At 67.7% G+C, this 458,039-nt stretch carries 431 protein-coding genes, 1 tRNA gene, 1 other RNA gene and 5 pseudogenes (2 of these 438 running past the window's edge); 251 read left to right on the forward strand and 187 right to left on the reverse strand.

Annotated elements, in window-relative coordinates; translation table 11 throughout:
- The 5 genes from CLV29_RS01105 to CLV29_RS16340 form a co-directional block, all read left to right on the forward strand.
- Positions 1-146 carry the 3' end of a (Fe-S)-binding protein gene (locus CLV29_RS01105; protein ID WP_133753255.1) on the forward strand. The gene continues 598 nt to the left of window position 1, outside the view, so only the last 146 of its 744 coding nucleotides appear in the window; its start codon lies off the left edge, out of view; its stop codon occupies positions 144-146.
- Positions 143-1,687, forward strand: a complete 1,545-nt coding sequence (locus tag CLV29_RS01110) for a lactate utilization protein B (RefSeq protein WP_133753256.1) — start codon at positions 143-145, stop codon at positions 1,685-1,687. Before CLV29_RS01105 ends, CLV29_RS01110 begins: the two co-directional genes overlap by 4 nt.
- Positions 1,684-2,271, forward strand: a complete 588-nt coding sequence (locus CLV29_RS01115; RefSeq protein ID WP_133753257.1) for a LutC/YkgG family protein — start codon at positions 1,684-1,686, stop codon at positions 2,269-2,271. The genes CLV29_RS01110 and CLV29_RS01115 overlap by 4 nt, the downstream gene beginning before the upstream one ends.
- Before the next feature lie 121 nt (positions 2,272-2,392).
- Positions 2,393-2,842 carry an alcohol dehydrogenase catalytic domain-containing protein gene (locus CLV29_RS16335; protein ID WP_208292703.1) on the forward strand — a complete coding sequence of 150 codons (450 nt, stop codon included), beginning with the start codon at positions 2,393-2,395 and terminating at the stop codon, positions 2,840-2,842.
- Positions 2,805-3,455, forward strand: a complete 651-nt coding sequence (locus tag CLV29_RS16340) for a zinc-binding dehydrogenase (protein ID WP_208292704.1) — start codon at positions 2,805-2,807, stop codon at positions 3,453-3,455. Before CLV29_RS16335 ends, CLV29_RS16340 begins: the two co-directional genes overlap by 38 nt.
- Positions 3,456-3,771: 316 nt before the next feature.
- On the opposite strand, the gene CLV29_RS16100 is transcribed toward CLV29_RS16340, so the two are convergent.
- The 5 genes from CLV29_RS16100 to CLV29_RS01150 all read right to left on the reverse strand — a co-directional run bounded on the left by CLV29_RS16100 (position 3,772) and on the right by CLV29_RS01150 (position 7,195).
- Positions 3,772-4,344 carry a hypothetical protein gene (locus tag CLV29_RS16100; RefSeq protein WP_166649090.1) on the reverse strand — a complete coding sequence of 191 codons (573 nt, stop codon included), beginning with the start codon at positions 4,342-4,344 and terminating at the stop codon, positions 3,772-3,774.
- A 636-nt stretch (positions 4,345-4,980) separates the two neighbouring features.
- The gene (locus CLV29_RS01135; RefSeq protein WP_133753258.1) at positions 4,981-5,349 is read right to left on the reverse strand and encodes a hypothetical protein; all 369 of its coding nucleotides are present in this window, start codon (positions 5,347-5,349) and stop codon (positions 4,981-4,983) included.
- Between the two features lie 198 nt (positions 5,350-5,547).
- Complete coding sequence (locus CLV29_RS01140) at positions 5,548-6,243, reverse strand: nucleotidyl transferase AbiEii/AbiGii toxin family protein (protein WP_208292705.1); 696 nt, start codon at positions 6,241-6,243, stop codon at positions 5,548-5,550.
- Positions 6,244-6,262: 19 nt separating this feature from the next.
- The gene (locus CLV29_RS01145) at positions 6,263-6,724 is read right to left on the reverse strand and encodes a helix-turn-helix domain-containing protein (protein ID WP_208292706.1); all 462 of its coding nucleotides are present in this window, start codon (positions 6,722-6,724) and stop codon (positions 6,263-6,265) included.
- Between the two features lie 138 nt (positions 6,725-6,862).
- Positions 6,863-7,195, reverse strand: a complete 333-nt coding sequence (locus tag CLV29_RS01150) for a DUF3024 domain-containing protein (protein ID WP_133753261.1) — start codon at positions 7,193-7,195, stop codon at positions 6,863-6,865.
- A 130-nt stretch (positions 7,196-7,325) separates the two neighbouring features.
- Here CLV29_RS01150 and CLV29_RS16625 point away from each other — a divergent pair, with 130 nt between their 5' ends.
- Both CLV29_RS16625 and CLV29_RS16345 read left to right on the forward strand, forming a co-directional pair.
- The gene (locus tag CLV29_RS16625) at positions 7,326-7,964 is read left to right on the forward strand and encodes a hypothetical protein (RefSeq protein WP_243831653.1); all 639 of its coding nucleotides are present in this window, start codon (positions 7,326-7,328) and stop codon (positions 7,962-7,964) included.
- Positions 7,892-8,158, forward strand: coding sequence for a DEAD/DEAH box helicase family protein (locus CLV29_RS16345; protein WP_243831654.1), 267 nt, complete (start codon positions 7,892-7,894; stop codon positions 8,156-8,158). The genes CLV29_RS16625 and CLV29_RS16345 overlap by 73 nt, the downstream gene beginning before the upstream one ends.
- Here CLV29_RS16345 and CLV29_RS01160 read toward each other — a convergent pair.
- Both CLV29_RS01160 and CLV29_RS16105 read right to left on the reverse strand, forming a co-directional pair.
- On the reverse strand, positions 8,121-8,408 hold the full coding sequence (locus tag CLV29_RS01160) for a DUF4365 domain-containing protein (protein WP_133753262.1): 288 nt from the start codon (positions 8,406-8,408) through the stop codon (positions 8,121-8,123). The two genes, CLV29_RS16345 and CLV29_RS01160, sit on opposite strands and share 38 nt — an antisense overlap.
- 34 nt (positions 8,409-8,442) lie before the next feature.
- Entirely contained in the window at positions 8,443-8,586 is a 144-nt protein-coding gene (locus tag CLV29_RS16105) for a hypothetical protein (protein WP_166649091.1), read from the reverse strand.
- A gap of 263 nt (positions 8,587-8,849) precedes the next feature.
- On the opposite strand from CLV29_RS16105, the gene CLV29_RS01165 reads away from it, so the two are divergent.
- Positions 8,850-10,022, forward strand: coding sequence for an ApeA N-terminal domain 1-containing protein (locus tag CLV29_RS01165; RefSeq protein WP_133753263.1), 1,173 nt, complete (start codon positions 8,850-8,852; stop codon positions 10,020-10,022).
- Between the two features lie 299 nt (positions 10,023-10,321).
- On the opposite strand, the gene ychF is transcribed toward CLV29_RS01165, so the two are convergent.
- Positions 10,322-11,395: a redox-regulated ATPase YchF gene (gene ychF / locus CLV29_RS01170; RefSeq protein WP_133753264.1), complete on the reverse strand. Its 1,074-nt coding sequence runs from the start codon at positions 11,393-11,395 to the stop codon at positions 10,322-10,324.
- A gap of 258 nt (positions 11,396-11,653) precedes the next feature.
- Here ychF and CLV29_RS01175 point away from each other — a divergent pair, with 258 nt between their 5' ends.
- From CLV29_RS01175 to CLV29_RS01235, 13 genes are all read left to right on the forward strand, one after another.
- Positions 11,654-13,009 carry an ABC transporter permease subunit gene (locus CLV29_RS01175; RefSeq protein ID WP_133753265.1) on the forward strand — a complete coding sequence of 452 codons (1,356 nt, stop codon included), beginning with the start codon at positions 11,654-11,656 and terminating at the stop codon, positions 13,007-13,009.
- 7 nt (positions 13,010-13,016) lie between these two features.
- On the forward strand, positions 13,017-14,000 hold the full coding sequence (locus CLV29_RS01180) for a branched-chain amino acid ABC transporter permease (RefSeq protein WP_133753266.1): 984 nt from the start codon (positions 13,017-13,019) through the stop codon (positions 13,998-14,000).
- Entirely contained in the window at positions 13,993-14,943 is a 951-nt protein-coding gene (locus tag CLV29_RS01185; protein WP_133753267.1) for an ABC transporter ATP-binding protein, read from the forward strand. Before CLV29_RS01180 ends, CLV29_RS01185 begins: the two co-directional genes overlap by 8 nt.
- Positions 14,940-15,902, forward strand: a complete 963-nt coding sequence (locus CLV29_RS01190) for an ABC transporter ATP-binding protein (RefSeq protein WP_208292707.1) — start codon at positions 14,940-14,942, stop codon at positions 15,900-15,902. The genes CLV29_RS01185 and CLV29_RS01190 overlap by 4 nt, the downstream gene beginning before the upstream one ends.
- 127 nt (positions 15,903-16,029) lie before the next feature.
- Positions 16,030-17,448 carry an MFS transporter gene (locus CLV29_RS01195; protein WP_243831655.1) on the forward strand — a complete coding sequence of 473 codons (1,419 nt, stop codon included), beginning with the start codon at positions 16,030-16,032 and terminating at the stop codon, positions 17,446-17,448.
- Between the two features lie 36 nt (positions 17,449-17,484).
- Positions 17,485-19,932 carry an aminopeptidase N gene (gene pepN / locus CLV29_RS01200; protein ID WP_133753268.1) on the forward strand — a complete coding sequence of 816 codons (2,448 nt, stop codon included), beginning with the start codon at positions 17,485-17,487 and terminating at the stop codon, positions 19,930-19,932.
- 211 nt (positions 19,933-20,143) lie between these two features.
- Positions 20,144-21,793 (forward strand): peptide ABC transporter substrate-binding protein, encoded by a 1,650-nt coding sequence (locus CLV29_RS01205; protein ID WP_243831656.1) that lies wholly within the window; start codon positions 20,144-20,146, stop codon positions 21,791-21,793.
- A 105-nt stretch (positions 21,794-21,898) separates the two neighbouring features.
- On the forward strand, positions 21,899-22,840 hold the full coding sequence (locus tag CLV29_RS01210) for an ABC transporter permease (RefSeq protein WP_133753270.1): 942 nt from the start codon (positions 21,899-21,901) through the stop codon (positions 22,838-22,840).
- Positions 22,833-23,819, forward strand: coding sequence for an ABC transporter permease (locus tag CLV29_RS01215; RefSeq protein WP_133753271.1), 987 nt, complete (start codon positions 22,833-22,835; stop codon positions 23,817-23,819). Before CLV29_RS01210 ends, CLV29_RS01215 begins: the two co-directional genes overlap by 8 nt.
- A gap of 11 nt (positions 23,820-23,830) precedes the next feature.
- Positions 23,831-24,892, forward strand: coding sequence for an ABC transporter ATP-binding protein (locus CLV29_RS01220; protein ID WP_133753272.1), 1,062 nt, complete (start codon positions 23,831-23,833; stop codon positions 24,890-24,892).
- Positions 24,876-25,919 (forward strand): ABC transporter ATP-binding protein, encoded by a 1,044-nt coding sequence (locus CLV29_RS01225; RefSeq protein WP_133753273.1) that lies wholly within the window; start codon positions 24,876-24,878, stop codon positions 25,917-25,919. The genes CLV29_RS01220 and CLV29_RS01225 overlap by 17 nt, the downstream gene beginning before the upstream one ends.
- Positions 25,920-25,981: 62 nt before the next feature.
- Positions 25,982-26,902 (forward strand): N-acetyl-1-D-myo-inositol-2-amino-2-deoxy-alpha-D-glucopyranoside deacetylase, encoded by a 921-nt coding sequence (gene mshB, locus CLV29_RS01230; protein ID WP_243831657.1) that lies wholly within the window; start codon positions 25,982-25,984, stop codon positions 26,900-26,902.
- Between the two features lie 91 nt (positions 26,903-26,993).
- Positions 26,994-28,751, forward strand: coding sequence for a VanW family protein (locus CLV29_RS01235; protein ID WP_133753274.1), 1,758 nt, complete (start codon positions 26,994-26,996; stop codon positions 28,749-28,751).
- A gap of 104 nt (positions 28,752-28,855) precedes the next feature.
- Here CLV29_RS01235 and CLV29_RS01240 read toward each other — a convergent pair whose 3' ends face one another.
- Positions 28,856-29,041 carry a putative acetyltransferase gene (locus CLV29_RS01240; RefSeq protein WP_133753275.1) on the reverse strand — a complete coding sequence of 62 codons (186 nt, stop codon included), beginning with the start codon at positions 29,039-29,041 and terminating at the stop codon, positions 28,856-28,858.
- Between the two features lie 167 nt (positions 29,042-29,208).
- Here CLV29_RS01240 and fdxA point away from each other — a divergent pair, with 167 nt between their 5' ends.
- Entirely contained in the window at positions 29,209-29,535 is a 327-nt protein-coding gene (gene fdxA, locus CLV29_RS16350) for a ferredoxin (RefSeq protein WP_133753276.1), read from the forward strand.
- Complete coding sequence (gene dapC, locus CLV29_RS01250) at positions 29,532-30,626, forward strand: succinyldiaminopimelate transaminase (protein ID WP_133754951.1); 1,095 nt, start codon at positions 29,532-29,534, stop codon at positions 30,624-30,626. The genes fdxA and dapC overlap by 4 nt, the downstream gene beginning before the upstream one ends.
- Before the next feature lie 101 nt (positions 30,627-30,727).
- Here the strand turns inward: dapC and dapD are convergent, their stop codons facing one another.
- A complete protein-coding gene (dapD, locus tag CLV29_RS01255) occupies positions 30,728-31,663 on the reverse strand; it encodes a 2,3,4,5-tetrahydropyridine-2,6-dicarboxylate N-succinyltransferase (RefSeq protein WP_133753277.1) in 936 nt (311 codons plus the stop codon).
- A 122-nt stretch (positions 31,664-31,785) separates the two neighbouring features.
- Here dapD and CLV29_RS01260 point away from each other — a divergent pair, with 122 nt between their 5' ends.
- Positions 31,786-33,039 carry an Nramp family divalent metal transporter gene (locus CLV29_RS01260; RefSeq protein WP_243831658.1) on the forward strand — a complete coding sequence of 418 codons (1,254 nt, stop codon included), beginning with the start codon at positions 31,786-31,788 and terminating at the stop codon, positions 33,037-33,039.
- A 171-nt stretch (positions 33,040-33,210) separates the two neighbouring features.
- Here CLV29_RS01260 and CLV29_RS01265 read toward each other — a convergent pair whose 3' ends face one another.
- On the reverse strand, positions 33,211-33,786 hold the full coding sequence (locus CLV29_RS01265) for a DinB family protein (protein ID WP_133753279.1): 576 nt from the start codon (positions 33,784-33,786) through the stop codon (positions 33,211-33,213).
- 141 nt (positions 33,787-33,927) lie between these two features.
- Complete coding sequence (locus CLV29_RS01270) at positions 33,928-34,995, reverse strand: 2,3-butanediol dehydrogenase (RefSeq protein ID WP_133753280.1); 1,068 nt, start codon at positions 34,993-34,995, stop codon at positions 33,928-33,930.
- A 168-nt stretch (positions 34,996-35,163) separates the two neighbouring features.
- On the opposite strand from CLV29_RS01270, the gene dapE reads away from it, so the two are divergent.
- Genes dapE through CLV29_RS01290 form a run of 4 tightly spaced genes read left to right on the forward strand, consistent with a single transcriptional unit; the run spans position 35,164 to position 37,614 of the window.
- The gene (dapE, locus tag CLV29_RS01275) at positions 35,164-36,258 is read left to right on the forward strand and encodes a succinyl-diaminopimelate desuccinylase (RefSeq protein ID WP_133753281.1); all 1,095 of its coding nucleotides are present in this window, start codon (positions 35,164-35,166) and stop codon (positions 36,256-36,258) included.
- 5 nt (positions 36,259-36,263) lie between these two features.
- Positions 36,264-37,073, forward strand: coding sequence for an LOG family protein (locus CLV29_RS01280; protein ID WP_392508270.1), 810 nt, complete (start codon positions 36,264-36,266; stop codon positions 37,071-37,073).
- Positions 37,074-37,075: 2 nt separating this feature from the next.
- Positions 37,076-37,405 carry a DivIVA domain-containing protein gene (locus tag CLV29_RS01285; RefSeq protein WP_133753283.1) on the forward strand — a complete coding sequence of 110 codons (330 nt, stop codon included), beginning with the start codon at positions 37,076-37,078 and terminating at the stop codon, positions 37,403-37,405.
- 41 nt (positions 37,406-37,446) lie between these two features.
- Positions 37,447-37,614, forward strand: a complete 168-nt coding sequence (locus CLV29_RS01290; RefSeq protein ID WP_133753284.1) for a DUF3117 domain-containing protein — start codon at positions 37,447-37,449, stop codon at positions 37,612-37,614.
- 101 nt (positions 37,615-37,715) lie between these two features.
- Here the strand turns inward: CLV29_RS01290 and glgA are convergent, their stop codons facing one another.
- Entirely contained in the window at positions 37,716-38,894 is a 1,179-nt protein-coding gene (gene glgA, locus CLV29_RS01295) for a glycogen synthase (protein WP_133754952.1), read from the reverse strand.
- Positions 38,895-39,007: 113 nt separating this feature from the next.
- Here glgA and glgC point away from each other — a divergent pair, with 113 nt between their 5' ends.
- Positions 39,008-40,231 carry a glucose-1-phosphate adenylyltransferase gene (gene glgC / locus CLV29_RS01300; RefSeq protein ID WP_133753285.1) on the forward strand — a complete coding sequence of 408 codons (1,224 nt, stop codon included), beginning with the start codon at positions 39,008-39,010 and terminating at the stop codon, positions 40,229-40,231.
- Positions 40,232-40,342: 111 nt separating this feature from the next.
- Here the strand turns inward: glgC and CLV29_RS01305 are convergent, their stop codons facing one another.
- Positions 40,343-41,026 carry an O-methyltransferase gene (locus tag CLV29_RS01305; RefSeq protein WP_133753286.1) on the reverse strand — a complete coding sequence of 228 codons (684 nt, stop codon included), beginning with the start codon at positions 41,024-41,026 and terminating at the stop codon, positions 40,343-40,345.
- Positions 41,027-41,154: 128 nt separating this feature from the next.
- Between CLV29_RS01305 and dapA the strand changes: the two genes are divergently transcribed.
- The 5 genes from dapA to CLV29_RS01330 all read left to right on the forward strand — a co-directional run bounded on the left by dapA (position 41,155) and on the right by CLV29_RS01330 (position 46,519).
- Positions 41,155-42,036, forward strand: a complete 882-nt coding sequence (gene dapA / locus CLV29_RS01310) for a 4-hydroxy-tetrahydrodipicolinate synthase (protein ID WP_133753287.1) — start codon at positions 41,155-41,157, stop codon at positions 42,034-42,036.
- A gap of 254 nt (positions 42,037-42,290) precedes the next feature.
- The gene (gene sigE, locus CLV29_RS01315; protein ID WP_133753288.1) at positions 42,291-42,935 is read left to right on the forward strand and encodes an RNA polymerase sigma factor SigE; all 645 of its coding nucleotides are present in this window, start codon (positions 42,291-42,293) and stop codon (positions 42,933-42,935) included.
- Positions 42,935-44,362, forward strand: coding sequence for a hypothetical protein (locus CLV29_RS01320; RefSeq protein WP_133753289.1), 1,428 nt, complete (start codon positions 42,935-42,937; stop codon positions 44,360-44,362). The genes sigE and CLV29_RS01320 overlap by 1 nt, the downstream gene beginning before the upstream one ends.
- Entirely contained in the window at positions 44,359-45,909 is a 1,551-nt protein-coding gene (locus tag CLV29_RS01325) for a S1C family serine protease (protein WP_133753290.1), read from the forward strand. The genes CLV29_RS01320 and CLV29_RS01325 overlap by 4 nt, the downstream gene beginning before the upstream one ends.
- A 67-nt stretch (positions 45,910-45,976) precedes the next feature.
- Positions 45,977-46,519 carry a sec-independent translocase gene (locus CLV29_RS01330; RefSeq protein WP_133753291.1) on the forward strand — a complete coding sequence of 181 codons (543 nt, stop codon included), beginning with the start codon at positions 45,977-45,979 and terminating at the stop codon, positions 46,517-46,519.
- 23 nt (positions 46,520-46,542) lie between these two features.
- On the opposite strand, the gene CLV29_RS01335 is transcribed toward CLV29_RS01330, so the two are convergent.
- From CLV29_RS01335 to CLV29_RS01345, 3 genes are all read right to left on the reverse strand, one after another.
- On the reverse strand, positions 46,543-47,715 hold the full coding sequence (locus CLV29_RS01335; RefSeq protein ID WP_133753292.1) for an Mrp/NBP35 family ATP-binding protein: 1,173 nt from the start codon (positions 47,713-47,715) through the stop codon (positions 46,543-46,545).
- A 169-nt stretch (positions 47,716-47,884) separates the two neighbouring features.
- Positions 47,885-48,442 (reverse strand): DUF1003 domain-containing protein, encoded by a 558-nt coding sequence (locus CLV29_RS01340; RefSeq protein WP_133753293.1) that lies wholly within the window; start codon positions 48,440-48,442, stop codon positions 47,885-47,887.
- Positions 48,439-49,770 carry a magnesium transporter MgtE N-terminal domain-containing protein gene (locus tag CLV29_RS01345; protein WP_424991521.1) on the reverse strand — a complete coding sequence of 444 codons (1,332 nt, stop codon included), beginning with the start codon at positions 49,768-49,770 and terminating at the stop codon, positions 48,439-48,441. Before CLV29_RS01345 ends, CLV29_RS01340 begins: the two co-directional genes overlap by 4 nt.
- A gap of 98 nt (positions 49,771-49,868) precedes the next feature.
- On the opposite strand from CLV29_RS01345, the gene CLV29_RS01350 reads away from it, so the two are divergent.
- Positions 49,869-50,375, forward strand: a complete 507-nt coding sequence (locus CLV29_RS01350; protein WP_133753294.1) for a YflT domain-containing protein — start codon at positions 49,869-49,871, stop codon at positions 50,373-50,375.
- Between the two features lie 31 nt (positions 50,376-50,406).
- Here the strand turns inward: CLV29_RS01350 and CLV29_RS01355 are convergent, their stop codons facing one another.
- On the reverse strand, positions 50,407-51,900 hold the full coding sequence (locus tag CLV29_RS01355; RefSeq protein WP_133753295.1) for an aminopeptidase P family protein: 1,494 nt from the start codon (positions 51,898-51,900) through the stop codon (positions 50,407-50,409).
- 140 nt (positions 51,901-52,040) lie between these two features.
- Between CLV29_RS01355 and CLV29_RS01360 the strand changes: the two genes are divergently transcribed.
- The 3 genes from CLV29_RS01360 to CLV29_RS01370 all read left to right on the forward strand — a co-directional run bounded on the left by CLV29_RS01360 (position 52,041) and on the right by CLV29_RS01370 (position 54,866).
- Complete coding sequence (locus tag CLV29_RS01360; RefSeq protein WP_133753296.1) at positions 52,041-52,598, forward strand: histidine phosphatase family protein; 558 nt, start codon at positions 52,041-52,043, stop codon at positions 52,596-52,598.
- 71 nt (positions 52,599-52,669) lie between these two features.
- Positions 52,670-53,431, forward strand: coding sequence for a zinc ribbon domain-containing protein (locus CLV29_RS01365; RefSeq protein ID WP_133753297.1), 762 nt, complete (start codon positions 52,670-52,672; stop codon positions 53,429-53,431).
- Positions 53,432-53,438: 7 nt separating this feature from the next.
- Positions 53,439-54,866, forward strand: a complete 1,428-nt coding sequence (locus CLV29_RS01370; protein WP_133753298.1) for an RNB domain-containing ribonuclease — start codon at positions 53,439-53,441, stop codon at positions 54,864-54,866.
- Positions 54,867-54,894: 28 nt separating this feature from the next.
- Here CLV29_RS01370 and CLV29_RS01375 read toward each other — a convergent pair whose 3' ends face one another.
- Positions 54,895-57,501, reverse strand: a complete 2,607-nt coding sequence (locus CLV29_RS01375) for a hypothetical protein (protein ID WP_133753299.1) — start codon at positions 57,499-57,501, stop codon at positions 54,895-54,897.
- Positions 57,502-58,059: 558 nt separating this feature from the next.
- Positions 58,060-58,400: RNase P RNA component class A (gene rnpB / locus CLV29_RS01380), an RNA gene on the reverse strand.
- 163 nt (positions 58,401-58,563) lie between these two features.
- On the opposite strand from rnpB, the gene CLV29_RS01385 reads away from it, so the two are divergent.
- The 3 genes from CLV29_RS01385 (at position 58,564) to CLV29_RS01395 (ending at position 62,323) form a co-directional block, all read left to right on the forward strand.
- The gene (locus CLV29_RS01385) at positions 58,564-58,767 is read left to right on the forward strand and encodes a hypothetical protein (RefSeq protein ID WP_133753300.1); all 204 of its coding nucleotides are present in this window, start codon (positions 58,564-58,566) and stop codon (positions 58,765-58,767) included.
- Positions 58,768-58,829: 62 nt separating this feature from the next.
- Positions 58,830-60,869: an NAD(+) synthase gene (locus tag CLV29_RS01390; protein WP_133753301.1), complete on the forward strand. Its 2,040-nt coding sequence runs from the start codon at positions 58,830-58,832 to the stop codon at positions 60,867-60,869.
- A gap of 116 nt (positions 60,870-60,985) precedes the next feature.
- Positions 60,986-62,323: a glutamine synthetase family protein gene (locus tag CLV29_RS01395; protein WP_133753302.1), complete on the forward strand. Its 1,338-nt coding sequence runs from the start codon at positions 60,986-60,988 to the stop codon at positions 62,321-62,323.
- 51 nt (positions 62,324-62,374) lie between these two features.
- Here CLV29_RS01395 and CLV29_RS01400 read toward each other — a convergent pair whose 3' ends face one another.
- Together CLV29_RS01400 and CLV29_RS01405 are read right to left on the reverse strand one after the other, a co-directional pair.
- Complete coding sequence (locus CLV29_RS01400; RefSeq protein ID WP_243831659.1) at positions 62,375-63,142, reverse strand: DUF3159 domain-containing protein; 768 nt, start codon at positions 63,140-63,142, stop codon at positions 62,375-62,377.
- A 75-nt stretch (positions 63,143-63,217) separates the two neighbouring features.
- Positions 63,218-63,964 carry a sterol carrier family protein gene (locus CLV29_RS01405; protein WP_133753304.1) on the reverse strand — a complete coding sequence of 249 codons (747 nt, stop codon included), beginning with the start codon at positions 63,962-63,964 and terminating at the stop codon, positions 63,218-63,220.
- Between the two features lie 178 nt (positions 63,965-64,142).
- Here CLV29_RS01405 and CLV29_RS01410 point away from each other — a divergent pair, with 178 nt between their 5' ends.
- Entirely contained in the window at positions 64,143-67,073 is a 2,931-nt protein-coding gene (locus tag CLV29_RS01410; RefSeq protein ID WP_133753305.1) for a bifunctional [glutamine synthetase] adenylyltransferase/[glutamine synthetase]-adenylyl-L-tyrosine phosphorylase, read from the forward strand.
- 120 nt (positions 67,074-67,193) lie between these two features.
- Here CLV29_RS01410 and CLV29_RS01415 read toward each other — a convergent pair whose 3' ends face one another.
- Together CLV29_RS01415 and CLV29_RS01420 are read right to left on the reverse strand one after the other, a co-directional pair.
- Positions 67,194-68,057, reverse strand: a complete 864-nt coding sequence (locus tag CLV29_RS01415; protein ID WP_133753306.1) for a bifunctional 5,10-methylenetetrahydrofolate dehydrogenase/5,10-methenyltetrahydrofolate cyclohydrolase — start codon at positions 68,055-68,057, stop codon at positions 67,194-67,196.
- A gap of 179 nt (positions 68,058-68,236) precedes the next feature.
- On the reverse strand, positions 68,237-69,001 hold the full coding sequence (locus CLV29_RS01420) for an SDR family NAD(P)-dependent oxidoreductase (RefSeq protein ID WP_133753307.1): 765 nt from the start codon (positions 68,999-69,001) through the stop codon (positions 68,237-68,239).
- 48 nt (positions 69,002-69,049) lie between these two features.
- Between CLV29_RS01420 and CLV29_RS01425 the strand changes: the two genes are divergently transcribed.
- Positions 69,050-69,679, forward strand: a complete 630-nt coding sequence (locus CLV29_RS01425) for an HAD family hydrolase (protein WP_166649092.1) — start codon at positions 69,050-69,052, stop codon at positions 69,677-69,679.
- Between the two features lie 99 nt (positions 69,680-69,778).
- On the opposite strand, the gene CLV29_RS01430 is transcribed toward CLV29_RS01425, so the two are convergent.
- Positions 69,779-71,005, reverse strand: coding sequence for a GAF domain-containing protein (locus CLV29_RS01430; protein WP_133753309.1), 1,227 nt, complete (start codon positions 71,003-71,005; stop codon positions 69,779-69,781).
- A gap of 202 nt (positions 71,006-71,207) precedes the next feature.
- Between CLV29_RS01430 and CLV29_RS01435 the strand changes: the two genes are divergently transcribed.
- From CLV29_RS01435 to CLV29_RS01445, 3 genes are all read left to right on the forward strand, one after another.
- Complete coding sequence (locus CLV29_RS01435) at positions 71,208-73,046, forward strand: NAD(P)/FAD-dependent oxidoreductase (protein ID WP_133753310.1); 1,839 nt, start codon at positions 71,208-71,210, stop codon at positions 73,044-73,046.
- Between the two features lie 202 nt (positions 73,047-73,248).
- Complete coding sequence (locus tag CLV29_RS01440) at positions 73,249-75,396, forward strand: RecQ family ATP-dependent DNA helicase (RefSeq protein ID WP_133753311.1); 2,148 nt, start codon at positions 73,249-73,251, stop codon at positions 75,394-75,396.
- 42 nt (positions 75,397-75,438) lie between these two features.
- Entirely contained in the window at positions 75,439-76,854 is a 1,416-nt protein-coding gene (locus CLV29_RS01445) for a glucose-6-phosphate dehydrogenase (RefSeq protein ID WP_208292709.1), read from the forward strand.
- A gap of 73 nt (positions 76,855-76,927) precedes the next feature.
- Here CLV29_RS01445 and CLV29_RS01450 read toward each other — a convergent pair whose 3' ends face one another.
- Complete coding sequence (locus CLV29_RS01450; protein WP_133753312.1) at positions 76,928-78,142, reverse strand: acetyl-CoA C-acetyltransferase; 1,215 nt, start codon at positions 78,140-78,142, stop codon at positions 76,928-76,930.
- Positions 78,143-78,393: 251 nt separating this feature from the next.
- Here CLV29_RS01450 and CLV29_RS01455 point away from each other — a divergent pair, with 251 nt between their 5' ends.
- From CLV29_RS01455 to CLV29_RS01470, 4 genes are all read left to right on the forward strand, one after another.
- Positions 78,394-80,022 carry a BCCT family transporter gene (locus tag CLV29_RS01455; RefSeq protein WP_133753313.1) on the forward strand — a complete coding sequence of 543 codons (1,629 nt, stop codon included), beginning with the start codon at positions 78,394-78,396 and terminating at the stop codon, positions 80,020-80,022.
- 30 nt (positions 80,023-80,052) lie between these two features.
- Positions 80,053-80,532 (forward strand): Hsp20/alpha crystallin family protein, encoded by a 480-nt coding sequence (locus CLV29_RS01460; RefSeq protein ID WP_133753314.1) that lies wholly within the window; start codon positions 80,053-80,055, stop codon positions 80,530-80,532.
- A gap of 216 nt (positions 80,533-80,748) precedes the next feature.
- The gene (locus tag CLV29_RS01465; RefSeq protein ID WP_133753315.1) at positions 80,749-81,918 is read left to right on the forward strand and encodes an RtcB family protein; all 1,170 of its coding nucleotides are present in this window, start codon (positions 80,749-80,751) and stop codon (positions 81,916-81,918) included.
- Between the two features lie 61 nt (positions 81,919-81,979).
- Positions 81,980-82,924: a nucleoside hydrolase gene (locus CLV29_RS01470; RefSeq protein ID WP_133753316.1), complete on the forward strand. Its 945-nt coding sequence runs from the start codon at positions 81,980-81,982 to the stop codon at positions 82,922-82,924.
- Positions 82,925-83,000: 76 nt separating this feature from the next.
- Here CLV29_RS01470 and CLV29_RS01475 read toward each other — a convergent pair whose 3' ends face one another.
- Positions 83,001-83,783, reverse strand: coding sequence for a DUF4352 domain-containing protein (locus CLV29_RS01475; RefSeq protein ID WP_133753317.1), 783 nt, complete (start codon positions 83,781-83,783; stop codon positions 83,001-83,003).
- Positions 83,784-84,016: 233 nt separating this feature from the next.
- On the opposite strand from CLV29_RS01475, the gene CLV29_RS01480 reads away from it, so the two are divergent.
- On the forward strand, positions 84,017-84,283 hold the full coding sequence (locus CLV29_RS01480) for a YdeI/OmpD-associated family protein (protein WP_133753318.1): 267 nt from the start codon (positions 84,017-84,019) through the stop codon (positions 84,281-84,283).
- A 109-nt stretch (positions 84,284-84,392) separates the two neighbouring features.
- Here the strand turns inward: CLV29_RS01480 and CLV29_RS01485 are convergent, their stop codons facing one another.
- Entirely contained in the window at positions 84,393-84,929 is a 537-nt protein-coding gene (locus CLV29_RS01485) for a pyridoxamine 5'-phosphate oxidase family protein (RefSeq protein WP_166649093.1), read from the reverse strand.
- Between the two features lie 742 nt (positions 84,930-85,671).
- Here CLV29_RS01485 and CLV29_RS01495 point away from each other — a divergent pair.
- On the forward strand, positions 85,672-86,619 hold the full coding sequence (locus CLV29_RS01495; RefSeq protein WP_133753320.1) for a T3SS (YopN, CesT) and YbjN peptide-binding chaperone 1: 948 nt from the start codon (positions 85,672-85,674) through the stop codon (positions 86,617-86,619).
- Between the two features lie 66 nt (positions 86,620-86,685).
- On the opposite strand, the gene CLV29_RS01500 is transcribed toward CLV29_RS01495, so the two are convergent.
- The 3 genes from CLV29_RS01500 to glnA all read right to left on the reverse strand — a co-directional run bounded on the left by CLV29_RS01500 (position 86,686) and on the right by glnA (position 88,922).
- Entirely contained in the window at positions 86,686-86,991 is a 306-nt protein-coding gene (locus tag CLV29_RS01500; protein ID WP_133753321.1) for a HigA family addiction module antitoxin, read from the reverse strand.
- Between the two features lie 24 nt (positions 86,992-87,015).
- A complete protein-coding gene (locus CLV29_RS01505; protein WP_133753322.1) occupies positions 87,016-87,297 on the reverse strand; it encodes a type II toxin-antitoxin system RelE/ParE family toxin in 282 nt (93 codons plus the stop codon).
- A 203-nt stretch (positions 87,298-87,500) separates the two neighbouring features.
- Positions 87,501-88,922, reverse strand: a complete 1,422-nt coding sequence (gene glnA / locus CLV29_RS01510) for a type I glutamate--ammonia ligase (protein WP_133753323.1) — start codon at positions 88,920-88,922, stop codon at positions 87,501-87,503.
- A gap of 234 nt (positions 88,923-89,156) precedes the next feature.
- Here glnA and CLV29_RS01515 point away from each other — a divergent pair, with 234 nt between their 5' ends.
- Positions 89,157-89,588, forward strand: coding sequence for an RDD family protein (locus tag CLV29_RS01515; protein WP_133753324.1), 432 nt, complete (start codon positions 89,157-89,159; stop codon positions 89,586-89,588).
- Complete coding sequence (locus CLV29_RS01520; RefSeq protein ID WP_166649094.1) at positions 89,585-90,496, forward strand: DUF2797 domain-containing protein; 912 nt, start codon at positions 89,585-89,587, stop codon at positions 90,494-90,496. The genes CLV29_RS01515 and CLV29_RS01520 overlap by 4 nt, the downstream gene beginning before the upstream one ends.
- Positions 90,497-90,575: 79 nt before the next feature.
- Here CLV29_RS01520 and CLV29_RS01525 read toward each other — a convergent pair whose 3' ends face one another.
- Positions 90,576-91,562 carry an iron-siderophore ABC transporter substrate-binding protein gene (locus tag CLV29_RS01525; protein ID WP_243831660.1) on the reverse strand — a complete coding sequence of 329 codons (987 nt, stop codon included), beginning with the start codon at positions 91,560-91,562 and terminating at the stop codon, positions 90,576-90,578.
- A gap of 84 nt (positions 91,563-91,646) precedes the next feature.
- Here CLV29_RS01525 and CLV29_RS01530 point away from each other — a divergent pair, with 84 nt between their 5' ends.
- Positions 91,647-92,630 carry a FecCD family ABC transporter permease gene (locus tag CLV29_RS01530; protein ID WP_243831661.1) on the forward strand — a complete coding sequence of 328 codons (984 nt, stop codon included), beginning with the start codon at positions 91,647-91,649 and terminating at the stop codon, positions 92,628-92,630.
- Between the two features lie 204 nt (positions 92,631-92,834).
- Positions 92,835-93,011, forward strand: a complete 177-nt coding sequence (locus CLV29_RS01535; protein WP_208292710.1) for a hypothetical protein — start codon at positions 92,835-92,837, stop codon at positions 93,009-93,011.
- 81 nt (positions 93,012-93,092) lie between these two features.
- On the opposite strand, the gene CLV29_RS01540 is transcribed toward CLV29_RS01535, so the two are convergent.
- The 3 genes from CLV29_RS01540 to CLV29_RS01550 form a co-directional block, all read right to left on the reverse strand.
- On the reverse strand, positions 93,093-94,037 hold the full coding sequence (locus CLV29_RS01540) for a cation diffusion facilitator family transporter (RefSeq protein WP_133753327.1): 945 nt from the start codon (positions 94,035-94,037) through the stop codon (positions 93,093-93,095).
- Entirely contained in the window at positions 94,037-94,543 is a 507-nt protein-coding gene (locus tag CLV29_RS01545; protein ID WP_133754956.1) for an ArsR/SmtB family transcription factor, read from the reverse strand. The genes CLV29_RS01540 and CLV29_RS01545 overlap by 1 nt, the downstream gene beginning before the upstream one ends.
- Positions 94,544-94,643: 100 nt before the next feature.
- Positions 94,644-96,014, reverse strand: a complete 1,371-nt coding sequence (locus tag CLV29_RS01550) for an NAD-dependent succinate-semialdehyde dehydrogenase (RefSeq protein ID WP_133753328.1) — start codon at positions 96,012-96,014, stop codon at positions 94,644-94,646.
- 156 nt (positions 96,015-96,170) lie between these two features.
- Here CLV29_RS01550 and CLV29_RS01555 point away from each other — a divergent pair, with 156 nt between their 5' ends.
- On the forward strand, positions 96,171-96,959 hold the full coding sequence (locus CLV29_RS01555) for an SGNH/GDSL hydrolase family protein (RefSeq protein ID WP_208292711.1): 789 nt from the start codon (positions 96,171-96,173) through the stop codon (positions 96,957-96,959).
- 164 nt (positions 96,960-97,123) lie between these two features.
- On the opposite strand, the gene CLV29_RS01560 is transcribed toward CLV29_RS01555, so the two are convergent.
- From CLV29_RS01560 to CLV29_RS01575, 4 genes are all read right to left on the reverse strand, one after another.
- Positions 97,124-97,894: a DUF4191 domain-containing protein gene (locus tag CLV29_RS01560; protein WP_243831845.1), complete on the reverse strand. Its 771-nt coding sequence runs from the start codon at positions 97,892-97,894 to the stop codon at positions 97,124-97,126.
- 85 nt (positions 97,895-97,979) lie between these two features.
- Positions 97,980-98,951 (reverse strand): lipoyl synthase, encoded by a 972-nt coding sequence (gene lipA, locus CLV29_RS01565; RefSeq protein WP_133753329.1) that lies wholly within the window; start codon positions 98,949-98,951, stop codon positions 97,980-97,982.
- A gap of 88 nt (positions 98,952-99,039) precedes the next feature.
- Positions 99,040-99,735, reverse strand: coding sequence for a lipoyl(octanoyl) transferase LipB (lipB, locus tag CLV29_RS01570; protein WP_133753330.1), 696 nt, complete (start codon positions 99,733-99,735; stop codon positions 99,040-99,042).
- A 72-nt stretch (positions 99,736-99,807) separates the two neighbouring features.
- Positions 99,808-100,422 carry a TetR/AcrR family transcriptional regulator gene (locus tag CLV29_RS01575; RefSeq protein WP_133753331.1) on the reverse strand — a complete coding sequence of 205 codons (615 nt, stop codon included), beginning with the start codon at positions 100,420-100,422 and terminating at the stop codon, positions 99,808-99,810.
- A 115-nt stretch (positions 100,423-100,537) separates the two neighbouring features.
- Between CLV29_RS01575 and CLV29_RS01580 the strand changes: the two genes are divergently transcribed.
- The 3 genes from CLV29_RS01580 (at position 100,538) to CLV29_RS01590 (ending at position 102,451) form a co-directional block, all read left to right on the forward strand.
- Entirely contained in the window at positions 100,538-100,948 is a 411-nt protein-coding gene (locus CLV29_RS01580; protein WP_133753332.1) for a hypothetical protein, read from the forward strand.
- Entirely contained in the window at positions 100,945-101,418 is a 474-nt protein-coding gene (locus tag CLV29_RS01585) for an anthrone oxygenase family protein (protein WP_133753333.1), read from the forward strand. The genes CLV29_RS01580 and CLV29_RS01585 overlap by 4 nt, the downstream gene beginning before the upstream one ends.
- Before the next feature lie 106 nt (positions 101,419-101,524).
- Complete coding sequence (locus CLV29_RS01590) at positions 101,525-102,451, forward strand: endonuclease/exonuclease/phosphatase family protein (protein ID WP_133753334.1); 927 nt, start codon at positions 101,525-101,527, stop codon at positions 102,449-102,451.
- 65 nt (positions 102,452-102,516) lie between these two features.
- Here the strand turns inward: CLV29_RS01590 and CLV29_RS01595 are convergent, their stop codons facing one another.
- The 3 genes from CLV29_RS01595 to lpdA all read right to left on the reverse strand — a co-directional run bounded on the left by CLV29_RS01595 (position 102,517) and on the right by lpdA (position 106,524).
- The gene (locus tag CLV29_RS01595; RefSeq protein WP_133753335.1) at positions 102,517-102,969 is read right to left on the reverse strand and encodes an SRPBCC family protein; all 453 of its coding nucleotides are present in this window, start codon (positions 102,967-102,969) and stop codon (positions 102,517-102,519) included.
- A 107-nt stretch (positions 102,970-103,076) separates the two neighbouring features.
- A complete protein-coding gene (gene sucB / locus CLV29_RS01600; protein WP_133753336.1) occupies positions 103,077-104,966 on the reverse strand; it encodes a 2-oxoglutarate dehydrogenase, E2 component, dihydrolipoamide succinyltransferase in 1,890 nt (629 codons plus the stop codon).
- Between the two features lie 133 nt (positions 104,967-105,099).
- Positions 105,100-106,524 carry a dihydrolipoyl dehydrogenase gene (gene lpdA / locus CLV29_RS01605; protein WP_133753337.1) on the reverse strand — a complete coding sequence of 475 codons (1,425 nt, stop codon included), beginning with the start codon at positions 106,522-106,524 and terminating at the stop codon, positions 105,100-105,102.
- Positions 106,525-106,603: 79 nt separating this feature from the next.
- On the opposite strand from lpdA, the gene CLV29_RS01610 reads away from it, so the two are divergent.
- Positions 106,604-106,936 carry a hypothetical protein gene (locus tag CLV29_RS01610; protein ID WP_133753338.1) on the forward strand — a complete coding sequence of 111 codons (333 nt, stop codon included), beginning with the start codon at positions 106,604-106,606 and terminating at the stop codon, positions 106,934-106,936.
- Between the two features lie 321 nt (positions 106,937-107,257).
- On the opposite strand, the gene CLV29_RS01615 is transcribed toward CLV29_RS01610, so the two are convergent.
- On the reverse strand, positions 107,258-108,748 hold the full coding sequence (locus tag CLV29_RS01615) for a leucyl aminopeptidase (protein WP_133753339.1): 1,491 nt from the start codon (positions 108,746-108,748) through the stop codon (positions 107,258-107,260).
- 81 nt (positions 108,749-108,829) lie between these two features.
- On the opposite strand from CLV29_RS01615, the gene gcvT reads away from it, so the two are divergent.
- On the forward strand, positions 108,830-109,948 hold the full coding sequence (gcvT, locus tag CLV29_RS01620; protein ID WP_133753340.1) for a glycine cleavage system aminomethyltransferase GcvT: 1,119 nt from the start codon (positions 108,830-108,832) through the stop codon (positions 109,946-109,948).
- Between the two features lie 105 nt (positions 109,949-110,053).
- Here the strand turns inward: gcvT and CLV29_RS01625 are convergent, their stop codons facing one another.
- Positions 110,054-110,770, reverse strand: a complete 717-nt coding sequence (locus CLV29_RS01625) for a DUF3043 domain-containing protein (RefSeq protein WP_166649095.1) — start codon at positions 110,768-110,770, stop codon at positions 110,054-110,056.
- A 186-nt stretch (positions 110,771-110,956) separates the two neighbouring features.
- On the opposite strand from CLV29_RS01625, the gene CLV29_RS01630 reads away from it, so the two are divergent.
- The 7 genes from CLV29_RS01630 (at position 110,957) to CLV29_RS01660 (ending at position 116,878) form a co-directional block, all read left to right on the forward strand.
- Entirely contained in the window at positions 110,957-111,784 is an 828-nt protein-coding gene (locus tag CLV29_RS01630) for a PspA/IM30 family protein (protein ID WP_133753342.1), read from the forward strand.
- Positions 111,781-112,068 (forward strand): PspA-associated protein PspAA, encoded by a 288-nt coding sequence (gene pspAA / locus CLV29_RS01635; RefSeq protein ID WP_133753343.1) that lies wholly within the window; start codon positions 111,781-111,783, stop codon positions 112,066-112,068. The genes CLV29_RS01630 and pspAA overlap by 4 nt, the downstream gene beginning before the upstream one ends.
- A gap of 31 nt (positions 112,069-112,099) precedes the next feature.
- Positions 112,100-113,206 (forward strand): glycerate kinase, encoded by a 1,107-nt coding sequence (locus CLV29_RS01640; protein WP_133753344.1) that lies wholly within the window; start codon positions 112,100-112,102, stop codon positions 113,204-113,206.
- A 165-nt stretch (positions 113,207-113,371) separates the two neighbouring features.
- Positions 113,372-113,734: a HesB/IscA family protein gene (locus CLV29_RS01645; protein ID WP_133753345.1), complete on the forward strand. Its 363-nt coding sequence runs from the start codon at positions 113,372-113,374 to the stop codon at positions 113,732-113,734.
- A 152-nt stretch (positions 113,735-113,886) separates the two neighbouring features.
- Positions 113,887-114,762, forward strand: a complete 876-nt coding sequence (ctaC, locus tag CLV29_RS01650) for an aa3-type cytochrome oxidase subunit II (RefSeq protein WP_243831663.1) — start codon at positions 113,887-113,889, stop codon at positions 114,760-114,762.
- Positions 114,763-114,842: 80 nt separating this feature from the next.
- Positions 114,843-116,486, forward strand: a complete 1,644-nt coding sequence (ctaD, locus tag CLV29_RS01655; protein ID WP_243831846.1) for an aa3-type cytochrome oxidase subunit I — start codon at positions 114,843-114,845, stop codon at positions 116,484-116,486.
- A complete protein-coding gene (locus CLV29_RS01660) occupies positions 116,483-116,878 on the forward strand; it encodes a cytochrome c oxidase subunit 4 (RefSeq protein WP_133753346.1) in 396 nt (131 codons plus the stop codon). Before ctaD ends, CLV29_RS01660 begins: the two co-directional genes overlap by 4 nt.
- A gap of 87 nt (positions 116,879-116,965) precedes the next feature.
- Here CLV29_RS01660 and CLV29_RS17150 read toward each other — a convergent pair whose 3' ends face one another.
- From CLV29_RS17150 to CLV29_RS01670, 3 genes are read right to left on the reverse strand one after another with little or no spacing between them, the layout of a single operon-like run.
- A complete protein-coding gene (locus tag CLV29_RS17150; RefSeq protein WP_392508304.1) occupies positions 116,966-117,151 on the reverse strand; it encodes a substrate-binding domain-containing protein in 186 nt (61 codons plus the stop codon).
- The gene (locus tag CLV29_RS17155; protein WP_208292713.1) at positions 117,121-117,240 is read right to left on the reverse strand and encodes a substrate-binding domain-containing protein; all 120 of its coding nucleotides are present in this window, start codon (positions 117,238-117,240) and stop codon (positions 117,121-117,123) included. Before CLV29_RS17155 ends, CLV29_RS17150 begins: the two co-directional genes overlap by 31 nt.
- A 58-nt stretch (positions 117,241-117,298) precedes the next feature.
- Complete coding sequence (locus CLV29_RS01670; RefSeq protein WP_133753347.1) at positions 117,299-118,741, reverse strand: GuaB1 family IMP dehydrogenase-related protein; 1,443 nt, start codon at positions 118,739-118,741, stop codon at positions 117,299-117,301.
- Between the two features lie 120 nt (positions 118,742-118,861).
- Here CLV29_RS01670 and CLV29_RS01675 point away from each other — a divergent pair, with 120 nt between their 5' ends.
- Both CLV29_RS01675 and CLV29_RS01680 read left to right on the forward strand, forming a co-directional pair.
- Positions 118,862-120,130 (forward strand): glycosyltransferase family protein, encoded by a 1,269-nt coding sequence (locus CLV29_RS01675; protein WP_133753348.1) that lies wholly within the window; start codon positions 118,862-118,864, stop codon positions 120,128-120,130.
- Positions 120,131-120,188: 58 nt separating this feature from the next.
- Entirely contained in the window at positions 120,189-120,602 is a 414-nt protein-coding gene (locus CLV29_RS01680; protein ID WP_133753349.1) for a VOC family protein, read from the forward strand.
- Positions 120,603-120,637: 35 nt separating this feature from the next.
- On the opposite strand, the gene CLV29_RS01685 is transcribed toward CLV29_RS01680, so the two are convergent.
- The 4 genes from CLV29_RS01685 to CLV29_RS01700 all read right to left on the reverse strand — a co-directional run bounded on the left by CLV29_RS01685 (position 120,638) and on the right by CLV29_RS01700 (position 123,986).
- Positions 120,638-121,252 carry an MBL fold metallo-hydrolase gene (locus CLV29_RS01685; RefSeq protein ID WP_133753350.1) on the reverse strand — a complete coding sequence of 205 codons (615 nt, stop codon included), beginning with the start codon at positions 121,250-121,252 and terminating at the stop codon, positions 120,638-120,640.
- Positions 121,249-122,334: an S-(hydroxymethyl)mycothiol dehydrogenase gene (locus tag CLV29_RS01690; protein WP_133753351.1), complete on the reverse strand. Its 1,086-nt coding sequence runs from the start codon at positions 122,332-122,334 to the stop codon at positions 121,249-121,251. The genes CLV29_RS01685 and CLV29_RS01690 overlap by 4 nt, the downstream gene beginning before the upstream one ends.
- Positions 122,335-122,515: 181 nt before the next feature.
- On the reverse strand, positions 122,516-123,565 hold the full coding sequence (gene trpD, locus CLV29_RS01695; protein WP_133753352.1) for an anthranilate phosphoribosyltransferase: 1,050 nt from the start codon (positions 123,563-123,565) through the stop codon (positions 122,516-122,518).
- A gap of 1 nt (position 123,566) precedes the next feature.
- Positions 123,567-123,986, reverse strand: coding sequence for a response regulator transcription factor (locus CLV29_RS01700; protein ID WP_133753353.1), 420 nt, complete (start codon positions 123,984-123,986; stop codon positions 123,567-123,569).
- A gap of 415 nt (positions 123,987-124,401) precedes the next feature.
- On the opposite strand from CLV29_RS01700, the gene ctaE reads away from it, so the two are divergent.
- The 4 genes from ctaE to qcrB are packed head-to-tail and all read left to right on the forward strand — an operon-like array spanning position 124,402 to position 128,837.
- Positions 124,402-125,121 carry an aa3-type cytochrome oxidase subunit III gene (gene ctaE / locus CLV29_RS01705; protein ID WP_481819212.1) on the forward strand — a complete coding sequence of 240 codons (720 nt, stop codon included), beginning with the start codon at positions 124,402-124,404 and terminating at the stop codon, positions 125,119-125,121.
- Between the two features lie 22 nt (positions 125,122-125,143).
- Positions 125,144-125,944: a cytochrome bc1 complex diheme cytochrome c subunit gene (qcrC, locus tag CLV29_RS01710; RefSeq protein WP_133753354.1), complete on the forward strand. Its 801-nt coding sequence runs from the start codon at positions 125,144-125,146 to the stop codon at positions 125,942-125,944.
- Positions 125,941-127,092, forward strand: a complete 1,152-nt coding sequence (gene qcrA, locus CLV29_RS01715; protein WP_424991522.1) for a cytochrome bc1 complex Rieske iron-sulfur subunit — start codon at positions 125,941-125,943, stop codon at positions 127,090-127,092. Before qcrC ends, qcrA begins: the two co-directional genes overlap by 4 nt.
- Positions 127,092-128,837: a cytochrome bc1 complex cytochrome b subunit gene (gene qcrB / locus CLV29_RS01720; protein WP_133753356.1), complete on the forward strand. Its 1,746-nt coding sequence runs from the start codon at positions 127,092-127,094 to the stop codon at positions 128,835-128,837. The genes qcrA and qcrB overlap by 1 nt, the downstream gene beginning before the upstream one ends.
- Positions 128,838-128,971: 134 nt before the next feature.
- Here the strand turns inward: qcrB and CLV29_RS01725 are convergent, their stop codons facing one another.
- The 7 genes and pseudogenes from CLV29_RS01725 to CLV29_RS17165 form a co-directional block, all read right to left on the reverse strand.
- Positions 128,972-129,637: a prepilin peptidase gene (locus CLV29_RS01725; protein WP_133753357.1), complete on the reverse strand. Its 666-nt coding sequence runs from the start codon at positions 129,635-129,637 to the stop codon at positions 128,972-128,974.
- Between the two features lie 22 nt (positions 129,638-129,659).
- Entirely contained in the window at positions 129,660-130,199 is a 540-nt protein-coding gene (locus tag CLV29_RS01730) for a hypothetical protein (RefSeq protein ID WP_133753358.1), read from the reverse strand.
- 225 nt (positions 130,200-130,424) lie between these two features.
- A complete protein-coding gene (locus CLV29_RS01735; RefSeq protein ID WP_133753359.1) occupies positions 130,425-131,432 on the reverse strand; it encodes a glycine betaine ABC transporter substrate-binding protein in 1,008 nt (335 codons plus the stop codon).
- A gap of 59 nt (positions 131,433-131,491) precedes the next feature.
- Entirely contained in the window at positions 131,492-132,355 is an 864-nt protein-coding gene (locus tag CLV29_RS01740) for an ABC transporter permease (RefSeq protein ID WP_133753360.1), read from the reverse strand.
- A gap of 3 nt (positions 132,356-132,358) precedes the next feature.
- Complete coding sequence (locus tag CLV29_RS01745) at positions 132,359-133,678, reverse strand: quaternary amine ABC transporter ATP-binding protein (RefSeq protein WP_243831664.1); 1,320 nt, start codon at positions 133,676-133,678, stop codon at positions 132,359-132,361.
- 341 nt (positions 133,679-134,019) lie between these two features.
- Positions 134,020-134,193 (reverse strand): annotated as a pseudogene (locus CLV29_RS17160) (sunset domain-containing protein); the annotation flags it as partial.
- Positions 134,194-134,484: 291 nt separating this feature from the next.
- A pseudogene (locus CLV29_RS17165) lies at positions 134,485-134,802 on the reverse strand (DUF5324 family protein); the annotation flags it as partial.
- A 211-nt stretch (positions 134,803-135,013) separates the two neighbouring features.
- Between CLV29_RS17165 and CLV29_RS01755 the strand changes: the two are divergent.
- Both CLV29_RS01755 and CLV29_RS01760 read left to right on the forward strand, forming a co-directional pair.
- Positions 135,014-135,526, forward strand: a complete 513-nt coding sequence (locus CLV29_RS01755; RefSeq protein ID WP_133753363.1) for a peptidylprolyl isomerase — start codon at positions 135,014-135,016, stop codon at positions 135,524-135,526.
- 167 nt (positions 135,527-135,693) lie between these two features.
- Entirely contained in the window at positions 135,694-136,458 is a 765-nt protein-coding gene (locus CLV29_RS01760; RefSeq protein WP_166649096.1) for a rhomboid family intramembrane serine protease, read from the forward strand.
- Between the two features lie 123 nt (positions 136,459-136,581).
- Here CLV29_RS01760 and CLV29_RS16930 read toward each other — a convergent pair whose 3' ends face one another.
- From CLV29_RS16930 to CLV29_RS01770, 3 genes are read right to left on the reverse strand one after another with little or no spacing between them, the layout of a single operon-like run.
- A complete protein-coding gene (locus CLV29_RS16930; protein WP_279586442.1) occupies positions 136,582-136,716 on the reverse strand; it encodes a hypothetical protein in 135 nt (44 codons plus the stop codon).
- On the reverse strand, positions 136,716-136,991 hold the full coding sequence (locus CLV29_RS01765; protein WP_133753365.1) for an Lrp/AsnC family transcriptional regulator: 276 nt from the start codon (positions 136,989-136,991) through the stop codon (positions 136,716-136,718). The genes CLV29_RS16930 and CLV29_RS01765 overlap by 1 nt, the downstream gene beginning before the upstream one ends.
- A 52-nt stretch (positions 136,992-137,043) precedes the next feature.
- Positions 137,044-138,786 carry a DEDD exonuclease domain-containing protein gene (locus CLV29_RS01770; RefSeq protein WP_243831665.1) on the reverse strand — a complete coding sequence of 581 codons (1,743 nt, stop codon included), beginning with the start codon at positions 138,784-138,786 and terminating at the stop codon, positions 137,044-137,046.
- Positions 138,787-139,021: 235 nt separating this feature from the next.
- On the opposite strand from CLV29_RS01770, the gene CLV29_RS16365 reads away from it, so the two are divergent.
- The 3 genes from CLV29_RS16365 to CLV29_RS01785 are packed head-to-tail and all read left to right on the forward strand — an operon-like array spanning position 139,022 to position 142,417.
- A complete protein-coding gene (locus tag CLV29_RS16365) occupies positions 139,022-140,167 on the forward strand; it encodes a C40 family peptidase (protein WP_208292714.1) in 1,146 nt (381 codons plus the stop codon).
- Positions 140,168-140,217: 50 nt separating this feature from the next.
- A complete protein-coding gene (locus tag CLV29_RS01780) occupies positions 140,218-141,288 on the forward strand; it encodes a hypothetical protein (protein ID WP_133753367.1) in 1,071 nt (356 codons plus the stop codon).
- The gene (locus CLV29_RS01785; protein WP_133753368.1) at positions 141,281-142,417 is read left to right on the forward strand and encodes a glycosyltransferase family 4 protein; all 1,137 of its coding nucleotides are present in this window, start codon (positions 141,281-141,283) and stop codon (positions 142,415-142,417) included. The genes CLV29_RS01780 and CLV29_RS01785 overlap by 8 nt, the downstream gene beginning before the upstream one ends.
- Before the next feature lie 25 nt (positions 142,418-142,442).
- On the opposite strand, the gene CLV29_RS01790 is transcribed toward CLV29_RS01785, so the two are convergent.
- Positions 142,443-143,216, reverse strand: coding sequence for an alpha/beta hydrolase (locus CLV29_RS01790; protein ID WP_243831666.1), 774 nt, complete (start codon positions 143,214-143,216; stop codon positions 142,443-142,445).
- A gap of 51 nt (positions 143,217-143,267) precedes the next feature.
- Here CLV29_RS01790 and CLV29_RS01795 point away from each other — a divergent pair, with 51 nt between their 5' ends.
- From CLV29_RS01795 to CLV29_RS01825, 7 genes are all read left to right on the forward strand, one after another.
- Positions 143,268-144,095, forward strand: a complete 828-nt coding sequence (locus CLV29_RS01795; protein ID WP_208292715.1) for a lysophospholipid acyltransferase family protein — start codon at positions 143,268-143,270, stop codon at positions 144,093-144,095.
- A complete protein-coding gene (locus CLV29_RS01800; protein ID WP_243831667.1) occupies positions 144,092-144,880 on the forward strand; it encodes a lysophospholipid acyltransferase family protein in 789 nt (262 codons plus the stop codon). The genes CLV29_RS01795 and CLV29_RS01800 overlap by 4 nt, the downstream gene beginning before the upstream one ends.
- Positions 144,881-144,927: 47 nt before the next feature.
- Positions 144,928-146,343: an argininosuccinate synthase gene (argG, locus tag CLV29_RS01805; protein WP_133753371.1), complete on the forward strand. Its 1,416-nt coding sequence runs from the start codon at positions 144,928-144,930 to the stop codon at positions 146,341-146,343.
- A 62-nt stretch (positions 146,344-146,405) separates the two neighbouring features.
- Positions 146,406-147,803, forward strand: a complete 1,398-nt coding sequence (locus CLV29_RS01810; protein WP_133753372.1) for a class II 3-deoxy-7-phosphoheptulonate synthase — start codon at positions 146,406-146,408, stop codon at positions 147,801-147,803.
- Positions 147,800-148,867 carry a threonine aldolase family protein gene (locus CLV29_RS01815; protein ID WP_133753373.1) on the forward strand — a complete coding sequence of 356 codons (1,068 nt, stop codon included), beginning with the start codon at positions 147,800-147,802 and terminating at the stop codon, positions 148,865-148,867. Before CLV29_RS01810 ends, CLV29_RS01815 begins: the two co-directional genes overlap by 4 nt.
- 79 nt (positions 148,868-148,946) lie before the next feature.
- Positions 148,947-149,588, forward strand: coding sequence for an MBL fold metallo-hydrolase (locus CLV29_RS01820; RefSeq protein WP_133753374.1), 642 nt, complete (start codon positions 148,947-148,949; stop codon positions 149,586-149,588).
- Complete coding sequence (locus tag CLV29_RS01825; RefSeq protein ID WP_133753375.1) at positions 149,588-150,841, forward strand: hypothetical protein; 1,254 nt, start codon at positions 149,588-149,590, stop codon at positions 150,839-150,841. The genes CLV29_RS01820 and CLV29_RS01825 overlap by 1 nt, the downstream gene beginning before the upstream one ends.
- A gap of 37 nt (positions 150,842-150,878) precedes the next feature.
- Here CLV29_RS01825 and pknB read toward each other — a convergent pair whose 3' ends face one another.
- Positions 150,879-153,029, reverse strand: coding sequence for a Stk1 family PASTA domain-containing Ser/Thr kinase (gene pknB, locus CLV29_RS01830; protein ID WP_243831668.1), 2,151 nt, complete (start codon positions 153,027-153,029; stop codon positions 150,879-150,881).
- Between the two features lie 205 nt (positions 153,030-153,234).
- On the opposite strand from pknB, the gene CLV29_RS01835 reads away from it, so the two are divergent.
- From CLV29_RS01835 to CLV29_RS01850, 4 genes are read left to right on the forward strand one after another with little or no spacing between them, the layout of a single operon-like run.
- The gene (locus tag CLV29_RS01835; RefSeq protein ID WP_133753377.1) at positions 153,235-154,533 is read left to right on the forward strand and encodes a glycerophosphoryl diester phosphodiesterase membrane domain-containing protein; all 1,299 of its coding nucleotides are present in this window, start codon (positions 153,235-153,237) and stop codon (positions 154,531-154,533) included.
- A gap of 31 nt (positions 154,534-154,564) precedes the next feature.
- Positions 154,565-155,287 (forward strand): thiamine phosphate synthase, encoded by a 723-nt coding sequence (locus CLV29_RS01840; RefSeq protein ID WP_133753378.1) that lies wholly within the window; start codon positions 154,565-154,567, stop codon positions 155,285-155,287.
- The gene (locus CLV29_RS01845; protein WP_133753379.1) at positions 155,287-155,733 is read left to right on the forward strand and encodes a guanyl-specific ribonuclease; all 447 of its coding nucleotides are present in this window, start codon (positions 155,287-155,289) and stop codon (positions 155,731-155,733) included. The genes CLV29_RS01840 and CLV29_RS01845 overlap by 1 nt, the downstream gene beginning before the upstream one ends.
- Before the next feature lie 6 nt (positions 155,734-155,739).
- Positions 155,740-156,129, forward strand: a complete 390-nt coding sequence (locus tag CLV29_RS01850; RefSeq protein WP_133753380.1) for a barstar family protein — start codon at positions 155,740-155,742, stop codon at positions 156,127-156,129.
- Positions 156,130-156,212: 83 nt separating this feature from the next.
- On the opposite strand, the gene CLV29_RS01855 is transcribed toward CLV29_RS01850, so the two are convergent.
- Complete coding sequence (locus tag CLV29_RS01855; RefSeq protein ID WP_208292716.1) at positions 156,213-157,319, reverse strand: polyprenyl synthetase family protein; 1,107 nt, start codon at positions 157,317-157,319, stop codon at positions 156,213-156,215.
- A gap of 51 nt (positions 157,320-157,370) precedes the next feature.
- Here CLV29_RS01855 and metF point away from each other — a divergent pair, with 51 nt between their 5' ends.
- Positions 157,371-158,258, forward strand: coding sequence for a methylenetetrahydrofolate reductase [NAD(P)H] (gene metF / locus CLV29_RS01860; RefSeq protein WP_133753381.1), 888 nt, complete (start codon positions 157,371-157,373; stop codon positions 158,256-158,258).
- Positions 158,259-158,357: 99 nt separating this feature from the next.
- Here metF and CLV29_RS01865 read toward each other — a convergent pair whose 3' ends face one another.
- Together CLV29_RS01865 and CLV29_RS17170 are read right to left on the reverse strand one after the other, a co-directional pair.
- The gene (locus CLV29_RS01865; protein ID WP_424991530.1) at positions 158,358-160,544 is read right to left on the reverse strand and encodes a HelD family protein; all 2,187 of its coding nucleotides are present in this window, start codon (positions 160,542-160,544) and stop codon (positions 158,358-158,360) included.
- Between the two features lie 193 nt (positions 160,545-160,737).
- Entirely contained in the window at positions 160,738-161,748 is a 1,011-nt protein-coding gene (locus CLV29_RS17170) for an NAD(P)-binding protein (protein WP_133753383.1), read from the reverse strand.
- Between the two features lie 91 nt (positions 161,749-161,839).
- Between CLV29_RS17170 and CLV29_RS01875 the strand changes: the two genes are divergently transcribed.
- The 5 genes from CLV29_RS01875 to CLV29_RS01895 all read left to right on the forward strand — a co-directional run bounded on the left by CLV29_RS01875 (position 161,840) and on the right by CLV29_RS01895 (position 169,132).
- Entirely contained in the window at positions 161,840-164,428 is a 2,589-nt protein-coding gene (locus tag CLV29_RS01875; RefSeq protein ID WP_133753384.1) for a phosphoenolpyruvate carboxylase, read from the forward strand.
- 561 nt (positions 164,429-164,989) lie between these two features.
- A complete protein-coding gene (locus CLV29_RS01880; protein WP_208292717.1) occupies positions 164,990-166,525 on the forward strand; it encodes an AMP-binding protein in 1,536 nt (511 codons plus the stop codon).
- 143 nt (positions 166,526-166,668) lie between these two features.
- Positions 166,669-166,983: a hypothetical protein gene (locus tag CLV29_RS01885; RefSeq protein ID WP_133753386.1), complete on the forward strand. Its 315-nt coding sequence runs from the start codon at positions 166,669-166,671 to the stop codon at positions 166,981-166,983.
- Positions 166,980-168,179 carry a cupin domain-containing protein gene (locus CLV29_RS01890; RefSeq protein WP_208292718.1) on the forward strand — a complete coding sequence of 400 codons (1,200 nt, stop codon included), beginning with the start codon at positions 166,980-166,982 and terminating at the stop codon, positions 168,177-168,179. Before CLV29_RS01885 ends, CLV29_RS01890 begins: the two co-directional genes overlap by 4 nt.
- A complete protein-coding gene (locus CLV29_RS01895; RefSeq protein ID WP_208292719.1) occupies positions 168,176-169,132 on the forward strand; it encodes a sucrase ferredoxin in 957 nt (318 codons plus the stop codon). The genes CLV29_RS01890 and CLV29_RS01895 overlap by 4 nt, the downstream gene beginning before the upstream one ends.
- Before the next feature lie 80 nt (positions 169,133-169,212).
- Here CLV29_RS01895 and CLV29_RS01900 read toward each other — a convergent pair whose 3' ends face one another.
- A complete protein-coding gene (locus CLV29_RS01900) occupies positions 169,213-170,694 on the reverse strand; it encodes a helix-turn-helix transcriptional regulator (protein ID WP_133753387.1) in 1,482 nt (493 codons plus the stop codon).
- A gap of 165 nt (positions 170,695-170,859) precedes the next feature.
- Here CLV29_RS01900 and aceA point away from each other — a divergent pair, with 165 nt between their 5' ends.
- The 3 genes from aceA to CLV29_RS01915 all read left to right on the forward strand — a co-directional run bounded on the left by aceA (position 170,860) and on the right by CLV29_RS01915 (position 175,050).
- Positions 170,860-172,173 (forward strand): isocitrate lyase, encoded by a 1,314-nt coding sequence (gene aceA, locus CLV29_RS01905; protein ID WP_133753388.1) that lies wholly within the window; start codon positions 170,860-170,862, stop codon positions 172,171-172,173.
- A 121-nt stretch (positions 172,174-172,294) separates the two neighbouring features.
- A complete protein-coding gene (gene aceB, locus CLV29_RS01910; protein WP_208292720.1) occupies positions 172,295-173,926 on the forward strand; it encodes a malate synthase A in 1,632 nt (543 codons plus the stop codon).
- A gap of 125 nt (positions 173,927-174,051) precedes the next feature.
- Positions 174,052-175,050 carry an NAD(P)H-dependent flavin oxidoreductase gene (locus CLV29_RS01915; RefSeq protein WP_133753390.1) on the forward strand — a complete coding sequence of 333 codons (999 nt, stop codon included), beginning with the start codon at positions 174,052-174,054 and terminating at the stop codon, positions 175,048-175,050.
- A 27-nt stretch (positions 175,051-175,077) separates the two neighbouring features.
- Here the strand turns inward: CLV29_RS01915 and CLV29_RS01920 are convergent, their stop codons facing one another.
- Positions 175,078-175,662, reverse strand: a complete 585-nt coding sequence (locus CLV29_RS01920; RefSeq protein WP_133753391.1) for a PadR family transcriptional regulator — start codon at positions 175,660-175,662, stop codon at positions 175,078-175,080.
- A 341-nt stretch (positions 175,663-176,003) separates the two neighbouring features.
- On the opposite strand from CLV29_RS01920, the gene CLV29_RS01925 reads away from it, so the two are divergent.
- Together CLV29_RS01925 and CLV29_RS16110 are read left to right on the forward strand one after the other, a co-directional pair.
- Complete coding sequence (locus CLV29_RS01925) at positions 176,004-176,675, forward strand: class I SAM-dependent methyltransferase (protein WP_133753392.1); 672 nt, start codon at positions 176,004-176,006, stop codon at positions 176,673-176,675.
- Between the two features lie 160 nt (positions 176,676-176,835).
- Positions 176,836-177,261 carry a DUF3040 domain-containing protein gene (locus CLV29_RS16110; RefSeq protein ID WP_166649097.1) on the forward strand — a complete coding sequence of 142 codons (426 nt, stop codon included), beginning with the start codon at positions 176,836-176,838 and terminating at the stop codon, positions 177,259-177,261.
- A 375-nt stretch (positions 177,262-177,636) separates the two neighbouring features.
- Here CLV29_RS16110 and CLV29_RS01935 read toward each other — a convergent pair whose 3' ends face one another.
- From CLV29_RS01935 to CLV29_RS01945, 3 genes are read right to left on the reverse strand one after another with little or no spacing between them, the layout of a single operon-like run.
- Positions 177,637-179,964 carry a transglutaminase TgpA family protein gene (locus tag CLV29_RS01935; protein WP_133753394.1) on the reverse strand — a complete coding sequence of 776 codons (2,328 nt, stop codon included), beginning with the start codon at positions 179,962-179,964 and terminating at the stop codon, positions 177,637-177,639.
- On the reverse strand, positions 179,964-181,241 hold the full coding sequence (locus tag CLV29_RS01940; RefSeq protein ID WP_133753395.1) for a DUF58 domain-containing protein: 1,278 nt from the start codon (positions 181,239-181,241) through the stop codon (positions 179,964-179,966). Before CLV29_RS01940 ends, CLV29_RS01935 begins: the two co-directional genes overlap by 1 nt.
- A 3-nt stretch (positions 181,242-181,244) precedes the next feature.
- Positions 181,245-182,162: an AAA family ATPase gene (locus tag CLV29_RS01945; protein ID WP_133754967.1), complete on the reverse strand. Its 918-nt coding sequence runs from the start codon at positions 182,160-182,162 to the stop codon at positions 181,245-181,247.
- A 348-nt stretch (positions 182,163-182,510) separates the two neighbouring features.
- On the opposite strand from CLV29_RS01945, the gene mraZ reads away from it, so the two are divergent.
- The 12 genes and pseudogenes from mraZ (at position 182,511) to CLV29_RS02005 (ending at position 197,021) form a co-directional block, all read left to right on the forward strand.
- Complete coding sequence (gene mraZ / locus CLV29_RS01950; protein WP_133754968.1) at positions 182,511-182,954, forward strand: division/cell wall cluster transcriptional repressor MraZ; 444 nt, start codon at positions 182,511-182,513, stop codon at positions 182,952-182,954.
- A gap of 186 nt (positions 182,955-183,140) precedes the next feature.
- On the forward strand, positions 183,141-184,145 hold the full coding sequence (rsmH, locus tag CLV29_RS01955; protein WP_133753396.1) for a 16S rRNA (cytosine(1402)-N(4))-methyltransferase RsmH: 1,005 nt from the start codon (positions 183,141-183,143) through the stop codon (positions 184,143-184,145).
- Positions 184,142-184,753 (forward strand): cell division protein FtsL, encoded by a 612-nt coding sequence (gene ftsL, locus CLV29_RS01960; protein WP_133753397.1) that lies wholly within the window; start codon positions 184,142-184,144, stop codon positions 184,751-184,753. The genes rsmH and ftsL overlap by 4 nt, the downstream gene beginning before the upstream one ends.
- Positions 184,754-185,019: 266 nt before the next feature.
- A complete protein-coding gene (locus tag CLV29_RS01965; protein ID WP_166649098.1) occupies positions 185,020-186,750 on the forward strand; it encodes a peptidoglycan D,D-transpeptidase FtsI family protein in 1,731 nt (576 codons plus the stop codon).
- A 111-nt stretch (positions 186,751-186,861) separates the two neighbouring features.
- Positions 186,862-188,394 carry a UDP-N-acetylmuramoyl-L-alanyl-D-glutamate--2,6-diaminopimelate ligase gene (locus tag CLV29_RS01970; protein WP_243831670.1) on the forward strand — a complete coding sequence of 511 codons (1,533 nt, stop codon included), beginning with the start codon at positions 186,862-186,864 and terminating at the stop codon, positions 188,392-188,394.
- Positions 188,391-189,875, forward strand: coding sequence for a UDP-N-acetylmuramoyl-tripeptide--D-alanyl-D-alanine ligase (locus CLV29_RS01975; RefSeq protein WP_133753400.1), 1,485 nt, complete (start codon positions 188,391-188,393; stop codon positions 189,873-189,875). Before CLV29_RS01970 ends, CLV29_RS01975 begins: the two co-directional genes overlap by 4 nt.
- Complete coding sequence (mraY, locus tag CLV29_RS01980; RefSeq protein ID WP_133753401.1) at positions 189,872-190,939, forward strand: phospho-N-acetylmuramoyl-pentapeptide-transferase; 1,068 nt, start codon at positions 189,872-189,874, stop codon at positions 190,937-190,939. Before CLV29_RS01975 ends, mraY begins: the two co-directional genes overlap by 4 nt.
- A pseudogene (gene murD / locus CLV29_RS01985) lies at positions 190,921-192,408 on the forward strand (UDP-N-acetylmuramoyl-L-alanine--D-glutamate ligase); the annotation flags it as partial. The gene mraY and the pseudogene murD, both read left to right, overlap by 19 nt.
- Positions 192,409-192,494: 86 nt before the next feature.
- Complete coding sequence (gene ftsW, locus CLV29_RS01990; protein ID WP_208292721.1) at positions 192,495-193,775, forward strand: putative lipid II flippase FtsW; 1,281 nt, start codon at positions 192,495-192,497, stop codon at positions 193,773-193,775.
- A gap of 80 nt (positions 193,776-193,855) precedes the next feature.
- Positions 193,856-194,995 (forward strand): undecaprenyldiphospho-muramoylpentapeptide beta-N-acetylglucosaminyltransferase, encoded by a 1,140-nt coding sequence (gene murG / locus CLV29_RS01995; RefSeq protein WP_133753403.1) that lies wholly within the window; start codon positions 193,856-193,858, stop codon positions 194,993-194,995.
- Positions 194,995-196,305, forward strand: a complete 1,311-nt coding sequence (murC, locus tag CLV29_RS02000; RefSeq protein WP_133753404.1) for a UDP-N-acetylmuramate--L-alanine ligase — start codon at positions 194,995-194,997, stop codon at positions 196,303-196,305. The genes murG and murC overlap by 1 nt, the downstream gene beginning before the upstream one ends.
- Positions 196,302-197,021, forward strand: coding sequence for a cell division protein FtsQ/DivIB (locus tag CLV29_RS02005; protein ID WP_133753405.1), 720 nt, complete (start codon positions 196,302-196,304; stop codon positions 197,019-197,021). Before murC ends, CLV29_RS02005 begins: the two co-directional genes overlap by 4 nt.
- 114 nt (positions 197,022-197,135) lie before the next feature.
- Here CLV29_RS02005 and CLV29_RS16630 read toward each other — a convergent pair whose 3' ends face one another.
- On the reverse strand, positions 197,136-197,324 hold the full coding sequence (locus CLV29_RS16630) for a DUF2268 domain-containing putative Zn-dependent protease (RefSeq protein WP_243831671.1): 189 nt from the start codon (positions 197,322-197,324) through the stop codon (positions 197,136-197,138).
- A 113-nt stretch (positions 197,325-197,437) separates the two neighbouring features.
- Here CLV29_RS16630 and CLV29_RS02015 point away from each other — a divergent pair, with 113 nt between their 5' ends.
- From CLV29_RS02015 to pyk, 10 genes are all read left to right on the forward strand, one after another.
- On the forward strand, positions 197,438-198,397 hold the full coding sequence (locus tag CLV29_RS02015; protein ID WP_133753407.1) for a DMT family transporter: 960 nt from the start codon (positions 197,438-197,440) through the stop codon (positions 198,395-198,397).
- Between the two features lie 98 nt (positions 198,398-198,495).
- Positions 198,496-199,758: a cell division protein FtsZ gene (gene ftsZ, locus CLV29_RS02020; RefSeq protein ID WP_133753408.1), complete on the forward strand. Its 1,263-nt coding sequence runs from the start codon at positions 198,496-198,498 to the stop codon at positions 199,756-199,758.
- 43 nt (positions 199,759-199,801) lie between these two features.
- The gene (locus tag CLV29_RS02025; protein WP_133753409.1) at positions 199,802-200,590 is read left to right on the forward strand and encodes a purine nucleoside phosphorylase YfiH/LACC1 family protein; all 789 of its coding nucleotides are present in this window, start codon (positions 199,802-199,804) and stop codon (positions 200,588-200,590) included.
- Positions 200,591-200,675: 85 nt separating this feature from the next.
- Complete coding sequence (locus CLV29_RS02030) at positions 200,676-201,185, forward strand: cell division protein SepF (protein ID WP_133753410.1); 510 nt, start codon at positions 200,676-200,678, stop codon at positions 201,183-201,185.
- Between the two features lie 85 nt (positions 201,186-201,270).
- A complete protein-coding gene (locus CLV29_RS02035; RefSeq protein ID WP_243831672.1) occupies positions 201,271-201,582 on the forward strand; it encodes a YggT family protein in 312 nt (103 codons plus the stop codon).
- 64 nt (positions 201,583-201,646) lie between these two features.
- Positions 201,647-202,543: a DivIVA domain-containing protein gene (locus CLV29_RS02040; RefSeq protein ID WP_133753411.1), complete on the forward strand. Its 897-nt coding sequence runs from the start codon at positions 201,647-201,649 to the stop codon at positions 202,541-202,543.
- Between the two features lie 301 nt (positions 202,544-202,844).
- Positions 202,845-203,324: a TraR/DksA family transcriptional regulator gene (locus tag CLV29_RS02045; RefSeq protein ID WP_133753412.1), complete on the forward strand. Its 480-nt coding sequence runs from the start codon at positions 202,845-202,847 to the stop codon at positions 203,322-203,324.
- Positions 203,308-203,859 (forward strand): signal peptidase II, encoded by a 552-nt coding sequence (gene lspA / locus CLV29_RS02050; RefSeq protein ID WP_166649099.1) that lies wholly within the window; start codon positions 203,308-203,310, stop codon positions 203,857-203,859. The genes CLV29_RS02045 and lspA overlap by 17 nt, the downstream gene beginning before the upstream one ends.
- An 8-nt stretch (positions 203,860-203,867) precedes the next feature.
- Positions 203,868-204,782 carry an RluA family pseudouridine synthase gene (locus CLV29_RS02055; protein WP_279586473.1) on the forward strand — a complete coding sequence of 305 codons (915 nt, stop codon included), beginning with the start codon at positions 203,868-203,870 and terminating at the stop codon, positions 204,780-204,782.
- 42 nt (positions 204,783-204,824) lie between these two features.
- Positions 204,825-206,255 carry a pyruvate kinase gene (gene pyk, locus CLV29_RS02060; RefSeq protein WP_133753414.1) on the forward strand — a complete coding sequence of 477 codons (1,431 nt, stop codon included), beginning with the start codon at positions 204,825-204,827 and terminating at the stop codon, positions 206,253-206,255.
- A 53-nt stretch (positions 206,256-206,308) separates the two neighbouring features.
- Here the strand turns inward: pyk and CLV29_RS02065 are convergent.
- Positions 206,309-206,394: transfer RNA gene (locus tag CLV29_RS02065), tRNA-Leu, on the reverse strand.
- 237 nt (positions 206,395-206,631) lie between these two features.
- On the opposite strand from CLV29_RS02065, the gene CLV29_RS02070 reads away from it, so the two are divergent.
- From CLV29_RS02070 to CLV29_RS02080, 3 genes are all read left to right on the forward strand, one after another.
- Complete coding sequence (locus tag CLV29_RS02070; RefSeq protein WP_243831847.1) at positions 206,632-207,228, forward strand: ANTAR domain-containing response regulator; 597 nt, start codon at positions 206,632-206,634, stop codon at positions 207,226-207,228.
- A 255-nt stretch (positions 207,229-207,483) separates the two neighbouring features.
- Entirely contained in the window at positions 207,484-210,204 is a 2,721-nt protein-coding gene (gene polA / locus CLV29_RS02075; protein WP_133753416.1) for a DNA polymerase I, read from the forward strand.
- Positions 210,205-210,213: 9 nt separating this feature from the next.
- Complete coding sequence (locus CLV29_RS02080) at positions 210,214-211,437, forward strand: DUF998 domain-containing protein (protein ID WP_133753417.1); 1,224 nt, start codon at positions 210,214-210,216, stop codon at positions 211,435-211,437.
- Positions 211,438-211,482: 45 nt separating this feature from the next.
- Here the strand turns inward: CLV29_RS02080 and CLV29_RS02085 are convergent, their stop codons facing one another.
- Positions 211,483-212,988, reverse strand: coding sequence for an MDR family MFS transporter (locus CLV29_RS02085; protein WP_133753418.1), 1,506 nt, complete (start codon positions 212,986-212,988; stop codon positions 211,483-211,485).
- A gap of 514 nt (positions 212,989-213,502) precedes the next feature.
- Here CLV29_RS02085 and rpsA point away from each other — a divergent pair.
- The 6 genes from rpsA (at position 213,503) to CLV29_RS02115 (ending at position 221,764) form a co-directional block, all read left to right on the forward strand.
- Positions 213,503-214,969, forward strand: a complete 1,467-nt coding sequence (rpsA, locus tag CLV29_RS02090) for a 30S ribosomal protein S1 (RefSeq protein ID WP_133753419.1) — start codon at positions 213,503-213,505, stop codon at positions 214,967-214,969.
- Between the two features lie 146 nt (positions 214,970-215,115).
- Positions 215,116-215,727: a dephospho-CoA kinase gene (gene coaE / locus CLV29_RS02095; protein ID WP_133753420.1), complete on the forward strand. Its 612-nt coding sequence runs from the start codon at positions 215,116-215,118 to the stop codon at positions 215,725-215,727.
- Between the two features lie 146 nt (positions 215,728-215,873).
- A complete protein-coding gene (locus tag CLV29_RS02100) occupies positions 215,874-217,082 on the forward strand; it encodes a PrsW family intramembrane metalloprotease (RefSeq protein ID WP_133753421.1) in 1,209 nt (402 codons plus the stop codon).
- Positions 217,079-218,116, forward strand: a complete 1,038-nt coding sequence (locus CLV29_RS16370) for a hypothetical protein (RefSeq protein ID WP_208292722.1) — start codon at positions 217,079-217,081, stop codon at positions 218,114-218,116. Before CLV29_RS02100 ends, CLV29_RS16370 begins: the two co-directional genes overlap by 4 nt.
- 75 nt (positions 218,117-218,191) lie before the next feature.
- Positions 218,192-220,294 (forward strand): excinuclease ABC subunit UvrB, encoded by a 2,103-nt coding sequence (uvrB, locus tag CLV29_RS02110; RefSeq protein WP_133753422.1) that lies wholly within the window; start codon positions 218,192-218,194, stop codon positions 220,292-220,294.
- A gap of 336 nt (positions 220,295-220,630) precedes the next feature.
- Positions 220,631-221,764, forward strand: a complete 1,134-nt coding sequence (locus CLV29_RS02115) for a TerC family protein (RefSeq protein WP_133753423.1) — start codon at positions 220,631-220,633, stop codon at positions 221,762-221,764.
- A 150-nt stretch (positions 221,765-221,914) separates the two neighbouring features.
- Here the strand turns inward: CLV29_RS02115 and CLV29_RS02120 are convergent, their stop codons facing one another.
- From CLV29_RS02120 to CLV29_RS02135, 4 genes are all read right to left on the reverse strand, one after another.
- Complete coding sequence (locus CLV29_RS02120; protein ID WP_133753424.1) at positions 221,915-222,151, reverse strand: hypothetical protein; 237 nt, start codon at positions 222,149-222,151, stop codon at positions 221,915-221,917.
- Positions 222,152-222,254: 103 nt separating this feature from the next.
- Entirely contained in the window at positions 222,255-223,091 is an 837-nt protein-coding gene (locus CLV29_RS02125) for a sigma-70 family RNA polymerase sigma factor (protein ID WP_133753425.1), read from the reverse strand.
- Between the two features lie 72 nt (positions 223,092-223,163).
- Positions 223,164-223,832 carry an MBL fold metallo-hydrolase gene (locus CLV29_RS02130; protein WP_133753426.1) on the reverse strand — a complete coding sequence of 223 codons (669 nt, stop codon included), beginning with the start codon at positions 223,830-223,832 and terminating at the stop codon, positions 223,164-223,166.
- Positions 223,833-223,946: 114 nt separating this feature from the next.
- Positions 223,947-224,648: a maleylpyruvate isomerase family mycothiol-dependent enzyme gene (locus tag CLV29_RS02135; protein ID WP_133753427.1), complete on the reverse strand. Its 702-nt coding sequence runs from the start codon at positions 224,646-224,648 to the stop codon at positions 223,947-223,949.
- Between the two features lie 171 nt (positions 224,649-224,819).
- Here CLV29_RS02135 and uvrA point away from each other — a divergent pair, with 171 nt between their 5' ends.
- Together uvrA and CLV29_RS02145 are read left to right on the forward strand one after the other, a co-directional pair.
- Positions 224,820-227,855 (forward strand): excinuclease ABC subunit UvrA, encoded by a 3,036-nt coding sequence (gene uvrA / locus CLV29_RS02140; protein ID WP_133753428.1) that lies wholly within the window; start codon positions 224,820-224,822, stop codon positions 227,853-227,855.
- Between the two features lie 245 nt (positions 227,856-228,100).
- Positions 228,101-228,628: a MarR family winged helix-turn-helix transcriptional regulator gene (locus tag CLV29_RS02145; RefSeq protein WP_133753429.1), complete on the forward strand. Its 528-nt coding sequence runs from the start codon at positions 228,101-228,103 to the stop codon at positions 228,626-228,628.
- Positions 228,629-228,769: 141 nt separating this feature from the next.
- On the opposite strand, the gene CLV29_RS02150 is transcribed toward CLV29_RS02145, so the two are convergent.
- Together CLV29_RS02150 and CLV29_RS02155 are read right to left on the reverse strand one after the other, a co-directional pair.
- Positions 228,770-229,561 (reverse strand): enoyl-CoA hydratase, encoded by a 792-nt coding sequence (locus tag CLV29_RS02150; RefSeq protein ID WP_133753430.1) that lies wholly within the window; start codon positions 229,559-229,561, stop codon positions 228,770-228,772.
- Positions 229,562-229,666: 105 nt separating this feature from the next.
- Positions 229,667-230,800 carry an acyl-CoA dehydrogenase family protein gene (locus CLV29_RS02155; protein WP_133753431.1) on the reverse strand — a complete coding sequence of 378 codons (1,134 nt, stop codon included), beginning with the start codon at positions 230,798-230,800 and terminating at the stop codon, positions 229,667-229,669.
- A 234-nt stretch (positions 230,801-231,034) separates the two neighbouring features.
- Here CLV29_RS02155 and CLV29_RS02160 point away from each other — a divergent pair, with 234 nt between their 5' ends.
- The 10 genes from CLV29_RS02160 to CLV29_RS02205 all read left to right on the forward strand — a co-directional run bounded on the left by CLV29_RS02160 (position 231,035) and on the right by CLV29_RS02205 (position 240,759).
- The gene (locus tag CLV29_RS02160) at positions 231,035-231,739 is read left to right on the forward strand and encodes a flavin reductase family protein (RefSeq protein WP_208292723.1); all 705 of its coding nucleotides are present in this window, start codon (positions 231,035-231,037) and stop codon (positions 231,737-231,739) included.
- A gap of 169 nt (positions 231,740-231,908) precedes the next feature.
- Positions 231,909-233,885: an excinuclease ABC subunit UvrC gene (gene uvrC / locus CLV29_RS02165; RefSeq protein ID WP_133753432.1), complete on the forward strand. Its 1,977-nt coding sequence runs from the start codon at positions 231,909-231,911 to the stop codon at positions 233,883-233,885.
- Between the two features lie 7 nt (positions 233,886-233,892).
- The gene (gene rapZ / locus CLV29_RS02170; RefSeq protein ID WP_133753433.1) at positions 233,893-234,765 is read left to right on the forward strand and encodes an RNase adapter RapZ; all 873 of its coding nucleotides are present in this window, start codon (positions 233,893-233,895) and stop codon (positions 234,763-234,765) included.
- An 8-nt stretch (positions 234,766-234,773) separates the two neighbouring features.
- A complete protein-coding gene (locus CLV29_RS02175) occupies positions 234,774-235,712 on the forward strand; it encodes a gluconeogenesis factor YvcK family protein (RefSeq protein ID WP_133754973.1) in 939 nt (312 codons plus the stop codon).
- Between the two features lie 54 nt (positions 235,713-235,766).
- The gene (gene whiA / locus CLV29_RS02180; protein ID WP_133753434.1) at positions 235,767-236,750 is read left to right on the forward strand and encodes a DNA-binding protein WhiA; all 984 of its coding nucleotides are present in this window, start codon (positions 235,767-235,769) and stop codon (positions 236,748-236,750) included.
- Positions 236,751-236,880: 130 nt separating this feature from the next.
- Entirely contained in the window at positions 236,881-237,888 is a 1,008-nt protein-coding gene (gene gap, locus CLV29_RS02185) for a type I glyceraldehyde-3-phosphate dehydrogenase (protein WP_133753435.1), read from the forward strand.
- Positions 237,889-237,960: 72 nt separating this feature from the next.
- Entirely contained in the window at positions 237,961-239,151 is a 1,191-nt protein-coding gene (locus CLV29_RS02190; protein WP_133753436.1) for a phosphoglycerate kinase, read from the forward strand.
- Between the two features lie 3 nt (positions 239,152-239,154).
- Positions 239,155-239,943, forward strand: coding sequence for a triose-phosphate isomerase (gene tpiA / locus CLV29_RS02195; protein WP_133753437.1), 789 nt, complete (start codon positions 239,155-239,157; stop codon positions 239,941-239,943).
- Positions 239,944-240,048: 105 nt separating this feature from the next.
- The gene (gene secG / locus CLV29_RS02200; RefSeq protein ID WP_133753438.1) at positions 240,049-240,294 is read left to right on the forward strand and encodes a preprotein translocase subunit SecG; all 246 of its coding nucleotides are present in this window, start codon (positions 240,049-240,051) and stop codon (positions 240,292-240,294) included.
- 108 nt (positions 240,295-240,402) lie between these two features.
- Entirely contained in the window at positions 240,403-240,759 is a 357-nt protein-coding gene (locus tag CLV29_RS02205; protein ID WP_133753439.1) for an RNA polymerase-binding protein RbpA, read from the forward strand.
- Between the two features lie 204 nt (positions 240,760-240,963).
- On the opposite strand, the gene pgl is transcribed toward CLV29_RS02205, so the two are convergent.
- From pgl to tkt, 5 genes are read right to left on the reverse strand one after another with little or no spacing between them, the layout of a single operon-like run.
- Positions 240,964-241,677 carry a 6-phosphogluconolactonase gene (gene pgl, locus CLV29_RS02210; protein ID WP_133753440.1) on the reverse strand — a complete coding sequence of 238 codons (714 nt, stop codon included), beginning with the start codon at positions 241,675-241,677 and terminating at the stop codon, positions 240,964-240,966.
- Between the two features lie 57 nt (positions 241,678-241,734).
- A complete protein-coding gene (locus CLV29_RS02215) occupies positions 241,735-242,913 on the reverse strand; it encodes a glucose-6-phosphate dehydrogenase assembly protein OpcA (RefSeq protein WP_133753441.1) in 1,179 nt (392 codons plus the stop codon).
- 52 nt (positions 242,914-242,965) lie between these two features.
- On the reverse strand, positions 242,966-244,546 hold the full coding sequence (gene zwf / locus CLV29_RS02220) for a glucose-6-phosphate dehydrogenase (protein WP_424991531.1): 1,581 nt from the start codon (positions 244,544-244,546) through the stop codon (positions 242,966-242,968).
- Positions 244,498-245,592 carry a transaldolase gene (gene tal / locus CLV29_RS02225; protein ID WP_133753443.1) on the reverse strand — a complete coding sequence of 365 codons (1,095 nt, stop codon included), beginning with the start codon at positions 245,590-245,592 and terminating at the stop codon, positions 244,498-244,500. Before tal ends, zwf begins: the two co-directional genes overlap by 49 nt.
- Before the next feature lie 25 nt (positions 245,593-245,617).
- Positions 245,618-247,783, reverse strand: a complete 2,166-nt coding sequence (tkt, locus tag CLV29_RS02230; protein WP_133753444.1) for a transketolase — start codon at positions 247,781-247,783, stop codon at positions 245,618-245,620.
- A gap of 302 nt (positions 247,784-248,085) precedes the next feature.
- Here tkt and CLV29_RS02235 point away from each other — a divergent pair, with 302 nt between their 5' ends.
- Complete coding sequence (locus CLV29_RS02235) at positions 248,086-249,033, forward strand: heme o synthase (protein WP_133753445.1); 948 nt, start codon at positions 248,086-248,088, stop codon at positions 249,031-249,033.
- A 143-nt stretch (positions 249,034-249,176) separates the two neighbouring features.
- Here the strand turns inward: CLV29_RS02235 and CLV29_RS02240 are convergent, their stop codons facing one another.
- From CLV29_RS02240 to CLV29_RS02255, 4 genes are all read right to left on the reverse strand, one after another.
- Positions 249,177-250,484, reverse strand: coding sequence for a threonine/serine exporter family protein (locus CLV29_RS02240; RefSeq protein ID WP_166649100.1), 1,308 nt, complete (start codon positions 250,482-250,484; stop codon positions 249,177-249,179).
- 125 nt (positions 250,485-250,609) lie between these two features.
- Positions 250,610-251,527, reverse strand: coding sequence for a COX15/CtaA family protein (locus CLV29_RS02245; protein ID WP_133753447.1), 918 nt, complete (start codon positions 251,525-251,527; stop codon positions 250,610-250,612).
- Positions 251,515-252,264 (reverse strand): ABC transporter permease, encoded by a 750-nt coding sequence (locus tag CLV29_RS02250; protein WP_133753448.1) that lies wholly within the window; start codon positions 252,262-252,264, stop codon positions 251,515-251,517. Before CLV29_RS02250 ends, CLV29_RS02245 begins: the two co-directional genes overlap by 13 nt.
- Complete coding sequence (locus CLV29_RS02255) at positions 252,261-252,983, reverse strand: ABC transporter ATP-binding protein (protein WP_279586443.1); 723 nt, start codon at positions 252,981-252,983, stop codon at positions 252,261-252,263. The genes CLV29_RS02250 and CLV29_RS02255 overlap by 4 nt, the downstream gene beginning before the upstream one ends.
- Positions 252,984-253,160: 177 nt before the next feature.
- Between CLV29_RS02255 and CLV29_RS02260 the strand changes: the two genes are divergently transcribed.
- The 7 genes from CLV29_RS02260 to CLV29_RS02290 all read left to right on the forward strand — a co-directional run bounded on the left by CLV29_RS02260 (position 253,161) and on the right by CLV29_RS02290 (position 259,618).
- Positions 253,161-253,880, forward strand: coding sequence for a helix-turn-helix transcriptional regulator (locus CLV29_RS02260; protein ID WP_133753449.1), 720 nt, complete (start codon positions 253,161-253,163; stop codon positions 253,878-253,880).
- On the forward strand, positions 253,877-255,316 hold the full coding sequence (sufB, locus tag CLV29_RS02265; protein ID WP_133753450.1) for a Fe-S cluster assembly protein SufB: 1,440 nt from the start codon (positions 253,877-253,879) through the stop codon (positions 255,314-255,316). Before CLV29_RS02260 ends, sufB begins: the two co-directional genes overlap by 4 nt.
- Positions 255,313-256,518: a Fe-S cluster assembly protein SufD gene (sufD, locus tag CLV29_RS02270; protein ID WP_243831673.1), complete on the forward strand. Its 1,206-nt coding sequence runs from the start codon at positions 255,313-255,315 to the stop codon at positions 256,516-256,518. Before sufB ends, sufD begins: the two co-directional genes overlap by 4 nt.
- A 27-nt stretch (positions 256,519-256,545) precedes the next feature.
- The gene (sufC, locus tag CLV29_RS02275) at positions 256,546-257,307 is read left to right on the forward strand and encodes a Fe-S cluster assembly ATPase SufC (RefSeq protein ID WP_133753451.1); all 762 of its coding nucleotides are present in this window, start codon (positions 256,546-256,548) and stop codon (positions 257,305-257,307) included.
- Between the two features lie 91 nt (positions 257,308-257,398).
- The gene (locus tag CLV29_RS02280; protein WP_133753452.1) at positions 257,399-258,634 is read left to right on the forward strand and encodes a cysteine desulfurase; all 1,236 of its coding nucleotides are present in this window, start codon (positions 257,399-257,401) and stop codon (positions 258,632-258,634) included.
- A 2-nt stretch (positions 258,635-258,636) separates the two neighbouring features.
- Positions 258,637-259,095: a Fe-S cluster assembly sulfur transfer protein SufU gene (gene sufU, locus CLV29_RS02285; protein ID WP_133753453.1), complete on the forward strand. Its 459-nt coding sequence runs from the start codon at positions 258,637-258,639 to the stop codon at positions 259,093-259,095.
- A gap of 175 nt (positions 259,096-259,270) precedes the next feature.
- Complete coding sequence (locus CLV29_RS02290; RefSeq protein ID WP_243831850.1) at positions 259,271-259,618, forward strand: metal-sulfur cluster assembly factor; 348 nt, start codon at positions 259,271-259,273, stop codon at positions 259,616-259,618.
- Between the two features lie 55 nt (positions 259,619-259,673).
- Here CLV29_RS02290 and CLV29_RS02295 read toward each other — a convergent pair whose 3' ends face one another.
- A complete protein-coding gene (locus CLV29_RS02295) occupies positions 259,674-260,678 on the reverse strand; it encodes a proline racemase family protein (RefSeq protein WP_133753455.1) in 1,005 nt (334 codons plus the stop codon).
- 235 nt (positions 260,679-260,913) lie between these two features.
- Here CLV29_RS02295 and CLV29_RS02300 point away from each other — a divergent pair, with 235 nt between their 5' ends.
- The 4 genes from CLV29_RS02300 to CLV29_RS02315 all read left to right on the forward strand — a co-directional run bounded on the left by CLV29_RS02300 (position 260,914) and on the right by CLV29_RS02315 (position 265,443).
- Positions 260,914-261,372: a rhodanese-like domain-containing protein gene (locus CLV29_RS02300; RefSeq protein ID WP_133753456.1), complete on the forward strand. Its 459-nt coding sequence runs from the start codon at positions 260,914-260,916 to the stop codon at positions 261,370-261,372.
- 146 nt (positions 261,373-261,518) lie between these two features.
- Positions 261,519-263,117 carry an ABC-F family ATP-binding cassette domain-containing protein gene (locus CLV29_RS02305; protein ID WP_133753457.1) on the forward strand — a complete coding sequence of 533 codons (1,599 nt, stop codon included), beginning with the start codon at positions 261,519-261,521 and terminating at the stop codon, positions 263,115-263,117.
- Positions 263,118-263,293: 176 nt separating this feature from the next.
- Entirely contained in the window at positions 263,294-264,571 is a 1,278-nt protein-coding gene (locus CLV29_RS02310) for a GNAT family N-acetyltransferase (RefSeq protein WP_133753458.1), read from the forward strand.
- 140 nt (positions 264,572-264,711) lie between these two features.
- On the forward strand, positions 264,712-265,443 hold the full coding sequence (locus CLV29_RS02315) for a helix-turn-helix domain-containing protein (protein WP_133753459.1): 732 nt from the start codon (positions 264,712-264,714) through the stop codon (positions 265,441-265,443).
- 69 nt (positions 265,444-265,512) lie between these two features.
- Here the strand turns inward: CLV29_RS02315 and CLV29_RS02320 are convergent, their stop codons facing one another.
- The 4 genes from CLV29_RS02320 to CLV29_RS02335 form a co-directional block, all read right to left on the reverse strand.
- On the reverse strand, positions 265,513-266,337 hold the full coding sequence (locus CLV29_RS02320; RefSeq protein WP_133753460.1) for a putative RNA methyltransferase: 825 nt from the start codon (positions 266,335-266,337) through the stop codon (positions 265,513-265,515).
- A 29-nt stretch (positions 266,338-266,366) separates the two neighbouring features.
- The gene (locus CLV29_RS02325) at positions 266,367-267,128 is read right to left on the reverse strand and encodes an SDR family oxidoreductase (protein ID WP_133753461.1); all 762 of its coding nucleotides are present in this window, start codon (positions 267,126-267,128) and stop codon (positions 266,367-266,369) included.
- Positions 267,129-267,223: 95 nt separating this feature from the next.
- Positions 267,224-268,075, reverse strand: coding sequence for an SURF1 family cytochrome oxidase biogenesis protein (locus tag CLV29_RS02330; RefSeq protein WP_133753462.1), 852 nt, complete (start codon positions 268,073-268,075; stop codon positions 267,224-267,226).
- A gap of 43 nt (positions 268,076-268,118) precedes the next feature.
- A complete protein-coding gene (locus tag CLV29_RS02335; protein WP_133753463.1) occupies positions 268,119-268,400 on the reverse strand; it encodes a DUF6457 domain-containing protein in 282 nt (93 codons plus the stop codon).
- Between the two features lie 141 nt (positions 268,401-268,541).
- On the opposite strand from CLV29_RS02335, the gene moaA reads away from it, so the two are divergent.
- Positions 268,542-269,552, forward strand: coding sequence for a GTP 3',8-cyclase MoaA (gene moaA / locus CLV29_RS02340; protein ID WP_133753464.1), 1,011 nt, complete (start codon positions 268,542-268,544; stop codon positions 269,550-269,552).
- A 93-nt stretch (positions 269,553-269,645) separates the two neighbouring features.
- On the opposite strand, the gene CLV29_RS02345 is transcribed toward moaA, so the two are convergent.
- A complete protein-coding gene (locus CLV29_RS02345) occupies positions 269,646-269,846 on the reverse strand; it encodes an acetone carboxylase (RefSeq protein WP_133753465.1) in 201 nt (66 codons plus the stop codon).
- A complete protein-coding gene (locus CLV29_RS02350) occupies positions 269,843-270,208 on the reverse strand; it encodes a DUF3099 domain-containing protein (RefSeq protein ID WP_133753466.1) in 366 nt (121 codons plus the stop codon). Before CLV29_RS02350 ends, CLV29_RS02345 begins: the two co-directional genes overlap by 4 nt.
- Positions 270,209-270,240: 32 nt before the next feature.
- On the opposite strand from CLV29_RS02350, the gene fabG reads away from it, so the two are divergent.
- Complete coding sequence (fabG, locus tag CLV29_RS02355; RefSeq protein WP_133753467.1) at positions 270,241-270,996, forward strand: 3-oxoacyl-ACP reductase FabG; 756 nt, start codon at positions 270,241-270,243, stop codon at positions 270,994-270,996.
- Positions 270,997-271,028: 32 nt separating this feature from the next.
- Positions 271,029-271,799 (forward strand): enoyl-ACP reductase FabI, encoded by a 771-nt coding sequence (fabI, locus tag CLV29_RS02360; RefSeq protein WP_133753468.1) that lies wholly within the window; start codon positions 271,029-271,031, stop codon positions 271,797-271,799.
- Between the two features lie 54 nt (positions 271,800-271,853).
- On the opposite strand, the gene CLV29_RS02365 is transcribed toward fabI, so the two are convergent.
- Positions 271,854-272,567 carry a hypothetical protein gene (locus CLV29_RS02365; protein ID WP_133753469.1) on the reverse strand — a complete coding sequence of 238 codons (714 nt, stop codon included), beginning with the start codon at positions 272,565-272,567 and terminating at the stop codon, positions 271,854-271,856.
- A gap of 107 nt (positions 272,568-272,674) precedes the next feature.
- Here CLV29_RS02365 and CLV29_RS02370 point away from each other — a divergent pair, with 107 nt between their 5' ends.
- Positions 272,675-273,481 (forward strand): ABC transporter ATP-binding protein, encoded by an 807-nt coding sequence (locus CLV29_RS02370; RefSeq protein ID WP_133753470.1) that lies wholly within the window; start codon positions 272,675-272,677, stop codon positions 273,479-273,481.
- Between the two features lie 15 nt (positions 273,482-273,496).
- Here CLV29_RS02370 and CLV29_RS02375 read toward each other — a convergent pair whose 3' ends face one another.
- Positions 273,497-274,033 (reverse strand): YbaK/EbsC family protein, encoded by a 537-nt coding sequence (locus tag CLV29_RS02375; RefSeq protein ID WP_133753471.1) that lies wholly within the window; start codon positions 274,031-274,033, stop codon positions 273,497-273,499.
- A gap of 91 nt (positions 274,034-274,124) precedes the next feature.
- Positions 274,125-275,300: an LOG family protein gene (locus CLV29_RS02380; protein ID WP_243831674.1), complete on the reverse strand. Its 1,176-nt coding sequence runs from the start codon at positions 275,298-275,300 to the stop codon at positions 274,125-274,127.
- A gap of 59 nt (positions 275,301-275,359) precedes the next feature.
- Between CLV29_RS02380 and CLV29_RS02385 the strand changes: the two genes are divergently transcribed.
- Complete coding sequence (locus CLV29_RS02385; RefSeq protein WP_133753472.1) at positions 275,360-276,184, forward strand: TrmH family RNA methyltransferase; 825 nt, start codon at positions 275,360-275,362, stop codon at positions 276,182-276,184.
- 124 nt (positions 276,185-276,308) lie between these two features.
- Here CLV29_RS02385 and def read toward each other — a convergent pair whose 3' ends face one another.
- Both def and CLV29_RS02395 read right to left on the reverse strand, forming a co-directional pair.
- A complete protein-coding gene (gene def / locus CLV29_RS02390) occupies positions 276,309-276,902 on the reverse strand; it encodes a peptide deformylase (RefSeq protein WP_133753473.1) in 594 nt (197 codons plus the stop codon).
- Positions 276,903-277,023: 121 nt separating this feature from the next.
- A complete protein-coding gene (locus CLV29_RS02395; protein WP_133753474.1) occupies positions 277,024-278,079 on the reverse strand; it encodes a lactonase family protein in 1,056 nt (351 codons plus the stop codon).
- Between the two features lie 64 nt (positions 278,080-278,143).
- Between CLV29_RS02395 and CLV29_RS02400 the strand changes: the two genes are divergently transcribed.
- Positions 278,144-279,109: a tyrosine recombinase XerC gene (locus tag CLV29_RS02400; protein ID WP_133753475.1), complete on the forward strand. Its 966-nt coding sequence runs from the start codon at positions 278,144-278,146 to the stop codon at positions 279,107-279,109.
- A gap of 120 nt (positions 279,110-279,229) precedes the next feature.
- Here the strand turns inward: CLV29_RS02400 and CLV29_RS02405 are convergent, their stop codons facing one another.
- Entirely contained in the window at positions 279,230-280,240 is a 1,011-nt protein-coding gene (locus tag CLV29_RS02405; protein WP_133753476.1) for a M23 family metallopeptidase, read from the reverse strand.
- Positions 280,241-280,600: 360 nt separating this feature from the next.
- Here CLV29_RS02405 and rpsB point away from each other — a divergent pair, with 360 nt between their 5' ends.
- The 8 genes from rpsB (at position 280,601) to CLV29_RS02445 (ending at position 288,593) form a co-directional block, all read left to right on the forward strand.
- The gene (rpsB, locus tag CLV29_RS02410) at positions 280,601-281,536 is read left to right on the forward strand and encodes a 30S ribosomal protein S2 (RefSeq protein WP_133753477.1); all 936 of its coding nucleotides are present in this window, start codon (positions 280,601-280,603) and stop codon (positions 281,534-281,536) included.
- 114 nt (positions 281,537-281,650) lie between these two features.
- Positions 281,651-282,463 carry a translation elongation factor Ts gene (tsf, locus tag CLV29_RS02415; RefSeq protein WP_133753478.1) on the forward strand — a complete coding sequence of 271 codons (813 nt, stop codon included), beginning with the start codon at positions 281,651-281,653 and terminating at the stop codon, positions 282,461-282,463.
- A gap of 190 nt (positions 282,464-282,653) precedes the next feature.
- The gene (pyrH, locus tag CLV29_RS02420; protein WP_133753479.1) at positions 282,654-283,361 is read left to right on the forward strand and encodes a UMP kinase; all 708 of its coding nucleotides are present in this window, start codon (positions 282,654-282,656) and stop codon (positions 283,359-283,361) included.
- Positions 283,362-283,430: 69 nt separating this feature from the next.
- On the forward strand, positions 283,431-283,985 hold the full coding sequence (gene frr, locus CLV29_RS02425) for a ribosome recycling factor (protein ID WP_208292865.1): 555 nt from the start codon (positions 283,431-283,433) through the stop codon (positions 283,983-283,985).
- Positions 283,985-284,887, forward strand: a complete 903-nt coding sequence (locus tag CLV29_RS02430) for a phosphatidate cytidylyltransferase (protein WP_133753481.1) — start codon at positions 283,985-283,987, stop codon at positions 284,885-284,887. Before frr ends, CLV29_RS02430 begins: the two co-directional genes overlap by 1 nt.
- Before the next feature lie 2 nt (positions 284,888-284,889).
- The gene (gene rlmN / locus CLV29_RS02435; protein WP_133753482.1) at positions 284,890-286,041 is read left to right on the forward strand and encodes a dual-specificity RNA methyltransferase RlmN; all 1,152 of its coding nucleotides are present in this window, start codon (positions 284,890-284,892) and stop codon (positions 286,039-286,041) included.
- A gap of 214 nt (positions 286,042-286,255) precedes the next feature.
- Complete coding sequence (locus CLV29_RS02440) at positions 286,256-287,197, forward strand: AEC family transporter (RefSeq protein WP_133753483.1); 942 nt, start codon at positions 286,256-286,258, stop codon at positions 287,195-287,197.
- A gap of 121 nt (positions 287,198-287,318) precedes the next feature.
- Positions 287,319-288,593, forward strand: a complete 1,275-nt coding sequence (locus CLV29_RS02445) for a PrsW family glutamic-type intramembrane protease (protein ID WP_133753484.1) — start codon at positions 287,319-287,321, stop codon at positions 288,591-288,593.
- Positions 288,594-288,726: 133 nt separating this feature from the next.
- On the opposite strand, the gene CLV29_RS02450 is transcribed toward CLV29_RS02445, so the two are convergent.
- Complete coding sequence (locus tag CLV29_RS02450; protein WP_133753485.1) at positions 288,727-289,995, reverse strand: ammonium transporter; 1,269 nt, start codon at positions 289,993-289,995, stop codon at positions 288,727-288,729.
- A 149-nt stretch (positions 289,996-290,144) separates the two neighbouring features.
- On the opposite strand from CLV29_RS02450, the gene dxr reads away from it, so the two are divergent.
- Genes dxr through CLV29_RS02470 form a run of 4 tightly spaced genes read left to right on the forward strand, consistent with a single transcriptional unit; the run spans position 290,145 to position 294,777 of the window.
- On the forward strand, positions 290,145-291,437 hold the full coding sequence (gene dxr, locus CLV29_RS02455; RefSeq protein WP_133753486.1) for a 1-deoxy-D-xylulose-5-phosphate reductoisomerase: 1,293 nt from the start codon (positions 290,145-290,147) through the stop codon (positions 291,435-291,437).
- Complete coding sequence (locus CLV29_RS02460; protein WP_133753487.1) at positions 291,437-292,732, forward strand: M50 family metallopeptidase; 1,296 nt, start codon at positions 291,437-291,439, stop codon at positions 292,730-292,732. The genes dxr and CLV29_RS02460 overlap by 1 nt, the downstream gene beginning before the upstream one ends.
- Before the next feature lie 45 nt (positions 292,733-292,777).
- Positions 292,778-293,926: a flavodoxin-dependent (E)-4-hydroxy-3-methylbut-2-enyl-diphosphate synthase gene (gene ispG / locus CLV29_RS02465; protein ID WP_133753488.1), complete on the forward strand. Its 1,149-nt coding sequence runs from the start codon at positions 292,778-292,780 to the stop codon at positions 293,924-293,926.
- The gene (locus tag CLV29_RS02470) at positions 293,923-294,777 is read left to right on the forward strand and encodes a GNAT family N-acetyltransferase (protein WP_133753489.1); all 855 of its coding nucleotides are present in this window, start codon (positions 293,923-293,925) and stop codon (positions 294,775-294,777) included. Before ispG ends, CLV29_RS02470 begins: the two co-directional genes overlap by 4 nt.
- Before the next feature lie 616 nt (positions 294,778-295,393).
- Here the strand turns inward: CLV29_RS02470 and CLV29_RS02475 are convergent.
- The gene (locus CLV29_RS02475; RefSeq protein ID WP_166649102.1) at positions 295,394-296,575 is read right to left on the reverse strand and encodes an AI-2E family transporter; all 1,182 of its coding nucleotides are present in this window, start codon (positions 296,573-296,575) and stop codon (positions 295,394-295,396) included.
- Between the two features lie 203 nt (positions 296,576-296,778).
- On the opposite strand from CLV29_RS02475, the gene CLV29_RS02480 reads away from it, so the two are divergent.
- The 3 genes from CLV29_RS02480 (at position 296,779) to CLV29_RS02490 (ending at position 300,160) form a co-directional block, all read left to right on the forward strand.
- The gene (locus CLV29_RS02480; protein ID WP_133753491.1) at positions 296,779-297,465 is read left to right on the forward strand and encodes a DUF1345 domain-containing protein; all 687 of its coding nucleotides are present in this window, start codon (positions 296,779-296,781) and stop codon (positions 297,463-297,465) included.
- Between the two features lie 160 nt (positions 297,466-297,625).
- Positions 297,626-299,392, forward strand: a complete 1,767-nt coding sequence (locus CLV29_RS02485; RefSeq protein WP_133753492.1) for a proline--tRNA ligase — start codon at positions 297,626-297,628, stop codon at positions 299,390-299,392.
- Positions 299,393-299,449: 57 nt separating this feature from the next.
- A complete protein-coding gene (locus CLV29_RS02490; protein ID WP_133753493.1) occupies positions 299,450-300,160 on the forward strand; it encodes a M50 family metallopeptidase in 711 nt (236 codons plus the stop codon).
- A gap of 40 nt (positions 300,161-300,200) precedes the next feature.
- Here CLV29_RS02490 and CLV29_RS02495 read toward each other — a convergent pair whose 3' ends face one another.
- The 5 genes from CLV29_RS02495 to CLV29_RS02505 form a co-directional block, all read right to left on the reverse strand.
- A complete protein-coding gene (locus tag CLV29_RS02495; RefSeq protein WP_243831675.1) occupies positions 300,201-301,376 on the reverse strand; it encodes an MFS transporter in 1,176 nt (391 codons plus the stop codon).
- Positions 301,373-301,633, reverse strand: a complete 261-nt coding sequence (locus CLV29_RS16375) for an MFS transporter (protein WP_243831676.1) — start codon at positions 301,631-301,633, stop codon at positions 301,373-301,375. The genes CLV29_RS02495 and CLV29_RS16375 overlap by 4 nt, the downstream gene beginning before the upstream one ends.
- A 48-nt stretch (positions 301,634-301,681) precedes the next feature.
- Positions 301,682-301,906: a hypothetical protein gene (locus tag CLV29_RS16380; RefSeq protein WP_208292724.1), complete on the reverse strand. Its 225-nt coding sequence runs from the start codon at positions 301,904-301,906 to the stop codon at positions 301,682-301,684.
- Positions 301,903-302,550 (reverse strand): TetR/AcrR family transcriptional regulator, encoded by a 648-nt coding sequence (locus tag CLV29_RS02500; protein ID WP_133753494.1) that lies wholly within the window; start codon positions 302,548-302,550, stop codon positions 301,903-301,905. The genes CLV29_RS16380 and CLV29_RS02500 overlap by 4 nt, the downstream gene beginning before the upstream one ends.
- 926 nt (positions 302,551-303,476) lie before the next feature.
- Positions 303,477-303,998: a CGNR zinc finger domain-containing protein gene (locus tag CLV29_RS02505; RefSeq protein ID WP_133753495.1), complete on the reverse strand. Its 522-nt coding sequence runs from the start codon at positions 303,996-303,998 to the stop codon at positions 303,477-303,479.
- A 14-nt stretch (positions 303,999-304,012) separates the two neighbouring features.
- On the opposite strand from CLV29_RS02505, the gene CLV29_RS02510 reads away from it, so the two are divergent.
- On the forward strand, positions 304,013-304,828 hold the full coding sequence (locus CLV29_RS02510; RefSeq protein ID WP_133753496.1) for a sulfite exporter TauE/SafE family protein: 816 nt from the start codon (positions 304,013-304,015) through the stop codon (positions 304,826-304,828).
- A 138-nt stretch (positions 304,829-304,966) separates the two neighbouring features.
- On the opposite strand, the gene CLV29_RS02515 is transcribed toward CLV29_RS02510, so the two are convergent.
- On the reverse strand, positions 304,967-305,908 hold the full coding sequence (locus CLV29_RS02515) for a DUF4439 domain-containing protein (RefSeq protein ID WP_133753497.1): 942 nt from the start codon (positions 305,906-305,908) through the stop codon (positions 304,967-304,969).
- A 111-nt stretch (positions 305,909-306,019) separates the two neighbouring features.
- Here CLV29_RS02515 and CLV29_RS02520 point away from each other — a divergent pair, with 111 nt between their 5' ends.
- The 7 genes from CLV29_RS02520 to CLV29_RS02550 all read left to right on the forward strand — a co-directional run bounded on the left by CLV29_RS02520 (position 306,020) and on the right by CLV29_RS02550 (position 313,436).
- A complete protein-coding gene (locus tag CLV29_RS02520) occupies positions 306,020-306,535 on the forward strand; it encodes a ribosome maturation factor RimP (protein ID WP_133753498.1) in 516 nt (171 codons plus the stop codon).
- Positions 306,536-306,537: 2 nt separating this feature from the next.
- Complete coding sequence (gene nusA, locus CLV29_RS02525) at positions 306,538-307,518, forward strand: transcription termination factor NusA (RefSeq protein WP_133753499.1); 981 nt, start codon at positions 306,538-306,540, stop codon at positions 307,516-307,518.
- Positions 307,508-307,873, forward strand: coding sequence for a YlxR family protein (locus CLV29_RS02530; protein WP_133753500.1), 366 nt, complete (start codon positions 307,508-307,510; stop codon positions 307,871-307,873). The genes nusA and CLV29_RS02530 overlap by 11 nt, the downstream gene beginning before the upstream one ends.
- Before the next feature lie 173 nt (positions 307,874-308,046).
- Positions 308,047-310,941: a translation initiation factor IF-2 gene (gene infB, locus CLV29_RS02535; protein ID WP_133753501.1), complete on the forward strand. Its 2,895-nt coding sequence runs from the start codon at positions 308,047-308,049 to the stop codon at positions 310,939-310,941.
- A 243-nt stretch (positions 310,942-311,184) separates the two neighbouring features.
- Complete coding sequence (gene rbfA, locus CLV29_RS02540; protein WP_133753502.1) at positions 311,185-311,622, forward strand: 30S ribosome-binding factor RbfA; 438 nt, start codon at positions 311,185-311,187, stop codon at positions 311,620-311,622.
- Positions 311,619-312,506: a tRNA pseudouridine(55) synthase TruB gene (truB, locus tag CLV29_RS02545; RefSeq protein WP_133753503.1), complete on the forward strand. Its 888-nt coding sequence runs from the start codon at positions 311,619-311,621 to the stop codon at positions 312,504-312,506. The genes rbfA and truB overlap by 4 nt, the downstream gene beginning before the upstream one ends.
- Positions 312,507-312,527: 21 nt before the next feature.
- Positions 312,528-313,436: a bifunctional riboflavin kinase/FAD synthetase gene (locus CLV29_RS02550; RefSeq protein WP_243831678.1), complete on the forward strand. Its 909-nt coding sequence runs from the start codon at positions 312,528-312,530 to the stop codon at positions 313,434-313,436.
- Positions 313,437-313,445: 9 nt separating this feature from the next.
- Here the strand turns inward: CLV29_RS02550 and CLV29_RS02555 are convergent, their stop codons facing one another.
- From CLV29_RS02555 to CLV29_RS02575, 5 genes are all read right to left on the reverse strand, one after another.
- Positions 313,446-313,937, reverse strand: coding sequence for an SRPBCC family protein (locus CLV29_RS02555; RefSeq protein ID WP_208292725.1), 492 nt, complete (start codon positions 313,935-313,937; stop codon positions 313,446-313,448).
- A gap of 134 nt (positions 313,938-314,071) precedes the next feature.
- Complete coding sequence (locus CLV29_RS02560) at positions 314,072-314,542, reverse strand: SRPBCC domain-containing protein (RefSeq protein WP_133753504.1); 471 nt, start codon at positions 314,540-314,542, stop codon at positions 314,072-314,074.
- A gap of 27 nt (positions 314,543-314,569) precedes the next feature.
- Positions 314,570-315,166, reverse strand: a complete 597-nt coding sequence (locus CLV29_RS02565; RefSeq protein WP_166649103.1) for a DUF4328 domain-containing protein — start codon at positions 315,164-315,166, stop codon at positions 314,570-314,572.
- 444 nt (positions 315,167-315,610) lie between these two features.
- Positions 315,611-315,922 (reverse strand): AzlD domain-containing protein, encoded by a 312-nt coding sequence (locus tag CLV29_RS02570; RefSeq protein WP_133753506.1) that lies wholly within the window; start codon positions 315,920-315,922, stop codon positions 315,611-315,613.
- 2 nt (positions 315,923-315,924) lie between these two features.
- Positions 315,925-316,632: an AzlC family ABC transporter permease gene (locus CLV29_RS02575; RefSeq protein WP_133753507.1), complete on the reverse strand. Its 708-nt coding sequence runs from the start codon at positions 316,630-316,632 to the stop codon at positions 315,925-315,927.
- A 74-nt stretch (positions 316,633-316,706) separates the two neighbouring features.
- On the opposite strand from CLV29_RS02575, the gene CLV29_RS02580 reads away from it, so the two are divergent.
- Entirely contained in the window at positions 316,707-317,243 is a 537-nt protein-coding gene (locus CLV29_RS02580) for a helix-turn-helix domain-containing protein (RefSeq protein WP_243831679.1), read from the forward strand.
- A gap of 25 nt (positions 317,244-317,268) precedes the next feature.
- On the opposite strand, the gene CLV29_RS02585 is transcribed toward CLV29_RS02580, so the two are convergent.
- From CLV29_RS02585 to CLV29_RS02600, 4 genes are read right to left on the reverse strand one after another with little or no spacing between them, the layout of a single operon-like run.
- Entirely contained in the window at positions 317,269-318,756 is a 1,488-nt protein-coding gene (locus tag CLV29_RS02585) for a rhamnulokinase (protein WP_133753509.1), read from the reverse strand.
- Complete coding sequence (locus CLV29_RS02590; protein WP_243831680.1) at positions 318,753-320,915, reverse strand: bifunctional aldolase/short-chain dehydrogenase; 2,163 nt, start codon at positions 320,913-320,915, stop codon at positions 318,753-318,755. Before CLV29_RS02590 ends, CLV29_RS02585 begins: the two co-directional genes overlap by 4 nt.
- The gene (locus CLV29_RS02595; protein ID WP_133753510.1) at positions 320,912-322,093 is read right to left on the reverse strand and encodes an ABC transporter permease; all 1,182 of its coding nucleotides are present in this window, start codon (positions 322,091-322,093) and stop codon (positions 320,912-320,914) included. Before CLV29_RS02595 ends, CLV29_RS02590 begins: the two co-directional genes overlap by 4 nt.
- A 2-nt stretch (positions 322,094-322,095) precedes the next feature.
- Positions 322,096-323,649 carry a sugar ABC transporter ATP-binding protein gene (locus tag CLV29_RS02600; protein ID WP_133753511.1) on the reverse strand — a complete coding sequence of 518 codons (1,554 nt, stop codon included), beginning with the start codon at positions 323,647-323,649 and terminating at the stop codon, positions 322,096-322,098.
- A 232-nt stretch (positions 323,650-323,881) separates the two neighbouring features.
- Between CLV29_RS02600 and CLV29_RS02605 the strand changes: the two genes are divergently transcribed.
- Entirely contained in the window at positions 323,882-324,883 is a 1,002-nt protein-coding gene (locus CLV29_RS02605; protein ID WP_208292726.1) for a LacI family DNA-binding transcriptional regulator, read from the forward strand.
- Here the strand turns inward: CLV29_RS02605 and CLV29_RS02610 are convergent, their stop codons facing one another.
- Both CLV29_RS02610 and CLV29_RS02615 read right to left on the reverse strand, forming a co-directional pair.
- A complete protein-coding gene (locus CLV29_RS02610; RefSeq protein ID WP_133753513.1) occupies positions 324,884-325,771 on the reverse strand; it encodes a universal stress protein in 888 nt (295 codons plus the stop codon).
- A complete protein-coding gene (locus CLV29_RS02615; RefSeq protein WP_133753514.1) occupies positions 325,768-327,225 on the reverse strand; it encodes an amino acid permease in 1,458 nt (485 codons plus the stop codon). The genes CLV29_RS02610 and CLV29_RS02615 overlap by 4 nt, the downstream gene beginning before the upstream one ends.
- Positions 327,226-327,509: 284 nt before the next feature.
- Between CLV29_RS02615 and rpsO the strand changes: the two genes are divergently transcribed.
- The 5 genes from rpsO to CLV29_RS02640 all read left to right on the forward strand — a co-directional run bounded on the left by rpsO (position 327,510) and on the right by CLV29_RS02640 (position 333,387).
- Positions 327,510-327,773: a 30S ribosomal protein S15 gene (rpsO, locus tag CLV29_RS02620; protein WP_133753515.1), complete on the forward strand. Its 264-nt coding sequence runs from the start codon at positions 327,510-327,512 to the stop codon at positions 327,771-327,773.
- Positions 327,774-328,123: 350 nt separating this feature from the next.
- Positions 328,124-330,349 (forward strand): polyribonucleotide nucleotidyltransferase, encoded by a 2,226-nt coding sequence (locus CLV29_RS02625; protein ID WP_133753516.1) that lies wholly within the window; start codon positions 328,124-328,126, stop codon positions 330,347-330,349.
- A 115-nt stretch (positions 330,350-330,464) separates the two neighbouring features.
- A complete protein-coding gene (locus tag CLV29_RS02630; protein ID WP_133753517.1) occupies positions 330,465-331,706 on the forward strand; it encodes a M16 family metallopeptidase in 1,242 nt (413 codons plus the stop codon).
- Between the two features lie 196 nt (positions 331,707-331,902).
- A complete protein-coding gene (gene dapB / locus CLV29_RS02635; protein WP_133753518.1) occupies positions 331,903-332,637 on the forward strand; it encodes a 4-hydroxy-tetrahydrodipicolinate reductase in 735 nt (244 codons plus the stop codon).
- Between the two features lie 3 nt (positions 332,638-332,640).
- The gene (locus CLV29_RS02640) at positions 332,641-333,387 is read left to right on the forward strand and encodes an LmeA family phospholipid-binding protein (RefSeq protein ID WP_133753519.1); all 747 of its coding nucleotides are present in this window, start codon (positions 332,641-332,643) and stop codon (positions 333,385-333,387) included.
- Between the two features lie 237 nt (positions 333,388-333,624).
- Here the strand turns inward: CLV29_RS02640 and CLV29_RS02645 are convergent, their stop codons facing one another.
- Both CLV29_RS02645 and CLV29_RS02650 read right to left on the reverse strand, forming a co-directional pair.
- On the reverse strand, positions 333,625-334,314 hold the full coding sequence (locus CLV29_RS02645; RefSeq protein ID WP_133753520.1) for a type 1 glutamine amidotransferase domain-containing protein: 690 nt from the start codon (positions 334,312-334,314) through the stop codon (positions 333,625-333,627).
- Positions 334,315-335,399: 1,085 nt separating this feature from the next.
- On the reverse strand, positions 335,400-335,972 hold the full coding sequence (locus tag CLV29_RS02650; RefSeq protein WP_133753521.1) for a GNAT family N-acetyltransferase: 573 nt from the start codon (positions 335,970-335,972) through the stop codon (positions 335,400-335,402).
- 435 nt (positions 335,973-336,407) lie between these two features.
- On the opposite strand from CLV29_RS02650, the gene CLV29_RS02655 reads away from it, so the two are divergent.
- Positions 336,408-338,078 carry a ribonuclease J gene (locus CLV29_RS02655; RefSeq protein WP_133754980.1) on the forward strand — a complete coding sequence of 557 codons (1,671 nt, stop codon included), beginning with the start codon at positions 336,408-336,410 and terminating at the stop codon, positions 338,076-338,078.
- Between the two features lie 174 nt (positions 338,079-338,252).
- Here CLV29_RS02655 and CLV29_RS02660 read toward each other — a convergent pair whose 3' ends face one another.
- Positions 338,253-338,897, reverse strand: coding sequence for a TetR/AcrR family transcriptional regulator (locus CLV29_RS02660; RefSeq protein ID WP_133753522.1), 645 nt, complete (start codon positions 338,895-338,897; stop codon positions 338,253-338,255).
- A 40-nt stretch (positions 338,898-338,937) separates the two neighbouring features.
- Between CLV29_RS02660 and CLV29_RS02665 the strand changes: the two genes are divergently transcribed.
- The gene (locus tag CLV29_RS02665) at positions 338,938-339,507 is read left to right on the forward strand and encodes a hypothetical protein (RefSeq protein WP_133753523.1); all 570 of its coding nucleotides are present in this window, start codon (positions 338,938-338,940) and stop codon (positions 339,505-339,507) included.
- A gap of 42 nt (positions 339,508-339,549) precedes the next feature.
- A complete protein-coding gene (locus CLV29_RS02670) occupies positions 339,550-340,068 on the forward strand; it encodes a hypothetical protein (RefSeq protein ID WP_133753524.1) in 519 nt (172 codons plus the stop codon).
- Positions 340,069-340,259: 191 nt separating this feature from the next.
- Here the strand turns inward: CLV29_RS02670 and rpmB are convergent, their stop codons facing one another.
- Positions 340,260-340,445, reverse strand: a complete 186-nt coding sequence (gene rpmB, locus CLV29_RS02675; protein ID WP_133753525.1) for a 50S ribosomal protein L28 — start codon at positions 340,443-340,445, stop codon at positions 340,260-340,262.
- 308 nt (positions 340,446-340,753) lie between these two features.
- Entirely contained in the window at positions 340,754-343,048 is a 2,295-nt protein-coding gene (locus tag CLV29_RS02680; protein WP_243831681.1) for a heavy metal translocating P-type ATPase, read from the reverse strand.
- Positions 343,049-343,114: 66 nt separating this feature from the next.
- On the opposite strand from CLV29_RS02680, the gene CLV29_RS02685 reads away from it, so the two are divergent.
- On the forward strand, positions 343,115-343,936 hold the full coding sequence (locus CLV29_RS02685) for an HAD family hydrolase (protein WP_166649104.1): 822 nt from the start codon (positions 343,115-343,117) through the stop codon (positions 343,934-343,936).
- A 12-nt stretch (positions 343,937-343,948) separates the two neighbouring features.
- Here the strand turns inward: CLV29_RS02685 and CLV29_RS02690 are convergent, their stop codons facing one another.
- Positions 343,949-344,644 (reverse strand): ion channel, encoded by a 696-nt coding sequence (locus tag CLV29_RS02690; protein WP_133753527.1) that lies wholly within the window; start codon positions 344,642-344,644, stop codon positions 343,949-343,951.
- An 84-nt stretch (positions 344,645-344,728) separates the two neighbouring features.
- On the opposite strand from CLV29_RS02690, the gene CLV29_RS02695 reads away from it, so the two are divergent.
- The 7 genes from CLV29_RS02695 to mutM (CLV29_RS02725) all read left to right on the forward strand — a co-directional run bounded on the left by CLV29_RS02695 (position 344,729) and on the right by mutM (CLV29_RS02725) (position 350,684).
- The gene (locus CLV29_RS02695) at positions 344,729-346,975 is read left to right on the forward strand and encodes an ATP-dependent DNA helicase RecG (protein ID WP_133753528.1); all 2,247 of its coding nucleotides are present in this window, start codon (positions 344,729-344,731) and stop codon (positions 346,973-346,975) included.
- Entirely contained in the window at positions 346,972-347,583 is a 612-nt protein-coding gene (gene rsmD / locus CLV29_RS02700) for a 16S rRNA (guanine(966)-N(2))-methyltransferase RsmD (RefSeq protein WP_133754982.1), read from the forward strand. The genes CLV29_RS02695 and rsmD overlap by 4 nt, the downstream gene beginning before the upstream one ends.
- Positions 347,584-347,614: 31 nt before the next feature.
- Positions 347,615-348,091, forward strand: coding sequence for a pantetheine-phosphate adenylyltransferase (gene coaD / locus CLV29_RS02705; RefSeq protein ID WP_133753529.1), 477 nt, complete (start codon positions 347,615-347,617; stop codon positions 348,089-348,091).
- Between the two features lie 133 nt (positions 348,092-348,224).
- Positions 348,225-348,782, forward strand: coding sequence for a YceD family protein (locus CLV29_RS02710; RefSeq protein WP_133753530.1), 558 nt, complete (start codon positions 348,225-348,227; stop codon positions 348,780-348,782).
- Between the two features lie 78 nt (positions 348,783-348,860).
- Entirely contained in the window at positions 348,861-349,052 is a 192-nt protein-coding gene (gene rpmF / locus CLV29_RS02715; RefSeq protein ID WP_133753531.1) for a 50S ribosomal protein L32, read from the forward strand.
- A gap of 68 nt (positions 349,053-349,120) precedes the next feature.
- Complete coding sequence (gene rnc, locus CLV29_RS02720) at positions 349,121-349,858, forward strand: ribonuclease III (protein ID WP_133754983.1); 738 nt, start codon at positions 349,121-349,123, stop codon at positions 349,856-349,858.
- Positions 349,851-350,684, forward strand: coding sequence for a bifunctional DNA-formamidopyrimidine glycosylase/DNA-(apurinic or apyrimidinic site) lyase (gene mutM, locus CLV29_RS02725; RefSeq protein ID WP_133753532.1), 834 nt, complete (start codon positions 349,851-349,853; stop codon positions 350,682-350,684). The genes rnc and mutM (CLV29_RS02725) overlap by 8 nt, the downstream gene beginning before the upstream one ends.
- Positions 350,685-350,846: 162 nt before the next feature.
- Here the strand turns inward: mutM (CLV29_RS02725) and CLV29_RS02730 are convergent, their stop codons facing one another.
- The 5 genes from CLV29_RS02730 to CLV29_RS02750 all read right to left on the reverse strand — a co-directional run bounded on the left by CLV29_RS02730 (position 350,847) and on the right by CLV29_RS02750 (position 353,206).
- The gene (locus CLV29_RS02730; RefSeq protein ID WP_133753533.1) at positions 350,847-351,152 is read right to left on the reverse strand and encodes a helix-turn-helix domain-containing protein; all 306 of its coding nucleotides are present in this window, start codon (positions 351,150-351,152) and stop codon (positions 350,847-350,849) included.
- A gap of 5 nt (positions 351,153-351,157) precedes the next feature.
- Entirely contained in the window at positions 351,158-351,508 is a 351-nt protein-coding gene (locus CLV29_RS02735; RefSeq protein ID WP_133753534.1) for a type II toxin-antitoxin system RelE/ParE family toxin, read from the reverse strand.
- A gap of 94 nt (positions 351,509-351,602) precedes the next feature.
- On the reverse strand, positions 351,603-352,448 hold the full coding sequence (locus tag CLV29_RS02740; RefSeq protein ID WP_133753535.1) for an abortive infection family protein: 846 nt from the start codon (positions 352,446-352,448) through the stop codon (positions 351,603-351,605).
- A gap of 6 nt (positions 352,449-352,454) precedes the next feature.
- Complete coding sequence (locus tag CLV29_RS02745; RefSeq protein WP_133753536.1) at positions 352,455-352,862, reverse strand: GNAT family N-acetyltransferase; 408 nt, start codon at positions 352,860-352,862, stop codon at positions 352,455-352,457.
- Entirely contained in the window at positions 352,862-353,206 is a 345-nt protein-coding gene (locus tag CLV29_RS02750) for an ArsR/SmtB family transcription factor (RefSeq protein WP_133753537.1), read from the reverse strand. The genes CLV29_RS02745 and CLV29_RS02750 overlap by 1 nt, the downstream gene beginning before the upstream one ends.
- An 86-nt stretch (positions 353,207-353,292) precedes the next feature.
- Between CLV29_RS02750 and CLV29_RS02755 the strand changes: the two genes are divergently transcribed.
- Genes CLV29_RS02755 through CLV29_RS02765 form a run of 3 tightly spaced genes read left to right on the forward strand, consistent with a single transcriptional unit; the run spans position 353,293 to position 356,892 of the window.
- The gene (locus CLV29_RS02755) at positions 353,293-354,609 is read left to right on the forward strand and encodes an FAD-dependent oxidoreductase (RefSeq protein WP_208292728.1); all 1,317 of its coding nucleotides are present in this window, start codon (positions 353,293-353,295) and stop codon (positions 354,607-354,609) included.
- A complete protein-coding gene (locus CLV29_RS02760) occupies positions 354,606-355,670 on the forward strand; it encodes a flavin-containing monooxygenase (RefSeq protein WP_133753539.1) in 1,065 nt (354 codons plus the stop codon). Before CLV29_RS02755 ends, CLV29_RS02760 begins: the two co-directional genes overlap by 4 nt.
- Entirely contained in the window at positions 355,663-356,892 is a 1,230-nt protein-coding gene (locus tag CLV29_RS02765) for an MFS transporter (RefSeq protein ID WP_243831682.1), read from the forward strand. Before CLV29_RS02760 ends, CLV29_RS02765 begins: the two co-directional genes overlap by 8 nt.
- Before the next feature lie 7 nt (positions 356,893-356,899).
- On the opposite strand, the gene CLV29_RS16635 is transcribed toward CLV29_RS02765, so the two are convergent.
- The 9 genes and pseudogenes from CLV29_RS16635 to merA all read right to left on the reverse strand — a co-directional run bounded on the left by CLV29_RS16635 (position 356,900) and on the right by merA (position 364,326).
- Positions 356,900-357,319, reverse strand: coding sequence for an arsenate-mycothiol transferase ArsC (locus CLV29_RS16635; RefSeq protein WP_279586474.1), 420 nt, complete (start codon positions 357,317-357,319; stop codon positions 356,900-356,902).
- 33 nt (positions 357,320-357,352) lie between these two features.
- Positions 357,353-357,763, reverse strand: a pseudogene (locus CLV29_RS16640) (arsenate reductase ArsC); the annotation flags it as partial.
- A 16-nt stretch (positions 357,764-357,779) separates the two neighbouring features.
- Entirely contained in the window at positions 357,780-358,778 is a 999-nt protein-coding gene (locus CLV29_RS16645) for a metalloregulator ArsR/SmtB family transcription factor (RefSeq protein ID WP_133753541.1), read from the reverse strand.
- Complete coding sequence (arsB, locus tag CLV29_RS02780; protein WP_133753542.1) at positions 358,775-359,869, reverse strand: ACR3 family arsenite efflux transporter; 1,095 nt, start codon at positions 359,867-359,869, stop codon at positions 358,775-358,777. Before arsB ends, CLV29_RS16645 begins: the two co-directional genes overlap by 4 nt.
- Before the next feature lie 544 nt (positions 359,870-360,413).
- Positions 360,414-361,331, reverse strand: a complete 918-nt coding sequence (locus tag CLV29_RS02785; RefSeq protein WP_133753543.1) for a cytochrome c biogenesis CcdA family protein — start codon at positions 361,329-361,331, stop codon at positions 360,414-360,416.
- Between the two features lie 3 nt (positions 361,332-361,334).
- Positions 361,335-361,847 (reverse strand): TlpA family protein disulfide reductase, encoded by a 513-nt coding sequence (locus tag CLV29_RS02790; protein WP_133753544.1) that lies wholly within the window; start codon positions 361,845-361,847, stop codon positions 361,335-361,337.
- Positions 361,844-362,149, reverse strand: a complete 306-nt coding sequence (locus tag CLV29_RS02795) for a hypothetical protein (RefSeq protein WP_208292729.1) — start codon at positions 362,147-362,149, stop codon at positions 361,844-361,846. The genes CLV29_RS02790 and CLV29_RS02795 overlap by 4 nt, the downstream gene beginning before the upstream one ends.
- Before the next feature lie 33 nt (positions 362,150-362,182).
- Positions 362,183-362,854, reverse strand: a complete 672-nt coding sequence (gene merB / locus CLV29_RS02800; protein WP_133753545.1) for an organomercurial lyase MerB — start codon at positions 362,852-362,854, stop codon at positions 362,183-362,185.
- Between the two features lie 47 nt (positions 362,855-362,901).
- A complete protein-coding gene (gene merA, locus CLV29_RS02805) occupies positions 362,902-364,326 on the reverse strand; it encodes a mercury(II) reductase (protein ID WP_133753546.1) in 1,425 nt (474 codons plus the stop codon).
- Between the two features lie 107 nt (positions 364,327-364,433).
- On the opposite strand from merA, the gene CLV29_RS02810 reads away from it, so the two are divergent.
- A complete protein-coding gene (locus CLV29_RS02810) occupies positions 364,434-364,823 on the forward strand; it encodes a heavy metal-responsive transcriptional regulator (protein WP_133753547.1) in 390 nt (129 codons plus the stop codon).
- A gap of 160 nt (positions 364,824-364,983) precedes the next feature.
- Here CLV29_RS02810 and CLV29_RS02815 read toward each other — a convergent pair whose 3' ends face one another.
- The 5 genes from CLV29_RS02815 to cmtR all read right to left on the reverse strand — a co-directional run bounded on the left by CLV29_RS02815 (position 364,984) and on the right by cmtR (position 369,853).
- Positions 364,984-366,111 (reverse strand): permease, encoded by a 1,128-nt coding sequence (locus tag CLV29_RS02815; RefSeq protein WP_208292730.1) that lies wholly within the window; start codon positions 366,109-366,111, stop codon positions 364,984-364,986.
- A gap of 207 nt (positions 366,112-366,318) precedes the next feature.
- Complete coding sequence (locus CLV29_RS16650; protein WP_243831683.1) at positions 366,319-366,948, reverse strand: hypothetical protein; 630 nt, start codon at positions 366,946-366,948, stop codon at positions 366,319-366,321.
- A gap of 42 nt (positions 366,949-366,990) precedes the next feature.
- Positions 366,991-367,476: a signal peptidase II gene (locus CLV29_RS02825; protein WP_208292731.1), complete on the reverse strand. Its 486-nt coding sequence runs from the start codon at positions 367,474-367,476 to the stop codon at positions 366,991-366,993.
- A gap of 95 nt (positions 367,477-367,571) precedes the next feature.
- On the reverse strand, positions 367,572-369,488 hold the full coding sequence (locus CLV29_RS02830; protein WP_133753550.1) for a heavy metal translocating P-type ATPase: 1,917 nt from the start codon (positions 369,486-369,488) through the stop codon (positions 367,572-367,574).
- Entirely contained in the window at positions 369,485-369,853 is a 369-nt protein-coding gene (gene cmtR / locus CLV29_RS02835; protein WP_133753551.1) for a Cd(II)/Pb(II)-sensing metalloregulatory transcriptional regulator CmtR, read from the reverse strand. Before cmtR ends, CLV29_RS02830 begins: the two co-directional genes overlap by 4 nt.
- Before the next feature lie 171 nt (positions 369,854-370,024).
- Here cmtR and CLV29_RS02840 point away from each other — a divergent pair, with 171 nt between their 5' ends.
- Positions 370,025-371,191, forward strand: a complete 1,167-nt coding sequence (locus tag CLV29_RS02840) for a M23 family metallopeptidase (RefSeq protein ID WP_133753552.1) — start codon at positions 370,025-370,027, stop codon at positions 371,189-371,191.
- Positions 371,192-371,309: 118 nt separating this feature from the next.
- On the opposite strand, the gene ccsB is transcribed toward CLV29_RS02840, so the two are convergent.
- From ccsB to CLV29_RS02925, 17 genes and pseudogenes are all read right to left on the reverse strand, one after another.
- On the reverse strand, positions 371,310-372,380 hold the full coding sequence (gene ccsB, locus CLV29_RS02845) for a c-type cytochrome biogenesis protein CcsB (protein ID WP_133753553.1): 1,071 nt from the start codon (positions 372,378-372,380) through the stop codon (positions 371,310-371,312).
- Positions 372,377-373,963 carry a cytochrome c biogenesis protein ResB gene (gene resB, locus CLV29_RS02850; protein WP_243831853.1) on the reverse strand — a complete coding sequence of 529 codons (1,587 nt, stop codon included), beginning with the start codon at positions 373,961-373,963 and terminating at the stop codon, positions 372,377-372,379. The genes ccsB and resB overlap by 4 nt, the downstream gene beginning before the upstream one ends.
- Positions 373,964-374,126: 163 nt before the next feature.
- Positions 374,127-374,861, reverse strand: coding sequence for a twin-arginine translocation signal domain-containing protein (locus CLV29_RS02855; RefSeq protein ID WP_166649105.1), 735 nt, complete (start codon positions 374,859-374,861; stop codon positions 374,127-374,129).
- Positions 374,862-375,471: 610 nt separating this feature from the next.
- On the reverse strand, positions 375,472-375,786 hold the full coding sequence (locus CLV29_RS02860) for a hypothetical protein (RefSeq protein WP_166649106.1): 315 nt from the start codon (positions 375,784-375,786) through the stop codon (positions 375,472-375,474).
- Positions 375,770-377,509, reverse strand: a complete 1,740-nt coding sequence (gene lnt / locus CLV29_RS02865) for an apolipoprotein N-acyltransferase (RefSeq protein ID WP_133753557.1) — start codon at positions 377,507-377,509, stop codon at positions 375,770-375,772. The genes CLV29_RS02860 and lnt overlap by 17 nt, the downstream gene beginning before the upstream one ends.
- A pseudogene (gene lgt / locus CLV29_RS17175) lies at positions 377,506-378,455 on the reverse strand (prolipoprotein diacylglyceryl transferase). The gene lnt and the pseudogene lgt overlap by 4 nt, the downstream one beginning before the upstream one ends.
- A 313-nt stretch (positions 378,456-378,768) precedes the next feature.
- Positions 378,769-379,071 carry a hypothetical protein gene (locus tag CLV29_RS02875; RefSeq protein ID WP_133753558.1) on the reverse strand — a complete coding sequence of 101 codons (303 nt, stop codon included), beginning with the start codon at positions 379,069-379,071 and terminating at the stop codon, positions 378,769-378,771.
- Entirely contained in the window at positions 379,071-379,838 is a 768-nt protein-coding gene (locus CLV29_RS02880; protein WP_133753559.1) for a cytochrome c biogenesis CcdA family protein, read from the reverse strand. Before CLV29_RS02880 ends, CLV29_RS02875 begins: the two co-directional genes overlap by 1 nt.
- Positions 379,839-379,844: 6 nt before the next feature.
- Positions 379,845-380,453: a TlpA family protein disulfide reductase gene (locus tag CLV29_RS17105; RefSeq protein WP_133753560.1), complete on the reverse strand. Its 609-nt coding sequence runs from the start codon at positions 380,451-380,453 to the stop codon at positions 379,845-379,847.
- Between the two features lie 205 nt (positions 380,454-380,658).
- Entirely contained in the window at positions 380,659-381,165 is a 507-nt protein-coding gene (locus CLV29_RS02890) for a hypothetical protein (RefSeq protein ID WP_133753561.1), read from the reverse strand.
- A gap of 285 nt (positions 381,166-381,450) precedes the next feature.
- A complete protein-coding gene (locus CLV29_RS02895; protein ID WP_133753562.1) occupies positions 381,451-382,632 on the reverse strand; it encodes a permease in 1,182 nt (393 codons plus the stop codon).
- Between the two features lie 254 nt (positions 382,633-382,886).
- Positions 382,887-383,411 carry a carboxymuconolactone decarboxylase family protein gene (locus CLV29_RS02900; protein ID WP_133753563.1) on the reverse strand — a complete coding sequence of 175 codons (525 nt, stop codon included), beginning with the start codon at positions 383,409-383,411 and terminating at the stop codon, positions 382,887-382,889.
- Between the two features lie 44 nt (positions 383,412-383,455).
- The gene (locus CLV29_RS02905) at positions 383,456-383,812 is read right to left on the reverse strand and encodes a metal-sensitive transcriptional regulator (protein WP_208292732.1); all 357 of its coding nucleotides are present in this window, start codon (positions 383,810-383,812) and stop codon (positions 383,456-383,458) included.
- A gap of 11 nt (positions 383,813-383,823) precedes the next feature.
- Complete coding sequence (locus tag CLV29_RS02910) at positions 383,824-386,019, reverse strand: heavy metal translocating P-type ATPase (RefSeq protein WP_133753565.1); 2,196 nt, start codon at positions 386,017-386,019, stop codon at positions 383,824-383,826.
- 44 nt (positions 386,020-386,063) lie between these two features.
- Positions 386,064-386,654: a YdhK family protein gene (locus tag CLV29_RS02915; protein ID WP_133753566.1), complete on the reverse strand. Its 591-nt coding sequence runs from the start codon at positions 386,652-386,654 to the stop codon at positions 386,064-386,066.
- Positions 386,655-387,289: 635 nt separating this feature from the next.
- Positions 387,290-389,569 carry a heavy metal translocating P-type ATPase gene (locus CLV29_RS02920; RefSeq protein WP_133753567.1) on the reverse strand — a complete coding sequence of 760 codons (2,280 nt, stop codon included), beginning with the start codon at positions 389,567-389,569 and terminating at the stop codon, positions 387,290-387,292.
- Positions 389,570-389,627: 58 nt separating this feature from the next.
- Positions 389,628-389,924, reverse strand: coding sequence for a heavy-metal-associated domain-containing protein (locus CLV29_RS02925; protein ID WP_133753568.1), 297 nt, complete (start codon positions 389,922-389,924; stop codon positions 389,628-389,630).
- Positions 389,925-390,075: 151 nt separating this feature from the next.
- Here CLV29_RS02925 and CLV29_RS02930 point away from each other — a divergent pair, with 151 nt between their 5' ends.
- The 4 genes from CLV29_RS02930 (at position 390,076) to mutM (CLV29_RS02945) (ending at position 393,851) form a co-directional block, all read left to right on the forward strand.
- A complete protein-coding gene (locus CLV29_RS02930) occupies positions 390,076-390,522 on the forward strand; it encodes a DUF6153 family protein (RefSeq protein ID WP_133753569.1) in 447 nt (148 codons plus the stop codon).
- A 207-nt stretch (positions 390,523-390,729) separates the two neighbouring features.
- Complete coding sequence (locus CLV29_RS02935; RefSeq protein ID WP_133753570.1) at positions 390,730-392,235, forward strand: multicopper oxidase family protein; 1,506 nt, start codon at positions 390,730-390,732, stop codon at positions 392,233-392,235.
- A 323-nt stretch (positions 392,236-392,558) separates the two neighbouring features.
- The gene (locus CLV29_RS17180; RefSeq protein WP_133754985.1) at positions 392,559-392,837 is read left to right on the forward strand and encodes a zinc finger domain-containing protein; all 279 of its coding nucleotides are present in this window, start codon (positions 392,559-392,561) and stop codon (positions 392,835-392,837) included.
- A 174-nt stretch (positions 392,838-393,011) separates the two neighbouring features.
- Positions 393,012-393,851, forward strand: a complete 840-nt coding sequence (mutM, locus tag CLV29_RS02945; RefSeq protein WP_133753571.1) for a bifunctional DNA-formamidopyrimidine glycosylase/DNA-(apurinic or apyrimidinic site) lyase — start codon at positions 393,012-393,014, stop codon at positions 393,849-393,851.
- Between the two features lie 171 nt (positions 393,852-394,022).
- Here the strand turns inward: mutM (CLV29_RS02945) and CLV29_RS02950 are convergent, their stop codons facing one another.
- The 6 genes from CLV29_RS02950 to CLV29_RS02975 all read right to left on the reverse strand — a co-directional run bounded on the left by CLV29_RS02950 (position 394,023) and on the right by CLV29_RS02975 (position 399,006).
- A complete protein-coding gene (locus CLV29_RS02950) occupies positions 394,023-394,280 on the reverse strand; it encodes a hypothetical protein (RefSeq protein ID WP_133753572.1) in 258 nt (85 codons plus the stop codon).
- 10 nt (positions 394,281-394,290) lie between these two features.
- Complete coding sequence (locus CLV29_RS02955) at positions 394,291-394,944, reverse strand: hypothetical protein (protein WP_133753573.1); 654 nt, start codon at positions 394,942-394,944, stop codon at positions 394,291-394,293.
- Positions 394,941-395,687 carry an HNH endonuclease gene (locus CLV29_RS02960; protein WP_133753574.1) on the reverse strand — a complete coding sequence of 249 codons (747 nt, stop codon included), beginning with the start codon at positions 395,685-395,687 and terminating at the stop codon, positions 394,941-394,943. Before CLV29_RS02960 ends, CLV29_RS02955 begins: the two co-directional genes overlap by 4 nt.
- Before the next feature lie 106 nt (positions 395,688-395,793).
- Entirely contained in the window at positions 395,794-396,894 is a 1,101-nt protein-coding gene (locus tag CLV29_RS02965; RefSeq protein ID WP_133753575.1) for an XRE family transcriptional regulator, read from the reverse strand.
- Positions 396,891-397,631, reverse strand: coding sequence for a hypothetical protein (locus CLV29_RS02970; protein ID WP_133753576.1), 741 nt, complete (start codon positions 397,629-397,631; stop codon positions 396,891-396,893). Before CLV29_RS02970 ends, CLV29_RS02965 begins: the two co-directional genes overlap by 4 nt.
- 367 nt (positions 397,632-397,998) lie before the next feature.
- Positions 397,999-399,006, reverse strand: a complete 1,008-nt coding sequence (locus tag CLV29_RS02975; protein ID WP_166649109.1) for a hypothetical protein — start codon at positions 399,004-399,006, stop codon at positions 397,999-398,001.
- A gap of 227 nt (positions 399,007-399,233) precedes the next feature.
- Here CLV29_RS02975 and CLV29_RS02980 point away from each other — a divergent pair, with 227 nt between their 5' ends.
- Together CLV29_RS02980 and CLV29_RS02985 are read left to right on the forward strand one after the other, a co-directional pair.
- Positions 399,234-399,422 (forward strand): hypothetical protein, encoded by a 189-nt coding sequence (locus CLV29_RS02980; protein WP_133753578.1) that lies wholly within the window; start codon positions 399,234-399,236, stop codon positions 399,420-399,422.
- A 266-nt stretch (positions 399,423-399,688) separates the two neighbouring features.
- Positions 399,689-402,019 carry an AAA family ATPase gene (locus CLV29_RS02985; protein ID WP_243831685.1) on the forward strand — a complete coding sequence of 777 codons (2,331 nt, stop codon included), beginning with the start codon at positions 399,689-399,691 and terminating at the stop codon, positions 402,017-402,019.
- Positions 402,020-402,056: 37 nt separating this feature from the next.
- Here CLV29_RS02985 and CLV29_RS02990 read toward each other — a convergent pair whose 3' ends face one another.
- Positions 402,057-402,281 (reverse strand): helix-turn-helix domain-containing protein, encoded by a 225-nt coding sequence (locus CLV29_RS02990; protein ID WP_133753579.1) that lies wholly within the window; start codon positions 402,279-402,281, stop codon positions 402,057-402,059.
- 118 nt (positions 402,282-402,399) lie between these two features.
- On the opposite strand from CLV29_RS02990, the gene CLV29_RS02995 reads away from it, so the two are divergent.
- Positions 402,400-402,750 (forward strand): hypothetical protein, encoded by a 351-nt coding sequence (locus CLV29_RS02995; RefSeq protein WP_133753580.1) that lies wholly within the window; start codon positions 402,400-402,402, stop codon positions 402,748-402,750.
- Positions 402,751-402,781: 31 nt separating this feature from the next.
- Positions 402,782-402,958 (forward strand): zinc finger domain-containing protein, encoded by a 177-nt coding sequence (locus CLV29_RS03000; protein ID WP_133753581.1) that lies wholly within the window; start codon positions 402,782-402,784, stop codon positions 402,956-402,958.
- A gap of 36 nt (positions 402,959-402,994) precedes the next feature.
- On the opposite strand, the gene CLV29_RS03005 is transcribed toward CLV29_RS03000, so the two are convergent.
- Entirely contained in the window at positions 402,995-403,924 is a 930-nt protein-coding gene (locus CLV29_RS03005; RefSeq protein ID WP_133753582.1) for a hypothetical protein, read from the reverse strand.
- A gap of 306 nt (positions 403,925-404,230) precedes the next feature.
- Between CLV29_RS03005 and CLV29_RS03010 the strand changes: the two genes are divergently transcribed.
- From CLV29_RS03010 to CLV29_RS03030, 5 genes are all read left to right on the forward strand, one after another.
- Complete coding sequence (locus CLV29_RS03010; RefSeq protein ID WP_279586475.1) at positions 404,231-404,989, forward strand: GtrA family protein; 759 nt, start codon at positions 404,231-404,233, stop codon at positions 404,987-404,989.
- 3 nt (positions 404,990-404,992) lie between these two features.
- Positions 404,993-408,565 carry a chromosome segregation protein SMC gene (smc, locus tag CLV29_RS03015; RefSeq protein WP_133753584.1) on the forward strand — a complete coding sequence of 1,191 codons (3,573 nt, stop codon included), beginning with the start codon at positions 404,993-404,995 and terminating at the stop codon, positions 408,563-408,565.
- Between the two features lie 193 nt (positions 408,566-408,758).
- A complete protein-coding gene (locus CLV29_RS03020; RefSeq protein WP_133753585.1) occupies positions 408,759-408,995 on the forward strand; it encodes a BAR domain-containing protein in 237 nt (78 codons plus the stop codon).
- A 124-nt stretch (positions 408,996-409,119) separates the two neighbouring features.
- Positions 409,120-410,313, forward strand: coding sequence for a signal recognition particle-docking protein FtsY (ftsY, locus tag CLV29_RS03025; RefSeq protein WP_133753586.1), 1,194 nt, complete (start codon positions 409,120-409,122; stop codon positions 410,311-410,313).
- A gap of 1 nt (position 410,314) precedes the next feature.
- Positions 410,315-410,992: a DUF1345 domain-containing protein gene (locus CLV29_RS03030; RefSeq protein ID WP_133753587.1), complete on the forward strand. Its 678-nt coding sequence runs from the start codon at positions 410,315-410,317 to the stop codon at positions 410,990-410,992.
- A gap of 176 nt (positions 410,993-411,168) precedes the next feature.
- Here CLV29_RS03030 and CLV29_RS03035 read toward each other — a convergent pair whose 3' ends face one another.
- Both CLV29_RS03035 and CLV29_RS03040 read right to left on the reverse strand, forming a co-directional pair.
- A complete protein-coding gene (locus CLV29_RS03035; RefSeq protein ID WP_133753588.1) occupies positions 411,169-411,642 on the reverse strand; it encodes an OsmC family protein in 474 nt (157 codons plus the stop codon).
- A gap of 136 nt (positions 411,643-411,778) precedes the next feature.
- Positions 411,779-413,116, reverse strand: a complete 1,338-nt coding sequence (locus CLV29_RS03040; protein WP_208292733.1) for an MFS transporter — start codon at positions 413,114-413,116, stop codon at positions 411,779-411,781.
- A 169-nt stretch (positions 413,117-413,285) separates the two neighbouring features.
- On the opposite strand from CLV29_RS03040, the gene ffh reads away from it, so the two are divergent.
- From ffh to CLV29_RS03110, 14 genes are all read left to right on the forward strand, one after another.
- Positions 413,286-414,881: a signal recognition particle protein gene (gene ffh / locus CLV29_RS03045; protein ID WP_133753589.1), complete on the forward strand. Its 1,596-nt coding sequence runs from the start codon at positions 413,286-413,288 to the stop codon at positions 414,879-414,881.
- 216 nt (positions 414,882-415,097) lie between these two features.
- Positions 415,098-416,642 (forward strand): ABC transporter substrate-binding protein, encoded by a 1,545-nt coding sequence (locus CLV29_RS03050; RefSeq protein ID WP_133753590.1) that lies wholly within the window; start codon positions 415,098-415,100, stop codon positions 416,640-416,642.
- 3 nt (positions 416,643-416,645) lie between these two features.
- Positions 416,646-417,611 (forward strand): ABC transporter permease, encoded by a 966-nt coding sequence (locus tag CLV29_RS03055; protein WP_133753591.1) that lies wholly within the window; start codon positions 416,646-416,648, stop codon positions 417,609-417,611.
- A complete protein-coding gene (locus CLV29_RS03060) occupies positions 417,608-418,549 on the forward strand; it encodes an ABC transporter permease (protein ID WP_243831687.1) in 942 nt (313 codons plus the stop codon). Before CLV29_RS03055 ends, CLV29_RS03060 begins: the two co-directional genes overlap by 4 nt.
- Complete coding sequence (locus tag CLV29_RS03065; protein WP_133753592.1) at positions 418,546-420,165, forward strand: dipeptide ABC transporter ATP-binding protein; 1,620 nt, start codon at positions 418,546-418,548, stop codon at positions 420,163-420,165. The genes CLV29_RS03060 and CLV29_RS03065 overlap by 4 nt, the downstream gene beginning before the upstream one ends.
- Before the next feature lie 97 nt (positions 420,166-420,262).
- Positions 420,263-421,564 carry a type III PLP-dependent enzyme domain-containing protein gene (locus tag CLV29_RS03070; RefSeq protein WP_133753593.1) on the forward strand — a complete coding sequence of 434 codons (1,302 nt, stop codon included), beginning with the start codon at positions 420,263-420,265 and terminating at the stop codon, positions 421,562-421,564.
- Between the two features lie 73 nt (positions 421,565-421,637).
- On the forward strand, positions 421,638-422,708 hold the full coding sequence (locus CLV29_RS03075) for an amidohydrolase family protein (RefSeq protein ID WP_133753594.1): 1,071 nt from the start codon (positions 421,638-421,640) through the stop codon (positions 422,706-422,708).
- 251 nt (positions 422,709-422,959) lie between these two features.
- Positions 422,960-423,433 (forward strand): 30S ribosomal protein S16, encoded by a 474-nt coding sequence (gene rpsP, locus CLV29_RS03080; protein ID WP_133753595.1) that lies wholly within the window; start codon positions 422,960-422,962, stop codon positions 423,431-423,433.
- 2 nt (positions 423,434-423,435) lie between these two features.
- Positions 423,436-423,687 carry an RNA-binding protein gene (locus CLV29_RS03085; RefSeq protein ID WP_133753596.1) on the forward strand — a complete coding sequence of 84 codons (252 nt, stop codon included), beginning with the start codon at positions 423,436-423,438 and terminating at the stop codon, positions 423,685-423,687.
- Positions 423,677-424,222, forward strand: a complete 546-nt coding sequence (gene rimM, locus CLV29_RS03090; RefSeq protein WP_243831688.1) for a ribosome maturation factor RimM — start codon at positions 423,677-423,679, stop codon at positions 424,220-424,222. The genes CLV29_RS03085 and rimM overlap by 11 nt, the downstream gene beginning before the upstream one ends.
- Before the next feature lie 228 nt (positions 424,223-424,450).
- The gene (locus CLV29_RS03095; protein WP_133753597.1) at positions 424,451-425,902 is read left to right on the forward strand and encodes a polysaccharide deacetylase family protein; all 1,452 of its coding nucleotides are present in this window, start codon (positions 424,451-424,453) and stop codon (positions 425,900-425,902) included.
- Positions 425,903-426,104: 202 nt separating this feature from the next.
- Positions 426,105-426,782: a succinate dehydrogenase cytochrome b subunit gene (locus tag CLV29_RS03100; RefSeq protein ID WP_243831689.1), complete on the forward strand. Its 678-nt coding sequence runs from the start codon at positions 426,105-426,107 to the stop codon at positions 426,780-426,782.
- The gene (locus tag CLV29_RS03105) at positions 426,779-428,761 is read left to right on the forward strand and encodes a fumarate reductase/succinate dehydrogenase flavoprotein subunit (RefSeq protein WP_392508425.1); all 1,983 of its coding nucleotides are present in this window, start codon (positions 426,779-426,781) and stop codon (positions 428,759-428,761) included. The genes CLV29_RS03100 and CLV29_RS03105 overlap by 4 nt, the downstream gene beginning before the upstream one ends.
- Before the next feature lie 46 nt (positions 428,762-428,807).
- On the forward strand, positions 428,808-429,566 hold the full coding sequence (locus tag CLV29_RS03110; RefSeq protein WP_133753599.1) for a succinate dehydrogenase/fumarate reductase iron-sulfur subunit: 759 nt from the start codon (positions 428,808-428,810) through the stop codon (positions 429,564-429,566).
- A gap of 26 nt (positions 429,567-429,592) precedes the next feature.
- On the opposite strand, the gene CLV29_RS03115 is transcribed toward CLV29_RS03110, so the two are convergent.
- From CLV29_RS03115 to CLV29_RS03130, 4 genes are all read right to left on the reverse strand, one after another.
- On the reverse strand, positions 429,593-430,633 hold the full coding sequence (locus CLV29_RS03115) for a glycosyltransferase family 2 protein (protein WP_243831690.1): 1,041 nt from the start codon (positions 430,631-430,633) through the stop codon (positions 429,593-429,595).
- Entirely contained in the window at positions 430,540-431,310 is a 771-nt protein-coding gene (locus CLV29_RS03120; RefSeq protein ID WP_243831691.1) for a glycosyltransferase family 2 protein, read from the reverse strand. The genes CLV29_RS03115 and CLV29_RS03120 overlap by 94 nt, the downstream gene beginning before the upstream one ends.
- Positions 431,311-431,614: 304 nt before the next feature.
- On the reverse strand, positions 431,615-432,385 hold the full coding sequence (locus CLV29_RS03125) for a sugar phosphate nucleotidyltransferase (RefSeq protein ID WP_133753601.1): 771 nt from the start codon (positions 432,383-432,385) through the stop codon (positions 431,615-431,617).
- A 54-nt stretch (positions 432,386-432,439) separates the two neighbouring features.
- Positions 432,440-433,702, reverse strand: coding sequence for a class I SAM-dependent methyltransferase (locus CLV29_RS03130; RefSeq protein WP_243831692.1), 1,263 nt, complete (start codon positions 433,700-433,702; stop codon positions 432,440-432,442).
- A 212-nt stretch (positions 433,703-433,914) separates the two neighbouring features.
- On the opposite strand from CLV29_RS03130, the gene CLV29_RS03135 reads away from it, so the two are divergent.
- Genes CLV29_RS03135 through CLV29_RS03150 form a run of 4 tightly spaced genes read left to right on the forward strand, consistent with a single transcriptional unit; the run spans position 433,915 to position 439,117 of the window.
- A complete protein-coding gene (locus CLV29_RS03135) occupies positions 433,915-435,954 on the forward strand; it encodes a hypothetical protein (protein ID WP_133753602.1) in 2,040 nt (679 codons plus the stop codon).
- Positions 435,954-436,835 carry a beta-1,6-N-acetylglucosaminyltransferase gene (locus CLV29_RS03140; protein ID WP_166649110.1) on the forward strand — a complete coding sequence of 294 codons (882 nt, stop codon included), beginning with the start codon at positions 435,954-435,956 and terminating at the stop codon, positions 436,833-436,835. Before CLV29_RS03135 ends, CLV29_RS03140 begins: the two co-directional genes overlap by 1 nt.
- The gene (locus CLV29_RS03145; protein ID WP_166649111.1) at positions 436,835-438,280 is read left to right on the forward strand and encodes a lipopolysaccharide biosynthesis protein; all 1,446 of its coding nucleotides are present in this window, start codon (positions 436,835-436,837) and stop codon (positions 438,278-438,280) included. Before CLV29_RS03140 ends, CLV29_RS03145 begins: the two co-directional genes overlap by 1 nt.
- A gap of 12 nt (positions 438,281-438,292) precedes the next feature.
- Entirely contained in the window at positions 438,293-439,117 is an 825-nt protein-coding gene (locus CLV29_RS03150; protein WP_133753605.1) for a glycoside hydrolase family 16 protein, read from the forward strand.
- On the opposite strand, the gene CLV29_RS03155 is transcribed toward CLV29_RS03150, so the two are convergent.
- On the reverse strand, positions 439,107-440,003 hold the full coding sequence (locus CLV29_RS03155) for a glycosyltransferase family 2 protein (protein ID WP_133753606.1): 897 nt from the start codon (positions 440,001-440,003) through the stop codon (positions 439,107-439,109). The two genes, CLV29_RS03150 and CLV29_RS03155, sit on opposite strands and share 11 nt — an antisense overlap.
- Before the next feature lie 77 nt (positions 440,004-440,080).
- Here CLV29_RS03155 and CLV29_RS03160 point away from each other — a divergent pair, with 77 nt between their 5' ends.
- Both CLV29_RS03160 and CLV29_RS03165 read left to right on the forward strand, forming a co-directional pair.
- A complete protein-coding gene (locus CLV29_RS03160; protein ID WP_243831693.1) occupies positions 440,081-440,866 on the forward strand; it encodes a PIG-L deacetylase family protein in 786 nt (261 codons plus the stop codon).
- Positions 440,866-441,891 carry an NAD-dependent epimerase/dehydratase family protein gene (locus CLV29_RS03165; RefSeq protein WP_133753607.1) on the forward strand — a complete coding sequence of 342 codons (1,026 nt, stop codon included), beginning with the start codon at positions 440,866-440,868 and terminating at the stop codon, positions 441,889-441,891. The genes CLV29_RS03160 and CLV29_RS03165 overlap by 1 nt, the downstream gene beginning before the upstream one ends.
- Positions 441,892-441,902: 11 nt before the next feature.
- Here the strand turns inward: CLV29_RS03165 and CLV29_RS03170 are convergent, their stop codons facing one another.
- Both CLV29_RS03170 and map read right to left on the reverse strand, forming a co-directional pair.
- Positions 441,903-442,445: a dTDP-4-dehydrorhamnose 3,5-epimerase family protein gene (locus tag CLV29_RS03170; protein WP_133753608.1), complete on the reverse strand. Its 543-nt coding sequence runs from the start codon at positions 442,443-442,445 to the stop codon at positions 441,903-441,905.
- A gap of 614 nt (positions 442,446-443,059) precedes the next feature.
- Complete coding sequence (map, locus tag CLV29_RS03175) at positions 443,060-443,887, reverse strand: type I methionyl aminopeptidase (protein ID WP_133753609.1); 828 nt, start codon at positions 443,885-443,887, stop codon at positions 443,060-443,062.
- Positions 443,888-444,023: 136 nt separating this feature from the next.
- On the opposite strand from map, the gene CLV29_RS03180 reads away from it, so the two are divergent.
- On the forward strand, positions 444,024-444,842 hold the full coding sequence (locus CLV29_RS03180) for a carbon-nitrogen hydrolase family protein (protein WP_133753610.1): 819 nt from the start codon (positions 444,024-444,026) through the stop codon (positions 444,840-444,842).
- 283 nt (positions 444,843-445,125) lie between these two features.
- Positions 445,126-445,473: a 50S ribosomal protein L19 gene (gene rplS / locus CLV29_RS03185; RefSeq protein WP_133753611.1), complete on the forward strand. Its 348-nt coding sequence runs from the start codon at positions 445,126-445,128 to the stop codon at positions 445,471-445,473.
- 8 nt (positions 445,474-445,481) lie between these two features.
- On the opposite strand, the gene CLV29_RS03190 is transcribed toward rplS, so the two are convergent.
- Entirely contained in the window at positions 445,482-446,108 is a 627-nt protein-coding gene (locus tag CLV29_RS03190; protein ID WP_133753612.1) for an alpha-ketoglutarate-dependent dioxygenase AlkB, read from the reverse strand.
- Between the two features lie 223 nt (positions 446,109-446,331).
- On the opposite strand from CLV29_RS03190, the gene lepB reads away from it, so the two are divergent.
- From lepB to dprA, 6 genes are all read left to right on the forward strand, one after another.
- The gene (gene lepB / locus CLV29_RS03195) at positions 446,332-447,114 is read left to right on the forward strand and encodes a signal peptidase I (RefSeq protein ID WP_243831694.1); all 783 of its coding nucleotides are present in this window, start codon (positions 446,332-446,334) and stop codon (positions 447,112-447,114) included.
- Positions 447,115-447,852: a ribonuclease HII gene (locus CLV29_RS03200; RefSeq protein ID WP_133753614.1), complete on the forward strand. Its 738-nt coding sequence runs from the start codon at positions 447,115-447,117 to the stop codon at positions 447,850-447,852. It begins immediately after the preceding gene.
- On the forward strand, positions 447,849-448,157 hold the full coding sequence (locus CLV29_RS03205) for a DUF2469 domain-containing protein (protein WP_133753615.1): 309 nt from the start codon (positions 447,849-447,851) through the stop codon (positions 448,155-448,157). The genes CLV29_RS03200 and CLV29_RS03205 overlap by 4 nt, the downstream gene beginning before the upstream one ends.
- A 131-nt stretch (positions 448,158-448,288) precedes the next feature.
- Positions 448,289-448,636 carry a YraN family protein gene (locus tag CLV29_RS03210; RefSeq protein WP_133753616.1) on the forward strand — a complete coding sequence of 116 codons (348 nt, stop codon included), beginning with the start codon at positions 448,289-448,291 and terminating at the stop codon, positions 448,634-448,636.
- 53 nt (positions 448,637-448,689) lie between these two features.
- Positions 448,690-450,237 (forward strand): YifB family Mg chelatase-like AAA ATPase, encoded by a 1,548-nt coding sequence (locus CLV29_RS03215; protein WP_481819213.1) that lies wholly within the window; start codon positions 448,690-448,692, stop codon positions 450,235-450,237.
- A 20-nt stretch (positions 450,238-450,257) separates the two neighbouring features.
- Entirely contained in the window at positions 450,258-451,379 is a 1,122-nt protein-coding gene (gene dprA, locus CLV29_RS03220; RefSeq protein ID WP_166649112.1) for a DNA-processing protein DprA, read from the forward strand.
- 29 nt (positions 451,380-451,408) lie between these two features.
- Here dprA and CLV29_RS03225 read toward each other — a convergent pair whose 3' ends face one another.
- The 4 genes from CLV29_RS03225 to CLV29_RS03240 form a co-directional block, all read right to left on the reverse strand.
- On the reverse strand, positions 451,409-451,732 hold the full coding sequence (locus CLV29_RS03225; RefSeq protein ID WP_133753619.1) for a VOC family protein: 324 nt from the start codon (positions 451,730-451,732) through the stop codon (positions 451,409-451,411).
- Complete coding sequence (locus tag CLV29_RS03230) at positions 451,729-452,247, reverse strand: VOC family protein (RefSeq protein ID WP_166649113.1); 519 nt, start codon at positions 452,245-452,247, stop codon at positions 451,729-451,731. Before CLV29_RS03230 ends, CLV29_RS03225 begins: the two co-directional genes overlap by 4 nt.
- 153 nt (positions 452,248-452,400) lie before the next feature.
- On the reverse strand, positions 452,401-452,700 hold the full coding sequence (locus CLV29_RS03235; RefSeq protein WP_133753621.1) for a GNAT family N-acetyltransferase: 300 nt from the start codon (positions 452,698-452,700) through the stop codon (positions 452,401-452,403).
- Between the two features lie 370 nt (positions 452,701-453,070).
- Positions 453,071-454,363, reverse strand: coding sequence for an aldehyde dehydrogenase family protein (locus CLV29_RS03240; protein ID WP_208292736.1), 1,293 nt, complete (start codon positions 454,361-454,363; stop codon positions 453,071-453,073).
- 407 nt (positions 454,364-454,770) lie between these two features.
- Here CLV29_RS03240 and CLV29_RS03245 point away from each other — a divergent pair, with 407 nt between their 5' ends.
- Positions 454,771-456,726: a thioredoxin domain-containing protein gene (locus CLV29_RS03245; protein WP_133753622.1), complete on the forward strand. Its 1,956-nt coding sequence runs from the start codon at positions 454,771-454,773 to the stop codon at positions 456,724-456,726.
- A 109-nt stretch (positions 456,727-456,835) separates the two neighbouring features.
- Here the strand turns inward: CLV29_RS03245 and CLV29_RS03250 are convergent, their stop codons facing one another.
- Positions 456,836-457,441, reverse strand: a complete 606-nt coding sequence (locus tag CLV29_RS03250; RefSeq protein WP_133753623.1) for a response regulator transcription factor — start codon at positions 457,439-457,441, stop codon at positions 456,836-456,838.
- A gap of 45 nt (positions 457,442-457,486) precedes the next feature.
- On the reverse strand, positions 457,487-458,039 hold the 3' end of the coding sequence (locus CLV29_RS03255) for a sensor histidine kinase (RefSeq protein WP_133753624.1). Its footprint extends 671 nt past the window's final position; only the last 553 of its 1,224 coding nucleotides appear in the window; the start codon falls outside the window, past its right edge; its stop codon occupies positions 457,487-457,489.

Raw genomic sequence — 458,039 nt, forward strand, 5'->3', positions numbered from 1 at the left:
TCGCCGACCATTCCTCCACCGGTGCCACCCATGTGGTCTCCGGTGACGGTTCCTGCACGATGCACCTGAACAGTTGCGCCAGGCGGCTCGGACTGCCGATGAAATTCCTGCACATCGCCCAGGTGCTGAACGGAGACCGAGGATGAGCCTGAACCACCATCTGCGTCACGCCGAGGCGGCTTCCCCCGAGGCCATCCCTGACCAGCAACCGAGGGAGCCGCAACCGCGGGGGGCGAAGGTTCACGGCAACCACCCGGTCGACCACGACGAGGCCGCCGCGCGATTCATCGCCGCACCGCATCACGAACACATGCATGACTCCCGGTTGTGGGATCTGCGCCAGCAGCGCGATGCGCAGATGCACGGGATCGAGGAGTGGGAGGAGCTGCGCGAACACGCCTCCCGGGTCAAGTCGCACACCTTGGCCAATCTCGGTGACTACCTCGAGCAGTTCACCGCCGCCGCCCAGGCCAACGGAGTGCATGTGCACTGGGCCCGCGATGCCGCCGAGCACAATCAGATCGTGCATTCGATCATGAGTGATCACGGCGCCCGGAGTTTGATCAAGTCGAAGTCCATGCTGACCGAGGAATGCGGATTCCGGGAATACATGGCAGGAGTCGGGATCGAGGTGATCGAGACCGACCTGGGCGAGCGCATCCAGCAGTTGGACGACGAGCCGCCGAGTCACATCGTGGTCCCGGCCACCCACAAGCTGCGTACCGATGTGGCACAGGTCTTCGCCCGTACCCTCGGTACGGATCCGAACAATTCCGAGGTGCACTATCTGGCCGAGCAGCAGCGGGAGAAGACCCGGCCGCTGATCCTGCAGGCCGATGTCGGGATGACCGGTGCCAACTTCGCGATCGCCGAGAACGGTGCGATCGCGGTCTGCACCAATGAGGGCAATGCCGATCTCTCGGCCAATGTTCCGCCCCTGCACATCGCCTCGATCGGGATCGAGAAGATCATTCCGCGGGTCGCCGACCTCGGGGTCTTCATCCGGTTGCTCTCCCGATCGGCACTGGGTTCGCCGATCACCCAGTACACCTCGCATTTCCGGGGCCCACGGCCCGGTGCCGAGATGCACTTCGTGATGGTCGACAACGGACGGTCCGAGCGGCTCGGCGATGAGACCTTCTGGAGCAGTCTCAAGTGCATCCGCTGCAGTGCCTGTATGAACACCTGCCCGGTGTTCCGCCGCTCCGGCGGGCTGTCCTACGGCGCCACCTACTCCGGTCCGATCGGGCTGATCCTCGATCCGACGATGAACCGGCGCAAGTACTCCAAACTGCCCTACGCCTCGACGCTGAACGGCTCCTGCACCAATGTCTGCCCGGTGAAGATCAACATCCACGAGCAGATCTTCGAGTGGCGCAAGGTGATGGCCAGTGAACATCAACCGGCAGTGGCCGAGCGGGCGATGATGAAGGCTGCCGGCGTGGTGCTGTCCAACCCACGTGCCTATCGGGCGGCCGTCGCCGGAGCCGATCGGGCGCTCCGCGTGCTGCCGCAGTTCGCCGTCGACATCCCGCTGAATCCCTGGGCCACCCCGGGTCGGGAGACGCCGCAGGCCCCGCGGGAGACCTTCCACGAGTGGTACCGGCGTACCGATGGCGGCCGCATCGACACCGAGCTGCCGGCCAGCGGTGAGGACGGTTCCGGCACCGAGGAGGATCAGGGATGAGCGCCCGGGAGGAGATCATGGCGGCGGTGCGGGCCAATCAGCCCGCCGGTGACTTCCCGCTGCCGGAGACCGTGGTCTTCCCGATGGATGAGCGGGGGAACCGGACCGAGTTCTTCCTGCACAACCTGGGGGTGATGGGCGGCAGTGAGCTGTACGTCGTCGACGGTCTGGAGTCCGCAGTGCAGTCGGCCTTCCCCGATGCCGCGGTGATCGCATCGGCGGTCCCGGAACTGCAGGGCAATCGGGATCTGTCCACGGTCGCCGAGCAGGCCGATCTGCACGATGTGGACGTGGCGGTGGTACGGGCGGTGCTGGCGGTGGGGGAGACCGGTTCGGTGCTGCTCGCCGACAGCGACATCGTGGTGAACTCGCTGGTCTACCTGGCCCAGCACCTGGTGGTGCTGGTCGATCCGGACGACATCGTGCCCGGGCTGCAGGATGCGTACCTGAGTCCGGAGTTCCAGCAGCACGCCTACCTGGCCTTCCATTCCGGACCCTCGGCGACCGCCGACATCGAGGGCGTCCTGATCCACGGTGCACAAGGTGTGCGTACCCTGCAGGTCGCCCTGATCCCCCGCAGCTGAGCGAACCCGACCGGATCACGATCACGGCGCCGGGTGCTGCCGTGGTGGTGCCGGGTGAGCGGTACCGTGGAGATGCAATGGCAAGCCCGCCCGATCGGGCGCCGTGGAAGGGGAGTGCAGGATGCGTGCCGTCACCTATGTGCGTAACGAAACCGTCGAGGTCCAGGAGAAGCCGAAGCCGGAGATCCAACCCGACGAGATCCTGCTGAAGGTCACCGGTGCCGGGGTGTGTCACTCCGACCTCGCGATCATCAATCTCGGTGACGACAGCCCGCTGATCGGTAGCACCCTCGGCCATGAGGTGGCGGGTACGGTCGCCGAGCTCGGTGATCAGGTCTCCGGTTGGCAGGTCGGTGAGGCCGGGCCGGTCTCGCTGATCCTGTCCTGTGGCCAGTGTCGCGAATGTCTGGCCGGGCGGGACAACAACTGCGAGGTGGCCTACCCGCGGGGCGCCTTGGCGCCGCGCTCGCCGGGCATCGGCAGCCCGGGCGGATGGCCGACTGGCTGCGCGCCTGGTCGAGTGCGGCTTGTACGTGGCCGTGACGGCGCGCCACCTGCATCCGCTGGGTGATCTCGATCCGGTGGATGCCGCACCGCTTGCCGATGCCGCGCTGACCCCGATGCATGCGATCAACACTGTCCGTGACCGCCTCACCGGTGATGCCACCGTGGTCGTGCTCGGGCTCGGTGGTCTGGGGCACCTGGGTCTGCAGATCCTGCTCGCCACCACCGGCTCGCGGGTGATCGCCCTGGACACCGATGCCGAGAAGCTGGCCTATGCCGAGAAGCATGGTGCGACCGCCATCCCGAGCGATACCGAGGCCGCTCAGAAGGTGCTCGACCTGACCAACGGTGTCGGGGCCGATGTGGTGATCGACTTCGTCGGTGTGCAGCCGACGGTGTCCACCGCGGTCGGTGCCATCCGTGGCGGCGGTGCGATCCGTTTCGTCGGCCTCGGTGGTGGCGCATTCGACTATGTGGCGGGCAATTCTAGGCTGCCGTGGGGAGTGAACGTCGAGCGTGCCTACGGTGGCACGAGCTCGGAGATCCGACAGGTGATCGATCTCGCCCGTCGGGGCAGGATCAAGGTCGAGGTGAAGCGATACCCGCTGGATGATGCGGTCACGGCCTTCGACGATCTGCACCACGGAAGGATCCAGGGACGCGCTGTGCTGGTTCCGTGATCGGCACCGGGTCGGATCGACGACCATGCCGGCGTTGTCGTGTGGGGCGTTGATGCCTCGCTGACGCATTCGTCCGGCCACCCATAGGCACATCGACATCCGTCCGGTCGGCCGGAGCGATGGCCTCGCCATCGTCGTCGCCCACTCAGTCGTCGCCCACTCATCGGTCTTCCAGTTGAGGCGGGTGTGTCGAAGACGATCGCCATGCCGCTGCGCTGGGGAGTGCCTCACTTCTGGTCACTTGGCGTCCGCAGACTGTCAGCAAGTGACCAGAACCCGACGCATGGACGGGCATGGCCGCAGGTCAATAACCTGGTCAGTGCTTTCGCACGTACTGCATGGCGAGGCTCCAGAGCTCCGGGCGACCTCCATCGGCCGGCAGGTGATCGGGGACGGGTGGCCTGGAGTCCGGGTTGGTGATCAGTTCGCTGTAGTCCTGGTCGTATGCCGGCGCAGGTTGCACGCGAGGCTTCCTGACCCGGGACCGGGCAGCGGCAACACTTACCCGTTGGAGTTCTTCGTGTGCCTCAGAGCGCAACCATTCGGGCCCATGGGTTGCTCGTTCCAGATCTTCAACGGCGCGACGCGGGTCACCGACATGGTCGGCGACGACGAGACCGCGGACGAAGTGAAGGAGGCTTCGGTCACCCGGCCGCTGAACCCACAGCGGCAGTGCCATGTCGCAGCAGTGGGCGGCTGTCTTCGGCTGCCGATGCAAGAGGGCCGAACAGACATCCATGAGCCACGCCTCCGGTGTGTAGGCGCCACCATCGATCCGCCAACCCATAGCCGTCGTGTAGAGCCCGTACCAGTCGTTCGCCTGCAGCAGCGCAACGCTCTCGTCACGCCACCACGAAGCGGGGCGCCGGCTGGCCTGGGGGTTGAGCACTGCTCAAGCCTAATGTCGCGACGACGTTCGCCGCGGAACGATCCCCTCCGCGGCGCGTGACTCCGTGCGATGCGGCTCGGGCATTGGCAAGCTCGACGGACGGGCGCGACTTCAGGACGCCGCAGATCGTTGATGGCGGGTCCGTTGTGATCCCTCGCTTGCCGTGCACGATCTCGTTGATGCGCCGCGGCGGCACCGATCGCGACGGCGAGCTGTCCTGCGTGATTTGAAGCCCTCGATGAAGTCCTCCATCAGAATCTCCCCGGGTAGATCGGTTCGATTAGATCGGCCCCCAGTGGTCGTCGACGAGTTCGACATCTTCTGCACCGCGATCTGTGCACATGAAGCAGAGCCGCCATCGCACAGTCACACGGATACTGTGCTGTCCGCGGCACCGACGAGCCGCTCCAAGCGGTTTCCCGGTAGGATCCGTAGGTCCTCGACGGACTTCGCGGCATGAATCAGGCCGAGCTTCCGCAAAGTCGCTCGTTGCACGGCGCGATCGGTGCGCTTGACGTACTGCTCGTGCCAGATCCGGTCCGTGCCCTTGCTCCCGAACGATCTGATCACGAACCCAGCGCATGGAGGAGCCGTCAATACCGCTAGGCGTTGAACCGGAACTCCACCGAGTTGCGTCTACCTTCTCGCATCAAACCCACGCTCCAGCAAGTCCCGGTCCTTCGTAGGCAAACCAACTGATTCAGCGACGTGCGCAAGCAGATCGGCCACGGCGCTCATGTTCACTGCTGGCGTTGAACTATTTGGCAAGGCGTCGCGGTAGAGATCCAAAGCGATGTCATCCTGCGCGAACAGCACCGGAACTTCGTTCAGCGCCGCGGCCAAATCCGGGCCAGCTTTGCACCGCACAATCTGCCGCACGAGGTCAAACTGAGCATCACGCACACGCCGTTTCGTTTCCCATCCGAGCTGATACACCGTTACCGCCCATGAGGCCAGGGCACCAGCTACAGCACCGACCACTGCACCGATCAAGGCTTCAATCACGTTGTCCTCTCCAGACGACTAGACGTTAAACCGGAACGAAAACCGGAGTAGTCGGTGGTTGTCGGTCATCGTCGGTTGATGCCGAAAAATGCCGTCTGACCTGCGGAAACGCGTTCGCTGCACCGTTGGACGTCGTCGGCGAGAATCGGTCTCCGTTGGACTTCTTGCGGACTGTTTGCGGACCGCTGGACGGGAAGGCTAGTCCGAGCCCCGACCGCGACCTTCGATCTTCGCGCACCTTGCGGAGAGATCGCGGATGCTCTGCCAGACAACTGCTCGGGGGGCGTCGATCTTGAGTGCTCGGATGTATTCGTCGAGACGTTGTGGGCGATCTTGGAGGTAGGTGACTGCGTTGTTGAGGCTCTCGCCGACCGTCTTGCCGTATGCATCGACTGCCTTGCGCGCGCCGGCCTTCAGGGCGACCGTGTCGGGTTTCATCATGGCCAAGTCGATGAGGTCGCGGCTGAACGTCGATGTGTCTGCCCAGCGGTCGTCATTGGCGAGCAGCTTGGTTGCGACCTGGTCTGTTCGCGTCAGGATCCGTAACCCACAGATCTCATCGCCCGAGGCGGGGGTGTCGAGGTCGATGCGGCCTTCATGGATGATCTCGAACTTGATCGCACTCCCCGCAACGAGCACCGACGTCCTAATCCCGTAACCGTCAACAGAGGGTGTTCGACCCACGTCCAGTTCGCGTGTAGCCAGAGCGGCGAGCCCGTGGTCCCTGACCATCTGGCGCAGCGCGCGGTAGGACTGCGGGTCGGAGACGAGGAAGTCGATGTCGACCGATTCGCGGAACTCGCCGTTGGCAAGGACGATCGCGGTGCCGCCTCCGAACCAGCAGTTGTGCTCGGCCAGGAGCGGTGCGTCGAGCATCGACAGCACCTCAGCCACCTGTTGGTGGTGCAGCCGCCTAAACAAGGAGCCTCCCGTTGCTGTAGGTGTCCGCGAGGTGCTGGATGAATGCCTTCTCGTGATCGGTGAGGGCTTCCTGGTTGAGGTGTCGCCAGCCGCGTTCGTAGAGGTTGAGTGCCTCCGTCTCGGTGATGGTGGTGCCGGCGTCGGTCTGCCATGCCAGCGTGCGCAGGCCGGGATAGTCCCCGACGGTGATCGTCGCCGGTTCTGCTGCTGGCGCGTCGAGGATCGGGATGACGAGGTGAAGTCCGAGTGCGGCGGCCACGTTGACGTAGGCGCCGATCGTGACCGAGGGGTTGCCCGCCTCGATCCTGTACAGGGTGACACGCGAAACGCCAGCAGCTTCGGCACAGGCGACTACCGTGACACCGAGGGCCTTTCGGCGTTCGCGCAGCCGGGCGCCCAGGCGTTCGAGGTCCGCCTGTTGCTCGGGGCTCGTGTACGGGCTAGGGGCTGGCATGTTTCTCATTTTAGTCATTCAGTCCCTTATGTCAATAATGGGAAACATTTCGAAGGATCTCTCGGTCAAACGACTTGCCCGCGCGAAGCCAGCCGTGCGTCCAGTTCGTCCAAGAGACACTCTCTGGGCTCGAGCTCGCTAGCCCCAGAAGATCGGGTCACCGCTGCTGTCGATGTGGTCCAGGAGCGCCTGGACGCTCTTGGTCGGGCGCTTGCGCTTGTACTCGTGGAACTTCAGGTTTCGGTCGCGCCAGTAGATCGCCCACTGGCCTGTCGACTTCGTGTACCTAAGCCGCGCGATCGGGAATCGGGTGTGCTCACCGACACCGTCCCACGGCGGCCGCACCTCGACGATGTCGACGTGTCGGTCGGAGACGTCGGCCTCGACCTTGACCTGGTCCCACAGGTGCTCGGGCACGCGCTCCCGCGCCCAGAGGCGGATGCGGTGCAGATCAGTCTCGGGAAGCGCCATCGCACCCTTCCAGTCAGTTCGGGACAAGCACCGGCAACCACGGAGCGGATCGGAGAGAGTCGGTGCACTCCGACCAGCGTCGTCGATCCGCCTGCCGACGCCGAGAGACGACGATAACCTCAGAGGTACCATGAACCTCGGGGACGACGCCAACCGCCTTGCCGCGGAGGCGCGTGCCCGCGTTTTGATCGATCGCCAGCTCACCGACGCAGGCTGGTCGGTGCAGGACAGCAGGTCGCTCAACCTGTTCGCGGCCCAAGGCGTCGCGCGCCGCGAGGCGACGATGGCGACCGGGCACTGCCGTGCCGACTATCTCCTGTACGTCGACCAAAGGGTCGTCGGGGTGATCGAGGCCAAGTCCGAGGGCACTCCCCTATCAGGTGTCGAGTGGCAGTCCGCGATGTACGCCGAAGGGCTCCCGGCCGACGTCAGGCTCGCAGCGCTGACCAAGGACGGCCGGCTCCCGTTCGTCTTCGAGGCCAGCGGCACCGAGACCCACTTCACCAACGGCTTCGACCCCGAACCACGGGCCCGGCGGATCTTCAACTTCCCCAAGGCGGCGACCCTCGCCAAGACCCTGCGTAGCAAGGACGAGGAACACCCGACCTGGCGGGGCAAGGTCACCGCGATGCCCCGCTGGACACCACTCCGCTACGGCCGGCGCAGATCGAGGCGATCAACGGCGTCGAGCAGAGCTTGCGCGAGCAGCGCTACGACCGGAGCCTGGTGCAGATGGCGACGGGCGCTGGCAAGACATTCGCGGCCGTGACGCTGTCATATCGGCTGCTGAAGTTCGGTGGATTCGACCGGATCCTGTTCCTCGTCGACCGCAACAACCTGGCCAAGCAGACGATGGCCGAGTTCGAGAACTACCGCACCCCCGACGACGGCCGCCGCTTCACCGAGCTCTACAACGTCAACCGCCTCAACCGCGGCCCGATGCCGGAGTCGACGGCCGGGTGAACGGGACGAAGATCTTGCGTCCCTTGCCGGTGGAGACGATCGCGTCGCCGGTCACCTCGGCCCAGTACGCGATCTGGTTCGTGGTGTCGACCAGAACGAGCAGGTACGGCAGGCCGAAGGAGAGCCAGTGGTCGAAGTGGTAGGTGCCGGACTCGTCGAACCACCAGCCTGGCTCGCCCTTGCGCTTGTTGGCCGGCTTCAGGTACTCGGTGGGGCTGCCCTTGACCTGCATGAAGACGGGCGCGCCCAAGTCCCAGGCGTTCTCCTTGTCCTCAGGTGCCGCATCATCGCGCGAACGTAACGAGATCGGTCCCGATGTCCTCGCTGAGCTTGACCGGGGGAGCCCACCCGATGTCAGCGAAGATCACCTGGGCCTTGAGCTCGCCGCGCGAGCCCGTCGTCTTGGTGGAGTGCACCGGCGTCGTCATGGCCCCAGTCCATCAGGTCCATGAGTCTGCGTCGCCCCAAGACCACTGATGGGCTCGCAGGCTCGAGTACGAAACTGCGGCGATCCTGCTTCAGGAGCGTGACCCCGCGTTTGACGAGGTCATGTGTTCGTGGGGAAGTCTGCTAGAGCGTGTCGGTTTGCTGTGGAACTGTACAAGGTATGCCGGAACGACCTGCGCTGACCCCAGGGAGACCCCGCCTCGGAACCGTCTTCTTCGACGCACGAGAGCCCGGGCGACCCGCGATGGCCTTCGATACCGGAGAAGAGATCGAGTTGACAGTCAACTTCGATCATGGAGATCCGATCGGCCGCCGCTTCAGCGGACGATCAATGTCGTATGGCGACGATCCCGACTACCGCCTCCACGACTACTCGATGCCAACGCAAGCGTGGTTCTACGATCCGCACGGCGTCATCTGCTTAGTCGAACCGCACGGGAGATCGCACAGCTTCGGCACTCTGCAAGAGGGGCGATTGCGCTTCGCATACGCGATCGAGGTCGGCGACGTCGGCCTTCGATATGAGCGGATCAACGCGATGCAGTCGCGAATCGAAGGTTTGGAAGAATGGATTCCCATAAGCTCGATCGAGCACGAGTACGTCCACGAGGATGATTCGATCTTGTCGAGCATCTTCACGGTCAAGCGCCAGGCGCCGGTGAAGATATCCCGAGTGCTCAACGCGCAGATCCGCCCGGCCTACTCGTTCATGGCCTCGTCTGTCCCGGGGCAAACCACACTTGCCGATGAGATGCGCGTAAAGACCAGCGCCACGCGAGCGCGTTCATGGCAAGAGCACCTCGACGTTCACCGAGGCGTGCGGGATCTCCTGGTCGTCGCGGGATGGCGAGACTACGGGACCTGGGACTTGAGCGTGTCTCGCCAAGACGACCCCGAGCGAGCTCTTGCCGGAAATGCCCTGGGCGATCGATGGGCTCGCGTATCGACCTACGCGATGCCAAAGCCGACTGGAAACGACCAAGGAAACCGATTCCTGTTCAAGTTCGATGACGTTGGTGCGCCCGGTATTGGCCGCTGGCTTCGACTCAGGCGCAGGCATCGTCGAGCCATCTCTGGGATGATCCACTCTGTTGGTATGCCGGGAGTTGCTCTCGAAACCGCATCTCGGAAGCGGGCGCAGCGCTTGAACACCTTGGCTACGGCATTGCGATCGAACGAGGCGAAACTCCCGGCAGGCACCTCGCAACCCATCTGCGACGCGTCGCAGAGCAATGCCGTTGCGACATGGGAGTCGATGCGGACGCTTGGCCGGCGCGCTTCGCCGACGCGTACAACACTGTCAAGCACCCCGACCGGCCAGACGAGTGGGACACTCTTGACCTTCACAACATTCTTCGAGAATCTCGGCTGCTGTTTCGCACTTGGGTCGCCCTCCGCTTGGGAGCCGGGGTTATAGCCCTCGAGCGAAACCGCGGCCTCGTGCCCATGTCGCGCCCGTACGAGCGGTGGTGACCGACGCGCAAGTAGTCACGGTGATGGGTGACTCCGGGACCATCAAACTCCCTCGTACTTGCTGACCACAGTTGCATCACTGCGCCGCCAAAGGTCACGTCACGGGCGGGGCAATTGGCAGCGCCGGGGTCCAGAGATTGGCCCTCCGAACGGCCAGATCGAGGGCATCGCGCTGAATTTCTTGCGGACTCTGTGCGGACTGGGAGGGATCACACCCACTCTGACCTGCGGTTTTGCGCCGATTCACACGTTAAACCGGAACTCCACCACGTCACCATCGGCCATCACGTAGTCCTTGCCCTCCAGGCGTACCTTGCCCTTGGCCTTGGCTGCGTTCATCGAGCCGGCTTCCACGAGGTCGTCGAAGCTGACCACCTCGGCCTTGATGAAGCCCTTCTCGAAGTCGGTGTGGATCACACCGGCCGCCTGCGGCGCGGTGGCACCCTTCGGGATGGTCCAGCCGCGGGCCTCCTTCGGGCCGGCGGTCAGGTACGACTGCAGTCCGAGGGTGTCGTAGCCGACCCGGGCCAGCACGTCCAGGCCCGGTTCTGCGATGTCCAGATCGGTCAGGAACTCCGCGGCATCCTCGGGGTCCATCTCCGACAGTTCGGCCTCGATCTTCGCGTCCAGGAAGATCGCCTCGGCCGGTGCGACGATCTGCCGCATCCGATTCTTCAAATCCTCATCGGCCAACTCGTCGGAGTCGCAGTTGAAGACGTAGATGAACGGTTTGGCGGTCAACAAGAACAGCTCCCGCAACGGCTCGCGGTCCAGCCCCGCCTCGAAGATGCCCTTGCCCGACTCCAGCACCTGCTGCGCCTGGCGTACCGCCTCGACCTGGGCGGCCCGGTCCTTGTTCATCCGGGCCTCCTTCTCCATCCGCGGCAGCGCCTTCTCGATCGACTGCAGATCGGCCAGGATCAGCTCGGTCTTGATCGTCTCGATGTCGGAGGACGGATTGACCTTCCCGTCGACATGGGTCACCTCGGGATCGGAGAACACCCGGGTGACCTGACAGATCGCGTCGGCTTCGCGGATGTGGGAGAGGAAGGCATTGCCCATGCCCTCACCCTGGCTGGCACCCTTCACGATGCCGGCGATGTCGACGAAGGTGACCGTCGCCGGCACGATCCGTTCCGAACCGAAGATCTCGGCCAGCTTGGGCAGCCGCGAATCCGGTACGCCGACGACTCCGGTGTTCGGTTCGATGGTCGCGAACGGATAGTTCTCGGCGAGAACGTCGTTGCGGGTCAATGCGTTGAACAAGGTCGACTTGCCCGCATTCGGCAGGCCGACGATTCCGATGGTGAGTGCCACGGGGGACAAGAGTAGTGGCGACGGGCCGGACAACGCCGAATCGTCGCCCGCGACAGGCGTCCGGACCAAAAGTTGCGCCACGATAACAATGGTCCGGATGCGGTCCCAGCGGCCGAACCGCGCCCTATGCTCACCACCTGGGCAGCCACTGGGATGCCCTGAAATCTTGCGACCATTCGGAGGAGCTCTGTGCACTCAGTAGCCGCGCAACGGGGGCAGACGTGGTTGATCCGCGGCCTGGCACTCCTTGCGCTCCTCATGACCAGTTGGGTGATCACCGCCGGCAGTGCCGCGGCGGCTGACGATTGTGTTCCCGATTCCTCCACCGGATGTATCGCCGGAACGATTCGGACCGCCGCCGGCGATCCGGCCGAGGGTGTCGAGCTGACCGCCACCGGCCCGGCCGGTGAGCTGTCGGCCAGCACCGACGACACCGGCGCCTGGGCGATGGCGGTCGAGGAGGCCGGTACCTACGAGGTGAGCCTCGACGAGGCCACCCTGCCCGAGGGGGAGACCCTGCGGCAGCCGGAGAACAACCCGCGCACGGTCGAGGTCGAACTCGGCAGCCAGACCGCCGCCCTCTTCCCGCTGGGTGAACCGGAGGCCGGTGGCGGCACCGAGCCGAGTGCCGGGGCCGAACCGACCGAACCTGCCGCCGGGGAGCCGGAGGGCGAGGAGACCGCAGCCGGGACCGACGAGGCGGGCGAGGCGTCCGAGAGCGCCGGGGCCGCGGGCAACAACCGCGTGGTGCAGCTGATCGTCTCCGGGCTCACCTTCGGGCTGCTGCTGGCCATGGCCGCGGTCGGGGCCAACCTGATCTACGGCACCACCGGCCTGTCCAACTTCGCCCACGGTGACCTGGTCACCCTCGGCGGGCTGGTGGCCTTCACCTGTGTCCGTACCTTCGGCCTGCCGCTCTGGTTGGGATTGGTGGTGGCCGTGCTGGTGGGTGGCGTGGCCGGATTCCTGCTCGATGCCGGGATCTTCGGCCGGTTGCGGCGCATCGGCGTCGGAACCACCCAGCAGCTGATCGTCACCATCGGTATCTCCCTGGCCGCGATGAACCTCTTCCTCACCATCTACGGTGGCAACCCGTTGCCGATCGTCGGCACCATCTCCGAGCGGATCAACTTCGGCCTGTTCTCGATGTCGATGCAGACCATCTGGTTGCTGATCGTTGCGGTGATCGTGCTCGGTCTGGTCACCGTGGTACTGCAGAAGACCCGGCTCGGACGAGCGACCCGAGCGGTCTCCGACAACAGCGCCCTGGCCGCGGCCTCAGGAATCAACGTGAACCGGATCATCCGCGGTGTCTGGGTGTCGGCGGCCATGCTGGCCGCACTCGGTGGAGCCCTGCTGGCGCTCTACCTGGGCTCGACCCGCTTCAACTTCGGTCAGGTCATGCTGCTGCTGATGTTCGCCGCAATCACCCTCGGTGGCCTCGGGTCCCCGCTGGGCGGCATCCTCGGTGCGATCGTCATCGGGCTGGTGGTCGAACTGTCGACCCTGATCCTGCCGAACGACGTCCGGTACGCCACCGCACTGGTGATCTTGATCGTCGTGCTGCTCTTCCGGCCGCAAGGCATACTCGGCCGCGCTCAACGGATTGGATGACAGGTTCATGGACATCGTAGATCTCTTGGTCGGCGCCCTGCGGGAGGCCACCGGTCCGACGGCGATCGCCTACGCGTTGGCCGCGATAGGACTCAACATCCACTTCGGTCTGACCGGTCTGATCAACATGGGCCAGGCAGGCTTCATGCTGCTCGGCGCCTACGGCTTCGCCATCTCCACCATCTACGGCGCGCCGCTGCTGCTGGCGTTCCTGGTGGCGATCCTGGCCGCCGTGGTGTTCGCCTTCATCCTCGGTCTACCGACACTGAAACTACGAGGCGACTATCTCGCCATCGTCACCATCGCCGCGGCCGAGATCATACGGTTCGTGGGGCGTTCGGTCTCCATGAGCTGGCTGACCGGCGGGTCCCACGGACTGACCGGCAACTCCTACAAGAACACCTTCCAGGACGCCTCGCCGTTCGCCGACGGGCTGGTGGCGATCGGTCCGATCGCCCTGCCGATGAACCAGTCGAACTCCTGGTGGTTGCGGATCGTCGGCTGGTCGCTGGTGATCCTGGCCTGTGTGCTGGTCTTCCTCTGGCTCCGCAGCCCCTGGGGACGTGTGCTGAAGGGAATCCGGGAGGACGAGATGGCGGTCCGTGCCCTGGGCAAGAACGTCTACCTCTACAAGATGCAGGCGCTGATCCTGGGCGGTGTCTTCGGCGCCCTCGGTGGCGTGATCTTCGTCCTCGCCAGTTCGGTCCAACCCGACTCCATCGGCAGGCCGGTGACCTTCAACACCTGGACGATCCTGCTGCTCGGCGGTGCCGCGACGGTCTTCGGCCCGGTGCTGGGATCACTGTTGTTCTGGTTCGCGTTCACCGTCGTCCGCGGCATCCTGCGTGGGGTGATCCCGCCCGAGGTGATGGATGCCACGCAGGTCGAACCGCTCGGTCTGGTGCTGGTCGGTATCACCTTGGCGTTGTTGATCATCTTCAGACCACAAGGCATCCTCGGCGACAAGAAGGAGTTGGCGATCAATGGCTGACGTGATCACCCGAATCCCCGAGGTCGAACAGGCACGGGCCAGCCTCGCCGGGGTCGAACAGGTACCCGGGTCGGCCAAACCCGATCCGATGCTGATCGCCGACGGGGTACGCCGGACCTTCGGCGGTGTGAACGCCGTCGACGTGCAGCACCTGGAGGTGCAGCGGCACGTGATCACTGCGCTGATCGGGCCGAACGGCGCAGGCAAGACGACCTTCTTCAACCTGATGACCGGCTTCGACAAGCCCGACGGCGGGGACTGGACCTTCGACGGGCGCAACCTCGGTGGCGTCGCCGCCTCCAAGGTGAGCAATCTGGGTATGGTCCGTACCTTCCAGCTGACGAAGGTGCTGTCACGGATGACGGTGTTGGAGAACATGCGGCTCGGCGCGAGGAAGCAGCGCGGGGAGAGTATGTTCGGCGCCCTGCTGCCGCCGCTGTGGAAGCAGCAGGAGAAGGAGATCACCGAGAAGGCGATGGACCTGCTGGTCAGGTTCAAGCTCGACGCCAAGGCCAGCGACTTCGCCGGCTCGCTCTCCGGAGGTCAGCGCAAGCTGCTGGAGATGGCGCGCGCACTGATGAGTGACCCGGCGCTGGTGATGTTGGACGAGCCGATGGCCGGTGTGAACCCGGCGCTCACCCAGTCCTTGCTCGGGCACATCATCGACCTCCGGGACCAGGGGACCACGGTGCTGTTCGTCGAACACGACATGCACATGGTCCGCCACATCTCCGACTGGGTGGTGGTGATGGCCGAGGGCAAGGTGGTGGCCGAGGGGCCGCCGAAGGACGTGATGGCCAACCAGGCCGTGATCGACGCCTACCTCGGTGCCCACCACGACACCGACCTGGGCGACGACGCGCTGCTCGAGGAAGGCGTCGAGGACGAACTGCGCGCCCAGGCCGAGGCCGAGGAGGCCGAACAGGCCAAGGAGGACAAGTGAGTACCGAGACTGCCCAGGATCTGCACCGCGGTGCGCCCAGCGGTACGCCGCTGCTGCACGCCGACGACCTGTACGCCGGCTACCTGCCCGGGATCAACATCCTGCAAGGATGTTCGCTGGTGCTGCACCCCGGTGAACTGGTCGGCATCATCGGACCGAACGGCGCCGGCAAGTCCACCTTGTTGAAGGCCCTGTTCGGGCTGGTGAACATCCGCGAGGGATCGCTCACGCTGAAAGGTGAGGACATCACCAACAAGCGGGCCGATGTGCTGGTCCGCAAAGGCGTCGGTTTCGTCCCCCAGACCAACAACGTGTTCCCGAGCCTGACCATCGAGGAGAACCTGCAGATGGGGGTCTTCCAGACCCCGAAGCAGTTCGCCAAACGGGTCGACGCGGTCTTCGACATGTTCCCCGAGCTGGGCAAGCGTCGTCGCCAGCGAGCCGGTGCGCTGTCCGGTGGTGAGCGGCAGATGGTCGCGATGGGCCGGGCGTTGATGGCCGAGCCGAGTGTGCTGCTGCTCGACGAGCCGTCGGCAGGTCTGTCACCGGTACGCCAGGACGAGGCGTTCCTGCGTACCCGGCGGATCAACAAGGCCGGCGTCTCGGTCGTGATCGTGGAACAGAACGCCCGCCGCTGTCTGCAGATCTGTGATCGCGCCTACGTCCTGGACCAGGGACGCAATGCCTACTCCGGTCCCGGCCGGGAACTGATGAACGATCCGAAGGTGATCGAGCTCTACCTGGGAACCCTGGCCGCCGATGTCGAGGCCGAGGAGGCCCAGGCCACCGAGGTGGTCGGTGCGGTGGAGGCCGAGGAGACCGGGACGCTCGGCGATCTCGACGCCCAGCGAGCCGTCGTCGACTCCTCCGACGAACCGGTGATCATCGACGACGCCGACCCGATCGAACCCGAGCACGCGGTGGATGGCGGCGAGACGCAGCCCCGCGACAAGGAGTGATCCCGGCGGCGACGGATCCATGGTGACCAACCCCTGATGACCACGGTCATCGGGGGTTGGTGATCGTCAGGCGAAAACATGGTCCGGATCACTGACGTCACGCTGAATCGCGTGTGACAATCACCCGGTGAACAACCAGCACCCGGTGAACAACCAGATCGCGGGCGGTCAGGGACCTACCCTGACCCGTACCGAACGGCTCGACCGACTGCGGTTCAACCGGGCCCATGCCAACCTGCTCGGACGTTCCGGCGTCGGCTGGGCGCTGGATGCCATGGACGTCGGGTTGATCAGTTACGTGATGGTCGCAGTCGGTCAGCAGTGGGCCCTCAGCTCGACCGAACTGTCGTTGGTCGGCGCGATCGGCTTCGCCGGGATGGCCGTCGGGGCCAGCCTGGGTGGCCTGCTGGCCGACCGGTTCGGCCGCCGCCAAGTCTTCGCCCTCACCTTGCTGGTCTACGGCCTGGCCACCGGCGCCTCGGCACTGGCCGGTGGACTGGCGGTGCTGATCGCGCTCCGCTTCCTGGTCGGCATCGGGCTCGGGGCAGAACTTCCGGTCGCCTCCACCCTGGTCAGTGAGTACGCCCCGAAACACATCCGGGGGCGGGTGGTGGTGGCCCTGGAGGCATTCTGGGCGCTCGGCTGGGTGATGGCCGCCCTGCTCGGCTTCTTCCTCGTACCCTCGGGGGACAACGGTTGGCGATGGGCACTGGCCTTCGGCCTGGTGCCGGCGATCTATGCCATCGTGATCCGGCTCGGGCTGCCCGAGTCGGTCCGATTCCTGGAGTCCAGGGGCAGACATGCCGAGGCCGAGGAAGCCGTACGCAGGTTCGAGGCTGCCGGCGGTGCCCGACCGCATGCCGAACCGGACAGTGCGGTCGCCGTCGATGATCAACAGCCGACCCCGGGCCGACGGGCGACCCCGGCGCTCGGCACCGAGTCGATCTGGTCGAAGCGCTTGCGTTCCCGGACGATCGCCTTGTGGATCATCTGGTTCTGCATCAACTTCTCCTACTACGGCGCCTTCATCTGGCTGCCACAACTGCTCGTCGACCGGGGATTCCCGATGGTCCGCTCCTTCGAGTACACCTTGATCATCACCATCGCACAGCTGCCCGGCTACCTGGTCGCGGCGATCCTGATCGAGAAGATCGGTCGACGATCCACCCTGGCCATCTTCCTCACCGGGTCGGCCATCTCCGCCGCCGGATTCGGCCTGGCCGAGACCCCGACCATGATCATCGTCGCCGGCTGTGCCCTGTCGTTCTTCAACCTCGGCGCCTGGGGTGCGCTGTACGCCATCGGCCCGGAGATCTATCCCACCACCGCCCGCGGCAAGGGGACCGGAGCAGCAGCCGCGTTCGGCCGGATCGCCTCGATCCTCGCCCCGCTGTCGGTACCGGTGATCATCGGATTCGGTGGTCCGGTGCTGCTCTTCGGGGTGTTCGGGGTGGCCTTCGCCATCGCTGCGATCGCCGTCCTCGGCGTACCGGAGATGCGCAATGTCGAGCTGGAGGAGGGGGCACCGACGACGGTGGGCGGGTGAGCCCGGCCCACACCCGCCGCCCACTACGGTGATGCCATGGTGAGTTTGCAGAAGGCCGAGGCCGTGCAGCGGGCATCCCTGCTCGAGATCAACTCGATGCACATCGCAGTCGACCTGACCGGTGACGACCGCACCTTCACCTCCACCTCCACGATCTCGTTCGGCTCCCGCCGTACCGGTACCTCGACCTTCTGCGACTTCGCCGGCGAGGAACTGCTGAGCGTCGAGCTGAACGGCACACCGGTGCCGCACCATGCCTGGCAGGACAACCGGATCCGGCTGGCGCGGCTGGCCAACAGCAATGTGCTGACCGTCACCGGGAGGATGGCCTACAGCTCCGACGGGGAAGGCCTGCACCGCCACGTCGACCCGGCCGACGGCCGTACCTACCTGTACGCCATGAGCTTCCTCGACGCCGCACCACGCTGGTTCGCCTGCTTCGACCAGCCGGACCTGAAGACCACCGTCGCCATGACGGTACGCGCACCGCACGGCTGGACCGTCCTGGGGAACGGACGATTCACCCAGACCGAACCCGGCATGTGGGAGTTGTTCCCCACGCCACCGCTGGCGACCTACTTCATCACCCTCGTGGCCGGTCCTTACGCCTCGGTCCTGGACGAGGTGCCGAAGACCGCGACCTCGGATCCGGTGGTGCTCGGCCTGCATGCCAAACAATCACTGGCCACCGAACTGCAGAACGAGGCAGCCGACCTGTTCGCCGTCACCCGGGCGGGCTTCGGGGCCTATCACGACCTGTTCGGCGTCCCCTACGCCTTCGGTGACTACCACCAGGTGTTCGTCCCCGACTTCAACGCCGGAGCGATGGAGAACCCGGGCTGCGTCACCCTCCGCGACTCCTACCTCTTCCGCGGCGCGGCCACCGAGTTCGAACGGGGCTCCCGGGCCTGCACCGTTGCGCACGAACTGGCCCATCAATGGTTCGGTGACCTGGTCACCATGCGCTGGTGGGACGACCTGTGGCTGAACGAGTCCTTCGCCGAGTACCTGGCCCATCGGGTCTGTTCGAACTCGACGCGCTACCCGCTGTGGGTCGACTTCGGCATCAACCGCAAGGACTGGGGGATGGTCGCCGACCAGTCACCCTCGACCCATCCGGTGGCCGGCAACGGCGCGGTCGACGCCGCAGCCGCCCTGGCCGACTTCGACGGCATCTCCTATGCCAAGGGCGCGGCGCTGCTGAAACAGCTCGTCGCCCACCTCGGCGACGAGGTCTTCCTGGCCGGGCTGCGGGACTACATCGGCCGCTACCAGTACCGCAACGCCGAGTTGGCGGAGTTGCTGCGCTGCTGGACCCGGGCCGGTGCGGACAACCTGTCCGAATGGTCCCAGGCCTGGCTCACCACCACCGGTGCCGACACCCTGCGCGCGGTCGGCGGCAGGATCGTGCGTACCGGTGACGAACGCCGCGAACACCGGATGGCCGTGGCGGCGCTGGACACCTCGGGCAGCGAACTCGACCGCCTGCAGGTACGGGTACGTGGTGATGGCGTCGACCCCGGACTGTCGGCCGCCGTGGTCGTACCGGATGCAGCCGACCAGACCTGGGCCAGCATCCGCTTCGACGGCGAACTGTCGGCCCTGGCCTCGATCTCCGCGGTGGCCGACCCGCTGACCCGGGTCGTGCTCTGGAACTCCCTGCGCGACAGTGTCCGCAATGCCGAACTGGACCCGGCAGTGGTGCGGCACCGGGTCGTCGCCGACCTGCCCGACGACCCGTCGGACCAGATCGTCCGCTCCCTGCTCGGTTTCGCCGCCGACGAACTGGTCGGTCACTTCACGCCGATGGCCGATCGCCCAGAGCGCCTGCAGGAACTGGCAGCGGGCGCCGAACAGGTGATGCAGACGGCCACACCCGGTACCGACCGGCAGTTGGTCGGCTGGCAGCAGCTGATCCGTACCGGCTCCGATGTCGAGCGCCTGACTGCCTGGCTGAGCGGGGAGAACCTGCCGCGCCAGCAGCAGCTCGACGACGAACTGCGCTGGGCGATCGTCACCCGGCTGGCCGAGTTGGGGCATCCCGAACAGATCGAAGTGCTGGCCCGACAGGACAGTTCCGCCTCGGCGCGCAATCATGCCGCCCACGCCCGGGCAGCGACTCCCGATGCCGAGGCGAAGGCACGTGCGCTGCGCATCGTCACCGAACCCAACGATCTGTCCGCCTATGAGGTCTATGCCACCGCCTCCGGGCTGTTCGCCTCCGGCAGCCCGCAACTGCTGGTCGAGCTGGCCGAGCAGTGGTTCGACCGGATCGCAGGGACCGCGCGGTTCCGGACGGGCTGGGCCCTCGGCACCGTGATCCGGTTGTCGTTCCCGGTACGGGCAACCAGTCCGCAGGTGCTGGCCCACGCCGAACGGCAGCTCGGCGCACCGGACCTGGTTCCCCTGGTGCGTCGGGCCTTGATCGACGGGACCGACAAACTGCGTCGCGCCGTGGCCGTGACCACCCGGTTCCCGGTCTGATCCGGACCGGCTTCGCCTGCTTGGTCACGATCCGGTTGCGGGCGTGTGCGGTCGCTGGACACCCGCGATGCGTCTCGCATAGAAAGACGGAATACGAATCAGCCGTTCCACGGTATCCGGACACGCTCCGGTGCAGGGGAGACGGCGCCCCCATCCCGCGTCACCCGCGGAATACCAGGAGGACACACAAATGCGAGGACGATCTCGCTTGATGACTGCCGGCGCGGTCAGTGCCATTGCTGCACTGACCCTCGCTGCCTGTGGTTCGGGAGGAGCCGGTACCGACACCGGCACCGATACCGGCACCGAGGGCGCCGCCGGTGGTGAGTACACCACCAACGGCTGTACCCCCGAGAACCCGCTGATCGCCAGCAACACCTCAGAGGCCTGTGGTGGTGACCAGCTGGACATGTTCCTCGCGAAGCTGGTGCACTACAACACCGACACCGCCGAGCCGGAGATGGACATCGCCGAGTCGATCGAGACCGACGACAACCAGACCTTCACCGTCACCTTGAAGCAGGGCTACAACTTCCACGACGGCACCGAGGTGCAGGCGCACAACTTCGTCGACGCCTGGAACTGGGCCGCTGCCGGACCGAACGGTCAGGCCGCCTCCTACTTCTTCAGCCCGATCGAGGGTTACGCCGATGTCCAGTGCGGCGGTGACGGCTCCGACTGTGAGGCCAACCCGCCGGAGACCGAGGAGATGTCCGGTCTGCAGGTCGTCGACGACTACACCTTCACCATCAAGACCATCGAAGCGGTCTCCAACCTGCCGGTCCGCCTGGGCTACTCCGCCTTCGCCCCGCAGCCGGATGCGTTCTTCGCCGACGAGTCCGAGGGCAAGGAGGACTTCGCGGCGAAGCCGATCGGCGCCGGTCCGTACCAGGTCGAGTCGACCAGTTCGACCGAGACCGTCTTCACCAAGTTCGCCGACTACGGCGGCGACTTCCCCGGCAGCGCCGACAAGATCACCTTCGTGATCTACCAGGACACCGCCGCCGCCTACGCCGACACTGTCGCAGGCAACCTCGACGTGCTCGACCAGATCCCGACCGACCAGCTCGCCGGCAGGCAGTTCGAGTCCGATCTGCCGGACCGCTCCGAGCAGCGCGAGAGCATGACCATCAGCTACCTGACCTACTCGCCTGCCGATGAGCAGCTGAAGGAGAACAAGGAACTGCGTCAGGCACTGTCGATGGCCGTCGACCGGGAGACCATCAACCAGCAGCTGTGGGACGGTGCCCGTCCGCCGCTGGACTCCTGGGCTCCGCCGAGCCTGCCGGATTCGCCGACCGGCGTCTGCGGTGAGTTCTGCACCTACGACGCTGCCGCAGCGAAGGCGCTCTACGACCAGTCCGGTGGTTACGACGGCACCCTGTACCTGAACACCAATGCCGACGGTGCGGGCAACGTGGCGACCTTCGAGGCCGTCTGCAACGGCTGGAAGAACGATCTCGGCCTGGACTGCCAGGTGAACCAGGTCGTCGACTTCTCCACCTACAACAAGGGGATCGACGCCGACGAGTACACCGGTGTCCTGCGCTCGGCATGGCTGGCCGACTACCCGTCGATCGAGAACTACCTGGCGCCGATCTACGGCAAGGGTGCGGACTCGAACTGGTCGGACTACGACAACCCGGCATTCGACGACAAGCTGGCCGAGGCTGCTGCCGCGCCGGATCTGGATCAGGCCAACGCGCTGTACCTGGAGGCCATGCAGATCCTCGCCGAGGACTTCCCGACCGCTCCGATGCAGTCTCGACTGGAGACCATCGGTTGGTCGGAGAACGTCTCCAACGTGAAGCTGACCCCGTTCGGCAAGCCGGACCGGATCGGTGTCACGGTCAACCAGTGATCGATCAGTGTTGAGCCACTGATCAGCCAGAACCGAACAATGATGTGGGCCGGACCCTGGTGGTCCGGCCCACACCGGTTCTGATCAATCCCTACGGAGCGACTTGTGTTGACCTTCATCATCCGGCGGCTGCTGCAGCTGATACCGGTCTTCCTCGGCACCACCTTCTTGATCTTCGCCATGGTCTACGGCCTCGGCGACCCCACCGCCGGGCGCTGTGGTGAGCGACCCTGTCCGGCCTCCTACGTCGCGCGGCTGACCGAGGAGTATCACCTCGACGATCCCCTGATCGTGCAGTACGGCTACTACATGCTGGGACTGCTGCAGGGCGACCTCGGCACCACCTTCAACGGGCAGAACGTCGGTGAGGAACTGCTGCTCCGCTACCCGACGACGATCAAGCTGGCGCTGATCGCCCTGGTCTTCGAAGCGGTGATCGGCATCGTCGCCGGCGTCCTGGCCGGCATCTACCGCGGCAGCTTCCTCGACTACCTGGTCACCGTCTCCAGCCTGGTCGTGATCTCCATCCCGATCTTCGTCCTCGGTGGTATGGCGCAGTTGGTCTTCGGCATCATGATCCCCGATGCCACCGGCGACCGGCTCGGTCTGCCGGCGACCGCCACCGACGGCACCTGGTATCAGTTGCTGATGCCCGGTCTGGTGCTCGGGTCGGTCTCCGTGGCCTACATCGCCCGGCTGCTGCGCGCCAGCCTGGTGGAGAATCTGCGTGCCGACTACGTCCGTACCGCCAAGGCCAAGGGCCTGGGGCGCGGTCGGGTGATCGGTGTGCACACGATGCGGAACTCGCTGATCCCGGTGATCACCTTCATCGGTACCGACATCGGCGCCCTGATGGGTGGCGCGGTGGTCACCGAACGCATCTTCAACGTCAACGGGATCGGCGGCTACCTGTTCCGCTCGATCACCACCAAACAAGGAGCCGCGGTGGTCGGTACGATCACCGTGCTCGTGGTCGTCTACCTGCTGGCGAACCTGCTGGTCGACGTCCTCTACGGCTACCTGGATCCGAGGATCAGTCATGACTGACCAGCAAAGTGCCTTCATCACCCCCGGTGAGGCCACGACGGCAGCCGCCGCCGGTGGACGTGTCACCGAGCGTGCGCCGCAGGAGCAGCCGGAGAAGAAACCGGCCAAGGGACGTTCGCTGTGGTCCGACGCCTGGCGCGAGATGCGGTCCAATCCGATGTTCTGGATCTCCAGTTCGCTGATCCTGGTCGTGATCGTGATGGCGGCCTTCCCGCAGTTGTTCGCCAGCGGTGACCCCAACTACGCCAACCTGACCATTGCCCGGCAACCACCCTCGGCCGAGCACTGGTTCGGCACCGACCGGCAGGGATACGACGTCTACACCCGCACGATCTACGGTGCTCGCGCTTCGATCATGGTCGGCCTCGGTGCCACCTTGGGTGTGGTCCTGATCGGCGGTCTGGTCGGCCTGATCTCCGGCTACGTCGGCGGCTGGCTGGATTCGCTGCTGTCGCGTCTGGGTGAGATCTTCCTGGCCATCCCGCTGCTGCTGGCCGGCATCCTGTTCCTCTACATCTTCCCGGCCGAACCCGGCGAGAGCTTCTACGTCATCATCGGCAAGGTGATCCTGGTGATCGTCCTCTTCGGCTGGCCGACCACGGCCAGGCTGATGCGTTCGGCGGTGCTGCAGGTGAAGCCGAACGATTACGTCACCGCAGCCCGGGCGCTGGGCGGATCGCCCGCGCGGATCGTCTTCTCCCACGTGCTGCCGAACTCCCTGGCCCCGATCATGGTGGTGGCGACGATCAACCTCGGTGTCTACATCGCCGCCGAGGCAACCCTGTCCTTCCTCGGCATCGGGTTGAAGCCCCCGGCGGTCTCCTGGGGGTTGTCGATCTCCGACGCCGCCACCTTGGGCATGATCCGGGAAGCCCCGCACATGTTGATCTATCCGTCGCTGTTCCTGTCCGTCACGGTGCTGGCGTTCATCATGCTCGGTGACGCCGTCCGCGATGCACTCGACCCGAAACTCCGCTGAGAGGAGTGGTGATGAGCACGAAACTCACAGATGAACTGGTCGAGGGTGGTCCGCGCAGTGACTACGTACCGGTCGACGGCGAGACCCTGTTGGAGGTCGAGGACCTGCAGGTGGAGTTCCGTACCCGCGACGGTGTGGCCAAGGCCATCAACGGGGTGAACTTCGACCTGCGGACCGGGGAGACCCTGGCCATCCTGGGCGAATCCGGATCAGGCAAATCGGTCACTGCGCAGGCGATCATGGGCATCCTCGACTCACCGCCCGGGTTCGTCACCGGCGGGGAGATCCGCTACTGCGGGCAGGACCTGTTGAAGATGCCGGACAAGCAGCGGCGCAAGATCCGCGGCCCGGAGATCTCGATGATCTTCCAGGATGCGCTGTCCTCGCTGAACCCGGTCTTCCCCGTCGGCTGGCAGATCGGGGAGATGCTGCGGATTCACCGGGGAATGAACCGGACCGATGCCCGCGAGGGTGCGATCAAGTTGATGGAGCGGGTGAACATCCCCGGCGCCCGGCAACGGGTGAGCTCCTTCCCGCACCAGTTCTCCGGCGGGATGCGGCAGCGAATCATGATCGCCATGGCGATCGCGCTGAATCCGGCGGTGCTGATCGCCGACGAGCCGACCACGGCCCTGGACGTGACGGTGCAGGCGCAGATCATGGCACTGTTGAAGGAGATCCAGGAAGAACGTCAGATGGGTCTGATCCTGATCACCCACGACCTCGGCGTGGTTGCCGATGTGGCGGATCGGATCGCGGTGATGTACGCCGGGCGGATCGTCGAATCGGCCGATGTGTTCACCACCTACGCCCATCCGGCCCATCCGTACACCCTGGGCCTGCTGGAGTCGATCCCGCGCCTGGACCAGAAGGGTCAGGAACTGACCGCGATCGGTGGTCTGCCACCCAACTTGATGAACGTACCGCCGGGTTGCGCCTTCCACCCCCGCTGCCGCTTCGCCCGCGACATCTGCCGCGAGGGTGCCCCCCCGCCGTTGCTGACCGTCGGCACCGGCCACGTCAGTGCGTGTCATTTCAGTGAGGAGGTGCTCGCCGATGGCGACGCCAGTTGAGGAAGTCCGCGCTCGGCCGAGCAGCGACCTGATCATCGATGCCAAGGACCTGGTCAAGCACTACCCGATCCGTGGCGGCGTCCTGCGCGGCATCAAGGGCTGGGTGAAGGCGCTCGACGGTGTCTCGTTCAACCTGTACAAGGGTGAGACCCTCGGCATCGTCGGTGAGTCGGGCTGTGGCAAGTCGACCCTGGGCCGGATGCTGATGCGACTGGAGGAACCGACCTCGGGCAGCCTGCTGTTCGACGGCGTCGACATGTATGCCCAGTCGAACTCGGGGATGCGGCACATGCGCCGGGACATCCAGATGGTCTTCCAGGATCCCTACACCTCGCTGAACCCGCGGAAGACGGTGGGCGACATCGTCGCCGAACCGTTCGAGATCCATCCCGATGCGGTGCCGAAGGGGACGAACATCCGTACCCGGGTGAAGGAGTTGATGGAGCTCGTCGGTCTCAGCCCGGACATGACCAATCGCTACCCGCACCAGTTCTCCGGTGGCCAGCGGCAGCGGATCGGCATCGCCCGGGGAATCGCCCTGAACCCGAAGGTGCTCGTCTGCGACGAGCCGGTCTCGGCACTCGACGTGTCGGTGCAGGCCCAGGTGGTGAACCTGATGGAGAAGCTGCAGGACGAGCTGGGGCTGGCCTATGTGTTCATCGCCCACGACCTGTCGGTGGTCCGCCACATCTCCGACCGGGTCGGCGTGATGTATCTGGGCAAGATGGTCGAGCTCGGGGACGAGGAGCAGATCTACGAGCGTCCGACCCATCCCTACACGCAGGCCCTGCTGTCGGCCGTTCCGGTGCCGGATCCGACCAAACGGTTCGAACGTGAGCAGATCGTGCTCACCGGTGATGTACCGAGCCCGGCGAACCCTCCCTCGGGATGCCGCTTCCACACCCGCTGCTGGAGGGCGCAGGAGCGCTGCGAGACCGAGGAGCCGTTGCTGATCGAGCATGCCGACGGTGCCGGTGAACACCCCTCGGCCTGCCACTTCGCCGAGCCGAAGACCGACGTGGTCTGACCCGTCCCGGTCGTCGCCCGGTCCGTCAGCGACGGGACGGGCGACGACCTAGAGTGGGCGCCGTGTCCGATTCAGATCTGATTCCCTCCCGCCGGTTGATGTTGGTCCACGCCCACCCCGACGACGAGTCCAGCCAGACCGCGCTGACGATGGCGAAGTACGCCGCCGAAGGGGCGCGGGTCACCTTGGTGACCTGCACCCTGGGTGAGCTGGGGGAGATCGTCTCCGAGCCGTTGAAACAGCTCACCCCCGACGAGCTCGGCCCGTACCGGCTGGGGGAGCTGACCCGGGCCATGGCGGCACTCGGGGTGACCGACTTCGTCCGTCTGGGCGGCGACGGGCGCTATCACGACTCCGGAATGGCCTACGCCGAGGACGGGTCGGTGATCGCACTGGCCGAGCTGCGCGACGACTGCTTCTGGAATGCCGACCTGGCCGAGGCGGCGAACCATCTGGTGGCGCTGATCCGCGACCGTCGACCGCAGGTGCTGATCACCTATGACGACTTCGGCGGGTACGGACATCCCGACCACGTGAAGGCGCATCGGGTGGCCATGTACGCCTATCTGCTGGCGGCCGTGCCCGGATACCGGACCGATCTCGGCGACCCCTGGCAGATCTCCCGGGTCTTCTGGTCCGGGTTCTCCCAGTCCTCGGTACGACAGATGGTCCGTGCCCTGCGCGCGGCGGGGGACACCGAGGCGTTCGCCCATATCGACCCAGACGCCGAGACCTTGCCGATGGGTGTCGACGATGCCTACATCGCCGCCCGGATCCATGCTCCGGAGTTCACCGCCGCGCAGTACGCGGCGCTGGCTGCCCATGCCTCCCAGGTCGACCTCTCCACCGGGTTCTTCGGTGCCCTGGAGAAGGCCTCGGCAGCCGGTGCCGAGGTGTGGACCGACGAGAACTACCGACTGGCGGCAGGGGTGCCGCTGCCCGGGCCGCTGCCTGCCGACGACCTCTTCGCGGGTCTCGACTGAGTCACGCTCCGGCAGCACACATGGGCCCGTGGCCCTCGGTGACGTACACTCGGGGCGAATCTGCAAGGCTGAAGGGGACCGGGAAGACACGTTGAGCACGACGATCAATCAAGCGCCGCGCGCCGACAAGCCGTCCCGGAAGCCCCGTCGCGGGTGGCTCATCGGTATGGGAGTGGCGGTGCTGCTGTTGCTGCTCGGCGGCGCCTACTCCGTGGCCTACGCCAGTGCCGGGGACACCGTTCCCCGCAATGCCACCGTCGGCGGTGTGGCCATCGGCGGGATGACGCGCGAGGAGGCGATCGCCACCCTCGAGGAGGCCTACGCCGACACCGAGACCGCCGAACTGGAACTTTCCGCCGGTGACAACACCGTTGCCCTGAACCCGGCCGAGGCGGGCCTGAGCGTCGACTACGCCGCGACCGTCGAACAGTCCGGGGTCGGACGCAGCGCCAACCCGGCCCACATCTGGCGCGTCCTCACCGGTGGTGGGGACAACCAGCTGGTGGCCGCAGTGGACGAACCGAAGCTGACCGAGGCGCTGGAAGTGGCGGCCGAGGAGCTCGACACCGAGGCCAAGGACGCGACGATCGCCTACGAGGTGCCCGAGGAGGGCGCACCGGAGATCGTCACCGAGCAGGGGCAGGAATCGGTCACCGTGGACCGGGCGGCCTCTGCCGAGACGGTGCGCAATGCGTACCTGACGACCACCGAGATCCCGCTCGATGCCGCCGTGGCCGACCCCGACATCTCCGATGCCGAAGTCGCCGATCTGCAGCAGAGTTGGGCCGAACCGGCGATCTCGGACCCGATCGAGATCAGCACCGACAAGGGTGATTTCCGAGTCACCGAGCGCGCCATCGCCAAGGCCACGAAGTTCGAGGCGAAGGACGGGCTGCCGGTCGGCGCGATCGATGCCGAGGAGTTGCGCGACCAGGCCGAACCGGAGATCTCCGAGAACGTCGACCTGATCGAGCCCACCGAGGCGACCTTCTCCTTCTCCGGCGGCAAACCGGTCCCCTCAGCGGGCAAGGACGGTGAGGACATCTTGCCGGACAAGCTGGTGGAGGCGGTGAACGGTGTGATCACCAAGTCCGGTGACGAGCGCAAGGCCGAGGTCGCGATCGACAAGGCCGAATCCGAGCTCACCAAGGAGGAGGCCGAGAAGCTCGGGGTGAAGGAAGTGATCGGTGAGTTCACCACCAGCTTCCCCCACGCCGACTACCGCAACGCCAACATCGGCCGCGCCGCCGAGATCCTCACCGGCCACCTGATCAAACCCGGTGAGACCTTCTCCTTCAACGACACCGTCGGTGAGCGGACCGAGGAGAACGGCTTCGTGGCCGGCAACATCATCTCCAACGGGCGCTTCGTGATGGAGACCGGCGGCGGTGTCTCCCAGGCCGTGACCACCCTCTACAACGCCGGCTTCTACTCCGGCCTGGAGGACGTCGAGCACTGGCCGCACACCCTCTACATCGACCGCTACCCGGCGGGCCGGGAGGCCACCGTGGCCTGGGGATCGAAGGACCTGAAGATCAAGAATGACACCGATTACGGGGTCGTCATCCAGGGCATCATCGACGAGTCCTCGCCCGGGAACCGGGGTTCGATCACCTTCAAGATGTGGTCGACGAAGGTCTCGGAGGTGAAGGGCGGTGAGCCGAGCAAGTCCGACTTCTACTCCGAGCCGGCGACCACCAGCAGTGCCTCGGACTGCCAGCCGCAGGGCTCGGTGGAGGGCTTCACCGCCAGCTACTGGCGTGAGGTCTACCGGGACGGGGAGTTGGTCCGGCCGCGGGAGCAGTACAGCTGGCGCTACGCCGCCACCCGTGCCGTCACCTGCGAGTGACCCGGTTCCGACGCTGTCGGTCGGCCCGTACCCGCTGCACGCTGCCTGACTGAGCAGGTCCCCGGAATGTCTGTGGCCGCCGAGGGAAGGTCGCCGCGGGTGGCTCAGCTCTCGCGCGGACGCCGCCGCGGTGGCGGACGGTCCGGCACCCGCCGGCTGGCGACCACGGCCGAGCGCAAGATCCGGTGCTGCTGTCCGCGCCGGTCCCGCAGCACCAGTTCTCGGTCGTCGATCTGCAGCAGCTGGCCGACGACATCGGTTAGTGAACCGTCGGCGATCCGGTGTCGCACAGTCCAACGACCCAGCCCCGGGGCTGGGTTGAGATCTTGATCACGATCGGGTGGCTTGTGGGTCAAGAGGTGAACCTACGCTTCGGCTGGAGCGAAAAACGGTGATACTAGTGGGGTTGCTTCGTCAACGGCGAGGCACGAATGCAAACCATCGAGGAGTCGAAGTCGTGACCTACATCATCGGGCAGCCCTGTGTTGACATCAAGGACCGGGCGTGCGTCGACGAGTGTCCGGTTGACTGCATCTACGAGGGCAAGCGCATGCTCTACATCCACCCCGACGAGTGCGTCGACTGTGGTGCCTGCGAGCCGGTCTGCCCGGTCGAGGCCATCTACTACGAGGACGACGTACCGGAGGAACAGGCGGAGTACTACGACTACAACGTCAAGTTCTTCGACGATCTGGGCATGCCCGGTGGTGCCGCGAAGATGGGGGCGATCGACAAGGATCACCCCGGTATCGCCGCGCTGCCGCCGCAGAACACCGACCACTGAACGTGACCCGTACCCTTCCGGATTTCCCCTGGGACTCCCTGGCCGAGGCGAAGGCCAAGGCCGCGGAGCACCCGGGAGGAATCGTCGACCTGTCGATCGGTACGCCGGTCGATCCGACCCCGGAGCCGGTGCAACGGGCTCTGGCCGAGGCGGCGAACTGGCCCGGTTACCCGACCACAGCCGGTACGCCGGAACTGCGCCGGGCCCAATCCGACTATCTGGCACGCCGCTTCGGGGTGGCCGTGGAACCCACCGCCACCCTGCCGGTGATCGGCACCAAGGAGGTCGTCGCCTGGTTGCCCACGCTGCTCGACCTCGGGCCCGGTGACCTCGTGGTGGGGCCGTCCATCGCGTACCCCACCTATGCCGTGGGCGCAGCGCTGGCCGGGACCGAGTACCTCGCCACCGACGATCCGGCGAAGGCTCTCGGCGCCAAACTCGTCTGGCTGAACTCCCCGTCGAACCCGACCGGGCGGATCAGCGGTGCCGACGAACTCACCGCCTGGGTGCGCTGGGCGCGGGAGCATTCGGCGATCCTGGTCGCCGACGAGTGCTACGCCGAGTTCGGCTGGGACTCCGACCCGCTGAGCATCCTCTCGCCGGAGGTCTCCGGTGGTGACCATCGGGGCCTGCTGGTGCTGCACTCGCTGTCGAAACGCTCCAATCTGGCCGGATACCGGGCCGGGTTCGTCGCCGGCGACCCCGAGCTGGTGGCCGAACTCCTGGCGGTACGCAAACATGCCGGGTTGATCGTCCCCGGGCCGGTGCAGGCGGCAGCGGTCAGCGCGCTGGCCGATCAGACACATGTCGAGGAACAACGCCGGCGCTACCTCGCCCGGCGGGAACTGCTGGCCCCTGCCCTGGAAGCAGCAGGCTTTCGGATCGAGCACTCCGAGGGGTCGCTCTACCTGTGGGCGACCCAGGGAGCCGACTCCCGCGACAGTGTGGACTTCCTGGCCGAGCGCGGCATCCTGGTCGCGCCCGGCGACTTCTACGGTGATGCCGAGAGCGGAGCCACCCGTTTCGTCCGGGTGGCGCTGACCGCCACCGACGAGCGGATCGCCGCGGCCGCCGACCGCCTCCGCGGCTGACCCTCCCACACACGCAAACTGTCGGAAGTTATGCCGACTTGGCGTTGCCGCCAGGTCGCCACAAGTCCCGACAACTGCGCACGAGCGGGAGGGCAGAGGGCTCAGTTGGCGTGCAGGGCGGCGTTGAGTTCGACCCCGCCACCGCTGCGGTCGGTGGCCTCCACGGCGCCGGTCAGTGAGTTCCGGCGGAACAGCAGGTTGTTCCGACCGGACAGCTCGGCTGCCTTCACCTCGGCGTCACCGACCTTCACCTTGGTGCCGGCGGTGACGTACAGACCTGCCTCGACGATGCAGTCGTCACCCAGGGCGATGCCGATCCCGGCTTCGGCGCCGACCAGGCTGCGCTCGCCGACGCTCACCCGCTCGGTGCCGCCACCGGACAGGGTGCCCATGGTGGAGGCGCCGCCGCCGATGTCGGAGCCGGCGCCGATCACCACACCCTGGGAGATCCGGCCCTCGATCATCGAACTGCCGAGGGTACCGGCGTTGTAGTTGACGAAGCCCTCGTGCATCACCGTCGTCCCTTCGGCCAGGTGCGCGCCGAGCCGTACCCGGTCGGCGTCGGCGATCCGTACCCCGGACGGGATCACGTAATCGACCATCCGCGGGAACTTGTCCACCCCGTAGACCGTCACCGGCCCGCGGGAGCGCAGCCGGGCGCGGGTGAGCTCGAACCCGTCCACGGCGCAGGGACCGCGGTTGGTCCAGACGACATTGGTCAACACCCCGAAGATCCCGTCGAGGTTGATCGAGTTCGGGGCCACCAGACGGGAGGAGAGCAGGTGCAGCCGCAGGTACGCATCCACCGTCGATGCCGGAGCGGCGTCCAGGTCGACTTCCACCAGTTCGATCGAGGTGGTGGTCTGCCGTACCTCGTCGGTGCCGGTCAACGAGGCCAGGGTCGCCGGTGCAGCCGAATCGGTCCGGCCCAGCGCGGGCTGCGGGAACCAGGCATCCAGCACCTGACCGCCCGTATGGGTGGTGACGAGGGCCCAACCGGAGGCGTTGCGTGGTTCATGGGTACTGCTCTGAGTCATGGTCGTCACTCTAGCGAGCGGTACGGGGCGAAAAAGTCGACGATCATTCGGCGGTTGAGATGACCTGCGGGGCAAGTCTCCTTAGACTGCCTGCGTCCCACCCCAGCGTTGAGGAGAAACCTGTGGCCAGCCAAACAAGCGAGCCGAACGTCAAACCGTCCTGGAAGCTCGTCGGGCCGGGGCTGGTGGTCGCGGCCACCGGTGTCGGCGCAGCCGATCTGGTCGCCACCCTGGTTGCCGGAGCCCGGTTCGGCTACGTGCTGCTCTGGGCGGTGGTCCTCGGCTGTCTGCTGAAGATCGTCCTGGTCGAAGGGGTCGGACGCTGGACCCTGGCCACCGGGACCAGCATCTACGAAGGCTGGGCCAAGCTCGGCAAGTGGACCAGCGTCTACTTCGTTCCCTACATCATCATCTGGGGCTTCGTGTACGGGGCTGCGGCCATGAGCGGCAGCGGACTGGGGTTGAACGCGCTCTTCCCGATCCTGCCCACCTGGGCCTGGGGAATGCTCAGCGGTGTCGTCGGCGCAGCCTTGGTCTGGTTCGGTCGCTACTCGACCTTCGAGAGGATCTGCGCGATCTTCGTCGGCGTCATGTTCATCACCGTCTGCGGCGCGGCGATCCTCACCGTGCCGAACCTGGGCGAGATCTTCTCCGGCCTGGTGCCGCGACTGCCCGAGGGCTCGACGGTCTACGTGCTCAGCCTCGCCGGTGGCGTGGGCGGCACGATCACCCTGGCCGCCTACGGCTACTGGCTGCGGGAGAAGGGGTGGTCGACACCGCGGTTCATGAAGGTGATGCGGATCGACAACACGATGGCCTATGTGGTCACCGGCATCTTCGTCATCGCCACCCTGATCGTCGGCGCCGAGTTGCTGTACTCGGCGGGGCAGTCGGTGCAGAGCGGGGACAAGGGCCTGGTCGAGCTCGCCGGGGTACTGGAGTCCCGCTACGGGGTGTGGGCCTCGAAGGTCTTCCTGATCGGCCTGTTCGCCGTCGCCTTCAGCTCTTTGATCGGTGTCTGGAACGGTGTCTCGCTGATGTTCGCCGACTTCCTGCGTCGCGTACGCAAGGAGTCGATCGACAGCCCGAAGGCCCGTACCGGCGGTGTCTACTACAAGATCTACATCCTCTGGCTGACCTTCCCGCCGATGATCATGTTGCCGTTCGGCCGCCCGGAGGGTTTGATCATCGCCTACACGGTGCTCGGTGCGTTCTTCATGCCGTTCCTCGGCCTGACGCTGATCTTCCTGCTGAACTCCAAGGAGATGGGGCAGTGGAAGAACCGGTGGTACGCCAACGTCGGCCTGGTGCTGATCGCGGCACTCTTCGCCTACCTCGGCTTCAACGAACTGATCGGTGCCTTCACCGGCGACTGACCTCATCCGTTCCGCAGGAAGTGCACTTCTGAGCCGGTGAGGAGCGCATTACCTGCCGAACAGTTCGAGCCAGGGGACGGGAAGAGGGGTACGGGTCGGTCGAGGTCAGGGCGAAGGTCACCTGGACCGCCAGCCCCGTCTCGTCTCCTCCTCGGTTGGTGCCGGTTGCCCTCAACGCCGGCGGTGGGCGTAGAGGTCACGCAGCAGGGTGATCTCGGCACCATGATGGATCACCTCGCGATGGATGTGCAGGACCAGGTCGATCATCGGACGTTCGGCGTACGGTCCGGGCTCGGCCTCCCCGACCGGTGTCCACAAAGCGGCGTCATCGAGTGCGGTGACTCCTGCTCGCCAGGTCGCCACCTCGGTGTCGAGCTGTGCCAGCGCCTGATCGGCTCCGGTGGCGTAGTCGAAGGCGAAGTAGTCGGTCGGGGGTGCGCCGAAATGGGCGGCATTGCGCACTGCGAACACACCGACGATCAGGTGGGCCAACCGCCAGGCGATCGTCGTGAACGGTGCAGGGTCGGGCTCGGGGAAGGCGAATTCGACGACCATTCCACCCGAGCCGCCCTGCACGGGTGCCGTCGACGCGCCCCGAGGTCGGACACTCCAGCAGCCGTCCACGGGTTCGTCGAAGTACTCGGCGTCGGTCAGGCCGTCCAGGCGAGGCCGCAACTGCCCCTGCCAGTGGAAGTCGAGTTGCTCCACCAGTGCCTCGGTGGTGGTTCCGGTCGCTGCATCGGTCATGGGAGACAGTCTGCCGGGGAAACAGGACAGCCTCGTCGCGGACTGGGCCCGGGGGTAGGGAAGCCGGGCCCGGGTCAGGCAATGCTCCGCTGCAGCAGGTACGTGAGCGGACAGCTGCGAGAACCCGGGCCCCACCGAGGTTCAGTCGTTGGGCGAGACCAAGATCTTCACCGCGGTCTCGTTGCGGTTGATCAAGGTGTCGAATCCCTCGTCGATCAGATCGTCCAGGCCGATCCTGCCGGTGATGAAGGGAGCAAGATCGATCTTCCCGCTCTCCACAAGTTCGATGGTCTCGGGATGATTGTTGACGTAGGCGATCGATCCACGCATGTCGATCTCCTTCATCACCAGTTTGTGCATGTCGAAGTCAGCCTTGTGGCCCCAGATCGAGACGATCAGCAACACACCGGTCGGACGCAGGGCGTCCATCAGGGTGTCCAGTACGACCTGCACGCTGGAGGCCTCGAACGCGACCTGCGCACCCTTGCCGTCGGTCAGCTCGCGGGCCTTCGCCGCGATATCGGTCTCCCGCGGATCGAAGGCATGATCGGCCGCGCCGGACTCCAGCGCCTTCTGCCGGCGGAGCTCGGAGATCTCCGACACGATCACGGTGGCGCCGAACGCCTTCAGCACCGCACCGGTCAGCAGGCCGATCGGGCCGGCACCGCCGATCACCGCCACATCGCCGGCCTTCGCCCCGGATCGCTTCACCGCGTGGTAGGCCACGGTGAGCGGTTCGATCAGCGCAGCCTGGTCCAGCGGGACCTCCGGCGAGATCCGGTGCACCCAGCGGCGCTTCACCGCGATCTTCTCCGCCAGACCACCCCCGGCGCCGCCGAGACCGATGAAGTTCATCCCGTCGGACAGGTGGTAGTCGACCGAATCGGGTCCGGTGTCCACTCCCTCGGCGAGGATGTAGGGCTCGACCACGACGTGATCACCGACGGCCAGATCGTCGACGCCCTCACCGAGCCCGGAGACGACACCGGAGAACTCATGTCCGAGGGTGACCGGTGCGGTCTCGCCGGTCCACGAGGTCGGCTCGGTCGCCGAGGGGCAGAAGATCGGGCCGTCGAGGTACTCATGCAGGTCGGTGCCGCAGATCCCGCAGTAGGCGACGTCGATCAACACCTCACCGGGCCCTGCGGTGGGTTCGGGGATGTCCTCGATCCGGATGTCTGAGTTGTCGTAGTAGCGGGCTGCGCGCATGGGATGGGCTCCTTCGTGGGTTGTCCGACAATCCGATATTACTACGAGTAGTAGTAGTTGGGGTCGGGTGGGTGAAACGGGTCAGCTTCACCGGCGGGCAGTCGCACTCGGGACACCGCCGGTGAGGATCGGAGGGCGGTCGGGTGGTCACTCGGTAGTCTGTCAGGCGTGCCTGAACCTGTTGAACTCGACCTCACTGCCGACGTCGTCGATCTGCTGCGGCGCCTGATCGACATCGAATCGGTCAGTGGTGACGAACGACGGATCGCCGACGCCGTGGAGCAGGCCCTGCGCGGGCTGCCGGGCCTGGAGGTCTCCCGGGACGGTGACTGCGTGGTGGCGCGCAGCCATCCCGGGACCGACGCGGGTCGGGTGGTCATCGCCGGACACCTCGACACCGTTCCGGTTGCCGACAACCTGCCCAGCTGTGTCCAGATCGTCGACGGTGAGGAAATGATCTTCGGCCGCGGGTCCTGCGATATGAAGGGCGGAGTGGCGGTCCAGCTCTCCGTGGCCGCCGCGCTGGCGGCGGCCGGGGCCGATCACCGTCCGGTCACCTGGATCTTCTACGACAACGAGGAGGTGGAGGCGGAGAAGAACGGTCTGGGGCGATTGGCCAGGAACAGCCCCGACCTCCTCGCCGGCGAGTTCGCCGTCCTCTGTGAGCCGTCGAACGCCGGCATCGAAGGCGGCTGCCAGGGCACGATGCGGATCGAGGTCCGGTTGTCGGGAACCGCCTCGCATTCGGCGCGCTCCTGGGTCGGCAGCAACGCGATCCATGCCGCGGCACCGGTTTTGCAGCGGCTGGCCGACTACACACCCCGGCAGCCCGTGGTGGACGGGCTGACGTACCACGAAGGCTTGAACGCGGTGTTCATCGACGGGGGGATCGCGGGCAATGTGATCCCCGATTCGTGTGTGGTGACGATCAACCACCGCTTCGCCCCCGACCGGGATCCGGCCGCCGCCGAGGCCCACCTGCGGGAGGTCTTCGCCGGGTTCGACGTTACCGTCACCGACTCCGCGGCCGGTGCCCGCCCCGGCCTGGACCAGCCGATCGCGGCCGAGTTCACCGCCGCCGTCGGCGGTACCCCGGGACCCAAGTACGGCTGGACCGATGTCTCCCGCTTCTCCGCGCTCGGCGTACCTGCGGTCAATTTCGGACCCGGTGATCCGATGCTCGCCCACACCGACAACGAACACACTCCTTCGGCGCAGGTACGTGCCTGCCGTGAGGCACTGCTGCGTTGGCTGGCAGGATGAAGGGTGTGACTCCCCAGGACCCGAAACAGCCCGCCGGTCGCCGAGGCGGTCAGCAGGCCGGACCGATCACCCGCAGTGGCCGGAGCCGGCTGGCGACCACCACCGACCAGCGGTTGCTCGACTCCCGAGGGCCGAACGACTGGGTGCACACCGACCCCTGGCGGGTGCTGCGGATCCAGGCCGAATTCGTCGAGGGCTTCGGCGCGCTGGCCGAACTCGGCTCCGCGATCAGTGTCTTCGGCTCGGCCCGAACGCGCCCCGATCACCCGATGTACACCACCGCCCAGCAGGTCGGGAAGGCGCTGGTCGAGGCCGGGTACGCGGTGATCACCGGTGGCGGTCCCGGGATCATGGAGGCCGCGAACCGGGGCGCCAGTGAGGCCGACGGTGTCTCGGTGGGCCTGGGGATCGAGTTGCCGTTCGAGAGTTCGCTGAACGAATGGGTGAACCTGGGCATCAACTTCCGCTACTTCTTCGCGCGGAAGACGATGTTCGTCAAGTACAGCCAGGGTTTCGTCGTCATGCCCGGTGGCTTCGGTACGTTCGACGAGCTGTTCGAGGCCCTGACGCTCGCCCAGACCTCGAAGGTGACGAACTTCCCGGTGGTGCTCTTCGGCACCGAGTACTGGCAGGGGCTGCTCGACTGGTTGTCCGGTCAGGTGCTGGACGGTGGCTACATCGTCCCGGCCGACCTGGACCGGTTGGTGATCACCGATGATGTCGAACACGCCGTGGCGACCATGCGGGCCGGCGCCGCCGACGTACCGAGCCGGGGCGAGCAGTTGCTGGCCGAGGCCGAGGACCGGGAGAGCTGACGATGGTGTGGATGATCGTGGTGGCGGCGATCGCCGTCCTCGGGGCAGGGGCCATGGTCGCCGGGGGAGCGTTCAACGGTATGCGCTCCGAGCCCGAGACCGATGACTTCGTCCCCACCCTGCCGGCGACCCGGATGACCGGCGAGGACCTGCAGCAGGTGCGGTTCCAGGTGCAGTTGCGGGGCTACGACATGCCGAGCGTGGACAACCTGCTGGCCCGTCTGGCCCGCGAGATCGACCAGCGGGAGGCGGAGCTGGCAGAGCTTCGGCAGAAGGTGTCGGAGCCGACTTCGGGGGACTTCGTCCCCGTGTCGGCCGAGGATGCGGAATAATACGTGGGTCAGTTACGAGCAGACGAGATGAGGTTGCACTGATGGCAGCTATGAAGCCGCGCACAGGCGATGGCCCGATGGAGGTCACCAAGGAGGGCAGGGGCATCGTGATGCGGGTTCCGCTGGAGGGTGGCGGCCGTCTCGTCGTCGAGATGAACGCCACCGAAGCCGAGGAATTGGCGGCTGCGCTGAAGGGCGTGGTCGGCTGAGGCCGCGAATGCCGCAGTGAGTCAAGGGGTCCGGGAACCGGGCCCCTTGTTCCTTGTCGCGGACGTCGCGGACGTTCTTTCGTCGGGCGGTCTTCTCCCGGCTACTGCCGCTCGGCGACGGCGTCGCGATAGACCTGCACCGTCTGCTCGGCGATGGTCGGCCAGCTGAACTCGGCGATGGCGCGTTGACGGCCGGCGACTCCCATCTGCCGGGCACGGTCCGGATCGGCGGTCAGTTCGTTCAACTTCTCGGCGAAGGCTGACTCGAAACTCGCCACATAGGCGGGATCCTCGGCCCGGGCCGGGTCGTAGGGGACCAGCAGGCCGGTCTCACCGTCGACCACGACCTCGGGAATGCCGCCCACCGCGCTGGCGACGACCGCGGTCTCGCAGGCCATCGCCTCCAGGTTCACGATGCCCAACGGTTCGTAGACGCTCGGGCAGGCGAAGACCGTTGCATGGGACAGCACCTGTCGTACCGACTGACGCGGCAGCATCTCCTCGATCCAGATCACATTGCCCCTGCTCGCCTGCAACTCGGCCACCGAAGCCTCGATCTGCCGGGCGATCTCCGGGGTGTCCGGAGCGCCGGCCAGGAGCACCAGCTGTACCTGCGGATCCAGTTCAGCGGCCGCCCGGACCAGATGGATCACACCCTTCTGCCGCGTGATCCGGCCGACGAAGACCACCGACGGCTTGTCCGGGTCCATGCCGATCGAGCGCAGCACCTCGGTTCCGGGATCGGGCCGGAACTCCTCGGTGTCGATGCCGTTGCGGACCACCTTCACCCGGTCCGGGTCCAATTCGGGATAGGAGGCCAGCACGTCGGTACGCATACCCTCGCTGACCGCGATCACCGCCGCCGCCGAGGCATAGGCCGTTCGCTCGGCCCAACTGCTCAGGCGATAGCCACCGCCGAGCTGTTCGGCCTTCCACGGGCGGTGCGGTTCCAGGGAGTGGGACGTGACGATGTGCGGGATGTCCTGGAACAAGCCGGTCAGCAGGCCGCCGAGGTTGGCGTACCAGGTGTGCGAATGCACCAGGTCCGCCGGACCGGCGGCAGCGGTCATCGCCAGATCCGCGCCGAAGACCCGCAGCGCCGCGTTCGCCCCTTCGGGAAAGTTCTCCGGATGGGCCGCCGCCCCCTCCCGTGGTTCACCCATCGCCTGCACCTCGACATCGACGAGTTCACGCAGGGCGGGTACGAGCTGGCCGACGTGGACGCCGGCGCCACCGTAGATGTAGGGCGGGTACTCGCGGGTGAACAGGGCAACGCGCATCCGATTCGTCATGAGCAGATCGTCGCATCCCGACGGCGCCGCCGACAGATCCGGGGTCAAGATCGTTCCGGCCGGGCTGGTCGGCGATGGGCATGGTGCAATAGGTTCGGTCCATGACCGCGCGACCGAAGGTCTTGTCCATCGTCCTTGCCGGCGGCGAGGGCAAACGTCTGATGCCGCTCACCGTCGACCGGGCCAAGCCGGCAGTGCCGTTCGGCGGCACCTACCGGTTGATCGACTTCGTGTTGTCCAACCTGGTCAACTCCGAGCTCCGCAAGATCTGCGTGCTCACCCAGTACAAGTCCCATTCGCTGGACCGTCACGTCTCCTTGACCTGGCGGATGTCGACCATGCTCGGCAACTACGTCACCCCGGTGCCGGCCCAGCAGCGCCTGGGACCGCGGTGGTACCAGGGCAGCGCGGATGCGATCTTCCAGTCCTTGAACCTGATCAACGACGAGCGCCCCGACTACGTGGTGGTCTTCGGTGCCGACAACATCTACCGGATGGACGTCGAGCAGATGTTGCAGCGGCACATCGACTCCGGTCTGGATGCCACGGTCGCCGGCATCCGGGTCCCGCGTTCGGAGGCGAGTTCGTTCGGGATCATCGACGCCGCGGTCGACGGCAAGATCAAGTCCTTCCTGGAGAAACCGGCCGACCCTCCCGGGCTGCCCGATTCCCCTGAGGAGTCCTACGCCTCGATGGGCAACTACATCTTCACCGCCGACGCGCTGGTGGAGGCGTTGACCGCCGATGCGGCAGCCGACACCAAACACGACATGGGGGGAAACATCATCCCCGGGTTCGTGGCGACCGGTTCGGCCCAGGTCTACGACTTCAAGGACAACGACGTACCCGGAGCCACCGTGCGCGACCGGGACTACTGGCGTGATGTCGGTACGATCGACGCCTTCCACGATGCCCACATGGACCTGGTGTCGGTGGAGCCGAACTTCAACCTGTACAACGACTGGTGGCCGATCTGGACCGATCAGGTGCAGCGTCCGGGGGCCAAGTTCGTCCTCCGGGGGACCGCCGAGGACTCGATCGTCACCGCCGGCTGCATCATCTCCGGTGGTGATGTCGACACCTCGGTGCTGTCGCCCAATGTGATGGTCGACAAGTACGCCAAGGTGGAGCGGTCGGTGCTGATGGAGAATGTGCAGATCGGTCGGCATGCGGTGCTGCAGAACACGATTCTGGACAAGAACGTCGTCGTCGATGCCGGGGTCGAGGTCGGGGTCGACCATGAAGCCGATCTGGCCCGCGGCCTGACGGTCTCCCCGGGCGGCATCACCGTGGTGCCGAAGGGCGCGCATCTCAACCACGTCTGAGGTCGAGGGCATCGTCGGTCGACGCCGATCGCCGCATTACGGTAGGCAGGATCAGACCGCTGACCGCCGGGTACGCAGACGCCGGCCCTCGCAGGCTTGCGGGCTGATCGGTCAGGAGCGGACCGCGACCAGCAGCCCGTCACCGACGGGCAACAGGGCGCTGAACAGGTTCTCGTTCTCCCCGACGCCCTCCAGGGTCTCCCGGATCACGATGGTCGCATCCTCCTCGTTGCGGGGATCGGCGACCAGGTCGTGCCACAGCGCGTTGTCGATCACCAGCAGGCCGCCGCTGCGCAGCAACCGCACCGCCTGGTCCACGTACTCGCCGTACTCCAGCTTGTCGGCATCGACCAGAACCAGGTCGTAGGCGCCGTCGCTGAGCTTCGGCAGCACGGTCAGTGCATCACCTTGGATCAACCGGAAACGCCGGTCGGCGATGCCGACGGATTTGAATGCCTGCCGGGCACGGGACTGGTGTTCACCCTCGACGTCGACACTGGTCAGGATGCCGTCGGGTGCCATGCCGGAGAACAGCGCCAGTCCGGAGACACCGGTGCCCGAACCGATCTCCACCACAGCCTTGGCATTGATCGCCTTGGCCAGGACCCCGAGCAGCCGGGCGGCTCCGCGACTGATCGGTTCCACCCCGACCTCGGCGGCCGCGAGCCGGGCCTGCGCAGCGGCCGGCGGTTCGGGTGCGAAGTCCTCGGCGAAGACCCAGCTTGCGGGTTTCGGGGCGGCCGAGGCGCTGGTCGGCGTCGATGCAGCACCGGTGGGTGGCTCGGAGAAGCTCATGCGCCGAAGCCTAGCGAACCAGCGCCACCCGACGCCTTAGGATGAGGTCGTGCATGACCGTGGATGGCAAGAACTGCGGTCCGGGCTGCCGGTTGTGGCGCCCTGTGGAACGAGAAGGAGCCCTGATCATGGCTGAGCCGCTGTTCGGACGACTGATGACCGCGATGGTGACGCCGTTCGACGATCAAGGCCAGATCGATCATGGTGCGGCCACCGAGGTGGCGCGTTGGCTGGTTCAGGAACAGTGCAACGACGCACTCGTGATCAACGGCACCGGGGGAGAGGCGCCGACCACCAGCGATGCGGAGAAGGCCGAGCTGATCGGTACGGTTCGGAAGGCGATCGGGCCCGACGTACCGATCATCGCCGGCATCGGCACCTTCAACACCGCCCACAGCCTCGAACTGGCAGCCCAGGCCACCGAGGCCGGGGCGGATGGCCTGCTGGTGGTCACCCCCTACTACTCCAAGCCGCCGCAGGACAGTCTGCTGGCCCACTTCACCACCATCGCCGACGCCGTTGACCTGCCGATCGTGGTCTACGACATTCCCGGCAGGTCGGCCGTACCGGTCCAGGAATCGACCTTGCTGAAGCTGGCCGAGCATCCGCGGATCGTTGCGGTGAAGGACGCCAAGGGTGATCTCGCCTCGTCGGGGCGGGTGATGGCCCAGACCGACCTGGCCTACTACTCCGGTGAGGACAATCTGACCCTGCCGTTGTTGTCGATGGGCGGCGTCGGCCTGATCGGTACCTCCACCCACTTCACCGGCGCGGGGGTCTCGGAGATGATCACCGCCCACGCCGACGGTGACCATGCCCGGGCGCTGCAGCTGCACCGCGAACTCGAGCCGGTGCTGACCGGTGTCTTCGCCACCCAGGGATGTCTGCTGGTGAAGGCCGGGCTGGCGCACAAGGGGATGATCAACAACGCGGTACGGCTGCCGCTGACGGTCGCCTCGAAGGAGCAGTCCGACGTCTTCTGCGGGCTCCTCGACGCTGCCGGTCTCTGAAACCGTCGGCACCTCGGTGCCGTGCCTTCGACGGCGCCGCGTGCAGTCCGCGGTGGCGCCGATGTGAGCCGCCGCACACCATCCATGTGGGTCGCCGCTGGCCGGCCTGTGAGTCGCCTGTCAATCAGGCCCGCCCGGTGCTGTCGAGTTGGGCGGCGCAGCCCGGGTTCCCGAGACTTGGACCGGTCAAGGCGTCCAACTTGGGTAGCGGACTTCGAGGAGCAACAATGGTCAGGTCGGTCGGAGGAGGTTCCATGGGATTGCGCCCGCTGGTGAAGCGAGCGGTGCCCGATGCTGCCCCGAAGGTCGAGGAGACCGAGTGGCCCCCGCCGAGCTGGGACGAGGTGGTTCGTGAACACTCCCAGCGGGTCTATCGCCTGGCCTACCGGCTGACCGGCAATCCCCACGATGCCGAGGATCTCACCCAGGAGACCTTCATCCGGGTGTTCAAATCGCTGCACAAGTTCCAGCCCGGCACCTTCAACGGGTGGTTGCACCGGATCACCACCAACCTCTTCCTCGACCAGGCGCGGCGTAAACAGCGGATCCGTTTCGACGGCCTCAGCGAAACCGCTTCGGAACGTATCGTCGGCGGCGAGCCGGCACCGGAGACCCGCCGCGACGAGGCCGACCTGACCCATGACGTGGAGGCAGCGCTGGCCGATCTGGCGCCGGACTTCCGGGCAGCGGTGGTCCTGTGCGACATCGAGGGGCTCTCTTATGAGGAGGTGGCCGCGGTCCTCGACGTGAAGCTGGGGACGGTGCGCTCACGGATCCATCGCGGGCGCTCCCAACTGCGCGAGGCGCTGGCCCATCGAGCACCCACCGGTGACCGCTCCCGGTTCCTGGGGGCACCGGTCGAGGGCGATCAGATCCCGGACGGCCTACGGACGAGCTGATGGCCCGACGACCCACCGACTGTTTCACCTGTGCCGAGTTGTCGGCATTCGTGGACACGGCGCTCAGCGCGGCAGAACAGGAGCAGGTGGCCGGCCACCTGGTCGGCTGCCGTACCTGTGCCGTCGAGGTGGCGTCGATGCGAGAGCTGCGCACCCTGTTGCGTGGATCCTCCTCACCGGTCAGCGCGCCGGGCGCGCTTCCCGACCGGTTGCGCGCGATCGCCGGGCCCGGCGCCGACGAACCGCTGTGGGCCCGGCCCTTCGACCGCCCCGCCGAGTCGGCCGGGTACGCCGCACTGCCCAGCAGTCGGCGATCACATCTGCACCGCCGGGTGATCACGACGACCTGCCTGTTCACCCTCCTGGCCGGCGTGGTGCTCGTGGGCTGGGTGGCTGCTCCGGCCAATCGGCAGGTGGTGGTCGATCCGACGGTCGACGCACGTACCGGATTCGCCACCGCACTGGCACAGATGCCACTGGCGAACGTGGCCGTGGGGGCGGTGGCAGCCGATCCCTCGGTGCCGCAGCAGGCCGGGCCGGCCAGCGCCGGCGGGCCGAGCGCCGAGGAGGTGGCCCTGAGCGAACTCGGTTCCGATTGCCTGCGCTTCCTGCAGGAGGCCCAGGCCGCGACTGCCGACCTGGCGGTGAACGGTGTGCAGACCGTCGAACATCGCGACGGGACCGGTTGGCGCAGCGGCACCGTGGAGGTGGCCAACCTGCCCGGTTTCGGTACCGCGCTGGATCTCGGCGGGAGCGCCGGATTCACCCCGAGCACCGAGCAGCCGTTGTTGGAACTGGCCTCCTTCGGTTCCTACGAGCTGGGTTGCACCGCGAACGCCGGACGGGTGGCCGGTCGTTCGGCCTCGGTGGTCGAGGCGACCAGCGAATCCGGGACGACCACGCGGTGGTGGCTGGATTCGGAGACCGGATACCCGCTGTGGACCGATCGGTTCACCGACGGACAGCTGGTCTCCCGGGCCGGATTCAGCAGCGTTGCCATCGGCAAGGCGATCGAGATCAGTGACGCAGCCAGCCCGACCCAGGATCTGGGCGAGGCCGGGGAGGTACCGAGCCTCGGCGAGTTGCCACTGCTGACGGTCAGCGGTGACGGGGACGGCACGATCGAGAGTGTCTACGGCGACGGCATGATCACCCTGCTGGTCAGCCAGCAGGTCGGCACGCTGGTCCCGGGCGACTCGATGGCCTTCGACGCCGAGCGCGGTGTGCACCAGGCCGTCGACGGCGCCGTCACGGTCTACGCCTGGCAGTCCGGCGACCAGGTCTGGACGGTGGTCACCGACGGCTCGACCGAATTGGCCGACGAGGTCAGTGGGGCATTGCCGCATGAGGAACCGACCGAGGCGAATGTCGTCGACCGCGTTGTCTCGGGTCTGGTCTGGATCGGCGCCAGGTTCGGTATCCGGTGACCGGCCCGCGCCCTCACCAGTCCGATGAGCACTGGCGTCCGCTCTCGGGCGAGGGAACCGACGCAGGCTTCTTCGGCAACTCCGTCCACGGCGGCCAGGACCAGGCCTCCGGTACGGGCGGCCCTGCGGGATCGCCGTTCGGCGGTACGGATGGCCCGGCTCCGGGCTACCGTTCGGCCTACGTCCGATCGGGGAACGACGTACCCGGTTCGACCTCCGGGGTCGGCATGGGCGGCCCCCAGTCCGATCCCCGCCAGCAGTCCGATTCCCGGCAGCAGTCCAATTCCCGGCAGCAGATGAACTCGGCGGGCTGGGGTCGTGGCCCCGGGTACGCCTCGGCGCCGGTCCAGCCGACCCGCCAGCAGAATCCCTGGTCGGCCCCGACGCCGACGGTGGCCGACCGGCAATGGGCCGCGCGTTCGGCTGAACCGGCGACCGTACCGACGGTCCGGTCGCGCCGCGGGGTCGTCCTCGCCACCGTGATCACCGCGCTGGTGGTCGGCGCGGGCGCCGGCGCCGGGGGAGCCTGGTGGGGTGCCCGCAGTGTGACCGGACAGGGCAGCGCTCAACCGGTCATCAGCACCTCCTCGCCGAACGACGAGACCGGTTCGGCCGAGCAGGGGGAACGCGCCGAGAACCCGCCGGCCAACGGCAACATCGCCGAGATCGCCGACCGGGTGGTTCCCTCCACCGTCACCATCGGACTCAGCGGTGGTGGCACCGGATCGGGCTTCGTGATCGACGACTCCGGCCTGATCATGACCAACAACCACGTCATCTCGACCGGTGGCTCGATCAGCGTCGAGTACGCCGACGGCACCCGCAGCCCGGCCGAGGTGGTCGGTGGCAGCCCCGCCTACGACATCGCCGTGATCCGGGTCGACCCGCCCGAGGGACTGACCGCCCTGCCGATCGGCGATCCCGAACAACTTCGGGTCGGTGATCAGACCGTCGCCGTCGGCGCGCCACTGGGACTCGGGGGCACCGTCACCTCCGGCATCGTCTCCTCGCTGAACCGGCCGGTGGCCGTCGGCGGGCAGAGCGACGGCGGCAGCGAAAGCTCCCAGGCCTATCTCGATGCCATCCAGACCGACGCGGCGATCAATCCCGGCAACTCCGGCGGCCCGCTGGTCAACGCCTCCGGGCAGGTCGTCGGGGTGAACTCGGCGATCCTCAGCCTGGGAGGAGGGGCCGAGGGCCAAGGAGGCAATATCGGCGTCGGGTTCGCCATCGGCATCGATCAGGCGATGGCCGTCGGTGAGGAACTGGTCGCAACGGGACGGTCGAGCTATCCGGTGATCGGGGCCAGCGTCACCACCGCCCAGGACGGCAGCGGTGTCCTGCTGCAGGAGGTGACCCCGGGCGGGCCGGCCGCTGCGGCAGGGCTGAGCGCCGGTGATGTGGTGACTGCGGTCAATGGTCAACCGGTCACCGAACAGGTGGAGTTGATCGTGAAGATCCGGGCCGAGCGCCCCGGGGACGAGATCACCCTGAACATCCAGGGCAGGGGCGAGGTGCGCGTGGTCCTCGGCGGCGTGCAGGAGTGAGTCGCCCGGGCCATTTCGCTCCGGTTGCCCAGCACCGGGGCCGGGGGCGATGACGTAAGGTTGCGCCATGGGTTTGGGCGCGGCTGAGATCGCCGTTCTGGTGATCCTCGCGGTGGTCCTGTTCGGGCCGGAGAAGCTTCCCGGTATCGCCCGGAAGGCAGCACGAGTGCTGCGCTATGTTCGCACGATCGCCAATGACGCCACCGGCCAGATCCGTCGCGAACTCGGCCCGGACTACGCCGACTTCGATGTCCGTGACCTGAACCCGAGGACCTTCGTCGCCAAACACCTCCTCAGTGACGTCGAACCGATCGTCGCCGACGTGAAGAAGAGCTTCGAGGATGTGGACACCCTGGGTCGGGAAACCAGCCGGGACATGAAGCGGGCACTCGGCTCGAATTCGTCGAGCCCCACCCCGCGAACCTCCCCGGGGCGCACGAGATCCTCGATGACAGGTTCAACCGCGGCGAAGGCGGCGGCCACCACGGTCGGGGCCACGGCCGCGGCCGAGGGCACCCAGGTGGCGGTGGCAGCTCGCCCCGATTTCGAGGAGACGACGGTGGCCTTCGCCACGACCACCACGATTCCGTGGGATCACGAAGCCACCTGAGGCTTCTCGGCCCACCGGGCCGATCAGCGACCCACCGGGCTGAGACCGAGCTGTCGACCGGCCAGGTTCCGGCCGCGTGAATCCAGTTGGGCTGCCAGATCGGCCAGGGCCACCGCCGCCGGTTCGGTCGGGTCGGCGACCACGGGCGAACCGATGTCACCACCGTGGCGAAGGGCGGTGTCGAGAGGGATCTGGGCGAGCAGCTCGATCGGGTAGCCCAGCCGTGTGCTCAGGGTCTGCGCCACCTGACGGCCGCCGCCGCTGCCGAAGACGTCGTGGCGGTGGGTGGATCCGCAGTGCGGGCAGGTGACCTCCAGATAGGCCATGTTCTCGACCACCCCGACGACCCGCTGGTTCATCATCGAGGCCATGGTGCCGGCCCGCTCGGCAACCTCGGCGGCTGCCTGTTGCGGGGTGGTCACGACGAGCACTTCGGCGTTCGGCAACTTCTGCCCGATCGAGATCTGCACATCACCGGTGCCCGGGGGCAGGTCGAGCAACAGGTAGTCCAGGTCACCCCAGTACACATCGGCCAGCATCTGCTGCAGTGCGCGGTCCAGGATCGGTCCGCGCCAGGCGACCACCTGGTCCTTGCGCGGTTTCAGCATGCCGATGCTGATCACCTTCATGCCCATCGCCGGGACCGGCAGGATCATGTCATCGACACTGGTCGGGCGAGCGTCGGAGACCCCCAACATGGTGGGGATCGAGTGCCCGTAGATATCGGCATCGAGGACGCCGACCGAGCGGCCGGCGGCGGCCAGCGCGTAGGCCAGGTTGACCGTCACCGAGGACTTGCCGACGCCGCCCTTGCCGGAGGCGACCGCGATCACCTTGGTCAGCGAGTCGGGGCGGGCGAAGGGGATCTCGCGGTCGTTGGAGGGGCCGCGCAGCAGGGTCTTCAGCTCGGCGCGCTGCTCATCGCTCATCACACCCAGGTCGACGCTCACCGGGCCCGTTCCGGCCACCCCGGCGACGGCCTTGGTCACATCCTTGGTCAAGGTGTCCTTCATCGGACATCCCGCGACGGTCAGCAGCAACTCCACCCGGACCGAGGAGTCCTCGGCGATGTCGACCGATTTCAGCATCCCGAGTTCGGTGATCGGGCGGCGGATCTCGGGATCGATGACCGAACCGAGGGCCTTCTCGACCGGGGACAGCAGCGGGTGGTCAGGAGTGTTGGACTGCACGGACATGACCCCAAGCCTAGGTGCGGTGCCCCTCGGAGACCTACTCCGAACGGTGTGCGGTTGACCTCACGGGCGAGCCATCGATCTGTGTCGTGCCACGGGACCATCCCCCGACCCGACGCAGTTCGGGAGCGGCCTTCGTCGAGCAGTGGGGTCCTGGCCCGGGACGGGTCGATCAGCGGTCGTCCTCGCCGCTTTCCTCGGTCACCCCCGTCTTCTGCCGATCGGCCTCGGCCTGTTCGGCGATCGCTTCGCGAAGCTCGCGGCGGATGAAGTCACGGGTGGCCAGCTCACCGACGTTCATCCGGACCGAGGCGATCTCCCTGGCCAGGAAGTCCATGTCGGCCCGGCTCTGGGCGGCCTGGCGACGATCCTGTTCGACGCTGATCCGGTCCCGTGCCTCCTGCCGATTTTGTGCCAGCAGGATCAACGGTGCGGCATAGGAGGCCTGCAGTGACAGGGCCAGGGTGAGGAAGATGAAGGGGAACTCGTCGAATCGCAGACTCGGCGGCATCAACACGTTCCACAGCACCCAGCTGATGATGATCAAGGTCATCCACAGCAGGAAGCTGGGCGTACCCATGAACCGGGCGAAGCCCTCGGCGAACTGGCCGAAGGAATCGGCGTCCAGTTTCAGGTTCGGCAACCGCCGGGTCTGTCGCCCGGGGGTGTTCAGCCGTTCGCGGTCGGCCCTTTCCCGGCGGGTCGCCCGTTCGGCGTCGCGTTCACTCATCGCTCACCTCCGCTGCGCTGCCACTCGTCCCGGTCGTTCGCCAGGTCCTCGCTCACCTCGGCCTGTCGGTCGTCGGTCTCCGGGTCGAAACCGTCCATCCCGCGGCCGCGCCAGTCCTCGGGCAGCATGTGGTCGATCACATCATCGACCGTGACCGCGCCGAGCAGCCGTTTGTGCTCGTCGACCACCGGCGCGTTCACCAGGTTGTAGGTGGCGAAGTAGCGGCTGACCCGGGCCAACGGATACTCGGTCTCCAACGGCTCCAGGTCGGTGGCGATCAACTCCGAGACCAGGGTCGAGGGAGGTTCGCGGAGCAGCCGCTGGATGTGCACGCCGCCGATGAACCGCCCGGTGGGCACCTCCATCGGCGGCCGGCAGATGTAGACCATGCCGGCCAGCGCCGGTGTCAGCTCCTCATTGCGTACCCGCGCCAGGGCATCGGCGACCGTGTCGTCGGGGGAGAGGATCACCGGTTCGGTGGTCATCATGCCGCCGGCGGTCTCGTCGGCATAGGTCATCAACTGCCGGATGCCCTCGGCGTCCTGGTCCTCCATCCGGGCGAGCAACTGCTCGGCGATGTCGGGCGCCAGTTCCTTGATCAGGTCGGCGGCATCGTCGGGGTTCATCTCGACCAGGATGTCGCTGGCACGCTCGGCATCGAGCAACGAGATCAACTGCACCTGCTCGTCCTCGGGCAACTCCTCCAGTGCCGAGGCCAGCCGCTCGTCGTCCAGGGAGGCGACCACCTCGGCCCGCCGCTGCGGGTCCAGGTCGTGCAGGGTACGGGCGACATCGGCGGCGTGCATGTCCTGCAGTTCGGCCAACAACTGGTCGGTCGCCTGCTCACCCCGGCCCAGGTCGACGATCTCACTCCAGTCCGCGATCACCACGTGCTGGCGACGTCCCAACCTGCGGGGCCGGGACAGGTCGACCAGCGCGATCTCCGACAGTGCCCACTCGCGGTTGCGCAGCATCTTCATCGCGACGTCGAAGATCCGGTAACGGCCGTCCTTGCCACGCCATCGGACATCGGAGTCGAACAGGTCGTCGACCACCAGGGTCTCGCTGTTGCGTCGCTGGAAGCGGCGGGTGTTGATGACACCGCTGGTGGCCACCTGAGCCGGGTCGAATGCCGAGATCCGCGCGATCGAGATGAAGATCTGCTGCCGGGCGAACAGTTCCACCACCAGGCCGCGGACCCGTGGGGGAGTCCCGACGCGGCCGAACTGGATCACCACATCGCGGACCTTCCCCAACTGGTCACCGTCGGGGTCGACGACGGGCAGCCCGCGCAGGCGGGAGATGAATACCGAGGTCGTCATGCTCACCGACGCAGCGTACCGCGCCGACGGCCGTCTCGACCGCGGACGCAATTCAGCGGGAGCGCTAGATTGGGAACTGGTCACAAGCAGCTCAGGAGGCAGTCATGTCGATGAATCAGCCGGGAAAGCTCGGTTCCCTGTTCGAGTTGGAGTTCCCCCAGTCGGTCGGTGTCTACGACAAGTACGAGCAGGCGCAGAAGGCCGTCGACTTCCTCGCCGACAAGAAGTTCGCGGTCCAGAACCTCGCGATCGTCGGCACCGAACTGCGGTCGATCGAACGGGTGCTCGGCCGCAAGAGCTGGGGGTCGGTGATCCAGCAGGGAATCCTCAGCGGCATCAGCACCGGTCTGCTGGTCGGCCTGGTGATGGTCATCTTCGGTGAACCGGCGCAGCTGCTGGCGATCCTGCTGACCGCACTGGGGATCGGCATCGTGATCGGGCTGATCTTCGCCGTGATCACCTATGCCATGAGCGGCGGCCAGCGGGACTTCAACTCGGTCAGCCAGATCGTCGCCACCAAGTACGAGGTGCTGAGTGAGCACAAGGTGGCCCAGCAGGCCCGTGACCTGCTGGCCGAACTGCCCGGAGAACGCGCCCGCATGTTCGAGTGAGCCCCCGTCGGGGACTTGGTCGGCAGGAACCTCAGGCAGGGTCCTTCGACTGTGCCAGCAGGGGCGCCATCCAGGCCTCGACCTCCTCGGCGCTCCGCGGCAGAGCCGCGGAGAGATTCTCGTTGCCGTCGGCGGTGATCAGGATGTCGTCCTCGATCCGTACCCCGATCCCACGCAGTTCCGGCGGTACCAGCAGGTCGTTCGCCCGCAGGTAGATCCCCGGTTCCACGGTGATGATCATGCCCGGCTCCAGGACGCCCTCGCGATAGTTCTCGTTCCGGGCCTGGGCGCAGTCGTGGACATCGATGCCCAGGTGATGTGAGGTGCCGTGCACCATCCAGCGGCGATGCTGGCCACCGGTGTGCGGATCCAGGGATTCCTCGGCGCTGACCGGCAGCAGACCCCATTCGGCCAGGTACTTCGCCACCACCGCGATCGAGGCGGCATGCACATCGGAGAACTTCGCGCCCGGCCGGGCGGCGTCGATCCCCGCCTGCTGCGCCTCCAGGACCGCGTCGTAGACCTGGCGTTGAGCTGCGGAGAAGGTGCCGCCGACCGGCAGGGTACGGGTGACATCGGCGGTGTAGAGGGAGTCCAGCTCGACCCCGGCATCGAGTAGCAGCAGGTCACCGGGGCGCAGGTCGCCGTCGTTGCGGATCCAGTGCAGGGTGTTGGCGTGATCACCGGCAGCAGCGATCGTCCCGTACCCGACGTCGTTGCCGGCGTGCCGGGCGTGGAGACCGAAGACGCCTTCGACCCAGCGTTCGCCGCGGCCCCGGCGCACGGCATCGGGCAGGTCGCCGACCACCGCGGTGAACCCGGTCGCGGTCTCGGCGCAGGCCCGGCGCAGCTGGTCGCGCTCGAACTCGTCCTTGATCAGCCGCAACTCCGACAGTGCGACCAGCAACTCCTCGTCGATCTCGGCGGCGCCGTTGCGGTCGGCCCTGGCCCGCAGTTCGTCGACCAGTGCGGTGATGGCCGGATCCGCCTCCCGCAGCACCCGGATGGTGACGGTGTCGGCGTTCTTCTCCAGCGCGTGGGCGAGATCGTCGATCGGCGCGGTCGGCAACCCGGTGATCGTGCCCATCTCGGTCAACGACTCCCGCTGGCCGACCCACATCTCGCCATACCGGGCGTCGGCGTAGAACTCCTCGGAATCGCGCGGGGCCCGAGGCTTGAAGTAGAGCGTGGGCTCGTGACCGTCGCCGACCGGCTCCAGCACGAGCACCGCGTCGGGTTCCCGGTCCGCCCCCAGGCCGGTGAGCCAGGCGAAGGCCGAGTGCGGGCGGAACCGGAAGTCGGTGTCATTGGCACGGACCTTCAACGGGCCTGCCGGGATCACCAGCCGGTCACCGGTGAAGAGCTCGGAGACCCGTACCCGCCGGGCCGGGGTGAACTCCGAGGCAGGCAGTGGGGTGATCGACGAGGAGTCGTAGTCGGCCCAGCCGGTGGGGATGAAGGCCTTGAACGCATCGGAGAACCGAGGCGTCCGGTTCGGCTGATCTGTCTGTTCCTGGTCGTTCATCCTCAATCTCTCCTCAACCCGGTGACAGCTGCCACCATGACGGCTCGGTGTCGCCACCCGACCATTCGATCATAGGTCGCCGATCGGTGGCAGGCTGGTGGCAGAGGGCCGCGAGGCCGGTGAGGAGTGAGGGACGAGCGATGGCGGAGATCTATCTGCTGCGGCACGGTGAGACCGAGTGGAGCCGCGAGGGTCGACACACCTCGTTCACCGATCTGCCGTTGACCCCGGCCGGGGAGGTGCAGGCCGGTGCACTGGTGGACAGGCTTTCCGGCATCGACTTCGACCAGGTGCTGGTCTCGCCACGCCTGCGCGCCCGTCGTACCGCCGAACTGGCCGGACTGACCGGCACGGTGAGTGAGGACCTGGTCGAGTGGGACTACGGCGACTACGAGGGCATCACCAGCGCACAGATCCACGTCCACGACCCCGGCTGGGTGATCTGGACCGGTCGTACCCCCGGTGGCGAGACGCCGGAGCAGGTACGTATCCGCTGCCGCAGGCTGATCGAGCAGGTGGAGTCCTTGGGGGCACAGCGGGTGGCGCTGGTCGCCCACGGCCACATCCTGCGGGCGTTGACCCTGGTCTGGCTGGATCTGGACTTCGCCGACGGGGAGAAGTTCCCGCTGGACACCGGTGCGATCAGCGTGCTCGGGCACAATCGCGGCGAATTGGCCATGCTGCGATGGAACAGCTGAAACCTGTACCCGGCCGGCGGGTCGGGACGCATTAGGATCAAACGTCAGTGCGGCCGTGCCCGCGGCCCACAATGCATGGAGGTAGTGACATCAAAGCCGATCCCGTCGACCAGCGTCGACTGCTCGACCTGCAGGCCGTCGACACCGAGACCGCCCGATTGCAGCATCGGCGGCGGTCCCTGCCCGAGCATGTCGACATCGCCCAGGGCAAACAGCAGCGCCTGGCGGTGATGGAGGAACTGGTCGAGAACGAGACCTTGGTCTCCGACCTCGAACGGGCCCAGCGCAAGGCCGAGGCCGATCTGGAGCCGGTACGCCAACGGCGGGTACGCGATCAGGAGCGGATCGACGGCGGAGCGGTGACCGACCCGAAACAACTCTCGGCACTGATCGACGAGGTCGAACACCTCGGTCGGCGGATCGGTGAGTTGGAGGATGCCGAACTCGAGTTGATGGGTGAGCTGGAGGAGGCGCAGGCGGTGGTCCAGCGACTGTCGGCGAAGAAGGCCGAGCTGGAGACCCAGTTGCGTTCCTGGATGGCCAGCCGGGACAAGCAGGTGGCTTCGCTGGACACCGAGCTCAAGGCCCAGGCCGAGGAGCGCGAGGGACTGCTCGCGGTACTGCCGCCGGACCTGGTCGCCAGCTACGAGAAGGTACGCAACAGCCATGACGGTTTCGGTGCCGCCGTCCTGCAGCACGGTCGCTGCAGTGGTTGTCGGCTGGATGCCAATGCTGCCGATCTTCGTGCCTATGCCGCCGCGCCGGCCGATCAGGTGATTCGCTGTGAGGAGTGCGGGCGGATCCTCGTCCGGACCGAGAACTCCGGACTCTGAGGGCCCCATGCCGACCCGTGCCTTTGCCCTGACCGACGATGCCCCGGCCGAACTCACCGAGGGTCTGAGTCGGCTGCAGGAGGAGGTGGGACTCAGCGAGGATTTCAGCGAGGCCGCCGAGGAGGAGGCCTTCGCCACCTGCGGTGAGCCGCGGTTGCCGGCGGCGGATCTGACCGCCATCGACTTCTTCGCCATCGACCCGCCCGGCGCCCGTGACATCGACCAGATCATGGAGTTGTCCCGGGACGGCTCGGGTTATCTCGTCCGGTACGCCATCGCCGACCTCACCGCCTTCCTCACTCCCGGTGGTCCGATCGACCAGGAGGCCCACCAGCGGGGACAGACGTTCTATGCGCCGAATCGGCGGTTCCCGCTGCACCCGCCGGTGTTGTCGGAGGGCGCAGCGAGTCTGCATGCCGGACAGACCCGGCCGGCCTACGTCTGGCAGATGCGGCTGGGCAGGGACGGTGAGGTGATCGATGTCGATCTCGGCCGGGCGATCGTCCGCAGCCGCGCCCAGCTGACCTATGCCCAGGCGCAGGAGCAGTTGGACTCCAAGCGGGCCGATCCGCAGCTCGAACTGCTACGGGAGATCGGCACCAAGCGGCTCGGGGTGGAGATCGCTCGCGGCGGGGTGTCGCTGAACCTGCCCGCCCAGGAGGTCGAGGTGGTCGACGACGAATGGCGCCTGGTCTTCCGGGCCGCCCGCGAGGTGGAGGACTGGAACGCCCAGATCTCCTTGCTGACCGGGATCTGCGCGGCGAACATCATGCTGGATGCGAAGGTCGGCATCGTCCGTACCCTGCCCGCGGCCACCGCGCAGGCCACGGACCGGTTGCGGGTGATCGCCGAGGCGCTCGGACAGTCCTGGCCGCGTGACCTGGGCTACCCCGACTTCGTCCGCAGTATCGATCCGACCACCCCGCGCGGGGTGGCGATGATGTATGCCTGCACCGCGCTGTTCCGGGGTGCCGACTATGCGGCCTTCGACGGTGAACTCCCCGAGGAGACCGAGCACGCCGCACTGGCCACACCGTATGCACACACGACTGCGCCGCTGCGCCGCCTGGTGGACCGCTACAGCCTCGCCTGCTGCACCGCGATCGTCGCCGGCGAGGAGGTGCCGGACTGGGTACGCCAGGCGCTGCCCGATCTGCCGGCCGAGATGAAGGCCTCCTCCCAGCGGGCCAGCAGGTTCGAACGCGGGATCCTCGACCTGGTGGAGGCGCTGGCGCTGAGTCCGCACGTCGGACAGCAGTTCGAGGGCACCGTCGTCGAGGTCGACCCGGACAAGCCCGAACGAGGCGGCCTGCTGCTGGACGCCCTGGCGGTCGAGGCGCCGGTGAGCGGGCCCGGACTGGTGGCCGGGGAACGGGTGAAGGCCACCCTGGAAATGGCCGATGTGGTCGAGGGCAAGGTGCGGTTCACCGTCTGAGGGGGGCCACAGCGGGTCCTGCAGTGGCTCAGTTCGGAGTCCAGATGACGTTGTTGACCCGAACGTCGACGTCTCCCTGAGCGGGTTGCACGATCGCATCGATGCTGACCGTGATCGTTTCCTCGACCGTTTCGTCGCCACTGAAGCTGGACTGGACGTAGGAGACCGATACGGTGGCCTCACCGCTGAAGAAACTCCCGGTCGAGTCCTCCGGTGACAGGGCCATGGAGGGCGGGGAGTCCACCGTCCACTCCGGTTCGCCTTCCGGATAGTAGTAGCCGGGAACCGAGTTGCCGCCGTAGGTGCAGTTGGAGGAGTAGGTCGCCTGAGAATCCCTGTCCTCACCGGTTCGCAGGCACTCCTCCAACCAGTCACCGACCTCGGCGTTCACCGCGTCCACCAATTGCTGGTTCGGCGTGTAGCTGAACTGCACGACCTCCTCAACGGGGTCGTCGTGGCCCTCGGTCATGGGAAGCACCACACCCTGCTGCGGTTCGGGCGGGTCGTAGTACTCCACAGGTCCCGGGTCCACGGTGTAGATGCCCGGGTATGCCACGGACCCGGGCACTGTGTAGTCACTGTCGGGGAGGATCACGTCGACGTCGACACCGTCGACCGACGCAGTGCCGGGAGAGACCACCATCAGATAACCGGTCAGCGGCGTGATAACCCGCCACCGATCGAAGAGACCGAAGTCCTTTCCGTCTGCGATCACCGTCAGCGAAGCCTGTTCGGATCGGCCACCGAGACCGTAGTCGATCAGCACCGAATGGGAATCGTCGTCACCAAGTGAGGTGGCCGGCCGTGCCCGGACGTTGTCGATCCGGGTCGCTGCCGCCAAGACTTCGTCGGTGAGCAGACCTCGCTCGGCGTCCGGTACGTCGGGTGGTACGAGCGCGTTGGCGGCTTCGGCGTTCCCGTCGGCGATCAGCTGGACGTACTGCTCGGCGGCGGCCTCCGGGGTACGTGTCGAGTTGATCACCGCCACCACGACCGCTGCCAGAACCACCACCGCGACCAGGGCGCCGCCGAGGCCCAATACAAGTTTGGCCGTTCGTCGGGCCTGCGGGCTCATCGCCGGAACCGGCGGACCGGCGGGGTCCGGTTGTGAGGTGTGGCCGTCCGGGAGATTGCCGGCCGGGCCGGGTAGTGCCGTCCCCGGCGGCGGTTCGGCTGCACCGGGTTGCGGTGTCGCACCGGGCGCTGGGCCCACCGGGTGATCGGTCACACCGAACTGCGACATCTGGTGGTCGATCTCGGCAGATTCGTCGGGGCCCGTCGAGGTGTCTGCTGTCCAGCCCGTGTGGGTTGTCGATTGGGTCGGGGCATTCGGATGGTTCGAACCCGGCGGCGCGGAGGCACTTCGCCCGGCCAGAGCACTGGCGAGACCCGGGGCGACCCCATAGGCGAGCGTCGGTAGGAACCGGGCGCCGACTTCGACTGCCAGTGCCCACAGCCCGGCGACCAGGAAGGTGAAGGTCGCCGGCCCAAGGTGAACGCCCCCGTCACCCTCTGCCGAACTGCCACCCATGGTCAGGTCGCCGCCGATCGTCAAACGCGCTGAGGAAATCAGCTGCAGGACCAACCAGATGGCTGCCCAGAGCACCGGCAGCTGCCAGGCTCGTGCCCACGATGAGCGCTCACTGGGTGGCCGCCGCAGACCGATTCGAAGGCTGGCGAGCGCGAGGGTCAACAACAGGACCAGTGTGCCCAGCCAGATCCATCCGCTGGACTCGCTGCCGAGTACGCCGAAGGAACCGCTGCCCTGACCCGTCGATACACCGAAGAACCCAGTCGTCCACTGCACGCTCGACAATTGGGCCACTGCGAGCATCGCGACCAGGCCGTTGACCGCATAGCTGCATGCCAGGGCGATGATCAACAACCCGGCGCGAACGCTGCCTGCGGATTCGGAATCGCTGCCGATGCTTCCGGTCGGATCGATCGAGGACATCCCATCGGATCCACCGATGATCATTCGGATGATCAACCCGACCGTGATCACGGCTCCTGCAGCCAGGTAGGCAAGGGCCAGCACACCGACCTCCCCCAGCAGACGCGGGCGATTGGCGTCCCGCCTGATTCGCGGGAGGGTTCCGGAGGCCGGCGGTGCGCTGCCCAGCGTGGTACCCACGAAGTGACAGATGCCGACCAGGAGGAAGGCCTGGAATGCGGCCGGCAGCAAACCGATCGAGAAACCGGTACCGGTGGAGGAATTGATGCACAAGGTCACGATCAACGGCAGCGCGATCGCGGCGAAACCCCCGGCGACGATGGACTGGATCACGCGCGGCAGCACCTGCGCAGTGCCGAAGCCGCGATTGCGGCCGATCACCGCTGCGAGGACACAGCAGATGGCCACGAGCAGGGTCAGCGTCACCGGACGCAGTCTGAGCTCACCGCTGAACTCCCCGAACAAACTCACGGCGAGCTCGAGCGGTGCGCCGAAGATCTGCGCGAGCGTGGTACCGACCACCAGCTCCGGTCCGATCGACACCCCCAGATCCATGGCCGAGTCGAACTCATCGACGGCGCCTGAAGCGAGCAACCCGATGATCAGACTGAGGCCGAAGGCGATGCCGATCGTGACACCGGCGGTGAGTGCGGCCCCGCCCAGAACTGCCCGCCAGTTCATCCCGGCCAGACTCCCACTACCCGCCGCTACCGATGCAGGCCACTTCGCCGAGGGCCCGGCCGATGGCGATCCGGTGCCCGGTCCGGCGTCGAGTTGAGGTCCCTGTGGTTCCGACAAATCCGGCCGAGGGTGGTTGGTGCCCGATGACTGACCAGGTGGTGCAGAGGGTTGCCACTCAGCGGTCGGACCCGGGGAGTCGGCTGCAGCGGAGGAGAGTCGCTGACCCGGCACGGCCCCGGGCGCTGGTGCGGGTGCGGGTGCCGGAGTCTGTTGCTCCTCGGCCGCCCCTTCTCCGACCGACCCGGTTCCCTCGGGCCCGGCTGCAGTCCGGAACGAACCGGTGGACGGTGCGCTGAAATCCGGCCGCGATCCGCCGACCGTCCCGTTCGACGGTGGTGGTGACCCCTGCGGTTCGGCTGGCGTGTTCTGATGCTTGGCGTGATCTTCGTCGGACATACCGAATCTCCTCGTCGAGAGGCCCCCCGGCCAGTTGAACCCTGACACAGGACCCGGTCGGATGGGAACGGAACCGGCAGCTTCCCGATGAGGCTGGTGAGAAGGACGAGCCGGCCGGTAAGCCGGATTCTGTCGAAGGATGATCATCCATCTGCGACGACTGTTGCCAGTCGCCTGGTGCAACCTACCCGGCTGCTCGGGCGAGCAGCCCTCTGACGCAGCCTGTCTGGTCTTGCTCCGGGTGGGGTTTGCCTGGCCACCCCGGTCACCCGGGGTGCCGGTGGTCTCTTACACCGCCGTTTCACCCTTGCCCCCACGAGGAGGGCGGTCTGTTCTCTGTGGCACTGTCCCGCGGGTCGCCCCGGGTGGGTGTTACCCACCACCCTGCTCTGCGGAGTCCGGACTTTCCTCGGTGCGAGCACCGCGATCATCTGGCCGACTCGTCCGCGCCCAGCATAGCGCCACGATCCGGCCGACTTCGGTGCCGATCGCCCCTACGGCCCGCGCGCAGCCCTGCTGCCGGACACAGGATGGGTTCCATCGGGCCCGGGTGTTCGGCCCTGCCTGACGTTCCGCCGCGGAGCCGGGTACGGCAGAATCGGAGGCATGAGTGACAGTGGTGGACCTTGGTACTACAACCTCAACACCAAGCAGGTCGTCCCCGAAGGAGCGGACAAGGCCGAGAACCTGCTCGGCCCGTACCCGACCCGGGAGGATGCCGAGCGGGCGCTGGCGAAGGTCGAGGAGCGCAACGAGGCCTGGGACAACGATCCGGATTGGAACGACGACGTCGACGAGAAGCAGAACTGACCCGCTGCTGCCGGCTGATTCCCCGGAGCCGGTCGGCGGCTCCGGGGTGACAGACTGACCCCATGGACTTCCACGCGGCCAGCGCCCATGGCTTCGCCCGAGTGGCGGCCTGTGCCACACCGACGGCGATCGCCGACCCGGACACGAACGCCGAGATGATCATCTCCCAGGCGCGGTTGTGCCACGACCAGGGGGCAGTGCTCGCAGTCTTCCCGGAGCTGTCGCTGACCGGGTACGCGATCGATGACCTGCACCTGCAGGATGCGGTCCTGCAGGCAGCCGAGCGAGGTCTGCAGACGATCACCGAGGCGAGCCGCGACCTGCGTCCGCTGCTGGTGGTCGGCGCCCCACTGCGCCACGGGAACCGGTTGTTCAACTGTGCGGTGGTGATCCATCGGGGCAAGCTGCTCGGGGCGGTACCGAAGTCCTATCTGCCGAACTACCGCGAGTTCTACGAGAAGCGGCATTTCGCGCTCGGCGACAACCAGCGCGGCGGCACGATCATGATCAACGGAATCGGTGTCCCGTTCGGTGTCGACCTGTTGTTCCGGGCCACCGACATCGACGGGTTCGTGCTGGGCATCGAGATCTGCGAGGACATGTGGGTGCCAGTGCCGCCGTCGTCGATGGCGGCGCTGGCCGGGGCGACGATCCTGGCGAACCTGTCCGGCAGCCCGATCACCGTCGGCCGGGCCCGGGACCGGCACCTGTTGTGCGAGGCACAGTCCTCCCGCAGCCTGGCGGCCTACCTGTATGCCGCGACCGGTCAGGGGGAGTCGACGACCGACCTGTCCTGGGACGGGATGACCATGGTCTACGAATGCGGCACCCTGCTGGGCGAGACCGACCGATTCCCCGACGGCCCGCGGCGGACCGTGGTCGATGTCGATCTTGACCGGATCCGGCAGGACCGGATCCGCGATGGCTCCATCGGCGACAACGCCCGCACCTTCGCAGCCGATGTTGCCGACGGCGGCTACCGCTGGATCGACTTCCCCGCCGAGCCGGCGGCCGGCACCAGCGACCTGTTGCGGAAGCTTGATCGTTTCCCGTTCGTACCCGATGATCCGGACCTGCTGGCCCAGGACTGTTTCGAGGCCTACAACATCCAGGTCTCGGCGCTGATCCAGCGGCTCAGTGCGATCGGCCAGCCGAAGATCGTGATCGGCGTCTCCGGCGGCCTGGACTCCACCCATGCGCTCGTGGTGGCCGCTCGGGCGATGGACCAGTTGCAGCGCCCGCGTACCGACATCCTCGCCTACACGATGCCCGGTTTCGCGACCAGCGACGAGACCAAGCACAATGCGATCGCGTTGTCCCACGCCCTGGGGGTGGAGTTCAACGAACTGGACATCCGGCCCGCAGCCGAGCAGATGCTGGCCGATCTCGATCATCCCTATGCCGAGGGCGAACCGGTCTACGACACGACCTTCGAGAACGTGCAGGCCGGGCTCCGTTACGACTACCTGTTCCGGATCGCCAACCATCGCGGCGGGATCGTGCTCGGGACCGGTGACATGTCGGAACTGGCGCTGGGCTGGTGCACCTACGGCGTGGGTGATCACATGTCGCACTACGGGGTGAACTCCGGGGTGCCGAAGACGATGATCCAGCACCTGATCCGCTGGGTCGTCGATCATGACCTGTTCGGGGCCGAGACCGGTGCCATCCTCACCTCGATCCTGGACACCGAGATCAGCCCGGAGCTCGTACCGGGGGAGACGCCGCAGTCGACCGAGGCCGCGATCGGCCCGTACGCCTTGCAGGACTTCACCCTCTACCACGTACTGCGGTACGGGTTCCTGCCGTCGAAGATCGCCTTCCTGGCCGCACATGCCTGGTCCGATGCAAGCACCGGACAGTGGCCGCCGAACTTTCCCGAGGCGAAGAAGGTGGCCTACGACCTGGCGACCATCCGGCATTGGCTGGAGGTCTTCCTCACCCGGTTCTTCGCGTTCAGCCAGTTCAAGCGGTCGGCCCTGCCGAATGGCCCGAAGGTGGTTGCCGGAGGCTCGGTGTCGCCGCGTGGCGACTGGCGGGCCCCGTCGGACGGCAATGCCAAGGTGTGGTTGGCTGATCTGCAGAACGTGCCGGAATCCTGATCCGGCTCCGGTGCGTACCGGATCGGCGAGCAGTCCGGGATGGACCGGTCCTGAGTAGGTAGTCCGAACCGCCTGATGTAACACACCCGTAACACGTCGAAAGGCAGACTTGGCCCATGGACAAGCAGACCGAGTTCGTGCTCCGCGGCGTCGAGGAACGCGACATTCGTTTCGTGCGCCTCTGGTTCACCGACGTGCTCGGTTTCCTCAAGTCCGTGGCGATCGCCCCGGCCGAACTCGAGGGGGCATTCGCCGAAGGAATCGGCTTCGACGGATCGGCCATCGAGGGCCTGGCTCGGGTCCACGAATCCGACATGGTCGCCCAGCCCGATCCCACCACCTTCCAGGTGCTGCCCTGGCGTGGGTCGGAATCGGGTACGGCCCGGATCTTCTGCGATGTGAAACTGCCCGACGGATCGCCCAGCTACGCCGATCCGCGCTACGTGCTGAAGCGCGCGCTGCGGAAGGCAGGCGACCTCGGGTTCACCTTCTACACCCACCCCGAGATCGAGTTCTTCCTGATGAAGGAGGGGTTCGCCCCCGGTGTCGAGCCCACACCGGTCGACCAGTCGGGCTTCTTCGACCACACCGTCACCGGGCCCGACTCCGACTTCCGGCGTGATGCCATCACCTACCTGGAGCAGATGGGGATCTCGGTCGAGTTCTCCCATCACGAGGGCGCTCCCGGGCAGCAGGAGATCGACCTGCGGTACGCCGATGCGCTGTCGATGGCCGACAACATCCAGACCTTCCGGGTGGTCATCCGGGAGGTCGCCCGCGGTCACGGCATCCACGCCACCTTCATGCCGAAGCCGCTGAGCAACTACCCGGGTTCGGGGATGCACACCCACATGTCGTTGTTCGCCGGTGACGAGAACGCCTTCTACGATGCGGCCGACGAATACCACATGTCGACCATCGCGAAACAGTTCACCGCCGGGGTGCTGCGGCACTCCCGGGAGATCAGCGCGGTGACCAACCAGTTCGTCAACTCCTACAAGCGACTCGCCGGTTACACCGAGGCGCCGAGCTTCGTCAGCTGGGGGCGCAACAACCGTTCGGCGCTGATCCGGATCCCGGGATACAAACCCCACAAGGGATCCTCGGCCCGGATCGAGGTGCGCTCGATCGACTCCGCGGCGAATCCGTACCTGGCCTATGCGTTGGTGCTGCGGGCCGGACTGGCTGGGATCGAGGGGGAGTACGAACTGCCGCCCGAGGCCGAGGACGACGTCTGGGCACTGACCGAGCGGGAACGGCGCAGCCTGGGCATCGAAGCCCTGCCGCGCAACCTGGACGAGGCGATCCGGGTGATGGAGCAGTCCGAACTGGCTGTCGACACGCTCGGTGAGCATGTCTTCGAGTACTTCCTGGCGAACAAGCGCAATGAGTTCGAGGACTACCGCTCGCGGGTGACCCCGTTCGAGCTGGAACGCCTGCTGCCGGTGCTCTGAGCCGATCGGCCGGGCCGAGCCGAGCCCGGGCAACAGGCAGGGCTCAGCGGCTCAGCGCTCTTCCGTACCGCTGACGGTGGGTGCATGAGGCTGCTCGGCGGTCGACGCCGGAGGGCGTTCGCCGTCGGCGGGCGGGTTCGTTGGCGTCTTGGTCTCTCCCGGTACGACCGGATGGCGGATGCCCGGGTGCCCTGCCGGGAGTGAGCGTCGCAGCACCCACCAGCTGCCGGCGACACAGGCGGCCACCAGCGGCCAGGTGAGGACCGCCCGAGCGATGCCCAGGGCCACCGGAAGGTTGGCCAGCCAGAGGGTGCCGAAGACCACGATGCGCACCATGTACTGCCCGACCCAGACCCAACTCGCCCGGTGATAGGCCCGGGACAGGGCCGGATCCTTGCGCCACTGCGGGCCCTGGCGCAGCAGCGATCCGACGATCAGGCCCAGCAGTGGACGGCGGATCACGATCGAGACCGACCAGGCCAGCGCCGAGGCGATGTTGCTGAGGATCTGCAGCAGGAAGAAGTCGGCCGCCCGCCCTGTCCGCAAGGCGATGATCGAGGCGATCGCCACCCCCAGCAGACCGAGCAGCACCGCCCGGGGTTTGCGGCCGCGATACAGCGCCCAGATCGCGATGGCCACGCCGAGCACGACCGCGGCGATGGCGCCGATCCCGACATTGCCGCCGGACAGGCCCCAGCCGATCAGGAAGGCCAAGGTCGGCAGGGTTGCCTCGACAGCGGCCCGCCGCCCACCGAGGATGCTCGCCAGGGAGTCGGCGTCACTCGGCTCGGTGCTGTTGCCCGTCGGCTGCTGGTTCACACCGATCATTCTCCCCGCTCCTGCCCCCAGGTCAAAGGTGAGCCTCACCATAGGCTCGCCGGGCGGCCCGTCGGATCACAGCAGCGGGAACATGGCCGAGATGTCGGCGTGGGCGCCGCTGGCCAGCAGACTCCCGGTGCTGCGCAATTCGTCGAAGGGGACCCGGCCGGTGGCCAGCCGGAGGAAGGCGACACCGTCGGTCTCCACCACATTCGGGGGCGTGCCGCGGGTGTGCACCGATCCCGGATCGGACGCGGCCCCGATCTGCACCGCGGCGAACGGGGGTACGCGAACCTCGACACTGCGGCCGGGGTTGCGTTCGGCCAGCACATGGCACAGCAGCCGGACCGTGTCGGCGAGTGCTGCGCGAGTGGGCCGGTCGGCGCCCCCTTGGGCGGTGGGCAGGTCCAGCTGGGCGAACACCCACTGCGCCGTGGCCAGGCGGAGCAGATCAGTCAGCGCCACCGCAGTCCGTCGCTCCCGTACCGCAACCGGCGGGTTCGGTTCGGACAACCGGTCCCAGATCTGGGCGATCGCATTGCGCAGGTCGGTCGACAGATCTGCCGCCGAGCCATGATCAGCCAGTTCGCGACGCAGTTCACGACGCCCGGTGTGGGCGATCTTCACGTAATCGGCCAGCGGCATCGGTCGTTCCGCGGTCGGTGCTGCCAAGGCGTCCAGCAGATCGGTGTGGATGACCAGCAACCCGGCGATGGCCTCGCAGATCGCCGGTGCCGACTCCGGCGCGGAGCGTGCGCATTCCTCCAGCTGTTCGAGAGCGGCCAACGCCTGGTCGTGCCAGGTACGGGCGGTTCTGTCCATGCGCGCTACGGGGGATCGGGTCACCGCTCGTACCGTACCTGCCATGAATCGACTGTAGGTGCCCGATCCTGTCGGCAGGCGTCGAGCAGGCGACGATTGGGTGAATCCGGGAAGTGCCGTGACCCGCACACCGGTGGCAGGTGGTCGCTGCCGGGGGTGGGTCGTTAGCATCGAGTCCATGGCCAGAGTCGACTCGATCGAAGGGAGATTGGCGCGCGGAGGGTTCCTCGACCCCGAAGCAGCGGTGACCGTCCTGAAACGCCTGCCGGTCGAGGCCGAGGACTGGTGGCTCGGCGAACTGGCCCGCGCCGGCGACCCGGACAAGGCCCTGGCACACCTCGAACGCCTGATCGCCCATGACAAGGACCTGGTGCACGAACTGTGCGCGGACAAGCCCTGGGCCAGGCGCCTGATCGCCTTGCTCGGTGCCAGCGACGGTGCGGCGAACGATCTGGCTGCCGGGCAGCCATGGCCCGAGGCGCTCGCGGGAGACTCCGAGGCGATGGGCCGACCGGCCTTCCTCGCGGCCCTGACCGAGGCGATCGGCAAGGAGACCACCCCGGTCGCGCGGGAGGATGCGCTGCGCGTGGCCTATCGGGTCGAGCAACTGCGCATCGCCGGCCGGGACCTGACCTCCGAGGACCCGCTGGCCGCCGAGGAGATCGCCGGTCGGGAACTGGCCGATCTGGCCGATGCCGCGGTGGAGGCCGCGTTCGGGCTGGCCCGGGAGGAGGTCGGACCGGCGGCACAGAACGTGCGACTGGGCATCGTCGCGCTCGGCAAGACCGGCGGTCAGGAACTCAACTACGTCAGCGATGTGGACGTGTTGTTCGTCGCCGAACCGGTCTCGGGCAGTCGAGGCGAACCGCTGGTCAGCAATGACAAGGCGCTGCAGATCGGCTCCAAGCTGGCCTCGGCGGTGATCCGCATCTGTTCGGCCAACTCCCGGGTCGGGCAGATCTTCCCGCTGGATGCCGCACTGCGCCCGGAGGGCAAGGCCGGACCCCTGGTCCGCACCATGGCGAGCCATCGTGCCTACTACGAGAGCTGGGCCAAGAACTGGGAGTTCCAGGCCATGCTGAAGGTCCGGGCGATGGCCGGCGACCTCGCCCTGGCCCAGGAGTTCGAGGACATGGTGCGCCCCCTGGTCTGGGCCGCCTCGGAACGGCCGGAGTTCCTCGCCGAACTGCGCGCCATGCGCCGGCGGGTCGTCGCCGAGATCCCGGCCAAGGAGCGGGAACGGGAGATCAAACTCGGTGCCGGCGGCCTGCGCGATGTCGAGTTCACGGTGCAGTTGCTGCAACTGGTGCACGGCCGGGCCGACGAACGGATCCGCTGGCGGGGGACGCTGCCGGCGCTGAACGCGCTGATCGAGTTCGGCTACGTCGGCCGGGAGGACGGGAACACCCTGGCCCAGGCGTACCGGTTCCTGCGGGCGTTGGAGCATCGGGTGCAGTTGGTCGGCCTGCGGCGGACGCATCTCGCGCCCGCCACCGAGGCCGGATGGCGCAGGGTCGGCCGGACACTGCGGTTGAGCGATCCCGCCGCCGAGGCCGAACATGCCTACCAGCGGACCAAGCGGCTGGTGCTCAGCCTGCACGAGCGGTTGTTCTACTCGCCGCTGCTGGAGGCGGTGGCCCGGATCCCGACGGCCGGACTGCGGTTGACGGCCAGCGCCGCCCGGCAGCGGCTGCGGGTACTGGGCTATGCCGATCCGGACGGGGCGTTGCGGCACATCGCGGCGCTCACCAACGGCTTGAGCCGCAAGGCCGAGATCAACCGGCAGCTGCTGCCGGCGATGCTCGGCTGGATGGCCGAAACGCCCTTCCCCGATCACGGTCTGTTGTCGTTCCGGCAGGTCTCGGAGGACCTCGGGAACTCCCAGTGGTACCTGCGGACACTGCGGGACGACGGTGTCACCGCGTACCGGCTGGCGACGGTGCTCGGGTCCTCGCGCTACCTGGTGGGTCTGTTGCGGCGGGACGCGAAGATCGTGCAGATGCTGGGTGACGACGAGGAACTCGTCCCCCGTGATCGGAACCAGCTCGACAGCCAGTTGTCGATCATCGGGCGGCGGCACCAGGACCCGGCGCAGGCGGTGCTGGCGTTTCGCGGGGCCCGACGCAAGGAGCTGTTCCGGATCGGGGCTGCCGACCTGCTCGGGCAGATCGATTCCTGGGCGGTTGCCCGCGCACTCTCGGACCTGACCGCGGCGACGATCCACGCCTCGTTGCAGGTGATCGTCGCCACACATCCCGAGGCGCCTTCGATCGCCGTGCTGGCCATGGGGCGATGGGGTGGCCGGGAGATGTCGTATGCCTCCGACGCCGATGCGGTGATCGTGATGGGCGAAGGTGGTGAAGCGGCCACCAAACAGGCCACTGCCGTGGTCAGCGAGTTGCGCCAGGCACTCGGCTCCGCCGGTCCCGAACCGGGTCTGGAGATCGATCTCGATCTTCGTCCCGATGGCAAGAGCGGACCGCTCGTGCGTTCGCTGGAGGCCTACCGTTCCTATTACGAGAAGCGCTCCGCACCGTGGGAGGCACAAGCCCTGGTCCGGGCTGATCTTGGTGCCGGTGATCAGGAACTGGCCGAGCGGACGTTGCGGGTGATGGACGCCCGGCGCTGGCCGGCTGGTGGCCTGAGCGCCGATGATCTTCGGCAGATCCGTCGGCTGAAGGACCGGATGGAAACCGAACGGCTACCGCGTGGTGACGACCCGAAGCGGCACCTGAAGTTGGGTCCGGGCGGCCTGTCGGACGTCGAGTGGGTGGTGCAGCTGGTGCAGTTGCAGCACGCTCACGACGTACCCGAGCTACGTACGCCGATGACCTTGCGGGCGCTGCGGATCGCCCGCGAGAAGGGTCTGGTCCCGGCGGCCGATGCGATGGTCCTGCGGGAGGCATGGATGCTCGCCGGCACGATCCGGAACAAGATCATGTTGGTCCGTGGGCGGCGGGGTGACGTGCTGCCGTCGGATCCGGTGGAGCTGGCCGCGGTGGCCGAGCTGATGGGGATGGACGGGTCCAGTCACCTGGTGGAGCACTGGGCGAAGGTGGCCCGTCGGTCGCGGAGGGTGTTCGAGCGACTGTTCTACGGCGAGGCCTGATCGGACAGCTGTCGCGGGCGTGAGGGTATGGAGCTCGCTGCTCGGTCGCGGCAGCTGTGCCGCGCCCGGGAGGTGGTTGGTGTGCGGGGTTCCCCGTCCCACCCGAGCGGCTGGGCTCGATCAGCCCCGGGCGGCCCGACGCTCGGCCGCCTCGACGCAGTTGCGGAACAACATCGCGATCGTGGTCGGTCCCACGCCACCGATCCGCGGGGTGATCGCGCCGGCGACCTCGGCGACGGATTCGTCGACATCGGGCAGCAACTTGCGACCCTCGTAGCGGACCCCGCCGCCGACCACCACGGCACCGGGCCGGACGTGCTCGGGCTGCAGGATGCCGGGAACCCCGGCGGCGGCGATCACGATCTCGGCGCGCTGGGTGTAGCGGGGCCAGTCCGGCACACCGGTGTGGACGACGGTGACTGCGGCATTGGCGGTCGGCCGCTTCTGGGACAACAACAGCGCCAGGGGACGACCCAAGGTCGTACCGCGCCCGAGGATGCACACCTCGCGTCCGGCGATCTCGATCCCGTGGTAGGCCAACAAGGCTTCGATGCCGGCAGGGGTGCAGGGAACCGGCCCGGGCATACCGAGGGCCAGGCGACCCATGTTCACCGGATGCAGCCCGTCGACATCCTTGTCCGGATCGAGGGTCAGCATCGCCGCCTCGAAGTCGATCTGCGGCGGCGTCGGATGCTGGATCAGCACACCGGTCACCTCGTCATCGGTGTTCAGCGCGGCGATCGCATCGAGAACCTCGGACTGCGTGGCGGCATCATCGAGGTGGATGTGCGGGGCGGTCATCCCGAGTTCTTCGGCCTTGTCGATCTTCATCCGGATGTAACCGGCCGAGGCGCCGTCGGAGCCGACCAGGATCGTACCCAGCCCGACCGATCGGCCTGCTTCCCGTAGGCGGTTGATCCGGGGCCGCAGATCGTTGAACACGGCCTCGGCGACGGGCTTTCCGGAGATCAGCTGAGCAGTCATCGCTGCCATCGTAGTGGTCGTGTGCCGGCACCGCGGTCCCCGGTCGGATCGAGGGTCGATGCAGCGACGCGGTGCGCACCCACCCAGACAAACGTCACATTCGATCGCGGTTTCGGTGCGACACGCCGCCGATTCGGTGTGTCGGGTGGATCGAGTGTGACGTTTGTTTGGTTGCGGGGTCAGCGATCCTTGCGGCGGCCGGTACGGGCAGCGCGGGCCAGCAGCCGGTCCGGGATCAGCCGACTGACTGCCACGATGGCCTTGTAGCGCTTGCTGGGGATGCTCACCGACCTGCCGGCCTGCGCATCGGCCAACGACTCCTTCACCACCCGTTCGGCATCCAGCCACAACCACTCCGAGATGCCTTCCTCGCCGGGCGGCAGGCCGAGGCGCTCGTGGAAACTCGTATGGGTGAACCCCGGGCAGACGGCGGTGACGGTGATCCCGCGGTCGGCGTACTCGATGTTCGCCCAGCGGCTGAAGTTGATCAGCCAGATCTTGCAGGCGGAATAGGTCGACCTGGGCAGGAATGCGGCGACCGAGGACAGGTTGAGGATTCGTCCACGGCGGCGTTCGATCAGCCCCGGCAACACGGCATGGGTGAGGCGCAGCGGGACTTCGTTGTGGATCCGCAGATGGCGCACCTCGTCATCGACGTCATTGGTCTCGAACGACAGCCCCATGCCGAAGCCGGCATTGTTGATCAACAGGTCCACCGGCTTCGTCCGATCCTGCAGACGTTCCTCGACCTGTGCCAGATCCGCAGGATCCAGCAGGTCGGCGGGCAACACCTCGACCGAGACACCGTCCATGTCAGCGGCCACTCGGTGCAGTGCCTCCGCATCACGGGCCACCAGGACGAGATCGTGGTGGCGGGCGGCCAGCTGCCGGGCGTACTCGGCCCCCAGGCCGGTGCTGGCTCCGGTGATCAGTGCAGTGGACATGGCAACCCCCTTGTCGGTGGGGCCGACCCTAGCGGGATGATCTGGGTCATGAGTTCCCAGCCCCTGCCCGCCGGCAGTCGCCTGCCGGTGGTCGTCCTCGACATCGGAGGTGTGCTCGCCAGCAACGGCCTCGACTTCGACCGTCCGGATCTGCGACTGGCGCACTGCGATCTCGATGAGCTCAAGCACGCCTACTGGCGGTATCGCGACGCCTACGATCTCGGCGGGCCCGACGAGACCTACTGGGATGCGGTGGTCGCCGATGCCCTCGGCCGTCCGAACCCCAAGTTGGCCGACCAGCTGGCCGAGGCCGATGCCGACCAATGGGTCACCGCGCTTCCCGGGGCGAGCGAGATGGTGGCCGAGCTGATCGCTCGCGGGTACGAACTGTGGTTGCTGTCCAATGCTCCGCACCCGATGGTACGGACCGCGCGTGCGGCCGACTGGTCGAAACCCTTCAGCGGAGGCGTCTTCTCGGCCGAGGTGGGCCTGATGAAACCGGACCCGAGGATCTACCGGTTCACCTCCGAGCGGATCGGTGTCGACCCCTCACAGTTGATCTTCTTCGACGACCGACCGGCGAATGTCGAGGCAGCCAGGACGGCAGGCTGGCGAGCCGAACACTTCACCGGTGACCACAGCGCACTGCTGCACACCGTCGGCACCCCGCACCGCTGATCAGCATCGGGAACCGGGCAGCCACACCCCGAAGTGTCCGCCGGAGAGCCCCGGACAAAACGAACATGGCTGGCTCGGAGGGTGGTCACCCATCCCGGTTCAGCATCCGGCGGGTGCGCCGACGACCACCTGCACCCCTGCGGCGAAGCGGTACGGATTGGCTGAGATCAGGCCGCCGAAATGCTTGCGCAGACGGGAGATCTCGGCCCGGACGGTGATCGTCCGAGCCGGGTCGCCGAACAACAGCTGGGCTAGTTCGGCTGCCGAACACCCCTCGGGGTGGCGAGCCAGATGATCAAGGATCTGTGCATGGCGAGGTGACGGGTGATGGCTCCAACCGCCGATCCCGCCGCTGATGACGACACGGGGAACGGAACTGTGCAGACTCAACTCGATCATGGTCTCGTCAGGTTCCCCGGTGCTGAGGCGTACCAGCCAACCGCCACCGGGCAGTGGATCGAGCTCGCAGGTGCCCAGGTCGCTGAGCCAGGACCGTCCGGGTGCGGGGCTCGACGGCAAGCGCACGCGTTCCCTGGGCGCCACGGCATCCACTGCCGCCACCCACCCGTGGGGGTCGACCGCCAAGGCGGGGACCCCGGCTCGCGCCATGATCGGCGCAGCCACCGATCGCAACCGATCCAGCTCGTCGCGGTGGCGTTCACGCAGTTGCGCCTCGGCCAGCCGGGCGACCGTACCGACCAGCGCCAAGGTGGTCGAGTTGATCGTGGGTGCCGGGCCACTGACATCGACCACACCCAGTGCAGAACCGGTACGCGGGTCGCGGATCGGGGCGCCGGTACAGGTCCAGGCGTGATGGCTGCGGACGAAGTGCTCGGCGGAGAACACCTGTACCGCGCGTCCGGAGGCCAGTGCCGTACCGATCGCGTTCGTACCCACCGAGGCCTCGGCCCAGCTCGCACCCTCGACGAATCCGAGTGCATCGGCGCGACGCAACACCGGCCGGGAACCGCTGCGCCACAACACCCGGCCGTCGGCGTCGGCGATCACCATGATGTTGTCACCGGTACCGGTGAGTGCCTCCAGCTCGGAGGTCAGCGCCGACAGCACTGGTGACAGACCGCTGTCGCTGCGCCGCTGCGGCAGATCCGTTGGATCGACGACCGACGGCAGGGCCACATCCGGATCGACCCCGGCCGAGCGCACCCGCAGCCAGGACTCACCGATCACCGATCGCGGACGGGCCGGCAAGGGGTCACCGGCCATGGCCGCCTCGTGCACCGCACGCAGGACCGCCGCGAAGGCGCGGGGATCATCCCCCGGAGCCACCGCGGGCTCCGCTGCCTCGCGTTCCGACGGCTTCGTCATCTCCTCGATTGTGCACTGGGTCACAAGATCAGGCAATGACGCAACCCGTTGCAACCCTTGTCCGGCACCCCGCGTGGCCTGTGTGCTGTCAGTCACATCCGCCCGCCACTGGCGGGCGGAGGTCAGGGACGACCACGCAGTACGAGGCCTGCAGGGCGTCGGGAGAACCGGCGTCGGCACGGCGCCGGAGAAGGAGACAATGATGACTCAGACCGCACCCGCCCCCACCGCGACGAGCGGTGATCCGCACCAACGGATCGAGGACTGGCTCAGCCGGTTCGAGGCCGCGCTGGCCCGGCGCGACATCGATGGTGCGACCGCCCTCTTCGCCACCGACTGTTTCTGGCGGGACCTGGTGGCCTTCACCTGGAACCTGAAGACGGTGGAGGGCCACGACGGCGTCGCCGCGATGCTCCACGCCCGGTTGGCCGGCACCGACCCGTCGGGTTTCTCCACCACGGACCCGGCAACCGATGAGGACGGTGTGGCGAGCGCTTTCATCGCCTTCGAGACCGCGGTCGGTCGAGGCTCGGGGCACCTGCGGCTGCGTCGCGATCCCGACACCGGCGAGGACCGGGCCTGGACCATCCTCACCACCCTGCAGGAGTTGAAGGGCCACGAGGAACCCACCGGTCGCCGTCGGGTCCTCGGCGCCGTCCACGGTTCCGATCCCGACCAGCGCTCCTGGGCGGAGAAGCGGGCTGCGGAGGAGGACGAACTCGGGCGCAGCGTCCAACCCCACGTCCTGGTGGTCGGCGGCGGGCAGGGCGGCATCGCGCTCGGAGCCCGTCTGCGCCAGCTCGGTGTGCCGTCGATCGTGATCGACCGGCATCAGCGGCCCGGGGACCAGTGGCGACAGCGTTACAAGTCGCTGTGTCTGCACGATCCGGTCTGGTACGACCACCTGCCGTACCTGCCCTTCCCGGCGAACTGGCCGGTGTTCGCGCCGAAGGACAAGATCGGCGACTGGCTGGAGTTCTACACCAAGGTGATGGAGGTGCCGTACTGGAGCTCGACCAGTTGCCTGTCCGCCAGCTACGACGCCGAAGCGGGACGATGGACCGTCGAGGTGGATCGGGACGGTGAGCGGCTGACCCTGCATCCGACCGAGTTGGTGCTGGCCACGGGGATGTCGGGCAAACCGAACATCCCGAAGTTCGAGGGCAGCGATGTCTTCGCCGGGGAACAGCACCACTCCAGCCAGCACCCCGGCCCGGACGGGTACGTCGGCAAGAAGGTGGTCGTGATCGGTGCAAACAATTCCGCACACGACATCTGCAAGGCGCTGGTGGAGAACGGTGTCGACACCACCATGGTGCAGCGTTCCTCCACCCACATCGTGCGCTCGGAGTCGTTGATGGAGATCGGGCTGGGAGCGCTCTACAGCGAACAGGCGGTGGCGAACGGGATGACCACCAACAGGGCCGATCTGACGTTCGCGTCGTTGCCATACCGGATCATGCACGAGTTCCAGATTCCCTTGTACAACGAGATCCGCGAACGCGATGCCGACTTCTACGCCCGGCTGGAAGCTGTCGGTTTCGATCTTGACTTCGGTGATGATGATTCGGGGCTGTTCCTGAAGTACCTGCGGCGCGGGTCGGGCTACTACATCGATGTCGGTGCCTGCGAACTGGTGGCGGACGGGACGATCAAGCTCGCCCACGGTGAGGTGGACCGGTTGACCGAGAACGCCGTGATCCTGGCCGACGGGACCGAACTGCCGGCCGATGTGGTGGTCTATGCCACCGGGTACGGATCGATGAACGGTTGGGCCGCCGACCTGATGGGCCAGGAGGTCGCCGACCGGGTCGGCAAGGTCTGGGGTCTCGGGTCCGACACCACCAAGGACCCCGGACCGTGGGAGGGCGAGCAGCGCAACATGTGGAAGCCGACCCAGCAGCCGGGGTTGTGGTTCCACGGCGGCAATCTGCACCAGTCCCGGCACTACTCGTTGTACCTGGCACTGCAGCTGAAGGCGCGGTACGAGAACATCCCGACCCCGGTCTATGGGTTGCAGGAGGTGCACCACCTGTCCTGAGTGACCGGTCGCCCGAGCACTGAGTGATTCCGGACTGCCGCGGTACCCGTGAGCCCGGGGGAGGGCCGCCGTGCACGAGGTCGGCCCAGCCCTTGTCTTCTTGCCGTGTCATCTCCCGCCCGCGTCCTCTCCCACCGCCTGTCGAGGTGCCGGCCAGGGGTGGGCGAACAGACGTGTCGGTGCGGTCCGGCAGACTCGGGTCATGAGCGAACTGCGCGACCGGGCCCTGCATCACCTGCGTGCGCTGACCGGCCGGCCGGAGGCCGAATTCCACCCCGGCCAGTTCGAGGCGATCGAGGCGCTGGTCGCCGACCACCGCCGAGCACTGGTGGTGCAGCGAACCGGGTGGGGCAAGTCGGCGGTCTACTTCATCTCGGCGCTGCTGCTGCGGGAACAGGCCGGTCGGGCGCGGCCCTCGCTGATCGTGTCCCCCTTGCTGTCGCTGATGCGTGATCAGGTCTCGGCGGCCGAGCGCGCCGGTGTGCGGGCGGCGAGTGTGAACTCCACGAACCCGGAGGAGTTCGAGGCGATCGGTGAACAACTGCGCGCCGGTGAGCTCGATGTCTTGTTGGTCTCACCCGAGCGGCTCACCAACGAGCGGTTCCGGGCCGAGCAATTGCCCTTCCTGCTGCGCAATGCGGGGATGTTGGTGATCGACGAGGCGCACTGCATCTCCGACTGGGGGCACGACTTCCGTCCCGACTACCGCCGGATCCGCGACCTGATCATGGAACTGCCGGCCGGGTTCCCGGTACTGGCCACGACCGCGACCGCCAATTCGCGGGTGGTCGACGATGTCGCCGAACAGCTCGCCGCCGGATTGGCCGACGGTCAACAGGTGTTCACCCTCCGCGGCCCGCTCGCCCGGGACTCGCTGCGCCTGGGTGTCCTGCGACTCGACAGCAACCGGCACCGTCTCGGATGGTTGCTGACCCATCTCGACGAACTGCCGGGCAGCGGAATCATCTACGCCCTGACGGTCTCGGCGGCAGAGGACACCGCTCGTACCCTGGCCGCCGCAGGGCTGGACGTGCGTGCCTACACCGGCAGGTCCGATCTCGCCGAGCGGCAGCAGGCCGAACAGGACCTGAAGGACAACAAGGTCAAGGCACTGGTGGCGACCTCCGCGCTCGGGATGGGATTCGACAAACCCGACCTCGGTTTCGTCGTGCACCTGGGCGCCCCGGGTTCACCGGTGGCCTACTACCAACAGGTCGGTCGGGCAGGCCGGGCGACGGATTCGGCCGATGTGATCCTGCTGCCCGGGCATGAGGACCGCGACATCTGGCGATGGTTCGCCACCTCCTCGATGCCCACCGAGAGGACCGCCGGAGCGGTCCTGGATGCGCTCACCGAGGAGAGCCCGCTGAGCGTTCCCGCGTTGGAGGCCCGGGTCGACATCAAACGCTCCAAACTCGATCTGTTGCTGAAGGTCCTGGCCGTCGACGGGGCAGTGGTGAAGGTCTCCGGCGGGTGGGCGCGAACGGCTGAGGAGTGGGTCTACGACGCCGAGCGGTACGACCGGATCGCCCGGGCCAGGGAGGCCGAACAGCAGGCGATGCTCGACTACGAGAACACCGACGGTTGCCGGATGGAGTTCCTCGCCCGGCAGCTGGACGATCCGCACGCGACGACCTGCGAGCGTTGCGACAACTGCACCCGCGCGGCCGGTCGACCGGCCTGGCTGCCCACCCAGGTGCCAGCAGGGGCAGGGGAGCAGGCAGCCGCGGCGTTGGACCAGCCGGGTGTGGTGATCGACCCCCGCGGTCAGTGGCCGCCCGGGCTCGACCGGTTCGGGATCGAGGCCAAGGGCAGGATCAGGACCGAACAGGCGGCTGCCCCGGGCCGGGTGCTGGCGCGGCTGAGCGATCTGGGCTGGGGGACGCCACTGCGTGAGCTGTTCACCACCGATGAGGCCGGTGTGCCGGTCGACGCCGAGGTGCCGCCGGCCCTGGCGAAGGGCTGTCTGCAGGTGCTCGCCGGATGGGACTGGGATCAGCGGCCGGTGGCCGTCGTCGCGATGCCGTCGCGGTCGCGGCCGCAACTGGTCCGGTCGCTGGCCGCCGGTCTGGCCAGGGCCGGCAACCTGGTGGATCTCGGTGATCTGGACCTGGTGGGGGAGTTGCCACCGAGCGGGTCCTCGGGCAACAGCGCCTGGCGGGTCGGCTCGGTCTGGCGGGCATTCGCCGCCGGGTCCGAGCTCGCTGCGCGGCTGCCGAATGCTCCCGGGCCGGTGCTGCTGGTCGACGACTACATCGACTCCCGGTGGACGATGACCGTCGCGGCGAAGGTGCTGCGGGAGGCCGGGGCGAGTGCCGTGCTGCCGTTCGCCCTGGCCCAGCGGGGCTGAGGTGCAGGATCGGATGCCGCGGCTCCGGCCTAGGATCGAGGAGTGAGCAACCACGAGACCTCTGAGACCAAGCCGGAAGTGATCACGCTGTTCGGCGCCACCGGTGACCTCGCCAAGCGGATGGTGCTGCCGGCGTTCTGGGAACTGCACACCCGGGGTCTGCTGCCGAGTGACTGGCGGTTGATCGGCAACGGCCGCGGTCAGGTCAGCGATGCGGACTTCCGTGAGCAGGTGAAGGAATCGTTGGCCGAGTTCGGCCCGGGTGAGGTGCCGACCAACCAGTGGGGGGAGTTCGCCTCCCGGCTCAGTTTTGCCGGTGGCGGGTTCAGCGTCGACGATCCCGGAGAACTGCCGGCGGCATTGGCCGAAGCGAGCGCGGAGCTGGGCGAGGAGGTGCAGCGGATCTTCTACATCGCCTTGCCGCCGGTCGCCTTCGAGCCGACGGTGAAGGCGCTCGGCGCCCACGACCTGATGCAATCGGCCCGGGTGATCTTCGAGAAGCCCTACGGTACGTCCCTGCAGAGCTTCTGTGCGCTGGACGAGCTCGTGCACTCGGTGCTGGAGGAGGAGCAGATCTATCGGATCGATCATTTCCTCGGCAAGGAGGCGGTGCAGAACCTGCATGTGCTGCGCTTCGTGAACCGGATGATCGGCAGCATCTGGTCCTGTGCAGCGATCGAGCAGGTGCAGATCGACGTACCGGAAACCTTGGGGGTCGCCGATCGCGCCGCCTTCTACGACGCCACCGGTGCCTTCCGGGACATGATCGCGACCCACCTGTTCCAGGTCGCGGCGGAAGTGGCGATGGAACCGCCGCTGTCCTTGGGCACCGAGGATCTGCAACGCGCCCGGGACCAGGTGTTGGCCAGGTTCCGGCCCTTGGATCCCGGGGAGGTGGTCTTCGGCCAGTTCGACGGTTACCGGGAGCTGCCGGAGGTCGCCGACGATTCGACCACCGACACCTTTGCCGCCGTCCGACTGTGGATCGACAGTGACCGCTGGCGCGGTGTGCCCTTCCTGCTCCGCAGCGGCAAACGCCTGCATCGCAGCCGGCAATTGCTGTCGCTGGTGTTGCGCGCAGCCCAGGGGCCGTTCCCCGAGGCCCGGCGTTCGGTGCTGCAGTTGTCGATGAGCGGCGCCGGTGAGCTGTCGGCCAGCTTGACCATGAAGAAGCCCGGCCCGGAGCTGGAACTGGTCACGGTGCCGATCGAACTCGACGTCACCGCCCTCGGTGGACCGTCGGATGAGTCGCTGCCGCCGTACGCGTCCTTGTTGCACGACGTGATCGTCGGTGACCGGTCGCTCTTCACCACCGGAGCCGGGTTGGAGCACGCCTGGTCGGTGGCGCAGCCGGTCCTGGACGATCCGCCTGAACCCCTGCCGTACGCACCGCAGTCCTGGGGGCCGAAGGCCGCCGACGAGCTCACCGATGGGGTGGGGTGGTTCACCCAGGCCTGAGGCCGGGCGACGAAAGCCGCCCGTACCGATGACGGTACGGGCGGCTGTGTGCTGTCGACCGGGCGAGGGTCGGTCAGAGACGCTCGATGATCAACGCCATTCCCTGGCCACCGCCGACGCACATGGTGATCAGGCCGGTGGTCTTGTCGTGCCACTCCAAGCTGTTCAACATCGTGTTCTGCAACCGGGCACCGGTCATCCCGAAGGGATGGCCGACGGCGATCGCGCCGCCGTTGACGTTCAACCTGTCCAGGTCGATCCCCAGCTCCTGGTAGGACGGGATCACCTGGGCAGCGAACGCCTCGTTGATCTCCACCAGGTCGATGTCGTCGATGGTCATCCCGGCGTAGCGCAACGCATTCCGGGTGGCCTCGATCGGGCCCAGTCCCATGATCTCCGGCGACAGGCCGGTGACACCGGTGGAGACGATCCGGGCCAGTGGCTTGAGGCCGAGCTCGGCAGCCTTGGTGTCGGAGGTGATGATCACTGCGGCCGCTCCGTCGTTCAACGGACAACAGTTGCCGGCGGTCACCGTACCGTCGGGGCGGAAGACCGGATCGAGTTGGCTGACCGCCTCATAGGTGACGCCGGCGCGAGGTCCGTCATCAGCCGAGACGACGGTGCCGTCCGGTGTCGTCACCGGGGTGATCTCCCGAGCCCAGAAGCCGTCGGCGATGGCCTTCTCGGCCAGGTTCTGCGAGCGGACACCGAACTCATCCATCTCCTTGCGGGAGATTCCGCGGGAGGTGACGATGTTCTCCGCGGTCTGGCCCATGGCGATGTAGACGTCGGGCAGCAGGCCGTCCTCGCGAGGATCGTGCCAGGTGGCATTCGACTCCGCGGTCTCCTTGGTCCGGGTCTGGGCATCGTCGAAACGCGGGTTCACGGTGTGCGGGAGGTGGTCGGAGGTGCCCTTGCCGAAACGGGAGACGGTCTCCACCCCGGCGGAGATGAAGATGTCGCCCTCGCCGGCCTTGATGGCGTGGAAGGCCATTCGGGTGGTCTGCACCGACGAGGAGCAGTACCGGGTGATCGTCGCCCCGGGGACCTGATCCATGCCAGCCAGGACCGAGACCACCCGGGCCATGTTGTTGCCCGACTCGCCACCCGGTAGACCGCAGCCGAGGAGCAGGTCGTCGATCGAGTTCGGATCGATCTGTGGCACCTTCTCCAGCGCCGCGGTGACGATCTGGGCGGTCAGATCGTCGGGTCGAAAGTCTTTCAACGATCCCTTGTTGGCCCGACCGATCGGCGAGCGGGCCGCGGAGACGATGACTGCTTCTGGCATGGCGGAAGTTCCTCCGGATTCAGCTGTCACACCCACGGGCACGACACAGGGCCTGCGGGCGGGCGCCTTCTGAGCGCTCGTTCAGTGTGGCACAGTCACCGGCGGAACCCGACAGGAGGTTCGTACCTGCGCGATTGTGTGAGATTCGTGCACAGGTACGGGGTGCCCCGTTAGGTTGGTTCGCAGTCTCCAACACAGTGGCTCAAGCAACTGGGCCGGTCGTACCGATGGCCGGCTGTGGAAGGTGAAGGATGACCAGACTGTTCAAGGGTGTCGACCCCGTTGTCTTCCTCGGCTCGGCCGTGATCATCGCCGTCTTCGTGGTCTGGGGGTTGGTACGTCCCGAAGGCCTCGGTGCGGTGATGGCGACTGCGATGACCTGGGTCAACGCCAACTTCAGTTGGGTCTTCGTGCTGGTGGCGACCGCCACCTTGATCTTCTGCCTGGTGCTGGTCCTGCACCCGTGGGGGCGGATCAAACTGGGGCCCGACGATTCCAAACCCGAGTTCCGTACCTTCTCCTGGGTGTCGATGATGTTCGCCGCCGGACTCGGCGCCGGGCTGCTGTTCTACGGCGTGTACGAGCCGGTCTACCACTGGGCCAACCCGCCTCATGGTGAGGCCGTGCCGCAGAGCACCGATGCCGCGCTGGTCGGGCTCCGCTACACCTACTTCCACTGGGGCTTCAACGGCTGGGCCATGTACGCATTGCTGGGCGGGGCGATGGCCTACTTCGCCTACCGCAAGGGGCTTCCCGTCCTGGTCAGTTCGGTCTTCACCCCGCTGCTCGGACCGAATGCCAGCAAGACGGTGCTCGGCCGGATCATCGACGGGTTGTCGATCGTCGCAACCCTGTTCGGCACCGCCACCGCCCTCGGCCTGAACGGCCTGCAGCTCAACGGCGGGCTGAACTACCTGTTCGGCGTCCCGATCCAGAACGGCATCGCCGTGGTGATCATTCTTGTCGTCACCACGCTGTTCGTGATCTCTGCGACCACCGGTGTGGAGAAGGGCATCAACTTCCTCGCCAACCTCGGCGCCGGGGCGACCATCGCGCTGTTCATCTTCTTCCTGGTCGCGGGCGGATCGACGGTACTGGTGCTGTCCCAGGGCATCCAGTCGATCGGCGAGTACGTACTGCAGGTGATCCCGATGTCGATGGAGATGGGCATCGGCGACGAGACCTGGATGGCCGGTTGGACCATCTTCTACTGGGCGTGGTGGATCTCCTGGGCGCCGTTCGTCGGCATGTTCGTGGCCCGGATCTCCCGTGGCCGCACGATCCGTGAGTTCATCATCGGCGTGGTTGCCGCGCCGACCGGCTTCGGATTCATCTGGTTCGCCGTCGTCGGCAGTGTCGGGATCAATCTGCAGGTCACCGGGCGATCCGACATCCTGGGCGTCCTCGACGACCCGCAGGTGTCGTTGTTCCAGGCATTGGATGCGTTGCCGTTGCCCATGATCAGTACCGCGGTCTGCATCGTTCTGATCGCTCTGTTCTTCATCAGTGGCGCCGATGCGGCATCGGTGGTGATGGCGACGATGGCTTCGAAGGGATCCATCGAACCCAGCCGGGTGGTGACGGTCGTCCTCGGCCTGCTGATGGGTGGTATCGCCTGTGCCATGCTGCTGGTCGGTGGACTGGAGGCTTTGCAACAGGCGGCGATCCTTGGTTCGGTCCCGTTCACCTTCGTGATGGTCGGTGTCGCCTGGTGCTGGGTGAAGGCATTGCGTGACGAGACCCGGGGTGGCGGTGGGCTCAATCGTGTCGAACCGGCCACGCAGGACAAGCGTGAGCCTGGCTCGGAGAAGTCTGCCGAGCCGGCGCGGACAGTCGGCAGGGCAGTCACCGATCCACCGGCGACGGCCGGCGAAGCGTAGTTCGCACCGCACGAGGAGAGGAAGATCAACATGGCGGATGGGCCCTTCGACGGAGTGCGAGACTTCGTCAGCGAGGTGAATCGGATGCGTACCTTCGGGGTGCATGGCCAGGAGTCGTATCCGGAGGTGGCCGAGCGGACCCACGCCTCGGCGTGGGTGCCGGTGACCGACATCCTGGCCAGCGGTGACGACCTGGTGATCCGGGTCGAGTTGCCCGGGGTCGAGCCCGACGATGTCGACCTGCGGTTGACCCGTGGCACGCTCACGGTCTCCGGCAAGCGGGAGTCCGCTCTGGCCGGTGAGACCTTCCTCGTCCGGGAGCGCTACTCCGGTGAGTTCCGCCGTACCGTCGAATTGCCCGAAGGGGTCGAACCGGAGGCGATCAGTGCCGAGTTCGTCAACGGGCTGGTGATCATCACGGTGACCGATGGGGCCAAGAACAGCACCGGTACGCAGATCGCGCTGGTCGACAAGTCCCCGCAGGTGAGGCGGCGCAGATTGCGCAAATGAGATCGTCGGATGCGGCGGCCGGTACGTACCCGGCCGCCGCTTTTCGCGTTTCGTGGCGGTCGATACGAGCCGTGGTTCGCGGGTGATCACCACTCCGCGGCCGCTGCGGTCTGCCCATCGGGTGCGCCGAAAACTCGGATGCGCCGGGCAACTCCGCCTGTCACTCTTGAACGGTTGCCGCGGACCTCGCGGTGATCATGAAGACGGAGGTGAACAATGCAGAGGTTGTCGGCCAAGTTGATCAATTGGGCGTCGGTACTGGAGGAGAAGACGCGACAGCAGGCTGAGCTGACTGCTGCCATGCCCTTCGTCTTCCCGCATCTGGCCCTGATGCCGGATGCGCACCTGGGTCGGGGAGCGACCGTCGGGTCGGTGATCCCGACCGAACGGGCGGTGATGCCCGCGGCGGTCGGGGTCGACATCGGCTGCGGGATGATCGCCGTCGCCACGCAGTTTCGTGCCGAGGATCTCGCGGGTCGGGATCTGTCCGAGCTGCGGCGGGCCATCGAGCGGTCGGTTCCGCTGTCAGCCGGTGCACGGAACAGGAAGATCGTCGCGACTGCCGAGCCACGGGTCGACGAACTGGAGCGGGCTGCCGCCGAGGCCGGGATCGATCCTGATCGCCGCAAGCGGGGGTGGCAGCTGCAGTTGGGCACCCTCGGTTCGGGCAACCACTTCATCGAGATCAGTCTGGACGAGACCGACCGGGTGTGGGCATTCCTGCATTCGGGCTCGCGCGGGGTCGGGAACCGGGTGGCCCAGCACTGGATCGGTGTCGCCCAGCGGTTGATGGAACGGTGGTGGATCGAGCTCCCGGATCGGGATCTGGCCTATCTGGTGGAGGACTCCGAGGAGTTCTTGGGATACATCGCCGAGCTCGACTGGGCACAGCGTTACGCGCTGCTGAACCGGGAGGAGATGATGGACCGGGTGTTGCGGCAGCTGGCCGAGTTCGTCGGGACCGGGGTGATCGAGACCGAGCGGGTGAACTGCCACCACAACTTCACCCAGCCCGAAACCCACTGGGGACGGCAGGTGTGGGTCTCCCGGAAGGGGGCGATCCAGGCCGATGTCGGGCGTCCGGGTCTGATTCCCGGGTCGATGGGCACCAGGTCCTATGTCGTCAGGGGCCTGGGCAATGCGGTGTCGTTGCATTCGGCACCCCATGGCGCGGGGCGGCAGTTCTCCCGGTCGGCTGCCCGCAAGCGGTTCACCCATGCCGAGCTGCAGGCGGCGATGACGGGAATCGAGTTCCGTGACACCGCGGCGTTCCTGGACGAGATCCCGGCCGCGTACAAGGACATCGACCAGGTGATGGCCGATGCCGCCGACCTGGTCGAGGTGCGGCACACCCTTCGGCAGGTGGTGAACGTCAAGGGGGAGTAGGTCGGGTTCGGCCGATCGGGGGTCGGTGCCGGCTCGGCTCCGAGCCGGTAGCGTTGGCGCGGTGACCCGACTGCTGATCGACTGTGACACCGGGATCGACGACACCTTGGCGATCCTCACCGCGGTGTTCGACGACAACACCGAACTGGTCGGAGTGGGGGCGGTCTGGGGCAACATCGATGTCCGACAGGCGGCTCGCAACAGCGACTACGTGTTGCAGTTGGCCGGTGCCGATGAGGTCCCGGTCGCCCTCGGTGCGGCCGGTCCGCTGAACGGTGACGATGCGGTCTTCGCCGCCCATGTCCACGGGGCCGATGGACTGGGCGGCGCAGCCGTGCTCGATCACCGTCCGGCACTGTCGGGGGAGACGGCGGTGCAGCAGATGATCCGCCTGTCCCACGAGTTCGCCGGTGAGCTGGAGATCGCAGCGATCGGCCCACTGACCAACCTGGCCGAGGCGTTGAGCGTCGACCCGAGCATCGTCGAGCGGATCCGGCGGGTGACCGTGATGGGCGGCGCGGCACTCGTACCGGGCAACATCACCGCCGCCGCGGAGGCGAACATCTGGCACGACCCGGAGGCCGCAGCACTGGTCTTCGACGCATCCTGGCCGGTGACCATGGTCGGATTGGATGTGACGATGCGGACGGCGATCACCGAAGATCATCACCGGCGGTTGTCCGAGGGCGGTCCGGTCGGACGCTACTGTGCGTCGATCCTCGGCCACTACTTCGACTTCTACACCGGGGTACGCGGACGGCGGGCTGCGGCGAACCACGATGCTCTCGCTGTCGGAATCGCCATCGGGCAGGTCGAGGTCATGCAGAGTGCGACCGTACCGGTGGTGATCGACACGACCGTCGGTCCGGACCGGGGCCGGACGGTGGCCGACCTGCGCGGGATGTGGGCCGATCGGTGGGATGTCGACGGCGCGCGGCACACCGTGGTGCTGGCGACGGAACCGGGATTCGATGATCGGATGATCGAACGCCTGGCCTCGGCGTGATCGTGGACCTGTTCTGATCGTGGATCTGTCCTGAATGCTGGGCGGTCTGATCAGCAGTGATCAGACCGCCGAGCACCTACTTCAGGGAGACCCGCGCGTCACCACCGAGCAGGCCGCCGCCGAGAGATGCCTCGGTGGGTGTCGTGCCCTCGGGGACGTCGAAGATGATGGCACCGTCGACGGTGTTTCCCGGGTTGATCTCCTCCAGCAGGATCTCGCCATCCTCGTAGTACATACCGGCTTCGGTCGACGCCGAGTACTCTTTTCCGTCCGCGTCGTAGAGGTACTGGGTTCCGGTACTCACGTATGCGGCGGTATCGCCTGTGTTGGTGATGGACACGTCGAGGATGCAGAACTCACCCTGTGCTTCGGTGCTCAGGTACTCGCTGCCCAGAGTGGTCTCACCGCATTCGATGCCGTTCACGGTGAAGTCCATTCCGCCACCGGACACCGTGTCACCGATGCCGGCCAGACTCTCCTCCTGGGTGGGAGCCTCGGCCTCGGCATCCGTGCCCTCGGTGTCGGCGTCCACGGCAGCCTCGGCCTCACCGCTGTCGGCATCGGCGAGGCCCGAGGTGTCCGCCGGCGGGGATGCCGTGGGCGAGTCCTCACCGCCGCCGGCGACCGCAGTCAGTCCGACGACCGCGATCACACCGATACCGAGACCGGTGAGGACCTTGTGCCGGCCGAACCAGGACTTCTTGGCGGCAGGTTGGGGGGAGGCTGCCGGCTGGTCGTCATTGACCCAGAGCTGCCACCCTTCCGGTGCCGGTCCCCACGCCGGGTCCGGTTTCCATCCCTGCGGCGGCTGCCATCCGGCAGGTGGTTGTGGCCAGTTCGGCGGTGGATTGAAGCGCATGTTTCCCCCTGTTGTTCACCCGGTTCCATGACCGGCAGACGAAAGCTACACCGCGCGGCGACCCGTAAGCTGATCTTGGAGGGGCAGTTATCCGGCAATTTGGATCGGCGGTGTCAGCCAGCGGAGAGTTCAGTTCTGGTGATCAACCGCCGGCGCGTCGTCGTGGCGGGTTTCGGTGTCGATCAGCAAGGCGTCAGGGGTGGATGGGAGGCGCATCGATCTATCCTTGAGCCATGGCCAAAACAGCTGTTCCCGGGGGAGTGGTCCACGAACTGCCCGATGATCTGCGTACCGCACTCACCGCGGACACGTCGGCCCTCGAGGCGTGGCTGGACATCACCGAACTGGCTCGCAACGAGTTCATCTGCTGGGTCGAGTCGGCCAAGCAGGACAAGACCCGGCAGCGGCGGATTCGACGTACCGTCGAAGAACTCAATGATGGCATGCGTCGCCCGTGTTGTTGGCCGGGCTGCAGCCACCGCGAGCGCACCGGTCGCTGACCTACCGAAGCATTCGCTCGGCAGACCAGTCTGCGGACGTGACAGCGGCCGTACCCCGATGTTCCGGGGTACGGCCGCTGCACAGCAGGTCGGTGGAAGTGCTGAGGACTCAGAACTCCACGCGGGTCGAGTCGCCGATATCGGGCTTCTCGCCCTGCACGACATTCTTGACGTACTTCGCCAGGGCGATCAGAGCCGGCCCGTCTGCCGACTGCAGTTCGCCTGATTCGGCGCTTACCTGCAACACCCCGACGGCCGGGTCGGTACGTCCGCCCTCGAACCATGCCTCGGCGGCCTTGTTCCAGAGCTTGTCGATCAGCGCCTGATCGGTGCTGATCACTCCGGAGCCGGCGATCGACAGCCAGTTGCCGTCGGTGTCGATGGCGACGTTGACCGCCGCGTTGCGCCGTACCTGCTCGGCCAGGTCGGAGGTGGTGGGCACGATGAAGTAGAGATTTCCGTCGAACTCCGCATCACCGGCCAAGGCGAGCGGCCGGCTGACCAGCGCCTGCCCGTCGTCGATCGTGCTGGGGGTCTGTCGGATCGTGGTGACCGAGGCGAGCTCGGCCTTCTCGACGACCTCGGCGATGGCCTGTCGATCGGCGGCTTCCTTCTCGGCTGGTGTCAGCTGTGCTTCGTCGCTCATTCCTCCACCGTAACCGCGCCGCCAAAGCGGCTTGAGGTCTGGGGGGTGACATCCGTCCGCTCGCGACGACACCCGGTCGGCACGGTGTCGGCGGTCTCCGGGTCTGTGCGGGCATCGAGTCGAGGGCACTTGCGAATTCAGTGAACTGCGGACGCGTGGTGTCCGCAACCGCTGGTGTGATCTCGGCATGATCGATCATCTCGGAATCGGCTGCACCGATCTCGGTGCGGCAGCGAACTTCTACGACCGGGTGCTCGGTGCGCTCGGTCATCGGCGGCTGAGGGACTTCGGTGTGGCCATCGGCTACGGGCCGGCAGGCGGGCAAGCGCAGTTCTGGATCAGTGGTTCGACCACGTCGGGCAACGAGAGCCACCTCGCGTTCGCCGCGCAGGACTCCTCGCAGGTACGCGCATTCCATGACGCTGCGATTGCACTGGGGCCGAGGAACTCCACGCTCCGAGGCTCTGGCCGGAGTATCACGATCGCTACTTCGCCGCCTTCGTCCGCGACCCCGAGGGGAACAACGTGGAGGTCGTCACGCATCGGGGCGAATGACCGGAGCGGGCATCGCCGTCTTCGGCGGGCACGATCCCCTTCGTCTCGGCGGAGCAGGGAGAGTGTCAGACCTGCTGGATAGCCTTGTCCTGACAGTGATCACGGGCATTGCGAGCTGACTCGAAGGCCGTCGATCCGTCTCCCCACCCATACCTGCGGGCCGAGCGCGGCCCGGAGAGGAGACGCCATGAGTGCCAACGAGAACGATCGACCCGCGGTCGGCAACAGTGACGAACGGCCGGCTGCCGACCAGTGGGCGAGTTTCCGCCGCGAACTCGGGTGCCACCTGATGATCATGCAGGAGCTCGGCGATCGACTCCGCCTGGACCTCGGTTCGCCGCTCAGCCCGATGGTCGAGGTGGAGGTGGTCGACTGCGAACAACAGCTGATGATCACCGTACGCGGACTGCCCGCCACCTGCACCACGTCGGCACTGGCTGATCTGCGTACCCGCGGCTGGGGACATCAGGTGAATGGCAGCGACTGGGTGCTGCGGGCCGGACCGGACAGCGATCGCGAGTCGGTGGCCGCCGAGATCGTCGCCGTGCTGACCTGGCAGCTGAGCGTGCCCGTGCCCGGGTTGCTCACCTGCCGCGGGTCGGGTGACTCGGCCCGAGCACTGCCGATCGGCGATCTGCGGATGACCGAGTCCGGCGATGACGGCGAGGTCTCGATCAGTTGCCCACCGATGCTGGGAATCGACGGACCGATCTCCGGGCTGCCCGCGCTGCAACCCGCCGATCGTGACGAACTGTTCTGGATGGTCCACCTGTTGTTGGAGGAGATGCTCGGCCGAGTGCCTGACCTCAACGGCGAGCACGACTTCGTCCTGCACCACCTGGGCCAGCGGGTGTCCATCCAGGTGGATCGGGAGACCTTCGGCGTCTGCGTCCAGGCTCGGGTGGCCCACGAGATCCCTGCCCCACGACGGGCTGCGCTGGAACTGTCCGTGCTCAACCGGGACCACCGGTGGATCCGCTGGATCCTGCGGGACGACACCGTCTGGCAGGAGTTCAACCTGCTCGCCCAGCCTTTCGTGCCGAAACATCTCGGGGTGCTGCTGGACCTCTTCCTGCAGACGATGACCAGCACCCGGGATGATCTGGTCTACCGGATCGGCGCTCGCGTCGGCTGACGGGGCCTGCAGGGCGAGTTGCGGTGAGACCGGCTGGATCTTCGGTTGGCCGTCGGGGGCCGACTTTCAGTTCGCCACCAGCGTGGTCACCTTGGCCAGTTCGGCACCGTGCAGGTCGCGCTCGACCTCGAGGTCATAGTCGGTCTGGATGTTGATCCAGAATCGGTCGTCAACTCCGAGAGCCTTGGACAACCGCAGGGCTGTGTCGGTGGTGATGGCTCGCTTGCCGCGGACAATCTCGCTTATCCGGGTCTGGGGGAGTCCAGTGGCTTGGGCGAGGCGGTACTGAGTGATGCCCAGCGGCTCCAGGAACTCGGTCAGCAGGATCTCGCCAGGAGTGATCGGGTCGTGTGCCTTCGATGCCGTCGTCATGATCGGTCTCCTCTCCTTGGGTGGTCAGTGGTAGTCGGTGATTTCGACGTCGTCGGCGCCGTTGTCGGTCCAGACGAAGCAGATCCGGTACTGGTCGTTGATGCGGATGGAGTGCTGTCCGGCTCGCTCACCGACCAGCTTCTCCAGGCGGTTGCCGGGCGGTGCTCGCAGGCTGTTCAGTTCTGAGGCCGCGTTGAGGAGGCGGAGCTTCTTCTGGGCGGCGCGTTGCAGTTGCGGTCCGAGGGCTCGGACGTGTTCGCGGTTCCAGACCTTCTCGGTGTCGGTGTTCTTGAAGGACCGGATCACATCGCAATACTAACGCTCGGCGATAGTATCGACAAACGCAAGTAGCGGGGGTGACGCACCTGTCGCCAGACACCGGTGAACGACACGGGCCGCCATCACTGTGATGGCGGCCCATGCGGCCGTGAAGCCTGAGGCTTCTGCGGCCAATTTGCGGCCAAACGGAGGAAAGGTCGTGCGTTTCCCCAGTCTGGCGCTGGCTGTTGTCAGATGTTGTAGTACAGGTCGAACTCGTAAGGGGTCGGACGCAGACGCGCACCGTCGATCTCGCCGCGCTTGAGGTCGACCCACTGGGCGATCAGGTCCGGGGTGAACACGTCACCGGCGGTCAGGAAGTCGTGGTCGGCCTCCAGGGAGTCGAGCACGGCCGGCAGCGACGCCGGAACCTCGGGCACCGAGATGCCCTCCTCGGCCTCCAGCTCGTACAGGTCGCGATCGGAGGGCTCGCCCGGATCGATCTTGTTGATGATGCCGTCGATGCCGGCCATCAACATGGCCGAGAAGGCCAGGTACGGGTTGGCCGACGGGTCGGGGCAACGGAACTCGATGCGCTTGGCCTTCGGGTTCGGGCCGGTCAGCGGGATCCGGATACAGGCCGAACGGTTCCGCTGGCTGTAGGCCAGCTTCACCGGAGCCTCGAAGCCCGGCACCAGACGGTGGTAGGAGTTCAAGCTCGGGTTGGTGAAGGCCAGCAGCGACGGAGCGTGCTTCAGGATGCCGCCGATGTAGTAGCGGGCGGTGTCGGACAGGTTGGCGTAACCGGACTCGTCGAAGAACAGCGGCTCACCGTTGTTCCAGATCGAGGAGTGGCAGTGCATACCCGAACCGTTGTCACCGAAGATCGGCTTCGGCATGAAGGTGGCGGTCTTGCCGTTGGCGAAGGCGGTGTTCTTCACCAGGTACTTGAACTTCATGACGTTGTCGGCGCTGGTCAGCAGCTCGTCGAAGCGCCAGTTGATCTCCGCCTGACCGGCGGTGCCGACCTCGTGGTGGGCGCGCTCGACGACCAGGCCGGTAGCCTCCATGTGCTTCACGATCTCATCGCGCAGATCACCGAAGTGGTCGTAGGGCGCCACCGGGAAGTAGCCGCTCTTGTAGCCGACCTTGTAGCCCAGGTTGCGGCCGTCCTCGTCGGCACCGGTGTTCCAGGCGCCGGCCACGGAGTTGATCTTGTAGACCGCGGAGTTCGGGGTGGTGTCGTACTGCACGCTGTCGAAGACGTAGAACTCGGCCTCGGGAGCGAAGAACGCGGTGTCACCGATGCCGGTGGTCGACAGGTACGCCTGAGCCTTCTTCGCGATGTTCCGCGGGTCCCGGCTGTAGGGCTCCTTGGTGATCGGATCGTGGACGAAGAAGTTCACCACCAGGGTCTTGGCGATCCGGAACGGGTCGAGGTAGGCGGTGGTCGGATCCGGGAACAGCGACATGTCCGACTCGTGGATCTTCTGGAAGCCGGTGATCGACGAACCGTCGAAGGCCAGGCCGTCCTCGAACACCTCCGGCCCGAACGAACCGGCCGGCACCGTGAAGTGCTGCATCACGCCCGGCAGGTCACAGAACCGGACATCGACAACCTCGATGCCCTCGTCCTTGATGTAGGCCAACAGGTCTTCCGAACTCGTGAACATCTGCCCTCCACAGCAACTTGGTCATACCGGATGAACCGGCGGTCAGGGCAAGGCTAGGCAGAGGCGGTTTCCCTGCCGTTGCGCCCATGTTTCAGCGACGTTACACGGCCGCGCAGAGCCTGTGGTGGCGCGGTTCTGCGTCGTGGAAACCGGTTGCCCGATCCGTGGGACGGCGGCCCGATCGGGTGGATTCTGCTTTGGCCGGGCCTCGGTCGCCGAACTACTGTGGAGCCGATGAACGCGCAGGCTACCCCGAAACCGGAGCAATGGCCCGGCCAGCAACTGGGACTACCCGAGTCGGGAACCGGCGCATTGGCCAGCTGGGGACAGCGGATCGCCGCCCTGATCATGGACTGGGCGACCTGCACCCTGCTCGCCTTCGCCGTCCTCGGTTCGGAGGTGATCTACGGCCAGGGGTGGGAACGGTTCGCGGTACTGATCACCTTCTTCCTCGAGTCCGCCGTCCTGTCCGCACTCGCCGGTGGATCCTTCGGGCAGTTGCTGGCCCGGATCGCCGTGATCCGCCTGGATGGGGAGCAGCTCGGATGGCGGGCCGTACCCCGCGCACTGCTGGTCAGCCTCGCGCTGCCCGCATTGATCATCGGCCCTCACCGTCGTGGCCTGCAGGACCTCCTCTGCGACACGGTGGTCGTCCGTCGCCGATGAAGCCTGCCCAGCTGCCGGCACCGGGGGAGTGGCTGGTCCACGGGGTTCGGCTCGACGCAACCCGCCGTCCGGTGCTGCTGGCCGAGAGTCGGGGTCACTTCGTCGAATGGCCGCTGACCGGACGCCAGCTGGGTTTCCGGGTGAGTTCACCCGAGCGCTGGTGCCTCGGTCACCGGGACACCGACGGCAACCGGATCGCCTGCCCCGACACGGCGACCGTGATCACCGGTCAACGCTGCGCGCGGTGCGAGGCGGCGGATCCGTACCGCTGGATGCATATCGTGCATCGCAGTGCCTTCCTGGGCCCGCACTTGCGCGCGCAGGTGATGCAACCGCACTGGCTGTACGTGGCAAGTTTCGGCCCGCGCCTGCACAAGGTGGGCACCGCCGTACAGGGACGACAGTGGACCAGGGTCGCCGAACAGGGAGCCTTGCTCGCCGGTTACCTCGCCGTGGCCGACGACGGGATCGAGGTCAGACGGCTGGAGGATCTGGTGAGCGCCCGCACCGCCCTCGGCCAGGTGGTACGGCCGGCGGCCAAGTCGGCGGCACTTGTGGCAGGCGCCACCCCGGAGTCGACCAGGGCCGGACACGATCGGTTGATCACCGAGGCCCGTGCCCTGCTCAGGGCGGAGACGACTGCTGCGGTGATCGACGAGCAATGGATCGCCGACCCGGATCCGGCTCCGATGCTCGCCGGTCACATCCTTCACGCCTATCCGTACTCATTGGCTGAGGGGGCACATGGATTCGAGATCATCTGTGTGCTCGGAAGCTCTGCACTGGTTCGGCTGCAGGGCGACGAGGACGACACCTTCGTCGTCGACCTCACCCACCTGACGGGACGCCGGATCGTCACCGCCTCGATCGCCACCACGGCACCGGCGGTGCAGAACGGATTGTTCTGAGACCGCGAACCGGCCCCGGTGTGCGAGGGATCTCGACACTGCCGGGGCCGGTTGCGTGATCGTCACCGGACCATGCGGGTCACTGTGCCGGTACGGCCTCCTCCAGCTTCGGTACCAACTGCTCCAGGGCGTACCGCTGCGAGACCGGTGTGCCGAGTGAGTAGGCCTGGGAAAGGTCGTCATCGAGGACGATCGCCCGGCCGTCCTCGACGGCGGGGATGGCCTGCCAACTCGGGTCGTCGGTGATCTCGGTCGCCTCCACCCAGATCGGAAAGGCGACGATCACATCGGCGTCGAGCAGGTTGAGCTGCTCCTCGGACACGTCGACACTGAAGCCGGTGTCGCTCGGCGGCAGCGCCTCTACCTGCGGGTTCTGCACGAACCCGAGCTTCTTCATGAAGGCCACCCGGCTGTCCTCCAGATAGGCTCCCCAGCCGTCGGCGGTACGGGCGACCGCGCTGACGGTCTTGCCCTCCCACTCCGGATGGGCGGCCGCGGCATCGGCGAACGCCTGCTCGGTCTCGGCCAGCATCCGCTCTCCGGCCTCGGCCTCACCCAGGGCGGTGGCGATCATGGTCACCTGCTGTTCGGCATCGGTCAGGTAGTTGTCACCACCCTCGGGTACGCCGATGGTGGGTGCGATTGAGGAGAGCCGGTCATAGCCTTCCTGATCACCGGAGCTGCGGACGTCCAAGATCAGATCCGGATCGAGTGCTGCCACGGCCTCGTAGGACAACTCCAAGGTGCCGAGGATCTCCGGTGGGGTGTCGTACAGTCCGGCCGACCAGGGGCCGACGCCCTCCCCGCCGAAGGACAACCAGTCCGATGCCCCGACCGGCTGCACTCCCAGGTTGAGGGCGATCTCGGCATCACCCCAGCCCAGGGCGACCACTCGTTCGGGCTTGTCCTCGACGACCACGTCGCCGAACTTCGTACCCACCGTGGCCGGGAATCCCGCAGCGACATCGCCGTCATCGCCACCGGTGTCGGTGTCACCTGAGGAGCAGCCGGTGAGAAGCATGGCTGCGGCAACGAGTGCCACCGAGGGCGTGGCAAGTCTGATCATCATTTCCCTCGTGTGCTGGCCGAAAACTGTGTGAGCCTAAACTAAGCCGGTGCCCGAGTCCACGACGCCCGCACGAGGCAGCGGTTGATCTTGTTGGTGGTCAGTGTGGCGGCACTCGTCGTCGCCATCGGGCTCAGCCTGGCCATCGGGACGCGTCCGGTCCCACCGCACGTGGTGCTGGACGTGATCCTGGGACGGCCGGTCGACCCGCAGGACTACCACGCGGTTGCGGTGCTGCGGTTCCCGCGGACGGTCGTCGGTCTGCTCGCCGGAATCGGGCTCGGAGTCGCCGGCGCGGTGATGCAGGCGTTGACCCGCAACCCGTTGGCCGATCCCGGTCTGCTGGGGGTCACCGCCGGTGCCTCCTTCTTCGTGGCGATCGCGGTCTCGGCTCTCGGTGTCGGCTCACCGGCCGCCTACACCTCGTTCGCGCTCGCCGGTGCGCTGGTCGCCGCGGTCGCCGTGGCGCTGATCGGCGGCTCGCGGGGGAAGGGCATCGACCCGATCCGGCTGACCCTGGCCGGTGTCGCGCTGACAGCGGTCCTGACCGGCACCGTCTCGGCGATCCGGGCGGCGGCCCCGCGTACCTTCAATGCGATGCTGACCTGGGAGATCGGGTCCCTGGTCAACCGCGGCTGGGATGTGATCATCCCGATCGGCCCGGTGATCTTGGTCGGTACGCTGCTCGCCTTCTTCATCTCCGGCCGGTTGAACACGATGGCCATGGGTGATGATCTTGCCACCACGCTCGGTACCTCGGTCGCCGGTACGCGGGTGCTGGCGGTACTTGCGGTGGCCGCCCTGGCCGGCGGAGCGACAGCCATCGCCGGCCCCATCTCCTTCGTCGGCCTGATGGTGCCCCACATCGTGCGCAGGTTCTCCGGGGGCGACCAACGCTGGATCATCGGTATCAGCGTGCTGCTCTCCCCGGTGCTGCTGCTGTTGTCCGATGTGCTCGGCAGACTCGTGCTCTGGCCCGGTGAGATGGCCGTCGGCGTGGTCACCGCGTTCCTCGGTGCACCGTTGCTGATCGCGATCATCCGGCAGAAGAAGGTGATCGCACTGTGAGCTCCACCGCCGATGCCACCACGCCCACCGGACGGCCGGTGGAGAGTCTGCGCGAACGGCAGCTGCGGCGTCGCCGACTCGTGCTGCTGGGGCTGGTCATCGCCACCGCGGCGTTGATGATCTTCGCGTTGAGTCTGGGCGATTATCCGATGCCGCTGCTCGACGTCCTGCGTGCCCTGACCGGTACGTCCGGTTTCGACTGCGATGAAGGCGGGGCAGAAGATCGCCGAGGGCACCCCCGAGGAGATCGTCACCGCCGAGAACGTCGAGCGGGTCTTCGGACTGCGGTGTGTGGTGATCCCCGACCCGCTGACGGGCAGCCCGATGGTCGTACCGCACAGTGCTGCCACGGGCGGAGAACAGCGGCCCGATCTGCGCTGAGCGTTGGCGTCGCTTCTTCTGCAGCAATGGCCCCCCGCAGGCACGTCAGGGGGCCGTTCCTGCGGGAGAGATCGCGGAGGGTCAGGCGTGGCGGGCCTCGGTCGGCTCGCGTTCGCTGAGGTGCTGGGTCTCGATCTGGAACGTCGAATGGGTGATGGAGACCTCGAAGTGTTCGGCCACACAGCGCTGGATCGACTCCAGGATCTCCGGGGCGTGGCCGTCGCCGAAGCAGCGTTCCTCCACCACCACATGTGCGGTGATGGTCGGCAGTCCGGTCGCGACGGTGGAGGCGTGCAGGTCGTGCACCCCCTTCACGTGCGGCAGCGCTTCGATGTGGCTGCGTACCTGTTCGAGGTCCAGGCCGGCGGGGGTGAACTCCATCAGCACGCCCAAGGTCTCCTTCATGATCACCAAGGCCCGGGGAACGATCAGCACGGCGATGAAGAGGCCGGCCAGTGCGTCGGCGCGCATGAAGCCGGTGGTCCAGATGACGATCGCGGCGATGATCACGCCGATCGAGCCGAGCGCGTCATTCAACACCTCGAGGAAGGCGGCGCGCATGTTGAAGTTGTCCTTGCGGCCCGAGGCCAGCACGGCGACGGCGACCAGATTGGCCAGCAGACCGATCACGCCGAAGATCAACAACTCCGATCCCGGTATCTCCGGTGGGGCGAACAATCGGCGGACACCCTCGATCGCGGTGTACAGGCCGACCACGATCAGCAGGGTCGCCTGACCGAGCGCGGCGATCACCTCGATCCGGCGGAAACCCCAGGTACGCTTCGCAGTCGGCGGGCGGAGCATCATGGTGGCGGCGATCAGCGCGACCAACAGCCCACTGGCATCGGCCAGCGCATGGGCGGTGTCGGTGAGCAGCGCCAAGCTACCGGTGATCACTGCACCGACCGCCTGGGCGAGGACGATCGTCGCGGTCAGGCCGAAGGCGATCGCCAGCTTCCGGCGAGCCCCCGGGGTCCGTGCCTCGGCCGATCCATGATCATGCCCGTGCGAATGTCCGGCGCCCATCAGGCATTCTCCAAACTGCTGCCGAACCCCTCCGGGTTGCGCTCACCGGTGCCGAGGTCCGCGGCGTCGAGTAGGTCGCTGTCGAGCTGATCGGCGTGGCCCGACGCGGTGCGGCCCGATGCGGTGTGGCGGCCCGACGCCCGATTCTCGGCGACGTCGCTCGACTGCAGGTGGCTGCACAACTGCAGCCGGGCGCCGGTGGGGGACAGGATCCGCTCGGCGGAACCGAACAATGCCTGCAGATCCTCGCTGTTGCTCAGTCGGTACATGGTCGCCCGCCCGGCAGGTCGGCTGGTGACCAGGCCGCAGTCCTTCAGGAACGCCAGGTGGGCGCTGATGGTCGACTGGGCCAGGCCGAGGTGTTCGACCAGATCCCGTACGCGGTGCCCACCCAGGGTCAGGTGTTGCACGATGGTCAACCTGGTGGGGTCGGAGAGTGCGCCGAAGAGGTGGGCATACACCGCCGTCGCGGCAGGATCAATGCGGAACACCGTCGGCTTATTCATCGTCACATGGCGATGATATCGCTGTTGAGCGAATCTTCAATGCCTGCGGGTCGAGCCCCGTTCCGCCCCGGCGTCCCAACGACCCGGGGCGATGCACCGTTCAGGCAGGAACCACCCGGATCAACTTCCGGTTGACGAACTCCCCGATGCCGTAGCGACCCAGCTCCCGGCCGAAACCGGAACGCTTGATCCCGCCGAAGATCAACTCCGCACCCTCGGCGCCGACGGCATTGACGAAGACCATCCCGGCGGCCAGCGCATCGGCCACCCGCAGTGCCTGGGCATCGTCGGTGGTGAAGACATAGGAGCCCAGGCCATAGGGGGTGTCATTGGCCAGAGCAACCGCCTCCTCCTCCGACGACACCTTGAACAGCATCGCCACCGGCCCGAAGAACTCCTCGGTGTAGGCATCCTGCTCCGGTGTCACGCCGGTCAGCACCGTCGGCGGGAAGAAGTTCCCCTGGGCCCTGCCGTCACCACTGATCTGTGCGCCCTGGTCGACCGCCCGGTCGACCTGCTCCTGCAGGCGCTGGGTCGCTGCGGCCGACGACAGCGGGCCGAGCTCGGTCTCCGGGGAGGTCGGATCGCCCGGGGTGACCGCGGTGAACTTCTCGGTGAACTTCGCGGCGAAGTCGTCGTAGAGGTCCTCGGCGACGATGAACCGCTTGGCGGCATTGCAGGCCTGGCCGCTGTTGTCCAGACGTGCGGCCATACCCGCCTCGACCGCGGCATCGAGATCGTCGGTCGAGAGCAGGATGAACGGATCCGAACCGCCCAGTTCCAGCACCACCTTCTTCAGATTGCGGCCGGCGACCTCGGCCACGGCGGCTCCCGCCCGGGCCGATCCGGTCACCGAGACCGCCTCCACCCGAGGATCGGCGATCACCTCCGCGATCTGGTCATTGGTGGCGAAGATGTTGGTGTAGACCCCGGCGGGAAGGCCGGCGTCGTCGAAGATCTCCTGCAGCGCCGTCGCCGATTTCGGGCACTGCGGTGCGTGCTTGAGCAGGATCGCATTACCGGCCACCAGGTTGGGCCCGGCGAAACGGGCGACCTGGTAGTACGGGAAGTTCCACGGCATGATCCCCAGCAGGACGCCGAAAGGAGCTTGGCGGATGATGGCCGAACCCTCACCCTCCAGCAGCTTCACCGGCTCGTCGGCCAGGAACTCCGGTCCGTTCTCGGCGTAGTACTCATGGATCGCCACGCAGAAGTCGACCTCCCCGAGCGCCTGCTCGAGCGGTTTGCCCATCTCCTCGACGATGATCGCCGCCAGCTCGTCGCGTCGCTCGGTGTGCAACTCGGCGACCCGGGCGATCACCTTGGCGCGCTCGGCCACCGGCGTTCTCGCCCACTCCTTCTGCGCGGCGGCAGCGCCGGCAATGGCGTCGGCGAGCTCGCTGTCGGTGATGGTCGGATACTCGGCGACGGTCTCGCCGGTTGCCGGGTTGATCACTGCGTAGTCGGACATTTCCAGCCTCCTGATTGGGCCCCGATGACTCGGCAGTGCGGCGGACAGGGAGTGGCTCCGCGCCGTCGAGTCCATCGTTCCACATCGGGTCCGCCTGCGTCCGGTCGGCGGCGACCGTCCTCCCGGCAGGCGGCGCTCGGTGTCTAGGCTGGAGCGGTGGATCGGGAGCAGGCTACGGACGAGGTCATTCGGTACGCCGCGATCGGCGACAGCTTCACCGAGGGGATCGGTGACGAGGGACCCGAGGGGCCGGTCGGCTGGGCCGACCGGGTGGCCGCCCGATTGGCCGATGACCATGACCTGCTCTACGCCAACTTCGCGGTCCGGGGCCGCCGCCTGGATGCGGTGATCGATGAGCAGGTGCCGGCCGCGCTCTCCTTGGACCCGCCGCCGACCATGATCACCTTCTGTGCCGGCGGCAATGACCTGCTGCGCCCACGGTTCACCCCTGAGCAGGCGGCAGCCCGGGTGGAGGAGGTCGTGGTGAGGTTCCGCCGAGCGGGTGTGCAGGTGGTCCTGGTGAGCAGCGCCGACCCCTCGGGCGGACTGCCGATGGGCCGCCTGGTACGGGCCCGCGGTGATCACTACGCGCGGCTGATCGGTGACCTCGCCGCCCGGCAGCGGGTGAAGTTCGTCGACATCTCCCACGACCTCGAGACCGCGCGGGCGCAGTACTGGTCGGCGGATCGGTTGCACCTGAACAGCGACGGGCACCGGCGGGTTGCCGCACTCGTCCTGCGCGGACTCGGGATCGACCCCGATGTCGAGCCGTCGGTGGCAGCACCTCGGCGCCGCGGAAGCACCCTCAGTTTCACCCGCCGACACTTCGCGCCCTGGGTGTGGCGGCGGGTCCGGGGTCGGTCGTCCGGTGACGGCCGGCAGGGCAAGCGGGTGCAGTGGAGCCGTCCGGGCGCCGTCCTCGGGCCGAGGGAGTCCTCGGTCTGAGATCGGGCGGGTCGGTGGTGTCGTCGAGCGGCGTCACCGATCGCGTGATCCGCGCCCACTGATCCGGTCGTCCGGCTCACTGACAGGCCGCTGGCAACGGGACAGCCCCGACCCGCCCGGGAACGCCGAACGCCGCCCCGATCCCGGAGCGGCGTTCGCGGACCTCAGCGGCCGCGCATTCCCTGGCGCATACCCTTCATCGACGTGGGTACGGGACCCTTCGGCATCGGCAGCTTGGGTCGGATGCTGTCCAGGGCCTTCAACCGCGAGCGGACCTCGGCGACCTCGTGCGACTGCAGCTTCTTCGGCAGCTTCTTGATGTGATCGGCCAGCTTGTCCAGCGGCACCAGGCCTTCGCGCTCACCCATCACGACGGTGGTCACCGGCACCTCGTAGGCGATCTTCTGGTGCTTCTTCGCCTCGCTGGCCAGCAACTGCCGTACCCGTCCCGGTTCGCCCTCACCGATCAGCACGATTCCGGCCGGTCCGACGGTACGGTGCACCGCATCCATCTGCCTGTTGGCGGCGATCGCCGGGGTGGACAGCCACTTCTTCTTGGGCAGCATCGACAACGCGACCTCGGCCGAACCGGTCTGCCCGGCATAGCGCTTGAAGGTGGCCTTCTTGGTCTGGTTGACCAGGACGAACATCGCCAGCGGCAGACCGACGAACAGCCCGAGCAGGCCCAGCCACAGCATCTGGTCGACGAACCAGCCGATCAGCAGACCGATCACGATCGGCAGTACAAAGGCCCCGAGCAGCATCCAGGGCAGCGCCGGCTGGTACTCCTTGGTGACCTTGTAGGCCTCCTTGATCTGCCGGAACGTGCCCATGTCGGCAGGGTTGTTCGACTTCCGGCGGCGCTCCTTCGCGGCCTTGCGAGCCGCCTTCTGCTGGTTCTCCAGCTCTTTGGCGCGCTGCTTGGCCTCGTTCACGGCCTGCCGGACCTCGGCGCGGCTCTTCTTCTGCGGCTGGGTGCTGCTCACGGTCTCAGTCGATCTCTCGGTGTTTCAGGACTTCTCAGTCGGTGCGGGAATCCATCGCCTGACGGTACAGCCGACCGGCCCGGTACGACGAACGCACCAGCGGGCCGCTCATCACCCCGGAGTAGCCGATCTCGGTGGCCTCGGCAGCCATCTCGTCGAACTCCTGGGGCTCCACCCAACGCTCGATCGGGTGGTGGCGCGGGGAGGGGCGCAGGTACTGGGTGATGGTGATGATCTCGGCCCCGGCGGCGTGCAGATCCTGCAGTGCCTCGGTGACCTCCTGGCGGGTCTCACCCATGCCCAGGATCAGGTTGGTCTTGGTGACCAGGCCGAACTCGCGGCTCCAGCGCAGCACGTCCAGCGAACGCTCGTAGCGGAAACCGGGCCGGATCCGCTTGAAGATCCGGGGGACGGTCTCCACATTGTGGGCGAAGACCTCCGGCCGGGTCTCGAAGATCTGGGTCAGGTAGTCCCGGTTGCCGGAGAAGTCGGGGGCGAGCATCTCCACCCCCACACCGGGGTTGAGTTCGTGGATCTTCCGGATGGTCTCGGCGTAGAGCCATGCACCCTCGTCGGGCAGGTCGTCACGGCAGACGCCGGTCACCGTGGCGTAGCGCAGTCCCATCTTCTGCACCGACTCGGCCACCCGTACCGGTTCCCCGGAGTCGAAGTCGGCCGGTTTGCCGGTGTCGATCTGGCAGAAGTCGCAGCGCCGGGTGCACTGGTCCCCGCCGATCAGGAAGGTCGCCTCGCGATCCTCCCAACACTCGAAGATGTTCGGGCAACCGGCGGACTGGCAGACCGTGTGCAGGTCCTCGTCCTTCACCAGGTTGGTGAGCTCGCGGTACTCCGGACCCATCTTCGCGGTGGTCTTGATCCACGACGGTTTCTTCTCGATGGGGACCTGGGAGTTCCGCACTTCGAGGCGGAGCAGCTTGCGTCCTTGCGGGAGGGTCGTCACCGAAGGAAGTCTACCGGGCTTGCCGAAGCGATGTGTCCGGCCCATGATCCGGGTGCGTGCAGGCTGCTGTGCCGCCGGCCGGTGAGCCCGGAATCGTGCGTTCGCGTGCAGCAGACGCGGGGGAGTGTCGTGCTCAGCCGACGGCGTGGGCGGTGTCGGTCCGGACGGCTCCGGCTGGGTCGTGTTCGGCGAAGGCGAGGGCGGTACGCAGGTGGGTGGTCAGCAACGGTGCCACCTCGGCCACCTCCACCGGGCGCCGCAGTTCCTGGCCGATCGAGGTCACCGCGGCGTCGGAGATGCCGCAGGGGATCATGTTCGCGAACCATCGCATGTCCGGGTCGACGTTGATCGCCAACCCGTGCATGGTCGTGTTCGCGGCGACCCGGATGCCGACCTGGCCGAGCTTGCGGTCCGGGCCGATGCCGTCACCGAGGATCCAGACCCCCGATCGCCCCTCCACCCGGGTGGCGTCGAGGTCGAGGTCGGCGAGGGTGTCCAGCATCGCCTGCTCCAGCCGGCGGACGTAGTCGACGACCCGTACCGATTCGTTGAGCCGGACGATCGGGTACGCGACCAGCTGGCCCGGGCCGTGCCAGGTGATCTTGCCACCGCGATCGACGTCGATCACCGGCGTACCGTCGAACGGCAGGTCCTGGGGCTGGGTGCGCTTGCCGGCGGTGTAGACCGAGGGATGCTGTACCAGCAGGACCGTGGGGCCCCGCTCACCGGCGGCGACCTGGGCGTGGATCTCGCGTTGGAGTTGCCAGGCCGACTGGTAGTCGGTCAGTTCACCGCGCTCGATGCCCAGATCGGGAAACTCCAGTGTCATGGCCCTCAGCCTACGCCTTGGCTCCGACCGCCGGATCGGGGCTCAGTCGGTTGCCCGTGACCGGATCGGGGTTCAGTCGGTTGCCCGTGACCGGAGCAGGCGGTCGAGGGTGTCGCGGATCAGTTCCTGCCCGCCATCCTCGGCCAGATCGGGCAGGTTCCCACTCACCGCCAAGGTGGCCAGGCCGTGGGCCAGACTCCAGGCGGCGAGCAGCGCGGGTTCGGTGGTCGGGCGGGGGCGCGCGTCATCGGGAGGGGGCTGCCCGGCCCCGGGGGTACGGGGTGATGTCGGGCCGAACTCCGCGGACTCCTCGGCTGCCCGGATCAGGGCATCGGCCAGGGCGTTCTGGGCGGCCTGCAGGGCCGGGTCGTCGGCGTCGACCAGCTGGGGCGCGAACATCACCTGGAAATGTGCCGGGTGGCTCAGGGCGAAATTGACGTAGGCGATACCGCTCTGCAGCAGGTCCGGCGCTTCGTCCAGTGCGGTGGTGAGCTCGTGGTGTCCCTGGACGGCGAGCGCTGTGAGCAGACCGCGGCGGCCTCCGAAATGATGCCTGGCGGCGGCGTGGGTGACGTCGAGATCGCGTGCGAGTGCGCGCAGGTTGAGGCTGTCCATGCCATTGGCGGTGATCGCCGCGGCTGCGGCGCTCAGGAAGGCGCCGCGCAGATCCTCGTGGTGATAGGGCACGGCCGGAACTTACCACCGGAAAGTTCTTCGGGAAAGGCTCCTGCGGAACTGTCTTTCCAGTGGTAACTTTCCAATGGAAAGCGGCGTCTGTCGCACGAGACCCAAAGGAGTGACCATGTCCTCAGCACTCGCCATCACCGCCGGAGCGGTCCTGCTGACCGTGATCGGAATCGCCTACGGCGGCACCTTCCTGCTGCAGGTCGGCGCAGGGAAGGTGGGCACCAACGATTTGCAGAAGAAGTTCTTCCGGGCCGGACATGCCCACGCCGGGGTGTTGGTGATCCTCGGTCTGGTGGTCGAGTTGTACCTCGACCTGGCCCGCGTGGCGCCCCTGTGGCGGGGGTTGGGGGCAGGGGTCCTGTACTCGGCGATCCTGATCCCGGCCGGCTTCTTCCTGTCCGTGCTCGGTCGTGATCCAGCCCGCCCGGGGCGGTTGATGATCCTGCTCTGGCTCGGTGTGGCCTCGCTGGTGATCGGCCTGGTGTCGGCAGCGATCGGACTGATCACCGTGGGGGTCTCGGCATGATCGGGGTGTTCGCGACCGGTCTGCTCGGGGCCATGGCGATCGTGATCACCGGATTCGTGGCCTGCACCGAGTTCGGTTCCTACGCCTTCGTCCACCCGGTGCTTCGTCGGCTGCCGGAGAAGCAGTGGCTGCAGGTGGAGCAGGGTTTGCTCGGTACCTTCGGCAAGGTGATGCCGATCGGGATGATCATCTCGGTGATCCTGGCGATCGTGCTGCTGGTCGACGCCTGGGGCGGTCCGGTGCTGGGGGTGGTGATGACCGGTCTGGCCACCATCTGCTTCGTGGTCACGGTGCTCTGCACCGTACGGGTGAACGTACCGATCAATCTGGCCACCGCGCGGATCCCGATGGACCGTCCGCCGGCCGACTGGCGGGCAATGCGCGCCAGATGGGAAGTCTTCCAAGCGCTTCGTTCCTGGTTGATGCTCGGCGGCTTCGCCGCCATCACGGTGGCCGTGGTATCTGCCTGAGGAACCGGGGAGCCCGGCCACGACCGGGACCGGGGGAGTCGCGGCGTCGGCTCGCAGCGCCTCTCACAAGGGACCCGGCTGGCAATCGCGTCTATAGTGGTCTGCGATGTCCAGCCCTTCCTCGCGCCGCCGTGGTGGCACCGTCGTACTGCTCCTCGGACTGGCGCTGGCTGCGCTGTTGCTCGGACACGAGTTCCTGCCCGAGGAGGCCGGGATCGCCCTGGCCGTGGAGAGCGCATTGCCTTGGGTGTGGGTACTGATCGCGATCCTGCTGCTGGTGGCTCTGGTCCGCCGCTCGGTGCTGAGCGTGATCGGCTTCGTCGTCCCGGCTCTGGTCTGGGGCCTGATGTTCGGTCCGAGCCTGCGTCCCCAGGCGGGCGGGGAGCCGGATCTGCTGGTGGCCACCCAGAATGTCGGTGCCCGACTGCCGCAGCCGACGGCCACGGCCGAGGAACTGATCGCCACCGGTGCCGATCTGATCGCGGTGCAGGAGATCGATTCCCTGTCCGGGGAGATCATCGTCGAGCGCCTGGATCAGGAGTACGCCTACTCCTCGACAGTCGGCACCGTCGGTCTCTGGTCCGACCTGCCGTTCGAGGTGGATCGAGACGCCGGCCTGGAAAGCCCCAATTCACGTTCCCTGGTCGCCGATGTGCAGACCGACCTGGGTCCGGTACGGGTGCACGTGGTGCACCTGCCCTCGGTCCGCCCCGGTGCCGAGGAGCGGCGCAACACCGCACTGTCCGAGCTCGCCGACGACATCGAGTCCGAGGATGCCGAGCGGGTCATCGTGGTGGGTGACCTGAACACCGCGACCACCGATCGCCGCTTCGACCTGCTGTCCGATCAGCTCACCGACACCCGGGTCGCCGTCGGCGGCGGCTTCGGATTCACCTGGCCGGCGATCTTCCCCCTCACCCGGCCCGATCACGTGCTGGTGAAGGGTCTCGAACCGGTCAGCGACCAGGTTCTCGATCGCGGGACCAGTGACCACCGCGCGGTGGTCGCAGGGCTCAGCTCCGACGAGGGCTGAGGGCGCCGACACGCAGGACGCCGCCGTACCCCAGACACAGGTACGGCGGCGCAGCGACTCGCCGATCAGACCGCGGCGGCCAGCTTGTTCAGTGAGTCGTCGAGCTGCTCGGCACTGACCAAGGGAAACAGTGGGGTCAGCTTCGGATCGGTCACCGCCGACCAGTCGTAGGTCAGTCGCACGGTGGTCGCATCCGGGCCGTCGGCCTCCAGCTCCCACAGCCACTCCCAGCCGGGCGGTTCGGTACCGGCAGGTGCGGTCTTCCAGGCCAGCAGCTTGTTCTTCGCGTACCCGGACACGTGGTTGTCGGTCTTGTAGTCACCGCCCATGTGATCACCGCTCATGTTGAAGGTGAACACCTGCCCGACCTCGCTGATCCGGTCACCGTGTTCGAGGCTGACGATGAAACCCGATCCGTCGAGCTCGAGATGCCTCTCGGGGTTGCTCAGGATGTCGAAGAGGGCATCGGTGGGGGCATCGATGGACCGTTCGACAGTGATCTTCTTGTCATCGCTCATCCCCCCAGTCTGCCAACTCCGGCTCGGGCGGTAACCGGTGGGGAGGGGGTACGACGAAGGGCCGGTCCCGGAAAACCGGAACCGGCCCCTCCTCGGGTGAAGCTCGATCAGCGTCCGAACTCGGAGCCGAAGTCACCCTCCTCCAGCCGTGCCTTCAACAGGGTCAGGAACCGAGCGGCATCGGCACCGTCGACCACCCGGTGGTCGTAGGTCAGGTTCAGGTACATCATGTCCCGGACCGCGATGGTCTCACCCAGGTTCGGGTCGCTGATCACCACCGGGCGCTTCACCAGCGCACCGGTGCCGAGGATGGCGACCTGCGGCTGGTTGATGATCGGGGTGTCCATCAAGGTCCCGGCCGAACCGTAGTTGGTGATGGTGAAGGTGCCACCGGTCAGATCGTCCGGCCCGATCTTGCTGTTGCGGGTCTTCGAGGCCAGATCGCTGATGCCGCGGGCGATACCCGCGATCGACAGGTCGCCGGCGTTCTTGATCACCGGCACCATCAGGCCGCGCTCGGTGTCGACCGCGATACCCAGGTTCTCGGACTCGGAGAAGGTGATCTCGCCCGCCTCGGTGTCCACCGTCGCGTTCAGGTTCGGGTAGGTCTTCAACGCCTCGACAGCAGCCTTTGCGATGAAGGCGAGGTGGGAGATCTTGACCCCTTCGCGGGCGACGAAGTCGTCCTTGATCCGTGCCCGCAGTCGGCTGACATTGGTCAGGTCGACCTCGACGGTGGCGGTGAGCTGGGCCGAGACCTGCAGCGATTCCACCATCCGGCTGGCGATGGTCTTCCGCAGGCGCGACATCTTCTCGGTGGTCCCACGCTTCGGGCTGACCGGTGCCTCGGCCGCGGGCGCTTTGGTCTGCGGTGCCTGCTGGGGAGCAGGGGCTTCCTCGGCTGCCGGGGCCTGCTTGGCCGACTCGGCAGCAGCCAACACGTCCTGTTTGCGGATCCGGCCACCCACACCGGTGCCGGTGAGGCTGTCGAGGTCGACACCGTGCTGCTGGGCCAGCTTGCGGACCAGCGGGGTGACATAGGCGCTCGAATCGCCGCTGCTGGCACGTGGTGCCACCGCCGGCTGCTTCTCGGCCTTGGACTCGTCCTGCTTCTCGGCCTTGGGCTCGGGCTTCTCCGGCTCCGACTCCTCCGCCTTCGGCTCGACGGTCTCACCCTCACCGTCGGTCGGGGCCGAGATCGGCTCCTGGCCGCCCTCGTCACCGGCGCCGGGATCCTCTGCGTCGTCGGCCTGCTCCTCGGTCGGCTCGTCCTTCTCCGCGGCGGGCGCGGGCTCCGGCTCGGGCGCGGACTCGGCGGCATCGGCGTCACCGATCAATCCGAGCACACCGCCGACCTCGACCACGTCATCGGTGTCGGCCTTGATCTCCAGCAGGGTGCCGGCGACCGGGGAGGGGATCTCGGTGTCGACCTTGTCGGTGGAGATCTCCAGCAGTGGCTCGTCGACCTCGACGGTGTCGCCGACCTCCTTCAACCACCGGGAGACGGTGCCTTCGGTGACCGACTCGCCCAGCTCGGGCAGGGTCACCTCGGTGCCGGACTTGCCGCCGGACTTGCCCGACTTGGCGGGCTTCTCGCCGGAGTCGTCGCTGCCGGCCTCCTCGGCGGCCTCGGCCCGGTTCGGGTCGTCGGTCTGCTGGTTGGTCCGGCCCTCCTCGTCGTCGGCGACCGGCTCCTCGCCGGAGTCCTCGGACTCGTCGTCGGCGGCCGGCGCGTCGTCGTCGGAGGAGCCGCCCTCGTCGGCGTCGCCGATGATCGCCAGGACGGCACCGACCTCGACGGTGTCATCCTCATTGGCCTTGATCTCCAGCAGGGTGCCGGCGACCGGGGACGGGATCTCGGTGTCGACCTTGTCGGTCGACACCTCCACCAGTGGCTCGTCGACCTCCACGGTGTCACCGACCTGCTTCAGCCAGCGAGAAATGGTTCCTTCAGTGACGCTCTCGCCCAGTGCAGGCAACTCAACAGAGGTCGACATATGCGCAGCAGCTCCTTCAATGGTTTAGCTCGGGGACCAGACTAGCCGTGGTTGATCGTCATCGGCACACCGCGTTGCCCGCGGTCGGCGTTCGGCGGCTCCACAGTGCTCATCGGGACAACTGCCGACGGAGTCAGCCATGGACGTGCAGGGGTTTGCCGGCCAGCGCCAGGTGGGCCTCTCCGAGTGCCTCACCCTGGGTCGGGTGGGCGTGGATCAGCGGGGCGACGTCCTCGGGGCAGGCCTCCCAGCCGGTGATCAACTGCGCTTCGCCGATCAGCTCGCCGACCCGGTCGCCGACCAGATGGATGCCCACCACCGGCCCGTCCTTGCGCCGGACCAGCTTCACCTGACCGCTGGTACGCAGGATCTGCGACTTGCCGTTGCCGGCCAGGTCGTAGGTGAAGGTCTCCACCTCCCCGGCGGCCCGGGCCGCCGCCTCGCCGAGCCCGACCGAGGCGACCTCCGGGCTGGCATAGGTGACCCGGGGGATCGAGGCGTCGACCACCACCGGGGGTGCCTCGGGCAACAAACCTCGGCGGTGGGCGATCTCCTCGGCGACGAAGATGCCGTGGGCGAAGCCGCGATGCGCCAGTTGGGGGCCGCGCACGATGTCTCCGACCGCCCACACCCCGTCGACGGTGGTGCGCAACCGTTCATCGGTGCTCACGAACCCGCTGTCCAAGCCGATGCCCACCTCGGCGAACCCGAGATCCTCGGTGACCGGTCGGCGCCCGACCGCGACCAGCAGCCGATCGGCGACGACCTTCCGGCCGCCGGCGATCAGCACCTCGACCCGGTCGCTGTCGGCCCCGACCGATTCGACTCCGCGTCCGGTGAGGACCTCGATCCTGCGGCGGCGGAACGCTCGCTCCAGGATCGCGGAGGACTCGGGCTCCTCGGCGGCGAGCAGTCGGTCGAGTGCCTCCACGATGGTCACCTTCACCCCGAGGGAGGCATAGGCGCTGGCGAACTCGGTGCCGATCACCCCGCCGCCGAGGACGATCAGGGATTCCGGCAGGTCGGTGGCGGCCAGCAGTCCGTCGCTGTCGACGACCGAAGGGGAGTCGGTCGGCACGATCGGCAGGCTGCGGGGCGCCGATCCGGTGGCCAGGACGATCGACGGGGCCTGCAGCACCCGGTCGCCCACGCGTACCACCGGGGTGGTCTCGGGGCCGGCTTCGAGCACACCGTGACCGAGGACGTTCTCGATCCGCCGGCTGCCGATCAGCCCGGCCAGACCCTTGTACAACCGGGAGACGACCTGGTCGGCGTACCTGCCGATCGCGGCGGCGTCGACGGCACCGAGTTCGGCGCCGATGCCGAACCGGTCCGCCTCGCGTACCGTGTCGGCGACCTCGGCCGCATGCAGCCAGGCCTTGGTCGGGATGCAACCGCGATGCAGACAGGTGCCGCCGACCTTGTCCTGCTCGACCAGGGCCACCGACAGGCCCAGTTCGGCGGCCCGCAGGGCACAGGCGTACCCGCCGCTGCCTGCTCCCAGCACGATCAGGTCATGGCTGGACCGGCGGTCCTCGGAGGCGGCATCGGTGCTCATGCAACGATCTTCGCAGCCCGTTCCGAGCAGGTCGATGCTGGGTCGTCCCGATCCCGCGGCGGCGGGCCATAATTGCGCCATGGGTTTGTTCAGACGGCGCCGACCGGTCGACAACCGCAGCCGTGCCGAGCGTCGCGCCGAGACCGAGGCGGCGAAGGCGCACCTGCAGGCCTTCGCTGCCAGCCGGATCGGCGTGGAGGCCTTCCTCGAACCTGCCACGGTGCTGGACCGGTTGTCGCTGTTGCTGGTCGCCGGTGACGGGGAGTCGACCCGCCGGCCGGTGCCGGACGAGGCCTGGGCCCGAAAATGGGCGGCGAGCGCATCGGTGCCGTACTTCAATGCCGAAGTCAGCGGCTATCCGCAGCGGTTGCGCGAGTACAACCGCCGACAGAAGCTTCGGCCCGAGGGCTGAGGGCGCTCGCGCCGACCGAACACCGCTGGTGTGGCTCCAGATCGAGATTTCGACGCGTTCCCGGCAGATCGGAGCAACTGGAGCCAGGTCAGCGGTGCCCCTGCACCACCCCGGCTTCGCCCAGCTCTGTACCGGCTCCGGCTACGCCCAGCCCTGTCCGCGCCCAACTCTGCCCTCGACCAGCTCTCGCTTCGACCATCGGGTACGCGAACGGGGCCGGTGCCGCAGCACCGACCCCGTCACAGGTCAAGCGACCCCGTCGCGGGTCAAGCGACCCCGTCGCAGGGCAGGGGAACGACCCTGCAGGCCAGATGATCCAGGTCAGTCGGCCATCGACCGCGCGAGCTCGACCAGGGTGGTCACACCGAACCCGGTCCCGCCGGTTCCGATGTGCGCCTTCGCCCCGCCGGTGACGAACGCGGGTCCGGCGATGTCCAGGTGGGCCCAGGGGGTCTCACCGACGAAGTGCTCCAGGAACGCCGCGGCGGTCAGCGCCCCACCGGCCCGGTCGCCGGTCGACTTCACATCGGCGACCTGCGAGTCGGTCAACTTGCCGCGGGCCTCCTCGGTGATCGGCAGCGGCCAGAACAGCTCACCGGCCTCGTCGGCGGCATCCATCACGGCGTCCACCAGGTTCTCCTCCGGGGACAGTACCGCGGCCACGGTGTCGCCCAGTCCGACGACGGCCGCGCCGGTCAGGGTTGCGACGTCCACCAGTGCGGTCGGCTTGTCCTCGGTCGCCCGGGCGAGTGCATCGGCCATCACCAGCCGGCCCTCGGCATCGGTGTTGCCGTTCTCGACGGTCTTGCCGCCGTAGATCGTCAACACGTCACTGGGCCGGTACGACGATCCCGACGGCATGTTCTCCGCGCAGGCGGCGTAGGCGATCACATTCACTTTCAGGCCCAGGTCGGCGATCGTGCGTACCGCGGCCAGCACCGCTGCCGCGCCGGCCATGTCGCACTTCATGGTGTACATCCCCTCCACCGGCTTCAGGTCCAGGCCGCCGGAGTCGAAGGTGATGCCCTTGCCGACCAGGGCCAGGGTCTGGGTGGCCCCCCGGGGTGAATAGGCGACCCGGATCAGCCGGGGGCCACGGGCCGAGCCGCCACCGACCGCGGTCAGCCCGCCGTACCCGCCGGCGGCGAGCTGCTTGTCGTCGAGGACGTCGACGGTGAGCTTGGCTCCCTTGGCCAGTTCCTTGGCCTCGGCGGCGAAGGTCTCGGGGTAGAGCAGGTTGGCCGGGGTGTTCACCCACTCGCGGGCGCGGGCGACGCCGGTGGCCAGGGTGGTCGCCTCGGTGACGGCCTCGGCCGCCCCTCGTCCGGAGCCGACCAGGGAGATGGAGGCAACCGCGGCAGGCTTCTCGTTCGCGCTGATCGGCCGGAAGGTGTAGGCCCCGAGCAGAGCGCCCTCGGCGATCGCCCGGATGTCGGCCGGATCACTGCTCGGCAATGCCAGGACCAGGTCCAGTGGATCGCTGCCGGCCAGTCCGGCGGCGGTACGCACCGCGACACCGGCCGCCCGTCGCAGGTCGTAGTCGTCGGAGTCCTCCTCGCCGAGACCGACCACCACCACCCGTACCCCGTCACCGGGCAGCACCGTGGTCTGCTCGAGCTTGCCGGTGACGCCCAGCGCCGCGGCAAAGGCCTGCGGACCGCCGAAGCCCTTGCCGAAGGTCTTCGCCAGCGCATCGGGCAGACCGAGCAACGTCAGACCGTCCGGGCCGGTTCTGGCGCCGATGATCAACACGTCGAGCTGTTTGGGGGCAGCCTTCACCAATTCGATCGAGGGCAGGGTGGGCACGGGCATCGAGGTCCTTCCTCAGGGTTGTCGACGGCGCGGGATCACTTTTCGGCCCGCACCGTTGCTTTCAGGCTAACGTGTGGGCCCATGAGCGCGCCCACCGATGCCGACCGTTCCGAGCCCGAACTGCTCACCTCCCCGCTGCATCAGCGACACGTCGAGGCCGGGGCGAAATTCGCCGAGTTCGGCGGTTGGAGCATGCCGCTGGAGTACAGCGGGGTCGTCGCCGAGCACAAGGCGGTCCGCGAGGTGGTGGGTGTCTTCGACGTCAGCCACCTCGGCAAGGCGACGGTGATCGGGCCCGGCGCGGTGGAGTTCGTGAACCGCTGCCTGACCAACGATCTGGGCAAGATCGGGCCGGGCCAGGCCCAGTACACGCTGCTGTGCACCCCTGACGGGGGAGTCGTCGACGACCTGATCGCCTACCTGCGCTCGCCCGAGGAGATCTTCCTGATCCCGAACGCGGCGAACACCGCCGAGGTGGTCCGGGTGCTCAGTGAAGCCGCGCCGGCGGAGATCACGGTCACCGACCAGCACCGCAACTTCGCGGTGATCGCGGTTCAGGGCCCGAAGTCCGACGAGGTGCTGCAGGCGGTCGGCCTGCCGACCGGGCACGATTACATGTCCTGGGAGTCGGCTGATTTCGACGGCACCGAATTGACGGTCTGTCGGACCGGTTACACCGGTGAGCGCGGGTACGAGCTGGTGGTCCCGGCCGCCGAGGCGGTCAAGGTCTGGGATGCGATCATCACCGCCGGAGAACCGTTCGGGCTGCTGCCTGCCGGCCTCGGCGCCCGGGACACCCTGCGGACCGAGATGGGATACCCGCTGCACGGTCAGGATCTCAGCCCCGAGATCTCACCGGTGCAGGCACGGGTCGGCTGGGCGGTCGGCTGGAAGAAGCCGGAATTCATCGGCCATGCCGCGCTGCGGGCCGAGAAGGAGGCAGGACCGCAACGGGTGTTGCGCGGTCTGCGGGCGCTCGGACGGGGGATTCCCCGACCCGGTATGCACGTACTCGATGCCGATGCTCAGGTGATCGGTACGGTCACTTCCGGCACCTTCTCGCCGACCCTGCGGACCGGCATCGGACTGGCCCTGATCGACGCCGCCGTGACCGAGGGGCAGGTCGGTGTCGACATCCGCGGACGGACCGCCGAGTTCGAGATCACCAAACCGCCGTTCGTGGAGCCGTCGGTCCGCTGACCCGTCCGGCGAGGACTGGACGCGCGGCGCCGGGGAACGCGTCGGCCTGATCGGTGAGTCTGGGTACGGGTCCAGCAACAACGGGCCGTCGACTGCGGTCTCGGCTCAGATCTTCTCGCCGCGCTTGACCTCCGGCGGCGGCATCCGCAGGCGGCGGATCTGCATCGCCCGGTTCACGCCGTAGAACAGCAGTCCCTTCGGGGTGCTGCGCGGCATCCGTACCGCCAGCAATGCCTTGAACCGGCGCCAGGCGAGCCAGAAGTCCAGCAGTGACAGACCGAGGAACGCATACATCACGATCAGGCTGATCGTGGAGGCCGCGGGCAGGGCGCTGGCCAGCATGGAACCGGCCAGCATCACCAGCAGCGCCGGCAGCAGGAACTCCATCAGGTTCCACCGGGAATCGAAGAAGTCGCGCAGCAGCTTTTTCTCCGGGGTGTTGTCGCGTTCGGCCATCTCCCGCATCCGGACCTCACGGCGCTCGGCGGTGACCTTGCGCCGGGCTTCCTTCTTGCTCAGGTTCGGTCGTGCCTTCGCGCGCCGCTCCGCCTCGGCCTCCTTCCGGGTGCGGGTGGGCCGGTTCTTCTCCCGGGTCGACCGCTCGATGCTGTCGGTCGACGATGCGGTCGTCGCTGCTGGGGTGGTCGCGCTCGTCGCGGCCGTAGCGGATTGCTTGGTCTTCGCCGCCCCGGACTCCGGCTCGGTGGAGGTGTCGACCTCGGCCCCGGTGGCCGGCGCATCGTCCCAGCGCGTTGCCCGGCGTACGTCGGCACCCGCGGCCTCGGTGCGGTCCTTGGGCTGGTAGGGGCGGAACAGTGGCACCCGGGGTCCTCCTGATTGGGCGCGGCCGAGGGCCGCAACTCGGTGATTCACCTGATCTTCGCATCGGTGAAGCCCCCATTCTAGGACCGAGAACGGCGCCGGCCTACCCGATGCCCGGTGGTGCGCATAGGCTGGGTCCGGTACGGGCCGTGCCCGCGGCCTGAAAACGGAAGGACCCTGCACGTAATGAGCGGCGTATTCAAGCGCATGTCGATGATCTTCCGCGCCAAGGCCGACAAGGCGCTGGACAAGGCCGAGGATCCACGCGAGACCTTGGACTACTCCTACCAGCGGCAATTGGAACTGCTGCAGAAGGTGCGCCGCGGCGTTGCCGATGTGGCGACCTCCCGGAAGCGGGTCGAACTGCAGGCCAACCAGCTGAACGGTCAGATCGACAAGCTCAACGGTCAGGCCAAGGCGGCGCTGGAGCAGGGCCGGGAGGATCTGGCCCGCGAGGCACTCACCCGCAAGTCGGCCATCCAGCAGCAGCTGGGTGACCTGCAGACCCAGCACGCGCAGTTGCAGGGCGAGGAGGAGAAGCTGGTCGCGGCGAGTCGCCGGCTGCAGGCCAAGGTCGACGCCTTCCGTACCCGCAAGGAGACGATCAAGGCCACCTACTCCGCCGCCGAGGCTCAGACCCGGATCAACGAGGCCTTCACCGGTATCGGCGAGGAGATGGGCGATGTCGGGCTGGCGATCCAGCGGGCCGAGGACAAGACCGCCCAGATGCAGGCCCGGGCCGGTGCGGTGGACGAGTTGATCGCCAGCGGTGCCCTGGAGGATCCCACCCAGACCGGGCAGGACGACATCTCCCGCGAGCTGGAGGCCTTGTCCTCCGGTTCCGACGTGGAGAACCAGCTGGCCGCGATGAAGGCCGAACTCAGCGGAAGCAGCGCCAACCGCGAGGCCATCGAGGGATCGGCCCAGCAGGCGCCGCAGAGCAACACCCAGGGGCAGCAGGTCTTCGAGGCCTACCCGACCGAGGGTGGGAGCACTCAGGAGGGTCAGCGATGATCGTCCGGATCGTGGGGGAGGGCCAGTTCCGTTTCCCCGACAGCACCTTCGCCCAGCTGGAACAGTTCGACGACGCGATCGAGAAGGCCGTCGCCTCGGCCGATCAGGCGGGTCTGGCCGATGCGCTGAAGTCCCTGCACGACGCGGTGATCGAAGCCTCCAGCCCGGTCGCCGACGATGAACTGGTCGAATCCGATCTGATCATCCCGGCCGCCGATGCCAGCCTCGACGAGGTACGCGCCCTGCTCGACGAGAGCAATGACGGGCTGATCCCCAACGCCTGAGGCGCCGGACAGCGGGTGAGGCGGAAGTGCCGTGCGGGTACTCGTCGTCAGCGGGACCGTCGGCGCGCTGAGCGCCGACGACTCCGCCCAGGCGATCGCCGCCGGCTGGCGAGAAGCCGATCCCGCGGCACAACTGGCTGCCGTACCGATGGCTGGCGCCGGACTCGGATTCGACCGTGCGCTGGCCGATCTGCTGGGTCCCGGGGTGGAGCTGTCGGTGGCTGCGGTCGCCGACGATTCGGCGGCCCCGGTGATCACGGTTCTGCGGACAGCGCAGACGGCGGTGGTCACTGCGACTCCAGCCTCGGGTGAGGAGGTCTGGTGCCCGGGTGCCAGTTCCGAACCGATCGGTCGGGCGATCCGGGCCGTGATCGAGGACGACCGGCCGCAGCGGTTGATCCTGGCGATCACCCCGGGAGCGGCCCACGATGCCGGAGCCGGACTGTTGCGGGGCCTCGGGGCGCTGGCCGATGGCGAACTCGGCGCCGGTACGACAGCCCTCGCCGAGATCGATCGGATCGATCTTCGGCGGGTACGCCCACTGCTCGACGGTCTCGAGTTGATCCTCGTCGTTCCCACCGCCGAGCGGGACCCGCATCTGCTCGGGTTGCGCGGACTGAGTGCGCAGCGAGGCAGGGCGGCCGGAATGGACCCGGCCGCGATCCTGGCCGCCGATGCCGCGATCGAGCGGTTCGCCGCGGCCCTCACCGCCGCCGGAGGCGTGCCCGAGGCGGCATCGGCCGCCGGTTCGGGGGCCTGTGGTTTCGCCTACTCACTGCTGGCGCTCGGTGCGGAGCCGACCACCGGTCCGGAGGCGATCCGACGACTCGCCGGTCTCGAGCAAAGCCTGCGGCAATCCGACCTGGTGGTGGTCGGCTGCGACAGCCTCGACTTCGCCTCCCGTGGTGGGGAGGTACTCGCCGCCGCGACCGCCTGGGCCGGTGACCTGCTGATCCCGGTACTGGTGATCGCCGACACGGTGCAGATCGGGAACCGGGAGATGCGTGCCCTCGGTGTGGAGGCGGCCCACGCCGTTCGGCCGTCCGCGCCGGCGCTGGGGAACGCGCAACCGGGCGAGCTGGGTGCAGTCGACCTGCAGAGGCTGGCGCGGCGGGTGGCCCGCAGCTGGCGCGGGTGATCCCGGGCCGGGGGAGTCGATCCGCCGGAGGAGTCGGGATCCTGATACCTGATCGTTCGACGATCCGGGGCGAGATCGTTTGGGGGAGTGGCCGCGGCTGCTTAGACTGTGTGGACCGTGGTGCCCCGGAAGTGGGGTGCGGCATCGAAGTTCCTCGGAGGGAATATGACGGTTCAAGATCAGGCGACTGACGCGCCGGTATCGGACGGTGTGGTGCTGACCGAGGTTGCGGCGGGCAAGGTCAAGTCCCTGCTGGAGGCCGAGGGCCGTGACGATCTGGCGCTGCGGATCGCGGTGCAGCCCGGTGGCTGCTCCGGTCTGCGCTACCAGCTCTTCTTCGACGAGCGTCAGCTCGACGGTGACAGCGTCCGTGACTTCGACGGTGTGAATGTCGTCACCGACCGGATGTCACTGCCGTACCTGATGGGTGCGACGATCGATTTCGTCGACAGCATCGAGAAGCAGGGCTTCACCATCGACAACCCGAATGCGACCGGATCCTGCGCCTGTGGCGACAGCTTCCACTGAGGCTCGCACCGATACCCAATTGTGATCTGCGCATCGAGCGCGAACGAGTCCCCGGACAGCCCGTGCTGTCCGGGGATTTCTCGTTGTCGGACCCGCCGGACTGAGGTGCACCTGCGGCTGGCAGCAGCGTGGGAATGCGTTAATCTACGACCGTGAGTCATAGTTCCCCGCGCCGACTGCACCCACGGGGTGTCCGGCTGGCCCTCGGTGGCACCGTGTCGCTGTTCCTGCTCGCACTCGCCGGTTGTGCCGGCGGGACCGGCGGACCGGGTCAGGGTCGCTACCTCGGCCTCCCCGAGCGTGCCAGCGATCGCGCCGAGTACATCGGTGACCTGTGGGTCGGAGCGTGGGTGGCCAGCCTGGCCATCGGCGTCCTCGTCTGGGGCCTGATGATCTGGGCCTTCACCGCCTACCGGCGCAAGTCCAAGAACGACGTCCCGCGGCAGACCACGTACAACCTCCCGCTGGAGATCATGTACACCTTGGTGCCGTTCCTGATCATCGGCGTGCTCTTCTACTACACCCTCACCACCCAGAACCGGGTGCTGGCCGCCGACAACGACCAGGAGGTCACCGTCGACGTGGTCGGTCAGAAGTGGTCGTGGACGTTCAACTACATCGACGAGAACGGTGAACCGGTCGCCTACGACTACGGAACCATCGAACAGACCCCGACCTTCAAGTTGCCGGTCGACCAGAAGGTCAAGTTCAACCTCAGCTCGCCCGACGTGATCCACTCCTTCTGGGTGCCGTCGTTCTACTTCAAGCTGGACGTGATCCCGGGCCGGCACAACAGCTTCGAGCTGACCCCGACCACCGAAGGCACCTTCGCCGGCAAGTGCGCCGAACTGTGCGGTACGTACCACTCGGCGATGCTGTTCAACATCGAGGTGGTCAGTGAGGCCGAGTACCAGGCCTACCTCGACGAACTGATCGAACGCGGCCAGTCCGGTCGGGCCATGGGCGGCACGGTCGGTGTGGCAACGCCCACCATCCCGGCAGAAGAGGAAGAGGGGGCCACCGAATGAGTGCGGCTGACAACATGACCACTGCCCGGGTCACCAACGACCTCGCCCCCGATGCCCTGCGCGAACGCGGCCGTGGGTCGATGGCGATGAAGATCCTGACCACGACCGACCACAAGTTGCTCGGCAACATGTACTTCGTCACCTGTCTGTTCTTCTTCGCCATCGGTGGTCTGCTGGCGCTGGCCATCCGGGCCGAGCTGTTCAGCCCCGGACTGCAGTTCATGCAGTACGAGACGTTCAACCAGTTCTTCACCATGCACGGCACGATCATGCTGCTGCTGTTCGCGACGCCCCTGTTCTCGGCCTTCGCGAACGCGATCATGCCGCTGCAGATCGGTGCACCCGACGTCGCCTTCCCGCGGCTGAACGCCTTCTCCTACTGGGTCTTCCTGGTCGGTGGCCTGATCACCATCTCCGGATTCCTCACCCCGGCAGGCGCGGCCAGCTTCGGCTGGTTCGCCTACCCGCCGCTGTCGGATGCGATCAACTCACCCGGTTACGGCGGCGACCTGTGGCTGGTCGGCCTCTACCTGGTGGGCCTGTCCTCGATCCTCGGCGCGGTGAACTTCATCGTCACCGTCGTCGCCATGCGGGCACCGGGAATGACGATGTTCCGGTTGCCGATCTTCACCTGGAACGTGCTCGTCACCTCGATCCTGGTCCTGATCGCCTTCCCGATCATCGCCGCGGCCTTCCTGATGCTGCTGGCCGACCGGGTGATGGGGGCGCAGGTGTTCAATGCCGGCAACGGCGGCCCGCTGCTGTGGCAGCACCTGTTCTGGTTCTTCGGTCACCCCGAGGTCTACATCATCGCGTTGCCGTTCTTCGGCATCATCACCGAGATCATCCCGGTGTTCAGCCGCAAGCCGGTCTTCGGTTACATCGGTCTGGTCGCTGCGACCATGTCGATCGCCGCGCTGTCGGTGGCGGTCTGGGCCCACCACATGTTCGTCACCGGAGCGGTGAACCTGCCGTTCTTCGCCTTCACCACCTTCCTGATCGCCGTACCCACCGGTGTGAAGTTCTTCAACTGGATCGGCACCATGTGGCGCGGCAGCGTCTCCTTCGACACCCCGATGCTGTGGGTGGCCGGCTTCTTGGTGACCTTCCTGTTCGGCGGTCTGACCGGCGTCATCCTGGCCACCCCGCCGCTGGACTTCGCCGTCTCCGACTCCTACTTCGTGGTCGCGCACTTCCACTACGTGGTCTTCGGCACCGTCGTCTTCGCGATGTTCGCCGGCTTCTACTACTGGTGGCCGAAGTTGACCGGTCGAATGCTCAACGAGCGCCTCGGGAAGCTGCACTTCTGGCTGATCTTCATCGGCTTCCACACCACCTTCCTGGTCCAGCACTGGCTCGGTGCCGAGGGAATGCCGCGGCGTTATGCCGACTACCTGTCGACCGATGGCTTCACCTTGCTGAACCAGATCTCGACCGTCGGCTCCTTCCTGCTGGGTATCGGCATGCTGCCGTTCATCTGGAACGTCTGGATCACCCGCAATGCGCCGAAGGTGACCGTGGACGATCCCTGGGGCTGGGGACGCTCGCTGGAGTGGGCCACCTCCTGCCCGCCGCCGCGGCACAACTTCACCTCGCTGCCGCGGATCCGCTCGCGCTACCCCGCGTTCGACCTGCATCACCCGGAGGTGGAATCCGTCGACGAACATGAGGATCCGGCACCGGAGACCCTCGCGAAGTCCGCTGTGAAAGGTGACAAAGAGTGAAGAGTTCAGCCTGGTCCTTCGGCGGCGTGGCGATCTTCATCTTCGTCGCCACCATCGTCTACTGGTTCCTCTCCCACGAGATCGTCGGCACCGTGGCACTGATCATGGCGCTGCTGATGTGCGTGATGATCTGGGGTTACCTGCTGATCACCCTGAAGTCGATCGGCACACCGCTGGAGGATGACGTCGACGCCACCATCGAGGACGGCGCCGGTGTGATCGGCTTCTTCCCCCCGAGCAGCATCTGGCCGTTCTGGTGCTCGCTGGCAGCCGGTGTCTTCGTGCTCGGCCCGGTCTACGGCTGGTGGTTGAGCATCCTGGGTGCGGCCGTCGGCCTGTGGGCACTGTTCGGCTGGATCTACCAGTACTACGTGGGCGACTACAAGCACTGACCGGTACGGGCCCAGTCCTGCCGCACTCGGCGCACCGAAACTCCGGTTTCGGTGCGCCGATCCGGTTGTGGGTACGGCGTCTCGGAGCTACGCCGCAGGAGCCGGGGCGGTGCTGGCCCGGACGACCAGGCTGGTCGGGACCAGGTGTCGAGCAGCGGAATGCGCAGTGGGGTGGTCGACCTGCTGGAGGAGCAGGTCGACACACAACCGGCCCACCGTGGTGAAGTCCTGATGCACCGTGGTCAACGGGGGGCCGAGGCGAGGGCTGGGCACTCGGGGATGTCGTCGAAGCCGACGACACTGACGTCCTCCGGGATCGACCGGCCCGCCTCCTGCAGCGCCCGATAGAGGCCGAGCGCCATCTGGTGAGTCCCGTTTGGGTGCAGGTGCTGCGGAACGGACGAGAGTCGGGCCCTGGGATCACCAGCTGCTGTGCAGCGGACGCCCTTCCTCGTACCCCGAGGGTGACTGGATGCCGACCACGGCCCGTTCGGCGAACTCGGGCAGGGTCCGGGCGCCGGCGTAGGTGCAGGAGCTGCGTACCCCGGAGGTGATGAAGTCGAGCAGATCCTGGATCCCCGGACGCTCCGGGTCGAGGAACATCCGCGACGACGAGATGCCCTCCTCGAACAGACCGGCTCGCGCGCGTTCGAAACCCGAGGAGTCCTTGGTCCGGTTCTTCACCGCCCGCGCCGAGGCCATGCCGAAGGATTCCTTGTACGCCCGACCGTCCGGGGCAAGTTGAAGATCCCCGGGGGATTCGTGGGTACCGGCGAACCAGGACCCGACCATCACCGAACCCGCCCCCGCGGCCAGGGCAAGGGCGACATCGCGCGGGTGCCGCACACCGCCGTCGGCCCAGATCGACTTGCCGAGCTCCCTGGCCGCCGCGGCACACTCCAGGACCGCCGACAGCTGCGGGCGACCGACCCCGGTCTGCATCCGGGTGGTGCACATCGCCCCCGGGCCGACGCCGACCTTCACCACATCGGCACCGGCCTCGATCAGTTCCCGGGTGCCCTCGGCGGTGACCACATTGCCGGCGACCAGCGGTGTACCCGGGGCAACCCGGTCGCGTACCTGCCGGACCTGGCCGAGCACATCGATCATCTTGTCCTGGTGTCCGTGGGCGGTGTCGACCACCAGCACATCGGTGCCGGCCTGCAACAACGCCTCGGCACGGGACGCCACATCACCGTTGATGCCGACCGCGGTACCGATCATCAGCCGCCCCTGCGGATCCAGCGCCGGGGGATAGATCGCCGCCCGCAACGCGCCCTTGCGGGTGATCACGCCGAGCACTTTGCCCTCGGCATCGGTGGCGACCGCGTAGTCGGCATGTGCCGCAGCCAGCTGGTCGAAGATCACTCGCGGCGAGTCGGCGGGGGAGACCTTCACGATCTCCTCACTCATCACCGTCCTGGCCTGGGTGAACCGGTCCACACCCTGGGTGTCGGCCTCGGTCAGCACGCCTACCGGTAAGCCGTCGGCGACCACCAGGACCACACCGTGATTGCGTTTCGGCAGCAGGTTGATCACCTCGCCCATGGTCGCCTTCGGGTCCACCGTCACCGGGGTGTCGAAGACCGTGTGCGAGGCCTTCACCTTGCCGATGGTCGCCGCGACCACATCGGTCGGAATGTCCTGGGGGATGATCGCGATCCCGCCGGCCCGGGCGATCGTCTCGGCCATGCGGCGCCCGGAGACGGCGGTCATGTTCGCGGCCACGATCGGCAGTGGTGTGCCCAGCCCGTCGGTGCTGGTCAGATCCACGTCCAGCCGGGAGGTGACTGTCGAGCGCGACGGGACCAGGAAGACGTCGTTGTAGGTCAGGTCATGCTGCGGAGTGTTCAGAAAACGCACGGCCACATAGTCCCACGAGACCCCGTCGAACGCGCAGCGGTGACCACCCCGGACGGCGGGCTTTCACGAGGACCCCCGAACACACCCCGGCATCGGCACCGAGGTGTCATCCTGTCGTGTGTGGAACCCGCGCGTGACCTGACCGACTCCGCACAGAACCGAGCGGTGCTGAGCGCGGCCGATGCCCTGTTGGCGGGCCGGACCCCGGTCGAGGAGAACCCGTCGGTGCTGGCCGAGGCCCGGGCTGGGGCACGGTCCCGGCGGCTGCTCACCGCCGCACTCGGGGAGGAACCGGTACGCCTGAGCGTGGTGTTCGCGATGTACGGCGAGACCGGCCGGATGGTGCCGCGCAGCGAACATCCGCACGGGGAGGACTTCTGCCGGGAGAAGGTACGCCAACTCGACTGGCTGACCGCCGACCTACCGACAGTCACCTGGAACCTGATCGCCTGCGACGACGGCTGCCCCGACCGGCCCTCCAGCGCCGAGAAGCTGCGGCAGATCATCGCCACCGAGGGATACCCCGAACGCGGCCATCGCAGCGTCGCGGTGATCGAACTCGCCGCGGTGATCGCCGGCGAGAACCCGCTGCAGACACCGCTCAGCCCCGCCTTCGATGCCCTCAGCTCGACCGCACAGTCCCGCAAGGGAGGTTCGGTCCTGGCCGCCATGGCCACCGCGATCGACCAGGGCCCGACCTCCGGACGGCACATCGTGGCCTACACCGACGCGGATCTGTCGGCCAACCTGGCCCAGCTGGGATCCCTCGCCGCGCCGATCCTGGAAGGCGCCGCGGCCGGACTCGGCCAGCGCTACGGCATGGACGACGCGGTGCTGGTCAACCAGCACGGCCCCAGCACCGAACCGCGGAGCACCGGTGGCAAACCGGACAAGCTGATCATCCTGTTCCGCCATTTCGTCCGGGCACTGCTGATCCCGGACCTGGCCCATGTCCTGGACACCCAGGCCGGGTTCAAGGCCTTCGACGCCGCCGCGCTGGTCCCGGTGCTGCCGGAGCTGTCGTCGTTCAACGAGACCTTCGACGTCGAACTGCTGATCCAGTTGGCCAAACGCACCGGCGCCGCGGGGCTGGCGACCGTACCGATGGTGTTCACCGAGGACTTCGCCGCCACCAACTTCCCCTCCGTCGACCCCGGCCGGCGGCATCTGGCGATGATCGAGCAGGTGGTCGAACTGCACGACCGGCTGGTTGCACCGGTACGGCCGGCGACCGGCGAGGCAGCCGCACTCCTGGCGCTCCTGCGGGAGCTCTCGCTGGCCGACTACGTGAGATTGATCGAGCTACTGCAGGAACGCGACGAGGGCGACCCGACGCTCTTCGACCGGCGATGGGCCGTGGCCGACCTGCGGGCGGCGATCGGCCGCTGAGCAGGGCGCGCGGCGTCGACCACTTCCCGCTCCGGACCCGACAGGGGAGGATGGGGCCATGGTGACTCGACTCAACCCGTACCTGAACTTCCGCGACGAAGCCCGCCAGGCGCTGGAGTTCTACCACGAGGGCCTCGGTGGGACCTTGGACATACTGTCCTTCGGTGCCAGCGGTATGGCCGACGACCCGGCCGTCGCGGAGCTGGTCATGCACGGGGCAGTGGTCTCAGAGATCGGCTTGACCCTCTACGCAGCCGACACCCCGCCGGGGATGGCCTCCTCGCGGATGGGCAACGCGATCTCGGTCGCGCTGACCAGCGATCAGGAGGATCTGCGTCCCTACTGGGACCGGTTGACCCAGGGTGCCGAGATCCAGATGCCGTTCGAGATCGCTCCCTGGGGCGATCGGTACGGTGCCTTCGTCGACCGCTTCGGCGTGCCGTGGATGTTCGACCAACCGGGTGATGCCTGAGCCGAGGCCGCGCCGATCACCCGGTCGGTCGGGGATCAGCCGATGCTGGCCTTCTCCGCCCCGATCGTGGTGTCCGGGCCGTGGCCGGTGTGCACCACGGTGTCGTCGGGCAGGGCGAACAACTTCGCCCTGATCGAGTCCACGATCAGATCGGCATCGGAGAACGAGCGGCCGGTTGCACCCGGGCCGCCGTTGAACAAGGTGTCACCGGAGAACAGTTCACCGCTGGACTCCAGCAGCAGGCAGACCGCGCCCGGAGCATGACCCGGTGTGTGGATCACCCGCAGGGCCGTGTCGCCGATCTCGATCCGGTCGCCGTCGGCCAGGTCGACATCCCAGGTGACACCGGGATGGGTCAGCTCCCACACCGGTGCATCGTCGGGATGCAGGTACAACGGGGCGCCGGTCCGTTGCCGCAGTTCGGGGGCGTGGCGGACGTGGTCGTCGTGGGCGTGGGTGCAGATGATCGCCTTCACCGTACGGTCCCCGACCAGTTCGAGGATCGCGTCGACGTCATGCGGGGCGTCCAGCACGATCACCTCGGAGTCGTTGCCGATCACCCAGACGTTGTTGTCCACCTGGTGGGTCTCCCCGTCCAGGCTGAACGTACCCGAGGTCTCGGTCCGGTCCACCCGGACATCGGAGCTCACAGGACCACCACCGAACGCAGCACCTTGCCGCTGTGCATCCTGTCGAAGGCGGCCTCGATCTCGTCGAGCCCGATCTCCTCGGTGACGAAGGCATCGAGATCGAGTCGTCCCTGCTGGTACAGATCGACCAGCATTGGGAAGTCCCGGCTCGGCAGGCAGTCGCCGTACCAACTCGACTTCAGGGCGCCACCGCGGCTGAAGAAGTCCAGCAGCGGCATCTCCGGCGCCTTCATCTCGGGGGTGGGTACGCCGACGAGCACCACGGTGCCGGCCAGGTCACGAGCGTAGAACGCCTGCTTCCAGGTCTCCGGACGGCCGACGGCGTCGATCACCACATCGGCGCCGTTGCCCTCGGTGAGCGCCTGGATGGCCTCCACCGCGTCCTCCTTCTTGGAGTTCACGGTGTGGGTGGCGCCGAGATTCTTGGCCCAGCCGAGTTTCTCGTCGTCGATGTCGACGGCGATGATCCTGGACGCCCCAGCGAGTGCGGAACCGGCCACCGCGGCCATGCCCACGCCACCGACGCCGATCACCGCGACGCTCTTGCCCCGGCCGACGTTGCCGGTGTTGATCGCCGCCCCGAGTCCGGCCGTGATGCCGCAGCCCAACAGCCCCACCGCAGCCGGCCGGGCGCTCGGATCGACCTTGGTGCACTGTCCGGCGGCCACCAGGGTCTTGTCGGCGAAGGCGCCGATCCCCAGCGCCGCCTCCAACTCGGTGCCGTCCTCCAGGGTCATCTTCTGCTGCGCGTTGTGGGTGTTGAAGCAGTACCACGGCTCACCGCGCTCACAGGCCCGGCACTCCCCGCAGACGGCTCGCCAGTTGAGGATCACGAAGTCGCCGGGGGCGACCGAGGTGACGCCCTCGCCGACCGATTCGACGACGCCGGCGGCCTCATGGCCGAGCAGGAACGGGAAGTCGTCGCTGATCCCGCCCTGACGGTAGTGGAGATCGGTGTGGCAGACGCCGCATGCCTGGATGTCGACGACGGCCTCACCCGGGCCCGGATCGGGAATGTTGATGGTTTCGATCGTGACCGGTTCGCCCTTGGCGCGGGTCACTACTCCCTTGACCTGTTGCATGGTCCATGTCTACCGAATCATTTTCGCGGCCGGAAGAACCCCGCTGTGACCCCACTCCGCCGGGTTGCCCGTCGCCCACCCGAAAGGGTCGGTCAACCGCAGCGGACGGCTGGTTTCGGCCGAGCTGGTCTGCCGTGTCTCGACGCGGGATCCGAGGTGGGGACGGCGGGTGACAGCTGGGTCAGGCCGGCGACGACTCCTGCGACAACCTCGCCCAGTCGACCAGGCGCCGGCTGGCGGCACTGGACTCCATCACCTCGACGGCTCGCGCCAGGTGCGGGCGGAACTGCTCGGCCAGCGGAGAACGCGGATCCGGCCCGGCGAAGGCCAGCAGCGCAGCGGCTGCATTGAGGGCGACGATGTCGCGCACGGGACCCGGCTCGCCGGCCAGGGTACGGCGGGCGATCTCGGCGTTCAGCGCCGGTTCGCCGCCGACCAGGTCGTCGGGACTCGCGCGGGGGAGTCCCAGGTCGAGCGGGTCGAGGGTGGTCTCGGTGACCTGCCCGTCGGCGATCACCCAGACGGTCGAACTGGTGGTGGTGGTGAGTTCGTCCAGACCGTCCCCGCCGTGGAACACCAATCCGCGGTGTCCGCGCTCGGCGATCACCCCGGCCACCAGGGGAGCGAAGCGTCGATCGGCGATGCCGACGGCCTGGGCGCTCGGACGGGCGGGATTGGTCAACGGGCCGAGCAGGTTGAACGAGGTGGCCACCCCCAGTTCCCGGCGCGCCTGGGCGGCATGGCGGAATGCCGGGTGGTAGCCGGCGGCGAAGAAGAAGGTGATGCCGACCTGTTCGAGCAACCCGGCATGGGCCTGCGGGCCGGGATCCAGGTTCACGCCCAGCGCTTCCAGCACATCGGCCGTACCGCAGGCCGAGGACGCGGCCCGGTTGCCGTGCTTGGCCACCCGGGCACCGGCCGCCGCGGCGACCACCGCGGCCATGGTGGAGATGTTCACCGTGTTCGCCCGGTCACCACCGGAGCCGACCACGTCGACGGCCTCCCCGACCGGTGGTACGGGAGTCGCTCGGGACAGCATCGTGTCGGCCAGTCCGCGCAGTTCGGCCACGGTCTCACCCTTGGCCCGCAGGGCCACGGCGAACCCGGCAACCTGCACCGGGGTGGCGGCGCCGTCGAGGATCTCCGACATCGCCCACTCGACGTCGCTGGGCGACAGATCCGTACCCCGGACCAGTTGGGTCAGCAGGTCCGGCCAGTTCTGCCCGGCCATCTCAGGCGGGGGTCCGGTCGAGGTGCGCCCGCAACTGCCGGGCGACCAATTCGGGAAAGCTCACCGGATCGATCGGGTGGGCGGCGACCTCGTCGGCACGCGACCAGGAGGCGAGCCAGGCGTCCTGCCGCCGGCCGACGACCACCAGCACCGGTGGACAGTCGGCCACTTCGTCCTTCACCTGGCGGCACAGCCCGAGACCGCCGGCCGGGCTGGCCTCGCCGTCGAAGATCGCCAGGTCGATGCCCCCGGCGTCCAGGGCGCTCAGCACAGCCGGCTGGGTGGCGGTGTCGATCACGGTGATCTCGGGCAGATCGGAGGCCACCCGGCGACCCATCGCCAACCGGAGCCGGTCACGGACGGAGCGGTCATCGGAGTAGACCAGGACGACCGCGGGGCCGACCGATGCCGACTCGCTCATGTCATCTCCTTCTGTGCCACCCGGAACTCGGTACGGGCGGCCGTCGTTGTGCTGAGTGTGCAGACCGCGATGTCACGATCTGCCCGCAGGGCCGGTCCCGGTCGCGTCAGGACGCGGATTCGGGTGCGGCGCTGAGACGAACTCTACCGCGACCGGCCGTCGCGGCGATCGGCCCGGTGGAGGCGTCCGAGGCCCGCTCCGATCGGTTCGACAGCCGGTGACCGACCTGCTGCCGGCGGCGCTCGGAGGAGTGCCGGCGGACCGATCCGAAGGCCCCGGCGCAGGACACTCCGACAAGCCGTAGGACACGGTTCGGTAACGGTGGCCGCGCCATTGCGGGCTGTGGTGGCGATGGGTACGCAGACATCGGCCACCCGAAGATGCCAGCGGTGCGATCTATGGCAATAATGTCCCCGTGGCGACTTCAGTTGAGGCGACAGCAGGGGGCGGGCTGCCCTCAGGTGCACTGCATCGGATCAACCCGGCCCGGTTGAACGGGGTGAAGGGGCGACCCGACATGGCCCCGATCGGCGTCATGGTCTGGCTCGCATCCGACCTGATGTTCTTCGCCGGGCTCTTCGCGGCCTACTTCACGATCCAGAACGTCACCGACGCGCAGGCTGCCGCAACCGGTGCCATGCCGCTGTTCGAGTGGGGTCACTCACTGCAGAACCTGCCGTTCTCGGTGGTGAACACGACGATCCTGGTGGCCAGCTCCTTCACCTGCCAGATGGCGGTCTTCGCCGCCCACCGGCGACAGGTCTCGCGGGTCGGCAGCCTGGTCAACATCGGCTCCTGGGGGATGCGCGAGTGGTGGGTGCTGACCATCGTCATGGGGTCGGTCTTCATCGGCGGCCAGGTCTATGAGTACGCGACCTTGTTCTCCGAGGGGTTGGCGATCTACACCAACGCCTACGGTTCGGTCTTCTACCTGGCCACCGGCTTCCACGGCATTCACGTGCTCGGCGGGATCATCGCCATGATGTTCGTCCTCGGCCGGACCTACATGGCGCAGACCTTCACCCATGAGCAGTACGTCTCCACCGAGTGCGTGTCCTACTACTGGCACTTCGTCGACGTCGTCTGGGTGGCGCTGTTCTCGGTCATCTACATCCTGCCCCTGTTCATCTACTGAGCGCCTGATCGAAGGGATTCTCGTGAAGTTCTTGTCCTCTCGCCGACGGCATCCGGCAGCGAAGCCGCTGCTGCTGTTGGTAGCGCTCTTCCTGGTCGGTGGGCTTTACGCCGTGGTGGCGCCGAGCACCCAGAGCTCGGCCGACACCGGCAACTCGCAGATGATCGAGGAAGGCAAGAACCTGTACGCGGTCGGCTGCTCGTCCTGTCACGGGATGAACGGTGAGGGCGGTACGCAGGGCCCGTCGCTGGTGGGTGTCGGTGGCGCCGCGGTCGACTTCCAGGTCGGCACTGGCCGGATGCCGATGGCGCAGCAGGGCATCCAGGCCCCGCGCAAGCAGGTCCAGTACACCCAGGAGCAGATCGACCAGCTGGCCGCCTACGTGGACAGCCTCGGTCCCGGCCCGGCGATCCCGGAGGAGGAGCAGTACACCACCGAGGGCTTGAGCGAGGAACAGATCGCTCGCGGCGGTGAGCTCTTCCGTACCAACTGCTCGGCCTGTCACAACTTCGAGGGCTCCGGCGGCGCCATGCCGAACGGCAAGGAAGCTCCGACGCTGAAGGATGTCGACCCCAAGCACATCTACGAGGCCATGCGTACCGGTCCGCAGGAGATGCCGGTCTTCTCCAAGGAAGTGATCAGCGATGAGGACGCACGCTCGGTCATCGCCTATCTGGAGGAGTTGCACCAACAGCCGGGTGGCGGCCTGACCCTTGGCGGTCTCGGCCCGGTCACCGAAGGATTCTGGGCCTGGGTCGTCGGCATCGGCGGTCTCTGCCTGTTCGCGGTGTGGATCACATCGAAGGGGGCGCGCGCCAAGTGAGCGAGCACAACGATCACGACGAGCCCGTCGTCGAGGGCCGGGTCGAGGAGGGCTCGACGGCCGTCGTCAGCAAGCCGATCCCGGATCCGGGTCTGGAGGCCGAGGCTCCTCGCTACAGCGATGTCAACGAGGCGGCGGCCAAGCGGTACACCCGCATGGTGGCCGGGCTGTTCCTGCTGGCCCCGCTGTTCGCCATCGCCTACGTGGTGGTCTACTTCGCCATCCCGGTGGACTACCAGATCGTCGTCTCCGACACCCAGAAGTACCCGGCGCAGAACGTCTTCCTCGGACTGACCCTGGGCCTGGCGCTGCTGGCCATCGGCGTCGGAGCGGTCCAGTGGGGTCGCGAGATCATGGGCGATCACGAGGAGGCCGAGGAACGGCATGCGGCCGCGTCGTCGGAGGACGAGCGCGCCGAGTTCATGGCCAAGGTCGACAAGGGCATCGAGCAGGCCAATGTCGGACGCCGGAAGGTGATCCTGGGCAGTATGGGCGTCGGTGTCGGTGCCCTCGGCCTGCCGCTGATCATCTCCCTCGGTGACCTCGGTCCCTGGCCGACCGGCAAGTGGCTCGACGAGCACTACATGAAGACCATCTGGGCTCCCGGAGTGCGGTTGGTCAACGATGTGACCTTCACCCCGATCCGTGCCGCCGACCTGACCATCGGTCAGTTGGTGAACGCCGAGCCGGAGACGCTGCAAGAGCTCGACGGTCACGACACGCTGGTCGAGAAGTCGAAGTCGGCGATCATCATCGTCCGGATGAACCCGAACCAGATCACCATTCCGGCGACCCGTCAGGACTGGCACGTCAACGGCATCCTCTGCTACTCCAAGATCTGCACCCATGTGGGTTGCCCGATCAGCCTGTGGGAGCAGCAGACCCACCATCTGCTGTGCCCCTGCCACCAGTCGACCTTCGACCTGGGCAACTCGGGTGTGGTCGTCTTCGGCCCGGCCTCCCGGGCACTGCCGCAGCTGCCGATCACCGTCGACGCCGAGGGTTACCTGGTCGCCCGATCCGGGTTCGTCGACGACCTCGGCAACCCGCTGGCCCCCGGCCCGAGCTACTTCGAGCGCGACTCGAGCACTGACCTGACCCGTCCCCGGTCGGTGGAAGAACTGAGCGAACAGGTGGGTGAGAACTGATGGCCGAGCCGACCACCACCACCGGCACTGCCACCGACGCGGCTCCGGCCGCGACTGCCGGCAAGCCGCACCCGCTGGCCCCGGCCGCCGGGATCGCGAACTGGGTCGATCAGCGTCTGGGAGCGGCGAAACTGGGCAAGAGCTTCGTCCGCAAGATCTTCCCCGACCACTGGTCGTTCCTGCTGGGCGAGATCGCCTTGTACAGCTTCATCATCCTGCTGCTGACCGGTGTCTTCCTCACCTTGTGGTTCAAACCGACCATGGGTGAGGTCATCTACGACGGTTCCTACCAGTTCTACCGCGGGCTGCACATGTCCGAGGCCTATGCCTCCACCCTGGACATCAGCTTCGACATCCGCGGTGGCCTGCTGATGCGGCAGATGCACCACTGGGCAGCGATGCTGTTCATCGGCGCGATGACCGCGCACATGCTGCGGATCTTCTTCACCGGCGCCTTCCGCAAGCCGCGTGAGGTGAACTGGCTGATCGGCCTGGCGCTGCTGATGCTGGGCATCGTCGAAGGCTTCGCCGGTTACTCGCTGCCCGACGACCTGCTCTCGGGTACCGGCCTGCGGATCGCCGACGGCCTGATGCGCTCGGTACCGATCGTCGGTACCTGGGTCGAGGTGCTGATCTTCGGCGGGGAGTATCCCGGTGACATCATCATCACCCGCTTCTACATGGCCCACATCCTGCTGGTGCCGGGAATCATCCTCGGTCTGATCGCGGCCCACCTGGCGCTGGTCGTGTACCACAAGCACACCCAGTTCCCCGGTCCGGGACGGACCGAGCGCAACGTCGTCGGCTACCCGGTCTTCCCGGTCTACGCCGCCAAGGCCGGTGGCTTCTTCTTCATCGTCTTCGGCGTCACCGCGCTGATGGGTGCGTTCCTGCAGATCAACCCGCTGTGGACCTACGGCCCGTACAACCCGGCCGAGGTGACCGCCGGTTCGCAGCCGGACTGGTACATGGGCTTCGCCGAGGGTGCCTTGCGGATCATGCCCGGCTGGGAGACGCACTTCGCCGGTTGGGGCTTCCTGCCCCCTGCCACCTGGTCGTGGAATGTGCTGATCCCCGGTGTCGGCGGGTTGGGCATCCTCTTCGTCGTGCTGGGTGTGTACCCGTTCGTCGAGCAGTGGGTGACCGGCGACAAGCGCGACCACAACGTCCTGCAGTACCCGTGGCAGGCGCCCAACCGGACCGCCTTCGGCGTCGCCGGGATGACCGCCTACGGCATCCTCTGGATGGCCGGCGGCAACGACATCCTGGCGATCATGTTCAACCTGAGCCTGAACTTCCTCACCGAGCTGTTCCGGGTGTTGATCTTCGTCGGCCCGGTCGTGGCCTTCATCGTCACCAAGCGGATCTGCCTGGGCATCCAGCGGCGCAATGTCGAGCGGGTGCTGCACGGCAGTGAGTCGGGCTTGATGGAGCGTTCGCCCTCGGGTGAGTACCACGAGGCCCATGTGCCGATCAGTGAGGACGAGGCGTACCTGCTCACCGGTTCCGACGAGGAGCACCCGGTGGCTGCCACCAACGGTGATGCACGCGAACTCAAGGGCAAGAAGGGGGTCGTCTCCAAGCGCCGCGCCCTGGTCAGCCGCTGGTACTACGCCGACAACGTGCCGAAGCCGACCGCGGAGGAGATCGAGGAAGCCCATCACCACGGTGATCACGGCGACCATGATGATCATGGCGTCGAGGGTGGGGACCACAACGAGCTGGAGTCCAGCGACCGCCACTGATGATCGCCGTCCGAGCCTTGGGACAAGGCCTGATCCGCCGAGCCGTCCGATCCATTGGGGTCGGGCGGCTCGGTCGTTCAGCCGAGCAGCGGGAACTCAGCCGAGCAGCGGGAACTCAGCCGAACAGCGGGAACTCAGCCGAACAGTGGGAACAAGGGGATCAGCGCCACCGAACCCGCCCACAGGACCGGCCCGTAGGCAAACTCTCCTCGTCGATGCAACAGGTGCCGGCCGAGGCCGAAGACGGCCCCGAGTCCGGTGCCGATCAGCAACCCGGTGAAGACCGCGGTGACCGAGATCGTCCCGCAGACCGCACCGAGTACCGGCGCCAGCCGGACGTCACCGAACCCGAGTGCTGCGGGGCGCAGCCACCAGAAAAGGCCGAAGAACGCCCCGACCGCCAGTGCAGCCAGCAGCATCCGGACAGCGGTCTGCCAGCCGTCGAGCACACCGACCAGGGGTACCGACGCGGCAGTGAGCGCCCACAGCACCCGGGTGAGGCTCAGCGGTAGCCAGGTGGTGCGGGCGTCGATCGCCACGAGCAACAGCCCCAGGCTCAACCAGGCCATCCACGCCGGCCACAGTGCCGGCGGCAGGAAGTGACCGAGCGCGTAACCGCCGAGTGCGCCGAGCACGGTGCAGACGATCACCATCGGCGGATCGGCAAGCTGCGCATAGGGTGCCTTCGCCGGTGCGTCCGGGCCGGTGACGGCGGGCTCGGCCAGCCGCGGCAGGATCAGCCGGACACCGAGTCCGCAGACCACGGCCAGACCGGCCGCCAGGATCGCCGCGCTCGACATGAGCTGATCGTATGCGGCGGGCTCAGGCGGCCCGCAGCTCCAGGTCGGTCTCCGGGCGCCAGGGATCGACCGGTTCGGCCCACCGCTCACCGCGCTGGGCACAGGCGGCGCGCAGCAGCAGTTCGGTACGGGCGTCGAACCAGCCGATGGCCGCCCCCTGCAGCAGGTCCTGGATCGTCGCCCGGTCCGACCGCGAGAGCAAGGCGATCTCGGCCACCGACATCCCCCGGCGGTGCAGGACGGCCGCCGCCTGGGCGGCGAGTTCGGGGTTGCCCGGGCGGCGATCGAGACTGCGCAGGTCGCGGGGGGAGACCCGAAGCAACTGCCGGGCGATCCGCGGTGGCAGCTTCGGCAGGGTTCGTCCGTGGCGTCCGAACAGCAAGGTGTGGGTCATCCGCAGCGGAATCCCGCAGGCGACGGCCACCGCCTGCCACGGCAGTCCGCCGTCGTCGATCAGCTCCCGCAGGTGGGCGCGGAACGGCGCGGCGAGCACCCACTCGTACTCATGTTGCTCGGCATACTGCTCCCCGGCGTGGTCGGTGGCGGTCGTCGTACGGGTCATGGTCACTCCTCGGTGTCGGTGCGAGAAGTGCACCCCGATGCAGGCGCCCGGTCGGCTCCCGGAGGCAGCCGGGCGACACCATCGCCACAGCGGACAACAAGTGGTGGCTGCCGGAGACACCGCAGGCCACCCGGACAACACCTGGGGGCCACGCGACCGGGCCCGGACGCAGAACGGCCCGGTGGAGCAGCAGGCTCCACCGGGCCGTTCGGCGATCAGCTCGGGTCAGCCGGCCAGCTGACCGGTCTGCCACTCCTCGACGAAGTCGGGGTTGTCGGCCAGCCACTCGGCAACCGCACCGTCGGGATCCTCGCCGTTGTACTGATCCTCGGCGAACATGACGCTCTCCAGGTCCGACAGCCGCTCGTCGTCCAGCACCAGGTTCTTCATCAGCTGGGCGGCCTTCGGGTGGGCCTCGCCGAAGCCGGAGGTGCCGAAGTTGTAGATCAGCTCGGCATCGCCCATCGCACCCTCGGGATCCTCCAGGTCACGGATCGGGAAGCTGCCGTAGGCCCAGTGCGGACGCCACAGGGTGACCGCGATGTTCTCACCGGAGTCGGTGGCGCTCTTCAGCTCCGCCAGCATCGCCGGGGTCGAGGACTCGATGAACTCATAACCCTCCAGGCCGTAGGTCGGGATGGCCTCCTCCTTGGTGATCCGGGTCAGGCCGGCACCGGGCTCGATGCCGACCAGCCGGTTGCCGTACTCATCGCCCATCTCGGCCAGATCGGCGATCGACTGGGCGGGGGAGTCATCGTTGACCGCGATGGTCAGTTTGGCGTTGTCGTACCAGCAGCCCATGGCCTCCAGGTTGTCGCCGTACTGCTCCAGGTAGTCCTCGTGGGTGAGCGGCAGCCACGAATCGACCAGCAGGTCGATGTCGCCGGCGTCCAGCGCCACGTAACCGGGCCCGGCGTCGAAGGCCTCGATGTTGACGGTGTAGCCGTCCTCCTCGAGCACTGCCTTCGCCAGGTGGGCCACGGCCACCGACTCGTCCCAGCCGTTGAAGGTGCCGATGGTGATTTCGCTGTCGGCATCGGGCGCCGTGCTGGTGATGTCGGCGGACTCCGCACCCGGGGTGCAGTTCGCCCACGGCGACTCGGCGGCCTCCTCGGTGGCCCCGCCGCCGACCGGTTCACCACCGGTGTTGGAGGCGCCACACCCTGCCACCGTCAACAACAGGGCGGAGGCTCCCAGCGCCCCGGCCAGTTTGGAGATCTCGATCTTCGTCACTTCGCTCTCACTTTCACTTCGGTGTCCACTGTCCTTGCGGGGGGAGTTCTCGGGGGATCTCACCGGCTTGCGCGTTGGGCGCGGGCGGTCGGGGTGCGGTTGCCCAGGCCCCCGGTGATCCGGTCCAGGAAGACGGCGATGATCACCACGGCCAGCCCGGCTTCCACGCCGAGTCCGACGTTGACCCGGGAGATCGCACCGGTGACCTGACCACCCAGCCCGCCGGCGCCGGCCATACCGGCCAGCACCACCATGGACAGGGCGAGCATGATCACCTGGTTGATGCCGGCCATGATCGTCGGCATCGCCAGCGGCAACTGGATCCGGGTGAGGATCCGCCCGGGAGTGGCGCCGAAGGCCTGTCCGGCCTCGACCACCTCGCCGTCGACCTGGCGGATCGCGAGTTCGGTCAGCCGGACACCGGGGGGCAGGGCGAAGATGATGGTGGCGATCGCGCCCGGGGTGGTACCGACGCCGAACATGACGATCGCCGGGACCAGATAGGCCAGGGCCGGCATCGACTGCATGAAGTCGAGGACCGGGCGGACGATCGCCGAGACCGGTCGTACCTTGGCTGCCAGGATGCCCAGCGGGACCGCGATCGCGATCGCCACCACGCAGGCGACGAGCACCAGGGCCAGGGTGGACATCGCGTTGTTCCACTGGTCCAGCGCGCGGATCAGGTAGAAACCGAGCACGGTGAACAGCGCCACCCGCCAGCCGGCCGCGAGCCAGGCCAGCGCGGCGAAGATCACGATCATGATCAGGTAGAGCGGGCTGGACAGGAGCAGGTAGAGCAGATCGTAGAAACCGCTGAAGAAGGCGTCGATCCCGTCCAGCAGTGGTGCGGCGATCCGGTTGAACCAGTCGATGAAGTCGCTGACCCAATCGCCCAGGGGGATCCGGGGATTCATGAAGTCCATGGCTCAGACCCCCTTCTCTTCGGTGTCGGCCTCTTCGGTGTCAGCCGGCGCGGTCGGTGGTGGATCGACCGGTCCGTGGCTGCCGGGGGCAGCGTCGGCGCTCGGCCACGCGTCGGCGTCGGGTCGGGGTTCGGCCGAAGTGTCGGTGTTCTGGTGCACCATCGAGGCCAGCAACGCCATCCGCGGTACCACTCCCAGCAGCTCACCGTCGTCTCCGACCACACACAACGGGGTGACCGACTCGGTCGCGGGACCGAAGAGCTCCGACAACGGGGTGTACGGGGCGACGGTCGGAACATCGACGGCGGTCAGGTGTGCACGCAGGTCGGTCTGTCCTTCTTTGGCGGCCTGCACCATGGCGGCATCGCTCACCTGCCCGACCAGTCGGCGCCGGTCATCGACCACCAGTGCAGTGGAGGCATTGGTGTCCTTGATCGCCTTCACCGCCACCCGCGGTCCGTCCTTCAGGCTGACGATCGTCCGCGGCTTCTCCATGATCGAGGAGGCCGTGAACACCCGGGTACGGTCCACATCAGCGATGAACCGCGCCACGTAGTCGTTGGCCGGATCGGTCATGATCTCCTCGGCCGAGCCGATCTGGACGATCCGTCCATCGCGCATCACCGCGATCCGATCGCCCAGGTACATCGCCTCGTTGAGGTCGTGGGTGATGAAGACAATCGTCTTGTTCAGGTCGCGCTGCAGCTCCAGCAACTGGTCCTGCATGTCCCGGCGGATCAGCGGGTCGAGGGCGGAGAAGGCCTCGTCCATCAACATGATGTCGGTCTCCGCGGCCAGCGCCCGGGCGAGGCCGACCCGCTGCTGCATACCGCCGGAGAGCTGCCGGGGATACTTGTCGCCCCATCCGCCCAGACCGACGACCTGCAACCAGTGATCGGCACGTTCGTTGCGTTCGGCGGTCGGTACGTTACGGATGGCCAGGGCCTCCGCGGCGTTCTCGCGTACCGTCCGGTGGGGGAGCAGGGCGAAATGCTGGAAGACCATCGAGATCTTGTCCCGGCGGACCTCCCGCAGTTGCGCCGGGCTGATCGCCGAGATGTCGGTGCCGTCGATCTCCACCGTGCCGGCGCTGGGCTTCCACAAGCCGTTCAGCATCCGGATCAGGGTCGACTTGCCCGAACCGGACAGACCCATCACGACGAAGATCTCGCCGGCTGCGACCTCGAAGGTCGCATCGATCACCGCGGCCGTGCCCAGGCCGGCGATCTCGTCCCTGGTCGCTCCGGCGCGCAGACGGCGTACCGCCTCGGCCTCCTTGCGTCCGAATACCTTGTAGACGGAGTCTGCTCGGACCTTGGCCACTGTGTTCCCCCATCGTCCGGCCGTCGGGGCCGGGCGCCGCACCGGGCAGGGGGTTGCGATGGTTTTCGGACGATGGTCTGTCCGGTGCCACGTAACTCTATCCGGCGCGTCCATGTCGACGTTCCGGTTGACACTAGTGGGACCGGTTGGCGCCGCCAACTTTTGATAACGCTGTGGTCACGACCAGAGCTAGGGTCCCACTGCGCCCCGCGGCATTCGGGGAGAGGGCAGCCGGAAGCAGGGCACCGGGACTGAAGAGCCGACGCGCGCATCGGGGGAGGGAGCAGAAAAGACCCGGGCCGAGCCGCGTGGGCTCGACCCGGGTCCGGGTTCGGGGATTCTCAGCGCTGGGCGCGGGTGAATCCGGCGGCCTCGGCGGAGGCCTCGTCGGCGAACCAGACATCGGCGATGGTCCGCTCGTACCCATTGGAGCTGGTGGTGTGGTACTTCATCGAGCGGGCATTGCCCTTGATCGTGTAACCCACCGGCGGCTCGTCGCCGACATAGCTGCCGGGACCGTAGTTGGCGGCCTCACCCTCGGCGACCGGCTGGTCGACCGCGGGAGCGTCCACATCGGTGGTCTCGGCGGCACTGGCGGACTCGCCGGCCTCGGGGACGTCGACCGGCTCAGAGAAGCTCTGCGAGGTGCTCTCCTCCTTGACGGTGAAGTCATTGCTCGGATTCCACGAGGTGGTGCCGTAGGTCTCCCACTCGTCGGAGTCACCGGCCAGGCGCTTCCACAGCAGGTAGCCGATACCGGCGGTCAGTCCGATCAGCAGCAACGGGAGGAAGATCTTGCGCTTCTTCTTGGTCGGCTCCGGCACCGAGAGCTCACCGCGCAGGGCCGCGGCAGCGGCCAGGCCGCGCTTGCGCGCCTCCTCGGCGGCCGGGTGCTCGGCGGCCTCCTTGAGTGCCTCGTTGATCCGCGGCAGCACATCCTTCTCGAAACGGTCGCGGGCCGCCTCCACGGCCGGCGTGATCCGCTCGATCGCCTCATCGAGCTTCGGCGCGATCGCATCCCGAGCGGACTCGACGTACGGGCTGATCTTGTTCAGCGCGTCCTCGCCCGCCTTGGCGGCCGTGTGAGTGATCTCTGCGGCGGCTTTTTTCTTGCTCTTGCTCATCGATTCCTCCGATGGGTTCGGTCGGCCTCGGTTGAGGCGGACCACTTCAACCGTATCGTGCCCACCGCGGGATCGAAGCGCTCGGGGCGATGACTGCCGGTCGGCGCAGGTCGTGGCGCTCGGGGCGGCGTGACAAGATGGTGGGCGATCCGGCTGACCGACCAGGGCCGAGCCCAGCGGGCGGGAAGCCACCGAACAACGAAGGGGAAGTGTGTCCACAGCGACTCTGCACACCAATCACGGCGACATCGTCATCGACCTGTTCGACAACCTGGCGCCGAAGACGGTGAAGAACTTCACCGAGCTCGCCACCGGGTTGAAGGAGTTCAGCCACCCTGACACCGGGGTACTGACCAAGGAGAACTTCTACGACGGGACGGTGTTCCACCGGATCATCAGCGGTTTCATGATCCAGGGCGGTGACCCGCTGGGCAACGGCACCGGTGGACCGGGATACGAGTTCGCCGACGAGTTCCATCCCGATCTGTCCTTCGACCGGCCGTACCTGCTGGCGATGGCCAACCGCGGTCCGAACACCAACGGCTCGCAGTTCTTCATCACCGTCGGCCCGACCCCGCACCTGAACCGTCGCCACACCATCTTCGGTGAGGTCACCGACCCTGCCTCGCAGGAGGTCGTGGACAAGATCGCCGCAGTGCCGACCGGTGCCATGGACCGCCCGAAGGACCCGGTGGTCATCGAGTCGGTCGAGATCAACGACTGATCATCAACAACTGATCGGATCCCATGTCGTACCCCGGCCCCAGCCCTGTGCCCGATCCTGACCACGGGCCCTCCGACGATGCCCGGTTCGTCCCGTGCTACCGCCACTCCGACCGGACGACCGGTATCACCTGCCAGCGTTGCCGCCGTCCCATCTGCGGGGAGTGCATGCGCCCGGCCTCGGTCGGGTTCCAGTGCCCGGACTGCATCGGTGCGGCCGAGGCCGGGGTACGCCAGCCGAAACGGCCCCGCGGCCGCAGCGTCGGCCCGAGCGCGGGCGGGTTCGGCATCCGGCTGGGGCTGGGGGCGCCGACCATCTTGTCGGCGCTGGTGGTCGTGGTCGGGATCCTCGACCTGTTGACCGGCGGCATGCTGACCCAACTGTTGGCCTGGTCCAACGGTCTGGCCGCGCAGGGACAACTCTGGCGCGCCCTCACCTGGGTGCTGGTCCCGGGCTCGGTGCTGTCGATGCTGATCAACGTGCTGATGATCCTGTTGATCGGCGGCACGCTGGAGGACATCGTCGGCAATCTGCGCACCGCCGTCCTCTACTTCCTGTCCGCGCTCGGTGGCGCGGCGGCGATCGCCGTCCTCGGTGGTGCCGGAGCCGCCAGCATCGGCGCGACCGCGGCCATCTTCGGCCTGCTGGCCGCGAATGCCACCTTGAAGTACCGCCAGGGCATGGATGTCCGACCGGATCTGATCCTGTTCGCGTTGTTCGCGGTGATGAACCTGGTCTTCGGTGGTCTGGCCGGATCGTTCGTCCAGCTCTTCGGGCTGTTGGGCGGGGTGATCGGTGGTTTCCTCGGCGGTATCGCGCTCGGCTGGGCCAAGGGTGCCGGTGCGGCCCGGGACCGCAACCAGTGGTTGTTGCTGGCAGGGGTGACGGTCGGGCTGGCCGCGGTGACGGCGGCCGGGGTGCTGCTGCCCTGAAGCGAGCAGGTACCTGTCAGCGAGCCCGCGGACAGGTACGCAGATGGTCACCGGTCGCGGCTCGATGCACGTTTCCCCGCAGTCGCGACGCCCGCACGCGAGTGATGCGCAGGGATTGGCCGGTCAGCCCGAAATCACGCTGACATAGCTCATCGGCTGGTCCTGGCTGAACAGCCACAGCACGACACAGGTCAGCAGGGCCAGCCCGAGGCAGATGCCGGTGAGGACCATCAGTGCCCGGGTGGAGATCCGGCTCATCAGTCGCCGATCGAGAAGGCCGACTCCAGGTCGTGACTGGAGTAGGCCCGGAAGGCGATGTGGGTCTCGGTGTCGAGCACCCCGTCGACCTTGTTCAGCCTGTCCGCGACGACGGCCGAGATCTCCTCGTGGCGGCGTACCCGGATCATCGCGATCAGGTCGATCCGACCGGTCACCGAATAGACCTCGCTGACCCCGTCGAGGGCAGCGATCTCCTGGGCAACCTCGGGAATCCTCGCGACATCGGCGTGGACGAAGACGATCGCAGTGATCATGGCCTCACCCTAGAGCACCGATGGTCTGCCCGATCGCCCGGCCGCTGCCGGATCAAGGCGCCGGATCACCGGACTGCGATTCCTCGTCGCCCCCGCCCGATCCCGGGTCCGAGCTCGGCAGCGCGACGGCCAGCCGGCGATTGATCCCGGCCGGCAGGCACCAGTCATCGCTCAGTTCGATCAGCCGTACCCCGGGCTGCTCCAGCCAGTCCGAGACCAGTTCGGACTCGGCCACCGCGCCACCGCTCAGCGGCAGCAGCGGTGGTGGCACCGTGGCAGCGCTCGCCTGCAGTGCCACGGCCGCGGTCAGTGGATCCTCGCCCCGCTCGGTACGTGCGGCGGCGGCCAGCCGGCCGTACCGGATCACATGCAACTGCCACCCCTGTTCCGAGGGCTGCGCGGCGACCACCTCGCGGCATCGCGCCAGGGCACTGCTGCGATGGACCCGCAGCAGCGCCCGGCGCAACGAGTCGTAACGATCCCGGACCGTCCGTGCCTCCTCGAACCGGGCCTCGGTGATCAGTCGGCGCAAGCGGACATTGGCCGCCTCCGTCACCGGCCCCAGGTCGTGACGCAGACAGTCACGGACCCGGTCGATGAGTCTGCGGTACTGCTCGACATCGATCGTGTGGTCACACGGAGAACTGCACCGTCCCATCTCAGCCAGCGCACAGGGGGTCGAGGGCCGACGGGTCGACAACCGAGGAGTGCAGCGACGGATGCCGAAGGCGTCGTAGAGCGAGCAGGCGGCCTCCCGGGCGGCTTCCCGATTGCCGAACGGACCGACGTAGTCGGCGCCGTCCTCGCGTACCGCGGCGACCACCGACAGCCGGGGGAAGGGCTCGACGGTGAGTTTCAGCCAGGTCTGTCGTCGGGGATGTTTGGACCGCCGGTTGTAGGCCGGGGCGTAGGCGTGGATCAGCCGGAGCTCGGTCACCGCGGCCTCCAGGGCACTGCAGCACACGGTGGTCCGGACCGCGGTCGACAGGCGCACCATCTCGTCGATCCGCCGGCGCTTCTCCGAGGCGGTGAAGTAGCTGCGCACACGTCGCCGAAGATTGACCGAGGTGCCGACGTAGAGCACCTCGTCGCTGCCGTCCTCGCGCTCGCGGACGAAACGGTAGACCCCGGGTGCCTCCGGTACGCCGTCGGCCAGCCGTCGCCGAGCGCGGCGCTGTGGGGTGACCTTGCGGCTGAACTCGAGCAGGTCCTCGACCGTGGACACACCCAGATTGCCGACCCGCTCGAACAGTCCGTGCAGGACGTCGACGGTCGCCCGGGCGTCGGTCAGCGCACGGTGGTCGGGGGTGATGGTGGAACCGAAGTGACGCGCCAGGGAGGACAGGCGGCAGTTGCCGACCTCCTCCCGGATCAGGATCTGGCGGGCCAGGGCTGCGGTGTCGAGCACCGTCCAGCCCGGCCAGGGATGGTCCAGGGCGGCACAGGCGCGGCGGAGGAAACCGGTGTCGAAGGGGGCGTTGTGGGCGACCAGGACGGTCCCGGCGGCGAACTGCAGGAAGGAAGGGAGCGCGCTGTCCAGCCCCGGGGCCTCGGCGGTCATCCGATTGGTGATCCCGGTCAGCACGGTGATCAGACCCGGGATCGGCGAGGTGGGCCGGACGAGGGTCTGGAACTCCCCGGTGACCTGCCCGGCACGGACCCGGACCGCGCCGATCTCGGTGATCTCGGCGTCGGCACCCGAACCGGTGGTCTCCAGGTCGACGACACAGAAGGTCGCCTCCGACAGCGGGGTCCCGAGATCGTCGAAGCTGGGCTGGAGTGCCGAACTGCTCACGGGATGCACGCTAGGCATTGGGTCCGACATCGCACTTCCTGAGCGAAACCTGAGATTCAGGGGACGTTTCTCTGGGGAAAAGCGCGGTTTCAGGTTTGCCAGGCTCGTTCTGGCAGCTATTGTTCATGCCGTACCGCGACCTTCGCCCCTCCTTCCCCGCGATCGGTTCGGTGAAAACTCAGCTTCACGGCGCCGATTCTCAGGAAGCCGGCCGGATCGATTGGAAGGACTCCGCGTGGCATCACGCTCTGACCTGACGGCACGTCAGACCTTCGTTCAGCGTTCGCGGACCCTCGTCGGGACCTTTGCCGCCACGGTCGGGCTGGTCATCGGCGGTGTCGTCGCCGCTCCCGGCGCATTGGCCGACCCCGACGAACTGGAGGCCGCCAAGGAGAAGGTCGACCAACTGCAGCAGGAGGCTGCGGCACTCGATCAGGACGCGCTGGCCGCCGAGGAGGAGTTGGAGAAGGCCAAGCAGGCACTGGCCGCCCGCGAGGACGACGAGGCCGAGCAGCAGGAGAAGATCGACGAGCTGACGGTCCAGCTCCGACAGGTCGCCCTGGCCCAGTACCAGGACCGGGTGATCGACCCGAGCACCCGGGTGGTCTTCAGCGCCGACAGCGACAACTTCGTCAGCCGCTTCTCGACCATCCAGCACATCACGGACAGCCAGAACGGCGTGCTGCAGGACTTCCAGGCCTCCGAGGCCGATCTGGCCTCGATGCGCCGGGAGTCCGAAGCCGACGTCGCCACCATCGCCGAGCAGGAGAAGAAGGCGAAGGAGGCCCAGGAGGAGTCCAAGGCCAAGGTCGCCGAGGCCGAGGCCGTGCTGGAGCGACTCACCGAGGAGGAGCGTCAGCGGATCGCCGAGGAGGAGCGCCAGCAGGAGGAGGAGGCAGCCGCAGCCGCCGCCGTCAGTGACGACTCCTCCGACGCGGAGACCTCGGAGTCCGACTCCGACAGCGATGCGGACTCGGCGAGCTCCGGTTCCTCGGAGTCCGACAGTGACCCGGCAGCCGGTGTTCCGGACAGCGACCGGGTGGGCAAGGTGCTGGCCACCGCCAAGGCGCAGCAGGGCAAGCCCTATGTCTACGCCGCCACCGGCCCGAATTCCTTCGACTGCTCCGGCCTGACCAGCTACGCCTACAAGGCCGCCGGCGTCAGCCTGCCGCGGGTGTCGCGGGATCAGGCCAATGTGGGTACGCGGGTGAGCCGCAGCGAGCTGCAGCCCGGTGACCTGGTCTTCTACTACTCGCCGATCAGCCACGTGGCGCTCTACGTCGGCAACGGGCAGATCATCCACGCCTCCCGCCCGGGCAAGCCGGTGGGTTACGCCTCGGTCGACTCCATGCCCTTCGCCGGGGCGACCCGGGTCCTCTGACGGGCATCAGACCTGCGAAGGCGGGCATCGCGACGAGCGTCATCGTCGCGATGCTCGCCTTTTCGTTGCTCGCTCTCGGCTGCACACCGCAGACGCCGGACCCGAGCCGGCTGCGGGTCGACCCGCAACCGCTGGCCGAGGGACTGCGGGAAGCGGTCCGGGCCGACGATCCGGCAGCCTGGCAACAGTGGCTGGATCCGCAGTCGGGACAGGCGGTCGACAACACCCGGTTGTTCGACAACCTGACGATGCTGCAGGTCAGCGCGATCGAGCCCACCGGTCGTCAACGATCGGTTGCTGCCGGATCCGCAACGGTCGAGATGACCGTGACCTGGACCGTTCCCGGCTGGCAGGGCGAACGGACCACACCGCTGTGGTGGCTGGTGACCGGTGCCGGTAGCGAACTGCTGCTCCTCGGGCCCGCGCCCGACGACGGTGCCTGGACCGCTCCGCTGTGGGTGCGGCAACCGGTCGTCGCAGCCACCGACGGGCAGGTGGCGGTGCTGGCCGCCGACGATCCCGGCCCGTGGCTGGCCGCCGCAGCCGAGATCCCCGATACCGACGGTCCGATGTTGATCACGGTCGCCGCCAACAGCGACCTGTTCGCGCAGTTCACCGGCCGGGATCAGGTGGCGGCGGTGACCCTACCGACCGACGACGGGCTGCAGATCGTGGTCAACCCCGGTCAGACCCGGCAACTGTCCGCGCTCGGCAGGGGTGTGTTGATCTCCCACGAAGCAGTCCATGTCGCCACCGACTCGCCACACACCGGGGCGCCGCTGTGGGCCGAGGAGGGTTACGCCGAATTCGTCGCCCAACTCCAGTGGCCACAGGCCCGTACCGAGATGGACCGGTCGCTGGCACAGACCCTGCGCACCGCCGAGGCGTCCTCGCTGTCGGGTCTGCCGGGCGATGTCGACTTCTCCGGGGCCGCGGCCGGAGCCGCCTACGGCAGGGCGCTGCTGGCCTGGCGGGTGATCGGCGAGCCCGATGCCGAGCAGGTGTACCGACGGATCAGCCAGGGCGAACCGGGAGACACTGCGCTGTCCGCGGTCGGCCTGACCGAATCCGAACTGGCCGACCGGGTGGACACCGCCGCTGCGGAACTGGCCGATGACTGAGCGGGCAACGGGCGGGGGCACCCTGCTGCTGACCAACGACTTCGGCCCCCGGGTGGGTGGGATCGAGACCTTCAACCGCGCCATCTGCGACTGGCTGGACGATCAGGTCGTGGTACTCACCGCGCCGCAGGCCGGTGACCGGGCCTTCGACGCGATCCTGCCGTTCCCGGTGGTCCGGGCGCCCGGGCTGCCGCGCCTGTCCGGCGGTGGCCGGCGTCGGCAACCGGCGCTGCTGCCGACCCGGGACGTCGCTCGGCAGGCGATCTGCCTGGTCCAGCGCCACGGCCTGCGTACCGCGGTGATCAGCGCCGCGGCGCCGTTGGGTCTGCTGGCCGGTCGCCTCCGCGCCGCCGGGGTGGAGCGGATCGTCGCGGTCAGCCACGGCCACGAGGCGACCTGGGCGCGGCTGCCGTTGCTGCGTACCGGCTTGCGCGTGATCGCCCGGCAGGTCGACGCCCTGACCTACATCAGCGAGGCCACCGGCCGGCTGCTGGCCGCAGCGATCGGTGATCGGGGCCGGGATCGCCTGCAGCGGCTGCCGCCTCCGGTCGCCCCCGGCTTCTTCGAGGTCCGGGCCGCACCGGAGCAGGCGCAGCGGCGCACCTTGGTCGTCGCCCGGCTGGTACGGCAGAAGGGGGTGCACACGGTGATCGAGGCCTGGCGCGAGCTGGGACCCGCGGCCCCACCGTTGACCATCGCCGGGGACGGTCCGGAACGCCCGGCGCTGGAACGGGCCGCGGGCGGTCTGCCGATCACCTTCACCGGTACGGTCGCACCGGAGGCAATGCCGGGCCTGATGGCCGCGCACGCGTTGCTGATCGCCCCCTCGGTGCCCCGGCTGGCAGGACTGGTCAACGAGGGTTTCGGCCTGGTGGTGGCCGAGGCACAGGCCGTCGGCCTGCCGGTCGTGGTGACCGACTCCGGCGCCCCGACCGAGTTGCTCGGACCGCGCTCGGATCGTGGCTATCGGGTGCCAGCCGGGGACTGTGCGGCGATCGCCCGGGCCGTGCTGGGGCCCCGGGAGCGTGAACTGGCCGAGACGGGGGAGCGGGCGCGGCAGGCTGCTCGTGGCTTCGACGGCACGGCGCAGCGACGTACCCTGCGCCAGTTGCTCGGGCTGAGCCTGTGACCGGTCGGCAGAGGCTCCTACCGGATCAGCCGGCGTGTCGGCGGATGAAGTCGACCGACTCGGCGAAGATCGTCTCCGCGTCATGGTCCAGCGTGGCCACATGCCAACTGCGGTGCAGTACCCGTTCGGTGGCCTCCACCGAGGAGATCTTCTGCATGATCACCCGCGCCGAACTGGGGTCGACCACGTGATCGGTCCGGGAGCGGAACAACAGCACCGGCTGGGTGACCAGCGGCAGATCGGCCCGGACCAGTCGCCACATCCGGCGCATCGAGGCCAGGGCCCGCAAGGGCAGCCGGTTGTAGGCGCCCTCGTCCTGGCCGGGTTTGGCGATGTCGTTGCTGATCCCGGGCAGTGACGGCAGCAGCCGCTTCAGCACCGGCAGGGCCAGCAGTCGCAGATCCGAGGACCGTACCGCGGGGTTGACCAGCAGCACACCGCCGATCTCCGGTCCGCGCCGTTCGGCCAGCCGCAGGGCCAGCGCCCCGCCCATCGAGAGCCCGGCGACGAAGACCGTCGAGCATTCGCCGAGCAGCCGGGTCAGTTCTTCGTCCACCCGGGCGTACCAGCGTCGCCACGGGGTCTGGTTCAGCTCGGCCCAGTGCGTACCGTGCCCGGGCAACAACGGCACGGAGGTACGGAAACCCGCCGCCTGCAGATACGCCGCCCACGGCTGCATCGAGGTCGGCGACCCGGTGAAACCGTGGCACAACAGCACCCCGACGGGGCGCTCGTCCTCACCGGTGGGAGCCGCGGTCTCGGTGGACAGTGGCGACTCCGGCGACAACAGGGCATTCACATCCCGCATGCTAGCCAGCCGGGTCGATGAGCTGCCGGTACCATGCCGATCGTGGCCTACAAGCTCTTCAAGTACCTGCTCTTCGTCCCGGTGCTGCGCACTCTCTGGCGGCCGTGGACCGAGGGCCTGGACAACGTCCCGCGACATGGTGGGGTGTTGCTGGCGGCCAACCACATCGGCATCGCCGAGACCATCCTGATCCCGCTGCAGTGCCCGCGGCAGCTGGTCTTCCCGGTGAAGGCGGAGATGTTCACCGGACGAAGCCTCGGGCAGCGGATCGTCGCCTGGTTCCTGCGGGCGGTCGGGATGGTGCCGATGGACCGTACCGGTGGGCGCGCCAGCGCTGATGCGATGCACGCGGTGGAGGAGGTGCTGCGCAGCGGCGGTGCGTTGTCGATCTTTCCCGAGGGCACCCGTTCCCCCGACGGTCGCCTCTACAAGGGGCGCACCGGGGTCGCCCGGCTCGCCCTGGCCACCGGGGCCGTCGTGGTCCCGGTCGGGGTCAGCAACACCGAGGCGCCGAAGAACAACCGGCTCGGTGCACTGGGCCTGCTGAACGTACGTCGACCCGGCGTGATCTTCGGCAAACCGCTGGACTTCTCCGAGTTCGCCGACCGTCCCGCCGATCGGCGGGTCCTGCGTCACGTCACCGACGAGATCATGACCAGGATCCAGGAGCTCACCGGACAGACCTACGTCGAGGTCTATGCCAGCAGTGTGAAGGCCGGCCAGTACGACGCCGCCGAGCTCGACGAGCGGGTCCGTACCCGGCCGGGATCGGGCATCGCGCCGGCCCCGCTGCCGACCGCGAACTCCCTTCCCGCCATCGATGCAGGCGCGGCATCGACTGCGGCCTCGGCGAACGGGAGCAAGCCGTGACCGATCGCCCCGCGGACGGTGACGAGGCGGCACGGCCGGCCGAGGGTTCCGGTTCGGGTGCCCTGGTTCCGGCCGGGGCATCGATCGACCCCGACGGGAAGGGGAGTGCGGCCTACTGGATCCTCAAATCCACCCTCAGCCCGATGGTGCGGGCGCTCTTCCGTCCCACCATCGAGGGGCTGGAGAACGTCCCGGAGACCGGACCGGCGATCATCGCCAGCAATCACCTGTCGGTGGCCGACTGGTTGTTCACGCCGTTGGCGCTGAAGCGGCGGATCACCTATGTCGCCAAGTCCGACTACTTCACCGGGACCGGGGTGAAGGGATTCGTCCAGCGTGGTTTCTTCTCCGGCACCGGCCAGGTGCCGATCGACCGTTCCGGGGGGAAGGCCAGTGAGGCGGCGCTGATCGCCGGGGCCAAGGTGTTGCAGCGTGGTGAGCTGTTCGGGATCTTCCCCGAGGGCACCCGTTCGCCGGACGGCCGGTTGTACAAGGGGCGGACCGGGATCGCCCGGCTGGCCCTGTCCACCGGGGTGCCGATCGTGCCCACCGGGGTGATCGGTACGGACAAGATCGCGCCGAAGAACCGCCGCTTCGGCAAGCTGCACTCGCCGACCGTGCGCTTCGGCCGGCCGCTGGACTTCCGGGCGTTCGCCGGGCAGTCCCACGACCGGGCGGTGATGCGTTCGGTGGTCGACCAGGTGATGGCCTCGATCCAGGAGCTGACCGGACAGGTCTACGTCGACGACTACGCGCCCCGGACCATCATCGAGTCCACCAGCTGACGAATACTTATTCGACAGCTCGAAATATTATGCGCTAGTCTGCGGGTATGCCCAAGGTTCTCAGCTCGCTGCCCGTCGGCGAACGTGTCGGTATCGCCTTCTCCGGAGGTCTGGACACCTCCGTCGCCGTCGCCTGGATGCGCGAGAAGGGTGCGATTCCCTGCACCTACACCGCCGACATCGGCCAGTACGACGAGCCGGAGATCGAGACCGTGCCGGGCCGCGCCCACGAGTACGGTGCCGAGATCTCCCGGCTGATCGACTGCCGCGAAGCCCTCGTCACCGAAGGCCTGACCGCCTTGCAGTGCGGTGCCTTCCACATCCGTACCGCCGGACGTACCTACTTCAACACCACGCCCCTGGGGCGTGCGGTCACCGGTGTCCTGCTGGTGCGGGCGATGAAGGACGACGGCGTCGAGATCTGGGGAGACGGGTCGACCTACAAGGGCAACGACATCGAACGGTTCTACCGCTACGGCCTGATGGCCAACCCGAACCTGCGGATCTACAAGCCCTGGCTGGATGCCGACTTCGTCGCCGAACTCGGCGGCCGGGCCGAGATGTCGCAGTGGCTGACCGAACGGAATCTGCCCTACCGGGCGAGCGCGGAGAAGGCCTACAGCACCGATGCCAACATCTGGGGCGCCACCCATGAGGCGAAGAAGCTGGAGCAACTCGACGCCGGGATGGAGATCGTCGAGCCGATCATGGGCGTCGCCGCCTGGGACGATCGGGTGCAGATCGCCCCGGAGGAGGTGAGCATCGGCTTCGAGCAGGGCTGGCCGGTCACCATCAACGGCGAGAGCTTCGCCTCCGGGGTCGACCTGGTGATGCAGGCCAATGCCATCGGTGGTCGCCACGGCCTGGGGATGAGCGACCAGATCGAGAACCGGATCATCGAGGCCAAGAGCCGCGGCATCTACGAGGCGCCCGGGATGGCGCTGCTGCACATCGCCTACGAGCGTCTGGTCACCGCGATCCACAACGAGGACACCCTCAGCTCCTACTTCGCCGACGGTCGCCGACTCGGCCGGTTGATGTACGAGGGCCGCTGGCTGGACCCGCAGGCGCTGATGCTGCGGGAGGCGCTGCAGCGCTGGGTCGGTTCGGCGATCACCGGTGAGGTCACGCTGAAGCTGCGGCGCGGGGACGACTACTCGATCCTGAACACCACCGGTCCCGGCCTCAGCTACCACCCGGACAAGCTGTCGATGGAGCGGGTGGCCGATGCGGCCTTCGGCCCGACCGAGCGGATCGGACAGTTGACCATGCGCAACCTCGACATCGCCGACTCCCGATCCCGGCTGGAGCAGTACGCCCAGCGCGGCATCTTCGGTGGCAGCGGCGCCGATCTGATGGGCGAGCTGACCCCCGGCGGGGCGAAGGCGATCGCCGGCGGCTCCGGGCCCGATGACGATGCCGAGGCCCTGGACCGGGCGGCGATGGAGGTCGGCACCGACTGACTCGCTGTCTGCCCTGCGGGCGGATTCGGTCGGATTGTCGCCGACGAACTACTCTTGGCGCCATGTCCGAAGTCTTTCCCTCCTTGGCCGAGCTGCATGCGCTGAACCCGAAGCATCAGGCCGCCTATCCTGACCCCGTCGCCGTCGACGAAGTGGTCAAGGAGCTCTCCGTCCGACCGCCGCTGGTCTTCGCCGGGGAGTGCGACGATCTGCGGGGGAAGCTCGCCCAGGTCGCCCAGCGCAAGGGCTTCGTCCTGCAGGGCGGCGACTGCGCCGAGACCTTCGAGGGAGTCACCGCGGCCAATGTGTCGAACAAGCTGCGGGTGCTGTTGGCGATGGCGGTCGTGCTGACCTATGCCGCGCAGGTGCCGGTGGTGAAGATCGGTCGCCTGGCCGGGCAGTACGCCAAGCCGCGCTCGAAGGACACCGAGACCCGCGGCGGGATCACCCTGCCGGTGTACAAGGGTGATGCGGTCAACGGATTCGCCTTCACCCCCGAGGCCCGGACCCCGGACCCGAAGCGGCTGCTGGACGTCTACAACGCCTCGGCCGCCACCTTGAACCTGACCCGGGCCTTCGTCACCGGCGGGTTCGCCCACCTGGCGCAGATCCACTCCTGGAACTCCGACTGGGCCAAGACCTCCGGCGTCGGCACCCGGTGGGAGGAACTGGCCGGGGAGATCGAGCGGGCACTGGCCTTCATGGTCGCCTGCGGTATGGACGACGAGTCCATGCGCAAGGTCGACTTCTTCGCCTCTCACGAGGCGCTGCTGCTGGAGTACGAGCACGCCCTGACCCGGATCGACTCCCGTACCGCCAAGCCCTACAACGTCTCCGGGCATTTCGTCTGGATCGGGGAGCGGACCCGCCAGCTCGACGGCGCCCATGTGGAGATGCTGCGGCATGTGCAGAACCCGATCGGGATCAAGCTCGGCCCGACCACCACCGGTGCCGATGCGCTCGCCCTGGCCGACGCCCTGGATCCGGATCATCAGCCGGGCCGGATCAGCTTCATCACCCGGATGGGGGCGAAGAAGATCCGTGAGCTGCTGCCGCCGGTGATCGAGCAGGTGGAGGCCAGCGGCCGGGAGGTGGTCTGGATCTGCGACCCGATGCACGGCAACACCTTCGAGGCCGCCAACGGTTACAAGACCCGCGACTTCAACGACGTGATGGACGAGGTCAACGGCTTCTTCGACGTCCACGACCAACTGGGCACCTGGCCCGGTGGGGTGCACATCGAGCTCACCGGGGACGATGTGACCGAGTGCGTCGGCGGGGCCGATGCGCTGGCCGAGACCGACCTCGGTGACCGGTACGAGTCGCTGTGCGATCCGCGATTGAACCGCAACCAGTCGCTGGAGCTGGCCTTCCTGGTCTCCCAGCGGCTGACCGACGGGCGGTTGAAGCGCGGCCTGCGGGACCTGCAGACGGCACCGACCGCCGACGTCCTGGCATGAGCCGGGCGGACGCCGAGGGATCCCAGCCGCCGATCGATCTGCGTTCCGACACCGTCACCCGGCCGAGCGCCGGGATGCGCCGGGCGATGGCCGATGCCGAGGTCGGCGACGACGTCTATGCCGAGGACCCGAGCCTGAACCGGCTGGAGCGGCGGGTCGCCGAACTGCTCGGGCATGAGTCCGGGCTGTTCTGCCCGACCGGGTCGATGTCGAACATGCTCGGCATCGGTGTGCTGGTGCCCCGCGGCAAGGAAGTGCTGTGCGACGCCCAGGCACACATCGCCCGGGCCGAACTCGGCGGTCACGCCGCCTGGTTCGGGGTGACCATGCGGACCTGGTTCACCCCCGACGGGGTGGCCCCGGTGGACTTCCTGCAGACCCTGGCCACCGCCGATGCCGGCCCGTACCTGGTCTCCACCGCGGCGATCGCCCTGGAGAACACCCACAACTTCTCCGGTGGCCGGGTGCAGCCGATCGCCGCACTGCAGGCGATCTCGGAGTTCGCCCGCGGAGCCGGGATCGCGATGCACCTCGACGGGGCCCGGCTGTGGAACGCCCACGCCGCGACCGGCGTACCTTTGGCGACCTACGGACGACTCTTCGACACCGTCAGCGTCTGCTTCTCCAAGGGCCTCGGCGCACCGGTCGGGTCGATGCTGGTCGGGCCCGCCGGGGTGATCGACCGGGCCCGGGTACTGCGCAAACGCCTCGGTGGAGGGATGCGGCAGGCCGGGATCCTGGCGGCTGCCTGCGACTATGCGCTCGACCACGAACTGCCCCGATTGGCCCAGGACCACGAGGCGGCCGCGGCCTTCGCCGAGGCCGTCGGTACGCAGGCTCCCGAAGCCATCGATCCGGCCGGGGTGCAGAGCAACATCGTCCGCCTGGACACCGGTGCGCTACCGGCTGTCGAGCTGGTCGAGCGCGCCCGGGGACGGGGCGTCCGGATCAGTGCCATGGGGACTGCGGTCGCCCGGGCCGTCACCCACCGCGATGTCAGCACCGCCGATGCCCGCCGAGCCGGCACGATCATCGGCGAGCTGCTCGTCGCAGACCGCCACTGAGCCCGGCCGGCCCGCCGTACCGGCGGTCCTCGCCGTCGACGGCGCAGCAGCGTCGTGACGGGCAGGTAGCGTTGGGGCCATGAAGATCACCCATCTGGGACATTCCGCAGTGCTGGTCGAATCCTCGACCGGGCGCCTGTTGATCGACCCCGGGAACTTCTCCGACCGGTGGACCGATCTGACCGAGCTGGATGCGGTGCTGATCACCCACCAACATCCCGATCACATCGACGCCGAACGACTGCCGAGGCTGCTGACGGCGAACCCACAGGCCACGGTGTTGACCGAACCGCAAACCGCCGGGGCCTACGAGTTCCTGGCCGGCCGGGCCGAACCGATGCCGGCCGGATCGGCGGCCGAACTGGCCGGGTTCGACATCCGCACCGTCGGCGGGGTGCACGCCGAGATCCACCGGGACATCCCGCTGATCGGCAACACCGGTTTCGTGATCACCGCCGACGCGACAACGCTGTTCCATCCCGGCGACTCGCTGGCCGCCGTACCCCGGGGCATCGACCTGCTGGCGCTGCCGGTGATGGGGCCCTGGTCGGCGATGAAGGAACAGATCGACTTCGTCCGGGCGGTGGGTGCCCCGGCTGCCTTCGGCATCCACGACGGGCTGATCAACGACCGGTACTGGGGGCTGCTCGGCGGCCGCCTGCAGGAGCTGACCGAGACCCGCTTCGAGGACTGGCGCGAGGCCGGCGAGGTCGAGCTCTGATGGGGGCACCACCCGTGGCCGAGCGGGCCCTCGGATCACCGGCGACCCCGGTCCGCGACGATCCCCGGCCGAGTACGCCGATCGGCCGCCCGGGACACGACGAACTCGGCGAGATCATCGTCGACGCCGGCCGCTGTCTGCGGCGGCAGCCGCTGCTGATCGCCGCGCTGAGTCTGCTGCCGGCCGCGCTGGTGCTCGCCGGTCTCGCCGCGGTGCCGTTCCTGCTGGACCTGCTGACCGACGCCGATCTGGCCCCGATGCAGGCCGGATGGGTGGGGGTCGGCGTGGTCTCGGCGACGATCGTCGGGGTCTGCCTGCACCTGCGGTGCTCCGCGGTGATCGCGGCCGTCGTGGAGGCGCTGGGTGGGGGAAGCGAGATCGGTTTCGGCGAGGCCTTCCGGAACACCCGGGGGGTGATCGGCCGGTCGCTGGGGGTGATCCTGCTGTTCGGTGGGGTGGTGATGTTGCTGCTCGCGCTCACCGTCTGGCTGTTCGGTCCCCGGTTGTTCGGCGCCGAGCAACTGCCGGTGCTGCCGCTGGTCGCTGCCGGGATCGCGGTGGTGCTGAGCTGGACCCTGATCAGCGCCCGTCTGTACCCCTTGCGACCGGTCTTCGCCCTGGAGCCGCAGCACCGTGGTCTGGCCGCGGTGGGACGGGCCTGGCGATTGACCGCCGGCCGGTTCCTGCGGACCCTCAGCTCGGTGGCCCTGTTCGGCTCCATGGTCTGGTTGGCCAGGACGATCGCCCTGTTGCCGCTGGCACTGCCCAGCGCCACCTCCGGTGACCTCTCGACGCGGCTCGTCGGGCAGCTGTGGCCGTGGACGCTGGTCACCGTCGCGCTGTCGGGGATCGTCGCGGTCTGCTCGACGGCTTTCCTGATCACCGCACAGACCCTGTACCACCGTGACCTGGTCGCGCGGCAACCCGTCGCGCCGACGCTGAACTGGGCCCCGCCGACCACCGCACCGGCCGGTGGACTCGGGGGCGGTGGCTGGCAACCGGGCGCCCTGTCCGGCTCGGCGCCCGCCCAGTGGCCGAATCCCTCGGGCTGGTCGGCCGGACAGGCGGCGCCGCCGGACAGTGTGGTCGCACCGCAGCACTGGCCGGCACCGCTCGCACCGCAGCAGTGGCCGGCACCGGGGGTACCGTCGGAGGGCGCGACCGGGCAACAGCAACACCCGGCGGGCAGCCAGGACTGGCCGGGCCCGCAGGGTCAGCAGCAGTGGCCGGCACCGGACCAACCGCGGCGCTGACGACACTCGGCCGGGGTGATGGCCCGGTCGACGACCCTCAGACCAGGGTCAAGGTGATGGTCGACCCCTTCGGTGCCTTGCGGCCCTCACCGGGATCGGTGGACGCGACGTAGTCGAGACCCAGGAAATCCGCGCCCTCCTCGGTCTTCACCTTGAAACCGGCATCCTCGAGCAGCTTCTTCGCCTCGTCCAGCGGCTTCGCCCGTACCTGCGGCACCTCCACCTCCTCGGGGCCGAGGGAACGGGTGATCGTCACCTCGTCGCCGCGATGGCCGGTCCCGCCGGCCGGATCCTGGGAGATGACGTCCCCCTCGGCGACCGAATCGGAGTGGGCGGTGCCCTCCTTCACCGTGAACCCGCTGCCGGTGAGCCCGTCTCGAGCCTCGGCGGCGGGTTTGCCGGTGAAGTCGGCGATCTGGATCGGCTCGGGCCCCTTGGAGACGGTGAGGTCGATGGCGGTGTCACGCTTCAACGACTCACCCGGTTGCGGATCCGAACTCAGCACCGTCCCCGCGGGCTCGTCTCGATGCCACTCCTCCGACACCTTCCCGACCTTCAGGGCCCCGTCGCCGGTGATCTGCTCCTCGGCCTCGGCCAGTTCGGCACCCACCACATCGGGCGCCTCGAACCGCTCGGGTCCCTTGGAGATGACCAGCGTCATCGGCGAATCGCGCTCCAGCTTGGAACCTGCCGCGGGATCGGTGCTGATCACCGAACCGGCAGGTACGTCCTCACTGAACTCCTCGACCGTCTGCGGGCTCAGTGCGGCGGTCTGCACCGAGGTGGTGGCCTCCTGCTGGGTCAGTCCGGCCACCGGCGGCGCTGCGGTGAACCGGCCGTCGACCAACCACCAGCCGCCGGCCACCGCGGCCAGGGTCAGCATCAGCAACAGCAGCAGCCAGACGATTCCGCGGATCCGTCGCCGACGCTGTCGCTCCAGCAGCTCCCGGCGGTGTTCGGAGACCGAGCGGCGGGTCGGGGCCGGTCGGCGCGAAGGCGGGGCCGCTACGGGCCTGGTCCGACCGCGTGGACGGGCTGTCCGGGCGACCTCCCGGGGCTCGATCCGGGTCGGGTGACGCTCCGGGCTCGGCGGGCTGCGTACCGGGCGTGGCGCCACCGGTTCGGCCTGGTTCCGCTCGGCCCGGCTGCGTTCGCTGCGTACCGCGGGGTCCTGGGCCTCGCCGGTGCGAGGCCGATCTGCGTCGATCCGGGCGGTCGGATCGTCCGGCCGCTCCTGCCGCGGCACCACCTCGGTGGCCGAAGCGGCGTCGACCTCACCCAGATGACGGAACCGGGCAGTCAGCGCCGGATCGTCCATCACCCCGCCGTTCAGGGCGGCGCGGGCCTGGCGTACCGCCTCCAGCAGTTCACGGGCATTGGCGGGTCGCTGGGTGGGCTCGCGGCGGGTCGCCGCGCGGACCAGTTCGTCGATGTAGGGCGGAATCCCCGAACGGGACTCGCGCCAGGAGGTGTCCCGACGCCTCGACGGGGCCTCGATGTCGTTGTGCACATGCGCCCACGCCACCTGGATCGGGGTGTCCCCGGTATGCGGTTTGCTGCCGGTCAGCATCTCGAACAGCATCACGCCGCTGCTGTAGACGTCCGAGCGGGGAGTGGCCCGGCCCTGCAACACCAGTTCCGGCGGGAGATAGGAGACCGTACCGATCAGCACCCCCTGGGTGGCGGTGATGGTCTGTTCGCTGATCGCCCGGGCCAGACCGAAATCGGCGACCTTCAACTGACCGCGATCGGTGATCAGCACGTTCTCCGGCTTCACATCGCGGTGGATCAGCCCGGCCTCGTGGGCGTCGGCCAGCGCCGCCAGCACCGGTTCGATCAGTTGCAGTGCGCGCAACGGTTCGAGCGGACCCTCCCGGCTCATCAGCTGCCGCAGCGTACCCCCGGAGACGTACTCCATGACGATGTAGGGGCGCATCCCGTCCAGCCCCTGGTCGAAGACCGAGACCACATTCGGATGGGACAGATGCGCCGCGGCGCGCGCCTCGCGGTCGAACTTGCTGACGAAATCGCCGTCCCCGCCGAGGCCCTCGTGCATCATCTTCACCGCCACCGTGCGGGCAAGCCTGGTGTCGGTGGCGAGATAAACCGTCGCCATGCCGCCGCGGGCGAGCCGATCGGTGATCTCGTAACGCCCGTCGACGACATGCCCGACGAGTGGGTCGCGCATGGGCGTCATGGTCATCAACAGCTCCGGCGGTCGAAGGGGAAGGTACCGCGTGGTTGGTACGCCCTGGTCGGCGCATTCGTGAGTGTAAGCGGACAGCCCAAGCCGTTGCGGGATTCGGCACCGGACCGGCGTGCCTTCCGCCGTCCCACCGATTGCTCTCCCACCGATTGCGCTGCTGGTCCTGCCGTCTGGGATTATCGAGGACATGACAGCAGGAATTCCCCCTGAGGCAGTGGTCCCTCATCGTGCGCTCCGGTTGGGTGATGTGTTCGGTGGAACGTTCCGGTTGCTGAAACTGCGCCCGGGCATGGTGCTTGCGCTGGGGGTGCTGCCTGCGGTGCTGAGCGGCCTGTTGTCGGTGGCGGTGATCGGCGCCGTGGCGGTCGTGGTGTTGGCCGTCGCGCTGCCGATGTTCGATCCGTTCGCCGACACCGCGGCACCGTCGTTCGCGGCCCTCTTCGGCATCGGTGCGCTGGCCGTGATCGCGCTGGCCGTGGTGTCGGTCCTCATCGGGGTGCTGTGGATCCGCTTCCAGGGCATGATCGTCGCGTTGACGATGGAGACCGTGGCCGGTCGCCGGCCCGGCTTCGACGAGCTGTGGGACCGGACCCGGGGGATGATCGGACGGGTCCTGGTGCTGGTCGTGATCGCGGTGGCGGTCGTGGCCGCAATCGGGCTACTGGTCATGGCCTGGTTCGCCTGGCTGATCGTCTCGGTCGTCTCGTCGATCTCGGCTGGTGGTGGTCCGGAGGGGATCGCCGGTCTGTTCGCCGGTTCGATCTTCGTATTCGTGGTCGGCTACCTGCTGTTGCTGGCCGCGGCGATCTTCCTGTCGGTGCGGCTCTACCCGCTGCTGCCGGTGCTTGCCGTGGAGGCAGGATCGGGACTGGACAGTGTCCGGCGGGCCTGGGGACTGACCCGGGGCGCCTTCTTCCGCACCCTCGGGTACTACCTGCTGTTCGCGCTGCTGCTCGGCGTGATCTCCTGGATCGCCCAGCTCCCCGCGTCGTTGTTCAGCCAGCTCACTCCCGAGTACGAGCAGTCCGCAGCGCCGGCTGCGGTCCTCGCAGCGATGGTTCCGGGACTGGTGCTGGCGATCCTGCTGCCGCTGCTGGCCTCGGTGCTCACCGGGCCGTTGAGCGTGATCTATCAGAGCCTGTACTACCTCGACCTGGTCCGGCGCCGGGATCTGGGGATGACCGATCCGGTCACCGCACCGGGTCCGTACCACCCTGGTCCCGGGCACCCCGGCCAGAGCACAGGTTGGCAGGACGGGCCCGCGGCTCCGGGTGGGTACGGCGCACCCGGCGGGTCCACGGGTTGGTCGGCTGCACCGGGCGGGTACGGCCCGCCGCCGGCCGGTCCGCGAGCCACCGACCCGGACGGCTACGGGCCCGGACATGACCAACAGGGGTTCGGGCCGACCGGCTATCCGGCACCGGGCGATCCGCGTCCGGGCAATCCTCCGGAGGACGACCCGTGGCGCGACCGCGGCCAGGGGTGAGGCAGCAGCCGATGTCACCTAGGGTGAGCAGGTGACTGTGCTCCTCGGCCTCACCACGCGACTGCGGCAGGCCCGCCTGTACCTGCGCACGTCGCTGCGGGCCGGGACCGGTGATTTCGACGAGTTCCTGGCCAGTGTGATCACCGGCGGTGTGGACATCATCGAGGTCTCTCAGCCGGGTGTGGATCCGCAGCTCGCACTGGACCATCTGCGACGGGCCCGGGCCGCCGCGGCGGCCCGGCAGAAGCTGATCGCGGTGGACGACGATCCGGAACTGGCAGGCCGTTTCCGGGCCGATGTGCTGCGCCTCGCCGACCCGGCAGGCAGCGCGCAGGCCCGTACCCGCCTGTCACCGTGGGCGCTGATCGGTGCCACGGTGAGCGAGCCGGCGGCCGCCGAGGCGGCGCTGGCCGATCCCGAGATCGCCTACCTGAGCGTCGGTCCGGTCTTTCCCGGCCCTGGGCGTTCGGGGACACCAGCGATCGGACTGGACCTGATCGGCCAGCTGACGCGGACCGCGCCGGTCGGGTCCGCGGAGGCCAAACCGTGGTTCGCCGCCGGTGGCATCGACGAACACAACCTCGACCAGGTGCTCGATGCCGGCGCCCGGCGGATCGAGGTCTCGGCCGCCATCGGTGACAGCCCCGACCCGGAGGCCGCCGCCCGTCGGCTGCGGCAGCGGCTGGACGAACGGTGGCGGACCGATCCCCAACTGCGGCGCTCGGGTCCCCGTCTGTTCGGGAAGCGGAACTGATGGCGCGTCGCCCACCGCGTACCGTCTCGGCGGTACTCGGGACCCTGCTCGTCGTGCTGGTCCTGGGGTTGATCGCCTGGGGACGCTTCGCCCCGCCGATCTCCGAGGGCCTCGGGAACCCGATCGGCACCAGGGCCCCGGCAGCCACCGGGGCCGCTTCAGAACTGGCCACCGTGGGCGAGGCCGATCTGCCAGCGAGCGCGCAGCAGACGCTCGAGCTGATCGACGCCGGCGGCCCGTACCCCTATGAGCAGGACGGTTCGGTCTTCGGCAATCGGGAGGGTTTGCTGCCCGATCGGGAGACCGGCTACTACCGCGAGTACACCGTGCGCAAGCCGGGGGAGGACGATCGGGGGCCGTGGCGGATCGTCACCGGCGGGGATCCGGCGCAGGAGTTCTACTGGACCGAGGACCACTACCAGAGTTTCCTCGGGATCCTACGATGAGAACCGATGAGTGAGGACGAGTCCGCCGAGCGGCACCGGCTGGCCGGAAGACAGGCCGGCGTCTACGAGGTGACCACCCAGTCCGGGGTGTTGCCGAAGGTGCTGGCCGAATGGGGCTGGCGGGTCGGTGTGCTGCGGACCGAGGGGATCGACGACCGGCGGACGCTGTTGCTGGCGATCGGCCGGGCGCTGGATCTGCCCGACTGGTACGGCGCGAATCTCGATGCCCTGGCCGACTGCCTGACCGACCTGGACCGGCCCACGGCGTTGGTCCTCGACAGCTGGCCGCGGCCGACCGAGATCCCCGGCTGGGATGCGGTGGTCGACGTCCTCACCGACCGGGTACGCGACCAGGAGCGGGCGGCCTTCGCCCTGGTGATGGACCGCTCCGGCTGAGACTCCTCGACGGTACGGCTGCGCCGAAGCCGGTTCGACGAGACCGGCTCGAAGCCGGCGCGACGAAGCCGCCGTTCGACCGATCAGTGCACCCGGTTGATGGCCGCGTCGACCAACACCGTCAGCCCGGTCTCGGCGTCCTCACCCAGCCCCGCTCGGGACAGTGCCTCGAGTGCGGCCGCAGCGTTCTCGGTGATCATCGACTCGACCCGTTCCACCGCGCCGCTGCCGACGATCAACGACCGGGTCAGGTCCAGGTCGAGGTCGGCGCGGCCGATCTGTGCAGCCAGTTCTTCCCGATCCGCCGGAGCGGCCCCGGCCAGGGCGTGGGCGAGCAGCGCGGTCCGTTTGCCCTCCCGCAGATCGTCACCGGCCGGTTTGCCGGTCAGCTGTTCGTCGCCGAACACACCGAGCAGATCGTCTCGCAACTGGAAGGCGCGTCCCAGCGGCAAGGCGTACTCGGCCAGGGCATTCAGCAGCGACTCCTCGGCACCGCCGAGAGCTGCCCCGAACTGCAGCGGGCGGACCACGGTGTAACTGGCGGTCTTGAACTCCAGCACCCGCTCGGCGAGGGGCAACAACTCGGCGACGGTCGCCGGATCGTCCAGCGGCGTGGCCTGGGCGAGCACATCCAGGTACTGACCGACCGTCACCTCGGTGCGCATCCGTTCCAGCAGCGGCAGCGCCGGGGCGAGCACCTGAGCGGCCGGGCCGCGGGTGTGCAACATCTGCACCGACCACATCAACAACAGGTCACCGAGCAGGATCGCCCCGGCCCGGCCGAACAACTCCGGGTCACCGGCCAGTCCGGCGGCGCGGTGCAGTTCCTCGAACTGCTTGTGCGAGGCCGGTCGACCACGGCGCAGTTCGGATTCGTCCATCACATCGTCGTGCACCAGGGCCGAGAGGTGCAGCAGGTCGAGACTGGCCGCCGCGGCCACCAACGGTTCGGCTGCGCGGAGGTCACCGGTCGCGGCCACCCAACCCCACAGGCAGAACGCCGGCCGCAACCGTTTGCCGCCGGCCCCGAACACCGACGCCTGCCGCAGCAGCTCCCCGGCCCGTGGCTCCATCGCGTCGAGTTCGGGGCCGCGCGCGGCGAGGAAGTCGGCGATCTGCAGACCGACCGCATCGCGTACCGCCGGGCCGGCAGGATAGTTCGGGTCCAGGGCGAGCTCACGGGTGTCCACGCGCCGAGCCTAGGCGGTGGCGGCGGGTGTCACCTGTCTAGGGTTGGCGCCATGTCGGTGAACACGCGCCCTGCCACCATTGCGCAGTTGCTGGAGGCCTCGGACCGTCCGCTGTTCTCCTTCGAGTTCTTCCCGCCCCGCGATGCCGAGGCCGAGCAGACCCTCTGGCGGACGGTACGGGAGCTGGAGCCGCTCGGCCCCGATTTCATCTCGGTCACCTATGGTGCCTCCGGCTCCACCCGGGACCGGACCATCCGCTCCACCGAGCGGATCTCCCGCGACACCTCGCTGCGGACGATGGCGCACCTGACCTGCGTCGGGCAGTCGGCGGCGCAGGTACGGCACACGGTCGGGGCCTACGCCGCCGCCGGGGTGCATCACGTGCTGGCGATCCGGGGCGATCCACCGGGCGGGCCGACAGCACCCTGGCAGCAGCATCCGGAGGGTTTGGCCAATGCCACCGAGCTGGTGGAACTGGTGGCCTCCCTGGGGGACTTCTGCATCGGGGTGGCGGCTTTTCCCGATCTGCATCCCGATCGGCGCGATGCCGAACTGGACGCCCGGATCCTGGTGGCGAAGGCCGCTGCCGGGGCGTCGTTCGCGATCACCCAGTTGTTCTTCGACCCCCAAGCCTGGCTGCGGCTCGTCGAACGGGTACGCGCCCGGGGCTGCGATCTGCCGATCATCCCCGGTATCCAGCCGGTGACGAATCTGCGGCAGATCGAGCGGTTCGCCGAACTCTCCGGGGCCGATCTCCCGCGACGGGTGACCGACCGGTTGAATGCCGCCGGGGACAACCCCGACGCGGTGCGTGCGGTCGGCATCGACATCGCCACCGAGCTCTGCGAGGACCTGCTGTCGCTGGGGGCACCGGGGCTGCATCTGTACACCCTCAACCGTTCCCGCGCCTCGCGGGAGATCTTCGCCCGGTTGCACTGAGACATCCATTCCGCAGCAGATGCACTTCCGGCTCGGTCGTGGGTGCATTTCCTGCGGAACGGATCGGTGTCGCAGGCGCGTGCTGCCCGCGAGGGCAGGTCAGGCGGGGCCGGGTTCGGATCGGGCGGGGCGCCAGCGGCCGGGGGAGTCGACGTCGATCGTGACCAGCCGCTGGGTCGGCCGGGTCAGCGCGACGTACAGCACCCGGATCCCGCCGGGGGACTCGGCGACGATCTCGTCCGGGGCGACCACCACGGCGGCGTCGTACTCCAGGCCCTTGGCCTCCAATGGCGAGACGACGACGAGTCGCCGCCCGAGTTCGCGCCCGACCGACCCGTCCAGGGCGGTACGCAGCTGCGTCAGCCTCGACGGCGGTGCGATCACCCCGATGGTGCCCTCCACCTGGGCGGTCAGGTCGGTGATCACGTCGAGCAGGGTGGGCACCAGCTCGGCGCCGGTGGTGGCCAGCAGGGTCGGCGCGACACCGGTCCGGCGTACCGCATCGGGCAGATCGGCATCGGGTACGTCGCTACGCACCACCTTGGCGGCCAGCTCGAACACCTCGGCCGGCGAGCGGTAGTTGGTGCTCATCCGGAACCGGCGCGAGGGTCCACGCCCGATCAGCTCGTTGATCGCCTGGTCGGTCTCGGCGCGATCGGGCCAGGAGCTCTGTGCCGGATCGCCGACGATCGTCCAGGAGGCGCCACCACCGCGGCGGCGCAGCATCCGCCACTGCATCGGCGTGATGTCCTGTGCCTCGTCGAGCAGGATGTGGGCGAAGCTGTCATGGGTGTCGGCGTTCGGATCGATCTCCCGGTTGCGGGACAGCCGGTCGGCGGTGGTCACCAATTCGGCCTGCCGGGTGTCGCTGAAGCTGACCGCATTGTCCTCATCGGGTTCGGCCTCGGGGACCGGGCCGAGGATCGTGGTCAGCTCGTCCAACAAGGCGATGTCGTCCACGGTCCAGGCAGTCTCGGCGGCATAGACAGCCGACAGCAACTCGATCTCGGCGGTGCTCAGACGGTCCCGCCCGGCCAGTGCCGCGCGGGCCGGGTCGGCCAACCGGCGCAACACCTGCATCGCGGTCAGCGGTGGCCACCACTGGGCGATGAAGTCCCGGTACGCCGAGGAGGAGGTGACCAGATCGTCGAACGCCTCGCGTTCCAGTTCGGCCGCCTCGGGGCCCCGGTCGAGGGCGCTCCAGCGTCGCCAGAGGGTCTCCAGCAGCGCCGACTCGGCCTCCCGCAGTGACTGGTTGTAACGGCGCTGGCGAAGGATCTGGCGACGGATCCGGGTCAGCTCCTCGGCGCCGAGGATCAGCACCTCACCCTTGACGCTGACCCGTAACCGCGGCGGCTCGGTCGCGTTCGGGTCGGCACTGTCCAGCAGGGATCGCAGCACCGGCACCATCCGCAGGCTGCCCTTGATCCGGTGCACCTGCGGTGGGTCGGTCACCGAGGCGGAGAATCCGAGGGAGTCCACGGCCACCGCACCGATCGAGCGCAGGGTGACCGCATCCTCACCCAGCGAGGGCAGGACCCGTTCGATGTAGTTCATGAAGACCTGGCTGGGCCCGACCACCAGCACACCACCGGATTCGAACCGACGCCGGTTGGAGTACAGCAGGTAGGCCGCACGGTGCAGGGCGACCACGGTCTTGCCGGTGCCCGGACCGCCGCTGATGATCGTCGCCCCCGAGTAGGGGGCGCGGATGGCCTCATCCTGTTCGGCCTGGATGGTGGCCACGATGTCCTTCATCTGGCTGCCCCGGGCGCGGCTCAGTGCCGCCATCAATGCGCCCTCACCGAGCACCACCAGGTCGGTGTCGCTGTCGGTGTCGAGCAAATCGTCCTCGATCCCGATCACCTTCTCGCCCCGTGAGCGCAGCACCCGGCGGCGGATCACCTCCATCGGATCGGCCGGGGTGGCACGGTAGAACGGTTCGGCAGCCCGTGCCCGCCAGTCGATCACCAACGGTTCGTAATCGGCGTCGCGGACACCGATCCGGCCGATGTAGCGGATCTCACCGTCGGTCCGGTCCAGCCGGCCGAAGACCAGGCCCTCGTGCTCGGCGTCGAGGGTGGCCAGACGTTTGGCGGCCTGGAAGGCGAAGACGTCCCGCTCGTACATCCCGGTACCGTCCTCGTCGCGGACGAAGTTGTTCCGGTCGGTGCGGTACAACGCCTGGCCCTCGGTGGCCACCTGACGGGCCGATCGGGCAGCCGCCGACAGTCGGTCGTAGACCTTGTCCACGTGGGCCTGCTCGGACGCCAGTTCGCGCTCCAGCGCTTCGGTCGCGTGCTGCGAGTTCAGTGCTCGGTCCTTCTTCCCGGCTGCCCCTTCGGACAGGGCAATTCAGACATACGATTCTACGTCGTTGCGCAAGCGAATCGGTGTCGCCCGCGACACGGAATGGTGACGATCTTGCGTGCTTGTCGCGTCGAAACGGTCGGGGACCGGTCGATCGAGGCGGAGCAGGTCAGATCAGGCGGCGACGCGGGGTGGCCTTGCGTACCGGTCGGATGTCCTCGCCGGTCCGATGGGAGTGGACGGCATAGGCCGCGACCGCCGCCGACATCAACTGTGCCCAGGGCTCGCTGCCGGCCCGGGTACGCGGGCCGGCGTAGTAGCGCCCGGGCTCGCGGGTGGTCGGTTCCAGAACCACCCAGGTCCGTCGGCCCCGCCAGTCGATCCGATCACCTCCGGTGCAGTCGACGACGGCCGCCGCGGCCAGCTCGGCGGGGGTGACGGTCGACGGGGAGTCGATCGCCGACCCCAGTCGTAGCTCCACCCCGCGTTTGTCCAGCCGGCGCCGCAGCAGGCCGACCAATGCCTGGTTGTCGGTACGTCCGTGGGCATCGACGAGCTGCCAGCGGCCGAAGGTACGGCGGATGCTGTGCCGGGTGGCGTACCAGCCGGGGAGCCATCGGGGGTCGGCGTCGTGCTCGGCGGCGATCGCGGTGAGGAGTTCAGCCAGGCCGTCGTGGTGCAGAGCCGCCGCCAGATCGGCCAGACTCCTGCGCCAGCCGATGGCCTGTCGGGTACGCCGGTCCAGCCGCGGGTCGGACAGTTCGGACTCGATCCCCAGCGGTCGCATCGCCTGCCAGACCTGATCGGTGGAGTCGAGGAAGTCCTGCCAGCGGCGGGCGACGGGCTCACCCCATCGGGTACCCAAGGTCTCCCACTGCTCGCCCCGGCTGTGCGGCAGCAACAGCACCCCGTAGTCGGTCGGCGGCGCAGGTCGCCACTGCAGACCGAGGGTTTGCAGTTCCAGGTCCAGCGGACGTCCGGACTTGCGGAAGCTGTCCCGCCAGGCGGCGGGCAGGTCGATCACCGAGGGGGCGAGGGCGCTGATCCGGTCGCGGCGTTCGTGCAGCACCACCCGGTGACCGACCAGGGCCAACCGGCCGGCGACGGCGAGCCCGGCCAGCGAGGCGCCGATCACGACCACCGGAACCCGTCGACCGATCGGTACTGCCGGCACACCCATGAGTCGGATCCTACGGTCCGCTGCGCTCGGGGACGGTCCTGCGTCCCGGAACCGTCACCGGGCCACGGTTTGTCTCGCTAGGGTGCTGGTCATGAGCGAACGGGACGAACTGCCCGCTGCACTGCGACGCGATGTGCGCCTGTTGAGCACGATGCTCGGCCAGATCCTGACCGAGGCGGTCGGCGAGGATCTGCTCGCCGATGTCGAACAGTTGCGCACCCTGGCCATCAGTGGCGAGATCGAGCAGGCCGAGGAGGTGGTCGCCGGTTGGACCGATGAACGCGCCGAACAGGTGGCCCGGGCGTTCACCGCGTACTTCCACCTGGCCAATCTTGCCGAGGAGCAGCATCGTCTTCGGGTGCTGGCCGAACGCGATGCCAGTGGTACGGCGCATGATGCCGACAGCTACCCGGCCGCCTGGTCCGACCTGGTTTCGGAGGTGGGCAAGGAGGAGGCCGATCGCCGACTGGCCGGGCTCGAGTTCCGGCCGGTCTTCACCGCCCATCCGACCGAGGCCCGACGTCGTGCGGTGGCCAGCGCGATCCGCCGGATCAGTGCCCTGCTCGCGCGTCGCGACGATCCCCGGGTGCGTGGTCGCAACGCCGATGATCTTGACCGACAGCTGCTGGCCGAGATCGACCTCCTCTGGCGGACCGCGCCGCTGCGCTCGACCAAACCCTCGCCGACCGATGAGGTACGCACGGCGATGTCGATCTTCGACAACACGCTGTTCGAGGTCGTACCGAAGATCTACCGGACGCTGGATGCGACGGTGCTGGGGGAACGTACCGGGACCGCGGCTCCGGTGGCGCCGGCCTTCCTCCGCCTGGGCTGTTGGATCGGCGGTGATCGGGACGGCAACCCCCATGTCACCGCCAAGGTCACCCGCCAGGCTGCCCGGATCGCCAGTGACCACGTCCTGCGCGGGTTGGAGAACGCCACCTTGCGGATCGGCCGGTCGCTGACCGCCGCGCAGACCGATGCACCGGCCAGCAAGGAGCTGAAGGCGTTGTTGCGCGCCCAGTCCGGTCTGGCCGAGGAACTGGCCACCGAGATCGCCGAACGCAGTCCGGAGGAACCCCACCGGCAGGCGTTGCTGTTCTTCGTCGAACGCCTGCAGGCGACCCGGTTGCGCAATGCCGATCTTGCCTATGCCGACGCCGAGGAGTTCCTGGCCGAACTCCGTACCGTCCAGGACTCCTTGTCCACACATGATCCGCGCAGCGCCTGGGGCAGTGTGCAGGACCTGATCTGGCAGACCGAGACCTTCGGCTTCCACCTGGCCGAGTTCGAGATTCGCCAGCACTCCAAGGTGCATCGGCAGGCGTTGGAAGAACTCGACGCCGGGGTCGAACCGTCGGAGATGACGATCGAGGTGCTGGACACCCTGCGGGTGCTCGGGCGGATCCAGAAGCGGTTCGGTACCTCAGCCGCTCGTCGCTACATCATCTCCTTCACCCAGTCCGCCGATGATCTTGCGGCGGTGATCCGGCTCGCGGAGTATGCCTTCGAGGGTGAGGAACTGCCGGTGATCGACGTGATCCCGCTGTTCGAGACCTATGACGACCTGCAGGCGAGCACCGGCATCCTCGACGAGTTGATCACCATGCCGCACACCCGGCAGCGGCTGGCGGAGAACGGTCGGCGGCTGGAGGTGATGCTCGGATACTCCGACTCCTCGAAGGACGTCGGCCCGGTCTCGGCGACCCTCGCGCTCTACGACGCGCAGGCCCGGATCGCTTCCTGGGCGCAGGCGAACGACATTGCGCTGACCCTCTTCCACGGTCGCGGCGGTGCGCTCGGCCGCGGTGGCGGACCGGCCAACCAGGCGGTCCTCGCACAACCCCCGGGTTCGGTCGAGGGCAGGTTCAAACTGACCGAACAGGGGGAGGTGATCTTCGCCCGCTACGGTGACCAGACGATCGCCCAGCGCCATGTGGAGCAGGTCTCCTCGGCCACCTTGCGCCAGGGCGCTCCGTCGATCAGCAAGCGCAATGCCGACTCCGCGGAACGTTTCGCGCCGATGGCCGAGACGATGGACCGCGCCTCCCGTACCCGCTTCTACGACCTGGTGAAGTCGGAGGGGTTCGCGCCCTGGTTCGCCCAGGTCACCCCGCAGGAGGAGGTCGGCTGGCTCTCCCTGGGATCGCGACCGGCACGACGCGGCCTGTCGGTCGAATCGCTGGAGGATCTCCGGGCGATCCCGTGGGTCTTCGCCTGGTCGCAGGCGCGGATCAACCTGACCGGCTGGTTCGGTCTGGGTACGGCGCTGGCAGCGGTCGGCGAGGAGACCGAGCTGCGGGCCGCCTTCGCCCAGTGGCCGCTGTTCTCGGCGATGATCGAGAACGTCGAGATGTCACTGGCCAAGACCGACGACCGGATCGCCGAACGTTACCTGGCGTTGGGCGACCGAGATGATCTTGCCGGGCTCGTCCGCGAGGAGATGGCCCTCACCCGGGAATGGGTGGCGAGGACCACCGGCAAGGAGCTGTTGACCGATCGGCCGGTGCTGCGCCGTGCCGTCGAACTGCGATCGCCCTATGTCGATGCGTTGTCACTGCTGCAGTTGCGGGCGTTGCGGCGGTTGCGGACCGAGGAGGGGGCAGACGATGCCGCCGCCCGGCGGTTGATGCTGCTGGCCGTCAGCGGTGTCTCCGCCGGTCTGCAGAACACCGGCTGACCGCGCTTGGAGCCGTTCGATCGGCTCGCCGCACGCCCGGTCGCACGTCGACGGGCTCGGCCCGCGTCTGTTCCGCAGCATCTGCAGCTTTGGCGCGTCGATGGGTGCGTTTCCTGCGGAACTGTTGCGGCGGGGGCGGGCTGTCCGTACCTCGGAAACCTCAGCGGGTCGGGGCGACCGGCCCGGCGCCCTCGGCCGAGTAGTCACGGCTGTGGGCTCGCCCGACAACTGTTCCGCAGCACCTGCACTTTTCGGGTGTCGATGGGTGCCTTTCCTGTGGAACTGATGCAGTGGGGTGTACGGCGGAAACCGGGACGGAATCGCGACCGGGGTGTCTGTCGGGGTGACGCTGGGGTGTCTGTCGGGGTGACGCTGGGGTGTCTGTCGGGGTGACGCTGGGGTGTCTGTCGGGGTGGCGTCGGCAGGGGGCATGATGGGCGAGGTAAGTCGATGGCGCACCGGTGTCGGTGTGCCGGGAAGTCGAAGGCGCACGGGTGTCGGTGCGCCGGGGAGTCGAAGGCGCGCCTGAGCGGGTGCGCCGGGAGTCGAAGGGGACAAGTGGTGAGCAGAACAGAGCAGCTCGTCGAGGAGTGGCGGTCGGTCTACGAGGCGCCGGAGGCGAACGTTGCCCACCTGTTGTGCGACCGGCACGACCCCGGAGCCATCGCCTTCAGCTTCGTCCACGACGACCTTTCCACCACCGACCTGAGCTATGGCGAACTGCGGCACCGATCGGCCAAGCTGGCCACCGTGCTGGCGCAGGCCGGAGTGGGTACGGGTACGCGGGTGCCGGTGCTGATGGGCAAGCGCCCGGAGTTGATCACCACCTTGTTGGCGATCTGGCGACTGGGTGCGGTGCACGTACCGTTGTTCACCGCCTTCGCCACCGGGGCGATCGAACTGCGCGTCGTCGGCTCGGGAGCGAAGCTGGTGATCACCGAACCCGGCCAGCGGCAGAAGCTGGATCCGATCGACGGCATCGAGATCCTGCAGACCGGTGAGGAGTGGGAGGCGGCGATCGATGCCGCCACCGAGCAGGAGTCGCCGGTCGCCGCCGGACCGCAGGCCCCGTTCCTGCAGCTCTACACCTCCGGCACCACCGGCAAGCCCAAGGGAGTCCCGGTGCCGGTCCGCGCCCTCGGCGGATTCCACAGCTACCTTCACTTCGGCCTGGACGTGACCGCCGAGGACGTCTTCTGGAATGCCGCCGACCCCGGCTGGGCCTACGGCCTCTACTACGCGATCGTGGCTCCGATGGTGGCCGGTCGGCGCAGCCTGCTGACCTACGCCGGTTTCAGCCCCGAGTTCACCGCGAAGGTGATCAAGGAACACCGGGTCAGCAACTTCGCCGGCGCGCCGACCATGTACCGGTCGATGTCGAAGTCGGGAAACCTCTCCGGGCTGCAACTGCGACGCGCCTCCTCCGCCGGTGAACCGCTCACCCCCGATGTCGTCGAGTGGGCGGTGCAGGCGCTGGGCACCGAGGTACGTGACCACTACGGCCAGACCGAGTTGGGCATGGTGATCGGCAACGGTTGGCACCCCGACGTCGCCCGACCGCTGAAGGACGGATCGATGGGCCAGCCGTTGCCCGGACATGCTGCCGGGGTGGTCGACGGGGTGATCGCGATCGACACCGAGAACAGCCCGCTGCTGTGGTTCACCGGATACCACGGGGCGCCGGAGCTGACCGCGGGACGATTCAGCGCCGACGGTCGCTGGTACCTCACCGGGGACACCGGCCGGGTCGACGACGACGGGTACTTCTTCTTCACCGCCCGGGACGACGACCTGATCCTCGCCGCCGGGTACCGGATCGGACCGTTCGACGTCGAGAGCGTCCTGATCACCCACCCCTCGGTCGCCGATGTGGCGGTGGTCGGACTGCCCGATCCCGAGGGCATTCGCGGAGAGGTGGTCGCAGCCTTCGTCGTGCTCACCGACCCGTCCGGGGCATCGGATGAACTGGCCACCGAGTTGCAGGTACTGGTGCGTGACACCTACTCCAAACACGCCTATCCGCGAGCAGTGAGTTTCGTCGAGTCACTGCCGAAGACGCCGAGCGGCAAGATCCAGCGCTACCTGTTGCGGAAATGATCATCCGGCCGAACTCCTCTCTTCCCTGGCAGTGCCGGATGCGCTAGACAGGAAGTGGTGATCGGGACCCCCCGGTCAGCACGCCGGGCAACTGGTGCCCGGACCGCGGCCCGCCGGGCCGCCGAACCCCCAGGAGGCAAGTGATGAGTGACTTCGAGACCGAGAACACCGGCACCGAGGGACCGGCCGATGGTGGCGCCGAGGGTGTTCCCGGGGTGCATGACGGTGGTGCCGACGGCGGCGCGGAGGGACCGGCCGATGGTGGCGCCGAGGGTGTTCCCGGGGTGCATGACGGTGGTGCCGACGGCGGCGCGGAGGGACCGGCCGATGGTGGCGCCGAGGGTGTTCCCGGGGTGCATGACGGTGGTGCCGACGGCGGTGCGGAGGGTCCGGCCGATGGTGGCGCCGAGGGTGTTCCCGGGGTGCATGACGGTGGTGCCGACGGAAGCGCCGAGTGACCCGATTGGACGCAACTGATCCGGACCTCGGCGCCTCGGGCGCCGAGGTCCTGGCGTCCCGGCTGATCCACTGCGACGTCGAGACCTTCGCCGAGCAGTACTGGGGTGCGCGACCCCTGCTCACCCGCGGCGCCGACGACTACTCCGATCTGCTGTCACCGGCGATCGTGGACTCCCTGCTGTCCGAGCACGGATTGCGGACGCCGTTCCTGCGCGTGGCGAAGAACGGCGCGACCCTGCCCGACAGCAGTTTCACCGCACCGGCCGGAGTCGGTGCCGGAATCGGCGACCAGCTCGACGACACCGCGCTGTGGCGGCAGTTCGCCGACGGCGCCACGCTGGTACTGCAGGCGCTGCACCGGACCTGGCAGCCGATCGTCGACCTGAGCTCCCGACTGGGAACCGAGCTGGGTCATCCGGTGCAGGCGAATGCCTACATCACGCCCCCGCAGAACCAGGGCTTCGACGCCCACTACGACGTGCACGACGTCTTCGTGCTGCAGACCGTCGGCAGCAAACGATGGATCATCCACGAGCCCGTGCTCACCGATCCGTTGCGTGACGAACCCTGGTCCGACCGCAAGGCGCAGGTGGCCGAGGCCGCAGCAGGGGAGCCGCTGATCGACACCGTGCTGGAGCCCGGCGACGCGCTGTACCTGCCGCGCGGCTGGCTGCACTCGGCCAAGGCGCTCGGGGAGGTGAGTGTGCACCTGACCTTGGGGATCCACGTCTGGACCGGGTACGCACTGGCCGAACAACTGACCCGCTCCGCGCTCGATCTGCTGCGCGACGACCCCGACGTGCGCGCCACCCTCGAACTCGGGGTCGATCATCCGTTGGCGCTGGATCTGATCCGGCAGCGGCTGCTCGACGCCATCGCAGTGGCCGACCCGGGGGTACGGTTCCAGCAGGTACGGCGCTCGCAGGCGCGCCCGGCGCCCCTGGGACCGTTGGCCCAGCTCGCGGCCCTGAACGGTCTGACCGAGCAGTCCAGGTTGCGCCTCCGGCCGGCACTGACAGCCCGGATCGAAGGTGACCGGTTGACCAGCCGGGCCGGCTGGCTGGCTCTCGGCCCGACCGAGAAGCAGGCGATGCAGGCGTTGATGACCGCAGGCGAGTCGTCCGCTGCCGACCTGGGGACCGATTTCGCACGCAGGCTGCTCCGGGCCGGGATCGTCCTGCCCGCGGATCGGTGACCGAGGGCCCGGAACGGTTCCTGTGCGCCACCGCCGCCCGGGAACGCGGTGACGAGATGGCAGGTACGGCAGTGGTCGCCCGCTGCTGGGTGCTGATCGAGTACCGCGGCGCTTGGCCGTTCGCCGGTTTCGGGGAGTTGGCCGCCGTGGCCCCCGAGCTGCGGGCATCGATCATCGCCGCCACCCGGGCAGCCGGCGGGCGTACCTTCCTGATCCGCCGGGCGGGACGAAGGAGCAGCGACCTGCCGCCGCGCTGGGCGGTCGTCCAGCGCCATCTCGATGGCAGCACCTCCCAGCACTGGGGCACCTGGGAGCAGGACACCGATCTGGCGCCGATCCCCGGACTGATCGGCCGCCGGGGCCGTACCGACCTGCCGCCGCTGCTGTTGGTCTGTACCCATGGTGTGCACGACGTGTGCTGCGCACTCCGGGGGCGACCGGTCGGCGCGGCTCTGGCTCGGCGTTGGCCGCAGGGCACCTGGGAGTGCAGCCATGTCGGCGGCGACCGGTTCGCGGCCAACCTGGTGGTGCTGCCCGACGGGGTCTATTACGGCGGGCTGGATCCCGACACCGCGGTGACCACCGTGGAGAACCATCTCGCCGATTCGATCAGTGCCACCCATCTGCGTGGCTACACCGACCTCGGGCCGCCGCAACAGGCTGCGGTCGCCGAGGTGCTGCGCCGTTTCGGTCCGGCCGGGCGCGAGCAGCTGCAGGTGATCGGTACCGTTCGCGGGCAGGGGAGTTGGTCGATCCGATTGCAGGGGGCCGGACCCTTGCCGGCCGAGATCGTGGTGGAGGTCCGTGCCGAGCGCTCACCCCGGGCACAGATGACCTGCCGGGCCCCGGGCCCGGCATCGGTGCTCCGCTATCGGGTCGAGCGCCTGGTCGTGGAGCGGGGAAGGCCCGAGGTGGTGGACCGATCCCCACCGACGACCGAACCGGGACGATGAGTGATCCGGGCCGATGAGCAGTGAAGAGCGTGATCCCAGGCGACGCAGGGTCGCCGACTCGGCCTCGTCGGTGACGGTGTTCAGTCGCTGCCGGCGTGCCGGCTGAGGAAGCCGTACACCTCGGCCTCGTCGATCCCGGGGAAGGCGCCCGGCGGCAGGGTCGCCAGCAGATGGGTGTGGGCCGAGGAACTCGGCAGGAACTGCCCCTCCCAGTCTCGTCGAAGATCATCCGGTGCTGCCTGGCAGCACGACGGGTCCGGGCACCGGGAGGTGGAGCGCTCGGTGGTCTCCCGGCCGCGGAACCACTTGGCGTGCACATAGGGCACGCCGAGACAGGTGGAGAAGGTGCCCTGGTCGGAATGTTCGGTCCGCGCCGTGCACCAGTAGGTGCCGGTCGAGGTGTCGGTGTAGGCGTTGTAGGCGTTGAAGGTGTCGGGGACGGTGAAGATCATCCGGGAGGTCCAGTAGCGACAGCATCGCTGCCCCTCGATCGCACCGGTGTGATCGGTCGGGAAGGCCACATCGTCGTTCTCGTAGGCCTTGTAGATGATCCCGCCCTCGTGCACTCGCATGAAGTGGACCGGGATCTGCAGATGGTGGGTGACCAGATTGGTCATCCGGTGCGCCGCCGACTCGTAGGAGACCGCGAAGACGTCGCGGATGTCCTCGACCGCCAGCTGTCGGGCCTTGTGCGCATCGCGGAGCAGGTCGACGCAACTCGACTCCGGCATCAACAACGCGGCGGCGAAATAGTTGGTCTCCACCCGCTGCCGCAGGAAGTCGCCGTAGCTGGACGGGGTGTCGTGGCCGAGAACGTGATGGCCGAGGGCCTGCAGCAGTACGTAGCGTGGGTCGTGGCCGTGCCGGGCCCGCCGCGAGAGGTAGATCCGGCGGTTCCGCAGATCCGTCACCGAGCGGGTCGACTGCGGCAGGTCGGCCACATGATGCAGGCTGAACCCGAGGTGCTGGGTGATGGCGTTGACCAGGTGCTCGGAGAGCGGTCCCCGGCGGTAGCCGACCTTCTGCAACAGCTCGGCAGCCGATTCCTCGATGGCGGGGAAGTAGTTGTCCCGCCGACGCATGTCCTGGCGCAGCTGGGCGTTCGCCCGACGGGCCTCCTCCGGGGTGGCGATCCGCTCCTCGGCGTCGCGCTCCAACTGGCGGTGCATCGCCACCAGTGCCTCCAGCGCATCCATCGGCAGCCGCGGCCCGATCCGTACCTTCGGCAGGTTCTTCGCCGTCGCCAGCGGTGAGCGGGACATTCGCTCCAACTCGATCTCCAGGGCGGCCCGCCGGTTCGGCGGTTCGGCCCCGGTCAGCTCGTCCAGGGTGACCCCGAAATGGGCGGCGAGCCGCTGCAGCGTACCGATCCTGGCCTCCCGCTTGCCGTTCTCGATCAACGACAGGTGGGAGGCGGCGACACCGGCGATGGTGCCGGCCTGGGCCAGGGTGAGGCCTTGTTGTTTGCGCAGATGACGCAGCCGCCGGCCGAGCTCGAAAGGTGTGTTTCGGGCCGCCGACTGTGGCCCCGGATCGGTGGTCGCCCAGCTGTTCTGCTCCATTTGTTCACAATACGAAAGATTTGCAAATCTTTCCACGAAAAGTTCTCGAAGTTCTGTTGTTCCTTCCCGGAATCTAGTGATGAGCCCGGAGGAAATCCCGGCCGGAGCTCACCCCACAACCCTCGTGGAAGTGGTGGTCAGCAAAGAAGCGAAGGAGCCGAACCCATGTCCGACAGCCCGATCTCCGAAAGCCGTGTCCCGATGAGCGCCGAGGCCCTGGCGCACGACTGGACCACCAATCCGCGCTGGGCCGGTATCGAGCGCGACTACTCGGTGGAGGACGTGGTACGACTGCGCGGACGCGTCCCGGAGGAGCACACCCTGGCCCGCCGCGGGGCTGAGAAGCTGTGGAACGAACTCTCCGGTGGCACCAAGGACGGCAAGTACATCAACGCCCTCGGCGCACTCACCGGCAACCAGGCGGTGCAGCAGGTGAAGGCCGGGTTGCGGGCGATCTACCTGTCCGGTTGGCAGGTGGCGGCCGATGCGAACCTGGCCGGGCAGACCTACCCCGACCAGAGTCTCTACCCGGCCAACTCGGTGCCCTCGGTGGTGCGCCGGATCAACAACGCGTTGCAGCGGGCGGACCAGATCGAGTTCTCCGAGGGCAAGCAGACCGTCGACGACTGGCTGGTGCCGATCGTGGCCGATGCCGAGGCCGGTTTCGGTGGTTCGCTGAACGCCTACGAGTTGATGAAGTCGATGATCGTGGCGGGCGCGGCCGGTGTGCACTGGGAGGACCAGCTGGCATCGGAGAAGAAGTGCGGCCACCTGGGCGGCAAGGTGCTGATCCCGACCGGTCAGCACGTGCGTACCCTGAACGCGGCCCGGCTGGCCGCCGACGTGGCCGGTGTGCCGAGCGTGATCATCGCCCGTACCGATGCCGAGTCGGCGACCTTGATCACCTCCGATGTCGACGAGCGGGACAGCGAGTTCATCACCGGTGAGCGCACCCCGGAGGGCTTCTACAAGGTGACCAACGGGATCGAACCGTGCATCGCCCGGGCGAAGGCCTATGCGCCGTACTCCGATCTGATCTGGATGGAGACCGGTACGCCGGATCTGGAGATCGCCAGGCAGTTCGCCGAGGCGGTGAAGGCGGAGTACCCCGACCAGATGCTGGCCTACAACTGCTCACCGTCGTTCAACTGGCGGGCGAAGCTGGACGACGAGACGATCGCCAAGTTCCAGCGGGAACTGGGTGCGATGGGCTTCGCCTTCCAGTTCATCACCCTGGCCGGCTTCCACGCGCTGAACTACTCGATGTTCGATCTTGCCCACGGTTACGCCCGCAACGGCATGACCTCCTACGTGGACCTGCAGGAGCGCGAGTTCGCCGCCGAGGAGCGCGGTTACACCGCCACCAAGCATCAGCGCGAGGTGGGCACCGGCTGGTTCGACCTGGTGTCCCAGGCGGTCAATCCCGAGGGATCGACCCAGGCACTGTCCGGTTCGACCGAGTCCGCCCAGTTCCACTGAGCGCCCCGCACACCGCCGATCGGTGATCACCGACACGTGAAGTGATCACCGATCGGCAGCCAACACCGTTCGCGGGCGCGGAGATCCTCTCCGCGCCCGCCGCCATCGAAGGAAAATGATCATGAACGAGAGAATCACCGTCACCCGGGACGACGGATCGGCCCAGGACAGCATCCTCACCGACCAGGCCCTGGAGTTCTTGTTGGAGTTGCACGATCTGAGTGCTGACCGTCGCCAGGATCTGCTGCAGGCGCGCCGCGACCGGAGGGCCGAGATCGGCAACGGCCGGGACCCGCGTTTCCTGGACGAGACCGCCGACATCCGTGCCGACGACTCCTGGCAGGTCGCCCCGCCGGCACCGGGACTGGTGGACCGGCGGGTGGAGATCACCGGGCCGACCTCACGGAAGATGACGATCAATGCCCTGAACTCGGGGGCGAAGGTCTGGCTGGCCGATCTGGAGGATGCGAACACCCCGGCCTGGGTGAACGTGATCGACGGGCAGGTCAACCTGCGGGACGCGGTCAACGGTGAGATCGGTTTCACCTCATCCGAGGGCAAGCAGTACTCGGTCACCGCCGAGCGGACCCCGACCATCGTGGTCCGGCCTCGAGGGTGGCATCTGGCGGAGAAGCACCTGCTGGTCGACGGTCAGCCGATGGCCGGCGGTGTGGTCGACTTCGGGCTCTACTTCTTCCACAACGCCAAGAACCTGATCGCCGGTGGCACCGGACCGTACTTCTACCTGCCGAAGCTGGAGAACCATCTGGAGGCGCGGCTGTGGAACGACATCTTCGTCCGGGCCCAGGACCTGTTGGGCATCCCGCAGGGGACCATCCGGGCGACGGTGCTGATCGAGACGATCACCGCCGCCTTCGAGATGGAGGAGATCCTCTACGAACTGCGGGATCACAGTGCCGGTCTGAATGCCGGTCGCTGGGACTACATCTTCAGCGTGATCAAGAACTTCCGTTCCCGGGGACCGCGGTTCGTCCTGCCCGACCGGCAGGATGTGACCATGACCGCTCCGTTCATGCGGGCCTACACCGAACAGCTGGTCCGGGCCTGTCACCGGCGTGGTGCGCATGCGATCGGCGGAATGGCGGCCGTCGTGCCGAACCGGCGCGACCCCGAGGCGACCGAGCAGGCACTGGCCAAGGTCCGCGAGGACAAGACGCGGGAGGCCGAGGACGGTTTCGACGGTTCCTGGGTGGCCCATCCGGATCTGGTCGAGACCTGCCGGGAGGTCTTCGACGCCAAGCTGGGCGATCGGCAGAACCAGGTGAACCGGTTGCGGGAGGACGTCGGTCCCGATGATCGGGCCCTGATCGACGTGGCGAGCACCCCCGGCACGATCACCGAGCACGGTGTCCGGACCAATGTCGAGGTCGGTATCCGCTACATCGAGGCCTGGCTGCGCGGCAATGGCGCGGTGGCGATCCACAACCTGATGGAGGATGCCGCAACCGCGGAGATCTCACGCTCGCAGTTGTGGCAGTGGATCAACAACGGTTCGCGGACCGATGACGGGACCGAGATCACGGCCGAATGGGTGGCCGAGGTGATCGCCGAGGAGTTCGACAAGCTCGAGCGGGTCGAGGGGGACCGTTACGACCTGGCCCGGGAGCTGTTCACCGAGGTCGTCCTGGGCAAGGAGTACGCGACCTTCCTCACCGTGCCGGGGTACGCCCGTTACCTGTGCCGGGCCAAGCTGCTCGATCAGCGGCCGGAGCAGGTCCCTGTCGGCGTCTGAGCGACAGGACGCCGGGAGAGGCGACCCCGACAGTTATGCAACTAGTTGCATAAGTGTCGGGGTCGCGCTACTTTCGGGTGTGGGCCGAACGTCTCGGCCGAAGCCATCCCGTTTGGAGTTGCATCGTGGCCCTTCCTGAAATTCTCCGTGGCCGACTGTCCCTGCCGGTGGTCGGTGCACCGTTGTTCATCGTCTCCCAGCCGGCCCTGGTCGCCGCCCAATGCCAGGCCGGGGTCGTCGGCTCCTTCCCGGCGCTGAACGCCCGCCCGCAGTCGCTGCTGGGGGACTGGTTGTCGGAGATCGAGGAGTCGAATGCGAACTTCGCCGCGGCCAACCCTGGCCTGCCGGTGGCGCCGTTCGCGGTGAATCAGATCGTGCACCGGTCCAATGACCGGCTGGATCAGGACATGGCCACGGTGGTCGAGCACAAGGTGCCGATCGTGATCACCTCCCTCGGGGCCCGGCCGGAGGTGAATGAGGCCGTCCACTCCTACGGCGGCATCGTGCTGCACGATGTGATCAACGACCGCTTCGCCCGGAAGGCGATCGAGAAGGGCGCCGACGGTGTGATCGCGGTGGCCGCCGGTGCCGGTGGGCACGCCGGGATGCAGTCGCCGTTCGCGCTGATCCGAGAGATCCGTGAGTGGTTCGACGGGCCGCTGCTGTTGTCAGGAGCGATCGCCCATGGACGCTCCGTCCTGGCTGCCCTGGCCGCGGGCGCCGATCTGGCCTACATCGGGTCGGCCTTCCTGTCCACCGAGGAGGCGAACAACCCCGCGGAGTACAAGCAGATGATCGTCGACAGCGCCGCCGGCGACATCGTCTACAGCAACCTGTTCACCGGGGTGCACGGCAACTACCTGCGGGGCAGCATCACCGCCGCCGGGCTCGATCCCGACGACCTGCCGGTCGCCGACCCCTCGGTGATTGACTTCGGCTCCGGTGGCAACTCCTCGGCCAAGGCATGGAAGGACATCTGGGGTTCGGGCCAGGGGGTCGGTGCGATCTCGCAGGTCCTGCCCGCGGCCGCTCTGATCGAACGCCTGCATCGGGAGTTCGATCAGGCACGCGCCGAACTGCAGGAGAGCCTGGCCCAGTTCGATTCCGCAGGCGTATCGGCCTGACCGGCAGCGACGCCGGTACGGGTGGGCTCAGCCCGACGACGGTGTGACCGGTCGGTCGGCTGCCGAGTCGGCTTCGGCCAGCCGATCGAGCCGGCGCAGGGCCTCCTCACACCATTGGATCCCGCCGCTCTCGGTGGTCATGCCGCTGCGCAGGACGAGATGTTGCAGGGCCGTGCGCACATCGGGTTCGGTGGCGAAATCGCGCTGTTCGATCCGCTCGTACTCGGCAAGCCGGGCCCGGTGGCGTTCGAGCTGCTCGGTCAGCAGCGGGCGTACCGCCTCGGGATCGCCCAGCACCGCGGCCGCGCGGAGCCGTACCCCGACCACATCGCGAACCCGGGGCAGCTCGGGTTCGGAGGCCAGCCAGCGGCACAACTCCTGGGTACCGCGTTCGGTGATCGAGAAGGTACGTGGCCGCCCCCGCGACTCCTGTGCCGGATCCTCGGCCTTCAGCACCCATCCCGCCCGTTCCAGCTGGTCCAGTTCGCGGTAGATCTGCTGATGGGTGGTCGACCAGAAGTAGGCGAAGCTGCGGTCGAACCGTCGGGCGAGTTCGGACCCCGTCGACTCCTTCTCCGACAGTGCGGTGAGGATGGCGAAGCGCAGGGACATGGGGGTCATCGTAGTGACCCGCGAACGTATCGACCCGACGGGTGTCAGTGGGGGGATCTAGTCTGCACAGTGTTCGACCGGTCGACCTCGCGGGCTTTGGGGAAGGGCCGCAGCGACACCCACGTTCCGGGTGCCGTGGACGACCGGCGGATGCCAGGGCTTGCCTCGGCCGGCGGCTTCGACCCCCGCCGCGCCGAGGCATCCACGGCTTGGCGTTGCGTGCTCGGCGGTCTCGGCAGATAGTGTCGGTCCAACGATGCCCGCCGGTGTCGAAGCGGCAGGATGAACCTGCCGGGTCGGCCGCCGGCCGGTTCGGTCGATGCCGTCGGACGGAGAAGCAGATGCGGGGAGCCGCCATGTGGCGCAGGTTGCTGCTGGAGATCCTCGCCGACGAGTTGACCGAACCACGGATCGTGGTCGACCTCGGCGGTGGCACCGGGGGGCTGGCGGCGACCTTGGCCGGACAGGGGCACCGGGTGAGCGTGGTCGACCCCAGTCCTGATTCCCTGGCCGCGGTCGAACGCCGGGCCGCCGAAGCGGGTCTGCAGGATCGACTGACCGCGCGACAGGGCGATGCCTCAACCCTGAGCACCGAACTGCCGGCCGGATCGGTCGATCTGATCCTGTGCCACGATGTGCTGGAATTCGTCGACAGCGCCGAGGCGGCGGTGCACAGCATCGCGCAGGTGCTCCGGCCAGGAGGCACCCTCAGCCTGCTGACCGCCCAGCGCTACCCACGGGCGATCACCCACGCCGCGGCCGGTGATTTCGCCGGCGCCCAGCAGGTGTTCACCGATCAGCGCCTGCCCGATCCGGCCCGGGCACAGGCATTGCTCACCGACGCCGGGCTGCAGATCCGCGCCCGCCACGGACTGGGGCTGGCGGCCGGCCAGTTGTCGGAGGATTCGGTGGAGTCCCGGCCCGATGACGTACTCGCCCTGGAGCGGTTGTTGGCGGCCGACCCGGCTCTTTTGCCGGCAGCGCCGCGGCTGCACCTGGTGGCGGTGCGCTGACCCGCCGGACGGCGACTGTGGGAAGTCCACAGCGATTCCGGTCACACTTTGGCCGGCAAGCTTTCGGACCGGGTTTCTTTCGCCCCGTGGCGCAACTAGACTTGTCCTACCAAACGCCCTTGGTAGACCGCGAGGTCGTCGGACGAATCGGGAGGTGGCGGTGGCCCTCTCTGAGGAAGAGCAGCGCTTGCTCGACCAGATGGAAGCTGCGTTTCGCAAGGAAGACCCCACTTTGGCCAATCGCCTCAGTGGCGCCACCCCGCGCCGTCTCCGGCGTCGGCGGGCGACCATCGCCGGGATCGGTTTCGTCCTCGGTCTGGGACTGCTGGTCGGCGGGCTGCAGGTCAACCCGATCATCAGTATTGGCGGTTTCGTCCTGATGCTGGCCGCCACCGTGGTGGCGATCACCTCCTGGAACGGGCCGGCACCGTCCGGCAGCAGGCGTCGAGGCAAGGATCGCCGGACGACCAGTGTGCGCACCGAGCAGGGCCCGCAGCAACGCCAGCGACGGGCCGGCGGCGACAACAAGAACTTCATGGAGCGCATGGAGGAGCGCTGGCGGCGCCGTCAGGAGGACGGCTTCTGACGCTTCTTCGACGAGGCCCGGTTCCCCCGGAGGGGGCCGGGCCTTCGTCATGTCCGCACCTGTTTCGGGCGCGCCGGAACGCCCCCGGGGAGTACAGGACGAACGTCACACTCGATCACGCTGACCCGGCCGACACGCCGTCGATCGGGTGCCGAGACCCATCGAGTGTGACATTCGTTCGATGTACGTAGGTTGGTGCACGTGCAGGTGCAGGTGCAGGTGCAGGTGTGGGGCACGGCTTGAAGAACCGCGGTGACCGGGTGACGGTGGTCGGCGACGCCGAATCGGACGAAACTCGTGGTGGGCGCGGGCGAAGCCTCCTGCCGACACGCAAGCGCCGGGAACCCCGAAGGGGCCGCGGCGCTGCCGGTCGGCTCAGCGAAGTCCGCGTTTGCCGAAGCGGCCGGTCCAGACCGAGCGTGGCCAGACCCGCGTCAGCCAGCGGCTGACCCGGCCGGTCTCACCGGCGACCAGGCCGGCGTGGATCCGTTTCACCAGCGGCACGGGATCGTCGGTGTTGAGGTACTCGCGGGAGAATCGGGAGCGCTCGACCAGCACCGACAGGCGCTGCATCGACCGTGCCGACCGTTCGTCCAGACGCGCCGAGACCCGGTTGCCGGTGTCACGGGGCGAGGTCGTCGGCCATTCGTACCCATGGTCGACGACCAGATCCCGCACCTCACTCCAGGCGTTCTCCACCTGCTGGCGCGGACTGCCGGTGCCGCTCAAGCGGATCCGGCGGCGCCGGTTCCGGATCAGGTACGGGATCGCGCCCAGCAGTCCGATCAGCGCCACCACCCCCAGGGCGAGGGCGACCCGGCCGAGGATCACCCAGGTGTCGTTGTCGTCCTGGACGCTCGGGTCGGTCGTGTCCGGCACCGGTTCCGGGCTGGCCGAGGCGGTCGGCTCGGACTCCTCGGGCTCGGGGACCGCGGTGGGCTCGGACTCCTCGGACTCCTCGGACGGCTCGCTGCTGGTGACCGTCCAGGCGGGCGGGGAGGCGACACTGGGGGTGGGTTCGAAACGCACCCAGCCGTAGTCCTCGAAGTACAACTCCGGCCAGGCGTGCATATTGCGGATGGTGACCTCGTAGTTGTCACCGACCTGGGTACCGGGAAGGAATCCGACCGCCATCCGACTGGGGATGCCGGAGATCCGGGCCATCACCGCCATGGATGCCGCGAACTGCACGCAGAAACCGGCCTTGTCCTCCAACAGGAACTCCGAGAGGGCGTCGTATCCACTGGAGTCGGACGGTTCGAGTGAGTAGCTGAACTCGTCGCTGCGCAGGTAGCTCTGGATCGCTGCGGCCTTCAGCGCCGGGGTGGACGCGCCGGCGGTCACCTCATTGGTCAGGTCGATGATCTCCGGCGGCAGGTCGGCCGGCACCTCACCGGTCAACTGGTAGTCCGAGGGTGTGCCGGCCTCGGCCTGCGACAGTCCCGCCCCGTCCGGTTCCTCGGGGTAGCTCTGCACGCTGTACTGCAGGTTCGCGGTGGCCGACTCGTAGTTCGCACCCGCCCCCAGCACCATCAACGATTCCGGGTCGTAGGCCCAGTCACCCGGTGCATCGAACCGATCGGTGGGGTACGGCAGCGGCAGGTACTGGCTGTTGAACTCGGTGATCTGCAGCTGCGTCTCGATCGACGGCTCCGGGGCGTCGGTGAGCCCCGGGGGCGGCGGCAGGTCGGTGCCGTTCTGCAGCGAGATCGGCGCTCCGGAGAATCCCTCGGCGTTGAAGACCGGGAGGGTGGCCAGACGCAGGTACTCCGGATCCTCGGCGTTTGTCTGGTAGGTGATCACCAACCGGTCCTCGGGCTGGCTCAGGTTCCGTTTCAGGTCCTGGGCCGGGTTCTGCAACTGCAGCGGACCACCCGAACCGGTACGCGGGGTGAGCGACCAGGAGCCATCGGAGTAGCGCACCGGGATCACCATCGCCACCACCAGGGCGAGCACGATCGTGGGGATCCCGACCAGCGCTGCGGTGCGCCAGACCAGGGGAGCGACCGACACCTTGCCGATGGAGTCGGCATTCACCCCGCGGGTCCACTGACCGGCACGGTTCACGCCTTCGGTGCCGAGGATCACCAGGAAGCCCAGGGCCATCGTCGCGAAGGTCCACCACGGCGCGGTGATGGTCGGCATCAACGCGGTCACCAGGTACGGGGTCAGTAGCGGCGCCAGCGACCACAGCGGACGCTCGACGGTCTGCACCAGATGATCGGTCATGATCGCCAGCACGACCACACCGGTGAGGAAGAGGAAGGTGACCCCGGGCGAGGGAGCCATCGGAATGGTCTGCGAGGCCATGTGGGCGATGCCCTGGGAGTACAGATCGGGCAGTCGGGAGAACACACCGAGGTCGTAGTTGCCGGCGATACCAGCCAGACCGAACAGGGCGAGTCCGGACACCAGTACCTGCACCAGCAGGATGATCAGCGGGTCCAGGTCCAGGCGCCGGCTGATCACCCCGATCAGGCAGACCGCACCGACCAGGGCGACGCTCAACCACAGATAGGTCGGATCGGTGGTCAACGGCAGCAGGGACAGACCGGCCAGGACGACGGCGACGAAGACGGCCAGTCCGTACCGGTCGGAGGCGAGCACCCGTCGCTGCAGCGGCGAGCCCGCCCGCTGCAGGCCGATCGGCTGACTCCGGCCCTGGCTCGTGGGGGCGGGGGTCTCCAGCTGTCGGGTGCCCATCAGCGTCCGGCTCCGGTCAGTTCGAGTTCACGCCAGGCCTCGGGAATCGTCTTCTCCCGGGGCAGCTCGACGACGCGCCACTGGTGCTCGCGGAGAATGTTCAACCCCTCTCGGTGGTCCTCGATCTGTTGTGCGGTGAAGGTGGCACCGCCGGGGATGCCGGCCTCCCATTCGGGGACGTCCAGCACCATCGCCATCGATGCCGCGCGGGTCCGCCGGGCCCGCAACAGCATCTCGGCGTCGACCGGGGTCAGCAACCCGCAGATCGCGATCAGCAACTCCCCGGACTGGCCGGCCAGTTCAGCCTCCAGGCCCTTGGTCATCGTCTCCTCACGGCTCAACCGCAGATCCGTCAGCGAGTGCATCAGCACCTGCCTGGAGGTCAGCTGGTGGCCATCGGGCGAGCTGGGGCGGGCCACCGAGCCGTCGGCGTGGTAGAGGTCGATGCCGAACCGTTGGTCGAGGAAGTGCTGGGCGACCGAGGCGGCAGCCGAGACCGCCACCTCGAACGACGAGTCGGGGCCGGAGCCGACATGGGCGTTGCGGCGCGAGTCCAGGATGATCGTCGCGCTCGGATCCCAGGCCTGTTCCTCCCGGCGTACCATCACCTCACCGCGCCGGGCGGTGCTGGGCCAGTGGATCCGGCGGACGTCGTCACCGGGCCGGTACTCGCGGATCATCACGTCATCGGGTCCGAGGGTGCCGATGGTCTTCGGTCGGCTCTCCCCGGTGTTGGACCCGGCGCCGAGCAGCTTCGACTTGCTCAGCGGGTACATCCGCGGCATCACCATCACCTCGGTGGTGGCCTTGAACTGCCGGTCGTGGGTGACCAGCCCGAAGGCGTCCTCACCCCGCACCAGGAGCGGTCCGGTGGAGAACCGGCCACGGTTGCGGGCGACCAGCGGATAGGTGATGTCGCGCTGCCAGTGCGGGTCCAGGCCCGACATCACGAACCGGGGCGATTCCCCGAGCTCGGCCGGCACGTGGTCGGCGAACAGCAGCACACCCTGCGGGATCGCCGAGCGCTTGGCGATCGCGACCTCACCGGTCATCGGGTCGCCGATCGCGACCTCGGTCGGCCACAGCTCACGTTGGGCGGCCAGTCGCAGCCGGAGACCACCGACCAGCAACCAGGCGATCAGCGGTGCCAACAACAGCAGCAGCGCCACCGGCAGCAGGTCGGGTTGTCCGAGCAGCAGCGCGGTCAGCCCGATCACCAGTCCGAGGACGACGAAGAGCTTCCCGCGCCCGGTGCTCAGGCGCCAAGGGTTACGCACGGCTCAGGCCTGCGGAACCGGTACCGAGTCGAAGAGGGCGCTGACGATCTCGGGGACGGTACGACGGGACAGCTGCGCCTCGGTCGAGGGCAGCACACGGTGGGACAGCACCGGCACGGTCAGGGCGGCGACGTCGTCGGGGCTGACGTAGTCACGACCGGCCATCGCGGCGTGGGCCCGGGCGGCCCGCAGCAACTGCAGGCTGGCACGCGGGGAGGCGCCGAGGCGCAACTCATTGGTGTTCCGGGTGGCATTCACCACCGCGACGATGTACTCCTTCAGCGCCGGCGCCACGTACACATCGCGGACGGCCTGGATCAGGCTGAGCACGGTCTTGGCATCGGTCACCGGCTGCAGTGCGCGCAGCGGATCGGCGGCACCGTGGGAGTCGAGCATGTCGACCTCGGACTTGGGTGTCGGGTAGCCCATCTCGATCCGGGCCATGAAGCGGTCGCGCTGGGCCTCGGGGAGGGGATAGGTGCCCTCCATCTCGATCGGGTTCTGGGTGGCGACCACCATGAACGGCAACTGCAACCGGTAGGTGGTGCCGTCCACCGAGACCTGTCGTTCCTCCATCGACTCCAGCAGGGCCGACTGGGTCTTCGGTGAGGCGCGGTTGATCTCGTCGCCGACGACGATGTTGGCGAAGATGCCGCCGGGCTTGAACTCGAAGTCGCGGGTCTCCTGGTTGAACACCGAGACACCGGTGATGTCGGAGGGCAGCAGGTCGGGGGTGAACTGCAGCCGGCGGACCGAGGAGTCGATGGAGCGGCCGATGGCCTTGGCCAACATGGTCTTGCCGACACCGGGTACGTCCTCGACGAGCAGGTGGCCCTCGGCCAGCAGCACGACCAACGCCAGGTCGACGGATTCGCGCTTGCCTTCGATCACGCTCTCGATCGCCGACCGTACCCGGCCCATGACTTCGCCGACCTGGTCCACCGAGGGAGTGGCCGCGCGGCTGCCTGGGTAGGTGGTGTTCACATTTCCTCCGGTCGTGCTGGTCGATCCTTCGCTGTCTTCGCTCGCGTGCAACCCGCACCGGTTCGTCGGCCGGCCGTCGCGACGCGCAGGCCACTGTACGCGAGTCACAGCCACACAACGATTCGAGAACCGATCCAGTTCACCCTCGGGGCTCGATTTTCCGGTCCATCGCCGAACACGCCGAGTGGAGCGGTGGGGAGGATTGGTGGCCTCAGTGGAGGAAAGTGGAGTACAGTGGCGCTCAGTGGAGGAAAGTGGAGCTATTCGGCGTGAATGGGAGGTGCGATGTTCCTCGGTGAACACACCCCCAAGCTCGACGACAAGGGACGCTTCTTCCTCCCGGCGAAGTTTCGCGAGGAACTCTCCGAGGGACTGGTGATCACCCGCGCACAGGAACGGTGCCTGGCGATCTACCCGAAGGAGACGTTCATCGCGAAGACCAGGGAGATTGCGCAAGCACCGGGGACGGTGAAGCAGGTTCGCGACTACCAACGCATGTTGGCGTCGGGTGCCAGTGACGAGATCCCCGACAAGCAGGGCCGGATCACGATTCCGCCCCAGCTCCGGCGCTACGCCGGACTGGACAAGGACATCGTCGTGACGGGCGCGATCGACCGGGTCGAGGTGTGGGACCAGACCGCCTGGGAGGCCTACGTCGGAGAGCAGGAAGCCGACTTCGCCGACCTCGACGAGGTTCTGCCCCGGGTCGGCGAGACCCAACAGCAGTAGTCGGGCAGCAGTGACCGGGTGCACCGCATCGCGTGGTGTCAACCCGGGGGCCTGGTCGGCTGGCATCCCTTCCCCGGTGCCAGGCGGCCGCAGGGCCTTCGGGTTGAGACCACGCGATACGGATACCCGGACCCGGACGGATCCGAACCCGTCCGGGACGAGCAGTACCAGCAGTGAGGGGTCGAGATGACGGAGCAGGCACGCCATGTGCCGGTGATGCTGCCGCGGATCATCGACCTGCTCTCCCCGGCCATGACCGGACCCGATCCGGTGTTCGTCGACTGCACCCTCGGGCTGGCCGGACACTCCGCCGCGCTCCTGCAGGCCGTTCCCGGCGCCCGGCTGATCGGGATCGACCGGGACGCCGATGCCCTGGCGCTGGCCGAGCAGCGATTGGCGGAGTTCGCCGGGCGTACCACCTTGGTCCACGCCGCCTACGACGAACTCCCGCGCGCCCTGGCCGAGGCCGGAGTGTCGAAGGTGCAGGCCGTGCTGATGGACCTGGGCCTGTCCTCGTTGCAGATCGACCGCGCGGAGCGGGGCTTCGCCTATGCCGTCGACGCGCCCTTGGACATGCGGATGGACACCCGCTCGGAGTTCACCGCAGCCGAGCTGCTGAACACCGCCGATGAGGCCGAACTGGTACGGATCCTGCGTACCTACGGTGAGGAGCCGGCGGCCCGTCCGCTGGCCCGGGCGATCGTCGCCGACCGGCAGATCGAACCGTTCACCACCTCCGCCCGGCTGGTGCAGTTGGTCGAACGGGTCGCCAGCCGGCCCCACCGCAACCGCCGACCGGGGAGCGGACGCCGGGGGCACCCGGCGAAACGGACCTTCCAGGCACTGCGGATCGAGGTCAACGGCGAACTGGACTCCCTGGCCGCAGCCTTGCCCGCCGCCATCGACGCCCTGGCCGCCCCGCAGGGGGATCTGCCCGGCGGGCGGTTGGCCGTACTGGCCTACCACTCGCTGGAGGACCGGCTGGTGAAGAACACCTTCCGCGACGGCTCCACCGTCGAGGTCCCGCGGCACCTGCCCGTACCCGATGCGCAGTTGCATCCCCACCTTCGGCTGCTCACCCGCGGTGCGGAGCGACCCGACGAGGCCGAGACAGCGCAGAACCCCCGCGCAGCCTCCGCCCGCCTGCGTGCGGTGGAGAACCTGTGGCACACCGAACAGGAGGCCGCATGAGCGCCCTGACCTCGCTGCGACCCTCCGGTGACGAACGTCCCGAACGGTCCCACCGCCTGGCGTCGGTGCCGAAACCGGCCACGGCACCGATCTCCCGGGTCCCGTTCCTGGTGGTGCTGGTCGCCATCCTCGGTGTCGGCATGGCCGGACTGCTGCTGCTGAACACGACCCTGCAGTCGCAGGCCTTCGAGCTCAGTCGGTTGAACACCCAGGTACGTGACCTGTCGTACGCCGAGGCGGGGCTGCAGGCCTCCCTGGACGAGCAGAGCTCCACCCGTACCCTCACCCGACGCGCCTCCGACATCGGAATGCGGCCGCGGGACCACACCGCCTTCGTCTCCCTGCCCGACGGGGAGATCACCGGCGAGGTACGGGCGAGCGGTGACGACTATCCCGAGGCGTTCCTCGACCGGGACCCTGCTGCGGTACGCGAGGAGCAGCGCGACGAGACCGCGGCGCAGGCCGACAAGCGGGTGGCTGCGGAGGAGGAGTCGCGGGAGCGGCGGCGGGAGACCGTTCGGGCCGAGCAGGCCGAGGAGGCCAAGCAGCAGGCCGAGCGCGACAGCGGCGGCGGCGACGACGGTGAGACCGATGGAGGTGGCCAGTGAGTCGCGAACCCGAGGACCGGATGCGCCGCCGGCGGCGGACGGGGAACGGTGCCAAGGCAGGATCGGCGGACTCGCGTCGTACCCGGCGCCGCCCGGTCGATTCCTCCCGCTCGGCGGACCCGGGCGGTTCGAGCGGCACCAGCAGCCGGCGCTCGCGTGATTCTTCCCGGTCGGCTTCTTCCGCTTCTTCCCGGCCGGGAGCCTCCCGGCGGGGGACCGCCCGGACCGCAGCCGCCGCGCGCCGAACCGGTCGCCGCCGGCAGCCGTTGCGGTGGCCGCTGGCCCGGGCCGAGTTCCGGCTGCGCGCGATGATGGTCGTACTGGCGATCTGCGCCTCGGTGTTCGCCGGCCGCCTGGTGGAGGTGCAGGCACTCGACACCCAGGCCTATGCCGAGAAGGCGGCGAGTCGTTTCACCTCCACCGTCGAACTGCCGGCCGAGCGCGGGGTGCTCACCGACAGCCAGGGCACCCTGCTGGCGACCACCGAGGATGCGGTGATGATCACTGCCGATCCCACCCTGGTCGCCGAGGACGCCGGGGTGATCATCGATGTGCTGGCCAAGTACATCGACGACCCCGATCCCGAGGCGTACCGGGCTGCCCTGACCAAGCCCGACACCCGCTACTCGGTGATCGCCCGGAAGGTCCCGGTGGCGACCTATGTGAAGATCGCCGACGAGCTGAACTCCCTGGGCGTCTACGGCATCTTCCGGCAGACCGACCCGATCCGCCTCTACCCCGAGGGCGAGACCGCCGCCGCGGTGCTGGGTTTCGTGAACTCCGAGGGGGAGGGCGCGGCCGGTTTCGAGATGGCCGCCGATGAGAACTTGTCCGGTACCCCGGGCACCGAGAGCTACGAATCCTCCTCCGGTTACCGGATCCCACTCGGGCGCAATGTGGTCGAACCGGCGGTGAACGGTGTCAGCTACGAGCTGACCCTGGACGCGGCCATCCAGTCGGCCACCGAACGCCGCCTGCAGCAGGCGATGGAGGAGAACGGTGCCAGTTCGGCCTCCGCAGTGGTGATGAACGTGAAGACCGGGGAGATCGTCGCTCTGGCCAACACCCCCGGATTCGATCCCAACTCTCCGTCGCAGGCCAACCCCGACGACATGTTCAACCGGGCCGTCACCTACGCCTACGAACCCGGTTCGACCGGCAAGGTGCTGACCATGGCTGCGGCCATCGACTCCAGCACCATCTCCTCGGAGACGAGACTGCAGATCCCGGGGTCGATCGAGGCCGGCGGTTCCACCGTCACCGACCACTGGGACCACGGGCTGATCAACCTGACCGCCCGCGGGGCCCTGGTGAAGTCGTCCAATGTCGGCATGATCATGATCAACCGGAAGCTGGAGGACGGGGTCCTGCGGGATTACATGAAGGACTTCGGGATCGGTCAGAAGACCGGGGTCGAGGTACCCGGTGAGGCCACCGGACTGCTGCCCGACGAGGAGACCTTCGACAGCGCCAGCGGTGACCGGATCGCCTTCGGTCAGGCCTACTCCACCACGGCGGTGCAGATGGCCGCCGCCGTCGCCGGGGTGGTCAACGGTGGCGTCTACAACCCGCCCACCCTGGTCCGGTCGGCGACCGGACCGGACGGCCAGCCGGTGGAGGTCGACCATGGTGAGTCCCGGCAGGTCGTCTCCGAGGAGACCTCGGAGGCGGTGGTGGACATGATGACCTCCGTCGTCGGCCCCGAGACCAACACCTGGCTGGCCGCAGTCGACGGTTACAACACCGCCGGCAAGACCGGTACGGCGCAGAAGTTCAACACCGAGACCCAGAAGTACGACAGCTTCACCACCTCCTTCGTCGGCGTCGCGCCGGCCGAGGATCCGACCCTGCTGACCTATGTGGTGATGCAGGACGCCGAGGGTTCGGGCACCTCCGATGCCGCTCCACCGTTCCGCGACATCATGGAGTACGCCCTGCCGCGGTACGGGATCCCGCCGTCGACCAAGAAGGCCGATTATCCCGCCATCGACTGGTGATGACCTGTGGTCAGCGAGGGGCGAGCGGGCCCGCCCGGCCCGGGCCACAACTTGGCTCGACAGTCGCCGATGAGTAGGTTCAGGTCTGTGTCAGCGGCCGAGGGGAGAGATGTGTCTGCGGTCGATCCGGCCACCGGCTCCGCGGCCGACCCCCGGCTCCCGGCAGGCCTTCCGACCGGGGTCACCGGCGTCGTCCTGGACTCCCGTCAGGTCGGTCCCGGAGACCTCTACGTGGCCCTGCCCGGGACCAACACCCACGGTGCCCGGTTCGCCGCCGCCGCCCGCGACGCCGGGGCACTGGCGATACTCACCGACCCGGCCGGTGCGGCACTGATCGGTGAACTCGACATCCCGGTGCTGCAGGTCGCCGACCCGCGGGCGGTGATGGGGCCGTTGGCCGCGGTGGTCCACGGCGAGCCCGCGCAGCGGCTACGCCTGGTCGCGGTCACCGGGACCAATGGCAAGACCACCACGGCCCACCTGATCGAGGCCGGCCTGCGCGCGGTCGGGGATCACGTCGGAGTCATCGGCACCAACGGGTTCGCCGTTGACGGCCGACCGCTGGACCGTCGGCGTACCACCGTCACCACCCCCGAATCGCCGGACCTGCATGCACTGCTGGCCGACATGGCGGGCCAGGGCGCGGCGGACGTGGTGATGGAGGTGTCGTCGATCGCGATGGCCTACCAGCGCACCGCCGGTGCCCGGTTCGAGGTCTCGGCCTTCACCAACCTGGGGCGTGACCACCTCGACTTCCATGCCGACATGGAGGAGTACTTCGAGGCCAAGGCCTCCTTGTTCACCCCCGAACACAGCCGCCGGGCAGTGGTCGTGATCGGCGACGGGACCGGTGAGTACGGACAGCGCCTGGCCGACCGGATCACCGCAGCCGGCGAGCTGCCGCTGCTGACCGTCGGCGCCCCGGAAGCCGACTACCACCCGCTGGAGGTACGCACCGCGAACGGCCGGACCGAGATCCTGGCGGCCACACCGCACGGGGAGCTCCGCTTCAGCACACCGCTGCCCGGCCGGTACAACGTGCGCAACGCCCTGACCGCGCTGGCCTGTGTCGACTCCCTCGGCCTGGACATCGGCACCGCCGCCCGCGGACTGACGAGCGCGACCGTCCCCGGCCGGATGCAGCCGGTGGTGCTGTCCGGGGACGCCCCGCAGGTCTTCGTCGACTTCGCCCACACCCCGCAGGCGGTGGAGGCCGCCCTGACCGCCGCCGGTGAAGGGGGCCGCCGGGTGATCGCGGTGCTCGGCTGCGGCGGTGACCGCGATCGGAAGAAGCGGGGGCCGATGGGGGCCGCTGCGGCTCGTCGGGCGGCAGTGGTGCTGATCACCGACGACAATCCGCGGACAGAGGACCCCGCCGCGATCCGGGCGGCCGCCCTGGCCGGTGCCCGCGAAGCCGTCGACCAGCTCGCCGATGAAGGTCGCGAGGTGGACCTGCGTGACGCCGGCGATCGGCGCAGCGCGATCCGTACCGCCCTGGCGCTGGCAGCGCCCGGTGACGTGGTGGCCGTGCTCGGCAAGGGGCACGAACAGGGCCAGGAGATCGCCGGTGAGATACGTCCGTTCGACGACGCCACGGTGATCGCCGAGTGCTGGTCGGCACTGTCCGAGGGAGAACGGCCATGAGGATCCTTCGGCTGGCCGAGATCGCCGCCGCCGTCGACGGCCGGGTGATCGGTGACCCGGAACTGCCGGTCGGTCCGCAGGTCAGCATCGACTCCCGCCGGCTCACCGCCGGGGCGCTGTTCGTCGCCGTGGCCGGGGAACGCGTCGACGGCCACGACTACGCCGCCGATGCGATCGGCTCCGGTGCCGCGGCGGTGCTCACCGAACGCCCGATCGGCGACCTGCCGCAGGTGGTCGTCGCCGACACGGTGGTCGCCCTGGGCGCGCTGGGCCGCTATGTGCTGGACCATTCCGAGGCCGAAGTGGTGGCACTCACCGGCTCACAGGGCAAGACCTCGACCAAGGACCTGCTGGCCCAGTTGCTGGAGGCCAGCGGCCCGACCGTCGCCCCGGTGGGGTCGTACAACAACGAGTACGGGCTGCCGCTGACCGCCACCGGGGTCGAACCCGACACCCGCTGGCTGGTCGCCGAGATGGGTGCCCGCGGTATCGGCCACATCGCGCACCTGTGCGCCCTGACCCCGCCGACGGTGGGGGCGGTACTGAACGTCGGACACGCCCACATCGGTGAGTTCGGCGACCAGGAGACGATCGCCCGGGCCAAGGGCGAGCTCGTCGAGGCACTCCCCGCCGATGGCTGGGCGGTGCTGAACGCCACCGACCCGCGGGTCGCGGCGATGGCCGAGCGGACCTCGGCCCATCTGGCCTGGTGGGCGGTCGGAGGCCGTCCACGGCAGGCCGGGGAACTGTTCGTCTGGTCCACCGAGGAGAGCGTCGACGCGCTCGACCGTTACAGCTTCACCCTGAACGTCGCCGATGTGGCCGGGGTGGGTGATGGTCACCGGGTACGACTGCAGCAAAGCGGCCGCCACCAGATCGGCAATGCCCTGGCCGCCGCCGCCTGCGCCGTGGCGGTCCTGGGGACCGAGGCCGCTGAACGGATCGCCGGACAGCTGTCGGCCGCCGGCGCCCGGTCGGCCTGGCGGATGGAACTGACCCGACTGCGTCCACCCGGGGGCGGGCCGGGTGAGGTGTTGTTGATCAATGACGCCTACAACGCCAACCCGGACTCGATGCAGGCGGCGTTGAACAGCCTGGCCAACATCGCCCGCCAACGCTCCGGTCGGGCGATCGCCGTGGTCGGTGACATGTTGGAGCTCGGACCGGCCAGCAGGGCAGAGCATGAGGCCGTGGGTCGTGCTGCGGGCGCGTTGAACCTCGATCTGCTCCTCGGAGTGGGAGAGTATTCGGCGGCGACCGTGGACGCAGCCCGTACCGCCGGGGTGCCACAGGTACGCACGATGGCCGCACAGACCGACCAGGACAGGAGAGACGTGGCAGCACAGATCGAAGCCGACCTGCGCGCCGGGGACGTCGTCTTGGTGAAGGCGTCGAGGGCCCAGCAGTTGGAGGTCGTCGCGGCCGCACTGGTCGAGAGCCTGGGGGCCGTACCGGAGACGGAGGAGGTGTCGGAGCGATGAGAGCGATCCTGCTGTCCGGCGGCATCTCGATGATCATCACCCTGCTCGGGACCCGCCTGGCGATCGGGTACTTCACCAAGCACGGGTACGGCCAGTTCATCCGCGAGGACGGACCCACCAGCCACCACACCAAGCGGGGTACACCGACCATGGGTGGTCTGGTGATCATCCTGGCCACCGTCCTCGGCTACTTCATCGCCCACCTGCTCACCTGGTCGGCACCGACCGCCTCGGGCCTGCTGATCCTCTGGTTGTTCGTCGGTATGGGCATCGTCGGGTTCCTCGACGACTGGATGAAGATCTCCAACCAGCGCAGTCTGGGGCTGAACGCGAAGGCGAAGCTGATCGGCCAGGCGATCGTCGGCATCTCCTTCGCCGTCGCCTCCCTGCTGCTGCCCGACGAGCGCGGGGTCACCCCTGCCTCCTACGCACTGTCCTTCCTGCGCGACTTCGGACCACAGCTGCCACTGGTGCTGGTGGTGATCTGGATCATCCTGATGATCGCCGGCACCTCCAACGCGGTGAACCTGACCGACGGTCTGGACGGTCTGGCCACCGGCGCCTGCGCGATGATCTTCGCCAGCTACACCCTGGTGAACATCTGGCAGTCCAACCAGTCCTGCGGATCCATCCGCTCGGTCGGTGCCGGCTGTTACGAGGTACGCGATCCGCTCGACCTGGCGATGGTCTCGATCGCCCTGGCCGGTGCCTGTTTCGGCTTCCTGTGGTGGAACGCCAAACCGGCGAAGATCATCATGGGTGATTCGGGATCCCTCTCCCTGGGGGCGGCACTGGCCGGTATCGCGATCTTCACCCGGACCGAGCTGCTGCTGGTGATCCTCGGCGGCCTGTTCGTCGTGGTCACCGCCTCGGTGATCCTGCAGGTGGGCTACTTCAAGGCGACCAAGGGCAAACGCCTGTTCAAGATGGCGCCGCTGCATCACCACCTGGAGTTGCTCGGCTGGGCCGAGGTGACGATCGTCATCCGGTTCTGGATCATCGCCGGGATCTGCTCGGCCCTGGGGCTGGGCCTGTTCTACGCCGAATGGGTGGCCTGGCTGTGAGCGCCGGGCCGCGACCGGACGGGCCGGACCTGGCCGGGTGGCGCGGTCCCCGGGGTGGCGACCACTCCCAGCCCTGGCCCCGGGCCACCGTGGTCGTCGGCGGGATCGCCCGCTCCGGGTTCGCCGTCGCCGACGCCTTGTTGCAGCTCGGTGCGCGGGTGATCGTCTGCGACGAGTCCGACAGTCCCGACAATCTCGAACGGGCCACCTTGTTGGAGGTGCTCGGCGCCGAGGTCCGGCTCGGGACCGGAGCGAGCGCCGAGTTGCCCGCTCGGCCCGACCTGCTGATCACCTCACCCGGATGGCGACCGGACAACCCGCTGCTGCGCCAGGCCGCGGCGCTGGGCGTACCCATCTGGGGCGAGCCCGAGCTGGCCTGGCGGATGTCGGACGTACCCTGGCTGGCGATCACCGGCACCAACGGCAAGACCACCACCACCCGGATGCTGGCCGAGATCCTGACCGCGGCCGGTCTGCGGACCGCTGCGGTCGGCAACACCGGGGCACCGATCACCGAGACCGTGCTGGATCCGGAGGGCTACGACGTACTGGCGGTGGAGCTGTCCAGCTTCCAGCTCCACTGGTCGAACAGCATCGCCCCCTGGTCGGCGGCGGTGCTGAATCTGGCCGAGGACCATGTCGACTGGCACGGTTCGATGCAGGCCTATGCCGCGGACAAGGCCCGGATCTACTCCGGGGTCAGCCACGCCTGCGTCTACAACGTCGCCGATCCGGCGACCGAGCAGATGGTGGTCGACGCCGAGGTGGTCGAGGGCGCCCGGGCGATCGGCTTCACCCTGGGCGTGCCCGGGCTGAGCATGCTCGGGGTGGTCGACGACCTGCTGGTGGACCGGGCCTTCGTCGCCGAACGGCGTACCTCGGCCGCCGAACTGCTGTCGATCTCCGAGCTGCCCTCACCCGGGCCGTACACCGTCGCCAATGCCCTGGCCGCAGCCGCCCTGGCCCGCTCCTTCGACGTCTCACCACGGGCGGTCCGCGACGGGCTGCGGGCCAGTACCCCGTTGAAGCACCGGATGCAGCTGCTGGCCACCACCGACGGCATCGACTGGATCGACGACTCCAAGGCGACCAATCCGGCCGCGGCGGAGGCCTCCCTGGCCAGCCATGACTCGGTGGTCTGGATCGCCGGGGGACAGGCCAAGGGGGCCACCTTCGACGACCTCGTCCGCAGGCACGCGCCCCGGCTGCGAGCGGCGGTGCTGATCGGGGTGGACGCCGAACGGATCGCCGAGGCGCTGCGCCGACACGCGCCGCAGGTCCCGCTGATCCATCTCGAGGCCACCGATAGTGGTGTGATGAGGCAGGCGGTGGAACGGGCACACGAACTCGCCCGGCCCGGTGATGCGGTGCTGCTGGCACCCGGAGCGGCCAGTCACGACATGTGGAGCGACTTCGCCGCTCGGGGTCGGGACTTCGCCGCCGCCGTCGCCACCGTCACCGGCAGCGACCTGCGTACCCAGCCCGACCCCGATGTCCACCCGGCGGAGCCGGGCACCGACCCCAGCTCTGGAGACTCGACGAAGGAGTAGCACCCGTGGCGGATGGATCTTCCCCCCATACCCGCGAAGGCCGAACCGGCCGGACACAGCCCGTCGTCGACGAACCGGTCACCGACCGCGACCTGCGCGACCAACTGCGGGCCGTACTCGCCCATCCGATGGCGACCACCCATCTGGTCGTGGCCTCGTCGGTGCTGCTGGTCGGCCTCGGGGTGATGATGGTGCTGTCGTCCTCCAGCGTCTTCGCCGGTGAGAACTACGGCGACCCCTACTACTTCCTGAAACGCCAGGGGTTCTTCCTGGTGATCGGGGTGGTGGCCGCGATCGTGTTGTCCCGATTGACCCCGTCCACCCTGCGTACCCTTTCCTGGGTGGCGATGATCCTCGCCTGCGTCCTGCTGATCCTCACCTACACCCCGCTGGGGGTGGAGGTGAACGGCAACCGCAACTGGCTGAAACTGGGCACCGATCTGTTCCGGATCCAACCCTCGGAGTTCGCCAAGCTGGCGCTGATCATGTGGGGTGCCGACATCTTCCACCGCAAGCAGCGGTTGCTCGAACAGCCCAAGCACCTGCTGGTGCCGTTCCTGCCCGGTGCGCTGGTCCTGATCGGGCTGGTCGTGTTCCAGGGCGACCTCGGTACGGCGGTGATCATGATCGCGATCGTCGCCGCCGTCCTCTGGGCGATCGGTACGCCGATGAGGCTGCTCGTCTCGATGACGGTGCTGACCATCGCCGCCCTGGTACCGATGACGGTGCTCTCGGCGGACCGGATGCGCCGGTTCAGCTATTTCTTCAACCCCGACGAGGGTCTCGACGGCTCCAACCTGCAGCAGATCCAGTCGCTGTACGGGATCGCCAGCGGGAGCTGGTGGGGTGTCGGTCTGGGTGGCAGCCGGCAGAAATGGGGAGCCCTTCCCGAGGCGCACAACGACTTCATCTTCGCCGTGATCGCCGAGGAGCTCGGGCTGATCGGCAGCCTGTCGGTGCTCGCCCTGTTCGCCGTGCTGACCTTCGCCGGCCTGCGGATCGCGCTCCGCAGCGACATCCCGTTCTGCCGCTACACCGCCGCCGGGATCACCGCCTGGTTCTCGCTGCAGGCGCTGATCAACATGGCCGTGGTGCTGCGGATGCTGCCCGTGCTGGGTGTGCCATTGCCTATGGTGTCCTACGGTGGTTCCGCACTGTTGGCCAATCTGTGCGCCCTGGGCGTACTGGTTGCCTGTGCCCGGCATGAGCCGGAGGCCCGGCAGTTGCGGGCACAGCGACGTCGTGGCAGTGCCCCGCGCGTGACCACCCTGGTCGGCAGCCGCTGAGCTGCGCCGGCCGGGCGGCACCGCAAGGCGCCACTGGTGGGCCCGGCGCAAGGCCGGTCCCGGAGAGGAGAATCGGTCGCATGACGACGCAGAACGGTCCGGCCGCGGACGTATCGAGCGGTCCGGAGAAGGTCCGACACATCGCACTGGTGGGCGGAGGGACCGCGGGGCACACCTCGCCGCTGATCGCGACGGCGCAGCAACTGGTCAACTCCGGTGTCCGGGTGACCGCACTCGGCACCTCCCGGGGACTGGAGAGCCGGGTCGTTCCCGACGCCGGGATCCCGCTCGAACTGATCGAGGCCGGTCCGCTGCCGCGGCGCCCCAATCTGGACCTGTTCGCACTCCCGGTCCGGCTGCTGAGGTGGGTGCGCTCGGCCAAGCAGACCCTGCAGCGGCTGCAGGTCGACGCCGTCGTCGGGTACGGCGGGTACGTCTCCACCCCGGTCTACCTGGCCGCGAAGCAGTTGAAGCTGCCGATCCTGGTGCACGAGCAGAATGCCGTCCCGGGGGTCGCGAACAAGGTCGGCGCCCGGTTCGCCGAGCGTGTCTTCGCCACCTTCCCCGGCACCGAACTGGGCGATTCGGCACAGATCATCGGACTGCCGCTGCGCGCGGCGATCGCCGACCTGGACCGGGAGGCCGCCCGGCCGGCGGCCCGGGAGGCCTTCGGGCTCGGTGAGGACCAGCCGGTACTGCTGGTCAGCGGTGGATCCCAGGGTGCGGCCAGCATCAACGCCGCGGTGCTGCAGGCCCGGGATGCGCTGCTGGCCGCCGGGGTGCAGGTGCTGCACGTCCTCGGTCCGGACAAACTGACCGAGGAGCACCGCAGCATCACCGACCCCGAGACCGGCGCCGGCTATCACCCGATCGGGTTCGTCGACATGATGCAGGATGCCTATGCCGCCGCCGACCTGATGATCGGTCGTTCCGGGGCGGGCACGGTGGTGGAGACCGCAGTGGTCGGGTTGCCGACCGTGCTGGTGCCGCTGCCGCACGGCAACGGTGAGCAGGTACGCAATGCCGAGTCGCTGGTCCGTGCCGGCGGTGCCCGGTTGGTCGAGGACTCCGCATTCACCGCCACCTGGATCGAGGCCGAGGTGATCGACATGGTGAAGAACCCGGAGCTGCTGCAGCAGATGTCAACTGCGGCGAAGGCGAGCTTCCCCTCCGATGCAGCCGAGGTGCTGGCCCGAGCAGCAGTGGCAGTGGCCCGGTAATGGCGCTGGTCGCACCGGTCGACCTGGCCGGTCTCGTACCGGCAGATCTCGCGCCCCTGCACTTCATCGCCGTCGGTGGTTCCGGGATGTCCGGGATCGCCCAGATCTATGCCGACCTGGGCCTGCAGGTCTCCGGCAGCGACAAGGCGGACTCGCCGACGCTGCAGGCGCTGCGGGGCATCCGTACCCATGTCGGACACAGCGCCGGACAACTCGCCGATGCGCGGACCGTGGTCGTCTCCTCGGCGATCGCCGAGGACAACCCGGAACTGGTCGAGGCACGCGCCCGCGGGCTGCGGGTGCTGCATCGGTCGGCCGCCCTGGCCGTGCTGATGGGCCGGCGGGTCTCGATCGCGGTCGCCGGTACCCATGGCAAGACCACCACCTCGGCGATGATCGTCGCCGGTCTGCGGGCGGCCGGGGTGCACACCGGGTTCGTCGTCGGTGCGCCGATCGCCGGGATCGGCAGCAGTGCCGAGGCCGGGACGCCGGGGACACCGTTCGTCGCCGAGGCCGATGAGAGTGACGGTTCCTTCCTGCAACTGCCGCGGGAGATCGTGGTGGTGACCAATGTGGAGGCCGACCACCTGGACAACTGGGGGACTCCGCAGGCCTATGCCGCGGGATTCGACCGGTTGCTGGCCACAGCCGGTACGGCGGTGGTGAACCTGGCCGATCCGGGCGCGGCCGCACTCGTCGAGCGGGCCGCGGCCGCCGGTGTCGCAGTGGTCGGCTACGGCACGGCGGATGCCGAGGTGCCATTGACCGGCATCGCCTTGTCGGTGCCCGGGGCGCACAACCGATCCAATGCCACCGCCGCGGTCGCCGTGCTGCAGTTGCTCGGCATCGACGACCTGTCCGGGGTGTCGGCCTTCAGCGGCACCCACCGGCGTTTCGAGCCGGTCGGCGAGGTCAACGGGGTCCGGGTCTTCGACGACTACGCCCACCATCCGACCGAGGTCGCCGCCACCTTGGCCGCTGCCCGGGAGGCCGGGGGAGGACGGGTGATCGCGATCTTCCAGCCGCACCTGTTCAGCCGTACCCGGGATCAGGCCGAGGGATTCGCCGAGAGCCTGGCCGCCGCCGATGAGGTCTACCTGCTGGACATCTACCCGGCGCGGGAACAGCCGATCCCCGGTGTCACCTCCGCGCTGATCGCCGACCGGTTGCCCGGTGCCGAGGTGGTCTCGGCCGAGCAGCTGCCCGGTCTGATCGCTGCCGCCGCCAGGCCCGGCGACATCGTGCTCACCCTGGGGGCCGGTGACATCACCCGACTCGGCCCGAAGATCGTCGCGGAGTTGCCCCGGTGAGCTCTGCCACCGAGATCTCCGGGGCGCTGCAGCAGCGCCGCCGGCGACGGTTCCGGAACCGGCTGCGCAATGCCGGGATCGTCGCCGCCGTGCTGGTGCTGCTCGCCGGCCTGGTCTACCTGGTCGGTTTCTCACCGGTGTTCGCGGTCCGGGAGACGGTCGTGGAGGGCAATCGCCTGCTGTCGGTCGACGAGGTCACCGAGGCGGCACAGGTACCGACAGGTGAACCGTTGATCCGGGTCTCGGAGACCGACATCGCCGATCGGGTGGTCGCCGGCCTGCCCGAGGTGGCCCAGGTGACGGTCAGCCGGGATCTGCCCGGCACCGTCCGGATCGCGCTCGTCGAACGAGAACCGGTGATGGTGGTCGGTGCGGAGGCGTCGCGGGTCTTCGTCGCCGCCGACGGTGCCACCTTCGCCTATCGCGAGGTGGAGGGCCTCGACCTGCCGGTCGCCGACGTACCCGAGGGTGACGCGCGGTTGTTGTCCGAGGTCGCCTCGGTCGCCGGTGCGCTGACCCCGGAGCTGCAGGAGCGGGCCGAGCAGATCACCGCCACCGATCGCGACGACATCACCCTCGAACTCGACGGCGGCCCCGACATCTTCTTCGGCTCCGCCGACGAACCTGCGTTGAAGGCCGAGGTGGCCACCGCCTTGTTGGGCCAGGACGCCCAGGTGATCGATGTCAGCTCCCCGGGGAACCCGGTCACCCGCTGAGACCTGGACCTGCTTTCGCCCAGGGTCACGTGTCCACGTCCGTTCCGCAGATCCTGCAGCTCAGGGAGTCGTTTGCGTGCGATACCTGCGGAACGGACGAGGCGCGGGCCGTTCTCAGACCCCCAGCGGCTCCCGCGCGATGCCCAGGATCTCCGCACTCGGAGTCAGCAGTGACTCCGCAGCACTGCGACCGGTGGTGTCGAGGTAGGACCGGACCAGGCGTGCGCCGACGGCGTACCCGGCACCGGTGGGCAGACCGACCGGCTCGGCGCCGAACAGGCGGGCCGAGGCGTCCCCGTGCACACCACCGGCCCACCCAGCAGGTCCGATCCGGACCTGGTCGGCGCCACGACGGCAACCGAATTGGCAACACCCGACCCGACGGAGCAGACTCGGCGGGTGCGGAAGAGGCAGCGGTGACCGAAGGGCGACGTTCTGTCTGGCGGCTCGGCCTCGCCCTCGTCGGGGCAGCCCTGGTCGGCGGGTCGATGGCCATGCAGACCCGGGCCAACGGTGAACTCGGTCAGCGTCTCGACGACGCCTCTGCCGCGGCCCTGTGGTCCTTCGGCAGCGGCTTCGTGATCATGGTGGTCCTCTGCGCCCTCCTGCCCAGCGGTCGGCGCGGACTGGCCCGGATGATCGCCGCGGTGCGGTCGGGGGAGTTGCCCCGATGGACCCTGTTCGGCGGGGTGATCGGCGGCTGTTTCGTGTTCGCCCAGTCGTCGATCTCACCGCTGCTGGGGGTCGCGCTGTTCACCGTCGGGGTGGTCACCGGGCAGAGCATCGGCGGTATCCTCACCGACCGCTTCGGCGTCGGACCGGGCGGGCCCCGCCCGGTCACCTGGCCCCGGTTGCTCGGGGCGGTGGTGATGGTGATCGCCGTGGCCTGGGGTGCATCGTCGGGGATCAGCGCCAGCGCGCCGATCCTGTGGTTGTTGGTGCCACTGATGATCGGCATCGGCATGGGATGGCAACAGGCCGGCAACGGCAAGGTACGGGTGGCCTCCGGTACGGCGCTGATGCCCACGCTGACCAACTTCACCAGCGGCTCGGCCTTCCTGCTGATCGGCTTCCTCGTCCATCTGGCCGTCGCCGGACCGCCGAAGCTCGTCGCGGTGCCCTGGTGGTCGCTGCTGGGCGGCGTGATCGGTGTGGTCTACATCGGCGCCTCGGCGATCCTGGTCGAACAGCTCGGCGTCCTGCTGTTGTCACTCGGACTGGTTGCCGGGCAGGTGATCACCTCCCTGGTCGTCGACCAGTTGCTGCCGGCGGCAGAGCACACGCTGACCGTGGCCATGGTCGGCAGTGCCGCGTTGACGGTGGTCGCCGTCGCCATCTCGGCAATTCCCGACAAACAAGTCTCAGGTAGAGGTTGAGGCATATCTCCGACTCCAGGCCTGCGGTGTTGGACACCGCCGTGGGCGCTCTCTAGCCTGTGAGCAAGTCTGGCGCTCACCCTTCTTAAGGAATTCTCGTGGCTAATCCCTCCCACAACTACCTGGCCGTGATCAAGGTCGTCGGTGTCGGGGGCGGTGGCGTGAACGCCGTCAATCGAATGATCGAGTCCGGTCTCCGCGGCGTCGAGTTCATTGCGGTGAACACCGACGCCCAAGCACTGCTCATGAGTGATGCCGACGTCAAGCTCGACGTCGGTCGCGATCTCACCCGCGGACTCGGCGCCGGCGCCGACCCGGACAAGGGCCGGCAGGCCGCCGAGGATCATGCCGACGAGATCGAAGAGGTGCTCAAGGGCGCCGACATGGTCTTCGTCACCGCCGGTGAAGGCGGTGGCACCGGTACCGGTGGCGCCCCCGTCGTCGCCCGGGTCGCCCGCGCGCTCGGCGCGCTGACCATCGGTGTGGTCACCCGCCCGTTCGGCTTCGAGGGTCGCCGGCGGCAGAACCAGGCCGATGAGGGCATCGAGCGCCTGCGCGAAGAGGTCGACACCCTGATCGTGATCCCCAACGACAAGCTGTTGGAGATGACCGACCATCACGTCGCCATCCTCGACGCCTTCAAACAGGCCGACCAGGTGCTGATGCAAGGCGTCTCCGGGATCACCGAACTGATCACCACCCCGGGTCTGATCAACCTCGACTTCGCCGATGTGAAGTCGGTGATGTCGAATGCCGGTTCGGCGCTGATGGGTATCGGCTCGGCCCGTGGCGAGGATCGAGCCCAGGTGGCGGCCGAGATGGCCGTCTCCTCGCCCCTGCTGGAGGCGAGCATCGACGGCGCCCATGGTGTGCTGCTCTCGATCGCCGGCGGATCGGATGTGGGTCTGCACGAGGTCTCCGCCGCGGCGCACCTGATCCAGGCCTCGGCCCATGACGAGGCCAACATCATCTTCGGCACCGTGATCGACGACGCCTTGGGCGATGAGGTACGGGTGACCGTGATCGCCGCCGGTTTCGAGAACGGTGGCGTCGCGAAGCGTCAGGATCCGGCCCGGAACCGTCGCCCGGCACCCGAACTCAGCCGCCCGGCCGAGACCAAGCGTCCCGATTCCGGTGAGCAGTCCCGGCCGTCGGAGTCCACTCGACCGTCGTCGGGGGCATCGGAGCGTCCGAGCGGGCCGACCACCTCCGGGACCAGTGGTTCGACCGGCACCGGTTCCACGGCCACCGGTGGTTCCTCCTCGCGCCCGACCCAGCCCGGAAGCACCCCTCCCGGGCCGTTCAGCGGCAAGTTCAACGACCCCGACGACGACCTCGACGTCCCCGACTTCCTGAAGTGAGCCGGTACGCCGGTCGTACCCATGGTGCGGTCGGTGGCTGATCATGTTCTGTCGATACGCCGAGCCTGCTGCCCCCGGTCTGCCGGGATACGCCTTCAGTGACGCCGAGTGGACCTTCGGCCGTTCCGAGCTGATCGGCACCGACCCGATCCGTGACGCCGTCGAGCTGGTGCTCGACGGCGCGGGCATCGAGCGATGTCACGCCCTGCGGCAGATCCACAGCGCCGAGGTGGTGACCGTCGACCGTGCCGAACTGTCGCGCTACGGCCGCTACGGCTACCTGGGGTCCTCGGCACCGGAATCGTCGATCCCGTTGCGGGCGGCCGACGCCCTGGTCACCGACCTGCCCGGGGTGGCGCTGCTGATCCGTACCGCCGACTGCCTTCCGGTGGTCTTCACCGATGCCGAGGCCGGGGTGGTCGGAGTCGCCCACGCCGGCCGGGTCGGTCTGGCGGCAGGGGTGTTGGTGGCCACGGTGGCGGCCATGCGGGATCTCGGTGCCGCACGGATCCGGGCGGTGATCGGCCCGGCGATCTGTGGTGACTGCTACGAGGTGCCCGCGCAGATGCGCGAGGAGGTGTCGACCCAGGTGCCCGGATCGGCCGCCACCACCAGCTGGGGTACGCCCAGCCTCGACCTGCCCAAAGGTGCGGCGCAGCAGCTCGACCGGCTCGGCGTGCAGGTGGAGGACCTCGAGCTCTGCACCCGAACCGACCCGGGGTTGCACTCCTATCGCCGTGACGGTGCGGCGTCGGGACGGCTCGGCTCCTTTGTCTGGATCGCCCCGCGTGTCGGCAGCGGGATTCCCGGATCGGACTCGGCACGGCGGTAAAGTCACCGGCGTCAGCTCCACCGGGCTGACGAGTTGGTGCCCGTGCAGCGGTGCCACCGTGACCGTGGCTGTGAAGGGAAGATCGATGGCCGACCGCATCAAGCGCGCCGCCGCGTGGCTGGGTCTCGTGGCGGATGACCGATACGCCGACGAGTACTACGACGAGGAGCTCACCGAGGGCGTGCAGCTCGAGGAGAACGACCGACGCAGCCAGCATCGCGACGCCGACCGCGATTCGCGCCTACATGCCGACGAGGAGGGGACCGTGGCCACCCTCGAGCCGCAGCGGGAGCCGGAGACACGCAACGAGACCGCCGACCTGTCCCGGATCATCACCGTGCACCCCCGTACCTACAACGAGGCCCGTACCATCGGTGAACATTTCCGTGACGGGCTCCCGGTGATCATGAATCTCTCCGAGATGGAGGACGCCGACGCCAAGCGGCTGGTCGATTTCGCGGCCGGCCTGATCTTCGGTCTGCGCGGCGACATCGAACGGGTCACCAGCAAGGTCTTCCTGCTCTCGCCGCGGAACATCAATGTCACCGCCGAGGACAAGGAACGGATCGCCGGCGGGTTCTTCAACCAGTCGTGAATCACCGTTCTTCCCCAGGACCTGCGACCACGATGTCTGCGACCACCGGGTCACTTCACTTGTCCGGATCGGGCAGGATGGTTCCATGACCGGATCGAGTGGGCTGTACATGCTCGGCAGCGTGATCAACATCGTGCTCGTCGTGTATCTCGGGATCCTGCTGGCCAGGGTGGTGCTGTCGTGGATGCCGCTGTTGGTCCAGGACTGGTCGCCGCGAGGGCCGGTACTCGTCCTTGCCGAGGCCGTCTACACCCTGACCGACCCGCCGCTGCGATTCTTCAGCAAGTTCCTGCCCCCGGTGAGAATCGGGCAGGTATCGTTGAGTTTGGCTTTCATCGGCCTGACCTTTGCGATTATGATTCTTCGTATCCTCAATGCCCAGTTACTCATGCGCTGACTTCGGTGCTAACCTGCCACAGCGCATGTACTTTGTGCGCGATCCGACATTCGTGAGGTGACAGATGACCATAACCCTGGACCAGATCCGCGACACGAAGTTCCATGTGTCCAAGCGCAATGGTTACGAGGTGACCGAGGTCGACCGGTTCGTCGACCAGGTGGAGGAGTCGTTCGCGCAGCTCACGGAGGAGAACAACAGCCTCAAGAAGCAGGTCGAGGCGCTGAAGACCGCCCAGGCCAATGCCGAGCGTGCTGCGCAGGCGAAGCCGGCTGCCGATGAGCAGCCCACCCAGGAGCAGCCGCGGGTGCAGGAAGCACCGGCCGCCAAGCCCGAGCCGCAGCCCGTGGTGACCCAGCCGGCGCCGGCGACCAGCGGTACGGTCGGCGACGGTGTGGAGAAGATCGTCGTCACCACCACGCCGGAGGCAAGTGCCGCCGTGGTGCGGCTGGTACAGCTGCACACCGAGCAGGTGGAGACCATGGAGGCCGAGGCCAAGGCCGACGCCAAGGCCAAGATCGACCAGGCCAATGCCCAGGCCAAGAAGATCACCGACGACGCCCAGGCCAAGGCCAAGCAGGTCGAGGCCAACGCCCGTACCAACGCCGACAAGCTGATTGCCGACGCCCAGCGCAATGCCGACGACCTCGGTCGGCAGGTCGACAACCGTCGGACCGAGCTCTTCAGCGCCCTGGAATCCGAGCGCGACGAGCTGCAGACCGCCGTCGACGAGCTGCGCGACTACGAGCAGCGTTACCGCAACAGCTTCACCGAGCAACTGCGGGAGGCTCTGGAGAGTGTGCAGGGGGCGAGCATCGCACCCGACAACGAGCCCGGTCTGGCCAAGCGCAGCAACACCAGCGGCGCCGCCAACGACTCCGGCGCCACCGGTGCCCGGACCGCCAACAACGAGGGCGGCACCCCGCGGCTCGACGCCCTGCTGGGCGAGAACCGCAACTGACCGACCGCTCGCGACGACCGGGGATCCCACTGGGGTCCCCGGTCGTTCCATGTCCTGAGGCCTTGCCCCGAGACCTGTGTCCTGAGGGCTTGCCCCGAGACCTGTGTCCCGGAGAACCGTGCCCGGAGAACCGGCTCCGGAGGCGGCCCCGGGCCCCGCATGCTGTGTGTTCGCCATGGACGGTTCCGGCGGCTGTCGCGGGCTTGTCGGTGTCGGGTACGCTTCGGCGGACCCGAACTGCCACGGCCAACGCTCGAGGCGGTCCCCGGCGCCGCAGAGATTGTCGAAGGAGCGTATTTCAATGACCCCCAACAAGCGTGCGACTGTTGCCGAGTCGGCCGCCGCAGCCGAGCCGGTGAAGGACGCCTCGGCGCTCGCCGACCCGGTCGCCGCGATGCCCATTCGCGAGGGCGAGGACCCGTGGACGGCCGAGGAGGTGCAGGAGGTACGCGCCGATCTGCTCGCCGACATCGAGCGGCTGCAGAAGCAGATCGACTCCGCCGAGGGTGACCTGGCCGGTCTGATCCGCGACGGCGCCGACTCCGCCGGGCGTGATCCCGCCGACATCGGTGTCGCCAACTTCGAGCGTGACCAGGAGATGACCTTGGCCCACAGCGCCCGGGAGGCGCTCGCCCAGTCCCGTGACTCCCTGCGGGCGATCGAGCAGGGCACCTACGGTTACTGCTCCGAATGTGGCGAGCCGATCGGCAAGGGCCGACTGCAGGTGCATCCGCGCGCCTCCATGTGCGTCCGCTGCAAGCAGCGTGCCGAGCGTCGCTGAACCGGCACCGGCCCGCTGGCCGGTCCTGACCTTCGTGCTGGGACTGGTGGCGACGCTGGTGGCGGCCGACCAGTTGCTCAAGGAGTGGGCGCTGGCGAATCTGCAGCTGAACCAACCCCAGCCCTTCATCGGCGAACTGCTGCAACTGCGGCTGATCTTCAACTCCGGTGCCGCCTTCGGGATGGGCGCCGGTCTGACCTGGATCTTCTCCCTGCTGGCGATCCTGGCCAGTGTGGTGATCGTGGTGATCATCCTGCCCCGGCTGCGTCATCTCGGCTGGGCGGTGGCGATCGGCCTGATCCTCAGCGGCATCCTGGGCAATCTGACCGACCGGTTGCTGCGCCCGCCGGGCCCGCTGCTGGGTGAGGTGATCGACTACCTGCAGCTGCCCAACTGGCCGATCTTCAACCTGGCCGACATGTGCCTCAGTTTCGGTGCGGTGACCGTGATCGCCCTCTCCTTCTTCGCCAGCCGTGGCCTGGACGGCAAACCCGTGCCGCAGGAGCCCGGCAAACAGCCGGAAGCCGTGTCGTGAGCGGTCGACTGCTGCTCGTACCCGACGGTCTGGCGGGGGAGCGGATCGACATCGCAGCCGCCAGGATGCTCGGTCTGTCCCGGAGCCGGATCGCCGGTCTGATCGATCACGGACTGGTCAGCCTGGACGGCCGGACGGTGACCAAGGCCTCCCAGCCGGTCGGGCCGGGGGCCGTGCTCGAGGTCGACCTGGATGAGCGGCCCAGTGGCGTGCAGGTGGTACCGCGGGAGGTCGAGGGGATCGGCATCGTCCACGACGATGCCGACCTGGTGGTGGTGGACAAACCCGCCGGTGTCGCCGCACACCCATCGCTGGGCTGGGAGGGGCCGTCGGTGGTCGAGCACCTGGCAGCGGCCGGGTTCGGCATCTCCACCTCCGGCGCGGCCGAGCGGCAAGGCATCGTCCAGCGCCTCGATGTCGGCACCTCGGGGCTGATGGTGGTCGCCAAGAGTGAACACGCCTACTCGGTGCTGAAACAGGCCTTCCGGGACCGGGAGGTCGACAAGACCTACCTGGCTGTTGCCCAGGGTCATCTCGAATCCGCGGCCGGGACGATCGATGCGCCGATCGGCCGGCACCCCAGTGGTGAGTGGAAGATGGCGATCATCGACGGTGGCCGTGGCTCGGTGACCCATTACGAGACCCTCGAGGTGTTCCGCGGGGCGACGATGCTGCAGCTGGGACTGGAGACCGGTCGTACCCACCAGATCCGGGTGCACCTGTCGGCCATCCGGCATCCATTGGTCGGCGATCTGACCTACGGCGCCGATCCGGTGCAGGCCGACAGGCTCGGTCTGCAGCGCCAGTGGCTGCACGCGACCCGGCTGAGTTTCCGGCATCCGGGCACCGGTGAGCAGGTCACCTACGATTCCGAACCGCCGACCGATCTGACGACAGCTGTGGATCTGTTGCGCGACCGGTGAGTACCGGTACGCCGAGCCGCCGGAGTTCGCTAGTGTCGAGATGTGCGTAGAGCGAAAATTGTCTGCACGCTCGGACCGGCCAGCTCCAGTCCTGAGCGACTCGAAGAACTCATCCGGGCCGGGATGGACGTGGCCCGGTTCAACATGTCCCACGGCGACTACGGGGACCACGAGAAGGCGCTGAGCGCGGTACGGCAGGCTGCCGAGAATGCAGGCCGGCCGATCGGCACCTTCGCCGATCTGCAGGGGCCGAAGATCCGCCTCGGCCGGTTCACCGAGGGCAAGGTCGACCTGGCCTACGGTCAGACCTTCACCATCACCACCGATCAGGTCGCCGGTGACGCGACCCGCGCCTCGACCACCTACGAGGGTCTTCCCGGTGATGTCCGACCGGGCGATGCGGTGCTGATCGACGACGGCCGGGTAGCACTGGAGTGCATCGAGGTGAACGGCAATGACGTGGTCTGCCGGGTCACCGTGGGTGGGCCCATCTCGAACAACAAGGGCATCAACCTGCCCGGGGTTGCCGTCGCCGTGCCCGCCATGAGCGAGAAGGACATCGCCGACCTGCGGTGGGCACTGAAGATGGGCTTCGACATGGTGGCCCTGTCCTTCGTCCGTAGCGCTGCCGATGCCGACCTGGTGCACCAGGTGATGGAGGAGGAGGGGCGGACCGTCCCCATCATCGCCAAGATCGAGAAGCCGCAGGCGGTGGAGAACATGCGGGAGGTGATCGACGCCTTCGACGCGATCATGGTCGCCCGTGGCGATCTGGGCGTGGAACTGCCGCTGGAACAGGTGCCGTTGGCGCAGAAGCGGATCATCGAGCTGTCCCGCCGCCGGGTGAAGCCGGTGATCGTGGCCACCCAGATGCTGGAATCGATGATCAACAACCCGCGACCGACCCGCGCCGAGGCCTCCGATGTGGCCAATGCGGTGCTGGACGGTGCAGATGCGGTGATGCTCTCGGGGGAGACCAGTGTCGGGCAGTACCCGGTGACCGCCGTCGCCACCATGGCGAAGATCATCTCCGGGGTGGAGACCAGTGGCTTCGACGAGATCGCGAAGATCGACTGGGATCCGCACACCACCGGCGGCGTGATCGCCAAGGTCTCGGTGGAGGTGGCCGAGCGGCTCGGTGCCCGCTATGTGGTCACCTTCTCCAAGTCCGGGGACACCGCCCGTCGGGTCGCCCGGTTGCGGGCCAGGATCCCGTACCTGGCGGTGACCCCGCTGGAACGCACCCGACAGGAACTGTCCATGGTCTGGGGTTCGGAGACCTTCCTCACCGAGGAGGTCTACAACTTCGACGACCTGGTCGCCCAGGTGGACGAGCTGCTGGTCGGCAACGGGCTGGGTGAGCCCGGTGAGCTGGTGGTCGTGGTGGCCGGTACGCCGGTCGGGGTGCCCGGCAACACCAACGCCCTGCGGGTGCACGTGATCCGTGATCCCGAGGCCGCCGGAACGCGCTGAGCTGCTGGTTGATCGACAACGGCCCCGGATCGACGATCCGGGGCCGTTGTGCGTGGTGCCGGGAAGGGGAGTCGAACCCCTATGGCCTTTCGGCCAGACGGGTTTGAGCCGTCCGCGTATACCATTCCGCCACCCCGGCAGGGCGAGCGCCGACAGTCTAGCCACAAGCCCGCTCCGATGCGATTCGAGCATCGGGGACTGACCGACCGGCCGGGTGCGGTCTTGCCGACACGGGCAGAAGATGGACGACAGGTTTGCCGAGGCTTGACTCGGAGGCCAGAATGCAGGTGTGAGTAATCAAGATGAGCGCGCCGCCGTCGAGGACGATCGCGCTGCGGACGAGTCCGCGACCGAGCAGAGCAGTCCCGCCAGGCGAGTGCTGGTCGCCGAGGACGAGGCGCTGATCCGGCTCGACCTGACCGAACTGCTCACCGATCAGGGTTACGAGGTGGTCGGCGAGGCGGCCGACGGTGAGGAAGCCCTCAAGCTGGCCCGCGAGCTGACCCCCGATCTGGTCGTGATGGACGTGAAGATGCCGCGCCGCGACGGCCTCAGCGCTGCCCGCGAGATCGCCCAGGACCGGATCGCGCCGGTGGTGATGTTGACCGCGTTCAGCCAGCGGGAGCTGATCGAGGAGGCCCGCGAGGCAGGTGCCATGGCCTATGTGGTGAAGCCCTTCGATGCCTCCGATGTGGTGCCGGCGATCGAGATCGCCGTCGCCCGCTATGCCGAGATCCGCGCAGTCGAGGCCGAGGTCGAGGACCTGGCCGACCGGCTGGCCGCACGGAAGGCCGTGGACCAGGCCAAGGCGCTGCTGCAGAAGGGCTTCAAGATGACCGAGCCCGAGGCCTTCCGCTGGATCCAGAAGACCGCCATGGACCTGCGCAAGCCGATGCGGGAGGTCGCCGAAGGCGTGATCGACCAGGCCAAGCGCAACGACGGCAAGGGTCTCCCCAAGCGCAACCGCGCCTGACCGGTCCCGGTCACCTCGTCGGCCGGCTGTGCGGCTCTCGGCACCGGCTCGGCGCGGGCATTTTGGGTAGTCATTCGGACATCGCTGCCGTATACGGCAGCAGTGGCCGAAAAGCGACCACAAATGCCGAGATCGGCCGAGCTCAGGTTGAATCAACGGCAGACGGAGGTCGGCGGGGATGAGTCCTCTCCTCGTCGGTTCCGGGGGTGCGTCGGCCGACGGGTCTTTGTCGGCCGGGATCGGTAGGCTCGGACGGTGACTTCCACTGAATCGACCGTCCCGGCGAAGCGTCCCCGGCTGCTGTTGATCGACGGGCATTCGGTCGCCTACCGGGCCTTCTTCGCCCTGCCGGTGGAGAACTTCGCGACCCACACCGGCCAGCACACCAATGCCGTCTTCGGGTTCACCTCGATGCTGATCAATGTGCTCCGCGACGAGCAGCCGACCCATGTCGCGGTCGCCTTCGACGTTTCCCGGCAGACCTTCCGCTCCGAGCTGTACCCCGAGTACAAGGCGAACCGCTCGACCTCTCCGGACGAGTTCAAGGGGCAGGTGCAACTGATCAAGGAGGTGCTGGACGCGCTGCGGATCCCGCATCTGGAGCTCGAGGGGTACGAGGCCGACGACATCATCGCCACCCTGGCCACGAACGCCGCCGCCGACGGCGCCGAGGTGTTGATCGCCAGCGGTGACCGGGATGCGATGCAACTGGTGACCGATCAGGTCACCGTGCTCTACCCGCGCAAGGGTGTCTCCGACCTGGCCCGGATGACGCCCCAGGCGGTCACCGAGAAGTACCTCGTCGCACCCGAGCGCTATCCCGACCTGGCCGCCCTGGTCGGTGAGTCCAGCGACAACCTGCCCGGGGTGCCGAAGGTCGGGCCGAAGACCGCGGCCAAGTGGCTGGGCGAGTACGGCGATCTGGACACGGTCCTGGCCCATGCCGAGCAGATCAAAGGGGTCGCCGGACAGAACCTGCGCGACATGATCGACAGCGTCCGGTTGAACCGGCAGCTCAACGCCGCCGTCCGCGACCTGCAGCTCCCGGTCGGCCTGAGCGACCTGCAGCGTCACGACTGGGACCGGGAGGCCACCCACACCTTGTTCGACGCGCTCGAGTTCCGGGTGCTCCGGGATCGGTTGCTGGAGTCACTGCCGAACGAGGAGGCCGAACCCGAGGGTGGATTCGAGCTCACCGGGGCCAAACTCGCCGAGGGTGAGCTGGCCGACTGGCTGGCCGCCCACGCCACCACCGATCGGGCCGGGATCGAGTTCGTCGGCACCTGGGGTGGTGGCACCGGAGACCTGCAGGTGGTGGCCCTGGCCTCCGCCGATGGTGCCGGAGCCTGGGTCGACGTCACCGAGCTCAGCCCGGCCGACGACCGGGTGCTGGCCGATTGGCTCGCCGACGAATCCCGGGCCAAGGCGATGCATGGCGCGAAGGGCCCGCTGCTGGCGGTCTGGGCCCGCGGGTGGGATGTCCGGGGCATCGCCTCCGACACCCAGCTCGCGGCGTACCTGCTCAAACCCGACCAGCGGACCTTCGACCTGGCCGACCTGGTGGTCCGGCATCTGAAGCGCGAGCTGGCCGTGGACACCCCGACGATCGTCGCCGAATCCGATCAGGACACGTTGTTCGCCGAGGAGGAGACCTCGGCGAGTGACGCGGCGGCCGAGGCGGCGATGATTCGGGCTCGGGCGATCATCGACCTCTCCCTGGCCCTCGACGCCGAGCTCGAGGCACGCAACAACCTGCACCTGCTGACCGATGTGGAACTTCCCCTCGAGCGCACCCTGGCGGTGATGGAACAGGCCGGTATTGCGGTCGACACCGGCTACCTGGAGGGCCTGGAGTCGGAGTTCGACACCGCGGTCCGCGAGGCCGCACAGCGGGCCTACGACGTGCTCGGCAAGGAGGTGAACCTGGGATCGCCGAAACAGCTGCAGGTGGTGCTCTTCGACGAGTTGCAGATGCCGAAGACCAAACGGACCCGGACCGGTTGGACCACCGATGCCGATGCTCTGCAGCAGCTGTACGCCAAGACCGAGCACCCGTTCCTGGCCCACCTGCTGGCCCATCGCGACCAGATCCGGTTGCGGCAGACGGTCGAGGGACTGCTGAAGTCGGTCGCTGACGACGGCCGGATCCACACCACGTACCTGCAGACGATCGCTGCCACCGGCCGGCTGTCCAGCACCGATCCCAATCTGCAGAACATCCCGATCCGGACCGAGGACGGCCGCCGGATCCGGAAGGCCTTCGTCGTCGGCGAGGGGTACGAGACCCTGCTGACCGCCGACTACAGCCAGATCGAGATGCGGATCATGGCCGATGCCTCCGGGGACGCCGATCTGATCCAGGCCTTCCGTTCCGGGGAGGACTTCCACACCGTCACCGCGGCGAAGGTCTTCGACATCGCTCCGGAGCAGGTGGGCACCGCCGAACGCGCGAAGATCAAGGCGATGAACTACGGCCTGGCCTACGGTCTGAGCGCCTACGGCCTGAGCCAGCAGTTGAAGATCGACACGTCGGAGGCGAAGGCCCTGATGGAGGAGTACTTCGAGCGGTTCGGCGGAGTCCGCGACTACCTGCAGTCGCTGGTCGCCGGTGCCCGACGGACCGAATACACCGAGACCTTGTTGGGGCGTCGGCGCTACCTGCCGGATCTGATGAGCTCGAACCGGCAGCGCCGGGAGATGGCCGAGCGGATGGCGCTGAATGCACCGATCCAGGGGTCGGCGGCCGATATCATCAAGCTGGCCATGCTGGACGTGGAGCGCGCGCTGACCGAACAGGGTATGCGCAGCCGGATGCTGCTGCAGGTCCACGACGAGTTGGTCTTCGAGGCTGCACCCGGTGAGTCCGACGCCTTGGAGGCACTGGTCAGGGAGAAGATGGGCAACGCCGTCGATCTGCAGGTGCCGTTGGACGTGTCGGTCGGTCGGGGCAGATCCTGGCATGACGCTGCCCACTAGGAAGGACACATGAGCACTCCGCCCGAGGCCGGCACCGCGTCGGCAGACCGCGCACCGGTTCGGTTCGAGATCGGTCGGTACCTCCCCGCCTGCTTCGGCCTGCTCGGGCTGCTGTTCGGTGTCTGGAGCCTGTGGGACCAGCAACTTCCGCTGATGACCAGGGGCGAGTCGATCGGCCTGATCGCCGCGGTCGGGTCCTTGATCGCGGCCTGGGTGGTCTACCCGTTCCAGCGGCGCCGGACGAACCGCAGCCAGCTCGACTGGCGCCGGCGGTCCTTCTTCACCCGGCACGGGATCGACACCGTGATGCTCACCGTCGCCCACGGTGTGATCGCCTTCCTGCTCTGCCTGGGCATATTCGGGCTCTTCCAACTGGGTTTCGTCGACCTCACCCTGGACCCGGTGGCAGGTGCGCTGCTGATCGCCGTCGCCACCTACGTCGCCGCTTCGATGTCCCACTACTCGGCGAGCATCCCGACCTCGGTGCATTTCACGAATGTGCTGATCACCCTGCTGGTCTCAGGCTGCATCGGCGCGATGTTGATCGCCAAGGACTCCAGCTGGTGGCAGCGTGACTTCTCCCAGCTCGGCGGTCTGGGCAACCTCGGGGCATTCACCCTCAACGCCACCTTGGTGCTGTCCGGCCTCGGCGTGATCGTGCTCGGCGACTACGTGGCCAAGGAACTGGTCAACCACCGCACCCAGGTACGGCCGGGCGGCATCCGGTTGATCCGCTGGCTGCTCGCCGTGGCAGGTGTGCTGATGGTCCTGATCGGCCTCATTCCGGTCAGCCTGTCCCGCCCGATCCACGTCTTCTTCGCCATGGCCATGGCGCTCACGCTGATGTTGATGATGGCCCTGACCCCGCTGGTGGTGCTCGGTTTCGACCGCGGGTTCAGCTGGGCATCCGGTGGCGCGGTGGGCGTCGTGGTTGCCGCGATCTTCCTCAGCCGGGTGGTCGGCTACTTCAGCTGGACCGCGGTGGAGGTGGTTTCGTCGACCGTCATCTTCGCCTGGGTGACCGTGTTCGTCCGCCGGGTGGCCGATACGGAGGCAGCCTCTGCCACCGAACCCGCGTCGTCGACCGACCCGGATCCCGCCGCGGTACGGGCTGAGCCCGCCCAGCACGACCGGGCGATCGAGCGTGATACCGGCCGGGCACCGACGGTCGGCGGCCACGAACCGGTGAGCCCCGAGCCCGCCCGGGAGCACCGGGTCGGTACCGGCGACTGAGGTCGGTCCGCTTCCGGCGCGTGTGGTGCCTTCCGAGAGCTTCGGTCAGTGCGCGATCGGCGGGGTGTCGGGTTGCTGCGCCGGTACGTACCGTCCCATCGCCACCACCAATGGCAGCGCGACCAGTGCCAGACAGGCCGCCACCGTCATCGCCGTCTCGAATCCGGCCGACTGGGCCGCCACGGAATTCGGATCCCCGGCCGAGGCCGCGACGGTCGATGAGATGGTCACCAGCAAGGCGATCCCGGCTGCCCCGCCCACCTGCTGCATGGACCCGAGCCAGGCGCTGCCGTGCGGATAGAGGTGCGGTGGCAGATCGTTCAGGGCGGTGGTGAACATCGGCGTGAACAGCAGCGACAGGCCCACCGTCATCACGGTGTAGGTACCCACGTAGAGACCGATCGGTGTCTCCAGGGTGGTCCGGCTGAAGGTGAACAGGCCGCCGCTCAACATCAACAGGCCGGGGATCGCGAGCACCCGCGGACCGAATTTGTCGAAGGCCGAACCCACCAAGGGACCACTGAGCCCCATCAGCAGACCGCCGGGGAGCACGATCAGGCCGGCCGCCAGGGGACTCAGGCCGACCGGGCCCTGCAGGTGCAGTGGCAACAGGATCGCGATCCCCATCAGTGCGCCGAAACCGATCACCATCACCGTGACCCCCAGGGCGAATCGCCGATGGGTGAAGGTCCGAAGATCCAGCAGGGGAGTGCCGGTGGTGCGTTGCAACTGGTACTGCCGGGCGACGAAGGCGAGGAGACCGAGCACACCGATCGGCAGGCTCAACCACAGCGGGAGCCCACCGCCGCCACTTTCGCCCAACTGGCTCAGCGAGTAGACCAGGCCGCCGAAGCCCAGTGCGGCCAGGGGCAGGGTGACCACGTCCAACCGGTTGTGTGAGGGCTGGTTGACGTTGACCAGCTTCCACCAACCCATCGCCAGGGCGATCAGACCGATCGGCAGCATCACGGCAAAGATCGCCCGCCAGGTGCCGAAGACGCTGAGGATCACTCCGGAAGCGGTCGGGCCGAGTGCCGGGGCCAAGGAGATGACGATGCCGATCATGCCCATCGCCGAGCCACGACGATGGACCGGCACCAGGTTCAAGATGGTGGTCATCAGCAACGGCATCATCACCGCCGTACCGCTGGCCTGCACCACTCGGGCCAGCAACAGCACGCCGAAGACCGGCGCGATCAGCGCAAGCAGGGTGCCGGCGCTGAACAACGACATCGCGGCGATGAAGACGCTCCGGGTGCTGAAGCGCTGGATCACCCATCCGGACAGCGGGATCACCACCGCCATCGTCAACATGAAGGCGGTGGTCAGCCACTGGCCGGCGCGTTCGTCCACGCCGAGATCGGCCATCAACTGGTGCAGCGCGTTGGCCATCACCGTCTCGTTCAGGATCACCACGAAGGCGGCACCGATCAGCAGGCCGATGATCAGCAGCGCCCCGGGGGGAACCGTGGAGGGGCCGGCGGCATCGGCCCGGTCTGGACCAGATGCCGGATCGGAGGGTCGCGGCTCGGCGGCAGGTTCGGTGGCCATGGGTGCCCTTTCGGCGACGCTCGGTGGAGCCGGTCGAGGCGGGTGTATCCGCGCGGTTAGTGCGGGCGTACCCGCATTGGTCGGGAGGGGTCCGCGAGGACCCAGGATCGTTCCTGCGACACCGAAGGGTGCTTCCGAGGTCCAGGCAACAGCTCAACACCGACTCTAGAAGAGGCATTCCCTGCCGGACGACCCGTTTTCCGGAGCCAACAGGCACGCTCGAGCGTAGCGGTAGGTGCGGACACACCGCCCGATCCGGACCACAGCGGACTCGGGTTGGGCTAATCTGCCGACACCGGTGGTGATCCACCCGTGATCCGCCGCTGCGGTTGTGCGGTTGCTCCTGCTCGCCCGGCGTGGCTAGACTGGTCAAGCGCTGTGGCCTGCGCTGACTCAGACGGAGCAGGATGCGCTCGCGAACCGATGTCGGAACCCTTCGTGGTACCGGCCGGCTGCGAAACCGGGCTGCAGCGTCAACCGAAGACCATTAACAATTTATCGGAGCCCGAACTACATGACGTCCTCCCTTGAGGCATCCCCGCAGGTTGCTGTCGACGACCTCGGCTCGCCCGAAGCCTTTCTTGAGGCAATCGACAAGACCATCAAGTACTTCAACGATGGCGACATCGTTTCCGGCACGGTCGTCAAGGTCGACCGTGACGAAGTTCTGCTGGACATCGGTTACAAGACCGAAGGTGTGATCCCGTCCAAGGAATTGTCCATCAAGCACGATGTCGACCCCTTCGAGGTGGTCTCCGTCGGCGACGAGATCGAGGCCTTGGTCCAGCAGAAGGAGGACAAGGAAGGTCGCCTGATCCTGTCCAAGAAGCGCGCCCAGTACGAGCGCGCCTGGGGCACGATCGAGAAGATCAAGGAAGAGGACGGTGTCGTCACCGGCTCGGTGATCGAGGTCGTCAAGGGTGGTCTGATCGTCGACATCGGCCTGCGCGGCTTCCTGCCCGCCTCGCTGGTGGAGATGCGTCGCGTCCGTGACCTGCAGCCCTACGTCGGCCAGGAGCTCGAGGCGAAGATCATCGAGCTGGACAAGAACCGCAACAACGTGGTGCTGTCCCGTCGCGCGTGGCTGGAGCAGACCCAGTCCGAGGTCCGCCACACCTTCCTCACCCAGCTGCAGAAGGGGCAGATCCGCAAGGGTGTCGTCTCCTCCATCGTCAACTTCGGCGCCTTCGTCGATCTCGGCGGTGTCGATGGCCTGGTGCACGTCTCCGAGCTGTCCTGGAAGCACATCGACCACCCGTCCGAGGTCGTCTCGGTCGGCGACGAGGTCACCGTCGAGGTGCTCAGCGTCGAGATGGACCGCGAGCGCGTGTCGCTGTCGCTGAAGGCCACCCAGGAAGATCCGTGGCAGGCCTTCGCCCGCCTGCACCAGCTGGGACAGATCGTTCCCGGCAAGGTCACCAAGCTGGTGCCGTTCGGTGCGTTCGTCCGGGTCGAGGAGGGCATCGAGGGTCTGGTGCACGTCTCCGAGCTGGCCACCCGCCACGTCGAGATCCCCGAGCAGGTCGTCGCCGTCAACGACGAGGTCCTGGTCAAGATCATCGACATCGACCTCGAGCGTCGCCGGATCTCGCTGTCGTTGAAGCAGGCCAACGAGGACGTCGACGTCAACGCCGAGGACTTCGATCCGGCGCTGTACGGCATGACCGCGTCCTACGACGCCGAGGGCAACTACCTCTACCCCGAGGGCTTCGATCCGGAGACCAACGAGTGGAAGGAAGGCTACGAGGAGCAGCAGCGCGCCTGGGAGGCCGAGTACGCCGAGGCACAGGCTCGCTGGGAGGCGCACAAGCGTCAGGTCGAGCAGGCCGAGAACGCGCCGGAGACCAGCGCGACTGCCGCACCGTCCACCGGCTACAGCAGTGGTGGCGACGAGGAAGAGTTGGAGTCGGCCCCGGCCGGCGGTTCGCTCGCCTCGGACGAGGCTCTGCAGGCACTGCGGGACAAGCTGACCGGCGCCTGAGTCGCAGCCGTCCACTGAGGACAGCGGAGAACCCCTTCACCGAATCGGTGGAGGGGTTCTCCGCGTTCGGGCGAGGGTTCTGCCCGGCAGCGGGTACGTCCGGGGTTGATCGGCCACGGCTGCGGCGATGTGATTGGCTGATCGTCATGACAACGGTGGGACTGACCGGGGGGATCGCGTCGGGCAAGAGTGCGGTCGCCGACCTGCTGGCCGAACGGGGGGCCGTGATCGTCGATGCCGACCGACTCGCCCGGGAGGTGGTCGAACCGGGTTCGGCGGGGCTGGCGGCGGTGGTCGAACGGTTCGGCCCGCAGGTGCTCGCCGGGGACGGTTCGCTGGACCGCAAGGCACTGGGCGCGATCGTCTTCGACGATTCCTCGGCCAGGGGTGATCTGGAGCAGATCCTGCATCCACGGATCCGCGAGCTGTCCGCCGCCCGGGCGGCCGAGGCATTCGCCACCGATCCCGATGCCGTGGTGGTGCAGGTGATCCCACTGCTGGTGGAGACCGGCCAGGCGGACCGCTTCGACCTGGTGCTGGTGGTCGATGTCGAGCCGCAGGTGCAGTTGCAGCGCTTGCGGGATCGCGATGGCCTCGACCTGCAGCAGGCCCGGGCCCGGATCGCAGCGCAGGCCACGCGCGGCGAGCGGCTGGCCGCGGCGGATGTCGTGATCGACAACAGCGGCGACCGTACCGATCTTTGCAAGCAGGTCGACTCGGTCTGGGAGCGGCTGCGGACACCGACATGTGATCTGTGACACCATGCTGGCGGCACGTCAGTGCCACGCGGTTTGACCCCGTCCTGGGGGAGGCTGGGGCCGCCGACATGAAGGAGTTCGCAGTGGAATGCCCGCGATGTCACACCCAACTACCTGATGTCGCTCACTTCTGCCATCGCTGTGGCATGGATGAGCGCAGCCCCGACAAGGACCGCCGGCGGGCGTTCGCGGTGAAACCCGACGAACCGGTGGCCTCGTTCGCCGTGGTGTCGAGCATCATGCCCCGGGGCGCGGGGGAGAAGCCCCAGACGTACCGGATCGCGATCATGATCGCCCTCGTGGTGGCCCTGTTGGCCGCCTGCTTCGGGGCACTGCCGATCGCGGTCCTGGTTGCCGCCTTCGCCATCCCGATCGTCTACATCGTCTATCTCTACGACGTGAACCTGTGGGACGACCATCCGATCCAGGTCACCGCGATGGCCTTCGTGTTGACGATGGTCCTCGGGATCGGCTTCACCCTGCTCTGGTTCAATCTGCTGGGTGGTGGGGAGAGCCTGCACAGCATGGACATCCTCGGCCAGGGCGGACCCACCATCGGTGGGTTCCTGCTGGCCGCGATCGCCGTCCCGGTGATCGGTGAGGTGCTGCGGCAGCTCGGACCGGTCTACCTGGCCAGCCGCCCTCGCTACGACGACCTGCTGGACGGGGTCAGTTTCGGCGTCATCTCCGGCGTCGCCTACTCCACCGCCGACACCCTGGTCCGGCAGTGGCCGCTGATCGTCGGCGGCCTGACCCGGGAGATCGATCCCGGACTGTGGATGTCATTGATCTTCCTCGAGGGGTTCGTGAAACCGCTGATCATCGGCACGGCCAGTGGCATCGCCTGCGCGGAGTTCTCCGGTCTGGGCAAGGGGTACGACGGCTTCACTCCCCGCTACTTCCGTGGGGTCGCGGAGGCGATCGCGGCGAACATCCTCTACCAGGGTGGGGTCTACCTCTTCGGGTTCGTGGACAACCCGACGATGGGTGTGGTGCTGACCATCCTCTGGGGGCTGCTGATCCTGGCGGTGTTGCTGTTGCGGATCCGCGCGATCCTGCACGTGGCGTTGATCGAGGCGGCGTTGGAGGATGCGCAGCGGGACACCGGCATCGTGGACGGTGAGGACCAGACCTTCTGTGCTCAGTGTGAGATGCCGCTGCTGAACCGGGCAGCCTTCTGCAGTGCCTGCGGCGCTGCGGTTCGTACCCGGCACAAGGAGCACCATCCGAAGTTGCCACCACCCGGACCGGCCAGCTCGGCGAGTTTCCCCGGTACGGCCGGTTCGGACTTCGAATCCGCCCCGACGAGGACCGCGGAACGGCCTGCGTCCGAGGACCAGGGGGACCGGGCATGAGCCAGGGAGGATGGCCCGGTCAGGGCAACCCGAACCAGCCCGGATGGGGACAACAGTCCGGGTACGGTCAGCCGCAGCCCAGTTACGGGCAGCAGCCCCCGCCGGGGTACGGCCAGCAGCCCCCGCCGGGGTACGGCCAGCAGCCCCCGCCGGGGTACGGCCAGCAGCCCCCGCCGGGGTACGGCCAACAGCCGCAGCCGGGGTACGGCCAACAGCCGCAGCCGGGGTACGGCCAACAGCCGCCGGGAGCGGGGCAACAACCCCAGCCCGGTTACCCTCAGCACTCCTACCCGCAACCCGGCGGGCCGGTGCCGCCACCGGTCAGCGGTAAGGGCAACTCGCCGATCAAACTGCTGCTGATCGTCGGTGGCGCGGTCGCCGTGGTGGCCGTGATCGCGGTGATCCTGGTGAACGTCTTCGGCGGCAGTGGGAACAGCGGAACCCTGGTGGCCCCACCTCCCGACGCGCCGACCACCCAGCCCGCGCCTCCGGGCGGTGGTGGTGGCACCGATCCGTCCACCGCGCCGTCCGAACCCACCGAACCCACCGAGGATCCGCAACCGCCCAGCGGCGATGCGGTCGAGGTCGGCAGCGGGGTTTCGGTGGTGCCGGCCTCCGGTTGGGCCGTGGTGTCGGAGGAGACCGACAGTGTCGTCATCAGCGACGGCGAATCGATGTACCTGGTCACAGTCGCCAATGCCCAGGGGACCCCGGCCAGCGACCTGGTCGAAGGCTTCGTCCAGGGCGTCGCGGAGGGTCAGGGGACCGACGTGCAGTACTCCGACGTGACCGAGCACTCCGACATCGATCCGGATCTGGATGTCGCCCATATGGGAGCGGGAATGACGGTCGCCAGCGGTGCCGGTTCGGGCAACTGGGTGCTGGATTCCGTGGTCTCGGTCAAGACGTCGGACGATGTCGCAGCCTTCACCCTCCTGTTGGCGCCGGAATCGGCGTTCGACGACGGTGGTGAGGCGTTGAGCGAGGCCCGCGACACGATGCTGGGCTCAGTCTTCGCCAGCCAGCTCGGCTGACCCCGCGCAGGCTCCGACAGGAGGCCGGTTCCCCGCGGCGGCCTCCTGTCGGAGCCCCGACGTAGGCTGGTAGCCATGCGCTCGGTGAAGGAATTGCAGCGGCAGGTCGCGCCGCTGACGGTGGTCAGTGACTTCGCGCCGGCCGGTGACCAGCCGGAGGCGATCGAGGAACTGGAGCGACGGCTCAACTCCGGCGAACAGAACGTCGTGCTGCTGGGTGCGACCGGCACCGGCAAGACCGCCACGGTCGCCTGGCTGGCCGAACGGCTCCAACGACCGATGCTGGTGATGCAGCCGAACAAGACCTTGGCGGCGCAGTTCGCCAACGAGTTGCGTCAGTTCTTCCCGAAGAATGCAGTCGAATACTTCGTCTCCTACTACGACTACTACCAGCCCGAGGCCTACGTACCGCAGACCGACACCTACATCGAGAAGGACTCCTCGCTGAACGAGGAGGTCGAGCGGTTGCGGCACTCGGCGACGAACTCCCTGCTGAACCGCCGCGATGTGATCGTGGTGGCGACGGTCTCGGCGATCTACGGGCTGGGTTCGGCCCAGGAGTATCTCGATCGCCGGGTCACCCTGAAAGTCGGCGAGACCGTCGACCGGGACCAGCTGATCCGCGATCTGGTCGACATCCAGTACAGCCGCAACGACGTCGCCGGCACCCGTGGCACCTTCCGGGTACGCGGGGACACCCTGGAGATCTTCCCGAAGTACGAGGAGATGGCGATCCGGGTGGAGTTGTTCGGCGACGAGGTCGAGCGCTTGTTGACCATGCACCCGCTGACCGGTGAGGTGCTCAGCGAGGACACCGAGACCTACATCATGCCGGCCACGCACTACACCGCAGGTCCGGAGCGGATGGAGCGGGCGATCAAGGGGATCGAGGCCGAGCTGGAGGAGCGGTTGGCCGAGCTCGAGGGCCAGCAGAAGCTGCTGGAGGCGCAGCGGTTGCGGATGCGTACCGGTTACGACATCGAGATGATGCGTCAGATCGGCACCTGCTCGGGGATCGAGAACTACTCCCGGCACATCGACGGGCGCGCCCCGGGATCGCCGCCGAACTGTCTACTCGACTACTTCCCCGAGGACTACGTCCTGGTGATCGATGAGTCCCACGTGACGGTGCCGCAGATCGGCGGGATGTACGAGGGAGACATGTCCCGCAAGCGGACCTTGGTCGACCACGGTTTCCGACTGCCCAGCGCCACCGACAACCGACCGCTGACGTTCGAGGAGTTCGCCGAACGAATGGGGCAGACGGTCTACCTGTCAGCGACCCCCGGCAACTACGAGCTGGCGCGCAGTGACGGCTTCGTGCAGCAGATCATCCGGCCGACCGGGTTGGTCGATCCGGAGGTAATCATCAAGCCGACCAAGGGTCAGATCGACGACCTGATGGGTGAGATCCGGGCTCGGGCGGAACGCAACGAACGTTCCCTGGTCACCACCTTGACCAAGAAGATGGCCGAGGACCTGACCGACTATCTGCTGGAGAACGGCGTCCGCACCCGTTACCTGCACTCGGAGGTCGACACCCTGCGGCGGGTCGAGTTGCTCCGTGAGCTGCGGATGGGCGAGTACGACGTGCTGGTCGGCATCAACCTGTTGCGGGAGGGGCTGGACCTGCCGGAGGTGTCGCTGGTGGCGATCCTGGATGCCGACAAGGAGGGGTTCCTCCGCAGCGACAAGTCGTTGATCCAGACGATCGGTCGTGCGGCGCGCAATGTGGCCGGTCAGGTGCACATGTATGCGGACAAGATCACGCCGTCGATGGAGGCCGCGATCGACGAGACCAATCGTCGCCGGTCGATCCAGGTCGCCTACAACACTGAACACGGCATCGACCCGCAGCCACTGCGGAAGAAGATCGCCGACATCACCGACATGCTCGCCCGTGAGGATGCCGACACCGCTGCACTGATGCACGAGTACGGTGCCCAGGGCAAGGGCCGCCAACGGATCAAATCGCCCGTCCCGCGGGACCCGGCGGTTGCCTCGGCCCGTGACCTGAACGACCTGCCCGCCACCGAGTTGGCAGACCTGGTGACCGAGCTCACCGACCAGATGAACGTTGCCGCGGGAGAGTTGCAGTTCGAGGTCGCCGCGCGGCTGCGGGATGAGATCTCCGACCTGAAGAAGCATCTGCGGCAATTGCTGGAGGCGACCAAGTAACCGTCGGATCGGCCGGGTCAGGCTCGGGCCGGGTCGGGTCAGGCTCGGGCCGGGTTGGGTCAGGCTCGGGCCGGGTTGGTCAGGTTCAGGCCGGATCGGGTTGGACCGGCTCTGCGTGGGTCGACTCGGGTGGCGGGTCGGCCCTGCTGGTCGTTTCTGCCTGGTCGCTGGTGCGCGGTTGTGTCCGCTGTCATACTTGTCCGCGGAGGGGAGTATTCCCTGCACTCGATGTCGTCATGACGGCGCGGTCGTCGATGATCGTCCCGGCTCGGGTGGCCCTCACGGGCGGAAGAGACCTCCAAGACACATGATCATGCGCTCTTGGAAGGACTCGTCGTGGACGTATCTCCACTTGTCTGGGGACTCACCCTCGGTATCACCCTGACCGTTCTGCTGGTCGACCTGTTGATCATCGGTCGTCGCCCGCACGAGCCGTCGATGAAGGAAGCCGGGATCTTCGTCTCGATCTATGCCTCGCTGGCGGTCATCTTCGGACTGGGGGTCTGGTGGTTCTCCGGTCCGGTCTTCGCCGGTGAGTTCTTCGCCGGCTGGATCACCGAGTACAGCCTGTCGATCGACAACCTGTTCATCTTCATCATCATCATGGGGGCGTTGAACGTTCCCCGGCACCTGCAGCAGTTCGCGCTGATGATCGGCATCGTGATCGCCCTCGTGCTGCGCGGTATCTTCATCGCGCTCGGGGCGGCGTTGATCAATGCCTTCGCCGGTGTCTTCTTCCTGTTCGGCGCGATCCTGATCTACACCGCGGTCCGCCTGGTGATCGACTGGTCCAAACATGACGAGGACAACGCCGAGAACGGGGTGATGCGGTTCGCCCGTCGGGTGATCCCGTTCACCGACGACTACCGCGGTACGAAGCTGTTCATCCGCGAGAACGGCCGTCGGGTCGCCACCCCGATGCTGATGGTGATCATCGCCCTCGGCAGCACCGACCTGCTGTTCGCCCTGGATTCCATTCCGGCGATCTACGGACTCACCCAGGAGCCGTACCTGGTCTTCGCCGCCAATGTGTTCGCGCTGATGGGCCTGCGCCAGTTGTACTTCCTGATCGGCGGTCTGCTGAAGCGGCTGGTCTACCTGTCCCTGGGGCTGTCGGTGATCCTGGCGTTCATCGGCGTGAAACTGTTCCTGCATGCGCTGCACTCCACACCGGTGCTGACCTGGTTCGGGATGGATCCGTTGAGCGTTCCCGAGATCCCGACCTGGTTGTCGCTGATCGTGATCATCGGCGTGTTGATCATCACCGCGGTGGCGAGTCTGCTGCGCTCGCGGGGAACCGCCGGCGAGGAGGTGGCTGACACCGCTGCGTCGACCGGCGAGAGCCCCGATGATCGGGCGGCGACCTCCGGCCCCGGCTCCACCATTGCCGAGGGCAGCCGCCGAACCAGCTCACCGGCAGCTGAGGAGCCCGGTGATCGGCTGCAGACCCCCGACCGCCACGACCCCTGAGGGGAGCGTCCGCGCGACCATCCGTAGCCGGGAGGTACGCAGCTGATCCCGGCCGGCGGCCACCGCCACGGGTGAACTCCCGGCGGTGGTCGGCGGTGGCGTGGCTCCTGGGCCACGGGTCCGGGCCGGCTCGTACCGCGGAGTGAGCGTTCAGTCCTCGGGGAGTTCGGCGAAGGTGCGCTTCACCCCGAAGTACCAGTCCAGTGACTTCTTCGGCCGCTTCCAGCGGCCCTTCATCGCCTCACGTGCCTCCTGGTGAGTGGCATCACCGGCGGTCTCGGCATCCTTCAGGTGCTGGTCCTGGGCCACGATCACCTCATCGGCGGTCTTGCCGTGATGCGCCAGGTCGCAGGGGCCCCCGAGCTGACGGCAGGTCATCGTCTTCATCTGTTGGTCCTTTCTGTCGGCAACGGGTGGACCGCTGCGACGGTGGTCGTCGCCACCTCACCTGTTTCGACGATCGACCCGGTCCGGATGTGACCGGGGCCTTTCACTGAGCTGCTGAGTCCGCTCGTCGTCGGACCATCCGGGACAACACCTCCGGGTCGGCCCGGAAGACGATCCCGCTGACCTTCCCGGCCACGGTCGTGAAGTCGAAGAGCACCCGGGCACGGCCCTTGTCGTACCACGCGGCACCGGCATCCGGTCCGACGAAGACCGGCAGCGCTGCCTGGGCGGCACCATTGAAGAATGCGGCAATCTCGTCGCGGCCCTCGATCCGGCTCGGCGTACCGAGTTGCAGCGCCGCGGTGTCGGCGCTGACCACCGCATCGGGTGCGAGCAGCTCGAGCAGTCTGCCGAGGTCGCCGTGGCGGGCCGCTGCCATGAACGCATCCACGATCTCCCACTGCGCCAACCGGTCCTCGGGTACGGGTTGGTGCACCTTGGCCCGAGCCCGGGAGGCGAGCTTCCGGGCGGCGGCGGGTGAGGTGTCCAGCACCGTGGCGATGGTGTCGAAGGGGTAGGCGAACGTGTCGTGCAGGATGAATGCCACCCGCTCGGTCGGGCTCAACCGATTCAGCACCACGCCGAGGGCGACCCCGACCGAGTCGGCGAGCACCGCCTCGTCCTCCGGGGAGCCGCCGGCTGCCGGTTGCTCGACCGGCTCGGACGCTTCCGGTACGCGTGCCCGCAGCCGGTCCAGGCACAACCGAGTGGTGACCGTGGTCAGCCAGGCAGGCAGGTTGTCGATCGGGGTCTCGGTCCGGTCGATTCGGATCCAAGCTGTCTGCACGATGTCCTCGGCCTCGGCCGGGTCATGCAGGATCTGCGTCGCGAGATTGGTCAGGCGCGTGCGTTCGGCTTCGAACTCGGTGCTGTGGTCCACGTCGTTTCCGTTTCGTCGGGGTCGGTCAGCACTTCGACGCTTCGGAAACCGTGGATGTGACCGGCTGGGCTTTCACCACCCCCGGGCGCGCCATTCCTCGAGTTGTGGGCGTTCGGCGCCGATGGTGCTGTCGTCACCGTGGCCGGGGCGGAAGACCGTCGAGTCGGGGTAGACGGCGAAGATCCTGGTCTCCAGTTCGGTGATCAAGGAGCGGAAGTCCTCGGGTGTGGACGTCTTGCCCGGGCCCCCGGGAAACAGCGAGTCGCCGGTGAACAGCTGGGTGGGGTGGTCGTCTCCCGGTTCGTAGGCAAGGGTGATCGATCCCGGGGTGTGTCCGACGATCCCGATCACCTGCAATGCGGAGTCACCCACCCCGATCGTGTCCCCGGTCCAGACTCCCTCGGGACGCACACCGGTCTGCTCGGCGATCGCCTCCACATCGGGGGTACCCGCAAGCAGTCGTGCACCCGTCGCCACCGCGAGCTCGGCGAGTGCGCCGATGTGGTCGTGGTGCTGATGGGTCGTGACGATCGTCGCCACTTCCCGGTCGCCGATCAGTTCCCGCAGACGATCAGGGTCGGCTGCGGCGTCGATCAGTACCACGGGGCCGTCGGTGGGCGAGAGCAGGTAGGCGTTGTTGTCCATCGGCCCGACCGACAGTTTGGACAGGGTGAGATCCGGGCCGATCGACTCCACCAGCGCCGGGCCGCCCGGTTCCACATGTCCCTTGGGGTCACTCATCGATCCTCCTGGTGTCTCTCGCCTGCTTGGCGTCTTGTCGTCTTCGAGCGGGGCGGGTTGTCCGGAACCGGCGGGTGGTCTTCGATCTGGTCGGTTCGTCTTCGAGCGGGGCGGTCAGTAGCCCGGAAGGGTGATGCCGTCGGCGCCGTCGACGGGGCCGCCGTCGCGGCCGGTGAGCCATCCGAGGACCGCCTGCGGGGTGCCGCTCACCTCCAAGGTGGCGGACTCGCCGATCTGCAGCACCCGGTTGTCGAACGACAGCACCACCGCCGGCATCTCCGGCTTGGCCTCCATCCGGGCTGCCGCCCACTCCAGCAAGGTGCCGGCGGTCGGTGAGTCCACCTCGTCCAGACGGTAGCCGATGTCCAGGTCGACGTGGTGCAGCACCACCTCGGCCAGTCGGGCCGTGGCCAACATCCGCGCGGGCAGTTGGCGGCCGTCACGCAGGGTGACGGGCGATTCACCGTGACCACCGTGCAGCACTGCGTCGAGGGCCTCACCGAGCCGCTCCGCGCTGGTGTCGAGGTCCTCCTGCAGTTCCAGGCCCCCGCGCTCCCCGCCGGCGAGGATCTCGGCGTCGCGTTGGTCCTCGGAGTCGTACATCGGGGCCGGCACACCGGTGGCCGCACCGTGCAACAACCGGCCCAGGGCGTCGGCATTGCGGGCCAGATGGCTCGCGACCAAGGCGCGACTCCATTCCGGGAGCAGACTCGGCCCGGACCATTCGCTGTCGGTGACCGTGATCGTGTCACCGAGCAGGCGCTGGGTGGCCCGGGTCACCTCGGATCGGATCGCGAGTGCCTGATCGGCTGTCATGCCTCCACCGTATCCCGTACCTGTCGGTGCCGGCTCGACGGAGCTGCGAGCGGCTCACCCCAGGGGATTCGGCGTCACCGACGGTGAGGCCCAGGGGCCGGCGACCGGTTCCGACGGTGCCCGGGTGACCGATCGGCCGCGGCTGTCGGAGGCAGCGCATACCATCGTCGGGTGACAGATCAGCTCCTCGTGCGTGGTGCCCGCGAACACAACCTACGGAATGTCTCCGTGGACCTACCGCGGGATGCGCTCATCGTCTTCACCGGGCTGTCCGGCTCCGGCAAGTCCAGTCTCGCCTTCGACACCATCTTCGCCGAGGGGCAGCGGCGCTATGTCGAGTCCCTCTCGGCCTACGCCCGGCAGTTCCTCGGACAGTTGGACAAACCCGATGTCGACTTCATCGAGGGACTCTCCCCGGCCGTGTCGATCGACCAGAAGTCGACCAGCCGGAACCCGCGCTCGACCGTCGGCACGATCACCGAGGTCTATGACTACCTCCGCCTGCTGTACGCCCGTACCGGGCATCCGCACTGCCCGGTCTGCGGTGCCGCGATCAGCCGCCAGAGCCCGCAGCAGATCGTCGACCGGTTGCTGGAGCTGGACGAGGGAACCCGTTTCCAGGTGCTGGCGCCGGTGGTCCGCGGACGCAAGGGTGAACACGTCGAGCTCTTCCGGGACTTCGCGACCCAGGGATTCAGCCGGGTCCGGGTCGACGGGGAAGTGCACCAGTTGACGGACCCGCCCGCCCTGGACAAGCGCCGCAAACATGATCTTGACGTGATCGTCGACCGGATCGCGGTGAAACCGTCGGTCAAGCAACGGCTCACCGATTCGGTGGAGACGGCGCTGAACCTGGCCGGTGGGATCGTCAGCATCGACTTCGTCGACGTGGATGCCAAGGATCCTTCGCGGGAGCGCCGATTCTCGGAGAAGATGGCCTGCCCGAACGGTCACGACATCGCCATCGACGAGTTGGAACCACGCCAGTTCTCCTTCAACGGACCCTGGGGTGCCTGTCCGGACTGCTCCGGCATCGGCACGCGGATGGAGGTCGATCCGGAGCTGGTCGTGCCCGACGAGGAGAAGTCCCTGGCCCAGGGGGCGATCACGGTCTGGAACGGCCGGAACATGGTCGACTACTACGACAAGGTGATGCGGGCCCTCGCCGACCAGTACGAGTTCTCCATGGACGCCCCGTGGCGTGCCCTGTCGAGCCGGGTGCAGAAGCTGTTGCTGCACGGGCAGCGGGAGAAGATCACCGTCCGCTACCGGACTCGCCACGGTCGCAACATGTCCTGGCAGGCCAAGGTCGAGGGAGCGGTGGGTTACATCGAGCGCCGTCACCGGGAGGCCGAGACCGACACCACCCGGGAACGGTTCGCCGGATACATGCGAGAGGTCCCCTGCCGTACCTGCAACGGCGCTCGGTTGAAGCCGAGCTCGCTGGCGGTGACCGTCGGCGGCAAGAGCATCGCCGAGGTGTCGTCGATGTCGATCGACGAGGCAGCCAGGTTCCTCGGCGGGCTGACGCTCAACGCCCGGGACAAGCAGATCGCCGACCGGGTGCTGAAGGAGATCAACGAACGGCTGACCTTCCTGCTCGACGTGGGCCTGGACTACCTCACGCTGTCCCGGCCGGCGGGCACCCTGTCCGGCGGCGAGGCCCAGCGGATCCGGTTGGCCACCCAGATCGGCTCCGGCCTGGTCGGAGTGCTGTACGTGCTGGACGAGCCGTCCATCGGGTTGCACCAGCGTGACAACCGCCGGCTGATCGACACCCTGCTGCGGCTGCGGGCACTGGGCAACACCCTGATCGTCGTCGAGCACGACGAGGACACCATCAAGACCGCCGACTGGGTGGTCGACATCGGCCCCGGCGCCGGTGAGGAAGGCGGCAGGGTCGTCGTCTCCGGGCCGGTGGAGGAGTTGTTGTCCAACCCCGAGTCGCTGACCGGTGCCTACCTCTCCGGCCGCCGGAGCATCCCCTTGCCGCAACGTCGGCGTCCGCGGACGAAGGGCCGGGAGCTGACCGTGCACCGGGCGGTGGAGAACAACCTGGACAATGTCACCGTCGACTTCCCGCTCGGGGTGCTCACCTCGGTCACCGGTGTCTCCGGTTCGGGCAAATCGACCCTGGTGAACAAGATCCTCTACACCGCCTTGGCCAAGCAGATCTACAACGCCCGGGAGATCCCCGGGCGGCACCAGAAGATCACCGGTGCCGAGCAGATCGACAAGATCATCCACGTCGACCAGTCACCGATCGGCCGGACGCCACGATCCAACCCGGCCACCTACACCGGGGTCTTCGACCACGTCCGCAAACTCTTCGCCGAAACACCCGAGGCGAAGGTCCGGGGTTATCAGCAGGGACGGTTCTCCTTCAACATCAAGGGTGGCCGGTGCGAGAACTGCTCCGGTGACGGGACGATCAAGATCGAGATGAACTTCCTGCCCGATGTCTACGTACCGTGCGAGGTCTGTCACGGCGATCGGTACAACCGGGAGACGCTGGAGGTCCGGTACAAGGGCAGGACGATCGCCGAGGTGCTGAACATGCCGATCGCCGAGGCGCTGGATTTCTTCGCCCCGATCCCGGCGATCGCCAGGCACCTGCGGACCTTGGTCGACGTCGGTCTGGGCTACGTCCGACTCGGACAGCCGGCACCGACCCTGTCCGGTGGTGAGGCGCAGCGGGTGAAGCTGGCCTCGGAGCTGCAGAAGCGGTCCACCGGCAGGACCATGTACGTACTGGACGAGCCGACCACCGGATTGCACTTCGAGGACATCCGCAAGCTGCTGCTGGTGCTCGGCCGGCTGGTCGATGCCGGCAACTCGGTGGTGGTCATCGAACACAACCTGGATGTGATCAAGACCAGCGACTGGATCATCGACATGGGTCCTGAGGGTGGTTCACGCGGCGGTCAGGTGATCGCCCAGGGAACCCCGGAGCAGGTGGCGGCCAACCCGAAGTCCTACACCGGTGCCTTCCTCGCCGAGGTGCTGACCGGGGAGCCGGTGCCGGTCGGTGACGAGGACGAGGCGCTGCCCCTGCAGGGGGAGACGACGGCCAACGGCCAGCGGCCGGTCGAACGCGCCGCGGCGAAGAAGACCGCCAAGAAGGCGCCGGCCAAGAAGGCTTCTGCGAAGAAGGCTCCGGCGAAGAAGACGGTCTCCGATCGGCGCCGCCGGCAGTTGATGTCCTGACCCGGCCCGCGCCGCCGAGGCGACTCTGGTCGCCGTCGACGGATGTGCTGGTGAGTGAGGTCGGGTCGGGCGCCAAGGTCACCTCCGTGGAGCCAGGGGCGTGATCTCGGCGCAACTATGGCAACCAACCGCCGGGGCCGATCTGCTCCGACAGCTCGTGCGCCTGTCGGATCGGTGGTGGGTCGACCTGCTCCACCGAATCGGGGTCGGCACTCGATCGGCAGGGGTCTGCCAGAATCATGGCCATGCCCGGATCGCCGTTGTCGGAGGACCCGATCGCCGCAGCCCGTCGGCAGTGGATCGCCCATGGCTGGGAATCGGCCGCTGAGGGGATGGCGGCGGTCACCTCGGTGATGCGGGCGCAGCAGATCATGATCGCCCGGGTGGAACAGGTGCTGCGGCCGTACCAGCTCAGCTTCGCCCGGTACGAACTGCTGATGCTGCTGCTCTTCAGCCGCGGAGGGGCTCTGCCGATGAACAAGGCGAGTTCCCGGCTGCAGGTCCACCCGACCAGCATCACCAACGCCGTCGACCGGTTGCAGTCCGCCGGCTTGGTCTTCCGGGAACCCCATCCGACCGATCGCCGGACGACCTTGATCAAGATCACCGATCCCGGACGGGAGCTCGCCGGCCGGGCCACCGAGGCGATGAACCGGGAGGTCTTCGAGCAGCCGGGCCTGCCGGACGAGCGGTTGCAGCAGTTGGTCCAGACGCTGGCACTGTTGCGCCGCGACGCCGGCGACTACCGGGACGGGACCGGACCCGGGGCGTGATTACGCGGTTGATCACCGCGGAGGAGGCACCGCCTCGATCTTTTCAGCGATTATGGCCCCCTCCGCGGAATCCAGGCGGCCATAATCGCTGACAAGACAGGTCGATGGCGGCAGGTACGTCGGGCGCGGCCGTCGAGCGGCTCAGCGGTGCCGGAACTCGGGCTGCCGCTTCTCGACGAAGGCTGCCATTCCCTCGGTCTGGTCCTCGGTGGCGAAGAGCGAACCGAAACTACGACGCTCGAACTTCACTCCTTCGGCGAGACCGGTCTCGAAGGCCCGGTTGACCACTTCCTTGGCCATCATCACCGAGGGCAGCGATTTGCTCGCAATGGTGTCGGCGACCTCACCGACGACGTCGAGGAACCGGTCGGCCGGTACCACTCGCGCCACCAGCCCCGACCGTTCCGCCTCCTCGGCACCGATCGTCCGACCCGTCAGGATCAGGTCCATCGCCTTGGCCTTCCCGACCGCCCGGGTGAGCCGCTGCGATCCGCCGATCCCCGGGATCACGCCCAGGTTGATCTCCGGCTGGCCGAACTTCGCGGTCTCCGAGGCAATGATCAGATCGCACATCATCGCCAGCTCACAACCTCCACCCAGGGCATAACCGGAAACGGCGGCGATGATCGGTTTGCGCGCAGCGGACAACCGGTCCCAGTCGGCGAAGAAGTCCTCGGTGTAGACCTCGGAGAAGGTCTTCGGTTGCATCTCCTTGATGTCGGCACCGGCGGCGAACGCCTTCTCCGAACCGGTGATCACGATCACCCCGATCCCCGGGTCGGCATCGTAGGCGGCCACGGCGCCCACCACGTCGTTCATCAGCTCGGTGTTCAGCGCGTTCAGCGCCCGTGGCCGATTCAGGGTGATCCAACCGACCCTTCCCCGCTTGTCCAGCAGGACGGTCTGTGGTTCGGTCTGCGGCTGCTCGCTCATTCACGTACCTCGTTGTCGTCGTTCGCCGACCGGTGCCGGCCGGCCTGGGGTTCGGTTCCGATGGTCGCAGATCGGGCACCGGACGGTCATCGGTGGGGCGAGAGCTCAACGTGTGATGCTGCGGCCGATCACCACGCGCATGATCTCGTTCGTCCCCTCCAGGATCTGGTGCACCCGGAGGTCGCGGACGATCTTCTCGATCCCGTACTCGCTCAGGTAGCCGTACCCGCCGTGCAACTGCAGTGCGTCATTGGCGATCGCGAACCCGTTGTCGGTCGCCAGCCGCTTCGCCATCGCGCATAACTCGACCGCATCGGCGGCCTTCCGGTCCAGGGCATCCGCGGCCCGCCAGAGGAGGCTGCGGGCGGCCTCCAGGTCGGTACGCATATCAGCCAGCCGGAACTGCAACGCGGGATTGTCGATCAGCGCGGCACCGAAGGCCTGCCGTTCACGGAGGTGGCGGACCGTGGCCTGCAGGGCGCTGCGGGCTCCGCCGAGCGAACAGGCGGCAATGTTCAGCCGACCGCCGTTCAAACCGTTCATCGCGATGCCGAAACCAGCACCCTCGCTGCTCAACAGGTTGTCCCGTGGGATCCGCACATCGTCCAGGATCACCTGCCGGGTCGGTTGGGCGTTCCAGCCCATCTTCTTCTCGTTGGCGCCGAAGCTCAGACCGGGTGTGTCCTTCTCGATCACGAAGGTCGAGATGCCGCGGGGGCCGGACTCCCCGGTACGCGCCATCAACACGTACACCTGCGCCGCGCCGGCGCCGGAGATGAACTGCTTCACACCGTTCAGCACGTAGTGCTCACCATCAGCCCGGGCGGTGGTCTGCAGCGCGGCGGCATCGGACCCGGCACCGGGCTCGGTCAGGCAATAGCTGGCCAGGCTCTCGGCCCGGCACAGGGCCGGTAACCAGCGCTGTCGCTGCGCATCGGTGCCGTAGCTGTCGATCATCCAGGCGGCCATGTTGTGGATCGACAGGTAGGCCGCGATGGAGGGATCACCAGCGGCGAGCTCTTCGAAGATGCGTACCGCGTCCAGTCGCCGCAAACCGGAACCGCCGACGTCCTCGGCCACATAGATCCCGGTCAGACCCATTTCGGCCGCCTCGGCCAGTACGTCGGTCGGGAAGTGCTTGCGTTGATCCCAGTCGATGGCATTTGGTGCGAGGCGGTCGGCGGCGAACTCGGCGACGGCCTCACCGATCGCGGATTCCTCACCGGTCAGTACGAACATGCAGCAGACACCCTTGTCGATTCGGTCGGTCCGGTCTGGCCGGACGATTGCTTGGACATCCTACTGTCGGATGTCCACTGGTGTGCTGCCTGGCTCGATCATTTGCCCGGTCGGAGGATCAGTCCAACCCTGAGGGTTTGTGACCAGAGGGTTTGCAGGACCGGATCGTCTGCATGACCGGACACTCTGCATGACCGGAATCACAGGAGACGCGGGACCGATCCGGGATCTCCGGTGGTGGAATGGGGAGTCGGCAGTTTGCCGCTGCCGGTACGAGCAGATGAGGACGTCGAGGCCCAATGGGCCGATGGAGGAGCCGTGATGGAACCGGGCGATCAGCAAACCGTTGCCGGGTTGGATGCAGAGACGTTCAAGAAGGTCTTCCGGCTGCACCCGGCCGGGGTGTGTGTCGTGGCCTTCGACAACGACGGTGAACCGGCCGGTTTCACCGCGACCTCGGTGATCTCGGTTTCCGCCGATCCGGCGATGCTGGCCTTCTCGATCGACTCCGGATCCTCCAACTGGCCCGGTCTCTCGCGTGCCGAGACAGTGGCGGTCAGCTTCTTGTCCGCCGAACAGGCCGAGGTCTCGGCCCGGTTCGCCGCTCGTCGTACCGACCGGTTCACCGGCGGCGGCTGGCACCGGCTGCCCACCGGCGAGCCGGTGATCGACGGCGCGGCCGCGTGGATCCGGGCGGCCGTGGCCAGTGTCGCCGAGGCCGGACGATCCCGCTTGGTGGTGCTGAATGCGCTGGAGGCCTGGCACACGGGCCGTCCGCCACTGCTCTATCGCGATCGCACGTACGTCCGGTTGCCGGTCGAGAGCGACCTGCAGCCGATCGCCCAGGTCAACGCCCGGCAACGGCTGGTCTCCGATGCTCCTGCCGACAGTGGAGCGGAGTCCGACACCCGGTTGTTGCCGCCCACCGACCCGGCATGAGTTCAGCCGGCCCGATCCCGTTCCCACCCGATCCCTCCCAGCCCGATCCCATCCGGCCCGATGCCACCCGGGACGTGGTCGGCGGTCGCCGGTGACCCCGAAGGTCGGCCGCCGGACCGGCCGCGGACTGCTCGTCCGAGATGTCGGAGCTCGCGCGTAATCTGGCGAAGTGGCAGATCCCTCGACCTACCGACCCGCACCTGGCTCGATTCCCGAGCAGCCGGGCGTCTACCGGTTCAGCGACGCGGACGGACGGGTGATCTATGTCGGCAAGGCCATCAACCTGCGCTCACGCCTGAATTCCTATTTCGCCGACCTCGCCAATCTGCACCAGCGCACCGCAACGATGGTCACCACGGCCGCCCGGGTCGACTGGACGGTGGTCAACACCGAGGTGGAGGCACTGCAGCTCGAATACTCCTGGATCAAGGAGTACGACCCCCGGTTCAACGTCAAGTACCGCGACGACAAGTCCTATCCGTGGCTGGCGGTCACCGTCTCGGAGGAGTATCCGCGGGTTTTCGTCGGCCGCGGGGCCAAGCGCAAGGGCACTCGGTACTTCGGTCCGTACAGCCATGCCTGGGCGATCCGGGAGACCGTCGACCTGTTGCTGCGGGTGTTCCCCATGCGTTCGTGCAGCAACGGTGTCTTCCGCAATGCCAGGGCCAGTGGCCGACCCTGTCTGCTGGGTTACATCGACAAGTGCTCGGCGCCCTGTGTGGACCGGATCAGCGCCGACGACCACCGAGCCATCGTCGATGACTTCATGGCCTTCATGGGAGGTCAGGGGACCGCCATGATCCGGCGGCTGGAGGCGTCGATGCGGACCGCCGCCGCCGAGCTCGACTTCGAACGGGCCGCCCGGCTGCGTGACGACATCGGTGCGCTGCAGCGGGCGATGGAGGCCAATGCGGTGGTCCTCGGTGACGGGACCGATGCCGATGTGGTGGCCTTGGCCGAGGATCCGCTGGAGGTTGCGGTGCAGATCTTCCACGTCCGGGCGGGCCGGATCCGAGGCGAACGCGGCTGGGTGGCCGACCGCACCGACGACGCCGAGACGCCGCAACTGATCGAGCAGTTCCTGCTGCAGTTGTACGCCGAGGTCGACCCGGCGGAGAACGGCGGCGCCGTACCGCGCGAGGTGCTGGTCCCGCGACTGCCCTCGAGCAGTGAGTCCCTGACTGAGATGTTGACCCAATTGCGCGGGTCGGCGGTACAGATCCGGGTCCCGCAGCGCGGTGACAAGGCCCGCCTGCTGGAGACCGTCTCCCGCAATGCTGCCGAAGCCCTGATCAGGCACAAGACCAAACGCGCCTCCGATCTCTCCACCCGCAACCGGGCCCTGGAGGAGATCCAGAATGCGCTGGATCTGCCGGAGATCCCGTTGCGCATCGAGTGTTACGACATCTCCAACCTGCAGGGCACCGAGGTGGTCGGGTCGATGGTCGTCTTCGAGGACGGCCTGCCCCGCAAGGGGGAGTACCGCCGGTTCGTCATCCGCGGCGTCGATGGACAGAACGACGTCGCCGCCATGGACGAGGTGATCACGCGGCGGTTCCGTCGTCTGCTCGACGAACAGGCGACCCTGCGGCAGGCAGCCGGCGAGGTCGGCGGACTGGTCGATCCCGACACCGGGGCGCCGAAGAGGTTCGCCTACCGTCCGCAACTGGTGGTGGTCGACGGTGGGCCACCGCAGGTGGCCGCCGCCTCGGCGGCGATGGCCCGCCTCGGGGTCGGCGACATCGCCGTGGTCGGCCTGGCCAAACGGCTGGAGGAGGTGTGGGTTCCCGACGAGGAGTATCCGGTCATCCTGCCCCGGACCAGTGAAGGCCTCTACCTGTTGCAGCGGCTGCGGGACGAGGCCCACCGCTTCGCGATCTCCCATCACCGCGGGCGTCGCAGCCGCACCATGGTCGAATCCGTGCTGGACGACGTCCCCGGTCTCGGTGAGGTCCGGCGGAAGACCCTGTTGCGGCACTTCGGTTCGTTGAAGAAGCTCCGGGAGGCCGAGGTGGACGACATCGCCCAGGTCCCCGGCTTCGGCCGGCGTACCGCCGTTGCGGTGAAGGAAGCACTCGACTCGGCGCCGAAACGCAAGGCGGCGATCAACACGGCTACCGGCGAGGTGCTGGACGACCCGCAATAATGACGGTGTGACTTCCGAACTCGAAGCCGCCGCACCCCGCCTGGTCGTGATCACCGGGATGTCCGGTGCAGGACGCCGGACCAGCGCCCATGTACTCGAGGACCTGGGCTGGTACGTGGTCGACAACCTGCCGCCGTCGATGCTGATGGAGCTCGTCGAGAAGGCCCGCAGCAGCGGTATCGACCGGCTGGCGGTGGTGCTGGACGTGCGCTCCCGCAGTCAGTTCGACCAGCTGCCGACGGTGTTCGCGGCCCTGGCCGAGACCGGCCACCGCCCGGAACTGCTGTTCATGGACGCCGAGGATGACGTGATCGTGCGCCGGCAGTCCTCGGTCCGCCGTCCGCACCCGTTGCAGGGTGATGGTTCCCTGCTGCAGGGCATCCGTCGCGAACGTGAGTTGTTGGCCGGTCTGCGGGCCGGTGCGGACATGGTGATCGACACCTCGGGCAAGAACCTGCACCAGCTCGGTGTGCTGGTCGCCAACGCCTTCGGTGGGGGCGCGGAGAAGCTCCGGCTGTGTGTCATGTCGTTCGGTTTCAAGAACGGGCTGCCCTTGGATGCCGACTTCGTCTTCGACGTCAGGTTCCTTCCCAACCCGCACTGGGTGCCGGATCTGCAGCCCCGGACCGGTCTCGACCCCGAGGTACGTGACTACGTGCTCGGCCAGACCGCCGCCCGCCCGTTTCTGGACCAGGTGGCCGGATTGATCGGTACCGCCGCGCAGGGGTACGAGGCTGAGGGCAAGCGCTATGCGACGATCGCCATCGGGTGCACCGGTGGCAAACATCGGAGTACCGCGATGACCGAGGAACTGGTCGCGATGTTGAATGCCGCAGGGTTGACGGCTGCCGCTGTGCACCGGGATCTGGGGCGCGAGTGACATCGCCGATGCACCTGCCGACCGTCACCGCGCTCGGCGGCGGCCACGGTCTGTTCGCCTCCCTGACCGCCCTGCGGCGGGTGACCGACCATCTGACCGCGGTGGTGACCGTCGCCGACGACGGGGGATCCTCCGGTCGGCTGCGCGCCGAGTTCAATTGTCTGCCGCCGGGTGACCTGCGGATGGCCTTGGCCGCCCTCTGCGGTGACGACGCCTCCGGCCGGTTGTGGGCCGACGTCCTGCAGTCACGATTCGGTGGCGACGGTCCTCTCGGTGGCCATGCCATCGGCAACCTGCTGATCGCTGGGTTGTGGGAGCGGCTCGGAGATCCGGTGAGCGGCTTGGACATGGTGGGCAAACTGCTCGGTGCCCGCGGTCGGGTGCTGCCGATGTCGCGGGTGCCGCTGGAGATCGTCGCCGAGGTGATCGGCCTGGATCCCTTGCAACCCGACGAGTTCACCGAGGTCCGCGGCCAGCACAAGGTGGCGGTCACCCATGGCGATGTCCGGACGATCCGGTTGGAACCGACCGAACCACCGGCCACCCCGGAGTCGGTGGCGGCGATCGAGGAGTCGGACTGGGTGGTCCTGGGACCCGGGTCCTGGTTCACCTCGGTGATGCCGCACCTGCTTGTCCCCGAACTCGCCCGGGCGATCACCCGTACCTCGGCCAAACGAATCCTCACCCTCAACCTGGTCTCGTCCAGCGAAACCCAGGACTACACCGCGGCGCAGCACCTGGAACTGCTCGTCGAGCATGCCCCGGAGATCCGTCTGGACGTCGTGCTGGCCGACCAGCAGTTCGTCCGTGACGACCGGCACCTGGCGGCCTATGCAGCCTCGCTCGGTGCCGAGCTGGTGGTCGCCGACCTGGCGGTACGCGACGGTACGGCCCGGCACGACCCGTTGCGCCTGGCCTCCATCTACGCCGAGCTGATGGGCGTCTGAGCCGGTCGCCGCCAAAGAGGCCTGCATACCCCGATCTGTGGTTGGATACCCGACATGGCCATGACGCAGCAGGTGAAGGCGGAACTCGCCACCGTCGAGGTCACCCGGCCGACGACTCGTCGGGCCGAGATGGCCGCGATGCTCAGATTCTCCGGGGGACTGCACATCGCCGGCGGGCGGATCGTGATCGAGGCCGAGCTGGACACCGATGTGGCCGCCGAGCGTCTGTCGGCCGCCATCGAGGACCTCTTCGGCTACCGCAGTGATCTCGTGGTCGTCAACGGATCGGGTCTGCGGCGGGGGAGTCGGTACGTCGTGCGGGTGATCCGCGACGGTGATGCGCTGGCCCGGCAGACCGGTCTGGTCGATTCCAAGGGGCGCCCGGCCCGTGGGTTGCCGGCACAGGTCGTCAGCGGTTCGCTCGCCGACTGTGTCGCCGCCTGGCGCGGCGCCTTCCTGGCCCACGGTTCACTCACCGAACCCGGTCGATCGATGTCGCTGGAACTGACCTGCCCCGGCCCGGAGGCCGCCCTCGCGCTGGTCGGTGCGGCCCGCCGGCTCGGGGTGCCGGCGAAGGCCCGCGAGGTCCGCAACATCGATCGCGTGGTGGTCCGCGACGGCGACGGGATCGCTGCGTTGTTGGCCCGGATGGGGGCACATCAGTCCCTGCTGGCCTGGGAGGAGCGCCGGATGCGCCGTGAGGTACGGGCCTCGGCGAACCGGCTGGCGAACTTCGACGATGCGAATCTGCGCCGCTCCGCGCGTGCTGCGGTGGCTGCCGGTGCCAGGGTGGAGCGGGCCCTGGAGATCCTCGCCGATGACGTACCCGATCACCTGAAGGCGGCCGGTGATCTTCGGCTGCAGCACAAGCAGGCCTCGTTGGAGGAGCTCGGGCAGTTGCACGATCCGCCCCTGACCAAGGACGCCGTGGCGGGCCGGATCCGACGCCTGCTGGCGACCGCCGACAAGCGCGCGGCCGAGCTCGGGATCCCCGGGACCGAGGCCAGTCTGACCCCGGACATGCTCGAGGACTCCTGACCGACCGGACCCCCGATGGTCGTTGGCCTACCACCTCCCGGTGGCGGGTCGGGGTTCGTTAGAATGAGGGGTGTCAGAAGCGGCTGGAGCCGTCGGCTCCGCCCAGACCTCTCCCTAAGGAGCATCGCGTATGACCATCAAGGTTGGCATCAACGGTTTCGGCCGGATCGGCCGTAACTTCTTCCGCGCAGTCGCCGCCTCCGGCGCCGACATCGAAGTGGTGGCCGCCAACGACCTCACCGACAACGAAGCCCTGGCACACCTGTTGAAGTTCGACTCCGTGCTCGGTCGTTTCCCCGGTGAGGTGACCGCCGATTCCGAGGGCATCGTGGTCGACGGCAAGAAGATCAAGATCTTCGCCGAGAAGGATCCCGCCAGCATTCCGTGGGGTGAGGTGGGAGCCGATGTCGTGGTCGAGTCGACCGGCATCTTCACCGACGCCGAGAAGGCCAAGGCACACATCGACGGCGGCGCCAAGAAGGTGATCATCTCGGCTCCGGCGAAGAACGAGGACATCACCATCGTGATGGGCGTCAACGACGGCGACTACGACCCGGCGACGCACAACATCGTCTCCAATGCGTCCTGCACCACCAACTGCCTGGCGCCGATGGCGAAGGCGCTGCACGAGGGTCTGGGCATCGTCAGGGGTCTGATGACCACCATCCATGCCTACACCCAGGATCAGAACCTGCAGGACGGTCCGCACAAGGATCCGCGTCGCGCCCGCGCCGCAGCGCAGAACATCGTTCCCACCTCCACCGGTGCTGCCAAGGCGATCGCCCTGGTGATGCCGGATCTGAAGGGCAAGCTGGACGGTTACGCGTTGCGCGTACCGGTGATCACCGGTTCGGCCACCGACCTGACCTTCGAGGCCCCGCGAGAGACCACCGTCGAGGAGGTCAACGAGATCGTCAAGGCGGCCGCCGAGTCCGGTCCGCTCGCTCCGTACCTGAACTACTCGACCGATCCGCTGGTCTCGACCGACATCGTGACCGATCCGGCTTCGTGTGTCTTCGATTCCGGCCTGACCAAGGTGATCGGCAACCAGGTGAAGGTCGTCGGCTGGTACGACAATGAGTGGGGCTACTCTAACCGGCTGGTCGATCTGACCAAGCTGGTCGGTAGCACGCTCTGATCATCACCTTCGACACACCGCAGTGCTCGATCGTCATCGACGATCCGAGCTGACAGAAAGGACCGGGGACCGATGAAGTCCATAGATGATCTTGGTGATCTGAAGGGCAAGCGGGTGATCATCCGCTGTGACCTGAATGTGCCGCTGGACGGCACGAGGATCACCGACGACGGGCGGATTCGGGCCTCGGTCCCCAGCTTGTCGAAGCTGACCGCGGCCGGTGCGAAGGTGATCGTGCTGGCCCACCTCGGGCGGCCGAAGGGCAAGCCCAATCCGGAGTTCTCGCTGGCGCCGGTGGCGCAGCGGCTGGGTGAGTTGCTGGGTGCCCCGGTCGCGTTCGCGACCGACACCACCGGCGAGTCCGCGACCGAGACCGTGACCGATCTGGCCGACGGGCAGGTCGCCCTGTTGGAGAACGTCCGGTTCGATCCGCGTGAGGAGTCCAAGGACGAGTCCGAGCGTGCCGAGCTGGCGGCCGAGTACGCGAAGCTGGGGGATGTCTTCGTCTCCGACGGTTTCGGTGTCGTGCACCGCAAGCAGGCTTCGGTCTACGACCTGGCGAAGCTGTTGCCGCATGCGGCAGGTGAACTGGTGGCCGCCGAGACCGAGGTGCTGAAGCGGCTCACCGACGATCCGCAGCGGCCGTTCGTGGTGGTCCTGGGTGGTTCGAAGGTGTCGGACAAGCTCGCCGTGATCGACAATCTGCTGGACAGCGCCGATGCGCTGCTGATCGGCGGCGGCATGGTCTTCACCTTCCTGGCCGCCGAGGGCAAGGGGGTCGGGAAGTCGTTGTTGGAGGCCGACCAGATCGACACCTGCGGCTCCTACCTGGAGCGCGCGAAGCAGCAGGGCACCGAGATCCTGCTGCCGACCGACATCGTCGTCGGACCCGAGTTCTCCGCCGATGCGCCGCCGACCGTGGTCAGCGCCGACGCGATTCCCGACGATCAACTCGGGATGGACATCGGGCCCGAATCGACCAAGGCGTTCGCCGAGCGGATCGTTTCGGCGAAGACCGTCTTCTGGAACGGCCCGATGGGTGTGGCCGAGTTCGAGGCCTACGCGGCCGGGACCAAGGGCGTGGCCAAGGCACTCACCGAGGTCGACGGCCTGTCGGTCGTCGGCGGTGGCGATTCCGCCGCCGCGGTCCGTGAGCTGGGGTTCGCCGATGACGACTTCGGCCACATCTCCACCGGCGGCGGCGCCAGCTTGGAGTACTTGGAAGGAAAGCAATTGCCCGGGCTGGAAGTTCTGGAGGACTGATCGATGACACGTACACCCCTGATGGCCGGCAACTGGAAGTCGAACCTCAATCACGTCGAGGCGACCGGACTGGTGCAGAAGCTGGCCTGGACCCTGCAGGACAAGCGCTGGGACGCCGAGAAGTCGGAGGTGGTGGTCTTCCCGCCGTTCACCGACCTGCGGACCGTGCAGACCCTGATCGACGGGGACAAGCTGAAGTTACTGCTCGGTGCGCAGGATGTGTCGACCCACGACGGGGGCGCCCATACCGGTGAGATCTCGGCGAAGATGCTGGCCAAACTCGGCTGTCGCTATGTCATCGTCGGGCACTCCGAGCGGCGTACCGACCTCGGTGAGACCAATGCCGATGTGCAGGCCAAGGCGGTCCGTGCGCTGGTCGAGGACATCATCCCGGTGATCTGCGTCGGTGAGGGACTCCAGACCCGGGAGGCCGGTGAGCAGATTCCGTTCGTGCTCGAACAGGTCGGCGGCTCGATCAATGGTCTGAAGCCCGATGACATCGCGCGCAGCGTGATCGCCTACGAACCTGTCTGGGCGATCGGTACCGGCAAGGTGGCGACCCCGGAGGACGCCCAGGAGGTCTGTGGCGCGATCCGTCGCTACCTGGCCGAGGATTTCGGCAATGAGGTGGCCGAGCAGGTACGTGTGCTCTACGGCGGGTCGGTGAAGTCGTCCAATGTGGTCGCCCTGATGTCCCAGCCCGACATCGACGGCTGCCTGGTGGGCGGCGCGTCGCTGCAGGTGGAGGAGTTCGCCGCCATCGGACGCTTCTACGACCTGGTCGGCAGCTGAGCAAGCACTGCGCCGTTCGTCCCGGTGTGCGTTTGTCGGGGCCAACAGTTAAAGTGACGCCGTGCCTTTGCCCGAGTTCGAGCTCCGCGTGAGGGGTTGGTCCGCATGACTGCGCCGATCCTGATCCTGTCGATCGTCCTGATCGTCCTGAGCGTCATCCTGACCCTGTCGGTTCTGCTGCACAAGGGCCGTGGTGGCGGTATGTCCGACCTCTTCGGTGGTGGCATGTCGACCAGTTTCGGTGGTGCTTCGGCCGCGGAGCGGCGTTTGGACAAGCTCACGGTCGTCCTGTCCTTGCTCTGGGTGGCCGTGGTGGTCGCGCTGCTGGTGCTCTACCGGTGGTTCCCGTGAGTTGAGCGTGTTGTGGCGGGTTCATTCCGTGCGACGCCGCCTGCCTGTCGGCAGGTACGCAAGCCCCAGCAAGCAGTCCCCATTCAGCAATCAAGGGAGTAAGTCACAGTGGTAGGTGGAAGTGCGATCCGCGGCAGTCGGGTCGGAGCCGGACCGATGGGCGAGGCCGAGCGTGGCGACACCGCCCCGCGGACCCAGGTGTCGTTCTTCTGTGCGAACAAGCACGAGACCCGTCCGGCTTTCGCCATGGAGGCAGAGATCCCGGAGACCTGGGACTGCCCGCGCTGTGGTCTGCCGGCGAACACCGACGCCGACAACCCGCCGCCGCCGCCGAAGACCACGCCGTACAAAACGCACCTGGCCTATGTGAAGGAGCGTCGTTCGGATTCCGAGGCGGACGCGATCCTCGCCGAGGCACTGGAACTGCTGCGGGACCGTCGGGCCCGCGGTGAAGTGATCTACTGAGTCGAAACCGACTGTCACCGAATCAGGGCGGCAGCAGCGCCAGGTGCGCTGCGGCCGCCCTGTTTGCGGTTTCGCCGGAGCCCGGAGACCGGAGCCCGACGCCCGGGGCAATTTCGTCGAAGAGCAGCCTCCCCCGGGACGATGACCCTGCGGGGAGAGCCTCGCCGTTCAGTCCGAGATCTCGCCGGCGGCTTCCTCGTCCAGTCAGTCCGAGATCTCGCCGGCGGCTTCCTCGTCCAGCCAGAAGATGGTCTCGACCGTGCCGTGCGCCCGGCCACCCGGGATCCGCTCGGAACGCCGGTACGCCTTCGCCGCCGCGGCCGCCTTCTCCTCGCCGGAGACCAAGAACCAGACCTCTGCCGAGGAGTTGATCACCGGCAGGGTGAGGCTGATCCGTTCCGGCGGGGGCTTGGGGGAGTCGGTCACCGGGATCACCGTGGCCGAGGTCGGCTCCAGCGAGGGGTGGTCGGGGAAGAGTGAGGCGATGTGACCGTCCGGGCCCAGGCCGAGCATGCAGATGTCGAAGGTGACCTCGCCGAGCTCGGCGGCGTAGGCCTCTGCCGCCTCGGCCAGGGTGAGCCCGGCCGCGGACGGCATCGGGTGGATCCGTTCGGGCGCCAGGCCGTCGACGGCCAGCAACTCGATGGTCGGCTCGGCATTGCGATCGGGGGAGTCGGTGGCGACGAAGCGCTCGTCTCCCCACCACAACTCGATGCGACCCGGATCGACCGGACCCGAACCGAGGTCCGAGGCGAGCTTGCGGTGGATCTTGGTGGCGATCGTGCCGCCGGTCAGGCACAACTGCACCACGCGGTGATCGGACTCGGCCTGCAGTTCACTGATCCGGGTGACCAGGGCAGCGCTGACCGCGGTGGCCAGTTGTTCGGCATCGGGAAAGATGTTCAGTTCGTCGCTCATCCATACTTCCTGGGTTGTTCCGGGGCCCCGAGTGACCGGGACCGGCGGGTCGTGGCCTCAGCGGGTCCGGGATCGGGTCGATGACGCGGCCGAGGTGGTCTTCCGTGAACCCGTGGCCCGCTTGGTCGGCGTCTTCTTGGCTGGTGCCTTCTTGGCGGTGGTCTTCTTGGCTGCTGTCTTCTTGGCTGCTGTCTTCTTGCCGGTGGCCTTCTTGGCCGGTGCCTTCTTGGCGGTGGTCTTCTGGGCCGGTGCCTTCCTGACCGCCGTCTTCCTGGTCGGCGCCTTCGTCCTCGCGGTCCGCTCCACCGGTTCCGTCGCCGGGCGGCCGGAGCCGGTCGCCGCAGGGGAGTCCTGCAGCTCGAGCAGGGTGTTCACCACCTCGGCGTAGACCTCATCGGGATCCAGGCGGCGAAGCTCCTCGGCGAGTAGTTCCTTGACCTCGCGGCGACGCAGCGCAACCTCACGTTGCGGCTGTCCGGGCACCCGGTAGGTGCCGGTCGACTCATCGATTCGGGTGAGTGCCACATCTCCGGCCGCGGTGACCAACCGGGCATCGGACAGACCGCGACGCCCACCGGTACGCAACTCGACCGGTACGCCCAACCGGTTGCGCAGCCACGCCGCCAGCAGACCACCGGAGGCACTGTTGCGCGAAGCGGTCACCGTGGCGGCGGTGACCTGCGCCGGATACTGGTCGAGCGCCGCGGCGAGCAGTGCCCGCCAAGTGGTCAACCGGGTCCAGGCAAGATCGGAATCACCCGTCCGGGTCTGCTCGACCCGCTTGAGCAACTCTCCGGCGGTGGCCGAATCGGTGATCCGGCGGGTGCCGAGTTGACCGATCTGATCGGTGGCCGGGACATCCGGTGCCCGGCCGGGCCACCAGACGATCACCGGCGCATCGGGCAGCAGCAGCGGCAGCACCACGCCTGCGGAATGATCGGCCACCGGTCCACTGACCCAGAAGATCACGACCTCGCCGGGGGAGCCGTCGCCAAGGCGTACCTCGGCATTCAGTTGCGCCTTCCGGCCACGTCGACGGACCACGAAGATGATCCGCGCCGGGTGTTCCAGGGCTGCCTGGGTCGCATTGTCCAAGGCGGCGGGGAAGTCCTTCTCCTCGCACACCACGACCATGGTCATCACCATGCCCATGGCCGGGCTGCCGGCGACCTGACGGCCGTGCAGCAACGCCTGGGCCACCTTCGAGGCAGTGGTCTGCTGCAGTTCGATGATCACGATCGTTTGCCTTCCTCACCGGGCCCGCAGATCGCGGGCATTCCGTGCGTGCTCATGGGCGACGCCAGGTGAAGCCGTCCCGGGCCAACATCTCGTCGGCCGTCCGTGGCCCCCAGGAGCCGGAGGCGTAATCCTGCGGTGGCACGCCGGAGTTCTCCCAGTGCTGCAGGATCGGGTCGAGGATCTTCCAGGACAGCTCGACCTCCTCGTGCTGGGGGAACAGCGGCGGATCACCCAACAGCACATCGAGGATCAGCCGTTCATAGGCCTCCGGGCTGGACTCGGTGAACGACTCACCGTAGGCGAAGTCCATGTTCACCTGCCGGATCTCCATCTGCGTACCCGGCACCTTCGCGCCGAATCGCATGGTCACACCCTCGTCGGGCTGGATCCGCATCACCAGGGCGTTCGACCCCAGCTCGGCGGTCTCGGTGTTGTCGAAGGGCAGGTGCGGCGCCCGCTTGAAGCCGAGCGCGACCTCGGTCACCCGCCGGGCCAGCCGCTTGCCCGCCCGCAGGTAGAACGGGACCCCGGCCCAGCGACGGTTGTCGATGTCGACCCGGATCGCGGCATAGGTCTCGGTCATCGAATCCGGCGAGATGCCGGGCTCGTCGACGTAACCGTTGACCTTCTCCCCGCCGGCCCAGCCGGCTGCGTACCGACCGCGTGCGGTGTGCAGGTCGATGTCATGCGGCGGTCGCGCGGCAGCCAGCACCTTCTGCTTCTCGGTCCGCAACTGCTTCGCATCGAAGGAGGTGGGTTCCTCCATCGCCGTCAGCGCCAGCAGCTGCAGCAGATGGTTCTGAATCACGTCGCGAGCCGCGCCGATGCCGTCGTAGTACCCGGCCCGGCCACCGATCCCGATGTCCTCGGCCATGGTGATCTGCACCTGGTCGATGTAGTGGTTGTTCCAGATCGGGTCGAACAACTGGTTGGCGAAGCGCAGCGCCAACATGTTCTGCACCGTCTCCTTGCCCAGGTAGTGGTCGATCCGGAACACCGAACTGGAGGGGAAGACCGAGGAGACCACCCGGTTCAACTCCCGGGCGCTTTCCAGATCGTGGCCGAAGGGCTTCTCGATGATCACCCGGTTCCACTGTTCCCCGCGGGTCTCGGCCAGACCATGTTTGCGCAGTTGGCCGACGACGGTCTCGAACCAGCGCGGCGGAATCGAGAGGTAGTAGGCATGATTCCCACCGGTGCCCCGGGACTCGTCCAGTTCGGCGAGGGTGGACCGCAGGTTCTCGAAGGCCTCGTCGTCGTCGAAGGCACCGGGTACGAACCGGATGCCGTGCAGCAGTTGCTGCCACACCTCCTCGGAGAAGGGGGTACGTGCATGCGCCTTGACCGCGTCGTGGACGACCTGCGCGAAATCTTGGTTCTCCCAGTCACGGCGGGCGTAACCGACCAGGGCGAAACCCGGGGGCAGCAGCCCCCGATTGGCCAGGTCGTAGACCGCGGGCAACAGCTTCTTCGTCGCCAGATCGCCGGTGACACCGAACAGGACGAGGACCGACGGCCCCGCGATTCGCGGAAGCCGTCGGTCCCTGGGGTCCCGAAGCGGGTTCGGGCGTGAACTGTCGATCACGCTGCGCCGAGAGCAGTCTTGACCGTTTCGGTCAGTTCCTGCCAGGAGTCGTCGAACTTCTGCACACCTTCGTCCTCCAGCACCTGGGTGACATCGGCCAGATCCACACCGGCCTCGGCGATCGCGGCCAGCACAGCCCGGGCGTCGTCGTAGTTCGCAGTGATGGTGTCCCCGGCGACCTCACCGTGATCGGCGAAGGCCAGCAGGGTCTTCTCCGGCATGGTGTTGACGGTGTTCGGGGCGATCAGCTCGGCGACGTACATCGTGTCGGAGTAGTCGGGGTTCTTCACACCGGTGGAGGCCCAGAGCGGCCGCTGCGGATTCGCGCCGGCGTCGGCGAGTGTGCGCCAACGATCGGTCTGCAACGACTTCTCGTACACCTCGTAGGCCAGCCGGGCGTTCGCCACCGCGGTCTTGCCCTTCAACTTCGTCGCGTCACCGCCGATCGCGTCCAGGCGCTTGTCCACCTCGCTGTCCACGCGGGAGACGAAGAAGGAGGCCACCGACTGGATCTTGGACAGGTCCTCGCCATTGGCCAGGGCCTTCTCCAGTCCGGCTTCGTAGGCATCGATCACCTCCTGGTAGCGATCGAGGGAGAAGATCAGCGTCACGTTCACGCTGATCCCCGAACCGATCACCTCGGTGATCGCCGGCAACCCTTCCTTGGTCGCCGGGATCTTGATCAACACCTCCGGCTTGCCGACCAGCGCGGCCAATTCCTTGGCCTGGGCGATGGTGCCTTCGGTGTCGCGGGCGAGAGCGGGGGACACCTCGATGCTCACCCGGCCGTCCTTGCCGCCGGTCGCGGCGAAGGTGTCGGAGAACAGGTCGCAGGCGTTGCGCACGTCCTCGGTGGTGAGGGCGGTGATCGCCTCGTCCACCGACTTGTCGACCAGCGTCTTCACCTGCTCGGCATAGGATTCACCGTCGGCCAGCGCCGCGGCGAAGATCGTCGGGTTGGTGGTCACGCCGACCACCGACGAGGCCTTGATCAGATCGACCAGGCCACCGCCGGTGATGCGCTCCCGGCTGAGGTCGTCGAGCCAGACCGAGACGCCGGCATCGGACAGCTTCTTGAGATTCTCACTCATGTTGATCTCCTGGATCGTGGGGGTCTCAGGCGTTCGGATCGACCGGGCGAACCGCACCGAAGGCGGCCCGCTCGAGCTGGAACTTGCCTGTTTCCGCGGCTGCGAGCGATTCCTTGGCGGCAGCCGTGACGCGTTCGGGAGTGAACCCGAACTTCTCGAACAGCGTCGCCTGGTCGGCGCTGGCGCCGTAGTGGTCCAGGCTGACGGTCTTGCCGAAGTCACCGACCAGCCGGTACCAACCCTCGGCGACGCCGGCCTCGACGCTCACTCGGGCCCGTACCGAGTTCGGCAGCACCGACTCGCGGTAGGCATCGTCCTGGGCGTCGAACCATTCCATGCACGGCATCGACACCACTCGGGCCTGGATGCCTTCGGCGGCGAGCTGGGTCCGCGCCTTGACGGCCAACTGGACCTCCGAACCGGTCGCGATCAGGATCACATCCGGCTCACCACCCTCGGCGTCGATCAAGGTGTAGCCACCCTTGGCTGCCTCGGAGGCTTCGGCGAAGCCCTCGGTGCCGCGCGGGAAGACCGGCAGGTTCTGCCGGGTCAGGGCCAAACCGGAAGGGCGGTTGTTCTGCGCCAGCAGGGTGCGCCAGGCGACGGCCGTCTCGTTGGCATCGGCGGGCCGGATCACGTCCAGTCCGGGGATCGCCCGCAGTGCGGCCAGCTGCTCGATCGGCTGATGGGTGGGTCCGTCCTCGCCCAGACCGATCGAGTCATGGGTCCAGACATAGGTGGTCGGCAGGTTCATCAGCGCCGCCAGCCGCACCGGCGGGCGCATGTAGTCGGAGAAGATCAGGAAGGTGCCACCGTAGGGACGGGTGCCGCCGTGCAGACAGATGCCGTTCAGGATCGAGCCCATGGCGTGCTCGCGGACACCGAAGTGCAGGGTACGGCCGAACGGCCCGCCCGACCACATCTTGGTCTGCCGGTCCGAGGGCAGGAACGAGGGCTCGCCCTCGATGGTGGTGTTGTTGGACTCGGCCAGGTCGGCCGAGCCGCCCCAGATCTCGGGCAGGTTCTTGAACGACTGGAGCACGGCGCTGGAGGCCTTGCGGGTGGCGATGCCCTTCTCGTCGGCGTCCCAGCTCGGCAGCTCGGCGTCCCAGCCCTCGGGGAGCTCGCGCTTGGAGATCCGGTCGAACAGTGCGGCCCGGTCCGGGTTGGCCGTGCGCCACTGCTCGAAGGCCAACTGCCAGTCGGCCTCCAGCTTCGCGCCACGCTCGCCGGCCTGGCTGCGGGTGTGCTCCAGCACCGCCGGGTCGACCTCGAAGGTCTTGGACGGATCGAAACCGAGGACCTCCTTGGTCGCCGCGACCTCCTCCTCGCCGAGTGCCGCACCGTGTGCCTTGCCGGTTCCGCGCAGGGTCGGCGCAGGCCATCCGATGACGGTCTTGAGGGCGATGAAGCTCGGCTTGTCGGTGACCGACCTGGCCTCGTCCAAGGCGGCCTGCAGGGCCACCACGTCCTCGGTGTACCCGGTGCCGTTGTTCGTCCAGTCGACGGTCTGCACGTGCCATCCCAGGGCCTCGTACCGGCCGGCGACGTCCTCGGTGAAGGCGATGTCGACATCGTCCTCGATCGAGATCGCGTTCTGGTCGTAGATCAGGGTCAGGTTGCCCAGACGCTGGGTGGCGGCCAGCGAGGAGGCCTCGTTGGAGACACCCTCCTCCAGGTCGCCGTCGGAGGCGATGGCGTAGATGTGGTGGTCGAAGATCGACTCCCCGGTCGGTGTGTCGGGATCGAACAGGCCCCGCTCACGGCGGGCGGCCATGGCCATGCCCACGGCATTGCCCACGCCCTGGCCGAGCGGGCCGGTGGTGGTCTCCACCCCGTCGGTGTGGCCGTACTCGGGGTGCCCGGGGGTACGCGAACCCCAGGTACGCAGGGCCTTCAGGTCCTCGAGTTCGAGACCGTACCCGGCCAGGAAGAGCTGGATGTAGAGGGTCAGCGAGGAGTGGCCGGCCGACAGCACGAACCGATCACGACCAGCCCAGGTCGGCGATGCGGGGTTGGACTTCAGGTACTGCTGGAACAGCAGGTAGGCCGCCGGCGCGAGACTCATCGCGGTGCCGGGGTGCCCGTTGCCGACCTTCTGCACGGCGTCTGCGGCCAGCAGCCGCGCGGTGTCGATCGCCTTGGCGTCCAGATCGGACCAATCGGCGGGAAGCTTGAGAGAACTCGTCATGCGGGCTGCGTTTCCTTTCACAGGCAAGCGCCGCGGCGCTTGCGGGACATACGGCACTGACGGGCGCGTGGCCCGGTCGGCGTCGCCTGGACGTCGACGGGCCACAACGCACACCTTCGACTCCCACCCTACCCACGGCACGCGGTGTGCGTCAGGCAGGACGGTCCGTGGGGAATCGGCGAATCGGTGAGGTGAGCCTGCGTGGCCGAATTCACTGACCCGCGGGTGCACCTGAATGTGACTGACACCGGGTGGGGGATTAGACTCCTACAAGCTGTCGGGCAACGAGTGGACGGGGATCTGTGTCTCATCTTGATGCGACCGAGCGTTCGGCGCAGGTCGCGGTCGATCGCCCGGCAACGAGTACCCGGGACGTGGTGAAGGCCTATGCCGCCTTGACCAAGCCCCGGATCATCGAACTGCTGTTGATCACGACCATCCCGGCAATGTTCCTCGCCCAGCGCGGCATCCCGCCGCTCGGCCTGGTGGCGGTCACCCTGGTCGGCGGCTTCTTCGCCGCGGCCAGTGCGAATGTCTTCAACTGCATCCTGGACCGTGACATCGACCAGCAGATGCGGCGTACCCGTCGGCGACCGATGGCTCGCCATGAGGTGACTCCGGAGAATGCCACGATCTTCGGCGGCATCCTCGGCATCCTGTCGGCCGTCGTGCTCTGGGCCGGGGCGAACCCGCTGAGTGCGGTGCTGGCACTGACCGCCAATGCGTTCTACGTCTTCATCTACACCCTGTGGCTCAAGCGCAGCACCTCGCAGAACATCGTCTGGGGCGGCATCGCCGGGTGTTTCCCGCCGCTGATCGGCTGGACCGCCGTCACCGGGTCGGTGAGCCTGACCCCGATCCTGCTGTTCGCGATCGTCTTCTTCTGGACCCCACCGCACACCTGGGCGCTGGCCTTCCGGTACCGCGAGGACTACAAGGCCGCCGGGGTGCCGATGCTGCCGGTGGTGATGAGTGCGCCGAAGGTCGCGCTGCGGATCCTGCTCTACAGCATCGCCACCGTCGCGGTGTCGCTGGCCGTCTGGCCCGTCGCCGGAACCGGCTGGGTGTACCCGGCGGTCGCCGGCGCCGCCGGTGCGGTCTTCCTGATCGAGGCCGTGCTGCTGTTGGTCCGGGCCCGGGCCGGGAAGACCGACGCCGAGCTGAAGCCGATGCGCCTGTTCCACTGGTCGAACTCCTACTTGGCGGTGCTGTTCCTGGCCGCGGCGATCGATCCGGTCATCTTCGGCTGATCATCCGCCCGGACGGCACAACGCCGTTGCGCCTCCCTGGTGGGGGCATCGCTGCCGGGCCGTCGGCACGTGACCCGACAAGGCGGCAGCCGAGAGCGCCCCGGACTCCCGCCGCGAGGTCGCGCCATGGGGGACTCCCGGGCTCAGGTGATGCTGAGCTTCCTGGTCGTCAGTCGTCGCAGCGGGCTGGCGAGGTACTCACCCAACAGCACCCCGGCGGCCAGGGCGATGGCGATGGAGACCGCCTCGACGACCCGGGCCCAGCCGTCGATGTAACCCTGCGACAGCAGGTAAAGCCCGCGGTACAGACGGAGACCGGGGAGCAGTGGCACCAGTGCCGGAATGATCAGGATCAGCGTCGGCAGCCGCAGCCAGTCGGCCAGCGGGGCGGCGACCAGCCCGATCGCCACGGCGCCGGCGGCGACCCCGAACAGGGAGCCCGACTGGGCGGCGATCACCGAGACCGCGGTGCCCAGGCTGCCCAGCGCAGCCACTGCGGCCCAACCGCGCCGGGGCAGTGAACAGGACACCGCGAAGCCGACCACGACCAGGGCGGCGGCCGGTATCCCGGTGAACAGGTCGCTGAGGTTCGGTGGGGTGTAGGAGGCGACGGCCATCACCACGCCCAGATGGTTGGCCACCCCCAGCCCGAGTGCGACCCCGGCGACGATGCCGATGGTGGTCAGGGCGGCATCGAGTCCGCGGGCGCCGGAGGTCACCAGATAGCCGACCAGCGCATCCTGGACGGCGGTGACGATCGTCATCCCCGCCAGCAACACGATGATCATGGCGGCGATCAGCAACGAGGAGGAGTGCGATGGGGCGGCGAACCGGAGCAGCGCCGCCGCCACGGTGGCCAGGAAACCACCGGTGACATAGGAGAAGAACCGCGGGATGCCCGAGCGCTGGAAGAACTCGGTGATCATCTCGATCAGCGCCGCCGCGATTCCGGCGATCAGGATGACCAACCAGCTGCCACCCAGCAGCCAGCCGACACCGGCACCCATCACCACCGTTGCCAGCATCCGTACCCATTGCGGGTAACGCCCGGGGCGGTTGTAGGTGTCGTCGACCCGCAACCGGGCACCGGCCAGGCTGGTGCGACCGGCACGCAGATCGCGCAGGATCTGCTCGATCCGCTCCAGCACCGAGTAGTCCAGATCGCGGTGAGGGACGTAGTGCACCCGGGTGACCGGCACCTGATCGATGCTGCCCTGGTAGCTGATCATGATCGTGGTCAAGGTGATGTCGACCTGGGCACCGCGCAGACCGGCCGCCCGGGTGACCGTACGCATCCCCAGCACCGTGTCCAACGAACTCGCACCATTGCCCAACAACAGCTCACCGATCCGCAGTGCCAGGTCGAGTGCCCGGTTGACCGCGACCTGCTCCATCGCCTGATCGGTGAACCCGAGATCGGAGGTGGTGTCGTCACGGAAGCGACTGGGCATCCGTGGTTTCGGTGCTCGCCGCTTCCTTGGGCCGGCAGCGGGCTGTCCGGCGCTCGGCTCGTTCATCGCAACCTCGGTTCGGGCTGGGTGGTTCGGGCTGGGTGGTGCGGGCTGGGTGGTGAGGCTCAGGTACGGGGGGCTGCGTGCTCATCGCTGGGGATCGGCTCGCGGACGGGTGCACTGCGCTGCCGCACACTGAGCAGCATCCACACCCCGGCGGCCGTGCACAGGGGGATCCCGATCATGTGCAGGATCACCAACCCGACCGGTAGCCCGTTGAAGTACTGCAGGTAACCGACCAGCCCCTGCAACAGCAGCACGCACAACAAGGTGATCGCTGCCCGGCTGCGCAACCAGGCGACCAGGATGACGGTGCCGATCACCACCGGCCAGACCGAGGCCGAGTGCAACCTGGCCACGACCTCGATGTCCAGGCCGTTGCGGTGGGCGCCGGCGTCACCGGAGTGCGGTCCCGCACCGGTGACCACGGTGCCCAGCCAGATCGCCAGTACCAGGCCGAGGGCGACCAGCCGTACCAACCACAGGGCGATCGGACCCACCGGCTGCCGGGCAGCGCCGACCACCGTCACCAGCAGCCAGGTCGACAGTGCCACCAGGACCACCGAGAGCAGGAGGTGTGGGGAGACGATGTTCGGGTCCAGCCCGGTGAGCACGGTGATGCCGCCGACCACCGCCTGCAGCGGCACACCGAGCGCGATCGCGATCGACAGGTTGCGGATCTTCACTCCCCGCGGATGACCGCTGCGCCGGGTGGCGACCGCGGCGAAGAAGGTGGCGAAGGCGACGATGATCAGGACGAAGGTCAACAATCGGTTGCCGAACTCGATCACCCCGTGCCAACCGAGTTCTGCGTGGGGCAGGTACGACTCGTCGGTGCAGCGCGGCCAGGTGGGGCAGCCCAGGCCCGAACCGGTCAGTCGCACCGTGGCCCCGGTGACGATGATCCCGGACTGGACGACCAAGGTGGCGATCGCCCAGAAGAGCATCGTGCGGGCGCCGAACAGACGCTTCAGGAGGTCCATCGAAATGCCTTCCGGGTGATCAGGACGAGAATCAGGGCCCAGCCGGCCAGCACCGCGGCACCGGTCAGGTCGGCGTACCCCAGCGAGGCGGCCCGGAAGACCCCGCCGAGGGCACCGGTCGGCAGCCAACCGGTGAAGGCCAGCCAGCCCGGGGTGCCGATCGGCAGGATCCCGAAGGCCAGTCCGGCCATGTAGATCACATTGGCCAGTGCCAGCACGACCTCGGCGCGCAAGGTGCCGGCCAACAGGAGGGCGGCCGCGACGAAGGCGACACAGGCCAGCAACAGGGCGATCGCGGCGGTGGCGAAGGCGGCCGTGGACCAGACCGGTCGCCAGCCCAGACACAGGGCGGCGACCCCCAGCAGCGCGCACTGGCCGAGGACCACCGCGCCGACCGCGAGCGATTTGCCGATGATCAGTCCGCTGCGGCCCAGTGGCGAGGCGGCCAGCCGCTCCAGCACCTGGTAGCGGCGGTCGAAACCGGTGGCGATCGCACAGGAGGTGAAACCGGTCGACCAGACCGCCAGGGCCAGCACCGACGGTGCGAGCAGGTCCAGGCCGATCCCGATCCGCGGACCGGCCAACCAGCCGGCGACCAGGATGGCGAGCGGGATCACCAGGGCCAGCAAGAGTTGTTCACCATTGCGCAGCAACAAGGTGGCCTCGGTGATCGCGTGCCGGCGCAGGCGGCGGCCGGCCGGTGCGGCACCGGGTGCGGGGGACAGGTCGAGGCTCATCCGACCCCTCCCGGCGTGGTGAGTGAGACGAACACTTCCTCCAGGTCGCCGCTGCCTCCGGTCAGCTCGGCCAGGGTTCCCTCGGCGCTCACCCGGCCGCGGTCGATGATCGTGATCCGGTCCGCCAGCCGGGCCGCCTCATCCATGTCATGGGTGGTGAGCAGCACCGAGACTCCGCTGTCCCGCAGTTGCCGGATCAGTCCGAAGACCCGTCGACGCAGGTGCACATCCATGCCGGCGGTCGGTTCGTCGAGCAGCACGAGCTCCGGGCGGCCGATGATCGCCCCGGCCAGGTTCAGCGCCTGCTGCTGACCGCCGGACAATCGGCGGTACGGGGTACGGGCGAAGTCGTCGATGCCCAGCTCCGCGGCGAGGTCGTCCACCGGCAGTGGGTGCGCATGCAGATCGGCCAGGTAGCGCAGCAGCTCCACAGGGCGGATCCCGGACCAGGCGGCGGTCCGTTGCGGCATCACGCCCACCCGACCGGCGGCCAGCGCCCGGGCCGGGGAGCGGCCGAACAGTTCGACCTGCCCCGATGTCGGGTCGAGCAACCCGGTGAGGCAACGGAGCAAGGTCGTCTTGCCCGCACCGTTGGGGCCGAGCAGGACCTGGATCCGGTGCCCGGACATCGACAGGTCGAGGTCGTCCAGGGCAACGGTCGTACCGAACTCCACGCGCAGGCCGCGGGCGCGCAGCACAGCGGGGGTATCGGTCGACACGGTCGCAGTCTAGGTCGCCGGGCCGGTTCGGCACATCTTCGGCGAGGCGTGCTTCGGCGCACATTCCAGGGTTAGGGAGCCCTTGCTTGAATGGTTCCGGATTAAGGCAAGAATGGTGTTGTGAAATTTTCCGCGAGTCCTGCAGCGTCCGTCGCTGCGACCGGCCCGCGGGAGGTCATGCCCACCTTGCAGCATCTGGACCCGGCCGCACAGCCCGTTGCGGGTACGGATGGGGAGACCGACGCCTCCACCCGCCACCGGGTGGCACGTTCGATCTTGGAGCACGGCCCGTCGACGGCCGGTGAGCTGGCCGAACGGCTGAACGTGACCCCGGCGGCGATTCGTCGCCACCTCTCGGCGCTGATCGCCTCCGGTGAGCTCAGCTCGGCCGAACGCCGGGTCCGTGGCCAACGCGGTCGTGGTCGCCCGGCCAAGGTGTTCTCGCTGACCGACACCGGTCGTTCCGGTTTCTCCCAGGCCTACGACGAGTTGGCGGTGGGCGCCCTGCGTGCCCTGGAGGCCACCGGCGGACCGGCAGCGGTCAAGGCCTTCGCCCGGGAGCGGATTCGTGAGGTGGAGCAGCGCTTCGCCGAGCAACTCGACCGGCGGACCGATCGCAGTCCCGGTGAGATCCTCGCCGAGGTGCTCACCGACCACGGGTACGTGGCCTCGGTCGAACCGGCCCACGGCGGGGAGCAGCTGTGTCAGCACCACTGCCCGATCGCCTCGGTCGCCGAGAAGTTTCCCGAGCTCTGCGAGGCCGAGACCCAGGCCTTCGCCGATCTTCTGGGTGTGCATGTCCAACGCCTCGCCACCATCGCCGATGGTGACGGGGTCTGTACGACCAATATCCCCGACCTGCCCCGAACAATCCCGACCAGGAAGGCTGCACGATGACGCAGACCGCTCCCAACGCGAAGGCCGAAGTCTCCCAGGAAGAACACCTGGCAGCCCTCGGCAAGTACCAGTGGGGTTGGCACGACAGTGACTCCGCCGGCGCCTCGGCCCAACGCGGCCTGACCGAGGCCGTGGTGGCCGACATCTCGGGCAAGAAGGACGAGCCCGAATGGATGTTGAAGCGCCGGATGAAGGGCCTGAAGCTCTTCGAGCGCAAGCCGATGCCCTTCTGGGGCGCCGACCTCGACGGCATCGACTTCGACAACATCAAGTACTTCGTGCGTTCCACCGAGAAGCAGGCCCAGTCCTGGGAGGACCTCCCCGAGGACATCAAGGCCACCTACGACAAGCTCGGCATCCCCGAGGCCGAGAAGGCCCGGCTGGTCGCCGGTGTCGCCGCCCAGTACGAGTCCGAGGTGGTCTACCACCAGATCAACGAGGAACTCGAGAAGCAGGGCGTGATCTTCCTCGACACCGACACGGCGCTGAAGGAGCACCCCGAACTCTTCGAGGAGTACTTCGGCACCGTCATCCCGACCGGTGACAACAAGTTCGCGGCCCTGAACACCGCGGTCTGGTCCGGTGGCTCGTTCATCTACGTGCCGAAGGGGGTCCATGTCGACATCCCGCTGCAGGCCTACTTCCGGATCAACACCGAGAACATGGGTCAGTTCGAGCGGACCTTGATCATCGTCGACGAGGACGCCTACGTGCACTACGTCGAGGGCTGCACCGCACCGATCTACAAGTCCGACTCGCTGCACTCCGCAGTGGTCGAGATCGTGGTGAAGAAGGGCGCCCGCTGCCGCTACACGACGATCCAGAACTGGTCGAACAACGTGTACAACCTGGTCACCAAGCGCGCCACCTGTGAGGAGGGCGCGACCATGGAGTGGGTCGACGGCAACATCGGCTCGAAGGTGACCATGAAGTACCCGGCCGTCTACCTGATGGGTGAGCACGCGAAGGGGGAGACCCTGTCGGTCGCCTTCGCCGGTGAGGGACAGCACCAGGATGCCGGTGCCAAGATGGTCCACTGCGCCCCCAACACCTCCAGCTCGATCATCTCCAAGTCGGTTGCCCGCGGCGGCGGTCGCGCCTCCTACCGGGGGCTGATCGAGGTGCAGGAACAGGCCAAGCACTCGGCCTCGGTGGTGAAGTGCGATGCGCTGCTGGTCGACCAGATCTCGCGTTCGGACACCTATCCCTATGTCGATGTGCGCAATGACGATGTCTCGATGGCCCACGAGGCCACCGTCTCCAAGGTCAGCGACGATCAGCTCTTCTACCTGATGTCGCGCGGCATGGAGGAGGACGAGGCGATGGCGATGATCGTCCGCGGCTTCGTCGAGCCGATCGCCAAGGAACTGCCGATGGAGTACGCGCTCGAGCTCAACCGGCTGATCGAACTGCAGATGGAAGGTGCTGTCGGGTGACCGTTGATACACCGGCGTCGATCGACGCCCAGGAGACTCCGGCAGCGGCCGGAGCGATCGAGACCTCCGAGCGGGTGGCCAGCCACCTGCACCCGGAGGGTTCGGCCCGGATCGAGGACCACCCCGTACCCACGGGGCGGGAGGAGATCTGGCGTTTCACCCCGCTGAAGCGGCTCAACGGTCTGCACGCCGACACCCCGCTGGATGCGTCGGTGCTGGACGTCACGGTGAACCCGGCCGACGGTGTGACCGTCCGTGAGGTCACCGCCGATGACCCGGTCGTCGGCTCCAGCGGTTACCTGCCCGCGGACCGGATCAGCGCGAAGGCATGGAACGCCGCGGAGAAGGTGACCGTGGTGGAGATCCCCGACGAGGCCGTGATCGAGGGTCCGACCGTGATCGAGCACCATGGCAACAGCGCTGCCGGCGCCGGTGCCGGACATGCGGTGATCAAGGCCGGCAAGTTCTCCAAGGCCACCGTGGTGCTCTCCTTCACCGGTGAGGCGACGGTTGCCGATGTGGTCGAGATCGTGGTCGGTGACGGGGCCCAGCTGACCGTCGTCACGATCCAGGACTGGGCCGACGGTGCGGTGCACAGCTCGGCCCAGCACGCCTCGGTCGGACGCGATGCCGATCTGCGGCACATCGCGGTCTCCTTCGGCGGGCTGGTACGCCTCAGCGCCTCGGTCGACTATGCCGCCCCCGGTGGCGCCGCCGAGCTGCTCGGTCTGTACTTCGCCGACGCCGGGCAGCATCTGGAGCATCGCCTCTTCGTCGACCACAACCAGCCGAAGACCCGCAGCAATGTGTCCTACAAGGGCGCACTGCAGGGTCAGGACGCGCACACGGTCTGGATCGGCGATGTGCTGATCCGCAAGGTCGCCGAGGGCATCGACACCTACGAGGAGAACCGGAACCTGGTGCTCACCGAGGGTGCGCAGGCCGATTCGGTGCCCAACCTGGAGATCGAGACCGGTGAGATCGAGGGTGCCGGGCACGCCTCCACCACCGGCCGGTTCGACGACCAGCAGCTGTTCTACCTGCGCAGCCGTGGCATCCCCGAGGACGAGGCCCGCCGGTTGGTGGTGCACGCGTTCTTCGCCGAGATCATCAACCGGATCGGCGTACCCGAGGTCGAGGAGCGCCTGCTCGGCGCGGTCGAGGCCGAACTCGCCAACCACCTGAACACGCTCACCCGGTGAGCTCCACCAGCGACTGAAAGCAACGACATGTCGACACTCGATATCAAGAACCTGCACGCGGTCGTCGAGACCGAGACGGGCCCGAAGGAGATCCTCAAGGGCGTGAACCTGACCGTGAACAGCGGTGAGAAGCACGCCATCATGGGCCCGAACGGTTCGGGCAAGTCCACCTTGGCCTATGCCATCGCCGGACACCCGAAGTACACCATCACCGAGGGCTCGGTGACCCTCGACGGCGAGGACATCCTGGAGATGTCGGTCGACGAGCGCGCCCGGGCCGGCCTCTTCCTGGCCATGCAGTACCCGGTGGAGGTGCCCGGAATCTCGGTCGCCAACTTCCTGCGTACCGCCAAGACCGCAGTCACCGGTGAGGCGCCGAAGGTGCGTACCTGGGTGAAGGACGTGAATGCGGCGATGGAGCGGGTGAAGCTCGATGAGACCTTCGCCCAGCGATCGGTCAACGAGGGGTTCTCCGGCGGTGAGAAGAAGCGGCACGAGATCGTCCAGCTGGAACTGCTGAACCCGAAGTTCGCGATCCTCGACGAGACCGACTCCGGCCTCGACATCGACGCCCTGCGGATCGTCTCCGAGGGCGTGAACCGGTACGCCGACCAGGGTGACCGAGGTCTGCTGCTGATCACCCACTACACCCGGATCCTGCGCTACATCACCCCCGACTACGTGCACGTCTTCGTGAACGGCCGGATCGCCGAACAGGGTGGCCCGGAACTGGCCGAGCGGCTGGAGGCCGAGGGGTACGACCGGTTCGTCAACGCGGTCGCCAACTGAGCCCACGGGCAACCACCCGGTGGCCCGAGCATCTCGGTCCACCGGGTCCCGGTCGCACACGGGCGACCTTGATCAACTGACAGGAGCAGCCATGGGATACGACGTGGAGGTCATCCGCAAGGACTTCCCGATCCTGGAGCGGACCGTCGGTGATCACCCGCTGGTCTACCTGGACTCCGCGAACACCTCGCAGAAGCCGCAGGTCGTGATCGACGCGATCACCGAGCACTACGCCCAGCACAACGCCAATGTCGCGCGGGCGATGCACATGCTCGGCGCCGAGGCCACCGAGGCCTACGAGACCGGGCGGCGCAAGATCGCCCGGTTCATCGGGGCCGCGCGGGCAGAAGAGGTGGTCTTCACCAAGAACGCCTCGGAGGCGCTGAACCTCGCCGCCCACACGCTCGGTTCCCAGTTGCAGCCGGGGGACGAGATCGTGGTCTCGGTGATGGAGCATCACTCGAACATCGTTCCCTGGCAGTTGCTGTGCGAACGCACCGGCGCGGTCCTGCGGTGGTTCGACATCACCGACGACGGGCGGCTGGATCTGGAGAAGGCCGAACGTGACGGTCTGATCAACTCCCGGACCAAGATCGTCTCGGTGGCCTGGGTGTCCAATGTCCTCGGCACGGTCAATCCGGTCGCCAGGATCGCCGAGCAGGCCCATGCGGTCGGCGCGGTGATGGTGGTCGACGCCTGCCAGGGCGTACCGCAACTGCCGACCTCGGTGTCGGAGCTCGGTGCCGATCTGGTCGCGATGACCGGTCACAAGATGGTCGGTCCGACCGGCGTCGGTGTGCTCTGGGGACGCTACGACCTGCTGGTCGAACTGCCGCCGTTCCTCGGCGGCGGGGAGATGATCGAGATCGTCCGGATGACCGGCTCCACCTTCGCACCACCACCGGCACGGTTCGAGGCAGGCACCCCGCCGATCGCCGAGGCAGCCGTGCTCGGGGTCGCCGCGGACTATTTGGACGGGATCGGTATGCAGGCCATCGCCGACCATGAGCACGCGATCACCGCCTACGCCCTGCAAGGGCTGCAGACCATCCCCGGGCTGCGGATCCTCGGCCCCACCGAGGCGGTGGAGCGCGGGGGTGCGATCAGCTTCGACGTACCGGGTGTGCATCCGCACGACATGGCGCAGTTCCTCGACTCCCGCGGGATCGCGGTCCGCGGTGGGCACCACTGCGCCCGCCCGTTGCACGAACGGCTCGGCATCCAGTCCAGCACCCGGGCCTCGTCCTACCTGTACACGACCGAGGCGGAGATCGATGCACTCGTCGACGGCATCGAGTACACCCGCCGCTTCTTCGACCGAGGTTGATCATGAGCGCGAATGTGGAAGAGCTGTACCAGGAGATCATCCTGGAGCACTATCGGGAGAAACATCATTCGGGCCTGCGTGATCCGTTCGGCGCCGAGGTCCACCATGTCAATCCCAGTTGTGGCGACGAGGTGACCTTGCGGGTGTCCCTCGACGGCGATCAGGTCCGCGACGTCTCCTATGACGGAGTGGGCTGTTCGATCTCCCAGGCCTCCACGTCGGTGATGACGGACCTGGTGATCGGCAAGAACCTGGACGAGGCATTGGCGCTGCACGAGAGCTTCCTCGAACTCATGCACGGCCGGGGGCAGATCGAACCCGATGAGGACACCCTGGAGGACGGGATCGCCTTCGCCGGGGTGGCGAAGTTCCCGGGCCGTGTGAAATGCGCCCTGCTGGGCTGGTCGGCCTTCAAGGATGCCGCGGTGCAGGCCACCGGGGCCGACCGGACAGCCGAGTGATCCCGACCGCCGATCAGACGATGACCGAACAGCCGAGGTACCAGTGATGAACCAGCAGACTTCCCATTCAGAACAGCCCGTGGCAGAACAGCCCGTGGCAGAACAGCCCGTGGCAGAACAGCCCGTGGCCGAGCAGCCGGGGACCGGGCGTCCCTCCGACCGGGTCGAGGACACCCTGCCGCAGACCGAGGCAGCGGATTCGCCGGACACCCGGGCCACCGTCGACGACATCGAGGAGGCGCTGAAGGATGTGATCGACCCCGAACTGGGGGTGAACGTCGTCGACCTCGGTCTGGTCTACGGGCTGAACCTGGAGGGTGATGACGGGGTGGTGATCGACATGACCCTGACCTCGGCCGCCTGCCCGCTGACCGACGTCCTGGAGGAACAGGTCGCCACCGTCCTGGAGGGTCTGGTCGAGCGTGCCGTGCTCAACTGGGTCTGGATGCCGCCGTGGACCCCGGCGAAGATCACCGAGGACGGTCGCGAGCAACTGCGCGCGCTCGGATTCAACGTCGGCTGATTTCCGGGGACCCTGCGTCGACACCCGCTGGGGCGGGGTCGAGGGTCGCCACCGGTCACCGCAGGCTGAAACCCTCGCGCAGCGGATCGTCGGGATCGATCCTGAATTCCGACCTGCCGATCTCGTGGGCCCTGCCGCTCACCTCGGGGATCACCGCCCCGTTCTCCGCCGCTGCCACCCGCGCCCGGAACTGCGTACCGATGATCGACTCGTGGGTGAGTACCTGTCCGGGGCCCAGCCGACCGTCGGCGTGGAGCAGCGCCACCCGGGCGGCGGTGCCCGACCCGCAAGGACTCCGGTCCACCTCTCCATCGGCGAAGATCGTCACATTGCGCTGGTACGGGCCGTCCGCGGTCTCGCCCAGATCGTCGAACAGGATCGTCCCGTACACACCCGAGAGATGATCCGGGACGATCTTCGCCAGCGGATGGGCGTTCATCGTCCACTTGATCTCCCGGCCCAGCCGGATCAGTTCGGGTAGATCTCCCACCGCCACCTGCAGCCCCAGCGCCGAGGCCGGGACGCTGGCATAGACGGCCCCGCCGAAGATCAGGTCGACCACCAGATCGCCGCGGGAGGTGGTCAGCGACAGACCGCGTGCCAGGACCCGCGAGGCGACGCTGCGGTAGGTGACCTCGATGGTCCGGCCCGCCTGCCGGTCGACGATCGCCTGCACCCGCCCGCTCGGCACGTCGATGGTGACCACCGCCCGGCCGTCCTCCGGCGCCCTCACCCGACCGGTGGCCACCGCCCAGGCCCCGAGCGCCATCGTGCCGTGACCGCAGGCGGTGGAGAATCCGTCCTTGTGCCAGAACAGGACCCCGAAGTCGGCGCCGTCGTCATCGGGCGGGGTGATGAATCCGCCGTACATGTCGTCGTGACCACGCGGCTCCAGGCAGAGGAACCGGCGTAGGCGATCGGGTTCTCCGGTGATCGCCGCCATCCGGCGCTCGGCGACCGAGGCACCGTCGGTCTCGACACCGGTGACGATCCGGAACGGTTCTCCCGCGGTGTGCCAGTCATGGGTGGTCACGGTCGACGCGTGATCGAAGATGGACATCGGCCTGCTCCGTCACTTCATCGGCGCGATCGGGGAGGAAACCGCACTCTTCTGCATCAGTATTCGAGACGATACTCCTCGGTCCGTGTCCGGTGTGCCTAAAATGACGCCATGTTCTCCGACAACACCTGCGCCGTGGTGCCTCTGGCATCGCGAATGTGTTGTCCCTGTTGTGCGCACTGACCAGCCAACAGATCTGCGCCCTGCTCGGCGCACCGACCGGAGAACACCTCAGATGACTGTCATCAACCAGATCGAGAACGCCACCGCCCCGATCGTCGCATCGAGCGACGCCGGCTACCAGACCGGGTTGTTCACCGCTGTGACGACCCCGCCGTCGAGCCCGGCCGCTGCGACCACCCGGATCAGCGCCCGTCGCGCCTTCCAGCATGCATTGCACGGCTACGCGATGTTGATCGACATCCGGCCGCAATGGGTACGGGAACAGGCCGGGGTGCTGGATCCCGAACTGGCCACCCTGACCGTGGACGTGTGCGATCTCGGCTGGTTGTCGCAGTCCCTGGGTGGTCTGCCGCCGATCCTGATCTGCCAGAACGGCAATGCCTCGGTCCGGCTGGCGGCTGCCCTGCAGCGGACTGGGGTGAGCGAGGTCTCGGATGTGATCGGTGGTTTCGGAGCCTGGCAGGCAGCCGGTCTGCCGGTACGAACGATCAGGTCCGGGTCGACGAACTGATCACGGACAGCGTGCGGCTGTCGGTGATCCTCGGCTGCCGAGCTGCCGCACTCGGGCTCGGGTGGGCCGACGGTTTGGATTGAACGGGAAAAGGGAAGAAACTGGTCTCGTTTGTCCTGTCACCCCGATCAGAGAGTCCTTTTCGCATGCTTGCCGTCCGTGACCTCGAGGTACGCGCCGGTGCCCGTCTGTTGTTGGAGAATGCGACCTTCCAGGTCGCCGCCGGGGACAAGATCGGACTGGTCGGCCGCAACGGCGCCGGGAAGACGACCCTGACCAAGATCCTGTCCGGGCAGGCGCAGCCTGCCGCCGGGACCCTCAGCCGTACCGGTGAGGTCGGTTATCTCCCGCAGGACCCCCGCACCGGTGACCCGGAGGTGCTGGCCCGGGACCGGATCCTGTCCGCCCGTGGTCTGGACCAGGTGCTGCGGCGACTGCGGCAGTCCGAGGAGCAGATGGCTTCGCAGGACGACGCAGAGCGTGAGCAGGCAATGGCGCGCTACACCCGGGCCGAAGCCGAACTGCAGGCCGGCGGGGGCTATGCCGCCGAGGCCGAGGCGGCTCGGATCGCCGGCAACCTGGCGCTTCCGGATCGGGTCCTCGGCCAGCCGCTGCGGACGCTGTCGGGTGGACAGCGCCGTCGGGTGGAGTTGGCACGGATTCTCTTCTCCAGCGCCGAGACCCTGCTGCTGGACGAGCCGACCAACCACCTGGACGCCGATTCGATCGCCTGGTTGCGGGGGTTCCTGCAGAGCTATTCCGGCGGCCTGATCGTGATCAGTCACGACACCGACCTGCTGGCGGCGGTGGTGAACAAGGTGTTCCACCTGGATGCGAACCGTTCGGTGATCGACATCTACGCCATGGACTGGCGCCGGTACCTGTTGCAGCGGGAGACCGACGAGAAGCGACGCCGTCGTGAACGGGTGAATGCCGAACGCAAGGCCGAGCAGTTGCTGAACCAGGCCGCCAAGATGGGGGCGAAGGCGACCAAAGCCGTGGCTGCGCAGAACATGGCCAGGCGGGCGGAGAAGTTGCTCTCCGGCATCGAGGGGGAGCGGGTCAGCGACAAGGTGGCCAAGATCAGATTCCCCGACCCCGTGCCGGCCGGCCGGACCCCGCTGATGGGGAACAACCTGTCCAAGAGTTACGGATCGCTGGAGGTCTTCACCGGCGTCGACCTCGCGATCGACCGCGGGTCCAAGGTGGTGATCCTCGGGCTGAACGGTGCGGGCAAGACGACCATGTTGCGGATCCTGGCCGGGATCGAACGTCCCGACACCGGTGAGGTCGAGCCCGGGTACGGACTGCGCCTGGGCTACTACGCCCAGGAACACGAAACCTTGGACACCGAGGCGTCGGTGCTGGACAACATGATCAGTGCCTCGCCGAACCTGAACGACACCGAGGTCCGCAAGATCCTCGGCTCGTTCCTGTTCAGCGGCGATGACGTGGAGAAGCCGGCGAAGGTGCTCTCCGGTGGGGAGAAGACCCGGTTGGCGCTGGCCATGTTGGTCGTCTCCGGTGCGAACGTGCTGCTGCTGGACGAACCGACGAACAACCTCGACCCGGCGTCACGGGGCGAGGTGCTGGAGGCCATCCGTACCTACGCCGGAGCTGTCGTCCTGGTCACCCATGACGAGGGTGCGGTGGAGGCGCTGCAGCCCGACCGGGTGTTGTTGCTGCCCGATGGCGATGAGGACCATTGGAGCCCGGCCTACGGTGAGCTGATCTCCCTGGCCTGATCCGATCATGATCACCGCCCGGCACGCGGGCATCGACCGGGTGTGCTCGGACCAGGGTGATCGGGCGGGTGCGACCGGTCGTTCCGGGAGGGCCGGCAGCGGGTCGACGGGTTCGGCGGGCAGGAGGTTGTGCGCGCAAGCTGGCCGAACGCGGCGGGGCTGTCTACGGTTGTGCCGTGGACCTGGAGATGAAGACCTTCCGTGCGCAGTCGGCCGACCCTGCGGAGAACCCCGACGTGGTGCGCTGGTGGCGCGCTGTGAACCAGGGATTCCACGGCGAGCGGCTCAGCGATGATCGACTGGCCCGGATGGTCGAGGGCAGTTACGACGACGACCTGCTGTTGCGTGGGGTCTACGACCGCGAGATCCCGGAACCGGGTAACCCGAACCGTCCGGTGGCGACCTTCTGCAGTGCCGACGGCAGCCTCAACGTCGGCGGTCGAACACTTCTGCCTGCACGGTTGATCACCGATGTGACGGTGCGTCCCACCCACCGACGTCGTGGACTGCTGCGGACGATGATGTCGGCCGAACTGGCCGAAGCCCGGGATGCAGGTCTTCCCGTGGCTGCGCTGACCGTCACCGAGGGCAGCATCTATCGCCGGTTCGGGTTCGGACCCGCCACCTTCGAGACCGGTGTCACGGTGCAGACCAACATGCGGTTCGGTCTGCAGGTCCCGCCCGCCGGGGGGAACGTCGTGCTCGTCGACGCCGCCCGGGTGCAGGAGTACGCCGCCGACATCTTCGCCGTCTTCCATCAGCGCGTGCCCGGTTCGGTCTCGCGCTTCAGCACCGTTCCCACCCATGTCAGTGGGGTCTGGGATTTCGGCCTGGGCAAGGAGAACCGACGGACCCGTGGTGCGATCCACCTGTCCGCCGACCGGCGCCCGGACGGATATGTCACCTGGGAGGCCGATCGGCAGGCCGATCAGTTCGGCAAGATCACGATCACCGATCTGGTCGCGACGACAGCGCAGGGTTACCTCGAATTGTGGGACTTCCTCGGACACATCGATCTGATCGAGGAAGTGCATTGGCGGCAGGCACCGGTCGAGGACCCGCTGCGATTCGCGCTGAATGACCCGAATCTCTATCAGGTGACGGATTACCGGGCGAATGTATGGCTACGTCTGCTGGACGTCGCAGCGGTCCTGCAGGCGCGCCCGTGGGTGGGTCGGGGAACGGTGGTGATCGACGTGAGCGACTCACTCGACCTTGTTCCGGGCCGTTACCTGGTGGAGGTGGCCGACGGTTCGGCAAGGGTCACCCGAACTGATCAACCGGCAGATGTCGCCCTCGATGCGGCGGCGCTGGCCTCGATCAGTCTCGGTGCAGTGCGTCCGTCGACGCTGCAGAAGGCGGGTTTGATCAACGAGTTGCGCAGCGGTGGAACCGACAATCTTGATCAGCTGGTCGCCGCCCCTGCGCCGGTCTGGGGCATCACGCATTTCTGATTTGACCTTGATCGCTGATCATTACACGCCCATAATCGACAAATAATGATCAGTTCTCGGCAAATGGCTGATCATTGTTTCAAAGGGCTGGCTCGGAGTGGACAGCCGAACATCCAGCTACACCGCAACGAGGGGGAACCATGGCAGCAGCCAAGGCATCCAGGAGCAGCGCGAAGAAGACCACGGCCAAGAAGGCGCCAGCGAAGAAGGCTGCCGCTCCACTGACCAAGGGAGCTCGGATCACCGGCAGACAACGCGACAGCCTGGCCACCAGCTTCGCTCGCCGCTACAAGTCGGGTGAGTCGATCCGGTCGATCGCCGACGATTCCGGGCGGTCCTACGGTTTCGTCCACGGCGTGCTGAAGGAGGCCGGTGTGGATCTGCGCGGTCGCGGCGGTGCCACCCGCGGAGCCGCAGCCAAGAAGTCCCCGGCGAAGAAGACCACCGCGACCAAGTCGACCGCGACCACGTCGACGGCCAAGAAGTCCCCGGCGAAGAAGAGCCCGGCGAAGAAGACCACTGCCAAGAAGAGTCCGGCGAAGAAGACCACGGCAAGCTCGGCGGCGAAGAAGTCGACTGCGAAGAAGTCCCCGGCCAAGAAGACCACCGCGAAGAAGTCGACTGCGGCCAAGTCGACGCCGGCCAAGAAGACCACCGCGAAGAAGACCACCGCGAAGAAGAGCCCGGCGAAGACGACTGCGGCCAGTTCGGCGGCGAAGAAGTCGAGTGCGAAGAAGGCGCCGGCGAAGAGGTCGGCCGCGACCAAGTCGGCGGCCACGAAGACCACCGGCAAGAAGACCGCCACCAAGAAGAGCCCGTCCAAGAAGGGCTCGGCCAAGAAGTCGGGCTCGAAGAAGTCCTCGCGCCGCTGAAACCCTCTCGCAGAGCCCGGGCCGTCGGCCCGGGCTCTGTCGTCTGCCGGGTCTGCTCAGGTGACCTGCTCAGCGAGGTACGGCCACGGTGATGTCCACCGCGAGGGTGAGGGCCGAGACGAGCTCGCCGACCGGCTCTGCGGTGGTGTGGAAGGCACTCGGCCCCATACCGATCAGGTCGGCGACGAGCGCCGGATCGACAGCCTGGTGCGCGACGACAGCGAACCTGTCGGCCACCGTGAAGCCGCTCGCGAGTTGTCGATCGAGCTCGTCGGACTTGTTCGCCTGGATGCCCAGCAGGGCACCGGTCTCCCGCAGTTCGATCAGATGATCCGGGCGGGGGGTGACCACCAGCAACCGGCCATCGGCGGCGAGCACCCGCGCGAACTCGCCGGGGTTCCGGGGGGCGAAGACACAGGTGATCATCTCCACCGACGCATCCGTCACCGGCAGTCGACGCCAGGTGTCGGCCACCGCGGCAGCCAGTCGCCGATGCGCCCTGGCCGCCATCCGCACGGCCGGCACCGACACGTCGAGCGCCAGTCCCCGCAGCTCCGGCCGGGTGTCGAGGATCCGGCCTGCGTACCAACCGGGACCGGATCCGACATCCAGCAGGACCCCATGACCCAGGACCCGGTCGACGAGCGCCGAACTCACCGGATCGAACCAGCCACTGCTGAGCACCCGATGGCGGGCGGTGACCATCTGCGTGGTGTCGGCATTGCGCGGCGGAGGCTGGTTCAGCAGGTTCACGTACCCCTGGCGGGCGATGTCGAAGCGGTGCCCGTTGCCGCAGCCCAGCGACACGGCACGGTCGTGATCATGATCGACGACGACCCCGCTGTGGCACACCGGGCAGCACAGGACATCGCTGACCAGGTCGAGACCACCCATCGGTCAGCGCTTCTCGATCATCGGCGGATTCACACCGTGCGCATGGCGCCACCGTCGACGGGCAGCAGGCTCCCGCTCAGGTAGGACCCGGCGGGTGAGAGCGCGAAGGCGGCGACCCGACCGAACTCCTCGGGTCGTCCGTACCGCCGGAGCGGGATGGCGCTCTCACCTGCCTTCCGGGCGGCCTGCGGATCGGCTGCCCGTTCGAGCAGGTGGATCATCCGTTCGGTGTCGATGCTGCCCGGCAGCAGACCGAGCACCCGCGTGCCGTCCGGGCCCAGTTCATCTGCCAGTTGTTTCACCAGCATGCCCAGGCCCGGCCGCAGACCGTTGGAGATGGCCATACCCGGCAGCGGCAACCGGGCCGAGGTCGACAGAACCAGCCCGATAGCCAGGTCATCGGCGGTGCCGGCCGCGACCACGGCGCGGACCGTGCGCAGGGCGGCCAGGAAGACCGAGTCGAAGGCATCGGTCCACTGCTTCTCCGACATCTCCAACACCGCGCCCGCGGGGGGACCGCCGACGCTGATCAGGGCTCCGTCGAGTCGCCCCCAGGTGTCGAGCGCGAGCCGGCAGGCGTGCCCGGGCAGGTCGGGGTCACCGAGGTCACCGCTCAGGGCGACTGCCGAACCGTCGCCGAACTCGGCAACGGCCTCGGCCAACACCTCCGCCCGGCGGGCCACCAGGACCACCTTCGCGCCCTCGGCGACGAGAGCGGCGGCGCTGGCACGGCCCAGACCGCCACTGGCCGCGGTCACCACGAACACCTTGTCGGTCAGGCCAAGATCCACGTCAACTCCTCCGTTGTCCTGTCAGGTTCTGGTCGATGATCTCCGGGGCCGGCGGGCATACCGGCCTCGGCCGCCACCGATCGGTCGGGCCCGGGTCATCGGTCGACATGTTCGGCGGTCCCGCTCGGTTCGCGGGTCGAGGAACCGGGTTCGGTCTCCCGCGGACGGTACGGGTCGGGTGAGGGGATCTTCGCCCGTTTCTGCTTCGGCGCCTTCTGCGGCGTACCACGTTCGGCACGGCGCTCCCGCAGATCCCCGCGGACGAAGACGATCAGGCCGGCCAGCCCGATACTGGCGAACATGAACCACTGCACGGCGTACCAGAAGTGCGGGCCGTCGGACAGCTCGGGAAGCGACAGCGGCACCAGTTCGGTCTCGGCCGGGGTGCTCGACTGCAGACTGATCCACCCGTCGGCGACCGGGTAGGGCAGGACCGTGGCGATCTTCGGGGCGTTGACCAACCGGGTCTGCCCGTCGACCGGCACCGTCGCCTGGTCACCACCGCGTTCGTCGACCCGGACGAATCCGGTGACGGTGACCTCACCGGCCGGCGGGGCGGGCCCGGTGGTCGGGGTGGGGCGATTCCGATCGGTGGGCATGAAACCACGATCGACCAGCACCGTCAGGCCGTCGGCGGTACGCAGGGGCGTAACCACTTCGACTCCCGGCTGCCGGTCCAGGGTGCGCAGCCGGACCACGATCTGATTCGCGCCGTCATAGGTGCCGGTGATCTCCACCCGCTGCCATTCCTCGGCCTCGGTGATCGGACCGCCGAAGACCTCGCTCGCCGATACCGGAACCGCGTCCTCCCGGGACTGGATCGACTCGTTGGTCACCCGGCGTTCCTCCAACCGGGCAAGCTGCCACTGGCCCAGCAGGACACAGGTGACGCCGATCGCCATCACGAACAGCAGCAGCGCCAGCCAACGGATGATCAGGCGACGCACGTGACCACTCTAGGCCACTGATCCCGGAGTCCAAGACTCCGGCTCAGCTCTCCTCGAACTCGATCTCGGCGTCCTGGCCGGCCTCGGTCGGCAGTGCCAGCTGGACCTTCGCCGAGGCAGCGCTGAGGCTGGCGCCGCGACCGACCGCGACACCGATCAGATAGGCGGTCAACGGTGCCGCCGGGCGAATCACCTGGTGTGCGGCATCCCTGCTCAGGTCGAGCAGGATGTGCCTGGCGTCCTCGTCGAGATCCTCCTCGGGGATGTCGAGCACGGCGCATACCTCGCGCAACCAGCCGTTCAGCGTGTTGGTCTGTGTGGCCATCTCTCCTCCGTCCCATGTTCTTCGGCGATCATGGCACGCGGCCCCCAACGCTTCGTCGGCGCCCCCGGGCAGAAGGGGGTCGGGCGAGGTCATCGGCTCCTTCGGGGCAAGTCCTTGCGGGCAAGCGCGTAGGCTCGGCCCATGTCCGCAGCGATCCCCCTGGTCGACGGGTTCGGACGGGTGGCCACCGATCTTCGGGTCTCCCTGACCGACCGTTGCAATCTGCGCTGCACCTATTGCATGCCGGCGCAAGGACTGGACTGGCTGCCGCATGCGGAGGTGCTCACCAATGAAGAACTGATCCGGCTGATCCGGATCGCAGTGGAGAACCTCGGCATCACCAGCATCCGACTGACCGGCGGGGAGCCGCTGCTGCGGCCCGACCTGGCGCAGATCCTCGCCGGTATCGCCGCGCTGCGTCCGCGGCCGAGGATCGCCATGACCAGCAACGGCATCGGTCTGGCCCGCCGGGCCGTCGAGTTGGCCGAGCTCGGCCTGGATCGGATCAACGTCTCCTTGGACACCCTGGATCCGGAGACCTTCAAGCGGCTCACCAGGCGTCGGCGGTTGCCCGACGTCCTCGACGGGGTGGAGGCTGCCGTGGCGGCCGGGCTGGCCCCGGTGAAGATCAATTCGGTACTGATGCGCGGGGTGAACGACCACGAGGCGGCAGATCTTCTGGAATGGGCAGTACGGACCGGGGTGGAACTGCGCTTCATCGAACAGATGCCTCTGGATGCCCAACACGGATGGACCCGTGCCGACATGGTCACCGCTGCCGAGATCCGTCGACGGCTGCAGGAACGCTTCGTCCTCACCGAGGACCCGGCCGATGTGATCGCCCGGGGCAGTGCTCCGGCCGAACTGTTCACCGTCGACGGTGGCCCGGCCAAGGTCGGGATCATCGCCTCGGTGAGCAAACCCTTCTGCGGAGCCTGCGATCGGGTACGACTGACCTCCGACGGCCAACTCCGCAACTGCCTGTTCGCCCGGGAGGAATCCGATCTCCGGGCAGCGTTGCGCGGCGGGGCCGACGACGCCGAGCTGATCCGGCGGTGGCAGCTGACCATGGCCGGCAAACGCGCCGGACACGGGATCGACGACCCGGGATTCCTCCAGCCGGACCGTCCGATGTCGGCGATCGGCGGCTGAACCGCCCACCCGGAGCGCCGGGATCAGAGTTCGCCGTTCAGGCGTACGCCCTCAGAGTTCGCCGCTCGGAGTTCGCAGCTCAGGGTTCGCCGCTCAGAGTTCGCTGGTCTCCCGCAGGAAACCGCGCGCGGACAGGAAAGAACCCAGGGAGTCGCGATGGTCGGCACAGGCCAGCCAGTGCTTGCGGCGATCCGGGGTGTGGATCTTCGGGTTGTTCCAGGCGTGGTCGAACACCGCCGGGTTCCGGCATCCCTTCGCCGAGCAGGTGGCCTCCGGCAGGTCCGCCTCGCTCATGGGGTCCCTCCCTGGCCCTGATGCGGGGTGCTCTGCCGGTGGTCGCCGCCATAGTCCTCGTCGGCCTCCAGGACGACCCCGGAGGTGAGTTCGGGGGAGTCGCTGGGCTCGCGCAGTGCCGCGGTGTTCTGTCGCCGCCGATCCACGGCATTGGCCAGTATCACCGCGATCCCGGGAAGCACCACGGCCAGCCCGATCATCACCAGCTTCCAGAATCCCGGTACGGCGAAGATGAGCAGGAAACACACCATCCGAATGCCCATCATGATCATGTACTGCCGCTCCCGTTGCTTGCGCTGGGCAGCGGGGGACTTCGGGGCGGTGGTCACCACCACGGGGGATTGGGCGTTTCGCCGAGGCACCCGACCACCATACGTCCGCTAGCCTCAGCCGTGTGAATTCCAGCCCTGAAGAAACGACGGCGACGACGCCGGGAGCCGCGCAGACCCCACGTACCGTGCTGGTCAGCGGTGGCAACCGGGGGATCGGCGCGGTGATCGCCGAACAGCTGCGCGACGCGGGGCACCGTGTCGCCGCGACCCACCGCTCCGGTGAGGTCCCGCAGGGAGTGCTCGGGGTGCAGTGCGATGTGACCGACACCGAGGCCGTCGACCGGGCGTTCGGTGAGGTCGAGGAGAAGCTGGGGCCGGTGGAGGTCGTGGTGGCCAACGCCGGGATCACCCGGGACACCTTGCTGCTGCGGATGAGCGACGAGGACTACGAGGCGGTGCTGCAGGCGAACCTGGCCGGCGCCTTCCGGCTCGCCCGACGCGCGGCCCGGCCGATGATGCGCAAGAAGTTCGGCCGGATCATCTTCATCTCCTCGGTGGTCGGCCAGCTCGGGTCGGCCGGACAGGTGAACTATGCCGCCTCGAAGGCCGGCATGGTCGGAATGGCCCGTTCGATCGCCCGGGAGTTCGGCTCCCGCGGAATCACCGCCAATGTGGTCGCGCCCGGCTTCATCGAAACCGACATGACCGCAGAACTGCCCGCCGAACGGGTCAAGGCCTATACCGACCAGATCCCGCTGGGACGGCTCGGGACAGCCCGCGATGTGGCGCAGGCGGTGGCATTCCTCGCCGGCGATGGGGCCGGATACATCACCGGAGCACTGCTTCCGGTCGACGGCGGACTCGGCATGGGGCACTGACCGGCCGGTCGGTGCTCTCCAGAAAGGAAGACATGGGAATTCTCGAAGGCAAGCAGATCCTGGTGACCGGAGTCACCAAGCACACCTCGATCGCCTACGAGGCGGCACGGATCGCGCAGGCCGAAGGGGCCACCGTCGTGGTGTCCAACTTCGGCCGCGCGCTGCGACTCACCCAGCGGGTGGTCGGTCGGCTGGACCCGGTACCGCCGGTGATCGAACTCGACGTCACCAATGAGGAGCATCTGGCGGCCCTGCCGGAGCGTCTCGGCGAGCACCTGGACCGGGTAGACGGGATCGTCCACTCGATCGCCTTCGCCAACCCCGAGACCGCGCTGGGCGGCAAGTTCATGGACACCCCCTGGGACGATGTCGCCACCGCGGTGAAGATCTCCGCCTGGTCGATGGCGAGCCTGACCAAGGCCTGTGTGCCGATGCTGAGCGACCGCTCGTCGGTCGTCGGCCTCACCTTCGACGCCACCCTGGCCTGGCCGATGTACGACTGGATGGGGGTTGCGAAGGCTGCTCTGGAGTCGGTGAACCGCTACCTGGCCAAGTACCTCGGTCCCGACGGTGTGCGCTCCAACCTGGTCGCCGCGGGCCCGCTGGACACGCTGGCCAAGCAGTCGATCCCCGGAGCCGAGGAGTTCAACAACATCTGGGCCGAGCGGGCTCCGCTCGGCTGGAACACCACCGACATGGTGCCGGCGGCGAAGGCCGTCGTCGCGCTGCTCAGCGACTGGTTCCCGGCCACCACCGGGGAGATCGTCCACGTCGACGGTGGTCTGCACGCCGTGGGTGCCTGAGCGCCCCAGGTTCCGCACGACGGCCCGTCCACCGCTTCGGTGGGCGGGCCGTTCTCAGCTCGGAGGCAACCAGACGGCCGCGGCCAGGGCGTCGGCGGCGGCATCGCGCAGCGCCCGCAGTTCACGGCTGCGTACCTCCACGGCATGCACCGACCAGGCCCGATCGGCCGCCTCGATGCCGGCCTCGGCGGCCAGCAGCAGCCCGGCCGCGCGGTCGGCGGCAAGTCGGGTACGTGCCGGATAGCCCTGCGGCAGCAGCGCCGTCGGCGGATCGGGACGCTCGCCGGCTGCTCCGCCGATCTCGGTCAGCGCCCTGCCTGCGGTGAGAACGGTCTCCGACAGGGCCCGCTCGACCTCGTACCGTCCCGGCGGTACGGCCGGCGGGGCGGCGGCGAACACCTCCCACTGCACCGCGTTGCCGACCGACCACGGGACGAATGCGCACAACCCGCCGGCAGCCACCACAGCGGCTCCGGCCTCGATCGCGGCCGCAGTGAGTTCCTTCGGGCCACGGAGCAGCCCCGGCGCCCCCGGGCGGGGAAGGGCGAGCACCCACGGGCCCGGCGCCAACACCGTCGCTGCGGCCAGCCCGGCGTCCAACTCGGCGGCCGCCGACCGATCCAGACCCAGGACGCCCTCGGTGTCCACCACATGGTGGGCAGGGTCGTCGGCCACCACCGAGCGAGCCGCCACCTCGACACTCACCGGTGTCCGTTGCAGCAGGTTCAGATGGGCGGCGAGCCGGACGGCCGCAGCAAGGGCGTGCATGGCGGCCAGCGTAACCGCGCCGGATCGGCGGGCGAAGCAACCGGGCTGGGGCGAGCCCCTGCGTGCCGCCGGTGCTCGTAGCCGACGGGCTTGGTAGGTTCTCGCACATGGCAGAAGTGGCCGAACTCGTCGGAGTCAGCATCGTGCGTCAGGGCAAGGAACTCCTGGCCGACATCGACTGGACCATCGACGAGTCCGATCGTTGGGTGGTGATCGGCCCCAACGGTGCAGGCAAGACCACCTTGCTGCAGGTGCTCGGAGCCCAGCTCTACCCGAGCAACGGGATGGTCGACCTGCTCGGCGAGATCGTCGGCGCCACCGATGTCTTCGAGATCCGGCCGCGGATCGGAATGACCTCGGCCGCCCTGGCCGAACGGGTGCCGAAGAGTGAACGGGTCGCCGATGTCGTCGTCTCGGCCGCCTACGCGGTGCTGGGGCGCTGGCGGGAGGACTACGACGAACTGGACCACGACCGGGCCCGTGAGCTGCTCGCCCAGGTCGGGGTGGCCGAACTGGCCGACCGGACCTTCGGCACCCTGAGTGAGGGCGAACGCAAACGGGTGATGGTCGCCCGGGCCCTGATGAGCGACCCCGAGCTGCTACTGCTGGACGAGCCGGCGGCCGGTCTGGACGTCGCCGGGCGGGAGACCCTGGTGGCCACCTTGGCCCGCCTGGCCGAGGACCCGATGGCACCGGCGCAGGTGCTGGTCACCCACCATGTGGAAGAGATCCCGCCGGGAATCACCCATGCGCTGCTGCTTCGCGAAGGCCGCATCGTCGCCCATGGGCCACTGCGGGAGACCCTCACTGATGCCAACCTGTCGGAGACCTTCGGGATCACCCTGCAGGTGAGCGAGAGCGGCGGGCGCTGGACGGTCCGCGCCGGCGGTTCCTCGGCCTTCCGGCGACGCTGAGGCCGCCCGTACCCCTCAGCCCCGGGGCAGGGCCAGGTCGATCACCTCGGCGCCCGGCAGAGCCGCCAGATCCGCGCCGTCGATCATGATCTTGGCTGCGCGCACCCCGGCGCCGATCACGACCGGACCGGCGCCTGCCACTGCGGAGTCGACCAGGATCGGCCAGTCGGCGGGCAGCCCGATCGGGGTGATCCCGCCGTACTCCATCGCGGTCAGTTCGGTGGCGGTGTCCATCGGCGCGAAACTGACCTTGCGTACCCCGAGATGTTTGCGTACCGCTTTGTTGATGTCCGCGCGATCCTCGGCCAGGACCATGACTGCGGCCAGGGTGGTCTGTTCGCCACGGCGGCCCTCGACGATCACACAGTTCGCCGATCGGGCTGTGGGTACCTGATAGTGCTCGCAGAAGGCGGCGGTGTCGGCGAGCTCGGGATCGACCGGCGCGACCCAGGCCGGTCCGGGCAGCGTGGCGGCAGCGACCGGCGGGGCGACGAGGTCGGGAACCGAGGGGAGTTCTCGCCAAGTGAGGTTTCCGAGCTGCGGAGCGTCCATGTGCGCACGGTACCGCCCTGTGGGCGGGGGATTGAGCCCCGTCTGCGGGCCGGAATCACCCGGCAGCGGATCGTACCGTCAGTCGCCGGGGTCAGCCGATGATCAACTCGGCGGCCTCCTCGACGGTGTCGACCAGATGGATCCGGTCCTGCATCGCCCGGTCCGCGGCCAGGGCCCGCAGCAGCGGCCAGACGGGCAGCACCTCGGTCCAGTGATGGGTGTCGACCAAGATCATCGGCGCCAGGGCCGAGGGATGGGCGTAGTAGTTCTCACAGGCGTCGGCGAAGATCTCCTGGACGGTTCCGGCAGCCCCGGGGAGGAAGACGATGCCGGCATTGCAGATCTCCAGCAGCACCGCTTCGCGGACCGGATTGCCGAAGAACTTGGCGATCGCGGTGGGAAACGGGTTGGGCGGTTCGTGGCCGTAGTGCCAGGTGGGGATGCCGAGTGATTCGACCGGCTCGGCGAAACGGCCGATCACCTCGAAGGCGGCGGCCGACCAGGCGCCGATGTCGGGGGCGAAGCTGGGAACTTCCGCCACGGTCCGCAGCGCCGAATCGAGGACCTGTCGATCGTGGACGGCCAATCGGGAACCCAGGTTGGCCGCCTCCATCGCCCCCGGTCCACCGCCGGTGGCGACGGTCGCCAATTGCCCGAGCAGGGCCGCTTGGGCATACGGCGGGGTTCCCCGGTGCACGGCGTGGCCACCCATCACCCCGGCGATCCGGCGGCCCCGTACCCATTCCTCCAGCGCCACCGAGACGCTGTGGTCGTGCAACCGCTCGGCCAAGGCCGTCTCCTCGGTCGGTGGTTGCTGGGACCAGGCATAGGTACGGGCATCGAGGCTGACCGGGTAGGCGCCGTCGCCGTACAGTTCGCCGGCGGTGTAGAGGTTCTGGCGGTCCACCGTCACCGGAGTCTCCGGCACGGTGGGGAAGATCAAACCGCCACGGTCGGTGATCAGCTGTTCCACTCCCGGAGCGAAGGTGCAGCCCAGGAAGAGTGACCCGGACACCCGGCAGCCGAGCACCGTCTCGGTACGCTCGCGCAGGTCCAGGCCATGGATCCGCCAACCGGTCAGGGTGGAGGTCGTCGGGTCATCGACCCGCCCCGGTGAGGTCGTCGGGTCATCGACCCGCCCCGGTGAGGTCGTCGGGTCATCGGCCGGCCCCGTCGAGGTCGCTGCGGCGTCGGGGTGTGCTGACAGCCGTCGGTCGAACTCGTCCACGCTGTCGACGTCGATCAGCTGTCCACGATTGTGCTTCACGCCGCCGAACCTAGCGGTCGGCGGACACCCGGACCGTCGATGGGTGGCAGCATGGTCCGGTGCCCAGGATCTCCATCACCGAGCCCGACGACCCGAGACTGGCCGATTACGTCTCGCTGCGCGACACCTCGCTGCGGCGGCACCTGGAGAGCACCCACGGGTTGTTCATCGCCGAGGGGGAGAAGGTCATCCGCCGCGCGGTGGAGGCGGGATACCGACCCCGGAGCCTGTTGCTGGCCGAACGATGGCCGGATTCCCTGTCCGATGTGATCGAACGGCACCCCGACGTACCGGTGATGGTCGTCACCGAGGAACTGGCCGAACAGGTGACCGGGTTCCATGTGCACCGGGGGGCGCTGGCTTCGCTGCACCGGGAGATCCGGCACGGCGTCGACGATCTTCTGCAATGCCGCCGACTGGTGGTGATCGAGGATGTGGTCGATCACACGAACGTCGGCGCGATCCTGCGCACCGCGGCCGCCCTGGGCTGGGACGGCGTGCTGCTGGCTCCGAGGGCTGCCGACCCGCTGTACCGGCGTTCGATCAAGGTGGCGATGGGTGCGGTCTTCAGCCTTCCGTGGGCACGGCTGGAGGACTGGGCGAATGCCCCGGATCTGCTGCGGGACAACGGATTCACGACCTTGGCGTTGGCGCTGGACAGCGATTCGATCACCTTGGACGAGGCGGTCGTCGAGCACGGCAACGACGAGCGGCTGGCGATCATGGTCGGCACCGAGGGGGCAGGGCTGTCGCGACGCTGGATCGACGGCGCGAACCGAGTGGTCAGGATCCCGATGGCTGCCGGCATCGATTCGCTGAATGTGGGCGCGGCAACGGCCGTCGCCTGCTGGGCCCTGAACCGACCGCACAGCGACGCCGGCTGAGCGAGGAGGCCGAGCCGTTCCGAGCGCACGCGGCCGATGGGGTACAACCGGCTGGACGTCGGCTGCCCGGCGTCGACGGGCGCAGCCGGCCGCGCGTGCCGAGCCTCGTAGGTGGACTGGCTGGTCAGGAACCCTCGACCGGCTCCCGGTCCTGCACCGGCCAGTCGGCGGGGTAGCGGTCCGCGGTCTCCTCATGGGCGGCGTAGAGGCCCTTGCGGAGCTTTCCGCGCAGGCGATCGCCGAAGACGATCCCGTTGAGGTGGTCGGTCTCGTGCTGCAGACAGCGGGCGAGCAGTCCGGTGCCGACGATCTCCACATCGTTGCCGTACGCGTCCTGTCCGCGACAGATCGCATGATCGGGTCGGGCCAGTTCGGCGTAGGCGCCGGGCAGGGAGAGACAGCCCTCGTCGGCGACCTCCAGGCGGCGTTCCTTGCCCGAGGGCAGTTCCACCACCGGATTGCAGACCACACCGACATGGCGCTCGTCGTCGGCGTCGGGACAGTCGAAGACGAACATGGAGATGCCGACGCCGACCTGGGTCGCTGCCAGACCGACACCGGCGGCAGCCTCCATGGTGGCGAACATGTCGCGGGCCAGTTCCCGCAATGCGTCGTCGAAGACGGTGACCGGTTCGGTCGGGGTGTGCATCACCGGCGAACCCCAGCGGGTGATCGGGCGTACCCGCCCGCCGGTGGTCAGGTCCGACGTGGTCGTCATCAGCGCAGCATCGCTTTCGGGAGTTGGGATCAGGAAGCGATTCATCCTAACGAGGTCGGTCTTCGCGGTTCCACTTCGACCGGTGGGCGGCCGATTCGGCCGATGGCGCTGCCGAGGCGGCTCAGTCGGTCGGCTGGACGACCAGGCAGGCCGGGCTCGGAGTCTCGATCTGGAAGTCCAGACGCCACTCCAGGTCCTCGTCCACCCCACCCAGTTCCTGGTCGAGTTCACCCACGTCGCGGAAGACCGAGATCAGGTGCGACCGCTGGCAGGCCACCCACACCTGTTCGTCGCGTACCACCAGATCGCGCGGCCAACGGCCGCCGGCGGGAACCTCGGTGAGCAGGGTCAAGGTGTCGTCGTCGCGGTCCAGATCGAGTACCGAGAAGGTGTCGGGTCCGCGATTGGCGACGAACACGTCGTCGGCCCGCAAGCGGATCGCCGAGGGCTGACAGGGGCGGTCGCTGATGGAGGTCCGCACCGCGTCCTTGACCTGCCATTCCTTGCCGTCGTGGCGCAGTAGCAGCACCTGGGCGGTGAGTTCACAGGCGACCAGCAACCGATCCCCGGAATCGACCACCAGGTGGCGTGGACCCGAACCCGCCGGAAGCTGGATCGGTGACCCGGGGACGACGAACCTGCCGCTCCGGTCCAGGGTCAGGCGGTGGATCCGGTCGGTGCCCAGGTCGGCCACGAGCAGTTCGGGGCCGAACGGGACGACCTGATGGGCGTGGGCCATCGACTGGCGTTCGGGGTCGGGACCGGATCCGGAGAAACGGTGCACGTCCAGCACCGGCCCGGGTGCCCCATTGGGTCCGATCCGGTGGCTGGTGACCAGGCCGTCGACGTAGTGGGCCACCACCAGGTGGTTGCCATCGGAGGTGATCGCCACATGACAGGCACCGGCCGCCGTGGTGGGAACCGACTGGATCCGGCGCAGGGAATCCCGCTCGAGACCGAAGAAGATGATCTCGGATTCGGTGTTCTCGGTGACGGCGTAGAACCACCGGCGGTTGGGGTGCCCGACCAGGAACGACGGTGAATCGGCAGCCAACGCGGGGAATTCCATCACGTCGACGGTCGAACGCCCGGGCTCGATCCGAAACGCCGTCAGTCCGCGAGCATCGTCGGAGCCGCTGTAGCTACCCACGACGATGGTCGTCTCACCCAAGGTCATGGCAAGTGGATACCACGTCCGCGCGCCACAGCGAATTCGCCGCTCCGGGCGGCAGACTGGTCGGATGCGGAATGCTCAGTCCGTGGACGAGGGGGCCGAAGGCCCCAGGGCCACCGAATCGGGATCGGCTGCGGCCGGCCGTACCCGGTTGTTGGCGGCCTACGAGCGTCACCTGCAGGCCGAGCGGAACCTGTCGGCGCACACGGTGCGTGCCTATCTCGGTGACGCCGCCTCGGTGCTCGACCACCTGGATCGCCTCGGGGAGAGGCTGCAGGACGCCGGTCTCCGATCCCTGCGCAGTTGGCTCGCGCGGCAGCAGTCGACGGGGGCGGCACGGTCGACCCTGCAACGGCGGGCGGCCTCGGTACGGACGTTCTTCCGCTGGCTGGTGACCACCGGTGAACTGGCGGCGAGCCCGGCCGAGGCCCTGCGCTCACCGAAGCAACAGCGCCGGCTGCCGGCCACCTTGGACCGGGCCCGGGCGGACCAACTGATGCAGGCCGCCGCCGGCCATGCAGGAGACGGGCCGTCGGGTCTGCGCAATTCGGCAATCCTGGAGCTGCTTTATGCCGGCGGGCTGCGAGTGAGCGAGTTGTGCGGTCTGGACCTGACCGACCTGGACGCCGAGCGGGGAACGGTGCGGGTCTTCGGCAAGGGCGCCAAGGAACGGACGGTGCCGATCGGCCGGCCGGCGCAGGACGCGGTCGCCCGCTGGGTGGCCGTCCGGCCGCGGCTGGCCGCGGCCGACGCCGGACAGGCCCTGTTCCTCGGCGACCGGGGGGCGCGGATCGATCCGCGGGTCGTCCGGCGGATCGTCCACCGGATGTTGCTCGAGGTGCCGGGCGCACCCGATCTCGGCCCGCACGGGTTGCGGCACGCCATGGCCACGCATCTGCTGGAGGGCGGCGCCGACCTGCGCAGTGTGCAGGAGATGCTCGGGCACAGCTCCTTGGCCACCACGCAGATCTACACCCACGTCACGAACGAGCGCCTGCGCAGCGCCTTCGAGCAGGCACATCCGCGGGCCTGAGCCCGGACCCGGGGTCAGAACCGTGGGGTCAGGCCCCGGGGTAAGAATCTCAGGGTCCGCCATTCCCACCTTCCTCGGTCACGTCGATCACCGGTCAGCATCCTGTGTCGGATCCGTGGTTCAGAACCAACTCATCGGGTCGACGATGCCACCGTCCAGCCACAGTTGCAGGTGCAGGTGACAACCGGTCGAGTAGCCGGTCGAGCCGACCCGGCCGATGACCTGTCCGGCCTCCACCCGTGATCCGGCAGGGACGGTGAAGCCGCTGGCGTGGTTGTAGGAGGTACGCACGCTGCGACCGTCGACGGTTCCGTGGTCGAGAATCAGCCGATTGCCCCAGGCGCCGCTGGACCCGACGCTGGTCACCGTACCCGCGTACGGCGCGCGGATCGGGGTCCCGCAGGCCGCGCCCCAGTCGGTGCCGTCGTGCAGTTTGTAGACCCCGGTGACCGGGTGCACCCGCATACCGAAGGGGGAGGTGATCGATCCCGGAACGGGCTGGCTGAAACCGTGCGGACCCGGCGGGCTGGGGGAGCCGAGCCCGCCGTCGGTCGGCGCGGGACGGTTGCTCGCGGCCTGCTCGACTGCCTCTCGGCTGTCACCGGCGACCATGCGCACCTGACCCTCGGCGCCGCCCAGCAGATCCCTCGGGTCGCGATAGCGCTCCTGCTCCCGCAGGCCCCAGTGCAGACAGGCGGCGACAGGGCATCCCGGATGGCCGGCCGTCACCGTCCCGATCCGGTCACCGGCCGCGACGACCGTGCCGCTGGTGACGGTCGGGTCGACCGGTTCGTAGGTGGTCCGCACCGAACCGTGGTCGACCACCACCACACCCCGCCCGGCGATCGGACCGACGTGGGTGACGGTGCCGGCTGCGGCGGCGACCACCGGGGCGCCCGGCTCGGTGCCCAGGTCGACACCGCGGTGGCCGGGCAACCAGTCGGGGTCGGGGGCGTCGTAGTCGCGCACCACCGGACCCTCCAGCGGCCACACCCCCGGCGGCAGACCGCCGGCGCCGCAGAGAACGACGAGCACGGCCACCAGCGCGGCCGACCGGAGCCGTCGCAGCCGTCGCCGCCCGATCGTCGAGAGATCGCCGGTCGACTCGCCACGCAGCGCGCAGGTGTTCATGACCCGACCATGGGAAACCGTCCACCGGATGAACGGCCCGGGCCTCGATCTGGGGAGAACTCTGCCCTCTCGCGGGCCTGTGGACGAACAGTTCAGCCGCGCGCTCGGGGGCGACGGTGGATCGGGGTCGGAGCGGGGATTGGCGCGGTCTCAGCGGGGCGCATACACTGGAGCCAGCGATTCCTCGGAATCGACTTCGCATGTGGATTCGGGCTCAACCCGACGAGGCAGACAGATTCAGTCCCTCGACTCATCGGTCGAGGGTTTTGTGCTGCTACCGCATCAGGGGCTGAACGACACCCGTCGGCAGCCGACAACTGAGCCGCGCCCCTCGGGGCGCACAACTGAGGAGGAACGGCCATGGCCGTCGTCACCGCACGCCAGCTGCTCGAGAGCGGCGTCCACTTCGGGCACCAGACCCGTCGCTGGAACCCGAAGATGAAGCGCTTCATCTTCACCGAGCGCAATGGCATCTACATCATCGACCTGCAGCAGTCGCTGACCTACATCGACCGCGCCTACGCCTTCGTCAAGGACACCGTCGCCAAGGGCGGCCAGGTGCTCTTCGTCGGCACCAAGAAGCAGGCCCAGGAAGCGATCGCCGAGCAGGCCACCCGGGTGGGCATGCCGTACGTCAACCAGCGCTGGCTCGGTGGCATGTTGACCAACTTCCACACCGTGATCAAGCGGATCCAGCGGTTGAAGGAACTCGAGGGCATGGACCTCGAGACCGGTGGTGACACCGGCCTGACCAAGAAGGAACTGCTGGGCCTGAAGCGCGAGCGGGACAAGCTCGACAAGACCCTGGGTGGCATCCGGGACATGCCCCGCACCCCGCAGGCGGTCTGGATCGTCGACACCAAGAAGGAGCATCTGGCCGTCGACGAGGCGCGCAAGCTGCGAATCCCGGTGATCGCGATCCTCGACACCAACTGTGACCCCGATGAGGTCGACTACGCCATCCCCGGCAACGACGATGCGATTCGTTCGGTCGCGCTGCTGACCCGGGTGCTCGCCGACGCCGTCGCCGACGGTCTGCTCGCCCGCTCCGGTGGCAACGCCGGTGCCGAGGAGTCCGAGCCGATGGCGGAGTGGGAGCGCGAGCTCCTCGCCGGCCAGGGCACCGATGGTGCTCCGGCCGCCGATGCCTCCGGAGCCACCCCGGCCCTGGACGATCCGGATGCGCAGAAGCTGGCCGAGGCCACCGAGGAGAACCCGGCTTCCAATGGCCCGGTCTCCGACGAGAGCGTGGACGTCACCGCGCCGGCCGAGCCGACCCCGTCCGAGACCAACTGAGTCTCCGACACCCCGGACCGTCGGTGGTGACCAGATCACCGGCGGTCCGTCGGCGCCGCCCTCGTCGGGCGCACCGACTGCAGACTTTCCACCCAAGAGGACTGAGGAGTACGCATGGCAGTCACTGCTGCTGAAGTGAAGAAACTCCGCGACGCCACCGGCGCCGGAATGATGGATGCCAAGAAGGCCCTGACCGAGGCCGACGGCGACTACGACAAGGCCGTGGACCTGTTGCGCGTCGCCGGTCAGGCCAAGGCCGCCAAGCGCGGTGCGGAGCGTGAGGCCAGCAACGGGTTGGTCGCGAACTCAGGCAATGCGCTGATCCAGCTCGGTGCCGAGACCGACTTCGTCGCCAAGAACGCCGAGTTCATGGACCTGGCCGATCAGATCGCCAAGGTCGCCGACAGCGCCCAGACCGATTCGGTCGAGGCACTGAATGCCGCGGAGCTCAACGGAGGCACCGTTGCCGAGGCCATCCAGCAGCTTGCCGCCAAGATCGGCGAGAAGCTGGAGCTGACCAACGCTGCCTGGTTCGGTGGCACCACCGAGGTGTACCTGCACCGTCGTGCCTCCGACCTGCCGCCGCAGGTCGGCGTGCTGGTCGAGTACACCGGCGAAAACGCCACCGCCGTTCGCGGGGTCGCCCTGCAGATCGCGGCCATGAAGCCGACCTACCTCACCCGTGACGAGGTCCCGGCCGAGATCGTGGAGAACGAGAAGAAGGTCGCCGAGGCCGCCGCCCGGGAGCAGGGCAAGCCGGAGCAGGCGATCAGCCGGATCGTCGAGGGCAAGCTCACCGGCTACTACAAGGAGCACGTACTGCTGGACCAGCCGTCGGTCTCCGACGACAAGTCCTCGGTCGGCAAGCAGCTGGAGGCTGCCGGTGTGACCGTGTCGCGGTTCGTCCGCTTCGAGGCCGGAGCCTGATCGCTCGTACCGCGGATCGATCGCAACGGGGTGTCGTGGGAAATCACGACACCCCGTTGCGCTTGTCCGGCCACCCCGGCCGGGCATGGTCGGCCTCTGCAACGTGGCGACTGCGCCGGGGCGGTCGAATTGTCTGCCGCACCGCGGGTGCGCGATGATGGAGGACAGTGTCGGCATGATGAGGAGAACAATGGCCTACAAGCGCGTCCTGCTGAAGCTGTCCGGTGAGGTCTTCGGCGGCGGTGCGGTCGGTGTCGATCCGCGGGTGGTGTCCAGCATCTCCGAGCAGATCGCCTCGGTGGTCCGTTCCGGCGTCCAGGTGGCTGTCGTCGTCGGCGGCGGCAACTTCTTCCGCGGAGCAGAACTCCAACAAGGCGGTATGGATCGCGACCGGGCCGACTACATGGGCATGCTCGGTACGGTGATGAACTGTCTGGCGTTGCAGGACTTCTGCGAGAAGGCCGGTGTCGACACCCGGGTGCAGACCGCCATCACCATGGGACAGGTCGCCGAGCCCTACATCCCGCGGAAGGCCGAGCGGCACCTGGAGAAGGGACGTCTGGTGATCTTCGGTGCCGGTTCGGGGATGCCGTACTTCTCCACCGACACCGTGGCCGCCCAACGTGCGCTGGAGATCGGTGCCGAGGTGCTGCTGATGGGCAAACAGGGCACCGACGGCGTCTACGACGACGACCCACGTACCAATCCGCAGGCGAAGAAGTTCACCGAACTGACCTATGACGACTATCTGGCCAGGGATCTGAAGGTGGCCGATGCCACCGCGATCTCGATGGCGCGCGACTACATGCTGCCGATGGTCTTCTTCAGCTTGGACACGCCGGGCAACATCGAAAGGATCGTGGCCGGTGAGACGATCGGTACGACAGTCCACGCCTGAACCGCCTTCGGTACGCAGGAGGCCGCACGACGGGCAGCGATGCCCGAACTATCGAGAGGAACGATCGTGATTTCGGACACCATCAGCGAGGCTGATGCCAAGATGGCCGCCTCCGTGGCCCACACCAAGGAGGAGTTCGCCGGTATCCGTACCGGTCGTGCCCACCCGGCGATGTTCAACAAGATCACCGCGGTCTACTACGGCGCTCCGACCCCGCTGCAGCAGCTGGCGACGGTGCAGGTCGCCGACGCCCGGATGGTCCTGATCACCCCGTTCGACCAGAACGCGATCAACGGGATCGAGAAGGCGATCCGGGACTCCGATCTCGGTGTGAACCCGGCGACCGACGGCAACCAGATTCGGGTCTCGCTGCCCGAGCTGACCGAGGAGCGTCGCAAGGAGTACACCAAGCTGGCCAAGAGCAAGGCCGAGGAGGGACGGGTCGCGGTCCGCAACTCCCGTCGACAGGCCAAGGACGCGCTGGACAAGTTGGTGAAGGACAAGGAGGTCGGGGAGGACGAGGTCTCTCGTGCCGAGAAGGACCTCGACGCCCGGACCAAGAAGTACACCGAGCAGATCGACGAGCTGCTGAAGAACAAGGAAACGGAGCTGCTGGAGGTCTGATGGCCGCCGCAGACGACGCCTCGAACAAGCCGACCACCCCGGGCAGCACGCCCGGGGTGGCACGTGATCATGGCCGTGCGGGGAGGAACCTGCCGGCCGCGATCGCGGTGGGTGTCGGCCTGTTCCTGCTGCTGGTGATCACTTTGGGATGGTTCAACCTCGGGTTCGTGATCATCATGGCCGCTGCGCTGGCCCTCGGCTCGATCGAGGTCAGCCAGGCGATGCACAAGATCGGGATCCGGACCGCGATCATCCCGATCGTGATCGGCACGGTGGCGATCATCATCGGCTCCTATGTGGCCCACGTGGAGGAACGGGTCAACTCGAACCTGTGGATGCTCGGGATCCTCGGGATGACGGTGTTGATCAGCCTGGTCTGGCGGATGCCGGGCGGCTCCGAAGGCTACATCCGCGATGCCTCCGGCAGTATGCTGATCATCGGTTGGATCCCGTTTCTGGGCGCATTCGCCTCGATGATGTTGGCCGGCGACCAAGGGCCTGTCCGGGTGATCACCTTTCTGGTGGTGATCGTGTTGTCCGACACCGGCGGTTACGCCGTCGGGGTGCTCTTCGGCAAACACCCGATGGCGCCGCGGATCAGCCCCAAGAAGTCCTGGGAAGGGTTCGCCGGATCGCTGTTCTTCGGCACCGCCGGTGCGGTGTTCATGATGGTGATCTTCTTCGAGGAGGCCTGGTGGACCGGTCTCGTACTGGGCGTCGGGTTGGTCTTGGCCGGTGCCTGTGGTGACCTGGTCGAGTCCCTGGTCAAACGTGACATCGGGATCAAGGACATGAGTTCGTTCCTTCCCGGGCACGGGGGAGTGATGGACCGTCTGGACTCGCTGCTGCTGGCCGCACCGGTCGGCTGGCTGGTCCTGCTGATCTTCGTCCCGGGAGGGTGATCGTGAATTCCGAGGAAACCGCACCGGACCGGCGGCAGCTGCCGCTGGTCTTCGACGCGCCCAAGCGGGGCAAACCGCCGAAACACTGGGCCGACCTGTCCGTGGACGACCGGGTGCAGGCGGTGCAGACCATGGGTATGCCGAAGTTCCGCGCCCAGCAGTTGTCCCGGCACTACTTCGAGCATCTGAACAACGACCCGCAGGAATGGACCGACCTGCCGGGGGCACTGCGTGACGAACTGGCCGAACAGCTGTTCCCGCGGTTGCTGGATCCGGTTCGCCGACTCAGCACCGACAAGGGGATGACCCAGAAGACGCTGTGGCGACTGCACGACGGGGCATTGGTCGAGAGTGTGCTGATGCGCTATCCGAAGCGGACCACCATGTGCGTCTCCTCCCAGGCCGGGTGCGGTATGGCGTGCCCGTTCTGCGCCACGGGCAAGGGCGGGCTGCAGCGCAATATGTCGGCCGCCGAGATCGTGGAGCAGGTGGTCGACGGCGCCCGGGCGCTGCGTGCCGGGGAGATCCCGGGAGGTGCCGGCCGGGTGAACAACATCGTCTTCATGGGCATGGGCGAACCTCTGGCCAACTACAAGGCCGTCGTGGATGCGGTGCGTACCATCGTCACCCCCGAACCCAACGGCCTCGGGATCAGCGCCCGCGGTGTCACGGTCTCCACCGTCGGCCTCGTGCCGGCGATCCGGAAACTGACCGAGGAGGGGCTTCCGGTCACCCTGGCCCTTTCCCTGCACGCACCCGATGACGAACTGCGCGACACCCTCGTACCGGTGAACAACCGGTGGAACGTCGCCGAGGCGGTGGATGCCGCCTACGAGTACTCCCAGGTCACCAAGCGCCGGGTCTCGATCGAGTACGCGTTGATGCGCGACATCAACGACCAGGCACACCGGGCCGATCTGCTGGCCGACGTCCTGCGACGCAAGGGCTCGGGTGCGCGGGGGTACGGCTGGGTGCATGTGAACCTGATCCCGCTGAACGAGGTGCCCGGTTCGGAATTCACCCGGTCCCGCACCGAGGACATGGCCGAGTTCGTCCGCCGACTGGAGTCCCGAGGCCTGGCGGCCACGATGCGCGACACCCGGGGTGACGAGATCGACGCCGCCTGCGGACAGTTGGCAGCCACCGAGAGCTGATCGGGGTGCCGTGCTCAGGAAGTGGGCGCGGCGGCCCGTTCCACCAGTCTTCGGGGGGACACCTTCCCGCCGGCGTCGAACCTGCGCGAGATCACAGCGGTACGCGGCATCGGCGGCGAGTCCGGTTCGAGTTCGCGTAAGGTGCAGGGCGTGTCCCAACCCGGTTCGGTCCTGCGCAGTGGCCCGAGCCAGTGCACCCGGAGCAGTTGCTGACGTGGCGGGAGTGCTGTCGGGCTTCTTCGTGATCGCTGCGGTGATCGCGACCGGCTGGCTGTTGGCCCACCTGAAGATCCTGGATGCCAAGGGGCAGGTGGTGCTCTCCCGGGTCACCTTTCATGTGGCCACACCGGCGCTAACCATCGTGCTGATCGGTGGTTCCGATGTCCGCCAGTTGTTCTCCTCCAATCTGATCGCCTCGGTCACCGGGGTGGTGATCACCGCCGTCTTGTCGATCATCGCTTCGATCTTCCTCTTCCGGCGCAAGGCCCAGGACACCGTGATCGGCGCCTTCTGCTCCTCCTACGTCAATGCCGGCAACCTCGGCATCCCGATCGCCACCTACGTGATCGGCGATCCAGCGGTGCTGGCACCGATGCTGCTGACGCAGATCCTGATCCTGCAGCCCGGTGGCCTGGCCGTACTCGATGTCCTCGATGCCCGGGGATCACGGGCGATGACGCGCGGCATGTTGATCCGAATGGCCATCCTGCGACCTGTCCGCAATCCGATCACCATCGGTGCGATCATCGGGCTGATCCTCGCGCTCACCGGCTGGGAACTGCCGGAGCTGATCGCCGGGCCGATCGACCTGATCGCCGGGATGGCCATCCCCTGCATGCTGATCGGGTACGGGATCTCGCTACGTACCGGACCATTGCCCGGACGTGGGGGAGCGGGGCGGCAGATTGCCCTGATCGCGGTACTGAAGCTGCTGGTGCAACCGGTGATCGTCTGCCTGGTGGCAACCCTCGGTCTGGGACTGACCGGTCTGGACCTGCTCGCGGTGGTGATCATCGCCGCCCTGCCGACGGCGCAGAACGTGTTCGTCTTCGCCGTCCGCTACAACGCCGGGTTGCTGCTCGCCAGGGACTCGGTCTTCGTCACCACGGTGCTGTCCGTGCCGGTGATCCTGGTGATCACCGGGCTGCTGGCCTGACCGCCGCCGCGAAGACGCCACCTGCTGTCGTCGCCGCACGTCCTCGACAGCGCCGAGACATCCTGCCGCTGGTCGTCCTGCACGGACCGGGCTGCACCGGCCGGTCCCTAGACTGCCCGCCATGACCCACCCCGCCGCACAGCGGCCCCGTGTCCCGGCGAAGCGGCAGATGATGGTCGTGCCGATCCTGATCATCGTCCTCGGCGCGCTGGTCACCGGTCTCGTCTCCGTCGTTTCCCTGGCCAGCGGTGTCGTCGGAATCTTCGCGATCGTCGTCAGCGCCGGCGCCTCGATCCTCTGCATCCTGCTGTATCGCTGGCTCGACCGTTGGGAGCCGGAGCCACCCCACCTGGTGATCGCGGCATTCCTCTGGGGTGGCGGTGTGTCCATCGTCCTGGTCCTGCTGCTGACTGTGTTGACGCCCTCCCTGGCGGGCACCGATTTCACCGCCGGGGTGCTGCAGGCACCGTTCACCGAGGAACTGGCCAAGGGACTGTTCCTGGTGCTGCTGGTCGCGACCCGGCGTGGCCGGGGTGAGCTGAACTCGCTCACCGACCTGTTGGTCTACGCCGGATTCATCGGTACCGGATTCAGCTTCGTCGAGGACATGCTCTACATCGCCAGCCAGCCGAGTCTTGGCGAAGGCGTCGGGCTGGCACTGTTCCGGATCGGTTTCGGCGTCCTCGGCCACAGCCTCTACACCTCGATGGTCGCGATCGGCATCTGGTTGGCAATCCAGGCGAAATCACGCGTCGTGGAGATCCTGGCGCCGATCGGCGGGTTCGCCGCGGCCATGGTGCTGCACGGGATCCACAATGCGGCTCCCTCCTTCGGTCTGGTCGCCTACTTCGCGATGCAGTTGCTGATCATGCTGCCGATCCTGATCGGGCTCGCCCTGTTGCTGCGCTGGTCCCGGCGGCGCGAACAGCAGGCACTGCTGAGCCAGGTACCGCGGATGGTCGGCCACGGTTGGCTGAGCCCGCAGGAAGCGGGGTGGATCGTCCGCAAGGACTGGCGGCGCACCATGCCGAACGATCCGGCGATGAAGCGGGATCTCCGCGCTCTGCGGGACAGTGTGACCGAACTGGCATTCCTCCGGGACCGCCTCGACCGTGGTATCACCGGCACCGACCTGCACCGACAGCACAACGAGCTGGTCTCGCTGATCACCGCCCGACTCGCCCCGGTGGCCCCGTACCTGTCCCGGGGTGGTCCGTGGCAGCCACTGCCGGCACGCGCCGTCCCGCCCGGTAGCCCGCTGCAGCACTACGGTCCGCAGTCGCTGCCACCGCAGCTCCAGCATCCCGGGTCGGGTGCGCCGCAACCGCCGCGGGGTCAGAACCCGCCGGGCCCAGGTCGGTCCGGCCCGCAGGGCCCCGGTCGTCAGGTGGGCTGAATGGGGCGCGCGGTCGGTTGGGTGATCCGCGGGGCCCACTGGAGAAGCGCGTACAAACGCACTGCGCCCCGGTTGCCGAAGCAACCGGGGCGCAGTGCTGTGTCCGATCAGGCCGCCTTGACGGCCTGCCGGTTCACTCCTTGTGGGAGGACTCGGCGAGCTTCTCGTCGATCCGCTCCTCGATGAACTCGTAGGCGAGTTCGTCGTGCAGCGAGAGGTCGACACCACGATCCTCTTCCTCCGCGGTGACGCGGAAGCCGATGGTCTTGTGGATGGCGAAGCCGATGATGCAGGTCATCACCGCGGTGAAGAGCACCGAGACCAGGGCTGCGACCACCTGGATCAGCAGCTGGGTGGCGCCGCCGCCGTAGAACAGGCCGACACCGTCGAAGGCGAAAAAGCCCAGGTAGATGGTGCCGATCAGGCCGGCGACCAGGTGGACACCGACGACGTCCATGGAGTCGTCGTAGCCGAGCTTGTACTTCAGGCCGATCGCGGCCGAGGAGGCGGCACCGGCCACCAGGCCCAGCAGGATCGCCGCCCACGGGTCGAGGTTGGCACACGACGGGGTGATGGCGACCAGACCGGCGACGATACCCGAGGCACCACCGACGGCGGTGAACTTGCCGGCGTGGATCTTCTCCACCACCAGCCAGGCGAGCATCGCGGCGGCCGGGGCGGCCAGGGTATTCACCCAGATCAGGCCGGCCTCGGCCGGATCGGAGGCAGCGCCGGCATTGAAGCCGAACCAGCCGAACCACAGCAGAGCGGCACCGATCACGACCAGCGGTACGTTGTGCGGACGGTGCAGGGGCTCGGCGCGGAAGCCGGTACGACGGCCGACGATCAGCGCCAGCACCAAGGCGGCGACACCGGCGTTGATGTGCACCACGGTGCCACCGGCGTAGTCGATCGCGGCACCACCGACCAGGTTGCTGATCGCGCCACCATCGGTGAAGACGCCACCGTCACCCCAGACCATGAAGGCCAGCGGGCAGTAGACCAGGGTGACCCAGATCGGGACGAAGACGATCCAGGCGGAGAAGCGGGCACGATCGGCCAGGGACCCCGAGATCAGGGCAACGGTGATGATCGCGAAGGTGGCTCCGAAACCGGCACTGATCAGGTCAGGAGTGCCGACCAACGGCTGCAGGGCGAAGTACTCGAACGGGTTGCCGAAGACGCCACCGATGCTGCTCGCCCCGGAGACCGAGTAGCCCCACAGGACCCAGACGACGCCCACGATGCCCATCGAGATGATGCTCATCATGATCATGTTCAGCGCCGACTTGGCACGGGTCATACCGCCGTAGAGAAAGGCGACACCCGGGGTCATCAGCAGCACCAGTGCGGCGGCGACGATCACCCAGACATCGACGGAACTCAGTACGGGTTCCTCCATGAAAATCCTCCTTGTACATGTGCCCCGACGCGGCTCGGGGCGTCAGCAGGCAAGTCTGGGAGGTTGATGTTTCATCCGTTCCGCCCCGCGTTACAGCCGCGTTAAAGGTCGATTCTGCGGGAACTTCGAGGCCTTGTCACAATGGTCCGGTGCGCGATGTAACCCTGCTCGGATCCACCGGATCGATCGGTACCCAGGCTCTCGACCTGTTGGGTCCGCGGCGTGCGGACTATCGGGTACGAGGGCTGGCCGCCGGCGGCTCGAACACCTCGCTGTTGGCCGAGCAGATCCTCGACTTCTCGCCCGAGGTCGTCGCCTTGGCCCGTCCCAGCGCGGTACAGGACCTGCAACTCGCGCTCTACGCCGCAGCCAAGCAGCGCGGCTGGGCCAAGGGGGAACTGAAGCTGCCGAAGATCCTCGCCGGCCCGGACGCGATCACCGAACTGGCCGCCGGCGGTACCGACCTGGTGCTGAACGCGATCACCGGCGCGGCCGGGCTGTCGGCGACCCTGGCGGCACTGGACACGAAGGCGACGCTCGCCCTGGCGAACAAGGAATCCCTGGTGATCGGCGGACGACTGGTCACCGAGGCCGCCGGCCCCGATCAGCTGGTGCCGGTCGACTCCGAACATTCCGCGCTCGCCCAGGCGCTGCGCTCGGGCGGACACGGTGAGGTCGACAAGCTGGTGCTGACCGCCTCCGGCGGACCGTTCCGCGGGCGTACCCGGGCCGAATTGGCCCAGGTGACGCCGCAGCAGGCGATGGCCCACCCGACCTGGGACATGGGGCGGGTGATCACCATCAACTCCGCCTCGATGGTGAACAAGGCACTGGAGGTGCTGGAGGCACACCTGTTGTTCGACGTCGACCTGGCCGACATCGAGGTGGTGGTGCACCCGCAGTCGATCGTCCACTCGATGGTGCAGTTCGTCGACGGGTCGACGATCGCCCAGTGCTCACCGCCGGACATGCGGTTGCCGATCGGCCTGGCACTCAGTTGGCCGCAGCGGCTGCCCGGTGCCAGCGCACCGATCGACTGGTCGCAGGCGGCCAGCTGGACCTTCGAGCCGCTGGATGCCGAGACCTTCACCGCGGTCGACCTGATCCGGCGCTGCGGCGCCGCCGGGGGCACCGCGCCGGCCGTGTTCAACGCCGCCAACGAGGTCGCGGTGGACGCCTTCTGCGAGGGGGCCATCGGGTTCACCGACATCGTCGACACCGTCGAACGGGTCGTCGAGGACCACCTGCGCCCCCGCGGGCCCCGATCTTCGGGGCCGATTTCGGATGCCGACGTAGGATCATCGTTGGTCGGTGACCCCGAACTCGACCTGGCCTCGGTGCTCGCAGCCGACCGCTGGGCGCGCCGCCGGGCGACCGCGCTGACCACGAAGACCGGCTCGGAGTCGGTAGGACCGGGCGAGGAAGGGACAGACCTGAGGTGATGGAGACCCTCATCTACGTGGGCGCAGCCATTGGCTTCTTCGCCCTGATCATGGCCTCCATCGCGCTGCACGAGATCGGTCACCTGATCCCGGCGAAGATCTTCGACGTCAAGACCACCCAGTACTTCGTGGGCTTCGGCCGTACCTTGTGGTCGACGCGGATCGGTGAGACCGAGTACGGGGTGAAGGCCCTGCCACTGGGCGGATTCGTCCGGATGGTGGGGATGTACCCGCGGCACGCCGACGGTTCACTGCGCGCGTCCAGTTCCGGGTTGTTCCAGAACCTCGCCGACTCGGCGCGGGAGTTCGAGCACGAGGAGATCCGGCCCGAGGACGAAGGGCGGCTGTTCTACCAGAAGAAGCCCTGGCAGAAGCTGATCATCATGTTCGCCGGACCGTTGATGAACCTGCTGCTCGCCTTCGCGTTGTTGCAGACCCTGTTCGGGATGAATGGGATCGTGCAGCCGACGTTGGAGGTCACCCGGGTCCAGGAATGTGTCATCCCGGCCGACCGGGCCGAACAGGTCTGTCAGCCCGGTGACCCGCTCACCCCGGCGGTCGAGGCCGGGCTGCAACCCGGTGACGTGATCGTCGGCTTCAACGGCGTCACGGTCGAGAACTGGGACCAGCTCAGCGAACTGATCCGCACCAACTACGACCGATCGGCGCAGATCACCGTCGAACGTGGCGGTTCAGCAGTCGAACTGCCCACGGTGAACACCATCGTCACCAGTCGGCCCGATGACGTCGATCCGGCCAAACAGGTGGCGGTCGGCTTCCTCGGCGTGGAGCCGGGGTCGGAACGTGTCGCCGGCACCCCCGGCCGGGTGGTCGAGACGATGGTCGACATGACGCACTCGTCGATCGTCGGGGTGATCAACCTGCCGGTTCGCGTCTACTACACCGCCGCCGATCTGGTCACCGGCCAGCAGCGTGATCCGAACGGCCCGATGAGCGTCGTCGGGGCCAGCCGCGTCGCCGGGGAGGTGGCGACCACGGACCAACTGACCAATCCCGACCGCGGCTCCTACGTACTGCTGCTGCTCGGATCGGTGAATCTGTTCGTCGCCGTGCTGAACCTGGTCCCGCTGATGCCCTTCGACGGCGGTCACATCGCCGGAGCGCTGTGGGAGTGGCTGCGGCGTGGTTTGGCGAAGGTGTTCGGCAGACCCGATCCCGGGTACGTCGATGTCGCCAAGACTTTGCCCGTCGCCTATCTTGTAGGTGGATTCCTGATGATCTGCGGTGTCGTCCTGATCGTGGCCGACGTGGTCTCGCCGATCACCTTGTTCTGAACCCGGAGGGGTTCTGCCCGACCGAGCCTTGAGGAGGCCGAACGCATGACCGTTGACCTGGGGATTCCGACGGCACCGCCCCCGGTGCTCGCCCCGCGGCGCCAGACACGCAAGATCCGTGTCGGCAAGGTCGACGTCGGTGGCGACGCCCCGGTCTCGGTGCAGTCGATGACCACCACCCCCACCACCGACATCAACGCCACCTTGCAGCAGATCGCCGAGCTGACCGCTGCCGGCTGTGACATCGTGCGGGTCGCCTGCCCCAGCCAGGACGATGCCGACGCGCTGCCGGCGATCGCGAAGAAGTCGCAGATCCCGGTGATCGCCGACATCCACTTCCAGCCCAAGTACGTCTTCGCCGCGATCGATGCCGGTTGCGCCGCGGTACGGGTGAACCCGGGCAACATCCGCAAGTTCGACGACCAGGTGAAGGAGATCGCGAAGGCGGCCTCCGATGCCGGGGTCTCCCTGCGGATCGGGGTGAACGCGGGCTCGCTGGACAAGCGACTGCTCGCCAAGTACGGCAAGGCCACCCCGGAAGCACTGGTCGAGTCCGCGGTCTGGGAAGCCTCGCTGTTCGAGGAGCACGGTTTCCACGATTTCAAGATCTCGGTCAAGCACAACGACCCGGTGGTGATGGTCCGGGCCTACGAGCTGCTGGCCGAGCAGGGTGACTGGCCGCTGCACCTGGGGGTCACCGAGGCAGGTCCGGCGTTCCAGGGCACGATCAAGTCCGCCACCGCCTTCGGTGCACTGCTGAGCCGGGGGATCGGCGACACCATCCGGGTCTCGCTGTCCGCCCCGCCGGTGGAGGAGGTGAAGGTCGGTACCCAGATCCTGCAGTCGCTGAACCTGCGGCCACGGAAGCTGGAGATCGTCTCCTGCCCCTCCTGCGGCCGCGCGCAGGTCGATGTCTACAAGCTGGCCGATGCGGTCACCGCCGGATTGGAGGGCCTGGAGGTCCCGCTGCGGGTGGCCGTCATGGGCTGTGTGGTGAACGGCCCCGGTGAGGCCCGTGAGGCCGATCTCGGCGTGGCGTCCGGCAACGGCAAGGGCCAGATCTTCGTCAAGGGTGAGGTGATCAAGACCGTCAAGGAGTCCGAGATCGTGGAGACACTGATCGAGGAGGCCATGCGGATCGCGGACACGATGGAGGGCGCCGAGGGTGGCGCTCCCGAGGTCACCGTGTCGTGACCGCACCCGCTGTCGCCGGAGAGGTCCGCGTCGTCTGTGATGCCGACCTGGATGCGGTGACGGCCCTGCTCGCCACCAAACCGGTCGAATCGGTCTTCGTGGCGTCCCGGATCGCCGCCTACGGGCTGGATCCGTTCCGGCTGGGTTGCCCGGTCTGGGGATGGTTCCGCGAAGGCGAGCTGAAGGCCCTGTGCCATGCCGGGTCGAACCTGATCCCTTTCGGCGCCGACGACGAGGCCTTGTCGGCTTTCGCCGAACAGGCCGGAGTGCGCCGCCGCTGTACCTCGATCGGCGGGCCATCGGCCTCGGTGATGCCGCTGTGGCAGGAGCTGTGCACCCGCGGACGCGATTGGCGAGCGGTACGTGAGGTGCGTGCACGACAGCCGCTGATGATGATCGACCGACCCTCACCGGTGCCGGCCGACCCGCAGGTGCAGCCCATCGGCCGTCGCGACATGGATGCCTATTTCGACGCCTCGGTGGCGATGTACACCGAGGAGGTGGGTGTCTCCCCGTTCCCCCACGGCAGCTCGCGCTACTACCGCGGGTACGTCCGGGAGCTGATCCGCCGTGGGCACTCCTTCGGGGTGGTGGAGAACGGCCGGGTGCTGTTCAAGGCCGACATCGGCTCCCTGGCCAACGGGGTGGCACAGATCCAAGGGGTGTGGGTGGCACCGGACCGCCGCGGCAGGGGTCTGGCCCCGTCGGCGATGGCCGCGGTTGTGGCTCTGGCTCTCGAACATGCGCCGTCGGTCAGCCTCTACGTGAACGACTTCAACACCGCGGCACTGCGTACCTATCAGCGGGTCGGTTTCGGCCAGATCGGCGAGTTCGCCACCATCTTGTACTAGACCAGCGGACACGGGGCGAGCGCAGGAAACCAGCCTCGACCCGCCCGTCTCCGGCCACGTCGTGGTCTCGGACAACACGAGGTGGCGGCGGTCTCCACCGGCCGACAGGCACGACAAACGTCGGTCGACGGCTCCCCCTGATCGATCCGTGAGCCACCGGGATCAAGATCGTGTCAGGTGTCTCGCAACGTGGCGGCCACCTACCCCGAAGTGCTGGGGGTGCGGCACCATGGACGTCTTTGCAACTCAGGAAAGGGTCATCACGCTTGTCGCGCTGGCCTGCTTGGTCGGGCTGATCGCTGGGCTGGGAGTAAGCCTGCTCCCGTTCCGGCCTGGGGTTGTGCTCGGGTCCGTCTGGGGAATTTCCATGTTCGTCCTGGCGGTCCTCCTCGCGGCCAGAGGCAATGTGCCGCAGCACTACACGTTGTACGGAGCAGTTGTGCTCGGCGGTGTCGCGTGTTTCGCTGGAGGGACGGCTGTTCCGGGTCTCATCCGATCCATGGGGAAGTCACGGGGGCCCATCTGAACGACACGGCGGTGTGGCTTGCAGGTGCCTGTCGCTGCCGCCTGCTTCACAGCCCGGTCCTGACCGAGCGCCCGCGTGTCGCGACGCCTCTCAACCGCGGCCGGGTTCGGCATCGGGTGGTACGTCGTCACCATGGAACGACTCGGTGATGTTGCCCGCCTTCGCCGTCGACGGGTCGGAGGCGATGAAGGCATTGAGCCACCGCATCTTCGGGTCCGCATCGATCAGCAGCGCCTTCACCAACAGGGTCGACGGCAGGGCCAGCAACGCGCCCAGTGGGCCGAGCACCGAGGCCCAGAACAACAGCGACAGGAACGAGATCGTCGGCGTGACCCCGACCGCGTCACCGGTGAACTTCGGCTGGATCAGCGACTGGATGACGAAGTTCAGCACCGAGTACCCGATCACCACGATCAGTGCGGCCACCGGCCCGCTGTCCAACAGCGCCATCAACGCCGGCGGGACCAGACCGAGCACGAAACCGATGTTCGGGATGTAGTTGGTGATGAACGACAGCACGCCCCACACCAACGCCAGCGGCACCCCGATCGCCATCAACAAGACCACGTCCAGGACGGCGACGACGATGCCGAACACGGTGGTGACGACCCAGTAACGGCGTACCCCCTGGGAGAACGACACCAGGGCCTCGGTGATCCGCGGGTTGACCATGTCGGAGATCCGCATCCGGTCGTCGATGCTGATCAGGTCCAGCACCAGGAAGAAGATCACGGTCAACAGCACCAGCAGCAGCGAGCCGACGCTGCCGACATTCGACAGCACCCCGGTCGCGGCGCTGACCACACTCTGCGGGTTGATTCCCTGCAACTGTTGGGTGATCTGCAAAGTGGTGATCCCGAACGACCCGAGAAGCTCCAGGGCGGAGTTGTAGAGGCTGATGAACTGCGGGGCGTAACGCGGCATCTCCTGCACGAAGGCGGCGATCGCGTAGTAGATCGCGTAGAAGAACAGGAACAGGAAGATCAACACCGCGATACCGGCGGCGGTGGCGGCCAATGCCTTCGGAACGCCGCGCCGGCGAAGCCAGGACGCCAGCGGAGCGGCAGCCAGCACCAGGTTGATGCCGAAGAAGACCGGGGCGATGATGTCGTTGAACTCGCGAATGCCGAAGATGATCAGGATCCCGGCACCGACGCTGAGCAGAACCAGCAGCACCCTGGGGGTGCCGATCCGGTCGGTCAGGCCGTCGAGCTGGCCGGAGATCCGACGCAGTTCGCGCTGTTCGGCACTCGGGTCGGGCCGCTGGGTCACCGCCGGCGGAGCAGGGGTCGGGCGCGTTGGCGCTCCGCGCCGCGTCAACCATCCGAACACCGTTCCGCCTCCTGTTCCCGGCACCGCGATGATGTCGTCGCAGAACACTCTGCCCTATGCAGGTAGGTGTCTGCGCAGGCGACACCGGTAGTTCGACCCGGCATCATGGTGGCCGTGGGCGAGATTGCATCGAGTGAGGTCGCATGGCGGTTCAGCCGCTGGCAGTTGTTCCTCGCCCGGGACGAGGTGCGGATCTCGGTCGCCTGGGCCTTGGCACGGTGGCCGGGTTGCTCACCGCGTTCAACCTGGTCACCTCCGCAGATCCCTGGACCCGGGTGATGTGTGCCTACCTGGCGGCCCCGGTGGTCGCCACCGTCATCACCGGCGCTCTCAGCCACGCCGTCTTCGTCCAGCTCGACTCCGGGTCCCTGCACGAGTTGCTGCGCCGGACGGAGCAACGACGCACCCTGCTGGACTTCCTGTTCAGCACCGATGACTCCGGTCTCAGCTGGGCGGTCCAAGGCGCCCTCGGTTCGCTGATCGCGATCTTCTGGTTGATCCTGAACGGTGAGCGCGACGACGGTCGGGTGGCGGTGCTGACCGTCCTCGGCGTGACGGCCGCCTGGGTGATGATGGTCCTCGCCTACACCGTCGACTATGCCCGGGCCAATGCCGTGCAGGAGGGGCTGGAGTTCCCCGGGGTGGAGCATCCAGTCTTCTCCGACTACGTCTACCAGTCGCTGACCGTGGCCACCTCGGTGGCGACCTCCGACGCCGACATCACCAGTCGCAGCATGCGGCGGCTGGTGTCGGGCAATGCGGTGGTCGCCTTCGTCTTCAACACCGTGATCGTCGCGCTCCTGGTCAGCCTGGTCACCAGTTTCCGTTGAACCACCCCCCGGGCCGATGGGTCGTGTCCGTGGCATCGGCCGGGGCCGGCTGCGTACCGGCCGGTTGCCGATCGTCGCGCAAGCCGGACGTACCGGTATCGTGAACGCGGCAGATCAGCCGCCAACGTCGAATCAAGAGGTGCCCTGAGTGTTCACCCGCATGTCTGAGTTGTTCGTCCGGACCCTGCGCGAGGATCCGGCCGACGCCGAGGTCGCCAGCCACCGGTGGCTGGTCCGCGCCGGTTACATCCGGCGGGCCGCACCCGGCATCTACAGCTGGCTGCCGCTGGGCCTTCGGGTGCTGGAGAACGTGGAGAAGATCGTTCGCGAGGAGATGAACGCGATCGGCGCCCAGGAGGTGCGTTTCCCCGCGCTGCTGCCGAAGGAGCCCTACGAGGCGACCAATCGGTGGACCGAGTACGGCGACGGCATCTTCCGGCTGAAGGACCGCAAGGGTGCCGACTACCTGCTCGGCCCGACCCATGAGGAGATGTTCACCCTGACGGTGAAGGAGATGTACTCCTCCTACAAGGACCTGCCGCTCTCGCTGTACCAGATCCAGACCAAGTACCGCGACGAGCCGCGTCCGCGGGCCGGCATCATCCGCGGCCGCGAGTTCATCATGAAGGACTCCTACTCCTTCGACGTCGACGAGGAGGGCTTGGCGGCCTCCTACGACGCACATCGTGCGGCGTACCGGCGGATCTTCGACCGGCTGGGCTTCGAGTACGTGATCGTGAAGGCGATGTCGGGGGCGATGGGCGGTTCGCGCTCCGAGGAGTTCCTGGCCGTCTCGCCGATCGGTGAGGACACCTTCGTCCGTTCCCCGGGTGGGTACGCCGCGAACGTCGAGGCCGTCGAGGTACTGGCACCCGAACCGATGCCCTTCGACGACCTGCCGCCCGCGCATGTGGAGCAGACCCCGGACAGCCCGACCATCGAGACCCTGGTCGCGGCGGCCAATGCTGCGCAGCCGCGGGAGGACCGGGAGTGGACTGCGGCGGACACGTTGAAGAACGTGGTGTTCATGATCAAGCGGCCCGGTGAGGAGGCCGAGCCGCTGGCGGTCGGCCTGCCCGGTGACCGGGAGGTCGACCTGAAGCGGCTGGAGGCCCACCTCGGCGAGGGGGTCGAGTTCGAGCCCTTCACCGCCGAGGACTTCGCCGCCCACCCGGAGCTGGTCAAGGGCTACATCGGCCCCGGCGTGCTGGGGGAGCAGAACAGCTCGGGCATCCGTTACCTGACCGATCCCCGGGTGGTCTCCGGCTCCCGCTGGGTGACCGGTGCCGACCGGCCCGGGCACCATGTCTTCGACCTGATCGCCGGTCGCGATTTCACCGCCGACGGCGTCATCGAGGTGGCGGAGGTACGGCCCGGCGACCCGGCACCGGATGGCTCGGGTCCACTGGCCCTGGAGCGCGGGATCGAGATGGGCCACGTGTTCGCCCTCGGCACGAAGTACGCCGAGGCGCTGGGGCTGAAGGTGCTGGACGCCAACGGCAAGCAGGCAGTGGTGCAGATGGGGTCCTACGGGGTGGGCGTCTCCCGGGCGGTGGCAGCCATTGCCGAGGGCAACTGTGACGCCAGGGGGCTCGCCTGGCCGCCGGAGATCGCTCCGTACCGGGTGCACATCGTCGCCACCGGCAAGGACGCGGCCGTGTTGGAGAAGGCCACCGAGATCGCCGCCGCGCTCGACGAGGCCGGTGTCAGCGTGCTGCTGGACGACCGCAAGGCCAGCCCGGGGGTGAAGTTCGCCGATGCCGAGATGCTCGGTATGCCGACGACCGTCGTCGTCGGGCGTGGCCTGGCCGATGGTTTCGTCGAAGTACGCGACCGCCGCAGCGGAATGGCCGAGAACGTGGCCGTCGACGACGCGTTACCGCATCTGATCGCGGTGGTCGACGGCGTGCCCGACATCGAGGGCTGATCCAAATCCACTCGCCGGGCGGTCACCTGGGGCTCGCACTTGGGTCCGGCCGCCACAATGGCAGCCGTGGAGTTGCTGGCTGAGATCTGGTCCCGGGTGACGGCACGACAGGTCGTACCCCCGAGCAGCCAGGTGCTGTTGTCCGCGGCGGCTGCCCTGGCAGCGGTGATCCTGGCCTGGCGCTTGGTGCGGATCCTCACCACCGTCGTCCACGAGGCCGGTCACGCCGTGGTGGCGATGCTGGTGGGTCGGAGGCTGCAAGGGATCCGGCTGCACTCCGACACCTCGGGGCTGACGGTGTCCAAGGGTCGGCCGCGGGGGCCGGGGATGATCGCCACCCTGCTCGCCGGTTATCCCGCGCCGGCGATCTTCGGCCTGGTGGCTGCCTGGGTGCTGAGCCAGGGGTACGCCGTCGCGCTGCTGTGGGGCAGCCTGCTGGTGCTGGCGCTGATGGTGCTGTGGATCCGCAATTTCTACGGCTTGCTGGTGATCGCCGTGCTCGGTGTCGGCATCGGCCTGGCATCGTGGTATCTGCAGCCTGCCGAGCAGTCATTGATCGCCTTCACGCTCACCTGGTTGTTGCTCCTCTCCGCACCGCGGGCGTCGATGGAACTGCTGCGCCGGCCGTCGGCGAACTCCGACGCCGGGCAGCTGGCCCGGTTGACCCGTGTCCCGGCAGGGGTGTGGAGCACCGTGTTCGTCGGCATCGGTCTGTTCGCGCTGGTCGTCGGGACGGCGATGCTGCTGCCGCAGGTAATCATGCGCTGACGTCCGCTTGCGTACCTGTCCGGGTGCGCCGACCGGAGGGTCATCCCCGATCGGCATCCGGGCCGGTGACCTTGGACGCCTCGCCCTGCGGCGGGTTCGGTGACCGACCGTCCGGATCGTCCTCGGAACCTGTGTGGTGCGTGGCGGAACCGGTCCGGTTCCCCGCTTCCAGTTCGTCGGCCTCGGCGCCGGTGACCGCCTCTCCGCGGGCGACCAGTCCGGCCTCACTGCCCAGCGGGATCTGCTTCAGGAACAGTGCCAGGACGAAGGCGACGGCGATGAACGGCACCAGGTAACCGAAGACCGGCGCCAGCGCATCGGCGTACCCGTTCATCACTCCCTGCTGCAACTCGGTGGAGTACTGGTCGAGTGTCGTCGGGTCCAGGTTCGCCACCGACTGTGCAGCGGTCGCCGCGTCCTGCCCGGCGCCGGTGAACACCGCGGTCAGGTTCTCCGAGAGTCGGGTGGTGAAGATCGAACCGAAGACCGCCACACCGAGGGCGGCACCGACCTCCCGGAAGTAGTTGTTGGTGCTGGTACCGATACCGACCTCGGTGGCCGGTACGGCGTTCTGCACCACCAGGACGACCACCTGCATCACCAGACCGAGGCCGCAACCGAGGCCGAACAGGTACACCATGATCAACCACAGCGGGGTGTCACCGGTCAGGGTGGTCATGGTTGCCATCACCACACCGGTCACCGCCATACCGATGATCGGGTAGGCCCGGTACTTGCCGGTGCGGGTGATCAAGTTGCCCGAGAGCAGGGTCATCAACATCATGCCGCCCATCATCGGCAGCATCAGCAGACCGGACTCGGCTGCTGAGGTCTGCGAGACCATCTGCAGGAAGGTGGGCAGGAAGCTGATCGCGGCGAACATGCCCAGCCCGAGCATGAAGCCGATCGCGGTGGCATTGACGAAGACCCGGTTGCGGAACAGTCGCAGCGGGATGATCGGATCCTCGGCACGGGATTCGGTCAGCACGAACAGGGTGGCTGCGACCACCATGCCTGCGCACCAGGCCCAGGTGCTCAAGGCACTCCAACCGTGGTCGGAGTCGTCGCCGAAGTCGGCGAAGAAGATCAGGCAGGTGGTGGTGATCGTCAGCAAGATCACGCCCAGGACGTCGGGACGTGTGGTTGACCGGCGGCTCGGAACCTTCAAGGCGATCAGGGCGATCACGAAGGCGGCGATGCCGACAGGTACGTTCACCCAGAACGCCCAGTGCCAGGTGTGATGGTCGACGAAGTAGCCGCCGAGCAGTGGGCCGCGCCGATCGCGGCGACACCGAAGACCGCCCCCATCGGGCCGAGGTACTTTCCGCGCTCCTTCGCCGGGACGATGTCGGCGATGATCGTCTGCGAGAGAATCATCAGGCCGCCGCCGCCGAGACCCTGCATCGCCCGGAAGGCGACGAACGTCCAGAACGTGGTCGACAGCGCCGCGCCGATCGAGGCAATGGTGAACAAGCCGATCGCGAAGAGGAAGAGGTGACGGCGACCGAGGACGTCACCGAACTAGCCGTAGATCGGCATCACGATGGTCGTCGCCAGCAGGTAGGCCGTGGTGATCCACGCCTGGTGCTCGACACCGCCGAGGTCGCCGACGATGGCCGGCATCGCGGTGGAGACGATGGTCTGGTCGAGGCTCGACAACAACATGCCCGCGATCAGGGCGCTGAAGATGATCCAGATGCGGCGCTGGGTGAGGGCCAGTGGTGCCGGGTTCTTGGGGGCGGTCATGGCCGGTTCCGTTCTGTGGTGGTTTCGGGTGTGGAAGTCAGCATTGCGGCGGCCTGCTGCAGACGCTCGCTCAGCCGTTCGGCGAAGTGGGTGGGGGACAGCGGACGATCGGCGGCGAACTGCTCGGTGGCAACCGCTCGGCCGAAGGTCCCGACCAGGGTGACTGCGGTGATCGCCCGGGTGTCATCGGCGGCCCATCCCTCGCGCTCGGCGACCAGTTCGGCATCGGCATGTTCGATCCGGGCGGCGAACTCGACCATCAGGGCGTGCAGCTCGGGTTCCTGCCGCAGGGCGTTCATGAGTTCGGCGTGGTCCTCGAAGCCGTGGCCCAGGATCTCCCAGCGACGGCGGCTGAGGGTGATCAAGGCGGTGACCAGGGGTTCGGTGGAGTGCAGGAACTCCTGGGCCACGCGGTCCAGCTCGGTGTCATGGGTGCGGATGCCGAGGACGGCATGTTCCTTCTTCGCGAAGTAGTTGAAGAAGGTGCGTCGAGAGACCTCGACCTCGGCGCACAGCTCTTCGACGGTGAACCCGGCCAGCCCGCGTTCGGCGGTCCAGGCGCGGGCGGTCGAGATCAGTCGGCGCGCGGTCCGGGCCGTGCGCCGTTCTCTCAGCCCGGTTGCACGGGTGGCTGATTGGTGCATGTTTGCACTATAGGCATCAAAGTGCAGACACCTGCACGGCGTACAAGGACTCACAGGATTGTCCCAGCTTCGCTGTCGGTCCTGGGTCGGCACTGGGCGGCGGAGGTCGTGACTTCGCCAGCGATTTCGGTCAGTGCTGGGCGGTGGTGCCGATGGTCGTGGCTTCGAGGGGTGGTGACCTCGGGGTATGGGTTCGGGCGTGCGGCCCCGGGGGTATGGGTTCGGGCGTGCGGCCCCGGGGGTATGGGTTCGGGCGTGCGGCCCCGGGGGTGTGGGTTCGGGCGTGCGGCCCCGGGGGTGTGGGTTCGGGGGCTTCAGGGCCCGGCCGTTCGCCCGACCGTTGCGACGGGTGTGGCTTCGGGGCGTGTGGCTGCGAGGGCTGCGGCTCGGAGGTGACTCCGAGGGGGGTGATGTCACCGGAGGCTGTGAGGGGCGCCCGTGCCGGTTTCGCTGAGGTGGATCTGGATGACAACCAAACAAGCGTCACGGTCGACGCGGTCATCCGTCAGTCGACTAGGGGTTATGCGCCGGTCGGGTCGATCGAGTGTGACGTTTGTTTGATTTTGACTCGGCAGACTCGGGGCGGTCGGCCTGCCCGGCGCCGTGCGTCGCCGGAGGCTGGTGAGGGGCGCCCGTGCCGGTTTCGCTGAGGTGGATCTGGACGACAACCAAACAAACGTCACAGTCGATGCGGTCTTCGGCCGGCCCACTAGGGGTTCTGTGCCGGTTGCGGCGATCGAGTGTGACGTTTGTTTGGGTTGTTGCCGTCATGATCACCGCGGTGGCCGGTTCTCGTGGTGAACCCGGTCGGCTCAGTCGCACCCGGTCGATTCAGTCGCACCCGGTCGATCCAGTCACACCCGGTCGATCCAGTCGCACCCGGTCGATTCAGTCGCACCCGGTCGATCCAGTCGCACCCATCCGGCTCAATTGCGAGGGCGCTGTGACCGGTGTCGCCGAACCGCCTCCCGGGTGCCGCACCGTGGCGAGCAGTAGCGCTGGGTCCCGTTGCGGGACAGGTCGGCGAACGGCAGATCGCAATCGCTCGCACCACAGCGGCCGAGCCGGTCCATTCCCCGCTCGGTCAGGTGCAGGGCGGTGCCGACGGTGATCATCGTCGACAGCAGATGGGCCAGACCCACCCGGTCGGGCCGGTAGTGAAGGTGCCAGCGGCCGGTGTGGTCGGTGAGCCGGGGGTGTTCGGCATACCGGGCGAGCAGGTCGTTCAACCGGGCAGCGCGTTGCACCTCCTCGCCGACATCGACGACGGACTGCCAGGAATCCAGGAAGTCGGCCAGGCGGTCGATGTCGGTCACCGTCGCGGGCAGTTCGACCTCCACCCCGTGGTCGAGGCAGACCTCGGTCAGTTCGGCGGGTGAGGTCGGCAGTTCGCGGACCAGCGCGACGGCCAGTCGCACCGGTTCCGCACCGTAAGGGTTGATCAGCACAAAGTCATTACAGCATGATCGCCCTCGTGCTCGATCAACTCCCGCTGGTCACCCTGATCGCCCTGATCGGCGTCGCCTTCGTCGCCGGCTGGGTGGATTCCGTGGTCGGCGGCGGGGGACTGATCCAGCTCCCGTCTTTGCTGATCGCGCTGCCCGAGGACACCCCCACCCCGAGCATCCTGGCAACCAACAAGATCAGCTCCGCGGCAGGAACGCTGATCGCCACCATCACCTACCTGTCGAAGATCAAGGTGCACTGGGGGGTGGTCCTGCCGCTGGTGATCGGCTCGGCAACCGGTGCCGCGAGCGGGTCCTGGCTCGCCCAGTTCGTACCCAAGGAGGTCTTCACCCCGGTGGTGCTGGTGGCCCTGATCGCGGTGGGTCTCTACACCTGGCGGCGCCCGGCGCTGGGCATGACCGGTCGTGTCGGCGAACGCGGGCCCTCCCACTACCTGATCGCCGGTGGAATCGGACTGGTGATCGGCGCCTATGACGGAGTCCTCGGTCCCGGTACGGGGTCGTTCTTCGTGATCGCGCTGGTCGCCCTGCTGGGGTACGGATTCCTGGAGGCGACGGCAAAGGCCAAGATCGCCAACCTGACCACCAACCTGGCCTCGATCGCCGTCTTCGGGGCCACCGGATATCTGCTCGTGGGGCTCGGCCTGGTGATGGCGGCGGCGAATCTCACCGGCGGTCTGATCGGCGCCCGGATGGCCCTGCGGTACGGCAACGGGTTCGTCCGGATCGTCTTCCTGGTCGTGGTGGGTGCGCTGATCTGCAAGCTGGGTTGGGATGTCGCCTGGCAGGTGATCGAACTGATCGGTCGCTGAGCACCCGGCTGCCGGTGACGCCCCGGCAGTTCCCACCCATGTGCCCTCCGCCCAGGCGCCGTGGGCATCACCGATCATCGGCGGCCGATCCGCTCGGTCGGGGCGCCGAGGACCGGACGCGGGGATGACCGGCCGGAGTCAGGCAGGATCGGGCCAGCCCGGCCAGGCAGGCAGAGTGGCCCCGGCGCGGACCGCACGAAGGGTGCTCTCGCTGAGCATCGTCGCTGCCCGGTCCCGATCGGACTCGGTGTTCGTCGCCTGCAGCCATTGGCCGAGGTAGGGCAACAGACCTGATTCAATCACGCGGTCGGTCTCCTGCGGCTCGTCCGGAACCAGATAACCGGCCTCGGCGGCAGGGGCTGCTGCACCGCGGTCCACCAGTTCCCCGCTCAGCTCGTCGCGTAAGGAGCGGTAGCGCTCCAGCGCCGCCAGGATGGGCTCGTCGTCGGAGCGCGGGACCAGGCCCAGCAGACGTTGGTAGGCGAACACCGCGGCATGACACTGCGCCACCACCTGCTGCATTGCGGTCACATCGTCGGTCGTGGACAGGGCTCCCGTGCCCGGCATGCCGATCTCGCCGCCGTCCTCGACGACTTCGGCCGCTGCAGTGCAGAAGGCGGCCAGGGAACCGCAGACCAGGGCATCGGTCCCCGTGGCGCCGGGGGTCGTTTCGACCAGTGCCTCGGCCGCCGAGCGTTCGGCGTCGATCAGCTCCCGGGCCGGATCGTCACCGACGTCGATCGCGCTGCCCGGTGTGGGCAGGGGTGAGCCGGGACTCGTGGACGGACGTGTCCCGGGGGAGCCGGAGACCAGCGCGGTCAGATGCGCCCGATGTGCACCCAGGAGTGCCGGATCCGCCCCGGCGGCCTCGGCCAGGGCCAGCAGCCCGGTCATCCGGGACCGTGCCTCCACGATCGCCGAGGTGGCGGTCGAGGCCGGCGCCGGGGTCGGAGCCGGCGGTCGGCCACCGCTCAGTGCTGGGGAGTCACCGCGAGCGGCGTTCCACGCCAGTCCGCCGGCGATTCCGGTGAACACGGTCGCACCGATCACGAGGAACTGGCGACGATTCGAGGCGGGCACCTGCCGAATCGTACCGATCGCCGCAGCCGCCCGAGTGGGAAGTGGAGCCGACCGGACAGATCGGTATGCTGGGCCAAAACTGAGTCCGACAATCGAACCGCGGAGGCTGACGTGAACGAACCCCAACTCGTCAACGAGATCACGCCACTGCTCGCACAGTTCGATCTTGAGCTCGACTCGCTCGACGTCCGACCCGCCGGTCGGCGAACCCTGCTGCAGATCATCGTCGACGGTGACGGCCCCGACGGCAGGGGTCCGAGTCTGGACGAGATCTCCGAGGCCACCAAGGCCGTCTCCCGCCATCTGGACGGCTCCAGTGCCGTCGGCAAGGGCGCGTTCACCTTGGAGGTCTCCTCCCGCGGGGTGAGCCGGCCACTGGAACGGGTCGAGCACTGGCGTCGCAACCTCGTGCGTCTGGTCAAGATCAAACTGAACGACGAGCACGACCTGCCCGATGTCCCCGACCAACTCGACCAGCTGGAGGGGCGGATCACGGCAGTGACCGATGACGCGGTCCTGCTGAGTGTCGGCGGCTCCGAGGTGCGGGTGCCGTTCGAGGTGATCAAGAAGGCAGTCATACAGGTCGAACTGACCAAGAAGCGTCCCGGCGACGCCGAGGAGGAGTGATCATGGACATCGACATGGCGGCGCTGCGGGCGATCGAGCGGGACAAGGAGATCCCGCTGGACACGCTCGTGCTGGCGCTCGAGGACGCGATGCTGAACGCCTACGAGAAGACCGACAACCCGGTGCACGGTGCCCGGGTGGAGTTGGATCGGCGTTCGGGCAGTTTCCGGGTGATGGCGCCGGAGCTCGACGAGAACGGCAAACCGGTCGGCGAGTACGATGACACCCCGGCCGATTTCGGCCGGGTCGCCGCCGCCACCGCCCGACAGGTGATCTTCCAGCGCCTGCGGGATTACGAGGACGAACAGAAGTACGGCCACTTCGCCGCCTCCGAGGGTGACATCGTCTCCGGCATCGTCCAGCAGGGAAGGGATTCCCGGACGGTGCTGGTCGACCTGGGCAAGATCGAGGCGATCATGCCGCTGGCCGAACAGGTCCCCGGTGAGACCTATCGGCACGGTGATCGAGTCCGTGTCTACATCGTGGCGGTACGCAAGGAGCTGCGCGGACCGCAGGTCGTCGTCTCCCGTACCCACCCCGAGCTGGTGGCCCGGTTGTTCAAGATGGAGGTCCCCGAGATCGAGCAGGGACTCGTCGAGATCAAGGCGATCGCCCGCGAGGCCGGACACCGGACCAAACTCGCGGTGATCAGCAACAGCCCCGAGGTCTCGGCCAAGGGTGCCTGCATCGGGCCCATGGGGCAGCGGGTACGGGCAGTGATGCACGAGCTGAACGAGGAGAAGATCGACATCATCGACTACTCCGAGGACCCCGCACAGTTCGTCGCCAATGCGCTGTCGCCGGCGAAGGTCTCCTCGGTGCAGGTGGTGGATCCGGCGGCGAAGGCCGCGCGGGTGATCGTCCCGGACTACCAGTTGTCGCTGGCCATCGGCCGGGAGGGACAGAATGCCCGGCTGGCCAACCGTCTGACCGGTTGGCGGATCGACATCCGTCCCGACACCGAGGTCGGCGCTGAAGCCTGATCGGCGCCCGGCCGCCGACCGAACCCCCGAGCAGCCGCAGGCTGCCGGGCCGGTCCGTACCTGTGTCGGTTGTCGCCGGCGGGTGCTGCAACGTGGGTTGCTCCGGCTGGCCCTGCAGCCGGACCCGCTGCACCCACAGACGGTTCGGGTGGTGTTCTCGCGTACCGCAGCAGGCCGTGGTGCCTGGCTGCATCCCGATCCGGACTGTCTGGAACTGGCCCGTCGGCGGCGGGCGATCCCGCGAGCCCTGCGGGTGCCGGTCACCGCGGTGGAGATCGATTTCGAGGAGCTCGCCCGCCGGATCGCGAACCTGCCCGGTGAGGCCGATGCGACAGCTTTGGGTTCGGGAGACTAGTCTTGGACCGGTACGCCCGCGCAGCGCGGGTGGAACACCTGACCGGGTCAACCGTCCCGGTCCGACCAGAAGGTGGGCATTCGCTCATGAACGCGCGATGAACACGCATCAGCGATGAACACAGCAACCGACTAACTGGTCCGGCGAATTCGACCCGGACCTGAAGGAGAGTAGTGGCCAAGGTCCGCGTCTACGAGTTCGCCAAAGAGAACGGGCTCGAAAGCAAGGAGGTCCTCCAAGTCCTCAAGGACATGGGGGAGTTCGTGCGCTCGGCATCCTCGACGATCGAGGCACCGGTGGTACGCCGGTTGAGCGAACGCATCAGCAGTGACAAGTCCAACGGCAGCGGTGACGGCAAAGCCAAGCCCGCTGCCGCAGCCAAGCCCCGCAAGCCCGGCCCGCCGGCGCCGAAGAAGCCGGCCGGTCCCGCACCGAGCCCGGCGGCTCCGGCTGCCGCGGGTGGCAACGATCAGGCACCGTCGAAGTCGGCGCCTCGTCCGGGTGCGACCCCGGGTCCGAAGCCGGCCACCCCGGCGGCCGAGTCGACCACACCGACGCCTCGTTCGGATGCTCCGCGTTCGGATGCCCCACGTCCGGGTGCCGCCCGTCCGGCTGCTCCCGGACCTCGTCCGGGCCCGCGGGCTCCGGAGAGCCGTTCGGAGCCGGGTCGTCCGGCCGCTCCGCGCGGTGGTGAATCCCGCGGTGGTACCGATTCCCGTGGCGGAACCGATGCCCGTCCGGGCCGTCCGGCGCCGCGCCCGCGTCCGGGATCGACCGGCGGTCTGCCCGGTGCACCGGGTCCGCGGCCGCGTCAGTCCGGTCCGCGTCCGGGCAACAACCCGTTCGCCAGCTCGCAGGGGATGGGCCGTACGCCACGGCGCCCGGAGAGCCGCACCGGCGGTGCTCCCGGGGATGCCCCACGTCCGGGCGGTCCTCGTCCCGGTGGTGGCAGTGGCGGAATGCCGCGCCCCAACCCGGCGATGATGCCCAAGCAGTCCAGCCTGGGAGCGCCGACCGGTCGTGGTGGTCGCCCCGGTGGCGGCCCCGGCCGTGGCCGCGGTGGCGGCCCCGGCGGCTCTCGTGGCCCGGGCGGTCCCGGTGGTGGCCCGCCGATGGGTCCGGGCCGTGGCCGTGGTGGCCGCGGTGGTACCCAGGGTGCCTTCGGCCGTGGTGGACAGAAGGGCCGTGGACGCAAGTCGCGCAAGCAGCGTCGCCAAGAGGTCCACGACATGGAGGCCCCGACGATCGGCGGCGTGCGCGTCCGCAAGGGCGAGGGGCAGACGATCCGTCTGCGCCGTGGTGCCTCGCTGACCGACCTGGCCGAGAAGATCGGTGTGGACGCAGCAGCGCTGGTCCAGGTGTTGTTCGGTATGGGCGAGATGGTGACCGCCACCCAGTCGGTCAACGACGAGACCCTGCAGGTGCTCGGTACCGAGCTGAACTACAACATCCAGGTCGTCTCTCCCGAGGACGAGGACCGCGAGCTGCTGCAGAGCTTCGACATCGAGTTCGGTGAGGACATCGGTGACGAGGACGATCTGGCGGCCCGCCCGCCGGTGGTGACCGTGATGGGTCACGTCGACCACGGCAAGACCAAGCTGCTCGATGCGCTGCGGAAGTCGAATGTGGTCGCCGGGGAGGCCGGTGGCATCACCCAGGCCATCGGCGCCTACCAGGTGACCACCGAGGTCGACGGCGTCGAACGCAAGATCACCTTCATCGACACCCCGGGTCACGAGGCGTTCACCGCCATGCGTGCCCGTGGTGCGAAGTCGACCGACATCGCCGTACTGGTGGTGGCTGCCGACGACGGTGTGATGCCGCAGACGATCGAGGCGCTGAACCATGCGACCGCCGCGGACCTCCCGGTCGTGGTGGCGGTGAACAAGGTGGACAAGCCCGGCGCCGATCCGTCGAAGGTCCGCGGTCAGCTGACCGAGTACGGGCTGGTGCCGGAGGAGTACGGCGGCGACACCATGTTCGTCGATGTCTCCGCGGTCACCGGTGTCGGCCTGGAGGAGCTGCAGGAGGCGATCGTGCTGACAGCCGATGCCGCCCTGGAGCTGCGTGCCAACCCGGACATGGAGGCCCAGGGTGTCGCCATCGAGGCGCATCTGGACAAGGGGCGTGGCCCGGTGGCGACCGTGCTGGTGCAGCGCGGCACGCTGCGGGTGGGCGACTCCATCGTCTGTGGCCCGGCCTACGGCCGTGTCCGGGCGATGATGGACGACCACGGCGATTCGGTGACCGCGGCGCCGCCGTCGATGCCGGTGCAGGTGATCGGCCTGACCAGCGTGCCGGGTGCCGGTGACACCATCCTGACGGTGTCCGATGACCGGACCGCACGGCAGATCGCCGACCAGCGGGAGTCCCGTCGCCGTGCCGCAGCCCAGGCTGCCGGTGCCCGCCGGCGTACCCTCGACCAGCTGTTCGAGCAGATGGAGAAGGGTGAGACCTCGGAGCTGCTGTTGATCCTGAAGGGCGACGGCGCGGGTTCGGTCGAGGCCCTGGAGGAGGCGCTGACCAAGATCGACGTCGGCGAGGAGGTCTCGCTGCGCGTGATCGACCGTGGCGTCGGCGCGATCACCGAGACCAATGTCTCGCTGGCCGCGGCCTCCGGTGCGGTGATCATTGGCTTCAACGTCCGAGCACAGGGCAAGGCCACCGAGATGGCCGATCGGGAGAACGTGGACATCCGGTACTACTCGGTGATCTACGACGCGATCGACGAGATCGAGGCAGCGCTGAAGGGCATGCTGAAGCCGATCTACGAGGAGGTGCAGCTGGGTACCGCAGAGGTGCGTCAGGTGTTCCGTTCCTCGAAGGCCGGTGTGATCGCCGGTTCGCTGGTCACCAGCGGCATCATGCGGCGCAACGCCAAGGCCCGGTTGCTGCGCGACGGTGTCGTGGTCACCGAGACCACCATCGGCTCGCTGCGCCGGGAGAAGGACGACGTCACCGAGGTCCGCGAGGGCTACGAGTGCGGTATGACGCTCGCCAACTACTCCGATGTCAAGGTCGACGATGTGATCGAGACCTTCGAGATGAGGGAGAAGCCGCGCGACTGATCTCGCGCGACTGACGAACCGGCCCGTTCCCCGTCAGGGAGCGGGCCGGTTCGCGTACCGGCCGGCTTCGGGGCGCACAAGGCCCGGTGCAGCACACGAACCCAACCCGAACGCCGGGCAGCGAGCGCGCGGTGGTCGGCGCCGAACGTGGCCGAGGCGCTGAGCGCCGGTGGCCGACGGCACTACACTGGAGCGCCACGCGGATCGATTCGCGTGAACCGCCGTGAACTCAAGGAGTTGATCATGACCTCGCCCCGCGTGCTGAAGCTGGCTGACCAGATCAAGGGCATCGTCGCGCAGATGCTGGAGCGACGGGTGAAGGACCCCCGGCTCGGCTTCGTCACCATCACCGACGTCTCGCTGACCGGTGACAGCCGTGACGCGACCGTCTTCTACACGGTGCTGGGTGATGAGGAGGAGCGCGCCTCGACCGCCGCCGCACTGGCCTCGGCCACCGGGCTGATCCGCTCCCAGGTGGGCAAGCAGCTCGGGCTCCGGCACACCCCGAGCCTGACCTTCGTCCCCGATGCCGTACCGGAGTCCGGCCGACAGATCGACGAGCTGCTGCAGAAGGTACGCAGCAGTGACGCCGAACGTGCCGGTCAGGCGGGTACGGCGCAGTACGCGGGGGAGGCCGATCCGTACCGCAAACCCCGTGAGGACGACGAGACCGACGCGTGAGCAGACCACCGCAGACGACTGCTTCGGGGGTGGTCGTGATCGACAAACCCCAGGGACTGACGTCCCATCAGGTGGTCGGGAAGGCGCGGCGAGCCCTGGGCACCCGGAAGGTCGGCCATGCCGGAACCCTGGACCCGATGGCCACCGGTGTGCTGCTGCTCGGGGTGAACCGGGCGACCCGTCTGCTCGGACATCTGATGTTGACCGAGAAGACCTACACCGCGACGATCCGGCTCGGCGTCTCGACTGTCACCGACGACGCCGAGGGTGAGGTGGTGGAGACGCCAGGTGCCTCCGGCATCGACGAGGACCGGATCCGGCAGGCGATCGTGGCCTTCACCGGTGACATCGAACAGGTGCCGAGTTCGGTGTCGGCGATCAAGATCGACGGCAAGCGCTCCTATGCCCGGGTGCGCGCCGGAGAGCAGGTCGAGCTGGCGGCCCGCCCGGTGCATATCGAGAAGTTCTCGCTGCTGGAGGTCGAACCGGGGAGCTTCGGGGAGGTCGCGGTGATCGACTGTCGGGTACGGGTGGTGTGTTCCTCGGGCACCTACATCCGGTCCCTGGCCCGCGATCTCGGTCGAGCCCTGGGGACCGCCGGCCACCTGACGGCCCTGCGACGGACGAGGGTCGGCGCCTTCGACGTGGGTGAGGCCAGTGACCTCGACGATCCGGTGCTGGTCCCGATGGCGACCGCGGCCGGTTCGTGTTTCCCGCTTCTGGAGGCCGACGCCGAGCAGGCCCGCGACGTCGGGTACGGCCGCAGCCTCGACCTGGGAATCTCCAAGCCGGTGGCCGTCGTCCGGGAGGGGGAACTGCTCGGGATCTACGAGCCTCACGGCGACCGGGCCCGCCCGGTGGCGGTGTTTTCCCCAGCGCAGTGAGCAGTCGCTAGGGTGGGGCCCGTGCCTGAGCTGGAACATGTCGTGCCCACCGCGGTGTTGATCGGCAACTTCGACGGTGTGCACCGCGGGCACCAGCGCCTGCTGAGCGCGGCTGCGGAACGCGCCAGGAGACTGGTCGTCGTCACCTTCTGGCCGCATCCGATGTCGGTCATCCGACCGGACAAGGCGCCCCGGCTGCTCACCGATCTGCAGACCCGGGTCCGCCTGCTGGCTGAGGCCGGCGCCGACGAGGTGGTCACGGTCGCCTTCGACGACGCCACCTCCGAGCTGACACCCGAACAGTTCGTCGACACCGTTCTGCTGCCACTGCACCCCGATCTGATCATGGTCGGGGAGAACTTCCGGTTCGGTCACCGGGCCGCCGGCGATGTGGCGACGCTGACCGAGCTGGGTGCCGGCAGATTCGCCGTCACCGGCCTGCCGCTGGCCTCCACCGAAGGCGAGCCGATCTCCTCCACACGGATCCGGAAAGCCCTGGCAGCGGGCGAGGTGGCTGCGGCCGCTGACCTGCTGGGTCGTCCGTACTGCTACACCGGAACGGTGGTCCAGGGATTCCAGCGCGGTCGCGAACTGGGGTTCCCGACCGCCAACCTCCCGGTACCCGATTGGCGGGCCGCGCCCGCCGACGGTGTCTACGCAGGCTGGGCGCGGCGGGTCGACGAACCCGATGCCGAACGCTGGCCGGCAGCCATCTCGGTCGGTACGAATCCGACCTTCGACGATGTGATGCACACCGTGGTTGAGGCCTATGTGTTGGGCCGCGACGATCTTGAGCTGTACGACGTGCCGTTGGAGGTGGAGTTCGTCGAACGGCTGCGTGGTCAGGTCGCCTTCACCGGACTGGACGCCCTGATCGAGCAGATGCGGGCAGACGTGGTGCAGTGCCGTGAGGTGCTCGGCCAGGCGTGATCGGGTTCCTCAGGCCTCGGACTCCAGCGCCTTCTCCAGGGCCGCCAGCGATGCATCCAGGAACTCGGGTCCGAACGCGGGCAGACCGCCGACCTCGTCCCGGAACGCCTGCGGGGTGGCGGTCCAGTCGTAGGTCAAGGTGACCTCGGTGCCCTCGGCGACCGGAGCGAGGTCGTAGCGCCAGAACCAGCCGCCGCGTTCGAATTCGCCGGCCTCGTTAAGCTGCCCGGGCTCCCATTCGATGCTCTGGTCCAGTTCGAAGCGGGTCACCCGATTGTGCATCACATAGGGCTGCCCGCTGCCGGGGAATGCCATGTTCATGCCGAAGACCTGGTCGACCTCCTTCAACGGCTGCGGGTCGATCGCATCGCGTACCCAGTCACCGGGTTCGGTGTACTGGTGCTGCCGCGGATTCCGCAGCAGGGCGAACACCGTGGTCGGGTCGGTCGGCACAACTCGGCTACGGACCATCACTTGGTCGTTCTGCTCGATGGCGGGCATTGGGGGTCTCCTTCTCGCAGTTGGATCGACTGTAGCTGTGTGCACTCGTCGCGACCCCGTCCGCGCTCGATGTCGGTGCGAGGCGTACCCGTGCAAACCTGTGGTCCTTCGTCCGGCGAAGCGGATCGCGGGCGTCAGCCTCGCCGGAGGTACGTTTCCAACTCACCCAGGACCTTCTGCCAGCCCTGCAGCTGCGCCAGCTGCAGTTCCGGCGTCGGGTCGGGGACCCCGGTGCCGTCTCGCGACCCCGAGGGAAGGCGCTCAGTGACCAAAACCTCGGTCCCCGCCGGATCACCCGGAGAGAGGGTGAAGTCGATCCGCGACGCGGTGTCACCGGGACGTTCGTCGCCGGGTTCGCCCCACCAGAAGGTCAGTTGCCGTGGCGGCTCCGCGCGCTCGACCCGGATCGGCATCAACCCCTCGCCGACGAGTTCGAACGTTCCGGTTGCCCCGGTCACCATTCCGTCGGGAAAGCTCGCCGGATGGCCCCACCAGTCGCCGATCGCACCAGGGGTGGTGAGCGCCTCCCAGACCCGGTCGACCGGGGCGTCGATCGTCTGCCTGTGGTGCACCACACCGACTGTGCCGTTGTCGGGTTCATGCATGATTCCTCCAGCGAAGGTTGAGTGCTGTCAGCCCATGGTGGGCAGCCGAACGCCGGACTCGCCGATCGCCAGGGTACGCACGATCCTCACCCAGAGGATGAAGGCCACCCCCATGCAGGCGGTCGAGAGCAGATCGACATGCGGCAGCCAGGAGAGGAGTTCGGCGACCTGATCCTCCTCGACGCCCAGGTACAGAGAGCCTGAGATGCTGGCCAGGATCGATGAGATCAGCCAGGTGATCCACCAAGGTGCCCACACCCGATCCAGTGCGGTGCCGACCGTCGCGCGGGCGAGGTCCCGGACGTACTGCAGCGGCACCCACAACCACGTGATCGGGATCACCCAGCCGAACCAGGCCCACAGCGGATGTCGGCGTTGACCCACGGGACCGATCCGTGTGCGGAGTCCGTACATCCAGATCGAGGTCAGGATCCAGGTGGTGACCATCACCGGGTAGGTGAACTGATAGATCGACCACAAGGTGTCGCTGAGGATCCATGCCTCGGCAGAGGTCGCCTGGCCGGTCCAGAGCGCGGCAGCGAGGTAACTGTCGACGAGGTAGGCGATCTGCAAGGCCAGCCAGACCGCCGACAAGCAGATCATCGCCCGCGGCAGGGCACCCATGGCCGGCCCTGGCTCGGGTGCGGTCTGCCACGGGCCGGGCGGCCACGCCTCGGGAGGGGACGCGGGGGAGGGTGGAATCGCCGGACCGGGGAAGTCATGGCTCGCGGGGATTCCGTGGCGGACAGGGATCCCATGGCTCACAGGGACTCCTTGTCCATGGCTCACGGGGGCGTCAGGGTCCGCGGGCGCGAAGGTAGGCCGTCTGTCGTACCTGGCCGGACCGGCCGGGACCGGGGATGTGGTCGCCGGGTGGAAACTCGGTCCCGGTCCGGGGCGGTCGGGGTTGGCGGGGAAGGGGAACTCAGGGCGATGCGAGGTCATGGGGCGTCCCTGTCTGGATGCACCGTCGGATGCGGTGAGAAGGTTGTTCTACCCCAGGGATCTCCCGCTTGAACAGAGGTGGATCCGAAACTGCCGCTTCACCGGCCGGTACACCGGGTCGGATCAGGCCATCCCGATCAGTCGGCCGACGGCGGCGGCAACCGTACCGGCGATCACCACGATGATGAACGGCGCCCGGAGCAGCAACGCGACCACTGCGGCGCCGAGCGCCAGCGCGCGGGCATCGAAGGAGAGTGACTGTCCGTCAGCGAAGGTGTTGACCACCACCAGGGAAGCCAGTAGGCCGATGGTGGTGGCAGCGGCCAGGCGGGTCACGGCAGGCCGGTCCAGCCACCGCGCCGGGATCAGGTACCCGCTGAGCTTGATCAGATAGCCGACCGCGCAGGCGGCCAGGACCCAGATCATCAACTCCATGATCAGTTCTCCGTTTCTGGGGGCACAGGCCGTCGACGACGCATGATCAACGACACCGTGATCGCAACCAGTGCCGCGATCACGATCGGCAGCCCCTGCGGCAGGTGCGGTACGAGCGCCGCGGTGACCAGCGCGCAGACGACGGCCACGGACCAGGGTTCGGCACCGGTCAGGCGGGGCCACAACAGCGCGAGGAACGCTGCCACCGCGGCACCGTCGAGCCCCCAGGCGCGCGGGTCGCCGATCGCCTCACCGAGCAGTGCCCCGGCGGCGGTGGTGGCGTTCCAGAACAGGTAGATGCCGATCCCTGCAGTCAGGAAACCGCGTCGCTGTTCGGTTCGGTCCCGCTGGCCGAGAGCGACCGCGGTCGACTCGTCGATCGTCAGCTGGGCAAGGCCCAGGCGGGCCGGCCAGGTCGCGGGGCGCAACAGGGCATTGATCTGCATACCGTAGACGGCGTTGCGGATACCGAGCAGCGAGGCCGCACCGAATCCTGCCGCCGGCGTGCCGCCGCCGGCGATCACCCCGATCAGGGCGAACTGGGAGCCCCCGGTGAACAGGAGCAGGCTGAGCAGACAGGTCTGGAGCGGGCTCAAACCGGAAGCGACCGACAGCGCGCCGAAGGAGATGCCGTAGCTGCCGACCGCCAACGCCAAGGTTGCCCCGGCACGAACTCCGGGGCTGTGCCGCAGGTGACCGATGGGCTGCATGGCAGTAGGGTGTCTGCATGAAGCCTGTTCGTCAAGACGAACATTTCGGTCGTGATAGCGAACGATCTGACGCGGTGTCCCGGATCGCCGCCGCGGTCCGGGCGGAGCGCAGTCGCAGCGGTATGAGCCTGTCCGAGCTCGCCCGTCGCGCCTGCGTGGCCAAATCCACGCTGTCGCAGGTGGAGGCCGCGCAGGGCAACCCCGGGGTGGAGACGATCTGGGCGCTGGCCACCGCACTGGGCGTGCCGTTCGCGACGTTGATCGACCCGCCGGAGGAGATGTTCCGGCTGGTCCGGGCGGGTGAGGGAGACGCCACCCGGGCGGTCGAGGCCGACTACACCGCGATCCTGCTGAGCCGGTCACCGAGCGGGGTACGGCGTGATCTGTACCGGATCGAGGCCGAACCGGGGGAGTCGAGAATCTCGGCTCCGCATCCACCGGGCGTCGTGGAGTACATCGTGCTGATCAGTGGATCTGCGCAGGTGGGCCTGGTCGACGAACCGGTGCAGCTGGCCCCCGGGGACTTCTACGTCTATCCCGGGGACCGCCCCCACGTCTTCACTGCCTTGGTGCCCGGAACGAGTGCGGTGTTGATCTCCCAACAGCACTGATCGGCGAATCGTCTGCAGGCGATGCTCAGGCCGGGGTCAGCTGCAGCTGCAGCCGTGCGGCCGCGGCGTCGATTCCGGTGTCCGGCCGCGGCAGGTACCGCTGCGGCGGGTGGGTCCGGGCGACCAGATCGCGCATCGCCGCCAGATCGGGCAGCTCCACCCCGAGCGCCCGGGCCTGCACCAGGGCATTGCCCAGGGCTGCAGCCTCGGCCGGCCCGGCGAGCACCGGGATCCCGAGCGCATCGGCGGTGAGCTGGCACAGCAGCGTGTTCTGCGAACCACCACCGACGATGTGGACGACACCGATCTCGGTCCCGGAGAGGTCACCGGCCAGGCACACGTTCCGTCGATACGCCAGCGCCAGACCGTCCAGGATCGTGCGTACCACCTCCACCGGCGTCTCCGGCACCGGCTCCCCGGCCTCGGCCGCCAGTGCCATGATCCGGCTCGGCATGTCCCCCGGGGGGATCAGTCGCGGATCCTCGACATCGATCACGGTTCGCCAGGCCGGCAGCAGCGCCGCCTGTGCCAGCAGTCCGGGCAGCCCCGGCAGACCCCGCCCGGCCCGCCGCCAGGTCTCCAACGACTGGGCCAGCAGCCACAGCCCGGAGACATTGCGCAGGAATCGGATGCTGTCGTCCAGCCCGGCCTCATTGGTGAAATCGGCCCGGCGTGCCTGCTCGGTCAGCACCGGCGCGGGCAGTTCGACACCGACCAAGGACCAGGTCCCCGAGGAGATGTAGGCGAAGTCCGTGCCCTGGGCCGGTACCGCGACGACTGCCGAAGCGGTGTCGTGGGAGGCGACGCTCAGCACCGGGGTGCCGACCAGACCGGTCGGGACCTGGGGACCGGCCTGCACCGTACCGATCCGGGTGCCCGGATCGACCAACGGCGGGAACAGTCGCTCGGGGAGCTCCAGGGCAGTGATCAACTTCTGCGACCACTCCCCTTCCCGGGCATCGTAGAGCTGGGTGGTCGAGGCATTGGTCCGCTCGGCCACCGCCACACCGGTCAACCAGTAGCCCAGCAGGTCCGGCAACAGCAGCATTCGATCCACCTGCGGCCAGATCTCCGACTCCCGGCTCGCGATCAACTGGTAGACGGTGTTGAACGGCAGTTGCTGCAGACCGGTGATCGAATACAACTCGTCCTCGCCGATCTGCCGGCTGATCCGCTCGGCGATCCCGTCGGTACGGGAGTCGCGATGCGACCACGGGTCATGCAACAGGCTTCCCACAGCGTCCAACAGGCCATGATCAACTGCCCAGGAATCGATGCCGATCCCGTCCAGCCGACCATGATCGGCGAGTTCGGAGACGCCCTGCAGCACTTCGCGATGGATCTTCCGGATCTGCCAGACCAAACCGTCCGGCCCGGCATGGGCGCCGTTGGCGAAGCGGTGGATCTCGGTCAGTTCCAGTCGGTCCCGGCCCACTTCGCAGGACATCACCCGACCGCTGGTCGCACCGAGATCCACCGCGGCGACGCGTACCCGCTCCAGCGGTGTGGTCATCGCAGAAAGGCCGCCGCCACACCGGCGTCGACCGGGACGTGCAGTCCGGTGGTGTGGGACAGCTCGGGCCCGCAGAGGACGAAGACCGCATTCGCGATATGTGCCGGCAGCACCTCCCGCTTCAGGATCGTCCGCTGGGCGTAGAACTTGCCCAGGTCCTGTTCCTCCACACCGTAGACGGCTGCGCGCTTCGCCCCCCAGCCACCGGCGAAGATGCCCGAGCCCTGGACGACCCCGTCGGGATTGATCCCGTTCACCCGGATCCCGAACTCACCGAGCTCGACCGCCAGCAGGCGTACCTGATGGGCCTGATCGGCCTTCGTCGCACCGTAGGCGACATTGTTCGGGCCGGCGAAGATCGAGTTCTTCGAGGAGATGTAGACGATGTCACCGCCCAGTCCCTGCTCGATCATCACCTTCGCGGTCGCCTTGGACACCAGGAAGGACCCCTTCGCCATCACATCGTGCTGCAGATCCCAATCGGCCTCGGTGGTCTCCAGCAACGACTTCGACAGCGACAGACCGGCATTGTTCACCACCAGATCGAGACCGCCGAAGGCAAGCACGGCCTGTTCGACCGCTCGCTGCACCGCACCGGCGTCGGAGACGTCGACCTGCACGCCGACGGCGACATCGCTGCTGCCGATCTCGGCCGCGGTGGCCTGTGCCTTCTCCAGGGAGAGGTCGGCGATCACCACACAAGCACCTTCGGCGGCCAGCCGTTCGGCGGTGGCCCGACCGATGCCCGATGCCGCACCGGTGACGAAGGCGATCCGGGTGGCCAGCGGCTTCGGTGCCGGCATCCGCTGCAGCTTCGCCTCCTCCAGGGCCCAGTACTCGATCCGGAACTTCTCCGACTCCTCGATCGGCGCATAGGTGGAGATGCCCTCGGCGCCGCGCATCACGTTGATCGCGTTCAGGTAGAACTCCCCGGCGACCCGAGCCGTCTGCTTGTCCTTGCCGAAGCTGAACATCCCGACACCCGGCACCAGCACGATCGACGGGTCGGAGCCACGGATCGCGGGGCTGCCGGCATCGGCATGACGCTCGTAGTAGGCCCGGTAGTCCTCGCGGTAACCGACCGCCAGCTCCTGCAACCGGGCGATCACCTCGTCCACCGGGGCATCGGCCGGGAGGTCGACGACCAGCGGCTTGATCTTGGTACGCAGGAAGTGGTCGGGGCAGCTGGTTCCCAGTTCGGCCAGCCGGGGATGCTCGGTGGAGGCGAGGAACTCCATCACCTGGGCGGCGTCGTTGTAGTGGCCGACGACCGGACGATCACGACCGGCGATGCCGCGGATGGTCGGGGCGAGTGCGGCGGCTTTGGCATGACGCTCGGCCTCGGGCAGCGCGGCGTACCCCTGCAGCGGGGGACCGAACGGCTCCGGGCGGGAGTTCTCGTCGATGTAGTCCTCGGCGGTGTTGATGATCCACAGCGAGTTCTTCTCCGCTTCTTCGCTGCTGTCCCCCCAGGCGGTGATTCCGTGCCCACCGAGGATGCAGCCGATCGCCTGCGGGTTCTCGGACTTGATCTTCGCGATGTCCAGACCGAGCTGGAATCCCGGACGGCGCCAGGGGACCCAGACGACCTTGTCGCCGAAGATCGTCGAGGTCAGCTTCTCCCCGTCGACCGAGGTGGCGACGGCGATCCCGGAGTCGGGGTGCAGGTGGTCGACATGCGGGGCATCGACCAATCCGTGCATGGCGGTGTCGATCGACGGGGCAGCGCCCCCCTTGCCGTGCAGGCAGTAGTCGAAGGCGGCCACCATCTCGTCCTCCCGGTCCACCCCGGGGTAGGTGTCGACCATCGCCTGCAACCGATCCAGGCGCACGACGGCGAGCCCCTTCTCGGTGAGCGTGCCCAGGTCACCACCCGAGCCCTTCACCCACAACAGGTCGACCTGCGCACCGGTGACCGGACCGGTGATGATGATCATGGTCATCGGCAGTGCGATCAGCATGATCGGTGCGATGTCCAGGAGCAGGTAGTACATCGTCAACGGCCCGTCGAAGTTGTTGACGTTGACCATCGAGTAACCGATCACCACCAGCAGGACAGCGATGATCAAGCTTTCCCGGGTCAGCAGCACGCGCTTCCACAGCGGTGCCGCATGGCGGGCGTAGGTACGGGTCTGAGCTGGTGCGGTGGCCGTCGTCATCGTCGACTCCCCTCATCGGACGTGGAGGGATCGCCGAGGAGACGATCCGGGCCGGTGGTGTGCTGCTGGGACCCGACCGGTGCCGCGATCGGGTGATCATCGGGATCGCTCGGTGGCGATGTCGGGGGTGCCCCTTCGCCGGGGTCGTCACGTACCTGGGCCAATCGGCGCTCGTGCATCGCCGCGACCACGCGGTCGAGGACCACGGCGGCCAGGATCAGCACACCGACCACCGCGCGCTGCCAGAAGTCGGAGATGCCGAGTACCGGCAGAGCGCTGTTGATGGTGACCAGCAGGGTGGCTCCGATCGCAGCGCCCCACACCGTGCCGCTGCCGCCGAAGATCGCGACCCCGCCGATCACGGCTGCGCCGACGGCCTGCAACTCGATGCTGTAACCGGCATTGGAGCTGACCGTGCCGTAGCGGGCGACGTAGAACACGCCGGCCAGACCGGCCAGTGCCCCGGAGGCCACGAAGGCCCCGATCACCCGGCGGGTGGTCGGCAGTCCGTAGAGCACGGCCGCGTCGGGGTCGGAGCCGATCGCGTACAGCTCGCGGCCCGATCGGGTCGAATGCAGGTAGTACCCGGCGGCTGCGAGCACGATCAGGGCGACGATCGTCAGGACCGGGATGGTCAGGATCTGGGTGGTTCCCAGGGCCAGGAATCCGCCGGGAATCTCACTGGCGGTGATCCGGCTGCTGCCTGCCCAGGTGAGGAAGATGCCACGGTAGATGTAGAGCGTGCCCAAGGTGATCACCAGGGCAGGTACCCGCCCGAATCCGACCAGCAGACCGTTGACCAGTCCGAGCACCGCTCCGGCGAGGACGGCGAGCAGCACGACCACCGGAATCGGCAGTGCGGTGTCGATGAACAGCCGCCCGGTCAGATAGGCGGTCAGGCCCATGGTCGAACCGACCGACAGATCGACGTTCCGGGTGATGATCACGATTGTCTGCCCTACGGCGAGCAGGATCAGGATGCTCGGGTTCACGAGCAGTGAGCGCCAGCCGTCGGCACCGGTGACGAAACCGGGGCTGCGGATGGCGGTGGCGGTGATCAGGAGGATCAGCACCAGCGCGATGGCCAGTTCCCGTGAGCGGAGCACGGTCATCAGACCCCGGCGCAGCGGGCTGAGTTCGCTCGGCCGGACTTCCTGTTCGGTGATGGTGGCGGCCATGATCACCGACCTCCTTCGGGGTTCGTGGTGCCGGCAGCGACCGGAACGGAATCGTCGATGGCTCCGGTGGCCGCGCGCATGACCGTCTCGGCCGTGGCATCCTCGCGATCCAGTTCGGCGGTGATCCGACCTTCGTGCAGGACCACCACGCGGTCGGCCATGCCGAGCACCTCGGGCAACTCCGAGGAGATCATCAGGATCGCCAGGCCTTGCCCGGCGAGTTCGGAGAGCAGTCGATGGACCTCGGACTTGGTGCCGACGTCGATGCCACGGGTGGGTTCGTCGATGATCAACAGCCGGGGCTCGGTGGCCAGCCACTTGGCGAGGACGACCTTCTGCTGGTTGCCGCCACTCATGGTGGCACCCTCCATGTCCAGTGCAGCCGTCTTCACCTCCAGACGTGAGGCCCAGGGCGAGGCAGCGTGACTCTCGGCGCTGTCGGTGATCAGGCCGAGCCGTCCGAGACCGTTGCGGATCACCGCGGCGATGTTGCGGGTGACGGAGGCGTCGACGATCAATCCCTGTTGCCGGCGGTCCTCCGGCACCAATGCCATACCGGCGCGGATCGCCTCCCGGGGGCTGTTCGGGCGTACCGGGCGCCCGGACATCGTGACCTCACCGCGGTCATAGGGATCGACCCCGAACACCGCTCTGGCGACCTCGCTCCGACCGGCTCCCACGAGTCCGGCCGGGCCGACGATCTCACCCCTGCGGACGACCAGGTCGATGTCGTCGAAGACACCGGTACGGGACAGGCCGCGTACCTCCAGTACCGGGTCGCCGATGGTGGTGTCCTGTTTCGGGAACAACTCGGCCACTTCCCGGCCGACCATCTGCTGCACGATCTCGTCGACGGAGGTGTCGGCCACCGCGGCGGTGGAGATGTAGGCGCCGTCACGCATCACCGTGACCATGTCGCAGAGTTCGAAGACCTCCTCGAACCGGTGGGAGATGAAGACCAGCGCGCGACCCTCGTCGCGCAGGTTCCGGGCCACCGCGAAGAGGCGGTCGACCTCCACCCCGCTCAGCGCGGCGGTCGGTTCGTCCATGATCAGCAGTGCCGCGTCGAGGGAGATCGCCTTGGCGATCTCGATGATCTGCTGGTCGGCGATCGAGAGCCCCTTGGCCGTTCGACGGGGGTCGAGGTTGACCCCGAGGCCGTCGAAGAGCTCCTGGGCGCGCGAGTACATCGTGGCGCGATCGATCCGCCGACCGGCGCCGAGTGGATGGCGCCCCATGAAGATGTTCTCGGCCACCGACAGGTCGGGGAACAGGGTGGGTTCCTGGTAGATGACAGCCACGCCGGCGGCTTTGGACTCGGCGGTGGACCCGAAGTCCACATCGGTGCTGCGGAGCCGGAAGGTTCCACTGTCCCGGCGATGCACACCGGCGACGATCTTCACCAGGGTCGACTTTCCGGCACCGTTCTCACCCACGAGTGCGTGGATCGATCCGGGGTCGACGACAAGGGTGCCGGCTCGTAGGGCAGCGACGGGACCGAAGGACTTCGCGACATCGCGCAACTCAAGTGTTGGCTCGACGACGGTGGCGGACATGCAACTCCTCGGCGATGAGGTGAAAGGTTTCACTTTCGGGCTTGGTGGCTGACGCTAGACGGCCGCGACGACAGCGTCAAGACGCCGTGATCACATTTCTGAAACGAATCATTCCGCTCGGGACGGAGCTGATCGGTGGGACCGCAGGCTACGATGACGCGAGCGTCGCGAAGGGAGAGATGCGTTGTCGCGATCTGGGGCCGTTCCCGTCCGTGGCCGAAGACAGGTCTCGGTGAAGGATGTGGCGGCCGAGGCCGGCGTCTCGCTGGGAACGGTCTCGAATGTGCTGAACCGGCCGGAGAAGGTTTCGGCGCGTACGCGTGAACAGGTGCAGAGCGCCATCGACCGGCTCGGGTTCGTTCGCAATGACGCCGCCCGCCAATTGCGGTCCGGGGCCAACCAGTCCGTGGGCATGATCGTGCTCGACGTGGGCAACCCGTTCTTCACCGATCTCGCGCAGAGTGCCGAGACCCGATTGGGTGAACTGCATCGACCGCTGATCCTGGGCAGTTCCGGCCAGGACCCTGTCCGCGAGGCCAACTGTCTCGATCTGTTCGAGAGCCAGCGGGTCAGTGGTGTGCTGATCTCGCCGGTGGGACAGGTGCAGGAGCGTTTGCGGCAGTTGCGGCGGCGCGGAATCGCGGTCGTGGTGGTGGATCGTCGCCTCGGCTCGGGGGAGTTCCCCTCGGTCGGTGTGGACGACCTGCTGGGTGCTCGGCTCGCGGTCACCCATCTGGTGCAGGGTGGGCGGCGACGGATCGCCTTCGTCGGTGGCTCACCCGAGTTGAGCCAGGTACGTCGGCGACTGGCCGGAGCGCAGGCCGCAGCCGCCGAGTCCGGACTCGACGCGACCGTCGAGGCGATCTGTACCGACACCTTGGACGCCACTGCGGGCAGGCGGGCGGTCGAGGCACTCCTGGATCGGTCGCCGTCGCGGCGGCCCGACGCGATCTTCGCCGCCAACGACCTGCTCGCGCTCGGTGTGCTGCAGGGATTGACCCTGGCCGGGGTCGCAGTTCCGGACGAGATGGCGGTGGTCGGTTACGACGACATCGAATTCGCTTCCTCGGCAGCGATCCCGCTCACCTCGGTTCGGCAGCCGCGGGACGCCCTCGGGCAGGTGGCGGCCGACCTGCTGCTCGAACACATCGCCGATCCCGACGTCGAGCCCCGGGAAGTGATCCTGGAACCCGAGTTGATGATCAGACTGAGCAGCACGACGCGGTCGGGGTGATCAGCCGCTGCGGGGCATCACCACGGTCGGCACCGGGGAGTGCCTGACCAACTTGCTGGCCCGGGAGCCGAGGAAGACCCGGGTCAGCGGTCCAGCGGCCGAGGAGCCGATCAGCAGCAGTTCGTCGGGCAGCCACTCGATTCCGGCCATCGATTCACTCCAGCCGGGGCCGGTGCCGACCACGGTTTCCACCTGCTCGGAGATGATCTTGTCCGTGCGCAGGTGTTGTTGGGCTTCGGTGACCTGCTCCCGCCAGGAGGTGAGCACCGAATCCTCGGCGGACAACCCGACGCTCGGCGGGTACATCGTGGCCCCGCGGACGCCGAAACTGGCCACCCGGACCGGCACACCCAGGCGGGCGGCGAACTCGACCCCGTCGGCCACCAGGCGCCTCGACTCGGGAGTGTCGGAGAAGGCGCAGGTGACGCGACTGAATCCGTCCGAGGCCGTCGAACGGTAACCACGCGGACTGATCGCCAGAGGTACGGGGGAGGAGTGCAGGAGTTTGTCGGCGGTCGACCCCACGACGATCCGGCCCAGGGCGCCATCGGTCGACGACCCCAGGACCAGCATCGTGGCGTCGTGGGTCTGCATGGCGGCCAGCAGGGCCGAGGTGACCGATCGGCCGGGGGAGACGACATAGGTGGTCGGGACATCGACACTGGTCTCGGACAACCACTGCTGGGCCTGCCGTTCGGAATTCTCCCCCAGAGTCCGGGCGTAGTCGGCGAATTCGGCGTCCACCCGGGCCATCGACGGAGTGGTCCACTGGCGGGGGACGACCGTGGCGACGGTGAGCGATTCGCCGAGCGCCGCGGCGAGTTGCAGGCCGAGGTCGAGTGAACCGCGGCCACCCTTCTCCGGGATGTAACCGACAACCACGCTCATTCGTCTGCTCCCTCATCCGACCCGTCACGAAGTCCTGGTCGCAGTGCGGAGTGCCGACGACCGTACACCAGGTAGAAGACGATGAACACCGCCACCCACAGCAGGAAGATCAGCCAGGTGTACCAATGCAGGCTGATCAGGATGTAGCCACAGGCGAGGATCGACAGCACCGGTGTCACCGGGAATCCGGGAACCTTGAATCCCCGGGGCAGGTCGGGTTCGCGGTATCGCAGGATCAGCACCCCCACTGACACCACGATGAAGGCCGTCAGGGTGCCGATGGAGACCACATCGACCAGGTAGTCCAGTGGGACGATGGCGGCCAGGATGGCGACGATGATCGCGACGATGATGGTGTTGTTGGTCGGGGTGTGGGTACGCGGACTGACCTTCGCGAAGACCTTCGGCAGCATCCCGTCGCGGCCCATGGCGAACAGGATCCGAGTCTGCCCGTACATGGTCACCAGGGTCACCGAGAAGATCGAGATCACCGCACCGATGGCGAGCACGGTGCCCCAGATGTTGTTGCCGGTGACGATCTCCAGGATCCGTGACAGGCCCGCCTCGGTCTGACCTTCGAAGTCCTGCCAGGGTTGGGCTCCGATCGCCGAGAACGCCACCAGCAGGTAGATCGCGATCACCGTCAGCAGAGCGGCGATCAGCGCGCGGGGCATGGTCTTCTGCGGATCCTTCACCTCGTCGCCGGCGGTGGAGACGGCGTCCAGCCCGATGAAGGAGAAGAAGATCGTACCGGCTGCGGTGGCGATCCCGGCAGCACCGAAGGGTGCGAAGTCGGCGAAGTTGTCGGAGTCGAATGCGGTGAAGGCGATGATCGAGAACATCCCGAGAACGGCCAGCTTGATGATCACCATGACCGCGTTCACCTTGGCCGACTCGCTCGCCCCGCGGATCAGCAGCAGGGCGCACAGTCCCACCAGGACGACTGCCGGGAGGTTGACCACTCCGGGCTCGGCGTCCCAGGGGGCGGCCAGGATCGCGTGCGGCAGCTCGATCCCGGTGAGATTGGCCAAGGCCTCGTTGAGGTATCCGCTCCAGCCGACCGCGACCGCTGCGGTGGAGACGCCGTACTCCAGCAGCAGGCAGGCTGCCACCCCCATGGCGACGATCTCACCGAGGGTGGCGTAGGCATAGGAGTAGGTCGACCCGGAGACCGGCACCGAGGAGGCCATCTCGGCATAACAGATTGCGGCCAGCCCGGCGGCCACACCGGCCAGCAGGAACGAGACGACGACCGCCGGTCCGGCCTCGGGCACCGCGGAGGAGAGGACGAAGAAGATGCCGGTACCGACGGTCGCGCCGACTCCGAACATCGTCAGTTGGAAGGTGCCGATGCTGCGACTGAGCTGTTGCTCCGGTGGGGGAGTCTGGCCGATCGGTTTCCGGCGGAACAGCGAATGGGGGTTGGACACCGGGGCGTGCGGATCTGCGGTCATACCGGGCACCTCTTACTGGATCACTCCTGGCCGAATCACTCCTGGATCGGCCTGGATCGCCACTGGATCAGACGGAGTCGGGTGCGGCTCCTGGCAAGCATTGTCATCCCATGTCTGCCGGTTGGGGAGCTTTCCGGCAGAATTTCACCGAACGGGGTGCAGCGCGATAGTATCTACCGGTTGCCGTCACGACGGCCGCGGATCACCAAGAGTCCTCGCCCCATCCGATGTGGGCCGCTGCAGAGCGGGAGGGCGCCGCGCAACGGACACACGGAGGAACGCTGATGGACGCAGCGGAGAAGCAGAAGATCATCGAAGAGTACGCGACCAAGCCGGGCGACACTGGTTCCCCCGATGTGCAGATCGCGTTGCTGACCAAGCGGATCTCGCACCTGACCGAGCACCTGAAGGCGCACAAGGGCGACCATCACAGCCGCCGTGGCCTGATGCTGATGGTCGGCCAGCGCCGGAACCTGCTGAACTACGTCGCGAAGAACGACATCGAGCACTACCGCGAGCTGATCGCCCGTCTGGGACTGCGTCGCTGAGCTTGATCCACACACTTGCGAGGGGGGAGCGGCCGACCGTCATGGTCGGGCGCGCCCCCTTTCGCGCACCGGCATGCCTGCACCCTCGCCCGGACCCCCGGGCGTAGGCTGGATGCCGACAACTGAAGAACAACTGAACATCCAGACAACCAAGACCGCGCAGACCGGGAGTCCAGTCCTCGGTAGTGGTCTTCGGGACCCCGTACCACCGGTATCGCCGGGGTACGGCAGGGCCCGCGGACCTCGATCGAAGACCGGCCTCCGACCGCCGGGCACCTCGCACCACATCGGGTGCCGAGCGCTCAGGCACCCACAGGTCTTCGTCGCGGTCCGCCACAGAAAGGAATCCCGTGGAGGGACCTGAAGTTTTCACCACCGAGGCCGTCATCGACAATGGCGCCTTCGGCACCCACACCGTCCGATTCGAGACCGGTTTTCTGGCCAAGCAGGCAGCCGGCTCGGCCACCGTCTACCTCGACGAGGAGACGATGCTGCTGTCGGCCACCACCGCCAGCAAGAAGCCGCGGGAGTCGATCGACTTCTTCCCGCTGACCGTCGACGTCGAGGAGCGGATGTATGCCGCCGGCCGGATCCCCGGCTCCTTCTTCCGCCGCGAGGGCCGGCCGTCGGAGGGCGCGATCCTGGCCTGTCGGCTGATCGACCGCCCGCTGCGCCCGACCTTCGTCAAGGGTCTGCGCAACGAGGTCCAGGTCGTCGTCACCGTGATGGCGCTGGACCCGAACAGCCTCTACGACGTGGTCGCGATCAACGCCGCCTCCATCTCCACCCAGCTCTCCGGACTGCCCTTCAGCGGACCGATCGGCGGCATCCGGATCGCCCTGATCGGCGACCAGTGGGTCGGTTTCCCGACCGTCGAGCAGTTGGCGGAGTCCACCTTTGACATGGTCGTCGCCGGCCGCGTGCTGGCCGACGGTGATGTCGCCATCATGATGGTCGAGGCCGAGTCGACCGAGCAGACCTGGGACCTGGTGAAGGCAGGCAAGACCGCCCCGACCGAGAGCGTCGTCGGTGCCGGTCTGGAAGCGGCCAAGCCGTTCATCAAGGCGCTGTGCGATGCGCAGGCCGAACTGGCGGCCAAGGCTGCCAAGCCGACCGTCGACTTCCCGGTCTTCCGTGACTACGAGGACGACGTCTACGCCGCCGTGGAGGCCGATGCCTCCGAGGCCCTGGCCAAGGTGATGAGCATCGCCGACAAGGTCGAGCGGGAGACCGCCACCGACGCGCTGCTGGCCGAGGTCCGCGACCGGGTCGGCCCGCAGTTCGAGGGCCGGGAGTCCGAGATCAACGGTGCCTACCGGGCGCTGACCAAGAAGCTGGTCCGGAACAAGGTGCTCACCGAGCAGGTACGCATCGACGGCCGCGGGCTGCGCGACATCCGTACCCTCTCGGCCGAGGTCGGGGTGATTCCGCGGGTGCACGGTTCGGCCCTGTTCCAACGCGGCGAGACCCAGATCCTGGGCGTCACCACCTTGAACATGTTGGACATGGAGCAGAAGCTCGACGTGCTGGGTCCGGAGACCTCCAAGCGCTACATGCACAACTACAACTTCCCGCCCTACTCGACCGGTGAGACCGGCCGCGTCGGTTCCCCGAAACGCCGCGAGATCGGCCACGGTGCGCTCGCCGAGCGCGCCCTGGTCCCGGTGCTGCCGACCCGCGAGGAGTTCCCCTACGCGATCCGTCAGGTCTCGGAGGCGCTGGGCTCCAACGGCTCCACCTCCATGGGTTCGGTCTGTGCCTCGACCATGTCACTGCTGAACGCCGGTGTGCCGCTGCGCGCCCCGGTCGCCGGTATCGCCATGGGCCTGATGAGTGGTGAGGTCGACGGCCAGACCAAGTACATCGCGTTGACCGACATCCTCGGAGCCGAGGACGCCCTCGGTGACATGGACTTCAAGGTCGCCGGTACCAAGGACTTCATCACCGCACTGCAGCTCGACACCAAGCTCGACGGCATCCCAGCCAGCGTGCTGTCCGATGCGTTGCTGCAGGCCAAGGATGCGCGTTACACCATCCTCGAGGTGATGGCCGAGGCCATCGACGCACCCGATGAGATGAGCCCGACCGCCCCGCGGATCATCTCGGTCACCATCCCGGTGGACAAGATCGGTGAGGTGATCGGCCCGAAGGGCAAGATCATCAACCAGATCCAGGACGAGACCGGCGCCAACATCTCGATCGAGGACGACGGCACCATCTACATCGGTGCCGATCGGGGCGAGGCAGCCGAGGCGGCACGGGCGGCGGTCAACGCGATCGCCAACCCGACCATGCCGGAGAAGGGCGAGCGCTACCTGGGAACGGTCGTGAAGACGACCAACTTCGGTGCCTTCGTCTCCCTGCTGCCGGGCAAGGACGGACTGCTGCACATCTCCAAGCTGCGTGACCTGACCGGTGGCAAGCGGGTGGAGAACGTCGACGACGTGTTGAGCGTCGGCCAGAAGCTGCAGGTCGAGATCGCCGACATCGACGATCGCGGCAAGCTGTCGCTGATCCCGGTGGTCGAGGAGACCGCGGTCGAGACCGAGGACGCCCCGGCTCCGGCCCAGGGCTGAAACGATCATCGACTGAAGCGCTGGTGAACGCAGGGTGAGCAACCCGACGACCCCATCTCGGCAGCATCGAGCAGGCGACATCCGCCACTCGGTGCTGCCGAGTGGTATCCGGTTGGTGACCGAGAACATGCCCGGTGCAGCCTCTGCCTGCATCGGCTTCTTCATCGGCACCGGATCCCGCTCGGAGACGGTGCTGCAGCATGGTGCCTCCCACTTCTTGGAACACGTCTTGTTCAAGGGCACACCGACTCGGGCGCCGGAGGACATCTCGGCCGAGATCGAACAGGTCGGCGGTGACATCAATGCCTACACAGCCAAGGAACACACCTGCTTCCACGCGAAGGTGATCGGTTCCGACGGACCGATGGCAGTCGACGTCCTCTCCGACATGCTCGCCAATTCGCTGATCCGGTCGGCCGACCTGGAGGCCGAACGGGAGGTGATCCTGGACGAGATCGCGATGCACACCGACGATCCGGGTGAGGTCGCCCACGAGTTGGTCAGCGGACGGTTGCTGGCCGGTGACGCCCTCGAACGGCCGGTCATCGGCACCCACCACTCGATCGTCGACATGACCCGGCGCCGGGTGCTCAACTACTGGCGCCGCCACTACCGCCCGGAGAACATCGTGGTCAGTGTCGCCGGGGTGGCCGACCATGATCGACTCATTGATCAACTGGAGGAGTTCGCCGGCCAACTGCCGGGTCCGGCCACCGGCGCGCCCATCCATCACACGACCAGCTCAGCTCGGCCGGCGGTGATCCCGGCGGCTGTGATCAGCCGCAGCCGCGACTTCGAACAGTCGAATGCGGTGATGGGATTCCGTGGTGTCGGAGTGCTCGATCCACGGCGTCCGGCACTGAATCTGCTGGCCACCATCCTCGGTGGCGGAATGAGTTCGCGGTTGTTCGTCGAGGTACGCGAGCGCCGCGGTCTCGCCTATGCGATCGATGCCACCGAAGGTGCCTACAGTGACACCGGCCTTTTCGCCATCGAGTGGGCCAACCAGTCCGAGCGGACCGCCGAGATCGTCTCCGTCGTCCGGGACCAGATCGCCGACCTGCTCGACGGCGGAATCACCGCCGAGGAGGTGGAACGGGCCAAGGGCCAGGTGCGCGGTCAGACGATCCTGGGATACGAGGGCGCGCTGCCGCGGATGAGCCGCAACGGCAGCGGCCTGTTGATCGGTGACGACCGGACCATCGAGGAGATGGTGGAAGCCTACGAGGCTGTCGGGGTCGACGAACTCACCGAGGTGGCGCGGACGTACCTCTCGGTACCGCCGGTGATCGGCATAGTCGGACAGCGCCCCAACCGGCGCAAGGTAGAACGGCTGTTGCGTCGCTGGCCAGGGTGAACGATCGCCGAGTGCAGACGGTTGATCATCTGCCGGTCGATCGTCGTGCCGACCGCGACCGGTCGGCGCAGGTGGTGTCGCGGATCGTCCCGTACCGGAACCGAAGCGGCCGACTAGGCTGGGCGGAGGTTTCGCCACGACGGACGGAATCGGGTCACAGCGAACTGCGCCGTAGCGGTGCATGGAGGATTTGAGCATGGATGTTGCGGTCTTCGGGGCCGGTGGTCGGATGGGCCAGGCGAGTTGCCAGGCAGTGGAGGCCAGCGACGATCTGAACCTGGTTGCGCGGATCGACTCCGGTGACGATCGGGAGCCCGCGACCGCAGCGCAGGTCGTGATCGACTTCACCCATCCCGATGCGGTGATGGACAATCTGCAGTGGTGCCTCGAGCACGGCATCAACGCCGTTGTCGGTACCACCGGATTCACCGATGAGCGGCTGGAAACCCTGCGGGAATCGTTGACGCAGGCCCCGGGTGTGGGCATCGTGATCGCTGCCAACTTCTCCATCGGCGCAGTGCTGATGATGAAGTTCGCCGAACAGGCGGCCGCCTTCTACGAGTCGGCGGAGATCATCGAACTGCACCATCCGAACAAGGCCGATGCGCCCTCGGGTACGGCCACGACCACTGCGCGGCGAATGGCAGCTGCGCGTACCGCGGCCGGGCTCGGCCCGTCTCCCGATGCCACCCAGCACGAGGTCCCGGGGGCCCGCGGTGCCACGGTCGACGACATCCATGTGCATTCGGTACGGCTGCGCGGCCTCGTCGCCCACCAGGAGGTGCAGTTGGGTGCCGAAGGCGAGACCCTGACCATCCGGCACGACTCCTACGACCGGGTGTCCTTCATGCCCGGTGTGCTGGCCGCGGTACGGGCGGTGCCGCAGCTGCCGGGACTGACCGTCGGCATCGAATCGATCCTCGGACTCTGAGGCGTGAGCGAGACCTACATCCGCAGTTCGGCGAGCCGGCCACGGCGGCGCAACCGCCTGCTGCTCGTACTGTTCACGCTGATCGTCCTGGCGGTTCTGCTCCTCGGTGTGGACCGCGGCGCAGCCTGGCTGGTCGGACAGCAACAGGCCGAGCAGTTGCAGCGCGACTTCGGCATGAGCCAGACCCCGGAGGTCACCTTCGACGGCTTCCCCTTCCTCACCCAGTTGATCGCCGGCAACTTCGAGCGGGTCGAGGTGCACGCCGATGAGCTGACCGTCGCCGCGGGTGAACAGCAGTTCACCCTGCAGGACACCGACCTCGAACTGCTCGACGTCCGAGGCATCACCGAACCCGTCGCCACTCAGCTGAACGGCACCGGGGTGCTGGACTGGAACAGTGTCGCCTCACTGGTCGGCGCACCGGTGAGTTATGCCGGCTCCGATGCGGCGGGCACCGGCCGGATCCAGGTCGACTACACCGCCCAGGTCTTCGGTTCTGCGGTCACCGCCACCGTGATCGGTACGCCCATGCTGGACCCGGAAGCGCAGACCCTCACTCTCGGCGAGGCCCAGGTCTCGGTGGCCGGGTACGAACTGCCCGAGGCGGTGTCGAACCAGTTGATCAACCAGTTCGCGGGCGACATCCCGTTGAGTCTGCCGTTGAATCTCAAGGTCGACGAGTTGAGCGCGGAATCGGCCGGTATGAACGTGGCGATCAGCGGGTCCGAGGTGAACTTCAGCGGCAACTGATCGTGGTCTGTGCGCCGCTTGCCGGCGGAGGGGCAGACAGCCGTCGTCCGCCGCTCGAAGCCGGGGCTGCGACTCGATCGTCACGCGGTGGGCGCGCTTGGTGATGTCACTTCGCGGCCATCGGGCGTACGGCCTCGCGGCCTCGATCAGACGGTTCTGCTCATCGGGCTCGTTCTCGGGAGAGTGCCGCAGCAACCTTGGTGGCGGGTCTTCGCCGATCCGGTGGGCGCCCGTGCGTCACTGAAGTGCCGCTGCAACCTTGATGGCGGTCTCCTTCGCCGATCCCGGGTTCTGCCCGGTGATCAGATTGCCGTCGACGACCGCGTGGGAGACGAAGGAGAGCTTCGCCTTCTCGTACCGCGCACCACGTTCCTTCGCGGCCTCTTCTGCGTTGTACGGCACCAGTTTGTCGACCCTGGCCAGGACCTCCTCGGTCCAGGAGAATCCGGTCATCCGGTGTCCGGTGATCAAGAACTCGCCGCTGGACAGCCGGGTGTTGAGCAGCCCGCAGTAACCGTGGCAGACCGAGGAGACGATGCCGCCGCGCTCATAGATCTCCCGGGTGATCCGTTGCAGTCCGTCGCTGTCGGGGAAGTCGTACATCACCGCGTGGCCACCGGTGAAGTAGATGGCGTCGAAGTCCTCGGAGGTGATCTGCTCGGGCCCGGGAGTGTTCGGTAGCAGTCTCATCAGCGCAGGATCGTCGTGGAAAGCTCGTGCGCTGCGGTCGTAGAGCGGGAACTTCATCGCTCGCGGTTCCAGCGGGACCGGGCCACCCGCCGGGCTGACCAGGCTCTGGTCGAAGCCGTGCTCGGCGAACACGTCCCAGGCATGGGACAGCTCGGAGAGCCACAATCCGGTCGGGTGGCCCGGGTCGTCGTCGAACGAACCGGTGTTGGTGACGACGTGCAGGATGCGCGTGGCCATTGGATCCTCCTCGGTCGGCTGTCGGTCGAAGGCCGGCAGGCGAGGACGGCCAGGGCGAAAGTTTACAGCGCAAACATGGGGTCGGCCAGTGTCCGGTGAGGTGTTCGGGTGAGCGGGCAGGGTCCGGTGAGCGGGCAGGGTCCGGGGACAGGGGGCAGGGTCCGGGGACCGGGGGCAGGGTCCGGGGACAGGGGACAGGGTCCGGGGACAGGGGACAGGGGGCAGGGTCGGGTGAGTGGGCATTGTCGGGTGGGCGCCGATGCTCTGCTGAGACACCAGCGTGGGTTGGGCGTCTGTGCCTGTCTCACGATGGGCCGCTGTGGATGCCGTCCGTCTGCCGGAGATCGGGTTCGGCAACCGCTGATGGGCGTGTGCCCGGAGCTGATGGCGATTCGGTTGCACAAGCCGCAAGGTGGCCAGCCCAGCATCCTGCATCTTGCCCGGCCACCCAGAACTCGATGGCCACGAAGTGCCCGTCGTGGTGAGGTTGCGCGGTCCGGGTTTCGACACGGCAGCGGGCGGGGCACGGTCGAGCATCAGCAAGACAAACGTCACACTCGATCCTCGAATCGGACAGAATCACCCCGAATGCGGGCGGGTCTGCTGATCGACTGTGACGTTTGTTTGGTTCCGCCCCGACCAGGTGCTGGGTGACCCGGTGCTCAGGCCGTCTCGGACGCTGTTTCCGCGGTTGCCGGGTGTGCCCAGGGTTCAGGCCGGTGTTGAGTTCAGGCCGGTGTTGAGTTCAGCCGGGTGTTGAGTTCAGGCCGGTGTTGAGTTCAGCCGGGTGTTGAGTTCAGCCGGTGATGGTCGTATCGGTGACCGCAGTCCGCTCCGCCGAAGTCGTGACCCGGACTCGACACCGACGAGGCGGGTCGGACGGTGCGACCGCACGGTTCAGCTCGGCCAGGAAACGGAGACAGGTTCGATCCAGGAGGGATCTCGGCGGCAGCCACCAGCGTGCAGCCGACCAGCATGGCCGAGGGAGACCACGTACGACCAAGAGCGCCTACGCCTCCGCCGGCGTGACTGCACCGCGGTCCCTGACCTGCTGGATCGGCATGTATTCGCCGGGCCGAGCCGCCTCACCCGATGGCCGTGTGCAGCCGGACCTGTTTCAACCGTGCCGGGCTGAGGTCGGACCCGAGCTCACGGTGAGCGCCGTCGGCACCCCAGCCGGTCTCGGTCAGGAACGTCCGCATCACATCGTCGGCAGAACGGATCCAGACCCTCGCGATCCGGCAACCGTCGGCGACCAGGGTGTCGACCACGGCGTTCAGCAGTCGAGATCCATGACCATGGCCGCGGGAGACCGGATCGATGACGAACTCACCGAGCTCTCCGTGCATCGCGGGGTCAGCATCGGGGTCCTCCGAAGGGCCGGTCGTGGCGAACCCGGCGATCCGGGCGGTGCCACCGTCGACCGCCACCAGCACCCGGCACCGGGCCAGGGGCGGAGTGATGATCGCCTGCTGCCACAGTTGCGTCGACTGCTGCAGTGGCACCGCCAACAATGGCTGGGCAAGCTCCCGGGGCAGGTCGGACTCCCACGCCCGACGTTGCAGGGCAGCGATCTGCCCGGCCTCGGCCGGGAGGGCCAACCGGACCGAATCGGCGATCCGCGGTCCCGATTCGGGTGAATCGGCAGAACCGCGCACCGGCCCAGGCTCGGACGACCCGGGTGCGGTCGTGTCTGGCTGGTCCGGCGCACCGGGCCCATCGATGGGTACGGACGCGTCCGGTTGATTGGGTGGGCCGGGTATAGCCACGTCCGATTGGTCAGGCGCATCCGGTGAGCCGGGGCCGGCTGTCTCCGGCAGGTCGCCGGCATCGGGCTCATCGGTGGGCACAGGGTCAGACTAGGGGAGCAGCCCGTCCGCGGCCCCCAGTGGACGTGGGGGATCCGGCACGGTACGCATAACCACAGCCGCCCCGTACCGGGTCGGTCGCGCTTCAGCTCATCGGCGGGTAGGCGGGCTCCAGCGTTCGGCGACGGCGTCGCGAACCCGACCATGGCAGCTCGTGTCAGCCTCGGCACGTGGGCGTACCACGTCGACAACCACTAGGCTCCGAGCATGGACTTTCCCGAAGTGATGAACCCACCGAAGCTGGCGCGAGATGTGCTGCGGGTGATCCCTCTGGGTGGCCTCGGCGACGTCGGCCGGAACATGGCCATGTTCGAGATCAACGGCAAGATCCTGCTGGTCGACTGCGGTGTGCTGTTCCCCGAGGACGCCCACCCCGGGGTCGACCTGATCTTGCCCGCCTTCGACCTGCTCAGCGACCGGCTGGACGACATCGTCGGCCTGGTCCTGACCCACGGCCATGAGGACCACATCGGCGCCGTGCCGTACCTGCTCAAACAGCGGCAGGACATCCCGGTCTTCGGAAGCCAGCTCACCTTGGGTCTGCTGGCCGAGAAGTTCCGCGAGCACCGGATCCGCAACGCCGACCTGCGCACGGTCGCCGCTGGTGATCGGGTGGCCGTCGACGAGTTCGAGCTCGAGTTCGTCGCCGTCAACCACTCGATTCCTGACGCGCTCGCGGTGGCGCTGCGGACCAAGGGCGGACTGGTCCTGCACACCGGTGACTTCAAGATGGACCAGCTCCCGTTGGACCGTCGGATCACCGACCTGCGTGCCTTCGCCCGGCTCGGTGAGGAGGGGGTCGATCTGTTCATGACCGACTCCACCAATGCCGAGGTGCCCGGTTTCACCACCCCGGAGAAGGACATCCAGCCGGCCATCGAGCGGGTCTTCGCCAACTCCGAGAAGCGGATCGTCGTCGCCTGTTTCGCCTCCCATGTGCACCGGGTGCAGCAGGTGCTGAATGCCGCCGCCCGGCATGGCCGCAAGGTCTGTTACGTCGGTCGCTCGATGGTGAAGAACATGGGCGTGGCCGAGAAGCTCGGTTACCTCGAGGTGCCGGACAACATCATCGTGTCGCTGAAGGAACTCGACCGGTACCGGCCCGACCAGGTGGTCCTGCTGTCCACCGGTTCCCAAGGAGAGCCCCTGTCGGCACTGTCACGGATGGCGAACAAGGAACATCCGGCGATCGAACTCACCGAGGGCGACACTGTGCTGCTCGCGTCGTCACTGATCCCCGGCAATGAGAACTCGGTCTACCGGGTGATCAACGGCCTCAGCCGGCTCGGGGTGGACGTGGTGCACAAGGGCAATGCGCTCGTCCACGTCTCCGGGCACGCCTCGGCCGGGGAACTGCTCTACTGCTACAACATCGTGCAGCCGACGAACGTGATGCCCGTCCACGGTGAGATCCGCCACCTGATCGCCAATGGCAAGCTGGCCGAGGCCACCGGGGTACCGGCAGATCACGTGATGTTGGTCGAGGACGGCGGGGTCGTCGACCTGTCCGGCAGCAAGGCCGAGGTGGTCGGCAGGATCGATGCGCCGTACATCTTCGTCGACGGCACCATGCGCGGGGTGACCGAATCGCAGCTGTCGGACCGGCTGATCCTCGGCGAGGAGGGATTCATCTCCGTCATCGCAGTGGTCAACCTGCACTCGAAGAAGTTGGTCAGTGGGCCGGAAATCCAGGCCCGCGGGTTCCTCGAAGGTGACCAGGACAAGATGTTCGACGGCATTCGGGCCGAGATCGCCAAGGCCCTCACCGATGCACTGGAGGAGGGGGTCTCCGACACCTACCGCCTGCAGCAGGTGATCCGCCGCCGGATCGGTCGCTGGGTCTCGGGCAAACTGCGCCGGCGGCCGATGATCGTCCCGGTCGTCGTCTCCACGTAGTACGCCACCGGGCGCAGCTCCGCTCGTCCCAATTTGGCATTTGGGGTCGTTATTCGGCCACTGCTGCCATATGCGGCAGCAGCGGCCGAATAACGACCGAAAATGCCGGGCTCGGGTCGATGGGCGATGGGCGCGCGGGGTCGGGTTCGGCCGACGGGTGTGCGATGGCCCGGGTCAGTGGGCGAGGAGTTGCTGCTGCAGGGTCATCCCCAGCCACTGCGTGTACTCCTCGTCCGACCAACCGCATTCACCGACCAGCGACAGGTAGACCGACAGTCCACACAGTGCCCATGCCCGGTCGATGAGCCTCTCCGGCGTCTGGTCGGTCATGGTGGTGATCCCCGACAGGCGATCCACCAGCGATCGCAGGGCCTCGCGGCGGTGACGGTCGCCCTCGGCTGCGAGTTCGGCCGCATTCGGCAGGTCCTGGGCCAGCGCCGCTACCGGACGTGAGGCGGAGAAGAACGCGGCGGTCCAACCCGCCCAGAGTCGCAGGATCTCCTCAGGATCGTCCGAGTCGGCGATGCGTCGGCGCCACTCGTCTGCGTCGGCACCGATCTCCATCTGTTCGACCACGGCGCGCAGCACCGCTGGTTTCGACCCGAAGGTCGAGTAGATCGTCTGCGCCGATACCTCTGCCTCGGTGGCGATGGCCGCGATCGTCGTGGCGCCGAAGCCGTCGGTGTCGAACAGGCGTCGGGCCGCGTCCAGGATCCGTTCCCGGGTCCGCCGACGCTGCTCGGCGCGGACAGGGGAGCGGTAGGCACGAGTCCTGGCCGCCTGCAGTGGTGGTGACGGCGGTGACGCGTCCGATTTCATGGAGTTGACTATATTGAATATACCTGACTAAGGTCAATAAATGACCACAGACACAGCTCAGGTCGATCGCGCCGCCGACGGTCACGGTCGCGCCATCGGGTCCCTGATCGCAGCCGGCTTCGGTCTGACCTATGTGATCGTCAACTCGGCCATGCTGGCCGGGTCGGGTGGTGCAGGAAGCGTGTTCCGGTGGGTCGTTGTGGTCGCAGCAGTCCTGGCGGCCTTGCTGATCGCCATTCGTGCGATGCGCCTCCTGGCCCGGGCCGGGCGACCGAGCGGTGGTCGCTCACCCTTCGGTCGAGCCTTCGTCCTGCTCACGGTCGTCGAGGTGCTGGCGATCTTCGTCGGTGTGCGATTCGTCGCGGGGGTGTTGGGTCGCCCGGATCTCGGGGTGGTGTGGGTGACGCTCGTTGTCGGGTTGCACTTCTTCGTGCTGGCTCGCCTGTTCGGGGTGCGGGCGTTCCATCTGCTGGGGGCGCTGCTGGTGACCTGTGCGGTGCTCGGTTGGGTGCTGGATCTGCTCACCGTTCCCGCGGGGTCTGCCCTGGCGGGTGGTGTTGCCGCCGGTGCAGTCCTGCTGGCCTTCGGGTTCTGGGGTGTTCGACGATGAGCAGGGCTTGGACTCCGGTGAGTCGAGTGTAATCATGTAATCATGACCGAACTCACTGTGGAGAACGTCGCTTCCTGGTGTGCCCAGCGGCTCCCGGAGGAATGGCAGCTCTCACCCGCCGAGATCGCCGTCGATCGGGACGAGATCACCATCTGGCTGAGCATCTCCGACCTCGACTCCGGTGCCGATCTCGATGCCGATGAGGCCATGGAGGCCAGGGAGATACGTACCGCGGCCTTCCGTGACGAGACCCGGGGGCAACGCATCGAGATCGCCCAGGAGACCGAGCGGCACTTCGGAGTGCCGGTGAGCTGGGGTCTGCAGATGGGGGATCATCGGGAACTGTGGACCCATGTCTCGGCGCCGGTGATGACCCGATTGCGACAGCCGCAGCGGCAGGTGCTCGACACCCTGGTCAGTGCCGGGGTGGCCCGCTCCCGGGCCGATGCACTCGCCTGGTGCGTTCGGCTGGTGGGTCAGCACGAGGGGGATTGGCTGGCCGAACTGCGCGAGGCCATTCGGTCGGTCGACCAGGTACGCGACCGGGGGCCGCGCGCCTGAGACGCCTGAGACACCGGGCGGACTCGGTGCGCACCGAGCGATGGCTGCGCTCCGTGGACGGTGCAGACCGCGGAGCGTCGACGGGCCACCAGGCCGAACAAAGGGGAAACCGCAGGCCGGGTTGTCCCGGTGCGGAGGGAAACGCAAAAGGGCCCATCCGCAATGCGGACGGGCACCTCGGCGAGTCGAATTCAGCGACTGACCTTGCCGGCCTTCAGGCAGGAGGTGCAGACGTTGAGCCGCTTCGGCGTACCGCCGACGACGGCGCGGACCCGCTGGATGTTCGGGTCCCAACGACGGTTGGTCTTCTTCTTGGACCAAGGCTTGTTGTGACCGAAGCCCGGGCCCTTGGCGCACACGTCGCAAACGGCAGCCATGGAGCTCTCCTCTAACTCGTTGTTCGTGCGCCGGTAGCGCACAAAACCGGCGGAAGCTTTCTCCCGCGGCTTGGATGTTCGGGGTTCCCACTGCGGGAACCGGTCAAGAATAGCCGAGGCGCGCCGCAGCACATAATTCCGCACTTTCGGCGCAGCTGATCGGCGTCGGGCCGGGGCCGGTGCAGCTGTGGTCGTCACCCCGGACGAGGGTGCTGAGTCCCGGTTCGCCCAACGGGCAGATCGTACCTACGCACCGGATCGGGGCCTGGGCGCCGGCGCCGGGCGGCTGCGTCAGGCCGGGCGCTGACTCATTCCCGGCGCAACAGTTGTGCGTTCAGGGCCACGATCACCGTCGATGCCGACATCAGTAGTGCGCCCACACTCATCGGCAGGACGAAACCGACGGGTGCCAGGACGCCGGCCGCCAACGGCACCGAGAGCAGGTTGTATCCGGCAGCCCACCACAGGTTCTGTCGCATCTTCCGGTACGTCGCCTTCGACAGGTTCACCGCGGTGACCACGGCTCGAGGGTCCGACCCGGTCAGGATCAGTCCGGCCGAGGCGATCGCCACGTCCGTACCGGCGCCGATCGCGATGCCGACGTCGGCTCCGGCAAGTGCGGGGGCATCGTTCACCCCGTCACCGACCATCGCCACCCGGCGGCCCGCGGCTTGCAGGGAGGCCACCTCCGACGCCTTGTCCTCGGGACGTACCTCGGCCATCACCTGGTCGATTCCGACCTCGCGGCCAACGGCTTCGGCAATCTCCTTCGCATCCCCGGTGATCATCACCGGTTCGATGCCTACCGCGCGCAGTTGCGCCACCGCCTGTGCCGACTCCGGGCGTACCTCGTCGGTCAGTTCCAGGCTGCCGATCAACTGCTGGTCGGCGAAGACGTGAAGCACGGTGGCACCTGCCCGGGCAGTCCTGCTGTCACCGTCGGACAGGTCGACCCGATGATCATCGGCCGCGCTCCGGTCCGCACCGTGTCGGCGCAACAGCGCAGGTCCGCCGACTTCGACGGTCCGTCCCGCCACGGTGGCGCGAACCCCGAGGGCCGCAGCCGAGGAGAAGTCCGAGGACGTCGGCACCTGCAGGTGACGGTCTGTGGCAGCAGCGATGATCGCCCGGCCGAGCGGGTGTTCGCTGTCGGACTCCGCGGCGGCGGCGAGCCGGATCACCTCATCGGTGTCCCATCCCGGCTGCGGGATGATCCGGTCGACGTTCGGGTTCCCCTTGGTCAGTGTGCCGGTCTTGTCGAACACTACGGTGTCCACGTTGCGCATGTTCTCCAGTGCCAGTCGATCGGCGATCAGGATGCCCGACCGGGCTGCCCGTTCGGTGGCGATCGCCACCACCAGAGGGATCGCCAGGCCGAGGGCGTGGGGGCAGGCGATCACCAGCACGCTGATGGTGCGGACCACGGCATCATCCGGTGAGCCGACCAGCGACCAGACGACCGCGGTGATCGCCGCCGCGCCGAGCGCGAACCAGAACAGCCACCCGGCGGCCCTGTCGGCGAGTCGCTGTGTCCTCGAGGTCGACTGCTGGGCCTTGGCGACCAGGCGTTCGATTCCGGCCAGGGCCGTCTCGTCACCGACCGCGCTCACCCGTACCCGCAGGCCGGAATCGGTGACCACGGTTCCCCCGACCACCTGGTCGCCCACCCCGCGGGTGACCGGTCTCGACTCGCCGGTGATCATGGATTCGTCGACCTGCGCCGAGCCTTCGGTGACGATCGCGTCGGTGGGAATGGCGGAACCGGGACGGATCAGCAGCAGGTCGCCGACCTGCAGTTGATCGACGGCGACGGTACGGGTGCCGTCGGCGGTGATGATCTCCGCCTCATCGGGGAGCAGGCGAGCCAGCGAGTCGAGTGCGGAACTGGCTCGGCCGAGCGAACGCATCTCGATCCAGTGGCCGAGCAGCATGATCACGACCAGCAGCGCCAGCTCCCACCAGACGTCCAGATCGGCGGAGAGCAGCCCGAGACTGGCTCCCCAGGAGGCGAAGAACGCGACCGTGATGGCCAGGCTGATCAACATCATCATCCCGGGCCGCCGGGACCGTAGTTCGCCGACCGCCCCGGTCAGGAAGGGGCGGCCACCCCAGAAGTAGATGACCGTGCCGAGGACCGGTGAGATCCAGTGCAGCCAGTTGACCTCGGGCAGCTGATAGCCGACGAGCCCGGCGAACATGTGGTTGAACAGCAGTGTCGGTATCGCCAGGACGACCATGATCCAGAACAGGCGGCGGAACTGGCCGACCATGTCGCCGTGGTCCATGTGACCCATGTCGCCGTGGTCCATGTGACCCATGTCGCCGTGGTCCATGTGACCCATGTCGCCGTGGTCCATGTGAGCCATCGGACCGTGGTCCATCTGGTCCATCGAGCCGTGGTCCATGTGGTCCATCGAGGGGTGGTCCATGTGAGCCATCGGACCGTGGTCCATCTGGTCCATCGAGCCGTGGTCCATGTGGTCCATCGAGGGGTGGTCCATCCCCGTGTGGTCGGGGTGCGGGCTGGTCTCGGACGAGTCGGGCCGCCGGCGTTCTGCCTCGGTCCGCCTTTCGGGGGAGGCCGAATCGGATTCGGGTTCCATGTCCTCCAATCTATACCCCTAGGGGGTATACGCCAAGAGGTGAACGAGCCCGTCTAGGATGCGATCGTGGATTCCGAGCTGCCGGTCCTGGTCGCCACCGATCTGGACGGCACCCTGCTGCCCGACGACCTCGCGATCAGCCCTCGTACGCGTACCGTGATCGAGGCCTTGGCGGCTCGTGGCATCCCGGTGATCCCCGCGACCGCCCGGCAACCGCTGGGCGTCCGCCCGCTCGACCTCGGCGTCGAATGGGTGATTTGCAGCAACGGAGCGCTGGTGACGAACCTGCGTACGGGCGAGGTGGTCGCCGAGGCGAGTATCGCGATGCCGGCGTTGGAGCAGGCGCTCACGCGGATCACCGAGGCGCTGCCGGGCGCGGAGTTCTTCGCCGTCGGTGATGCCGGGAACAGCTTCGTGGCCACCCCGGGTTATCCGGCACTCGCCGTCGAGGCCGACCACAAGCGCGACCCCGCGCAGATGATGACCGTGCCCCTGTCCGAGCTCGGCACCCGGCCGGTGAACAAATTGGGGGTACGTGTGCCCGGCGTCGACGGCCGTACCCTGCTGTCCCGCGTGAGGTCCCTGCAGATCCCGGGGGTGGCCCCGACCAACTCCGGTGTCGCCTTCGTCGACCTGGCACCGGCAGGGGTGAACAAGGCCTGGGGAGTGCAGCAGTTGTGTCGCCACCTGCGACTCGACCCACGGCGCACCCTCGCCTTCGGTGACCAGCTCAACGATCTCGAACTGCTCGAATCCGCAGGTACGGCGGTCGCCATGCCCGGATCACCTCCCGAGCTGCTGGCCATGGCCGACCGGCTCGCGCCGTCGAACAACGACGACGGTGTCGCCCGGGTTCTGGAATCGGTGTACGGCCTGCCGCCCGGCTGACCTCGGGTCGGGTCAGCGGCTGCGCGCTCGCTTGGCACTCAACAGGGCCATGATCCGGGCGATCACCAAGGCGATGTACAGCATCCCGGCGATCTGTTCGATCATCACCACCGATCGGGCCTGCGGCAGCACCGGGATGATGTCGGAGAGCCCGGTGCTGGTCATGGTGGTGATCGACAGGAACAACAACTCGATCCAGGTACGCGGCGCCTCGGCGTCGATGGCAGCGGTGAACGACCCGGGCCAGACGGTCTGCACCGCCGAGTACAGGTAGGCGAAGCCCCAGGCGACCACGGTGAAGGTGGCACCGGTCGCCCACAACTCGTCGTGGGTCACATGATCGTCGTGGAACATGTACCGCAGCAGGGCATAGGCGGTGTAGAGGTAGAACGCGGCATGGATCACGGCGGAGACGATCACCAGCCACGCGATCCCCGGGTGCAGGGCCTCGGCGACGGTCAGCAGCAGCGCGGGAACGCCCAGGGTCATCGAGATCCAGGTCTGCGACTCCGTCGCCCGGACCGCGAACACGGCCAGGGCGAGGACGACGATCGCGAGCACGCCGACCATCGTCCGCCCGGCAACCGCATCGCCCAGGAACGGGTAGACCAGCAGCGACAGCAGCTGGGCCACCATCAACAATGCCGAGGGGTGCTCGGCCGACCAGCGGACCAGCCTTCGCAGGGTGGGCTCGGCGACATCGGGCATGCGTTCATGCTGCCACGTCGATCCGTCCGGTGGGCCCGAGGACTCCTGGCGCCGGTGGTCGGTCCCGCCCCCTAGGCTGGGGTCATGGCGGAGTCATCGCAGGTGGCCGGGTCGCCCTGGCGTACCGATGCCTTCCGGCGTCTGAACAGGCGCGTCGGCACGGTGTTGGGGGAGAAGGCGGCCAAGGGGCTGGCCAAACTCGCGGTGCACACCCTGGGTGACCTGGCCCGGCACGTACCTCGACGTTACCTGAATGCGAACTCCCTCAGCGACTTCTCCGGTCTGCGGGTCGGTGAGGATGCCGTGGTGGCTGCCGAGGTCGTGAGCTCGAAGATCGTCGGCCACGCTCGCAAGCAACGGCTGGAGGCGACCGTCACCGACGGGGTGCGGCACCTGCGGCTGACCTTCTTCGGGCGTGAACACATGCTCAAGCACTGGAGTGGCCAGTTGCAGTCCGGTACCAGGGCGGTGTTCGCCGGCAAGGTGGGGGAGTTCCGGGGGGACCTGCAGTTGTCGCATCCGAACTATGCGGTGATCGACGACAGCGGCCGGCAGCAGACCGCCGCCGGTGGCCGGGTGCTGGCCAACAAGGGGGGACACGGGTTGGCCAGCGTCAGCCGTCGGCGTGGCCTGATCGGGATCTATCCCTCGACCGCCTCCTTCGGGCCCTTCGAGATCGCCGAGTTCGTCTCCTTGATGTTGCATGAACTCGGTGGCATGCAGGACCCTCTGCCGCCGGAGATCCGGGAGCGGGCCGGGGTGATCGACCTGTACACAGCGATCGAACAGGTCCACATGCCCACCGACCATGATCAGGTACGTGAGGGCATGCGGCGGCTGCGATTCGACGAAGCCCTGGGATTCCAGCTCGCCATGGCCTATCGGCGTGCCGCCACCGCAGCCGAGTCCGCTGTTGCCCGTCCACGCATCGCAGACGGGATCCTCAGTGCCTTCGACGCCCGGTTGCCGTTCACGCTGACCGGGGGACAGCAGCAGGTGGGCGAACAGATCTTCGATGATCTTGCTGCGACCGTACCGATGCAGCGGCTGTTGCAGGGTGAGGTCGGTTCCGGCAAGACCCTGGTTGCGCTGCGTGCCATGTTGGCGGTGGTCGACGCCGGGGGCCAGGCAGTGTTGTTGGCTCCGACCGAGGTGCTGGCCCGACAGCACTACGAGTCGATCACGAGGATGCTCGGTGATCTCGGTGAGGCCGGTCAGCTGACGGCCGCCGACCATGCCACCAGGGTTGCGCTGCTGACCGGTTCGATGTCGGCGGTCGCCAAGCGCAATGCGACCCTGCGGATCGCTTCGGGGGAGGCCGGGATCGTCGTCGGCACCCATGCGTTGTTGACCGACACCGTGCAGTTCGCCGACCTCGGCCTGGTGGTGGTCGATGAACAACACCGCTTCGGAGTCGAGCAACGCGCAGCGCTGGGGACCAAGGCCGAACAACGTCCGCACGTCCTGGTGATGACCGCCACCCCGATCCCGCGGACGGTGGCGATGACCGTCTTCGGCGATCTCGAGGTCTCCACCCTGACCGAGGTGCCCGCCGGTCGGGCGGAGGTGCAGACCGTCGCCGTCGACGAACAGGCCCATCCGAACTGGGTGGACCGTGCCTGGCAACGGATCGCCGAGGAGGTCGCCGCCGGCCGGCAGGCCTTCGTCGTCTGCCCTCGCATCTCCGAGACCGACAAGTCCGGCGAGGTCTCCGACCGGCCACCGTCTCGTACCGTGGTCGATCTCTACGAGGAACTGCGCAGCGGCCCGCTGAAGCAGCTGCGCGTCGGCATGTTGCACGGGCAGTTGCCGGCCGAGGAGAAGGATGCGGTGATGCAGTCCTTCGCCGACGGCGATCTCGATGTGCTGGTGGCCACCACCGTGATCGAGGTCGGGGTGGACGTACCGAACGCGTCGGTGATGGTGATCACCGATGCCGACCGGTTCGGCATCTCTCAGCTCCACCAGTTGCGTGGCCGGATCGGGCGTGGCCAGTACCCCGGTGTCTGTCTGCTGTTGACCGCCGCCGGTACCGACACCCCGGCCTGGGAGCGGTTGAGTGCGGTTGCGGCCACCCGCGACGGGTTCGAGCTGGCCGATGTCGATCTTGCCCAACGGCGCGAGGGCGATGTGCTCGGCGCCAGCCAGGCCGGTGCCCGGTCGACCCTGCGACTACTGCGGGTGATCGATCATGCCGCGGAGATCGAGTTGGCCCGCACCGTCGCGGTCGACATCGTCGACAGCGACCCCGATCGCGGGATCGACGGGGTCGCCGATCTGGTCACCCAGGTCGAGAAGCTGGCCGATGCTGAATGGCTGGACCGCTCATGAGCAGGATCATCTCCGGCAGCGCCCGCGGGCGGCGGATCGAGGCCCCCGCCGGCAGCCGTACCCGCCCGACCACCGACCGCGTACGCGAGGCAGTGTTCTCCGCCATCGGTGCCTGGGCCGGTACTGCCGGGGAGGAGCCCTCGCGCGCCCTGTCCGGTCTGGCCTTCCTCGACCTGTTCGCCGGTTCCGGGGCGATGGCCATCGAGGCCGCCAGCCGGGGCGCCCATCCGGTGGTGGCGATCGACTCGGCCAAACCGGCAGTCGCCGTCGCGCGGCGGAACGCGAAGACCGTGGGCGTGGAGGTCGACGTCCGGGCGCAGAAGGTGGACACGGCGCTGGTCGAACGCAGCTCAGCACACGACGGTGGTGTCACCGATGACGCCTTCGACATCGTCTGGGCCGACCCGCCCTACGACCTCGACCCGGCCGCCGTGGACCGAGTGATCAGGGCCGTGATCGACAACGGATGGCTGGTCCGCAACGGGCTGCTGGTGATCGAGCGCTCCTCCCGTACCCCCGCTCCGGCAGTGCCCGAGGGATTCGAGACCTGGTCGCGCCGCTACGGTGAGACGACCATCCACTACGCCCAACGGCTCGGTGAGGACTGATGGGGCCGCAGCAGAACAGGAAGGGTTGTCGATGAAGGCGATCTGTCCGGGGTCATTCGACCCGTTCACCCACGGTCACCTCGACATCGTCGCCCGTACCGCGTCGATGTTCAACGAGGTGGTCATCGGGGTCGGGCGGAACTCAGCCAAGAACGGCCTGTTCGCGCCCGAGGAACGGGTGGAGATGATCAGTGAGGCGCTGGCCGCCGAACTTCCCGGCGTGGCGGTGCAGGCCCGACTGATGGACGGTCTGCTGGTCGACTACTGCGCCGCCCACGGCATCGACATCGCGGTGAAGGGAGTCCGGTTCGCCGCCGACTTCGACTACGAACTGCAGATGGCGCAGATGAACCGCAAGCTCTCCGGACTGGACACGGTGTTGTTGCCCACGTCGTCGGAGTACGGCTACATCTCCTCCACGCTGGTGCGCGACATCGCCCGATTCGGTGGCGACATCAGTGCTTTCGTACCGGCAACCGTCGCCGCCCGGATCGCCGCCCGGGACTGATCGGCTCAGCTCGGTACGGGAGTCGGCGCCCGTTTGCCTGCCTCAGGGGTCGACAGCTAGAGTGGTGCGTCGGTCTTTTGCTGTCCAAATCGTTGTGCTCTCGCAGGGCCCACAGAGTTTGAAAGGGTTCGCCATGTCCGTGCAGCGTCGGCACCCGGATCCCCGATCCGGGCTGGTGCTCGACACCCATGACCTGCACCGTCAGGCCGGGTCGATGCGCGAGGTACGTGAGCGCGTCGAGGCACCGGACGATCTGGGCAACAAGGTGATCGGCGTCCCGGCAGGGGCACCGATCGACCTGGACCTCAGGCTGGAAGCCGTCGTCGAAGGCGTTCTCGTCACCGGCGAGGCGACTGCGGAGGCGGTCGGGCAGTGTGGACGCTGTCTGGAGCCGATTGCCGTGGAGATGGCGATCGACGTCCAGGAGTTGTTCCTCTACCCGGGCAACGATGCAGACGATGAGGAAGCCAGCCGGCTGGAGGGCGAATTGCTGGATCTCGAACCGTTGATACGGGACGAGGTTCTGGTGGAGTTGCCGTTCATGCCTCTGTGCCGGGAGGATTGCGCGGGGTTGTGCGCCGAATGCGGTGTCGACCTGAACGAGAATCCCGATCACGGCCACGGCGCAGCGATCGACCCCAGGTGGACCGAACTCGCCGGCTGGGACGAGAAGTCGTCCGGCAACAACTGAATTCACAGACCATCGAGGCCGGTTCGCCGGCAGCGACAGCAGCACCGGCCTCCGGGCCGCAACCGAGGAGACGAAGAAGTGGCAGTTCCGAAGCGGAAGATGTCCCGCAGCAACACCCGCCATCGTCGTTCGCAGTGGAAGACCTCTGCGCCGACCCTGGTCGTCTGCGCCAACCCGGCGTGTGGCGCCAAGCACCTGCCGCACACCGCCTGCGGCGAGTGCGGCCAGTACGGCCCCAAGGGTGAGCGCCGCCAGGTGCTCGACATCTGAGAACGACAGCGGAACACCCGGTGACCGACGAGTCCGCCCAGCGCGGGCCCGGTCAACCGCACACACCGATGCCGGATCTCGACCAGATCTGCTCCGAGCTCGGGGTCCAGTTGGACCCCGAGCTACGTGTGCTTGCCCTGACCCATCGGTCCTTCGCCTATGAGAACGGTGGGTTGCCGACCAACGAGCGCCTGGAGTTCCTGGGAGATTCCGTGCTCGGGCTGGTGGTCACCGAACACCTCTACCGGACCCATCCCGACGTCCCGGAGGGAAACCTGGCCAAGCTGCGCGCCGCGGTGGTCAACACCCGCGCGCTGGCCGATGTCGGGCGTAGCCTGCAGATCGGCCCGCAGATCCGATTGGGGCGTGGTGAGGTGCAGACCGGCGGCGCCGACAAATCCTCCATCCTGGCCGACACGATGGAGTCGATCATCGGCGCGATCTACCTCGGCAACGGTCCCGAGGCAGCCGCCAGGTTAGTCCACCACCTGTTCGATCCGCTGATGGACTCCGCTGCCCACCTGGGCGCCGGTCTGGACTGGAAGACCAGCCTGCAGGAGCTCGCCGCCGGTCTCGAGCAGGGTGCCCCGACGTATCGGATCAGCGAATCCGGACCCGATCACGACAAGGTGTTCCAGGCCCGGGTGGTGCTCGGTGAGCAGACCTTCGACCCCGGCACCGGTCGCTCCAAGAAGGCCGCCGAGCAGGAGGCGGCGAGCATCGCCTTCGCCGTGTTGAAGGAGCAGACCGAGGCTGCTCGCGAAGCGGTCGAGGCTGCGGATCCGACCGCGGCTGCCGATGCCTGAGCTGCCCGAGGTCGAGGTCGTCCGCGCCGGACTCGTATCGGTCGTCGCCGGCCGCCGGATCGCCGCGGTGCAGGTGCTCCACCCGCGTCCGGTACGGCGTCACCTCAGCGGGCCGGAGGGCTTCTCCGCCGAGCTGCTCGGCCGTACCTTCGGCGAGCCGCGACGCCGCGGCAAGTTCCTCTGGCTGCCGTTCACCGACGGTGACGCCGTACTGGCCCATCTGGGCATGAGCGGGCAGTTCCGGGTGAACGAACCCGGCAGTCCGGATGCCCGCAACACCCGGATCCGGTTCGCCTTCGACGATGCAGGCCCCGAACTGAGGTTCATCGATCAGCGGATGTTCGGTGGATTGTCGCTGTCGGTCGGTGGTGCTGAACTGCCGCCCGAGATCTCCCACATAGCCCGGGACCCGTTCGACCCCGACTTCGACCTCGATGCGGTGACTGCGAAGATCCGCAAGCGCCGCAGCGGGATCAAACACGTGATCCTCGACCAGGGTGTCGTGTCGGGGATCGGCAACATCTATGCCGACGAGGCGCTGTGGCGCTCCCGGCTGCACTGGGCCAGACCGGCCGATTCGCTGAGCCGCAAACAGGTACGCGAGCTGCTGAGCCATGCCCATCAGGTGATGGCCGATGCCCTGGCCCAGGGCGGAACCAGCTTCGATGCGCTGTATGTGAACGTCAATGGCAGCTCCGGAAGACATGCATTGAATGTCTACGGCCGGGAAGGTCGCCCGTGCAAGCGCTGCGGCACCCCAATCGTGCGCGAGCGCTTCATGAACCGCTCGAGCCACCTTTGCCCGCGCTGCCAGCGAAAACGCTAGTCAAGCGGTTGTGTCAACGCGACCACGAGTGGCGGGCAGACGGGCGGTCTCGGGGTCGTTGCCTCGATCTGCAGTACATCAAGACATGGCTATGACCAATTCAATCGAGGTGTCGACGCCAGAAGCGTGTCTCGCTGAAGACGAACTCCTGAAACCTCGGCGTCAGGCGACCTGAATGCGCTGATCGCCCATCACGTACTCGATCGCGAGTCCGCCGCCGACGGCCTCGAGGTAATTGCGGATGGTGCCGATCTTCGCGCTGTCGAGGTCGCCGTGCTCGATCTTGGAGACCTGGCGCTGGCCGACGCCGATGCGCTCGGCGAGCTGCGCCTGGGTGAGGCCGGCCTGTTCCCTCAGCTCGCGGAGGCGGTACGCGCGGACCTCGGCGAGCATCCGCTCCTTGTGCGCCTCGACGCGCTCCCGATCCACGGGGTGCTCGGCGACGAAGTCCTTCAGGGTCATGGTCATCTCGGTCACTCTCCTCTCAGCCTGCGCAGGTGGTCGTCGAACAGTTCGTCGGCCAGCGGGATGTTCTTCTTGTACCAGCGGATCCAGTTGCCCGCCTTGTCGCCGGCGATCAGCATGATCGCCGAGCGCTCGGGGTCGAAGGCGAACAGGATCCGTAGCTCGGAGCGCCCGGAGGACCCAGGCCGGAGCTCCTTCATGTTGCGATGCCTGGACGCCGTCACCGTGTCGACGATGGGCCGTCCGAGCTGCGGGCCTCGGTCCTCCAGCAGCTCGATGGCGGCGACCACCTGCTCGCGCGACTCGTCGTCCAGCGAAGCGAGCCATCCTGCGATCAGCTCGATGTCCACGCTCCACACAGCAAATAGTGTAGACCCTGCAGGGTCTGGGAGCAATGTCGCGCAGCGCGCCAACGTGGGCATCGAGCACCACGGCGTTCTGCGCTGGCCCCGATCAGGTTTTCGCGCGCCGCCAGGGCGCATCGGGGTCGGCGAGCGTCTCGAGCATGAGCTGGCACCAGACCTGGGCCGCGCCGACGACCAGGCGGGCGTGCCGCGGGCGCACCCATCTGGGCACCTCTTCGGCTCCGTGGTCGATGCCGACGGTGTTCCTGAGCTCGGTGACGCTCTGGGTGAGGGTGATCAGCGACTGCAGGGCCTGGCGGAGAGCGCGGTCCTCGTCGCTGACCGACTTGGGCGCGAGGCCGAGCGACTCCTGGGCTGCGTTGACCAGGGCAGGGACCTTCGCAGCGCGGGTGTAGCTCTGCCCCCGCGCGGTGAGCACACACTTGGCGGTCGACTCGATGAGGGCCTTGGCGGTGCTGACGGCGAGCCGTGGGTCGGTGTCGACGCTGTCGCCGAGCCTGCGCAGATGATCTTGGATGGACTGCGGGTCGGGGAGGGCGTTGAGCGCGTGCTCGGTCAGCTTCGCGCCGGCTCTGCCGAGGCGCACAGCGCCGGTCGTGTCGTCGACGTCGAAGCCGTCCTCGCGCAGGATCCGGACCCACTTGCCGCGCAGCCCGTCGTCGCCGCCCCAGCCGGTGGACGCATCCTGGACGATCCTCTGCAGCACGTCGCCGAGCACGGCGGTCAGCCGCTGGGCGTCTGCGGCGTCGCCCAGGTCCAGGGTGACGAGGTATCGGCGCATCCGCTCGCGCCGCACGCTCTCGTCGTTCTCGCGCGGCTGCTCTGGGCCGAGGGCGACGCCCCGGTCGTCGAAGAGCGCGTCGATCTCACGCAGAGGCATGCCGGTCAGATGGTCGGAGAGCAGCCGCATCACGCGCGGGGTGAAGGATCCCATTTCCGACTACTTGGTCTCGTCGGGATGCGCGGCGCGGATCTGCTCCAGGTAGATGGTGCCGTCGTCGACGTAGAACCAGACCTGGGCAGCGTCCTTCGCCGTGGAGTCGTGCTGCCAGCGCTGGAAGGTGCGGCCGCTGCGGGTTACCACGCTCACGTAGACCGAGTGCTCGACGACGCCGCGGTACACGGCGCGGGCCGAGACGGGTCCGGCGGCGGCCCAGCCGACCACGCGGTCGTCGCGATGGACGGCGACGAGCATGAGGTCGGGGCGCTTGCCGGACGCGAACGCGTGCCAGTCCGGCGGGGGCTCGGCTTCGAAGGTGGCGTGGCCGGTGGTGATGCCTGCGCGGTAGATGGCCTCGACGGCTGGCCAGTCGGCCGGCGTCATCGGCCTGGACGAGACGCCTTCCATCAGGCGATGAGCGCCTTGGCGGCGGATGCGAGGGTGTCGATGGTGGGGCGGTAGTAGGCCCAGCGGCCGCGCTGTTCGCGGGCGACGAGCCCGGCCTCGACGAGCAGCTTCATGTGGTGGGAGACGGTGGGCTGGGAGAGCCCGACGGGCTCGGTGAGGTCGCAGACGCACATCTCGCCGTCGCTGCTGCCGGCGATGAGGGACATGAGCTTGACGCGGGTGGGGTCGCCGAGCGCCTTGAAGACCTTGGCCAGGTCGTGGGCGACGCTGTCGTCGATCGTCTCGCCGAGCACGCAGCAGGGCGCAACGTCAGCCGTGGCCTCGATGGCGGGAGAAGTGCTCATGCCTCCATTCTGCCTCACGTATTGACATCTGTCGATACGTGAGGCAGGCTCAACTCATCGAAGAACGTCAATACGTGGAGGTTGCAGTGAATCCCGTCATCGTCATCGGGGCCGGTCCGCAGGGCCTGGCCGCCGCCGCCCACCTGCTCGAGCGCGGGCTGGAGCCGCTGGTCCTGGAATCGGGCGACACCCCGGCGTCGGCTGTCACGGAGTGGGGCCATGTGCGCCTGTTCTCGCCGTGGTCGGAGCTCACCGATCCCGCGGCCCGCCGCCTGCTCGAGCCCTCCGGCTGGAGCACGCCTGACAAGGACTACCCGACGGGCGCGCAGTGGGTCGAGGGCTACCTCGCCCCGCTCGCCGAGGCGCTGGGCGACCGCGTCCGGTACGGCTCGCGCGTGGTCGGGGTGGGCCGGAAGGGCCGCGACCTCTCGGTCGACGCCGGTCGGGCCGAGCAGCCGTTCGTCGTCCACGTCCGCCGCGCCGACGGGAGCCAGGAGCGGTTCGAGGCGCGTGCGGTGATCGATGCCTCGGGCACCTGGCGGGCCCCGAGCCCGGCGGGCGCGGACGGGCTGCCGGCCTTGGGCGAGGTCGACGCGGTCGAGGCCGGTCTGCTCGGACATCGCACGCCGAGCCGCGAGGAGGCGGCGGCGCTGGCGGGCAAGCACGTCGTGGTCGTCGGCAGCGGGCACTCGGCAGCGACCGCCATCGGTGACCTCGCGGCGGTGGTGCGCCGCGAGCCGGGCACCCGGGTGACGTGGGCGCTGCGCCGCGGCTCCGTCGGCAACGCGTTCGGCGGCGGTGCCGCCGACGAGCTGCCCGAGCGCGGTGCCCTGGGGCAGCGGGCGAGGAAGGCCGTCGAGGACGGCCTCGTCGACCTGGTCACCGGGTTCCGCACCGAGGAAGTGCGGATCGAGGACGGCCGGGCGGTCCTGGTCGCCGAGGACGGCCGCCGGCTCGCTCCCGCGGACCGGGTGGTCGTCGCGACCGGGTTCCGCCCGGACCTGTCGTTCCTGTCCGAGGTGCGCCTGGACCTGGACGTGCGGCTGCAGGCCCCGGCGAAGCTCGCCGCCGAGGTCGACCCGAACGTCCACTCCTGCGGCTCGGTGCGCGCCACGGGCGCGGCCGACCTCGCCCACCCGGAGCCCGGCTTCTACATCGTTGGGGCGAAGTCCTACGGCCGCGCTCCGACGTTCCTGGCGATGACCGGGTACGAGCAGGTCCGCAGCGTGGTCGCCGAGCTCGCCGGTGACCACGAGGCCGCGTCGCGGGTGGAGCTGGAGCTGCCCGACACCGGGGTGTGCGGCGGGTCGGGCCTGTTCGACGCGCCCGAAGAGGCGTCGTCGGGAGGTTGCTGCGCGCCCGCGCCGCAGCTGATCCAGCTCGGCACGAGGACGGCGGGATGAGCCGCGGGCGGCTGATCGTCGTCGGCGGCGGCCAGTCCGGGCTCGCCGCCGCCCGTGCCGGGCGCGAGCAGGGCTGGGAGCCGGTGGTCCTGGAGGCCGGTCCGGAGCCGGTCGGGTCCTGGCCGCGCTACTACGACAGCCTGCGCTTGTTCTCTCCGCGCCGCTACAGCGCCTTCCCCGGCCACCCGTTTCCCGGCGACCCGGACGGCTACCCGGGCCGCGACGAGGTCGTCGACTACCTCCGCGGCTATGCCCGCAGTCTTGATGTCGAGATCCGAACCGGGGCTCGGGTCGTCGGCGTGGCCGCGGACGGCCTCTCGTTCATGGTCGAGCTGGCCGACGGGAGCAGGTTCGAGGGGTCCGCGCTGATCGCCACCTCGGGCTCGTTCGGCAACCCGCACGTGCCGACGATCCCCGGTCAGAGAGCCTTCGGCGGCCGGGTCCTGCACGTGGCCGACTACCGGTCCCCGGAGGAGTTCTCGGGCCAGCGGGTCGTGGTCGTCGGCGCGGGCAACTCCGCCGTCCAGGTCGCCCACGAGCTCGCCGACCACGCCAGGACGTCGCTGGCGGTGCGGGACCGGGTCCGGTTCGCGCCGCAGGTCATCGCCGGAAAGGATCTGCACTGGTGGTTGAAGGTGACCCGCGCCGACCTGCTGCCGCCGTCGGTCCTCGCCCGGATCGTCACCGGCACCCCAGTGATCGGCACCGACAAGTACCGGAAGGCGCTGGAGGCGGGACGCCCCGACCAGCGGCCCATGTTCGCCGAGTTCGCCTCCGACGGTGTCGTGTGGCCGGACGGCTCGCGGGAGCAGGTCGACGCGGTGGTGTTCGCGACCGGTTACCGGCCGCATCTGCCGTACCTGCGTTCCCTCGGCGTCCTCGACGAAGCCGGCATGCCGAGACATGACCGTGGGGTCGCGACCGGGCTGCCGGGTGTGGGTTTCCTCGGTCTGGAGTTCCAGCGCTCGTTCTCCTCCAACACGCTGCGCGGGGTCCACCGCGACGCCGACTACGTGGTCACGGCTCTCGCCGGGCAGCCGCGGGGTGCCGCCGTTGCCTGAGCCGGCGACGCGCCCAGCGCTGGGGACGGTGGTGGCGGCGCTGTGCGTGACCGAGATCGTCTCCTGGGGAGTGCTCTACTACGCCTTCCCCGTCCTCGCCCCGCGGATCAGCGCCGACACCGGCTGGTCGCCGGTCGTCGTCGCCTCGGCGTTCTCGGCCGCGCTGGTGGTCTCGGCGCTGGCCGGGGTGCCGGTCGGCCGGGTCATCGACCACCACGGGCCGCGCCGCATCATGTCCGCCGGCTCGATCCTCGGCGTCCTCGCCCTCGTCGTGATCGCCGTCTCGCCGGATCTGCCGGTCTTCGTCGGTGGCTGGGTGCTGGCCGGGGCCGCGATGGCCGGGGTGCTCTACCCGCCGGCGTTCGCCGCGATCACCGGCTGGTTCTCGGCTCGACGCCTGGGTGCGCTGGCGACGCTCACCCTGGTCGCTGGCCTGGCCAGCACGGTGTTCGCTCCGCTGACCGCGACCGTCGGCGCGCACGTGGGCTGGCGGACGACCTACCTGTGGGCGGCGGTCGTCCTCGCCGTGCTCACGGTCCCGGCGCATTGGTTCCTCCTGCGTCGGCCCTGGCCCGCGAAGCAGCGCCCCGAGGAACCCGCCGTCGACCGCGCCTACGCATCGGAGGTCCTGCGCAGCGCACGGTTCCGGCTGCTTGCTGCGGGACTCACCCTGGTGTCGCTGGCGATGTACTCCGGACTGCTCGCCCTGGTCCCGCTCATGCTCGAGCGCGGCCTGACCGCGCAGTCCGCGGCATGGGTGCTCGGCCTCGGCGGCATCGGCCAGGTCGCCGGCCGCCTCGTCTACACCGGTCTGGTGCGCCGCGTCCCGCTGACCACGCGCACCGCGACGGTGTTCGTCCTGGTGTCGGCGAGCACTCTCGCCCTGGCCGTCGTACCGGGCCCGGTCGGCCTGCTGGTCGCGGCGTCGATGGTCGCCGGGGTAGGGCGCGGGATCGCGACGCTGCTGCAGGCGACCGCGATCACCGACCGCTGGGGCCCGCGCGCCTACGGCCACCTCTCCGGCGTCCTGGGCCTGCCGGTGCTGCTGGCCGCCGTCCTCGCCCCGTTCGCCGGTGCTGTTCTGGCCGAGGCGACCGGCGGCTACGCGCACGCGTTCCTCGTCCTCGCCGCCCTGGCAGCGGTCGGGACGGTGCTCATGATCGCCAGCTCACGCCCGAGGGCCCCGCTGCGGGCGGAGGCCACGGCCGAGCAGACGGCGTGACCCGGGTTCAGGCCTTCGACGAGACGACCAGCTCTGAGAGGAGGCCACGGACCTTCTCGGCGAGTTCGTCGCGGATCAGACGCATGCGCTCCTCGCCCTCGATCCCGCGGTCTGACGGCTCGTGGATGCTCCAGGTCTCGATGGTCCCGGCCATCCCCGGTGCGGGCTCGACGACGGCCTCGTCGCCGATGACGACGACGCGGTCCGCGGTGCGCAGCAGGGCCGGGTCGATCGGCTTGGGGTGCTCGCCGGCCATGCTCGCCCCGATCTCCGCGACCGAGGCGACAGAAAGCGCATTGAGCGACGACCCCGGGGCCGTGCCCGCGGAGTGGACCCGGACGGAGTCACCGGCGATCTGCCGCATGAGGGCGGCGGCCATCTGCGACTTCCCGCCGTTCTTCTTGCAGACGAACAGCACCGCCGGCACCTGCCCGCGTTCCTCCTGCTCGGCGGGCGCGAGCAGTTCGTCGACCAGCTTCTCGATGCGGGCGCGGATCTCGTCTCGGATGGGGCGGACGGCGTCGATGCCCTGGCCGGCGGGGTCGTCGAGGGTCCAGTCCTCGTAGCGCTTGCCGGGGTAGAAGGGGCAGGTGTCGCCGCAGCCCATGGTGATCACGACGTCGGAGTCCTGCACCGCTTCGGCGGTGAGGATCTTGGGCTGCTCCGCGGCGATGTCGATGCCCACCTCGGCCATCGCTTCGACGGCGACCGGGTTGATCTGCTCGGCGGGCATCGAGCCCGCGGAGCGGACCTCGATCCGGTCACCGGCGAGGTGACGCAGCCAGCCGGCGGCCATCTGGGAGCGGCCGGCGTTGTGGACGCACACGAAGAGCACGGAGGGCTTCTGCGTGGAGGGGCTCTGTTCAGGCATGAGGGTCCTTGTTCCTTCAGTCGGTGAGGGCGGCGATGAGCGCGCGGACGCGGTGCTCGATGTCGTCGCGGATCGCTTCGACTCCTTCGGGCGAGGCCAGGGCGGGGTCGCCGACGGCCCAGTCCTCGTAGCGGACGCCGGGGATGATCGGGCAGACGCCGCCGCAGCCCATCGTGATCACCACGTCGGCGGCGCGGACAGCGTCGTCGGTCAGGGGTTTCGGGAATGCGCTGCTCGCTTCTTGTTCGCCCTCGATCTCGGCGAGCAACGACCGCACATGCGGGTGCACGTCCACCGACGGCGTCGACCCCGCAGAACGCGCGATCACCTTGCCGTCGGCGAGCCGGTTGACGATCGCGGCAGCCAGCTGGGAGCGGCCCGCGTTGGCGACGCACACGAACAACACCTGCGGCCGGCCTGCCTGCCGGTCCCGCGTCAGGTCGGCGAGGCGCTGCCGGGCGAAGCGCTCGGTGAGCGGGATCATGTGCTGGGTGAGCTTGGCCGAGCGGGCGAGGCCCGCGTAGGACTCGCGCACGATCGCGATCACGAGGTCGCGGTCCAGGCCGGCCGTCTCGTCGGCCAGCTCCTCGCCGAGCCGGGTGACCCGGCCGTCCATGTCCGGCAGCGTCTGAGCGCGGGCCTCCGTATGCTCGGGGGCGTCGGCGACCGCGGCGGGGGCGAACGCGTCGAGCAGCGCGGAGACGGCGCGCCGCCTCGCCGGGGCGATCCGGTACCAGACCCAGGTGCCGCGGCGCTCCGACAGCAGCAGCCCGGTCTCCTTGAGCACCTTCAGGTGATGGGAGACCGTCGGCTGGGATACGTCGGCGAGCTCGGCGAGATCGCACACGCACGACTCGCCGCGGGGATCGGTCGCGATAGCCGAGAGCATCCGCAGCCGGAGCGGCTCCGCGAGCGCCTTCAGCGCGCCGGCAACGGTCGCGGCGGCGTCCTGGCCGATCGCGTGGGTCGCGGTCGGTGCGCAGGCTTCGGGTTCGGCGACTTCGGCGGTGGTCATGATGCCCTCGGTTCGGCGTACGGGTCGGCGCGGAACCAGGCGCGTGCGGCCCACAGGGAGACGTAGACGAGGCCCACCAGGACGGGCACCTCGATGAGGGGTCCGACGACGCCGGCCAGTGCCTGACCGGACGCGGCACCGAAGGTGCCGATCGCGACGGCGATGGCGAGTTCGAAGTTGTTGCCCGCCGCGGTGAACGCGAGCGTCGCCGACCGGGCATATCCCAGGCCGAGGCCCCGGCCGAGCAGCATCCCGGCCATCCACATGATCGCGAAGTAGGCCAGCAGCGGCAGCGCGATCCTGGCGACGTCCAGCGGGTTGGAGGTGATCGCCTTCCCTTGCAGGGCGAACAGCAGCACGATCGTGAACAGCAGCCCGTACAGCGCCCACGGCCCGATCCGGGGCAGGAACTTCTCCTCGTACCACTCCCGGCCGCGGCGCTTCTCGCCGATCCACCGCGACGCGAACCCGGCGACGAGCGGGACGCCGAGGAAGACCAGGACATTGACCGCGATCTGCCCCACGGAGACGTCCAGCCCCTGCGTGTCCAGGCCCAGCCAGCCCGGCAGGACCGTGAGGTAGAACCAGCCCAGCACCGAGAACATCACGACCTGGAACACCGAGTTGATCGCCACGAGCACCGCGGTCGCCTCCCGATCGCCGCACGCCAGGTCGTTCCAGATCACGACCATGGCGATGCACCGGGCCAGGCCGACGATGATCAGGCCCGTGCGGTACTCGGGCAGGTCGGGCAGGAGGAGCCAGGCGAGGGCGAACATCACCGCGGGTCCGACGAGCCAGTTCAGCACCAGTGAAGAGACCAGCAGCTTCTTGTCGCCGGTGACGGCGGCGACCCGGTCGTAGCGGACCTTCGCCAGCACCGGGTACATCATCACCAGCAGCCCCAGGGCGATCGGCACCGAGATCCCACCGATCTCCAGCCGGGACAGCACTCCGGACAGGCCGGGGACGAGGCGGCCCAGCAGCAGACCTGCGACCATCGCCAGGCCGATCCAGGCCGGCAGCCACCGGTCCAGGGTCGAAAGCCGTCGGGTCGCCGCAGGCGCAGCAGTCGCTACTTGATTAGACATGCTTCTATATTGAATTCTGCCGATTCAGAAGGCAAGTCAAGACATGCTCCGTTCGTTGAGCGTTCATCTGGAGGTGTGCCGGAACGCCGTGCGCATCATGCTGGAGGCCGCAGGACGATCCAGGACGCTGTCGCCAGAGATCGGGTCTCGAACCATGTCCGAGGTGGGTGCGACCAAGACCGACATTCCTAGACACTTGATCAGAGGGCGAGGATGAAGCATCGTCTTGCCTACTCCGGCATCGCCTCAAACCTGCAGCCTCCGCAACCAGAAATCCAGACCTGACTTATATGTGATGTTCGCAGCGTTTCGCCTGATCATGCGCGGATCGCAGCAGCATGCATAACATTGAACATCCCTCGCCCACGGTCACCACCCTTAAGTGTTTATGCGCAGAGCTGGGGCGCAGCCGCACCACCAGTGTCCCAACGAACTTGGGAAGGATGGGTAGGCCATCGTTGGCGTCGGGTTCTTCAACCGGACCTCCCGGTGGCTCATGAGACGCCGATAGTCGGCGTACCGAGCGATGAGGAGCTGCGTCCGACTATGAAGGGCCAGGTGGGTCGGGCTGGTCGTCGACGGAAGGCGATGGTTCCGGGTTGCAGCAGTCCTGGGTGGCGGCCAGGGAAGTCTGCGGTCGCTTGCGGATGGCGGCGATCAGCAGGACGCCGAGCACCGCCGCGATGGACAATCCGGCGACGACACCGACGTGACCTTGGACCCAGTCCGACACCGAAGTGGCGACCGCTGTGATGCCTCCGGCGCGGCCTGCTGCTGGGGCGTCGCCGGTGGCGGCGGGGTACCAGTACCAGGCCAGGTAGCCCCCGGTGAGGACGACCACGGCGGCAGTGACCTTGGGGCCAAAGCGCGCCAGCGCCGCGATGCGACGCGAAAGCGCCGAGCCGGCAGCGGCGGCTGCCACGGCGACGAGCAGCAGGATGGCGGCAGAGCCCGCGGCGTAGTCGGCGAAGACGAGGAGCATGCCGGCGAAGCTGGCTGTGGCCTGGGCCTGGGCGATGACGGCGAGGAGCACGCCGAACGTGCACGACAGCGACGCCGCCGCGTAGCCGACGCCGAAGACGACCATGCGCACGGTGCCGGGCAGCCGTTCGGTCACTCGAACGGGTATGCCGGGCACCCGGAGAGAGATCGAGCGACCGGCCAGCATCGCCGTGCCGACCAGCACCAGCACGACCCCGACGGTGAGGCCGAGCACGGGAGCGGCCTGGATCAGGCTCCGTGCGCCGGCACTCACCACAACGCCTGCCAGTGCGAGAGCACCCGCGAACCCGAGCGTCAGCGCGAGGCCTGCCCGCAGGGCTCGCAGGAGGCGCACCGGAGCCGGGGAGGTGGCAGCGTCGCCGACGGCTTGTGCGATCCATGCAGGGAGCAGAGCGAAGCCGCAGGGGTTGATCGGGGCAATCATACCGGCGGCGAAGGCGAGGGCGAGGAGGCCGTCCATCGCTCAGACGCCGGCCTTGTCCAGCTGCGCGGTGATGGTCGCGGCGTCGGGGTCGGTGGCGCGGAAGGTGACTTTGCCGTGGGCGTCGACGACGATGGCGGTGGACAGTGCGGCGACGCCGTACCGCCGCGAGATCGCCGCGTCCTTGTCGATCGCGACCGGGACGTGTTCGGCACGGATGTCCTGCATGAAGATGCGGATGGTCTGGGTCGACTCGCCGGGGTCCATGTCGACGGCGAGAAACCGGGTTCGAGTGCCGTTGCTGTCGGCGGCGGCTTGGCCGAGGGCGTGCATGCCGGTGGCACATTCGCCGCAGCCGACGGAGAAGAAGAACACTGCTGTCGGTTCGCCGGGAGCGGGGAGTCGGATCTGCTGCCCGTCGATGCTGGTGACCGTTGCCGGTCCGTCGCTGCGGTCTTCGGCGGTGCTGCCGCAGCCGGTCAGGCCGAGCGCCCCGGCTGCGGCCAGGACGCCGGCGATCGAGATCGCTGCACGGCGGGAGACACAGGTGGTCATCGGTTTTCGTCCTCCTCGGTCCTTGTCTGTGCTGCTGCGTCCTGCGCCGAGCGCGTGGTCTGGGGTGAGCAGCAGTCGGCGTCCTGGGTTCGGCGGTGTCGTCGGGCGATTGCGGCCGCGGCGACGGCGAGGACGACTGCGATCCCCGCGCCGACGGTCCAGGGGCTGCGCAGGAGCCCGCCGATCCCGGCGAGCGCCCCTCCGGCGAGGATGAGCGGCAGTCCGCAGCAGAGCGCCACGAGGAGAGCCCCGCCGGCCGCCACCAGCAGCCCGCCGCCCCGCCTATCATCTGGTCGGGTCATCGTCTTACCTTTCTCGCGACTGGAGCACATCGATCAGCAGCACGGGCGGCCGCCGGGGCCGCCGGTGGGCCGTTCGAGGCCGTCGAGGAAGGCGGCAGCGAGTGCGGAGCCGAGCCTGTGGGCTTCTGCGACGGTGACCACCTGGGCGTCGGGGTGCTCGGCGAGCCATTCCTCGGCGTCCTCGGGCGAGGCGAAGTAGTGCACCTGGTTGCAGAAGGAGGAGCGGATCGAGGCAATGCGCTCGGGGTCGATCAGGGACACCACAGCGGTGGTGGGCTCGACGCGGGTGACGCCTTCGGTGGGGTCGACAGTCACCCGGACGGTCTGGCCGCTGGTCGGCGAGGTCGACTCGATGCGTGCTGGGCGTGCGAGCAGGGCAGGGAACGCCAGGGTGTCCAGGGCGCACCAGGTGTACAGGTCATTCCCGTCGACGGCGAACCGGTGGACGGTGGGGCGCAGGGTGAGGCCCTGGCCGACGATCCGGCCCTGCTCGTCGTACTCGGTGTCGGGGACGAGCGCCAGGCCTGCGCGCACGTCGTCCTCGCTGCGGCCGGCCGCGTCGGCGAGGTCCTCCACCGCGACTGGATGCCCGTCGACGAGCAGCCGCAGCAGCGGAACGAGCAGGCCAGCGTCGAGCCCGGACTCCTCCGTCCGGACGAGGCGGTCGGCCAGGCCCCCTGCCAGGTCTGCGGTGTGATCAGTCATCGCGATCTCCTCGGATCTGTGATCGGTGGGCGGGGCCGCGTGCGCGTTCACGCGCAGCACGACAGGAGCGATGGGTCGGTGGTGAAGGCCTTGGCGGCGATCCGGATGCCCTCGGCCATGGTCAGGTAGGGGGCCCAGGCGTCGGCGACCTCGGCGACCGTCTTGCCGAGCACGTGGACTCCGGCTGCGGCGAGCTCGCCGGCGTCCTTGGCGACGGCGGTGATGCCGAGGATCTCGTTGGTGTCGGCGTCCACGACGATCTTGACGAAGCCGCGGGTGTCGCGGTTGACCAGTGCGCGGGGCACGTGGTGCAGCGGCAGGACGCGGCAGTCGCAGCGGATCCCGGCGGCGACGACGTCCTTCTCGGTCATCCCGACCGCACCGATCGCCGGGCCGGTGAACGTCACCCTCGGCAGCCGGGCGTAGTCCACGGCCTGATCGGCGTCGGCGAACGCGTTCTCGGCGACCAGGGTGCCGTGGTGGGCGGCGACGTAGACGAATTCGGGGTGGCCGGTCACGTCGCCCGCCGCCCAGATCCGCGGGTGGGAGGACTGCATCCGGTCGGAGACGACCACCTCGCCGAGGTCCCCGGTCTTGACCCCGACCCTGTCGAGGCCGAGCCCGTCGGTGGCCGGTCGTCGTCCGAGGGCGACGAGCACCTGGTCGGCGCGGAACTCCTCCCGGCCGCCGGCGACGTCGGCGGTGACGACGGCCTGCCCGGTCGCGGCGTCGCGGGACACCCGCGTCGGCAGCGCGCGGCGGACCACCCGGATGCCCTCGTCGGCGAACACCTCCTGCAGCGTCCTGGACACCTCCGGCTCCTCCTTCGACGCGAGCCGGGACCGGACCAGCACGGTGACCTGGGAGCCGAGCCGGGCGAACAGCTGCGCCTGCTCCAGGGCGACGTAGCCGCCGCCGAGCACGAGCAGAGACTCAGGGAGTTCGGTCAGCTCCATCGCCGTGGTCGAGGTCAGGTACCCGGTCTCGTCCAGGCCGTCGATCGGCGGGGCCCACGGCCGAGAGCCGGTCGCGACCAGGTAGTGCCCGGCCTCGATCGTCTCGGTGCTGCCGTCGTCGCCGGCGACCTGGAGGACCGGTGCGTCGGGGGTGCCGGCGAACGCGGCGTCGCCGCGGCGGACGGCCCACCCGTAGGAGTCGGCGACGTCGGCGTACTTCTCACCCCGCAGCGACTCGACCAGCGCCTGCTTCCCGGCGATCAGGGCGGGCATGTCCACCGGCCCCGCCGTCGTCGCGATCCCCGGGAACCGGTCGGCGGCGTCGGCCGCGGAGTGCCGTGCGTCGGCCGCGGCGATGAGGGCCTTCGACGGCACGCAGCCGGTGTTCACACAGGTGCCGCCGAGAGTGCCGCGCTCGATCATCACGACCGACTTGCCGAGCGTGGTCGCGCGGATCGCGGCGGCGAAGGCTCCGCCGCCCGATCCGATGATGGCGAGGTCGTACTTGGTGGGCATCGCTGCTCCTGTCGACGCTTGGACTTCTCTTCCTTTCCATCCATACTGGACCTTCCAGTGCAGGGGAAGGTCAAGAGGACTTCTGCAGAGAGAACAGGAGGCCCGCGATGCGCATCGGGGAACTCGCCGAGCGGGCGGGCACGACGGCGAAGACGCTGCGCTTCTACGAGGAGCAGGGGCTGCTGCCCCCGGCCGAGCGGACGCCGTCCGGATACCGCGACTATGCGCCCGAGACGGTCGCCCGGATCGACTTCGTCCACCGCGGCCAGGCCGCGGGCCTCACCCTCGCCCAGATCCGCCAGATCCTCGACATCCGGGACGGCGGCCACGCGCCCTGCGAGCACGTGCGCGACCTCCTCGATGCACGCCTGGCCGAGATCGAGCAGCAGATCGCCCAGCTCGCGGCGCTCCGAGACACCATCGCCGGTCTCAGGAACGACGCCGCGAAGCCCGACCCCGACTCGTGCAGCCCGGACCAGGTCTGCCGGTATCTGTGAGTGCTGCGCCGATCTCGCCGTCGTCGCCGGCCGGACCACCGTGCCGATCGGGACGGCAGGCACTGGAGATGGACGATCTCGGTGAACCATCCGACTGGCCGCCAGCCGAGGCTTCATCGTCCTCGTGCGTCGCGGGCTGAGCCGTCCGCGGCGGAGCCGGTCAGTGGTGTCCGCGCTCTGCCGGCTCTGGAGAGCCGCCCATCATGCGGAGCATGCTGGTACTGCCGGTGCGGAGGAACACGGTCAGCAGGGCGGCGGCGAGGGCGAGGAAGGGGATGTTGAGCCAGGTGGTGTAGTTCCAGCTGATGCCGGTCTCGGCGACTGCCAGGTTCCGGTCGTGCGGGACCATGCCGAGCGGGCCGAAGATCAATTCGACGAGGTATCCGGCGATGACCATCGCGGCGTAGAAGACCAGGCAGATCCGGGTCGTGGCCTTCCAGCCGTAGTACTTGTTGTAGATGAGGATGATCGGGATGATGATCAGGTCGGCGAACAGGAAGCTGACCACGCCGCCGAAGCTGATGCCGCCGTTCCACAGCACCGCCGCCAGCGGCACGTTCCCGACCGAGCAGACGAAGCTGACCACGGCCAGCAGTGGCCCGATCAGCGGGCCGAGTATGAACGCCGCCGCCGGGTCCTGGGTGAAGAACACCGCCTGCAGCCAGGCCTTGGGCACCCAGGCGGCGAACGCGCCGGCGATCAGCAGGCCCAGCACGATGTCGCGGAGCACGGCCGCCCAGTCCATCACGAAGTAGCGCGAGACCGCGGTCACGCCGTCCCGGGAGAGCAGCCGGGCCCAGAATCCGGCGTCGCCCTGGACGGACATGTCCATGGCGGCGTGGCCCTCCATCGACCCGGCGAGCCCCTGCTCGGCCTGCCGCCGCGCCGCCTCGACGATCCGGCCGCGCATCCAGAGCCTGAATCCGAGCGCGACCAGCACGATCATGATCGGGCCGCCGACGAACTCCGCGGCGGTGAACTGCCAGCCCATCACGAACCACAGGACCAGCCCGAGCTCGAGCACCAGGTTGGTCGAGGCGATCTCGAAGGCCATCGCCGCCGCGAAGTCCGCGCCCTTGCGAAACAGCGCCCGGGCCAGCGCGACCGCGGCGTAGGAGCAGGACGAGGACGCCGCGCCGAACAGCGCGGAGACCGCGATCGATCTCGGCGAGTCGTCGGCCATCAGCTGCGTGACGCGCTCCTTGCGCACCACCGCCTGGATGACGCCGGACAGCGTGAAGCCGAGCACGAGGGGCCAGAGGATCTGCCAGCCCATCGAGCCGGCCATCGCCAGCGCGTCGACGACTGCGCTCAGGACGTCCATCAGGATTCGTTCCTCCCGGCAACACGGTCAGCGACTGTTCGGCCATCCGGTCCCGTACCCGGACGCGGCCCGTCCACGCGCGGATTGCGCCGAGCTGCCTGAGAAACCGGGACGACGATGCTGGTGGCGCATCGGCGTCGCCGCGGCCAGCGGCTGGCCCCGAACACCTACCTAGCCGATGCTGAGACCAGCGAGCTGCTCAGGGGTGCCGGTGACGACAAGGCGCAGGTCGGCGTGGTCGTCGTCGATCTGCCAGTCGACGAACGAGCAGCAGGCGCTCTCGGTCGCGACCAGGTCGCGCAGCCGCCGCGCTGAGTCGTCGGTCCGGGCGTAGTGCACGACCAGTCTGGCCTCTCCGCGCTCGACCTCGAGGAGGTAGTCGTCGTCGAAGGCTCGCCACGTCTCGAGCTGCTGCTTGCCCGCGGTCGGCGCGAGCGCGCAGGCGATCGGCAGCCCGCCCAGCGGTCCGACCGGCGACTCGAGCCCCGTCACCGCCGACGTCGGCGCGCGACCGATGGCTGCGCGCAGCTGATCGACGGTCGGCGACCCGGCCAGCCCGGCAGGAGTGCGGAACACCCGGCAGGCGAGCCCGACCGGTGTGTGCTCGTCGGCGAAGGGGTCGACGCCGTCGACGAGGACGGTCGGGGACCCGTGGAACTCGAGGCGGGCGGCGTCGTCGGCGGTCTCGACTCGCTGATGCGCGACGCGGACGTCCGATCGGCCGTCGAGGGCCTCGGCGAGCCGCCGGTCGATCACCTCCCAGTTCGGGCACCCGTCGAAGTACTGCAGCGTGATCTCCAACATCTTCTCCTCTCAATCCTGTCTGCGGCTCGGCAGCCGTCGTCAGCTCCGCTCGCCAGCCTCTTCGGAACTGAGCCGTGCCGAAGAACTCGGGGAGTCTTCTGGCGATGAGCCGTCGTGGAGCATCAGGAACGCCCCGGTGACCGCGCCCACGACGATGACGATGTCGGCGACGTTCCCGATGAACCAGTCGCCGTAGGCCAGGAAGTCCACGACGTGGCCGCGGGCGAAGCCGGGGGCGCGGAAGAGCCGGTCCCCGGCGTGCGAGGCCGCCGCACCGCCGACGGCACCGATCACGACCGCCCACCGAAGACGCCGGACACGGAACGCGAAGACGACCGCGGCGACCGCGGCCGCGACAGCGACCAGCGCGAACACCCAGGTCGAGCCCTCGCCGAAGGAGAACGCCGCACCGGGGTTGTACGCCATCTGGAGTCCCAGCAGCTCGCCGACGAGCGGGATGCGCTCCTGCGTCGAGAGGGTGGCCTCAGCCCATGCCTTGGTCCCTTGGTCGACCAAGACGACCAAACCGCCGAGCAGGAAGGTCCCCGCTACCAGGAGCGTCCGCCTCGGACCATGAGCGATCCGGGCAGTGGACCCGCGGACCGCGTCCTTCGCCCGCATCAGCCCGCTGCCTGAGGCTTGCGGGCACGCGCGGCGCGCAGCCCGTTAGCGATGACGACGACCTCGGCGACCTCGTGGACGAGGACGACCGCGGCCAGGCCCAGCACGCCGGTGATGGCCAGCGGCAGCAGCACGGTGATGATCGCCAGGGACAGCACGATGTTCTGGTTCATGATCGCCCGGCCGCGGCGGGCGTGGCGCAGCGCCTGCGGGATGAGGCCGAGGTCGTGGCCGGTGAAGGCGACGTCGGCAGACTCGATCGCGGCGTCGGAGCCGGTCGCTCCCATCGCGATGCCCACGGTCGCCCCGGCCAGGGCGGGGGCGTCGTTGATGCCGTCGCCGATCATCGCCGTGGGCGAGGCATCGGAGAGCTGGGCGACGATGCGGGCCTTGTCCTCGGGCCGCAGCTCGGCGTGCACGTCGCCGATCCCGGCGAGCTGCGCCAGCGCGTGCGCGGTGCGGGCGTTGTCTCCGGTGAGCATGCTCACCTCGACGCCCTGGCCCCGAAGCGCGCGCACGACCTCGGGGACCTCGGGGCGCAGCTCGTCGCGGACGCCGATCGCCCCGGCCAGCCGGCCGTCGACGGCCACGAGCACGCAGGTCTGGCCCTCGGCCTCCAGCTCCTCGACCCGGGCCTTGAGCGGCCCCGCGTCGATCCAGCGGGGGCTGCCCACCGTCACCCGGCGGCCGTCCACCAGGCCGCCGATGCCGTGCCCGGCCTCCTCCGTCACGTCCTGCGCGGCGGGGGCTCCCTTGCCCGCGGCGGCGATGGCGGCGGCGAGCGGGTGCGTGGAGTGCTGCTCGACGGCGGCCGCCCAGGCGAGCACCTGCGCGTCGTCGAAGCCGTCGGCTGCGACGACGGCGGTGACCTCGGGCCGGTTGCGGGTCAGGGTGCCGGTCTTGTCCACGGCGAGGTGGCGGATGCCGCCGAGGCGCTCGAAGGCTGCCCCGCTCTTGATGACGACGCCGAACTTCGTCGCCGCCCCGATCGCGGAGACCACGGTGACGGGCACCGCGATCGCCAGCGCGCACGGGCTGGCGGCGACGAGGACGACCAGGGCGCGGGTGATCCAGGTCTCGGGGTCGCCGAGCAGCGAGCCGAGCACGCCAACCAGGACGGCGAGGACCATCACGCCGGGCACCAGCGGGCGGGCGATCCGGTCGGCGATCCGCGCACGCTCGCCCTTCTCGGCCTGGGCCTGCTCGACCAGCTCCACGATGGTGGTCAGCGAGTTGTCGGTTCCCGCCGCGGTCGCCTCGACCTCCAGCACACCGGCGGTGTTGATCGCGCCGGCGGAGACCGCGTCATCGGGGGCGACCTCGACCGGGATCGACTCGCCGGTGATCGCCGAGGTGTCCAGGCTGGAGCGGCCCGCGCGGACCAGGCCGTCGGTCGCGACCCGCTCGCCGGGGCGGACCAGCAGCACGTCGCCGACGGCGATCTCCTTCGCAGGGACCTCGACCGAGGCACCGTCGCGCAGCACGGTCGCGGTCTCCGGCACGAGCTTGAGCAGCGCGCGCAGGCCGCCGCGGGCGCGGTCCATCGCCTTGTCCTCCAGTGCCTCGGCGATCGAGTAGAGGAACGCCAGCGCGGCGGCCTCCTCCACGTAGCCGAGGATGACCGCGCCGACGGCGCTGATCGTCATCAGCAGCGCGATCCCGAGCTTCCGCTTGACGAACAGGTTCCGCAGCGCGCCGGGGACGAAGGTGTACGCGCCCAGCAGCAGGCCCGCCCAGAACGCGGCCAGTGCCGCGATGTGCAGCCCCGACCACTCCAGCACCAGGCCGGTGCCGAACGCGATCCCGGAGAGGATCGGCACCACCAGGCCCGGGTCGCGCCACCACGAGCGCTCGGTCTCCTCGGCTTCCTCGGATGGGCTGGTGGTCGGCTCGTCGCAGCCGCAGGCGGCGCTCACGAGGCGTCCCCCGAGCCGGTCACGGCGCAGCAACCGGGCACCGAGCAGTGCGGGTCGATACACGGGGCGCTCTCGTCCACCGCCAGCGTCACGTCCACCAGCGCCGTCAGCGCCGCGGCCAGGTGCGGGTCGGCGATCTCGTAGCGGGTCTGGCGGCCCTCGGGCTCGGCGACCACGATCCCGCAGTCGCGCAGGCAGGTCAGGTGGTTGGACACGTTCGAGCGCGTCAGGTCGAGCTCGCGCGACAGCACGGCCGGGTGGCTCGGGCCGCCGAGCAGGGACATCAGGATCCGGGAGCGCGTCGGGTCCGCCATGGCCCGGCCGAGCCGGTTCATGACGTCAAGGCGCGAAGCAATGGTCAGCATCCACTGAACTATACAGCAGTGGCTGACCTATCATGGCCTGGAGCGGTCGTTGACCGCCACCGAAGGCGTGAGCATTTCCTCAAGTCTGGCCAAGCCAGCATTCATCGATGTTATCGAACCGTTATTCTCTAGCGGTCCGGTCATCCCCATCCCACGAGGAGTTCTAGCCGAATGAGTCCCGACGGTCGCCAGCGGCGAAGCCTCGGTCAGCTGCGAACCCGCGTCGGCGAGTTGCGCGCGGGCACCGCAGCAAGAGCTGGCCGAGCCCTGGATCACATCGGACGGGACAGACGCAGCTGGATCCGCCACGGCATTGCCGCGGCCGCCATCGCAGGACTCGGCCTTGCCGGCGCTGGCGCGGTCGCCATGACCGGCGTTGCCCATGAGGCGAACCCTGCGGCCACCGGAATCTCCAGTACGGCTGGCGCGCCCGATGACGCGGGCTCCACCGGGCACCAGGCCGACACCTCTGGCCGGTCGCGCGCGGGCCTTCGGGAGGCAACACGCAGTGGTCAGCGCAGCGATACCCAAGGCAGCGGCAGTAGCGAGGAGCAGAGCACGGGCCAGCCTCTCGACGGCACCGTCGACATGGCGGCGCGCCGGGCAGCCCAGAAGAACAGCAAGGTTGTCGACACCGGCCAGGAGGACACGCGGGCGGAGGAGGCTGCCCGGCAACGATCAGAGGCGTTGAAATCCGACGCCGAGAAGAGCCGCAAACTATCGGGAACGCTCAGCAAGGAGCAGCGTCAACAGCAGATGCGAGCGGCCCAAGAAGCTGACGCGGGCAAGGGCAATGCATCCTCCGGTAGCACGGCGGTCGGCCGGACCGACTCGGCATCGAGCGACAACGGCTCCGACAGCGGTACTGCCGATCTCGGCAGTTCAGACACTGCAGGCGGCACGAGCAACGGGGGCGGGGCATTGCCGATCGCCAAGGGAAGTTACAACATCGTCGCCACGTTCGGGCAGGTCGGATCCTGGTCGCGCTATCACACTGGCGTGGACTTCGCTGCCCCGATCGGGACACCGATCAGAGCGACAGCCGATGGGGTCGTCACCAACGGCGGTACCGGTCCGGCCAGCGGTTGGGCGGGCATCTACGTCAGCATCAAGTTCCCCGACGGGAAGCAGATGCTGATGGCGCACATGGCGTCGGCCGCGGTCCGCACCGGGCAGCGGGTTGCCGCCGGTCAGGTCATCGGCCGGGTGGGCATGACCGGCCGGACGTTCGGCCCGCACACACACCTGGAGCTGTACCCCGCTGGCGTCACTCCCGGCAATGTCTACCGGACGGTGAATCCACTGCCTTGGTTCACTGCGAAAGGCTTGAAGCCGTAGGGGCCCTGAAGCGGCCGGGTGTCGTTTTGAGACGGGTCGAGCTCGCTGGTGGTGCCGCGGTAACGGCTGAGTCGCTGTCGTACCCCAGGGGTATCGATGTCAACCGTTCGCTTCTTGGTTAGATGCCTGCGTAGGAGTGGAGCCCGGAGAGGAGCAGGTTCACTCCGATGAAGTTGAACCAGAAGACGGCAACCCCGAGCAGCGCGATGACGGCTGCGCGTACTCCTTTCCAGCCGGCGGTCGATCGGGCGTGGAGGTAGCAGGCGAAGATCATCCAGGTGACGAGCGCCCAGACCTCCTTGGGGTCCCATCCCCAGTAGCGGCCCCAGGCGTACTCGGCCCAAACTGCTCCGGCGGCGATGGTGAACGTCCACAGCGGGAAGGCGAAGGCGAAGAGCCGGTAGGCGATCACGTCTATGCGGCGCGAATCGGGGAGTCGGAGGAGGTAGCCCTTCTCGGTTCCCTTGTCCTCGGCCCGCTTCTTGATCAGGTACAGGATCGAGACAGCGCCACCGATGTTGAATGCTGCTCCGCTGATCGTCGCGGCGGTGATGTGGATGATGAACCAGTAGGAGTTCAGCGACGGCACCAACCCGGCGACTGCGACGTAGAACACCGTGACGGCCAGGCCGTTGCCGACCGTGGCGATCATGGTGATGGGCAGGCCGAGCCAGCGCATCCCCATCTTGGCCAGGACCAGGTAGCCGGCGACGATGATCACCATCGCCATGGTGGTGAACTCGAACATGTTGCCCAGCGGCCAGCGGTGAGCCGCGATGCCCCGGGCGGTAATGCCGGCGATCGCGCAGGCCAGCCCGATCAGGGTGAAGGAGATGCCCATTCGACCGAACATCTCGGTCCTTTGCTGCGGCATCGGATCGCCGGAGGGTTCGTGGGTGTCGCCTTCGGGCTCAAAGGTGGGTGAGTCAGGCGTGGCTTGGGCGGCGGTCCGGGTGATCGTCAGGGTGGACGCTGAGGCCTCTGCTGCGCGGCTGGTCGTTGCGCGTGTGCTGGGGCGGGTTCCGGTCTCGATGTCGTTCGCTGCCTCGCGCTCACCGGTGCCGGTGGTGCTTCGTGCGGTGGTGACTTTTCGTGCGGCTGCCCATTCGATGCTGTGCATGGTGAGGGCCAGGGCGTAGATCACGGTCGCGGTGACCAGTGCGAGGTTGGAGAAGTAGTCGATCGTCATGTCGTCTCCTTCGGTGATTGGTTGTCGGTGGTCGGGTCGGGCTCTGCCGGTTCGCTTCCGTGCCCGGGTGGGGTCTGGTTGCGTGAGCTCGTTTGCAGGTCGAGGCTGTTGGCGAGGGCTTCGACGTCTTCGGTGAGTCCGGTTCGGGCGTCGGCTCGGTCGAGTCCGGCGATCTCGAGGAGGTTGTGGTCGTCGACCCGTCGGATCCGTGCCCAGATCCGCCGGGGACGGATGAACAGGGAAAAGCTCAGCCCCAGAATTGCGGTCGCGATCGCAGCGATCGTGATGGGTGCGCCGGGGGAGTCGCCGACCTGGATCTTGATCCAGCGCTGCACCCCGTCCAGTTGGATGGATCCTTGCCCGTTGGGCAGCTTTTGGATGTATCCGGGTCGGAGGATGAACCGGAGCGGCTGTTTGGGGTCCTTCGGGTTCATGATCTGGGTCATGCCGCGGGTGTCGAGCGAGTAGACGCTCTGGGGTTGGCCGGTCTCGGCGGTGGGCTTGCCCGACCAGGCGTTCAGGAACAGTTGGGGATTCAACGCGTCGGGGAACACCGAGCGGGGCCCGGAGCTGTCCACGTAGGCGCTGGGCAGGAAGAAGCCTTCAAAGCCCAATTTGTGGGGTCTGGCGTCGGGCGCACTGATCGCCCCGGCGGAGGTGAAGTTGCCGTCCTGCGGCAGGAAGATCACCGGCCCGGAGTAGGCGACGTTGCCGTCGCCGTCCTTCACCGTCACGATCGGCGCGTATCCCCAGGCGATCAGGTGCACCTTTTCGCCGCCGGCCAGGTTGAGTGGATGGTTGACCTGGAGTGTTTCCCGCCGTGGTTTGTCACCGGGACGGTCGGTGACGGTGACGACGGCCTTGAACTCCCGAGCCGCCCCTCGCTGGACATCGCCGGTCTCGAACTTCACGTCGAAGCTGTCGACCTTGATGCTGAAGGGGGTCAGGGACGATTGCCGAAACAGGGGGCCAGCTTTGAAGTCGTCATACTGCACCAGGTCGTTGGTGAAGCTTTCGCCTCCCACGACTAGCGCCCGGTCGCCGCGGAAGTTGTTCAGCCAGACCACCGCCACGCCGACCAGTAAGAAGACCAGGCTGATGTGGAAGACGAGGTTGCCCGCCTCTCGTAGGTAGCCCCGCTCGGCGGCCAGTGACCCGTCGGGGTGCTGGGCGACCCGGTAGCGTCTGCGCCGCAGGTTGTCGCGTAGTTGAGCGATGATCGCTTCGTTCTCAGACGCGATTTGGTCTGGTTCCACGTCTGGGAGGTCGACCGATTCGTAGGCGGGCAGCCGATGCAGATAGCGGGGAGTGCGGGGCGGCTGTGCTCGTACGGCTCGGAGATAGACACGCAGGCGCGGGATGATGCAGCCGATCAGGCTGATGAACAGCAGGATGTAGATCGCGGAGAACCAGGGCGAGGTGTAGACGTTGAAGAGTCCGGCCTTGTCATAGATCGGCCCGAGCGTTTTGTGCTGTTGCAGGAACGTCTTGACGCGCACCGGCGAGATGTTCTGCTGCGGCACCAACGATCCGGGCACCGCGGCCAGTGCCAGCAGGAACAGCAACGCCAGCGCCGTCCGCATGGTGATCAACTGCGTCCACAGGAACCGCAGCCAGCCGAGGAATCCGATCACCGGCGCATTGGAGGAAGTCCTGCGAGTGGCGGGTTCGGTGGTTGCGATGCCCGCCGCGTCGGGATCGGCTCGCGGGCCAGGTGCGGTATCGGATCTGCTGGTGGGGCGGAGATCATTCATTGGCGTCGAAGGCGAAGCTCGAGGGCGGATTGTCGGTCGCGTTCCGGGGGCCGTAGATCAGTGAGATCTGGCGTCGCTCGCCGAGTTGGATCGTTGCGGGGTTGCCGCTGAACCGTTTGCCGTCCACGTAGGCGCGCAGGCTGTCGGTCTTGTTGTTGGTCAGGCCGCCGATGCCTTGGCCGTCGAGTCGCACGTCCCACTCGGCGAACAGCTGTCCGAGGGTGTATTTGCCGTCGGTCTTGTGTGACTCGACGTGCAGGACGCCGCGTTCGTCGTGGGTGTGCAGCTCCGACATCGAGCCGGTCTTCGCGTCGACGCCGATTGCTCCCGGTACCGCGAGCGGCTGGCCGTTGACGGTGATGTCCAGATGGGAGTGGAAGTGCGCGGCGGTGCCTTCCATGTTCGATGCCTGCAGACCGGCGGCCTCGGCCAGGCGGCCCGGATCGGCCGGGAGCCCCCACGGCGGCAGATCGCTTCGCCCCTTGGTGCCGGCCACCGGCCCAGCGGCGTTGGGTGCTGATACTTGCCGGGCCACCAGCCAAATGCCGATGCCGAGGGCACCGGCGACGATGACCGCGGTGACCCCGACCAGGAAACGCCGCCGCGTTCGGGCGCGGGCCTCCTGCCGTTTCATCTCTGCCAACCGGGCGCGGGCGCGCGCGGATCCGGGTTCGCGATTGGTCGATGCACCGTGTCGATGCTTGTTCTTCGATCGCTTCTGATTCACGTTCCTGTTTCCTGTCGTGCTGGAGAGTCTGAGGAGCTTGTCTGACTGCTCAACCGGGCGCGCAGTGATCAAGCCGGGTGTGCAATTGATGGGCCGAGGAGCGGGACGAATTGCTGGGGCTCACCGCAGCCTGCTCATGGCCCGGGCGGGTGGGGTCAGATCCGAAGAATCGACAGCTCTATGAGACTGGGAGCCGGTCGGCGACGCCAATGTGCGACGGCTCCGATGGCCGATCCGATGCTGCGGGCTCGGCAACGCCACCATCGACCGGGGGTTCGCCCACGAACGATCACGGCCACCGCCAGCAAGACGATGGTCATGACGCAGCCAGCCGCGGCGATGCAGCCCATCGGACCGGTCGGTCGGTCATGCGATGAAGCCGCCAACGAAGGGGGCGCGCAGCTGGGACAGCCGCTCAACGGTTGTCGAGTTGCTGGATGTCGACCGGGTGGGTTGCTTGCCGTGACTGGAGCATGAATCGGCTGCGCGTCGGGTGGCACGCGGTGCACCGACGAATTGCTCGGCGGCACGGGTTCGGCTGACGTCAACACCATCGGGTGCATCAGCGCGAGGCTGACCAGCAGGGCGAGGCCGGTCGCGCGGGAGACGCTCATTCCTCCGACACCTCCGGGCTGGCGAGCTCGCTTTCCCAGAGCTGGAAGTCGTCAGAGGTGTCTTCGGTGCTGCCAGCCGCCCTCCGCAACCAGATCATCGACACGGCGCAGACGGTCAACAGCGTCGCGATCGACGCCACAGTGACGGCACCGCGACGCCAAAGGTCCACAAGTAGCAGGCAGGCGCTCCAGGCTCCGGCCACCTGGAGCAACCCGGGAAACACTCGTGCAGAAGGGCGCGTCCGTACGCAGCCCAGGCCGGTCGCCACCATCAGAACCGCGGTGCAGATCAGGCTACTCACGATCATCATCACGCTCCTGCCGCTCTCGCCGGCGGGCGCGGCCACGCCCGACCGTCGCCGTGAGGCAGCCGCTCAGCGCGAGGAGTGCGAGGCCACGCTCCAGCCAGGGGGCGATCCGCACCGCCGGGGTGATGTTGGTGCGCAGCGGCATCGTCACCACGGTCGAGGCGGCGGTGCGCTCGTGGGTCTTCCACTGCACACGGCCGTCCCGGCCGATGAAGCCGGAGACTCCGTTGGTGGTGGCGACGGCGATCTCGCGGCGGGTCTCCATCGCTCGTGCCCGGGTGATGGCGAACTGCTGGTCGACCTGGCCGGTCCCGACGTAGGTCGCATTGTTGCTCTGGACCAGGAAGAGCTGCGCACCGCCGGTGATCACGTCGTAGATCGTGTCGTCGTAGGCCAGCTCGAAACAGATCGCATCCCCCACGATGACCGGCTGCTCCGGGCCGCCGGCCAGGCGGAGGGGGACCGGGAGTGCGCCGGGCCGGGTGCCCGGCACCGACTGTGCGCCGACCAGCTTCAAGATCGGGAACACGGGCAGCAGTCGGTCGCGGAAGGGGATCCATTCGCCGAACGGGACCAGGTTGCGCTTGTCGTAGCGGGCCACGATGCCCCGGCGGGGGTCCCACCACAGGCCGCTGGTCTGCCGCTGGTCGACGCCGGGGCCGTCCATCACCGCTCCGGCGAAGATGGGAACCCCGGCAAGCTCGGTCGCGGACTGCAGCTGGTCGCGCGTGATCGGGTCGACGGTCGGGTCGATGTCGGTGGAGTTCTCCGGCCACAGGACGAAGTCGGGCCGGGCGATCCGTCCCTGGTCTGCGGCGTTGATCAGTCGGCGGGTCTCCTGGACGTGGTTCGCGGTGACGGCGCGCATCCGGCCCATCGCGTCGATCCCTTTCCCCGGCACGTTGCCCTGGACTATGCCCACACGCGCCTTCTGTGCAGGGGCCGGCGGGCCGGGATTCCACCCGGACAGGGCCAAACCCGTGCCCATCACGATCGACCAGGTCGCCAATGCCGGTATCGCTGTCCGGGCCACCATGCTGCGTGTCAGCGGTCCGTGCGATCGCCGTGCCCGGATGATCTCGATCGCCAGCCAGCCGACGCACTGGGCCAGCAGAGCCACCGCGAACGACACGCCTACGGTGCCGATGAAGGGCAGCAGTCCGGCCAGCGGGGTATCCACTGCGGTGTAGGCCAGACGGGTCCAGCCGAAACCGCCGAACGGATATCGCGAGTAGAGGTACTCGACGCCGACCCAGGCAGCAGCGGCGATCACCGGCCAGAACCGGAGCCGCCCGATCATCGACAGCGCGACGCCGAGCAGCCCGAAGAAGACGGCCTCGAATCCGATCAGGCCGACCACACCCAGGTAGGCGGCCGCGCCGCCGCCGACGATCACCCGGACCCAGCCGATCGCCACCAGGAGCATCGCCACCCCGAACGCGTACCCGGCCGCGAAGCCGCGACGTGCCGGAGCCTTGCGAACGGCCACCGACAGTCCCGCTACGCCGAGGAAGCCCAGCGGCCACAGCGCGTACGGCTGAAACGCGAACCCGACCGCGGACCCGGACAGGGTCGCCAAGATCAGCCGGCCCAGCGATCGGAGCCTGCGATCGGCGAGGATCCCGCTCGAAGCCGCACCGGTTGACCCGCTGAGAACAGCACCGTCCACCACGCTGGCTGCCGCGCTGGCGATGCTGCCGGTCGACGTATCACGCCGGGACGTCATGCCCGACCACCGTCTCGGCTCCCAGCGCTACCCGAGTGTTGCCCTTCCGATGTGGGCCGTTGGATCGTCGATGCTGGCTGGTCCCTCGGAGGGTTGCTCGGCTGGCCGGCGTCGTGGACCTGGTCGCCCTCCACGATTTCCTCCCGGCCCGGCTTGTTGCGGATCAGCCAGAGGAAGCAGCTCAGGGCGGCCAGGAAGACGATCACCGAGACGTAGTCGTTGAGCCGGAACGGGCCGAGGTGATGCGCGGGGTCGATGCGCAGGTGCTCCACCCATGCTCTGCCGGCGGTGTAGAGCATCACATACAGCATGAACGCCTTGCCGTGGCCCAGCCGGAACCGACGGTCGAGCGCAATCACCGCGATGCCACCGCGAGGTCCCAGATCAGCTCGTACAGGAACGTCGGGTGGAAGGTGGCGTACTGCTCGTAGCCGACGGGCCGGTACTGCGGGTCGATCTCCAAGGCCCACGGCAGCGTGGACGGCCGGCCGAAGAGCTCCTGATTGAACCAGTTGCCCAGGCGGCCGACGGCCTGGGCGATGGCCACCCCCGGCGCGAGAGCATCGGCGAGCGCCCAGAATCTGATCCGGCGGCGGCGCGCGACCAGGTAGCCGCCGAACGCGCCGAGCGCGACACCGCCCCAGATGCCCAGGCCGCCGTCCCAGACGAAGAACGCTCGATACCAGGTGCGGCCCGGTCCGAAGTAGAGCTGGTAGTCGGTGATCACGTGGTAGAGGCGGGCTCCGACGATGCCGAACGGCACCGATACCAGGGCGACGGTCTCGACCGCGTCGCGGCTGCCGCCTCGGGCGATCCACCGTCGGGTGGCGACGATCGTGCCGATGATCACGCCCGCGATGATGCACAGCGCGTACGCCCGGATCGGGAGTCGCCCGAACAGCAACCATTCCCTCCACGGAGGGCTCGGAATGAAGAGCACGGGCAGGACGTGGTCTATCACGGGCACGACTCCTTTCCGACCTCGGCGTGGCGGAACTCGGACGTGCCGAGTACCGAGCGGCCGGTAGGCGGAGCCCCGCGCAACGCCCGAAGGGGAGCGTAATGGGGGACGTAATCGGTATCGCTTCGATGCCTGGGAACGCTGGTGCCTGGCCACCGGGCCATCGCCGGTGCGGGGGACGGAATCATTGGCTGCCTCCGCTGGGTTTCAAGGGTGTCGAGAGATTGGCGGCGTCATGCCGTGAGCGTCTGCCGTTGTCCGGAGCAGTTCGACATTGCATGGGCTCGGTGAGTGCTCGTCAGCGATGATTCTGACGACCGGATCCTGGGCGGCGGGAAGTGATGACAATGCTGCCGACAACTGCGAGAACGCCGGCCGCGGGATATCCGAGCACCAGGTCTTGCCAGCCCATGGCCAGTGGGATCGGCCTCCATCCCAGGTGCGCGAGCCAGTGCGTGATGCCCATCACCACGGCCAGCACGACCAGGATCCAACCGGCGACGCGGCGCGGAGTCCACACGCGCAGTTGACGGTTCATCTCGCGTTGGCGTTGCTTTCGACGGCGCTGGTCCGGAGTGCCGTTTCCGTGCGGTCGTTTCATCAGATCACCGTCACGAATCCGCTGATGGATTGTCGGAGCGCACCGATCACATTGGTCCACAAACCGGTGGCCATCAGCAGGCCGACGATGATCATGGAGACGCCGCCGATGCGCATGATCAACTGTTGCCTGTTCCGCAGTGCGCGGGCGGCGGTGCTGATCTTGTTGAACGCGATCGCCGCGGCGATGAACGGGATGCCGAGTCCGAGCGTGTACGCGATGGCCAGCCACGCCCCTTTGGCTGCGGTCGCCTGACTCATCGCCATGGTCAGCACGACCCCGAGGGTCGGCCCGATGCACGGCGTCCAGCCCAGCCCGAAGACGAAGCCGATCAGCGGGGCCGCGAGAAGCCCGAAGCGAGGTAGCCAACTGAGTCGCAGGTCGCGCTGGGCGAAGCGGAGGAGGCCGGCGAAGGCCAGTCCGAGCCCGATCATGATCACGCCCATGACTCGGGTGAGCGGGTCCTGCCAGGTGATGAACCTGCTGCCCAGCAGCCCGGCCAGGGACGCGCTCGCAACGAAGACCACGCCGAACCCGGCGACGAACAGGCTGCTGCCCATCAAGGTCCGTCCCAGACGATGCCGTGAGCCGCCGGCGACGAGATCGGCGGCAGACATGCCAGTGGCGTAGGAGATGTAGCCGGGCAGCAGCGGGATGACGCAGGGGGAGAAGAACGACACCAAACCGGCGAGGAACGCGACCGGGAGGGCGACCGGCATCGACCCGCTCACCGACTGTGTCGCCCATGCGGCCAGTTGATCAAGCATTGCCGCTCACCTGCCGTTGGCGGTGTCGTTGATCAACTGGGTCAGGGTGTCGCGATCGACGGGGCCCGTGATTCGGGCCGCGCTGCGCTGCTGCTCGTCGATCACCAGCGTTGTTGGGATGGCGGTGGTCGACAGTTGCCCGGAGAACTTGACCAACTGTTGCCCCTCGGGGTCGAAAATGCTCGGATACGGCATCTTGACGGCACGGCTGAACGCCTGCGCCGCATCTCGCTGATCCCTGATGTTGAGGCCGACGAAGCGGGCGACCTCGGCCGTGCTGCGGCTCGCAGCGGCCAGGTCGGGGGCCTCCTTGCGGCAGGGGCCGCACCAAGAGGCCCAGACATTGATCACCACGACCTTGCCCGGATGCCTCGTAGTCGCGGCCCCCGATCCCATGACCTTGGGCCCTTCGGCGACTGCGGCTCGCTGCCGGTCGGACGGCTTGAACAGAACTAGGCCTGGATCGGGGACGGCTCCGCGACTGGTGCCACCAGTCGGGGATGCACCGGCACCAGGAGTGCAGGCCGAAGTAACGAGAAGAAGCGTTGCCGAGGCGGCTGCCGCGACAACGACACGCCGGTTCTTGACCGGGCCGGGCCTGGCGAGACGAAGCATATGGGATCTCCGAATACGGGCACACGGATGCAGATCACCGAACGCGAGTGGGTTCGTGTGAACAGGGGCAGCCGATGGTATGCCAGCTGAACGTGGCGATGCACGCAGGGAACAGCGCGGGCGTCTCGCCGCGGCACTGGCGGCGGTAGACGGTCACGCCATGGAAGTCAACGCGGCGAGAGAGGCTGTGCCTCCCCTTCGCCGATCAGGTCAGACAGATCCCGAACATGAGTAGAGATCGAGCCGCCGGTATGTAGCGCGCGTAGGAGACCTGCCCGACCTGGGTTGCCATCCGCGGCAGAATACGGATCACCGATGCGCCGGGACGACGGAGCCTCCAGCCCACCAGGACAACCATCAGGGCGATCATGCATGCCGCGGCGAGCAGCGGGCAGCTGCCGTCGCCGGAGCCGTGGTCGGAGTCGGAGGAGGGCTTCATCGAGAAGCTGCTGCGCAGCGGGGCGGCGTGGAGGGGCGGCGACACGGCCGCCAGTGCGCTCGCACGCCATCTGTGATCCGCCGCGCGGTCTTCCTCGGTCTGGGCTTGCCGATGCGCGGCCGGGCTGACGATGGCTTGGGTATGCGGCGTCGCCGACGTCTGGCTGGAGGTTTGAATGGTGGCTACCGCGCCGAGCACGATCGCGACGGCTGCGACGAGGACGACGATCCAGCCGAGGAATCGGCTGGATGTCGGGACCGGGCGCACACGCACGGGCACACCATACCTCAGATGGACTAATCAGTCATGCACTGCCGTGAAGCTGGGGCCAAGACAAGCCGAGCCCAGGGGGACACGGCTGTCCATCACCGAGACGGCGGGGCGGCGTTCGCTGCGGCGCGGGAGGGCGCTAGCTGCGGAAGCGGTCGCTCAAACCGCGGCGGGGGAGGGACGCTGTGGGGACGAGAGGTCGCCGCCATGATGGTCCGCAAGCACGACGCCGCCGCGGCAGCGTCGGGTGGCCGACGGGTGGAGACCCGCGGGGCCGCACTGTTGGTGTCAGCCGTGGGCGGGTGAACCGGAGCTGCCGGGTTCGGTGGGTCGGGGGGATCCGCCCATCATGCCGAGCATGCTGCCGCTGCCCGTGCGGAAGAAGACCAGGAGGAGAATGCCTGCGAGGGCGAGGAAGGCGATGTTGAGCCAGGTGGTGTAGTTCCAGCTGATGCCTGTCTCGCCGATGGACAGATTCCGAAAACTGGGCACGAGCCCGAGCGGGCCGAAGATCAGCTCGACCACGTACCCGGCGATCGCCATCGCGGCGTAGAAGATCAGGCCGATACGAATCGTGGCCTTCCATCCGTAGTACTTGCGGTAGATCAGGATGATCGGGACGATGATCAGGTCGGCGAAGAGGAAGCTGACAACCCCGCCGAAGCTGATGCCGCCATTCCACAGCACCGCCGCGAGCGGCACGTTGCCCACCGAGCAGACGAAGCTGATGACGGCCAGAAGCGGCCCGATCAGTGGACCCAGCACGAAGGAGGCGACGGGGTCGTCGGTGAAGAACACCGCCTGAAGCCAGGCCTTCGGCACCCAGGCGGCGAACGCGCCGGCGATCAGCAGCCCCAGCACGATGTCGCGGAGCACGGCGGTCCAGTCCATCACGAAGTAGCGGGAGACCGCGGTCACGCCGTCCCGGGAGAGCAAGCGGGACCAGAACCCGGCGTCGCCCGGAACCGACATGTCCATGGCGGCGTGTCCCTCCATCGATCCGGCCAGCCCCCGGTCTGCCTGCTGGCGGGCGGCGTCGACGATGCGGCCGCGCATCCAGAGCCTGAATCCGAGCGCGACCAGCACGATCATGATCGGGCCGCCGACGAACTCAGCCGCGGTGAACTGCCAGCCCATGACGAACCACAGCACGAGCCCCAGCTCGAGCACCAGGTTGGTCGAGGCGATCTCGAAGGCCATGGCCGCGGCGAAGTGCGCTCCCTTGCGGAACAGTGCCCGCGCCAGCGCGACGGCGGCATAGGAGCACGACGAGGACGCCGCCCCCATCAGCGCGGAGACCGCGATCGACCTCGGCGAGTCGTCCGACATCAGTTGGGTGACGCGCTCCGTGCGCACGACTGCCTGGATGACGCCCGACAGCGTGAAGCCGAGGACCAGCGGCCAAAGGATCTGCCATCCCATCGCTCCGGCCATCGCCAGCGCACGACCGACCGCATTCAGCACGTCCATCAGGAACCCTCCTCACATCGCCGCTCACGGCGAACGCGCCACACCCGTGTCCGCACATCGGCGAACCACGCTGCCCAGTTCGCGGTGATGAAGCCGTGCGGACCCCGCTGCGCTCGTCACCCACGTCCGAACTCGTACCCGCGGTGGAGGACGGCAAGCAGTGGGACGTTGGCGGAAGCCGACGGGACCGACCAGGAAACCGATCAGTACCTCAGCGGCCAATCAGCACGGCTCCAGGTCGTGGGACGCTCGCGTCAGCGCTGCTCATCAGGTCTCAGTCCGGCGACGAGGTTGAACGCGCCGGTGAGGATGTTGAGCGCGACGACGCCGACGACGTCGGCGATCGCGCGGTCGCTGTAGCCGAAAGCACGGAGCTGGTCGATCTGCTCGTCGGTGACGGAGGTCGGTTCCCGATAGACCTGCAGCCCGAGCCGGATCATCGCCGCCACGGACGGCTCGCTCGACGTGCCCTGGTGGGCGAGGCTGATCTCCTCCTCGGCGACGCCCAGGGAGCGGGCGGCGGCGACGTGCGAGTCGAGGCACAGGCCGCAGCCCTGCTGCGCCTGCACGGCGATGGAGATCAGCTCGCTGATCCTCCGGTCGAGCTTGGCGCGGCGCATGGCCCGGCTCAGCTGCAGATAGCCGCCGAGGACGGCCGGGGAGTGGGCCATCGTGGAGACCATGTCGCCCACGGTGCCGTGGCGCTCGACGAGCTCGCCGAGCAGGTCCCGGGACGCGCCGACGGCGGTCTCCGCGGTCAGCGGGTCGAAACGGGGCATCGGTCCTTGCTCCTTCGTGTGCGCGGGTGCGCTGCTCGCGAGCCTCAGGAGCGGACGAGGCGGTTGATCGCGTCGGTGGCTTCCTGGATCTTGGCGATGGCCGCGTCGTCGTCGCCTTGCTTGGCGGCGTCGAGGACGCAGTGCTTGAGGTGATCGTCGAGCAGTCCGGTCGCCACGCCCTGCAGAGCTCGGGTGAGCGCCGAGACCTGGGTGAGGATGTCGATGCAGTACTTCTCGTCGTCGATCATCTTGGCGATGCCGCGGGCCTGGCCCTCGATGCGCTTCATGCGCGTCAGGTAGCGGTCCTTGTCGCTGATGTAGCCGTGATGGTGGGCCGCTGCGTCGACCTCGGTGCCGGGGCTGGCGGTGCCGATGTCGTCGGTGGTGGTGTCGAGTGTCATGGGCGTGTCCTTCACTTCTGGCGCTCCAGGACGGAGCGGGTGCTGGCTTGGGGTGTGAGGTCGATGCGCCGCAGCAGCTGGGCGTTGAGGGCGACGACGACGGTGGACAGCGACATCAGGATCGCGCCGACCGACATCGGCAGCACGAACCCGATGGGTGCGAGGACGCCGGCCGCGAGCGGGACGGAGATCAGGTTGTAGCCGGCGGCCCACCACAGGTTCTGCTTCATCTTCCGGTAGGCGGCCTTCGACAGCTGGATGACCGAGAGCACCGAGCGGGGGTCGGAGCTGGCGAGGATGACGCCGGCGGAGGCGATGGCGACGTCGGTGCCGGCTCCGATGGCGATTCCGACGTCGGCCTGGGCAAGGGCGGGGGCGTCGTTGACGCCGTCGCCGACCATGGCCACCTTCTTGCCCTCGTGCTGCAGCTGGGCGACCTTGGCCGACTTGTCCTCGGGGCGGACGCCGGCGAAGACGCGGTCGATGCCGAGCTCCCGGCCGACCTCGTTCGCGACGGCCTCGGCGTCGCCGGTGATCATGACGACCTCGACGCCGAGCCGGTGCAGGGCGTCGACGGCGTCGCGGGACTCCGATCGGACCTCGTCGGCGAGCTTGAGCCCGCCGACCACCTGGCCGTCGCGCAGGACGTGCAGGATGATCGCGCCCTCGCCGCGCCAGGCATCGGCCGCGTCGATCTCGGACTGGCCGGTCTCCTCGAGCAGCCGGGGCCCGCCGACGCGGATTGCGTGGCCGGCCACAGTCGCGGTGACGCCGACGGCGGGCGAAGAGGTGAAGCCGCTCCCGGGCTCGAAGGCCAGGCTGCGGTCCTTCGCGGCGGCGACGATGGCCCGGGCGAGCGGGTGCTCGCTGTCGGCCTCGGCCGACGCCGCCAGGGCGAGCACGGCGTCGGCGTCCAGGTCTCCGGTCGGCTCGACGCCGGTGACGGTGGGCTCTCCCTTGGTGAGGGTGCCGGTCTTGTCGAACAGCACCGCGTTCACCTGGCGCATCGACTCCAGGGCGAGGCGGTCCTTGACCAGGACGCCGCCGCGGGCGGCGCGCTCGGTGGCGATGGAGACGACCAGCGGGATCGCCAGGCCCAGGGCGTGGGGGCAGGCGATCACGAGGACGGTGATCGTGCGGACCACGGCGTCGTCGGGGGACCCGGCCAGTGTCCAGACGGTCGCGGTGATCAGCGCGGCTCCGAGGGCGAACCAGAACAGCCACGCGGCGGCGCGGTCGGCGATGCGCTGGGCGCGGGAGGAGGAGTTCTGGGCTTCGGCGACGAGCCGGTTGATGCCGGCCAGGGCGGTGTCGTCACCGGTGGCGGTGATCTCGACCCGCAGGCCGGAGTCGGTGGCCACCGTGCCGGCGGTGACCGGGTCGCCCTCGCCGCGGGCGACCGGCCGGGACTCGCCGGTGATCATCGACTCGTCCATGTCGGCTCGCCCGTCGACGACGGTGCCGTCGGCAGGGACGCTGCCGCCGGGTCGGACGATGACGACGTCGCCGACGCGCAGCTCGGCCGGCGCGACCTTGACGACGTCGTCGCCCTCGACGCGCTCGGCCTCGTCGGGCAGGAGCGCGGCCAGGGAGTCCAGCGCGGAGGTGGTCTGGGCCAGGGAGCGCATCTCGATCCAGTGCCCCAGCAGCATGATCACGATCAGCAGCGCCAGCTCCCACCAGAACTCCAACTCGTGGTCGACCAGCCCGAGGGTGGCGGCCCAGGACGCGAAGAACGCCACGGTGATCGCCAGCGCGATCAGCAGCATCATCCCCGGCTTGCGGCTCTTCAGCTCGCTCCAGGCACCGGTGAGGAACGGCTTGCCGCCCCAGACGTACATGACGGTGCCGAGCACCGCTGCGACCCATCCCGACCAGCCGGGCACCGAGTAGCCCAGCAGCATGGCGAACATCGGGGAGAGCGCCACCACCGGGGCGGCGATGACGAGATTGATCCAGAACAGCCGACGGAACTGGCCCACGTGGTCGCCGTGGCCTCCATGACCGCCGTGACCCGCGTGGTCCCCGTGCGCTTCGTGTCCGCTGTGATGATCGTGCTGCCCGGGCTCCATGGTCTGGTCGTGGTGCCCGGCGTGCGGGTCGTTCCCGTGGTGGTGCGTGGTCGTCGTGACGGCGTCGTGCCCGCTGCTCGCCGTCTCGTCTGCGACGTCGCCGTGGTGGTGCTGGTGCGCGTTCGGATCTGTCATTGCTGCTTCCCTTGTCCGGGCCCTGCTCTGCGGTGGTGGCCGGCTCAGGAGGCCGGCTTGATCTCGCTCTCGACGACCCACTTGTGGTTGGTCATCTTCATGCCGCCGGCCTCGTAGTCGACCATGTAGACGGTCTGATCGGTGGAGGAGGCGATGGTGGCCTTCGCGCCCTTCATGCCCTTCATATGGTCGGCCTCCAGGGTGACCTCGGTGCCGTCGGCCAACCGCTTGCTGCCGGCGTCCTTGATCTCCTGCTGGACGACCCACTTGTGGTCCTTGACCGGATCGCCGCCGGTAGTGGGGGTGAAGTCCACAGCGTAGGTGTAAGTGCTGTAGGCCCCGACGATGGTCGCCTTCGCGCCGTCCATGCCCATCATGTGGTCGGCGGTGAGGATCACCTTCGTGCCGACCGGGTACTTCGGGGCGGCGGCGGTCTTGATGCCCGCGGGCGCGGGCCCGCCGTCCATGGGGTGCTCCATCGACGAGTGGTCCATCCCGCCGTCGCTGCTGGCCGGGGTGCTGGCTGAGCTGCTGCCGTGGCCCTGATGGTCCTGTCCGGCGCTGGTGCATCCGGTGAGGGCCAGCGCTCCGCCGAGCACTCCCGCGGCCAGTGCTGCTGTCAGTCGCTTTCGCATGTGGACTCCGTATCCTCGTCTCGATCCTGGTCTCTGCAACCGTATACCCCTATGGGGTATTCCTTCAACGTGGTGATCGTGTTGTTGGCCGCGCCCGGGAGGGAGAGTGTCGCTTGTGCCAGGATCGACGTATGGCGGGCGACGCGAGCGGAAGTGAGCTGCCGGGCTGATGACGGCTGTCGATCATGAGGTTCTGGTCGTCGGTGGCGGCCAGGCCGGGCTGGAGGTGGCGTGTGAAGAGCTTCAGCGAGTCCCACCGCGAGCGCCAGCTGCTCAGTACGCGAACCTGCCGGGCCGGGTCTTCCCTGCACCGGCCGACACCTACCCGGGGCGGGATCAGGTGGCCGACTACTCGGCCGACCGTGGCGAACCACGATCGGATCGGCCTTGCTGGGATTCGTCCAACACGACGCTCGAACCATCGCCCAGCAGATCACGGCAACCTTGCCGGGCTACAGCTAGAAGGCAATCTCCAACGCGTCACGCAGGACCGTGTATGAACGGGTCCGGGCGCGCACGCGATGAACCGATGGCCCGGCGCTCGCGCGCCCGTCTGGGCCCCGTGACCTGCGCCGCTCACAAGGCCTGATGGACCGCGGCGCACGCCGGTCTCGCCGGCGCTGATCAGGGCCTGATCATCGTGCGCGGACCGAGACGATGCTGCCGAACCCGCGCAGGCGGAGGCTGTTGCCGACGACGAAGACGGACGAGAACGCCATCGCCGCGCCCGCGAGCATGGGGTTGAGCATGCCCAGCGCCGCGACCGGGATGGCCGCGACGTTGTAGGCGAAGGCCCAGAACAGGTTGGCCTTGATCGTGCCCAGCGTCCTGCGGGAGAGCCGGATCGCGTCGACCGCGGCGCGCAGGTCGCCGCGCACCAGGGTGATGTCGGAGGCCTCGATCGCGACGTCGGTGCCGGTGCCCATGGCCAGGCCGAGGTCGGCCTGGGCCAGGGCGGGGGCGTCGTTGACGCCGTCGCCGACCATCGCGACGACCTTCCCCTCGGCCTGGAGGCGGGCGACGACGGCGACCTTGTCCTTGGGCAGGACTTCAGCGATGACCTGGTCGATGCCGACCTCGGCGGCGATGCGCTTGGCCACGGCCTCGTTGTCGCCGGTCAGCAGCACCGGCGTCAGGCCCAGGCCCTTCAGTCCCTGGATGGCCTCGGCGCTGGTGGGCTTGACCGTGTCGGCCACGACGAGGATCCCGCGGGCCTGCCCGTCCCAGCCGACGGCGACGACGGTCTTGCCCTCGCCCTCGGCCGTCGCCTTGGCGGCGGCGACGGCGGGGGAGAGGTGCTGGGACCAGTCGGCCAGCAGGGACTCCCGGGCGACGAGCACGGCGTGGCCGTCGACGACGCCCTGCACGCCCTTGCCCTCGACGTTGGCGAAGTCCTCCGGCGTCGGCAGCTGCCCGACCTCCTGGACCGCGCCCTTGGCGACGGCCTGGGCGATCGGGTGCTCGGAGGCGTCCTCCAGGGTCCCGGCCAGGCGCAGCAGCTCGGCGCGGTCGGTGCCGGGCTCGGTGACCGCGTCGACGAGGGTCATCCTGCCGGTGGTGACGGTGCCGGTCTTGTCCAGCACTACGGTGTCAACACGGCGGGTGGACTCCAGCACCTCGGGGCCCTTGATCAGGATTCCCAGCTGCGCGCCGCGGCCGGTGCCGACGAGCAGGGCGGTCGGAGTGGCCAGGCCGAGGGCGCAGGGGCAGGCGATGACCAGGACCGCGACCGCGGCGGTGAACGCCGCGGAGACGCCGGCCCCGGAGATCAGCCACGCCGCGAGGGCGACGACCGCGATGGCGATGACGATCGGGACGAAGACGCCGGAGATCCGGTCGGCCAGGCGCTGGACGGCGGCCTTGCCGGACTGGGCGTCCTCGACGAGCCTGGCCATCTGCGCCAGCTGGGTGTCCGAGCCGACCCGGGTCGCCCGGACGACCAGTCGCCCGCCGGCGTTGACGGTCGCGCCGGTGACGGGGTCCCCGGCCGCGACCTCGACGGGCACGGACTCGCCGGTGAGCATGGAGGCGTCCACCGCGGAGGTGCCGGAGACGACCGTCCCGTCGGTGGCGATCTTCTCGCCGGGGCGGACGACGAACTCGTCGCCGACGGCCAGCTCGGAGGTCGGGACCTTGACCTCGGTCCCGTCGCGGAACACCGAGACCTCCTTCGCTCCGAGGTCGAGCAGCGCGCGCAGCGCGGCACCGGCCTGGCGCTTGGAGCGCTTCTCGAAGTAGCGGCCGGCGAGGATGAACATCGTCACCCCGGCGGCGGCCTCGAGGTAGATGTTGCTCGCGCCGTCGGAGCGTGCCAGGGCGAACTCGAACGGGTGCTTCATGCCGGGCATGCCGGCGTGGCCGAGGAACAGCGCGTAAAGCGACCACAGGAACGCCGCCGAGGTGCCCATCGAGACGAGCGTGTCCATCGTCGCGGTGCCGTGCTTGAGGTTGGTCCATGCGGCCTTGTGGAAAGGCCAGCCCGCCCAGACGATCACCGGCGCGGCCAGGGTCAGCGAGGCCCACTGCCAGTAGGTGAACTGCAGGGCAGGGATCATCGCCATCGCGATCACCGGGACGGTGAGCACGATCGACCCGATCAGCCTCTGCCTGAGCGAGGTCAGCTCCGGGTCGGCGTCCTCGCCCTCGCGGTCGGCCGTCGCGGCGGTCGTGGAGCTCGGGGGCTTGGGCAGGGCCGCGGTGTAGCCGGTCTTCTCGACCTCGGCGACCAGCAGCTGCGGGTCGTAGCCCGCGGGCACGGTGACCTTGGCCTTCTCGGTGGCGTAGTTGACCGACGCGGCGACGCCGTCGAGCTTGTTGAGGTTGCGCTCGATCCGGTTCGCGCACGAGGCGCAGGTCATCCCGCCGATCTCCAGCTCGATGCCGGCGTCCGTGCTGAGCGGCGCTGGTGCAGTCATCCTCTGCGTCCTTTCTTTCGTCCCGGCTCTTGCGGCGTCCGGCTCATGCGCAGGGCAGTCATGCCCGTGCGGTCAGTGGTGCGCGCTCAGCCCCCGTCGCCGTCGGAGTCGACGGGGAGCGTGAGCCGCGCTGGTGATGGTGTCGTCGGGCGCGCACGGCCGTGTAGCCGGCCTCCTCGACCGCGGCCAGGACCTTCGCCTCGTCGATGTCGCCGGAGCCGGACACGACGAGCTTGCCGGTCTGCGCGCTGACCTGGATCTCTTCGACGCCGGGGACCTCGCTGACCTCCTCGCGGACCGACATCTCGCAGTGCCCGCAGGTCATGCCCGTCACCTGGTACTCGTTCGCAGCCATCGATTGCCTCCTCAGTAGAGATACCCCCGGTGGGTACCGCGTACGAGCAACCGTATACCCCTGCTGGGTATTCCCGCAAGGCGGGGCGTGCGCCGCGCCGACGGATCCTCCCTCGGAGACGGGGATACGCCACCGGGGTATGCTGTGCAACGTGGAGACCGCGACCGACGAACCCCGCCGCAGCCGGCACCGGCTGCAGCTCGTCGTCCTCGCGGCTCTGCTGATCGCCGGCCTCCTCGGCATGCACTCGCTGGCCAACGGTGCCGCGGCGTCGGCCATGAGCGCCCCCATGGCCTCGATGAAGCATTCGTCCCCGGCGACGCCCGGCATCACCCACGCGGCGGCGAGTGTCTCCTCGTCATCTGCGTCCGGACCGCACGGCATGGTCCACGGCTCCGGCGGCTGCGCGGGTGCCATGAGCAGCGGCTCAGGCTCCACCTGCGTCCCCGGGCCTGCAGGCAAGAGCATCCCCGTCCTTCCCGCCCCGCTCGCCGCGACACTGCCCGAGCTCGGCCCCGCGCCCGAGCCGGTGCCGCCGCCCCAGACGCCCCGACGGCTGGCGCTGTCGCACCTGGAACTGTCGATCTATCGCACGTGAGCAGCGGGGAGCGCCCCGGCGGCGCTCCTGCCCATCGGGAGCAGGGCCAATGACCCTGCCCTGCATCTGCGACGGCATCGCGCCCTCATGGCGCTGCCCCTCGGGGCCCACGAGCCCTGCGCATCCGACCATCCGTGGTCGTCGAGCGCGTCGAGGCCGATGCCCGTGGCACCGCTCACCATCGACACAGAAGGACATCGTTCGACCATGCACACCGACCTGAACCGCCGCCAGTTCCTCGCCGCCGGCGCACTGACCCTCACCGCCGCAGGCCTCGCCGGCTGCACCTCCACCAGCAAGACGACCTCGTTCGTCAGACCGGACAGCGCCGCCGTCGCCGAGGCCGAGTCCAAGCGCCGCCGCACCGGTGCAACCGTGCAGCGAGCCCTGACTGCCGAGCCGGTCACCGTGGACCTGGCCGGGAAGGAGGCGAAGACCTGGGCGTTCAGCGGAGCATCGGCTACCAAGCCGATCCGCGGCAACGTCGGCGACACGCTCAAGGTCGCACTCACCAACAAGCTGCCCGACCCGACGACCGTGCACTGGCACGGGCTGGCGCTGCGCAACGACATGGACGGCGTGCCGAACCTCACCCAGAAGCCGGTCGGATCCGGCGGCACGTTCTCCTACGAGTTCGTGTTGCCGCACGCCGGGACCTACTGGTTCCACCCGCACGTCGGCACCCAGCTCGACCGCGGCCTGTACGCGCCGCTGATCATCGACGACCCGAACGAGAAGGCCGACTACGACCAGGAGTGGATCATCGTCCTGGACGACTGGCTCGACGGCGTCACCGCGACGCCCGACCAGGTCCTCAAGGAACTCGGCAAGGGCATGATGGACCACGGCGGAATGGACATGGGGCCGATGCGGATGGGCAACACCCTGATGGGGGCGACCTCGCCGCTGCTCGGCGGCGACGCAGGCGACGTCTACTACCCGCTCCACCTGATCAACGGCAGGCCAGCGGCCGACCCCGAAACCTTCACCGCGAAGCCGGGCCAGAAAGTCAGGCTGCGGATCATCAACGCCGGCGGCGACACCGCCTTCCGGTTCGGCGTCGCCGAGCACCCGCTCACCATCACCCACACCGACGGCTTCCCCGTGAAACCGTTCGAAGCCGAGAGCGTCGTGCTCGGCATGGGCGAGCGCTACGACGCGATCGTCACCGCCGGCGACGGAGCGTTCGCGGTCGTCGCCGAGGCCCTGGGCAAGCAGGACCAGGCCCGCGCTGTCCTGCGCACCGGATCCGGCAGTGCCCCGGCCAAGGACGCGAAGCTCCCGCAGACGAAAGCTCCCGCCACCGCGGCCGACCTCAAGGCCATCGATGCAGCCGCCCCGCCCAAGCGCGCCGTGGACCGCACACTCGTCCTCGAGCTGACCGGGGGCATGGAGAAGTACGACTGGGCGATCAACGGCAAGCGCATGGACATGGAGCAGCCCATGCGCGACGCCCTCGGCATCGCCGAAGGGGAGCGCGTCGCGCTGGAGTTCAAGAACAGCACCAAGATGTGGCATCCCATGCACCTGCACGGCCACACCTACCAGCACGCCGGCGGCGGGCCCCGCAAGGACACCTCCATCGTCCTGCCCGGCAAGGCGCTCCGCGTCGAGTTCGACGCCGACAACCCCGGCCGGTGGCTCACGCACTGCCACAACGTCTACCACGGGGAGGCCGGGATGATGACGACGATCGCCTACCAGAACGGCTGAACTCCGGCCGGACATTTCTGGGTAGGACCGGTCATCAGCGGCGGGGCCGCGTGCTCTGTGGTTGCACCGCCCCGCCGCCGTTGCCGTGCCGCTCGCTACGGTGCATCGCGGATGCGAGACAGCATCGCGACCCGTTCTTTGACTGCTTTCGCGTCCCATCGAAGATGCAGCGTCGACAATGGCAAGGTTCGGCGGTGCTCCGAAGGCGCGTCTCGAAGACATCTCCTTCTTGAGACCCAGGGAGGGACAGATGCTGGAGTCACGGCGGGCACTGTCTGACCGCCCGCAGCGTGCCCGTTCAATGTCATGATGGTCGAGTGCTCATGTCCGATCGGGAGGAGCGCTGGTCCCTTGAAAATCGATCCGTGTCCCGCACTAATGCTGCTGACCTGGGGAAACGGGCGTCCGAGGCTCTTCCCGTACATCAATGTCACAAACGTGTGGAGTCGGGCTCTTCACGAGAAGACCTCAATGTCTACGGGCGTGAGGGACTGCCATGCAAGCGCTGCGGGACCCTGATCGTACGGGAGAAGTTCATGAACCGCTCGAGCCGTGTTTGCCTGGTTTGCCAGCGGAAACCTTCGTCGAAGCATCACTCATGATCAGAGCTCGCGAGTTCTCACCCGGCCCAACGGTTCGATCGACTGTACGTCAATGCATAGCGCTTGGTAGCGCCACGCGGGAGTTGAAGGTGTACGGGCGGAACCGAGGGCTGGTGTTCGGTGATGTGACAGATCGCAGCCGGTCTGTCGTCCGGGGACTGGAAGTAGTTGGCCATGCCTGAACTCCCCGAAGTCGAGGTCGTGCGTCGAGGGCTCGACCATCATGTCCGTGGCCGGACGATTGCCTCGGCGATCATTCGGCATCCGCGGGCCGCACGCCGGCACATGGCCGGTCCTGAAGATCTCGCAGCGCAGATGGTCGGTACGACGGTCACGGGGATTGCGCGCCGCGGCAAGTACATGTGGTTGATCCTGGACGAAACGGATGCGTTGCTGATGCATCTGGGGATGAGTGGTCAGATGCTCATCACCTCGCCAGATGCGGAGATCGCAGCACATGAGCGGGCACGGTTTACCTTCACCGATGGCGGAAGTGATCTGCGGTTCGACGATCAACGCACGTTCGGTCACCTGATGTACGACGAAGGCGGAGCCGTGCTGCCCTCGCCGATCGCCCATATCGCGCCGGACCCGTTCGATCCGCAATTCGATCAAGCGGCCGCGGTCGCGCGGATCAAGACCAAGCGCACCGGGATCAAGCGCGCGTTGCTGGACCAGACGCTGGTGTCGGGCATCGGGAACATCTACGCCGACGAGGCGCTGTGGGCAGCCAAGGTGCACGGCGAGTCGACGGCATCGTCGATGAGCAAGCCGAGGATCTCGGCGGTGATCGATGCGGCGCGAGAGGTCATGGCCGCGGCACTTGCCCAGGGCGGGACCTCGTTCGATTCGCTCTATGTCGACGTGGCCGGCAGCAGCGGATACTTTGCCCGCAGTCTGACCGCCTACGGACTTGTCGGGCATCCCTGCCCGCGCTGCGGCACACCCATCGTGCGGGAACAGTTCATGAACCGCTCGAGCCACTTTTGCCCTGTCTGCCAGCGGAAACGCTAGTTCAGGGGCCCCACACCTACGGAGCTGTGAGCGGGTTGAGACGATCGTTGCGTGACCGCTTCATCGACCTGCCGTACGTCAAGGCACGCGGCGTCGGCCATCCGTTGCAACGGCTGGCGGATACTCGATCAGCCACGGTCGTGCCGGTTGCTGTCGTTGGTCGTGGCGTCGTCAATAGAGCGGAGTCGCTCCGGTTTCTGCGGTGAACTCTAGTTCGCTATCTTCGCTACGGGTCATGCCGATGAGATCGATCGGCGGTTCGTATAGTTCCCAGATGTCCGCCTCCACGAGAGCGCTCAGCTTCAGGGGATCGTCGTAGAGCACGAGCACGTCGATGTCGCGTGGAGTCGTTGAGTGTTGAGCTGAGCCGAACAGCAGCAGCTCAAGGCCGCCAATCTTCGCAGCTGTGCGCCGGAGCTCGCCCAGCACCGGCCACCGCTCAGTCGGTTGCACGTCTGAGGTTGTCGATGAAGTCGCCGAGGAGGAAAAGCCGAACCCCTTGCTGTCGAGCTATCTTGACGGTCAGAGTGCTGAGTCCGTTTGTATTGGGGTTCGTGATCACTACTGCGTATGGCCGAATCGTAGGGTGCAGATCCAGCACTCCGCGCAGTTCTGACGCCGGAAACTCGTAGCGGTCGTGGGTGATGATCTTTAGCGATGCCTGACCGCAATTTCGCTCGATGTGCCAGGCCGAGAGTCCTATTCGGTCTATCTTCCGCACAGCGGGTAAACGACCGAGGCGCGATCGCAGGTACCGCTCGTCCGGGTGTTGAAAGCGGCTCAACTCCCCACGCTCTTTGAGCGCTCGGGTGACGTTTCCCAAGGTGTCGATCTGGATCCCGTGTTCAGCGGCAGCGGCGAATGCGGCTTCGTCGGCCGGACGCCGTATTAATAGAATGGCATCGACTGTCGGGTAGTCGCGAACGACCGCCTCCAGTTGTGGCGCACCGAATACCTCTGGCCCCGGGTCGGGGACGACGACAACTGCGTGGGGGTGCGAGGGTGTCGTCACCTCGAGTCCATCTACGCCGACTGGCGTGGCTTCGAGCTCGTCACGCGCAAATTTGTCTCGCACCCAGTCACGAATCGTCACTGAGGATCCTCCAGCATCTTATCGAACCCATCAGGAAATCTGAGAGTGGCGGCCGCCCAGTTGCCGTTGAGGTGCCGGTCCGCGAGTTGCTGTGCGTGTAGCTCGAATTGGCTTAGTAGCGCGATTTCGTCGGCACCCAGCAGATGTCTGTTGGCCTGCAGAAAGGCGACGATCGTCGCGTTATTCGGGATGATGGTGCGCTTCACCAGGTCCTTCCACAACCAGGCGCGGTCTTCATCGTGGGAGCCTTCGATGGGGCCGTAAGCTCGGAAGACCTGGGCGTTAGCGTCCAGAAGCCGGGCGATATACGCACGGGCCTCATCGCGGCTGTCGAACGTGGGCGTGCCGAACGCTGCTGCCCTCGCATCCTGGCTGATGCGCTTCCAGTCTCGCAGCAACTCGACGGGGAAATCGTTGGGAGCACGGTCGATCATCGTGTGGCATGTCGGGCAGAGAAGCAGGATGTTGTCGGCATCAGCACGGTCGAGCTCGTCCATCTGAGGCTCATGGTCGCCGCGTGGGCCGCCTGTGCTCGCGGGGATGATGTGAGCCCGTTCGGCCACAAGATCACCATCTACGATGGCGTGCAAGTCACGCCGGCACACAGGGTTCTGGCAGTGGCCGCCGGACTCCGACAGGAGGTACTTTCGCGCGGTCTGGGTGATTGTCGCGCGTTTCAGCGGTTGGTTGGCCGCGGCCGCTGATCGGGGGCCGGGATTAGCGTCACTCTGACGTGGACTCATAGCTTCACGGTTTCGGGCTGCTCGGGTACGTCCACATGCCAATAGTTGTCGTTGGCGAGTCCTAGACAGTGCACACCTTGACGTCGACGCTCCTGAAGTCGGTGTCTCATACGAAACGCAGCTTCGGTCGGTCGGTAGACGCTGCGTCCATGACTGCCTCTGCGACCTCTGGGGCGACGCGTCCGGCGGCCATGATGTCGTCGAAGTCGTAGCCGCTGTCAGTGATCAGTTGTCGAGCCATCCCAAGTACTTGCGGGGACTCAGCGGGGCCGAGTGGGCCGGGCTCGGGGAGGCCCCAGATTGAGAGCTGCTGATTGGCGCGACGATATGACGCGTCGGAGAGCCGCCCGAGCGTGTGGGCGCGGAACACCAAAGCTCGCAGGCTGACGCCCCAGTGGCGCTTGAGGTCGTGGAACGTCGGCCAATCGATGCGGTGCGGCAGGTCGTCGACGATTTCGTCTCGGGGCATAAGGAAGTGGGCTGCGAACCGGTGGGCTTCCTGCTCGACCAGCTTCGAGCCTGGTTCGGTGTCGGGGTGTAGGACCAAATGTCCGAGCTCATGAGCGGCGTCGAACCGGCTACGGGCCTTATCGTCCTTGGCTGGTGAGAGGAACACGAGCGGTCGTCTGCCTGAGTGGGTGGAGAACGCGTCGACGGCGGCGTCAGTCCGCGCCGGTAGGCGCAGAGCAATCACTCCGTGAGCTTCAAGGGCCTGGACCACTGAGGCTATAGGCCCGGGCTCAATGCTCCAGGCCTCGCGCGTGAGGCGAGCGGCTTCGGCGATGTCCTCATCGGATAGTCCTTCCGGCAGCTCGAGCTCGGGTAGCGACACTGGAGGCAGATCTACGTAGGCCCCGATGAGATCCACCAGTTCGAGGCACAACTCGCCGTAGGCGAGGGCCTGTTCTCGTGCTGCGGCGGAGGTCGAACGCAGTGAACGGAAATGGGCTCCGGACGCCGGCAACAGCGTGAGTGGACGCCCTGCGCCGAAAAAGTCACGAGGAAAGCCGAGTTTCAGGCAAAGCTGGGCGACCACGGCTTGAGTCGGGTTCGAGAGGTTGTTCTCGAACTGACCGATGGCGGTCGGTGTGACGCCGACATCGCGTGCGAGGGTGGCCTTGGTCTTGCGTCGTAGCCTCCTGGCGACGGTCAGTCGGGTGCCGTCGAAGTCAGTGCCGGCGGCTGGCGAATGCGGCGTGTGCCTCATGCCTGACCTTCCTGGTGCTGATCCTTGAGGCTGACCTGGGGCTTGGCGACGGGCCGCTCGTTGAAGCTCGGACCGCGATCAGGCGTGGTCTTCTGCGCGACCCGGATGTCGGGGTCGTCGTCCCACCAGAGACTCGTCTGTGCGACGAACGGCGTGTCGCCGAGTGTCGGAACGCCCAACCAGCCCGCGGTGAGGACAACGTCTGGCTCGCCGGCCCAAAGGAGCATGTAGTTCCGGACTGCCCCTGGGGAGCCGGGATGCGGGAACATCGGAGAGGCTCCGACAGGAGGGGTTCGGTATTGCAACACCCTCGAGTTCTCGGTGGCGATCGCTAACCGGATCTGGCTGTACTGCTCCCAGTCAGCGCTGCGCTGCCAGTTGGGGGACCGGCCCTCGATGAACGGCACCTTCATCGTGACGACCCGCGCACCTCCGAGATTGAACGTGAGGACGTTTCGCGGGGTCCAGACACGAAGGCCGTCGATGTCCCAGTGTGTCTCTGGTATCTCGAGGTCGTCGTGCCGGAACCTTCGGACCGCTCTCGTCTTCAAGTTCTCATAGCACTGGATGCCGAAGGACATCACAGTGTCGCCGAGCTCATCCGGCTCGTAGCGGTCGAGATTGCTCGCGTAGACGTCCTGCACCAGCCTGCGCCAAGCATCGACAAGTCCGCTACGTGAACAGGTGTCCACGGCAGCGTTCAGCGCATCCCGGGCCGCCACCTCTGCTAGATCCATGCTCCTAGTAAAGCACACAAGACCAGAATGGTCGTCGAAACGAAGAAAAAATGCGCATGTGGTGCTCTAAAATGAAGTAACGCGGGTTGCGGGTATCGGTCGGCCAGACAGGTCCCGGCCGTCGTTGGGAGGGACGGGCAGAGCGGCTCCCTGGTAGCGCCGGCGGCCACGCGCGTATGGTCGCCAACGCTGCGGACGGCGACGGCCGTCGTCTCTCGTCGCTCTTTCGGCTGCAGTGGACCGAGCTGTACGGTGCGATCGTCGAACAGTTCGTCGATCTCCTGCAACGAAGTGCCGGTCAGCGATCAATCAGGAAGCAGCACTCGCGGGAGCGAAGCCTGTCGATCACAGCACCGTAGGACGTGCCTCAGATGACGACATCCCAGCAGGCCTTCATCCTCAAGTCCATCGGCGTCCCGTACTGCTGGCTGAACCACTCGAGAAACGCCTCCGAGCGGAGAGCCGGGTCGAGATAATCTGTCAATTCCACAACGGCGTCCCGGGTATGCGCCACCGCGGGGAAGTCGGCGTTCGGGCTGATCTCGCCGGTGTCCTCATCGAAGATCAGTCGCCCGTTCTTGACCTCAGCGCTTATCGAGTCGTGGCGATCTGGGTCCTCGAAATTGCTCGGCAGATACATCTGCTGTCCGGCCGTGTTGTGCCATACCGCGTCGACCACGACGTCATTCGCTCCAGCGAAGCCACCCAGCTCGGCGACAGCATTTTTTGTACCTGTGAGCAGTGCTTTGAATCGCTCGTATTCATCAGTGGGCAGATCGGCCTCACGAGTTTCGGCTGCCGTTTTCGCGGCCCTGAGTCGGTCGTTGCGCTGACGCTGCTCGTCCAGCTCGCGCTTCGCGCTATCCAGCGCGCTTTGAGTGTTCCGCAACTCCTGTTGCAGTCGGCTCACCTCATCGGCACTGGGAACAGGAGGTAGCGATGCCGGTGAAACACCGCCACGCAGATCGGACTTCCAATTGGCCTTGCCCTCCCCGAACGACGCTAGTGAGAACCTGAAGCCGAGATCCCGGATGCGGTCAGCCAGTTCGTCCAGAACGCTCTCGTCATCGGCGGGCTTGATCAGTAGGCCGGGCAACACACCCTCCAGCTCCGACCTGCTCATGCCCGGTGCGAGAACAGGAAAGAGGACTCCACGAGCCCAGGCTGCGCCCAACTCGGCAACGCACACCGGCCGTGTCTGGTACATCGGAGTGACCATCGCGACGATCAACTCTGAGCCGCCTGCCTCAGCTCGGACCCGCTCCATCAGGTGTTCACCCGACTTGACACCCATGTCGGCGGCAGAAGAGTAGAAGACGTCGGCGGACCGGAGCTCCGCGCCGCGCAGCAGGATGTCCTCGACGAAGCTCTTCACGTACTTGCCATCCGCACTCGCGTGTGAGACGAAGACCCTCGGTCCGCGTGTTGTTGCGGTCACCATGCCCCCTTGCTGTCGATGAACGATCGACGCAAATCATAGGGAGTCGCAGAATGTGGGCCCTGTGGGCGGCATGTTCGCGTCGGGCGGCCTGAGGGACCCCCACCGAGGTCGGCGCGACTCGGCACCGCGGCTGCGGCACATGACCATGGGATACTTGCAGGATGGAGGGCGACGCGGATGCAGACAAGCATGGGAGCGAACGACTGGCGTTCGCCAACGCAGCGCTTGCGCTGGCCGGCCACGAGATTGTCGACCCTGCCTTGCGGGATATCGTTGAGCGTGCCGCACGTCGCCAGCTCACAGCATCGGAAGCCATCCATATAGCGCGGCGTCGATCACAGGGTGGTTGACGAGCGTCCTGCCCGCGACGGAAAGAGCACACTGTCACCCGGCTGACGTCCACGTAGGCCATTCGTTGCCCGACGGAAGGCACCCGCTGCGCCGCGACGCGGGACCTTTTCCGAGTGGATCCAGCGCGCCGGGGCGCTAAACGGCGCGCGGTCGTCAGCGACCGTCCCCACATCAAGTCCCACTCGATTCCCGATTCGGAAGCAGGTCACTCCCTTATACGGGGGAGTTCAGGCCTGAGGCCGGTGGGCGATGAAACCGACGGCAGTTGGTCGAATCGGCCGCGCATGAGGTTGGTGACGACTACCGTCAGCTCATGCTTCGCCGACTCGAACTGAGGGACCAATGGCGGTCCCTCAACAAGGGCTTCTGGCCGGACGACCTGCCTCTGGGAACTGCGACCATCATCTACGGGCACAACGGCAGCGGCAAGTCCACTCTGGCCGAACTGCTACTCAGCCTCGGCTCTGGTCAAGCCTGTACGGCCGTCTCGTGGGAACAGGATGACAGGCGGAAGGTGAGCGTCTCGATGGGCGGAAGTGGCCCGTCACCGATCGCCGTGTTCACTCGAACGTGGGTCGAGGCGAACCTGTCGGAGTTCTTGGCCGGTGAGAACGCTGACGCGATTGTCACCCTTGGGCAAGCCGCCATCGACTCGAAGGAGAAGGAGAAGCAACTCGAACGCGAGATTCAAGATCTACGAGATCAGGCGGACACGGCCGAGGACGTGAGGCGGAGGACGCAGCTCAAGGTCGACAAGCTCGCTCGCGACGTGCAGGACCGCATCGTGGACGAGCTCCAGCGCTTCGACTACAACCACTACAGCAAGAACCGCTACTCGGTCGTCAAGGTCAGCGAGATGCTTCGAAGCGCGAGCAGCGATTTTCCGGACGATGGCGCTCACGCAGACGCGCTCGTCCTACTCGGCGAGGGTGCACCTTCGATGGTCCCAGATGTTGCGAACCCGCCGACGATCTTGGAAGGACTGAACGAACTCGGACCTGTCCTCTCGCGCACTCCGACGCGTGTGGCGATCGCGGCGCTCGAAGCCAGCCTCCGGGCCCAGGAATGGGTGGAGCAAGGGCTCTTGCTCCACGAAGTGCGGCAGACCTGCCTTTTCTGTGACGGGACGCTGTCCACGGAGCGGCGAGAACAACTTGCTCGTCACTTCGACGAGAGCTGGTTGCAGATCCGGAGCCAGGCACAGCGGCTACTGGCACGGGTAGTGGAGCAGAAGAGGGCTTTGAACACGTGGCTGGAGTCTCTGCCAGCACATTCGACACTGTCAAGCGACATCCAAACTGCCTACAAACGCGCCGCAGATGAGGCTCGGCGCGAAGTTGATGCGCGAGTGGCCTGCGTCGAGTTGGTCGAGAACGCGCTCAACGCGAAGATCGCCGATCCGAGTGTTACCCCTGACGAGCCTGAATGTGGCGTGCTCGACGCCGCGGTTTCCGCGACGGTCCTGTCGGAGGCGGTGAAGGCTCACAATGAGCAGGCTCGTCGGCACGAAGAGCTGACGGCTCATCGGAACGCTGTCGTGCTCGACCACATCATCGGCTCCCAGAGCCAAGTCTTTCGCGACCTGGAAACGCAGGCAGCCGAGGCCAACGAGGCGAACGTAGGCGCTGTCGAAGCTGTCGCCTTGGCTGAGCGCGCGATCGAGCGCGTGCGCCAGGAGCAGTTCACGACGAAGGAGATGGCAGATACTCTCACCCGTGACTTGGCGCGGGTCTACGGAAAGGAGCACCTCAGCATCGCCGTGACTGACGACGGCAGGTCGTACAGCTGTCGCCGTGGCGATGGTGCTGGAACGAATCTCAGCGAAGGGGAGCGCACCACGCTGTCCTTGCTGTACTTTCTCCGGAATCTCGAAGATCAGCAGACTCGCGGAGTTGACCCGACTCAACGCATCGTCGTCATCGACGACCCCTCAAGTTCTCTCGACCGAGAGGCTCTGTTCGCCACACACCAGTGGCTGGTGAGCTCGCTAAAACACTTCGGGCAGTATGTGATTTTGACTCACGACTTCAACCTGCTGCGCCTCTTCATCTCCTCGCACAGCAGCAAGTGGAGCGCATCGGCGAAGGCGATCAGCGACGGCGATGCCAACGAGATCCGGTTTCCGCGAGTGGCGTTCCTAGAGATGTTCGCCGCCATGGTTGACAGCCGGCGCACCACGAAGGTTGGTCAGCTTCCGGCCCTGCTGCGCAACAGCACCTCGGAGTACGCATACCTCTTCTCCATGGTGATGAAGGGCGTGCAGGACACGGAGGACCACGAACGACTGTTCCTCCTGCCCAACGCGGCTCGGCGAGTTCTCGAGACATTTGCGAGCTACAAGGCACCGCATCGGCCGAACTTCCTCCAACAGCTGGAGGTGCTTGTGCAAGTCGACCCCGACGAGCCCTATCGCGACGTGTACGACTTCTGCAATCGCTTCTCGCACGGCGAAGGCAGTGAAACGGTGGAAGTGCTGGACGCCAGAGCTGTGCACGGCCACATCCGGCGCTGCATGGAGTTCCTGCGAGCCGTCGACGAAGAGCACTTCGCGAACATGTGCAAGGCGGTCAAGATTGACCCCACTGTGCTCGCTTAGGTGGAGCCAAGGTGCTCCGGTCTCGCCGCGGATTGATTCAATAGATCGTGGAGAGAAGTTCCGCCGGCTTCACGTCGAGGCCGTGAGCAAGCTTGACGATGACATCGAGGGTCGGGTTGCGGCTTCCTCGTTCCAGCCCGCTGATGTAGGTGCGGTCGAGTCCGACATGATGAGCGAAGGCTTCCTGCGATGACCAGCCGAGCTCGCGGCGCAAGGTGCGGAGGCGCTCGCCGAAAGCGATGCGATGCGCCGGGATGGTCATGCATCAACGATTTCGATACGCTGACGATGAGTCTACGGACGATGAGTCACATCGGAGCGTTCGCGGTCGTGGAAGTGATCGAGTCTCTCTGAGGTGCTCAGGATCTGGAGGAGCCCGGATGCCCGAGGACGAGTGGCTCGTCGTCGCGGCTGCGGCCGAGCGGCACGGCTGCAGCCATCAGACGATCTGGCGACGCATCAGACAGGGAGTCCTCCCGGCGCGCAAGGAGAAGATGGGTGGCCGCGATGGACGGCCCGTGATCAAGGTCCTGGTTAAAGTTACCGATCTGAACGACGCGTTCGGCTGGACAGCTCGGGAGGAACACGTTCGGAGGATCCGTGCGACCGCACGGCCGCTGACGACCGAGCAGAGGATCGCGATCCGCCAGGTCTTCCTCGACCACCTCCTGGAGCGCCAGGCGAAGATCCGGCGGGACAAGCAGCCCGAGAAGCGGTCGAATCGCGATTGAATGGTGAGTCGATTGATGATTCGACTCACGAGTGAGTGAATGTCACAAACGTGTCGAGTGGGGCTACTTCGAGCGCTCCCTGGACGCCTACGGCCGAGACGGGCTGCCCTGCCGCCGCTGCGGGCGGCCGATGAAACGCGAGGCCTTCGAGAACCGGTCGTCGTACCGCTGCCCGAACTGCCAGCGGGTGCCCCGGGCCCGCGGCTGAGCGTCTGTTCCGCAGCAAGCGCACCCATCACGGTGTTCAGGCTGCATGTCCTGCGGAACCGATGAGGGGACGAAGGATCGCCAGCACGCGAGCAAAGCCGGTACGGGTATCACTCACGTCGGAACGGATCACTCGGAAACCTGCTGCGAGCCATCGCTCATCGCGCCGGATGTCTCGGCTGAACTGATCGGGTCCGCGGTGGTGACCGCCCTCATGCTGCAGCGCGATTCGCTGCTCCCGATAACCCAGGTCGGCGGTCGGTGAGAGCGGATCGTCCTGCACCAGACGTAGCTGCGGTGTCGGTTCCGGAAGGCCCGCACCGACGATCGCAAGGCGTAGCTGAGTCTCGCTCGGGGAATCCGAACCCTGCCGAAGAAGCGGCAGCACCTCCCGGCCGAGTCTGACCCCAGGACGTCTGGCGTTGCGTTCGACGAGATCGGACAACTCCGATGGCGTGCTCCACGGGGCGGTGTGCCGGTCGATGCCGGGGAGCGGATGGCGCAGCAACTGGTCACCGATGATCACTGCCTCGTCCCTGCGCAACCGGGGGAGGAGCTCGAACCAGGTTCGCGCCGGCGAGGAGACCTGCAGACCGTCGATCCTCACCAGGTCCGAGCAGTGCACACGAACCTGGTGTCCGTCGACTCCCTGGCGGCGGGGACCGACAAGCAGGTCGTACCTGCTGATGTGAACGAGCTCGTCATGGGTGAGTCGTGCTGGGATCCAGAGCCCGTGAATCATGGCGGCAGTGGTGTGGGAGATCCATCCTTCACCGGTCCGGGCGAGCACTGCCGCGGCATATTCGATCAGCGACGGTGGTTCCCCGCTCGGGGTGCGGATGCCCTTGCTGGGCACTGTCAGGTCCGAGGCGCGCAGCCGATTGTCGGAAACCCCGAGTCGGCGCGCGGTGTCCAGCTCGAAAGTCCGGCCGACGAGCGCGGCGGGCAGTGGGTGTGGTGATCGCACGCGACCATGCTCATCCAGCGGGAGGGGGCACATCACGGGCGAGCGGGACCTTTCCACAGCCCGATTCATCCGTTCCGGAGGATCTGCACCTCAGGGGCGATGTTGAGTGCGATTCCTGCGGAACAGATGAAGGGTGGAGGAAGTGCGATTCCTGCGGAACAGATGGGATGGGAGAGCCGCGAGTGGCCGTGAACTGGCCGGATAAGGGGATCTGAATCTTCGGAGCCCGGGCGTTGTCGGCTGGGAACCGGCGGTCGTGCGGGCTAGGCTGCCTCAATCGTGAGAAGAGCCGCCCGCCACATCTTTGTGCGCCATCGCCACAACTGGATCCAGTTGTTCCGCTTTGGCCTCGTCGGCGGTTCCGGAGTGATCGTCAACAACATCGTCTTCGTGCTCGCCAGCAAGATCCTCGGTCACCGCAACGACGACATCGTCTTCGGGATCCCGTTCACCGAGTTCAACCTGCGCTGGCAGTTGGTCTTCTCCATCATTGCCTTCATCGTGGCGAACCTGTGGAACTTCCAGCTCAACCGGACCTGGACCTTCAACAGCGCCAAACACGCCAGGTGGTTCAAGGAGTACTGGCCGTTCATGGCGGTCGGTTTCGGGGCGCAGATCGTGACGATGCTGATCGAGACGCTCTTCATCAACCCGACATCGCCGCTGTACCAACTGCTGCCGCCGACGATCTTCACCGGGGAATCGGGCTTCACCAACCGCTTCTACTGGGCGCACCTGATCGCGATCATCATCACCGTGCCGATCACCTTCGTGCTGAACAAGCTGTGGACCTTCTCCGCGGTCCGCCGCAAACCCGACAGCGCGCCGGTGCCGATGGTGGCACCGGTGGTGGCACCGGAACTGGCCGCCGAGGATCCCGAGGTCGCCGAACGTACCGACCTCGACGGGGTGGCAGCACCGCAGACCGATCCGGCACGCAGGTCCACCGATGCGAGGCCCAGGTCCACCGATCACGGGCCTACCGGCGCAGCAGACAGGAACACCCCATCGGCCGAGCCGGAGAACCCGGTCACCGCCGGTGCCGAGGACGCAGAGCGAGGCTGATCGATGTACCTCAAGTCGTTGACCCTCCGCGGGTTCAAGTCCTTCGCCTCGGCGACCGCGCTGCACTTCGAACCGGGCATCACCTGTGTGGTCGGACCCAACGGTTCCGGCAAGTCCAATGTGGTCGACGCGCTGTCCTGGGTGATGGGTGAACAGGGCGCCAAATCCCTGCGCGGCGGCAAGATGGAGGACGTCATCTTCGCCGGAACGTCCGGGCGGGCACCGCTGGGCCGGGCCGAGGTCGAGTTGACCATCGACAACACCGACGGGGCACTGCCGATCGACTACACCGAGGTGACGATCAAACGGACCATGTTCCGCAGTGGCGGCTCCGACTACCAGATCAACGGGCAGAACGCCCGCCTGCTCGACGTCCAGGAACTGCTCAGCGACTCCGGCATCGGCCGGGAGATGCACGTGATCGTCGGCCAGGGACAGCTCGACTCGATCCTGCAGGCCACCCCGGAGGGACGCCGCGGTTTCGTCGAGGAGGCCGCCGGTGTGCTGAAGCACCGCAAGCGCCGGGAGAAGGCGGTCCGCAAACTCGAGTCCACCGAGGGCAATCTGCACCGGCTGAACGACCTGCTGGAGGAGGTGCGGCGACAGCTCAAACCCCTCGGTCGGCAGGCCGCCGTCGCCCGCAAGGCCGCGGTGATCCAGGCCGAGGTACGTGATGCGCGCGCCCGCCTGCTGGCCGACGACCTGGTCCAGGCAGAACTCGCCATGGCCTCCGACCTGGCCGATGAGGCCGCAGCCAGGCAGGAGCGGGCACGACTGGAGGCTGCATTGGAGGAGGCCCGCAATGCCGAGGCCGAGGCCGAGGAGCAGTTGCGGTTGGGCCGTCCCCGGCTGGCCGCGGCGCAGGAGGCCTGGTACGACATGTCGGCACTGCGGGAACGGGTCTCCACCACCAGCTCGATCGCTCGTGAGCGGGTACGCAACGCCGCCGGTGCCGCCGAACCGGCCACCCCGACCGGCCGTGATCCCGACGAACTGGAACGGCAGGCCGAGTCGGTCGCCGCGCAGGAGCGGCAACTGGCCGAGGAGGTGGCCGCCGCCGATGCCGCACTGAAGGACGCCACCTTGGCCCGGACCGATGCCGAGGCCGCCCATGCCGCGGAGGAGAAGCGGTACGCCTCGCTGGTCCGCGCCGCCGCCGACCGGCGGGAGGGCCTCGCCCGGTTGCAGGGGCAGGTGGCGTCGCTGAGCAGCCGTCTGGAAGCAGCCGATGCCGAACTGGGGCGTCTGGCCGAAGTGCGTGCCGATGCGCTGGCCCGGGCCGAGAAGGCAAAGAACGAGTTCCGTTCCGTCGAGGCCGAGGTGGCCAAGATGTCGGCCGGCGAGGAGGGGCTGGACGCCGAACACGAGGAGGCCACCGCAGCCCTGACCGAGATCGAGTCGCAGATCGCCGAACTCGACCGGACCGAGCGGGCGGCCGGCTCGGAGAAGGCCGCCGCCCAGGCCCGGGTGGAGGCGCTGCGGCTGGGCCTGGACCGCAAGGACGCCGGCGCCGCGCTGCTCGCCGCTGCGGACAAGCTCGACGGGGTGCGCGGCGCGCTGGCCTCGCTGATCACGATCGAATCCGGGTACGAGAAGGCCGTCTCGGCCGCCCTCGGCGCAGCCGCCGATGCGATCGGCGTCGACGACCTGGACGCCGCTGCTGCGGCGTTGCAACACCTGAAACGAGAGGACCTCGGCCGAGCGACCCTCTTGCTCGCCGGCCCGGCCGGCGATCAGCGGGCCGAGGACCTCGGCCCGTTGCCCGACGGCGCCCGCCGCGCGCTGGACCTGATCACCGCCGACGACGACCTCCGGCCGGCACTGCGACGACTGCTCGGATCGACCGTCGTGATCGACGATGCCGAGCACGCCCAGCGGCTGCTCGCCGGTCGTCCGGAGCTGACGGCTGTGACCGCCGAGGGTGACATCTACTCCAGCTGGTTCGCCGCCGGCGGCTCGCAGTCCAAGCAGTCGCTGATCGAGGCGCAGTCGGCCGTCGACGACGCCGAGGCCGCCCTGACCGAGGCCGGACATGCGCTGGACCGGGTGAAGTTCGCCCGCCCCGAGCTCGATGCCCGCCGCGCCGAGGCCGCTGAACGGGTGGAGGCCGCCCTGGACCGGTTGCACGCCTCCGATGCCGAGATGGCCGCGGTGGCCGAACAGCTCGGCCGGCTCGGCGCGGTCTCCCGGTCCGCCGGTGAGGAGGCCGACCGGGCCGGCCGATCGATCGAGGCGGCCGAGAACTCCCGGGAGCAGAACTCGACCGCTCTGGCCGAGCTGAGACAGCGGCTGGAGCTGGCCTCTGCCGAGGCCGAGGACGTGGAGGAGGCCGATCCGGCCGAACGGGACCGGTTGGGTGAGCTGGCCCGGGCCGCCCGTACCGCCGAGATGGAATCCCGCCTGGCCCTGCGTACCGTCGAGGAACGCGCGCGCGGACTGGCCGGACGATCCGACTCGCTGCGCCGTGCCGCCCAGTCCGAACGTGCCAGCCGGGCGCGCGCGGAGGAACGCCGCCGGGCACTGCTGCGCGAGGCCGAGGTCGCCGCCGCCGTGGAGACCGCCTGTGGCTGGATCGCCCGGCAGGTGGAGATCGCCCGGGAGGCCGCCGCGGCCGAACGCAGTGCGGCCGAACGCGAACATGCCGAGGCCGACACCGTCGTCGGTCAGGCCCGGCAACGCTCCCGCGAGTTCGCCGCCGAACTGGAGAAGCTGGTCGACGCGGTGCATCGCGACGAGCTGGCCCGCGCCCAGCAGCGGATGCGGGTGGAGGCGTTGCAGACCAAGGCGCTGGAGGAACTCGGGATCGAGGCCGCCACCCTGGCCGCCGAGTACGGCCCCGACCAGCCGGTGCCGGTGCTCACCCGCCCCGACGGCTCCGCGCTCACCGAGGACGACGAGCAGCCCGAGCCGGTGCCGTTCGTCCGTGACGAGCAGAGCAAGCGGCTGCGTTCGGCGGAACGGGCGCTGAACCAGCTGGGCAAGGTGAACCCGCTGGCCCTGGAGGAGTTCGATGCGATGCAGGAACGGCATGCGTTCCTGGCCGAGCAACTGGACGACCTGAGGAAGACCCGGGCCGACCTGGCCGAGATCATCGACGAGGTCGACGCCCGGGTGCAGCAGGTGTTCACCGAGGCCTATGCCGATGTCGAGACCGCCTTCTCCCGGGTGTTCGCCCGGCTGTTCCCCGGCGGTGAGGGACGGCTGGTGCTGACCGACCCGAATGACATGTTGACCACCGGGATCGACGTCGAGGCCCGCCCGCCGGGCAAGAAGGTGAAGCGGCTGTCGCTGCTCTCCGGTGGCGAACGCTCCCTGGTGGCGGTCGCCTTCCTGGTCGCGCTGTTCATCGCCCGGCCGAGCCCGTTCTACATCCTCGACGAGGTCGAGGCGGCACTCGACGACACCAACCTCGGACGACTGCTGGAGCTGTACGAGGAACTGCGGGAGAACTCGCAGTTGCTGGTGATCACCCACCAGAAGCGGACGATGGAGATCGCCGATGCGTTGTACGGGGTGACCATGCGCGGTGACGGGGTGTCGATGGTGATCAGTCAGCGGCTGGACAAGAGCGCCTAGGGTCGCTCTCGGCAGCCATGGCGGCCGGCTTCCGGACAGGTACGCACCGGTTGTGACAACCGGACAACCGCCGCTACCGAATCGTTGTGAATCCCACAGGCGTAGTTCTTCGATTCGCGTGTCAGACTGGATGGCGGAGGCCGGTGGCACGGCCGCCCACTTCCCTTCAGAACGCCGCCGGAGGAACATCATCATGCACGTCATCGAGTGGACATTCGTCTACCTCATCATCAGCGCCCTCGTCGCCGGGGGAGTTCTCGCCGTGGTCGCCATCGGTATGCAGGGAAAGCTCCGCGAGCGCTTCCCGAAGGTAGCCGACCGCCTGGCCCGTACCGCCCAGGCGCTGAACGGCGACGGCGAACCGCCGGCCAAGTTCGAGCGCTTCGTGGAGAAGGCCTCGCAGTACCAGCAGCGCGTCCGTACCCACTGACCCGAAGCCACCCCGGCCCGTGTCCCACGGGTCCACCGGGGCGCCCGGTCGCCACGCGGTCGGGCGCTTCGCCGTACCTGCTGCCGGTTGGCCAGCCGATGAGAACAGTTCCTAGGATGGGCCCGTGGATCTGACCATCATTCTTCTCATCGTCCTCGCCCTCGGCCTGGTCGCGGTCGGCGTCGGTGCCGTCGCGGCCCGGCGGCAGGCGATCGCCACCCGGGAACGGGCCGAGCTGGAGGCCAAGCAGGCCGAACAGGCCGCATCCGGTGGGACCGCCACCGCCGAGCCGTCGACCGAGGCACCGGAGCGGCCGACCGACGAACCGGTGGTCGAAGAGGAGAGCGTCGTCGACGAACCGGCGGTCGCCGCACCGGAACTCGACACCCCCGAAACCCCGCGGACCCGGCTGCAGCGTCTGCGCGCCCGGCTCGCTCGCTCCGACAACCCGCTGTCGAAGGCGATGCTTACTCTGCTCTCGGGCAAGCAGTTGGACGAGGAGACCTGGGAGGACTTCGAGGACACCTTGCTGACCGCCGACCTCGGCGTCGGGCCGACCACCCAGCTCACCGAGCGGCTGCGGCAGCGGTTCACCGTGGACGGGGTGACCGATCCCGAGCAGGCGCGGAACATCCTGCGGGAGGAACTGCTCACCCTGATCGGGCCCGACAGTGATCGCAGCATCAACACCGCCGGTGAGCCCGGTGTGGTGATGGTCGTCGGTGTGAACGGGACCGGCAAGACCACCACCGTCGGCAAGCTCGCCCGGGTGCTGGTGGCCGAGGATGCCGACGTGCTGCTGGGCGCCGCCGACACCTTCCGCGCCGCCGCCGCCGAGCAGCTCGCCACCTGGGGTGAGCGGGTCGGCGTACCGACGGTGCGGGGCGAGGAGGCGGCCGATCCGGCCTCGGTGGCCTTCGAAGCGGTGAAGGTGGGCAAGGAGAACGGTGTCGATGTGGTGCTGATCGACACCGCCGGCCGGTTGCACACCAAGACCGGCCTGATGGACGAGCTGGGCAAGGTCAAGCGGGTGATCGAACGCCAGGCCCCGGTGAGCGAGGTGCTGCTGGTGATCGACGCCACCACCGGGCAGAACGGGCTCACCCAGGCCCGGATCTTCTCCGAGGTGGTCGACGTCACCGGGGTGGTGTTGACCAAACTGGACGGTTCGGCCAAGGGCGGGATCATCGTCCAGATCCAGAACGAACTCGGCGTGCCGGTGAAGTTGGTCGGCCTGGGGGAGGGCGCCGACGACCTGGCCCCGTTCGACCCGGAGATGTTCGTCGACGCCCTGCTCGACACCGCCAAAGCCTCCTGAGATGAGCCCCGCCGCCGCAGGTCGGACCCGCGTCCCGCCTGCCGAACGGCTGCGGTCGGAGAACGTGCGGGGTTACGGCGCGGCACTGGTATCGAGCCTGACCTTCGTGGTCATTGGCACCCTGCTCGCGGTCGCGGTTCCTGCGGCGGCGCGATACGTCCTGGTGCTCGGCCCGTTCACGGTCTGGATCCTGCTCACGGTGGCCCAGGTGGTCATGCTGCTGGTCGCCTTCCGCGGACTGCGCGGAGAGGAACTGCGGCTGGCGGCGGTGCAGGGACGGCGGAGCAAACCGGGCGGACTGCTCGGCCCGGTCACCCCGGCGCTGCTGGCGGTGATCGCCGTGTTCTTGCTGATCGCCTTGCCCCAGATTCGGGTCGTCACCGCGATGGTGCCGTTGGCCCTGGTGCTGGTGATCTGCTGCTGGGTGAACATCATGGTCCATTTCGCCCTCGAGTACGCCGAGATGGATCCGGCGCAGGTGAGGTTCCCCGAGGACCGTGCCGACCGCCCGTTCAGTGACTACGTCTATCTCGCCTTTGCCGTCCAGAGCACCTTCGGCACCACCGATGTGGAGATGCGCAGTCCTCAGGTGCGCAAGCGGGTGACCACCCAGGGGATGATCGCCTTCACCTACAACACCCTGATCGTGACCATGATCATCACCTTGATCATCGGGTGATCCAGGATCCGGTGCGAGGATCTGCCGCCGGTGGCCGGGATCGGCTCGACGGTGGAGCTGGTTCGCTCCGTCAGCGGCCCGAGCCCGAGTCGTCGAAGCGCGGTGTCTGAATCGAGTGGAGACCAATTCTGCTGAGCCGGTCCGGGGCTGCGCGGCCGCTCCGGGCGGCGTCCCGATCAGTTGTCGGGGCCGGCGGTGACCCGGGCCCGATGGCGCACCGGGAAGTTCACCGAGTTGGCGATGAAGCACCAGTCATGGGCAAGCTCATGGGCGGCCCGGGCGGCGTCGAGCATCGACGCCTCGGCGACGGTGACCTCCGGATGCAGGATCGCTTCGGTGAAGTGGCCACCGTTGCCCTGCTGCAGCATCGTCGCGCTGGCGTGATCGGTGTAGCCGGTGACGACCACCCCGGCGCTGACACAGGCGTGCAGGTAACTCAGCAGGTGACACTGGCTGAGCGCGGCGAGCAGCAGTTCCTCGGGATTCCAGCGAGTCGCGTCACCGCGGAACGGTACGTCGGCCGAGCCCAGCAACAGCGGTTTGCCGTCGGTCTCGACGGTCACCTCGCGGGCGTAGTCGCGGTAGCCGCTGGTACCGCTGCCCCGATCCCCGGTCCAGGTGACCGTGAGCCGGTAGGAGTGCTCGCCCATGACCGCACCCTAGCGGTGGCGCCCATCGGCTGAACCGACTGATCGAGCTCGGGATCGGTCCCCGTCCTGAGCGGCCACGGGTACGACGAGGGCCCCGCACCGAACGGTGCGGGGCCCTCGGCTGCGAGCTTGCGGCTCAGCCGACGTTGTCCTCATAGGCCAGGTCGCGGGTCTCCTTGGTCAGGAACAGCGAGATCATGGTCAGCACCGCCGCACCGGTCAGGTAGAGACCGACCAGGAACGGGCTGCCGGCGCCGAGGCCCCACAGGTACACCGAGATGAACGGAGCCAGGGCGGCGCCCAGGATCGACGACACGTTGTAGCTGACCGCCGAACCGGTGTAGCGCACATTGGTCGGGAACATCTCCGGCAGCAGCGCCCCCATCGGTCCGAAGGTGAGCCCCATCAGGGTGAAGCCGAGGATCAGCAGCGCCAGCACACCCGGGGTGCCGCCGCCGAACAGCGGTACCCAGAGGAAACCGAAGACACCGATGGCGGCGGTGATCACCATCAGCGACTTGCGCCGACCGAAGCGCTCGGCCAGCGGGCCGGCGACCAGGACGAAGATCCCGAAGAAGACCACGCCGATGATCATCATCAGCAAGAAGGTGGTCCGGGTGTAACCGAGGCCGGGTACGGCTGCATCCACCGCGCGGGTGCCGTAGGTCAGGGTGAAGGTGGTCAACAGGTAGAACAGCACATAGGTCGCGAGCATGTTGAACGTACCCAGCACGGTCGGGCCCAGGTACTTGCTGAGCACCACGCCCAGCGGCACCGAGGTGACCTTGTCCTGCTCCTGGACTCGCTGGAAGGCCGGCGACTCGACCAGCTTCAGCCGTACCCACAGGCCCAGGGCCACCATCGCCGCGCTGGCCAGGAACGGGACCCGCCAACCCCAGGCGGCGAACATCTCCGGGGCGAAGGTCGAGGACAGGACCAGGAAGAAGACATTGGCCAGGATGAAGCCGATCGGGGCTCCCAGCTGGGGGAAGGTGCCGTAGATCGCGCGCTTGCCCTGCGGGGCGTTCTCGGTGGCCAGCAGGGCAGCGCCGGACCACTCACCGCCCAGGCCGATGCCCTGGAAGAAGCGCATGATCACCAGCAGGGTCGGCGCCGCCACCTCCCAACCCGGGGTCAGTGCGGTCGGCAGGCAGCCGATCAGGAAGGTGGCGATACCCATCGTCAGCAACGAACCGATCAGGGTCGCCTTGCGGCCGATCCGGTCACCCAGGTGGCCGAAGACGATCGAGCCGAGAGGCCGGGCGATGAAGGCCACGCCGAAGACGGCGAAGGACTGCAACTGGGCCGTGGTCTCGGTCGCATGCGGGAAGAACAGAGCCGGGAAGACGAGCACCGCCGCAGTTGCGTAGATGTAGAAGTCGTAGAATTCGATCGATGTGCCGACCAGGGAGGCGAAGATCACCCTGCCGCGCTTGTTCACCGGCGCCGTAGCCGATGCAGACGTTTCCGTCACCTGCCTGTACCTTCCAACAATGATGGACCGGGCACATACGGCCCAGTGGCGGGAATCGTTCCCGCAAGCCCGTAGATAGTGCACCTCCGCATACCGGATTGTCACGTCCCAGTTGCCGGACGGGTAGGATGGGGCGCTGAATCACCATCTCTGACCGCTCGAGGGAACCTTGTTCGACACACTCTCCGATCGCCTGTCCGCGACTTTCAAGAATCTGCGCGGCAAGGGCCGGCTGACCGACGCCGACATCGACGCGACCGCGCGGGAGATCCGGATCGCGCTGCTCGAGGCCGATGTGAATCTCGGCGTGGTGAAGGAATTCATCGCTGCGGTGAAGGAACGCGCCAAGGGTGCCGAGCTCACCGGCGCGCTGAACCCGGCCCAGCAGGTCATCAAGATCGTCAACGAGGAACTCGTCGAGATCCTCGGCGGGCAGACCCGGGTGCTGCGCTTCGCCAAGCGTCCGCCGACGGTGATCATGCTCGCCGGTCTGCAGGGTGCGGGCAAGACCACCCTGGCCGGGAAGCTCGCCAAATGGCTGGCCAACCAGGGGCACACCCCGCTGTTGGTCGCCGCCGACCTGCAGCGGCCGAACGCGGTGCAGCAGCTCACCGTGGTCGCCAAACGTGCCGGCGTCGCGTGGTACGCACCCGAGCCCGGCAACGGGGTCGGTGACCCGGTCGCGGTCGCCCGCAACTCGATCTCCATCGCCCAGCAGAAGCTGCACGACGTGGTGATCGTCGACACCGCCGGCCGGCTCGGTGTGGACACCGAACTGATGCAGCAGGCCGCCGACATCAAGGCGGCGGTGAATCCCGACGAGGTGCTGTTCGTCGTCGACGCGATGATCGGCCAGGACGCGGTCTCGACCGCCAACGCCTTCGCCGAGGGCGTCGGATTCGACGGGGTGGTGCTGACCAAGCTCGACGGTGATGCCCGCGGTGGTGCCGCGCTGTCGATCGCCCGGGTGACCGGTCAGCCGATCATGTTCGCCTCCAGCGGGGAGAAACTGGAGGACTTCGACGTCTTCCACCCCGACCGGATGGCCAGCCGGATCCTCGGCATGGGCGACATGCTCACGCTGATCGAGCAGGCCGAACGTACCTTCGACGCCGAGCAGTCGGCGAAGGCCGCGGCGAAGCTCTCCGGCCGCGGTGACGGTGAGTTCGGGCTGGGCGACTTCCTGGACCAGATGAAGGCCGTCCGCCGGATGGGGCCGCTGTCGAAGATCTTCGGCATGTTGCCGGGGATGACCGGCGACATGAAGGAGCAGATCTCCGGTATCGACGAGAAGGAGATCGACCGGATCGAGGCGATCATCTTGTCGATGACCCCGGCCGAGCGGGAGAACCCGAAGATCCTCAACGGCTCGCGGCGCGCCCGGATCGCGGCCGGTTCGGGGACCAAGGTCTCGGATGTGAACAAGCTCGTCGAGCGCTTCTTCGAGGCGCGCAAGATGATGACCCAACTGGCCTCGGGCAAGATGCCCGGGATGCCGGGCATGCCCGGTATGGGCGGACCCGGTGCGGCCGGGCCGAAGCGGCAGCCGAAGAAGCAACAGGGCAAGAAGAAGCGCGGCAAGGGCGTCTCCGGCAACCCCGCGAAGCGGGCCGGGGGAGCGGGCCCAAAACCAAAGGAGGAGGCGGTCAACCCGGCCGCTGCCTTCGGGATGGACCCCTCGCAGATGGACGAGAAGCAGCTGCAGCAGGCGATGGGTGACTTCGAGTTGCCGGCCGATCTGCAGAAAATGTTCAAGAACCGCTGACCGCCGGGTTCCGGGCCCCGATCACCGGCCACGAGCCGAGCCCGTTCCTGCAGCTCGGCGGTCGATCCCTGGGCTGCAGCCGGGCCGAACGGGTCGGGTGCCGCGCAGCCGGGCGCAGGACACGAAAGGGTAAATGTCGGCCGACCCCCTGTTGGGCGCTCGACAACTTCGCCTAGGGTTCCTAGGGTCCAAACGCCCCTCGGCTCCGGGAGATCCGTGAAACGACGCACCTTCGTCGGTGGCTTTCTGGCTGTTGCCGGGCTGGCCGCGACCGGCTGCTCCACCGGTGAGGGAGTCGACCTCAGCGGCGGACAGGCCGATTTCGGCAATCCGACCACCGGCCCGGTGCTGCGGGTCGCCATCGGTGGGGAGCCCGACCAGTTGGATCCGCACTCCAGCTCGGCCTACTTCACCTTCCAGGTCCTGGAGAACATCTTCGACACCCTCGTCCAGCCCGACGAGAACCTGCAGATGCAGCCGTCCCTGGCCGAGTCGTGGGAGATCAGCGACGACCAACTGACCTACACCTTCACCCTGCGCCAGGGCGTCAGCTGGCACGACGGCAGCCCCTTCACCGCCGAGGACGTGGTGTACTCCTACACCCGGTTGATCGACGAGGAACTGTCCAACGCCTACAAACTCGCCGCGGTCAGCGAGGTCACCGCACCGGACGACCACACCGTGGTGATCACCGTGAGCCAACCGACCCCGAGCCTGTTGACCAACCTGGGTGGCTTCAAGGGACTGGCGATCGTCCAACGCAACAACGTCGAATCCGGTCAGATCGCGAACACCCCGATCGGCACCGGGCCGTTCTACCTGGCTGAGTACGCCAGCGGCGACCGGATCACCCTGCGCGGCAACGCCGATTACTGGGGTGAACCGGTCACCCTCGGTTCGGTCGAGATCTCCTTCATCTCCGAACCGTCGACCGCGCTGGCCGCCCTCCGGTCGGGTGAGATCGACTGGACCGATGTGGTGCCGCCGCAGACCGTCGAGGAACTGCGCCGCGACGAGTCGCTGGTGCTGGAGTCGTTGCAGTCGACCGACTACTGGTACCTGGCGCTGAACCTGAAGAAGGATCCCTGGAGCGATGTCCGGGTACGCCAGGCGATCGCCTATGCCATCGATCGGCCGTCGATCCTGCAGGCGGTCGCCTACGGCACGGCGGTGGAGAACCAACTGGCGATCCCCGAGACCAGCCCGTGGTACACCCCCTACGACACCTACCGGCTGGACCTGGACAGGGCCCGGGAACTGCTCGCCGAGGCCGGGTTCAGCGGTGCCCCGATGGAACTGCTGGCGACCAGCGAGTACCCCGAGACCGTGGTCGCCGCGCAGGTGATCGCGGCGAACCTGGCCCCGCTGGGGATCACCGTGCAGATCAGCCAGCCCGACTTCTCCACCTGGCTGGACGAACAGAACCAGGGCAATTTCGACCTGCTGATGATGGGCTGGCTGGGCAACATCGACCCCGACGACTACTACTACTCCCAGCACCACAGCGAGGGCGGCAGCAACGCCCAGGGCTACTCCAACCCCGAGGTGGACGAGTTGCTCGACGCCGGTCAGGTCGAGGTCGACGTCGAGGCCCGCAAGGAGTTGTATGCCCGGGCAGCCACGATCATCGCCGACGAGTGCAGCTACATCTACCTCTACAACCCGTCGGTGGTGCAGACCTGGCTGCCCGAGGTGTCCGGTTACACCGCCCGTGCCGACGGAGCGATCCGTTTCGGTCCCGTCACCTTGCAGGAGAGCTGAGCTATGAGGTTCGCACCGAAACAGTTCGGGCTCTTCCTGGCCCGCCGGCTCGCCTACTCCGCGGTCGTCCTGCTCGGCGTGATCGTGGTGGTCTTCGCCCTGGTCCAACTCGTCCCCGGAGACCCGGTACGGCTGGCGCTCGGCACCCGCTACACCGAGGAGGCCTACCAGGCGCTGCGGACCGCCTCCGGGCTCGACCGGCCCCTGGTCGAACAGTTCTTCAGCTACCTGGGGAACGCGCTGACCGGGGATCTGGGAGTCAGTTTCCGCAGCGGTGATCCGGTGACGGTGCTGCTCCTGGAGCGTCTGCCCGCAACCATCTCGCTGGCCGTCGTCGGCCTGCTGATCGCGCTGGTGATCTCGGTCCCGGCAGGTATCTGGTCGGCCCTGCACGAGGGCAAGGTCAGCGACGTGATCGTCCGCCTGACCAGCCAGTTCGGGGTCTCCATCCCCGACTTCTGGATGGGCATGTTGCTGATCCTGCTGTTCTCCTCGGTGCTGGGCTGGCTGCCCTCCAGTGGGTACGTACCGCTCACCGAGGACTTCGGCGGCTGGGCCAGGCGGGTGATCATGCCCGGGCTGACCATCGGTGTGGTGGCCGCGGCGATCATGACCCGGTTCATCCGCAGTGCGGTGCTGGAGGTCTCGGCCATGCCCTACGTACGTACCGCCCGGTCCAAGGGGCTGGCCAGCGCGGTGGTCACCCGGCGCCACATCCTGCGCAACGCCCTGGTCCCGGTGCTGACCATCGTCGGCATCCAGTTCGCCACCATCCTGGGCGGGGTGATCGTGGTCGAGGTGGTCTTCGCCTGGCCCGGGCTGGGGCGATTGGTCTACGACGCAGTCGCCGCCCGTGACTACACCGTGATCCAGGGAGCGGTGCTGCTGATCGCGGCGATGTTCCTGCTGATCAACCTGCTGGTGGACGTCCTGTACGCCATCGTCGACCCGAGGATCAGGCTGGAATGAGCGCACGCGAACCCGACGACTCGATGGTCGACGAAGCGGTCGACGAGACCGTGACCGAGGTCGACGCCTCCGACGACACCAGCAGGCTCAGCGCCTGGCACCTGCTGCTGCGCAACCCGACCACGGTCGGCTCGGCGATCGTGCTGCTGGTGGTGGTCCTGACCGCGATCTTCGCGCCTTACCTGGCGCCCTACGGGGTGAACGAGATCAACGTCGCCAACCAGTTGCAGCCGCCCTCGGCCGCCCACTGGTTCGGCACCGACGATCTCGGTCGCGACATCTTCTCCCGGGTGATCATCGCCGCCCGGGTCTCGATGGAGGTGGCCCTGGTGTCAGTGGCGATCGCCTTCGTGATCGGGGTGATCGTCGGCATCGTCGCCGGTTACGTCGGGGGCATCGTCGACACCGTCCTGATGCGGATCGTCGACGTGATGTTCGCCTTCCCGGTGCTGCTGCTGGCGCTGGCCATCGTGGCGATCCTGGCCCCGGGGAAGACGACCACGATGCTGGCGATCGGCATCGTCTACATCCCGATCTTCGCCCGGGTCGCCCGCGCCAGCACCCTGTCGGTACGTACCGAGCCATTCGTCCAGGTCTCGCAGACCATGGGTACGCCGCCGCTGCGGATCCTGGCCACCCACATCCTGCCGAACATCACCGGCCCGCTGATCGTGCAGACGTCGCTCTCGCTGGCCTTCGCGATCCTGTCCGAGGCGGCACTGTCCTTCCTCGGGCTCGGCATCCAGCCGCCGGAACCGTCCTGGGGTGGCATGTTGTTCTCCGCCCAGGGATTCCTCTCCCTGGCCTGGTGGATGAGCGTCTTCCCCGGTGCAGCGATCTTCGTCACTGTGCTCGCGTTCAACCTGCTGGGTGACGGTCTGCGGGATGTGCTCGACCCGAAGCAACGCAGCCGGATCGAAGCCGGAAGGAAACGATGAACTCCCAACCGCCGGTGATCACGGTGGAGGACCTGCGGGTCTCCATCGGCTCCAAGCCGATCGTCAACGGTGCCAGCTTCAGCGTCGAACCCGGGGGGACCCTGGGCATCGTCGGGGAGTCCGGGTCAGGCAAGTCGATGACCGTCCTGGCCGCCACCGGACTCCTGGACGCTCCCGGAGCCAAGGTCTCCGGCTCCAGCGTCCTGGCCGGCCCGCAGGGGCAGCAGACCCAGCTGGTGAACGCCTCGCAACGGGTCCTGCGCAGCGTCCACGGGGATCAGATCGGTTTCGTCTTCCAGGATCCGAGCACCTCGCTGAATCCGCTGCTCACCCTGGAACGGCAGATCACCGAATCCCTGGAGACCCACCGCAACCTGAGCCGGAAGCTGGCCGGCAAACGCGCCCTGGAACTGCTTGAAGCCGTCGGCCTGCCCGACCCCGAGCAGCGCCTGCAGGCCTACCCGCACCAACTCTCGGGCGGACAGCGGCAACGGGTGATGATCGCGATCGCGCTGGCCTGCGATCCGCTGCTGCTGATCGCCGACGAGCCGACCACGGCGCTGGACGTGACCACCCAGACACAGATCATCGAGCTGGTACGCCGGCTGCAGCACGACCGGGGTACGGCTGTGGTCTGGATCAGCCATGATCTCGGCGTGATCGGGCAGGTCGCCGATGACGTCCTGGTGCTGCAGAAGGGCAATGTGGTCGAGCAGCGCGGTGTGGTCGAACTGATGGATTCACCGCAGGATCGCTACACCATCGAGTTGCTGCACGCCCGTCCCACCCTGGGTTCCCCACCGCCGCCGGTGGCCGATCCCGATGGTGCGGTCACCCTGCAGGTGAAGGACCTGGATGTGCAGTTCCCGGTCACCTCGGCGGTCGGCAAGAGCATCGTGCACGCGGTCGACGACGTCTCCTTCGAGGTACGCAAGGGCCGCACCCTGGGCATCGTCGGCGAGTCCGGATCGGGCAAGTCGACCATCGCCAATGTGCTCACCGGTCTGGTCAAGCCCACCGGTGGCACCGCCACCTTGGACGGCGAGGACCTGCTGCACCGGCCGAGCCAGGACCTGCGGCGGCGGGTGGCGATGGTCTTCCAGGACCCGTTCTCCTCGCTGGATCCGCGGATGCGGGTCGGGCGCAGCATCGCCGAGCCGCTGAGTGTGCACAAACTGCCGAAGGGCGGCTCGGCGAAGGCCCGGATCGATGAACTGCTGGACCTGGTCGGGTTGCCGGTCGGCTTCGCCGAGCGATACCCGCACGAGTTGTCCGGTGGGCAGCGCCAGCGGGTCTCGATCGCCCGCTCCCTGGCACTGGAACCCGAGGTGATGATCCTCGACGAGTCGACTGCCTCGTTGGACGTGTCGATCCAGGCGAAGGTCCTGGACCTGTTGCTGAGGCTGCAGTCCGAGCTCGGGCTGACGTACCTGTTCATCGCCCACGACCTGGCGATCGTGCAGCAGATGAGCCACGACGTGCTGGTGATGCAGTCGGGCAAGGCCGTCGAACAGGGGCCGGCCGAGCAGATCTTCGACGATCCGCAGACCGACTACACCAAGGCATTGCTGGCCGCCATCCCACCCGAGCGTCCGCGGCTGGCCACCCAGCCCTGACCGGTCCGGGTACGCGCCGATTTCGCCACTGCGCATGACGGTACGAGTGTAGGTTCGTCCGGACAGGGGAAACCGACCTCGAGGAGAGACCGCACCAGTGAATCCGAGTGAAGCCGATCAACGCCGTGCCAAGGTACTTGCCGCAGCCATCGATCAGCGGCTGCTCGACGTCGACGACTCGCCGGTCGCTGCCTTCCTCGACTGGCAGCAGGTGGCGGACAACCTGCAGCATCTGCACCGGGCCTTCCCGGCCGACATCCCGGTGCTGCACGCCTTCGCCGCGAAGGCGAATTCGATGGTCGGTGTGCTGGAGCGGCTACGGCGCCTGGGCATGGGTGCCGAGGTGGCCAGCGACGGAGAACTGCGGGCGGCGCTGGAGGCCGGGCACACCCCCGAGCGGATGGTGTTCGACTCCCCGGCGAAATCCCGCCGGGAACTGCAGCACGCACTGACGCTGGGGATCGCGATCAACGTCGACAACTTCCAGGAGTTCGCCCGGGTCGCCGAACTGCGCCGCGCCGCGCCGTCCGTCAGCCCGGTCGGGTTCCGACTGAATCCGCAGGTCGGGGCCGGCAGCATCAGCGCCATGAGCACCGCCAGCGCCCACTCCAAGTTCGGCGTGCCACTGGCCGATCCGGGAATGCGGGAACGACTGATCCAGGCCTACCTGGACCATCCGTGGCTGAACCGGGCCCATGTCCATGTCGGCTCCCAGGGCTGCCCGCTGCCGTTGATCGGGCAGGGGATCGGTGTCCTGGTCGACTTCGCCGACGAGGTCAACGCCCGCGCCGGCCGGGCCCAGATCGACACCCTCGACATCGGCGGGGGGCTGCCGGTGGACTTCGACACCGACCAGCCGATCGCGCACTTCGACGACTACGTGGCAGCGCTGCGCGAGGCGGCGCCACGGTTGTTCTGCGGTGACTACGCGCTGGTCACCGAGTTCGGCCGCAGCATCCTGGCCAAACAGGGATGGATCGCGGCCTACGTGGAATACACCAAGGAGGTCGGTGGGCGGCGGATCGCGATCACCCATGCCGGTGCCCAGGTGGCCACCAGGACGGTGTTCATGCCGGATGCCTGGCCCTTGCGGATCGCCACCTTCGATGCAAGCGGAGCACCGAAGCCGGCACGACCTGCCGCCGTGCAGGATGTGGCCGGACCTTGCTGCTTCGCCGGCGACCTGGTCGCCCAGGGGCGGGAGCTGCCCCTGCTGGAACCAGGCGATCTGATCGCCCTGCTGGACACCGGGGCCTACTACTTCAGCACCCCGTTCCACTACAACGCGCTCCCGCTGCCGGCGGTTCACGGGGTCGAGTTCGATCCGGCCACCGGCCTACCCGGTTTCGACACCCTGCGGGCTGCCGAGATCGACGACCTGGTGCACGACCGCGCCTGAGGCCACCGAGCGGGTCTTTCTGCCGGCCGGGGTCGGTGGCCGTCCGCGACGCCGGCAATGGCAGGATCTGCCCATGGAGAGCTTGCACCTGCACGGCACCTGGCTCCCGTCCGGCGAGGTGGCCGATCGCTGGGTGGTGGACGGTGTGATGACCGACGAACCCCAGACCGGTGCGACCACGGTCTGCCGCGATGGGTACCTGATGCCCGGTCTGGTCGATGCCCATTGCCACATCGGGCTGGGGGCCGAGGGCGAGGTCAGCGTCGAGGAGGCCGAATCGCAGGCGATCGTCGACCGGAACTCCGGGGTGCTGTTGGTACGCGATGCCGGGGTGCCGGAGGACACCCGCTGGGTGCAGCAGCGCGCCGACCTGCCACGGACGATTCGTTGCGGTCGCCACATCGCCCGGCCGAAGCGTTACATCCGTGGTTTCGCCGCCGAGGTCGAACCGGAAGGGCTGCTGGCCGAGGTGGAGAAGCAGGCTCTGGACAGTGACGGCTGGATCAAACTCGTCGGTGACTGGATCGACCGCGGGGTCGGTGACCTGGCGCCGCTGTGGCCGACCGAGGTGCTGGCGCCGGCCGTCGACCGCGCCCACGAACTCGGGGTACGGGTCGCTGCCCACGTCTTCGGCGAGGAGGCGGTCGCCCAACTGGTCGAGGTCGGTGTCGACTGCATCGAACACGGCAGTGGACTGACCGACGAGGTGATCGCGCAGATGGTGCACAAGGCCATCGCGCTGGACCCGACGCTGGTGCAGATCGAGAACTTCCCCGACTTCGCCGCCCAGGGGGAGGCCAAGTTCCCGACCTACGCCAAGCACATGCGTGATCTTCATCGGCGCCGCTTCGAGACCGTCGGCAAGGCCTACGACGCCGGGGTGCAGATCTATGCCGGCAGCGATGCCGGCGGCCTGCGCCCGCACGGCACCCTGGCGATGGAGATCGAGTTGCTGGCCAGGGTCGGGGGAGCCGAGTTCGCACTCGGTGCGGCCTCCTGGCGGGCCCGCGAATGGCTCGGTGCGGCCCAGCTCGCTGCCGGTGAACCGGCCGACCTGGTGGTCTACGACAGCGATCCACGAGATCGGGTGGGTGTCGTCGCCCACCCGTCGGCGGTGATCCTGCGCGGGGTGCCGGTGGCCTGATCGACGGTGGGCTGACGCTGCTGGGCGGGTGTCGGGTCGAAGGGTTGACCAGCCGCCCGTGGCGATCGGGTGAGCGTCCGGCAGGGGCGAGTTGGTGCCGGTGCCGAGTTCTGGCAAACTTGGTTGCGCATCTGTGCCTCGTGGCGCCCTCTCATCGTCACGATCGGCCAGAGACCATCCGGTCGGAGACCTCGGTGCCCCACGCCGAACCGATGACCAGCCAAACTTTGTACACAGGAGATACCACCCACGTGGCTGTCAAGATTCGTTTGAAGCGGCTCGGCTCGATCCGCAACCCGCACTACCGCGTCGTCGTCATGGACTCCCGCCAGAAGCGGGACGGCAAGGCGATCGAGGAGATCGGTCAGTACCACCCGAAGAACGATCCTTCGGTGATCGTCGTCGACTCCGAGCGCGCCCAGTACTGGCTCGGCGTCGGTGCACAGCCGACCGAGGCCGTGGTCGCGATCTTCAAGCGCTCCGGCGACTGGCAGAAGTTCAGCGGCGACAAGTCCGCCTCGGGCATCGACCCGCAGCCGGAGAAGGTCGACAAGACCGCCCGCTTCAACGAGGTCCTCGGCTCGGCCAGTGCCGCCCCGGCGGTGAAGAAGTCGGAGAAGAAGGCCAAGTCCGAGCCGAAGGCCGAGGAGGCCAAGGCGGAGGAGACCAAGACCGAGGAGCCGAAGGCCGACGAGGCCGCAGCTGCCGAGTCGAACGAGGCCTGAGCGTGCTCGCCGAGGCACTCGAACACCTGGTCAGGGGACTCGTCAGCAACCCCGATGACGTCGCGGTGAAGGACAAGGACCTGCACCGTGGACGGATCCTCGAGGTACGGGTCAACCCCTCCGATGTGGGCAAGGTGATCGGTCGACAGGGCCGTACCGCCACCGCTCTGCGTACCGTGGTCAAGGCCCTCGCCGGGCGTGAGCGGGTACAGGTGGACTTCGTCGACGTCGATCGTCCGCGGCGTGGTCGCTGAGCGCACCGGTTCGATCGAGGTGCGGGTCGGCCGGATCGGCCGCCCGCACGGGGTACGGGGTGCGCTCACCGTCGCCTTGTACACCGACGAACCCGAGCGGCGCTTCGCCGAAGGGCAACGCCTCACCGACGCCAACAGCTTCCGTTCCTGGACCGTGGCCAAGAGCCACTGGCACCAGGGGCGGTTGCTGTTGTCGTTGGAGGGTGTCGGCGACCGCAACGCTGCCGAGGCCCTGCGCGGGGTCGAACTGATGGCAAGCACCCCCGCCGACGAGGCAGCCGAGGGGCCGGAGGAGTACTGGGACCGGCAACTGATCGGGCTGGGGGTGCTGAGCGCCGAGGGGGAATCGGTCGGCACGATCGTCTCCGTCGCGCATCCACCTGCTCAGGACCTGCTGGAGATCGAACTGAGCGGCGGTGGCCGGACCTTCGTACCGTTCGTCCAGGCTCTCGTGCCGGAGGTCGACCTGGAAGCGGGAACGGTGACCCTGGCCCCGGTCGAGGGTCTGCTCGATCCCGCCGACACCTCCTCCTGAGGTCCTGCCTGGCCTTGCCGAAGATCTGCCGGTGGGCTGTGTCGATTGACCGTGCTTCGCGTTAAAGTCTGCCACGTGCAGAACACGGGGGAGAGAAGACGGCGGAATCATCGGCACCGACTGCGTTTCGGCGCAGTCTTGGCCGTGGCAGGGCTGGCAGCAGCCGGATGCACCGGCGGCACCGGCGGGACACCGGGTCAGTCCGGTCCGGGTGAGCAGAATGCGCCGGTGGCCGAGACGGTCGCGGTGCAGTTCGCCGAGGTCGATCCCGCGCTGGTCGGTGGGGTCAGCGAAGGCACCCTCAGCAATCCCGGGGCCGGTGTTGCCGAAGTCAGCTTCCCGCTGGTCGCGGGTGCACGCAATCTGAACCTGGCACTGGATCTGGCCACCAACCGTGGCCTGCGCGGCAACGCCGCCGTCGCCGGTACCGACTATCAGCAGGCATGGACCACCATCGGCTCCTCACCCGAGGCCGTCGGCTACCTGCTCACCACCACTGCGGTGATCGACGGCGCGGACCGGATCGTGCCGATGGCGGTGTGGTACGACACTGCGACCGGTCGTGGTGTCGCCGGCCCGGGCCTGATCAAGCTCGACGCCTGGCCCGACTTCGTCGAGCAGGTCCTCGACAACCGGCCGGCCGACGCCGATCCGACTCTGATCACCGAGGCAATGCAGGCACAGGCCGCGCCCTACGGTGAGGGGCCGGCGATCGGGTTCGACTCCGCGGGCGATCTGGTTGTCCAGTTCGGTTCCCATGTGCTGGACGAGCCGATCATGATCGAGGCCGGTACCGCATCGTCGATGCTGTCCCCGTTCGGTGTCGATGCCCAGGCATCGGCCAGTAGCCCTTCGGAGTTCAGCGCAGATGCCGAGGTGGACGAACGTGACCGTTCCGATTCGGTCGGTGGCGAGGACAACCTGGCTGCCGGTGCCACCGGCGACGAGCAGCCCGAGGTGATCGAGATCCCCGAAGGGCCCGGTGGGGCCGGTGGCAGTGGTGAGGACGACGAGGAGCCGTCGATCGACGTCGGTCCTCGTCCCTACCCCTGGGTCGGTGTCAACTGCGAGGCGCTGGAATGTGTCGCGATGACCTATGACGACGGTCCGGGTCCGCGTACCGACGAAGTGAGCCTGGCCTACCTGAACAACGGTCAGGCGGTCACCTACTTCGCACTCGGCAATGCCATGCAGCAGACGCCCGAGGGAGCCTCACTGGTCGCGGCCCGGGGGATGGAACTGGGCTCGCACACCGTCACCCACGAGGATCTGCGCCACCTGTCCGACAAGCGTCGGGAGCAGGAGTTCGCCCAATCGGCAGCACTGCTGGAGGAGGCGAGCGGTCGGCCGCCGTTGTTCATGCGGGCGCCGTTCGGTGCGGTCGACGAGGAAGTGCGCAAGGTCGCCAAGAAGCACGACATGGCGATCGTCAGCTGGACGGTGGACACCCGGGACTGGGAGACCAAGAACGCCGGGTCGACCCTCACCCAGGCCAGTGCGGCGAAGAACCAGGCCGTCGTGTTGATGCACGACATCCAGGACAGCAGTGTCGACGCGGCACCCCAGGTGGTGCAGGGGCTGGTTGACCGCGGAGTCGTCTCGGTCACGGTGGGTGAGCTGAGCGATTACGACTGGCGGGCTGGCGAAGTCTATCCCGAAGGGGCCTACGGCAGCGCCTGATCGGTGACTCGCCGGGCTGCGGGTCGGACCGAACGGAGGCCCTGAACGCCTGCCGTCGCCTGACGTGAGAAACAACACGCGGCCAAAGGGCGCCCTTACTACCAGTGCTCGTACTGGTCGCACTAATGTGTCGCGGGTGGCGACGAGTTCACTGACAGTTCACCAGAGAGCAGCGCGGTCGCTCGTGGTGTCGAAGTACGTCATGGCCATCAGTGGCATCTTGATGATCGGCTTCCTGATCGCGCACATGCTCGGAAATTTGCACATCTTCGGCGGGCGTGAGGAGTTCAACCACTACGCCGAGGGATTGCGGGAGTTCGGCATGCCGATCCTGCCCTACGGCGGTCTGCTGTGGATCATGCGGCCGGTCCTGGTGATCGCCGTGGTGGCCCACATCTGGTCCGCCGTCCGGCTCACCCGACGTGATCGCGCGGCCCGTGGATCGGGCAAGCGCTACCAGTCGACGCAGCACCGCCGGGGCGTCCAGCGCACCTACGCCTCCTTCACCATGCGCTGGGGCGGGGTGACGATCGCGCTGTTCGTGATCTACCACCTGCTGCAGTTCACGCTGTTGCCGAAGCTGGCGCTGAACCCGGCCACCGATGGGGTGTTCCCCGGATCGTCGAACCCCGATCCGTACGAGCGGACCGTCACCGGCTTCATGGTCTGGTGGGTGGTGCTGATCTACACCGTCGCGATCCTCGCGCTCGGTATGCACCTGCGGCACGGTGTCTACAGCGCCATCGCCACCCTCGGGTTGATCAAGCGCCCGATCGGCCGGACCCGTGCCCTGGCCGGCGCCGCGGCCTTCGCCCTGCTTCTCTGCCTGGGATTCCTGATCCCGCCGTTCGCCGTCCTGTTTGGAGTCGTCTCCCTATGAGCACCGAAACCATGCCTGACACCCACAGCAGCATCGACGCCGACGACTACTTCGTTCTCGGCGATCCGATCGCCGATACGGCCGCGCCGGCTGGCCCGATCAAGGACCGCTGGTCCAAGCGCCGCTTCGACGCGCACTTGGTCAACCCCGCCAACCGGCGCAAGATCAAGATCATCATCGTCGGCACCGGCCTGGCCGGCGGGGCAGCGGCGGCCACCCTCGGCGAGGCCGGCTACCAGGTGGAGTCCTTCTGCTACCAGGACAGCCCCCGCCGAGCCCATTCGATCGCCGCCCAGGGCGGTATCAACGCGGCCAAGAACTACAAGAACGACGGCGACTCGATCGACCGCCTGTTCTACGACACGGTCAAGGGTGGCGACTACCGCGCCCGGGAGTCGAATGTGTACCGGCTGGCCGAGGTCAGCGCGAACATCATCGACCAGTGCGTCGCCCAGGGCGTACCGTTCGCCCGCGAGTACGGCGGTCTGCTGGACACCCGTTCCTTCGGTGGTGTGCAGGTGCAGCGTACGTTCTACGCCCGTGGGCAGACCGGTCAGCAGTTGCTGATCGGTGCCTACCAGGCGCTGCAGCGGCAGGTGAACGCCGGCACGGTCCGGATGCACACCCGCCACGACATGCTGGAACTGATCGTGGTCGACGGACGTGCCCGCGGCATCGTCACCCGCGACCTGATCACCGGTGAGGTCGAGGCCTGGACCGCCGATGTGGTCATCCTGGCCACCGGTGGGTACGGGAACGTGTTCTTCCTCTCGACCAATGCCATGGGCAGCAATGTCACCGCCGGCTGGCGGGCGCACCGCAAGGGCGCCTACTTCGGCAACCCCTGCTACACGCAGATCCACCCGACCTGCATCCCGGTCTCCGGTGACTACCAGTCGAAGCTGACCTTGATGTCGGAGTCACTGCGCAACGACGGCCGGATCTGGGTGCCGAAGAGCGGTGAGGACAAACGCGATCCCCGCGACATCCCCGAGGAGGACCGCGACTACTACCTGGAACGTCGCTACCCGGCCTTCGGCAACCTGGTCCCGCGCGACATCGCCTCCCGGGCAGCCAAGTACGTCTGCGACGAGGGTCGCGGGGTGGGCCCCGGCGGCCTGGGTGTCTATCTGGACTTCGCCGACGCGATCAACCGTCTGGGGCGCAAGGCCGTGGAGGCCAAGTACGGCAACCTCTTCGACATGTACGCCCAGATCACCGGTGAGAATCCGTACGAGACCCCGATGCGGATCTACCCGGCGGTGCACTACACGATGGGCGGTCTGTGGGTCGACTACGATCTGCAGTCCTCGATCCCGGGTCTGTTCGTGGGCGGTGAGGCCAACTTCTCCGACCACGGTGCCAACCGGCTCGGTGCCTCGGCGCTGATGCAGGGACTGGCCGACGGGTACTTCGTACTGCCGGCGACGGTGCCGGACTACCTGGCCGAGCACAAGCTCGCGCCGGTACCGCTGGACCATCCCGATGTGCTCGAGGCGGTGCAGAGCGTGAAGGACCGGATCGACCTGCTGTTGTCGATCCAGGGCCACCGCACCGTCGACTCGTTCCACAAGGAACTCGGCCACATCATGTGGGAGTACTGCGGGATGGAACGTACCGAGTCCGGGTTGAAGAAGGCGATCGCCGAGATCCGCCGGCTGAAGGCCGAGTTCTGGTCCGATGTGCTGGTCACCGGCAAGGGCCTGGAACTGAACCAGGCACTGGAACGGGCCAACCGGGTGGCCGACTTCATCGAGCTCGGTGAACTGATGTGCATCGATGCGTTGGAGCGTCGGGAATCGGCCGGTGGCCACTTCCGCGGCGAGTCCCAGACCGAGGACGGCGAGGCGTTGCGTCACGATGACGAGTACGCCTATGTCGCCGCCTGGGAGTGGGGTGGCGACGGCGGCCGGCCGATCCTGCACAAGGAGGACCTGGTCTATGAGTACGTCGAGATGAAACAGCGAAGCTACAAGTGAGCCCCGTCGATCAGGATCGGACGGGAATTCGAGTGAGGATTGCAGAGTGAAGATCACCTTGCGTGTCTGGCGGCAGAAGAACGCCGAGGACCCGGGTCACATGCAGACCATCGAGGTGCCGGACGTCTCGAGCCATATGTCCTTCCTGGAGATGTTGGACGTGGTCAACGAGCGTCTCGCCCTGGATGGTGAGGATCCGATCGCCTTCGACTCCGACTGCCGCGAGGGCATCTGCGGTATGTGCGGTGTGGTGATCAACGGCATCCCGCACGGTCGTGCGGACTCGCCGGTGCAGACCACCACCTGCCAGTTGCACATGCGGTCGTTCGTCGACGGCGCGGTGATCGACGTCGAGCCGTTCCGCTCCGAGGCGTTCCCGATCATCAAGGATCTCGCCGTGGACCGCAGTGCGCTGGACCGGGTGATCGAGTCCGGCGGCTACATCTCGGTGAACACCGGTTCGGCCCCGGAGGCCAACTCCACCCCGGTGCCGAAGGCTCACGCCGACCACGCCTTCGAGTCTGCGACCTGTATCGGTTGTGGCGCCTGCGTCGCCGCCTGCCCGAACGGCTCGGCGATGCTGTTCACCTCGGCCAAGATCACCCATCTCGGACTGTTGCCGCAGGGCCAGCCCGAGCGGGACAGCCGGGTACTGAACATGGTTGCCCAGCACGACGCCGAGGGATTCGGTGGGTGCACCAACATCGGGGAGTGCACCGCGGTCTGCCCCAAGGGCATTCCCTTCGACAACATCAGCCGGTTGAACCACGACCTGCTGGGCGCGCTGGTCCGCGGGGAGGACTGAGCGTTCGCGTGACGTGCCGGCGGCCTCTAAGGTCGCCGGCTCTGTCGAATTCGCGTAGTGACATACCCAAGGCCGGCTGTCACGACGGCGATGACCGGTGCCGAGGCCTGCGCCGGTCGGCCAGAAGCGAGTTCTCGCCAGACCGCACGTGGGAGCACCCTACGGGTGTAGCTACGCTCGCTGGACAGAGCGGCACCGTTTCCTACCATCCTGGAGATGGCTGCCTTCGAAACACCCTCGCTGTAGGTTCGTGAGAGCAGGTAACGCCACGACAAGCGATCCGTGCTGACGTGGTGGCGGACGATGGCCGCAGGTTCGAATCGAATCGCATTTGGTCCGGCCGAGCCAGTGAGGCGGATGCACAACTCGGTCTCCTCACATCCCAACGGGAGGTTCCCGACTCTTCCCAGGTCCTCCCCGAATCCGTTGCTCCGGCGCAGTGGACCGCTGCGAAAGGCCATGTTGCATCCCATGACATTGCGAATCGGGCCCGGGTGGGTGGGCTGACCGGTGAAGCTGCAACCTACGACCCAGTCGAGATCACCCCAGGCGTTGGGGCTGGGCGATGGCAATGTGGGCGGGCGACTGTGGCCGGCGGGCCACACCGGGCGGGCCGAGCCACCCACTGCCAGCACGGTCTCGTCGATGAAGCCGTTGAGCAGGGCCGCCAGCCATCCTGGTTCCGGGATGGCATCGTCGTCGAGAAACGCGATTACCGCACCACTCGCCATGTCGATCGCGGTGTTCCGGGCACCGGACAATCCGCGGTGCCTCTGATTGGGCACAACTCTGACGTTGTGCAACGACCCAAGATCGCGGGCAGCAATCGACAGCAAGCTGTCGTTGTGGTCGATCACCACAATCACATCGCCACCCATGGAGGCAGCCTGAGCAGCTGCAGACCGAACTGCCTCTCCGAGCTGGTGCCAGCGCCGGTCGGTGTAGGCACAGACGACCACCGTCACCGGTACGTTCACGCCGAGTGCAGTTCCTGACGAGCGCCACTGCGGGAGGCGGAGCGATCCGCCGAACCCGGTTGCTGTGCCGGCCGGCGCGCCCGGTTCCATTCGGCCATCAGTGTCCGCAGAACACGCAGGCCATCGGACACCGCGTGGAGGTTGCTCTCCCCATGAATCCGGTTTCGCTCGCGGCTGGGGACCTCCCGAACTCGAAGGCCACCGGCAGCAACCCGACAGTTGATCACGGTCTCGACTTCGAAACCATCACCCCAGAGCATGTTCTTGTGGATGTCGCGAATGGCGGGGTCAGGCAGATCGAGCACCGGCACGATGTCTCGCCAAAAGGCGTTGTAGCCGTAACAAAGATCACTGAAGCGCTGGCGAAACAACACATTGGCCACGACGGTGAGCCCCCGGTTGCCCAGTCCTCGGATTCGGGTCAGATCCTCTGAGCCACCTCCGGTCATCTCCCGGCTGCCCTTGGCGAAATCGGCGCCGCTCTGCAGGGCGTCGACAAACCTGGCGATCTCCTTCGGGTCGGCGGAACCGTCGGCATCGAACATCACGATGATGTCGGCCGTCGCGGATGCGAACCCGCAGGCCAGGGCGTTGCCCTTGCCTCGGCGCGTCTGGGTGACCACACGAATCTGCGGCATAGCCTCTCGCGCGGCTTCGACTGTTCCGTCGGAGGATCGGCCATCCACCAGGATGACCTCATCGACAGGCGGCAGGTCCGGCAGGATGCGGCGAAGATTCGCCGCCTCGTTCAGGGCAGGAATCACCACCGCCACTGTCGGCGACGCCGGCCGCCGAGAGCGATCTGTCATCAGTTCGTCTCCCAATGTTCGCTGGCCCCAGGTTGTAGGGCCGAAGTCGGTGAGTGCAGTCGTCGGGTTCCTGCACTCACGGCTCGAGCCTGTGTAGAGGCGTCGTGCCAGATCGATTGTTCCACTACCAATGCGGGATCGACACTACTTCAGCGTTGACCGGCGTGCCAGTCGGGGGGGCGTTGGTGGTGCGCCACAAGCCGCCGGCTGATGCGAAAGTCGCGCCGTGCGGGTCCAGTTGCTCCCAGATTGCCCTGGCGATCTACTCCCAGATCGCCCAGGGACGATTACCCTCGTTCCACATCTGATCCAACTCTGCGCGCTCCTTGAAGGTGTCAGCCGCCCGCCAGAACCCCCGATGGGGTTGAGCGATCGCACGACCTTCTTCGGCCAGACGCTGATAGGCCCCAGTGATCAGGTCGCCACCCGGTTCGAGGTAGTCGAACACTTCCTGCCGCAGGATGATCAACCCTCCGTTCACCTGGAGGTCCATCGTGGAAACCGGTGTGATCTTGGTGACTCGATGGTCAGCGTCGGTCTCCAGTACGTGAAAAGTGTCCTGCGGCGGCACGGTGATGACTGATGCCACGGTCTTCTCGTCGGATGCGACTCGATCGACCATCTGGGGGAGGTCGGCGTCGTGCAGGACGTCAGCGTAGTTGGCGAGGAACATTTCCTCGCCCTCCAGAAGTTGGCGTACCCGCAGCAATCGTTCCCCGATCGCAGATTCCAGCCCGGTATCGACGAAACTGATCCGCCAGTCACGCATCTCCGCTGTCAGTGGCTCGGTGCGGCCGCGATGAAGGACGAAGTCGCCCTCAAGTGGCGCGCGGCGCAGGAAGTGGTCCTTGATCGCTTGTGCTCCGTACCCCAGGCACAAGATGAACTCGGTGTGCCCGTAGTGGGCGTAGTACCGCATCACGTGCCACAGCAGCGGATGGGGGCCGACCAATTGCATCGGCTTAGGTAGGTTATCGGCACTGCTACCGCGCATACGCATGCCGTAGCCACCACAGAACAACACCACTTTCATCGGCCGCCGCTCCATTCGTGTCCTCCCTTGAACTCCTAGTCGCGTGTACCGGGCCTACACCGCTCTCCCGGTACCGGGTTCCACAACCTCCAGTGCTGGAAGCGGGTAAACGAGGCGGCCCCCCCACTCCGCGGCTGGAGCCAACTGTGCAGTCAGCTCGTCACGAAGGTTCCAAGGCAGGACCACGATGAGGTCCGGTCTGTCGGCGAACAGATGATCGACCGGATGGATCGGGATACGACTGCCTGGCGTGAAGCGACCATGTTTGTACGGGTTCTGATCCACAAGGTAGGGAAGCAGGTCGGGGCGGACACCACAGTGGTTCAGCAGGGTCTGGCCTTTTCCGGGAGCGCCGTAGCCAGCAACCCGTAGGCCGGTTTCCGCCGCTGAGATCAGCAGAGAGGACAGGTCACGACAGATCTTGGATACGCGGGGGCTGATCCCTTGGTAACCGGCAGGCTTGTCCAGTCCTGCCACGCATTCCTCGGCGATCACTTGCTCGACCGAAGGGGACGGTGCCGGAGCGAACTCGGCCGGTGCCGACCAGAGTCGAATGGAGCCCCCATGTGTGGAGAGTTTCTCCACGTCGATCAGCTCGAGTCCTGCCGCAGCCAATGCGGTACGGGCCGCCAACACAGTCCAGTACTGGAAGTGTTCGTGATAAATGGTGTCGAACTGCGCATCACGAACGAGATTCAGGGCGTGGTGAACCTCGATACTGACTCGACCGTGATCGGCAACGAGGAGGCGTAGACCTCGGGTGAATCCGGTGATGTCGGGGATGTGAGCCCAGACGTTGTTCGCGATCACCAGATCCGCCGGACCCCGCTCGCCAACCAGGGCAGAGGCGAGCTGCTCGGTGAGGAAGTCTGCGACGATCTCCAGCCCGAGTGCTCTGGCAGCTTCGCCGACGTTCCTACTGGGTTCAATACCGAGGCAGGGGATGCCAGCCTCGCGCACGTGCTGCAACAGGTAGCCGTCGTTGGCCGCGACCTCGACCACGAAACTCTGCGGACCGAGCTCCAGTCGGTTCACCGCTTCGTTGACGAACTGCCGGGCATGATCCACCCAGCTGGACGAGAAGGACGAGAAGTAGGCGTACTCGGTGAAAGTGCCCTCCGGTGTGATCAGGGCCGGAATCTGCAGAAGGAGGCACTCGGGGCACAGCCGCAGGTGCAATGGATAGGTCACCTCGGGAAGATCGAGTTCGGCTGCGGTGAGGAAGGATTCGCACGGGGGGGTCGAACCGAGGTCGAGCACGCTGATGAGGCGCGGCGCTTGGCACAGTCGGCATGATCCCCCGGTCACATCGCGCACGCTAGCACTCAGCGCGGCGCTGACTCACCGATCGCATCCGGATTGATTGTGGCACAATCGATTGCTGGCTCGGGTCCTACCGGGCGCTGATTACCCGACTTGGGAGGCGAGCGCGGATGGTACGGCTCCGGACCCCACAGGTGTCGACACCGGACCCAGCATCCCGCCGTCGGGGAATCACCGGGCGTCTGGCGCATTTGGGCAATGGTGCGTTGAAGTATCCGCGCGCAGCTCGACCCGTTGCTCCTGGATGGCGGATCCTGGTCATTACCACGGCATTGCTGTTGTCGGTGGTCAGCTGGCTGCCGTTCCCTGGCAGCGGCGGCCTGAGATCGTTGTTGATCAACGTCCTTCCGGGACTGGCTCTGGCCTTGTGGTTCGGCAGGTTGAGCTGGGACCGTCTGGCCTTCCTGAGCTTGGCCTTCGGGCAGACATTTCTGACCTTGGTGACATTTCCGGCTGCATGGTTCGGGTGGTTTCGAATCGATCTGATGTGGACGACCGTCTGGGGTCTGACCATTGTGTCGCTCGGGTTCAGTCTCTGGCTGGAGCGAAGATCAATGGATCGGATCCGCTTCGGGCCGCTGCCTCGTTCGACAGTTCTCGGCCCATCGATCGTTGCGGTGGCCGGAGGTGGGTTGACGCTGGGTGCAGCATCGGCGGTGAGCACCGGGCCACAACCCGCGGGGATGGCGTTGTCCGCTGGGCCGCTGTGGTTCATCGGCGCCACTGTGGTCCTGTTCTCCCTGGGCTGGGCGCTGGTCACTCGCCGTACGGCACTTGCGGTCCCCGTGCTTGTCACGGCTGGAATGGTGACCTGTTCGCAGGCCGTGATGTACGGTCAGCCGACCGTGACGGTGGCAGCGCGACACCTGGGGATCGTGGCGACGTTGTTGGACAACGGCAGGTTGTACCCGGCGACGGACATCTATCAGACGTGGGCCGGTTTGTTCTCGGTGACCGCATTTGTCATCGAACCAACCGGGGTCGACCCGTACGCCTACGCCTCCGCCTGGGGGGCCATCGCGAGCATGATCATGGCGCTCGGCGTTCGGACTCTCGCCGGTAACTTCCTGTCGCCCGCGCGTGCATGGGTGGCGGGGCTCATTTTTGCATTGGCCAGTACATTGACCACCAGCTTCTTTGCCCCCCAGGTATCCGGGTTCGTGCTGGCGCTGGCCGTGCTTGCACTGCTCACCGGTGACTTCGGGGTCAAGTCGTGGGTGGTCTGGGTGACAGTGCTCCTGGTCGCGGTCGCCACAAGCGTGACGCACCAGATCAGTCCCTTCTTGCTGGGGTTGGCGCTTACGGCGCTCGTGATCACTCGGATCCTGCGGCCGTGGTGGGTGCCGGCACTAGCGTTCGTACCGGCAACGGTCTGGGCGATCTCTAACAGGGGAGTGCTCGACCGCTATGTTTCATTGGATGTCGTGGGCCGCTTCTTCAGCAACATCACGCCGCCCGAAAGGTCCATCGCGCCGAACGGTTCCTCTTGGGTCTATCTCGCGAGCTTCGGCCTCCCTGCAGGCCTGTTGCTCCTCATCGGGGTTGCAGCTGTGTTCAGTTGGTTCCTCGACCGGTCGAGACTGTCGACAGCACTCGTGGTGACCGCGGCCAGCCCTGCCTTGTTGTCGGTGGCGACCAACTACGGACAGGAGGGGGTCTTTCGGGTAGCACTGTTTGCGCTGCCGTGGTTGGCCACACTGGTTGCAGCCCTGCCCGGGCAGCTACTTCCGCGCAAGCTGACATTGACGATGGTGGTGATTGCACTTCCGCTGGTGACCGCGGTCCAGGTCGTCGGCCTGACCGGAATGGATTGGGTCCGGGTGATCAGGACCGATGATCGTACGGCGGCGGCTTACTTCGAGTCCCGGTCGGCGGATGGGTCTGTCGCCTTCACTCTCGGGACAGCCGTGGCCACCCCGAGCTACAGCACCCCCAGACAGAGCGGATTCTTCTACATCGGTCGTGATGATCTGCTCGACAAGACCACGGCCTACGTCAATGCCGGCGGTCCTGGTTACGACCCGAACGCGGATGTGGAGATGCTGACTGCCGCGTTGGTCGACCAGGGGTACACCGAGGTTTGGGCGGTGGCCGGGCCAATGACCGGAGCCTATGGGCAGCGATACGGGCTGCAGACCCTGGACGATTACAATGCCCTGCGAAATGCGTGGCGTTCGTCGCCTCGATGGGAACTGGTGTACGAATCCGGCGATGCGCAGGTGTACCGAATGAGAAGTGGCGATTGATGGGCGGCGGACTGCCAGCAGTCGTGGTGGTTGCGCACGATGATCCGCCGCAGGTGCGACGACTGCTTGCCGCGCTGGCGCCACTTCGGGTATTCCTCCACGTTGACGCCAACTCATCCGATGAGGTTGCCCGCGCGATCCTCGCCGGGCAGCCTGAGCGCGTGGTCGCTCTACCCAGGATTCGATCCGGATGGGCTCACCGAGGAATCTTGGATGCCGAGATCATGGGGTACCGAGCGGCCCTCGCGGAGACGGACGCAGAGCACATCGTGCTGTGCACCGGAGCTGACTACCCGTTGCAATCCACTCGACGGATCGTCGAGTTGCTGGACCGTCATCGAGGACTGTCCTTCGGTGATATCAGCGCCTTGCCGATCGAGCACTGGGGGCCGCTGCGTGGGTATGACCGGTTTATCGCCAAGCAGTTCGCGTGGCGACAACATCGGATTCCTTTGCCAGCCTTCCGACGGATTCCGCATCAGGTCGTGCCGGCAGGTGGTGCCCAGAACAAGATTCTGAGCCGGCGCCATGCGCAGCTAGTGGTGGATGCTCTGGTCGGTGACGATGCCCTTCGGCGCTTTTTTCGCACGTGCTGGATCCCGGATGAAGTGGCCATCCCGTCGATCCTGTTCTCCCCGCTCCTCGGTGGCGATTGGCTCGAAGCATCGGTGCCGTGCCAGCCTTTGTGGCATATCAACTGGGGGAGGCGCCCCGGGGTGAAACCGCCGAAGAGCCCTCGTTGGTTGGCGATGTCGGACCTACCTGCGATTCGCGAAGCGGCCAGTCGTCCGGGGATCCCCGCGCTGTTCGCGCGGAAGTTCTCAAGTTCCCACCGCTCGTTGGTCGAGGCTATCGACGCAGATCTGAGAACGGAGACATAGTGCCGTCGATCCAGGACGTTGAGCAGCCGGATGACGATGCAGGCGCGCAGAGAGATCTGTTCGGCCGTGGCTTCGTCTATGCGGCGGTTTGGTCCACGCAACTGGCTGTGTCGACCCTGGTTTCGCCGATTCTCGCGCATGTGCTGCCGATCCAGGAGTTCGGTTCGCTCGCTGCGGCGATCGCCCTCTATCAACTCCTGACCGTCCTGACCGTCTTCGGGCTGGACCAGACCATTGAGATGCGGCGGGTCGAAGACCCCGACGGTCAGAGGTCACGTCTGCTGTTGGCGCGGGCAATCCTCTTCTCCTGGTCGGTCACCCTGATCGTGGCGCTTTCCAGCCCGTGGTGGGCGCCGGTGTTCGGATTCAACGGTGCTGGTGGGTTGGTCGCGATCACCTTGGGGTGGACCGCGCCGGGGGCTGCCGTTTTGTTGATGCTGGGGTTCATCCAGGCCGAGGACCGCCTGGCACGGTTCGCGACTGTCAGCATCCTGGCCAGCGCCGGGGGGCCGCTGTTCGGTTTGCTGTTGGTCGCCGCGGGGGAGGCGCGAGCGACAACCTACGCACTCGGTGGAGTCTTCGCCCAGTGCCTGGCCCTACTCCTGGGGTTGCTGTGGACAAAACCGCGATTTCTCGCCCGAGCAGGCCAACCGATGCTGCGCACCGCATTCGTGTTGGCTGTCCCACTGGGATTCGCAGCGTTGTCCCAGTACGTGCTCAATGCCGCCGATCGGCTCGTAGTGCAGCGGATTCTCGGGGAGACCGAGGTCGCCCGCTACCAGGTGGCGTTCGTGATCGGACAAGTGCTGTCGCTATTGCTGACCTTCACGAACCGAGCTTGGCTGCCCAGGCTCAAAGGGATCGTCCAGCTGCCAATGCGGTGGCGTGTGATCGAGGAGGCGCGCAACGGAATCTATCTTCTGGTCGCGTGGGCGGTGCTCGGGGTCACCGTGGCATCCCCGGTGCTGTTGCGGGTCTTCGCCCCGGCCAGCTACCACCCGGAGGACGGGTTGGTGACGGTGGTCTTCTTGGTTGCCTGTTCTGCATTTCCCCTCGCCTCGGTAGCTGCGAGCGGCCAGTTGCTGATCACTGTGGACAGGTCCGCGCCACTGGCAGTGGGTGCGGGTGTTGCGGTGCTGATCAAGGCGGTGGTGACCGCGGCTCTGATCATGCCGTTGGGAATCGTGGGGGCGGCGACCGGGACCTTGGTCGCATTGCTCGCGCAGGCGGTTGTGCTTCGCTGGTTCGCTGTCAGGACGAGCCCCCCGCGGCCCTGGAACCGACGGGTACTCGGGGTGGCCGCGCTCCTGGCCGCGTTGGCATTCGCGTCCGTCGCGACTCCGCAGACCTTGTGGTGGAATGCCGGGAAGCTCGTCTTGGGTATCCTTCTCCTCGTTCCCTTCTTCATGACCTATCGGCGGTTGGTGGCGAACAGTGGGCCGTGACAGGAGACGGAGATGCGACGGCGAAAGTTCATTCTGGGAGCGGGTGCTCTGGGTGTGGTAGCGCTCGGTGGCTCGCTTGCGTTCGCCGGTGGCCTCGGTGAATTCAACGGATCCAGCGTTCCCGACATCGACGGTTGGGACTGCGATTTCGCCGATGAGTTCGACGCCGACCATTTGGATCGAAGCATCTGGGAGAGCTACGGCTGGGGTCATCAGACACCCACAGGTGGCGGCATGGGACGTTACCTGATGGCAAACACGACAATCTCCGACGGCATGATGAGGCTTCGCTACGGGTACGACGACGGTGAGTGGACCTGTGCCGGGGTGAGTAGTGCTCCCACTTTCGACGCGGTGGGAGGTCGTTGGGAGTTTCGCGTTCGACATCCCCGTGCTCATGGCATCGGTTACGCTTTCCTTCTGTGGCCACAGGATCAGATTTGGCCGCCCGAGGTGAACATCGCCGAGGGAAACTGTTCCCGCAAGCGGGTCGAGCAATTCTTCCATTACGGGGTGGTCCCCAACCAAAAGCGCGAGAACCGTGAGATCACAGTGGGGGACCCGCACGACTGGAACACTTTCGGCGTGATCATTGACGAGGACGCCCTGCGTTACACGCACAATGGCGAGGTCGTCCAGACGATTCCGCTGGACACCGCTGACAAGCGCGTGATCCTGACTGAGCGGATATGGATCGGGTTCCAGATGGCCCCGATGGACGAGAACGCACCGGAAGCAGAGTGGTTCGACACAGTCGACGGGGGAGTGCCCAACTCGGAGACGCCGCCCGAGGGATACATCGACATCGACTGGGTCGCGCACTATGTCAGGAAGTGAAATCTTGCGTTCGACGGGTCGGCAGCGCAGCCTTCAATCGCCAGACGGCCTGCCGGATGTCCCAAGCTACCCAGGCGAGCCAGGTGAGGCGCCTGCTGCATCGAGCCAGCGCCGGGGGAACCGACCACCGCGGATCGGTTCCAACGGTAGCCAAGTATTCGGTGATCTCCCAGAGCATCTCCGGTGTCCGCGCCCAGGACCGGCCGTCCGGGCTGATCCGGAACGAGGCCAAGACATCCGGCATGCCGAGCATGTCGCCGTGACGGAGCAGCTTCAACCACAAGTCGATGTCCATGGGAAACAGAAATGTGCCGTCCCAACCGCCCACCCGTTCGTAATCCTTGCGGCGGAACATCGCTGAGCCGGGCTCACCGATTGGATTGTGGCCGAGAAGTACCGCCCTCCTGGCGACGGTGCGCCCGTCGCGCTGACCCAGAAGGAAATTCAAGCCGGTCACCGGTGCGAGCGTCTCCTGGCCGGCGTCCACCAGACGTCTCCTGCTCACCACCAATGAGATGTCCTGCCGCCTGTCCAGCAGGTCTGCTTGACGGGAGATCGCTTCGGGGTCGATCAGGTCATCGGCGCAAACGATCTTGAGATAGCGGCCGGTGCAGAGATCGGTGGCGCGTCGCCAGTTCTCGGCCAGCGGCAGCAGGCGCTCGTAACGATGAACACGGACACGTGGATGGGCGACCCGGGAAAGGATATCGGGCGTTCCGTCTGAGCTGGCATTGTCAACGACCACCACCTCGTAGTCGTCATCGGTTTGGTCCAGAACGGAGTCGAGGGTGGCCTGAAGTGATCTGCTGCCGTTGTGCACGGGGATGCACACCGAGGTGCGAGGAGTTCGGGCATCCAGAGTCCTATCCCGCGAAATCTCCCCCATACCGTGACCGTATCTGCTGGACACCACTCCCGCGACCCGAACGCCGCGGTCTACGTGCGGCGAATGCCTGAGCACCGATGGTGATAACGTCGCCGCCGGCGGGCCTGATCGGAGTTACGAACCCGCACGAGGACAAGCGGTGGATACTGTCCGGACCGAATCCGGGGGCGGAAGGTAAGTGTTCGATCATGTTTCTTGGTGCGTTGCGATCGATCGCCTTGCTTGGGGCTCACTGTGATGACATCGCGATAGGGGCGGGTGCGACGCTCGATCAGCTTTGCAGGGCTCATCCCGGCGTCCGAGTTGATGCGCTCGTTCTCAGCGGCGCGGGTACTCCTCGAGAGCAGGAGGAGCACTCCGCATTGACGGCGTTCTGTCCTGGCGCCGAACTGAACCTCCGGGTTGACGCCCTGCCAGACGGACGACAGCCGGCAGCCTGGGAGTCCGCGAAGTCCGCCGTGGCCGAGTTTCGTCGAGCAGTGGAGCCGGATCTGGTGATCGGACCACAGCGTGGTGACGCGCACCAGGATCATCGACAGCTGGCCGAGTTGATCAGCCAGGAGTTCCGTGACCATCTCGTTCTGGGATACGAGATTCCGAAATACGAAGGGGATCTGCCGAACGTCAACGCCTACGTACCCGTCACGCAGGACTCCAAGGAGCGGAAGGTTGAACTGCTCCACCGGCACTACCCGAGTCAGCATGATCGTACCTGGTTCGATGCCGACACCTTCTCCGGCCTGATGCGCGTGCGCGGCGTGCAGTCCCAAACCCGCTGGGCCGAGGCTTTCGTAGCGGAGAAACTGCTGATAGAGATTCCAGCCGTGGACCCATCCAAGATCGTCGAAGCGAGGAACATCTGATGCGGGTACTCCTGACAGGACACCTGGGCTATCTGGGTACGGTCATGTCACCGATCCTGCAAGCCGCCGGACACGACGTCATCGGCCTCGACACCGGTCTGTACGCCGCCAGCGTCCTCGGGCCGGTGCCAGTCGACCCTCCCGCACTCCCGATCGACCTCCGCGATGTCACCGCGGCGGATCTGCAGGGCTTCGATGCCGTGGTGCACCTGGCCGCACTGTCGAATGATCCGCTGGGCGCGCTCGACCCCGAACTCACCTACGCCATCAATCATCGGGCCAGTGTCGCGCTGGCCGAGGCGGCGAAGGAGGCCGGAGTCGGCCGCTTCCTCTACGCCTCGACCTGTTCGGTCTACGGTGCTGCCGGTGACGGTCTGGTGGGTGAGGAGGCACCGCTGGCTCCGGTCACCCCCTACGCGGAGTCGAAGGTCTGGGCCGAGCGGGACATCCTGGCCATGACCGACAGTGACTTCGCTCCGACCGCCCTGCGCAATGCCACGGCCTTCGGTTTCTCTCCTCGTTTGCGGGCCGACATCGTCCTGAACAACCTGGTCGGGCATGCGCTGTTGGGCGGAGAGATCCTGGTCCTGTCCGATGGCACGCCGTGGCGACCCCTGGTGCACGCCGCCGACATCGCCGACAGCTTTGCTGCAGTGCTCGCTGCGCCGGTCGACAACGTCGCGGGGCGGGCGTTGAACGTCGGCGACGAACAGAACAACGTGCGGGTCTCCGAGATCGCCGAGGAGGTGGCTCGGGCCGTACCCAGCGCAGGGGTTCGGATCACCGGTGAGGCGGGTGCGGATCCACGCTCGTACCGGGTCGACTTCTCGGCCCTGCGTGAGGCACTGCCCGGATTCGCCTGCCGGCGCTCGGTGGCCGACGGCGCCCGGGAGCTCGTCGCGGCGTATCGCGAGTTCGGGCTCGACCGGGCCGGCTTCGAGAACACGTTCGTCCGTCTGCGGACCCTTCAGGCGCGCCAGGATGCCGGTGAGCTGACCGAGGACCTGCGCCCGGCGCAGCCCTGAGACCGATCACCTCAGGTGCCGAACACCTCGGCCCAGCTCGGTGCCGCGGCGTCCCGGGCGCTGAGCTGTTCCGGCGGACGCTGCCAGGGCAGTGCCAGGAACGGATCGTCGTAGCGCACACCGATGTCGGAGTCGGGGTCATGGGGGCGATCGATCCGGTAGCAGATGTCAGCCGGCTCCTCGCCGAGGACGACGAAGCCATGCAACAGGCCCGGGGGTATCCACAGCGCTCGGAAGTCGATGTCGTCCAAACGGGTGGCGAAGTGTGCGCCGAACGTCGGTGAGTCCCGACGGGCGTCGACCACCACATCCCAGATGGCGCCCCGCGCACAGCGGACCAGTTTGGCCTCCCCGTCGCCGGAGCGGCCGTGCAGCCCCCGGAGCACACCGGGCTCCGACCTCGACTGCGAATCCTGATATCCCTCACCGAACGTGATCCCGGCAGCTGCGGCCGGCCCCGCGTCGAAGGTACGGGTGAAGAAGCCGCGGCCGTCACGATGTGGGGTGGGTTCGAGCACCAGGACGCCGGGGATCGCTGTCGAGCTGATCTGCACGACGTCGATGATGCTACGTAGCCGCCCGTGCTCGCCAGTTCCTCGACCGGTCCCGGACAACCACGACGGTCGGCGCTGAGCGGTGACCGAACTCCGAATATCGGGGGAAAACCTCCACCGAGAATTCGAAAGTGCCACTATCAATTCCGGTGAGAGCGTCACCTGCTGAAAGCAGGCAATGGGCCCGGCGAACTCAGTTCAGAGCTGTCCCGGATCGTCACCGATTTCGCAGCACGCTCATGAGGGAGCTGACGATTTCGGCGGGTCTGCGATGCGGGCTGGATGCCAGTGCCCGCAAGCGGGCGGACAGTGGGGGAGACTGCAGGCGCGCGCAGGAACAAAGGCCGCAGTCGCTGCCGGGACGATAGTGTTCGTGGGCGTCTGAGGAGTGACCGCAAACGCACTGTTGCTGTCGGCTCATCATTGATTCCTCATCGGTGGGGGATTTCCGAATTCCTCCACACTATCGGCAGGTGTACCGCGAATTCCATCGCCTCGCCATGTGACCTGGAATCTGTTTGCGCAAACACCAACCGAGATGAATTGGCCCGTTGTCGCTGCGAGCCGTCCGCTGTGACCGGGCGCGTTCCGGCCGGGCGTGTGTGCCGGTTCGGTCAGGCGCCGGTGACGCTGACTCCGGCGGGCAGGATCGCGTTGTCCGGGATGCCGATGCCGTCGGCCCGGGCGGTCAACACCAACGGTCCCTCGTCGGTGATCGCGATCGTGTGCTCACTGTGGGCGCCACGGGACCCGTCGGCCGCCGACAGGGTCCAGCCGTCGTCCTCGCGGATGATCCGGTTGGTGGTCGCCAGCAGCCACGGCTCGATCGCCAGTACCAGGCCGGCCTCCAGAACCAGGCCGTGACGTGGTTTCCCGTCATTGGGTACGTGGGGGTCGCCGTGCATCGTCCGGCCGACACCGTGGCCGCCGAACTCCAGGTTCGTCCGGTAGCCCGCGCGCTTGGCCACCTTGCCGATGGCGGCCGAGATGTCACCCATCCGGTTGCCCAGAACGGCTGCCCGGATCCCGGCAGCCAGGGCACGCTGTGTGGTGTCGATCAGCTTCAGATCCGCCGGAGCGGCCTCACCGACCACCACCGAGATGGCCGAGTCCGCGACCCAGCCGTCGACAGAGACCGCGAAGTCGAGCGACAACAGATCGCCGTCGGCCAATGTCCGGTCGTGCGGCAGGCCGTGCAGGACACCCTCGTTCACCGAGGTGCAGATCACGTGACCGAACGGGCTCGCCCCGAAGCTCGGGTGATAGTCGATGTAGCACGACTCAGCACCGGCCTCGGCGATCCGCCGATGTGCCTCGGCGTCGATGTCCAGCAGGTTGTCACCCACCGACACCTCAGCAGCCAAGGCCGTCAGGGTGTCGGCGACGAAACGGCCGGCGGCTTCCATCTCGCGCAGTTCACTCGGGGTACGCAGTTCGATCACCGGACCATCCTAGGTCGTCCGGGGTATCCGTTCACCCGGCCCGGTCGGGCAACCGGTCGTCCACGAGGCACCGGGCACGACCCCGTGGATTAGGCTCGGGAAGCGGGTACGGATCCACCGGACCGGGAGGGAAAACATGGAGCCGACTGCAGCCGACGGCACGCTTCGGGTGGCGGTGGCCCAGGTGACCAGCGGCCGCGAGCTGGACGAGAACCTCGAACTGCTGCGCCGAAGCTGCGACGAGGCAGCCGCCGGTGGTGCCCGGCTGGTGGTCTTCCCCGAAGCGATGATGCGCTCCTTCGGTCATCGCCTGGTCGACATCGCCGAGCCGCTCGACGGGCCGTGGGCCCGGGCGGTACGGCAGATCGCTGCCGACCACGGGCTGCTGGTGGTCGCCGGGATGTTCACCCCCGGAAGCCGTGGGCGGGTGCGGAACACGGTGTTGGCGACCGGACAGGGAGTCGAGGTCGCCTACGACAAGATCCACCTGTTCGACGCCTTCGGTTTCGCCGAATCCGACACCGTCGAGCCCGGATCGCAGGTGGTCACCTTCTCCTTCGCCGGTCTGACCTTCGGCCTCGCCACCTGTTACGACATCCGATTCCCCGGCTTGTTCTCCGCCCTGGCAGCGGCCGGCGCACAGGTGATCCTCGTCCCCGCCTCCTGGGGGTCGGGCGAGGGCAAGGCCGAGGCGTTCGGTCTGCTGGCCAGGGCGCGGGCGATGGACACCACCACCTATGTCGTGGCCTGCGACCAGGCGGATCCGGTGGCCCAGGGGTTGTCCGACGGCTCTGCGCCGACCGGGGTGGGGCACAGTGTGGTCGCCAACCCCGATGGTTCAGTGCTGGTGTCGGCCGGCGCCGGGCCGCAGCTGCTCTTCGCCGATCTGTCCGCTGAGACCGTGTCCGCGGTACGCCGGACCCTCCCGGTGCTGGCCAACGCACACCAGTTCTGACCTCCTCGCGCCGCCGCGAGATCGGCCGCCCGCCCGGGGGTGACCTTGTCGGGGCGGGAGTGGCTCGTGGGTTGGGTACCCGAGGCAGGCAGAGGGCTGCGAAGTCCTCGGCGCCCCGGTCGGTGAGTTCGCTCGCTGCGATTTCTCCTGCAGCCGCAGGCGTGGCAGAATGAGTCGCTGTTGCCCACACCACCGCTCCTGCCACAGGGGGATCGTCCGGCGGGTGGGCCCATCGAATTCGAAGATGCGACCAGGTGACCCGTGGCACCGGTGAGGATGAGAGATGAACAAGCTGATCGAGGCGGCAGTCCAGCCGGCCCTGCGTACCGACATTCCCCAGTTCCGTGCAGGCGACTCGGTGAAGGTGCACGTGAAGGTCGTCGAGGGCAACCGCTCCCGTGTCCAGGTGTTCGCCGGTGTGGTGATCGCCAAGAACGGTGGCGGCATCTCGGAGTCCTTCACCGTCCGCAAGGTCAGCTTCGGCGTCGGCGTGGAGCGTACCTTCCCGCTGCACAGCCCGATCATCGACAAGATCGAGGTCGAGCGCCGTGGCGACGTCCGTCGCGCGAAGCTGTACTACCTGCGCGGTCTGCGCGGCAAGGCTGCGAAGATCAAGGAGAAGCGGGACTGACCTCCTGCTCACCGCACATCGGCGACCCGGTACTGGACACTGATCCTGGACCGGGTCGCTTCGTGCATCTTGGGCACACAGTGATCCCAGGTCCGCTGGCAGCTGCCGCCCATCACCACCACATCCCCCGAGCTCATCGGCACCTGTAGTCCGCGACCGCCGCCGCGCGGACGCAGCGCGAGTCGGCGTACTCCCCCGAGGGAGACGATCACCACCATCGTGTCCTCACCGGCGCTGCGGCCGATCCGATCACCGTGCCAGGCCACCGAGTCGCGTCCGTTGCGGTACAGGCACAGACCGGCGCTGACGAAGTCCTCGCCCAGTTCCGGGCGGTAGTGCGCCGACAGCTCGCTGCGCATCCGCTCCAGCATCGGGTGCGGCCATCGGTCCTGCGGCCCGTGGAAGCTCAGCAGTCGCGGGACGTCGATCACCCGGTCGTACATCTGACGCCGTTCGCCGTACCAGGGGACACGCTCGCTCAACTGCTCCATCAGCAGATCGGGACGGATCACCCAGCCGGGTCGCAGGTCGAGCCAGGCCCCTCGGCCGAGCTGTCGACGGTGCAGGCCGTCGGCGTAGGGGTTCAGGTCGGGCGCGGCTGCGGTGAGGTCGTCGAACAGCGACATCTGGCTCATGCGCCAAGTCTAACCCGGAGTCGAACAGATGTTCGATATTTGTCCGTCGTGGGTCGAATCCTCCGCGGTGGCCCTCGTCGGGACCCGCGGATCGGCTCCGGTGGATGCTCGGAATTCGGTCCCAGGGTCTACGCTGTCGTGGGCGGCTGCGGACCCTCGGCGGGGACGCGGTCGCCGCGGACACGTCCGCACGGACGGGGTGGACAACGATGAAGGGCGGCGGGTGAGCGGCACGGTGAGGGCGAATCGCGGCTCGGCGGAGAAGACGTCCTTCGGACGGTCGACGCTGAGATTCCTGCGGGAGTTGGTGATCGTCGTGATCGGCGCACTGGTCCTCTCCGGGGTGCTCCGGGCCTTCGTGGCGCAACCGTTCCTGATCCCCTCGCCGTCGATGGAGAACACCCTGCTGATCGGCGATCGGGTGGTGGTGCAGAAGATCGGCGACTACCAGCGCGGTGACATCATCGTGTTCAAGGATCCCGGCGGATGGTTGCAGGGCCAGGAGACTCCCGAGCGCGGCCCCGCGGGCAAGGTGCTGGAGTTCTTCGGGGTCCTTCCCGACACCAGCGACGACCACCTGATCAAACGCGTGATCGGGATGCCCGGTGACAACGTCGCCTGCTGTGACGCCGATGGCCGGTTGACGGTCAACGGGGTGTCCCTGGACGAGGACGAGTACCTCTATCGCTCCGGCGGGACCCCGATCGCGCCGTCCCGGCTGCCGTTCGACGTGGTGGTGCCGGCCGGCCACCTGTTCGTCATGGGTGATCATCGCAACGTCAGCGCCGACTCCCGCTGCCACCTCGACGAGGAGGGGACCGGTGACTATCCCGGTGCGGCTGCCTTCGTACCCCAGTCCGACGTGGTCGGCACGGCGTGGGTGATCGTCGCGCCGTTCGACCGATGGCGAACCTTCTCCACCCCCGAGGCCTTCGCCCAGATCCCCCCGCCGTCCGAGCCCGCTCCGGAAGAAGGAGTGATCTCGACCGAAGTGGTCGGGTGCTGAATGAGCGCCGGGCGGTCCGAGCGGCTGGCTGGCCAGCGGCCCTGGTTGGTACGGCGGGACAGCGGTCTCTACGGCTATGAACGCGCCCTCGGCAGGGCGGGTCTCGCACCGGTGGCCGGCGCCGACGAGGCCGGTCGCGGTGCCTGTGCCGGCCCCCTGGTCGCGGCGGCGGTGATCCTCTCCCCGGACCGCTCGCGGCAGATCACCGGGTTGAAGGACTCCAAGTTGATGACCGCCAAGGCGCGGGACCGCGCCTATGACGAGATCCGTTCCAAGGCGCTGGACTGGTCGGTGGTGGCGGTCGGTTCGGCCGAGTGTGACCGTCTGGGAATGCATGTGGCCAACATCCAGGCGCTGCGGCGTGCCGTCCTGCGCCTGGAGCGCCGCCCCGAATTCGTCATCACCGACGGGTTCGGCGTGGACGGCATCGGCGCTCCCGGATTGGCCATGTGGAAAGGGGATCGAGTGGCGGCCTGCGTCGCCGCCGCGTCGGTGATCGCCAAGGTCACCCGGGACCGGATCATGACCGAGCTGGCGCAGACCTACCCCGCCTACGGGTTCGAGGTGCACAAGGGGTACTGCACCGCCGAGCACCAGGCCGCCTTGGACCGGTTGGGTCCCTGTGTCGAACACCGCCGACGATTCGACAATGTGGTCGCCGCCGAGCGTGCGACACAGTCGCGGCCGGCCGTCGATCGCACCGGGCACGACGAGACGCGACTAGAGTGGCAGCGATGAGCACCGACGACCTCGACGCCTACGAGAGCGAACTCGAACTGCAGCTGTACCGCGAGTACCGCGATGTGGTGCGTCTGTTCACCTACGCGGTGGAGACCGAACGCCGGTTCTATCTCTGCAACGCCATCGACCTGAAGGTACGGACCGAGGGAGGCGACGTCTACTACGAGGTCTCCATGGGTGACGCGTGGGTGTGGGACATCTATCGGCCGGCCCGGTTCGTGAAGAACGCCAAGGTGTTGACCTTCCGGGACGTGTCGATCGAGGAGATCACCCACTCCGACCTCGAGGTCCCCGAGAAGTAGCCCCCGGCAGGCGGGGGGTGGCGGGTCGACGCCCGGCGCGGGCTTTTCCACAGCCGGCCGGACCTCTCGCTGTTGTCCACAGATCGGCCTGAGTTCGGTCCAGGCCCCTGGTCGGTGCCGATGGTCTGAGCATGAATCGGGCGGAACTGGGACAGTTCGGGGAGGATGTCGCGGTGCGCTTCCTGCAGGCGCACGGATGGACCGTGGTCGAGCGCAACTGGCGATGTCGCAGCGGTGAGATCGACATCATTGCCCGCGATGGCGGGCTCTTCGTCTTCTGTGAGGTGAAGGCGCGCTCGGGTGCCGGTTTCGGCGACCCTTTGGAGGCGGTGACCAGGGCGAAGCTGCAGCGGCTGCGGGAGCTGGTCGGGCACTGGCTGGGGGCGTATCCGGGTCCTCGGCAGGTACGGATCGACGCGATCGCAGTGATCGCCGGGGACGATCAGCTGCTGCTGCGGCATGTGCGAGGGATCGCCTGATGGGGCAGGTATGCACGGCATGGTCGGTGGCGTTGTTGGGCATGAGCGGCCAGATGGTGGAGATCGAAGTCTCGGTCGGCAGCGGGTTGCCACGCACGGTGCTGGTGGGCCTGCCCGATGCTGCCCTGTACGAAGCGCGTGACCGATGCCGGGCGGCGGTGTCGAACTGCGGACTGCAATGGCCGGTCGCCCTGACCACGATCAATCTGACACCGGCATCGTTGCCGAAGGCCGGCTCCCATTACGACCTGGGGATCGTCGCGGCGGTCCTGTGCGCGACCGGGGTGGGGGAGCGGGCTCAGGCAGAGCGGACGGTCTTCCTCGGTGAGCTCGGCCTGGATGGCCGGGTACGGCCGACCAGGGGAGTGCTGCCGGCATTGATGGCTGCCCGGACCAACGGCTTCGAGCGGGCCGTGGTGGCCGCTGCCCAATTGCCCGAGGCGACCTTGGTCGACGGGATCGCCGTGCACGCGGTGGCCGATCTCGAGGGCCTGGTCGGTCTGCTGCGAGGAGGCCCCGGTGAGTGCGTTGCCGCGGCACCCGCCGAGGACGAGGAGACCGCCGAGACGGTCGGCGACCTCGGCGACGTGGTGGGCCAGTTGCAGGCGCGGTGGGCCCTGGAGGTGGCAGCGGCGGGGCGACACCACCTGTTCTTCAGCGGCCCCCCGGGCGTGGGCAAGACCATGCTGGCCGAACGCCTGCCCGGCATCCTGCCGGAGCTGAGCGCTGGCCAGGCCTTGGAAGTGCTGGCGATCCGGTCGATCTCCGGTCTGCCGATTGATCATCGGCTGCCGCGTCGCCCACCCTTCGCCGGCCCGCACCACAACGCCTCGGTGGCCAGCATGGTCGGTGGCGGCTCACGGATCGCCGCGCCCGGAGCGGTCTCGATGGCTCATCACGGCGTGCTGTTCCTGGACGAGGCAGCAGAGTTCAGCCCACGGGTTCTGGATGCCCTGCGGACACCGCTGGAGACTGGCAGTGTGACCCTGGCCCGCTCCGCCGGGCAGGTCACCTATCCGGCGCGGTTCCAGCTGATCATGGCGGCCAATCCCTGTCCTTGCGGGCAGTCCGGTCAGCTCGGCGGCCGATGCCAGTGCACGCCGACGGTCGTGCGGCGCTACCGCAGCCGGCTGTCCGGTCCGGTGCTGGACCGGATCGACATCCAGACCACATTGCATCCCGTCGGTCCGGCAGTGCTGTCGGCCACCGATCACCGGGCGGAGTCCTCGGCGGTCGTCGCCGACCGCGTGCGCGAGGCACGGGCACGTCAATTGCACCGGCTGCGCGCGACACCGTGGCTGACCAACGCCGAGGCATCCGGTGCCTGGATCCGCCGGCACTGGCCACCACCGGCCGAACCGGGGCTGCTGAGCGCGCAGATCCGGCGCGGCGCCATCAGTGCCCGAGGCGCGGAGAAGGTGGTCCGGCTCTCCTGGACCATCGCCGATCTGGGCGGGCATGACCGGCCGACCCGTGCAGATCTGCAACTCGCATTGGCCCTGCGGCGCGGTGACGACGTCCAGCGGGTCGTCGATGCCGAACACTCGGTTGTCGCTGCCGATCACGCAGTCGTCGATCCGGGACGAGGGGCGGTGTCATGACTGGGTCGGGCCCTGGGCGGATGGTACCGACGGCCCTGTCGGAGAGGCAGGCCCGGATGGCGCTGTGCGCCGCGGTCGAGCCGGGCTCGCCCGAGGTGTCGACGGCGGTGGCCGAACATGGTGCCGCGGCGGTCTGGGCCGGTCTGGCCGATCACGACGGAGCAGTCGGGCGACGGGCCGGTACGGTCGACCTGACGGCAATGATCGCGGCAACGGACTCGGTCGGGGCGCGGTTCGTGATCCCCGGCGATCCCGAATGGCCGCCAAGGCTGGCCGACCTCGATCGGGTAGTGGCCCGGGGGCGCGACCAGGTGCACTTCGGTGGGCAGCCGCTGGGCTTGTGGCTGCGTGGCAGACCACTGCCGTCCGGTCCGGTCGTGGCCATCGTGGGGTCACGGGCGAGCACCGGATACGGTGAATCGGTCACCGTTCAGCTGGCTGCAGAGGCGGCCGAGGCCGGGCTGGTCGTGATCTCGGGCGCCGCCTACGGCATCGACACCGCAGCCCACCGCGGGGCAGTGGCCGGTGGTGGTAGGACGATCGCGGTCCTCGCCTGTGGCGTGGATCGGGCCTACCCGAGTGGCAACGCCGCGATGTTGGATCACCTGGGCCACCACGAGTTGATCATCTCCGAGCTGCCGCCGGGATCCCATCCCGCGCGAAGTCGGTTCCTCAGCCGGAACCGCCTGATCGCAGCGATCGCCGAGGCAACTCTGATCGTGGAGGCCGGCCATCGCTCGGGCGCCCGGAACACCGCCAGTTGGGCGATCGAGCTGAACCGCCACCTGCTCGCCGTGCCCGGGCCGGTCACCTCCACGACCTCGGCCACGCCGAATCGGCTGATCAAGGAGCGGCAGGCCGAACTGTGCAGCGGGATCGGCGACCTGCTGGAGGTGCTGTCACCCAGCGGCGATGAACTGCTCGCCGGGGCGCCGGCAGAACCGGTGACCACGACCGATGCGCTGCCCCTGGAGCTGTACGAGCTCTACGAAGCACTGCCCGGGCGTGGATCGATGAGTGCCGATGAGCTGGCACTGACGACCGGCAAGCTGCTGCCGGAGGTTCTGGTCGGGTTGGCCGAGCTTGCCCAGTTGGGGTGCTGTCGCCAGGACTCCGACGGCCGTTGGTCGCTGGCGAGATGAGGTCGGTCGAGGATGGTTCACCGCAGCGTTCACGGTTGCCGGGCGGTGATGCAGTACTGCAGACCGCCCGGGGCCGCCATCACGGTCCACTGCGGGTGCCGGCGGACGATCTTGGCACCGAGTCTCAGGTGCCGGTCGGTCTCTGCCTCGACATCGGAGGTGGCCAGATCGAGGTGGGCTCGAGTCAGCGGTGCGGGCTGGGCCAGCTCCTGGACCAGCAGGCACAGCGGCTGGTCGGGATGCGTGAGGCGAAGGAACGGGCCAGGTCCGGCATTACCCGATGGCGACCACCGGGTGAGTTCGGTCCAGAATCGGCGCTCGGTCGCAGCGTCATCGGGTGACACGTCGATCACCACCTGATCGACCCGGCTGCGATGCCCCGACCACTGCGACGCAGCGGGGGCCGGCCCGGATCGGAGGCATCGACCAGGCAGAACCGCATGCCGCCGGGGGAGGTCATCACCTGCACGTCACCGTAGTCGGTGTGTTCACGCCCGCCCAGTGCGCGGACCCGCCCGACCATCGTCGGCCGATCCTGCACATGCAGATCGATGTGCACCCCGGTGCCACCGTGGCCGGTGTTCTGCACCCGCAGATAGGCATCACCGCTGTCCGGCAGCAAGGTCGCGAACTGACCGTGATCGCCCCGGCTGGCCGAAAGCTGCGAACCGGTGACCGAACTCCAGAACTCGGTGCAGACTCGGTGCACCGCATCGGGGATGTCGACGAAGGCGGTCACCCAGTCGATCTCAGTGGTGGGCGTACCCGAGCCGGCGCCGGCGGGTGAGCCGATCCCGGAACCTGTGTCGGTGGCGGCACCGGTACGCGAATCGTGGCCGGGGCTGGAGAAGCTGTCGGCGGAGGGCATGGGTCCAACCGTATGCGGGTCGTCGGTCAGTGCCAGGGTGCTCAGCATTCGATCCGGCCGAGGGGCGTCGCGCTTTCATGCTTCGACCGCGGTCGATGGATCCACGCGCGAACGGCGACTCGCGAGTGGGGCCGATTCGATCGGCTCGCGCTGTCACTCGGTGGCTGGCTCTGCCACCAAGGATGCATAGTCGGGATGGCGATCGATCCACCCACGGATGAAGGGACACAGCGGTTGGACCTTCAGGCCCCGGTCGCGGGCATCGTCGAGCGCGTGACGGGCGAGGGTGGAGCCGACACCACGGCCACCCAGCGACGGATCCACCTCGGTGTGGGTGAAGGTGATCAGACCGTCGCCGAGTTCGTAGGCGGCGAAGCCGAGCAGATCGTCACCGGCATGGATCTCGTAGCGTCGCCGAGCAGGGTTGTCGGCGACTGTGATCTGTGTGTCCATCTCCACTCCTTCGTGCCTACGTCCGGACCTGGCCGGAAAACCGGGCGGCGTTGCCCGGAGCGAGCTCAGGTCTGGTCACCCCCGAACGACACCGGGATTCACGGCAGCCCGGGAAACATCTCGTCCGACGATAACCGCAGTGGCCCCCGGAAGTCTGCTCCTGCAGGTGACAAGTTTCCCCACTCCACCGGTCGGTCGGTAGCCGGCAGACCACAACGGGCCGGGGATGGTCACCCATCCCCGGCCCGCGGATCAGCTGTGTCTCCTGTGGATCAGAAGGCCGCGTCGATGTCGGTCACCCCGATCACCTTGATGTTCAGGAACTCGTTGAAACCGAGGTCGATCAGCTCGTGGCCGTACCCGGAGTTCTTCACACCGCCGAAGGGGAGTCGGCCTTCACCCCGGTCGGATGGTTGACGAAGATCATGCCGGTGTCGACCTGCTGGGAAACCCGCTCGCCGCGATCGGGGTCACTGGTGAACACCGAACCGCCGAGACCGTACGGGCTGTCATTGGCGACCTTGATCGCCTCCTCCTCACCCGAGACCCGGTACACCTGCGAGACCGGTCCGAAGAACTCCTCGTGCCGGGCAGGATTGTCCGGGGCGATGTCGGTCAGGATCGTGGGCTGGAAGAAGTTGCCCTGCGTCGGTACGGGGTCGCCGAGCTGCTCGGCCTTGGCGCCGTTGGCGATCGCCTGCTCCACCTGGCTCTGCAACCGGCTGGCCGCGCCGTCGGAGGACAGTGGGGCCAAAGTGGTCGAACGGTCCATCGGGTCCCCGGCCTTGAGCGTCGCCACACCGGCCCGGTAGCGGTCCATGAAGCGGTCGTAGACCGAGTCGTCGACGATCAGTCGCTTGGAGGAGACACAGACCTGACCGGCGTTCCAGTGCCGGCCCAGGACGGCCCAGTCGGCGGCCTTGTCCACATCGGCGTCGTCGAGCACGATGAACGCGTCGGCACCGCCGAGCTCCAGGGTCGACTTCTTCAGGTTCTTCGCCGCCTCGGTGGCGACCGCGGCGCCCGCGCGCTCACTGCCGGTCAGTGCCACCCCGCGTACCCGCTGGTCGGCGATCAGGGTGTTCGACAGCTCGTGGGAAATGAAGACGTTGGTGTAGATGCCCTTCGGGGCGCCGGCATCGGCCAGCAGCTTCTCGAAGGCCAGTGCGGCCTGCGGCACGTTCTCGGCGTGCTTGACGATCATCGTGTTGCCGGCGGCCAGCTGCGGTCCGGCCACCCGTGCCAGCTGGTAGTAGGGGAAGTTCCACGGCTCGATCGCATAGATCACTCCGAGCGGCTCGCGGGACAGGTACACCCGGCCGGCGTTCGGATCCTTCACCTGCAGTGGCTGCGGTTCGAGGAACTTCGCGGCGTGCTGGGCGTAGTACTCGAGGATGTCGGCGCTGAGTTCCACCTCGGCCTCGGCCTCACCGATGACCTTGCCCATCTCCAGGGTCAGGATCTCGGCGTATCGCGATTTGTCGGCCCGCAGCGCGTCAGCGGCACGCTGCAGCACGACCTCACGATCGGCAACAGGTGTCGTCCGCCAACTGCGGAATGCCTCGTCGGCGGTGGTGACGACCTCGCGCAACTCGGCTTCGGTGAGCTCCTCGAACTTCTGCACGACCTCACCGGTATAGGGATTCGTGGTCTGGTAACCCATGGTTGTCCACCTCGGTTCAGGACCCGTCCCGGCCTCACCTGCGCGGCGGATCGGCGGCTGTGGCGTCGGAGAACTGTCGTTGCGGTGGAGTGGGCCGAGCGGATCGGCTTGTTGATCTCTACTTGTCTCAACGGCCTGCCCGGGCCGGCGCATTCCGGATCGGGGGAGTCTGCTCGATCACGCCGCCTCGCTTGTCGCGATCTGTCGACCACCTAACACATTTACGTGATGTGTGAACTGTTTCTGATATTCCTGACATGTTGATGGGAGCCGTTGAAGCAGTCGGCCTTGATGGCAGGGCCAGTGCTCAAATCGCCCCGCATTCTCTGCGGCATCCCGGCAGGGGGAGTTGTCTGCTGGCCGGCCGATGGCAGGCTGGCCACCAAGCGATCCACCCGGAAGGCCCCATGACGAACCGATTGCGCGACAGTCTCTCCCCGTACCTGCAACAGCATGCCGAGAACCCGGTGCACTGGCAGGAATGGGGTGCCGAGGCCTTCGCCGAGGCCCGACGTCGCGACGTACCGGTCTTCCTGTCGATCGGCTACGCCGCCTGTCACTGGTGCCATGTGATGGCCCATGAGTCCTTCGAGGATCCCGAACTGGCAGCACTGCTGAACCGCGACTTCGTCCCGGTGAAGGTCGACCGGGAGGAGCGACCCGATGTCGATGCGGTCTATATGGCCGCCACCCAGGCGCTGACCGGGCAGGGCGGGTGGCCGATGTCGGTCTGGCTCACCCCGGAGGGTGAACCCTTCTATGCCGGTACGTACTTCCCGCCGCGTCCACGCCAGGGCATGCCCGGATTCGAGCAGGTGCTGACGGCCCTGTCCCAGGCCTGGCAGGAGCGACGCTCCGATGTCTCGGACAGTGCCACGGAGGTGGCCAGGTACGTGGCCGCAGCGCAGGAGGGCATCACCGGGGATCTGCAGTTGGCGACCGCGCTGGAGCAGCTGCACCACCAGTACGACAACAGGTACGGCGGTTTCGGTGCGGCACCGAAGTTCCCGCCGACACTGGTACTGGACGCGTTGCTGGCAGAAGGCAGCCCCGACAGCCTGCAATCGGTCACCGGCACTCTCGACGCCATGATCAACGGTGGAATCCATGATCAACTCGGGGGTGGGTTCGCCCGCTACTCGGTCGATGCCCGATGGATCGTGCCGCACTTCGAGAAGATGCTCTACGACAATGCGCTGCTGCTGGGCACGCTGGCCCGTGCTTCGCGGGTGGTCGATGCCGCACGGGCCGAGGACTACCAGCACGTCGGTGAGCGGCTGGTCGGTTGGTTGGAGCGGGAGATGCTCCTGGCCGGCGGCGGTTTCGCTGCCTCACTCGACGCCGACTCGGTCGATGCCGATGGGCGCATGCGCGAGGGGGCGTACTACGTCTGGACCCCCGCACAGCTGACCGAAGTGCTCGGTGAGGCTGCCGGGCCGGCCGCAGCGGCATTCGGCGTCAGCGCCGAGGGCAGCTTCGAGCCCGGTACGTCCACCCTGCAACGTCTCGGCCCGACCGAACCGCACTGGCGCGAATCGCTGCTGCAGCGACGCGCGTCGCGGCAACCTCCGGCCCGTGACGACAAGGTGGTCGCAGCGTGGAACGGCTGGCTGGTCGTCTCCCTGGTCGAGGCGGCGATGATCTGGCAACAACCGCGTTGGCTCGAACTGGCCATCGGTGCGGCCGACTACCTGTGGCAGGTGCATGTCGACAGCGACCGGGTCCACCGGGTGAGCCGCAACGGGGCCAACGGGACCGCGCCGGCGATCGCCGAGGACCACGGCGCGATGGCGCACGGCTTCGGCATGCTCGCCGCCGCCACCGGTGACCCGCACTGGCTGCAGCGCGCAGAGTTCCTGCTGGAGCTGGCCGATCGGCGGTTCCGCGCCGAGGACGGCGGTTGGTACGACAGCGCCGCCGATCATGACCTGATCACCCGGCCTCGGGACCTGACCGACAATGTCACCCCCTCCGGTGGCAGTGCACTGCTGGCTGCGCACCGGGTCCTCGCTGCCCTGAACGGCACCGGCCCGGGACGCCTGGACGCCGCCACGGCCACCGGAGCCGGGATCGCCGCCCGGGCGCCGCGCTTCGCCGGCTGGTGGTTGCGGGAGTTGCTTCTCGCCGAGCGGCGCCGGGCCAAGGAGATCGCCGTCGTCGGTGATGCCCCGGAGTTGCTGCGGCAGGCCTGGTGCAGCGCGCCGGAGGGTTCGGTGATCCTGTCGGTGGCCGCCGACCGGACCGAGGACTTCGGTCTCAGCCGGGGACGGTCCACACCGTCACCGGCTGCCTGGGTCTGCAGCGGCAATGTCTGCCAGTTGCCGGTCGGCACGGTCGAGCAGTTGCAGGACCAACTCGGCTGAACCACCCGCCGATGGTTCAGCCGGAGTCCGTGGCCGAACCACCGCGCCCGGCGGGCGGCCCGGCCGGTCCGTCGGCGCCCAGCCTCCTCACCGACCTCGGTCCAGCAGGTCAGATCCAGCCGTTGCGGCGGGCGACTTGGGCTGCCTCGTGCCGGTTGGAGACACCGAGTTTGTTCACCGCGGCCGACAGGTAGTTGCGTACCGTCCCCACCGACAGGGCAGCCCGGGAGGCGATCTCCTCCACCGGTGAGCCGGCGGCGGCCAGGGTCAACACATCGGCCTCCCGGGCCGAGAGTGGCGAGTCGCCGGCGCCGATCGCCTCGGCGGCCAGTTCGGGATCGACATAGCGCCCGCCGTCGTTGATCGTCCGGATCAGGTCGGCCAGGACCTTCGCCGAGACGGTCTTCGGGACGAAACCGCGTACCCCGGCGGCCAGGGCGCCCTTCAGGTAACCGGGACGTCCGTGGGAGGTGACGATCACGCACCCGCAGTCGGGTAGGTCGAGGAGAATCTGCTTCGCCGCCTCGATCCCGTCCAGTCCGGGCATCTGCAGGTCGAGCACGGCCACATCGGGCCGGGAGTGCCGCGCCGCGGCGACCGCCTCCGGGCCGGAGGCGGCGACGGCGACGACCTCCAGGTCGTCCTCCAGATTGAGCAGGCCGACGAGAGCCTCGCGGATCAGCGCCTCGTCATCGGCGAGCAGGATCGATATCACGTCAACTCCTTGGGTACGGGAAGAGTCTGGCAGGGATCGGCCGGGTCAACGACCCGACTGGTCCGGTACAGCAGGTGCCTCGAGTCCGTCGTCGGCGACCGGACGGCGCCGGCCCGACCGCTGCTGCGGCGGGACCTCGGCGAGCAGGGTGAAGACATTCCGGTACACATCGGTGTGCATCGCGCCGCCGACCTGCTGCAGGCGTTCCTGCAGTCCCAACAGCCCCGAGCCGTTGCCGCTGCGGCCGGACGGATGGGCACCGTCATTGGTCAGGGTCAGGCGCCAGCCCTCACCGGCTGCGCCGCTGAGGCTGATCGTCACCACGGTCGCATCGCTGTGCCGCAGCACATTGGTGACGCCTTCGCGTACCACCCAGCCCAGGGCGGCTGAGCTGTCGCGATCCAGGTCGGCGTCGGCGATGTCGACCTCACAACGGACCCCGCCGGCTGCCAGCACCGACTTCGCCCCGTGCAGTTCCTGGGCGAAGTCGACCTGCCGGTAGCCGCGGACGACCTCACGTACCTCCTTGCCGGCCTGCTCGGCGACCTGGTGCACCTCACGCATCTGTGCGGCGGCCTCCGCCGACCGCCCCCGCTCG

The sequence above is a fragment of the Naumannella halotolerans genome (assembly GCF_004364645.1).
GTDB classification, from domain to species: Bacteria; Actinomycetota; Actinomycetes; order Propionibacteriales; family Propionibacteriaceae; genus Naumannella; species Naumannella halotolerans.

Excerpts from the sequence above, each read along its gene's own strand:
- CLV29_RS01110 (WP_133753256.1), top strand. The coding sequence starts at position 143 with ATGAGCCTGAACCACCATCTGCGTCACGCCGAGGCGGCTTCCCCCGAG.
- CLV29_RS01115 (WP_133753257.1), top strand. The coding sequence starts at position 1,684 with ATGAGCGCCCGGGAGGAGATCATGGCGGCGGTGCGGGCCAATCAGCCC.
- CLV29_RS16335 (WP_208292703.1), top strand. The coding sequence starts at position 2,393 with ATGCGTGCCGTCACCTATGTGCGTAACGAAACCGTCGAGGTCCAGGAG.
- CLV29_RS01145 (WP_208292706.1), bottom strand. The coding sequence starts at position 6,724 with ATGCCAGCCCCTAGCCCGTACACGAGCCCCGAGCAACAGGCGGACCTC.
- CLV29_RS01150 (WP_133753261.1), bottom strand. The coding sequence starts at position 7,195 with ATGGCGCTTCCCGAGACTGATCTGCACCGCATCCGCCTCTGGGCGCGG.
- CLV29_RS16625 (WP_243831653.1), top strand. The coding sequence starts at position 7,326 with ATGAACCTCGGGGACGACGCCAACCGCCTTGCCGCGGAGGCGCGTGCC.
- CLV29_RS16105 (WP_166649091.1), bottom strand. The coding sequence starts at position 8,586 with ATGACGACGCCGGTGCACTCCACCAAGACGACGGGCTCGCGCGGCGAG.
- CLV29_RS01165 (WP_133753263.1), top strand. The coding sequence starts at position 8,850 with ATGGCCTTCGATACCGGAGAAGAGATCGAGTTGACAGTCAACTTCGAT.
- CLV29_RS01175 (WP_133753265.1), top strand. The coding sequence starts at position 11,654 with ATGACCAGTTGGGTGATCACCGCCGGCAGTGCCGCGGCGGCTGACGAT.
- CLV29_RS01180 (WP_133753266.1), top strand. The coding sequence starts at position 13,017 with ATGGACATCGTAGATCTCTTGGTCGGCGCCCTGCGGGAGGCCACCGGT.
- CLV29_RS01185 (WP_133753267.1), top strand. The coding sequence starts at position 13,993 with ATGGCTGACGTGATCACCCGAATCCCCGAGGTCGAACAGGCACGGGCC.
- pepN (WP_133753268.1), top strand. The coding sequence starts at position 17,485 with ATGGTGAGTTTGCAGAAGGCCGAGGCCGTGCAGCGGGCATCCCTGCTC.
- CLV29_RS01205 (WP_243831656.1), top strand. The coding sequence starts at position 20,144 with ATGACTGCCGGCGCGGTCAGTGCCATTGCTGCACTGACCCTCGCTGCC.
- CLV29_RS01215 (WP_133753271.1), top strand. The coding sequence starts at position 22,833 with ATGACTGACCAGCAAAGTGCCTTCATCACCCCCGGTGAGGCCACGACG.
- CLV29_RS01220 (WP_133753272.1), top strand. The coding sequence starts at position 23,831 with ATGAGCACGAAACTCACAGATGAACTGGTCGAGGGTGGTCCGCGCAGT.
- CLV29_RS01225 (WP_133753273.1), top strand. The coding sequence starts at position 24,876 with ATGGCGACGCCAGTTGAGGAAGTCCGCGCTCGGCCGAGCAGCGACCTG.
- dapD (WP_133753277.1), bottom strand. The coding sequence starts at position 31,663 with ATGACTCAGAGCAGTACCCATGAACCACGCAACGCCTCCGGTTGGGCC.
- CLV29_RS01265 (WP_133753279.1), bottom strand. The coding sequence starts at position 33,786 with ATGACCGATGCAGCGACCGGAACCACCACCGAGGCACTGGTGGAGCAA.
- CLV29_RS01270 (WP_133753280.1), bottom strand. The coding sequence starts at position 34,995 with ATGCGCGCAGCCCGCTACTACGACAACTCAGACATCCGGATCGAGGAC.
- CLV29_RS01285 (WP_133753283.1), top strand. The coding sequence starts at position 37,076 with ATGGTGTGGATGATCGTGGTGGCGGCGATCGCCGTCCTCGGGGCAGGG.
- CLV29_RS01290 (WP_133753284.1), top strand. The coding sequence starts at position 37,447 with ATGGCAGCTATGAAGCCGCGCACAGGCGATGGCCCGATGGAGGTCACC.
- glgA (WP_133754952.1), bottom strand. The coding sequence starts at position 38,894 with ATGCGCGTTGCCCTGTTCACCCGCGAGTACCCGCCCTACATCTACGGT.
- glgC (WP_133753285.1), top strand. The coding sequence starts at position 39,008 with ATGACCGCGCGACCGAAGGTCTTGTCCATCGTCCTTGCCGGCGGCGAG.
- CLV29_RS01305 (WP_133753286.1), bottom strand. The coding sequence starts at position 41,026 with ATGAGCTTCTCCGAGCCACCCACCGGTGCTGCATCGACGCCGACCAGC.
- dapA (WP_133753287.1), top strand. The coding sequence starts at position 41,155 with ATGGCTGAGCCGCTGTTCGGACGACTGATGACCGCGATGGTGACGCCG.
- sigE (WP_133753288.1), top strand. The coding sequence starts at position 42,291 with ATGGGATTGCGCCCGCTGGTGAAGCGAGCGGTGCCCGATGCTGCCCCG.
- CLV29_RS01320 (WP_133753289.1), top strand. The coding sequence starts at position 42,935 with ATGGCCCGACGACCCACCGACTGTTTCACCTGTGCCGAGTTGTCGGCA.
- CLV29_RS01330 (WP_133753291.1), top strand. The coding sequence starts at position 45,977 with ATGGGTTTGGGCGCGGCTGAGATCGCCGTTCTGGTGATCCTCGCGGTG.
- CLV29_RS01335 (WP_133753292.1), bottom strand. The coding sequence starts at position 47,715 with ATGTCCGTGCAGTCCAACACTCCTGACCACCCGCTGCTGTCCCCGGTC.
- CLV29_RS01340 (WP_133753293.1), bottom strand. The coding sequence starts at position 48,442 with ATGAGTGAACGCGACGCCGAACGGGCGACCCGCCGGGAAAGGGCCGAC.
- CLV29_RS01350 (WP_133753294.1), top strand. The coding sequence starts at position 49,869 with ATGTCGATGAATCAGCCGGGAAAGCTCGGTTCCCTGTTCGAGTTGGAG.
- CLV29_RS01355 (WP_133753295.1), bottom strand. The coding sequence starts at position 51,900 with ATGAACGACCAGGAACAGACAGATCAGCCGAACCGGACGCCTCGGTTC.
- CLV29_RS01360 (WP_133753296.1), top strand. The coding sequence starts at position 52,041 with ATGGCGGAGATCTATCTGCTGCGGCACGGTGAGACCGAGTGGAGCCGC.
- CLV29_RS01365 (WP_133753297.1), top strand. The coding sequence starts at position 52,670 with ATGCATGGAGGTAGTGACATCAAAGCCGATCCCGTCGACCAGCGTCGA.
- CLV29_RS01370 (WP_133753298.1), top strand. The coding sequence starts at position 53,439 with ATGCCGACCCGTGCCTTTGCCCTGACCGACGATGCCCCGGCCGAACTC.
- CLV29_RS01375 (WP_133753299.1), bottom strand. The coding sequence starts at position 57,501 with ATGAACTGGCGGGCAGTTCTGGGCGGGGCCGCACTCACCGCCGGTGTC.
- CLV29_RS01385 (WP_133753300.1), top strand. The coding sequence starts at position 58,564 with ATGAGTGACAGTGGTGGACCTTGGTACTACAACCTCAACACCAAGCAG.
- CLV29_RS01390 (WP_133753301.1), top strand. The coding sequence starts at position 58,830 with ATGGACTTCCACGCGGCCAGCGCCCATGGCTTCGCCCGAGTGGCGGCC.
- CLV29_RS01395 (WP_133753302.1), top strand. The coding sequence starts at position 60,986 with ATGGACAAGCAGACCGAGTTCGTGCTCCGCGGCGTCGAGGAACGCGAC.
- CLV29_RS01405 (WP_133753304.1), bottom strand. The coding sequence starts at position 63,964 with ATGGACAGAACCGCCCGTACCTGGCACGACCAGGCGTTGGCCGCTCTC.
- CLV29_RS01410 (WP_133753305.1), top strand. The coding sequence starts at position 64,143 with ATGGCCAGAGTCGACTCGATCGAAGGGAGATTGGCGCGCGGAGGGTTC.
- CLV29_RS01415 (WP_133753306.1), bottom strand. The coding sequence starts at position 68,057 with ATGACTGCTCAGCTGATCTCCGGAAAGCCCGTCGCCGAGGCCGTGTTC.
- CLV29_RS01420 (WP_133753307.1), bottom strand. The coding sequence starts at position 69,001 with ATGTCCACTGCACTGATCACCGGAGCCAGCACCGGCCTGGGGGCCGAG.
- CLV29_RS01425 (WP_166649092.1), top strand. The coding sequence starts at position 69,050 with ATGAGTTCCCAGCCCCTGCCCGCCGGCAGTCGCCTGCCGGTGGTCGTC.
- CLV29_RS01430 (WP_133753309.1), bottom strand. The coding sequence starts at position 71,005 with ATGACGAAGCCGTCGGAACGCGAGGCAGCGGAGCCCGCGGTGGCTCCG.
- CLV29_RS01435 (WP_133753310.1), top strand. The coding sequence starts at position 71,208 with ATGACTCAGACCGCACCCGCCCCCACCGCGACGAGCGGTGATCCGCAC.
- CLV29_RS01440 (WP_133753311.1), top strand. The coding sequence starts at position 73,249 with ATGAGCGAACTGCGCGACCGGGCCCTGCATCACCTGCGTGCGCTGACC.
- CLV29_RS01450 (WP_133753312.1), bottom strand. The coding sequence starts at position 78,142 with ATGCCAGAAGCAGTCATCGTCTCCGCGGCCCGCTCGCCGATCGGTCGG.
- CLV29_RS01455 (WP_133753313.1), top strand. The coding sequence starts at position 78,394 with ATGACCAGACTGTTCAAGGGTGTCGACCCCGTTGTCTTCCTCGGCTCG.
- CLV29_RS01460 (WP_133753314.1), top strand. The coding sequence starts at position 80,053 with ATGGCGGATGGGCCCTTCGACGGAGTGCGAGACTTCGTCAGCGAGGTG.
- CLV29_RS01465 (WP_133753315.1), top strand. The coding sequence starts at position 80,749 with ATGCAGAGGTTGTCGGCCAAGTTGATCAATTGGGCGTCGGTACTGGAG.
- CLV29_RS01475 (WP_133753317.1), bottom strand. The coding sequence starts at position 83,783 with ATGCGCTTCAATCCACCGCCGAACTGGCCACAACCACCTGCCGGATGG.
- CLV29_RS01480 (WP_133753318.1), top strand. The coding sequence starts at position 84,017 with ATGGCCAAAACAGCTGTTCCCGGGGGAGTGGTCCACGAACTGCCCGAT.
- CLV29_RS01485 (WP_166649093.1), bottom strand. The coding sequence starts at position 84,929 with ATGAGCGACGAAGCACAGCTGACACCAGCCGAGAAGGAAGCCGCCGAT.
- CLV29_RS01495 (WP_133753320.1), top strand. The coding sequence starts at position 85,672 with ATGAGTGCCAACGAGAACGATCGACCCGCGGTCGGCAACAGTGACGAA.
- CLV29_RS01500 (WP_133753321.1), bottom strand. The coding sequence starts at position 86,991 with ATGACGACGGCATCGAAGGCACACGACCCGATCACTCCTGGCGAGATC.
- glnA (WP_133753323.1), bottom strand. The coding sequence starts at position 88,922 with ATGTTCACGAGTTCGGAAGACCTGTTGGCCTACATCAAGGACGAGGGC.
- CLV29_RS01515 (WP_133753324.1), top strand. The coding sequence starts at position 89,157 with ATGAACGCGCAGGCTACCCCGAAACCGGAGCAATGGCCCGGCCAGCAA.
- CLV29_RS01520 (WP_166649094.1), top strand. The coding sequence starts at position 89,585 with ATGAAGCCTGCCCAGCTGCCGGCACCGGGGGAGTGGCTGGTCCACGGG.
- CLV29_RS01525 (WP_243831660.1), bottom strand. The coding sequence starts at position 91,562 with ATGATCAGACTTGCCACGCCCTCGGTGGCACTCGTTGCCGCAGCCATG.
- CLV29_RS01535 (WP_208292710.1), top strand. The coding sequence starts at position 92,835 with ATGAAGGCGGGGCAGAAGATCGCCGAGGGCACCCCCGAGGAGATCGTC.
- CLV29_RS01540 (WP_133753327.1), bottom strand. The coding sequence starts at position 94,037 with ATGGGCGCCGGACATTCGCACGGGCATGATCATGGATCGGCCGAGGCA.
- CLV29_RS01545 (WP_133754956.1), bottom strand. The coding sequence starts at position 94,543 with ATGAATAAGCCGACGGTGTTCCGCATTGATCCTGCCGCGACGGCGGTG.
- CLV29_RS01550 (WP_133753328.1), bottom strand. The coding sequence starts at position 96,014 with ATGTCCGACTACGCAGTGATCAACCCGGCAACCGGCGAGACCGTCGCC.
- lipA (WP_133753329.1), bottom strand. The coding sequence starts at position 98,951 with ATGGGCCGGACACATCGCTTCGGCAAGCCCGGTAGACTTCCTTCGGTG.
- lipB (WP_133753330.1), bottom strand. The coding sequence starts at position 99,735 with ATGACACTGGAGTTTCCCGATCTGGGCATCGAGCGCGGTGAACTGACC.
- CLV29_RS01580 (WP_133753332.1), top strand. The coding sequence starts at position 100,538 with ATGTCCTCAGCACTCGCCATCACCGCCGGAGCGGTCCTGCTGACCGTG.
- CLV29_RS01585 (WP_133753333.1), top strand. The coding sequence starts at position 100,945 with ATGATCGGGGTGTTCGCGACCGGTCTGCTCGGGGCCATGGCGATCGTG.
- CLV29_RS01590 (WP_133753334.1), top strand. The coding sequence starts at position 101,525 with ATGTCCAGCCCTTCCTCGCGCCGCCGTGGTGGCACCGTCGTACTGCTC.
- CLV29_RS01595 (WP_133753335.1), bottom strand. The coding sequence starts at position 102,969 with ATGAGCGATGACAAGAAGATCACTGTCGAACGGTCCATCGATGCCCCC.
- sucB (WP_133753336.1), bottom strand. The coding sequence starts at position 104,966 with ATGTCGACCTCTGTTGAGTTGCCTGCACTGGGCGAGAGCGTCACTGAA.
- lpdA (WP_133753337.1), bottom strand. The coding sequence starts at position 106,524 with ATGAGCACCGATGCCGCCTCCGAGGACCGCCGGTCCAGCCATGACCTG.
- CLV29_RS01610 (WP_133753338.1), top strand. The coding sequence starts at position 106,604 with ATGGGTTTGTTCAGACGGCGCCGACCGGTCGACAACCGCAGCCGTGCC.
- CLV29_RS01615 (WP_133753339.1), bottom strand. The coding sequence starts at position 108,748 with ATGCCCGTGCCCACCCTGCCCTCGATCGAATTGGTGAAGGCTGCCCCC.
- gcvT (WP_133753340.1), top strand. The coding sequence starts at position 108,830 with ATGAGCGCGCCCACCGATGCCGACCGTTCCGAGCCCGAACTGCTCACC.
- CLV29_RS01630 (WP_133753342.1), top strand. The coding sequence starts at position 110,957 with ATGAGCGGCGTATTCAAGCGCATGTCGATGATCTTCCGCGCCAAGGCC.
- pspAA (WP_133753343.1), top strand. The coding sequence starts at position 111,781 with ATGATCGTCCGGATCGTGGGGGAGGGCCAGTTCCGTTTCCCCGACAGC.
- CLV29_RS01645 (WP_133753345.1), top strand. The coding sequence starts at position 113,372 with ATGACGGTTCAAGATCAGGCGACTGACGCGCCGGTATCGGACGGTGTG.
- ctaD (WP_243831846.1), top strand. The coding sequence starts at position 114,843 with ATGGCGATGAAGATCCTGACCACGACCGACCACAAGTTGCTCGGCAAC.
- CLV29_RS17155 (WP_208292713.1), bottom strand. The coding sequence starts at position 117,240 with ATGGCGCTCGGCCTCTATCGGGCGCTGCAGGAGGCGGGCCGGTCGATC.
- CLV29_RS01680 (WP_133753349.1), top strand. The coding sequence starts at position 120,189 with ATGGTGACTCGACTCAACCCGTACCTGAACTTCCGCGACGAAGCCCGC.
- CLV29_RS01690 (WP_133753351.1), bottom strand. The coding sequence starts at position 122,334 with ATGCAACAGGTCAAGGGAGTAGTGACCCGCGCCAAGGGCGAACCGGTC.
- trpD (WP_133753352.1), bottom strand. The coding sequence starts at position 123,565 with ATGGCCGGGCAGAACTGGCCGGACCTGCTGACCCAACTGGTCCGGGGT.
- CLV29_RS01700 (WP_133753353.1), bottom strand. The coding sequence starts at position 123,986 with ATGAGCGAGTCGGCATCGGTCGGCCCCGCGGTCGTCCTGGTCTACTCC.
- qcrB (WP_133753356.1), top strand. The coding sequence starts at position 127,092 with ATGGCCGAGCCGACCACCACCACCGGCACTGCCACCGACGCGGCTCCG.
- CLV29_RS01725 (WP_133753357.1), bottom strand. The coding sequence starts at position 129,637 with ATGTCGAGCGCGGCGATCCTGGCGGCCGGTCTGGCCGTGGTCTGCGGA.
- CLV29_RS01730 (WP_133753358.1), bottom strand. The coding sequence starts at position 130,199 with ATGACCCGTACGACGACCGCCACCGACCACGCCGGGGAGCAGTATGCC.
- CLV29_RS01740 (WP_133753360.1), bottom strand. The coding sequence starts at position 132,355 with ATGGACTTCATGAATCCCCGGATCCCCCTGGGCGATTGGGTCAGCGAC.
- CLV29_RS01760 (WP_166649096.1), top strand. The coding sequence starts at position 135,694 with ATGCGCCCGGCCTCGGTCGGGTTCCAGTGCCCGGACTGCATCGGTGCG.
- CLV29_RS16930 (WP_279586442.1), bottom strand. The coding sequence starts at position 136,716 with ATGAGCCGGATCTCCACCCGGGCACTGATGGTCCTCACCGGCATCTGC.
- CLV29_RS01765 (WP_133753365.1), bottom strand. The coding sequence starts at position 136,991 with ATGATCACTGCGATCGTCTTCGTCCACGCCGATGTCGCGAGGATTCCC.
- CLV29_RS01780 (WP_133753367.1), top strand. The coding sequence starts at position 140,218 with ATGCTCGCCTTTTCGTTGCTCGCTCTCGGCTGCACACCGCAGACGCCG.
- CLV29_RS01785 (WP_133753368.1), top strand. The coding sequence starts at position 141,281 with ATGACTGAGCGGGCAACGGGCGGGGGCACCCTGCTGCTGACCAACGAC.
- argG (WP_133753371.1), top strand. The coding sequence starts at position 144,928 with ATGCCCAAGGTTCTCAGCTCGCTGCCCGTCGGCGAACGTGTCGGTATC.
- CLV29_RS01810 (WP_133753372.1), top strand. The coding sequence starts at position 146,406 with ATGTCCGAAGTCTTTCCCTCCTTGGCCGAGCTGCATGCGCTGAACCCG.
- CLV29_RS01815 (WP_133753373.1), top strand. The coding sequence starts at position 147,800 with ATGAGCCGGGCGGACGCCGAGGGATCCCAGCCGCCGATCGATCTGCGT.
- CLV29_RS01820 (WP_133753374.1), top strand. The coding sequence starts at position 148,947 with ATGAAGATCACCCATCTGGGACATTCCGCAGTGCTGGTCGAATCCTCG.
- CLV29_RS01825 (WP_133753375.1), top strand. The coding sequence starts at position 149,588 with ATGGGGGCACCACCCGTGGCCGAGCGGGCCCTCGGATCACCGGCGACC.
- pknB (WP_243831668.1), bottom strand. The coding sequence starts at position 153,029 with ATGCGCGACCCACTCGTCGGGCATGTCGTCGACGGGCGTTACGAGATC.
- CLV29_RS01835 (WP_133753377.1), top strand. The coding sequence starts at position 153,235 with ATGACAGCAGGAATTCCCCCTGAGGCAGTGGTCCCTCATCGTGCGCTC.
- CLV29_RS01845 (WP_133753379.1), top strand. The coding sequence starts at position 155,287 with ATGGCGCGTCGCCCACCGCGTACCGTCTCGGCGGTACTCGGGACCCTG.
- CLV29_RS01850 (WP_133753380.1), top strand. The coding sequence starts at position 155,740 with ATGAGTGAGGACGAGTCCGCCGAGCGGCACCGGCTGGCCGGAAGACAG.
- metF (WP_133753381.1), top strand. The coding sequence starts at position 157,371 with ATGTCGGTGAACACGCGCCCTGCCACCATTGCGCAGTTGCTGGAGGCC.
- CLV29_RS17170 (WP_133753383.1), bottom strand. The coding sequence starts at position 161,748 with ATGGGTGTGCCGGCAGTACCGATCGGTCGACGGGTTCCGGTGGTCGTG.
- CLV29_RS01875 (WP_133753384.1), top strand. The coding sequence starts at position 161,840 with ATGAGCGAACGGGACGAACTGCCCGCTGCACTGCGACGCGATGTGCGC.
- CLV29_RS01885 (WP_133753386.1), top strand. The coding sequence starts at position 166,669 with ATGAGTGACTTCGAGACCGAGAACACCGGCACCGAGGGACCGGCCGAT.
- CLV29_RS01900 (WP_133753387.1), bottom strand. The coding sequence starts at position 170,694 with ATGGAGCAGAACAGCTGGGCGACCACCGATCCGGGGCCACAGTCGGCG.
- aceA (WP_133753388.1), top strand. The coding sequence starts at position 170,860 with ATGTCCGACAGCCCGATCTCCGAAAGCCGTGTCCCGATGAGCGCCGAG.
- aceB (WP_208292720.1), top strand. The coding sequence starts at position 172,295 with ATGAACGAGAGAATCACCGTCACCCGGGACGACGGATCGGCCCAGGAC.
- CLV29_RS01920 (WP_133753391.1), bottom strand. The coding sequence starts at position 175,662 with ATGTCCCTGCGCTTCGCCATCCTCACCGCACTGTCGGAGAAGGAGTCG.
- CLV29_RS01925 (WP_133753392.1), top strand. The coding sequence starts at position 176,004 with ATGCGGGGAGCCGCCATGTGGCGCAGGTTGCTGCTGGAGATCCTCGCC.
- CLV29_RS01935 (WP_133753394.1), bottom strand. The coding sequence starts at position 179,964 with ATGGGCACCCGACAGCTGGAGACCCCCGCCCCCACGAGCCAGGGCCGG.
- CLV29_RS01945 (WP_133754967.1), bottom strand. The coding sequence starts at position 182,162 with ATGGGCCGGGTACGGTCGGCGATCGAGAGCGTGATCGAAGGCAAGCGC.
- mraZ (WP_133754968.1), top strand. The coding sequence starts at position 182,511 with ATGTTCCTCGGTGAACACACCCCCAAGCTCGACGACAAGGGACGCTTC.
- rsmH (WP_133753396.1), top strand. The coding sequence starts at position 183,141 with ATGACGGAGCAGGCACGCCATGTGCCGGTGATGCTGCCGCGGATCATC.
- ftsL (WP_133753397.1), top strand. The coding sequence starts at position 184,142 with ATGAGCGCCCTGACCTCGCTGCGACCCTCCGGTGACGAACGTCCCGAA.
- CLV29_RS01975 (WP_133753400.1), top strand. The coding sequence starts at position 188,391 with ATGAGGATCCTTCGGCTGGCCGAGATCGCCGCCGCCGTCGACGGCCGG.
- mraY (WP_133753401.1), top strand. The coding sequence starts at position 189,872 with ATGAGAGCGATCCTGCTGTCCGGCGGCATCTCGATGATCATCACCCTG.
- murG (WP_133753403.1), top strand. The coding sequence starts at position 193,856 with ATGACGACGCAGAACGGTCCGGCCGCGGACGTATCGAGCGGTCCGGAG.
- murC (WP_133753404.1), top strand. The coding sequence starts at position 194,995 with ATGGCGCTGGTCGCACCGGTCGACCTGGCCGGTCTCGTACCGGCAGAT.
- CLV29_RS02025 (WP_133753409.1), top strand. The coding sequence starts at position 199,802 with ATGTTCTGTCGATACGCCGAGCCTGCTGCCCCCGGTCTGCCGGGATAC.
- CLV29_RS02030 (WP_133753410.1), top strand. The coding sequence starts at position 200,676 with ATGGCCGACCGCATCAAGCGCGCCGCCGCGTGGCTGGGTCTCGTGGCG.
- CLV29_RS02035 (WP_243831672.1), top strand. The coding sequence starts at position 201,271 with ATGACCGGATCGAGTGGGCTGTACATGCTCGGCAGCGTGATCAACATC.
- CLV29_RS02040 (WP_133753411.1), top strand. The coding sequence starts at position 201,647 with ATGACCATAACCCTGGACCAGATCCGCGACACGAAGTTCCATGTGTCC.
- CLV29_RS02045 (WP_133753412.1), top strand. The coding sequence starts at position 202,845 with ATGACCCCCAACAAGCGTGCGACTGTTGCCGAGTCGGCCGCCGCAGCC.
- CLV29_RS02080 (WP_133753417.1), top strand. The coding sequence starts at position 210,214 with ATGAGCACTCCGCCCGAGGCCGGCACCGCGTCGGCAGACCGCGCACCG.
- CLV29_RS02085 (WP_133753418.1), bottom strand. The coding sequence starts at position 212,988 with ATGGCCACCGAACCTGCCGCCGAGCCGCGACCCTCCGATCCGGCATCT.
- rpsA (WP_133753419.1), top strand. The coding sequence starts at position 213,503 with ATGACGTCCTCCCTTGAGGCATCCCCGCAGGTTGCTGTCGACGACCTC.
- coaE (WP_133753420.1), top strand. The coding sequence starts at position 215,116 with ATGACAACGGTGGGACTGACCGGGGGGATCGCGTCGGGCAAGAGTGCG.
- CLV29_RS02100 (WP_133753421.1), top strand. The coding sequence starts at position 215,874 with ATGGATGAGCGCAGCCCCGACAAGGACCGCCGGCGGGCGTTCGCGGTG.
- CLV29_RS16370 (WP_208292722.1), top strand. The coding sequence starts at position 217,079 with ATGAGCCAGGGAGGATGGCCCGGTCAGGGCAACCCGAACCAGCCCGGA.
- uvrB (WP_133753422.1), top strand. The coding sequence starts at position 218,192 with ATGCGCTCGGTGAAGGAATTGCAGCGGCAGGTCGCGCCGCTGACGGTG.
- CLV29_RS02120 (WP_133753424.1), bottom strand. The coding sequence starts at position 222,151 with ATGAAGACGATGACCTGCCGTCAGCTCGGGGGCCCCTGCGACCTGGCG.
- CLV29_RS02130 (WP_133753426.1), bottom strand. The coding sequence starts at position 223,832 with ATGAGTGACCCCAAGGGACATGTGGAACCGGGCGGCCCGGCGCTGGTG.
- CLV29_RS02135 (WP_133753427.1), bottom strand. The coding sequence starts at position 224,648 with ATGACAGCCGATCAGGCACTCGCGATCCGATCCGAGGTGACCCGGGCC.
- CLV29_RS02145 (WP_133753429.1), top strand. The coding sequence starts at position 228,101 with ATGCCCGGATCGCCGTTGTCGGAGGACCCGATCGCCGCAGCCCGTCGG.
- CLV29_RS02150 (WP_133753430.1), bottom strand. The coding sequence starts at position 229,561 with ATGAGCGAGCAGCCGCAGACCGAACCACAGACCGTCCTGCTGGACAAG.
- CLV29_RS02155 (WP_133753431.1), bottom strand. The coding sequence starts at position 230,800 with ATGTTCGTACTGACCGGTGAGGAATCCGCGATCGGTGAGGCCGTCGCC.
- CLV29_RS02175 (WP_133754973.1), top strand. The coding sequence starts at position 234,774 with ATGCACCTGCCGACCGTCACCGCGCTCGGCGGCGGCCACGGTCTGTTC.
- whiA (WP_133753434.1), top strand. The coding sequence starts at position 235,767 with ATGGCCATGACGCAGCAGGTGAAGGCGGAACTCGCCACCGTCGAGGTC.
- gap (WP_133753435.1), top strand. The coding sequence starts at position 236,881 with ATGACCATCAAGGTTGGCATCAACGGTTTCGGCCGGATCGGCCGTAAC.
- CLV29_RS02190 (WP_133753436.1), top strand. The coding sequence starts at position 237,961 with ATGAAGTCCATAGATGATCTTGGTGATCTGAAGGGCAAGCGGGTGATC.
- tpiA (WP_133753437.1), top strand. The coding sequence starts at position 239,155 with ATGACACGTACACCCCTGATGGCCGGCAACTGGAAGTCGAACCTCAAT.
- secG (WP_133753438.1), top strand. The coding sequence starts at position 240,049 with ATGACTGCGCCGATCCTGATCCTGTCGATCGTCCTGATCGTCCTGAGC.
- pgl (WP_133753440.1), bottom strand. The coding sequence starts at position 241,677 with ATGAGCGACGAACTGAACATCTTTCCCGATGCCGAACAACTGGCCACC.
- tal (WP_133753443.1), bottom strand. The coding sequence starts at position 245,592 with ATGAGTGAGAATCTCAAGAAGCTGTCCGATGCCGGCGTCTCGGTCTGG.
- tkt (WP_133753444.1), bottom strand. The coding sequence starts at position 247,783 with ATGACGAGTTCTCTCAAGCTTCCCGCCGATTGGTCCGATCTGGACGCC.
- CLV29_RS02240 (WP_166649100.1), bottom strand. The coding sequence starts at position 250,484 with ATGCCCAGTCGCTTCCGTGACGACACCACCTCCGATCTCGGGTTCACC.
- CLV29_RS02245 (WP_133753447.1), bottom strand. The coding sequence starts at position 251,527 with ATGGACCTCCTGAAGCGTCTGTTCGGCGCCCGCACGATGCTCTTCTGG.
- CLV29_RS02250 (WP_133753448.1), bottom strand. The coding sequence starts at position 252,264 with ATGAGCCTCGACCTGTCCCCCGCACCCGGTGCCGCACCGGCCGGCCGC.
- CLV29_RS02260 (WP_133753449.1), top strand. The coding sequence starts at position 253,161 with ATGCCCACCTTGCAGCATCTGGACCCGGCCGCACAGCCCGTTGCGGGT.
- sufB (WP_133753450.1), top strand. The coding sequence starts at position 253,877 with ATGACGCAGACCGCTCCCAACGCGAAGGCCGAAGTCTCCCAGGAAGAA.
- sufC (WP_133753451.1), top strand. The coding sequence starts at position 256,546 with ATGTCGACACTCGATATCAAGAACCTGCACGCGGTCGTCGAGACCGAG.
- CLV29_RS02280 (WP_133753452.1), top strand. The coding sequence starts at position 257,399 with ATGGGATACGACGTGGAGGTCATCCGCAAGGACTTCCCGATCCTGGAG.
- sufU (WP_133753453.1), top strand. The coding sequence starts at position 258,637 with ATGAGCGCGAATGTGGAAGAGCTGTACCAGGAGATCATCCTGGAGCAC.
- CLV29_RS02295 (WP_133753455.1), bottom strand. The coding sequence starts at position 260,678 with ATGTCCATCTTCGATCACGCGTCGACCGTGACCACCCATGACTGGCAC.
- CLV29_RS02300 (WP_133753456.1), top strand. The coding sequence starts at position 260,914 with ATGACTGTCATCAACCAGATCGAGAACGCCACCGCCCCGATCGTCGCA.
- CLV29_RS02305 (WP_133753457.1), top strand. The coding sequence starts at position 261,519 with ATGCTTGCCGTCCGTGACCTCGAGGTACGCGCCGGTGCCCGTCTGTTG.
- CLV29_RS02315 (WP_133753459.1), top strand. The coding sequence starts at position 264,712 with ATGGCAGCAGCCAAGGCATCCAGGAGCAGCGCGAAGAAGACCACGGCC.
- CLV29_RS02320 (WP_133753460.1), bottom strand. The coding sequence starts at position 266,337 with ATGGGTGGTCTCGACCTGGTCAGCGATGTCCTGTGCTGCCCGGTGTGC.
- CLV29_RS02335 (WP_133753463.1), bottom strand. The coding sequence starts at position 268,400 with ATGGCCACACAGACCAACACGCTGAACGGCTGGTTGCGCGAGGTATGC.
- moaA (WP_133753464.1), top strand. The coding sequence starts at position 268,542 with ATGTCCGCAGCGATCCCCCTGGTCGACGGGTTCGGACGGGTGGCCACC.
- CLV29_RS02345 (WP_133753465.1), bottom strand. The coding sequence starts at position 269,846 with ATGAGCGAGGCGGACCTGCCGGAGGCCACCTGCTCGGCGAAGGGATGC.
- fabI (WP_133753468.1), top strand. The coding sequence starts at position 271,029 with ATGGGAATTCTCGAAGGCAAGCAGATCCTGGTGACCGGAGTCACCAAG.
- CLV29_RS02365 (WP_133753469.1), bottom strand. The coding sequence starts at position 272,567 with ATGCACGCCCTTGCTGCGGCCGTCCGGCTCGCCGCCCATCTGAACCTG.
- CLV29_RS02370 (WP_133753470.1), top strand. The coding sequence starts at position 272,675 with ATGGCAGAAGTGGCCGAACTCGTCGGAGTCAGCATCGTGCGTCAGGGC.
- CLV29_RS02375 (WP_133753471.1), bottom strand. The coding sequence starts at position 274,033 with ATGGACGCTCCGCAGCTCGGAAACCTCACTTGGCGAGAACTCCCCTCG.
- def (WP_133753473.1), bottom strand. The coding sequence starts at position 276,902 with ATGACGACCACGTCGGACCTGACCACCGGCGGGCGGGTACGCCCGATC.
- CLV29_RS02395 (WP_133753474.1), bottom strand. The coding sequence starts at position 278,079 with ATGACCTTGGGTGAGACGACCATCGTCGTGGGTAGCTACAGCGGCTCC.
- CLV29_RS02400 (WP_133753475.1), top strand. The coding sequence starts at position 278,144 with ATGCGGAATGCTCAGTCCGTGGACGAGGGGGCCGAAGGCCCCAGGGCC.
- CLV29_RS02405 (WP_133753476.1), bottom strand. The coding sequence starts at position 280,240 with ATGAACACCTGCGCGCTGCGTGGCGAGTCGACCGGCGATCTCTCGACG.
- rpsB (WP_133753477.1), top strand. The coding sequence starts at position 280,601 with ATGGCCGTCGTCACCGCACGCCAGCTGCTCGAGAGCGGCGTCCACTTC.
- tsf (WP_133753478.1), top strand. The coding sequence starts at position 281,651 with ATGGCAGTCACTGCTGCTGAAGTGAAGAAACTCCGCGACGCCACCGGC.
- pyrH (WP_133753479.1), top strand. The coding sequence starts at position 282,654 with ATGGCCTACAAGCGCGTCCTGCTGAAGCTGTCCGGTGAGGTCTTCGGC.
- CLV29_RS02430 (WP_133753481.1), top strand. The coding sequence starts at position 283,985 with ATGGCCGCCGCAGACGACGCCTCGAACAAGCCGACCACCCCGGGCAGC.
- CLV29_RS02445 (WP_133753484.1), top strand. The coding sequence starts at position 287,319 with ATGACCCACCCCGCCGCACAGCGGCCCCGTGTCCCGGCGAAGCGGCAG.
- CLV29_RS02450 (WP_133753485.1), bottom strand. The coding sequence starts at position 289,995 with ATGGAGGAACCCGTACTGAGTTCCGTCGATGTCTGGGTGATCGTCGCC.
- CLV29_RS02460 (WP_133753487.1), top strand. The coding sequence starts at position 291,437 with ATGGAGACCCTCATCTACGTGGGCGCAGCCATTGGCTTCTTCGCCCTG.
- ispG (WP_133753488.1), top strand. The coding sequence starts at position 292,778 with ATGACCGTTGACCTGGGGATTCCGACGGCACCGCCCCCGGTGCTCGCC.
- CLV29_RS02480 (WP_133753491.1), top strand. The coding sequence starts at position 296,779 with ATGGCGGTTCAGCCGCTGGCAGTTGTTCCTCGCCCGGGACGAGGTGCG.
- CLV29_RS02485 (WP_133753492.1), top strand. The coding sequence starts at position 297,626 with ATGTCTGAGTTGTTCGTCCGGACCCTGCGCGAGGATCCGGCCGACGCC.
- CLV29_RS02490 (WP_133753493.1), top strand. The coding sequence starts at position 299,450 with ATGGCAGCCGTGGAGTTGCTGGCTGAGATCTGGTCCCGGGTGACGGCA.
- CLV29_RS16380 (WP_208292724.1), bottom strand. The coding sequence starts at position 301,906 with ATGACCGCCCCCAAGAACCCGGCACCACTGGCCCTCACCCAGCGCCGC.
- CLV29_RS02500 (WP_133753494.1), bottom strand. The coding sequence starts at position 302,550 with ATGCACCAATCAGCCACCCGTGCAACCGGGCTGAGAGAACGGCGCACG.
- CLV29_RS02510 (WP_133753496.1), top strand. The coding sequence starts at position 304,013 with ATGATCGCCCTCGTGCTCGATCAACTCCCGCTGGTCACCCTGATCGCC.
- nusA (WP_133753499.1), top strand. The coding sequence starts at position 306,538 with ATGGACATCGACATGGCGGCGCTGCGGGCGATCGAGCGGGACAAGGAG.
- rbfA (WP_133753502.1), top strand. The coding sequence starts at position 311,185 with ATGACCTCGCCCCGCGTGCTGAAGCTGGCTGACCAGATCAAGGGCATC.
- CLV29_RS02555 (WP_208292725.1), bottom strand. The coding sequence starts at position 313,937 with ATGCCCGCCATCGAGCAGAACGACCAAGTGATGGTCCGTAGCCGAGTT.
- CLV29_RS02560 (WP_133753504.1), bottom strand. The coding sequence starts at position 314,542 with ATGCATGAACCCGACAACGGCACAGTCGGTGTGGTGCACCACAGGCAG.
- CLV29_RS02565 (WP_166649103.1), bottom strand. The coding sequence starts at position 315,166 with ATGGGTGCCCTGCCGCGGGCGATGATCTGCTTGTCGGCGGTCTGGCTG.
- CLV29_RS02570 (WP_133753506.1), bottom strand. The coding sequence starts at position 315,922 with ATGGAGTTGATGATCTGGGTCCTGGCCGCCTGCGCGGTCGGCTATCTG.
- CLV29_RS02575 (WP_133753507.1), bottom strand. The coding sequence starts at position 316,632 with ATGCAGCCCATCGGTCACCTGCGGCACAGCCCCGGAGTTCGTGCCGGG.
- CLV29_RS02585 (WP_133753509.1), bottom strand. The coding sequence starts at position 318,756 with ATGACCACACCGCTGGAGCGGGTACGCGTCGCCGCGGTGGATCTCGGT.
- CLV29_RS02590 (WP_243831680.1), bottom strand. The coding sequence starts at position 320,915 with ATGACGACGGCCACCGCACCAGCTCAGACCCGTACCTACGCCCGCCAT.
- CLV29_RS02595 (WP_133753510.1), bottom strand. The coding sequence starts at position 322,093 with ATGGCCGCCACCATCACCGAACAGGAAGTCCGGCCGAGCGAACTCAGC.
- CLV29_RS02600 (WP_133753511.1), bottom strand. The coding sequence starts at position 323,649 with ATGTCCGCCACCGTCGTCGAGCCAACACTTGAGTTGCGCGATGTCGCG.
- CLV29_RS02610 (WP_133753513.1), bottom strand. The coding sequence starts at position 325,771 with ATGAGCGTGGTTGTCGGTTACATCCCGGAGAAGGGTGGCCGCGGTTCA.
- CLV29_RS02615 (WP_133753514.1), bottom strand. The coding sequence starts at position 327,225 with ATGACCGCAGATCCGCACGCCCCGGTGTCCAACCCCCATTCGCTGTTC.
- rpsO (WP_133753515.1), top strand. The coding sequence starts at position 327,510 with ATGGACGCAGCGGAGAAGCAGAAGATCATCGAAGAGTACGCGACCAAG.
- dapB (WP_133753518.1), top strand. The coding sequence starts at position 331,903 with ATGGATGTTGCGGTCTTCGGGGCCGGTGGTCGGATGGGCCAGGCGAGT.
- CLV29_RS02645 (WP_133753520.1), bottom strand. The coding sequence starts at position 334,314 with ATGGCCACGCGCATCCTGCACGTCGTCACCAACACCGGTTCGTTCGAC.
- CLV29_RS02655 (WP_133754980.1), top strand. The coding sequence starts at position 336,408 with ATGAACCCACCGAAGCTGGCGCGAGATGTGCTGCGGGTGATCCCTCTG.
- CLV29_RS02660 (WP_133753522.1), bottom strand. The coding sequence starts at position 338,897 with ATGAAATCGGACGCGTCACCGCCGTCACCACCACTGCAGGCGGCCAGG.
- CLV29_RS02665 (WP_133753523.1), top strand. The coding sequence starts at position 338,938 with ATGACCACAGACACAGCTCAGGTCGATCGCGCCGCCGACGGTCACGGT.
- CLV29_RS02670 (WP_133753524.1), top strand. The coding sequence starts at position 339,550 with ATGACCGAACTCACTGTGGAGAACGTCGCTTCCTGGTGTGCCCAGCGG.
- rpmB (WP_133753525.1), bottom strand. The coding sequence starts at position 340,445 with ATGGCTGCCGTTTGCGACGTGTGCGCCAAGGGCCCGGGCTTCGGTCAC.
- CLV29_RS02680 (WP_243831681.1), bottom strand. The coding sequence starts at position 343,048 with ATGGAACCCGAATCCGATTCGGCCTCCCCCGAAAGGCGGACCGAGGCA.
- CLV29_RS02690 (WP_133753527.1), bottom strand. The coding sequence starts at position 344,644 with ATGCCCGATGTCGCCGAGCCCACCCTGCGAAGGCTGGTCCGCTGGTCG.
- CLV29_RS02695 (WP_133753528.1), top strand. The coding sequence starts at position 344,729 with ATGGCGGAGTCATCGCAGGTGGCCGGGTCGCCCTGGCGTACCGATGCC.
- rsmD (WP_133754982.1), top strand. The coding sequence starts at position 346,972 with ATGAGCAGGATCATCTCCGGCAGCGCCCGCGGGCGGCGGATCGAGGCC.
- coaD (WP_133753529.1), top strand. The coding sequence starts at position 347,615 with ATGAAGGCGATCTGTCCGGGGTCATTCGACCCGTTCACCCACGGTCAC.
- CLV29_RS02710 (WP_133753530.1), top strand. The coding sequence starts at position 348,225 with ATGTCCGTGCAGCGTCGGCACCCGGATCCCCGATCCGGGCTGGTGCTC.
- rnc (WP_133754983.1), top strand. The coding sequence starts at position 349,121 with ATGCCGGATCTCGACCAGATCTGCTCCGAGCTCGGGGTCCAGTTGGAC.
- mutM (WP_133753532.1), top strand. The coding sequence starts at position 349,851 with ATGCCTGAGCTGCCCGAGGTCGAGGTCGTCCGCGCCGGACTCGTATCG.
- CLV29_RS02730 (WP_133753533.1), bottom strand. The coding sequence starts at position 351,152 with ATGACCATGACCCTGAAGGACTTCGTCGCCGAGCACCCCGTGGATCGG.
- CLV29_RS02740 (WP_133753535.1), bottom strand. The coding sequence starts at position 352,448 with ATGGGATCCTTCACCCCGCGCGTGATGCGGCTGCTCTCCGACCATCTG.
- CLV29_RS02745 (WP_133753536.1), bottom strand. The coding sequence starts at position 352,862 with ATGGAAGGCGTCTCGTCCAGGCCGATGACGCCGGCCGACTGGCCAGCC.
- CLV29_RS02750 (WP_133753537.1), bottom strand. The coding sequence starts at position 353,206 with ATGAGCACTTCTCCCGCCATCGAGGCCACGGCTGACGTTGCGCCCTGC.
- CLV29_RS02760 (WP_133753539.1), top strand. The coding sequence starts at position 354,606 with ATGAGCCGCGGGCGGCTGATCGTCGTCGGCGGCGGCCAGTCCGGGCTC.
- CLV29_RS16645 (WP_133753541.1), bottom strand. The coding sequence starts at position 358,778 with ATGACCACCGCCGAAGTCGCCGAACCCGAAGCCTGCGCACCGACCGCG.
- arsB (WP_133753542.1), bottom strand. The coding sequence starts at position 359,869 with ATGTCTAATCAAGTAGCGACTGCTGCGCCTGCGGCGACCCGACGGCTT.
- CLV29_RS02785 (WP_133753543.1), bottom strand. The coding sequence starts at position 361,331 with ATGGACGGCCTCCTCGCCCTCGCCTTCGCCGCCGGTATGATTGCCCCG.
- CLV29_RS02790 (WP_133753544.1), bottom strand. The coding sequence starts at position 361,847 with ATGACCACCTGTGTCTCCCGCCGTGCAGCGATCTCGATCGCCGGCGTC.
- CLV29_RS02795 (WP_208292729.1), bottom strand. The coding sequence starts at position 362,149 with ATGACCCGACCAGATGATAGGCGGGGCGGCGGGCTGCTGGTGGCGGCC.
- merB (WP_133753545.1), bottom strand. The coding sequence starts at position 362,854 with ATGACTGATCACACCGCAGACCTGGCAGGGGGCCTGGCCGACCGCCTC.
- merA (WP_133753546.1), bottom strand. The coding sequence starts at position 364,326 with ATGCCCACCAAGTACGACCTCGCCATCATCGGATCGGGCGGCGGAGCC.
- CLV29_RS02810 (WP_133753547.1), top strand. The coding sequence starts at position 364,434 with ATGCGCATCGGGGAACTCGCCGAGCGGGCGGGCACGACGGCGAAGACG.
- CLV29_RS02815 (WP_208292730.1), bottom strand. The coding sequence starts at position 366,111 with ATGGCCGGCTCGATGGGCTGGCAGATCCTCTGGCCCCTCGTGCTCGGC.
- cmtR (WP_133753551.1), bottom strand. The coding sequence starts at position 369,853 with ATGCTGACCATTGCTTCGCGCCTTGACGTCATGAACCGGCTCGGCCGG.
- CLV29_RS02840 (WP_133753552.1), top strand. The coding sequence starts at position 370,025 with ATGAGTCCCGACGGTCGCCAGCGGCGAAGCCTCGGTCAGCTGCGAACC.
- ccsB (WP_133753553.1), bottom strand. The coding sequence starts at position 372,380 with ATGACGATCGACTACTTCTCCAACCTCGCACTGGTCACCGCGACCGTG.
- resB (WP_243831853.1), bottom strand. The coding sequence starts at position 373,963 with ATGCGGACGGCGCTGGCGTTGCTGTTCCTGCTGGCACTGGCCGCGGTG.
- CLV29_RS02860 (WP_166649106.1), bottom strand. The coding sequence starts at position 375,786 with ATGATGATCGTGAGTAGCCTGATCTGCACCGCGGTTCTGATGGTGGCG.
- lnt (WP_133753557.1), bottom strand. The coding sequence starts at position 377,509 with ATGACGTCCCGGCGTGATACGTCGACCGGCAGCATCGCCAGCGCGGCA.
- CLV29_RS02875 (WP_133753558.1), bottom strand. The coding sequence starts at position 379,071 with ATGAAACGACCGCACGGAAACGGCACTCCGGACCAGCGCCGTCGAAAG.
- CLV29_RS02880 (WP_133753559.1), bottom strand. The coding sequence starts at position 379,838 with ATGCTTGATCAACTGGCCGCATGGGCGACACAGTCGGTGAGCGGGTCG.
- CLV29_RS17105 (WP_133753560.1), bottom strand. The coding sequence starts at position 380,453 with ATGCTTCGTCTCGCCAGGCCCGGCCCGGTCAAGAACCGGCGTGTCGTT.
- CLV29_RS02895 (WP_133753562.1), bottom strand. The coding sequence starts at position 382,632 with ATGGACGTGCTGAATGCGGTCGGTCGTGCGCTGGCGATGGCCGGAGCG.
- CLV29_RS02900 (WP_133753563.1), bottom strand. The coding sequence starts at position 383,411 with ATGCCCCGTTTCGACCCGCTGACCGCGGAGACCGCCGTCGGCGCGTCC.
- CLV29_RS02905 (WP_208292732.1), bottom strand. The coding sequence starts at position 383,812 with ATGACACTCGACACCACCACCGACGACATCGGCACCGCCAGCCCCGGC.
- CLV29_RS02910 (WP_133753565.1), bottom strand. The coding sequence starts at position 386,019 with ATGACAGATCCGAACGCGCACCAGCACCACCACGGCGACGTCGCAGAC.
- CLV29_RS02915 (WP_133753566.1), bottom strand. The coding sequence starts at position 386,654 with ATGCGAAAGCGACTGACAGCAGCACTGGCCGCGGGAGTGCTCGGCGGA.
- CLV29_RS02920 (WP_133753567.1), bottom strand. The coding sequence starts at position 389,569 with ATGACTGCACCAGCGCCGCTCAGCACGGACGCCGGCATCGAGCTGGAG.
- CLV29_RS02925 (WP_133753568.1), bottom strand. The coding sequence starts at position 389,924 with ATGGCTGCGAACGAGTACCAGGTGACGGGCATGACCTGCGGGCACTGC.
- CLV29_RS02935 (WP_133753570.1), top strand. The coding sequence starts at position 390,730 with ATGCACACCGACCTGAACCGCCGCCAGTTCCTCGCCGCCGGCGCACTG.
- CLV29_RS17180 (WP_133754985.1), top strand. The coding sequence starts at position 392,559 with ATGTCCGATCGGGAGGAGCGCTGGTCCCTTGAAAATCGATCCGTGTCC.
- mutM (WP_133753571.1), top strand. The coding sequence starts at position 393,012 with ATGCCTGAACTCCCCGAAGTCGAGGTCGTGCGTCGAGGGCTCGACCAT.
- CLV29_RS02960 (WP_133753574.1), bottom strand. The coding sequence starts at position 395,687 with ATGAGTCCACGTCAGAGTGACGCTAATCCCGGCCCCCGATCAGCGGCC.
- CLV29_RS02965 (WP_133753575.1), bottom strand. The coding sequence starts at position 396,894 with ATGAGGCACACGCCGCATTCGCCAGCCGCCGGCACTGACTTCGACGGC.
- CLV29_RS02970 (WP_133753576.1), bottom strand. The coding sequence starts at position 397,631 with ATGGATCTAGCAGAGGTGGCGGCCCGGGATGCGCTGAACGCTGCCGTG.
- CLV29_RS02980 (WP_133753578.1), top strand. The coding sequence starts at position 399,234 with ATGGAGGGCGACGCGGATGCAGACAAGCATGGGAGCGAACGACTGGCG.
- CLV29_RS02990 (WP_133753579.1), bottom strand. The coding sequence starts at position 402,281 with ATGACCATCCCGGCGCATCGCATCGCTTTCGGCGAGCGCCTCCGCACC.
- CLV29_RS02995 (WP_133753580.1), top strand. The coding sequence starts at position 402,400 with ATGCCCGAGGACGAGTGGCTCGTCGTCGCGGCTGCGGCCGAGCGGCAC.
- smc (WP_133753584.1), top strand. The coding sequence starts at position 404,993 with ATGTACCTCAAGTCGTTGACCCTCCGCGGGTTCAAGTCCTTCGCCTCG.
- CLV29_RS03020 (WP_133753585.1), top strand. The coding sequence starts at position 408,759 with ATGCACGTCATCGAGTGGACATTCGTCTACCTCATCATCAGCGCCCTC.
- CLV29_RS03030 (WP_133753587.1), top strand. The coding sequence starts at position 410,315 with ATGAGCCCCGCCGCCGCAGGTCGGACCCGCGTCCCGCCTGCCGAACGG.
- CLV29_RS03035 (WP_133753588.1), bottom strand. The coding sequence starts at position 411,642 with ATGGGCGAGCACTCCTACCGGCTCACGGTCACCTGGACCGGGGATCGG.
- CLV29_RS03055 (WP_133753591.1), top strand. The coding sequence starts at position 416,646 with ATGAGGTTCGCACCGAAACAGTTCGGGCTCTTCCTGGCCCGCCGGCTC.
- CLV29_RS03060 (WP_243831687.1), top strand. The coding sequence starts at position 417,608 with ATGAGCGCACGCGAACCCGACGACTCGATGGTCGACGAAGCGGTCGAC.
- CLV29_RS03065 (WP_133753592.1), top strand. The coding sequence starts at position 418,546 with ATGAACTCCCAACCGCCGGTGATCACGGTGGAGGACCTGCGGGTCTCC.
- CLV29_RS03075 (WP_133753594.1), top strand. The coding sequence starts at position 421,638 with ATGGAGAGCTTGCACCTGCACGGCACCTGGCTCCCGTCCGGCGAGGTG.
- CLV29_RS03100 (WP_243831689.1), top strand. The coding sequence starts at position 426,105 with ATGGCCATCAGTGGCATCTTGATGATCGGCTTCCTGATCGCGCACATG.
- CLV29_RS03105 (WP_392508425.1), top strand. The coding sequence starts at position 426,779 with ATGAGCACCGAAACCATGCCTGACACCCACAGCAGCATCGACGCCGAC.
- CLV29_RS03115 (WP_243831690.1), bottom strand. The coding sequence starts at position 430,633 with ATGGAACCGGGCGCGCCGGCCGGCACAGCAACCGGGTTCGGCGGATCG.
- CLV29_RS03125 (WP_133753601.1), bottom strand. The coding sequence starts at position 432,385 with ATGAAAGTGGTGTTGTTCTGTGGTGGCTACGGCATGCGTATGCGCGGT.
- CLV29_RS03140 (WP_166649110.1), top strand. The coding sequence starts at position 435,954 with ATGGGCGGCGGACTGCCAGCAGTCGTGGTGGTTGCGCACGATGATCCG.
- CLV29_RS03150 (WP_133753605.1), top strand. The coding sequence starts at position 438,293 with ATGCGACGGCGAAAGTTCATTCTGGGAGCGGGTGCTCTGGGTGTGGTA.
- CLV29_RS03155 (WP_133753606.1), bottom strand. The coding sequence starts at position 440,003 with ATGGGGGAGATTTCGCGGGATAGGACTCTGGATGCCCGAACTCCTCGC.
- CLV29_RS03160 (WP_243831693.1), top strand. The coding sequence starts at position 440,081 with ATGGTGATAACGTCGCCGCCGGCGGGCCTGATCGGAGTTACGAACCCG.
- CLV29_RS03165 (WP_133753607.1), top strand. The coding sequence starts at position 440,866 with ATGCGGGTACTCCTGACAGGACACCTGGGCTATCTGGGTACGGTCATG.
- CLV29_RS03180 (WP_133753610.1), top strand. The coding sequence starts at position 444,024 with ATGGAGCCGACTGCAGCCGACGGCACGCTTCGGGTGGCGGTGGCCCAG.
- rplS (WP_133753611.1), top strand. The coding sequence starts at position 445,126 with ATGAACAAGCTGATCGAGGCGGCAGTCCAGCCGGCCCTGCGTACCGAC.
- CLV29_RS03190 (WP_133753612.1), bottom strand. The coding sequence starts at position 446,108 with ATGAGCCAGATGTCGCTGTTCGACGACCTCACCGCAGCCGCGCCCGAC.
- CLV29_RS03200 (WP_133753614.1), top strand. The coding sequence starts at position 447,115 with ATGAGCGCCGGGCGGTCCGAGCGGCTGGCTGGCCAGCGGCCCTGGTTG.
- CLV29_RS03205 (WP_133753615.1), top strand. The coding sequence starts at position 447,849 with ATGAGCACCGACGACCTCGACGCCTACGAGAGCGAACTCGAACTGCAG.
- CLV29_RS03210 (WP_133753616.1), top strand. The coding sequence starts at position 448,289 with ATGAATCGGGCGGAACTGGGACAGTTCGGGGAGGATGTCGCGGTGCGC.
- CLV29_RS03215 (WP_481819213.1), top strand. The coding sequence starts at position 448,690 with ATGGTGGAGATCGAAGTCTCGGTCGGCAGCGGGTTGCCACGCACGGTG.
- dprA (WP_166649112.1), top strand. The coding sequence starts at position 450,258 with ATGGTACCGACGGCCCTGTCGGAGAGGCAGGCCCGGATGGCGCTGTGC.
- CLV29_RS03230 (WP_166649113.1), bottom strand. The coding sequence starts at position 452,247 with ATGCCCTCCGCCGACAGCTTCTCCAGCCCCGGCCACGATTCGCGTACC.
- CLV29_RS03235 (WP_133753621.1), bottom strand. The coding sequence starts at position 452,700 with ATGGACACACAGATCACAGTCGCCGACAACCCTGCTCGGCGACGCTAC.
- CLV29_RS03240 (WP_208292736.1), bottom strand. The coding sequence starts at position 454,363 with ATGGGTTACCAGACCACGAATCCCTATACCGGTGAGGTCGTGCAGAAG.
- CLV29_RS03245 (WP_133753622.1), top strand. The coding sequence starts at position 454,771 with ATGACGAACCGATTGCGCGACAGTCTCTCCCCGTACCTGCAACAGCAT.